Origin of the sequence: Pseudomonas sp. N2-3-1-14 (assembly GCF_041228395.1) — a bacterium.
Classification (GTDB): Bacteria; Pseudomonadota; Gammaproteobacteria; order Pseudomonadales; family Pseudomonadaceae; genus Aquipseudomonas.
On record NZ_CP166199.1, the window covers coordinates 4677161 to 5138533 of the forward strand.

Here is a 461373-nt window from a genome sequence, read left to right on the forward strand (position 1 = left end):
ATGAACAGGCGACGCATCGCCGGCTCGGTTTTTAATCAAGCACTTTTCTTGAAGAGTGCTCGCGTGGCACGAATGTGCCGTCCCACCCCGGCTGCCGGGCCTTTGGGCCAGAATTTCCGGGGCAGAGAAATAATTGATCGCAACAAAAAGAAATATTCCGACCCTTCGTCGAATAATAACCGACTGCGGCGGGCGGACATTCTCACTAAAGGATTAAACCCATCCTCTATGCAGAGCACATCATAGCTGGCTTTGCCCAACAAAAGGGGCGAAAAGCCATCCCAGCTTATGGCTATAGCATCGTTATCGTTACGTGCTTATGACAAAACGATCATTGAATCCATGTGACCTATTGGTTAGAACTCAACACAGGTTGGCGCCGTAACGACGCCGACACATCGGCTCGCCACGCCGGCAGCGAGCCCACCAACGGCAGAAAAACTCTGCCCGGCCTCAGACGAGGCCGAAGGATATCAAGACAGTCAACAAGTGAGGGAAACACCCTATGAGAAGACTTAAGCGTGATCCGTTGGAAAGAGCATTTTTACGCGGATATCAATATGGCGTTCATGGCAAATCCCGTGAGCTTTGCCCATTTACTCTACCGTCGGTACGCCAAGCCTGGATCAACGGCTGGCGAGAAGGACGCGGCGACAACTGGGACGGTATGACTGGCACTGCGGGAATCCACAGACTCAACGAACTTCACGCCGTCGGCTAACACAGGGCACTTAATCCGACACACCACCTTGAATATGTAACGACTTAACCACGCACGCCCCATCAGGGCGGCGGGCTTCGGCCCAGGGGCTCCTTTAGGGAGCCCTTTTTATTGGGTCGGTGGCGATGCGGACTACACACTCACAGGTGTATTTTTTTAGCCTGCCATCGCCAACAAGCCGGGCGCCTACCTTTTTGGCAAGGCCGCTATCGCATCCACCGACTCGCGAATCAGCGACGGTCCTTTATAGATAAAACCTGAGTACAGCTGCACCAGGCTTGCACCGGCGGCGATCTTCTCGGCCGCGTGCTTGCCTTCGGTGATGCCGCCCACGGCGATGATCGGCAAGCGCCCGGCCAACTCAGCCGCCAGCACCTTGACGATGTGAGTGCTCTTGTCGCGCACCGGTGCGCCCGACAGCCCACCCGCTTCATCACCATGCGCCAGCCCTTCGACACCCACACGGCTGAGGGTGGTGTTGGTGGCGATCACCGCATCCATGCCCGAATCCACCAGCGCCTGAGCGACCAGCACGGTTTCTTCATCGCTCATGTCCGGTGCAATCTTGATGGCCAACGGCACACGTTTGCCATGACGTATGGCCAGGTCTTCCTGGCGCTGACGCAAGGCTTCGAGCAGTTGCTTGAGCGAATCACCGAACTGCAGGCTACGCAGACCCGGCGTATTCGGCGAGCTGACGTTGACGGTGACGTAGCTGGCGTGGGCGTAGACCTTGTCCAGGCAAATCAGGTAATCATCGACGGCGCGCTCTACGGGCGTGTCGAAGTTCTTGCCGATATTGATGCCGAGGATGCCCTTGTATTTCGCGGCTTGAACCCGTGAAAGCAGATGATCAACGCCCAGGTTGTTAAAGCCCATGCGATTGATGATCGCCTCGGCTTCCGGCAGGCGGAAGATCCGTGGTTTTGGGTTGCCCGGTTGCGGGCGTGGCGTCACGGTGCCGATTTCGACAAAACCGAAACCCAATTGCGCAAACCCGTCGATGGCCGCGCCGTTCTTGTCGAGGCCGGCAGCCAGCCCGACCGGGTTGGGGAAGTCGAGTCCCATCACCGATACCGGCATTTTTGCCGGTGCCTTGCATACCAGGCCATTGAGCCCCAGACGACCACCGGCACCGATCAGGTCCAGGGACAGATCGTGGGAGGTTTCCGGAGAGAGTTTGAACAACAGCTGGCGGGCCAGGGTATACATGGGCGGGCTAGACTCGGATGGCGGCGAAAGGTGGCGCCGATTATAGCCGGGGTGGCGCGCCAGGTGCGAGGTGCGCCGTCCAATCGTCAATGACGTTGTGCTACCAACGCCTCATACCGCGCCCATATTTTTTCTGCGTAGCGCAAACGCAACGCTTCACGCTCAGGTGCCGCGCCGGCGTTGTAGGAGCCCACGGCTGTCCAGTTGTAACCGAAACGCTGGATAAACCCGGCAAGTATCGAGGCGCCCACCTCGACCGACAAACAGGGCTCACTCAACAACCGCTCCTCGGTAATGCCCTGCTTGGCCAGGCGAGGCAAGTGCATGCTGTTGATCTGCATCAGGCCAATATCCCGGGAGCCATCGCTGTTGAGCGCGTTCACGGCGCGCGCGCGGTAACCCGATTCCACAGCGGCGATGGCCTGTAAAAGCTCAGGTTCGAGGTCATAGCGGCTAGCCACCTCTTCCCAGCAATTGGCCCAGGCCTGATGGCTGCCCATCAACAGGCTCAACACCAACGCTTTGCCCAATCGATTAATCATGGGTCACCTGCCCACAAGCCGAGCAGATGCGTTGCACACGCCCTGGCCCCGTCTGGAGAATGGCGTGCTGCTCGGCTTTCACGGCACAGGTAAAGCGATACCCCCTGCCGTAAATTGTCTTGATAAAGCCCTTGTCCTTCTTCAGCTGCTTGCGCAATGCGTAGATACAGCGCGTCAGCGACTCCTCTGCAACCTCCCCTCGGGCCAGACCAACTCAAGCAGACGATCCTTGGTCATCAACGCTCCGTCAGAAGCCAACAGCAGCCGCAATACATGCCACTCCTTGGGCGGCAACTGAATATCCGCGCCTTCGCCGATCAATCGGCCATCGCCCTGCAAGGTCCACCCGGCAAACACCCAGGCAGCCGTCAGCCCATCATTCACGAGGGTCATGCACACCTCTGCACCCGACTACTGACATTGAATTCCTTGTTTCCAGAAACGGCCGATACGCCAACATCACGACTATAAAAACCCGAGCCGCGAACAACGTTAGGAAAAAACCCATGTCATCGAGGCTTTCGGCGGGCGCCACGTAGGACTTTTCGCAGTCACCGACCGCAAAGCGTTTCAGGGCTCTGACCAACGGGTTGTGTCACTCAAGGACATCACGGCGTTCGCGCACAAACGCACGCTGCACACGCTCATATTGGCTCGGGGTCAGCGGCGGCGGGCCGACAGCACCGGCCAGCATCCGCGGCTCACTGCCAACCGCCCGCGCCTGGATCACAAAGAGCCGCACCTGCGCGCGTCGACCACGGCGGGTCGCCTCGCCCTCACGGTGAAAACCACCCAGCCACAAGCGTCTGCCTTGAGGTACGCGCACCACAGAGCTGACGGTCATTCGCCCCACCGCTCCTGCCGAGCCGGGCTTGAATGTGCTGTCCATCTGACGGCCATCCTCGAGGTTCACCAGCATCTCGATCTGATGCGCTCCGGCGAAGCGCGGGAGCACACTGGCTTCAATGCCATACCGCACGGGCTGCCAATCACCCTTATCGTCGCCGGGCCGTGGCAGGTAAAACGTATGGTTATCCTGGAAAACCGCAGGCACGTTTTCCTGGGTAAGGATTACGGGAAACGCGACGACTTTGGCCTTGCGCCGGTGCTCCAGCACACCGAGCTGTGCCATCAAGCGGTTGTCTTCCAAAGGTTCCAGTACGCGCGTCACGAAAGCCCCGGTCTGGGTTTCCTGAGCCCAGGCCGCGCCCATTCTGGCGAATTCACTGCGCTCCACCTCCACTTGCCACAGCGACACCTCAATCGGTCGCTTGGGCTTGTCGAGCTCCGCCACCAGCTCCTCAAGCACCTTCACCTGAGCAGGTTTGCCCTTGATCAACAGGCTGTTTGAATCCGGATAAGCCATCACCACCAGGCTCTTGTCGGCCAGCAAACCCGGGGGTCGTTGCGTGTCCTTCTTTTGCTCGCTGGCCAGCACGGTTTCGATCATCGAGGCCATGCCCGGAACGTTGACCTGGTCGTCGCCCATCGAATACTTGCGATCCGCTACGTGCGTGTTGAACACCTGCACCACGCCGAAGGTTTGCGTGCCGACGCGGACCTCAGTGCGCTGTTTGTCCATCAGTTGAGCCAGGTGCAATACCTGGTCGACATAGTTAGGTGGCCCGGACACATAGAACGTCCGCCCGCCGCTCTCCCTCAGGGGAAAACGCGATTCATCGAGCCCGGAACGGCGCATGAACCCGCGCAGCCTGTCGACCGAGATATGCCGCAGCGCTACCGCCGAGCTTTTTGCCTCACCGGCGTCATACAGGTAAAGCACCTGCCCGTCGCTGTACCAGATCAGGCCTTGCTGCTCGGCGACGGTTTCCAGCGTGTGCTGCGCCGCGTCCAGGTCGAATTGCCCGGTGATGGTTTTACGCGCCACCTCGCGGCTGACAACGACAGGCAAGCCCAAGGGCACCGACAGCGCGGTAAAAAAGGTATGCAGGCTTTCATCCCGCGCCTGATAGCTATCCCCCAAAGCGCACGCGTTTGCCAACAGCAGTGCACCGCACAGCAGCCAGCGGCATAACCTGCGGTAACTGCGCATGGTTGGGGAATGGATAGACACCGTGGATGTTCCTCGCCGTCTGGCGCAAAGAGGCGGCCATACTGGAAGGCAGCTGAGTTTCAATCTTGATGGAAAGCTGACGGCGGACTGCGCTTGAAGCCCCGTGGCATGTGCCTTGCTAAGGGCTATGTATCAAAGCCTGCACCAACGTCGGAGCAGGCTTACGGACAATGGCGTCGTTTCCCTGCAATGGCTTGCGCTGCCACCCGCGCAACCCTCAAGGGTTACGACGCTTTTTTTTGAGCAAAGGTGAGTGTTGATGAACGATTCGGTCGGCAACAGCCCGGTGAACCATCCGCTGGCCTGGGTAAACGGCAGTGACGCCCCGGAAAAGAGCAGCCTCGACCTGGGCTTCATGGCGCTGACCGATTGCGCCTCGCTGGTGGTCGCCGCCACCCAGGGTTTCGCCCAACCCTACGGCCTGACGCTGAACCTCAAGCGCCAATCGTCCTGGGCCAACCTGCGCGACAAACTGGTCAGCGGCGAACTGGACGCCGCCCATAGCCTCTATGGGTTGATCTATGCCGTGCACCTGGGCATCGGCGGCGTAGCGCCGACCGACATGGCCGTTCTGATGGGGCTCAACCAGAACGGCCAGAGCATCAACCTGTCCCGCGGCCTGCAACAGCAAGGGGTGATCACTCCTGAAGCACTGGACCGCCACGTGCACCAAAGCCGCACAAAACTGACCTTTGCACAGACATTTCCCACAGGCACTCACGCCATGTGGCTGTATTACTGGCTGGCGAGCCAAGGCATTCATCCGTTGCACGACGTCGACAGCGTGGTGGTACCGCCGCCGCAGATGGTCGCGCACCTGCAAGCCGGGCGCATCGATGGGTTTTGCGTGGGCGAGCCCTGGTGTGCCAGCGCGGTCAAACAAAACCAGGGGTTCACCCTGGCGACCACCCAGGCGATCTGGCCGAATCATCCGGAAAAGGTTCTAGGTTGCACCCAGGCGTTTGTCGATCAATACCCGAACACCGCTCGCGTCCTGGTCATGGCGATTCTCGAGGCCAGCCGCTTTATCGAGCAAAGCCAGGAAAACCGCCGCTCCACCGCACAATTACTCAGTGCTCGCGACTACCTCGATGCGCCGCTCGACTGCATCGAACCACGCCTGCTGGGTGCTTATGACGATGGCCTCGGTCACCAGTGGCAAGACCCACATGCCCTGCGGTTTTTCGGCGATGGCGAAGTAAACCTGCCGTACCTTTGCGACGGTATGTGGTTCATGACCCAGTTTCGGCGCTGGGGCTTGCTGCGCGAAGATCCGGACTACCTGGGCGTGGCCCGCCGCGTGCAGCAACTGGCTTTATACCGTCAGGCCGCTGCCGCCGTTGGCGTCAACGCAAACGCAGCGGACATGCGCAGCAGCCAGCTGATCGACGGCAAAATCTGGGACGGCTCCGACCCCGCCGCCTACGCGCGCAGCTTCCGACTGCACGCCATGGCAGACCACCCCAGCCACGAAGCGCAGCGCTGACAGGACGACCTTTATGTTACGCATCCTGTTGATCAACGATACGCCGCGCAAGGTCGGGCGCCTCAAGGCCGCATTGATCGAAGCCGGGTTCGAGGTGATCGATGAGTCCGGCCTGACCATCGACCTGCCCGCGCGCGTCGAAACGGTGCGCCCGGACGTGATCCTGATCGATACCGAGTCACCTGGCCGAGATGTAATGGAGCAGGTGGTACTGGTCAGCCGCGATCAGCCGCGGCCGATCGTGATGTTTACCGACGAACACGACCCGAACGTAATGCGCCAGGCCATCAAATCCGGGGTCAGCGCTTATATCGTCGAAGGCATTCAGGCCCAGCGCCTGCAGCCGATCCTGGACGTGGCCATGGCCCGCTTTGAAAGCGACCAGGCCTTGCGCGCCCAGCTCCAGGCGCGCGACCAGCAACTGGCCGAGCGTAAACGCATCGAGCTGGCCAAAGGCATGCTGATGAAAATGAAGCACTGCAACGAAGAAGAGGCCTACACCCTGATGCGCCGCCAAGCCATGAGCCGCCAACAGAAACTGATCCAGGTGGCGGAGCAGATTATCGCCATGAGCGAGTTGCTTGGCTGATCTGGCGCAGCTCTTGCTAAGCATTCACCACAGGTAACCAACGGCGGTTGCCCCTTCTACGACAAAGACGTCGCCCATCCGGTTTGCCCTCGCGAGCCCGATGGCGGCGTTTTTTCGTTTTGGCCCCAGCGCCTGGGGCCGATGGGGCGGCTTTTAGCCAGCGGCCCCATCACTCGGCCTTCTTACAAGACCCCAACCGTTGAGGTGCGTGATGAAATCAAGCTTCTGGAAATCCGGGCACACCCCGACCCTGTTTGCCGCGTTCCTGTATTTCGACCTGAGTTTCATGGTCTGGTACCTGCTGGGCCCGCTGGCGGTGCAGATTGCCGCCGACCTGCACTTGACCACCCAACAGCGCGGGCTGGTAGTGGCCACGCCGATCCTGGCCGGCGCGGTGCTGCGTTTTCTGATGGGCATGCTGGCCGACAAACTGTCGCCTAAAACCGCCGGGCTGATCGGCCAGGTCATTGTGATTGCCGCACTGTTCGGCGCCTGGCAACTGGGCATCCACAGTTACGAGCAAGCCCTGCTGCTGGGCGTGTTCCTGGGCATGGCGGGCGCGTCGTTTGCGGTCGCCCTGCCGCTGGCCTCTCAGTGGTATCCCGCGGAACACCAGGGCAAGGCCATGGGCATCGCCGGTGCCGGCAACTCCGGCACCGTGTTTGCCGCGTTGCTGGCACCGGTACTCGCCGCCGCGTTTGGCTGGAGCAATGTGTTCGGCTTCGCGCTGATTCCATTGGTCATCACGCTGGTCGTCTTCGCCTGGCTGGCGCGCAATGCCCCGGAACGCCCGAAAGCCAAATCCATGGCCGACTACTTTAAAGCCCTGGGCGACCGCGACAGCTGGTGGTTCATGTTCTTTTACAGCGTGACGTTCGGCGGTTTTATCGGCCTGGCCAGCGCCCTGCCCGGCTACTTTAACGACCAATACGGCTTGAGCCCGGTGACCGCCGGCTACTACACCGCCGCCTGCGTGTTTGGCGGCAGCCTGATGCGCCCGTTGGGTGGTGCCCTGGCGGACAGATTCGGCGGGATTCGCACCTTGCTTGGCATGTACAGCGTGGCGGCAATCTGCATCGCGGCGGTGGGTTTCAATCTGCCAAGTTCTTACGCGGCCTTGGCACTTTTCGTCTGCACCATGCTCGGCCTCGGCGCAGGTAATGGCGCGGTGTTTCAACTGGTGCCCCAGCGTTTTCGCCGCGAGATCGGCGTGATGACCGGCCTGATCGGCATGGCCGGCGGGATCGGCGGCTTCGCCCTCGCGGCAGGCATGGGCGCGATCAAGCAAAGCACCGGCAGTTATCAAATGGCCCTGTGGCTGTTCGCCAGCCTCGGCGTGCTGGCCTGGTTCGGGCTGCACGGGGTCAAACGTCGCTGGAGAACCACCTGGGGTTCGGCCGCCGTGACCGCCGCACGCGTCTGATGGGCTTGCAACTGAGTGTCGCGCAAGCCAGCGCCATTGGCCCTCGGGCCGAAAACCAGGACGCCCTGCGCGTCGTCACACCCGTGGCGGAACTGGCAGCGAGTAAAGGTTACCTGTGCGCCATCGCCGATGGCGTCAGCCAATGCGCCGACGGCGGCCTGGCGGCGCGCTCGACCTTGCAGGCGCTGGCGATGGACTACTACGCCACGCCGCAAACCTGGGGCGTGGCCCAGGCGCTCGAACGTCTGTTGCTGGCGCAGAATCGCTGGTTGCAGGCCAACGGCGGCGGCCAGCCGCTGCTGACCACCTTGAGTGCGCTGGTGTTTCGCGGCCAACGCTTCACCCTCGCGCATGTCGGCGATTGCCGGGTGTATCGCTGGCTGGGCGGCGAGTTGCAGCGCATCAGCGAAGACCATGTGTGGGAACAACCGGGCATGCAGCAGGTGCTCAAGCGCGCGCTCGGCCTGGACCAACACTTGGTGCTGGATTTTCTCGACGGTGAACTGCGCGCAGGCGAATGTTTTTTATTGCTCAGCGATGGCGTGTGGGCCGCCTTGGGTGAGCACAGCATCAGTGCGATCCTGCGTGAGCAAACTGACCTCGATGTGGCGGTCAACACGCTGGTCAACGCCGCGCACCTGGCCGCCAGCCAGGACAATGCCAGCGCCTTGCTGGTGCGCATCGACCAGCTCGGCGCCGCTACCCTGGGCGATGCGCTGGTGCAGTTGCAGCAATGGCCGCTGCCCCCTTCGCTCAAACCCGGGCAGCGCTTTGAAGGCTGGCAGGTTGAAAGCCTGCTGGCGCAGAGCCGACAGTCGTTGCTGTACCGGATACGTGATGCCCAGCAGCAACCCTGGCTGCTGAAAACCTTGCCGCTCAACCGCGACGATGACAGCGATGCCGGCCAAGCATTGCTATCTGAAGAGTGGTTTTTGCGCCGGGTTGCCGGGCGCGCGTTTCCTGAAGTTCACGCGGCCAGTGGGCGACAGCATCTGTACTACGTGATGCGCGAATACCCGGGGCAAACCCTTGCTGAACTGTTCCGGCACCAGGGCCCATTGCCCCTGGCGCAGTGGCAGTCCATCGCCGAGCGGTTGCTGCGGGCGATGGGCCTGCTGCACCGGCGACAAATCCTGCACCGCGATATCAAGCCGGAAAACCTGCTACTGGGTGACGATGGCGAACTGCGCGTGCTGGATTTTGGCCTGGCCTATTGCCCGGGGCTCTCCGAAGACCGCGCTCATTTGCTGCCCGGCACGCCAAGTTTTATCGCACCCGAGGCGTTCAGCGGCGAGCCGCCTACGCCGCAGCAGGATTTATACAGTGTCGGCGTTACCTTGTATTACCTGCTGACCGGGCATTATCCCTACGGCGAAATCGAAGCTTTCCAACGTCCGCGTTTCGCCCAGCCCGTCAGCGCCAGCCGCTATCGTCCCGACCTGCCTGACTGGTTGCCACTGAGCCTGGAACGCGCCGTGGCGGCCTCACCCGCGCAACGTTATGAAACCGCCGAAGAATGGCTGCTGGTGCTGGAGCAGGCCGACCGCCGTGAATTGAGCGTGCGACCACGGCCCTTGCTGGAGCGCGAACCGCTCAAGGTCTGGCAAAGCCTCGCCGCCATGTCGCTGCTGGTCAATCTGGTGCTGCTGTACTGGCTGTTGCACCACTAGAGGGCAAATTCCCAGGCAGCGTTGACTCAACGCCCCAATAAACCCGCAAGCTGGCCAACTTGGCACAGCCACTGCATTAGCTTCCCCAACAACACACATACAGCCGTCCCTTCAACGTCGAAGGGGCGAGCTTCCCGAGAGAACGGGACCAGGACAAAGGCGTCCTCGCTAGATCACTAGCGGGGACGCCTTTTTTTGTTTGCGCGTAATTGGTCGAGCCATTGCGGAGAACGACATGAAAAAACTCAAACTGGTGATGATCGGCAACGGCATGGCCGGGGTTCGCACCCTTGAAGAATTGCTCAAGCTGAGCAGCGACCTGTACGACATCACCGTGTTCGGCGCCGAGCCCCACACCAACTACAACCGCATTCTGCTGTCGCCGGTGCTGGCCGGCGAGCAAACGTTCGAAGAGATCGTGCTCAACGATCTCGACTGGTACCTGGATAACCACATCAAGCTGTTGCTCAACCGCAAAGTGGTGCAGATCGACCGTGTCAAACGCCTGGTCATCGCCGAAGACGGCACCGCAGCCGAGTACGATCGCCTGCTGATCGCCACCGGCTCGACGCCATTTATCCTGCCGATCCCAGGCAATACCTTGCAAGGCGTGATCGGCTACCGCGACATCGCCGACACTCAGGCCATGATCGACACCGCCAAAACCCACAAGCACGCTGTGGTGATCGGCGGTGGCTTGCTCGGCCTGGAGGCCGCCAACGGCCTGATGCTGCGCGGCATGCACGTGACCGTGGTGCATATCGGCGAATGGCTGTTGGAGCGGCAGCTGGACAAGACCAGCGGCCAACTGCTGCAAACCGAACTGGAAAGCCGTGGCCTGGTGTTCCGTCTACAAGAACAGACCCAGGCGCTGCACGATGCCGGTAACGGTCGTGTCGGCTCGGTGCAATTCAAGAACGGCGACGTCATCCCCGCCGACCTGGTGGTGATGGCCGCCGGCATCCGCCCCAACACCGAACTCGCAGAAAAATCCGGCATCCCGTGCAACCGCGGGATTCTGGTCAACGACACCTTGCAAACCTACGACCCACGCATTTATGCCATCGGCGAATGCGCCAGCCATCGTGGCATCGCCTATGGCCTGGTTGCGCCACTGTTCGAGCAAGCCAAAGTCTGCGCCAATCAACTGGCGCAGCTGGGCTTTGCCACCTACAAGGGCTCGGTCACCTCAACCAAATTGAAGGTCACCGGTATCGACCTGTTCTCCGCCGGCGACTTTATGGGCGGCGAAGGCACCGAAACCATCACCCTCAGCGACCCGATTGGCGGCGTGTACAAAAAATTGGTGATCAAGGACGACATCCTGGTCGGCGCCTGCCTGTACGGCGACACCGCGGACGGCGGTTGGTATTTCCGTCAGATCCGTGAGAACCATGCGATAGGCGAGATCCGCGATCACTTGATGTTCGGCGAAAACGCTTTAGGCGATGTCGGCCATCAAGGCCAGGACAAGGCCATGAGCATGGCCGACAACGCCGAAGTCTGCGGCTGCAACGGCGTATGCAAGGGCACCATCGTCAAGGCGATCCAGGCGCACGGGCTGTTCAGCGTTGACGAGGTCAAGAAGCACACCAAGGCCGCCAGCTCCTGCGGCTCCTGCGCCGGGCTGGTGGAGCAGATCCTGATCAACACCGTGGGCGGTGCCGCGGACGTCAAACCGAAGAGCGAAAAGGCGATCTGCGGTTGCAGCGACCTCAACCACGGGCAAATTCGCCAGGCCATCCGCGATCAGCACTTGCTGACCATCGCCGGCACCATGAGCTACCTGAACTGGCGCACACCCAACGGCTGCGCCACCTGCCGCCCGGCGCTCAACTATTACCTGATCTCCACTTGGCCAGGCGAAGCCAAGGATGACCCGCAATCGCGCCTGATCAACGAACGCGCCCACGCCAACATTCAGAAAGACGGCACCTACTCCGTAGTCCCGCGGATGTGGGGCGGTGTGACCAATCCGTCAGAGCTGCGGCGTATTGCCGACGTGGCCGACAAGTACAACGTGCCGATGGTCAAGGTCACCGGCGGTCAGCGCATCGACCTGCTGGGTATCAAGAAACAGGACCTGCCAGGGGTTTGGAAGGACCTCGACATGCCTTCCGGTCACGCCTATGGCAAATCCATCCGCACCGTGAAGACTTGCGTCGGCAGTGAGTTCTGCCGTTTTGGCACGCAGAACTCGACGCAGTTGGGCATAGAGCTGGAGCATGACCTGTTCAACATGTGGTCGCCGCACAAGGTCAAGCTGGCGGTGTCCGGTTGCCCACGCAATTGCTCGGAAGCCGGCATCAAGGACGTGGGCATCATCGGCGTGGATTCCGGCTGGGAGATGTACATCGGCGGCAACGGCGGGATCAAAACCGAAGTCGCGGAGTTCTTCGTCAAGCTGAAAACCGCCGACGAAGTCCGTGAATACAACGGCGCTTTCCTACAGCTTTACCGCGAAGAAGCCTTCTACCTCGAGCGCACCGTGCACTACCTGCAACGCGTGGGCATGGAGCACATCAAGAAGGCCGTACTGGAAGACCCGGCTCGCCGCCAAGCTCTCAACGAGCGTCTGCAGTTTTCGCTGTCGTTCGAACAAGACCCCTGGAAAGAACGCCTGGAGCAGCCGCTGCTGAAAAAGGAATTCGAGGTCATCCCCGTCAAACAGCTGGAGGTGCCGGTATGAACTGGCTGGATATCTGTGCACTCGATGAAATCAACGCCCTGGGCTCGCGCATCATCAATGGGCCCAAAGGTGATATCGCGATTTTTCGTACCAGTGATGACGAAGTGTTCGCCCTCGATGACCGCTGCCCGCACAAGGGCGGTCCGTTGTCCCAAGGCCTGATCTACGGCAAGCGCGTAGCCTGCCCGCTGCACAACTGGCAGATTGATCTGGCATCCGGCGAAGCCCAGGCACCGGACATCGGCTGCGCACACCATCACCACGCCCGCGTGGAAAATGGCCGGGTCATGCTGGCCCTGCGGGACGCGGGTTGATGAACCGCCAGGTCACCGCGTCCACCTGCTGTTACTGCGGGGTGGGTTGCGGCGTGCTGATCGAGCACGATGGCGCGCAGATCCTCGGTGTGCAAGGCGACCCGAACCACCCGGCGAACTTCGGCAAGTTGTGCAGCAAAGGCTCCAGTCTGCACCTGACCGGCGACCTGGCGGCCCGCGCCTTGTACCCGGAGCTGCGTCTGGGCAAAGGCCTGGCGCGGGCACGCACCGACTGGGAAACCGCACTGGAGCACGCGGCCAACGTGTTCGCCGAGACCATCAGCGAACACGGGCCGGACAGCGTGGCGTTCTACATTTCCGGGCAATTGCTGACCGAGGACTACTACGGCTTCAACAAGCTGGCTCGCGCGCTGGTCGGCACCAACAACATCGACAGCAACTCGCGGCTGTGCATGTCCTCGGCAGTGGTGGGCTACAGGCGCAGCCTGGGCGCCGATGCGCCGCCGTGCAGTTATGAAGACCTGGAGTGCAGCGACTGCGTAATGATCGTCGGCAGCAACATGGCCTACGCCCACCCGGTATTGTTCCGACGCCTTGAGGAAGCCAAAGCGCGGCGCCCGCAAATGAAAGTGTTGGTGATCGACCCACGCCGCACGGACACCTGCGATTTGGCTGACCTGCACCTGGCCATCCTGCCTGGGACGGATGTGGCGTTGTTCCATGGGATTTTGCATCTGTTGCTGTGGGAAGACTGGATCGACCGAGACTTTATCCAGGCGCATACCGATGGACTGGCCGAGCTGAAACGGCTGGTGCATGACTACACGCCGCAAATGGTCACGCAGCTGTGCGGGATCAGCGTCGAGCAACTGCGCCTGTGCGCCGAATGGGTCGGTACCTCCAGCAGTTTTCTGTCGCTGTGGTGCATGGGGCTCAACCAATCCACCGCCGGCAGCGCCAAAAACAGCGCGCTGATCAACTTGCACTTGGCCACCGGCACGATTGGCCGAGCGGGCTGTGGGCCGTTTTCCCTGACTGGCCAGCCGAATGCGATGGGTGGACGCGAGACCGGCAGTTTGTCGAATTTGCTGCCCGGCCATCGCGAGGCGGCCAACCCGGAACATCGGGCCGAAGTGGCCGCGTATTGGGGTGTTGATCAGCTGCCAGCCAGCACCGGGCTGACCGCCATCGAACTGTTTGAACAGGTACAGGCCGGCAAGATCAAGGCCTTGTGGATCGCCTGCACCAACCCTGCCCAATCCTTGCCCGACCAGAACACCGTGCACATGGCCTTGGAGACGTGCCCTTTCGTGGTGCTACAGGAGGCTTTTCGTACAACAGAAACGGCCCGTTTCGCTGACTTGCTGCTGCCGGCGGCCAGTTGGGGCGAGAAAGAAGGCACGGTAACCAACTCTGAACGGCGCATTTCCCACGTGCGACGGGCCATCGCCCCACCTGGGGAGGCGCGCCCGGATTGGGCAATCACTGTGGATTTTGCCCAGCGCCTGGAGCGACGCCTTCGTCCCGGAAAACCGGGGCTTTTCGCCTTTGAACAACCCTCGCAGCTCTTTGATGAGTACAAACTGCTGACCCGCAACCGTGACCTTGACCTGTCGGGCATCAGCCATGCCCTGCTCGATCAGATGGGTCCGCAGCAATGGCCGTTTCCCGCGGGCGCGCAATCTGGAACTGCGCGCCTGTACGCCGACGGCGTATTCCCGACCGAGAGCGGCCGCGCGCACTTTGTTGCCGACCCCTACCGCGCCGCCAAAGAGCAGCGCGACGCACGCTTCCCGCTGACGCTGATCACCGGCCGCCTGCGTGATCAATGGCACGGCATGAGTCGCACAGGCACTGCAGCCCAGTTGTTTGGTCATGTGAACGAAGCACTGCTGAGCGTGCACCCGGATGAGTTGCGCCGCCATCGCTTCAAGGACGGAGACCTGGTCAACCTCAAAAGCCGTCGTGGCAGCGTGATTATTGCCCTCAACAGTGATGACAGCGTGCGCCCCGGCCAAGCGTTCCTGCCGATGCATTGGGGTGACCGTTTTCTCAAGGGTGGCGTGAATACGCTGACCCAGCCAGCCTTCGACCCTTTGTCGAAACAGCCGGAACTCAAACACAGCGGTGTGCGCCTGGAGGCTGTGCAACTGCCGTGGCAGCTGTTTGCGTTGATCGAAGGCGATGTGCAGCAACACGTCGAGGCACTGCGCCCCCTGTGCGAGGGCTTTGCCTACGTGAGCCTGAGCCTGGCCGGGCGCGAACGGCCGGCACTGGTGGTACGCGCGGCACATACCGAGGCGCCCGACCTGCAACTGCTGACCCGTATCGACGCACTGCTGGGGCTCAACGACGGCCCAGTGATGGCGTACGACGACCCGCGTCGCTCGATCGGTAAACGCGTAAAAATCGAAAAAGGCCGGATTACCGCGTTGCGCCTGGCCGGTGAAACCCTGGCTCGGCATTGGTTGCAAAGCCTCTGGCTGGAAGGCCGCACTGACGATCAACTGCGCCGCTGGCTGCTGGCACCGCTCAGTGCGCCGCCGGGCAGTGCGGCAGCCAGCGGCAAGATTGTGTGCAACTGCAAGAACGTCAGCGAAAACGCCGTGTGCGCAGGCATCACTCGCGGCCTGGACCTTAACGGGCTCAAACAGGCGCTGGGCTGCGGCACGCAATGCGGCTCGTGCGTACCGGAAATCAAACGTCTTTTGGCCAGCAACCCGAAGCCAATCGCAATCAGTGTGTGAGGGAAAAACATGAGCGCAAAAATCTGGCTGGTGGGTGCGGGGCCCGGTGATCCTGAACTGCTGACCCTGAAGGCGGTGCGGGCCCTCCATGAGGCCGACGTGGTATTGATTGATGACCTGGTCAACCCGGCTGTGCTGGAGCACTGCCTTGAGGCGCGGATTATCAGCGTAGGCAAACGCGGTGGCTGCCGTTCGACGCCACAGGATTTTATCCATCGCCTGATGCTGCGTTATGCCCGGCAAGGCAAATGCGTGGTGCGATTAAAGGGTGGTGACCCGTGCATTTTCGGGCGTGGCGGCGAAGAAGCGATGTGGCTGCGCGAACGTGGTGTGGACGTGGAGTTGGTCAACGGGATCACGGCGGGCCTGGCCGGTGCAACAAACTGCGATATCCCGCTGACATTGCGCGGGGTCAGTCGCGGTGTAACGCTCGTTACGGCACATACCCAGGACAACAGCAGCCTGAACTGGCGTGCACTGGCCGAAAGCGGGACGACGTTGGTGGTGTATATGGGCGTGGCGAAGCTGGAGGAGATCCGTCAGCAGCTGCTGGAGAGCGCCATGGCAGAGGATATGCCGGTGGCGATGATCGAAAACGCATCGCTGCCTCAACAGCGAGAATGCCGTAGCACGTTGGGGCAGATGCACAAGGATGCGCAGGCGTTCGCCTTGAAGAGCCCGGCAATTCTGGTGATCGGCAGTGTCGCTGCGGCTGCACAGGCGGCATGCGTGGCCGTATCCGCCAGCGCCTGAGGCAAATGCCAGGCGAAAAAAAGCCCGGCCTAAGCCGGGCTTTTTTTTACCACTCAGTAATTACTGAGCAGCTTGAGCTTCTACCGAGGCTTCTACGCGACGGTTGATAGCACGGCCAGCTTCAGTTGCGTTGTCAGCAACTGGGCGGGATTTGCCATAACCAACCGAGCTTACACGGTTAGGAGCAATACCGTCTTTGACCAGAACTTGCTTGACCGCGTCAGCACGACGCTGGGACAGCTTCTGGTTGTAAGCGTCAGGACCGACGGAGTCAGTGTGACCTTCAACAACGGTGGTGGTTTGTGGGTACTGTTTCATGAAGTCAGCGAGGTTTTTCACGTCGCCGTAGCTGTTAGGCTTAACAACCGACTTGTCGAAGTCGAACTTCACGTCCAGCTCAACACGAACAACCTGAGCAACTGGAGCTTCTGGCTCTGGAGTTGGCTCTGGAGCTGGTGCTGGAGTAGGAGCTGGAGCTACTGCGCCGGCGTTGCCGCCGAAGTTCACACCCAGGCCGACCAGTGCGGAGTAATCCCACTTGCCGTTGTCCAGGTTGTAGTCAGACTCAACACCGGCACGTGCGAACAGGTTGTTGGTGAAGTAGTACTTCACGCCAGCGCCAGCGATAGCCAGAGTGGACTGGTCGCGACCTTTGTGGCCGTCAGCTTCAACGTTGGTACGGCTCTGGTGACCGAAACCACCTTCAACGTATGGACGCAGGGAGTCAACACCGGCCTGACCGAAGTGGTACTGAGCAGTCACGCTGCCAGTGTCACCTTTGATCTTCTGGCTACCAGTACCGTCGTTCGAACGGGTGTGGTTGGTAGTGTCGTAGTTCAGGTTGATCGACACGTCGTCGGTCAAGAAGTAACCGATGCTTGCGCCAGGGTTGAAGCCGTCTTCGATGTGCTTAACGCTATCGTTGTACTGCTTCTTGTAGAACAGCTGGCCTTCAACTGCGCCTTGGCCTTGTGCCAGAGCGCCGAAAGAAGTGGCAGCAATAAGAGAACCAATGGCAAAGCCCAAGGTGTTTTTCAGTTTCATCCGTTAAATCCCCATCTGGTGATTGTAAAGCAGTCCCACAAACCGGGGGACAACTCGGCGACAAGTCTAACAGAACTTGCCTACACGTAAGAGATATTTGCCACGCACTAAGTTTCAGTCTCGCCCGCAAATTTCTCACGTAATTTATCAAGAGCACGCTTGTAACGCATTTTTGTAGCACTCAAACCCATGTGCATGATGTCAGCAATTTCCTGAAACTCCAGCTCTGCGACAAATCGTAGCACCAAAATTTCGCGGTCAATTGGGTTCACATGCACCAACCAGCGATCGAGTCCGCCCTTTTCCTCGGGTGCCGGCGCCTTTTCTTCAGACGCTTCCTCAAGGGGGTCGAGACTCAAAGCGTCCATCAACCGACGCTTTCGCCGCTCCTTACGATACTGCGTGATGCACTCGTTATACGTGATGCTGTAGAGCCATGTCTTGAACTTCGATTTGCCCTCGAAGTTCTTCAGGCCATACAGCACCTTGAGCATCACTTCCTGACAGACATCGTCCGCATCTCTATCGTTCCCTAAATACCTTGAACAAACGTTGAACAGAGTGCGTTGATATCTGCGCATCAATTCTTCGTACGCGCGTGTTACGTGAAACAGCTCCGTGTGCGAGCGCGCGACCAACTCCTCATCAGAGAGCTCACGGGGGTCATAGCGCGTAGACAGCGTTTGGGCTTTATTCAAAACAAGTCGTGCCGACAGTCAGGTCAATGTCCGCTACAGCCCGGTCACCCGGGTTTGCGGCGGCGTACATTAGCAGGGTTTGCCGGATTAGCGGCTACTGACCTGCTGCTCCAGGAGAATCCGATTGGACAGCGATACCAGCTCACCGTCATCGGTCAGCACGGTCGTCTTGACTGTGCCGATCTCCTCGATTTGCCCTTCGACCTCGCCCACACGCACCTGTTGCCCAACCTGATACAGCTCACGCACATAGATTCCCGCAAGAATCTGACCGGCAATTTCCCGGCTTCCCAACCCCATGGCCAGCGCAACGGCCAGACCAACGGTAATCAAAACAATCACAATCACATGGTTGAGCAGGTCAGTTTTGACCTCGAGCTGGCTGATCGCGACGGAAATACTGATGATGATCACCAGCCCCTGAGCGATCCGCCCCAGGCCCGCAGCATAGTCCAGCCCCACACCTTCAGCGGCTCCGCGCACCAGCCCGTTGGCCAGTTGCGCCAGTAAAACGCCTACGAGCAGCACCAGCGCGCCGCCGAAAACCTTCGGCAAATACAGCGCCAGCATGTCGAGCGTAGCTGAAACTCGCTCAAGTCCAAGGGATTGAGCTGCAGAAACCAGAAAAATAAGTAAAACGAACCAGTAAACGATCTTCCCGATGAGGGTCGAGATCGGCACTTGCAGCCCGGCACGACCCAACAGCTTGGTCAGGCCCGTGCCTGCCATCAAGCGGTCCAGGCCCAGTTTGGCGAGCAATTTGGACAGCAGGGTGTCGAGCAGCTTGGCCACGACAAAGCCCAGCAAGACCAAAACCAGAGCACCAAACAGGTTGGGAATGAAATTCGCCACCTTGGTCCACAATGCAGTCATCGCAGTGACCAGGCTCTGGGTCCAGAGATCAAGTTCCATATTCAATCAGCCTTATCAGCAGTGCGAGCAAGAGGTTTACGACGGGAAACCGGCGACACATGGGCCGAACCATTGTTCAGAGCCATCATCAGCGCCGGCAGCCAACGACCGAGCAGCCCGAACAGATCTCCCGCACCTACCTGACGGTTGGCGGTTTTCAACACGCGACCCAGGCAGGCGTCGTCGTCACGGTTGGACGGCGAAGCATTAAGCATGTCACGCAATGACTGTTCGAACGGATCGTGCATAAAGACCTCTCGCAAGTGATTTAAAAGACGAGGGTTAAATTCCTGGGGTCACATGTACCCCCTACTACGTTCAGGTCATATTCAGGTCAAACCCAGCGCAATCGTCGAAATAGCCACCATTGTCCCAAGGCGACGACCACCATCATCAGGCACGCAATCATGAATCCGTAGGGGCTGGCGGAGAACGGAATCCCGCCCACATTTATACCCAGCAAACCGGTGAGAAAACTCATCGGCAAAAAAATCCCGGTGATGATACCGAAGCGGTACATGGTGCGATTCATCCGCAGGCTCAATCGCCGGTCTTCGGTCTCAAGCACAAGCCCCACGCGCTCTCGAGCCAATTCGAGCTCTTCCAGGTAACGCGTCAGGCTGTTGTGTAATTCGTTCCAGTAGTCAGCATCGTCATCACAAAACCACGGCAATTTGGTTCGCGTCAGCTGGGCAAAAATATCTCGCTGAGGGGCGAGGAAACGTTTGAGCCCCGCCGCGCGCCGACGGATCTGCAGGACGCTGCCATGTTCCGGAGTATACCGTTCGTCGGCATCCAATTTTTCTTCTTCGATATCGACGACTTCAGACAGATCGGTAACCAGATCCTGCACTTTGTTGGTCAGGTACTGCGCCATATAAAGGATGAGTTCCGAAGCGGTTTTCGGCCCTTTGCCCTCCGCCAGTTGCACCAGCAACTCATCGGTTGCGCGCAGCGGACGCAGGCGCAAGGAAATCACGCGATCGGCCGCTGCGAAGATCCGCACCGACACCATGTCTTCCGGCTCGGCGCCCGGGTTCAGGTTGACCCCGCGCAGAAACAGCAGCAATTGGGCTTCGGGCAGCGGCAACAGGCGCGGACGGGTGTTTTCCTCAAGCAGCAAATCGCAGGCAAACTCGCTCAAGCCACTGGATTTACGCAGCCAGGTCTGGGTCTGCGGATGGCTGCGATCCCAATGCAGCCACAGGCTTTCCTGAGGCTGAAGTTGCAAGTCGTCGAGCTCAGTCCGGGCAATCGAACGCGCACCGCCTTTACCGTCCAGCACCAGGGCATGCACCAGCCCCCATTGCGCGTTTTCTTCCTCGAACATCCTCACCCCTATCGGCAACAGCAGTTTATTCAGGCATTTTCAGCGGGCTGGGCGAGACGATCACGCCGTTATTGTCCGCATAAATGTATTCACCGGGGCGGAACGTCACGCCGGCGAAGGTCACCACCACGTTCAGGTCGCCAATGCCGCGCTTGTCGGTCTTCATCGGGTGAGTGGCCAGCGCCTGTACGCCCAAATCGGTTTGGGCAATGACATCGACATCACGGATGCAGCCGTAGATCACCAGCCCTTCCCAGCCGTTTTTTGCGGCTTTCTCGGCAATCATATCGCCGAGCAACGCGCGACGCAGGGAGCCACCACCGTCGACCACCAGCACCTTGCCGGCGCCCGGCTGATCGGCCTGTTCCTTGACCAGGGAGTTGTCCTCGAAGCATTTGATGGTGACGATCTCGCCGCCAAAGGAATCCCGGCCACCGAAATTACTGAACATCGGCTCAACCACCTGCACCAGCTCCGGGTAGGCGTCGCACAGATCGGGCGTCACGTAATGGTTCATCGAGAAACTCCTGTCATCAAAGAAGAGGTCGAACATCCCACGGTGTACATCAGAAAAACGTGTCGCAACAGGCAATCTTTAACGGTTCACCGGTTGGCGGCGGCCATGATCGGACTCGCTTCGTCGCAACACAATAGCGACTGCGCGACTGAATATGACCAGAAGCGTTTAACGCGTCATATCTTAGCCGCAACCACACACGAGTGAAACGCCCTTGGCAGAGCGCTTGATCAAACAGCTGCCAGTACCTGCGGGTACGCCCCGGCCAAGGGTGTCAGTGGATCGTTCAACCACCGCGCCACCATTGGCCATACCTCGGCTTGAGCAGCTTTGCTGACCAGCATCTCGACATGCCCGAAATCCCCGCTGAAGCCCTGCTGGCGCCCCAGACACAGGTATTGGCGATGCTCGGAGCCGACTTGCTCGAACAACTTGCGGCACGCCCAATCCGGGTCCTGCTGGTCACCGGCGGCACTCACCGCCAACAACGGCACATCGACTTCGGCGAGGCCCTTCCACCAATCCTGTTTCCCATCGCCAAAGCGACCGAACAGGCCGTTCCAGCGCATGGCTTCGATCATCACGCCCGCAGGTTCATCCTCCGGACCACGCTTGAGCCGCGCGCCGGACACCTCGCCAAAGCGTTTCAGGAGCAAACGAGCGGTCCACTCCACCGGTGGAATTTTCAACGGCCAGTGGGTACGGCTCACCTGGCAACCAAACAACGCCACCGAGGCCACCACTGGCGCCCCCAGGTGCTGCCCGCCGAGGGCCGCAGCCAGTGCGATGCCGCCCAGGGAATGCCCGATCCAGTGCGGGATTTGCGCACTTTGCTCACGCACAAACGCGCCAATGGCCGGCAAATCGTAACGCGCGTAGTCGGCAACGCGATTCTTCGCGTAGTCATGGTTGCGCTTGGACAAGCCATGCCCGCGCATTTCCGCGATCCACACATCAAAGCCCTGGCGCGCCAGATAAGCGCCCAAACCGATGCCTTTGGGCGAGTACCAGAAACGTCGGTTGGAAAAACTACCGTGCAACAAAATGACCGGCGTGCCCCGGTTTTCCGGGACATCGGCCAGGCCCAAACGCGTCACAGCCAGCTCGACGGTGCCGTCGGGGCTATTGCCGGGTTTGAGGCGATACACATCTTCACTCAGGTCGCCGCGACGTTCAGCACTGATCAGGGCGACGGGAAACAGGTTGCTGCTGCTTTGCATAATGCTCTTGCACAAAAAAGGGCGGCGTCCGGAAGGAGTTCCGCCCTGCACAGATAAGAATGCCGGTCACCCTTGAGGAATGACCGGCACTTTTTAAGTCACGACCTTAGGCGGACGCTTGGCCTTCCGCGAGGAAGAACCAGGTTTCCAGCACGGAATCGGGGTTCAGCGAGACGCTTTCGATGCCCTGTTCCATCAGCCATTTGGCCAGGTCCGGGTGGTCGGAAGGGCCCTGGCCGCAGATGCCGATGTACTTGCCGGCCTTGTTACAGGCCTGGATGGCGTTGGCCAGCAGCTTTTTGACCGCAGGGTTACGCTCATCGAACAGGTGGGCAATGATCCCCGAGTCACGGTCCAGGCCCAGGGTCAGCTGAGTCAGGTCGTTGGAACCAATGGAGAAACCGTCGAAGAACTCCAGGAACTCTTCGGCCAAAATGGCGTTGGACGGCAGCTCGCACATCATGATGACGCGCAGGCCGTTTTCACCACGGCTCAGGCCGTTTTCTGCGAGCAGGTCGACCACTTGGCTCGCCTCGCCCAAGGTACGCACGAACGGCACCATGATCTCGACGTTGGTCAGGCCCATCTCATTGCGCACGCGCTTGAGAGCACGGCACTCAAGCTCGAAGCAGTCGCGGAAGGCCTCGCTGATGTAACGCGAGGCGCCACGGAAGCCCAGCATCGGGTTTTCTTCTTCCGGCTCGTAGAGCTTGCCGCCGATCAGGTTGGCGTATTCGTTGGACTTGAAGTCCGACAGCCGCACGATGACCTTTTTCGGGTAGAACGCCGCCGCCAGGGTGCTGATGCCTTCGACCAGTTTCTCGACGTAGAAGCCCACCGGGTCGTTGTAGCCAGCGATGCGCTTGTCGACGCTTTCCTTGATGTCCAGCGGCAGCCCGTCATAGTTCAGCAGGGCCTTGGGGTGCACACCGATCATGCGGTTGATGATGAATTCCAGGCGGGCCAGGCCCACACCGGCGTTCGGCAACTGCGCGAAATCAAAGGCGCGGTCCGGGTTGCCGACGTTCATCATGATCTTGAACGGCAGATCCGGCATGGCATCGATGGAGTTTTGCTTGATGTCGAAGCCCAGCTCACCTTCAAAGATGAAACCGGTGTCGCCTTCAGCGCAGGATACGGTCACGCCCTGGCCGTCTTTCAACAGTTGGGTCGCGTTGCCGCAGCCCACCACCGCAGGAATGCCCAGCTCACGCGCAATGATCGCCGCGTGGCAGGTACGCCCGCCCCGGTTGGTGACGATGGCGCTGGCGCGTTTCATCACCGGTTCCCAGTCCGGGTCAGTCATGTCGGACACCAGCACGTCGCCCGGCTGGACTTTGTCCATCTCGGACACGTCCTTGATGATCCGCACCTTGCCGGCGCCGATGCGCTGGCCGATGGCACGGCCTTCCACCAGCACGGTGCCGGTTTCTTTCAGCAGGTAGCGTTCCATGACGTTGGCGGAAGTGCGGCTTTTCACGGTTTCAGGACGCGCCTGCACGATGTACAGCTTGCCGTCATCACCGTCCTTGGCCCACTCGATGTCCATCGGGCACTTGTAGTGCTTTTCGATGATCATCGCTTGCTTGGCCAACTCGCTGACCTCAGCGTCGGTCAGGCAGAAACGCGCGCGCTCGGCCTTGTCGACTTCAACGGTTTTTACCGAGCGACCGGCCTTGGCCTCGTCGCCGTAGATCATCTTGATGGCCTTGCTGCCCAGGTTGCGGCGCAGGATCGCCGGGCGACCGGCCTCAAGCGTGTGTTTGTGTACGTAGAATTCGTCCGGGTTGACCGCGCCCTGCACGACGGTTTCGCCCAGGCCGTAGGCGCCGGTGATGAACACCACGTCACGGAAACCGGATTCGGTGTCCAGGGTAAACATCACGCCGGCAGTGCCAGTTTCCGAACGCACCATGCGCTGCACGCCGGCAGACAAAGCCACCAGCTTGTGGTCGAAACCTTGGTGTACGCGGTAGGAAATGGCGCGGTCGTTGAACAGCGAGGCGAACACTTCCTTGGCGGCGCGGATGACGTTTTCGACGCCGCGGATATTCAGGAAGGTTTCCTGCTGACCGGCAAAGGAGGCATCCGGCAAGTCTTCGGCGGTGGCCGAGGAGCGCACGGCAACGGCCATGTCCGGGTTGCCGGCCGACAATGTAGCGAAGGCGGTGCGGATTTCTTCGTTGAGCTTCTCGGGGAACTCGGCGTCCATGATCCATTGACGGATCTGGGCACCGGTCTTGGCCAGGGCGTTGACGTCATCGACGTCCAGGGCGTCCAGCGCGGCGTGGATCTGGGCGTTGAGGCCGCTCAGCTCGAGGAAGTCGCGGTAAGCCTGGGCCGTGGTGGCGAAACCACCGGGCACCGAGACACCAGCGCCTGCAAGATTACTGATCATCTCGCCGAGGGATGCGTTCTTGCCCCCCACATGCTCTACATCATGGACGCCGAGCTTATCGAGGGAAACTACGTACTCTACCAAGGTGATCTCTCCACTTTCTGTGTTGGAAAAGCTCAGGACGCCAGCGGCTCAGTAGGAGCAAACGCCAGCGCTTGTGGCCTGGACCTGGAAAATAAGTGAGAATGCGGCCCACTGCGGGACGGCAAAATCGCGCCTATCATATCCAAGATTCGCCATCAGCTTAAGGCCCAGGGCTCAAATGAAACGATCTGCTTTCTTTATCTCCGACGGCACCGGCATCACAGCCGAAACATTGGGTCAGAGCCTGCTCGCGCAGTTCGAAAACATTACCTTCGCCAAATTCACGCGGCCCTATATCGACAGCGTGGATAAAGCGCGAGCCATGGTACAACAAATCAATCTGGCGGCTGAAAAAGACGGTTTTCGGCCGATCATTTTCGACACCATCGTCAATCAAGACATCCGTGAGATCCTCGCCACCTCCAATGGTTTCATGATCGACATCTTCTCCACGTTCCTGGCGCCACTGGAACAGGAGTTGAGTGAACACTCCTCCTACTCAGTAGGAAAGTCCCATTCCATTGGCCACAACTCCAACTATATGGAGCGTATCGAGGCGGTCAACTTTGCCCTCGACAACGATGACGGCGCTCGCACTCATTACTATGACAAGGCCGATTTGATCCTGGTGGGCGTTTCCCGCTGCGGCAAAACCCCAACATGCCTGTACATGGCCATGCAGTTCGGTATCCGCGCCGCCAATTACCCGCTGACCGAAGACGACATGGAGCACCTGACGCTGCCGGCCGCCCTGCGCGCGCACCAGCACAAGCTGTTCGGCCTGACCATTGACCCGGACCGCCTCACGGCGATTCGTAACGAACGCAAGCCCAATAGCCGCTACTCCAGCTACGCACAGTGCGAGTTCGAAGTGCGCGAGGTGGAAAATCTGTTCCGTCGCGAGAATATTGCGCACATCAATTCCACGCATTTTTCGGTGGAAGAGATTTCGGCGAAGATTTTGGTGGAGAAGGGTGTAGAGCGCAGGTTCAAATAACTGCACTGTCTGAACTGACGCCTTCGCGGGCAAGCCCGCGGCCCACATTTGACCGAGTTCCAACACTGGAATGCATTCAAATGTGGGAGCTGGCTGGCTTGCGATGAACGATAACGCGGTAAACCTGCCTACAGGTGAAACCTGCCACCACCCTGCCCCAACGCCGTCGCCAGCGCATCGAACCCAGCCCGCAACAACTGATCGTCACCCGACGTATTACAGATACTCGCCCGAATAAACTGCGGCACCGCCGTTTGCCCTACCGCAAAGGCTTCGGCCGTGGCGATCAGGTAATTATTCTGCTTAAGTTCCGCCTCGATTTCCGACGCGCGCCAGGGCTCCGGCACTTCAATCCAAAAATGCGGGCTGTTGAGGTGGGTGCGGTACTCCAGGCCGGTCAGCAGGTCGCGCACCAGGGCTTTGCGGCGGCTGATCTCGTTGATCTGCTGACGTAGCAGGTATTCCGCCGTGCCGTTTTCGATCCACTGGGTCGCCAGTTCCAGAGTCACTGGCGTGGCCATCCAGCAGGTCGAGCGCAAGGCCGCCGAAATACGACTGACCAGCGCCGGTGGCGCATGCACGTAGCCCACCCGCAACCCCGCGGACACCGCTTTGCTCAGGCTACTGATCAAAATCGTACGTTCAGGCGCGAAATGGCTGAGGGGCGGCGGCCGATCTTCTACCAATACGCCGTGGGCTTCGTCTTCAAGAATCAGCAGATTGTGCTCGCGACACACTTTGACCAACGCTTCCCGGCGCGCGACCGACAACACCGCCGTGGTCGGGTTCTGGATGGTGGGCGTGCAGTACAACGCCGAAACCCGGTGATTACGACAGACTTCATCCAGCGCGCCCGGCAACACGCCTTCTTCGTCCATCTCCAGGCCGATCAGCCGCACGCCGAGCATGCGCGCGGCCGTGATCAGCCCGGGATAGGTCAGCTGTTCGGTGACCACCGTATCGCCCGCCCGCAGCAATGCCATCATCGCGCACAGCAGGCCATGCTGGCCGCCATTGACGCAGATGACCTGCTCGGGAATCGGGTGAAAATCACGCTGCACCAGCCACTGCGCCCCGGCCTCACGGTAGCGCGGCAAACCGGCATCCGGGGTGTAGGCGCTGATGTCCTGGAGGAACTTGGCGTTGGTCGACAAGGTTTGGAAGCTCTGGGCCAGAAACACCGTCTCCTGACCAGGAATATGCATGTTACGGCTCATGTCGAAGTAATGGCGCGGCTCCTCGCTGACGTTGCGAAAACCTTCATCACGCTGGCGCTCCATCCCACGCTTGCGCACGAAAGTGCCGTCACCCACCCGCGCCACCACCAACCCGAGGCGTTCCAGTTCGCCGTAGGCTCGGCTGATAGTGCCGATGGTTACACCCAGATTGTCGGAAAGCACCCGATGGGGCGGCAGTTTTCGTCCGGGTTCAATCAAGCCTTCAAGGATGCCCCGTTCCATCACATCGGACAGGCGCTTGTACTTCACGCCCTGACCGCTGGACAACCCCTCACGCATAATTGACACCATGTCAATATTTGTTTTGACAGCCATCATTCGCCCTAATAGTGTGCTTTTACGGGTTCAATCACCGAATGAAACAACTTAATACACAGTCAATATAGAGTTCAATTCCGGCTCAGGGAAGCAATAAACGATGCCAATGTCCGCCGTTCTTGAAAACACAACAAAAACAAAAACTCAGAAACAGTGGTTGGCCGGCCTGGTAACCAGCGTGATGTTTCTTATCGTGTGCCTGAGTTGGGGCACTACGTGGCTGGGGATCAAGATCGCTGTCGAGAGCGTGCCACCGCTGACATCGGCGGGCCTGCGCTTCCTGATCGCCTTCCCGCTGTTCCTGTGTTTCGCCCTGGTGCGCCGTGAGCCCATCCTGTTCCCGCGCGAAAGCCGCTGGTTCTTCGTATTCGTGACACTGTCCTACTTCAGCGTTCCCTATTACCTGCTCAACTACGGCGAGATGCATGTCTCTTCCGGCCTCACCGCGCTGCTGTTCAGCTGCATGCCGGTGTTTATCCTGATTTTCTCCGCGCTGTTTCTGCGCGAACGCATCTATTTTTCCCAGGTGGTCGGCATCGGCATCGGTTTCGGCAGCCTCTACATGATCATCAAGAGCCAGGGCCTGCACCTGGACCATGCCGAGTTCTTCGGAGTGCTGGCAATTCTGACCGCCGCGATCATGCATGCCTTGTGCTACGTCATTACCAAGCAAAAAGGCAGCGCCATCAGCGTCATCACCTACAACACGCTGCCCATCGGCATTGCCGGGTTGATGCTGTTTGTGGCCGGCCTGTGGTTTGAAACACCCACCTTCGAAACCATCACGCTGCGTTCCTGGAGCGCGCTGTTCTACCTGGGGCTGGTGGCGTCGGTGGGCGGGTTTATCGTGTATTTCATGCTGCTCAAGCGCTTGAGTCCGATCATTCTGTCGTTCGTGTTCATCATCTTCCCGGTATTCGCGGTGATCATCGGCGCCTGGTACGAAGGCGTGGAAATTTCCCGCGACCTGATGCTGTACTCCGCCATCCTGCTGGCTGGTTTCGCGATCACCAAGCTGCCTGTCGAAAAACTCCTGGCCAAGAAAAATTGAGCCTCCTGACCCACCCCTATCAGCAACGCGAGAGCAACATGGACGTCCTCCGCCCCAACGCCCTGGAGCAGATCTATGCCCACGCCAGCCGCAGCTACCCAGAGGAATGCTGTGGTTTTGTCTTCGCCGACGGCAGCGTGTACCTGGGCAGCAATATCCAGAACGAATTACACCGCAAGAACCCCCAGATGTACGCGCGCAGCGCGGCCAACGGCTACACCTTCTCGGTAGCCGACACCCTGCTGATGAACAAGGCGTTGCGCAGTGATAACCCGGTGGTGGTGATCTATCACTCGCACCCGGATGTCGGCGCCTACTTCAGTGACGAAGACCAGGACAAGGCACTGTTCCTGGGTGAGCCGATCTACCCCGTGAGCTACCTGGTGGTGGACGTACGCCAGGGCAAGGCCCTGGGCTCAAAGCTGTTTGCCTGGGACGGCAAGCATTTCGCCCCTCAACCCTTCAACGACCTGCACACGGAGTTGTCCATGAACGCTGTCTCTTTCCCCGACATTCTGGTTCGCGTGGCCAAGCTGCCGGAATCGACCCTCGAGGGCACCGGATCGACATTGCGCGAAGTCATTGAAAACCTCTGCAGCAGCCACCCGCAGCTGCGCCCGCACCTGTTTCACGAGAAGAACAATCAGCTCAAGGAACACTTCCTGTTCACGGCCGAGGAAGAACTGATCGACGCCGACGAGCCCTTGCCGGAAAAAGCCAGAATCGAAGTGCTGCTCGCCACCTCCGGCGGCATGGACGTCGAGGCTTTAAGCAACGAAGAAGTGCAGCGCTACGTGCGCCATATCACTCTGCCAGGCGTCGGGCGCGAAGGTCAGTTGAACCTGAAAAAGGCCAAGGTATTGATCATCGGCACCGGCGGTCTCGGCTCGCCCATCAGCCTGTACCTGGCGGCGGCCGGCATTGGCACCCTGGGCCTGGTGGACTTCGATGTGGTGGAAAGCAGCAACCTGCAACGCCAGATCGTTCACGGCAACAGCACACTGGGCATGCCCAAGGTCGAGTCGGCCAAACAGCGCCTGCAGGATCTGAACCGGCACATCCAGATCAACGCGCACAACACTGCCCTCAACGCCGACAACGCCCTGGAACTGGTGGGCGCCTACGACTTGGTGATCGATGGCACCGATAATTTCGACACGCGTTACCTGGTCAACGACGCCTGCGTGCAGCTGGGTAAACCTCTGGTCTACGGCGCCATCTACCGCTTCGACGGGCAGATCAGTGTGCTCAACTATAAAGGTGGGCCGTGCTACCGCTGCCTGTTCCCCTCAGCACCGCCTGCCGAGCTGGCACCCAACTGCAGCGCCGGCGGCGTAATCGGCGTATTGCCGGGTGTGGTTGGCATGATTCAAGCCACCGAGGCCATCAAATTGCTGATCGGCATCGGCGAGCCGCTGTCCGGTCGGTTGATGCGCTTCGATGCGCTGGCGATGAAATTCAGCGAAATCCGCTTCAAGCGCCGCGCCGACTGCCAATGCTGCTCGGCGCTGCGTCGCAGCGAACCGGTGGCGCCGACAGTGTGCGCCGATGCCGTGCCCAGCCAACCGTCCCTGGCCGAAGAACGCTACATCAAGCCGCGAGTACTCAAGCAAGTGCTTGAACACCAGCGCAGCGCCGATGTGCTGCTGGACGTGCGTGACGCCACTGAGCTGGAGGTGTGCAAACTGCCGGGCGTGGTGCATATCCCCCTGGCCGAACTGGATGAGCAACTGCACAGCCTCAGCCGCGACAATACCCATTACCTGATCTGCTACGCCGGCTCCCGCGCCGAGCAAGCCGCCAGCACCTTGCTGGCCGCCGGTTTCGCCAACACCAAAGTCCTGCAGGGCGGCATGAAACACTGGGTTCGCGACGTCGAACCCGACATGCCTTTGTACTGATCCGGGGGCTGAGCGATGTTGCATAACTCGATTCTTGACGTGATCGGCCACACACCGATCGTGCGTCTGGCGCAGTTTTCCGAAGACCTTGGCATCGAGGTCTACGCCAAGCTGGAATCCCTCAACCCAGGTGGCAGCCACAAGGCACGCATCGCGCTGGGCATGATCCTCGACGCCGAGCGCCGCGGCGTGCTGATGCGTGATTCCGGGCAGACCATCATCGAGCCCAGCGGCGGCAACACCGGCATTGGACTGGTGATGGCCGGCAACGTGTTGGGTTACAAAGTGGTGCTGGTGATCCCGGACAACTACAGCCCCGAAAAGCAGAAACTGCTGCGCCTGTACGGTGCCAAGGTGGTGCTGTCGAACAGCCGCCTGGGGAACAACTCCCACGGCGAAAAGTGCATGGAACTGCAGCTCGAAAACCCCAGCTACGTGATGCTCAACCAGCAGCGTAACGGCGCCAATCCGCAAACCCACCGCGACACCACCGCACCGGAAATCCTCCGCGCGTTCGGTGAACGGCGCGTGGATTATTTCGTCAGCGGCATCGGCACCGGCGGCCACCTCACGGGCATCGGCGAAACGCTCAAGGCCGCCTGGCCTGCACTGCGGGTCATGGGCGTAGAACCGGAGGAATGCGACCTGCTGAAAAACCAGCACGCGCCGCACCATATCCAGGGCCTGTCGATTGGCTTGATCCCGAGCATTCTCAACCTGGACGTGATCGACGGGATGCTCAAGGTGTCGCACCAGGCATGCATGGACATGATCAAACGCATCATGCGCACCGACGCCATCAGCCTGGGCTTGTCCTCGGCCGCCAACATGGTCGCCATCGCCCAACTCGCCCCCGAACTGCCGCCCGAAACGGTGGTGTTGACCATGGTCTACGACAATGCTGACAGCTACCTGCCCAGTTTCGAATAACCGGTTTCCCAACCATCCAGAACGCGGGGGTGCCTCCATGGGGGGCTTTATCGACATGCAACAGCTGCACGATGAGTTGCTCACCCACCTCATCAAGACCCTGACGCCTGCGCAGATCAAGCAGCTGGAACCGCACCTGGCGCCGCTGATCCAGAACGCCGCCCAGGCGGTGGCCGAAGACCTGATCGCCTATGCCTATCGCGACCCGGCGTCACGCGGGCGCGGCGAGTTGATTCTGGAATCCTATGCCTCGTTCAAGGCCGTGCTGTTTTACCGCCTTGCGCACCTGGTATGGCATTTCCCCGATCAAACCAATGGCGAGTTTTCGCGCATGGCTCTGAAGCTCAGCAACCAGGGCAAAATCCTCTCTGGAGCCGAAATCCATCCCGCTGCGCGCATAGGCCGGCGCTTCGTGCTGGACCACGGTTACGGCACAGTGATCGGCGAAACCTGCGAGATCGGCAACGACTGCTACATCCTCTGTGGCGTGACACTGGGCGCCCGCGGGATCGCCAACAACCCGGATGGCAAACGCCACCCGCGCCTGGGCAACAACGTCGAGGTCGGCGCCGGCGCCCGCGTGTTGGGGTATGTGCTGATCGGCGACAACGTGTTTATCAGCCCTTCGTGTGTCATCACCCAGGACGTGCCTGCCGGTACCAAGGTCAAGGTGGTCAATCAGGTTCAACTGCAGAAAAAGGATGAGTCAGACCACAGCAACTACCTCGGAGCTTTCGCCCTGGACGAGCGTTTGCACGTGGTCGGCGAAGTGAATGCCAGCCACAAGGTCACGGTGCTCGACGCCGACTTTCACCCGTTGCAGGGGCTGATGCTGGAGCCTACGGTGAAAGAGCGTCATCACCTGCAGTTTCGCCTGCGCCGCCTCGATGTCGGCGAGCAGCTGCCACGCTTGCCGCTGAACCTGAAAATCTGCGGGCCGGAATTTGAAATCACCCTGCTCTCCCCCCCTGGCTTGAGTGCGATGGTGCGTCACCTGTTGCAAGCCAGCCCACTGATTGTCGGAGGTTGAACATGTCTGTGCACACCATGGAAACCCTGGCGCTGTTCGACAGCGCGCCCTACCAGAATGCCTTCAGCGCGCGGGTAATTGCGGTCAGCGAACACGGCATTGCCCTGGAGCACACGCTGTTCTACCCCACCGGCGGCGGCCAGCCGGGCGACACCGGGCACCTGACACTGGCCGATGGCACGCGCGTCGAGGTGATCGGCACCGTACGCGACCCGGTGCTGCGTTCGATCATCTGGCACCAAGTCCAAGAGTGCCCGCCGCAGTTGATTGCCGGGGTGCAGGTAGACGCGGGTCTGGACTGGGAGCGCCGCTACCAGCATATGAAGATGCACACCTGCCTGCATTTGCTGTGCTCGATCATTGATGCCCCAGTCACCGGTTGCAGCATCGGCGCAGACAAAGGCCGGCTGGATTTCGACTTGCCGGAAATGACCCTCGATAAAGACAGCATCACCCGCGACCTCAACGCCCTGATCGAGCAGGCCCACGTGGTGAAAACCCTGTCGATGCCCGCCTCGGAGTACTCAACCCTGCTGCAGATCACCCGTACCCAGGCAGTAGCGCCGCCGGTGATCCAGGGTTCGGTGAGGGTAATTGAAATCGCCGGCATCGATATCCAGCCATGCGGTGGCACCCATGTGATCAACACCGAGGAAATCGGCCGGGTGTTCTGCGAGAAAATCGAGAAGAAGAGCAAGCACAACCGCCGGGTGATCCTGCGGTTCGAGGGATAGGTCAACCCTGACGCGGCCCGTATGGGGTGCCCCCATACAAGGCCGACGCGGTGCAGCCCTTATTGCTTTTGCTCGCTGATTTTCTTGCTCAAGGTCTCGATCTGCGCTTGAAGCTGCGCAATCACCGCCTTGAACTGTGCTTCCATTTGATCAAGCCCGGCCTGCAGCTGTGCGTTTTCACTCATGAGTGCTTCAACGCCACGCGCAGCAGTCGCTTCTGGCTCATCGCTCGGGGCCGACGTTGGGTCATTCGCGGGGGCCGCTGCGTCGGGTGACGGACCAGGAGCAGAATTTTCCGGCTCAGAAGGCACCGCGTTCTGAGGCGTGCCAATCGCGTCAATGCGTTGAGCCAAGCCCTGGATTTGCTCTTGCAGTTGCTGAATCACCGTCTTGAGCTCCCCGAAAAACGCTAACACTTCCTGGCGAAACGCTTGGCTCTCACGGTTCAACGCTTCAAGACTTTGAGCCTGGCCCGGCTCAGTCCCCGATGGATTCGGTGTAACCGGCGAAGCCTGCGACGGCGCAGTGTGCTGCTCACCTGCAGAACGGTTCTGCGGCGTAGCCTCAGGCTGATTCGAGGAGGGTTGAGTGGCTTCACGGGGTGTATTGAGTTGCTGAGTCAGGTCGACGACTTGCTGTTGGAGGCTCTGGATCTGTGGCCCAACCTCAGCGGCAAACCCCTGGAACTTGGCACGAAGCGCCATATTTTTTTGCGTCAGTTCTGCCAGCGAGTCCGTCGCCTCCGAGCCCTGTGACGGTGGCGCGTTCACGATCGCGCTGTGGCTTGAGAACTGGCCGCGCTGCTCGGGCGTCATCGCAGGACGCAGCGGCGCCGAATCGGGCTGGGTACTGGCTCGTTCGGAAGCGCGGACGCTGTCCTGGTAGCTGATGGGCGACGGCTTTTGAGGCTGTTCATAGCCAACCGTGTAGGGTGCTGGCCGAGTATTTACGCTAGTCATAGGGACCTTCCCAGATTCAGGTAGTGAAGTCGTGATTGCCGATTTGAAGGCCTGCGTTCGCACGCCGTCTGGTTACCTGATTGGCGTTTCTCTGAAAGAGGGTTCCGGAACCGTATGGCGGGTAAGTGGCTATTTGTATCTCAGGCAAAAACAGCGGTGTCTTGCGCTTGTGTCAGGGGCGGACGCCCGGCGCACCAACACATAAGCCGCAGTTCGTACAGGAAACTGACAGCAAATTTATGTGCTTGTAACATTCAGAAACGTACAATCCCGCCTGCAACGCCTCGTTGCCCCTGACTCACGAAAACAGCGCCTGCCCTTCTCGGTGGGTCATTCGTGCAGCAGCTAAGCTCACTCCCATCACGCCCCTGAACGCTGCAGGACTGACTGCCTATGAACAGAGTGTTTCGTCACTATTTACCGGCGTCCACGCTGCGCTTGCTACCCAATCGCTGGGATTTGGTCGCCTTGCCTTTGGTGATCGGCTTTTTATTGTTTTTCTCCATTACGGCGCGGGAAACCTGGGCACCAATCGCCACGTTGCAAAGTGAAGTCATCTCTCTGGACCCGGCCAACCTGCCGGAATACGCGATGCGCACCACCCTGCGCATGCTCGCGGCGATGGTCGCCGCACTGGTCTTCACCCTGTTGTACGGCACCCTGGCCGCCAAAAGCCGGCGTGCCGAGAAACTGCTGGTGCCGGTGCTCGACATCCTGCAATCGGTGCCGGTGCTCGGCTATATCTCTTTTACCGTGACGTTTTTCCTGTTGCTGTTTCCCGGGCGTGTGCTGGGCGCCGAGTTCGCCGCGATCTTTGCGATCTTCACCAGCCAGGCCTGGAACATGACGTTCAGCTTCTACCAGTCGCTGCGCATGCTGCCCCACGACCTGGTCGAAGTGTCGACCAACCTGCGGCTCTCCGGCTGGCAGAAGTTCTGGAAGCTCGACGTGCCCTTCGCCATGCCCGGGCTGGTGTGGAACATGATGATGAGCATGTCCGGCGGCTGGTTTTTTGTGGTCGCCTCCGAAGCCATTACCGTCGGCGACAAGACCATCACCCTGCCGGGCGTGGGTTCTTACCTGGCCCTGGCCATTGCCCAGAAAGACCTGCACGCCGTGGGTTACGTGATCCTGGCGATGATTGTGGTCATCCTGATGTATGACCAGTTCCTGTTCCGTCCGCTGGTGGCCTGGGCCGACAAGTTTCGCATGGAGACCACGGCCTCTCAGGGCGCCGCGCCGCAATCCTGGCTGTTGAACCTGATCCAGCGCACGCGCGTGGTTCAGCGCATCCTGCGCCCGATCACCCGTGCCATCAGCCGAATCGGTAACAAGCGTTTCAGCCTCGCGGGCAGTGCGCTCAAGGCGTTGCCGGCAGAAACACCGAAGGCCTCAAAAGTGATCGATTGGGTGTGGGGCACACTCATAGCGCTGCTGGCCGCTTATGCGCTGTATCACATCGTGCAGTACGTCGGCACCGAAGTGACCTTTGCCGAGGTCGGCCATGTGTTCCTGCTGGGCCTGATCACGCTGCTGCGGGTAACCGGGCTGATCCTGATCGCATCACTCATCTGGGTGCCGCTGGGCGTGATGATCGGCCTGCGCCCCCGCCTTGCGGAGAAAATCCAGCCCCTGGCGCAGTTCCTCGCCGCCTTTCCGGCGAACCTGTTGTTCCCGGTATTCGTCATCGTGATCCTGCACTACAAGCTCAACCCGGACATCTGGCTGAGCCCGCTGATCGTGCTGGGTACCCAGTGGTACATCCTGTTTAACGTGATCGCCGGGGCCAGCGCGTTTCCCAATGACTTCAAGGAAGCTGCCGCCAACTTCCGCATCCGCGGCTGGTTGTGGTGGCGCAAGGTGATGCTGCCGGGAATCTTCCCCTATTACGTTACCGGCGCCATTACCGCTTCGGGCGGCGCGTGGAACGCCAGTATCGTTTCCGAGTACGTGTCCTGGGGCCAGGACAACGTGGTCGCCCACGGGCTGGGCGCCTACATTGCACAGACCACCGCCGCCGGCGACTTCCCGAAAATCGCCCTGGGCGTGGTGGTGATGTCGATCTTTGTGGTGGCCTTCAACCGCGCAGTCTGGCGGCCGATGTACGCCCTGGCTGAAAACAAACTTCGCTTGAATTGACGGGATTCGCTGTGATGAATACCAATACCGAACACGCTGCTGATACCCCGCAAATCTACTCGCTGAAAAACGTCAACCGGGTTTTCGGCAAGGGCAAAGACGAGCTGCAAGTGCTCAGCGGCGTGGACTTGAGCCTGCACGAAGGCGAGATCGTCGGCATGCTCGGCCGCTCCGGCTCGGGCAAGTCCACCTTGCTGCGCATCATCGCCGGGCTGATTCAGCCGTCGTCGGGCGAAGTGCGCTACAACGGCGCCCCGCTCAACGGCCCGGCCGAAGGCGTGGCCATGGTGTTCCAGACCTTTGCGCTGTTCCCCTGGCTGACCGTGCTGGAAAACGTGGAAGCCGGCCTGCAAGCCTTGCAAGTCGAGCGCAAGGAAAGCCGCCGCCGTGCCCTGGCTGCCATCGACCTGATCGGCCTGGACGGGTTTGAAAACGCCTACCCGCGCGAGTTGTCCGGCGGCATGCGCCAGCGCGTGGGTTTTGCCCGTGGCCTGGTGGTCAACCCGACGCTGCTGCTGATGGACGAACCCTTCTCGGCCCTCGACGTGCTCACCGCCGAAACCCTGCGCACCGACTTGCTGGACTTGTGGAGCGGCAAGCAACTGCCGATCAAATCGATCCTGATCGTGACCCACAACATCGAAGAGGCGGTGCTGATGTGCGACCGCATCCTGGTGTTGTCGTCCAACCCTGGCCGTGTGGTCGCCGAAATCAAGGTGCCATTCGCGCACCCGCGCAACCGCCTGGACCCGACCTTTCGGCAAATGGTCGACGACATTTATGCCTTGATGACCGACCGGCGCAGCGCCGATGCCAAAGGCATCCCCGAGCTGAAAATGGGCAGCCTGCTGCCGGAAGTGTCGACCAACCTGATGGCCGGCCTGATCGAAACCCTGGCCGCCGAGCCTTACAACGGCCACGCAGGTTTGCCCACGGTGGCCGAGCGCCGCCTGCTGGAAGTGGACGATTTATTCCCGGTGGCCGAGATGCTCGAGCATTTGGGTTTCGCCGAACTCAAGGGCGCCGACATCACCCTCACCGACGCCGGCAAACTGTTCGCCGACTACGGCACCCAGGAACGCAAAACCCTGTTCGCCGAGCATTTGATCCGGCACGTGCCATTGGCCGCGCGCATTCATCAGGTATTGCTTGAGCGCAGCGGGCACCGCGCGCCACGGGTGCGCTTCGAGCAGGAACTGGAGGACTCGATGACCGAAGCCTTTGTGCAAAAAACCCTGGAAAGCGTGGTGGCGTGGGGTCGGTATGCGGAGATTTTCTCCTATGACGACCATACCGAGACCTTCAGCCTGGATGATGTGGAAGGCAGTATGTAAGCCGAACACTTTTTATTGAGCACACAGGGCAAATGTGGGAGCTGGCTTGCCTGCGATGCAGGCAATTCGGTCTTTCAGATACACCGAGGTGATGCTATCGCAGGCAAGCCAGCTCCCACATTGATTGGGTTTACACAGTGAGTGTTGTGGTGGTGTTCAGATCACAAACAGGTCCACAAACCGATTCACTGGCGTGGCCTCAAGCTTCGCCTGATCCTTGCACAGGGCAAAAATCTCGGCACTGCGCTGCGCGGTAAACCGGGTCGCCAGGTTGGCCTTGAACTTGTCCTCCAGCAATGGAATGCCATCCATCCGGCGCCGACGATGGCCAATCGGGTACTCCACCGCCACCTGCTCGGTGCTGGAACCATCCTTGAAAAACACCTGCACCGCGTTGGCGATGGAGCGCTTGTCGGCCTCCAGGTATTCGCGGCTGTAGCGTGGGTCTTCGACGATCACCATCTTCTGGCGCAGCTCATCGATGATCGGGTGGGCCGCGTGAAACGCGTCCTCGTACTGCTCGGCCACCAGATTGCCGAAGGCCAGCGGCACCGCGGTCATGTATTGCAGGCAGTGGTCGCGGTCGGCGGCGTTGGCCAACGGGCCGACCTTGGAGATGATACGAATCGCCGACTCATGGGTGGTGATCACGATGCGCTCGATTTCATGCAGGCGAGCTTTGACCTGCGGGTGCAAGGCCACTGCGGCTTCGCAGGCGGTTTGCGCATGGAATTCGGCCGGGAAGCTGATCTTGAACAGGACGTTTTCCATCACATAAGTGCCGTAGGGCTGCGACAGGCTGAACGCGCGCTTGTCCTCAGGCTTGAGCGCCAGATCGTTGTTGGTGTGACTGAACAGCACGTCATAGAACCCCCACTGCGGCGCACTCAACACACCCGGAATGCCCATCTCGCCGCGCAAGGCGATATCGGCCAGGCGCACGCCACGGCTCGACGCATCGCCAGCCGCCCAGGATTTGCGCGAGCCCGCATTGGGTGCATGGCGGTAAGTGCGCAGTGCCTGGCCGTCGACAAATGCATGGGACAACGCTGCAAGCAACTGCTCGCGGTTGGCGCCCATCAGCTTGGCGGAGACCGCCGTGGAGGCGACTTTCACCAGCAGCACGTGGTCGAGGCCGACACGGTTGAAGGAGTTTTCCAGGGCGATCACGCCCTGGATTTCGTGGGCCATGATCATCGCTTCCAGCACCGCGCGCACGGTCAGCGGTGCGTCGCCATTGGCCACGCGCTTTTGCGACAGGTGGTCGGCCACGGCGAGGATGCCGCCGAGGTTATCCGAAGGGTGGCCCCACTCGGCGGCGAGCCAGGTGTCGTTGTAGTCGAGCCAACGCACGATGCAGCCGATGTCCCAGGCGGCTTTGACCGGGTCCAGACGCAACGAAGTGCCCGGCACGCGCGCACCGAACGGCACGACGGTGCCCTCGACGAGTGGCCCCAGGTGCTTGGTGCACTCGGGAAAACGCAGGGCCAGCAGGCCACAGCCGAGGGTATCCATCAGGCAGTTGCGGGCGGTGTCCAGTGCGGCCTGGGAGTCGATGCGGTAATCGAGGACATAATCGGCGATGTCCTGCAGGACTTGGTCGTAGTCGGGGCGGTTGTTCTGGTCGACGTTGGCGCTCATGGCAGTTCTCCACACAGTTAGGGGGTTGTTCCATCCTCAGGGTCAGGGTTGATCATGTGTTGGCAGGTCTGATTGCCTGCTTATAAGTGTTGGGTAGCGCTTAGGCTTTTGTGGGAGCGGGCTTGCTCGCGAATGCAGTGGGCCCGTCAACTTATGTGTAGCTGACACACCGTCTTCGCGAGCAAGCCCGCTCCCACACAAGCCCGCTCCCACATGGGTTCGGTGCTGGCTATTAAAAGGCGTCGCCGGGCACGCGTACGAAACCTTCCATCAATACCCGCGCGCTGCGGCTCATGATGGCTTTCTTAACCACCCATTCGCCGTTCACCTGGGTCGCCTCCGCGCCCACACGCAAGGTGCCGGACGGATGCCCGAAGCGCACCGCATTACGTTCGACACCACCGGCTGCGAGGTTGACCAAGGTGCCGGAAATCGCCGCCGCCGTGCCAATCGCCACCGCCGCCGTGCCCATCATGGCGTGGTGCAACTTGCCCATCGACAAGGCGCGCACCAGCAAATCCACATCACCGGCCTTGATGGCCTTGCCGCTGGACGCCACGTAGTCCAAAGGCTTGGCCACAAAGGCGACCTTGGGCGTGTGCTGACGCTGGGCGGCTTCGTCAAGATGCTTGATCAGGCCCATGCGCAATGCGCCATAGGCCCGCACGGTCTCAAACATCGCCAGGGCTTTGGGGTCGCTGTTGATCGCGCCTTGCAGCTCGGTGCCGGTGTAGCCGAGGTCTTCAGCGTTGATGAAAATCGTCGGAATGCCCGCATTGATCAGTGTCGCCTTGAAGGTGCCGACACCGGGCACCTCCAAGTCGTCGATGAGCTTGCCGGTGGGGAACATCGAGCCACCGCCGCCCTCCTCTTCCGCCGCCGGGTCCATGAACTCCAGCTGCACTTCGGCAGCCGGGAAGGTCACGCCGTCGAGCTCGAAGTCGCCGGTTTCCTGCACCGCGCCGTCGGTGATCGGCACATGGGCGATGATGGTCTTGCCGATATTGGCCTGCCAGACACGCACCACGGCCACGCCGTTGCGGGGCACGCGGGCGGGGTCGACCAGCCCGGCGCTGATGGCGAACGAACCCACCGCCGCCGACAGGTTGCCGCAGTTGCCGCTCCAATCGACAAAAGGCTTGTCGATGGAGACCTGGCCAAACAAGTAGTCCACGTCGTGATCGGCGCGGGTGCTTTTGGCGAGGATCACGGTTTTGCTGGTGCTCGAAGTGGCGCCGCCCATGCCGTCGATTTGCTTTTCGTAGGGATCGGGGCTGCCGATCACCCGCAACAGCAAGGCGTCGCGCGCGGCACCCGGCACCTGCGCGGCTTCGGGCAGGTCCTTGAGGCTGAAAAACACGCCCTTGCTGGTGCCGCCACGCATGTAGGTGGCGGGAATCTTGATTTGCGCTGCGTGTGCCATGGTTAACCCCTCAGGCGGTCGCCGCCGATTCCAGGAAGTCCTGGGCAAAACGTTGCAACACGCCGCCCGCCTCGTAGATCGACACTTCTTCGGCGGTGTCCAGGCGGCACGTCACCGGCACCTCGACACGTTCGCCATTTTTGCGGTTGATCACCAGGGTCAGCTGCGCACGCGGGGTGCGTTGACCGACCACGTCATAGGTTTCGCTGCCGTCGATGTTCAGGGTGTGGCGGTCGGTGCCCGGCAGAAACTCCAGCGGCAACACGCCCATGCCCACCAGGTTGGTGCGGTGGATACGCTCAAAGCCTTCGGCGGCAATCGCCTCCACACCGGCCAGGCGCACGCCCTTGGCCGCCCAGTCGCGGGACGAACCCTGGCCGTAGTCGGCGCCGGCAATGATGATCAGCGGCTGTTTGCGCTCCATGTAGGTTTCAATGGCTTCCCACATCCGCGTGACCTGGCCTTCCGGCTCGATACGCGCCAGCGAACCCTGCTTGACCTTGCCGTTTTCCTGGACCATTTCGTTGAACAGTTTCGGGTTGGCAAAGGTCGCGCGTTGCGCGGTCAAGTGGTCGCCGCGGTGAGTCGCGTAGGAGTTGAAGTCGACTTCCGGCAAGCCCATTTTCGCCAGGTACTCGCCCGCGGCGCTGTCGAGCATGATCGCGTTGGACGGCGACAGGTGGTCGGTGGTGATGTTGTCCGGCAGCACCGCCAGCGGGCGCATGCCCTTGAGTGGGCGTGCACCGGCCAGCGCGCCTTCCCAATACGGCGGGCGGCGGATGTAGGTGCTTTGCGGGCGCCAGTCGTACAGCGGCGCGACTTTGGGGCCGGTGTCTTCGTGGATCGCGAACATCGGGATGTAGACCGCGCGGAACTGCTCCGGCTTGACCGAAGCCTTGACCACCGCGTCGATTTCTTCATCGCTCGGCCAAATGTCCTGAAGGCGGATTTCCTTGCCGTTGGGGTCGAGACCCAGCACGTCCTTTTCAATGTCGAAACGGATGGTGCCGGCAATCGCGTAAGCCACCACCAGCGGCGGCGAGGCCAGGAACGCTTGCTTGGCGTAGGGGTGAATGCGCCCGTCGAAGTTGCGGTTGCCCGACAACACGGCAGTGGCGTACAGGTCGCGGTCGATGATTTCCTGCTGGATCACCGGGTCGAGTGCGCCGGACATGCCGTTGCAGGTGGTGCAGGCAAACGCCACCACACCAAAACCCAGCTGCTCCAACTCGTGGGTCAAGCCCGCTTCGTCCAGGTACATCGCCACGGTTTTCGAGCCGGGCGCCAGCGAGGATTTGACCCACGGCTTGCGCGTCAGCCCAAGCTTGTTGGCGTTACGCGCCAGCAGGCCGGCGGCGATCACGTTGCGCGGATTACTGGTGTTGGTGCAACTGGTGATAGCGGCGATGATCACCGCACCATCAGGCATTTGCCCCGGCACTTCGTCCCACTGGCCGGAGATGCCCTTGGACGCCAGGTCGCTGGTGGCCACGCGCGCGTGCGGGTTGCTCGGGCCGGCCATGTTGCGCACCACGCTGGACAGGTCGAAGGTCAGGCCGCGCTCGTATTGCGCGCCTTTCAAGTCATCCGCCCACAGGCCGGTGTGACGCGCGTACTGCTCGACCAGGGTGACTTGTTCGTCTTCGCGGCCGGTGAGTTTCAGGTAGGCGATGGTCTGCGGGTCGATGTAGAACATCGCCGCGGTGGCGCCGTATTCCGGGGCCATGTTGGAGATGGTCGCGCGGTCGCCCAGGGTCAGCTTGGAGGCGCCTTCGCCGAAGAATTCCAGCCACGCCCCCACCACTTTCTGCTTACGCAGGAATTCGGTTAGCGCCAGCACCATGTCGGTGGCAGTGATACCCGGCAGCAGCTTGCCGGTGAGTTCGACGCCGATGATTTCCGGCAGGCGCATCCACGACGCGCGACCGAGCATCACACTTTCAGCTTCGAGGCCGCCAACGCCGATGGCGATCACGCCCAGGGCGTCCACATGCGGGGTGTGGCTGTCGGTGCCGACGCAGGTGTCAGGGAACGCCACGCCGTCACGCACCTGAATCACCGGAGACATTTTCTCCAGGTTGATCTGGTGCATGATGCCGTTGCCCGGCGGGATCACGTCGACGTTCTTGAAGGCCTTTTTGGTCCACTCGATAAAGTGAAAACGGTCTTCGTTGCGACGGTCTTCGATGGCGCGGTTTTTCTCGAACGCATCCGGGTCAAAACCACCGGCTTCGACCGCCAGGGAGTGGTCGACGATCAACTGGGTCGGCACCACCGGGTTGACCTGGGCCGGGTCACCGCCTTGCAGGGCGATGGCGTCGCGCAGGCCGGCAAGGTCGACCAGGGCGGTCTGGCCGAGGATGTCGTGGCACACCACACGCGCCGGGAACCAGGGGAAGTCGAGGTCGCGCTTGCGTTCGATCAGTTGGTTCAGGGACGCATTGAGCGTGGCCGGGTCGCAACGGCGCACCAGGTTCTCGGCGAGCACGCGGGAGGTGTACGGCAAAGTGGCGTAGGCGCCGGGGGCGATTGCATCGACTGCCGCACGGGCGTCGTAGAAATCCAGGCGGCTGCCAGGGAGCGGTTTGCGAAATTCAGTGTTCATCGTCAGGACTCGGTCACGGTAGTTGCAAAAGGAAGACCTGCGCAGATCCAGAATTGGAATGTAATCAACATGTGGGAGGGGGCTTGCCCCCGATGGCGGTTGCTCAGTGCCAGCTGTATCAACTGACAGACTGCTATCGGGGGCGAGCCCCCTCTCACATTTGACCTCATACCCATCCCGGGCTCGTCGGTCTCCTCACTCAGCGACGTTCGATTGGCACGAACTTGCGCTGCTCAACGCCGATGTACTCGGCGCTTGGACGGATGATGCGGTTGTTGGCGCGCTGCTCGAACACATGCGCGGCCCAGCCTGTCAGGCGTGAGCACACGAAAATCGGCGTGAACAGCTTGGTCGGGATGCCCATGAAGTGGTACGCCGAGGCATGGTAGAAGTCGGCGTTGGGGAACAGTTTCTTCTGCTCCCACATGGTCTTGTCGATGGCTTCGGAGACCGGGAACAGCACCTTGTCGCCCACTTCGTCAGCGAGCTTTTTCGACCAGCCCTTGATCACTTCATTACGCGGGTCGCTGTCTTTGTAGATCGCGTGGCCAAAGCCCATGATCTTGTCTTTGCGCGCCAGCATGCCGAGGGTGCCTTCGACGGCTTCTTCGGCCGAGCCGAAACGCTCGATCATTTCCATCGCGGCTTCGTTGGCGCCGCCGTGCAGCGGGCCGCGCAGCGAACCGATGGCGGCGGTGACGCAGGAATACAGGTCGGACAGGGTCGAGGCACACACACGGGCGGTGAAGGTCGAGGCGTTGAACTCGTGCTCGGCGTAAAGGATCAGCGACACGTTCATGACCTTCTCGTGCAACTCGCTCGGCTTCTTGCCATGCAGCAGGTGCAGGAAATGGCCGCCGATGCTCGGCTCGTCGGTCACGCAGTCAATCTTTTTGCCATCGTGGCTGAAGCGATACCAGTAGCACATGATCGCCGGGAAAGCGGCAAGCAGGCGGTCGGTGACATCGCGCTGCACGCTGAAGTCTTTTTCGGGCTCGATATTGCCCAGGAACGAGCAGCCGGTGCGCATCACGTCCATCGGGTGGGCGTCGGCGGGGATGCGTTCCAGCACTTCTTTGAGCGCCTGCGGCAAGTCGCGCAGCTTGCCGAGTTTGGCGGTGTAGGCCGCCAGTTCGGCTTTGGTTGGCAATTCGCCGTACAGCAGCAGGTAGGCGACTTCTTCAAATTGCGCATCGGCGGCCAGTTCACGCACGTCGTAGCCGCGATAGGTCAAGCCGGCGCCGGCCTGGCCCACGGTGGACAGTGCGGTCTGCCCGGCCACCTGGCCACGCAGGCCGGCGCCACTCAATACTTTTGCTTCAGCCATGGTTGTTCTCCAATTTTGTAGTTATTCAGGGAGGCGCGTTCTTTACTTTTTCGCGGCGAACAGCGCGTCGAGCTTCTGCTCGAAGGTGTGGTAGTCGATGCGATCGTAGAGCTCCATGCGGGTTTGCATGGTGTCGATCACGTTCTGTTGAGTGCCATCGCGACGGATCGCGGTGTAGACATTCTCGGCGGCCTTGTTCATGGCGCGGAAGGCCGAGAGCGGGTACAGCACGATGGAAACATCGGCAGATTTCAACTGTTCGGTGGTGTACAGCGGCGTCGCGCCAAATTCAGTGATGTTGGCCAGGATCGGTGCCTTCACGCGGGAGGCGAAGAGCTTGTACATCTCCAGCTCAGTGATGGCTTCGGGAAACACCATGTCAGCGCCGGCTTCGATGCAGGCGGCGGCGCGTTCCAGTGCCGACTCCAAACCTTCGACGGCGAGGGCGTCGGTGCGCGCCATGATCACGAAACTGTCATCGGTGCGCGCATCCACGGCGGCCTTGATGCGGTCGACCATTTCCTGCTGGGACACGATTTCTTTGTTCGGGCGATGGCCGCAGCGCTTGGCGCCGACCTGGTCTTCGATATGGATAGCGGCCGCGCCAAACTTGATCATCGACTTGACCGTGCGCGCCACGTTGAAGGCCGAGGAGCCAAAACCGGTGTCCACGTCCACCAGCAGCGGCAGGTCGCACACGTCGGTGATGCGGCGCACGTCGGTCAACACGTCATCCAGGCCCGTGATGCCCAGGTCTGGCACGCCCAGAGAACCCGCCGCCACGCCGCCACCCGACAGGTAAATCGCCTTGAAACCGGCGCGCTTGGCCAGCAGCGCGTGGTTGGCGTTGATCGCGCCAACGACCTGTAACGGATGTTCGCTGGCGACCGCGTCACGGAAACGCTGGCCGGGTGTACTTTTATTGTTAGAACTCATGACTCACCTCTTCAGGAAGTGCCGTCGGGGAAGTGACGGGCAATGTTGCGTTTGGAGGCGCCGATATGCCGGCGCATCAACAATTCGGCCAGTTCACCGTCGCGATCGGCAATCGCGTCAAGAATGCGGTGGTGCTCGGCAAAAGCCTGGCGTGGACGATTGGGCGTGGCGGAGAACTGGATGCGGTACATGCGCACCAATTGGTACAGCTCGCCGCAGAGCATTTGGGTGAGGGTGCGGTTACCGGCGCCTTGAATTATCCGGTAATGAAAATCGAAGTCGCCTTCCTGCTGGTAGTAGCCCAGGCCGGCCTGGAACGCTTCGTCGCGTTCATGGGTATGAAGCACCTGGCGCAGCTCTTCGATTTCCGCGTCGGTCATGCGCTCGGCGGCCAGGCGGCAGGCCATGCCCTCCAGGGACTCGCGGATTTCATAGAGTTCGATCAGCTCGGCATGGCTCAAGGACACCACTCGAGCGCCAACGTGAGGCACGCGCACCAGCAGGCGCTGGCCCTCAAGGCGGTGGATGGCTTCGCGCAGCGGGCCACGGCTGATGCCGTAGGTGCGGGCCAGCTCCGGCTCGGAAATCTTGCTGCCGGGGGCGATTTCGCCTTTGACGATGGCGGCCTGGATGCGCCGGAAGACGTTCTCGGACATGGTCTGGGAATCGTCCTGCGCCACCACTGGGGTTTCCAGTTGATCCAGCATATTGTCGACACCTTTAAAAGCAATGCCGCAAAAACTAGCCACTCAGACCCGAATAGTCAAAGAATAAATCAACATTGTCGACAATCGTCTAATAACCCCTTCTGCGCTGAATAGGGGCATGGCCGCCTGCCAGCGCTGGCGCCAAAAAAGCATCATGTTAGAATGCCCGCCGCTTTTGCCTGACATCACTTGATGAAACGGCGCACCCGAGATTGCGCAGCAATGCCAGTCGCCTTGAATTAAACATCGCACTGCAGCGCCTCAGGATCTATGAGACTCAAGCCCTTCCTTTTAATGTTTTGCCTAGCGTGCATACCCAGCCTTGGCGGCGCCGCCGAGAAGACCGTGTATGGCCTGAATGAATACGCGAAACTGGCGGGCATTGACCTGGAAGTGGCGGCCAAACTCGACACCGGCGCCAAGACCGCCTCGTTGAGCGCCCGCGACATCAAGCGCTTCAAACGCAACGGTGAATCCTGGGTACGTTTCTACCTGGCCATCGACACCGCCCATTCCCACCCCATCGAACGCCCCCTGGCCCGCGTCAGCAAAATCAAACGCCGCGCCGGAGACTACGACCCCGATGAGGACAAGAACTACACCGCCCGCCCAGTGATCGCCCTGGACATCTGCATGGGCACTGCTTTACGCAGCATCGAAGTGAACTTGACTGACCGCAGCGCATTCCAATACCCGCTGCTGATCGGCTCCGAAGCCTTGAAACGCTTTGATGCGCTGGTCGACCCCAGTCTTAAATACGCAGCGGGCAAACCTGCCTGCCCCGCTGACGCTCCTACCGCCGAGTAAACCGAATGCGCTCTCTGACCCTGCACCTGAAAATCCTCATCACCATTTTGGTGGTGCTGGGTATTTCGGTCACCGCCTACCAGATTTTCGTGCTGGGGATTCCCGTCACCGAGGACGCCACCGACGACCTGTGGAACATCGACGCCAAGGTCGAGTTTGTCGCCAGCCCCAAAGACCCGGTTAAGATCTCGATGTTCGTGCCGCCCCTGAGCCGCGACTTCGTCAGCCTCAACGAGAGTTTCATCTCCAATAACTACGGCGTGAGCGTCAACCGCACCGACGGCAACCGCAAGGTCACCTGGTCGGCGCGCCGCGCCAAGGGCAACCAGACGCTGTATTACCGCCTGGTGCTGACCAAGCGTTACAGCGGCGAAAAGGTCAAGGTCAAAGGTCCGACCTTCCGCGACAGCATTGCCGTGGAAGGCCCGGAAAAAATCGCCGCCGAAGCCTTGCTGGCGCCGATCCGCCAGCATTCGGCCGACGTCGAAACCTTTATTACCGAAGCGATCAAGCGCACCAACAACCTCAACGACGACAATGTGAAGCTGCTGCTGGCGGGCGACCCGTCGACGCCGCACAAGGCCAAGATCGTCGAGTTATTGCTGTCCATCGCCCATGTGCCGGTGGAAAAAGTCCACACCATCCGCCTCGTCGCCGACCAGCCGCAAACCCCGGAACTGTGGCTGCGCAGCTTCAATGGCAATGACTGGCTGTATTTCAACCCGGAAACCGGCGAGCAAGGCCTGCCCGCTGACCGCCTGCTGTGGTGGACCGGCGATGAAAACCTGATCACGGTGGATGGCGGCAAGAAAGCCATGGTGACCTTCAGCCTGAACAACAGCGAAATGAACGCGATTCGCCTGGCCAAGCTGACCGACGAGAACACCGACGCCAACTTCCTCGAGTACTCGCTGTACGGCCTGCCGCTGCAAACCCAGCAGACCTTCATGATCATGGTGATGATCCCGATTGGCGTGCTGGTGATTCTGATCCTGCGCAACCTGATCGGCCTGCAGACGCTGGGCACCTTCACCCCGGTGCTGATCGCCCTGGCGTTTCGCGAGACGCAACTGGGCTTTGGCATCGTGCTGTTCACCATTATTACCGCGCTGGGCTTGTCGCTCAGGTCGTACCTGGAACACTTGAAGCTGCAGATGCTGCCGAGGCTGTCGGTGGTGCTGACCTTCGTGGTGGTGCTGATTGCGGCCATCAGCCTGTTCAGCCACAAGCTGGGCCTGGAGCGCGGGCTGTCGGTGGCGCTGTTCCCGATGGTGATTCTGACCATGACCATCGAACGCCTGTCGATCACCTGGGAAGAACGCGGCGCCAACCATGCGCTGAAAGTGGCGATTGGTACGCTGTTCGCCGCCTCGCTGGCGCACATCATCATGAGCGTGCCGGAGCTGATCTACTTTGTGTTCACCTTCCCGGCAGTCCTGTTGATCCTGGTGGGTTTCATGCTAGCCATGGGTCGTTATCGCGGCTACCGCCTGACCGAACTGGTGCGTTTCAAGGCCTTCCTCAAGGCTGACTCGTAATGTTCGGCTTCTGGAAAACCTGGAAGGCCCTGGAAGCGCGGGGGATCATGGGCATCAACCGGCGTAACGCCGACTACGTGCTCAAGTACAACAAGCGCAGCCTGTACCCGATTGTGGATGACAAGATCATCACCAAGGAGCGGGCCATGGCAGCTGGCATTCACGTGCCGGAAATGTACGGGATCATTTCCACCGAGAAGGAAATCGACAAGCTCGACGAGATCATCGGTGGGCGCAGCGACTTCGTGATCAAGCCGGCCCAGGGCGCCGGCGGCGATGGCATCCTGGTGGTGGCCGACCGGTTTGAAGGGCGCTATCGCACGGTGTCCGGCAAGATCATCAGCCATGAAGAAATCGAACACCAGATTTCCAGCATCCTCACCGGCCTGTATTCCCTGGGCGGCCACCGTGACCGCGCGCTGATCGAATACCGCGTGGTACCCGACCAGATCTTCAAGAGCATCAGCTACGAAGGCGTGCCGGACATCCGCATTATTGTGCTGATGGGTTACCCGGTAATGGCCATGCTGCGCTTGCCGACGCGCCAATCCGGCGGCAAGGCCAACCTGCACCAGGGCGCGATTGGCGTGGGTGTCGACCTGGCCACGGGTTTGACGTTGCGCGGCACGTGGCTGAACAACATCATCACCAAACACCCCGACACCACCAACGCGGTGGATGGCGTGCAACTGCCCAACTGGGACGGTTTCATGAAGTTGGCGGCCAGCTGTTATGAGCTGTGCGGGCTGGGTTACATCGGCGTGGACATGGTGCTGGACCAGGAAAAAGGCCCGCTGATCCTCGAGCTGAACGCGCGACCGGGGCTGAATATCCAGATTGCCAACGACTGCGGCCTGACCTTGCGCACCCATGCGGTGGAAGCGCGGCTGGAAGAGTTGAAAGCTGCGGGCGTGACGGAAACGCCGCAAGAGCGGGTGAAGTTCGTGCAGGAGATGTTTGGGCATATTCCCGCCGTTGAAGGCTGACGCCACTCAACTGTGGGAGCGGGCTTGCTCGCTGCCCCATTTAAACCGCGCTCTAGGACCAAACCCTTCGGAGGACTACAATCGCCTCCCCCAAGCCAACAGCTGATCCACCCCGCATGTCGACCTGCTCTGTACATCCGCTGCCCTACCGGGCCAACCCCGCCGACTACTTCGCGGCGATTCGTCATGCCCCCGGCGCAGTGTTGCTCGACAGCGGCCGCCCGGCTGCCGAACGCGGGCGCTATGACCTGCTCAGCGCCTGGCCAGTGGAAACGCTGACGGTACGGCCTGACGAAAACGGCAGTGATTTCCTGCAACGCTTGCGCGAAAACCTCGCGCAGTTGGGTGAGGCGGGTTTACCTGCTGGCTATGAGTTGCCGTTCGCTGGCGGCTTGATCGGTTACCTGAGCTACGACTTCGGCCGCCACCTGGAACACATGCCGCATTTGGCGGTGGACGACCTGCACCTGCCGGACGCACGCTTTGGGCTGTATGCCTGGGCGCTGATCAGTGACCACCGGGTGCAGAGCAGTCAGCTGGTCTTCCACCCTTCGCTGATCGACAGCGAACGACAACGCCTGATTGCGCTGTTCAACGCTGAAGTTGTCGACACCCAGGCCAGCTTCAAACTGCACGGCCCCATGGTTGCGGACCTGACCGCCGACGCTTACCGGCAGGCCATCGTGCGCATTCAGGATTACATCCAGGCCGGCGACTGCTACCAGGTCAACTTTGCCCAGCGCTTTCGCGCGCCGTGCGTCGGCGATCCGTGGGCGGCTTACTGCGCCTTGCGTGAGGCGTGCCCTACCCCGTTTTCCGGGTTCCAGAGCCTGCCGGACGACGGCGCAGTGCTGAGCCTGTCGCCGGAGCGCTTTGTGCACATTAGCGAGCGCCGCGTCGAAACCCGCCCGATCAAAGGCACCCGCCCGCGCGGCCTGACACCCGAAGAAGACGCGGCCCACGCCGCCGAGCTGCTGGCCAGCCCCAAGGACCGCGCCGAAAACCTGATGATCGTTGACTTGCTGCGCAACGATCTGGGCCGCACCTGCCGCACCGGCTCGGTGAAAGTGCCGGAGTTGTTCAGCCTGGAAAGCTACCCCAACGTGCATCACTTGGTGAGCAGCGTCACTGGCACCTTGGCCGACGACAAGGACGCCCTCGACCTGATCGCCGGCAGCTTCCCCGGTGGTTCCATCACCGGCGCACCGAAGATTCGCGCCATGCAGATCATCGACGAGCTTGAACCCACGCGGCGCGGGTTGTACTGCGGCTCGTTGGTGTACCTGGATGTGCGCGGCGAGATGGACAGCTCCATCGCGATTCGCAGTTTGCTGGTCAAGGATGGGCAGGTGTGCTGCTGGGGCGGTGGCGGGATCGTGGCGGACTCGCAGTGGGAGGCGGAGTATCAGGAGTCGCTGACTAAAGTGCGGGTGTTGTTACAAACGTTGGAAAGCTTGTAGCAGCCCGGCCCTGCCTGAGGCTCAGGCGCAGAGCCGAGCTGCCGAAAAAGCCTGCATCAGAACAGTCGTGGACGACGTGTGGCCTGGAGGATAGCGTCCAGCGTCCACGTCCACCCGCCGTTTGTGAAGGATCACATGAAGCGACTGCCTACTCGTCAGAAATTATTTCCGCGATTGCATATCCACCCCGCCGCGCCTACCATCTCCCAAATTGGGAGGTTGCAGCGATGCGCATAATCGCTCTGTCTGCCTTACGAACATTCTGGGAAAGCCATCCCGCCTATACCGATGCCAAAACACCCCTGGTCGAGTTGTACCGTCATAGGGAGAAGACCACTTACCAGACGCCACAGGCACTCAAAGCAGAGCTCAGAACAGCCAGCATTCTCAAAGGCGGCAGGGTTGTGTTCAATGTGGGTGGCAACAAGTATCGAGTGATCATGGCAATCGATTATCAGCGCCAGCTGGGGTTCATACGCTTCGTGGGAACCCACGCGCACTACGACCAGATCAACGCGGAGACCGTGTGATGAACATAAAACCCATTCATTCCCAGCAAGACCTGGCGGCGGCGCTCGCACGCGTCGAGCAACTATGGGGGGCCGAGATCGGCTCGCCGGAGGGTGACGAGCTGGAGATCCTCGCCGTCCTTATTGAGAAATACGAAGCGGAACACTTTCCCATGCCGCCTTCGGACCCGGTGGAAGCGATCAAATTTCGCATGGAGCAGCTAGGCATGACCGCCCGTGACCTTGAGCCTTTCATCGGCACGAGCGGGCGAGTGTCTGAAGTGCTGAACCACAAGCGCAAGCTGAGCCTGGCGATGATCAAGCGCCTGCATGAGGGCTTGAGTATTCCTTATGATCGGTTGCTCGCAGGGGCCTGACCTGGCCGTACCGACCCTGTCGCAGGCAAGCCAGCCACCACAGGTTGAACTGTGTGAACCCAACCAAATGTGGGAGCTGGCTTGCCTGCGAAGCGGCCATCAGCAGCGCTGAAAAACTTACAGGCTCAACGCCCGATTCGACGCTTTGATGAACTCTTTCTTCAAATCCTCAAACGTATGCACCGCGGGAAATTGCGGGAACTCGCGAATCACGTTCTGCGGCGCATGGAACAGAATCCCACGGTCAGCTTCGCCCAGCATCGTGGTGTCGTTGTAGGAATCGCCGGCGGCGATCACGCGGTAGTAGAGGGTCTTGAATGCCAGCACGGATTGGCGCTTCGGGTCCTTTTGACGCAGTTGGTAACTCACCACCCGGTCGTTTTCATCGGTGATCAAGCGGTGGCACAGCAAGGTCGGAAAACCCAGCTGGCGCATCAGCGGTTGGGAGAATTCGTAAAAGGTGTCGGACAGGATCACCACCTGGAAACGCTCGCGCAGCCAGTTGACGAACTCAATGGCGCCGTCCAGCGGCTCAAGGGTGGCGATTACTTCCTGGATGTCGGCAAGCTTGAGCCCATGCTCGTCGAGGATGCGCAGGCGTTGCTTCATCAGCACGTCGTAGTCGGGAATGTCGCGGGTAGTGGCGCGCAGGGATTCAATACCGGTTTTTTCGGCGAAGGCGATCCAGATTTCCGGAACCAGCACCCCTTCCAGGTCGAGACAGGCAATTTCCACAAGACACTCCCATTTAGATGTTGTTAGTTGAGCGAGCAAAAGGACTGCCGAACTCTAGCGACTCAAGCTCTGCGCCGCAACGCAGGGCGGATTTTGGTACCATCGCTTCCCTATAGAGCGCTCAGCGCCACTGACCTGTAGGAACCGTCCTGATGAACCAAGCCTTCGACGTCGTTGAACTCGCCACGACTTATGCCAACAAATCCGCCCAGGACATTCTCAAACTGGCGTTCAGCCAGTTCGGTGATGACCTGTGGATTTCCTTCAGCGGCGCCGAGGATGTGGTGCTGGTAGACATGGCTTGGAAGCTGAACAAGAACGTCAAGGTGTTCAGCCTCGACACCGGGCGCCTTCACCCGGAGACCTACCGGTTCATCGAACAGGTGCGCGAGTTCTACAAGATCGACATCGAGTTGATCTCGCCGGACCAGAGCAAACTGGAACCCTTCGTCAAGGAAAAGGGCCTGTTCAGTTTCTACAAGGATGGCCATGGCGAATGCTGCGGTGTGCGCAAGATCGAACCGCTGCGCCGCAAACTGTCCGGCGTGAGCGCCTGGGCCACTGGCCAACGCCGTGACCAGAGCCCCGGCACCCGCAGCCAGGTGGCGGCGTTGGAAATTGACACGGCGTTCTCAACACCCGAGCGCACCCTGTACAAATTCAACCCACTGGCGCAAATGACCAGCGAGGAAGTCTGGGGTTACATCCGCATGCTCGAGCTGCCGTACAACAGCCTGCATGAGCGCGGGTTTATCAGCATCGGCTGCGAGCCGTGCACCCGGCCAGTATTGCCGAACCAGCACGAACGCGAAGGCCGCTGGTGGTGGGAAGAAGCCACGCAGAAGGAATGTGGGCTGCACGCTGGGAATATCATCAGCAAGGCCTGAGGTTTGTCGCAGTAAAAAATGTGGGAGCGGGCTTGGTCGCGATGAGGGTGTGTCAGTCAATGAATTGTTGGCTGATAGATCGCTATCGCGGGCAAGCCCGCTCCCACATTTGCTTTATGGGGGGGACAAAAATTTTGTACACACCTATGTAACTATCGGTGCCATTTATGTGTGCAATTCATATTTCCCCGCACCAAAACGTAACACCCATCCCCGCGTGCCGTTTGCCTCTCCAATAGAGCACCTTCCCACTTAAAAATAAATACCTGTTCAAACGGTCAATTTATATCGCTTTAAATTCAGCTAGTTATTTTAATAATCAGTAAGAACTAAATTAAACACAGTTTTTATAGATCGAAAACTGGCACGCATGTGGCTTAAGGTGAATTACTCTTTGTATACAATAAATACAAAACCTACATACACTTTGCCATCTGCGACGTTCCAGCAGATGTGCCGGAGCCTGCCGGAATGCGTACAAGCCTCTCGAATAACATCGCACTGGATCTGCCCTCCTCCGTCCTGAACCCTGTGGCCGCAAGCCCCGGCCCGCTCGTGCTCAGCCCGCGCTTGCACAACAAAGACCTGGCGCCCACCAAGGTTGAAGGCCGACGTTGGGGCCGCTACAGCATCTTTGCGCTGTGGACCAATGACGTGCACAACATCGCCAACTATTCGTTTGCCATCGGCCTGTATGCCTTGGGCCTCGGCGGCTGGCAGATTCTGATGTCGCTGGGGATCGGCGCAGCGCTGGTGTACTTCTTCATGAACTTGTCGGGGTTTATGGGCCAGAAGACCGGAGTGCCCTTCCCGGTGATCAGCCGCATCAGTTTCGGCATCCACGGTGCACAGATTCCAGCATTGATTCGCGCGGTCATTGCGATTGCCTGGTTTGGTATCCAGACCTACCTGGCCTCGGTGGTTTTCCGCGTGCTGCTGTCGGCCATTCATCCAGGATTTGCCGACTATGACCACAACTCCATCCTCGGCCTGTCGACCCTCGGTTGGGCGTGTTTCGTGGCGATCTGGTTTGTGCAGCTGGTGATCCTGGCGTACGGCATGGAAATGGTGCGCCGCTACGAAGCGTTCGCCGGGCCGGTGATTCTGGTGACGGTGGCCTCGCTGGCCGGTTGGATGTACTTCCAGGTCGGCGGCAATATTGCCTGGTCGATCCGCGAACCGCTGAGCGGCGGCGAGATGTGGCGCAATATCTTTGCCGGTGGCGCGTTGTGGCTGACGATCTACGGCACGCTGATCCTCAATTTCTGCGACTTCGCCCGTTCCTCGCCCTGCCGCAAGACCATTCTGGTCGGCAACTTCTGGGGCTTGCCGGTGAATATCCTGGTGTTTGCCGCAATCACCGTGCTGCTCTGCGGCGGGCAGTTCCAGCTCAATGGCCGGGTGATCGAAAGCCCGACCGAAATCATCGCGGCCATTCCCAATACCTTCTTCCTGGTGCTCGGCTGCCTGGCCTTCCTGATCGTTACCGTGGCCGTCAACATCATGGCCAACTTCGTCGCCCCCGCGTTTGTGCTCAGCAACCTGGCGCCCAAGTACCTGAACTTTCGGCGCGCCGGGTTGATCAGCGCCACGCTGGCAGTGCTGATCCTGCCGTGGAACCTCTACAACAGCCCGCTGGTGATCGTGTATTTCCTCTCGGGCCTGGGCGCGCTGCTGGGGCCGCTGTACGGGGTGATCATGGTCGATTACTGGCTGATCCGTAAAAGCCAGGTGGACGTACTGCAGCTGTATAGCGAAGACCCCAATGGCGTTTATTACTACAGCCGCGGAGTTAATTTACGCGCGGTCGCGGCGTTTATTCCCGCAGCGGTGATCGCAATTCTGCTGGCGCTGTTGCCCGGCTTTGCCAGCGTCGCCCCGTTCTCCTGGCTGTTTGGCGCCGGTATTGCAGGGCTGTTGTACCTCTTGATCGCCAAGCGTCGGCCGCACTACGCCGATGTCAGTGGCGAAAGCATTGCAGTCGATAACGTCAGTCATTAATCAAGGACATTCCATGCGTATCCTCGTGGTTAACGTCAACACCACCGAATCCATCACTGAAACCATTGCCCAGCAGGCGCGGGCCGTCGCCTCGCCAGGCACTGAGATTGTCGGGCTCACGCCGTACTTCGGCGCCGAATCAGTGGAAGGCAATTTCGAAAGCTACCTGGCCGCCATCGCGGTGATGGACCGCGTGATGGCCTACGACCAGCCGTTTGATGCGGTGATCCAGGCCGGCTATGGCGAACATGGCCGTGAAGGGTTGCAGGAGCTGTTGAACGTGCCAGTGGTGGACATCACGGAAGCAGCCGCCAGCACAGCAATGTTCCTGGGGCACGCCTATTCAGTAGTCACCACCCTGGATCGCACCGTGCCGTTGATTGAAGACCGCCTGAAACTCGCCGGCCTGTACCAGCGCTGCGCCTCGGTACGCGCCAGTGGCATGGCAGTGCTGGAACTGGAAGAAGACCCGCTGGCGGCGATGGAAGCCATCGTGCGTCAGGCGGAACGGGCCATTCACGAAGACAAGGCCGAGGTGATCTGCCTGGGCTGCGGCGGCATGGCCGGGCTGGATGAACAGATTCGCCAGCGCACCGGCGTGCCGGTGGTGGATGGGGTGACGGCCGCGGTGACCATTGCCGAATCGCTGGTGCGGTTGGGGTTGTCGACGTCGAAGATCAGGACCTATGCCACCCCGAGGCCGAAGAAAGTCATTGGCTGGCCGGGTCAGTTCGGCCGGTAGACCGCGTTGCCTGCATCGCGGGCAAGCCCGGCTCCCACTTTTAATCGCATTCCCCTGTGGGAGCCGGGCTTGCCCGCGATGGCCGCGCCTCGGTAGGCCGCCGGGATCAAATGGCGCTGAACCGTCGCCCCAGTTGCTGCTCGGCAAACTGCTCAATGATGAAATCCACAAATACCCGGGTCTTGCCGGGCAGCAGTTTGTGCTCGGCGTAGTACAGGGAGATGTTGCCGTCGTCGACGTACCAGTCGGGCAACACCCGCACCACCGCACCGCTGTCCAGAAACGGCACGGCCATCGGCATGCTCACCAGCGCAATGCCCAGGCCTTGAGCGCTGGCGCAGCAGGCGGCTTCGGAGTCGCTCATGGTCATGCGCGGTTTGAGCACCAACGGGCGCTGTTCACGGTCTGGGCCGGTGAGTTGCCAGGTGCGCACGCGGCCGGTTTGCGGCGAGCGGATCAGGATGCCCAGGCACCGCGATAAATCTTCGGGCGCGTGCACCGGCGGGCGTTGCGCCAGGTAATCCGGGGAGGCCACCAGCACTCGATGCGCGGGGCTCAGCTTGCGCGCCACCACGCCCTGGGGCAGTTCAAAACCACCGCCGATGGCAGCGTCGAAGCCTTGACCGATCAGGTCGACCTGACGGTTATCGAAATGCCAATCCGGGCTGATATCCGGAAAGCGCCGCATAAACTCCGCCAGCAGCGGCACCACATAACGATTGCCGAACACCGTGCCCATGCTGACTTTAAGCGTGCCCACCGGCCGCCCTTCGGCGCTGGCCAGGTTGGCCACGGCGTTCTGGATGGTGGTGAGGCTGCCACTGACCTCTTCGAGGAACAACTTGCCGGCCTCGGTCAGGGTCAGGCGTCGGGTGCTGCGCTGGAACAGCCGCACACCCAGGCGTGCCTCCAGCTTGGCGACGCTTTTACCCACCGCCGCCGGCGTCAGGCTCAAGTGCCTGGCGGCCTCGGCAAAGCTGCCGCCTTCGGCGCTGCGTACAAAACATTCGATACTGCCAAAGCTTTCCATATCGCCCCATTACAAACTCTTGGTTTACACAGACTATAGCAATCACGGTCTACCGGGTCGGCGGGACGAGGTCGATACTCACCCCATCAACTACTTGGAGATCGACATGACTGCACACAACCTCACTGGCAAAGTCGCCTTGATTCAAGGCGGTTCCCGCGGCATCGGTGCCGCCATCGTCAAACGCCTGGCCGCGCAGGGCGCAGCCGTCGCCTTTACCTACGTCAGCTCGGCCGCAAAAGCCGAAGCGTTGCAAAACAGCGTGATCAGCGCAGGCGGCCAAGCCCTGGCGATACAGGCCGACAGCGCCGATGCCACAGCGATTCGCGCTGCCGTCAACGCCACCGTCGACGCCTTCGGGCGCCTGGATATCCTGATCAACAACGCCGGGGTGCTGGCCATCGCGCCACTGGAAGACTTCAAGCTGGAAGACTTCGACCAGACCCTGGCGATCAATGTGCGCAGCGTGTTCATTGCCACGCAGGAAGCGGCCAAACATATGAGCGAAGGCGGCCGCGTGATCAACATCGGCAGCACCAATGCCGAGCGCATGCCGTTCGGCGGCGGCGGGCCGTACGCGATGAGCAAGGCGGCGCTGGTGGGGCTGACCAAGGGCTTGGCACGGGACCTGGGGCCGCGTGGCATCACGATTAACAACGTGCAGCCTGGGCCGGTGGACACCGATATGAACCCGGCGAGCGGCGAGTTTGCCGAAACATTGATCGGGTTGATGGCAGTGGGACGTTATGGCCACGTGGAGGAGATTGCCAGTTTCGTGGCGTATCTGGCGGGGCCGGAAGCCGGGTATATCACGGGTGCCAGCTTGACCATCGATGGTGGCTTCAGCGCCTGAGGGTTCTGGAGAACAGCAAAACCCAATGTGGGAGCTGGCTTGTCTGCGATGGCGTCCTCAAGGTCGCTATCGCAGGCAAGTCAGCGCCCACATTTTTTGGCCTGTGTTGAGTCAGCGCATGGAAGGGAGGCCATAGGCGGCCAGGTCAAAGTCTGCGAGTTTGCGAATGATCTGGTCGGCATGCGCGTACTTGCTGTCGGCCATGGCTTCATCCGGCACGGCGATGGCCGTCATGTTGGCAGCTTTTGCGGCCGTCACGCCAAACGGTGAATCTTCGAACACCAGGCAATCTTCTGGCGCTACGCCCAAGCGGCGCGCAGCGGTGAGGAAGATATCCGGTGAGGGTTTGGCGGCGCCGACTTCCGGATCGTCAGCGGTGACGATGGTGCCGAACAGGCCAAACCATTCGCGGTGCAGCGTGGTTTTGTGGCCAAACGAATGACGCGACGAACTGGTGCCCACCGCAATCGGGATGTTATGCGCGTTCAAGTGCCGCACCAGCGCTTCAGCGCCGGGCATGCCCAAGGCCTTGGGGAAACGCTCGCTCATCAGCGGTTCGCGTATTTCCAGAAACTCAGCTGGCGTGATCGGCAAGTCCAACGCTTTCACCACATAGTCGGCCAGGTCCTGAGCACCTCGGCCGATGATGTGCTGCTTGATCCCCCAGTCGTAGGTGCGACCGTAACGTTCGGCGATGATCTGCGTGACTTCGGTGTAGATGCCTTCAGTGTCCAGCAACAACCCGTCCATATCGAAAATCACGGCCTTGATTGGACCGACTGCAATACGCGGTGCATTCATCACAACAGAACCTTGGGGAAGGACTAAAAGGATTCAGCACAATAACGGTCATGGTTGCCTGCAAGCAACCGTTGCGATGACCAATGCGCCCTTCCTCTCCTGTCTTACTGAACACACCGAAAAAACTGCCGAGCTTATCGACTACCCGCAAGAACAACTCAGTTAAGGACCAACACTGTCATTATGCTGAGGCGTTGCCTGTTCTGTCTGTGACTCACTTTTAAAAGCGAACCCGACATGCTCTATCGCGTAGCCGCCGACAGCCTGGTGCTGTTTCACCTGTGTTTCATCCTGTTCGTATTGTTCGGCGGGCTGCTGGCGCTCAAGTGGCGGCCGGTCATGTGGCTGCACTTGCCCGCTGCCGCCTGGGGCGTGGCCGTGGAAGTGTTCCACCTGCCCTGCCCGCTCACCCGCTGGGAAAACCTGTTTCGCCACCTCGCCGGGCAGGACGGTTATGGCGGCGGGTTTATCGAGCATTACCTCCTCACGCTGATCTACCCGGCCGGGCTGACTCCAAACATTCAACTGGTGCTTGGCGCGTTGGTGTTGCTGATCAATATCGCGGTGTATGTGCGCCTGATCAGGCAGGCGTAGGCAGGCAGCCCAGGTCAGCCAGGGTGGCTTCGACCGCTTGATCCAGCGGCGTGTGTGGTTCGCGGCCCAAGGTATCGACCAAACGCTGGTTATCCATCCGCAGCGGGGTTTGCCACAGGTAGCGCATCTCCAGCATCTCGCGGACCGTGACCACGAAGGGCGCGATCACTCGCATCAACCACCAGGGGAAGCGGCCTGCGCGGGGTTGATGACCGGTCCTGCGCAAGACTGCCCGCTGGATCGCCTGAGTCATCTGCGTGCCATCCATATCCTCATGCCCCGCCATATGAAAGCGCGCGAACGCCTCGAGCGTCTCGCGGCGTTCAATCAGCGCGAGCATGGTGCGCGCCACATCCGGCAAGTACGCCCATTGGTGCGCCACACCCGGCGCGCCCGGATAGCTGACGACATGCACCGGTTTGCCGGGTTTGACCAGGCCCTGGGCAAACCAGTTGTTGGCGACACGGGCGCCAAAGAAATCCCCGGCCCGTACGATCAACACGCGAGCGCCCTGGCGGGACGCCTGTTCCAAACGCTGCTCCAATTGCACCCGGATCGCGCCCTTGCGGGTTTGCGGGTGTTGAGGCGAGTCTTCGTGCAACACGGGAAACGCATCCGGCCCGAAGTTATAGACCGTGCCGGGCAGCACAATCGTCGCGCCTTCGGCGATGGCCGCCGCAATGGTGTTGTCGATCATCGGCATCACTAATTCAGCCCAGCTGCGATAGCCCGGCGGGTTGACCGCATGCACGATCACCGCACAGCCACGCGCGGCAGCAATGACTTCCTGACGATTGAGCGCGTCGCCCTTGATCCAGGAAAAGGTCGAGTTCTCACGCCGGGCCTTGTCCACATCCCGGGTCAACGCACACACTTGCCAACCCGCCGCGCGCATCTGCCGCGCCACTTCACCGCCAATCCCGCCCGTTGCACCCAGTACCAGAACTTTGCTCATGACCTGCTCCCATGTTGTCGGTGAGGTCATTTTGTGTGCAGCGTCGCTATAGATAAATTGCCGAAGAGCATCCAGCCGCTATACATTTATGCATGGCAGCACATATTGGTTGGGAGCTTTACCGATCGTTCCTTGGTGTACTCAAGGAAGGCTCGTTGTCGGGGGCCGCACGGCAGCTTGGCATCACACAGCCCACAGTCGGCCGGCACATTGCCGCGCTTGAAGCGGCGCTGGGCGTGGTGCTTTTTACCCGTTCACCCACGGGGCTGTTGCCAACTGCGGTGGCGCACACCTTGCGCGCCCATGCTGAAACCATGGAGCGCACCGCCGCCGCCCTGGAGCGCGCGGCGTCTTCTCAAGGCGATGAAGTGCGCGGGGTGGTGCGGGTCTCGGCCAGTGAAGTGGTCGGCGTGGAAGTGCTGCCGCCGATCATCACCGCGCTGCGCCGCCAGCACCCGCACCTGCGGGTTGAACTGATCCTGACCAACCGCCTGATCGACCTGTTGCAACTGGAAGCCGACATCGCCGTGCGCATGGTCCGCCCCAGCCAGGAGCAACTGCTGGCGCGGCGTGTCGGCTTGATTGAAGTCGGCCTGCACGCCCGCGACGATTACCTGCAAGAACGCGGCATGCCTGTGCAAATGCAGGATCTGGTCGGTCATTCAGTGATTGGCTTCGATCAGGAGAACGCGTTTATCCGCAGCCTGGCCATCAAGGGGTTTGAACGCAGCGCCTTCGCCATCAGCAGCGACAGTGACCTGGCGCAACTGGCGCTGATCCGCGCCGGCGCCGGCATCGGCGGGTGCCAGGTGCAATTGGCCAAACAGAACCCGCGCCTGCAACGGGTATTGCCGCAGGCGTTCGCGTTCAAGATGGACACCTGGGTGACCATGCACGAAGACCTGCGCAACAGCCCGCGCTGCCGGGTGACCTTTGATGCGTTAGTGGCGGGTTTGCAGCGTTACGTACAGGCTTGAGACAGCTTGGTTGGTAAAGAATCAGTCTCCCTCATTCCGTTCGTAGACGCCCCCATGTCCGAAGCCTTCGAAGTCCCCAGCCCCCACGAAAAACACATCGAACACACCACCGAACATGCACACGGGCGCGGTGACAATTTTGCCAGCCGCATCGCCGTGATGACCGCGCTGATGGCCACCCTCGGCGCCATGCTCAGCTACCAGGCCGGCTCCACCGAAAGCGAAGCGGCGATGGACAAGAACAACGCCGCCATCATCAAGACCGAAGCCGCCAACCAGTGGAACTACTACCAGGCCAAATCCAGCCGGCAGAACCTGGCCGAATTGGCCACGCATATTCCCGGCGTGGACGCTGCGCATTACAAGGATGAGATCGAGCGTTACAAGAGCCAGAAGGAAGACGTGCGCAAACAGGCCGAAAAGCTTGAGGCGACCTCCAAGGAATGGGATCAGAAATCCGAAGAGGCGCTGCACCAGCATCACCGTTGGGCGCAGGCGATGACGGCGATTCAGATCGCGATTTCGTTGGCGGCGATTACGTTGCTGACGCGCAAGGAGTGGCTCAAACGCATGTCCTACACCGCTGGCGGTGTGGCCGTAGTACTGGGCGCCTTGGCGTGGCTACACCTCTGACAGACTGAACACAGTCAAAAATGTGGGAGCGGGCTTGCCCGCGACGTCGGTGGGTCAAGCAGCATTAATGTTTGCTGTGCCACCGCTATCGCAGGCAAGCCAGCTCCCACCTTTAATCTCCAGTGTTTTCGGAGTTGGGTTCGGCCATCACATCGCTATATAGTAAAACGCATAACGCCTGATGCTGTTCAACGCGAGGGGAAACCGGTGACTGCACAACCCCAGGAAGCCGTGGGCGCCGCCTACAGTATCGACGCCATGCGCTACGCCCAGGCCATGACCTGGCAAGCCATCGACCAACTCGCCCAACGCATTCGCCCCGGCATGCTCGAATCCCAAGCGCGTGAGCTGGGCAAACAGGTACTCGCCGAGCTCGACATGCAGCGCATCTGGCATCCGCTGCTGGTGCGCTTTGGCGCCAATACCCTCAAGGCTTTCAACCAACGCTCGGACGGCGACCCGGTGCTGGGTGAAAACGATATCTTCTTCATCGACATGGGCGCCGTGTGGCAAGGCCACGAAGGTGACGCCGGCGCCACCTTTACCACCGGCGACGACCCTGAAATGATCGCCTGCGCCAGCGCCGCCAAAGTACTGTTCGAGCGCGTACAATCGCGCTGGAAAAATGACCAGGTCGTAGGCCTTGAGCTGTACCGCTACGCCGAGGAACACGCCAAGGCCATGGGCTGGCAACTGAACCTGGACATCAAGGGCCACCGCGTCAGCGACTTCCCCCACGCGATCCACCGTGGCGGCGACCTGGGGGATTTCGAGCACTGCCCGAACGCCGGGCTGTGGATCCTGGAAATTCAGATTGCCCACCCGAGCAAGCCCTACGGCGCTTTTTACGAAGATCTACTCGCTTAAGGAATACCCATGGAACACTCCACCCAATTCCCCGTGCTGTTGTTTTCCTACGGCACCTTGCAAGACAAGGCCGTGCAACTCGCCAACTTCGGCCGGGAACTGGTCGGCCAGCACGACGCGATGCTCGGCTATTCGCAAAGCTGGGTCGAAATCACCGACCCCGAAGTGCTGGTCACCAGCGGCAAGACCCACCACCCGATTGTCGCGCCGACCGAAGAACAGGCTGCCAGCGTTGAAGGCATGGTCTTTCAGATCAACGAGCAGGAACTGGCCGCGGCGGATGCCTACGAGGTGTCGGACTACAAGCGCGTGTCAGTGGCATTGGCTTCGGGGCTGACAGCGTGGGTTTACGTGCAAGCCTGAAGATGAAATTGCGGGCAATTGATTTCAATCTGCCAGTGCTCAGATTAAAGTGGCGCCCCCTCGAGAATTGAATCTCGAGGGTCAGTCCATGGAGTTACACAGTGAAGTACGTCAGTAAAGTGGTTGCAGCAGCTGTTCTCGGTTTTACCCTCGCAGGCTGCACCGGCACCGCCATCAAATCCCCGCAGTACGACAGCAGCCAATACACCGTTTTGGGCCACAGTGAAGCCAGCGCTACCGGCATCATGTTGTTCGGCGTCATCCCGATTGGCCAGAACAGCCGCTTCGTGCGCGCCCAGACTGCGGCCATCAAGGCCAAAGGCGGCGACGCGCTGATCAACACCCAAGTGCAGGAAAACTGGTTCTGGGCCTGGGTGCTGAGCGGTTACACCACCAAAATCTCCGGTGATGTGATCAAGCTGAAAACCGCGCAATAAGCCGGAAGTTGCCAGGGCGTTGAGCCCGACAAGCGACGTATCATGGGCCAGACCTTCGAGGACGGCCCATGAACCTCAGTATCTTTTACGCACTCGCCGCTGCCGCGCTGTTCGGCGCCAGCACCCCGCTCGCCAAAACCCTCGGCCTGGGCCTCTCGCCCATACTGCTCGCCGGCCTGCTCTACCTCGGCAGCGGCATCGGCCTCGCAGGCGTGCGCCTCATCCGTGATCATGGCTGGAAACCCACCGCGCTCACCCCGGCTGAATGGCCGTGGCTGATCGGCGCCATCGCGTTCGGCGGCATCCTCGGGCCGGTGGCACTGATGTTCGGCCTGACCCGCACCGCCGGCACGACCGCCTCGCTGATGCTCAACCTTGAATCGGTGTTGACCGCCGTCATCGCCTGGCGGGTGTTCAGAGAAAATGCCGACCGGCGCATTGTGTTCGGGATGATCGCCATTGTGCTGGGCGGCGTAGTGCTGTCCTGGTCCGGCGCCGGCGGCGCCAGCCACGATTGGCTCGGGCCGGTGGCCGTGGCAGTGGCCTGTTTGTGCTGGGGCATCGATAACAACCTGACACGCAAGGTGTCTGCGGCGGACGCGCTGTTTATCGCCGGCGCCAAAGGGTTGATTGCCGGTGCGGTGAACTGCAGCCTCGCGCTGTACCTCGGAGCGCAGATGCCGGGTGTGGCGCAGCTGGCGCCGATCTTGCTGGTGGGGTTTCTGGGGTACGGCATCAGCCTGGTCATGTTTGTCCTGGCCTTGCGCGGGTTGGGCAGTGCGCGCACCGGAGCGTACTTCTCGACGGCGCCGTTCCTTGGGGCGGCGGTGGCCCTGCTGGCATTCGGGGAGTCGGTGACGGTGGCGTTCTGGATTGCGTCGGCGCTGATGGCCGTGGGCGTGTGGTTGCACCTGACAGAGCGGCATGCGCATGAACATCTGCATGACGCGACGGAACATGGGCATCGGCACGTGCATGATGAGCATCATCAGCATGAGCATGGGTTCGAGTGGGACCCGACGCAGCCGCATAGTCACGTGCATGTTCACAGCGTGATGAAGCATAGCCATGCGCACTTTCCGGATGTGCATCATCGGCATCGGCATTGAGGCACTGACGGCAAAGCGACCGGGCATTGTGGGAAAGGGCGAGGTAGAGTCGCCCTTCTTTTCAAGGCCAATCGTCAATAAAAAAACAGCTGATGATGAGACCGAAGAGGGAGAGACAGGTCACGAAAGTTGGTATGACCATCCAGTACTTTAGGTGCCGAGGTATTTTTTCAACATCCTCAACAAGTACCATGCCTCTCCACTGAATGACTTTTGGGATAAGAATGACGGTAGCCATGGCGTATACGCGTTGAGGCCTTCCCTGAAAGGGCGCATTACGAAAAGTGTGCCTGCATCCGACTATGTAGCTGCTGTATTGCAGATAGCGCTCCGCGGCATCGAGTTTTTTGAACATGGCAGAAAACATGATTGGGAAGCTTAGTAGCAAGAGGGCGCATGAGCCCAATACAAAATATTCCAGATACATTCAATTCTCCACGGACTTATAGAGAAATTTACCTAAGAACTCTCCAGCGCTGCTTCCGAGCTTACCTGAGGCGAGGCCGCCCGCAGCACCGCCGACGATGGCGCATGCCAAAGCTCCGGCGCCCGCTGTAGGTATGCCAAAAACGATGGCGCAAGCACTGGTACCGACAAGAGTACCAAGTGTCCCGCCTATGGATGCGCCGCCCACTCCCATCACCAACTTGCCTCCTTCAACATATTTCGCCTGCGTACACTCTTGCTCACGGCCCGTGGAACACGCCTCCGATATCTCCAGCGCCGTGGCCCCAACATCCAGTGCTATACCAATATAAGTCCCCGCCTTTAACATCTGCGAAGCCTTGGCTAGACGCTTGACCCTCTCCTCATACCCACTGATTTCTCCATGGTGCCAGTAGCTTTTACTGGAAATCCCGAGCATTTTTTTAATCGAACCTTCGTTTCTCAAGCCCGTACCCAAACGCGCCATCCCCGAAATTTGAGTATCCAACCTTGCAAACAGCGCCCTACGCTTAACCAGAAACTCTTCCCTTGCCCCCGTGGTGCCCTTTCTCAAGTACTGCTTATGCAAATCCTCGATTTCCATAAGAGTCTTCTCGACCTGCGCTAGATGCTTACTCCAGGCACTGCTGGCACTGCCGATGCCAACAGACGAATAAGACAATATGGACTGCAATTGATCATGGTTTTTGATCAGAAATTGGTCAGTTGCGGAGTATGCCAACAGGGCGAGCTTTATATTCTGCGCCGAGCGCATCAGCTGTGCCTCTGCAGCGGTGCAATCGGCAGTTCGGCTATCGCCAATGATCACCAACTGCCCAGGCAACACCAGCGTGTTGCGGATGTGCTGGTTCAGGGCGTCGAATTTGGTGTGAGTATGCGGATCAAGCGCCAAGCTCATTTTGAGCAAGGGATAAGGCTGCGATCGTTCGTTGATAAATGCGTACGGTCCCTGCATGCGTGCACTTCCAAGTGACTGAGGCGCACGACTATAAGAAGGCGCTACTGCCGAGGTAAGACGCGTATAGGGGTGGTTTTGATGTTTCAGAAACAGGCCACTTCAATCGAGGCCAATTCCTACGATTGCAGGTTCTGGCTGATCACCTGCCCCAATCATTCAAAGGAGTTGCGTGGATCTGATCGAGATAGATTGCTTAGGCAACGTCCTACGGCCCATTGGGAAGCGTCGACCTACCGCTTCAAAATCGCCAAGCCTATAGTCGCTCGGTCGCCCACATGGCGATCGGGTTTGGCGACTCGACGATAAATCGAAAGAAACGTCCACGCGTATTTGCGGGATGCTTCTGCGCGCAATAAGCTGCTCAACGGTAGCTGTGCGCGGGAGACCTTCGGGTCTGCCGGTTTTTCCGATTGTCCCGGTTCGCCAACCTGCGTACAGCTGCCACCCTTTTGTTTGGCGACAAATGTGTGGTTGCTATTCTCTGACAACCGGAGTTTCACACATGAACCAATACACTGCCCTCACCAGCAACGACAGCGCCACCCCTGCCCTTTTTATCGATACCACCGTGCCGTTGGAAATCCTCCTCGACGCCGCAAGTTGTCGGCTTCGGGCTGTCACCCAAGTTCTTGAGAACCTTGCCCTACGTAGTGAAATAAGTAGTGATGCAGTTGTGCTCAGCGATTTTGCGTTGCTTTGCTCAATTCCGCTGCGCGATGGGTGCGATTTGCTGGATGTCATCGCGCGGCGGATGGATATGCCACGCGCATGATCTAAGAACGCTACGCTTTCAAACTTCCCCTAGGTCTCTGCCGAAACCTGGGGGGTTTGTTTTCTCGTATTTGACGCCACGTCCCTCGCTTTAGAATTTAAGGGCACGCCTATACACTGAGCTGCAATGGCACCTGCCGGATCCCTCTCGATTCAGACCTGACTCATACAACAAGACCCTATAAAAATGAAAATAGTGTTCATCGCTACGCTGGGAATGTTATCGCTGATTCAACCATCACTGTCCTTCGCGGATAACGCCAATGGGAAAAACCTCTTTTTACAGCGATGTGCCATGTGCCACGGCGCTGATCTCAAGGGAACAGGTCCATTAGCGCATAGGAGCAATCCGCCTACGCCTGATTTGACAACGCCTGCTTTCAAGAAACGACTGAGTGATTATCCGGGCGTTATTGTATCGTCGGTAATACTTCGGCCGAATGGAGACTTGATTCCGAGAACGTTGCGAGAGAATGGTGTGAAGGTGCCGCCACATGCCTGGACGGTTAATGATTTTCGCGATTTGAATCAATATATGAGTGGCGCTATTTTAAAAAAATGATGCTTTTTAAACAGTAATCCAAGTATCAATTACTTTGTCATTTGCCAAGTAGATGGGGATAACCCTCGCAAAACAAGCTCTCTCACCGAGCGAGCGTGTGAGGGCCTGTATTAAATAAGTGGCGTTATTCGAATTCAGCGTTCAGCCACTACAAAGTTCTTTTATCGCCTTGCTGATAACGGCCTGCCGTTTACAAATCGAAGGGCGGCGCATGGCCAAGGTCTAATGCCGTCAATTGCGGTTTGTCAGAAGCTTCCTAACTTCGATCCATCTCAAGCGCCAGCGCCCAGCGTTTAAAGGGTGCTATGCCCGCCAAACCCAGCACATCAAAAAACACCCATTTGCGGGTCCGTACCGAAAAAGCCTGAACGGCTTGCCCCGGGGTAAGGCTCTGAGCATTGCTGATCGATATGAGCGCACCAGACATGCTTCCTACATAAGGCGAATTTGCGGGGTCAAGCAGACCGACTTGCAACGTCCCGCAAGTGTCCGGAAGGACCAGAGATAATGTTTCACCCGTTTCCAGGCGCCCTACGACCTTACCGTCAAACAAGATTGCCAGCGCAATAGCTTGACCATAAGCGCTATCAAACAGGCCTTTCTTGCGATGAATTGTGATATCCATGCGCTGTCCTGAGAGTGCTCGATGCACAAAGTGTAGTTGTAGGTTTACGACGTACCGGGGCAAGGGCACTGAGGACTGAACGCCGCTGATTTGTGATAGCTGAATAGCCGCTTGGGTGGGATCCGTCACACATAGACAAAGTCGTCAGCGGCAGATGGATCGGCCCTGCCAATTCAGTTATTGGCTGTACTTATGTACCCACCTAGCACACCCGTCCCATGGGCTATTTTGCGGACGCCAGAAACCACAACCCCCGACTTTCTCTAGGAAAATCAGGGGTTTGTGTTTACTTAATGTGGCGGTGAAGGAGAGATTCGAACTCTCGATACAATTTCTTGTATACACACTTTCCAGGCGTGCTCCTTAAGCCACTCGGACACTTCACCGTATCTCGTCAAACCAGTTCAGTCTGTCGAGGCGCGCTAATGTAGTCGAAAGCCTTTCTGATGGCAAAGGTTTTTTTCAGAATTTTCATGCGCTTAGACGGTTATGCCGTTACCCACCCAGCGAGGGACGGTGAATCTGCCATTCTCGGGCATCGGCGGTACGCGTTTGGTAGGGCTGCTGCGCCCTGCTCCGGGCCGTCTACCCTTGGGGATGCAGGAAAAGTCTGACTGTGTAGTCAGTCACGGCGCTTTACCGGGGCGGGTGTGGTGGGTAACGTCTGCGCATGCGCTTCTATAAACAGCCTATCTATAACAAATCCTACAAGGAACCGCGTCATGAGTGAGTTGATTGCCTACCACCTCGAAGACGGTATCGCGACCCTGACCTTGAGCAACGGCAAGGTGAATGCCATTTCTCCGGCCGTCGTCAGTGAGTTTAATGCTGCACTGGATCAGGCCGAGAAGGATCGCGCGGTGGTGATCATCACCGGCACGCCGGGGATTCTGTCGGGTGGTTATGATTTGAAGGTGATGACAGCCGGGCCTAAAGAGGCCATCAGCCTGGTGACGTCGGGCTCGACGTTGGCGCGTCGCCTGTTGTCGCACCCGTTCCCGGTGATTGTGGCGTGCCCTGGGCACGCGGTGGCCAAAGGTGCATTCCTGCTGTTGTCGGCCGATTACCGCATTGGTGTGGAAGGCCCGTTCAGCATTGGCCTGAATGAAGTGGCGATCGGCATGACCATGCACCACGCCGGTATCGAGTTGGCGCGGGATCGTCTGCGCAAGTCGGCGTTTCACCGGTCGGTCATCAATGCTGAAATGTTTGACCCGCAAGGTGCCTTGGCAGCCGGCTTCCTGGATAAAGTGGTTGCGCCAGAAGAGTTGCACGCGGCGGCCCTGGAAGCGGCGCGCCAGTTGAAGAAGATCAACATGAACGCCCATAAGCACACCAAGTTGAAGGTGCGTAAGGCACTGCTGGAAGCCTTGGATGACGCCATCATCCAGGATCAAGGGCATAACCTGATCTGATGCCTTACCCATGTTGTGCCAAAGCCCGACCTTGAGTCGGGCTTTTTCTTACAAAAAATGGGGATACGTCTTAAACCGCTCTAGCTGGGCGCTGCCGGCACACATTGAAACATGTGCTTAAACATCGCCTATCTCCCACGTCTGTAGGGGCAATTGCCGAATACAGTGCACATCCGTACACTGCGCCACCTTTTGTCCCGATGGGCTGTGTCGATGCTTTTTCTGTTACGTATGTTGTTGATGGGCCTGCACTTTATGGTCGCTGGCGTGCTGGGCGTGCTGCTGGGCATCTGTCGGCCGTTCAACCCGGATAACAGCCGCTTGTGCGCTCGCCTGTATGGGTTGCCTGCGATGTGGATGTTGCGACTGAACGTGAGGGCGGACGTCGACTCGCTGCGTAATAAGCCCGGCACGTGCGTGATCATCGCCAACCACCAGTCCAACTACGACCTGTTTGTGCTGGGCACTGTGGTGCCGCATCGCACGGTGTGCATTGCCAAAAAAAGCCTGAAATGGGTGCCGCTGTTCGGCCAGTTGTTCTGGTTGGCGGGCAATGTGCTGATCGACCGGGGCAACGCGCACAAGGCGCGGCGCGCGATGCTCACCACAACGCGCACTTTGCAGCATGAAGACACATCGATCTGGGTGTTCCCGGAAGGCACACGCAACTTGGGCAAGGGGCTGCTGCCGTTCAAGAAAGGCGCATTTCATATGGCGATTGCGGCGGGCGTGCCCATCGTGCAGGTGTGTGTCAGCAACTACATTACGCACATGCAGCTTAATCGCTGGGACAGCGGTGATGTGCTCATACGCTCGCTGCCGCCGATTCCTACCGTAGGACTGACTTCGGATGACATCCCGGCGTTGATGCAGGCGTGTCAGAAGCAGATGGATGAGTGTATTGCGCAGATGGACCGTGAACTGCAGGCCGCGTGGGCAGCCGCGCCTTTGTGATTTTTTGCGGGCGCTTTGCCCCCCCGTACAAACAAGCGTGCTCGCCACAAAAAGCGTGCCTGCATGAGCAACAAGGGAACGCCATTCACGCTAAGCTGCCCAACACCTGTCCTCCCAATAAGAAGCGATCAGCACCATGGGTAGAGTTGTTGCGGCGGCCGTTTACAGCGCCGGAAAGAAAGTCACTGATATCACCCTCGATGAAGGCGCAGCCTGGGCCGCCAAGCCCGATCACTTTGTGTGGATCGGCCTGGAAGAGCCCAGCGCCCAAGAGCTGGCCAACCTGCAACGCCAGTTCAACCTGCACGAACTGGCCATCGAAGACGCCCTCGAAAAACACAGCCGCCCCAAGCTTGAAACCTTCGGTGATGCGCTGTTTATCGTCACCTACTCACCGGTGCGCGAGAACGGCAAGCTGGAGTTTATCGAAACCCATATTTTTGCCGGCAACGGCTACATCATTACCGCCCGCAACGGCCACTCGGCGTCCTACGGCTTTGTGCGCCAGCGCTGTGAGGCGCGGCCGTTGTTGCTGGAGCACGGGGAAGATTTCGTACTCTATGCGCTGCTGGATTTCGTCACCGAAAATTACCAGCCGGTGAGCGAAGCGATCCACGCCGAAATTGATGAGCTGGAGCGCAATGTGCTGTGCAGCTCGCTGAGCGAGCGTGATATCCAGAACTTGCACGGCCTGCGCCGCGACGTGCTGCGGCTTAAACGCTATGTGGCGCCGATGGTGGAGATCAGTCAGGAATTGCAAAAGCTGAGCTTCCCGTTTATCGACAAGAACATGCGCCCGTATTTTCGTGACGTGCAGATCCACGTGACGCGGCAGATGGAAGACCTCACCACCTTGCGCGATATCGCCAGCCAGACGATTGAGATTGGTGTGTTGCTCGAAGCGTCGCGTCAGAGCGTGGTGCAGCGCAAGTTCGCCGCGTGGGCGGCGATCCTGGCGTTCCCCACCGCGGTGGCGGGGATTTATGGGATGAACTTCCAGAACATGCCCGAGCTGCAATGGCATTACGGCTACTTTGCGGTGCTCGGGTTTATTGCGGTGGGCTGCACCAGTTTGTGGGCCAGCTTCAAGCGGTCGGGCTGGTTGTAAATCAACGCCAGCCAGCCGGCCCCGCCTCAAGCGTGATTCAGGCCACGTCGGCTTCTGGCTTGTGCGCCACAAAACGCATCATCCATTCCGCCACGGTTGCGCCGTGGTGGTCACGCGCCAGACTGGCCACGCCATTGGTGTAGATCTTTTCGCCCAACGTTGTCTGAAGAATTTCCAGCAGCTCGCGGGAATAGTCGTGGATGAATTCCGGGTGGCCCTGGAAGCACAACACCTGGTCTTCAATGTGGTAAGCGGCGTACGGGCAGAAATCGCTGGAGGCAATCACGGTAGCGTTTTCCGGCAGGCGGGTGACCTGGTCCTGATGGCTGATCAACAAGGTCAGCTCTTCCACCACCGGGCTCATCCACGGCGCCTTGGCGTTGAGTTTGTAGTCGTGGATGCCCATGCCCCAGCCCTTGCTGGCGCGCTCGGTCTTGCCGCCCAATAGCAGCGCGAGCAACTGGTGGCCGAAGCACACGCCCAGCAACTTGTCGCCGCGTTCATAGCGTTCAAGCAGGTAGGTTTTGAGGGTCTGGATCCACGGGTCGGTGCCAAAGGAATCGGCCTTGCTGCCAGTGATCAAGTAGGCGTCAAACGCCTCGTCATCCGGCGGGTATTCGCCCTGAACCACGTTGTACACAACAAACTCGGCAGCAATCGGCTGCTTGGAGAACAGGCGCTTGAACATCTGCCCGTACCCTTGGTATTGATCGATCAAGCCTGGACGCAGGATATCGGTTTCCAGGATACAGACGCGTAGCGACATAAAAAATACCTGACACGGTGGTGGGAATAATGCACACCCCAGAGCCTGCCTTGAAACACCCCTGCAAAGCAAGTCTCGCCAAGCGCCTCAGTGTGGGGGTGGGCTTGCCTGCGATGGCGTTATATCGGCCGAAATTTGCATTGGCTGACACACCGCTATCGCGGGCAAGCCCGCTCCCACATGGTTCTATATCGCTCAGGCTAAGGTGTTTAGGTCAGGTGAATATTTCTCCTTGTGCCGCTTTTTCCAGCAGCAGAGCCGGGGGCGAGAAGCGCTCCCCGTACTGCTCGGCCAGGTAGCGCGCCCGGGCGATAAAGTCGTTCAGGCCGTACTGGTTGATAAACTGCAGCGCGCCGCCGCTCCACGCGGCAAAGCCTATGCCGAAGATTGAGCCGACGTTGGCGTCAGCCGTCGACCTCAACACGCCCTCCTCCACACAACGCACGGTTTCGATGGCCTGGATGAACAGCAAACGGTCGCGCACGTCCTGTGGCGAAATTTGGTTGTCGGGCTGTTCAAAGCGCGCTTTCAGCTCCGGCCACAGGTGTTTCTGCGCCCCTTGGGGGTAGTCGTAAAAACCACCGCCCGCCGCCTTGCCCGTGCGTTTGTACTCATTCACCAACAGGTCGATCACCTGGGTCGCGGGATGCGTCGGCGGCGCCTTGCCTTCAGCCTGTAGATCTTTCGCGGTTTGCTGCCGGATGTGGCTCATCAAGCTCAGCGACACCTCATCCGACACCGCCAACGGCCCCACCGGCATGCCGGCCTTGCGCGCTTCGGTTTCGATCATTGGCGCGGCCACGCCTTCGCCGAGCATGGCAATGCCTTCGTTGGTGAAGGTGCCGAACACCCGCGAGGTGAAAAAACCACGACTGTCGTTGACCACGATCGGAGTTTTCTTGATTTGCAGGACGAAATCAAAACCTCGGGCCAGGGTTTCGTCGCGCGTATGGGCGCCCTTGATGATTTCCACCAGCGGCATCTTGTCCACCGGACTGAAAAAATGCAGACCAATGAACTTGCCTTGATCGGGCACGGCGTTGGCCAGGCCGCTGATGGGCAAGGTCGAGGTGTTGGAGGCGATGACGGCGTCGCTGCCGACCACACGTTGCGCGGCGGCCGAGACCCTGGCCTTGAGCTCACGGTCTTCGAACACCGCTTCGATGATCAGGTCGCAGCCGGCCAGGTCGGCGTCGTCTTGCGTAGGATGGATCCGCGCCAGAATGGTGTCGCGCTGTTCGGCCGTCAGTTGCCCACGGCTGATCTTCTTGTCCAGCAGCGCGGCCGAATGCGCCTTGCCCTTTTCGGCCGCGGCCAGGCTGACGTCCTTGAGCACCACGTCGATGCCCGCACTGGCGCTGACATAGGCGATGCCCGCGCCCATCATCCCCGCGCCCAGTACGCCGACTTTGCGCGTGACGTACGGCGCAAAACCTTGTGGCCGTGAGCTGCCGGCGTTGATGTCATTGAGCTGGAACCAAAAGGTACCGATCATGTTTTTCGCCACCTGGCCGGTGACGAGTTCGGTGAAATAGCGCGTTTCGATCAAGTGCGCAGTGTCGAAATCCACTTGGGCGCCCTCCACGGCGGCGCAGAGGATTTTCTCCGGGGCCGGGAAGCAGCCATGGGTTTTGCTGCGCAAAATCGACGGCGCAATCGCCAGCATTTGCGCCACCTTCGGGTTCGACGGCGTGCCGCCAGGGATCTGATAAGCCTTGTTGTCCCACGGTTGTCTGGCCTCGGGATTGGCCAGAATCCAGGCGCGGGATTTGGCCAGCAGCTCATCGCGATCCATCGCCAGCGCATTGATCAACCCGGCTTGCAGCGCCTGCTGCGGCCGCACCTTCTTGCCTTCCAGCAAATACGGCAGGGCCTTTTCCAACCCGAGCATGCGCACCATGCGCACTACCCCGCCGCCGCCCGGCAACAAGCCCAAGGTGACTTCAGGCAAGCCGAGCTGTGTCGAGTTGTCATCCAGCGCGACGCGGTAATGGCACGCCAGGCAAATCTCCCAACCGCCGCCCAACGCCGCACCGTTGATGGCGGCCACCACTGGCCTGCCGAGGGTTTCCAGACGGCGCAGTTGGGCCTTCAACACCAACACGCCGTCGTAAAATTCCTTGGCGTGGGCCTTATCGACTTTGATCAATTCATTGAGGTCACCGCCGGCAAAAAAGGTTTTCTTCGCCGAGGTGATCACCACACCGGCGATGCCGTCCTTTTCTGCCTCCAGGCGCGCGACTGCGGCCGCCATGGCCTCGCGGTACACGCCGTTCATGGTGTTGGCGCTCTGGCCGGGCATGTCGAGGGTCAGCACCACGATATGGTCCTGGCCTTTTTCGTAACGAATGGCGTCGGTCATGACAGGTTCCTTGGGCTCAGAGGCGTTCGATGATGGTGGCGATGCCCATGCCACCGCCGACACACAGGGTGGCCAGGCCGTAGCGCTGCTGGCGCACTTCCAGTTCGTCGAGCAGGGTGCCGAGGATCGCGCAGCCCGTGGCGCCGAGCGGGTGACCCATGGCAATGGAGCCGCCGTTGACATTGACCCGCGCAGCGTCGATGCCCATGTCTTTGATGAACTTGAGGACAACTGAAGCAAACGCTTCGTTGACTTCAAACAGGTCGATGTCTTCCACGCGCAACCCGGCCCTGGCCAGGGCTTTGCGCGTGGCCGGTGCCGGGCCGGTGAGCATGATGGTCGGGTCGGTGCTGGTGACCGCCGTGGCGACGATGCGCGCCCGCGGTCGCAAGCCCAGTTCGCGGCCTTTGGCCTCGGAGCCGATCAACATCAGCGCGGCGCCGTCGACGATGCCGGAACTGTTGCCTGGCGTGTGTACGTGATGGATGCGTTCCACATGGCTGTAGACGCGCAAGGCGGTGGCATCAAAGCCCATCTGGCCCATCATCTCGAAGCTTGGCTTGAGCTTGCCGAGGCCTTCAAGGCTGGAGTCGCCACGAATGAACTCGTCGTGGTCCAGCAGCACGATGCCGTTTTGGTCCTGCACCGCGATCAGCGACTTGTTGAAAGAACCGTCAGCACGCGCCCTGGCCGCTTTCTGCTGGGAATGTAGGGCGAAGGCGTCGACGTCATGGCGGGTGAAGCCTTCCAGGGTCGCGATCAAGTCCGCGCCGATGCCTTGGGGCGTGAAGTGACTGTGCATGTTCGTCTGCGGGTCGAGCACCCAGGCGCCGCCATCACTGCCCATGGGCACGCGCGACATGGATTCGACGCCGCCGACCACCACCAGGTCCTCAAAGCCGGAACGCACTTTCATCGCGCCCAGGTTCACCGCTTCGAGGCCCGAGGCACAGAAACGGTTGATTTGTACGCCGGCGACACTGATGTCCCAGTCCGCCACCAGTGCGGCGGTCTTGGCAATGTCGGCGCCCTGGTCGCCCACCGGGGTGACGCAACCGAGCACGATGTCATCCACCTGGCGTGTGTCGAGGTCGCTGCGCTGCGCCAGCGCGGTGAGCAGACCGGCCACCAGGTTTACCGGTTTGACGCTGTGCAGGGCGCCGTCGGCCTTGCCTTTGCCCCGGGGCGTGCGTATGGCATCAAAGATCAAAGCTTGGGTCATGACATCCTCGAACGCAGTACGTGTGTGCCCCTACCTTAGGCCCGATTGACACGGTTTCAATGACGGATGCGCTCATTGCTTTTGACCCTCACGCTCGGACGAACGGTAGGGTGCTATGGGAAAGCGCGGGTTAATCGTTTTAGCGGTCTAGCCAAGGCATTGGCGCCAAGATGGCGATATGCCTCATGCCTTTTTAAGTAGAAATGCTGATTAGCTGATATTAAATGGATCTAAGCGACGCAGAACGAGGGCTCTAAGGTTCAATCAGTAAGAAGTTGCTGCCGGGTTTTGCTGGAGCAGCTGTAAGAAAAGCGACACGTCACGTTGCGATACTGAAATTGACCGGCACGCATTTGACGCTCAGGAATAACAACAAAAGGCAGTCAGCCATGTTCAAACATTCGAAAGTACGTCAGGCGGGACTTATTCTGTTCGCCACCACACTGATTCTGATCTTGCCCAATTTAACCAAGGTTATTGGGTGACGACTCGATCCTCACATTCCGTGCACACATTGCATCAGGACTGCAGCTTTTGGCAGCACCTGCCGGGACATTGCGTATAGCGGTCCTGTTGCAGGGGCTGTCTTTTTGCGTGCCGATTTCCGGTATCGTGGGCGCCATCGCCACTTCAAATCGGGCTCACTCTTGAAACTGATCCTCGCCTTTCTCGCCGCGCTGTTGGCCCTTCCCACTGCGGCCGCCCAGTTGACCATCGACTTGGACCGCGCCAGCAAAACCTGGCAGACCGAAGATCTGCTTAAGCACCCGCAGGCGCAGACGGTGCATATCGTCGATGACGTTTCCTACAAGCGCGACATGACTTATCGCGCGGTGCCGCTGGCGGCTCTGTTGCCAGGCCTCTCGCCGGAAAATCATCTGCAAGCCGTCGCCCTCGACGGGTTCGCCGCCGAGCTGACGGCGGCGCCACTGCTGCAAAAACACGGTGCCCGTGCCTGGCTGGCGGTGGAAGACCCGGCTCATCCGTGGCCCGCGCTGGCCGAAGGCAAGCCAAGTGCCGGGCCGTTCTATCTGGTGTGGACCGACCCGCAAGCCGGGAACATCAGCCCTGAGCAGTGGCCCTTCCAGATGTCCGGGATCAAGCAATTGAAGACAGTGGCCGAGCGCTTTCCAGCCCTGTTGCCTGACCCGAAACTCGCCGCGAATGACCCGATCAACCAGGGCTTTGCGCTGTTCCAGAAAAACTGCCTGGCCTGTCACCGCCTCAACGGCGCCGGCGATGCGCAGGTGGGGCCGGACCTGAATATGCCCTACAACCCTACGGAATATTTCAGCGGGGATTTCCTCAAGCGTTATATCCGCGACCCGCAGAGCCTGCGGCATTGGCCCCAGGCGAAGATGCCAGCGTTCGCAGCCAGTGTGTTACCGGATGGCGAGCTGGATTTGCTGGTGGGGTATTTAAAGCATATGGCGGGGCGTAAGCAGCAGCCGTAAGCCTTACCAAGCTGCCTTGCTCAACGGGACTGCTGTGGCGAGCGGGCTTGTCGTGGCGAGCGGGCTTGCCCCGCGTTGGGCTGCGCAGCAGCCCCAAAACCAGACGCTGAGGAGTGCCTGACACACAGCATTCTGCTTTATTAGGGCCGCTTCGCAGCCCAACGCGGGGCAAGCCCGCTCGCCACAGCAAGCCCGCTCGCCACAACAAGCCCGTCCGCCACGACAGGTCCGCGCCTGCATTTGAGCTACCCGACTCCGGAGATTATTGCTGCTGCACCGAAATCACCGGCGTCGGCGCCACGAACACTTTGGCATGCATCTGCTCATGCCCGCCGCCTCGGCGCATGCCGCGTACCGGGCAGGCATCCAGGTAATCCAGGCCTACCGCCAACTTCAAATGCCGCTCGGGCCGCGCTAATTGGTTGGTCACATCAAAGCTGTACCACGCGTCATCCAGCCAGGCTTCGGCCCAGGCGTGGCTGGCCAGGTGCGTGCTGTCTTCGGTGTACAAATACCCCGACACATATCGCGCTGGAATGCCCAGGCTGCGCGCGCAGGCCAGGAATGCATGGGTGTGGTCCTGGCACACGCCTGCGCGCCCCGCGAATGCCGTGGCGGCGCAGGTGTCGACTTCAGTGGCGCCGGGCGTGTAGACCATCGACTGGTTGAGCGCATGCATCAGGTCGATCAACGCAGAGCGGTCCCGGCGTTGACGGCAATGCTGGTCGGCAAAACCGCGCAACGCGTCGTCCGGCTCGGTCAGTCGCGTGCTGCGCAGGAACGGAAACGCCGACTGGCTTTCGTGCTCAGCCTCACGCAATTCATCGATGTCCACTTGGCCACGGGCGCCGATGATGATGGCGTCGTGGGGCTCATCAAGGGTCAGCACGTGCAGGATGTTGCCAAACGGGTCGACCTGCGCGCGCACCGGGCGCGGTAGATCAAGCTGCCAACTGAGCACGTGCTGGCGTTCGCTGTCGTGGGGCGTGAGGCGCAGGTACTGGATGCTGGCGCGCACCTGGTCTTCGTAGTGGTAGGTGGTTTCGTGGCTGATGGAAAGTCTCATGCCGCCTCCAGGTAGGAACTGTAGATGGCGTCGCCCAACTGGCGGACCAAGGGGATAAAGTCGGTCAGCCAGGCATGCAGGCCTTCCTCGAGAATTTCGTCGATGGCAGTAAAGCGCAGGCGCGCGTCCATCTCGGCGGCCAGGCGCTGGGCCGGGCGCCCGTTGAGGCCCGGCAGGCTGGCAAGGATCTGGTCGATCTCTTCGCTGCAGGCACGCAGCGAGCGTGGGACATCAGCGCGCAACAACAGCAGTTCGGCCACTTGCCGGGCGCCGGGTGCGTCACGGTAGATCTCGGTGTAGGCCTCAAACGACGACAACGCGCGCAGCAAGGCACTCCACTGATAGTAGGCATGGGCCGTGCCGTCGCTGACCGCAGCGGCTTGGTCGCCGGCCATTTCGTAGCGCGCATCCAGCAGGCGCAGGGTGTTGTCGGCACGTTCGATGAAGGTGCCCAGGCGAATAAAACGAAACGCGTCATTACGCATGATGGTGCCGTAGGTGGCGCCACGGAACAGGTGCGACCGCTCCTTGACCCACTCACAGAACCGGCTCATGCCGTAGCGGCTGAGCCCTTGCTGGGCGATATCCCGGATATCCAGCCAGGTGGCGTTGATGTTTTCCCACATGTCGGCGGTGATTCGCCCACGCACCGCATGGGCGCTGGCGCGCGCGGCGCCGAGGCAACTGTAGATGCTCGCCGGGTTAGCCGCGTCCAGCGCGAAGAAGTGCAGCAGGCGTTCGGCATGCAGTTCGCCGTGGCGCTCGTGGTAATCCTCCAGGGTGCCGGTGATCAGCAGCGGCATGGCCAATTCGTGCAGGCCATCACCGCGCCCGTCCTGAGGCATCAGCGACAGCGAATAGCTGACATCAAGCATGCGGGCGAGGTTTTCCGCGCGTTCCAGGTAGCGCGACATCCAGTACAAATCCGAGGCAGTTCTACTCAACATGGCATCAGTCCTCGACCACCCAGGTGTCTTTGGTGCCGCCGCCCTGAGACGAGTTGACCACCAGCGAGCCCTCGCGCAGGGCCACGCGGGTCAAACCGCCGGGCACCACGCGGGTTTCCTTGCCGGACAACACGAACGGCCGCAGGTCGATATGGCGCGGCGCAATGCCGTTTTCGACGAAGGTCGGACACGTGGATAAACACAGCGTCGGCTGCGCGATATAGGCGTGGGGCTTGGCCTTGATGCGCGCGCGGAAGGCTTCGATTTCCGCTTTTGTCGACGCCGGGCCCACCAGCATGCCGTAGCCGCCGGAACCTTGGGTTTCCTTGACGACCAGGTCCGGAAGGTTGGCCAGCACGTGGGACAATTCGTCGGGCTTACGGCATTGAAACGTAGGCACGTTCTTCAGAATCGGCTCTTCATCCAGGTAAAAACGGATCATCTCGGTGACGAAGGGATACACCGACTTGTCATCGGCCACCCCGGTGCCAATCGCGTTGGCCAACACCACATTGCCCGAGCGATAGGCCGCGAGCAGGCCGGGCACGCCGAGCATCGAGTCGGGATTGAAGGCCAGTGGGTCGAGAAATGCGTCATCGAGGCGACGGTAGATCACATCCACGGCCTTGGGGCCGTCAGTGGTGCGCATGAATACGCGGTCATCGCGCACGAACAAGTCGGCGCCTTCCACCAGTTCCACGCCCATTTCCCGCGCAAGGAAGGCGTGCTCGAAGAACGCGCTGTTAAAGCGCCCCGGGGTTAGCACCACCACGCTGGGGTTATCCAGAGGGCTCGAGCTTTTCAGGGTGTCGAGCAACAGGTTGGGGTAATGGTCGATGGGCGCGATGCGCTGGGCGGCGAACAACTCGGGGAACAGGCGCATCATCATCTTGCGGTCTTCGAGCATGTAACTCACGCCGCTCGGTGTGCGCAGGTTGTCTTCCAACACGTAGTAGGTGCCGTCGCCATCGCGTACGAGATCAACACCGGAGATGTGGGAATACAGATCGCGGTGCAGGTCCAGGCCCTGCATGGCCAACTGGTATTGCTCGTTGGCCAGCACCTGTTCGGCGGGGATGATCCCGGCCTTGATGATGCGTTGCTCGTGATAGAGGTCGGCGAGAAACAGGTTCAGCGCCTTGACCCGTTGAATGCAGCCGCGCTCGACAATTTGCCACTCACTCGCCGGAATGCTGCGCGGGATGGTGTCGAAAGGAATCAGGCGCTCGGTGCCCTGCTCGTCCCCGTACAGGGTGAAGGTGATCCCGGCGCGATGAAACAGCAAATCGGCTTCACGCCGGCGCTGGGCCAGCAGTTCGGCGGGAGTTTCAGCTAACCAGCGGGCGAACTCGCGGTAATGGGGGCGGACCTGCCCTGCCCCGTCGTACATTTCATCGTAATAAGTGCGGATCATGCCGTACTCCTTGTCACCCGGGCGCGAGAACCGTCGCAAGGCCCGTGCCAGCGGCATAAACACTTAAAAATCAGTGAGTTAAATAACCTGCAGGTTTTGCGCGCACCGTCCTGGTGCGCAGAATGCCCGCTGTCCTGTACCACGCTTCATCGCAATGCGGGCTTTGACTATCAACAGCATAGTCAGAGTTGATTTCACTGCCCGGTTGCGCTTGCGGATAATCCCCACATCGGCTGACCAGGATGTTTCCTGAGATGTCAGCGAACCGCTCTTCCCTTTAAGCCACCCTCTTTGGGTGGTTTTTTTTGCGCCGTAGAAAGCCAAGAGCCCGGCTTGCCGGCGATCGCGAGCTTAAAGACGCTATCGCCGGCAAGCCGGGCTCATAAGGGTGGCGATGTTAAGGATGCAGTTGTGGGGAGTGCACAAACAAAATCGGCCGACCCAAAGGTCAGCCGATACGCTGTGTTGCTCATCGAATGCCGCTACATGGGTAACCCACGCACCTCCTGCTTGACGCCCCATCCCTCGATGATCCCGCCCAAAGGCTCGACCACCGCTTCAAAGTCTTGCTCGAAGTCTCCTATGCCGTCGTAGGTTGCGAACATGATTTTGCTCAGTTCCAGGTACCAGGCGCCATCATCGCGCGCGCTGACCTGGGCATTCAGGGATTCCCCACGAAATCGACCCGCAGCCCTGCGCGCCCGTTCCTCATCCGGGAAAATGGCGTAGAACTCGATGGGGTGGAACCGTGAGAAGTCGAAACCGCCTTCTTTCATGCGGCGCAGTACGTTGGTGCTGATGTCTTCTTGATAGGCTGTGCTCATGAAACGTCCTCCTCAAACTGATGGATAGACTTTCCGTGCTTCCCGAAGACCGCGCCCTGCTGGCGCGGGTGCTACGGCAATAACGACACCGCGGGAAAACAAGCATGTAGCTGACAAGACCAGACCTTAGCGATTCATTCGCTGATCTCGGTTGCAGAGTAGCGCGAAGCTATCACCTCCACCAGAGGTGCTTGAAGGGCATACAGGCAATGTTCAGGCGGCGGGAGAAATGTCGAGGATTTGAATGCTGTTCTGGTCTTTAAGAATCTTGACCGTAGGCTCGGGTTTGCGCCCTTCCAAGTCATTCAGGTCAAGTTCGGCGGCCACTGGCACCAGCTTGTTACGAATCATGTGTGCCGCATCTTCGAGGCTGGGCTTCTGGTCGCAGCTGAACTGCTCGACGGACTGAACGCCGTGATCATCAACGAAGGTAATCTGCCACTTTTGCATCGGTGCCTCCTCGATAAAACCCATGTGTGGGCTTACAACTATCTGGACCTTGAGGGCTCGGCAAACGTTCCACTCAAGTCAGGAGGCACCTGATTAATGACACTTATTTTTCAGCGTGTTCTTTCAAGGCTTTCAAGGTGTTGAACGGCGCGTCCACCACGAACTTGTTGGCCAGCCACGATGGCACGCTGCCGCCTGGCTCGGTGTGCACCTGGTAGGTGACTTCGGTCTGGTTGTCGCCTTTGGGTACCAGCTTCCAGTAGCCGTCTACCTGGGCAACGCGCACGTAACCTTTCACTTCTGGCTGATAGGTCGGCACTTCCAGCAATTTGCGGGTCACGGTGCCGTCGGCAGCCTTGGAAGTGGTGATTTCGAGGATCGAATCGCGGTCGGTCACCGGGAACGGTGCCTTGAACTGGGTGTAGGTCCAGCTCTTGTCGCCTTCGGTCTTGAGCAGTTTTTGCGATTTGCATTCGTGGATCCAGGAGCAGGCACCGGCCACGTCTTCCTGCAGGGCCTGGATCTTGGCGACAGGCGCCTTGATCAGCGCCACACCGCGGTAGGCCTTGTATTTGGAGCCGGCAATTTCGCTCAGGGACACCTTGATACCGTCTTCGTCCTTGGCGACCTGCCAATCCTCAGCCTGCGCAGTGGCAGCAAACAACACCGTAAAACCGCACAACACAGCCATTCGTTTCAGCGAACCCATTGTTGTATTCCTTATTGTCGAAGTTCTGAAAGTAAGTTCTGAAAGTAAATTCCGATAGTAAAGCCCATCAAGCCGCCGTCATCTGCTCCCACCAGCCGATCAACCGGATCGCATCGGCCTGGTCGTTGCCACAGACATCCAGATCTGCCTTGAAATCACTGCACACCGCTGGGCGTTCCGGTTGGCCAAACAGCAGGCATAGCTGTTCGACCGACAGGTGCAGGCAGCGTTCGCCCGCGGGTTTGCCGTGCGGCATTCCCGGCAATGGCGAACTGATGGAGGGGGCAATGCAGCATGCGCCACAGCCTTCACGGCATTTCATGACCAACAGGTCCTCGACGACTCAATGTGGATGGCCGGGCTAGAGTACGCCCTTAAACAGCCGTTTTAAAATGGTCTAACAGGGGTTTTTCGCACAAAACAAAAGTGACTGACCAGTCTGCGACAGATGGTCGATGAGCGGCGTCACCTTTGCGCGAAATTTATTGCTTGAACTCGAAATCCAGCGCTGCGCCTTCGATATCGCGACGTTCATCGTTACGCAACTGCAGCTTCATCTCGTTGCTGAGCAAGCGGCCGTTGATCTGGAACGCGCTGTTGTCGGTAGGTTTCTCGCCAAACATCGGCGGCAGCAAGGGCACGCTCTTGGGCTTGGGCATGGTGCCAATGGGCTGCAAGTGCCTGACCATGTCCGTAGGCAGTGTCAGGTCCAACTGTGCCGGTGGCAGTTTGGTCTGCGCCACTTCATGGGCTGACTTGGATTTGCTCGCGACAGGGGCGCGCTTTTTCACCGTGGCGGCTTTCTTCTTGGCTGCCGGAGCCTTTTTGGCGGGCGCCGGTTTTTTCGCGGGGGTGGCCTGCTCGGTACTGGCGGCGGGCTTGCTTTCAGACACCACAGGCGTTGCCGCCAGCACGGTGCCGACGTTACACAGGCTTAACAGGCCAACCACTACAGCAGCGCGAAAAATAGATGTCATATCGCCAACAGCATTAACGGCAGAGGGCCATATGCTCGCTTGTTGTGCGCGGCATGACAAGTCTGGTGATTAGCCAGCTATCGGTACTGTCCCCATTACACGCCTCAGCCACTGGCCTCAAAGCCCGGCTGCAGTTTCCTGGCACAGCTGGCTGGCGAGCATCCCCAAGGTCATCAGCGCCCGCTCTGCCTCGCGGTTCCACGGCGTGCCGCAGTTGAGGCGAATACAGTGGTTGAACTGTTCCGTATTACTGAAAATCACCCCCGGCGCAATGCTGATGCCCTGCTGCAGTGCGCGCACGTGCAGTTCCTGGGTATTGACCCGCCCCGGCAAACTGACCCACAAGATAAAGCCGCCGTTGGGGCGCGTCATCTGTGTGCCTTCCGGGAAATACTGCTGCACCGCCAGCTGAAAAGCGCTGAGGTTCTTGCGGTACTCCTGGCGGATGTAACGCAGGTGGCGGTCATACCCGCCGTTTTCCAGGTAGGCCGCAACGCCCATCTGGGTCACGCTGCAGGCCGAGTGGGTGCTGAACATCTGCAGCCGCTGGATTTCCTGCTGGTATTTGCCGGCAATCATCCAGCCGATGCGCACGCCGGGAGACAAGGTCTTGGAAAAGCTTGAGCAGTAGATCACCCGGTCGAGGCGGTCATAGGCTTTCAGCGCCTTGGTGCGGCCCAGTTCGAACATCAGTTCGCCGTAGATATCGTCCTCGACGATCTGAATGTCGAAATCCGAGGCCAGGCGCAGCAACTGTTTCTGGCGTTCTTCAGGCATGGTCGCGCCCAGGGGATTGCTCAGGCGCGTGGTCAGCACCAGGGCCTTGATCGACCACTGGTTGGCCGCCAGTTGCAAGGCCTCAAGGCTCATGCCGGTGGACGGGTCGCTGGGGATCTCGATGACTTTGAGGCCCAGCAGATCGGCCAATTGCAGCAAACCGTAATAGGTGGGCGATTCGGCGGCGATCAGGTCGCCCGGGCGGGTCAGCACGCGCAACGACATCTGCAACGCATCGACACAACCGTGGGTGATCACCACTTCGGAGGGGTCCACCACTACGCCGGCGTCGCGCATGCGAATCGCCACTTGGCGGCGCAACGGCTCAAAGCCCGGGCTGAACATGTAACTGAATGCGCGCGGGCTCTGGAAGCGGGTGACTTTGGCCAATTGCTGGTGCAGCGCCCGCACAGGCAGGTAATCCACACTCGGCACGGCGGCGCCCAACGGGAACACACCTTCGCGGCGCGACTCGACCAAGACTTGCTGGATGATGCTGCTGCGGGTGACCAACCCCGGGCGCTCGACCCTCGCGATGTCCGGCGTGGGCGCCGTCAACGCAGGCGTCTGGTGCACGTAATAGCCCGACTGCGGCCGCGCCCGGATCAGCCCCTGGTCTTCCAGGTTGGCATAGGCCTGTAACACCGTGGCGTGGCTGACGTTGAGCTGGGAGCTCATTTTGCGCACCGAGGGCACACGCTCACCGGGTTGATAGACACCACGGCGGATGTCCTCAGCCAGTTGCTGGGCGATACGTTGGTAGAGCAACAGATTGGTCATGACGCAGCACTCGATTTCACGGGTATTTTATTTTTGTGTGAAACATACCGGCACAGTTTAGAAGTGTACGGGGACAGTTGCGAGAATAGTCGAGCTCGGGCGGCAGTGATAGAAAAAACTGTGCGGGTGTTGAACATGAAAAACCCGATCAGCGATCGGGTTTGCTTGGGGTGGGAGCTGGCTTGCCTGCGATGGCATCACCTCGGTTAGCCAGATCCATCGAGGTGCCCGCATCGCAGGCAAGCCAGCTCCCACAGAGAACCGCGCAGGGCGTTAGCGGGCAGCGCCCAGCTGGCCCTTTTCATCGGAGAACACAATTTCCACCCGACGGTTCTGCGCGCGACCGCGCTCGGAGGCGTTGGCTTCGACCGGGTACTGGTCGCCATAGCCTTCGACCTGGATACGTTTTTCATCGATCCCCAGGTCCATCAGCACGTCGGCCACCGATTGCGCACGGTCGCGCGACAGCTTCAGGTTTTCCTGCTCGCCCCCGGTGTTGTCGGTGTAACCCTCGATACGCACCACGCGCTTGGGGTTCAGTTGCAGGAACTGCACGATCTTCAGCACCGTCCGATTGGCCGAGTTTTCCAGCTGCGCATCACCGGTGTCGAACAGCACATCGCCGAGGGTCATCACCAGGCCGCGATCGGTCTGGGTGGTGGTCAGGCTGGCGATTTGCTCTTCGAGCCACTTGCCCTGTTGCTGCACGCTGGCGAGTTTGTTTTCGCGCAGGGCCAGTTGCAGGCGTTGGCGTTCCAACTCGAGCTTGGTGCCGCGCTCGGCGTTAAGGCCCTGTTCGGTGTGTTCGCGGGCGATCGCACTGTACCGCTGGCTCAGGTAAGCGTAATGCACCACGTCGGCACCGCTGCCCCAGTAGCTGGACAAACGATCGGCGCGCGCCAGGGATTCACCGGCGCGAATGACGTCCTTGGGTGCAAAACGCAGCACATTGGCGTCCTCTTTGACCTTCTGGAAATCAGTGCCGGCCTGTTGCAAGGCCTGCTCGCTGCTCGGTTGGCTGGCGCAACCGCCCAGGGCGGCGCTGCCCAGCAGCACGACACAGCTCAACCCACGGATCATCGGGCTCATTGGGCTTCTCCCAACTGCAATTGCTTGCGCAGGCGGGTGATGCGGGTGTTGAGCACGCTCAGTTGCTCCTGGCTCTTTTGGGTCAGAACCTTGGCTTCTGCAAGGCGCGCGTCCAACTCGGCCTGTTCGGCCCGCATGCGCGCATGCTTGTAGGACTCATCGGCCATGTCGGCCTTGGCCCTGGCGAACTTGTCTTCGGCCAGTTTCAGCTCAGGCGAATCGTCGGCGCTGGCCCCCACGGCGCTGGCTTGTTCCAGGGCTTGCTGGGTGAGGCGTATTTGCTCATTCGGCGCAGGATCAGCTGCACATCCCGCCAAAGCGACAACGGCGAGGGCCGCGAAAAGAGGTCGAATAGTCACTGTAAATCCTTACTTTGCTGGGGTGCCGACGGGTTGTTGCAATTGCGCTTTCCAGCGCTCGAGGTTGCGCTGCATTGCTGTTTGCACCACACCGGACGCGGGCAATTCTGTCATCTTTTTGGCCAGCTGTCCGCGCAGCCACGGATCATTGCAGGCCGAGTTGTGGGAAATCGCCAGGTACAAGCCGGGTTGATCGACAGGCACTTCTCGCGCGATCAAGTCGTTGCTCATGCCCAGCGTCTGGGCCATGGCCATACCCGAATAACGCCCGGCAAGCACGTAGTCCACTTCCCCCAGCAGCAGTTTCTGAAAGGCCGGCGTCAAGGTGGGAAAGCGTTGCAGGTTGAGCTGTTGGCTGGCGAAGGTGTCGAAATCGGCACTCAAGCGTGCGCGTTCCGAGACTGCGCCCTTTTGACCGTGCAGGTCGGCTGCCGTGGCGTAGACCAGCGCCGAATCCTTGCGGGTCCAGACCAGGTAGTCGATCTGCATCAAGGCCGGGTGGATGTAGTCGAGGGTTTCCAGCTCGCCCAGGTTCAGCGGCGCATCGGCGAGGATGTCCATGCGCCCGCTGCGCACTTCATCCAGGGCCAGGGCGCGTTTGCCGCCATAGAGCAGGTCGATTTTAAGCCCCAGCTCCTTGGCCACTTGTTGCAGCACATCGGCGGTGGCGCCGATCAGGTGCGTCGGGTCTTGTGGGTCACGCCATAACAAGGGCGGCGCGTCCGGGCTGCCGGTGATCACCAGGCGCTCACATTTGCCAGCGGCCAGCGCCAGGCTCGGCAGTAGCGCCAATCCAAGTGTCAGTGCCAGCACTACGGGACGCAGATCCATGGCGGTTCTCCAGATTAAAAAGGGGCGCGCAAAAAAAAGCCCGGTCCAAAGACCGGGCTCTTTATAAGTGAAGCGGCTGGATTAGACCAGCTTCTCCAGCTCAGGTACGGCTTCGAACAAGTCTGCCACCAGGCCGTAATCAGCCACCTGGAAGATCGGCGCTTCTTCGTCCTTGTTGATCGCAACGATCACTTTGGAGTCTTTCATACCGGCCAAGTGCTGGATCGCGCCGGAGATACCGACGGCAATGTACAGCTGTGGCGCAACGATTTTGCCGGTCTGGCCGACCTGCATGTCGTTGGGTACGAAACCTGCGTCGACGGCCGCGCGGGACGCGCCCACCGCAGCGCCCAGCTTGTCGGCCAGGGCGTACAGGTGCTTGAAGTTGTCACCGTTCTGCATGCCACGTCCGCCGGAAACGACGATCTTGGCAGCGGTCAGCTCAGGACGATCCGACTTGGCCAGCTCTTCGCCAACAAAGCTGGACGTACCCGCGTCGTGGGCGGCGGAGACGGCTTCAACGGCCGCCGAACCACCTTCAGCAGCAACCGGGTCGAAACCGGTGGCACGCACGGTGATCACTTTTACCGACGCGTTGGACTGCACGGTGGCAATGGCGTTACCGGCGTAGATCGGGCGCTTGAAGGTATCAGCGCTTTCAACCGAGATGATCTCGGAGATCTGGTCAACGTCCAGCTGCGCGGCAACGCGTGGCAGGATGTTTTTGCCGTTGGAAGTAGCGGCAGCCAGGATGTGGCTGTAGCCAGCGCCCAGCTCTGCAACCAGAGGAGCAACGTTTTCCGGCAGTTGGTGAGCGTAGGCGGCGTTGTCGGCCAGCAGTACTTTGCTCACGCCAGCGATTTTCGCCGCGGCTTCAGCCACGGCGCCAGCGCCCTGACCTGCTACCAGCACGTGAATGTCGCCACCGATTTTCGCAGCGGCAGCCACGGTGTTCAGGGTGGCCGGGGCCAGCACCTTGTTGTCGTGTTCTGCGATTACCAAGATAGTCATGATTAGATTACCTTCGCTTCGTTTTTCAGTTTCTCGACCAGTTCAGCCACCGACTTGACCTTGATGCCCGCGCTGCGTGCAGCCGGCGCTTCAACCTTGACGGTCTTGTTGGTGGAGGCGGTGGAAACGCCCAAAGCTTCTGGAGTCAGCGACTCAAGCGGCTTCTTCTTGGCTTTCATGATGTTTGGCAGGGACGCATAGCGCGGCTCGTTCAAACGCAGGTCGGTGGTGACGATGGCCGGCAGTTTCAGCGAAACGGTCTGCGCGCCGCCGTCGATTTCACGGGTAACCGCTACGCTGTCGCCGCTCACTTCGACTTTGGAGGCGAAGGTGCCCTGGCCGTAACCGGTCAGTGCAGCCAGCATCTGGCCAGTCTGGTTGTTGTCGCTGTCGATGGCTTGTTTGCCGAGGATCACCAGCTGAGGCTGTTCCTTGTCGACAACGGCTTTGAGCAACTTGGCAACGGCCAGGGAGGTCAGCTCTTCAGCCGATTCAACCAGGATGGCGCGGTCGGCGCCCAGTGCCAGGGCGGTACGCAGCTGCTCTTGGGCAGTGGCAGGACCGATGGAAACCACGACGATTTCAGTCGCCACGCCTTTCTCTTTCAGGCGTACGGCTTCTTCCACAGCGATTTCGCAGAAAGGGTTCATCGACATCTTGACGTTAGCGAGGTCGACGCCGGAATTGTCCGCCTTGACGCGAACTTTCACGTTGTAATCGACAACGCGTTTGACAGCTACAAGAACCTTCATGGATTCCTCGTTACTCTCCGGTGAAAAGAAAGTCGCCTAGGCGAACCTGGCGGTTGATGCTCATCGGCACACAAGGGCACCTCCAAAAACGTCGGCGGATGACCTTACTCACGGGAAATGATGACCGTTCGTCAGTGGTGACTGAGAGGTCATTCTTTATCGCGGCGTGTAAACTGCGCGCCATCAATGAAACGCGCGTCACCTGTTTTGCCTTGGCCCTGCTTTTGGACGTGCTCTTGAAACCTGCGGTATGCCTACGGTATGCGCAAAACCGACCGTATATTGACCGGAACGCCTATTCTGGTCAATACGCCAAAATAGCCAGTCATAAGCCGCGTTGCTTTGATTTACCTAGCTTCCAAGCAATTCAAACAAACGTTTGTATTGGACGCTGCCAGTGGTGTAGATATAATGCGCCACCTAGAGAGAAAGGTGGGTCATCCCGTGCTCCGAATGCACTGATGACGGATGCGACACCGAACCTCCACCCATTAAAAAAAAAGCCTGTTGAGCCTTGAGTAGGAGATAGCCTGTGGAACGCGAATACATGGAATTCGACGTGGTCATCGTCGGCGCTGGCCCGGCAGGCCTGTCTGCCGCCTGCCGACTGAAGCAGAAGGCCGCCGAAGCCGGTAAAGAAATCAGCGTCTGCGTGGTCGAGAAAGGCTCCGAAGTCGGCGCGCATATCCTTTCCGGTGCGGTGTTTGAACCCCGCGCCCTGAACGAACTGTTCCCGGACTGGAAAGCACTCGGCGCCCCGCTCAACACTCCCGTGGTGCGCGATGACATCTATGTACTGCGCAGCCCGGAAGCCGCCACCAAGGTTCCCGACTTCTTTGTGCCCAAGACCATGCACAACGAAGGCAACTACATCATCTCCTTGGGCAACCTGTGCCGCTGGCTGGCCCAGCAGGCTGAGAACCTGGGCGTGGAAGTCTACCCAGGCTTCGCCGCTCAAGAAGCACTGTTCGACGAAAACGGCGTGGTCCGCGGGATCATCACCGGCGACCTCGGCGTCGACCGCGAAGGCCATCCAAAGGAAGGCGTCTATACCCCAGGCATGGAGCTGCGTGGCAAGTACACGCTGTTCGCCGAGGGCTGCCGTGGCCACATCGGCAAGCAACTGATCCAGCGCTTCAACCTGGACAGCGACGCCGACGCCCAGCACTACGGCATCGGCCTCAAAGAAATCTGGGAAATCGACCCCGCCAAGCACCAACCTGGCCTGGTGGTACACACCGCCGGCTGGCCGCTGGACATCATGAGCAACGAGAACACGGGCGGTTCTTTCCTCTATCACCTGGAAAACAACCAGGTGGTCGTGGGTCTGATCGTCGATCTGTCCTACAGCAACACCTTCCTGTCGCCGTTCGATGAGTTCCAGCGCCTCAAGCATCACCCGGTGCTGGCCCAGTACCTGGAAGGCGGCAAGCGCATCAGCTACGGCGCGCGTGCCTTGGCCAAAGGCGGCATCAACTCGTTGCCGAAGATGGTCTTCAAAGGCGGCGCCCTGATCGGCTGCGACCTGGGCACCATGAACGTGGCCAAGATTAAAGGCAGCCACACCGCGATGAAGTCCGGCATGCTCGCCGCCGACGCGGTGGCCGAACGCCTGTTCGCCGAGTCTGAAGGCGGCGACGAACTGACCAACTACGTCGACAGCTTCAAAGCCAGCTGGCTCTACGAAGAGCTGTTCGCCAGCCGCAACTTCGGTCCGGCGATGCACAAATTCGGCCCGATCCTCGGCGCCGGCTTCAACTGGTTCGACCAGAACATCCTCGGCGGCAAAATGCCGTTCACCCTGCACGACACCAAGCCGGACTACGCCTGCCTGAAGCTCGCCAAGGACAGCAAGAAGATCGATTACCCAAAACCCGACGGCAAGCTGAGCTTCGATAAGCTGAGCTCGGTGTTCATCTCCGGTACCAACCACGAAGAAGAACAGCCGTGCCACTTGAAGCTCAAGGACCCGAGCATCCCGATCGGCACCAACCTGCCGCTCTACGATGAACCGGCGCAGCGCTACTGCCCGGCCGGCGTGTATGAAGTGATCACCAAGGAAGACGGCGAGAAGCGCTTCCAGATCAACGCCCAGAACTGCGTGCACTGCAAGACCTGTGACATCAAGGATCCTTCGCAGAACATTACGTGGGTGACGCCGGAAGGCGCGGGCGGGCCGACTTACCCGAATATGTAAGTCAGCTGGCAAGTCTCAAAAGGCTCCCAATCGGGAGCCTTTTTTATGCCCGACACAGATCAAATGTGGGAGCTGGCTTGCCGGCGATGGCGCAGTATCAGTCAACCAGTCTTTAGCTGTCCCACCGCTATCGCAGGCAAGCCAGCTCCCACATTGACCGCGTTGCATCAACAGAATCTAGGCAGCCCGCTCTTCACCGGGGTTACGCAGAAAATAGCGCTTATATTCACGACTGAACTGCGACGTACTCTGATACCCCACACTGTGCGCCGCCTGCGCCACGCTCAGGCCGTCCACCAGCAGCAACTGCTGCGCCTTGAGCAAGCGCAAACGCTTGAGATACTGCACCGGCGACAACAACGTACAGCGCTTGAAATGCTCGTGGAATGTCGACGCGCTCATGTGCGCATAACCGGCCAGCGTCTCGATATTCAGCGGCTCGGCGTAATGGGCATGCAGGTGATTCAACGACGTGGCGATGCGCGAAAACTGCCCCTGCTGCTCTACCAATGCCCGCAACACATCGGCCTGCGGCCCGCGCAACGCGGTGAACAACAATTCGCGCACCCGCGCCGGACCCATGATCCGGCTTTCCAGCGGATCGTGCAGGCACTGCAACAGCCGCTCCACGCACCCACGCATCGCATCATCGAGCACCACCGAACTCATCGACTCCAGCGTCTGCGCTGCCGGCGGCGGCCCGGCCTGAATGCCCATGGCCATGACCAACTCGCCCAGCACCACCCGATCAATACCCACCGTCACGCCATACAACGGCGCGTTCGGCAGGGCAAAGGTCTCGCATTCAAACGGCACCGGCATCGCCTGGATCAAATAATGCCCGGCGCCATACTCCAGCGTACGCGGGCCCAGGTAGGCGACTTTGCTGCCCTGGGCCACGATCATCAGGCTCGGCTCGTAGATCTGCGGGCCGCGCGCCACGTCGCAGCTGGCGCGCAAGACCTGCACGCCGGGAAGGTTCGTCGGTGAAAATCCGTCGCAGGGCGTAAGCCCTTTTATCAAGGCCACCAAGGTGGCGTTGGCGTCGAGATGGCGGGTCAACAACATGGCAAAAAACTTCGCGAAAAAGGGATGAGAGCATCATCGCAGGTCTGAGGGCACATAAATCCAAACAAGGGGCACTCCCGGACGAATAGGCATGAGACTCGGAGCAATCGCCATGGCCGCATCGGGGCGCGGCGCGGAGAATGCGCCGCCTCCCTAGTTATTCCTGTTGCGAGGTTTCCTCATGTATACCGCCATCGGTTATGCCGCCCAGTCGGCGACCACTCCCCTCGCCCCCATGTCCTTCGAACGTCGCAGCCCGCGCGCCGATGACGTGGCCATCGAGATTCTCTACTGCGGCGTGTGCCACTCCGACATCCACCAGGCGCGCAACGAGTGGGGCATTGCCGTGTACCCGCTGATGCCGGGCCACGAGATCGTCGGCAAAGTCACCGCCGTCGGCGCCAGCGTCACCGCGCACAAAGTCGGCGACCTGGTCGGCGTGGGCTGCATGGTTGATTCGTGCCGCCACTGCGACGCCTGCCACGCGGACCTGGAGCAATACTGCCTCGAAGGCCCGACCATGACTTACGCCACCCCAGACCGGGTCGATGGCAGCAACACCATGGGCGGCTACTCCGACAGCATCGTGGTCAGCGAGCACTTCGTGGTGAAAATCCCGGCCAAGCTCGACCTGGCCAGCGCCGCACCGATCCTGTGTGCCGGCATCACCACCTACTCGCCACTCAAGCATTACGGCGTGAAAGCGGGCGACAAAGTCGGCGTGCTGGGCATGGGTGGCCTGGGCCACATGGGCATCAAGTTCGCCAAGGCGATGGGCGCAGAAGTCACGCTGTTCACCCGCTCCGCGAGCAAGGCTGAAGAAGGCCGTCGCCAGGGCGCCGATCACGTGATCGTGTCCACCGACGCCGAGCAAATGAAAGCCGCCGCCGGCAGCTTCGACTTCCTGCTCGACACCATTCCGGTGCAGCACGACCTGAACCCCTACCTCGACGTGCTGCGCTTTGACGGCGTGCACATTCTGGTCGGCCTGATCGAACCGGTCGATCCGCCGGTCAACGCCGCCAAGCTGGTGTTGGGCCGTAAAGTGCTGGCCGGTTCGTTGATCGGCGGTATTGCCGAAACCCAGGAAGTCCTGGATTTCTGCGCCGAGCACAACATCACCTGCGACATCGAAATGCTCGACATCCGCCAGATCAATGAGGCTTACACCCGCATGATCGCCGGTGATGTGAAGTACCGCTTTGTCATCGACATGGCGACCTTGAAGGCCTGATCAGGCCTTCGCGCCCAACTCCGCTGAGAGCCGCGCTGCGACCTGTTTGATCACAGGGATCAGCTCGGCCATTTTTTCCAGCGGCATGTAGGGCACGGTACTGGCGATGCTGATGCCGGCGACGATTCGCCGGCTGGCATCGCGCACCGGTGCCGCCACACAACGGATCGACGGTTCGTTGTCTTCCAGATCGAACGCATACCCCCCCGCCACGTATTCGCGCATGCGCTGCTCGAACTGCGCCCAGGATTGCTCCGGGTGCTGCGGCCACTGCTGGCTCTTGCCACCGGCCGGAAGGCTGGCTTCATACAGGCGCTGCCACTCCTGCACCGAGTCGTCCAGCAACATCGCCTTGCCCACACCCGTGCGCGCCAGTGGCATGCGATGGCCCACCCGCGAGCGCATTTCCGGACCGTTACGGCCGGGATTCTTGTGCAGGTAAAGCACGTCGTCGTATTCGCGAATCGCCAGGTGAATGGTGTCGCCGGTCAGCGCCGACAACTCATCCAGATACGGCACCGCGAGGCTCACCAATGGCAATTCTTCACGGGCCTGGAAGCCCAACTCGATCAGCTTGGGCCCCAACAGGTAACCGACTTGCGGCACCACGCGCAGGTAACGCTCCTCCACCAGGCAACTGGCCAGGCGGTGGGTGGTGCTGCGGGTGGTGCCGATGCGCCGGGCGATCTCTTTCAGATCCCGCGCACCGGCCGCCACTGCCTGCACCACGCCCAGGCCACGCAACAGAGTCTGGGTGCCGGTGGGCGCGGCGTCTTTGACGGGGATGTGGGCGTTTTCCTGCATATCGGGCCTATTGGGAAGTACGAAAACGGCGCCATTATGGCAAAAGCAGCCCTCCTGAACAGAGGAGATCCACTGTGGGAGCTGGCTTGCCTGCGATGAGGCGTGTCAGGCAGTCAATGTGCAGGCTGACACACCGCTATCGCAGGCAAGCCAGCTCCCACATTTGGATCTCCACAGGGCAAGGCTTCAGCGTTGTTTCATACGGTCGATAATCACCGCCAGCAACAGGATCGAACCGCGGATCACGTACTGGTAAAAGGTGTCGATGTTTTTCAGGTTCATCGCATTCTCGATGATCGCCAGAATCAGCACCCCGGCAATCACATGCCGGATCATGCCGATGCCGCCGCTCAGCGACACGCCGCCCAGCACGCAGGCAGAAATCACCGTCAGCTCAAAGCCCTGCCCGATCATCGGCTGGCCGGAGGTCATGCGCGAGGCCAGAATCACCCCCGCCAACGCGCCGATCAAACCGTGCACGGCAAAGATGATGATCTTGGTGCGATCGACATTCACCCCGGCCAGCAACGCCGCTTCCTGGTTACCGCCGATGGCCATGGTGTTGCGCCCGTAGGTGGTGTAGTTGAGCAGCCAGCCGAAGAACACAAAGCACAGCACGGTGATGATGATCGGCACCGGCACGCCCATCAATTGGCCGTTGCCGAACACGAAAAAGCGCTCGTCCATCACGCCAACGGCCTTGCCGTTGGAGAAGATGTAGGCCAGGCCGCGCACGATCTGCATGGTCGCCAAGGTGGCGATCAACGCATTGATGCGCAGCTTGGCGATGACAATGCCGTTGATCAGCCCCACCACCAGGCCCATGGCCAACGCCGCCGACACGCCGAGCACCACGCTGTCGGTGTCACGAATCACAATCCCCGCCACGACGCCGGCGCAGGCAATCACCGAACCCACCGACAAGTCGAAGTGCCCCGACGCCAGGCAGAACAACATGGTGCACGCGGCGATACCCACCGTGGAAATCGCCAGGCCCAGCCCGCGCATGTTCAGCGGCGAGAGGAAGTTGTCGATAAACAACGCACTGAGCACAAAAATGCTCAACGCGGCGAGCAGCATCACCCAATCATCAAGAAACTTGCGCTGGTTAAAACCCGGCCAGAAGCTCTTTGCAGTTTTTATTTGCGACATCATTCACCTCGAATTCTTCAAGCCCGCGTACGCGGAAGTGCCAATTGCAATAGCTGTGCTTCGTCCGCCTGATCGCGGTTCAACTCGCCGGTCAGTACGCCTTCGCTCATCACCAGGATGCGGTCGGAGATGCCCATGACTTCCATCAAGTCGCTGGACACCACGATCACCGCGATGCCACTGGCAGCCAGGTTGTGGATGATCTGGTAGATCTCCGACTTGGCGCCGATGTCGATGCCGCGCGTCGGCTCATCGAGCAGCAACACCTTCATCGGCATCGACAGCCAGCGGCCGAGAATGGCCTTCTGCTGGTTACCGCCGGACAGGTACATGATTTTCTGTTCGGCGTTCGGCGTTTTGACTTTCATCGCCTGGATTTGATGGTCGGCGTTGCCCTTCTCCCAGCCATCACGCAAGAGCCAGCCAAACGTGGAATGGGCGCCGCGTGCGCTGATGTTGATGTTCTCGGCGACGCTGGACAGCGGGATGATGCCTTCCTTTTTACGGTCTTCCGGGCACAGCAGCACGCCCGCATCGATGGCATCACGCGGCGAGCGCAGGTGCAGGTTTTCACCAAAGAGCCGCAGCTGCCCGGCGGTGGAACGCGTCAATCCGCTCAGCAGCCGAAACAACTCGGTACGCCCCGCGCCAACCAACCCGAACAGGCCGAGAATCTCGCCCTTGTGCACCTCAAGGCTGACCGCTTCGCGCAAGCCCGGGCCCAGCAAGCCCTCGACCTTGAGCGCCACCTCGCCGCGCTCACGCGGGCGGTAGTCGTAGATGTCCTGAATATCCCGGCCGACCATGCACGTCACCAATTGGTCGTGGGTCAGCGTGGCCATGTCGTCAAAGGTGCGCACGAAGCGGCCGTCCTTGAACACCGTCACCGCGTCGCAGATACGGAACACCTCTTCCATACGATGCGACACGTAGAGCACCACTTTGCCCTCGTCGCGCAGGCGCGTGATGATCGCCATCAAACGGTCGATCTCCCGCGCCGAGAGGCTGCTGGTGGGTTCGTCAAAGGCAATCACATGGGCGCCACGCGACAACGCCTTGGCGATTTCCACCAGCTGACGCTGGCCCAGCGACAACCGCCCAAGTTTTTCCTGCGGGTCGATCTCATCGGCCAGGCCTTTGAGACACGCCAGCGCCTGCTTGCGCAGCAGCCCGCCATTGACCACGCCGAAACGCGACGGCAAATGCCCGAGGAACAGGTTCTCGGCCACGGTCATTTCCGGCACCAGGTGCAACTCCTGGTGGATCACCGCGACGCCGCTGGCAATGCTGTCGGCGGCAGACTTGAAGTCCATGGTCTGCTCGCCGATCTGCACCGTGCCGCTGCTCGGAATGTAGGCGCCGCCGAGGATTTTCAGCAGGGTCGATTTGCCCGCGCCGTTCTCGCCCATCAGCGCGTGCACCGAGTGCGGTCGCGCTTCAAAGCTGATCTGCGCCAAGGCTTTGACCCCGGGAAAATCCTTGCCGATGCCGTTGAACCGCAAGGCCGCGCCGGTCATTTCCACAGACCGATTTTGCTCAACTCTTCCTTGAAGTTGGCGCGGGTGATCAGGGTCACGTTGTCCAGGGCGGTGAACTTGGCCGGCTCAGTGCCTTTGGTCACCCACTCGAACATCGCCGTGGCGGTTTTGTAGCCGGAAGCGTCCGGGCTCAGCAGCATCGAGCCGTAGAAACCGGTGTCTGATTTCTTGAGCTCTTCGATGGCATCGGTGCCATTGATGCCCACGCCAATCACATTGGCCGCCTTGAACCCGGCGCTTTCGGTGGCGCGCACGCCGCCGAGCACGGTGCTGTCGTTCATGCCACCGATGATCAGGTTTTTCGCGGTGCCCGGCAGTTTCACCAGTGCCGAGTTGGTTGAATCCATACTGCCCGGTACGTCGAGGGTTTTCTGTGCGCTGAACAGGATATGGTCGGCGGGCAAACCGGCGGCCTTGAGGCCTTCTACCGAACCGTCGGTGCGCTTCTTGCCGGTTTCCAGCTCGTCAAAGGTGTTGATGACGGCGTAGGTTTCCTTCCAGTCCCAGTTGCGGTGCTTGGCTTCGGTGGCCATGGCTTCACCTTGTTTCTGGCCGATCTTGTAGGCGTCCAGGCCGACGTAAGGGACGTCTTCCATGGGCTTGCCTTTGGCGTCGACGAAACGGTCATCCACCGCCAACACTTTCAAACCGTTGAGCTTGGCCTTGGCCATGATCGCCGGGCCCAACGATACGTCCGGCGGGCAGATCACAAAGCCTTTGGCGCCGTTGGCGGCGAGGGTGTCGATGGCCGACAGGGTTTTCTCGCCATCGGGCACGGCGATCTTGATCACGGTGAAGCCCTGGTCCTTGCCGGCCTTTTCGGCGAAGGCCCATTCGGTCTGGAACCAGGGTTCTTCTGCCTGCTTGACCAAAAAGCCGATCTTTACCTCTTCGGCAGACACGAAGCCGCTGAAGGCTGCGGCGAGCGTCAGGGCGCCGAGTGTTTTCTTGAACATGAACCACCTCTTCTTGTTATCGAAAAATTTTAGTCGTGGTACATCACAGAACGCCCGCCATCGATCATCAGGCAGGTTGCGTTGATAAAGGGCGCCCCGTCAGTCGCCAGGAACAGCGCCGTCATCGCCACCTCGACCGGCTGGCCGATGCGCTTGGGCGGGTGCAAATCGAAGGCACGCTGGCGCTCGGCATGCGGGTCGGGAAAACCGTTCCAGTAATCGACGTTGAGCTGGGTTTCGATATAGCCCGGCGCGATGGCATTCACACGGATGCCCTTGGGCGCGTATTCGATGCCAAGCGCGCGCGTCAGGCCGAGCAGGCCGTGCTTGGCGACCGGATAGGGAAAGCAGCCGGGGATGATGTGGCTGGAATGGGTGGAGGCGATGTTGATGATGTTGCCGATGCCCTGCTCGATCATGTGCGGCAGCACCGTACGACAGCCGTACCAGGCGCCGTCGAGGTCGATGGCGAAGCAGCGGCGCCAGTCTTCGTCGGTCATTTCCAGTGGGTCGCGGAACACGTTGACGCCGGCGCAGTTGACCAACACATCCACACGGCCAAAGCGCTCGATGGCCAGGTTAACCAGCGACTGCCATTGCTCTTTGGACGTGATGTCGACGGCCTGCGCGACAATGTCGGCACCGCGTTCGCGCCAGTGGGCGGCGACGTTCCGGACTTTTTCACCTTGGATATCCGCGATCACCAGACGGGCCTGCTGGGCCTGGAAGCAGGCGACAATCGCCTCGCCAATGCCTTGAGCGGCGCCGGTGATGATCACCACTTTGTTTTTCAGCCGCTCGCCGTAGGTGGGTTCCGGCACGGCGGGTAATGACAACGGTTGGGGCTGCATCGCTTCACCTGTTTTATTTTTGGTAGTGAGTGCTGATGCAGGCGACTATAAACCCATCTTTTGAAATATCTCAATATATAAATTTGCATCCCATATAGTGAAACAAAAGCTGAGAAGTGCGGGTGTGGGGTTGCTTGGGAATGCGGTGGGTCAGAGGTGAAGGGTTGGCTGGAGGAGTGCCATCGCGGGCAAGCCCGGCTCCCACAATTGGGCTGAGGTGGATGCGGAATTTTGCTCTGTCGCTCATTAGTGTGGGAGCTGGCTTGCCTGCGATAGCGATGGGTCAGGCGGCTTGGTTGGTACAGATACACCGCCTTCGCGGGCAAGCCCGCTCCCACATTTGGGCTGCGGCGGTGCGGAATTTTGGTCAGTCGCAAAGTAAGTGTGGGAGCTGGCTTGCCTGCGATGGCGATGGGTCAGGCGGCTTGGTTGGTACAGATACACCGCCTTCGCGGGCAAGCCCGCTCCCACATTTGGATTGCGGCGGGTGCGAGATTTTGGTCTGTCGCTCATTAGTGTGGGAGCTGGCTTGCCTGCGATGGCGGTGGGTCAGGCGGCTTGGTTGGTACAGATACACCGCCTTCGCGGGCAAGCCCGCTCCCACATTTGGGCTGCGGCGGGTGCGAGATTTTGGTCTGTCGCCAATAAAGGTGGGAGCTGGCTTGCCTGCGATAGCGATGGGTCAGGCGGCTTGGTTGGTGCAGATACACCGCCTTCGCGGGCAAGCCCGCTCCCACATTTGGATTGCGGGGGGTGCGGAGATTTTGGTCTGTCGCTCATTAGTGTGGGAGCTGGCTTGCCTGCGATGGCGGTGGGTCAGGTGGTTTGGTTGGTACAGATACACCGCCTTCGCAGGCAAGCCCGCTCCCACCTTTGATCTTCTGGGGTTACAGAGGGTTGGCTTCAGCCCTGGGCGAAATCGCGCAGTGCGTCGCCTTCCATGCGGTAACGCACCCATTCTTCCTGCGGTTGTGCGCCGATGGACTTGTAGAAGGCGATCGCTGGCTCGTTCCAGTCCAGCACGCTCCATTCGAAACGTCCGCAGCCGTTGTCGCAGGCGATCTTCGCCAAGTGGCGCAGCAATTTCTTGCCCGCCCCGCCGCCGCGCTGTTCGGGGTTGATGTAGAGGTCTTCGAGGTACAGGCAATTGCTGCCCAACCATGTGGAATAGCTGAAAAAGAACACCGCAAAGCCAATCGGCAGGCCGTCCCGCGAGCAGATCAGGCCGTGGGCGGTGGCGCCCTCGCTGAACAGACTGCGCTCGATATCCGCCACACTGGCGATCACTTCATGCCGGGCCTTTTCGTACTCGGCAAGCTCGGTGATGAAGGTCAGGATCTGCGCAGCATCGCTGGGCACGGCAGGGCGAATCTCGATGGTCATGGGCGGGCCTTGGGCAATTTGAAAGCCCACATACTAAGGCGCTTTCATGACTGATTGCAGCGCATTTTCGTGCAGGCCAGGGGGCTTACTCCAGCGGATGCTAAAGCAAGCACCACCAAGCACAGAACAATCGGTCGCAGCGTGCGTGGTAAAAGTTGGCCACAACTCCAACTATTCCAAGGCTTACCCCATGCACGCCACTGCACCCGCAAAAAAGCAAGGCGCGACGCTCTTCGCCCTGTTCTGCCTGGCCAGCTTCCTGTTGTCGCTGTCGTACGGCTCGACGTTTCTGCTGTCACTGCTGATCCATTCACGCGGTGGCAATGAGCATGATGCGGGCAGTGTGATCTCCACGGCGATGCTCAGTACCTTTGTGGCCGTGGTGTTTTCCGGGCACCTTGCCGATGCGGTCGGGGCCGCGCGGGCTATTGCGGGAATGGGCGTATTGCTGGTTGTGGCGTGCCTGGGTTTCGCCCTGACGCCGGGGTTCGGCCAAGGCTTGATGGTGTTCGGGCTGGCCCTTGGTTTGGGCTGGGGCGTGTTCTACACCTTGGGCCCGATCATCGTGAGCCTGCTGGTGGAGCCCCAGCAGCGAGCCAAATACTTTGCCCTGCTGTCGGGCAGCATGTTGAGCGGGATCGGCTCCGGCCCGTTGCTCGGCCGAGCCGCCAGTGCGCTGGACCTGCCGCTGACAACGGCCTTCTATATTGCCGGGCTGGCCAGCTTTGCCGGGGTGCTGATGTTCTGGCGCATGGGCGCCCGCCTCAAACAGCACGCGAATGTGCCGGCCTCGAGGATTTCCTGGGCCGCCAGCCGTCGCGTGCTGTCATCCAAGGCCGGGTTCGCAATCCTCATGGTCGGCCTGGGAGGGTGTGTGTTTGGCGGGCTTTCGTCATTTCAAACCAGCTATGCGGCCGCGCATGGCCTGGACTACTCGCTGTTCTTCGCCGGGTTTCTGAGCGCTGCGATCACCAGCCGTCTGTTGATCGCAGGCCACGTGGTCAAACGTGATGCCTACCGGGCGGCGTGTGTGTTGTCGGGGATCATGCTCGGGTCGATCGTGCTGTTTGCGGTGGGCGTGAGCGGCAATTTCAGCTACTTGCTGGCCGCCGCCACGCTGGGAGTGGGTTACGGCCTGACGTATTCGGTGATCAACGGGCTGGTGGCCAACGAAGCACCGCCCGGCACCACGTCCCAGGCATTGCTGCTGTTCAGCCTGGCGTACTTTGTCGGCGTGTTCGGGTTTCCCTGGCTGGCGGGCAGGATCATCGTCGATTACGGCCTGCCGACATTGATGGCAATTGTCGTGGGCGTGGCGTCGTTGAATTGGCTGATCACGGTGGCGCGGCTGGTGTGGCGCAAAGCTTCTGCACACAAAATCTTACAGGTGAGCTAAGACCGTTCGTCGCCATCAAGGCACGAACCGCCAGCGGGGGCTGACCAATAAAGGGTAAGGACATTAATCATATGGAGACACCCCCATGAAGAATTCCAAGTTTGCCGCCCTCGCCCTCACCGGCCTGCTGTCTGCCGCGTCGCTGAACGCCTTTGCCGCCACTTCCTCGACCGGCAAGACCGACCCGGTCGGCAGCCCGCCAAGCCCCGCCACCCAGGAATCCCAGGATTCGATGGGCACCGGCCTGGACACCAATGGCGGCGCGATCATCGACAACAGCGCTGGCGCTGACCCTCGCACCAAGGGTAACGACACCCAACGCCAGGCACCGGCTGCAGTCGGCAACGGCAAAATGGGCCCCGGCATCAGCAATGAGCCGAAGGTCAATAAAGGCGACGACTCGAACATCCCTGGCGCCCCAAAACAACCTGCGCCTTGAAGCATCCATAACGACACCGACACCCGATCATTCCCAGTGAAGAGGTACGCATGAACGTCGATAGAAACCTTGAAAAAGAAGTCCTCACCCGCCTGCTGCACGCCCACCCGAACGGTCTGGGCAAGGAGGTGCTGGATAACTACCGCGGCGGGAAGGAGGTTGCCAGTGTCTTGGCGTTCCTGCAGGACCGTGGATTTATCAAGGATGGGCATGTGACCACCGACGACGCCGGTGAATACTCGTTGAACCTGCCGATCAAGCTGACCGCGTCAGGCGTTGACGAGGCGCGCAAGCTGGAAGGCGAAAGCACCCAGTAATCCATTTTGTCTGGTCTGGCCCTGACAACAGGGCCAGTTGGAGTATCGCAATGCCTCTTGGAAGCAAAGCTAAATACACCGCCGCACAGAAGCGCAAAGCTGCCCGTATCGAACACAGTTACGAGCACAAAGGCGTGCCCAAGGAAGAAGCCGAAGCCCGCGCGTGGGCCACCGTCAACAAGCAATCCGGCGGCGGTGACAAAGCCGGCGGTTCGGGCCAGCGCAAAGCGCCGCAGAAAAAAGCCGAGGCACGCAGTGATTCGGCCAAGCGAGCTGCCGCCAGCCGCGAGGGTCACCCTCGCACCGGTCGCACTTCGCTGGCGACGCAGACCAAGGAAAGCTTGCTGAAAGAAGCGCGGGCGAAGGATATTCCGGGCAGGTCGAGCATGCGCAAGGATGAGCTGATCGAAGCGCTGCGCAAGGCTGGCTGACGCCGGCCTTGCCGACACAACAAACACAATGTGGGAGCCAGCTCCCACATTGTGTTTTGTGTTGCACATTCAGGGTCAGCGGTGAGCCGATACCAGCAGCATCATGGGGCGCTCTTGTTCTTCGGCCAATGCTGGCCGAGCAATAAGGTCCGCTTCGCTCGGCCCCCACTCCTGCACGTGACTGAGCGTGAACCCCGCCTGAATCATCAGAGTGAGCAACGTGCCCAGCGTACGGTGCTGCTTGATCACGCCTTCGGCCAACCAATGGGTCACCCGCGGCCCTTCCAACTGATAGCCATCCACCGGCCAGCTTTTGCGGCCTTGATCATCGACCAGCCACCCCGGATTGCGCGGTGCCATGAAGATCGGGTGCTCGATGGAAAACACCAGTCGGCCACCGGGCACCAGGGCGTGGTGAATACGCTCGAACAGCCCCTTCAGATCGACGATGTAATGAAAGGCCAGCGAGCTGTAGGCCAGATCGAACGAGGCAGCAGGCAGGTCGAGCTGTTCCAGGTCGGCGATGGCATAGGTGATGGTCGCCGCAGAGGTCATCTGTTTGGCCCGCGCCAGCATCTTCTGCGACACGTCCAACCCCAGCACACAAGCCGCGCCCTGCTCCTGCGCCCAGCGGCTGAACCAGCCATAGCCACAGCCCAGGTCCACCACTTTCAAGCCAGCCATCGGCGGCAACATTGCCTGTAAGGCAGGCCACTCCGGCGCGCCAGCCAGGCCTTCGGCCGAGCGGCCCATTTTGCTGTAGCCCTCGAAGAAGGCTGGCGTGTCGTAGATATTCTGGGTCATGGCGTCGCTCCGTGCTGAGTGGCGCCTATTCTGCCAACAACGCATCCACTTCGGCAGCCCCAGGTGAGGTTGCCGGCCCCCAGCGCGTGACCGCCAGCGCTGCGGCCGCATTGGCGCGGCGTGCCGCATCAGCCGGTGTCAAGCCCTTGGCCAACCCCGCAAGAAACACACCGGCATGCGCATCGCCGGCGCCGTTACTGTCCACGGCGGTCACCTTGAAGCCGGGCACGTGCCTGGCCTCGCCTTGAAGGCTGACCCAGCACCCGTTCGGCCCATCGCGCACCACCAGCAACGCATCGGCAGGCAAGTGCCGTTCGAGTTCGAGCAGTGCCTCGGCCAGGGTATCGGCGCCGGTAAACGCCAGGGCTTCCGGGCCGTTGCTGGTCCAGATGTCGATGCGCGGCAGCAAGGCCACCATCAGCGCCGAGTCCGGCGCCTTGACCAGCGGCCCCGGGTCGAACACCACCGTGATGTCACGCGCCAGCGCCAGCAGCCAATCAAGCAATGCCTGGGCCTTGCCTTCGAGCAACAGGCTGTAGCCGCTGACATACACGTAATCGTCCGCGCGCGGCACGACGTTAGCCAGGTCCTCGGCGCTCAAGTCTCCTTCAGCGCCGATATGCGAAATGAAGGTACGTTCGGTGGTGGCTTCGGTCAGCGACACGCATAAGCCGGTGTCCTTGCCGTCGCTGGTCGCCTGGGCCATCTCTACGCCCTCGGCTTGCATGGCCGCGCGCGCCAGGTCGCCGAAACGGCCGTTGCCATGGCGGCCGAGGTAAACCACCGGCAGACCATTGCGTCGGGCGGCGGCCATCACGTTGAAACCGCCGCCGGCTTCGAAGCTGGCAGACCGCGCCAGCACATCGCCGCCGGTTGCAGGCAAGGTGTCGAGGGCCATGACCAGGTCGACGATGACCTGGCCGGTGTGCAGCAATCTAGACATTGGGGCTCTCTACTAAAGCCGGACGACGGTCAGCTGCGCCGCCCAGTACTGCGTAAATTCCGCCGGCCACCAGGAAGGTGACGATCCAGCCCAGCCCGTTGTGACCCAGCCACGAGTCGGACAGCGGGCCGGCGAACCAGATGTTTTCGGCCGTGGTGCCGATGGTGGTGAAGCTGAAGCCCAGCACGATGGCCACGGCCCAGGCGCCGAATGCACGCCATTCCACGCCGCCGCGATACCAATAGGCACTGCTTGGGCTCACGTCCAGCAAGTCTTTGGGGCTGTAGTAGTGGCGATGAAGCAAGTCGACCACGAAGATCCCGACCCACGCCGTAATCGGCACCGCCAGCAGCGAGATGAACGTGATGAACGGGCCGTAGAAACTGTCGGCAATCAGCATGAAGTAGATGGAACCGGCGAAGATCGCGACGATGTCGACGATCACCGCGTGCACGCGCTTGACCTTCAAGCCAAGGGTCAAGGTGGTCAGGCCCGCCGAGTACACCGACAGGTTGTTGGACAGCAGCAGGCCGCCAAACGCGGTGATCAGGTACGGCACGGCCATCCAGGTGGGCAGCATGTCGCGGATCGCGATGATCGGGTCAGTGGCCGAGGCCAAATCGTTGTTGCCCACCGACAGCAAGCCGCCAAGGGTGATCAGCAACACCAGCGGAATCCCCGCACCAAACGCGGCGGAGGCCACCAGGCGCACGGCCTTGACGCTGCGGTGCTGGTAGCGCGACATGTCGGCGCCGGCATTGGCCCAGCCGATACCGGTGCCGGCCGCCATGGTGCCGACGCCGATGATCATCGCGCTCAGCGGCGCCGGCGTGGCGTTGAACACCGCGCTCCAGTCGATGGTGGCGCAGAGGAAGCCGCCCACCAGGATGTTCAAGGCGCCAAATACGTAGGTCGCCCACTTCTGGATCACCAGCAAGGTCGCGTGGCCCAGACCGGAGACGGACAGGGTCAGCAGCACGAAGATGGCGATGAAGATCAGTGTCAGCACGGGCGCGCTTTTGGCTTCGACCGGCGAGTGGAACAGGATCGAACACAACGACAGCAACACGAATGCCGCCGTGGTGGTGTTGACGGTTTCCCAGCCCAGTCGCGACATCAGCGACACAAGGGTCGGGCCGATATTGCCGCGCACGCCGAAGATCGCGCGGGACAGCGTCAGGCTCGGTGCACGCCCGCGGCGGCCGGCAATCGAGATGATGCCCACCACGGCGAACGAGCCGGCGGCGCCGAGGATTGCGACGATGATCGCCTGCCAGATCGCCAGGCCACGGAACGCCACGAGGGTTGCGCCCAGCGGCAAACCGAGAATGCTGATGTTGGCCGCGAACCACACCCAGAACAGTTGCAGCGGATGACCGTTGCACTCGCCTTCAGGGACCGGTTCGATACCGCGTGTTTCCAATTGCCCGGCACTTTGGCCGGAAGAAGTGCTGCTCATGAGGGGGTGCTCCTGGTGCCTGTATTGTTGTGGTTGTGGCAGATACTCAAGGTGAATCGACTCTCGGTCTTCCTGACTCTGCGAGTTCAATGTCTGCGGCGCTTAGCGAATTTGCAGCAGCCCCTGCACCAGCGGCTGCAAGTCCAGGCCATTGACCCGCTTGACCTGTTCAATCATCGCTGGCGGCCAGCACTGCATGCCCAGACACGCGCCCAACATCGCGCCGAGCATCGCGGCGATGGTGTCGGTGTCGCCGCCAAGGCTGGCGGCCAGGCACACGGCTTCAAAAGCATTCATCGCGCCCACCGCCACTTGCTGCGCGAGGGCAAACGACACCACCACCGATTCCTGGGAGGCGACAGAGGTGCCAATCAGTTCGTAAAGCAGGTCGGCGAACAGGGCTTTGTCGCCGCTGCCGACGCTCAAGGTGCGCGCCCAGCTGATGCGCGTGGAAATACGCCCACCGGCAATCCAGTGACCATGGTTTTCCGCCTGCTGGGCGATCTGCGTGCCGATGTTGAGCGCTTCGCCCAGGTCCACGCCGTTGATACCGGCTGAGACCACCGCTGCAACAGCGGCCGCGCTGGAGATGCCCAACGTGGTGTTGTGGGTGACCTGGCAGGCCTGGATCACCGCCTGGATGAACGGCGCCGGGTCGCTGACATCGGCGGCGATCCCCACCGGCGTGATCCGCATGGCGGCGCCGTTGGTGGTGCCATAGCGCCCGGACTCCTCCGGGGTGTGGCCGGCGAGGATCATGTCGATGGCGCGCTTGGTCGATGGCCCGAGCAAATCCTGGGAGCCCTTGGCGCGCATCGCCGCTTCCCAGTCGATCAAGCGCTGGGCGAGCACGGTCGGTTCGATCTGGCCGTGGCCTTCAACCAGCAACTCGCCGACCAGGATCGCCTGCTCAGTGTCATCGGTGATCGAACCGGCCGGCATGTTTGGCGCAATGGGTTGGTCGGCGTCGGCGTCTTCCAAACCCGTGATGGCACCGAAGCGCTGTTGCACCTGCTCGCGGCTCAAGGACTGGGTGGGCATGCCCAATGCGTCGCCCAACGCCAGGCCATAGAAGGCGCCGAGGGCGCGGTTTTGCGGGGTCATTTTGACGCTCCAAACTGCAGGTGCAGGCGAAAGTGCAGAGGGTCGAGCAGACTTTCGACGTACTCCATGAAGCGCTCGCGGCGGTCGTAGGTGGTGCGCGAAGCCTTGAGAAACACCGTGCCCGCGGGGCGGCCAAGCAGCTCGGCGTCTTCGTCGCTGAGGGGCTCGGCGCCGATCCATTGGTCACCTTCGGCGCCGACGTAGCCGTAGGCAGCCAGGGTGATGGTCAGGGAATTGTCGATCAGGCCGACGCGGGGCAGGCCTTCCAGGCCACCGGAGGCGGGCATCAGCGAGCGCTCCAGCGACACCGCCGTGCCATCGGTGGTACGCCGGCGACGGTCGAGGGCGATGAATTGGTCGCTGCCGAAACGGCTGAGCAGGTCGGGCCGGGTCACGGCTTCCAGGCGCAGGACGTCGGTGGTGACCAGCGCCCCCGTGTCCGCCAGGGCCTGGGCCCAGCCGCTGTGTTGGTCGAGCACCATGCCGTCAAACGTGACGATGGAGCCGACGCCGCTCTGGGTCGCGATGTAGTTGCGGCGTTTGAGCTCGGCCAGGGCTTCGCGCAACGTGCCACGGCTGACCGCAAACTCTTCGGCCAACTGGTGCTCGCCTGGCAGCAGGAAACCGTCGGCCATCACCCCCGCCTCGATACGGCGGATAAGCTCGTCAACGACGCGTTTTTTCTTATCAAATCGGACATGTCTAATCATGTACAAATTGATAACCGATAGCGCCCGATGACAGCAAGCGAATTATTTCAGGAAGGTGAAAAAGCCGGCCTCAGGGCTCCAGGCCAATGCGGAAAAACTCCCCGGCGCTCCATACGCCAAGCCAGTTCTGACCGTTGATCGGACGGCTGACCGCCAACTCGACCAGTTGGTAGAAAACATTGCGATGCACGAGGGCTTCGAGGTTGGTGCGCACACGCAAATAGGGCGCGGGCTCCTGGGTGATGGGGTCGATTTCGACGCGCAGCGGGTGTTCGAGGCTGGCCTCGACGTGCTCGTCGACGTTGGTGGTGAAGTGCAGCACCTGGCTTTCGCCCTGCCCTTGCACCTCAAGGGTTATCGCCACGAACGGTGCGTCATCGACGGTGATGCCAACCTTCTCTACCGGCGTCACCAGAAAATAATCATCACCGTCGCGGCGAATGATGTTGGAGAACAACTTGACCATCGGCTTGCGCCCGATCGGCGTGCCTTGGTAAAACCAAGTGCCATCGCGGGCGATGCGCATGTCGATGTTGCCGCAGAAATCCGGATTCCACAGGTGCACCGGTGCCGGCCCCTTGCCCTTGGGCAATTGAGCCAACAGGTCATTGGCCTTGGCGGAATCGGACATGCAGTTCTCCTTGAGTTTTTTACTGATCTCCCATGCCCAGCAGGCCGCGGGCGTACTGCGCCAGGGGGCGGGCAATCAGATCTTCTGGCTTGTTGTCGTGGAACGTCAGTAAACCGCCACGACTGCGAATACGTGCAGTATCAATCAAATACTGGGTGCTGGTCTCGATCAACATGATCTGGATGACGCCGCTGTCCAGCCCGACGCGGTCCAGCGCCTGTTGGTCCGTCCATTCATCGGCATTGCCGATGCGGTCATCGGCTGCAGCGAAGCGGCAATACAACAGGTAATGCGCACCCGCCCCACGGGCTTCGGCCATCGCCTGCTCCAGGCCTTCGGGCTTGCGCGCGCGGCGCACCATCGGGAAGTATTCGACAAAGCCGTTGAAGGCTTCTTCGGCCACCACGTTGGGTCGCGGATAAGCGCTGCCCGGCGGCACAAACGCACCTTGGGCGATAAAGACAAAAGAGTCCGGCTGTATGCGAATCGACGCAGTGCGGCGGGTATCACTGTGGTCCAGCAAGCCGGCGTCGCTCATCTGATAGCGGGTGCCTTCGGCCATATCGCTGACGGTCATGCAACCACTCAGCGTCAATGACGCCAGCAACAAAACCAGACTACGCATCCTAATCCTCCAGAAGCCGGTGACGGAAAACCGGCGAATGGGCGTGAGATGCAGAATCCGCGCCATCCGGCAGCGCCGCAAATGAAATGTGGGAGGAGCGTGTGTGGGCTAGCCGCCAATGATCTTCATGATGGTGGCACCGCCGGAGAAGGCCACTTCCTGTTTGTCGCCCAGGGCCTTCATCAGCAGGCCTTGCAAGGCAGGGAGCGCCTGATGGCGCGGCAGGTCGAGCAGGTCGCCGACGTAATGACGGTTGCTCGACGACAGGCAGCCATGCAGCCAGCCGGTAGACGACAAACGCAGACGCGAACACGTCCGGCAAAACGGCACGCTTTCATTGGCGATGACACCAAAGAAGCCCTGGCCCGGCACCTCGTAGCGCACTGCGGTGGCGTCTACTGGCGCGTTGGCTTGCAGGTATTCGTGGTGTTCACCGATCAGGCTGAGCAGTTGCTGCAGGCTGACGAATTGCTGCAGGAAGGCGTTGGAATCCTTGGCCAGATGGCCCATGCGCATCAGTTCGATAAAGCGCAGCTCGTAGCCACGTTCAAGGCAGTAGTCGAGCAGCGGCATGACCTGGTCCAGGTTCTGCCCGCGCAACGGCACCATGTTCACTTTGATCTTGATCCCCGCGGCGCGGGCCTGGTCCATGCCATCAAGCACAGTGGCCAAGTCGCCGCCACGGGCGATGCTACGGAAGGCGTCGGCGTCCAGGGTGTCGAGTGAAACGTTGATGCGGCGAATGCCGGCATCCACCAGCAGCGGCAGTTTGCGCGCCAGCAATTGGCCGTTGGTGGTCAGGCTGATATCACTGAGGCCCATTCCGCCGACCGCGCTCATGAAGGCTTCCAGCTTGGGGCTGACCAGCGGTTCGCCGCCCGTGATGCGCAGGCGCTCGATGCCCGCCGCTTCGATCAGGTACGCCACCCCACGGGCCATAGCCTCGGCCGAGAGTTCGTCCTGGGCAGCCACCAGCCGCTTGCCGTTAGGCACGCAGTAGGTACACGCGTAGTTGCAGGCTGAGGTCAGGCTGATTCGCAAGTTGCGAAATCGCCTGCCTTGACGATCAACGATCATGGATCACTCCGGCAGAGGATGATTCGGGCGCGCTAAAAGCTGACCTATAAATCAACTTTTAGCAAGGTCCTTGCCTGAGTATATTCCTGGGGTACTGCAACTGGCAGTAAATCATTGCGCCATCACTGTCGGGAATAGCTCAAGCAGCGGGGGTTTCACCGCTCTTTGGCTCAGCGCCCGGCAGTTCAGCGCTGTGCTTGCGTTTGTTGCCCATGCGCACGCCGATGTCCATCAGGAACTGGAAGAAACCTTCCTGATCTTCCAGCACGTTGCTCCAGAAAGGCGAGTGGTACAGCGCCACGGCGCCGTGCACCAACGCCCAGGCGGCGCAGTAGTGGAAATAAGGCGGCACATCTTCAAGCTTGCCTTCGCTGATACGACCTTTGATCAGCAGGGTCAGGCGCTCAAAGTTCGAGGCGCGAATCTTGTGCAGCTCCTCGACCATTTCCGGAACCTGATTGCCCTTGACCACTTTCTCTTCCAGGCGATCGAACAGGCGGTAGCGCTGCGGATCACGCATGCGGAACTCGAAATAGGCGCGGGACAAGGCTTCTTTGTCTTTATCGACATCGGCCGAGTGCAGCAGCTCGTTCAAGTCGCGCTCGTAGTCGAGCATCAGGCGCAGGTAGATCTCGGCCTTTGACTTGAAGTGCTTGTAGATCGTGCCTTTGCCGATACCCACGGCATCCGCAATCATCTCGACGGTGACGCTGTCTTCACCTTGTTCGAGGAACAGCTTGAGTGCAGTGTCGAGAATTTCCTGCTCACGGCGGCGAAACTCACGGACCTTACGGGGTTCTTTTTGCATGAGGGAGAAGTCTGCAGAGGTCAAAGTGGGAGGGTTGCGCAGGGCCATTGATACGTGGCGATACGATTTACCCAGTGCGAGGGATTATCCCGACTGAACAGTCGTTGGGCAACGCCTATGTGAACCCGTTATGCACTTAACTTTCAGCACGCCAACGTTTTTGCCGTTGTCAGTCAGAAACAATACGCAATAATGACACCCGTGCACCTGCGCAATGAGAACTCAAGCGAAGCGCGCGTATTCCAAATCTGTTTAAAAAACGATCAGATGCGACTGGACTGAATGGGATCCTGATCAATACTTGAACTGTCGGCGTGGCATCTCCCCCAAGTGACGCGTCGACCTGGGTACCGACGGACTGTGTACCCTTGTTTACTCCTAATGGTCTTAGCCCGGATTCACCCCCCAGAACCCGGGTTTTTTTTGCCTGCAATTTGGCCCTATCAGCCGCTGACGTGGGCCAGTGGGAACAGGCGCTTGAAGTTTTCGGTGGTCTGCTCGGCGAAGCGTTCGTACGACTCACCCCGCAGCATTGCCAGGTAATCCGCTACATCGCGCACATATTCCGGCAGGTTCGGCTTGCCGCGATGGGGGATGGGCGCCAGGTAGGGCGAATCGGTTTCCACCAGCAGGCGGTCGGCCGGCACCTGGCGCGCCACATCACGCAGGGCATCGGCGTTGCGAAAGGTGACGATGCCCGACAGGGAAATGTAGAAGCCCAGGTCCAGTGCGGCCTTGGCCATGTCCCAGTCTTCGGTGAAGCAATGCAGCACGCCGGCCTGGGGCAACGCGGCCTCGCGCAGCAGCGTCAGGGTGTCTGCGCGGGCGCCACGGGTGTGAACGATCACCGGTTTGCCGGTTTGCTGGGCGGCCTGCAGGTGCAGGCGGAAGGACGCCTGCTGCAACTCAGCGGCCTCGGGCTCATAGTGGTAATCCAGGCCGGTTTCGCCAATCGCCACCACGCGAGGGTGATTGAGTTCGCCCAGCAGCCAATCGAGGGCGGGGGCTTCGCCGGGCTTGAGGTCCAGCGGGTGGATGCCCACCGAACAATCGACATCGGCATAACGATCAGCCAGCGCTTTGACGTCGGCGGCATTTTCAGCGCTGACACCAATGCACAGGAAGTGCCCTACTCCACGCTGGCGCGCAGCTTCAAGGGCAGCGTCGAGGGAGCCACCATGTTGGGCAAGGTCGAGGCGATCAAGGTGGCAATGGGAATCTACGAGCATAGGAATGTACAACTTGAGTCACGGAAAGTGTCTGGCCGACGATACACCGTCGGCCGCGGAAATTAACGCCGGCCGAGCAAGCCGACCCACTGCACCAGCAATGCTTCGAGTAACAGCACGCGGTTGAGGTTGGCTTTGCCGAGCACCTTCTGGCGCTGGGCCAGAATCCAGTCCTGGATATTCAGCACCTTGTCCTGCGCGCTTTTCTGCGCCAGGTACTGCACCACTTTGCGCATGTCCGGCAGGCCCAGGCCGGTTTCATCCTGGGTCAACTGGTAGCGCAGGATGAGGCTCGACCAGTCACAGAACCAGTCGAACAGCAGCAATAACGGAATATCCTTCCACGCGCTTTCGGCCAGTTGCGTCGCGGACAGCTCCTGCTTGAGCAGCTTCTTCACGCCATCGACCACCAGCGCACGTTGTTCACGCACACCCTGGGCGTGCAGCTTCACGGCCGCCAAGGGGGAACCTGCGGCCAGGGTCAGCAACTCGACGCGTTCGTCTTCGCCGCACTCGGGCAGCGCCTGCGCCAGCCACTGCAGGCTCATCGCTTCGCTCGGCAATGGGCAGGCCTGCTGCACGCAACGACTGCGAATGGTCGGCAACAGGCGACTGGACTGGTGACTCACCAGCAACAGCACCGTATCGCCCGACGGCTCTTCCAGGCTTTTTAGCAAGGCGTTGGCGGCGTTGATGTTCATCGCCTCCACCGGCTCGATCAGCACCACTTTGCGCCCGCCCATCTGCGCGGTCTGCACCACAAAGCTGACGAGGTCACGCACCTGGTCGACCTTGATCGCCTTGTCGGCTTCCTCGGGCTCCAGCAGGTAGTTGTCGGGGTGGCTGCCGGCCTTGAGCAGCAGGCAGGATTTGCACTCACCGCAAGCCTCCAGATTGACCGGACGCTGGCATAACAGGCTGGCCATCAGGCGCTCGGCCAACGCACGCTTGCCGATCCCCGCTGGCCCATGCAGCAAATACGCATGCGCATGCTGGGCACGCCCGGCCAGTTGCTGCCAGAGGCTGTCCTGCCACGGATAGGCTTCAGCCACGAGCGCGCTCCAGCAGCGTCGGCACCAGGGCGTCAATGGCCTGCTGTACCTGCGCCAGCGGCTGGGCCGCGTCCAGCAGGTGGTAGCGCGCGGGCTCCGCCTTGGCGCGTTGCAGGAACGCACTGCGCACCGCATCGAAAAACACCTGGCCTTCCAGTTCGAAGCGGTCCAGACGACCCCGGGCACTGGCACGGGCCATCCCCACTTCCACCGGCAGGTCGAACAGCAAGGTCAGGTCTGGACGCAAATCGCCCTGGACGAAAGTTTCCAACGTGGCGATGCGCGCCAGGCACAAGCCGCGCCCGCCGCCCTGGTAGGCGTAGGTCGAATCGGTAAAACGGTCGCAAATCACCACCGCGCCACGCGCAAGGGCTGGGCGAATCACCTCGGCCAGGTGCTGAGCGCGTGCAGCAAACACCAGCAGCAGCTCGGTGTCCGCGTTCATCGGTTCCTCACCCGGGGCCAGCAATACTTCACGGATGCGCTCGGCGAGCGGTGTGCCGCCGGGCTCGCGGGTCAATACCACCTCGATGCCCGCCGCGCGCAGGCGTTCGGCCAGGTAATCGCGGTTGGTACTTTTGCCGGCGCCTTCCGGGCCTTCCAGGGTAATAAACAAGCCAGTCACAGGCAGTCCTTAGTCAGAGTCATTGCGGGCTTTGCGGCGCGGCGGTATCCGGCGCAGCCTCGACGGGCTTTTCAACCGGCGCCTCGGTCGGTGCTTCGGCAGGAGGCGCCGCGTCTTCCGCCGGTTTCACCGCCGGCGCAGGGCTGGAACGGTAATCGGCACGGCGCTTGAGCTGAAACTCGCGCACGGCGGCATTATGCGCATCCAGGTCATCGGAGAAAATATGGCTGCCATCGCCACGGGCGACGAAATACAGGCTGCTGCCCGGCACCGGGTTCAACGCAGCATGAATCGCCTCGCGGCCGACCATCGCGATCGGCGTCGGCGGCAGGCCGGCGATCATGTAGGTGTTGTAAGGGTTGGCTTCTTTGAGATGTGCGCGGGTCAACTTGCCGTTGTAGCGCTCGCCCAGGCCGTAGATCACTGTGGGGTCGGTCTGCAGCAACATGCCGATCTTCATGCGCCGCACAAACACGCCGGCGATTTGCCCGCGCTCTTCCGGCACACCGGTCTCTTTCTCGACCAGGGAGGCCATGATCAGCGCTTGGTAAGGGTCGGTGTAGGGCGCATCGGCGGCGCGTTTGCTCCACTCCTGGGCAAGTACATCATCCAGGCGGTTGTAGGCTTTTTTGAGGAATTCGACGTCGGTCATGCCGCGCACGAAGCGGTAAGTGTCAGGAAAGAATCGCCCTTCGGGGAACACGCCGGGGTGACCAAGCTTGTCCATCACTTCACTGTCACTCAGGCCCGACAGGGTCTGCACGATCTTTTCATGCTTGGCGAGGGCCGACCGCACCTGACGGAAGTTCCAGCCTTCGACCAGCGTCAGGCTGTATTGCACCACTTCGCCGCGCTGCCACAGGCCAATCAAGCCTTCGGCGGTGAGGCCTGGGGTCATGCGGTATTCGCCGCTGTGCAGTGGCTGGCCGTCGAGGTTGAAGCGCCAGTACAGGCGCAACCAGAAAGCATCATCCAGCACGCCTTCGGCTTCAAGGCGATTGAAGGTGCCCGTCGGGGTCGACCCGGCAGGCACATCAAGCAATTGTTCCTGGGTCAGATTCAGGGGCTGCTTCAAGGCAGAATCGAGCTTCCAGGCCGAGAAGCCCAGCAGCAAGCCTGCCGAGACCAGGCCGATCTGCAGCAGTAAAACCAGTTTTCGTATCAACTCAAATATCCAATAGCGCGCGAACAATGCCCTGCAGTTTACGGGTGAGCGGCCCAACCGACCAGCTCATCGCAGCGCAACTGCGCACCGGCCAAATGCCATAAACGCTGTTGCACACGAAGACTTCATCGGCCTGCTGTAACTGCTCAACGCTGATGTCGGCCACGGCCAGCGGGATACCCAGTGCATGTGCCTGGGCCAGAATCTCGGCGCGCATGACCCCGGCAACGCCACAACGATTCAGATCAGCGGTCAGTAACACGCCATGGCGAACCAGAAACAGGTTGCTGAACACGCCCTCGATAACGCGACCAGACATATCCAGCATTAAACCTTCGGCATGCTCGGCATCCTGCCACTCGGCCCGGGCGATCACTTGTTCCAGACGATTAAGGTGCTTGAGACCGGCGAGCAACGGCTGCTCGGCCAAACGGGTAGCGCACGCAAACAGGCGGATGCCGTCGGTTGCGTGAGCGTGGGGATAGGTCGCGGGCGGATTGCCCTGCAAGATACGGCGCACCGGGGCGCCGGGGTTGATGCCATAACCGCGCTGGCTGTCGCCGCGGGTGAGGATCAACTTAAGCACTGCGTCGCCAAGAGCGGCGGCGTAAGCCAGGACTTCATCGCGGATCAGTGCGTGATCCGTGATCAACGCAAGGCGCCGGCAGCCCTCCTCAAGGCGTTGCAGGTGGCGGTCGAGCAGCACGGGCTGCCCGGCCTTGACGGCGATGGTTTCAAACAGCCCATCACCGTACGCCAGGCCGCGATCTTTCAGGGGCACGCTGTCCGCTGGCTGACCGTCGACCCAGCTGTGCATCACTCGGCGAACCGGCGGAACACCAGGGAGCCGTTGGTGCCACCAAACCCGAAGGAGTTGGAGATCACCACGTCGATTGGCATCGGCTGGGCTTCGTGGGGAACGAAGTTCAGGTCGCAACCTTCGTCCGGCTCATCAAGGTTGATGGTCGGCGGAGCGACCTGATCCTTGATGGCCATCACGCTGAAGATCGCCTCGACCGCGCCTGCCGCACCCAACAGGTGGCCGGTCATGGACTTGGTGGAGCTGACCGCCAGCTTGTAGGCGTGCTCGCCAAACACCGACTTGATGGCCTCGGCTTCCGCCAGGTCGCCGGTCGGGGTCGAGGTGCCGTGAGCGTTGATGTACTGCACCTGGTCGGGATTCACCTTCGCATCGCGCAACGCATTGGTGATGCAGCGCGCAGCGCCGGCACCGTCGGACGGTGGCGACGTCATGTGATAGGCATCGCCGCTCATGCCAAAGCCGATCAGCTCGGCGTAGATGGTGGCGCCACGCGCCTTGGCGTGCTCCAACTCTTCGAGCACCAGGGCACCGGCGCCGTCAGACAGTACAAAACCGTCACGGCCCTTGTCCCACGGACGGCTGGCACGGGTCGGTTCGTCATTGCGCGTCGACAACGCACGGGACGCGCCGAAGCCGCCCATGCCCAGGCCGCAGGCGGCCATTTCAGCGCCACCGGCGATCATCACGTCCGCCTCGTCATAGGCGATGTTACGCGCCGCCATGCCGATGCAGTGAGTGCCCGTGGTGCACGCCGTAGCAATGGCGTAGTTAGGCCCCTGCGCACCCAAGTGGATGGACAAGAAGCCGGAAATCATATTGATGATCGAGCCCGGCACGAAGAACGGTGAAATTCGACGGGGGCCGGAATCGTGCAGCGTGCGGCTGGTTTCTTCGATATTGGTCAAACCGCCAATACCCGAACCCATGGCCACGCCGATGCGGTCACGGTTGGCGTCGGTGACTTCCAGGCCGGCATTACGCACCGCCTGAAAACCGGCTGCCAGGCCGTACTGAATGAACAGGTCGAGTTTGCGGGACTCTTTGATCGAGAGATATTCCTCGACATTAAAGCCCTTTACCGAGCCGCCAAAACGGGTGGAATAGGCAGAAAGGTCCGTGTGCTCGATCAGACCGATACCACTGTGGCCAGCCAGAATGCCCTGCCAACTGCTTGGCACATCCGTACCCAGTGGCGACAACATACCCATACCGGTGACTACGACGCGTCTACGCGACACAGCACTCTCCTTTTTTCTTGATGGCGACACTTCGCTTCAGCACGCATTTTATCAGCGCTGAAGTTTCATCAGAGCTAAAGAAAAAACCGCACGCCGTTACAGCAGTGCGGTTTTTCCCTAACAGCAAGCGACGACTACAAACTATTACGCCTGGTGGGCAGTAACGTAGTCGATAGCAGCTTGAACAGTAGTGATTTTTTCAGCTTCTTCGTCCGGGATTTCGGTCTCGAATTCCTCTTCCAGAGCCATCACCAGCTCAACGGTGTCAAGGGAATCGGCACCCAGGTCTTCTACGAAGGAAGCGCTGTTGGTCACTTCTTCTTCTTTAACGCCCAGTTGCTCGGCGACGATTTTCTTGACGCGTTCTTCGATGGTGCTCATACCTTGTTTAACTCCTAATGGACAAATTCAGGCAGCTGGCCAGTGGGTAAGTGTATAGAAAGCCATTTCAGCTTTTCAACTGAAAGCTTCACCCTGTACCCGGTCGGCCACCAGCCTATAAATTAAGTTGCAGCTTTATAACGGATTTTAGACAGCTCGTATGACATTTTTTTGAAGCGATCCGTCACAATTTAACTCATGTACATCCCGCCGTTCACCGGGATTGTAGCCCCAGTCACGTATGCCGCACCGTCGGATGCCAGGAAAGTGACCACATTTGCGATCTCTTGAGCCTGGCCCAGACGGCCCAGCGGAATCTGCGTCAGCAACGCTTCACGCTGTGCTTCCGGCAGTTCACGGGTCATATCGGTGTCGATGAACCCTGGGGCCACCGAGTTGACCGTAATCGACCGCGAACCGACTTCACGCGCCAATGCACGGCTGAAACCTTCCAGACCGGCTTTGGCCGCCGCGTAGTTTACTTGGCCTGCGTTGCCCATGGCACCCACTACGGAGCCAATATTGATAATTCGGCCCCAACGCGCCTTGGTCATGCCACGCAAAACGCCCTTGGACAGGCGAAACAGACTGTTCAAGTTGGTATCGACCACGTCGTACCACTCGTCGTCTTTCATGCGCATCATCAGGTTGTCGCGGGTGATACCGGCGTTGTTCACCAGAATAGCCGGTGCGCCAAATTGTGCAGTGATTTGAGCCAGCACAGCGGCAACCGACTCATCGTTGGTCACGTTCAGCTCAAGGCCAGTGCCCTGAACGCCGTTTTCCTTCAAGGTGGCGGCGATACGCTCGGCACCCGAGGCGGATGTCGCGGTGCCGATGACTACGGCGCCCTGACGGCCCAGTTCCAGGGCGATCGCCTGGCCAATGCCACGGCTCGCGCCGGTAACCAGTGCAACTTTACCTTGCAGACTCATGCAGGCTTCTCCTAAGTTCGGGGATCAGGGATTCAGGCCAGTGCCGCGCGGGCGGCAGCGAAGGCATCCGGGGTATTGAGGTTGGCAGTCGAGACGCCGTCGGCGCAGCGCTTGTTCAGGCCAGCGAGGACCTTGCCCGGGCCACACTCGACAAGCTCGGTGGCACCCTTGGCCGCCAGGGTCTGGACCGACTCAACCCAGCGCACAGGCTTGTAGAGTTGCTCCAGCAGGTCGCGCTTGAGGGTCTCGAGGTCGGCGGCAACGGCCGCGCTGACGTTCTGCACCAGCGGAATCTGCGGCGCCTGCCAGTTGACGGCGGCGATGGACTCGGCAAATCGCTCGGCAGCCGGGCGCATCAGCTCACAGTGGGACGGCACGCTGACCGGCAATGGCAAGGCGCGCTTGGCACCACGAGCCTTGCAACCTTCGATGGCACGCTCAACGGCAGCCTTGGCGCCGGCAATTACCACCTGGCCAGGCGAGTTGAAGTTCACCGCGCTGACCACTTCGCCTTGGGCCGCTTCGGCGCAGGCTTGGATCACCACGGCGTCGTCCAGACCCAGGATAGCGGCCATGCCGCCCTGCCCGGCCGGAACAGCTTCTTGCATCAGTTGACCACGACGCTCGACCAACTTGACGGCTTCAGCCAGGGTCAGGCTGCCCGCCGCCACCAGGGCGCTGTATTCACCCAGGCTGTGACCGGCCACGTAAGCCGGGCGCGCGCCACCTTCAGCCAGCCACAGGCGCCACAGCGCGATCGACGCGGTGAGGATGGCCGGCTGGGTTTTATCGGTTTGATTGAGTTGCTCTTCCGGCCCTTGCTGGGTCAGCGCCCACAGGTCGTAACCCAGGGCGTCGGAAGCTTCCTTGAAGGTGTCCAGGATCAACGGATGTTGCGCGCCCAGCTCGGCCAACATGCCGAGGGACTGCGAACCCTGCCCTGGAAAGACGAATGCGAGGGATGTAGACATGTAACAAGCCCCTAATGATCTGGTCGTCAAAAATGAACGCTCCCGATTTTGAGATGAATCCACGGGTGGGAGCGCACGAAACTGACAGATTGGATGGTCAATTGAACTGGCCGGTCACATTTAAGCATTCCCGGGCCGATTCGCCTAAGGCAACAAGTCCTCAAGACGGCCGTGCAAGCGGTGCGGCAGGTTTTCCTGGATCTCGATCAGCGCCCGCGCAATCGCACTTTGAAAACCTTGCACCCCCGCCGAACCATGGCTTTTCACCACAATGCCCTGCAACCCCAGAAAGCTCGCACCGTTGTGCCGCGCCGGCGCCAGGTCGGCCTGCAAGCGGCGCATCAACGGCAGCGCCAGGGCGCCAACCATGCGTGAGGCGAGGTTCTGCTTGAACAAGGCCTCGATACGCGAAGCGATCATGGTTGCCAGGCCTTCGCTGGACTTGAGCAGGATATTGCCGACAAACCCATCGCATACCACCACGTCGGCTTCGCCACGGTACACCCCGTCACCTTCGACAAACCCGACGTAGTTCACCCCTCGCGCATTTTGCAGCAAGGCGGCGGCGAGCTTGACCTGCTGATTGCCCTTGATGTCTTCGGTGCCGATATTCAGCAACGCCACCCGCGGCCGGGTCACGCCCAACGCCTCAGCGGCCACCGAGCCCATCACCGCGAACTGGAACAGGTGCTCGGCACTGCAATCGACGTTCGCACCCAGGTCCAGCAGTTGGCAGTAGCCTTTTTGTGTGGGGATGGCCGCAACCATCGCCGGGCGATCGATCCCGGGCAGTGTCTTGAGCACATGCCGCGACAACGCCATCAAGGCTCCGGTATTGCCGGCACTGACACAGGCTTGCACCTTGGCATCACGCAACAACTCAAGGGCCACCCGCATCGAAGAGTCGGGCTTGCCACGCAGGGCTGCCGCCGGCTTGTCATCCATGCTGATGGTTTCACTGGCTGGCGTAATCGTCAGGCGCGCGCGATCCACCGCCGGATGGCTGGCAATCAATTCTTCAAGAAGGGAGGGTTGACCGACGAGGGTCAGGTGCAGCGAGGGCGTAGCAGACAGGCTGGCAATGCAGGCCTGAACAATGCTGCGGGGACCGAAGTCCCCGCCCATTGCGTCAATCGCGATGACTTGAGCAGACAAGTGATTACTCGTCAGCGCCCTTGTCGATCACTTTACGACCACGGTATACGCCTTCTGGCGATACGTGGTGACGCAGGTGAATTTCACCGGTGGTTTTTTCTACAGACAGAGTGCTTGCCGTCAGGGCATCGTGCGAACGACGCATGTCACGGGCAGAGCGGGATTTTTTGTTCTGCTGAACAGCCATAATTGATTAACTCCTAAACGTTTGGGTCACGCTTTAACTGCGCCAATACACTGAACGGGTTGGACCGCGTTACCTCGTCCTCGCTCGGCTCGGCCTCGTCATCGAGACCCTCCGGCTGCTGGCATTCTTCCGGATGATGAGCAGGCACAATGGGCAAGGCGAGCAAAAGCTCCTCCTCGATCAGTGCATGCAGATCCAAAGGATCTTCGCCCAGTTCCAGCACGTCATAACCTTTCGGCAACGACTGGGTATTCGCACCCTCCTTCACCACAGCGTAACTGCATTCGCTGTGAATCGGCAGGGTGACCAGCTCAAGACAACGCTGGCAAACCATTTTGACTTCGGTGTCGATAAAACTGTGGATTACCACAGACTTACGTTCATCTCGTTCAAAAACAAATTTGGCCTGCACCGTACCGACAGTGTCGGAAAGCGGGTCGCAGAGTCTCTCCAAATCGGCCAGCAGCAATTCACCTTGAAGGGAAGTGCCACGATCTGCCAATTTGCGCGGGTCAACGTGAGGTGGAATCGGGTCATTCAACATAGGCGCAGCATTATAGGGATGCACCCGGCCATGTCAAAGGAAATTCAGCCCTGTGCGTCAGCCGGTCACACCGCTAGAATCCCCGGCTGCTCTGAGGAGACGCTTATGCTGCCTTTATTACTTGCATCCAGCTCGGTTTATCGCCGGGAATTGCTGAGCCGCCTGCACCTGCCGTTCATCTGCAGCTCGCCGGATATCGACGAAAGCCACCGTGAAAATGAATCCGCCATTGAGCTGGTCAAGCGCCTGGCCGAACAGAAAGCTCGCGCGCTCGCCGGCAGCCATCCGGGGCATTTGATCATTGGCTCCGATCAGGTCGCTGCTCTGGAGGGCAGGATCATCGGCAAGCCCCACACCTTCGAGAACGCGCGCGCGCAACTGCTGGCAGCGAGCGGCAAGCGTGTCAGCTTCCTTACCGGGCTGGCGCTGCTGAACAGCGAGACCGGGCACTGCCAGGTCGACTGCGTACCGTTTACGGTGCACATGCGCGAACTGAGCGCTGAACGCATCGAGCGCTACCTTCGGATCGAGCAACCTTATGACTGCGCCGGCAGCTTCAAGGCCGAGGGACTGGGCGTGAGCTTGTTCCAGAGCACCGAAGGGCCGGATGCGACCAGCCTGATCGGCCTGCCACTGATTCGCCTGGTGGACATGCTGCTGGCTGAAGGCGTACAGACCCCCTAAGCCCACCACAAAACCAATGTGGGAGCTGGCTTGCCTGCGATGCACACACCTCGGAACATCAGTCGAACCGAGGTGACGCTATCGCAGGCAAGCCAGCTCCCACAGTTTGAACCCTGGCGCTTTCGAGGTATCAGCGCAGCGTCGGGCCTTGGAAGCCCATGTACATAGCCAATTTCTCAGCCACGCTGGCACCCAGCTTCTTGGAGAAGCGATCAAACGGCGATTCCTGAACAGTGAAATCCACCAATTCCTTCTCGCCAATCACATCCCGCGCCACCGAACTGGCACTGCCCAGCCCATCGATCAAGCCCAGCGGCAACGCCTGCTCACCCGACCACACCAGGCCGGAGAACAGCTCCGGATGGTCTTTATCCTTCAGACGATCGCCACGCCCCTGCTTCACGCTGGCAATGAACTGACGGTGAGTGGTATCGAGCACGCCCTGCCAGAACTGGGTTTCATCGGCTTTTTGCGGCTGGAACGGGTCGAGGAATGCTTTGTGCTCACCCGAGGTGTAAGTGCGACGCTCAACCCCAGCTTCTCCATGGTGCCGACGAAGCCATAACCGGCCGCCGTCACGCCAATGGAGCCGACCAGGCTGGCCTTGTCGGCGTAGATCTGGTCAGCGGCACTGGCGATGTAATAGGCGCCCGAGGCGCCCAGGTCGGAAATCACCGCATACACCTTGATATCCGGGTGCAGGCCGCGCAGACGGCGAATCTCGTCATATACGTAACCCGACTGCACCGGACTGCCACCCGGGCTGTTGATGCGCAGGATCACGCCCTTGACCTTCGGGTCTTCAAACGCCGCGCGCAGGCTGCTGACAATGTTGTCGGCGCTGGCGGACTCTTTGTCGGCGATCACGCCACGCACTTCGATCAAGGCGGTGTAGTTACTGCCACGGGTAGCGCTTTTTTCCATGTCCATCAGTGGACTGAACAGCACCAGCATCGCGAGCAGCCAGATAAAGGTCAGCAGCTTGAAGAAAATCCCCCAACGCCGCGCACGACGCTGTTCCTGAACACTGGCCAGGAGGGTCTTCTCCAGCAGCTTCCAGCTTTTATCATCGCTGCTATCCGCCTTTTCCGGCGCCTTCCACTCGTCACTCATGCCATTAACCCCAGCAAAGACTTATTGGGCCCGGCTGAGCCAGGCCTGCAGTTCGGAAAAATGATCAATCGTCAGCCTCGGCTCGTACTGCTGCAAGACCTCGGCAGCCTGAGCGCCGTAGCTGACCGCCACACTGTCCATGCCAGCATTGCGCGCCATCATCAGGTCGAAGGAGGCATCGCCCACCATCAACGCCTGACGCGGCGACACACCACAATGGGCAAGGATCTGCTCAAGCATCAGAGGATGAGGCTTGCTGGCGGTTTCATCCGCCGCCCGGGTGATGTCGAAATAATCTTCGAAGTTGTGCGCCTTAAGGACCCGGTCCAACCCGCGACGGGCTTTGCCGGTGGCGACTGCCAAGTGATAACCCTGGGCACGAAAGGCCTCCAGCGATTGCACCACACCGTCGAACAGCGGCGAAGGCGTGGCCTCCAGCGCGATGTAGTGTTCGGCGTAATGGTCGCGAAAGGTCACCAGCTCAGCGTCACTGATCTGCGGGTACAAGGTACGGATGGCTTCAGGCAAGCCCAGGCCGATGATGCCTTTGACCGCGAGATCGGTGCACAACGCAAAGCCCGAACGGGTTGAAGCTGCGTGCATTGATTCCACGATCCGCCCGATGGAATCGCACAGGGTGCCGTCCCAGTCAAAGATCAGCAGTTTGTAATCAAGGTGCGACACTCAAACGCTCCACGGTCTTGGCCCACATCTCGTCGACCGGCGCCTGCAGCTTGAGCTCACCGCCATCAGGCAGCGGAACCGTCAGCATGTAGGCGTGAAGGAACAGGCGCTTGCCGCCCAGGTCGCGGATTTCCTTGGAGAAATCCTCGTCACCGTACTTGGTGTCGCCGGCGATACAGTGGCCTGCGTGCAGGGTATGCACGCGAATCTGGTGAGTACGCCCGGTCACTGGCTTGGCCTCGACCATGGTGGCGAAGTCACCGAAACGGCGCAGCACCTTGAACAGGGTCAGGGCTTCTTTGCCCTCCTCGTCCACTTCAACCATACGCTCGCCGGAGCGCAGGTTGCTCTTTTGCAGCGGCGCACGAACGCTTTTGATCGAGCTGGCCCAGTTGCCACGCACCAGCGCCATGTAGCGCTTGTCGACACCATCGCCACGCAGGGCGGTGTGCAGGTGGCGCAACATGCTGCGCTTTTTGGCGATCATCAGCAGACCGGAGGTGTCGCGGTCCAGGCGGTGGACCAACTCCAGCTCCTTGGCATCCGGGCGCAACTGACGGAACGCTTCGATCACGCCGAAATTCAGGCCGCTGCCGCCGTGCACCGCAATGCCGCACGGTTTGTTGATCACGATCAGCTTGCTGTCTTCGAAAACAATTGAAGCCTCAAGGCGCTGCAGCAAGCCTTGGGCCAGCGGCACGGGTTCGTCACGCTCAGGCACGCGAACCGGCGGCACACGGACGATATCGCCCGCCTGCAGCTTGTACTCGGGCTTGATGCGGCCTTTGTTCACGCGCACTTCGCCTTTACGCAAGATGCGGTAAATCAAGGTCTTGGGCACGCCTTTGAGCCTGGCCAGGAGAAAATTGTCGATGCGTTGGCCGGCATATTCCGGCGAGACCTCGAGCAGCTGGACGCTGGGGGTCTGGGGGGCGGTAGTCGTCATGGCGGCGATGATAACAATTTTTTATGGAATTGAAGCACTTAATCATTGCTGCTATAGTCGCGAACGCCGCCAAAAGCGGCCTGGACAGAGGACTTGCGGCAAACTGCCGGCCCTGACCATCGCAATTCATCAGGACGCGAGGCCGTCCTACGGGGCTTTTGCCACCTTGGAAGGCTCGAGATTGTAACAAGCGCAGGTGACATGAGGCCTGAAGCGAGTGCAGAAAGCAGAGTGAATACTCGCGTTCTGCGCCGATATTTACGGCCAGTTCACAAAGTGCAGTCAGTCTTGAGCCAGACCATGGCGAAAGCTTCGGAAACAACGCCTGTTAAGAGCTGAGTGAGAGCGCAGTCGCCCACACCTAGTCTTGTTTAGCCATGAGCGTGGACTCCCCATTGGAGAACACGGTAAATGCCAACCCGCTGCGGATTCTGCGCGCGGCAGCACCCGAATTATCAGGGATACGTGTAGGGTGGAGATGCACAACCGTCGGACCGTGTAGCACTAGGCTTATATTTAGACGCTTCATCTCGTCCACAGTCGCCGGTTGATTCCTCCTCCTGACCTTAGCTTTTGTTGAAGTGGTGCCTTTGTCACCACCGCTAACAAGCAGGACGCGTCCGTCGCGATACCGGCCCAATTGGCTCGTTATTGCTGGACACTGGAGTGGCCAACCACTCTTGACGCACCTGACACCGACCGTGAGAAGTCGTGTGTGCCGAACGCCGTTTCCGGCAGCCCGGAAACCGACGGTACAACATGAAAAGAATGCTGATTAACGCAACTCAACCCGAAGAGTTGCGTGTTGCACTGGTAGATGGCCAACGCCTCTACGACCTGGACATCGAATCCGGTGCACGCGAGCAAAAGAAGGCCAACATCTATAAAGGCCGTATTACTCGCATCGAACCAAGCCTTGAGGCTGCCTTTGTCGATTTCGGCTCCGAGCGCCACGGCTTCCTGCCCCTCAAAGAAATCTCCCGCGAATACTTCAAAAAAGCCCCAGAAGGCCGCGTGAACATCAAGGACGTCCTGAGCGAAGGCCAGGAAGTCATCGTTCAGGTCGAAAAAGAAGAACGTGGCAACAAGGGCGCCGCCCTGACCACTTTCATCAGCCTGGCCGGCCGTTACCTGGTGCTGATGCCGAACAACCCGCGTGCCGGCGGTATTTCCCGTCGCATCGAAGGCGAAGAGCGCAACGAACTGCGTGAAGCGCTGAACGGCTTGATTGCACCAGCCGACATGGGCCTGATCGTGCGCACTGCCGGCCTTGGCCGCAGCAGCGAAGAAATGCAGTGGGACCTCGACTACCTGCTGCAACTGTGGACCGCTATTAAAGAAGCGTCCCTGGATCGTTCCGCGCCGTTCCTGATCTACCAGGAAAGCAACGTGATAATCCGCGCCATCCGCGATTACCTGCGCCAGGACATCGGCGAAGTGCTGATCGACAGCGTTGAAGCCCAGGACGAAGCCCTGACCTTCATCCGCCAGGTAATGCCGCAGTACGCCAGCAAGATCAAGCTGTACGAAGACAGCGTTCCGCTGTTCAACCGTTTCCAGATCGAAAGCCAGATCGAGACCGCCTTCCAGCGCGTCGTCGAACTGCCTTCCGGTGGCTCCATTGTGATCGACCCGACCGAAGCCCTGGTGTCCATCGACATCAACTCGGCGCGTGCGACCAAAGGCAGCGACATCGAAGAAACCGCCCTGCAGACCAACCTGGAAGCGGCTGAAGAAATCGCTCGCCAGCTGCGCCTGCGTGACATCGGCGGCCTGATCGTGATCGACTTCATCGACATGACCCCAGCCAAGAACCAGCGCGCCGTGGAAGAAAAAGTCCGCGAATGCCTGGAAGCTGACCGTGCCCGCGTACAGGTCGGCCGCATCTCGCGCTTCGGCCTGCTGGAAATGTCCCGTCAGCGCCTGCGTCCATCCCTGGGCGAAAGCAGCGGCATCGTCTGCCCGCGTTGCAACGGCACCGGCATCATCCGTGACGTTGAATCGCTGTCCCTGGCGATCCTACGCCTGATCGAAGAAGAAGCCCTGAAAGACCGCACCGCCGAAGTCCGCGCGCAAGTGCCGATCCCGGTTGCAGCTTTCCTGCTCAACGAAAAACGCAACTCGATCACCAAGATCGAACTGCGCACCCGTGCCCGTATCGTCATCCTGCCGAACGATCACCTCGAAACGCCGCACTTTGAAGTGCAGCGCTTGCGTGATGACAGCCCGGAAGCGCACAGCGGCCAGTCCAGCTACGAAATCGCTGCTGCTGCGGCTGAAGTGGAAGAAGTCCAGCCAGCTGCCGCAACCCGCACCTTGGTTCGCCAGGAAGCTGCCGTGAAGACCGCGCCGGCCCGTGCCAACGCACCGGTACCTGCCGAGGTAGCCGCCCCGGTTGCCGCGCCAGCCGCCCTGCCTGAGCCAAGCCTGTTCAAAGGCCTGGTGAAGTCGCTGGTCAGCCTGTTCGCCACCAAGGAAGAGCCTGTTGCTCCGGTAGTGGTTGAAAAACCTGCCACCGAGCGCCCGGCCCGTAACGAAGAACGTCGCAACGGTCGCCAGCAAAGCCGTAACCGCAACGGTCGCCGTGATGAAGAGCGCAAGCCGCGCGAGGAACGTGCACCGCGTGAAGAACGCGCGCCACGTGAAGAGCGTGCACCTCGCGAAGCCCGCGAAGAAACCCCGACCGTAGCCCGTGAAGAACGTGCACCGCGTGAAGAGCGCGCACCACGTACCCCACGCGCCCCTCGTGAAGACCGCAAGCCACGTGGCGAGCGTGAAGAACGTGTGCGTGAACTGCGCGAGCCACTGGACGCAACTCCAGCCGTGGCTGCCGAAGCGGCCAGCGAAGAACGCCCGGCTCGCCAGCCGCGTGAAGAACGCGCCCCACGTGAAGAGCGCCAGCCGCGCCCACCGCGTGAAGAGCGTCAACCACGCGTCGAGCAAGCCGCTGCCGCCAGCGAAGAAGAAGTGCTGACGGGCGAAGAGCAACTGCAGGAAGACGGCCAGGACAACGCCGAAGGCGATCGTCCACGTCGCCGCTCCCGTGGCCAGCGTCGTCGCAGCAACCGTCGCGAGCGTCAACGTGACGCCAACGGCAATGTCATCGAAGGCTCGGAAGAGTCTGGCGAAAACGCAGAAGCCGCTACCGCCGAACCGACTGGCGCCGAACTGGCTGCCGGCCTGGCTGTGACAGCCGCCGTAGCCACCTCGGTGATCAGCGCACCTGCTGAAGCCCAGGCTCACGAGCAAGCTGAACGCGCCACTGCCGCCGTCGAAGACACCTCTGCTGTAGAAGCGCCAGTCGCCGAAACGCCAGCGGTTGAAGCGCCAGTGGTTGAGGCCCCGGCAGTTGAAACGCCGGTAGTTGAAGCTCCAGTCGTCGAAGCAACCACCCCGATCGAAGCCCCAGTGGTGCCGGAAGTGGAAGTTGCATCGGTTCGCGAAGCCCAACCAGCAGTGGAAGTCACCGCTGTCGAGCCTGCACCGGTGGTTGAGCCTCAGCCAGTGGTTGAAGCCGTGGTTGAAGCGCCGGCTGTCGAAGAGGCTGCCCCGGCAGTGCGTGAAGTTCGCGAAGAACAGACCGCCTTCCAGTGGACTGCCGAGCCAGCCGCTCCGGTTGAAGCGCCGACCCCTGCCCCTGTGGCAGAAGAAGCACCAGCACCGGCTGCCGAAGTGGTTGAAGCCGCTCCGGTGGTGGTTGCCGAGCCTGCGCCAGTGGTTGCCGAAGTCGCCGCCCCGGTGGTTGAAGCAGCCCCTGCCAGCGCCTTGACTGAAAATGGCCGCGCGCCGAACGACCCACGTGAAGTGCGTCGCCGTCGCAAGGAAGCTGAGGCCGCCGCCGCGGCAGCCGCTGCCGCACCGGCTGCTGCTGAAGTGGTCGAGGCGCCAGCCCGGCTACTACTGAGCACGCCCCAAAGGCTTTGGAAGCAGAACACGAGCCTAAACCTCTCGTCTGATTCCATCAGCCACTAAAAAGCCCCGCCTGAGTGATCAGGCGGGGCTTTTTTATGGGCGATTGATTTGAGACCTGCGCAGTTCCAACACGGGAGCGAGCAGGCCCGCTCCCACATTCAATCGGCGTTGAAATTCAGCCTCTGTGGCAGATCAACATCCCAAAGCACACCCGGATCATTCACGTGAACCTGCGCTACCTTCGCCTGAGCGAACAGAGGCTTGGCGCCACGATCCCCGGTCAACGCCATCAGGCCTGGCCCGAACGCACGACCAAACGCCACAGGATGGCCGCACGCTCCCGCATGCACCGGCACGCTGATACCCTCTTCCTGCAGCGCATCCAGTACCTGTTCAATGCTCGATGATTGAATAAACGGCATGTCGCCCAATACCACCAACCAGCCGTCTGCCGCGCCACTGGCGGCAACCACCGCCGCAAGGCTGTCGCCCATGCCGGCAGAATGCAGCAACAGGACTTCACAGCCGTAAGCCTGTGCCAGGCGAATCACCTCCAGGCGGTCCGGCGAAGTCACCACCCAGCGCTTTACAACACGCTCAGGCAAATTCACAAGCACCTGCTCGATCACCGGCCGCGTCACACCATCTAGGCCCACGCAATCGGCCAGCAACTTGTCTTTATCAGCCCCCGCCTCAGCCCGAAAACGACTGCCCTGCCCGGCCGCCAGCACAATCGCGGCAACGGTCATTGGGCCGCTACCGGCAACGGCTTTTTCTGCAGTGGTGCCACGCCGTTCTTGATCGCAACGATTTCGGCCATCAACGACAACGCAATTTCCGACGGTGTATGACTGCCGATGTGCAAACCGATCGGCCCATGCAAGCGGGCAATGGCCTCCGCCGACAGGCCCAGCGCCGCCAGGTTCTCTCGGCGCTTCTGGCTGTTGACCCGTGAACCAAGGGCACCAATGTAGAACGCCGTGGAATTGAGCGCCGTCAGCAGCGCCATGTCATCCAGGCGTGGATCGTGGGTCAGACAGACGATGGCAGTGCGTTCATCGGTCTGGATATTGAGCACCGCTTCATCCGGCATGCCCGGTACAAAGCGGCCGTGCTGCTCTTCCCAGCCATAGACGAACTCTTCACGCGGGTCGCAGATCAGCACTTCGAAATCCAGCAACCGCGCCATCTCGGCCACGTAGCGTGACAACTGGCCCGCACCGATCAGCAACAAACGCCAGCGGGGGCCATAGATCGCGCGCAGGCGTTCACCATCGAAGGTCACGACATCGGTCTTGCTCGCACCGCTCAAGTTCACCTCGCCAGTGGCCAGGTCCAACTCGCGCGCAACGATTTCATGCGCCTCACACCGCGCCAGCAATTGGGCGACCCAAGCCCAGTTGTCCACGCGCTCTTCGGTCAGGCGTAATGTACCGCCGCAGGGCAAGCCAAAACGCGCAGCTTCATCCCGGGTAACGCCATAGGTCACCAGTTGCACCGGCGGCCCGTCGTCCGGCAAGCGACCGTCCTGCAAGCGCGCGATCAAGTCATCCTCGATGCAGCCACCGGACACCGACCCAATCACGACACCGTCGCCCCGCAAGGCCAACATCGCCCCAGGCGGGCGCGGTGCACTGCCCCAGGTCTGGACCACGCTGTAAAGCACCACTCGGTGCCCCGCGCGGCGCCAATCGAGCACGCTGCGCAAGACATTCAGATCCACACTGTCCATCAAAACTCCTGCAAGCGATTGCAGCGCAAACATGCGGCTGGCTAATGGGTTTTAGAGCGGACACCCCGGCGTGAGTTTCATCAGCATCGTCCGGTCAGGGCCAACGGACGTAGGCAGATACGAGCCTCATCGCGATTTGATGAAGCGGTGACTGACTGTAAATCAAAAGCACCGAAAAGTGACCCCGCAGAAACGCAAAAGCCCCGATCAAGTCGGGGCGTTTGCAGAGCGTCTGGCGCGATTCACGCCTTCGGCATGTTACTTGACCGCAGGAGCAGGGCCTTCAGCCACGCCCAGGTCATCTTCCGGACGGGTGTCGGAGATGCCAGTGCCGCCGGACGCCAGCTCACTGTGCAGCTTGTCGGTGTCCAGCTCCTTGACCCACTTGGCCACAACGATGGTGGCAACGGCGTTACCGACCAGGTTGGTCAATGCGCGGGCCTCGGACATGAAGCGGTCGATACCCAGGATCAGCGCCAGGCCGGCAACCGGCAGATGGCCAACAGCCGACAGGGTGGCCGCCAGCACGATGAAGCCCGAACCGGTCACGCCTGCAGCGCCTTTGGAGGACAGCAGCAGCACCAGCAGCAAGGTGATCTGGTGGGTGATGTCCATGTGGGTGTCGGTCGCCTGAGCGATGAACACGGCCGCCATGGTCAGGTAGATCGAGGTACCGTCGAGGTTGAAGGAGTAGCCGGTCGGGATCACCAGGCCTACTACGGATTTCTTCGCGCCCAGACGCTCCATCTTGATCAGCATGCGTGGCAGTGCCGATTCGGAGGAGGAAGTCCCCAGTACGATCAACAGCTCTTCACGGATATAGCGAACCAGCTTCAACACGCTGAAACCGTGTGCGCGGCAGATGGCGCCCAGCACCACGACCACGAACAGGATGCAGGTGATGTAGAAGCAGATCATCAGCTGACCCAGCTGTACCAGCGAGCCTACACCGTAGGCGCCGATGGTGAACGCCATGGCGCCCAGGGCACCCAGTGGCGCGAGCTTCATGATCATGTTGATGATGTTGAACATCACGTGCGCGAAGCGATCGATGAAGTCCAGCACCGGCTTGCCGTAGGCACCCAGGCGGTGCAGGGCGAAACCGAAGATCACCGAGAACATCAGCACTTGCAGGATATCGCCGTTGGCGAAAGCGCCGACGATGGTGTTCGGGATCACGTTAAGGATGAAGCCAACAACGCTCTGGTCTGCACCGGCAGTCACGTAGGCCGCGACTTTGGAGGCGTCCAGGGTAGCCACGTCGATGTGCATGCCGGCGCCCGGTTGCACGACGTTAACCACGACCAGACCGATCAACAGGGCGATGGTGGAAACAACTTCGAAGTACAGCAGCGCGTAGCCACCGGTTTTGCCCACCGATTTCATGCTTTGCATGCCAGCGATGCCGCTGACAACGGTGCAGAAGATGATCGGGGCGATGACCATTTTGATCAGCTTGATGAAGCCGTCACCCAGTGGCTTGAGCGCCACGCCGGTCTGCGGGTAGAAGTGACCGAGCAAAATACCGATAACGATTGCAACGATCACCTGGAAATACAGGGATTTATACAGTGGCTGACGAGTCGTCATTGCAAAGTTCCTCAATCGCACCGTGTGGCAAATATCCGCCATTGCCCACGACACTTGAATTGCGAACCCTCCTGCACTGGAGGGATTTGTTGTTTGCGAGGTCTGCTGAAACAGACCTGCGCTGTTTTCTGTATCGCAAACGCCGTGCCACATCGCTTAAAAACGCTGAAGGCCTTTAGACATCAGGGCTAGGGGCAAGACGACGGCCCTGTACACCCTGGAAGATGTGGCGGAATTCCGCCAGGCCACCCGGTCTCGTCCTACAATTTGGCGGATATCCGCCTTGTCGCCCCTCTCGGTGATGGCTAACATCCGCCACTCCATGGACGAGGCCCTCACATGCGTGAACGTACCATCGCCAGCCACTACGCCCGGGCCGCCCTCGGCGGTGCGCGCCGGGTCGGCTACGACTGCTCGGGCCTGCTGCTGCAGGTGGGCATCACCCCCGAGCTGTTGACCGAACCCCGCGCCCGCATCGCCCCCGAGCAATTTACCCGGCTTTTGCAGAGGTTGTGGCTGGCGCTGGACGACGAATACCTGGGGTTTGCCGAAGGCCCGAGCAAGCGCGGCACTTTCGCCATGATGTGCCACGCGCTGATTCACTGCCGCACCCTGGAGAAGGCTCTGGAACGCGGCTTATTATTTTATAGCCTATTCCCACAGGGTCCGCGCTGGCAGCTGACGAGAGAAGGCGATATGGCCCGGCTGAGCCTGGACGATTCGCAGCTGTGGGACCCGGATCACTTCCTCAGTGAATGCCTGCTGGTGATCTGGCATCGCCTGGGCAGTTGGTTGATCGGCCAGCGTATCCGCCTGCAACAGGCAACGTTCAGCTACCCGATGCCGGCCCATGCCGGCGAATACGACCTGCTCTTTCCCTGCCCTCAGGTATTCGGCGCGCCACACAGCAGCCTGGTATTTCCCAGCCGCTACCTGAGCTTGCCGCTGCTGCAGGACGAACGCACCCTCAAGCATTTTCTCGAGCGCTCCCCCGCCGACCTGCTGTCGCGGCCGGATGAAGGCGACAGCCTGAGCAGCCAGCTGCGCCGCCTGTTGAGCCGCGACCGCACGCCCTGGCCGGACCTGGAAGCGGTCGCGCAGCACTTGCACATCAGTCCTCAAACCCTGCGCAGGCATTTACGTGAGGAAGGCACCAGCTTTCAGGCGCTCAAGGATGAATTGCGACGGGACATTGCCATCTATCACTTGGGACGAGCGGATTTGTCGTTGCAGGAGATTGCCGAGCAACTGGGGTTCTCCGAGCCGTCGGCGTTTCATCGGGCGTTCAAGAAGTGGACGGGCTTGACGCCGGGGGCGTATCGGGCGCAGGAGAGTTAGCGGTGTGGTGCCATTGCCGGCCCCTTCGCGAGCAAGCCCGCTCCCACATTTAACCGCGTTTATCCTGTAGGAATGCGGTCGAATGTGGGAGCGGGCTTGCTCGCGAAGGGGCCAGTGGAGTCAACAGAGATCACAAGGCCGGAAAGTGAATCTTGAACGCCGCGCCGCCCAATGGTGAGTCGCCCAAGGTCAGCCGCGCGCTGTAGCTTTCAATAATGTCCTTGACCACCGCCAAACCAATGCCCTGCCCCGGATGCTGGCGGTCCAGCCGCTCACCCCTTTGCAGAATCCGCGCACGCTGATCAGGCGGCACGCCAGGCCCGTCATCTTCAATGCACAGCTCGGTGCCTTCAAGGCTTTCTGTCAGGCTGATGCGCACTTCGCTCAGGCACAGGCGATAGGCGTTTTCCAGCAAGTTGCCGAGCATTTCGAGCAACGCGCCCTTCTCGATCGGCACATCGCATTCGGCCGGCAACTCAAAAGTCACCGTCACGCGTTTATCGCGATAGACCTTGTCCAGCGTGTCACACAGGCTTTGCAATACCGGCTCAAGGCGCACCTGGTGGCGCACCAGCCCGCTTTTGCGCAAGCTGGCACGCTGCAACTGGTAGCCGATCTGCTGGCTCATCCGTTCGATCTGCGACTGCAATACCCACGCCTGGCCGCGATCTTCCGGGCGCTGGGCCATGTCTTCACTCACACCCTGCAACACGGCCAGCGGCGTTTTCAGGCTATGGGCCAAGTCGTCGAGGGAATCGCGGTAGCGCGCCCGTTGTTCACGCTCGCTGTGCAGCAACCGGTTGAGAGAGCCCGTCAGACGCAGCAATTCTCGTGGATGCTCCTCGGAAAGGCTTTCGCGGGTGCCGCCTTCGATCTGGTCAAGTTCCTGGCTAAGGCGCCGCAGTGCTTGCAGGCCCCACGTCAGGCCCAGCCACAGCAACGTCAGCAACACCAGCAAGGCCGCGCCGAACCCCAGATAGAGGTTTTCCCGCAGGCCTTCAAGGGTCAGCTGGTATTCGCGCACTGGCTGCAGGGCCACGATACTGAACGCCGCGCTCTTGCCGCCCAGCAGCTTGACCTCGACGTCATACACGAAAAATTCCTGACCATTGGCCTCGCGTATGCGCGCGAACTCATTACCGCGCCCGTCGTAGCGCGGCTTGTAGTTGATGTTTTCTTCCTGGGTAGCGCGTGAGCGCCATACCAGATGGCCTTCACGGTCGTAGATATAGCCAAGCAGACGGCTATCGGTGAGGTTGAAACGCTCGTCCGGCAACTGCGCAGGCATCAGCAGGCGATTGTTTTCGACGCGCGCAGCGGAAATCAGGGTGGTGACGTCCGACGCCAGGCGCTGCTCGATGGAATCCTGCAGCGCCAGGCTGAATGCCCCTTGCATGGCGGGCAATAAGCCCAGCATGAACAACACGGCCAGGGTGGTGGCCGCCAGCATCAAGCGCACACGTAACGAGCGTATCAACGGCAGCGCTCATTAAACAGGTAACCCAGGCCCCGCACGGTGTCGATCGGCTTGAACCCGGCTGGCCCTTCCAGCTTGCGGCGCAGGCGGCCGACGAGCACTTCGATCACGTTCGGATCGCGCTCGTCGTCATCGGGATAAAGCTGCTCCATCAGGCGGTCCTTGGCGACAACTTGCTGATGGTGGCGCATCAAGTATTCGAGAATCCGATACTCATAGGCGGTCAGCGCCAGCGGCTGCTCATCCAGGGACGCTTGCTTGCGATTGAGGTCCAGCAGCAAGGGCCCGGCAACAATGGTCGACTGGGTGAAACCGCTGGAGCGGCGCAGCAAGGCGTTCATCCGCGCCTCCAGCTCTTCGAACTGGAACGGCTTGACCACGTAGTCGTCAGCGCCGGCCGCCAAGCCTTCGACCTTGTCCTGCCAGTTGCCGCGGGCGGTGAGGATCAGGATCGGGAAGGTCTTGGCCTGGCTGCGCAGTTGGCGGATCAGGTCCAGGCCGCCCATGCCGGGCAGGCCCAGGTCGATGATGGCCAGGTCATGGTTGAATTGCCCGGTCTGGTACAGGGCTTCCTCGGCATTGGCCACGGCCTCGACCACGTGCCCGCTGTCGGTCAGGCGGGTGAACAGGTGATGACGCAACAGCGCCTCATCTTCCACGACCAGCAATTTCATAAGGCTCTCCAAGGCAATTCAACTGTCCGACAGGGGGATATCATAGCGGCCCTGCAAGTCTTGCGGGCGCAGTTTAATGCCATTGTATTGGCCCGTCAGGTGTTCGTAACCGGTGCGGTAGGCAGGTTGCGGGGCGCTCAGGCCCAGGGACTGGCCCCACGGCGCGGCCTGGGTGCCCGCGTCTTCGAAGCTGACACGATGGATCAGGTTGCTGGACTTCTTGGTTTTCTCGCCACCAAAGGCCGCAAATGCACCGTCCGACGCCTGGACGCCGGCAGTGGCACTGAGCATGGTTAACGCCAACATCAGCTTTTTGATCGCAGTCATGGTGCTTACCTCTACGCGTTTTGGCTGTTGAGCCCAGACTACGCAGGCGCCCCTGAACTCCCCCTGAACGGGCTCTGAACCGGGCCTGAACCGTGACGGGCTATCCACTGGCGCGCCAACTGACGCAAAATACCGCGCATGACGCCTCTACCCGCTTGCTGCACCCCACTCGATGCCCATTGGCCGCTGCCCGCTCCGTTGCCGGGCACGGTGTTTCTGAGCACCCGTTTCGATCCGGCCTTATTAGCCGCCGGTGATTTCCAGCGCTGCGCGGTGCCGCCTCCGGCCAGCATCCAGCGCTCAGTGGCCAAGCGCCAGGCGGAGTTTCTCGCCGGCCGCCTGTGCGCCCGCGCGGCGCTGCAACAACTCGATCACCTTGATTGCGTGCCGCCCATCGGCGAAGACCGTGCGCCGGTGTGGCCTGAACACATCAGCGGCTCAATCACCCACAGCACCGGGCATGCGGCGGCGATTGTCGGGCACAAGGCGCAATGGCGTGGGCTGGGGATGGACCTGGAAAATGTGCTGGCCCTGGACCGGGCCGAACGCCTGGCCGGGGAGATTCTGACGGCTGAAGAAATGCAGCGCATGGCAAGCGTGCCGCGCGAGCAGGTCGCCTTGTTGGTGACGCTGACGTTTTCGGCCAAGGAAAGCCTGTTCAAGGCGCTCTACCCGATCGTGCAGAAGCGCTTTTACTTCGAACATGCCGAGGTGGTGGCGTGGTCCGAGACCGGGCAGGTGCGACTAAGGCTGCTGACCGACCTGTCTGCCGAGTGGTGCCATGGCACGGAGTTGGAGGCGCAGTTTGCGGTGGAAGGTGAGCAATTGTTGAGTCTAGTGGCCGTCAGGGCCTGATCTGACGCCATCGCTGGCTCGCCTGCGATAGCGATCTCAAGCCTTCTCCTGATCCCTGGGCCAACTCAGGCTGAAACACGCCCCACCCAGGTTGTTGCTCTTGCTGATCAACGCCCGCCCGCCGTGCCAATAGATGATCCGCCGCACAATCGACAAACCCAGGCCGTGCCCGCCGGAGGCGCGGGTGCGGCTGTCGTCCAAGCGCAGAAACGGCGTAAAGATGCGCTCCCAGGCGCTTTCCGGCACACCGGGGCCGTCATCTTCCACATCAATGCGGCAACGCACCTGCCCGACCTGGTAGCTGATCAACACCTGGCCCTGGGCGTGGCGCATCGCATTGCTCACCAGGTTTTGCACAGCGCGGTGCAGGTAGCGCGGCTCGGCATCGACCCAGGCGTCGTCCCAATGCGCCGACGACAGGCAAATACCACGGGCCACGTTGACCTGAGGGCGCAGTGGCGACAATTCGCCGATCACCTGATCGAGCAACGCGCTGAGGTCAACCCGCTGAAAATTCAGCTCCGGCGCGCCCTGCTCCAGGCGGGCGTAGGTGAGCATTTCGTCAACCAGGCCATCCAGGTCTTGAATGTCGCTGTCCATGCCGTCCATGTATTTGCGCCGCGCCTCGGGGCTGGCGGCGTCGCCGATCATCTCCAGGCCAAAGCGCAGGCGTGCCACCGGAGTGCGCAATTCGTGGGACACCGCCCGCACCAGCTCACGCTGAATCGCCAGTAACTGCTGCAAGTGCTCGGCCATGCCATTAAAGGCCGCCGCCAGTCGCCCCACCGAGTCGGCGCCGCGTGCCGGCACGCGGACCTCCAGATTGCCTTTGGCGATGCGTGTGGCCGCCGCTTCCAGCCCCTTAAGGCGCCGCTCAAGCTGACGCACCAACAGATACACGATCAAGCCGATCAGGGTCAGGCTGATCAAGGCGATCAGGATCAGCCACTGCGGCGGGTAAGGGTTCATTTGGTACAGCGGGCCGATTTCCAGTACCCATGGCGTCCCGACCATGCCGGCAAACACGCGGATCGAATCGCCGCCCTTGCCCAAGGCCATCACCGTGTCGCCTTCCGAAACCCGGCGACGCTGATCGTCGTCCATGTCCGCTTGATCCAGGGTCATCAGGTGCATGTCAAAACCAAAGCCCTTGGCTTCTTTTATGTCAGCGAGTTTTTGCGGCTGCTCGGCGACCGGAAAGCGCACCAGTTCGTCCGCCAGCAGGTAAATCGTCGCGCGGGCCAATTGTTCGCTGATCTGTTGCACTTCGCCGGTGAGTACCAGCTGTTCCTGCTCGCTGACCAGGCGCAGTACCCGCGCCGCGTGCGGCCCGGTCTGCTCGACCAGCACCTGGCCGCGTTGCAGGCGGTTGCGTTGGCTCAGGTCCAGTTGCGCGTCGGTGAGTGTGCGCAGTTCCAGGGGAATGCCCAGCAAACGCTCCCACACCGCCAGGGCTCGCTGGCGTTCGATGGCGCTCATGGGCTGCAGGTTGTCGCCCATCAACGCGAAGGTGCCGTGGGCCAGGCGTTCACGGTATTGACCGCTGCGCACTTCATTGAGCAGGTGCAAGGCCAGTACGCCCAGCAGCGCGACCAGGATCAGCGCCGCGCACATGCCGCCGTAGATGCGCAGGAAGATTGAGTTCACAGCGGCATATCGGCAGCGGCTTCGGGGACGAACAGGTAGCCTTTGCTGCGGATCGTCTTGATCAGGCGCGGGTGGATCGGGTCGTCGCCGATTTTGGGGCGAATGCGTGAGATGCGTACATCAATGGAGCGGTCCTGGCCGTCGTAGCCGATGCCGCGCAGGGCGATAAAGATCTCTTCGCGCGACAGGATGCGCCCGGCATTCGCCACCAGCAGCCATAGCAGGTCGAATTCGGCACTGGTCAACTCAATGCCGCCTTCGTGCAGCCAGGCTTCGCGCAGAGCGTTGTCCACCACCAACGGGCCAAATTGCAGGCGACGCTGGTTTTCCACGGCGATCGGCAAGGCCGGCTCACTGCGCCGCAGCAGGGCCTGGATACGCGCCAGCAACAGGCGCGGGCGCACGGGTTTGCACACGTAATCATCGGCGCCCATGTCCAGGCCCTGCACCTGGTCCATGTCATCGGTGCGTGCAGTGAGCATCAGGATCACACCGTCATAGCGCTCGCGCACACTGCGGCAGATGCTCAGGCCATCTTCGCCGGGCAGCATCAGGTCGAGGATCACCAGGTCGGGCTGTTCGGCAATGATGCGTGCCGCCGCCAGGGCGCCGTCGCTTTCCACCGCCACCCGCAGGCCGTTGCTCTGCAAATAATCACGGGTCAACTCGGCCAATCGCTCGTCGTCCTCGACGATCAATATCTGCCAGGCTTCTTGCTCCATGCGCTACCTCGGTTCTAATTATTGTCATCTACGGGGCACACACTGCTGCCTCTATTGAGGGCCGATTGTAGCCATGCGCCAGCCCTCTGGCACAAGCCGGGAAATCCATTCGGTGATCGCATTTTTTTGTGGTAGGGTTCGCGCCCTCAAAATTCCAATCGGCTGTTTTTACCTTGGAATATTCGGTGACAAACGGCGCGATCCAGTAGTACTGCGGCCTACACGGGCGTTCTACGATTCATACACATTTTACCCACAGCGTTATCCACAGGTAGTGCGTTGCTAAGCCCCCCAAAACGCATTATCTTGTACCTCGGCGCTAAAAAAACCCTACATGTAGGGTTTTAAGCGAAAAACCAAACACAGATCAGACAAGAAACTCAAGCGCTTTCTTGCTCCCGTTTGGTTGGAACCAACGCATTTTTTAAAAGCCCAAACCGCGCACGCGGATGGCAGCCGTTTTCCAGCCTCCAGGGCAGAAAGCGGTACGGGTGTTGCAGTGCTTGAAGCGAGCAACTGTCACCCACCAGGAATACGGCGAAGGGCGCCTCATGGCCCGAACCGAAGACTTCGGCATGGAAGCGGCGCGATGAGCTCCCTTCCTCCTGTCCCGAAGTTGTTATGCCAGGCCCCAGGCCTGCTGTAAGTGCTTCAGGACGGAACGGTGGGCACCGTGATGGTGCCCAAATAAATATAGAATGTGGAGACAACCCCCCATGCAAACCGACACAACTCGCGAGAACCCGCAGGGCTCCGTGCCGCAGGCCGCTGATTCGAACCTGGATCTGTCCGCCACTGCACCTGGCCAACTGCGAGTGATCAAGCGTAACGGCACTGTCGTTCCTTACACCGATGACAAAATCACCGTCGCCATCACCAAAGCGTTTCTTGCAGTTGAAGGCGGCACCGCTGCTGCCTCGTCGCGCATCCATGACACCGTTGCCCGCCTGACCGAACAAGTCACTGCGACCTTCAAGCGTCGCATGCCCTCGGGCGGCACCATCCACATCGAAGAAATCCAGGACCAGGTCGAACTGGCCCTGATGCGTGCCGGCGAGCAGAAAGTTGCCCGCGACTACGTGATCTACCGTGACTCCCGCGCCAAAGAGCGCGCTGTACGCACCCCGGCTGAAGAAGCTGCCGTGCAAGCTCACCCGTCGATCCGCATCACCCTGGCTGACGGCACCTTTGCGCCGCTGGACCTGGGCCGCCTGAACACCATCATCACCGAGGCCTGCGAAGGCCTGGAAGAAGTCGACGGTGACCTGATCCAGCGCGAAACCCTGAAGAACCTGTACGACGGCGTGGCCCTGACCGACGTCAACACCGCCCTGGTGATGACCGCCCGTACCCTGGTTGAACGTGAGCCGAACTACTCGTTCGTGACCGCGCGCCTGCTGATGGACACCCTGCGTGCCGAAGGCCTGGGCTTCCTGAAAGTCGCCGACAGCGCCACCCACCACGAGATGGCTGACCTGTACGCCAAGGCCCTGCCTGCCTACATCGCCAAGGGTATCGAGTTCGAATTGCTCAACCCGATCCTGGCCACCTTCGACCTGGAAAAACTCGGCAAGGCGATCAACCACGAGCGCGATCAGCAGTTCACCTACCTGGGCCTGCAGACCCTGTACGACCGTTACTTCATCCACAAGGACGGTATCCGTTTCGAACTGCCGCAAGTGTTCTTCATGCGCGTGGCCATGGGCCTGGCGATCGAAGAGAAGCACAAAGAAGACCGCGCCATCGAGTTCTACAACCTGTTGTCGTCCTTCGACTACATGTCATCGACCCCGACCCTGTTCAACGCTGGCACCCTGCGTCCACAGCTGTCGAGCTGCTACCTGACCACCGTGCCGGATGACCTGTCGGGCATCTACCACGCGATCCACGACAACGCCATGTTGTCCAAATTCGCCGGCGGCCTGGGCAACGACTGGACCCCTGTGCGTGCACTGGGTTCGTACATCAAGGGCACCAACGGCAAGTCCCAGGGCGTTGTACCGTTCCTCAAAGTAGTGAACGACACCGCTGTAGCCGTGAACCAGGGTGGCAAGCGCAAAGGCGCTGTGTGTGCCTACCTGGAAACCTGGCACATGGACATTGAAGAGTTCATCGAGCTGCGCAAGAACACCGGTGATGACCGTCGTCGTACCCACGACATGAACACCGCAAACTGGATTCCTGACCTGTTCATGAAGCGTGTCTTCGATGACGGCCCGTGGACCCTGTTCTCGCCATCGGAAGTACCAGACCTGCACGACCTGACCGGCAAGGCCTTCGAAGAGCGTTACGAGTACTACGAAGCCCTGTCCCAGTACCCAGGCAAGATCAAGCTGTTCAAGACCATCCAGGCCAAAGACCTGTGGCGCAAAATGCTGTCCATGCTGTTTGAAACCGGCCACCCATGGCTGACCTTCAAAGACCCGTGCAACCTGCGCAGCCCGCAGCAGCACGTGGGCGTGGTCCACAGCTCGAACCTGTGCACCGAGATCACCTTGAACACCAACAAGGACGAGATCGCCGTTTGCAACCTGGGCTCGATCAACCTGCCGAACCACATCGTCAACGGCAAGCTGGACACCGCCAAGCTGGAACGCACCGTGAACACCGCCGTTCGCATGCTCGATAACGTTATCGACATCAACTACTACTCGGTACCACAGGCGCAGAACTCCAACTTCAAGCACCGTCCGGTCGGCCTGGGCATCATGGGCTTCCAGGACGCACTGTACCTGCAGCACATTCCTTACGGTTCGGACGCTGCAGTCGAGTTCGCCGACAAGTCGATGGAAGCGGTCAGCTACTACGCCATCCAGGCTTCCTGCGACCTGGCCGACGAGCGCGGTGCCTACGAGACGTTCCAGGGTTCGCTGTGGTCCAAAGGCATCCTGCCGCTGGATTCGCAACAGATCCTGATCGAGCAGCGTGGCCAGAAGTACATCGACGTTGACCTGGAAGAGTCCCTGGACTGGGCCCCGGTACGTGCCCGTGTGCAGAAAGGCATTCGTAACTCCAACATCATGGCCATCGCACCGACCGCCACCATCGCCAACATCACTGGCGTATCGCAGTCGATCGAACCGACCTACCAGAACCTGTATGTGAAATCGAACCTGTCGGGCGAATTCACCGTGATCAACCCGTACCTGGTTCGCGACCTGAAAGCTCGTGGCCTGTGGGATTCGGTCATGATCAACGACCTGAAGTACTACGACGGTTCGGTGCAGCAGATCGAGCGCATCCCGCAAGAACTCAAAGAGCTCTACGCAACTGCGTTCGAAGTGGACACCAAGTGGATCGTTGACGCCGCCAGCCGCCGTCAGAAGTGGATCGACCAGGCCCAATCGCTGAACCTGTACATCGCTGGCGCATCGGGCAAGAAGCTCGACGTGACCTACCGCATGGCCTGGTACCGTGGCCTGAAAACCACTTACTACCTCCGTGCCCTGGCCGCGACCAGCACCGAGAAGTCGACCATCAACACCGGCAAGCTGAACGCTGTTTCCAGCGGCGGCAACCACGGTGATGATTCGGTTCTCGCAGCACCAGCCGGTCCAGCGCCAGTGCCAAAGGCCTGCGCGATTGATGAGCCGGATTGCGAAGCTTGCCAATAAGCTGAGCTGATCCCGGGCTTGATTGCCCGGGGTTGAAAAAAACCGATAGACCCTGCTGCAGTGGGTTTATCGGTTTTTTTGTTTTTACGCTAAACGAATTCGTAGGCGTTGCCTTCCTGGGGAGCGCCGCCCCGCCCTCCCCACAACTCCACGCGACCGCCAATCACCGCCATTGAATGGCCGCCATAGTCGACAACGCCCAGTGTGCCGCTTGCCAGCTCCAAACTCGAAGAGGCTTTGTAGAGGCCCTTCAACCCAAGCCGGTCCAGCGCCTCTTGCCCCATCTCACCGTTGTTCAAGCTTTGCATCGCATGCGCAAAACTCTGTTTTGAAGCCTCGGGATTGTCATCAAAACCATTCCCTTCCATCTGTGCACGCTTGGCACTCACCGCGTACATGAAGTTGGCGTCGGTCATCATCGAGGGGTTATCCCCCTTGAACTGCGCGTAACTGGCGGCGTACCTCAGTTCAGCCTTGGATAAATCCAGTTCGAACCCATCGCGCATCTTGACGTGATAGCCACCAGCGGTCTCATGCACCTCAGCGAAAACATCAGTGGGCTTCTGCCCAAACTTCATCATCGCCCCCTTTATCGCGGCAACCGTGACGCAATTACCATCAGGCCCCTGGCTGAATCCACTCCAGATATTGTCCGGCTTCTTGCCCGGGTTACTTGCGTCCGGCGTGTAGTTGAAATGCTTGGAGCCCTCGGTAATCGGCAGATTACTCATGGGCTCACTGCCGCCAAAATCGCTTGGATTAACCCGGCGGCCATCACCCCCACCGCCACCGCGATCTGGCGACGGTGTGGGACGCGGTGTTGGAGACGGAGTCGCGTCATCTGCAAACAGCTCCGGAAACAGCCTCTTCAACAGCGCAAGAAAATCCGTGACAGCATCGCGCTTCAGCTGCTCAAGGATCGCTTTGAATTTTTCCTCTCCCAGCGCGTTTCGCTTGTCATTGAGCTTGTCGCGCAGGTCCTGGACCGTCTGGTTTTTGGAGGTTTTCTCGGCGTCATCCAACTGCCTGAGAAGCTGCGTGACCGCCTCTTTATCGGCATCGAACACATCCCGGCTGCCCTCTGATCGGCTGACGCCATTCAGGAACTGCCCTGCCCACCCAACGCCATAACGCACACCTCCAGCCCCTTGGCCGGACATCGACGAACTTCCCATACCGAGCCACCTTGTGATCGAACACGTTGAGGCTTGATGAGTGGGAAGAACCGTGTGGCCGGTTCCAACACGGGCCTGTCGGCTGTAATCAGGCGAGAGGTGGGAATACTCCCCGATGCCAAATGGCAGGCAAAAAAAAGCCCCTCGATCGAGGGGCTTTTGTTGCGCGTGCGCGTCAGGCCAACAGCATCAGGTCATCTGGATGATGGTCTGCATGATGGTGCTCTGAGTGGAGATGGTCTTGGCGTTCGCCTGATAGTTGCTCTGGGCCTTGATCAGGTCCACCAGCTCGTTGGTCAGGTTGACGTTGGAGTTCTCCAAAGATTTGGACACGATCGAACCCAGGGTACCGGCTTGCGGGGTGTCGTAACCCGGCTGGCCCGATGCATAGGTTTCTTTCCAAGTGGTGCCGCCCGCCGGCTGCAGGCCTTGTTCGTTGTTGAAGCTGGCCAGGGAAAGCTGGCCGATGGACTTGCTCTGCTGGTTGCTGAAGGTGGCGAACAACACGCCGTTACCGTCAATGTTCAGGCCGGTGATCTGGCCGGTGGCGTAGCCATCGGTGACCGGTGGGTTACGGTAGGTGGCCGAGTTGTACTGGGTGATGTTGCTCATGTTGATAGCAATCCCACCAGGGTTGGCGTTCGCACCGTTTTGGGTCCACACGCCGTCGGTCACTGTGCCTGGCACCCAGCCGGTCAGCTGCAAGGTGGTGCTGGAAGTGGTGCCCGTGACAATCCCGGTGAGCTTGCCGGAACCGTCGAAGCTCAACGTCGAGGCGACCGGCGGCGTCGAGCCTGTGCCGGTAGGCGCCGAACCGTCAGGGTTACGGCCATCGATCAGGGTGTAGGATTTCCAGGTGTTGGAATCTGTTTTCACCAGGTATTGCACCATTGGGTGGGCGTTGCCCTGGGTGTCATACAAGGTGGTGTTGTATTGGGTGCTGAAGGTGGTGGAGTCTGTTGGATCAAACGGCTTGGTCGTCTGATCGATCACCGGCGAAGACGAGTTCAGGTTACTGGTGGAATCGACTTTGGTGGACGCCTTGGGTGGCAGGTTCGACAGGTTCAGTTGCAGGTCGGTCAGCGCGCCCTTGATGATGTTGCCGTCGGCGTCCGCCGCGTAGCCTTGCAGGCGCGAGGTGCCGGTGTTGTTGGTGATGTAGCCATCCTTATCCGAACGGAAGGCACCGCTGCGGGTGTATTCCAGCGAGCCGTCACTGCCCTTCTGAACGAAGAAGCCGCCGCCCTGGATCGCCATGTCCAGCAGACCACCGGTGTTGTTGACGTCACCCTGGGTGAACTGCTGGGAAACGGCCGCCAGGTTCACACCACTGCCAACACTGTTCTGGCCGGTGCCCAGCTTGGACGCGGCGTAGATGTCCGAGAACTCGGCACGGGACGACTTGAAGCCCGTGGTCGCGACGTTGGCGATGTTGTTGCCGGTCACGTCCAGTTGTTTGTTGGCCGCATAGAGGCCGCTAAGGCCGATGTTAAAAGACATGTTTCTCTCCTTCTGCCGTATTTAGCCGGCTCTATGTACCGATAGTCTGAATTTGCGACAGCTTGACGCTGCCCATGCCGCCGGCAAGGTTGAGCAGCATTTCGCCGCCGGTCTGGCTCAACGTCACGCTGGTCACTGTTGCCGGCAGCGAGGTCAACAAGGCAACCGAGTCGCCCGTATCATTTTTGGTGCTGGCCGCGAAGGTATAAGTCCCGGCGGGTGCGACCTCGCCGTTATCGTCCTTGCCATCCCAGATAAAGCTGGAATCACCGGCGCTTTGGGCGCCCATGTCGAGGGTGCGGACCACGTTGCCGTCCTTGTCGGTGATCTTCACGGAGACGTTGCCCGTCGCCGCGGTCACCGCCACCGAGCCGGTCATGCTCTTGCTGGTATCAACCATGGCCTTGTCGGTCTGGGTGATGATCGAACGCCCGACCATCGACGACGCCTGCAGCGCTTGCGAGGAGCTGAAGCTGCTGGAGATCGCATTCACCGAGTCGTTCAGGGTGTTGATGCCTTCCAGGCTACTGAACTGAGCCAGCTGGGCCACGAAGGCGCCGTTGTCCTGTGGCGACAGCGGGTCCTGGTTTTTCAGCTGGGTTACCAGCAGCTGCAGGAATGCATCTTTACCCAGCGCCTGGTTACCGGTGGCCGCCGTGGCCACCGAAGCGAGGCCGCTGTTGTCCGTCGAGGTCTTGACCTTGGAGTTGAAAAGGTCCTGAACCGGCGTGTTGGTTGTCGTAGAAGTGCTATCAACAATGGCCATTATTTGGCGCCCCTTATCACTGACCCAGGGTCAGGACCTTCTGCATCATGGTTTTGGCGGTGTTCATCATTTCCGCGTTGGTTTGGAACGAGCGGCTGGCGGAAATCATGTCGGCCATTTCCTCGACCACGTTGACGTTGGGGTAGTACACGTAACCCTTTTCGTTCGCGGCGGGATGGTTGGGTTCGTAGCGGGCTTCCAGATTGCTCTGGTCTTCGACCACGCCAAGCACCTGCACGCCCTGGCCTGCGGCGTCCTGGTTCTGGAACAGCGAGTCGCCGCTACCGCTCTGGCCACTTTGGCCGTCCTGAAACATGGTGGCGAACACCGGGTGACGGGCACGGTAGGTCTGGTCAATGCTCGAAGACACGGTCTCGGCGTTGGCGATGTTACTGGCGACGGTGTTCAGGCGCGTGGTCTGCGCGCTCATGCCACTGCCGGCAATATTGAAAACACTGGCTAAGGACATGGCTTACTCTCCACGCAGGGCTGACATCAGCCCTTTGAATTTGCTGTTGAGCAGGGTGAAGCTGGCCTGGAAGTTCACCGAGTTTTCGGCGTAGGCCGATTGCTCCAGCTGGGCGTCGACGGTGTTCTGGTCGATCGATGGCTGCATCGGCGTGCGATACAGCAACGACTCGTCACCATTGCTCAAGCCTTGCGCTTCAATATGACGGCTGTTGGTCATGTTCAAGGCGAAGGTGCCGTTCTTGGTCTTGTCCTGCTGTGCAGCGAGCACGGCAGAGAAGTCCAGGTCCCGAGCCTTGTAGTTCGGGGTGTCGGCGTTGGCAATGTTGTTGGCCAGGACTTCGGCACGCTGGGCGCGGAAGCCCAGGGCTTGTTCGTGGATACCGAGCGCTTTATCGAAGCTGATGCTCATGGCGGAAACCTTTAGGCTGACCTGCTTTTCGTAACAGGGTTATAGCAAGGCGCATGCCAATTCCATCGGGGCCCGTAATTCAAGGGTTTGCGGGAAGTTTGCCGGTGGTAATGCCAGAAAAGCGGCAACGGCCTTCCGCGTGGCGCCAGTAAAGCGGCAATACCGGTTGCCGCTTTTATGCAGATTGCCGGCAGTGACACGGCTGCTTGGACGACAGGTTCAGCAGGCAGCCCTTCACTGCAACGGCCTGAACACTGAATATGCGTCGCCTGGGCTTGAACCCTGCCGAATCGCGCGCATAAAAAACGGGAGGCCTTTGGGGGCCTCCCGTTTTTTAATGCTCATGTGCCGATCACTTGGCCTGGTAAATGATACCGGGACTGCACTGCACCATCTGGTAATGATCCGGCAACCCGTTCAGCGCCTCGGACGCACCAAGGAACAGATACCCACCACGCTTGAGCGTGCCGTGGATGCGCAACAGGATGTCTTTCTTCACCTCGGCCGAGAAATAGATCAGCACGTTGCGGCAGAACACCATGTCGAACTTGCCCAGGCTGGCGTAGCTGTCGAGCAGGTTGAACGAACGAAACTCCACCCGGCTCTTGATCGGTGCCTTGACTGCCCAGCGCCCCGCCCCTTTGGGGTCGAAGTAACGCTGCAGGCGCTCCTGAGACAAACCACGGCCCAAGGCCAGGCTGTCGTACTCGCCGGTCTTGCAATTGGTGAGCATGGTGCCGGACAAGTCAGTGGCGACAATCTGCGCCCCGGCCTTCAACTGGCCCATGTTCGTGCGCTCGAATTCGTCGATGGACATCGAGATCGAGTACGGTTCCTGCCCCGAGGAGCAAGCGGCCGACCAGATACGCAAGCGCTGGCCCGGGCTGGCCTTGATGGCCTCCGGCAGCACTTTGTTCTTGAGCACTTCGAAGGGGTAGGTATCCCGAAACCACAGGGTTTCGTTGGTGGTCATGGCATCCACCACCATTTCCTTGAGCCCGCTGCGCGGCTGGCCCTGAATGCGCTGGACCAACTCGCCCAGCGACTTGATGCCCTGCTGCTCCATCAGTTTGTTGAGGCGGCTGGATACCAGGTACTGCTTGTTTTCACCGAGCAATATGCCACAGGCTTTTTCCAGGAAGACCCGGAACTGTTCGAAATCCAAATTACCCGTAGACAATGATACCGCCTCTTAAATCGTGTGACCGCCAGGGGAACTCCCCTTAGCCGTGATCTGCTGCCTTGATCCGGTCGACTACCCGGGATGCCAGGTCATCAGGGCGGAATTTGGCCAAAAAGTCATCGGCACCGACCTTCTTGACCATCGCCTGATTGAATACGCCCGACAACGAAGTATGCAGGATGATATGCAATTTTTGCATGCGTGGATCGTTGCGTATTTCGGCCGTGAGCGTGTAGCCATCCATTTCCGGCATCTCGATGTCGGAGATCATCATCAAAAATTCTTCTTCCGGCTTCTTGCCTTCGTCCACCAGCTTGCGCAGGTAATCCAGGGCCTGGCGACCGTCGTTGAGGGCCACCACTTCCACGCCGACGGTCTGCAGGCAACGGCTCACTTGCTTGCGCGCGACCGAGGAGTCGTCCACGGTCAGCACGCGCAGCGAGATTGCCTTGTGCGCCGTTTCGGCGTCGACGACGCCTACCGAAATCGACTCGGAGGTCGGTGCAACTTCCGCGAGGATCTTCTCCACGTCGATGATTTCCACCAACTGGTTATCGACCCGCGTCACCGCCGTCAGGTAGTGATCGCGCCCCGTGCCCTTGGGCGGCGGGTGGATTTCCTCCCAGTTCATGTTGACGATGCGTTCTACCGAGCGCACCAGAAAACCCTGGGTCTTGGTGTTGTATTCGGTAATGATCACGAACGGATTCTGACGGTCCTGCAGCCCCGCAGAGCCGGTGGCCAAGGCCAGGTCAAGAATGGGAATGGTCGCACCACGAATGTTGGCCACGCCACACACCACCGGACTGGACTTGGGCATGATCGTCAGTTTGGGACACTGCAGCACTTCCCGCACTTTAAACACGTTGATGCCGTACAGCTGCTTGCCGTCCAGGCGAAAAAGCAACAACTCCAGGCGATTCTGCCCTACCAGCTGTGTGCGCTGGTTTACTGAATCCATTACTCCTGCCATGCCCAGACTCCTACGCAAAAACCTTAGGGGTACGACGCGTACCCAACACTAAACGGCACGAGCTTTGCTATTTATTGATTTATGAACCTTAAAACGACAGTTTCCCGACGCATCCCACGCTACCGCAGAGTTGTCTGCGTCTGGCTGGCGTTGCTTGCCTTGGGCACGGGCACCATGGCCCGTGCAGATAATGTCACCCTGCCTGATCTCCTTATCGGCGTCACTCAAGGCTTTCTTGAATTCACTGTAGAAGATTATCTGGCGACCACGCAGACGCCGGGACGTTATGAAATTCAGGTGAACCAATTGGACCCGCGCCTGCGCATGCCCATGTGCGACAAGGAATTGACAGCCACCCTGGAAAGCCCCGCCCAGCCCATCGGCCGCGTGACGGTCAAAGTACGCTGCGACGGCGCCTCGCCCTGGACTGTGTTCGTCCCGGCGCAGGTCAAACTGTTTCGTGATGTAGTGGTTGTCACACGCCCGCTCAAACGGACGGGCATCATCGGGTTTGAAGACGTTGCGCTGCGTGAACGGGATATCAGCTCGATCAGCCAGGGTTATCTCACCTCCGTAGACCAGGCCGTCGGGCAAAAACTTACCCGACCAATGGTTGCCGACCAGGTGATTACGCTGGTGCATCTGGAGCAGGCTGAAGTGATTCGCAAGGGCGACCAAGTGGTGATTTCCGCCAGCAGCGGCGGGCTGACGGTAAAGATGCCCGGCGAGGCGCTGTCCAATGGCGGCATGAGCGAACAGATCCGGGTCAAGAACCTCAATTCCAATCGCGTGATCAAGGCACAGGTGATGGCGCCAGGCCAAGTCGAGGTCGCTTTATAGATCACTGGTATCAAGCGCCAGCTTTTCCTACACTGTGCTCTGGATGTCGACCTGTACAGGTTTATTGTCAATCGAGCCTAAAGTTTGTCCGGGTATGGCCGAAAACATGGCAAGCGTCCAAATACCCAGAGGTTTTTTTATCATGGTCATCGATTTCAGTCGTTTGAATAACACCCCGGCATTGCCCGGCAATACGCGCACCAGCGGTGCCAAGGACAGCGTAGAAGCCAAGGCCCAGCCAGCGCCCGCCAAGACCGAACAGGCCAGCGCCAGCCAAAGCGGGAATCGGTTCACCTGAGCAATGAGGCTCAACAGTTGCAAAAGGTCACTGACTCGCTGCGCGACCAGCCGGTTGTCAATAAAGCCCGTGTGGCCGAGTTGAAACAGGCCGTTGCCGATGGCAGCTATAAAGTCGACAGCAGCCGTGTAGCCAGCAAGCTGCTTAACTTCGAAGCCGAGCGCTAGGCAAAGGCCTGCGCAGGGCTTTTGGACGCTTAAAACCCAAGGCCAGCCATGCACCACGACGAACATTTGCTTCAACTGATCATTGATGATCTGGCGCCGACGCAACATTTGCTCGAGCTGCTAAAGGAAGAGTCCCTGGCCCTGTACGGCCGGGACATGCGCTTGCTGGAAGAAATTCTGGCGCGCAAGCAGTCGCTGATTGTGCTGCTTGAACAGCACGGCAAAAAGCGCAGCGAAATTCTTCTCAGCCTGGGCCTCCCGGCTGATCACGACGGCCTCGCACAATTGGCCAGCCACTCTTCGGTTGGCGATCAGTTGCTGGCGCAGAGCACCGCACTTAATCAATTACTTGCCCAGTGCCAGGAAGCCAACCTGCTCAACGGTCAGTCGATCCAGCTGCAGCAAGCGACGACGGCCAACCAGTTGCGCATCCTTCACGGCGGAGAACCCCCGGCGCTGTATAACGCCCAGGGTTCCACCTCGCGTCTGGTCAAGCCAAGCACCCGCAGCCAAGCCTGACAGTGGTTTACAGCGCGCCCTATCCAAGGCGCGCAACATGCTGGCAAAATGCCGGTTCTTGCGTGTAGTCGTATTTTGTCTGGAGATGGAAGAACCGTGTTCAACGCCCTTAATGCGGAAGATGCTCCGCAGCCACCCAAGGTGCTCACCACGCCTCTGGAAATCGCCAGCACATTACGGATGCTGCAAGAAAGCCATGATCCACTGATCATCACTTTCCATGAACGCAGCCAGCGCTTTCAAAGCTACCTGGTAGACGTTGACCGGGACAGCAAGGCGCTGATCCTGGACGAAATGATTCCGCGTGACGGTGAACGCTACCTCGAGAATGGCGAACCCTTTCGTATCGAAGGTTTCCACGATGGCGTACGCGTCGCCTGGGAAAGCAACGGCACACTGACCATCAGTGAAAAAGACGGCCACCGCATCTACACCGGCAGCATGCCCGACGAGGTGGTTTACCACCAACGCCGCAATGCCTTTCGCGCGGCGTTGAAGCTGGCGCAACTGGTCAGCATCGAACTGGGCGGCGAGAAGCTCAAGGCACCGATCAGCGGCAAGCTTCTGGACATCTCCGCCACCGGCTGCAAATTGCGCTTTGAAGGCGACATTTCCGAGCGCCTGCAACTGGGCCAGGTCTATGACCGCTTTATTGCCGCCCTGCCCTTTGGCAGCATGACCACCTCTGTCGAGCTGCGTTACTTGCACTTCGAAGACAAGATCAACACCACCTTCGCCGGCGTGCGCTTTCACAACATGAGCGGGCTGGTGCAGCGCCAGGTGGAGCGGTTTGTATATCAGCTGCAGCGCGAGGCGCGACGCTTTGACAAAGACGACGATCTTTAAGCGTTAAGGATCGCGACAAAAAAACGGGCAGACCCTGATGGGATCTGCCCGTTTTTGCATTCAGGGGCGCGCCCTGCTCAAGTCGTGAGGATGCTCCTCCGGCCCCAGAGGTTCCGGCGGCCCTTCGAAGGCTGGCTCGTCTGCCGGCGGCTGTGGATCAGTGTCAGGCTCAGGATCCGGCACGGTAGTCTGCATCTGCTCCTGCACCACCGCCTCGTCCACCCGAGGGTCCAGACATGCCACCAGCGGCGAGCTGGACATGCTGTCAGGCATTGCCACGTGGTGCAGCGGCGCATCGTCCACTTGGTGCAGGTTGGTCACCGCCTTCGGCCGGATACGCCACACCAGAATCAACGCACACAGGCTGAAAAACGCATACAGCATATGGCTGCCGAAGAGCTTCATGACCACGCCCGCCAGCAGCGGCCCGACACTGGCGCCGATGCCGTAGGTGACCAGCAACATCGCGGTCAACGATACCCGCCGATCGCCCTCGACGTGGTCATTGGAAAACGCCACTGCCAACGGATACAGGCAGAACTGCACCAGGGAACACAAGAACCCGGCCACGAACAGCACTTCCAGAGGCACCTTGGTCAGCAGCGCCAATGGCAACGCTGCCACCGCCAGGCATAAGGCAAAACACCGAATCAGCAAGGCGCGATCATAGCGGTCTGAGAGCCAGCCCAAAGGCCACTGCACCACTAGCCCGGCGAAAATGCAGCTACCCATGAACAGACCCACTTGCTCGGTGGTCAGGCCTTGCTGCGAAGCATAGAGCGGTGCCAGACCATAGAACGAACCTACGATCAGCCCTGCGCCCAGCACAGTACTAAGCGACTGAGGCACGCGCTTTATAAAGAAGCGCGGCTCCATCGGCGCAGGATGCAAAGGCGCCGGGTGAATGCGCCGGGTCATGGCGACCGGCACCAGGCAAAGGGCGAAGCACAGCGCGACCAACATCAGCAGCTCGAGGCCGAGCTCCGGATGCATCACCAGGATCAGTTGACCCAGCACCAGCCCGAGGTAGGAGGCAATCATATAACCGCTGAATACCACGCCACGCTGCTTGGCGTCCGCCTGCTCATTGAGCCAGCTCTCGATGACCATGTACTGGCACATCATCCCCAGGCCCACGATCATCCGCAGTACGATCCAGGCGGGCAGCCAGTTGATCAGGCCATGGCCCAAAACGGCTGCCCCGACAATCCCGGCACACGTGGCATAGGCGCGAATATGCCCGACACGGGCGATCAGGCGGTGCCCGATCTTGCCGCCCAACACCAGGCCAAAGTAGTTAGCCGCCATCAGCGCACCCACCCACAGGCTGTCGACGTGGTCGGCTGCCAGGCGCAAGGCAAGGTAGGTGCTGAGCAGGCCGGACCCGATCAACATCATCAAGGAGGCGAAATAAAGGGCTCGAAAAGATTTCCAGATCTGGCGCATCGGCGTTCCGAGCGGCTCCTTGCAGTGAGAGTCAGGGCTATCGGCATGATAGTCCGGGGTTGCCGGGTCCGGACAGGCGATATCGGCTGTATCCGGGGAATATTTTGCATATGGCTCAGACGCTGCCTGGCCATATGCAAGGTACACAGTTTGCGATAAATACACCGCGCACCTGCTGTGAACCCTCAACGGCTGCAAGGTTCGACCGGTGTTCACCAAGCGCGCACAAAAAAGCCCCGCCAGAGCGCTCTGGACGGGGCTTTTTCACAGGTGCTGAATCTGGTGTCCCAGGGCCGGTTCGAACGGCCAACCTTCCCCTTAGGAGGGTCATCTCAGGTCCAACCCTCACTGATCAAGCCCAGCATTTATTGGCCTTAGCGTCCGGTTGTGTCCGTAAAAACGACCCCGTATAGTTCTTTTTGCACCCACCATGCACCCATGGGAACAAATTGAAAGCTAACAGCCAAACTGCTGGGATCACTGCAGGTCACTGGCAACGAATACGAAGTTCACGATACCACCGTCGGCGGTCTATTCGTGCGTGTTACTGCCGCAGGTGCAAAGTCTTACGTCGTCTCCTGGGCCCGTGGCCGGAAGAAAACTTTAGGTCGTGTCGGCATTCTCACACTTGATCAAGCGCGCACTGAGGCCACTCAGTACCTCGCAGAAGCCCGATCACATGGAGAGCCTCTGGCGGTCACTCAAGGCCGAAGGGCCGCCACCCTGCCCTCCTTGCGCGACTTCATTGAAGACACATATATGCCGTGGTTCAAGGCTCATCACAAAGGCCACGAGAAGACGCAGCACACCCTCAGTAATAACTTCGACCCAATCATGGCCCAGCGCCTGGGCGCGATCACCGGACGAGACCTGGAGCAGATCCGCACCGGATGGATGCAGGCCGGCAACAAGGCCTCGACGGTGAATCGAAAAATGGGCTCGATCAGCGGTGTTTTCAGTCGTGCCGTTGAGTGGGAGTACATCGATACACACCCGCTGGCCAAGCTGAAACAGCTCAAAGTCGATTCAAAGGGGGTGATTCGCTACCTGGCTACTGACGAGACCAAGCGTCTACGCGATGCCCTGGACGCTCGACAGGATGAAATGAGGGCCGAGCGTGAGAGTGCAAACCCCTGGCGGACGGACCGCCACAGAGAGCCACTGCCAAGCCTCCTGCAACTGCCCTTCACCGATCACCTGAAGCCAATGGTGTTGGTATCGTTGAATACCGGCATGAGGCGCGGAGAGCTATTCGACTTGAAATGGTCAGCGGTGAACTTCGACACGAAGACAATCACAGTCACCGGGGCCACCACCAAGACAAGCGATACGCGCCACATCCCGATGAACAAGGAAACTTTTGGTGTACTGGAAGCCTGGAAGAAGCAGGTGAGCAAGTCGCCGTATGTATTCCCAGGTCAGGGCGGCGGTCGCTTTGAGGACGTCAAAAGCGCCTGGCTCAAGTTGCTTGAACGGGCGCAGATCGGCGAGTTCCGCTGGCACGATATGCGTCACGACTTTGCGTCACGCCTGGTAATGGCCGGCGTACCGCTCAACACGGTGCGAGATCTGCTGGGGCACGCCGATATCAAAATGACGTGCGCTACGCGCACCTGGCCCCCGGCACTAAGGCTGCGGCGGTAGAACTGATCTAAAAGGGTATGAGATCAGCGTCGCTTAGCGGAACGATGGTAGAGCTGCCTTTGTGACGCTCAACGTGCTGCAGAATGGTTTCCCAGTTGTCCGTAACTAAAAACACTGACAGCTCCCCGGTCTCTGGGTTGTGACCACCGGTTTTACTCTTATGCCAAAAATAGCCGGTAGCCTTGATCGTCTCCCAGATTCTAAGCTCGTCATAAGTCAATGCCTCTGGCATGTGATACGCCAGCTTCACAAGCCTTACAGACTCATCTGTGGACCATACCTTATCTATTGCAGACGACAGGGTTCCGCCATCGGAGTCGAGCTGCTGGTTCGTGATGGCTTGTGATATTGCCCACTCAATCACCGCGGTCAGAGAGCGCTTCTGCAGGCGCCCCATAATATCGAGCGCGAACTTGATTTTTGGGTCAATGCGAATCCCAACGCTCACAGTAGTGCTCGTTTCGCCCGTGCGTTTGCTCGTCTTAGTAGCCATAACCTTCCATCTGCTCTGATGAGGTCAGCCGAACTGACCTGATATTCACAGCTTGCGTTACACGCAAACCCCTGTCAATACGTGCGAGTACGAGCTCGTTTAGCAATTGCTTTCAATGTTAGTTTTGTGCGTTGTAATCTAGCAACACACGACGCCCTCTCTGGCTTCGTCTTTTGGGAGACAACCATGGAACAAGCACAGCAACAAATGGCGCCGCTGTCGGTGAGCGTCGAAGAATCTGCCCGCATTCTGGGGATCTCGCGCTCGGCCACCTACGAGCTGATCGCTCAAGGTGAAATCAAGACTTTCAAAATCGGCCGTCGACGCCTGGCACTGGCATCCGAGCTGAAGGCTTTTATCGAGCGCGCAGCAAAGGGCTGCGCACGGTGAAGTACGAAAAGAATAAGGAGTTGGGATTGCGCAAGATTGCGCGAGAGATTGCCAAGGCGGTGCTCGAACACCGCCTTAGCGAAAACACACTGGATAGCACCAAAGTGAAGGGCAAACTATGACACGCCATTCTTCAACTGAGCAAGACCGCAAAATGATCGAGGCTCTGCGTAACGGGCCTGTATCGACCATCGAAGCCGCCAAGAACCTGGATATCGTCCAGCCCCCCAACACCATCCGCCGCCTCAGGAAAAAGGGTCACGAGATCCGCACCTATTGGACGCACCAGTCCACCGAGCCAGGCCGACCACCTCACCGCGTGGCCAAGTACATCCTGATGCGCGAAGCGTCGTAATCCAGAGTTCGCAGAGGTCTCCGCAGTTTTGCGGCGACCTCTCGCGTCTTCCTGTGAGCTGCTTGTGGGCTTCGTCCCGCTGGTTATCCAGCCGAGTTACGCTGAGGTCGATTCAGTGGAATGCCTAGCCACAAAACTACTTAGCCGTGGCGACACGGTTAGCATTGAGCTTGGGCGGCTCGTCATTCAACCGGCGAGCGGCAAGCCCGTGCCGCCTGACTGGATCAATACCAACTCGGCTCGGCTTTGTCGTGACGTGCTTATGGCAGTGGGCCTGGATGCATTCGAGTACGTAGGCTATTCAACTGGGCACTACGGCAAAACCCGGAGCGCTGGTATCACGCTTCAGTTTGTCTCGATGCTGTCCGGACAATCTGTCTACGCAGTGTTCAACGCCGATCTGACGCGTCAGCGGAACACCGCTACGGCTAAGGCTGGCGCTCTGCTACCAAAAGGACAATTCCGCATCGGCAAGCGCAGCCACTTCTACAAGTTCTGGATGGGGACCGGCCTGCCTTTTCCTCGGCGGCTGGCGGCTATGCACGATTACATGGGGAAGCTACGTAGCGTCCTGGTGACTGAAACAGTGACTGATGACCGCTTCAAAGTCGGCAGTCTGGTGCCTGTCAGTCTGACCGCAGAGCAATTCAGAGCAGCCATTTTGCCGGACAACATCCGGACAATTTCCGGACAAGCGCCGGACAACTCCCGGACAAAAGTACCGGACAAGGAAATGCCTACAGACCACGAACCACAAGGGTTACAGCCGTTTCCAACTACGTGTGCTTCAAACTACGGAAACAAGGTAATAAGGGAGGGCGGTTACAAGACCTTTCCTTACTCCCCCATACACACACCTAAGCCACCACAGGACCAGAGTGTTAATGAATGGTTGGAGGCATACAGCTCCACATGATCTACCTTGCCGAAAAGGCCCCCGCCGCCGGCAAATGAAAAAAGGGCACCACCCTGTTTCGGGGTAGTGCCCTTGATGCTGCGAAGGTTTCGTAGTTTGTCTGCCCTACTCCAACACCACCGCGCGGTATTGCTGATCGCCGCCCAGGTCATCCGAGCCGAACAGAGCCTGATTGACGGCCTTCCTACTATCAAGCAGACGGTCATGCTCATCGTGAGTGCCAATGTCCGCCGCAACCCACTCAGGGAGCTCCTTACGCCGCCGCAACTCGCTTAGGTGTGTCCACCACCGGGTAGCGTGACGGCGCTCTGCCAGGATTAGCTCCATCACCAAGGTTCGTTGGTTCTCGGTGAAGAAAGGCAAGTCTACGGCGCTAGAGCCGTACACCTCAGTGCCTACCGCCCCCTCCCCTTCACATTCGGACTTATCTTGGCCTTTCAGGGCGTTACTGATATTTTGGTAAAGTTGCATGACGTCTACCTTCAAGTTTCGTCGTGTGATCGCCAGGCCGCTGTTCGCGCAGCGGCTTGGCACCTCTTCTGAGATGGCCCAAATCTGGACCATCGATTCGATCGGCTAAGGTTTCAGCCGATTACTGCTTGCCCTTCTCGCTGATCCAGCCTGCTGCCCAGCTCAGGGGGTCTTTCGACTCCATCGGCTTGAGTGGCTTCCCATCGCGCGCCGCCTGCTTACCCTCCTTCTCCGTCTCTGTGTGAATCCACAGGGCCGCGAGCTTGTAGCCGGCCGCCCGCTGGCGTTCTTTGTAATCCCGCTGCCTGGCTGCTGCTGAGCGCGGGGGTTTGGCTTCGTCTGTCATCTCGCCTCTCTGTTACTAGTTACGACAAACCAAAGTTATAGGCTCGTGACTAGTAACGCAATGGAAGGAGTGAAAAATAGTTCATGGCATAACTCCGGGGGATCTACCTGGTTGAGATAGCACGGGGCTGCGTGGCATCTACTGGATACCGGTAGTTTCACGAGAAGGCCGTAAAAGCGTTGGGTCCCACCTCCAGTGGAATACACCGGCTACCTCAATTTGAGGATCTTACAGCCGCATTTGTCGGATTACCTGCCGCGGATCGGCGCCGGCGGATAGCGCTGAAGCTCCGCTTATATTGAGTTGATCCAGAGCCTGCTGCTCGAATGCATCTGCGATGCGATGCGGCCTTGCGCACGATCAGCAGGTAAGTCGCACACAAACTTTTGTCTGGTGCCGGAGGTGAATCAATGCGCCCCAAATGGATTTCTTGACCCAGATCTCTCCGAGTGACTCACTGAGGTTTCTGACCCTGGAAACACCCAATAAATGGCATTATGATGTCACCCCACCCCCTCCTACTCATGGATGAATAATGTCAAGCAATGAAGTGCAAGAATGGACACTTGAAGGCGTTTTGGACGAGTTAGCGCGTCTCGATAGCTCAATGCACGACAGGCATTTTGCCTTTATCCTCGGCTCAGGTGCCTCGTTCTCTTCAAACATTCCTACCGGAAAAGATCTTGCACAACGATGGCTTACCGACCTTCATCTTCGGGAGTGCAAGAGCGATGAGCGTTTAGAAGAATGGGTGAAAAACAGTGGCGTCGTTAGTGGAAATTTAACATTTGAGACTGCTGCAGAGTTCTACCCTCAGATTTTTGAGCGTCGATTTCGGGGAGATCGCGAATCTGGATATGCAGAACTAGAAAAGCACATGGATGGCAAAAGCCCTAGCCTCGGGTACACCCTGCTTGCTGAAATAATACAAGAAACTCGCCATAAAGTTGTAGTCACTACAAATTTTGACAATTTAGTAGCAGATGCTCTTTCGATGCACGCTCACCAATCCCCCCTCGTAGTTGCCCACGAATCGCTTGTAGGATTTGTCCGCCCTCAATTACGCAGGCCATTAGTGGCTAAGATACATCGTGACTTATACTTCAACCCAATTAACGACCAAGACGGCGTTTCCAACCTTGAGGAAGGGTGGAAAAACGCCTTGAAAAAACTATTTCAATTTTTTACCCCTATAGTTGTAGGCTATGGCGGCAATGACGGCAGTTTGATGGGGTTACTTAACAGCCTCGAACTGGGCGATATTGCAGGTCGTATTATTTGGTGCTACCGAGAAGGCTCTCCACCTCCTGAACTAGCACAGCAAGTCCTAACCAAACATGACGGAATAAAAGTTAAAATCCCTGGCTTTGATGAGTTTATGTTGCAGCTAGCAACAAAACTTGTACCGGACTTTGATTTAAACAGGATTGCTGAGCGAACAGAAGATCTCGGAAAGAAAAGTGCAGATCGCTACCGTAAACAAGCTGACCAATTAATGAGGTCCTTAGCTCAAGGTACTGAAGAACAGCGTAATACCCGCCAGATAATGGCCCAATCAGTGCAGCGAAGGACGAGTTGGTGGGCGTGGGAACTGGAAGCTGCAGCACAGACAGACCTTAAAAAACAAGAAGAAACCTACAAACAAGGTTTAGAGCAGTTCCCTGAAAGTTCTGAGCTTCATTATAATTACGCGCTGTTTCTTTCAAAGGAAAAAGATGATATCCCTGGCGCAAAGGAAATGTTTAAAAAATCAATGGAACTAGCCCCTAGCGACCACGAAGCGATTTTTGCCTATGCAGAAATTCTAAGCCGCCATGATAAAGATTACGAAAAAGCAAAGGAGCTGGTGCAGAAAGTAATGAGCATGAGCCCTACAGATCCTGACCCTGTTTGTTTATACGCTTCTATATTAGCCCACCAAGGGGCTCTTACAGAAGCCGACAGACATTATCGCCAGGCGTTAAAAATGGATACATCTAACTCTAGCAACTTAGTAGAATATGCTGACTTTCTAGCTGACCATCTGAAAAAATACGAAGCAGCAGAGATTTATTATAAAAGAGCTCTCGAACTGGAGCCTAATAGCTCGTATGCCTTAGGCAACTACGCCAACTTCTTAGCCTTTCAAGTTGGCAATTTAGAAAAGGCGGAACTATTTTATGATAAAGTCCTAAAAATAGAACCCGTCTCATCAACAGTTAAATCCAACTACAAAGAGTTCCTGCGCATACAAAAGGAACTAAAGATACAAAGCAAGCGAACAAGCAACAAAAACACCAAGAACGACGTAAGTTCTGATAAGATTGATAGCTAGTCTAGCAAAGCCCCCTTCAAGCAAAATTGATAGCGTTGAGTTTCTAATATCAAGAAACTCAACAACTCAAACATAATTATGCCACACACACCGAATAACATCCGACACGAGGATGAGGTACCAGTAAAACTCCAATCGATCGACTGATCGCAATCAGTATCGGGTGAAACCTCATCAGCAAGTAATACCGTTTTCAACACTGTATTTAAACCTTAGAGAATCAAACTTTGTGGCGTTTTAGTCTCACTCAGCGTGGTGGAAACGCCACAGAGTGTGGAAAGCAACACGTTAGAGAATCCCTCAGACCCTAGGGATTCCCGAACACCTGGCCAACCTACCAATTCTGGTAATTTCGGTGATTGCGAGACAGACCAAATGAGCCGACTCGGATCGTTTCGTCTGTTGACGACCGGCGCACGCAAGAGACGCTATTGAGCTCAAGACGAGGAGAGCGACTCCCCCATCGCCGCCTCCTTAAACCAAAGTAGCAATCATCACTTTCTAGCTTGATTTGCCACAAAGGGTGTGGCTATTTGCAATCATACCCACATGGACGAATGACCAATGGCGAACAAACGGAAGATTGCTTATGCACACCACCTGCCAGGGTGGAAATTTGAGGGCGGCAACCGAGAAGTCTTGAAAGCAAGCAGACGTGTGGCACCGGATGAATATGAAGAGGAAATGAGAGGCGCCTTGTATTGCCCCGGATGCTTCACCAACGTCGAGCGCACCCCCAAAGAAAAAGACTTGTTTACGAACCAGCGTGACCCTTTCTATCGGCATCTGAAGCGATGGAGTCATGTCGCATGCGTGCTGAGGGCCAAGAAGCCTATCGGCAAGCGATATGACACATGGGAGGAAGCCAAAAGGGCGGTGGATCACGAGCACCTAGCTGTAGTGAAAGAGTTTTTGCAAGAGAGACCCGAAATCGACCTCGCGCCAAGCGAAGAATATGACGAAACCCCTGTCGAGGATGCGGATGGACCGTTATCGGAAGTGCCCATAGGTCGCCACCATGGGGAATCGTTCGAGCTTCCGAGCAAAATTACGACTGTCGCGGGAATATGCCGTAATTTTGAAAACAACAAAGACAAGTATTTCGTTCTCCCTGGCGCAATTCACGCGGTGAAGCTCGCAGAACTTCTCACCGACGTGGCAGACCTAGATTGGAGCGTCCTTGATACGGTTCAAACGCCAAAGCTTTTCTACGGAAAAATCCTACGCAGCTGGAATGCTGGTAAGTACTCCACCTCCATAAGAATGACTCGCCTACGGTGCGGCAGGGGAGTGGGCGACTTCACCGTTAAAATGCCGGACGGCTTTTGTCAGGCGAAGAACATTAAAGACGTGTCTGTAGGCAGAATCGTGATGTTTTACGGAGTGATTACTAAGAATGGTGGAGGGCTTGGGGTCGAGCACCTTGCCTGGGGCGAGATTGCGCTGGTGCCGAAGAAGTACAACGAACTACTCATTCCGGAGTAAGCCCAGCTTGGGCAGCCTGACAGCACGCCGGAGCAGGCATGCGACAAGGTGATCCGCCACTGGTGGAAGAGGCATCCAAAGCTGGGCATCAAATCCGCGCCACGTTTTCATATCTCGCAAAACGTGGCGCGCGAACCTGACAAAACCTGACATCCCAAAACGGTAGGTCAGCCCTCCCCGCTCCATCCTCAATCTGAGGCAGGACTGAGCCGAAAACCCGGCTGTGTATCACTTTGCCTACCCCCGATTTACTGCAACAAAAATACCCTTATCAATCCGCTGCGAACCAACTATTTCAGTCCCGTTTAATCCGGTTGCGCGTATCACCTAGAGTGCACCTAAAAAGCACTGGATAAATGATCAGATCATGCCTAATGTGAGTTTTTGAGCCACTCAAAACCCATTCGAGGCAGCCCCCATGAACACAGCTAAGCCCGCCCGAGGACGCCAGCACAAACCAACTCGATCCGAAGTTGCCGCTGCCTGGGGCCGCCTTCGCGAAGCCGCAGCAGACGGAAGCGTTCAAGCATCCGCCCTGCTGATAGCGCTCGCCGAAAACAAACCGGTCATCGCTATGGAATCGCCCGCCGCATGACTGATCGCGATAAAGCCGGCAAATGGAAGCCCGGACAGTCGGGTAACCCCGGCGGCCGCTCCGGCCAGACGCAAGAGCTGCGCGCCCGACTAGCAGAAGGTGCAGACGCCGTGACAAAGAAGGTTCTGACAGCGGCCAAGAAGGGCGATATGCAGGCTTGCCGTCTGATCCTTGAACGCCTGGTACCGCCAATCAAGCCAACTGCCGAGACAGTGTGCTTCGACCTGGACGACACCGACCTGCCCAGCGCAGCCAAATCAATCCTTCGCGCAGTTGCCGCCGGCGAGCTACCGCCCGACCAGGGCAAGGCATTGATCGAGGGGCTAGGCGCTGTTGCCCGAGTCATCGAGGTTGCCGAGCTACAGAAGGCCGTCGAAGAACTCCGCGAACAGATGGAAGGAATGCGGCAATAAGCATTAAGTGGATGCGGGCCGAGCTCAAGCGAATTGCAGAGAAGATCGGCACCGAAGACGAAGAGACAGTGCTCGTTATGTTGACGGTGGTGGACTGCAGGGTTGACGCGGTTGAGGGGGAGATGGATTGGGCCATTCGTTCAACTATCCCGTCCAGGGCGTACAGACGGTCATGCACTTCCCACTGCGCACCATGAACAGCTATGACGCGGCCAATCTGGCAGAGGCGTTCATTCTCCACGTCCGAGCAATCGAAAGCCTCCGCCGCCCTGCTCCAGTAGGCGTGATGGATATGCGGCCATTCCCAAGTCCTGGAGCCTGGATCTTCCCGCCAAAGGCAGACGGCCAGGACATCAAAAAACACGTCGCAGAACAGTACCGACAGATCACCGAGGCCAGCCATGAACATTCGTAGCCAGGTTGCCAAGTTGCGTCAGCAATCCGGGCTCACTCAGTTCAATCGTGACGTGCGAGAGATCAGCGCCCTTATGGACGAGTTGCACGCAGCAGCAGCCGGCGGTGGCGCCCGGGAAAACGTTTCCCTACTCCAAATCCTGAGCGAATCCTCAGACCAAAAACCGGCCGCCCCACGGCCAGACAATCAAAAGGTAACTCCATGAAAATCGGCAAACGATCCGTCCTCAAAGTTGGCTTGGCCAACCTCCATTACTCCGAATACGAGCACTCCCAAGTAGAGGCAAGAACATTCAACATTCAACGACCCGATGGCACCAAAGGCACTTGGCAGGCCGGTGGCTTGCTGAAGTCTGTCCGCCATTTGCAGGGATTGGCCCTGGAGGCGTTCAAGGACCTCGGAGAAGAAATTCTCTCGATTCGCGAGAACAAGGACCTCAACGCCGCTGCCATTGAGCGCAAGGGCAAGGAGCAGATTGATGGAATCATTCCCGCCCTGATGCCGGCGATGGAGAAGGCAGCAAAAGATATGCTCACGTTGGCCCAGACAGTGGCCAGCGGCTTCGCAGCGGTCACGCCGCGCGCTAGCTCGGACGTTGTTGGTTTCCTGGCTGATCAGGAGCTGCGAGCCATCGTGCGAGGCCTCAAGCCGGAGGAGCGTCAGCGCCTAGTGGCTGAAGCGCGCGCAGGCAGTCACCCCGACGTTGTAGAGGCGGTACTCAGGGCAAACCCAATGCTCTCCGGGTTATCGCCAGAGGCGGCTGACAGCCTTTCGCGCGCAGGCATTGCCGCGTCGCGCGCCGAAGACATTGAAGGGCTCAAGCAGATGCTAGCGATCTACGATGACGTGCTGGCCACGGCCTCCAATGCCGGTGTCGCACTGAGTGGCATGGTTGCCAATTCGAATGGGTACACCGGCCGGTTTGAGAAGTGGAGATCGGGCTGCGAAGGCTCCGAAGCGCTTCGCGAATGGCTGGCGAAAATGCCCACTCGCACCACCGCAAAAGCGTCTCCTGATCAATCCGAAGCGGCCTAACTGCCCCTCCGTGCGCTACGCAAGTATTGGTAGCGCCGATCAACGGCAGACTCTGTGAGTGTGAAGACATGACCTTTCAAGAGCGTTTTACCGAAGCGTGCAAAACGCAGAAATTCAAACCCTACGAACTGATCCAGGGGCCGGACGCCGGCTACACGGTGTGGGAGGTCCAGCACGTCAGTGGTGGCCAACAAGTGACAGTCGACGGCCCCTTCTTCACTGAGGAAGAGGCCAGGGTTTCCGCCGACCTGCTGAGGGGGACATTCCGAGGCGCCCGAGCCAGCGAGGCAATCTACAACCGGGTGTGGAACTACGACCCGCGCCAGGAGCAGTTGACCATCGATCAGGCGCATATGTCGCGCGCAGTGCTCGCCATTCGCCTTGGGCTTCCAGCCCCGTCCACCAATCCATAGGAGGCCCCATGGCCGCTACAGCATTCGATAACTCCCCTATGACCACCATCAAGCTCTACGGCCAGCTCCGACAGTTCGGCAGGTCGTACGACCTTGCCGTGCGGACGCCGGCGGAAGCCTTGAAAGCACTGTGCGTGCAGATTCCCGGCTTGGAACGCTTTATCTCAAATGCCAGGTCGCGTGGATTGGTGTTCGCCGTTTTTCGAGGTAAGAAAAACATCGGGGAGAGCGAGCTGAACTATCAAGGCAAAGGCGACATCATCATCGCTCCAGTGATCGTAGGCAGTAAGCGGGCAGGCATCTTGCAAACGATCATAGGGGCTGTACTGATCGTTATGAGCCCCTTCACAAATGGCGCAACTCTCGCGCCAGGCATTGCCTTGGCCGCCGGCGGCGTGATTCAAATGCTGAGCCCACAAGCCCAGGGCTTGAAGTCCAGCGCCGCGCCAGAGAACACACCTGGCTATGCTTTTGGTAGTGCGAAGAATACCGTGGCATCGGGCTTGCCCGTACCACTCTGCATCGGTCACCGACGCTGGGGTGGCGCCATCATCAGCGCTGCTATTTACGCCGAAGACCAGGTGTAGCCAGGCTGGTATAAAGTCACCCATCAACCACGAGGAAGAAATATGCACAGGATTCTGCTCGCCGCCGCTGCCGTGTTGCTGGCCGGCTGTTCAAGCACGCCGGTAGAGCCTGGTTCGGCCAAGCGCGTGCCTGCCGATCGGGTCTACGCTTACCAGGCCGCCGTTCCGGATGGTGCTACGTTGGTGTTAAGCCGGGATAATGGGTTTTGGGCTTCAGGTGGCTGTATGGCCACTGTGCTCATTGATGGAAAAAAGGTTGCCCGCATTAACACCGGCGAAGTGGTGAAATTCCAGGTCAAGCCAGGTCGGCACATCGTTGGAATCGCTGGCGACGACGAGGGCGGCGGCCTGTGCGCCATGCAGATCGGCCAACCGATGAAAGAGACCGCGGCCGAAATAGCCGCCGGAGAGGTACAGAAGTATCGGATATCAGGCACTCAGAACGGTACTGACATTCGACCTAGCTCTCTTTGATGCCTCTGGATGGGGTAGATCACTCGCCTACCCTAACCTGGCTTAATCACCCCGAACAGATAGCGGAGGATCTGAATATACACGGCTACCGCGGAAAGAATTTTAAGAACGTAAAACAGATTTGTAGGCCAATTTAAGACAGCTGGAGCCAATAATTCTGTCTCTTGGTCAAACCCTTTTTTTTCTTTATACCTACTGAAAACAGCCCACGTCACGGAAGCGTAGAGGTATTGCATGAAGTCGAGCGCGAGAGCGCAGATGACCCAAAGCAGAGCCCAATACAGAGCCGTGGGAAGAGTGGTTAACCCTCCTATCTCCTGCTTGAACACCCAAATTACTGCTACTGCGGAAAGGCAGAGTGATCTTACGTTGTCACTGACCTTGCCACTGAAATAGTAGTAGTCCTGTCGAAACTCTTTGAGCTTAGGCATTGCTTGGCTTCCTCGGACCGGTCGATCCAGTGCCGGATTGGGAAATTGTCGGTTGCTTGTCGGTTACCACGCGGATAACCACAACCCCATCCTTCCCTTTAGTCACGACCTTGCCTTTCACCACGCCCGGCGCAGCGCGAAAAATTCCCCGCCGGTAATAATACAGATGACGGTTACCTGCTTTCTTTTCTTTATGAGAGGTATCGACCAACTCTCGCTCGATCGATACGACTAGGTCCCCTTCGATCCACTCATAAACTAACTTGAACCCCTTTGGTACGTTTACCTTGATTTCCAATCGCCAGTTCCTTTTGGTGGGGTATTTGTTAGGCAGAGTTTAGGCCTATCGCTTTGAGTATGCCTATCCAGATACAGGCTTATTTTGCCTTTTTCGGGCTTTTCGCTTGATAAGTAACACCCATAGTGCAACAGTATTAGTAGAACGCCCTAACTGATACAGGCACCCATCATGTTTATCCGCGCATACCTTCGAGCCTCCACCGAAGAACAAGACGCCGGCCGGGCCCGGGCCTTGCTTGAGCAGTTCGCCAGCGACCATAACAAGGTCATTGCCAGCGTGTACCTGGAGAACGCCAGCGGCGCTACCGCCGACCGGCCGGAGCTGCTGCGACTGCTCAAGGATGCCCGTAAGGGTGACGTGTTGCTGGTGGAGTCGATAGACCGCCTATCCCGCCTTCCAGTGGAGGACTGGCAAAAGCTCAAGGCTGCGATCGACTCCAAGGGCCTGCGCATCGTCGCATTAGACTTACCGACCAGCCACCAGGGTATGCAGGACACCAAGGGCGACGAGTTCACCGGGCGGATGCTAGGCGCCATCAACTCAATGCTAGTGGAAATGATGGCCGCCATTGCACGCAAGGATTATGAGCAACGGCGTGATCGCCAGGCCCAAGGTATCGAGAAAGCCAAAGCGGCCGGCAAGTACCAAGGCAGACCCGTTGACGCCGATCTACACAAGCGAGTGGCGGAGCTGCTCGCCGCGGGTTTGGGCATCCGCGCGACGGCACGGCACGCCAACTGCTCGACAACAACAGTACTAAGGATCAAGGCTCAGACAGCTTAGCGATGTTTGATTCCGGCCTACGTCTTTCTAGGCGGCAATACCAACCCATTTGCGTTCCTGCACTGCCCATGGAGGCACAACGCATTCACCGGCCTTCAATTTTAAGACATCTTGCATAAATTCCGGCATCACGGAGCCCGTCATCCGACCAATAAGTACCTTCTGCTGCTCAGCAGGCAGAGAGCGCCACCACGACGGGGAGATATGTATATTTTCGAAGGTTTCAAAAAAAATCCTTACCAGAGTGGAGGCAAGGTTTGCATCAGGGATACAGGCTAGGCTTTGAATATAAGGCATACAGACTGGGTCATCCTCTGGCATCCAGGTAAAAACAACGTGCCCTAGAGCCCCACCGTAAAATGACGTGACACTGATGGTATGCGGAATCGTGGCGAAGTCCGAAAGGTTCTGAAGCTGCTTACCTGCGAAGTCTGTCTCGGGCGAAAATGCACCGCTACACATTATCGGTGGTGGCTCATCAAAGGTAATGATGTATGACCGAACTGAAGAAAAATCTTGTGAGGTCAAGATCGCATCGAAACGCGCTTTGTGATGTTGATTATCCTCTACTCCAACCCCAACAGCTGCGCCATATAGCCCACTGATTGCTTGGATTCTCATTTGCTCAGAAATGGATCGCCCTTGGTCAAGGTTCGAATGATTTCCAGCGCTGACCGAAGCCGCAAGCTTCGTATAACTTTCGCGAGCAAGTGCACGATAGGCCAGCAGAAAACACTGTTCTTGAGATCCGGTAAACAGGTGCTTCTCAACCGACGAAAATAGAGCGTTGTCGTGATTCGAGCAGAATCCAGTGAATGTTGAAGCGTTATTAATCCCTACGAGTTGTGGTTGAAGGACACCATTGTTTTTGATCATATTTTCAAAGCTGAAAACGAATCCCAACACATGGCCTTTCTCTGCAATTTTAGCCAGGCTTCCAGCGCGAGGCACCGTATGAGCCCGAATGATTTGCTCACTACACTCGCCCTGCATGGCGGCAGGAACTGAACACACCTTCGCTGAAAAGTCTTTACGGAACTGGGCGCCCACCTCCCAGTGCTTCACAGGTTCCTGCTTCTCTCGGTCTAGATGACATTTTTTAAATTTTCGGCCAGAGCCACACCAACAGATATCGTTTCGACCATATTTCATATTTGAGCCTCCCTTCTCAGGCACCTAGAACACCCAGTTGAAACCACGAAAAGCCAACAAAAAAGCCCCGTCAGGATTATTTCCTGATTCGGGGCTTTTTCGATTCATGTAATGCTGCTTGCACCCACCATGCACCCATGAAGAAATTTACTTACTTAGGTGAAACGCTGGAAGCCTTGATTCATATGGTGTCCCAGGGCCGGTTCGAACGGCCAACCTTCCCCTTAGGAGGGGGATGCTCTATCCAATTGAGCTACTGGGACAAAATGACAGCCACCGGACAAGAGGCGCGGCGACGGACGGCGTGCATGTTAACGGCCGAGGTAGGTTTTGTCATGTCGTCCGTTGGCTTTTTGAGCGTAGGCCTGTCCTTGTTCTGCAGAGCGCGGTTTGAACCCGTAAAACCGGGGGATCCATCACCGTCGTGCAAAATGCACTCCCCCAAAATGCCAGCATTGCAAATTGCAACCTTACAGGCGGTTAAAGTAGACTTAAGGCACTGATTTTATTGAAATAATAGTTTGGCACGAGACCTGCAATACTTCTCCTACAAAACCTAACCGGCCACGGCGTTAAGCGGAGAACATGACCATGAACAGTGCCCTTCTGTTAGCCCTCAACACCGTAGCCCTTGCTGCATTGGTGACTTTCCATTTTCAATCGACTGGCAGCAATGATCCCGCACAAATCAGCCAGGCGGTGCCGCACCATTTGCAACAACGCCCGCAATTGGCGGTGATGACGCCCAACGCACAATCGCCGGTACGCCTGACCCAGGGCAGTCAGGCCGCGCCAGCATCTGAACACTGGGTTTTCTGAGGGATCGTGAATGACTAAATCTGCCTGGCTGTTTTTGTGCCTGACCGTTGCAACCGGCATCGCAGGCCTTGGCGCCGATGCCCAAGATACGCAAACCACCGCTTTTGTTGCTGCCGGTGTATGTGCAAGCCTTCTGCTGCTGACGCTCATCGTGGGCCGCAGAATCAAGTTCGACCCCGTCTTACGCTGATCCCTCCCTCCTGCTTGTCCCCCTACCTTATGTCGCCTCGTGCTAGTAAATCGGCAAATTGCCACTAGTCTTAAACACGAGGGCAAAAGGCCATATTGCTATAGGATGTGCGGCCTCAAACCCCGCCGTGGCCTGGACTTGCGAGAAGTTCCTTTGCGGAATCACTCGTTGAAAAGTTTTCAAACCAGTCCGCAAAAATGCAAATGAGTGCTGGCATAAAGCCTTTAGGCAGTTCAATATTTGTCACAGAATTGACGCCAAGGAACTGTCAAATCTGAGGCATGATGCGGCCTCTTTGTAATTCGGGTTGAACTTTGGTCGTGAGCCTTGTCTTAACACTCATCTTGCGGCCAATTCCAAAAACCGCTCCCCTGAACTAACCGGTTAAATATATGCGCCCATTGAAACAGGCAATTTATTCCAGCCGTACGGCTGACAAGTTCGTCGTACGTCTGCCAGACGGAATGCGGGAACGCATTGCCGAGGTGGCTCGCAATCATCACCGCAGCATGAACTCCGAAATCATCGCGCGCCTGGAACAGAGCCTTATTCAGGAAGGTGCGCTGGGCGAAGAGTTGAGCATGCGCCTGGACAGCCCTGAGCTGTCACTGCACGAACGCGAACTGCTGCAGCGTTTTCGTCAGCTCTCCCACCGCCAGCAAAATGCTCTCGTCTCGCTTATTGCGCACGACGTTGAGGCGGCCGCAGAAGCCAATTGATCTGCAGTTGAAAGCCGAAGCCAGCCATGTGCTGGCTTTTTTTTGCCTGCGATTTGATAAAGGAGTGCCGAGAACAGACGGCAAAGCGGGAGCAGATGTGCTCCCGCTGAGGGGATCAGAGCAGAAAGATCGTCGCCAGACCCAGGAAGATGAAGAAGCCGCCGCTGTCGGTCATGGCAGTGATCATCACACTGGCACCCATCGCCGGATCACGCCCAAGGCGCGCGAGGGTCATGGGGATCAACACCCCCATCAACGCTGCCAGTAGCAGGTTGAGGGTCATGGCGGCGGTCATCACGACGCCAAGCGACCAACTGCCATACAGCAAGTAAGCCACCACGCCGATCACGCCACCCCACACCAGGCCATTGATCAGGCCCACGGCCAGCTCTTTGCGCAGCAGGCGCGAGGAATTGGCCGTACTCACCTGATCCAGTGCCATCGCACGCACGATCATGGTGATCGTCTGGTTACCGGAGTTGCCGCCGATACCCGCCACAATCGGCATCAGCGCCGCCAAGGCCACCAGCTTCTCGATCGAACCTTCAAACAGCCCAATCACGCGCGAGGCGATAAAGGCTGTGATCAGGTTGATCGCCAGCCAGGCCCAACGGTTATGCAGAGAGCGCCAGACCGACGCAAAAATGTCTTCCTCTTCACGCAAACCGGCCATGTTGAGGACTTCGGTTTCACTTTCTTCACGAATCAGGTCGACCATTTCGTCGATGGTCAAACGGCCAATCAGCTTGCCGTTCTTGTCGACCACCGGCGCCGAGATCAAGTCGTAACGCTCAAACGCCTGCGCCGCCTCGTACGCGTCCTCATCCGGATGAAAGCTCACGGTGTCGCTGGCCATCAAATCCGCAACTTTCTTGTCCGGATCATTCACCAGCAGACGCTTGATTGGCAGCACGCCCTTGAGAATGCCTTCGTAGTCGACCACAAACAATTTGTCGGTGTGACCGGGCAACTCTTTCAGGCGACGCAGATAACGCAGTACCACTTCCAGGCTGACGTCTTCGCGGATGGTGACCATCTCGAAGTCCATCAGCGCGCCGACCTGATCCTCGTCGTAGGACAGCGCGGAGCGCACTCGCTCACGCTGCTGGCTGTCGAGCGCTTCCATCAGCTCATGGACAACATCACGGGGCAGCTCGGGGGCCAGGTCGGCCAGTTCGTCGGCGTCCATCTCCCTGGCTGCAGCCAGGAGCTCATGATCATCCATGTCGGCGATCAGGGTTTCACGGACCGAGTCGGATACCTCGAGGAGAATATCGCCGTCGCGGTCGGCCTTCACCAACTGCCACAGGGTCAGTCGATCATCCAGCGGCAAGGCTTCGAGGATATAGGCAACGTCGGCGGAGTGCAGGTCATCGAGCTTGCGTTGCAACTCAACGAGGTTCTGCCGGTGCACCAGGTTTTCGACGCGGTCGTGATGCGGACCTTCCTGGCGGTGCGTGAGGTCTTCGACCACGCGCTGGCGCTGCAGCAGCTCGATGACTTGAGCCAGGCGATCCTGCAGGCTGTCTTGCGTTTTCTTTACTTCTACTTCGGTCATAGGCGAACTCCACTCCCAGCAGCGGGGCACGCCGGAAGGATCAATCAGTCAATTCATGATTGGTAAAACGGGGTACTAAGTAACTACTGGGTAAGTCCATGGAGGTATTCCACAAGCCCCGGCGGGGCTGACGGGCGCAATGATACACCTTGCGTCGGTTTTAAACGTTAAAAAACTGGAAAGAACAAGCGCTTGCGAGCCAAAGCTGAGCTTTGGCTGCATCTATGAACTGCGACGACGCAGCGGATAAGGAAAACACATGGTGCGGGAGAAAAAGATAAAATCCCACACAAACCCCAGACGGCAAAAAGCCCGCACTAGGCGGGCTTTTTGTTTGTATGGTGCACTCGACAGGATTCGAACCTGTGACCGCTCGGTTCGTAGCCGAGTACTCTATCCAGCTGAGCTACGAGTGCATATTGTGTTTTTAGACCAGATCACAACTGGTTGAAGCCGAGTCACCTGCATTGCTGCAACTGACTCTTAAATGGTGCACTCGACAGGATTCGAACCTGTGACCGCTCGGTTCGTAGCCGAGTACTCTATCCAGCTGAGCTACGAGTGCATTTGTTGCCGCGCATTATAGGCCGTTCAATCTCTATGTAAAGCTATTTTTTCGAGTAATTTCAACAACTTACCGAAAAAACCAGATTGCAACGTACTAAGCAAATAATGGCGGAGAACGGGGGATTCGAACCCCCGACACCCTTTTGAGGTGTACTCCCTTAGCAGGGGAGCGCCTTCGGCCACTCGGCCAGCTCTCCGCAACACGGGGCGTATATTAACCACGTTCATCCCCGTTTGCAAACATAAAAAACGATAAAAATTAAAGGCTTGGTTCTTCGTCCTTCTCTTTCTTGATCCGCAGGTAAATTTCCTCGCGGTGGACCGCTACCTCTTTCGGAGCGTTAACCCCGATACGTACTTGATTGCCTTTGACGCCGAGCACGGTCACGGTGATTTCGCCATCACCGATAATCAGGCTTTCTGCGCACCGACGAGTCAGAATCAGCATACCTTTCTCCTCACGCATTTCAGTTCAGGAACAACAGTCTGCAAAAAAAAGGCGTTCGACCTACGACATGAAAGCCGTAGCCCTAACGGCCTAAGTATTGTCGAGCGCACGCAAAAGACCATGCGCCCCACAAAAAAATGAAAGGCGCGGTAAACCGCGCCTTCCTGGCATCGCATCACTCGCCCTGTCGGGCCGGAGCGTCCAGCTCAAAAGCGGTATGCAGCGCGCGTACAGCCAGTTCCAGGTACTTCTCTTCGATCACCACCGAGACTTTGATTTCCGAGGTGGAGATCATCTGGATGTTGATGCTTTCCTTGGCCAGCGCCTCAAACATGCGGCTGGCAACGCCGGCATGGGAACGCATGCCCACGCCCACGATCGACACCTTGGCAATCTTGGTATCGCCGACCACTTCACGGGCGCCAATCTCGCTCGCCGTGTTCTGCAGGATTCGCTCCGCCGCATCGTACTCGTTACGGTGCACGGTGAAGGTGAAATCGGTGGTGTTATCGTGCGAAACGTTCTGCACGATCATGTCGACTTCAATGTTCGCGCCACTGATAGGACCGAGGATCTTGAAGGCCACGCCCGGAGTATCCGGCACGCCACGGATCGTCAGCTTGGCTTCATCGCGGTTGAAAGCGATGCCGGAAATGATCGGCTGTTCCATGGATTCCTCTTCATCAATAGTAATGAGGGTGCCCGGACCCTCTTTGAAGCTGTGCAATACGCGCAGCGGAACGTTGTACTTGCCGGCGAACTCCACCGCGCGGATCTGCAGCACCTTGGAGCCGAGACTGGCCATTTCCAGCATCTCTTCAAAGGTGATCTTGTCCAGGCGCTGGGCCACGGACACTACACGCGGGTCGGTGGTGTAGACGCCGTCCACATCGGTATAGATCTGGCATTCGTCAGCCTTAAGGGCCGCTGCCAGCGCCACGCCGGTAGTGTCTGAACCGCCACGCCCCAGGGTCGTGATGTTGCCCTGCTCGTCCACACCCTGGAAACCGGCTACAACTACCACGCGCCCGGCTTTGAGATCTGTGCGGATTTTCTGATCATCAATCTGCAGGATGCGCGCCTTGGTATGTGCGCTGTCGGTCAGGATGCGCACCTGGCTGCCAGTGTAGGACACCGCCGGCACACCACGCTTGTTCAGCGCCATGGCCAACAGGGCAATAGTGACCTGTTCACCGGTGGACACGATCACATCCAGCTCACGCGGCAGCGGCTGTTGATCACCGCTGATCGCCTTGGCCAGATCGATCAGGCGATTGGTCTCGCCGCTCATGGCCGACAGCACCACTACCAGGTCGTCGCCGGCGTCGCGGAATTTCTTAACCTTGTCGGCGACCTGCTCGATTCTTTCGACAGAACCGACCGAGGTGCCTCCGAATTTCTGTACGATCAAAGCCATTTCTAAGCCGCCTCAGCCCGTAAAGGGGCGCCCAATAAACAAATCTTCCAGCAGCTGAGCAAGCCCATGACTAGACCATGGGCTCATTAACAGTGCCTTAAATACCGGCCTCGACAAACGGCACGGTCAGGGCCAGGGCCGCGTCCAGGGCACCGGCGTCTACACCACCGCCTTGCGCCATGTCCGGACGACCACCGCCCTTCCCGCCCACTGCCGCGGCGGCTTGCTTCATCAAATCACCAGCCTTGAGTTGGCCAGTCAGGTCTTTGGTTACACCGGCAACCAGAACGACCTTATCCTCATGGACACTGCCGAGCAGGATCACTGCGCGGCCGAGCTTGTTCTTCAACTGATCGACCAAGGCCAACAGCGCCTTGCCGTCCTGACCATCCAGGCGCACGGCCAGAACTTTCACGCCCTTGACGTCCAGGGCAGAGGCCGACAGATCGTCGCCCGCTGCGCTGGCCGCCTTGGCCTGCAACTGCTCCAGCTGTTTTTCCAGCTGGCGGTTGCGCTCCAGTACACCAGAGAGCTTGTCGATCAGGTTGTCGCGGCTGCCCTTGACCAGGCTGGCCGCTTCCTTGAGTTGTTCTTCGGCTGCATTGAGGTAGGCCAGGGCCGCAGCACCGGTGACCGCTTCAATACGGCGTACACCCGAGGCCACACCGCCCTCACTGATGATTTTCAGCAGACCGATGTCGCCGGTACGGTTGGCGTGGATACCGCCACACAGCTCCACCGAGAAGCTGCCGCCCATGCTCAGTACGCGCACTTCGTCGCCGTACTTCTCGCCAAACAGCGCCATGGCGCCTTTGTTTTTGGCGGTTTCGATGTCGGTTTCTTCGGTTTCCACCGGGGTGTTTTTGCGAATTTCGGCGTTGACGATGTCTTCCAGCGCCTTGATCTGTTCAGGCTTGATCGCTTCAAAGTGGCTGAAGTCGAAGCGCAGGCGCTGGCTATCAACCAACGAACCCTTCTGCTGCACGTGCTCACCCAGTACCTGACGCAAGGCAGCGTGCAGCAAGTGAGTGGCGGAGTGGTTCAAAGCAGTTGCATGCCGCACGTCGGCATCCACTTGAGTGTCTACCGGCGCGCCGACGGTCAAGTTGCCCAACACCAGCACACCGTGGTGCAGGAATGCGCCGCCGGTCTTGGTGGTATCGCGCACCTCAAAACGACCGGACGTCGAGCTCAGGTAGCCGCAATCACCCACCTGGCCACCGGACTCGGCGTAGAACGGCGTCTGGTCCAGGACCACAACAGCCTCTTCGCCTTCATTGAGCACGTCGACCGATTTGCCGTCTTTATAAATGGCCACGATCTTCGCCGCGCCAACGGTCGCCTTGTAGCCGATGAACTCGGTAGGCACGTCAACCTTGACCAGCGTGTTGTAGTCCAGACCAAAGGAGCTGGCAGAGCGAGCGCGCACGCGCTGGGCTTCCATCTCACGCTCGAAACCCGCTTCATCGACGGTCAGCTCGCGCTCGCGGGCGATGTCGGCAGTCAGGTCCATAGGGAAACCGTAGGTGTCGTACAGCTTGAACACCACGTCGCCCGGCACCACGGTGCCTTTGAGCTCGGCCAGGTCCTGCTCCAGAATCTTCAGGCCGTGTTCCAGGGTCTTGGAGAACTGCTCTTCTTCAGCCTTGAGCACGCGCTCGATGTTGGCCTGCTGCTGCTTGAGTTCCGGGAAGGCATCGCCCATCTCGGCCACCAGCGCTGCAACGATCTTGTAGAAGAAGCTGCCGCTGGCGCCCAGCTTGTTACCGTGACGGCAGGCGCGACGGATGATCCGGCGCAGCACGTAGCCGCGGCCTTCGTTCGATGGCAATACGCCGTCGGCGATCAGGAAGCTGCAGGAACGGATGTGGTCAGACACCACCTTGAGCGACGACTGGCCTTCGTTGGCGCAGCCAATGGCGGCGGCCGAAGCGCTCAGCAGGTTGGTGAACAGGTCGATCTCATAGTTGGAGTGAACGTGCTGCATCACCGCACTGATCCGCTCCAGGCCCATGCCGGTGTCGACCGACGGGGCTGGCAGCGGATGCAACACGCCATCGGCGGTGCGGTTGAACTGCATGAACACGTTGTTCCAGATCTCGATGTAACGGTCGCCATCTTCTTCCGGCGAGCCCGGTGGGCCGCCCCAGATATCGGCGCCGTGATCGTAGAAAATCTCGGTGCACGGGCCGCATGGGCCGGTATCGCCCATGGTCCAGAAGTTATCGGAGGCGTAAGGCGCGCCCTTGTTGTCGCCGATGCGAATCATGCGCTCGACCGGCACGCCGACTTCTTTGGTCCAGATGTCATACGCCTCGTCGTCCGTGGCGTAGACGGTGACCCAGAGTTTTTCCTTGGGCAGCTTCAACACGCCGGTCAGGAAGGTCCAGGCGAAGGTAATCGCATCTTTCTTGAAATAGTCGCCGAAGCTAAAGTTACCCAGCATCTCGAAAAAAGTGTGGTGACGAGCGGTGTAACCGACGTTTTCCAGGTCGCTGTTCTTGCCGCCGGCGCGCACGCACTTCTGGCTGCTGGTCGCGCGGGTATAGGCGCGCTTTTCCTGGCCCAGGAAGCAGTCCTTGAACTGGTTCATCCCCGCGTTAGTGAACAGCAGGGTGGGGTCATTGCCTGGGATCAAGGAGCTGGAGGCTACACGGGTGTGGCCTTGCTCTTCGAAGAAGCGAAGGAAGGCTTCACGGATTTCTGCGCTTTTCATTAGGTTCTTCCACGGAGTCTGCGGCCAAAGGCCAGTGCGCAACATCATCAGACGGAGCGACGGCAAAGGGCCGCATTATATCGGCCCTTTGCCGGTGGTACAGCGTGTTTATGTGATAGAAACAGTCAATTAGACGGTCTGCACCGTCATTTGCGTGAAAACTCGGCAAATGTCTGCACGACTTGCTCGATCTGTGCCCGGCTGACATCCAGGTGAGTGACCATACGCAGACGCGGCGCGGCGCTCAACTTGATGCCGCGCTCGGCAGCAAAGGCTTTCAACGCGTCGGCGCGGTCACCGATCTGCACGTAGACCATGTTGGTCTGCACCGGCTCCACCGCATAACCGGCCTTGCGCAGTTCATCGCCCAGCCACTGGGCATTGGCGTGGTCATCGGCCAGGCGCTGTACCTGGTGATCCAGGGCATACAGCCCGGCCGCCGCCAGAGAGCCGGCCTGGCGCATACCGCCGCCGACCATTTTGCGCAGACGACGCGCCCTGGCGATCAACGCGTGCGAGCCGCACAACACCGAGCCAATCGGTGCCCCCAGGCCCTTGGACAGGCACACCGACACCGAATCGAAGTGCTGAGCAATTTCCCGCGCGTCTACCCCAAGCTTGACCGCGGCGTTGTAGATCCGCGCGCCATCCAGGTGCAGCGACAACCCATGCTCACGGGTAAACGCCCGCGCTTTCGCCAGGTAGTCCAGCGTCAGTACCTTGCCTTGCATGGTGTTTTCCAGCGCCAGCAGGCGGGTGCGGGCAAAGTGGAAGTCATCCGGTTTGATCGCCGCCAACACGTGGTCCAGGTCCAGTGAGCCGTCCGCCTGCACCTCCAGCGGCTGCGGCTGGATCGAACCGAGTACCGCCGCGCCACCGCCTTCGTATTTGTAAGTGTGGGCCTGCTGGCCGACGATGTATTCCTCGCCACGCTCACAGTGAGCCATCAACGCCAGCAGGTTGCTCATGGTGCCGGTGGGCACGAACAGCGCCGCTTCGAACCCCAGACGCTTGGCCATTTCGGCCTCCAGCAGATTGACGCTGGGGTCTTCGCCGTAGACGTCATCACCGCTGACGGCGCTGGCCATCGCGTCGAGCATGCCGGGGCTGGGTTGGGTCACGGTGTCGCTACGCAGGTCGATCACAGACATGAAGCAGGCCTCTAACGGGGTGATGTGATGTGCTCTTGTGGGTGATTACTGCGGGCAAAGCCACGGAATATCAAGCCCCAATTGGCTTCAATCGAATACCAACCAAACAAACCGATATAGGTTATCGATACAGCGCTCGTGCAGTTTTTGAAAAACCATGTTAAAAACTCTCCGCCGCCAGGGTTCTGGCGGCAACGTTCTCAGGGCGGGGTGTAATTCCCCACCGGCGGTAATTGCACGCAATGTGCATAGCCCGCGAGCGCTTGGCGCCTCGAACTGCTCACGCAGGACGGCGACAAGGTCAGCAGACCCGGTGTGATCCCGGGGCCGACGGTCATAGTCCGGATGAAGAGAGAACGGGATTGGCACCTAAGGGCCGCGCGCTGGGTTCATGCTTGCATGAGGCAGTGGTTCGTACCCTTAAATCCCATTCGATTCATAACGCCCTGTTTTTTTCTTAAACAGGAGTCAGAACATGCAACCCACCGCAATCGATAGCAAAATCAAGAACCATCACGGCGAGCGCGTCGCGTTTATCCAGGCCTGCTGGCACAAGGATATTGTCGACCAATCGCGTAAAGGCTTCCTTGCCGAAATGATCGCCCAGGGCTACCAGGAATCGGACATCGATTTCTTCGAAGTCGGCGGCGCCTTTGAACTGCCCCTGCACGCCAAGCTGCTGGCCAAGACCGGCCGCTACGCCGGCATCGTCGCAGCCGCACTGGTGGTGGACGGCGGCATCTACCGTCACGAATTCGTCGCCCAGTCGGTGGTCAGTGGCCTGATGCAAGTGCAGCTGGAAACCGAAGTGCCGGTGTTCTCGGTGTCCCTGACTCCGCACCACTTCCACGCGGGCAGCGAACACCACACCTTCTTCTACGAGCACTTCGTCCACAAGGGCCAGGAAGCCGCGCGCACCTGCGCCGACACCTTGCACAAAGTGCGTGCCATCCGTCGCAGCGAGCAGAAACTGGCGGTATAAGTCGCCCCTGAAAACGCCCCGCCCACCCAGGTGAGCGGGGCGTTTTTCGTTCAAGCATCTACCACCGCGCCATGACGTATCTGCGGTCTAGTGAGCCACACGCCGGGCCACCGCCGGCCTTCTCACCTGACCCGGAGCCATCACGCCATGCACCGCCCTCTGTTTGTACCCGACACCCCCAGCGCCATTCACACCGTGCACGGGGGAAGCCTGACGCCCACCGACGCAGAAAAAACCGCCAACCTGGGCGGTGCCCCGTTGCGTGCGCAGGTCTATCGGGACACTGCCGTTCGGGTCGAACGATTCAGGCTGCAGGCCCGCCAGGATAAGGCGCCGCGCAGGGATACCCTGAGGTTTGCATTCACCGCCGATCAAAGCGAACTCTGGCTCGGCGCAGCGGGCGATCACCTGCACCTCTACGTAGGCACGGTGCTCTATCAGATAACGCCGTCTTCGCCGAGGCAAATCATCGAGCTGGTCACCGGCCATGGCGCCGACTGCATCCATGTCGATGACAGCCTCCAGAACCCCGTCAGCATTGACGCAGGCGCTGGCGAAGACTACCTGCGCGTCGGCGGCCGTCACTCAACCATCCTGTCCGGCGAGGGTGATGACACGCTACGGATCAGCGCCGAGGACTGCACCGTCGACAGCGGCCCCGGCAACGACAGCACGCAGGTCATCGGCGCCGGCACCGCGCGTATCTATGCGGGTGACGGCGCCGACAGCATTCACGGCGGCGCCGGGCTCAACTTTATCGATGGCGGGCCGGGCGACGACGTGATTGTCGGTGGCAGCGGCCATCACCTGCTCAGCGGCGGCGACGGCAATGACACGATCAAGGCTGGCAGCGCCACTAACGTCATCTATCCGGGTAAAGGCCATGACCATGTCAGCAAGCTCAAGGCGACAGACCGGGTATACAGCCTGCCCGGCGACACCCTGGTCGCCATGACCAACGACGAACGCTACGCGTGGTTGCTTGAAAAACTCGCCAGCCTGCCAACCGCGTCGCTCGAACAGGTCATGGCGGTGCTGTTCCCCACCGACCTCGACACGCTCCACCAGACGCCCGTGGCGTCCGGCGAGGCTGGTAAAACGGGTCTGTCGATTGGGGGAAACAGGCAGTTTGCTGCGCGCGTCGAATCCGATCTCAGCCTGCTGCGCGTTTCGCCCAACGGGCAAAAACTGCTCCACGCACTGGATATTGCGGCACAACACAGTGGGCAACCCGTCAGCATTGAACCGGGTGACGAAAACAACGCCAGGTTCACGCCCTCCACCGACAGCGACACGCTGATGATCCGCGACGGCCAGCCCGGCACGCCGGCCTACGGCGGGCGGATCGAGTACAACCCCTTTTTCAGCCCACCGGGCTCGCTGCCGATCATCGGGCTCTATCACGAGCTGTGTCACGCCTATAACGCCGTCACCGGTACCGTGGCGCCCGGCACCACCGATGAAACTGACGGAGGCAAAACCGTTGCGATCAAAAACGTGGAGCGGCAAGCCGTGGGCCTGCCCATCGATCTGGCGCCTTTTGACTTCGATCTGAACCCCGATACCCCGCCCACGCGGACCAACCCCGAGGCTTTTACGGAAAATGCACTGCGCAAGGAGTTCGGATTGCCGACACGCGATGCGTACCTGGCGAAGCCTCAAGGGGACTAAACCAGCGCTGCGTCCGAGGTGGGCACAATCAGAATGCCGGCGCGCAAACCATTCTTCACTTTCGGGTTAGGGAAGATGATGCGTGCGCCCTCCTCCTCGATCACCCAGCGGGTCTTGGCCACGTCTTCGGCCAGCAGATAGCCCTTGGCCAACGGCGAGAAGTTTTCCACGTCCGCCGGCAAATGCAGCAGGAAGGCATCACTGTGCTTGATCACTTCACGCGATACCGCAAACAGTTGCAGGCCATCCAGGCTGTCGGTGGCCGGTTCGCTGCCTTCGATGATCTGCGTCAGGCGCCTCTCCAGGCGGGAAACATCCACGCCCTGGTTCTGGCCGAACGGCCGCGCCTTGCCCAGCTCCAGAGTAAACGCCTCGGCGTTCAGTTGCTCATAGGTGAACGCGGTGAAGGTGATCGACGTCTTGTTCTGCAGCAGCACCGCTTGCATGCCGGCAGCACACAGGCGCGCCAGCTCGTGCCGCGAATGCTGGCGACCTTCCTTCCACGGGTACAGCGCGAACTGCTCGATCTTCGAACCGCGAATGGCCGTGTGCAGGTCGTAATGCAGGCGCGAGCGCTCAGGCAGGCTGAAGAACGTGCGGGCCAGTTGCTCAAGCTCAGCGGCGCGCATGGCCTCAGGGCCAATGTTTTGTTCGTGGCGGCCATTGAACAGCCGGTTGACGTCCAGCTCGAGGTAACGCTCGCCGCGGCGCATGGCCTCGGGGTTACCGAACAGGAACAGAATACGGGTGCGGGGTTTGATTTCCCCACGGGCAATGCCATGCAACAGGCGGTCGAGCAGTTCGATCGGCGCGGTTTCGTTGCCATGGATGCCAGACGACAGCAGCAGGTCGCTGCCGTTGTCCAGCGCTTGCGGCGGGCGCACTTCGAGCGCGCCCTCGCTGAGCCAGCGCATCTGCACGCCGTCGACAGTCAGTTGAATTTTTTGCGCCGGTTCGCGACCGGCGAGGGTCAGTTCAAGCAATTTGCCGAGGGCGAGCATAAGCAGCTTCCTTAGTGGTTGCAGCCAGGGCCGTGAACGTGATCGTCGTCATCACCTTCAACGTCGGCCGGTTCCATTTCCAGTTGCAGGCTCATCAGGTTGGTGGCCAATGGGCGCATCAGCAGGTTGGCGTATTCAGCGTCGCCTTCTTCCACGTCCACACCAATCAGCAGCTGGCCACGGCCGTCGTGCTGGATCCAGATTTCCTTGCCCTGCCAGACCACGGCGACGCGGGTGCAGGAGGTTTCCAGCTGGGTGCCGTCGGTGTCTTCAAGAATCAGTTTCAGGGTGTCGGTGGTCATAAAGAGTTCTCAGCCATAGGGTGTAAAAAAAGTGGCGCTAGTTGATCTGGAAAGGATAAACCGAGCCCAGTTTAAGGATTTGCGTCAGTTCATCCAGTGCCGTCCGGCACTCAAGCAGCAATTGCGGATCAGCCAGGTCGGTTTCACGCAGGCTGTCGCGGTAGTGCTTGTCGACCCACTGGGTCAGCGTGTCGTACAACGGCGCGGTCATGATAACCCCTGGGTTCACCGCCGCCAGCTCAGTTTCATTCAACGCCACGCGTAAACGCAGGCACGCCGGGCCACCGCCGTTCTGCATGCTTTGCTTGAGATCAAACACCTTCACTTCACGGATCAGCCCGCCGGAGGCCGTCAGGCCTTGCAGGTACTGCCAGACGCGCTCGTTGGCGCGGCATTCTTCCGGCACGATCAGCAGCATCGAACCGTCGGCGCGGGTCAGCAACTGGCTGTTGAACAAGTAGGACCGTACGGCGTCCTCGACGCTGACCAGGGCGCGCGGCACGCACACTGACTGGAAGTTGCCGCCCAGTTTGCCCAACTTGCCTTGCAGCTCGGCGAGCATCTGTTCGGTATTGAGGAACGCGTCCTCGTGGTAGAACAGCACCTCGCCGTTGCCCACCGCGATCACGTCGTTGTGGAACACGCCGGCATCGATCACAGACGGGTTCTGCTGAGCGTAGACCACGCCGTCATCCTTCAAGCCGTGCAGGCGCGCGACGGCCTGGGAGGCTTCGAGGGTCTGGCGCGCCGGGTATTTCTGCGGCGCGGGGTAACGGGTATCGAACGCGCTGCGGCCAAACACGAAGAACTCGACGCCGGCCTCGCCATAGTCACGGCAGAAGCGCGTGTGGTTGGCCGCGCCTTCGTCACCGAACTGCGCCACCGCCGGCAACGCGGCGTGATGGGCAAAGTGTTTTTGGTCGGCGAACATCGCACCCAGCACGCGGCTGGTGGTCGGGTGTTCGATGCTGCGATGGTATTTGCAGTTGAGGTTGGCGGCCGTGAAATGCACGCGGCCGTCCGCCGTGTCGGCGCTCGGGCTGACAGTGGCGGCGTTGGCCACCCACATGCTGGAGGCCGAGCAACTGGCAACCAGCAGCGGCATGGCGTGCTTGGCCGCCTGCTGAATCACCTGAGCGTCGGTGCCGCTGAAACCAAGGTTGCGCAACGCGGCCACGTCAGGACGTTCCTGCGGCGCCAGCACGCCTTGCACAAAGCCCATGTCCATCAGGGCTTTCATTTTCTGCAGCCCCTGCAACGCCGCTTCCTTGGGGTTCGAAGACTGCTGGCTGTTGCTCTGGGACGCGACGTTGCCGTAAGACAAACCGCCGTAGTTATGGGTCGGCCCCACGAGACCGTCAAAATTGACTTCACAGGATTTCATCGGCGAGGCTCCACGAACATCTGTTTTTATAGGCATCAATAGCAATCTTCACACCACCGCTACTCTCTATCTGTAAACCCGATCAACTGTGGGAGCTGGCTTGCCTGCGATGGCAGCGGCGCGGTTTGACTAAAGGACCGAGTTGCCCGCATCGCAGGCAAACCAGCTCCCCCACAAGCCCGCTCCCACCTTTAGATCAGCGTAATACCTGGGGTCAACGTCGCCGGGACCACCAGGCTCGGCGTTTCCAAAGACGCCACCGGGTACGCGCAATAATCCGCCGCGTAATAGGCGCTGGCGCGATGGTTGCCCGACGCCCCGACCCCACCGAACGGCGCGGTGCTGGCAGCGCCGGTCAACTGCTTGTTCCAGTTGACGATGCCGGCGCGGCTTTCCAGCCAGAACTGTTGGTAGCGTGACTCGGAGTCCGACAACAAGCCCGCGGCCAAACCGTACTGGGTGTTGTTGGCCTCAGTGATCGCCGCGGCAAAATCAGCGTAGCGAATCACCTGCAGCAGCGGGCCGAACAGCTCTTCATCTTCGCGCTCGGTCACGCCGGTCACGTCGATAATGCCAGGCGTCAGCAACGCGGCCTGATCCTGCGGCTGGGTCATTTCCAACAGCGCCACGGCGCCATTGGCCAGCATCAACTCCTGGGCGTCCATCAAGGCTTTGGCCGCGCCGAGGGAAATCACCGAGCCCATGAACGGCGCTGGCTGCTGATCAAACGCACCCACTTCAATCGTCGCGCTGACCGCCACCAGACGCGCCAGCAACGCATCGCCCCAGGCACCTTCGGGCACCAGCAAGCGACGCGCGCAGGTGCAACGCTGACCGGCCGAGATAAACGCCGACTGAATAATGGTGTAGACCGCCGCATCCACGTCGGCCACTTCGTCGACCACCAGCGGGTTGTTGCCGCCCATTTCCAGGGCGAGGATCTTGTCCGGGCGCCCGGAAAACTGCTCGTGCAGGTGATTGCCGGTGCGGCTGGAACCGGTGAAGAACAACCCGTCGATACCGGGGTTGGCCGCCAACGCGATACCGGTTTCCCGCGCGCCTTGCAGCAGGTTCAACACGCCCGCCGGCAAGCCGGCGTCGATCCAGCATTGCACGGTCAGCTCGGCGACTTTCGGGGTCAGCTCGCTCGGTTTGAACAGCACGGTATTGCCCGCCAGCAACGCCGGGACAATGTGCCCGTTCGGCAAATGGCCAGGGAAGTTGTAAGGGCCGAACACCGCCACCACGCCGTGCGGCTTGTGGCGCAACACGGCCGTGGCGTCGCCCAGTGGGCCGCTCTTCTCGCCGGTACGTTCACGGTAACTTTGCACCGAGATGGCAATCTTGTTGGCCATGCTGGTGACTTCGGTGGCCGATTCCCACAGCGGTTTGCCGGTTTCTTCGCCGATGCAACGGGCGATTTCGTCGGCGCGACTTTTCAGCGTGGCGGCAAAGGTTTCCAGCACGCTGATGCGTTCTTCCAGCGGGCGCCGGGCCCAGCCTGGAAACGCCTGGCGCGCGGCCTGCACGGCGGATTCGACCTGTTCGACGCTGGCGCCATTGCCAGTCCACAGTACCTGCTGGGTCACCGGGTTGCGCGACTCAAACAGTTCACCCTGGCCCGCCAGCCAGCTACCTGCGATATACAGCGAATTCATTATTTCGACTCCCGAGCAGCAGACAACGCAACAGCGCGCACTTGATCACCCACCACCAGTTGCAGGCGTTTGGCGGTCTGTGGATCGACCACCAGCGTGCCTGCCGCCAGACGGGCCGGAGCGGCCGTGATGCGGCACTCCTCGCGCTTGCGGTTATGAATCAGGAACGGCGTGGCGTCGTCCCCTGGGGTGCCGATGGCCAACACCAGTGACTGGCTGTCGCGCACCGCACGGATTTTGCTGGTTTCACACTCCACCGCCGGGCCGGCGTCGAAGATATCGACATAGCCCTGGTAGCTGAAGCCTTCGCTCTTGAGCATGCTCAGCGCCGGTTCGGTGTCCGGGTGAACCTTGCCGATGACATTGCGCGCGTCTTCGGAGAGGAAGCAGCTGTACAGCGGAAACTTGGGCATCAGCTCGGCGATAAACGCCTTGTTGCCCACGCCGGTCAGGTAATCGGCCTGGCTGAATTCCATCTTGAAAAAGTGCCGGCCCAGGCTTTCCCAGAACGGCGAGCGCCCGGCGTCGTTGGACACGCCGCGCATCTCGGCAATGATCTTGTTGCCAAACAGCTGCGGGAATTCAGCGATAAACAGCATGCGCGCCTTGGCCAGCATGCGGCCGTTGAGGCCGTTGCGGTAATCGGCGTGCAGGAACAACGAGCACAATTCGGAGTTGCCAGTGAGGTCGTTGGCCAAAAACAGCGTCGGAATCTCGCGGTAGATGTTCAGTTCCTGGGAGGCGCTGACGGTCAAGCCGACCCGGAAGTTGTACCACGGCTCACGCAGGCCGACGGCGCCGGCAATGGCGGAAATACCCACCACGCGGCCTTCGTCGTTTTCCAGCACAAACAGGTAGTCGGCATCGCCGCGCCCGGCTTCACCGCGAAAGGTTTTTTCCGCCCAGCCAACCCGATGGGTCAGGCGCTCTTCGTTGGCCGGCAAGGTGGTAAGGCCGGTGCCGGTGCTGCGCGCCAGATCAATCAGGGCCGGTAAATCGCTGCTGCGTACGGGACGAACGATCATGCTATCTCCTCAGACGGGCCGCCTGCTCCAGGCCACCCGCAAAACTCTGCTTTAAACAGCGACCAGGCGCACGCTGGCACCTTCGCCGACACCCAGGGCTTCGGCCGCGGCCAGGTCCAGGGTCACCGGTTTGCCGGGCGCGTAGTCCAGCTCCAGCATCACCGCGCGGTAATCCTGCAACTGCGCGTTGCTCACCAAGTACTGGCGGCCGGCCCCCTTGACCATTTCGCCGATCTTCACCGGCACCACGCGGCTCTGGGCAATCGAGCGAATGCCCGAAACCCGCGCGTGCAGCGTCGGGCCACCGTCGAAGATGTCGATGTAATGATCGGTCTCGAAGCCTTCCCGCATCAGGATGTCGAAGGTGATCTGCGCACGCGGGTGCACCTGGCCCATGGCTTCCTGGGCTTCGTCGGGCAGCAGCGGCACGTAGATCGGGTAATGCGGCATCAGCTCGGCGAGGAAGGTGCGGCTTTTGAGCCCGCACAGGCGCTCGGCGGCGGCATAGTTGAGGTCGAAGAAGTTGCGACCAATGGCGTCCCAGAACGGCGAATCACCGTTCTCGTCGCTGTAGCCGACAATCTCGGTCACCACCGAGTCGGCAAAGCGCTCGGGGTGGCTGGCGACGAACAACAGGCGGCCACGGGAATTGAGTTCCGACCACGGCGAACCGACCAACGCAGGCTTCACGTAGAAACTGGTGAGCAGGCTGTTGCCGGTCAGGTCGTGGCACTGGGAAAGCACATGGATCTTGTTGTGGATCTTCAGCTCGCGGGACGCGTGCACGAAGGTTTCGTTACGGAAGCTGTAGAACGGCTCCGAGTAACCGGCCGACGCGACGATGGCCGAGCAGCCGGCCAGCTCGCCGGTCTCGGTGTCTTCAAGCACGAAAAAATAGCTTTCTTCGCCATTGAAACTGACCTCGGCCGCGAAGGACGCTTCGCTGGCGGCGATCTTGTCGCTCAGGCGTTCCACATCATCCGGCAAGGAGGTGACACCAATCGGGCTGTCCGCAGCCAGACGCTGTACCTCGCCCAGATCAGCCATTTGCGCGGGGCGCATCACCAGCATGGTGTCACTCCTTAACTCGAAAAACTCATAGAGGAAAAAATGCCGGACACGGGATCTGAGTTCACCCAGATCCAATGTGGGAGGGGGCTTGCCCCCGATAGCAGTCTGTCAGTTGATAAATCCAGTGACTGATCCACCGCTATCGGGGGCAAGCCCCCTCCCACATTTTTGACCCAGTCCAGCCAGCAAAATGTGTCGCTATCAGGCTTGCGTCAGCGTCTTCACGGCGCGTTCAAAACGGTCCAGACCTTCCTGGATGTCCGCATCTTCCACCACCAGGCTCGGGGCGAAACGCACCACGTCGGGGCCGGCTTGCAGGATCATCAGGTTTTCTTTTTCGGCCGCGTTGAACACGTCCTTGGCCTTGCCCTTGAACGCGTCGCTGAGCACGCAACCAATCAGCAGGCCCATGCCGCGCACTTCGGTGAAGATGCCGTATTTCTCGCCGATCTGTTGCAGGCGCGCCTTGAACAGCTCGTGCTTGGCATTCACGCCAGCCAGCACTTGCGGGGTGTTGATCACGTCGATGACCGCTTCCGCCACCGCGCACGCCAGCGGGTTGCCGCCGTACGTGGTGCCGTGGGTGCCGACCACCAGGTGCTTGGCCAGGTCTTCACGGGTGAGCATGGCTGCAATCGGGAAACCGCCGCCCAGGCTCTTGGCGCTGGTGAGGATGTCCGGCGTCACGCCGTAATGCTGGTAGGCGAACAGGTGGCCGCTGCGGCCCATGCCGGTTTGCACTTCGTCGAACACCAGCAGCGCGTTGTTCGCATCGCACAGCTCGCGGGCGCCTTGCAGGTACGCCAGCTCAGCCGGCAATACGCCGCCTTCGCCCTGGACCGGTTCGAGCACCACGGCGCAGGTCTTGTCCGACACGGCGGCTTTCAGCGCTTCCAGGTCGTTGTAAGGCACGTGGGTGATGCCGGTGATTTTAGGCCCGAAGCCGTCGGAGTACTTCGACTGGCCACCGACGTTGACGGTGAACAGGGTACGGCCGTGGAAGCTGTTCAGCGCGGCGATGATCTCGTACTTCTCGGTACCGAAACGGTCGAACGCCACACGGCGGGCCAGCTTGAACGCGGCCTCGTTGGCTTCGGCGCCGGAGTTGCAGAAGAACACGCGCTCGGCAAAGGTGGCGTCGATCAGCTTATGCGCCAGGCGCAGGGCCGGCTCATTGGTGAAGACGTTGGAAACGTGCCACAGCTTGTTGGCTTGTTCGGTCAGTGCACCGACCAGCGCCGGGTGGGCGTGGCCCAATACGTTAACCGCGATGCCGCCGGCAAAGTCGATCAGCTCGCGACCGGCCTGGTCCCAGACGCGCGAACCCGCGCCACGCACAGGGATAAATGCGGCAGGTGCGTAGTTGGGAACCATGACCTGGTCGAAATCGGCACGTTGCACCGGGGCTTGCTCAACGGACATCGGAGTCTCCTGAAGAGGAACGCCTGCCTGGAACTGGCGGGCGATGCAGGGATTGTAAGGACAGTTTTCAGTGCGGCCTTGCCGCCAAGCGACAACTTCTTATAGCGCCAACCCGCGTTTTCAGCGGGTTTACGCCAATGCGACAAATAGCATCGCAATGGCGCAGTTTAAACCGTGGGCTCGCCCAACGGCACCGATTTACGGCTCGCGCTTAATTATCTAACACGGATCGGCGACGGCGAACTGTTCTGCTGAGGGCATCATTTTATCCTCAGGAAGCTTTGCAATGAGCCAGCAACCCAGCGTGCCCGCCTTCGACCGGCTGATCCCGGCGCGCGACGTTCATCATGAAACGCTCAAAAACGCGATCCCCGACTGGCTGGGCAACGCGTCGGCCGCGCGTCGCAACGCCCTTAAAACCAGCGCCCCGGCGTGGTACGCCCAGCCCTCAGCCGAGCAGGACGCGGCGCTCAAAGGCCTGATCCGTGAGGCCTGGATCAGCCAGAACCGGCTCGACAAGGCCATGGACGCACTCAAGTCACCCGCCGACTTCGCCGCGCCCGTGCTGCAACAGGCGCTCAAGCAGCGTTTCGGTGTGGAGTGCGATGTGCGCAGCACCTACCTGCGCCTATCTGTACCGGCAACCATCCCCTGGTTCCCGGTGCGCTCCGGCGCAACGCGGATCAGGACCGTGTCGCTGCTGGACGCCGCCCTGCATAACTTTGAAGCTGGCGAAACCACTGTCGACGCCTACGAGCCACCGTCCGGCTTTATCACCCGCCCCACCGCCACCGGGCATTTCGAAACCTTGCCCGACATAGACACCCGTATCAGCGTGCCGGCCTTTACACGCCTGTGTCGCGAACTGGACCTTGGCGGCCAATACAGCGCCTACCTCGAGCACTTCCTGGACCTCAACAACCCCGTCGCCGCTGCCTACCTGCAACACCGCTTCGACGCCAGCCAGATTGCCAACCTGAGACTCGCCCTGCACGTGGCGCGCCTGCAGGGCGATCTGTCGCAAGCCAGCTCGCAGCGCCTGCAACAATTGCTGAGCAACCCGGCGGACTGCAACGCACTGCGCTGTCACGCCCTGAGCATCCTGTCCAGCCCGCTGACAGGCATTGTGCTGTTTACCTCCGCGAACCTTGAGCGGGCCAATCACGTGGTGCCCGTCATTGCCTATATTCCGCACGACCCGCAACACCCGCTCAAGGAGTACCCCTCCAGCGTGCAGTTCATGCAGGCCCTGACCGCCGACCTGCGCCAGCCTGCGTACCAGCAATTCTTCAGCCGTTTCGTGAACCACGACGAGCGCGGGCATTTTTTCGCCGACCTCGGCCAGCGCCTGTCCCGCGTCACCTGGCATGCGCACACCCGCGGCGACCCGCGCCCTGCCTGGCGGGATACGCCGGTGGACAAGCCTGAGCTGCAGTTTGCCGTCACACCGATCAGCGGCTCGGTGCTCGAACACCTTTACCAAACCACAGTGAGCAAGCTGTTCAATGACGCACGCGCTCAAGCCGTGTCCACCGCCAGCGCCGACCAGAAAACCCGCTGGGAGCGCTGGAGCCTGTTCGAAAAAATCGGCTCGGCCCTGCTGCAGATTGCCGCGCTGGTCGCCGCGCCGTTTGTACCGCCGGTGGGTTTACTGATGCTGGGTTACACCGCGTATCAGCTGCTGGATGACACGTTCGAGGGCATCGTCGACTGGGCCGAAGGCCTCAAGACCCAGGCGTTCGGGCACCTGATGTCAGTGCTGGAGCAGATGGTCCAACTGGGCATGTTCGCCCTCGGCCCGCCGCTTGCCGAAGGGTTGTTGCGCCAGCACTTGCCCGCGGAACTCTGGCAGTTTTTCGACCGCCTCAAACCCGTCACCTTGCCCGATGGCCAGCCCCGGCTGTGGCAACCGGACCTTGCGCCTTACGCCCACGCGGTGACGCTGCCCGAAGGCTCACGCGCCAACCCGCTCGGCCTGCACACGCATGGCGAGCAAGACATCCTGCCCCTGTCCGGCGCGCATTACGCGCTGGGGCTCGACCCCAGCACCCAGACGCATTACTTCAAGCATCCCACCCGCACCAATGCTTACCGCCCAACGGCATACAGCAATGGCCAAGGCGCCTGGGTGAGTGAGCTGGACCGGCCGCTGAGTTGGGACAGCGCCCAGTTGATGCGCCGTCTGGGCCATCAGGCGCAAAACTTCAGCGACCTGCAACTGGCACAGATTCGCCACGTCAGCGGTGTCGAAGACGCGGCGCTGCGCAAACTCTACATGACCCGCGAACCCCTGCCACCGCTGCTGGCCGACACCTTTGAGCGCTTCAAAATCGACCAGGACCTGCAAACCTTCATCGACCAAATGAACAGTGATGACCCCCGTGTCCAGGCGCTGGCCGATGCCCAGACCCAACTGCTGCTCTTGACCAACTACGGGCTGTGGCCCACCACCAGAACCCTGCGCCTGATCGACAGCCGGGGACGCACGCACTGGGAAATCCCGGGCACGCCAGACGCCAGCGTCACCCAGATTCATGAGCACCAACTGAACAATGGCGACCTGCTCCAGACCCTTATCGAAGCGCTGGACGAACCGCAGAGAAGGACGTTGCTTGGGGAAGCGTTCGGCGATCCCACAACCTCGCTACAAGCACGTACGCGTGTTCTCAGGAAAAAACTTGCCCACCTGGCACGGGAAAAACGCTGGGCGCTGTTCGAGTCAGCGTATCGCGCGCTGCAGCGTACCGACGATGCGCAGCTGAGCGCGCTTGTCGACGCGTCGCCGGGCTTGCCGGTGAGCGCCGCTGAAGCCCTGCGCGCCATCGCCAGCCCTGAGGAGCTGCGCGCCCTCGATCAAGGCCGGGTACCACGGCGCCTGATCGAGTTGGCGCATGAAGCCCAGCGAGAAATACGCGCCTGCCGTGCCTACGAAGGGCTGTACCTGGACAGCATCGACAACCAGGACACTGACCGCCTGGCCCTGCACTCCCTGCCTGATTTGCCGAACTGGCCCGCGGGCTGCGCATTAGTGTCAGAAACGACACCGCTGATGGCCCGTTGCGCGACGTGATCGGTGATGACCGCGCCAGCGTTCAGCGCACGCTGGTTTACACCGCCAACGGCGACTACGTGCCCACCGACAGCAGCGGCCCGCTGTTTGGCGAAACCGACTTCTACACCGCCCTGCTCCAGGCGCTGCCCGACCCGGCGCGCGCTGCGTTGGGCATTCATATCGGCCAGGGCCCGGCCCTGCGCCAGGCGCTTGCTCGTCATGCCCTGCACCGCTGGCACCTGCGCGAGTTGCTCGCGGACGCCCCCGTCGGCAAACCCGCCTACGACCCAAACACCATGCGCCTGCGCGGTGGTATGCCGGGCTATCGGCCGACGACCATGCCCGGCGCGCAGCACGCGCTGACCGCGCATGAACACGCCCGACAACTGTTCCCGGCGTTGCCACGCACACATATCGACAACATTGTGCGCAGCCTGGAACAAGCGCCCGGCGGGGTCACGACGGCGCTGAGTACGCTGCGCAACGAATACCAGCAACTTGAGCGCGACTTGCAGGCCTGGATCACGGCCACGCCGCGCCTGAGCGCTGACGCCGAGGTGCGCATCAGTCGTCAGGAACTCGCCTATGCCAGGCGCAACCGCACGGCCTGGGCCGATGAACTGCGCCGGGCCTGGCGCCTGGAAACCCCGCTTGATGCGTACTACGAGCCGCCTGCCCCCAATGGCTATCAACTGCACTTGAACTGGCCGATTGCCGGCCATCCTCCCGTGCTGCCCGGGCGTTTCGGTCATATCTCCAGCCTGTCGCTGGAGGGCGAGCAAGGGCCACTGGAGATCGACACGTTCCTGTCGATGTTTCCGTTCCTGCGCCGCCTGACCGTGCGCAACGTCAACCTCGACAGACTGCCCGATGGCGTCCCCGCGATACCCAGCCTCAATGAACTGGTCCTCAGCGATTGCAACATCACCTTGACTGCCCAGACCCGCACCGCGCTTGAAAACATGACCCGGCTCAAAACCCTCGACCTCTTCAACAATCCGCTGGGGCTCATACCCAGTGTCGAGAACATGCCTGGCCTGCACTTTCTGGATTTGAGCAACACCGGTATCACGCAATTGCCTGCCGGGATTTTGCAGCGCCCCCAGCTGGAGACCGCGCTGTTTCGGGACAACCGCATTGCTGAATTGCCCGACGCACTTTTCGAGCTTCCCGTGACAACCAGTCATTCGTTCGACTTTTCCGGCAACCCGCTGTCTGGCCAGACCCTTGAGCAGGTCAAAACCTACTTCCAGCGCACCGGCAGTTATTGGGAGGCCAATGCGGCCCCGGTGGACATTGCCAGCGCGAAGATGCTTTACCCAACCTTGAGCAGTGACGAAATCAACCGCCTGATTTTCGGCCTGCCGGGCAACCTGGAAATGGGCAAGATCGAACTGGCGCGGCGTGACCTTGACTACAAGCAGCTGAACCACGAGCTGGACGCCTGGGTGAACAGCCCCGGTCTCAGTGAAACCGCCCCCTACCAGCGCGAGGCGTTCAAACAGGCGCTGCTCGCCGGATGGCGTCGGCAACTGAAGCAGGACGACCACAGCAACGACATTTATCCCACTTACGCGCTGGACATCTCTGCCCCCATAAGCGGCAAACTGCCGACACTCAGCAGCCGATTCACCCACGTGTCGACCCTCAGGCTCCGTGGCGATGCTCAGCCGTTGGACGTGGGAAACTGGCTGGCGAGTTTTTCGGACGTGCAGCACCTGATCATTGAAGACTATGCGCTGGAGGATATTCCCGAGCCGGTTTTCCAACTGCCACAGCTCACGACCCTCAGCCTCGAACGCTGCAACCTGCGACTGTCAGCAAAAACCGTCCAGGCCCTGGAGGCAAAGAGCAACCTGGAACGGCTGAACCTGAGCGATAACCCTCTGGGGCAACTCCCGGACTTTGCTTCGATGACCTCACTGGACAGCCTGGGACTGCGCAACACCGGCCTCACAGAGATTCCGCCGAGCCTGCTCACGCCCCGCGAACGCAACCTCGTAGACCTGAGCCACAACCTGATCACGCAGATCCCAGAACCGCTGCTGCAAAGGCCGGCCCCAGTTACCAGCGCGTTTGATTTATCTGCCAACCCGCTGTCACGAGCGACCCTGGAACGGCTCAAGCGCTATTGCCAAACCCGCGGCGAGCACCTCCAGGTCGATGCGCCCGGCGCCTATAAAGCGCGCATCGCAGCCCTGTATCCGACGTTCACCACTGCGGAGGTGAATGTGTTTATCTTCAGCCTGCCCGGCGATCTGGATGCGATTGACGGCGCCATCCGTCGTCTGGAAAGCGAATACGAGCGCCTCAGTGCAGACCTCACCCTCTGGGCACTGACCGTACCCGAACGGCATCCCATCCTTGATGTGGCGCTGGACGAACAGACAGCAGCCGAGGAGCAAATCCAGCGCCTTGCCATCAAGACAACACTGGAGGAAGGCTGGCGCCGCGAGAGCGAAATCGACGATTTCAATGGCGGGTATGGCGTGACCCATAAGCTGACGTGCCATACGTCGATCTTTGGCGAGCTGCCCACCTTGAGCGCACGGTTCGAACATGTTTCGCATCTGGAGCTCATCGGCGAAGGCACCACCACCAACGTTGAAGGCCTGGTGCGTGCATTCCCTAACCTGAGCACGCTGGCACTGGATCAATACGCCCTGGGCGATATTCCCGACCTGATCTTCAACCTGCCAAGGCTGACCAGCCTGACGTTGACGCAAAGTCGGCTTCGCCTCAGCCCGCGGGCCCGCGCCAAGTTGCGCGACTTGCGTAACCTGGAGTACCTGGACTTGAGTGACAACCCGCTGGGCGGGGCGCCTGAGCTGGACAATATGCCCAGGCTGGAATGCCTCTACCTGCAAAACTGCGGGCTCAGCGAGGTACCGGTCGGGCTGTTTGACCGCCCTTATTTGCGCACCGTGGACCTGAGCGACAACCTGATCACCCAGGTCCCGGACGACATTCTAAGCATGCGCCAGCCGTGGGACGACGAGTCCGACCTCAGCGGCAACCCGCTGTCGGAGGGCAGCCTGGACCACCTTCGGCAGTATTTTCGCCAGACGGGCAATGATCTGCAGGTGGATGCAGCCGGCCTGAACGCCCAGGGCGCGCCCCTGACGCCACCGTCCACACCTGAACCGATGGAGGAATAACAGAGGTCAGCCGCGCTCGGACGGCACCGACGACAACTCGAACGGGCTGCTGCTGCGGCGTTGGTTGCGGTCTTCACGCGGGGTAGCGCCGAAGAAGTTGCGGTAGGCGCTGGAGAAGTGCGGGCCCGAGGAGAAGCCGCACGACAGGCCGATCTGGATGATCGACTTGCTGGTTTGCATGAGCATCTGGCGCGCCTTGTTCAGGCGCAATTCCAGGTAGTACTGGCTGGGAACGCGATTAAGGTATTGCTTGAAGATGCGTTCAAGCTGTCGTCGCGACACGCATACGTGCTGGGCGATTTCGTCGGTGGTCAGCGGCTCTTCGATGTTGGCTTCCATCAGCAACACGGCCTGGGTCAACTTCGGATGGCTGGAGCCCAGGCGGTTCTGCAATGGAATGCGCTGGCGCTCGCCGCCTTCGCGAATGCGTTCGACCACCAGTTCTTCGGAGACGGCGCCGGCCAGTTCGGCGCCATGGTCACGGGCCAGCACGGCCAGCAACAGGTCGAGTACCGACATGCCGCCGCAGGCGGTCAGGCGATCACGGTCCCAATCGAACAGATGGCTGGTGGCGATGACCTTGGGGAAACGCTCGGCAAAATCGTCCTGCCAGCGCCAATGCACGGCGGCGCGGTAGCCGTCGAGCAGACCCAGTTGCGCCAGCGGATACACACCCGCCGACAAGCCACCGATCACGCAACCCGCCCGCACAAGCTGCTTGAGCGCCGCGCTCAGTTGCGAGGCGATGACGGTCGGCGGCTCGTCTGCCAGCAGGAAGAGTTTCTGGAAACCCTCAAGCTTGCCGGCCCACGGCTCACCCGGCAATTGCCAGGCGCCTTCGGTGGCAGGCTCGGCGAGCAGGAACGACAACTCGTAGACCACGTCCGGATGCACCCGCTGAGCAACGCGCAAGGCCTCCTCAGCCAGCGCAAGCGTCAGGGCTTTTGTGCTGGGCCAAATCAGGAAACCAATTTTATGGGCGGTCATGGAGTGCTATCCGAAACGAAGAACGGTAATGAAGACAAGGGCCAATGCTAGCCGGAAACCAACACAAATCTCAAAACATATGGAGATCCAATGTGGGAGCGGGCTTGCTCGCGAATGCGGTGGGCCAGCTACTCATCTGCTGACTGATCCACCGCTTTCGCGAGCAAGCCCGCTCCCACAGGGGATTGAGCCGATCTCAAGACTGTGAAGCATGCACTAACTCGGTGCACAAAGCAGTCTTGATTATTTCAGGCTGCCCGACAGGAACTGCTGCAACCGCTCAGACTGCGGGTTCACCAGCACTTCACGCGGGTTGCCACGCTCTTCAACGATGCCTTTGTGCAAGAACACCAGCTGGTTCGACACTTCACGGGCAAAGCCCATTTCGTGGGTCACCACCACCATGGTGCGGCCTTCCTGGGCCAGGTCCTGCATGACCTTGAGTACTTCGCCGACCAGTTCCGGGTCGAGCGCCGAGGTCGGTTCGTCGAACAGCATCACCTCAGGCTCCATCGCCAGGGCGCGGGCAATTGCCACACGCTGCTGTTCGCCGCCGGACATGTGGCCGGGGAACGCATCCTTACGATGGCCCACACCGACTTTGGCCAGGTAATGCTCGGCTTTTTCACGCGCGTCTTTTTTCGACATGCCCAGCACGTGCACCGGAGCTTCCATCACGTTTTCAAGCGCGGTCATGTGCGACCACAGGTTGAAATGCTGAAACACCATCGACAGGCGCGAACGCATGCGTTGCAGTTGCTTCGGGTCGGCAGCCTTCATGGCGCCGTCTTTGTTGGCCACCAGTTTCAGCTCTTCGTTGTTGAGCAGAATCTTGCCGGCGTGAGGTTGCTCGAGCAGGTTGATGCAGCGCAAAAAGGTACTTTTGCCTGAACCACTGGAACCGATGATGCTGATCACATCACCGGCCGCGGCGGCCAGGGACACACCTTTGAGCACTTCATGACTGCCATAGCGTTTATGCAGGTCTTGGACTTCAAGTTTGTACATGCGGTCGGTTCTCACAAAAACAGGTGGTCAGTCGTTGAGCAAGCGCCCGTGACGCAGCGCTTCGCGCCCCGCCACCTTGGCCAGCCAGAAACCCGCTTGGGCATAACGCAGCCGTTCAACGGCAAACAACACCCCGGACGTGCCCGCACACACAATGCTGACGCGGTCGGTCAAGGGATCAATCACTTCAAAAATCGGCTCGCCGGTCTCCACCCGGTCACCGGCTTTACGCAGGTAACTGATTACGCCGGCATGGGGCGCGAACAACAGCTCGGTCCCCTCGAATGGCAGGCCTTCGCACGGCTCATGCTGCGGCGCGGGCCATTCGCCCTTGATCAGGCCTTGTTCGGCCAGGAACGCGAGGATGCCTTCAGCGTGGAAGATCGCCTCGTCGCGGCCGGTGTCGGCCTGGCCGCCCAGCTCCAGGGTCGTCGCCAGGCACGCCAGCGGAATCTGCGCCTCGGGGAACGCCCGGGACAGGCGCAACCACGGCAGCGAACAGGCTTCATCGAACGAGCTGCCGCCGGAGTCTTCCGCCAGCAGGCCGACTTTCACATTCAAGTGCGCCGACAGCGAACGCCACTGTGGCCAGTGTTGCGGCAGCGCGTACATGTGCAGCGCGGCTTCGGCATCGCAATGCAGGTCGAGGACGATATCGGCGGTGCAGGCGTGGCTGAGCAAAACGCGCTGCATGCCTTGCAACTGGCTGCTCGGCTCGGGCAACGCGCTAAGCGCATCGCTCATCGCCTGGCGGATCATGCGCACATTGGCGTGCGGGTCATCGCCCAGCTTGCCCTGGAGCAACGCGGCGACCGGCTCGCTCAACTCGACGAAATCGCGGTTGAAGTTCTTGCCGCTGCCGACTTCGAAACGCCCCTGGTGGCTGCCTTGCAACAGCTGGCCCAGGCCCATCGGGTTGGCCACGGGCACCAGTTCGATCACGCCATTGAGCGCACCTTGCTGTTCCAGTTCGGTGAGGCGTTTTTTCAGTTCCCAGGCCGCGCGCATGCCGGGCAATTCGTCGGCGTGCAGGCTGGCCTGGAGGTAGGCCTTGCGCTCGCCGCTGCCGAAACGAAACACGCTCAGCTGGCGCTCGCAGCCCAGGTGGCCCCAGGGCAACAGGTGATCGATACGTTCCATATCAGTGCTTCCGTGGCGCCAGGTAGCTGAGCCAGCGGCGCTCGGCCAGCTTGAACAGGCGTACCAGGATAAAGGTCAGGCACAGGTAGAACACGCCGGCCGTGATATAGGCTTCGAACGGCAGGTAGAACTGGGCGTTCACAGTGCGCGCGGCACCGGTGATGTCGATCAGGGTGACGATGGACGCCAGGCTCGTGGTCTGCAGCATCATGATCACTTCGTTGCTGTACTGCGGCAGCGCACGGCGCAGGGCCGACGGCAGCAGGATGCGGCGGTACAGCTTGTAACGCGACATGCCCATGGCCTTGGCCGCTTCGATCTCACCGTTTGGCGTGGCCTTCAGGCTACCGGCGATGATCTCCGCGGTGTAGGCGCTGGTGTTGATCGCAAAGGCCAGGCACGCGCAGAACGTGGCGCTGGACAGCAGCGGCCACAGGAAGCTTTCGCGCACGGCTTCAAATTGGGCCAGACCGTAGTAAATCAAAAACAGCTGCACCAGCATCGGCGTGCCGCGAATCACGTAGGTGTAGAGCCAGGCCGCACCATTGACGATCGGCTGCTTGGACACGCGCATCAAGCCCAGGGGCAAGGCGGCGAGCAAGCCGAAGAACAGCGAGATGGCGAGCAATTTCAGGGTGGTCACCAAACCGCCGAGGTACAGCGGCATGGCGTCCCAGATGACGTTGTAGTCGAAGATCATAGATCAGCCGCCCTTACGCCTACCGAGTAGCGCTTCTCAAGATAGCGCAGGGCCAGCAACGACACGCTGGTGATCACCAGGTACATCGCCGCCACTGCGAGGAAGAAGGTAAAAGGCTCGCGGGTGGCGTCTGCCGCCTGCTTGGCCTTGAACATCATGTCTTGCAGGCCCACCACCGAAATCAGCGCGGTGGCCTTGGTGAGTACCAGCCAGTTGTTGGTGAAACCAGGGATCGCCAGCCGAATCATCTGCGGCACCATCACCCGGAAAAACACCTGGAAAGAGCTCATGCCATACGCAAGGCCGGCCTCGGCCTGGCCCTTGGGAATGGCCATGAAGGCGCCACGGAAGGTTTCCGACAGGTAGGCGCCAAAGATGAAACCCAGGGTGCCGATACCGGCGGCCAAGGGGTTCAAGTCGATATAGTCGTCATAGCCGAGCATCGGCGCGACGCGGTTCAACAAGTCCTGACCGCCGTAGAAAATCAGCAGGATCAGCACCAGGTCGGGGATCCCGCGGATCACCGTGGAGTACAAGTCACCCAGCCAGGCCAACCAGCGCACCGGTGACAGGCGTAACGCGACCCCGATCAGACCCAGAACAATGGCCAAGGCCATGGACGACAAGGCGAGCTGAAGCGTCAACCATGCGCCATCGAGGATGACGGCCCCGTAGCCTTTCAACATGATTCAGGTCCTCGAAAAGGGGGATGAAAAAATGGCGCAAACCGCAGGAATTCTGTTGCTTGCGCCATTCTGGACAGACAGCTAGGACGAGTTACTTAGGGTCAGCGCCGTAAATATCGAAGTCGAAGTATTTGTCCTGGATTTTCTTGTATTCGCCGTTGGCACGGATCGCTGCGATAGCCGCGTTGATCTTGTCCAGCTCGGCCTTGTCGCCTTTACGTACAGCGATGCCGATGCCGTCGCCGAAGTACTTGGCGTCGGTAAACTGTGGGCCCACGAACGCGTAGCCTTTACCGGCCGGGGTTTTCAGGAAGCCGTCTTGCAGCAGGGTGGCGTCAGCCACGGTGCCGTCGAGGCGACCGGCTTCCACGTCCAGGTAGATTTCGTTCTGCGAGCTGTAAGGCACAACCGTGGCGCCTTTAGGGGCCAGAACTTCCTTGGCGAAACGATCGTGGATCGAACCGCGCTGCACGCCGATTTTCTTGCCTTTCAATTCATCCAGGCTGTCGCTGACCGTGGTGCCTTCCTTCATCACCAGCTGCGCTGGGCTCAGGTAGTAACGGTTGGTGAAGTCCACGGACTTTTTGCGGTCTTCGGTGATGGACATGGACGACAGGATCGCGTCGATCTTGCGCACTTTGAGCGCAGGGATCAGGCCGTCGAATTCTTGCTCGACCCAGACGCACTTGACCTTCATCTCGGCGCACAGGGCATTGCCGATGTCGTAGTCGAAACCGACGATGCTGCCATCCGGCGCCTTCGAGGCAAACGGAGGGTAAGCCGCTTCGATACCAATCTTCAGGGGCTTTTCATCAGCGAAGGCCTGCATCGACAGCACGGACAGCGCCAGGGCGCCCAACAGCACAAGTTTCTTCATCTTGGGACTCCATCGGTAGGGCAAAAAGCAGAATGAGCCGTGGCCCACGATGCGACTTAAGTGAAACCGAATAGCGGTGCTGCGTCCTACCCCGGTTCAGCATGGGAGACGACGAGCGAGTGATCGGCATTCTAACGACAGGCCGGAAGCCGATATTTCCTCAATGCGACAACAATTTACAGAAGCACTGAGAAAGCGGTTCCAGCACATTGACAGCCTCTGAATTTTATGCAGAGACAAAAGATATTAAACCTGTTGATGCTGCAAATTGCGGGCCTATTATTCGCAAACCCTTCTAGCACGGCAAGTCTGGCGTTTAATCTTATTTCAGAGGGTGTCTAAAACGGGGCTTTTCGGGGCACAGGCGTAGCACTTTGCTTCAGGTTTGGGCGTGGGGTTACACATTTGCAGGCCTCGGTAACATTCAGAAACGTCCTACGGGGGAAGTCGATATTTATTGGTTTGGTGGTTATGTCGGTCTGTCAGACCTACACCGCCTTGCCCATGAAATACATTCCAAATGTGGGAGCGGGCTTGCTCGCGAATGCGGTGGGTCAGCTGCACATCTGCTAACTGGTCCATCGCATTCGCGAGCAAGCCCGCTCCCACAGGGGATTTGCATTGGCTTCGATATCCTGCAAAAAAGCCCCACCCAGCTCACGCCGAATGGGGCTTCGTCCCACCAACCCGCCTTACGCGACGTTCATGGTCTTGTGCGTTTCAATCAAATGCGCCACCACACCCGGATCAGCCAAGGTCGAGATATCCCCCAACCCGTCATATTCAGCCGTGGCAATCTTGCGCAGAATCCGCCGCATGATTTTCCCCGAGCGCGTCTTCGGCAAGCCCGGTGCCCACTGGATCACATCCGGCGACGCAATCGGCCCGATCTCTTTGCGCACCCAGTTTTTCAGTTCCAGGCGCAGCGCTTCGTTCGGCTCTTCGCCATTTTTGAGCGTGACATACACATAGATGCCCTGCCCCTTGATGTCATGCGGCACGCCCACCACCGCCGCTTCGGCGACTTTCGGGTGTGCAACCATCGCGCTTTCGATCTCGGCCGTGCCCATGCGGTGGCCGGACACGTTCAACACGTCATCCACACGGCCGGTGATCCACCAGTAGCCATCCTCATCGCGACGCGCGCCGTCGCCGGTGAAGTACATGCCACGGAAGGTCTTGAAGTAGGTGTCGACGAAGCGGTCATGGTCGCCGTACAGCGTACGCGCCTGGCCAGGCCACGAATCGAGGATCACCAGGTTGCCTTCGGCAGCGCCCTCGATGATGTTGCCCAGGTTGTCCACCAACGCCGGCACCACACCAAAGAATGGCCGCGCGGCCGAACCCGGCTTGAGCGCGTGCGCACCCGGCAGCGGGCTCATCAGAGTGGCGCCGGTTTCGGTCTGCCACCAGGTGTCGACGATCGGGCAACGGGATTGGCCGACGTTCTTGTAGTACCAATCCCACGCTTCCGGGTTAATCGGCTCACCGACTGAACCGAGCAGACGCAAGCTGCTGCCGTCCACACCTTCGCAGGCGGCGGTGCCGGATGCCATCATCGCGCGGATCGCAGTGGGCGCGGTATAGAGGATATTGACCTTGTGCTTGTCGACGATCTTGCCGACGCGGGTGATGTCCGGGTAGTTCGGCACGCCTTCGAACAGCAGCGTGGTCGCGCCATTGGCCAGCGGGCCGTACACGATATAAGTGTGGCCGGTGACCCAACCGACGTCGGCGGTGCACCAGTAGATTTCGCCCGGGCGGTAGTCAAACACGCGCTCGTGGGTCAGCGCCGCATACAGCAGGTAGCCGCCGGTGGTGTGCTGCACGCCTTTGGGTTTGCCGGTGGAGCCGGAGGTGTAGAGGATGAACAGCGCTTCTTCGGCGCCCATCTCTTTGGGCGCACACACGGTGCCCGCCACTTTCATCAGGTCTTCGTACCAGATGTCGCGATGCTGGTTCCACTTGATGTTGCCATTGGTGCGCTTGCACACGATGACTTTCTGGATGCTGCTGGTTTCCGGATTGGTCAGCGCGTCGTCGACGTTGGCCTTCAGCGGAATTTTCTTACCGGCGCGGATGCCTTCGTCGGCGGTGATCACCACCTTCGACTTACAGTCAATGATGCGACCGGCCAGGGCTTCCGGCGAAAAGCCGCCAAACACCACGGAGTGAATCGCACCGATGCGGGTACAGGCCAACATGGCGACCACGGCTTCGGGGATCATCGGCATATAGATAGTCACCACGTCGCCGCGGTGCACATCCTGGCCGCGCAAGGCGTTGGCGAACTTGCAGACTTCTTCATGCAGCTCGCGGTAGGTGATGGTGCGGCTTTCGGAAGGGTCATCGCCTTCCCAGATGATCGCCGCCTGGTCGCCACGCTCGGCGAGGTGACGGTCCAGGCAGTTGTAGGAAACGTTCAGGGTGCCATCGGCGAACCATTTGATGTCGACATGGTGGTCGTCGAAAGAGGTCTGCTTGACCGCGGTGAAAGGCTTGACCCAGTCAAGGCGCTTGGCTTGCTCGCGCCAGAAGCCATCGGGGTTGACCACCGACTGCTGGTACATGGCCTTGTAGGTCGCCTCGTCGGTCAGCGTGTTGGCTGCTACTTCGGGGCGAACGGGGTACAGGGAAGCCGCACTCATCTTTCTTACCTCGGTGACAATAGTTGTTTTTGTATGCCCTGTTGTAGCCGGGGCGCCCCCATAGAACCATTCGACGATGGTAGTAACAAGCCCCTACAAATTGCCCCGCCATGCCCATTTACGGCTCTGGCCCGCGCCCTGCGTGGCTTTCCGGCTGGATGAAAAAACCTTTATCAGGGGATTGTTACAAAAACCGCCAATAGTGTTTATCAAAAGCACGGGTATATGAATATAACTCGCAAGCCTAAAATCAACTCCGCCAACAAGGCACAGTGATTAACAACGTAACAGCCCCCACGAAGGCAACGTTAATCCGAACTTCCCAACTCTTAAGTTACACACGCGGCCTCATAAGGGCCCCGTGACCCCTTTCGCCCTGAAGAAGGTAAGTAAAGAAATGAAAGCTCTCGTAGTTATGGCCCTCAGCAGCTTGTGCGCCACCGCCGCCCTGGCCGATGAGGCCCCGACCGAGCTGGCCGGCCAGAACGCCCCGATCGTTGAGGATTACACCTACAGCACTCACCTGGATGTTGCCAAAGTATTGTCCATGAGCACTGTTCCGGAAGTATGCCAAGTGGTACCGGTACAAATGGAATATGAAGACTCACACGGTCAACGTCATATTCTTAATTACCAAGTTATGGGCAACGGTTGTTCTAACGGGTAACAGGTTATTGAGTCAGGTTTAAACCGGATCTTGGTCGCCGCAAGTAATCGTTCTTGCGGCCAAGAACCTATTTCGAACCCACTATGAAACAAATGTGGGAGCTGGCTTGCCTGCGATGGCAATTTCAGCCTTACCCACCTCCCAAAGCCCGCCACCTACCCGCCTCTGCTGCCCCCACAAAACCTATCCCACCGCCCGTCAAAAAATTCCTGTCCCGGCAAAGCCTTGCAAACACGCGTCTTGGCCGAAAACCAAGCTATTTTGGCGCTCAATCGTGACCATCCGCCGCAACACAAAGCCGAATTTTTCCCTATAATGCGCGGGTAAATCGGGCCTGCAATATCCCTTTACACTGGGATGAAGAGCCAGACCTTGAGCCTGCGCTGGAGCATGCACCTGTCGCTCCGCCCCTCAAGCCTCACGCAGAACACCCGTTACCCAATTCCGTTTAATGCCTGCGCGAGCTGTTGCAACAAACGATTCCTTAAGATCCACCGCGGCCTCTGGGCCGTGTGAACACCCAACCATCCGGTTTCACACGGGCACCTTTGAGCCCTCACGCAGGAGACGACACGTCATGCTGAGCTGGGACGAATTCGACAAAGAAGAAGAAGGCGAAGTAGCCGCTAAAGGCGCCAACGCCGGCCACGCCACCGAAGCCAACATGGACCGCCTCGACGGTGCCGGCGCTGCCGCCGCCATCGAAGCCCGCGCCGTCACCGCCAGTGACTCCGCCGCCATCGTGCGCGCCAAGGCTGCCCTGGACAAACTCGACGTCGCCGAAGGCCTCGCTGAGCTGGAAGGCTCCGCCGCCCGCGTCGCCGTCGACGAAAAGCGCATGATCAACTGCCGCGCCGACCTCAACCAACTCGTGCCCTTCAAGTACGACTGGGCCTGGCAAAAGTACCTCGACGGCTGCGCCAACCACTGGATGCCGCAAGAGGTCAACATGACCGCCGACATCGCCCTGTGGAAAAACCCCGAAGGCCTGACCGACGACGAGCGCCGCATCGTCATGCGCAACCTCGGTTTCTTCTCCACCGCCGACTCCCTGGTTGCCAACAACCTAGTCCTGGCCGTGTACCGCCTGATTACCAACCCGGAGTGCCGCCAGTACATCCTGCGCCAAGCCTTCGAAGAAGCGATCCACACCCACGCGTATCAGTACTGCATCGAATCGCTGGCCATGGATGAAGGCGAGATCTTCAACATGTACCACGAGATCCCATCGGTCGCCAAAAAGGCCGCCTGGGGCCTGAAGTACACCCGCTCGATCTCCGATCCGAAGTTCGAAACCGGCACCGTCGAGACCGACAAAGAACTGCTGCGCAACCTGGTCGCTTACTACTGCGTGCTGGAAGGCATCTTCTTCTACTGCGGCTTCACCCAGATCCTGTCCATGGGCCGTCGCAACAAAATGACCGGCGTGGCCGAGCAGTTCCAGTACATCCTGCGCGATGAGTCGATGCACCTGAACTTCGGTATCGATGTGATCAACCAGATCAAAATCGAAAACCCGCATTTGTGGGATGCCGAGATGAAGGAAGAAGCGACCCAGATGATCCTGCAAGGGACTCAACTGGAAATTGAATATGCGCGCGACACCATGCCTCGCGGCGTGTTGGGCATGAATGCGGCGATGATGGAGGACTACCTCAAGTTCATCGCGAACCGTCGTCTGTCGCAGATTGGGTTGAAGGAAGAGTATCCAGGGACGACTAACCCGTTCCCGTGGATGAGCGAGATTATGGACTTGAAGAAAGAGAAGAATTTCTTCGAAACCCGCGTGATCGAGTACCAGACCGGCGGCGCGCTGAGCTGGGATTAATTCCTAAGTCGGCAACATCAAGAAGCCCTGACATGTTCAGGGCTTTTTTATGCTCCGTGATCTGAATATTTCCAAATTCAGAGACGGTCAAATCCCACCAGACTGTAGGAAATTTCGTAGACGCAATAATGGCTACTCAGTATCGTCCGAGGGTTTTCTACCCTCGGCGGCTGTATGGATATTACGAAAGAAAAAACGGACTGGAACGACGCTGAGCTGACAGCGGCGGTAGAGGCGTACTTGAAGATGTTGGCCTGGGAAAAGAGCGGCCAACCTTTCAACAAAGCACTCGAAAACCGCCTTCTGCGTGACGGCCCGGTAGCGGGCCGTGCGAAGGGTTCTATTGAGTTTCGCATGCAAAATATCTCTACCGTGCTCGTCCGTATGGGCTGGGACCGCATCGAGGGCTATAAGCCCGCCAAAAATGTGGGCTCAGGCGTAGAGCAACGCATCCGCAATGCACTGGCCGCAAAGGGCGTGTTCGAATCAGAAGATGCTGCCCAAACGGCAGACGAACAAACGCTGATCCGCCGCGCATCCAAACTGCAGCAACAACCCTTCCATAAGCTACCCGACGGCATAGCCCAGCCACAGAAGGTATCGACCGTCAGCACCGCCTTTGTCCGCGACCCAAAGGTACGCGCCTGGGTACTAAAAGAAGCCAACGGCATCTGCGAAGGCTGCGGTTCAAACGCACCTTTCGAGGTCGACGGCCAGCCATTTCTTGAAGTACATCACGTCAAGCACCTCGCCCAGAAGGGTTCGGATCGCACGACCAATGCTGTAGCCTTGTGCCCCAATTGCCATCAGCGTTGCCACCGGTCGAGTGACCGGGAGGCTTTCACCGAGGGGCTTTACGCCAAGATCGGAAGATTGGCACGGGAGTAAACTCCTGCTGTCACACCTGATGCACGCTTAATAAACACTAGATAGGACCGAGGCCAACCCGTGAACCCAGACATGCTCGAAGCCGGCCCAATGGACGCCAAAGTACTTTCCGTCTTTGACTTCGACGGCACCCTGACCCATCACGACAGTTTCGTGCCCTTCCTCAAGTTTGCCTTTGGCACCGGTGAGTTCTACGGCCGGATGGTCAAGCTGGCGGTGCCGGGGCTGCGTTTTTTGCTGCGGCAGATCAGTCGGGATGAGTTGAAGGCGCAGTTGATCCGCACCTTTATGACGGGGGTGGAGAAGGCGTGGGTGCAGCAGAAGGCTGAGGAGTATTGCCAGAAGAATTGGGCGCGGTTGATGCGCCCGGCTGGGATCCTTTCGGTGGAACAGGAGTTGGGCTCGGGGGCGGTGGTGACGCTGTGTTCGGCGTCGCCGGCATTGGTGCTGCAGCCGTTTGCAAATCGGCTGGGGATCAAGTTGATTGGCACTGAGCTTGAGGTGGTCGACGGGGTGTTGACGGGCAAGCTCACGGGGAATAATTGCCGCTGTGAGAATAAGGTGCTGCGGCTTGAGGCGGTGTATGGGGATTTGGGCGATTATCGGCTCAGGGCCTGGGGCGATACCCGCGGGGATCGGGAGTTGTTGGCGGCGGCGCAGGATGCGCATTTTCGGCATTTTCATTCGAAGAAAAAGCAGGGCAAGTTGCAGCGGTGATGCGGGTGGATGGGGTCGGCGGGTGGACCGAGGTGATCCCATCGCTGCCTCGCTGGGCTCGAGAGCTCCCACATTTTGATCGGTGCAGGCCAGACAGCGCACTAGCATGGGGTGCTGGGGGTCGATACAAATAGCGGGGTCGGCAGCCGACCGAGTCGATCCCTTCGCTGCCTCGCTGGGGCTCGAGAGCTCCCACATTTGGGCTTTGTTGGCCTGTTGATCGGTGCTCGGCAGGGTTATGTTGCGGCTTTGAGGTCTACGCCCAGGGCTGTGGCGAAGGCTTTTACCATTGGGCTGCGCGGGGCGTTGTGGCGCAGGATCAGGTTGAAGGCGGTGCTTAGGTGAACCTGCTCCGGGCACAGTGCGCGCAGGCGCCCTTCCCTGACCAGTGGCGTGGCGTAGTGTTCGGGCAGGAAGCCTAAGAAGCGGCCGGTGAGGATCAGGATGGAGACGGCTTCAACCTGTGAGGCCGAGGCGGACTGGCTGTCGTAGGTGACGAAGTTGGCTTTGTCGCGATGGATTGCATACCGGTGGTTGACCACTTCGTATTGGCGCAGCACGTCTGGCGTAATGTCGCTCGCGTTGAACAGTGGGTGTCCTACGGCGCAGTAGGCGTGGGCTTTTTCTTCGTACAACGGGAAGTAGTCGAACTCTTCGCGGCGTTGGTAAACCGGCACGATGCCGACGATCAGCCGCCCTTCCACCACGCCGCGCTCAACTTCGTCCAGTTGCGAGGCATGTAGGCGCAATCTAATTTTTGGCGATTCGCTGTGTAATTTCCCTAATGCGGTAATTAGCGGCGAATTAACGTCGGAGACGGTGTTATCAATAACGCCCACACTTAGGTCGCCGATCAGTTCATTTTGCGCCGAACTAAGCTTGTCTCTGAAACTGTCCACCGAGGTAAATAACTCGATGGAAGCCTGATACACCAACTTGCCTTCTTCGGTCAGGCCAAAGCCTTCCCGGCCCCTTGTACACAGGCGCATGCCGATGCGAATTTCAAGGTCGGAGATCTGTTTGCTGATGGCCGCCAGGCCCACGTTCAGCTCGTTTTGCGCGGCGCTGAAGCCGCCTGCTTCGACCACCGCCATGAACACGCGCAGCAATTTGAAATCCAGCCCGCTCAGTTGCAGGGGCGGTCGTGTGCCGGGTTTTGGCGGCATGTTTCCAGAAGTGGAAAGTGGGGTTTCCATAATACGCGTTGACCTCAAGTGCCATATTCAACAGGCTTCAACCCAATCCTTGAACATAGCCAGGCGGCGATAATGGCCGTAAACATCCGCCCTTGGCAACCTTGAATATAGCGGGTTGAACAGCACACAGAGGCTGATTTAACACCCGTAAAAACCTGACACTACGATCAGGTCTTTTTAGTTTTTTACTGTCTCCGACTCTTCTAAAAACAAGCGTGAGGAATACCGATGTCCCAGCCCACCGACCGCCTTTGGGGTGCTCGTTTCAAGACCGGCCCGTCTGCTGCATTGGCCGCGTTGTCGCGTTGCCCTGAGCGCTATTTTCGCCTGACGCCCTACGACCTGGCCGGCTCCCGTGCCCATGCCCGGGAGTTGCAACGCGCCGGTTTGCTGGATGACTCCGAGACCCTGCGCACCCTCGAAGCCCTGGACCGTATCGGTGAGGACTTCGCCGCCGGGCGCCTGCATCCAACCCTGGATGACGAGGACGTGCACACCTTCATCGAACGCGTATTGACCGAGCGCCTGGGCGCCTTGGGCGGCAAGTTGCGCGCCGGGCGTTCGCGTAACGATCAGACCGCCAATGATCTGCGCCTTTTCCTACGCGACCATGCGCGCATCATCACCACTGAGGTGTTGGGTTTGCAGCAGGCGTTGGTGGAGCAGGCTGAGCAGCATGTCGAAAGCATCTGCCCGGGCTTCACGCACTTGCAGCAGGCGCAACCGATTGTGTTTGCCCATCACTTGTTGGCGCACGCGCAGTCGATGTTGCGCGATGTGCAGCGCCTGGTGGATTGGGATGCGCGCACCGCGTTGTCACCGTTGGGTGCTGCGGCCATGGCAGGCTCGGCGATTGCGCGCCAGCCAGAGCATTCGGCCAAGGAAATGGGCTACACCGGGCCGTGCGAAAACTCGATCGACGCCGTCGCCAGCCGTGACCATGTGGCGGAGTTCCTGTTTGTGGCGGGCATGCTCGGGGTGAATATTTCGCGGCTGTCGGAGGAGTTTTGCCTGTGGTCGTCGCGCCAGTTTCGCTGGGTGGTGCTGGACGATGCCTACGCCACCGGCAGCTCGATCATGCCGCAGAAAAAGAACCCGGACATTGCCGAACTGGCGCGGGGCAAGGCCGGGCGCTTGATTGGCAACCTGACCGGGTTGATGTCGACGCTCAAGTCGTTGCCGCTGTCGTACAACCGCGATTTGAGTGAAGACAAGCACAGTGTGTTGGACAGTGTGGACACCTTGTTGCTGGTGCTGCCAGCGATGGCCGGGATGGTTGCGACGATGAAGGTGCAAGTTGAAGAGCTGCGGCGTCAGGCGCCGATGGGCTTCACCTTGGCGACTGAGGTGGCGGATTGGTTGGCCACGCGCGGTGTGCCGTTCAAGGAGGCGCATGAGATTACCGGCGCCTTGGTGCAAGCCTGTGAGAAACACGAGATTGAGTTGTGGGAAGCCTCACCGGCGATGTTGGCAGAGGTGGATGCCCGGCTGCTGCCGGAGGTGCGGGACTGCTTGACCCTGGAAGCTGCGATTGCGGCGCGCAGTGGTTGGGGTGGGACGGCGCCGGAGCGGGTTCGGGAACAGATTGAGCGGTTGAAGACTGCCTTGGCTGAGCAGCAGACATGGGCTGAGAGTTATCAGGGGTTTCGGATTTAAACCTAGGCCTTTGTGGTGAGTTTGCTGGCGTTTTCGCAGGCAAGCCAGCTCCCACATTTGAACCGTGTTTTAACAGTTGGATCGAGTACAGCAGTGGAGTAGCACCATGAACCAAACCCCGGCAGAGCGCTTGGAAGCTGAGCGCAAGTTGTCCGAGAACCAGTTCGATATCACGCAGTACGAGCACGTACCGCGTCGTTATTACGGGCGGATGTTTTTTGCCACGTTGATCGTGATCGCATTGGCCGCGTTGTTGCGCGCCTTTGCCAATGGCCAGATCGAATGGTCCTACATCGGGCAGTTCCTGACGTCTGAGGCCATTCTGTGGGGCCTGGTGAACACCATCGTCATGTCGATTCTGGCAATGGCGCTGGGCGTGGTCATCGGCGTGATCACGGCGATCATGCGCATGTCGGCCAACCCGATCCTGCGCTACGTGGCCATCACTTACACCTGGCTGTTTCGCGGTACGCCGCTGATTCTGCAGCTGTTGCTGTGGTTCAACCTGGCGCTGATTTTCCCGGTGATCGCCATACCCGGCCTGTTCAGCATCGACACCGTCGACCTGATGACGCCATTCGTGGCCGCGCTGCTCGGCCTCAGCATCAACCAGGGCGCCTACACCGCCGAAGTGGTGCGCGCCGGCTTGCTGTCGGTCGACACTGGCCAGTACGAAGCCGCCAAGTCCATCGGCATGCCAAGCCTGCAAGCGCTGCGTAGGGTGATTCTGCCGCAGGCGATGCGAGTGATCATTCCGCCTGTAGGCAACGAGTTCATCAGCATGGTGAAAATGACCAGCCTGGCCAGCGTGATCCAGTATTCGGAGCTGCTGCACAACGCGCAAAACATCTACTACGCCAACGCCCGCGTCATGGAGCTGCTGATTGTGGCCGGCATCTGGTACCTGGCGGTGGTGACTGTTCTTTCATTTGGTCAAAGCCGCCTCGAGCGTCGTTTTGCCCGCGGCGCCGGCAAGCGTTCGTAAGTCTGGGTTGAGGAGATTTGCCCCATGAGAAGCATCGTCAAGGCCGTCAACCTGAACAAGTATTACGACGAGTATCACGCGCTGCGCGACATCAATATCGAGGTCGAGCAAGGCGAAGTCATGTGCATCATCGGCCCGTCCGGCTCGGGTAAAAGCACGTTGCTGCGCTGCGTCAACCAGCTGGAAAAGATCGACAAGGGTGGCCTGTGGGTCGACGGCGAACTGGTCGGTTACCGCGTCGTCGGCAACAAGCTGCACGAGATGAATGAATCGCAGATTGCCCGCCAGCGCCTGGCGACCGGCATGGTGTTCCAGCGCTTCAATCTGTTCCCGCACATGACCGTGTTGCAAAACATCATCGAAGGCCCGGTGCAGGTGCTCAAGCGCTCGCCCAAGGAAGCCATCGAAGACGCGCTGGAATTGCTGGCCCGCGTCGGCCTGGCGGACAAGCGCAATGCCTACCCGGTGGAATTGTCCGGCGGCCAGCAACAGCGTGTGGCCATTGCCCGCGCGCTGGCGATGCGCCCCAAGTTGATGTTGTTTGACGAGCCCACGTCAGCCCTCGACCCGGAGCTTGTAGGCGAAGTGCTGTCGGTGATGCGCGATTTGGCCACCACCGGCATGACCATGATCGTGGTCACCCATGAGTTGGGCTTCGCCCGCGAAGTCTCCAACCGCATGGTGTTTATGGACGCCGGCCAGATTGTGGAAGCCGGCAGCCCTGAAGAAATTCTAATAAGCCCACAAAACCCGCGTACCCAAAGCTTTATTTCTGCCGTTCGCACTTAACTAAAAAACTAACGAGAACGCCCCCATGAAAAAATTGTTTATCCCAACGTTGCTCGCAGGCCTGATGGCCTCCTCGTGTGTATTCGCGGCATTGCCGGCGGCAATCAAGGACAAGGGTGAGATCAGCGCGGCCATCGTGCCGAACTACCCGCCGATGGATTTCAAGGACACCGCCACCAACAAACTCACCGGCCTTGACTTCGACCTGGGCAACGCCCTGGCCGAGCGCCTGGGCGTGAAGATCAAGTGGCAGGAGACCGGCTTCGAGCAGATGCTCAGCGGCCTGACCACCAAGCGCGTCGACATCGTACTGTCAGGCATGAGTGACACCGCCGAGCGCCAGAAGGCCGTGACCTTCATCGACTACTTCACCAGCGGCCCGCAGCTGTACACCCTGGCCAAGCGTGAAGACCTCAAGGAATTGACTGACCTGTGCGGTAAAAAAGTCGGCACCAGTCGCCGTACCACCTGGCCGTCGGAAATTGCCGCGTGGAGCAAGGAAAACTGCGAAGCGGCGGGTAAGCCAGCGGTCGTGGTGATCGGCACTGAAGGCTCTGCGGATGCGCGTGCGCAGTTGCAGCAGAACCGTTTGGACGCGGCGATGCAGGGCAGCGAGACGATTCCTTATTTGATGTCGCTGGACAAGGGCAAGTACAAGCCGGTGGGCCTGGCGATTTCCAAGCAGTTCACGGGGCTGGGGATTGAGAAGAGCAACACCGAGCTGGTCACGGCGATCAGTGAGGCGTTGCAGGGCATGATTGATGATGGGACGTACGGCAAGATCCTGAAGAAGTGGGATCTGGAACAGGGTGCGGTTGAAAAAATCAGCATCAATGCCGGGCAGTAACTTGATCTAAATGTGGGAGCGGGCTTGCTCGCGAATGCGGTGGATCAGTCGGTAAATTTGTCACTGACACATCGCATTCGCGAGCAAGCCCGCTCCCACATTTGAATTGTGTTGTATTGGAAAAATAATAAGGACATCCGCCCCACCGTGGCCACCTACTCCCTGGTAATCCGCCGCCTGATGATCTGCTCGGTGACCATCGTCGTCAGCCGCGCCATGACCAGTCCGCTGCTGGCCCTTTGGCTGAGCACGCGCCTGGGCCTCAACCAGCAGGACATCGGCTTGCTGATGGGCATCGCCGTGTTCATCGCCACGTTGCTCGGCCTCTATGGCGGCTACGTCATTGACCGCCTGGAAAAGCGCAAGCTGTTGATCCTGGCCATGCTTTCCAGCGCCATCGGATTTTTGTTGCTGACCTTTGCCAGCAACCTCTACCTCACCACCCTGACCCTGGTGATTACTGAAGCCGCGTCGGCACTGTTCCTGATCGGCTCCAAGGCCATCATCAGCGAAAACCTGCCGGTGGGCGACCGCGCCAAAGTATTTTCCCTGCGCTACACCCTGACCAACGTCGGCTATGCCACCGGCCCGATGGTGGGCGTGGTGATCGCCGGGCAGATCCCCTGGGCGCCGTTCCTGATCGCCAGTGCCATCGCCTTGGGCAGTGTGTTCCTGATGATCGGCATTGCGCCGACCCAGCTCGACAACAGCAACAAACCCCTGAGTTTTCTCACGACCCTGCGCACGCTACGCAGCGACCGCACGCTGATCCTGTTCACCAGCGGCAGCCTGTTGAGCACCATAGTCCACGGGCGCTATACGCTTTATCTGTCACAGTTTCTGCTGGTGGCCTACAAGCCCGCCGAGGCGCTGAAGATTCTGTCGGCGGTGCTGGCCTGCAACGCCATCACCGTGATTTTGATGCAGTACCAGATCGGCCGCTTTCTCAAACGTGAACAGCTGCGCTACTGGATTGTGCTGGGCACGTTGTTGTTCATTGTCGGGCTGATCGGTTTCAGTCTGGCGGACAGCCTGGTGACCTGGTGCCTGGCGATGTTCGTGTTCACCTTGGGCGAGATGATCATTTACCCCTCGGAATTCCTGTTCATCGACACCATCGCCCCGGATGCGCTGCGCGGCAGTTATTACGGTGCGCAAAACCTGGCGGCGTTTGGCGGGGCGATGAGCCCGGTCATTTGCGGATACCTGCTGATCAATGCGGCGCCGGTCAGCATGTTCTATGCCCTCGGCGCATTGACCGCATTAGGCGGCACCTTGTGTTTCCTGAGTGGACGGCGTGTAGCCGGTACACCGCCTATCTAATGTGGGAGCTGGCTTGCCTGCGATAACGGTGGGCCAGCTTGCCTATCCGTAACCTGACACACCGCTTTCGCAGGCAAGCCAGCTCCCACATTTTTTGCTCTGCGTAGCGGCTTCTATTTGCGTAATATCCAGCCACTCATCTCACGGACCCGAGCCCCATGAAATTCGACACGGCCTACAGCCTGAGTCTCGATGACAAACTGTCGATCTACGACGTACGAGACCTGAATTTCGACGAAACCAGCCCTTTCGACTCCGACAAGGACAGCTTCCTGTGCCCCAACGACGAATGCCGCGCGTCGTTCGATGCGGGCAATGCGCTCAGCACCTTCAACGCAAAAAACGTGAACTATCAGCGCATACCGCACTTCAAGAACAAGGCCAGTACCCAGCACATTGACGGCTGCCGCTACGCCAGCACGCACAAGACTGCGACCGGCGAAACCGATGACGAGCGCGAGGATAATTTCCCATCGGAATGGGTACTGACGCGACGCCAGTACGAGCGCAAGCCTGCCGTGACCGGCTCCGAAGCCGGCATCCCACACGACCCCACGAAGGTTGCGTCTGCTCGTAGCGGTTCGTCCCACAGCGCCAGCGACTCTACCCCAGACAAAACCAGCGTGTTCGCCCACCCGGTGGAATGCTATGTGTCGAATATCGACGATAAAGACAAGCTTAAGAGCATGCCGCTGAAGATCGGCGATCACACGGCAACCTACTGGACGTTTTTCAAGAAGATCGAGTACCTGCAGGACAACAACGGCCTGATCTACTGGGCAAAATCAAGCAGATCAAGGACTACACCGCCAGCTTTCGCATCGATTTCGAAAAGAAAGTGTGGCTCGACAAGAAGCCCTACTCGGTCAACGTCTACCTGAGCAAAAAACTCATCGAAAACTACCGCAAGCGCACGGCGTTCCTGGAACAGATCAAGGCGGCGGCAGACAGTAAAAAGGCGCTGTACTGCTTCTTTTATGGGGTCACGCCGCAATTGAAACAGGTGCCAAGCAAGAAAAACCCCGAGCAGACATTCGGGGTTTTCAGCGCGAATATCGAGAACCTGGATCACTTGATCATTCGAGAAGCGCCGGGCGTGGAATAAAGCGCGACTGAAACGCCATTAAAAAAATCCAGTTGATGAGCGGTCAAAACAACTGTACAAAAACACAGTATAGTTTGCCTTCCCCCGTCGAACCTGGAGAACCCCCCATGTCCTCTCTGGCAATGAGCTCTTTCGTAGAACAGCAGATCGTCCTGCACCAATTCACCGCCAAGCACAGCGTGCAGGCCCGCGCGATGCTCGGTTGGAGCCGAGAAGAACTGGCCCGACAAACCGGGCTGGCGGTTGAAACGGTGCAACGCTTTGAAAGCCAGGGCGATGTAGATGATGAAACCCGCCTGGTATTGGCCTTTCGGCTGGAAGCCGAGGGGCTGGTGTTTTTCCCGGGTTTGCGCCGGGTTGGGGCATGAGTGCGCGCAAGTTCGACAAGGCCCCGGCCGAGCCCGCGGCACAAGGCATCATTTCGCGCTTGATGGGCTCAACAGCGGCATCAATTGATTCACCAGCGCCTCAACCGAATGGTGCGTAGCGTCCAGCCGGATCACCGGGCAGGTCAGTGGCTTCAGCCAGCTTTCATGCCGACGCAGGCTTCGTAGGCTGTGGTTACCATCATCGTAACGAGCAGCCCAGGCGAGAAACGCGACGCTGTTTTCATGGCGGCTGCCGCCCTCCAGAATCCGGTCACCATAGCGCTGCTCTTCGCGCAGCCGCAGGCGGTGCAGGCGAACCTGCGGGTCTACACGCAGGAACACCACATGGGTGAACTGCGGGATCATGGCATCGCCCCATCCGCACACTGAGCCGGACAGCACCCAGCCTTCGAGGCCGGCACTTTGTTCCTGTAACAGACGCGTGCGTTCATCCCGTAACCGAGCGACGGTGAACGGTTCCGGAGTTTGCTGCCAGAAGAAGTCGTCGGAGTCGAAATAAACCACATCCAAGCGTTCGGCCAAGGCTTTGCCCAAGGTCGTAGTGCCTGCGCCTGCAGCGCCGAGGATGTGAATTTTATAGCGCATGACTTGCCCCCTTAACTTGAGTGTAAGCCGTTGGGGCATCAGGCCTGCAATTGCAGCGCGCGGCGCATCATTTGTGGCGGCTGGCCGAAGGCACGCAGGAAGGCGCGACGCATGCGCTCCGGGTCACCGAAACCGGTGTCGCGGGCAATGATGTCGATGGGGTGGTCGCCGGATTCAAGCATCAGGCGCGCCGCTTCAATGCGCAGGCGTTCGATCGCCTTGGCCGGGGTGTGGCCGGTTTCGCTGCGAAACAGACGGCTGAACTGGCGCGGACTAAGGTGCGCGACGTCGGCCAGCCGTTCAACCGAAAGCTCTTCCTGCAAATGCTGGCGGGCGTAGACCAGGGCGGTTTGCACGCGGTCGGACTTGGGATCGATGTCCAGCAGTGCGGAAAATTGCGACTGGCCACCCGCGCGGCGATGGTAGATCACCAACTTGCGCGCAACCTCGCGGGACACCTCTGCACCCAGGTCGTTTTCGACAAGTGCCAGGGCCAGGTCGAGGCAGGCGGTCATGCCGGCAGAAGTCCAGAGTGGACCGTCGACAGTGAAGATGCGGTCTTCTTCAAGCCTCACAGTGGGATACGCCTGACGAAAGGCGCGGGCGTGGTACCAGTGAGTGGTTGCCTTGCGGCCTTCCAGCAGCCCGGCCGCCGCCAGGTGGAAAGAGCCGGTGCAGGCAGAAGTCACACGACGCGACTTCACCACTGCGTGCTGCAAGTAGCTGAGCAGGCCAGGCGTGGCGTCGAGCACTTCGTTATCGCCCACTACCAACACCGTGTCGTACGGACCAAAGGGCACCGTATCAATGGCAAAACCCATGGAGCTTTTGACCGGCCCGCCCTCCTCGGATACCAGGTCTACCCGATAGAACGGCTGTTCCACTTCCAGATTGGCGAATTCAAACACCGTACTGGTGCTCAGGCTGAGCATCTGAAAACCCGGAAACAGCAAAATACCGACAGACACCATGGCCAAACCTCATGTCTCTAAAGGAGGGATATACGACATTGCAGCCATGACATTACACCCATAATCTTGGTTGCAACAAGGCCCTCCTTCCTTGGCCCTCCTGGAGCAACTGCAATGACTCAATCCAAAGGTTATGCGCTGATCACCGGCGCTTCTTCGGGCATTGGCGCCACCTACGCCGATCGTCTGGCTCGCCAGGGTTACGATCTGATATTGGTTGCGCGTAACCAGCACCGACTGGAGCGGCTGGCGACTCAGCTCAACGCCGATACCCAACGGGATATCCAAGTGGTGGTGGCCGACCTGAACCTGCCGGCCGATCTGGCCCGTATCGAACAGATCCTGCACGACGACAGCCGCATCAGCCTGTTGGTGAACAACGCCGGCATCGGTGCCACCGCGCCCTTGCTCGACAGCGATGCGGACAAGATGGAGGCAATGATCCTGCTCAATGTGCTGGCCCTGACCCGCCTGGCCAAAGCCGCAGCAACCAACTTTGCTGCCCAGGGTCGCGGCACCCTGATCAACATCGGCTCGATCGTGGCGGTCGCACCCAAGTTGCTGAATGGTGTTTACGGGGGCACCAAAGCGTTTGTGCAAGCGTTTTCCGAATCACTCGAGCATGAGCTGAGCGACAAGGGTGTACGGGTTCAAGTGGTGTTGCCCGGTGCCACCGCCACCGAGTTCTGGGACGTTGCCGGCCTGCCGGTGAGCAACCTGCCCGAGACAATGGTCATGACCGCGCAAAACCTGGTGGACGCCGCATTGGCAGGGCTCGCACAAGGTGAGAAGGTCACCATCCCGTCACTGCCTGACAGCCTGGATTGGGACGCTTACGAAACCGCGCGCCTGGCCTTGGGGCCAAACCTGTCACACAGCAGCCCGGCCCCACGTTACGGCGTGTAGTCAGCGAATGGACTAAAGCCCAGGTCAGTGGCCGCCTGGGCCGCCGGCGCTGATCTGTCGATAGGCACGCAGCAACGCGTGCAAAGCATCGCGAGACCCTCGAGCGCCATAAAACCAAAGCTTCGTGCCCTCTGCCAACGGCTCGCAAACGGCGGGATACCCGATTATGCACGCACTATGAAACGCCGCACATTGATCGTCAGACACCAAGGCATCAAGACGATGCCTGGTCACCAGATCGTCGATTTCACGCGTCTGCAAAGAGAAGTGAAGGCAGTGGCCTGCACGTCGTGCATCTACCGGTACCAATTGCGCACCGGCCTGTTGCAGGACGTCGAACGCTCGGCGCAAGGCTGCGCTGTGTTCAATGGCTTCGTAATGGGCCCCGTGCACATACCGGTCAGCGAACCCGATGCGCCACCCTGCGAGCACCTTGGCAGCGGTAAAGGTGCTGTTATTGCGTACCAGAGGCACTTCAACCATCACAGGCCCTGTGGGCTCGATACCACTCAAGGCGACGAGTGACAGCGCAGGGTCCCGCTCGGGTTTTAGCAGCGGGGCCACGGCGTTGTAACCGGGAATGAGTGCGAAGCCCTTTGGAGGGTCAGCGCTGAAGACGATACCGCCCAGGCTGGCTTTATCGGTGTGGGCCTGGGCCGGCGCAGCGTTCGCGCCGCCCGCTTCACCCGCTTCAGGCAAGGAAGGCCCAAGCCGACAAGGCAGGCCCAGCCGCCAATGCTCCCTACAGTTTTTTTCCATCAGAACCTGCACCCCGACAATGACCGTGCGGGATCATCGCACTCTCATCGAAGGGTTGTCGCAGGGCTGAAATACCCTGAAAACTCATTTTCCTACGGCCCCAAACTTCAGCCCGTAGCGTGCTCTTTCGCACCTTGCGTTTCCACGTCCAACCACCACGCATGCCCACGCTCAGGCTGGTTCAGATTGAACGCTTGCCCCATCGCCGGCGTGGTAATCGAAACGTTGCGCTCCCAGGCCAGGGCCATGATGCGGTCGAACGGCTCGTGCCAGGCATGGAACGCCAGGTCGAACGTGCCGTTGTGAATCGGCAGCAACCAACGGCCTTTAAGGTCGATATGCGCCTGCAAGGTTTGCTCCGGCTGCATGTGCACATGGGGCCAGTCGACGTTGTAAGCACCTGTTTCCATCAGCGTGAGATCAAACGGGCCGTATTGTTCGCCGATGCGTTTGAAACCGTCGAAATAACCCGTGTCGCCACTGAAAAACACCCGCCGCGCACCGTCGATCATCACCCAGGAACACCACAGGGTCTGGTTGCCGTCAAACAGACCGCGGCCGGAAAAGTGCTGGGCCGGCGTGGCGATAAAGCGAATGCCATCGACCTCGGTGCCTTGCCACCAATCCAGTTGCCTGACTTTGCTGGCGTCCACACCCCATTTCACCAGGGTGTCGCCCACACCCAGTGGGGCGAGAAAGTAGCGGGTTTTGTCGGCCAGCTGGACCACGGCCTTATGGTCCAGGTGGTCATAGTGATTGTGCGAAAGAATCACCGCTTCCAGCGGCGGCAAGTCTTCAAGGCTGATGGGCGGCTGATGGAAGCGCTTGGGCCCGGCCCAACTGAACGGTGAGGCACGCTCGGCAAACACCGGGTCGGTGAGCCAGAACTTACCGCGCATTTTCAGCAACACGGTGGAATGCCCCAGACGGAACACGCTGTGATCGGGAGCGGCCAACAGCTGCTCGCGTGTCAGCGGTTGCACCGGGATCTTGCCCACAGGGCGCGTGCTGCGCGGCTTGTTGAAAAGCATGTTCCAGAAAATCCGCAACGTCTTGCCAAAGCCACCGTGCTGCACTGGGGCATCGTTGGTGAAATGCCCTTGCTCCTGCTCGGCAGGCTTGAGTGCTTCAGGCGAAGGGTCGAGACGGCTTGAAATCGTGGCCATTACAGAGTGACTCCTGGGGTCCGCTCATAAATTACACTGCACAGTGTAGTTTCTACATTGCAACAAAACCCGGAGCAAGTAAACTACCGAGTGTAATTTCATCCAAGAGCCGAACGCATTCCATGACTGCTCCCCAACGCCTCACCGACCGCAAACGCGAAGCCATCGTGGCAGCGGCCATCACCGAGTTTCGGGCTAACGGGTTCGAGGTCACCAGCATGGACAAAATCGCCGCCACCGCCGGTGTCTCCAAGCGCACGGTCTACAACCACTTTCCCAGCAAAGAAGAGTTGTTTGCAGAAATCCTGCACCAGTTGTGGGCCAGCAGTGTCGCCCAACTGGACGCCAGCTACGCCAGTGACCGCCCCCTGCGCGAGCAATTGCGCGGTTTGCTGCAGGCGAAGATGCAGATGATGTCGGACGCCAACTTCCTCGACCTGGCCCGCGTCGCGATCGCCGCCACCATTCATTCGCCAGAACGCGCGCAAGACATGGTCAACCGCTTGAGCAAGCGCGAGGAAGGCTTCACCCAGTGGGTACGCGCGGCCCAGGAAGATGGCCGCCTGGCCTGCACCGACCCGGCCTTTGCGGCCCATCAGATCCAGAGCCTGCTCAAGGCGTTCGCCTTCTGGCCGCAAATTACGCTGGGCCAACCTACTCTGGACGCTGCCAGCCAGGCCAGCGTTATCGAATCGGCCATCGACCTGTTCCTGGCCGGCTACGAAGTCAGCCCTGCCCCTTCGCAATAAAGCCTGTTGCATGAGCGACATTCCAGGTCGTTTTTAGCGCATTCACCCGGTGTGCTACGCAAATGGCTTGGAAGGACACTGATTATTCCCACGCGAATAACTGACAATATTCACACCTATTATCCGATCAACGGTTCCCGCCGCTGACGCACGCTGTCGCATCTGCAAAAAAGAGCTGACCCGGAACACTATGGAAAACAGACGAGGCAAAGGGCTGTCATTTGCCAGGCGTATCTACAAGCCAAGGATTATCGGCCTGGGTATCGGTTGTATCAGCGTTATCGGCGCCCTTTACCCGTTGGCGATGCCGGGCTGGGTATGGGCCTTGCTGATATTCAACGGTTATGCCTGGGCCCATGTGGCGTACCAGCTCTCCACGCGCTCGCAATTTCCCTATCAGGCCGAACAACGCAACTTGCTCTATGACTCGCTGCTCGGCGGTTTCTGGGCGGCGGCCACGCAATTCACACCGCTGACGACCGTGACCATCCTGTCGATGATGACCATGAACAACGTCGCGGCCGGGGGCAAGCGCCTGTTTCTGCGCGGGCTGGTGGCACAGGCGGGCGGTATCGGCGTGGCGTGGGCGCTGTTGGGGATCAAGTTCAATCCCAACGTCAGCCTTGCCCAGGTGTATACCTGCCTGCCGATGCTGACGCTTTATCCGATGGCGATCGGCATGGTCTGCTATCAGTTGGCAATCAAACTCTCGGAACACAAACGCGCCCTCAGCGCCCTCAGCCGTGTCGACAGCCTCACCGGCCTGCTCAATCATGGCTCATGGAAAGACCTACTCAATCTCAAGTTCCACAAATGCCAGCAGCAACACAGCCACGCCACCATTGCCTTGATCGATATCGACCATTTCAAACAGATCAACGACACCTATGGCCATATCGTCGGTGATCAGGTGTTGCGCCAGTTGAGTCAGGAGTTGCGTCAACACCTGAGGGAAAACGACTTGGCCGGCCGTTACGGCGGCGATGAGTTCTGTGTGATTCTTCCGCAAATGTCACTGGAAGAAGCTGCGCTGGTCATGGAACACATGCGAGAAACTTTTAGTAACTATCGCAATTCGCAGATCCCGGAGTTGCGCGTGAGCCTGAGCATTGGTCTGGCAGACTTCCAACCCGTCTTCAGCGATGCGGCAATGTGGCTCAACGCCGCGGATCGCGCGCTCTATGTCGCCAAGGACTCCGGTCGCAACCGGGTGAATGTCAGCCACTACGTCGTCGCCCACTCCGCTTAAGTCGTCCTACGACACCTCGTCTGAATTCTCTTCAGACACACTGCCGCAGAAGCATAATGCCACCATTGGTCGCCTACTCAATGACGTTCCCGCCCTGAAGGCGAACTTCTTGGCCGGCCGATCACTCTGAACCCGTTGTTCAACCCCCCTCTGTCGGCACAAGGAAGCTGACAATGAGCAAGTCAACCGTAAGGCCTGGTGCCGTACGGGGGCAGGCGCATATTCATGGATACCTCTGACGCGTGCTTCCCCGAGCTCTCGAACATGCTATTCAACGCCCACAAAAAAACCATCAGCACCCTGCAACACACCAATGCTCAACAAGCCAGCTTGCTGGATGCCATCGAGCGCTCCATGGCGGTGATCGAATTCGATCTGCAAGGCACCGTCCTGCGGGCCAATGAGAATTTCCTCAAGACCATGAGCTACCGCGCCGAACAGATCGCGGGCCAGCCCCACCGGATGTTCTGCACCCCCGCGTTCACGCGCAGTGCCGAGTACAATCAGTTGTGGACGCAACTGCGTAATGGCCAATTTCAGTCGGGCACCTTTGAGCGCGTCGGCGGCGACGGCCAATCGGTATGGCTGGAAGCCAGCTACAACCCGGTGCGCGATCACACGGGCCAGGTCATCAAAGTGGTGAAATACGCCATGGACGTCACCCCGCGTCTGGAGGCCGAAAGCGAAGCCAACGCCAAGTTGGGGGCCATCGACCGGGCCATGGCGGTGATCGAATTCAACCTCGACGGCACCATCATTACCGCCAATGCAAATTTCCTGCAGCGCATGGGCTACAGCCTGGCGCAGATTCAGGGCAAGCATCACCGCCTGTTCTGCAAGCCGGACCTGGCCAACAGCTCGACGTACAGTGAGTTCTGGAAGCGCTTGAACCAGGGCGAACTGTTCAACGGCCAGTTTGAACGCATCGACAAAAACGGCCAGACGGTGTGGCTGGAGGCCAACTACAACCCGGTGTACGACGCCAGCGGGCGCCTGTGCAAAGTGGTGAAGTTCGCCTCCGACATCACCGCCAGAGTGCAACAGCATGCCGCCGACGCCGCCAGCGCTGCCCAGGCTTATCACATCTCGCTGAGCACTCGGGATATCGCCGAAAAGGGCGCTGATGTGATCCAGCAAACCGCCAGCGGCATGCGCGAAATTGCTGCCGACATCGATGGCTCCTCGCAACTGATCGCCAAACTGGGCGAGCGTTCGCAGCAGATAACGGCCATCGTCAACACCATCCGCGGCATCGCCGACCAGACCAACCTGCTGGCCCTCAACGCCGCCATCGAAGCGGCGCGCGCTGGCGAACAAGGCCGTGGTTTTGCCGTGGTGGCCGATGAAGTGCGGCAACTGGCGGCACGTACCAGCGGCTCGACGGCGGAAATTTCCAGCATGATCGCGATGATCCAGGAGGAAACCCGCCAAGCCATCGACAGCATGGAAGGGACACGCGACCGCGCCGCTCAAGGTGTGGAGTTGGCCAACCAGGCCGGCACGGTAATCCTGCAGATTCGCGAAGGCACGGGCGAGGCTGTGCAGGCGGTGAGCGCGTTTGCCAATGAGCGGGGCAACAACTGACCTGATCTTCATGTGTCTGGCCGGGGGCTGGGTCTATAGTGCTGACTAGTCTCTACGCCAAGGATTCGAGCCCGCCATGACCCCAGACAAGCCAGAAGCTGCCCCCGTCGATCACCTGCGTTTCCACCGAGGCCACGCCCACTTGGCGCCGACCTTCGGCAACGACACCTTTGCGCTCAAGGCCGAAGCGTTCGCGCGCTTCTTTGGTACGCCCACCTTTCTCGGCGCGCAAACCGCGATCGTGATCTTGTGGGTAGTGCTGAACATGACCGGCATCACCCACTTTGACGTGTACCCGTTCATCCTGCTCAACCTGGCCTTCAGCCTGCAATCGGCCTATGCCGCGCCGCTGATCCTGCTGGCCCAGACACGCCAGGCTGCCCGCGACAAAGCCCAGTCCGACGCCGATGCCCAGCACCGCGAAGCGCTGGCCATTGCCAACACCGAGCGCCAGGCCCAAGCCGAACAAACCACCAAGCAGTTGCTGGAACTGCTGGAGCAGAACACCCGCCTGACGGAAATGACCAAGCAACTGACCGAGCGTATCGAGACCCTGACCTGCGAGATGCATGAGCAGTTCATGCGCAAACCCTGAGGGCGAAGCCGTTGGCTTAGTTATGGCGCGCGCAATTGTTGTGGCGAGCGCGGCTTGTTGTGGCGAGCGGGCTTGCCCCGCGTTGGGCTGCGCAGCAGCCCCAAAACCTGACACTGCGGTTTACCTGAAGAATCGCGTTGGCCTGTCTGGGGCCGCTTCGCGCCCCAACGCGGGGCAAGCCCGCTCGCCACAGAAACCCGCTTACCACAACAAGCCCCGCTTGCCACAACAAGCCCTACTTGCCACAACAAGCCCGCCAGTCACAAAAGGCGCCGTTCATGGCAACCGCACATGCCGCCCCAGCTCATCAAACAACGTGACCACCGAACGCAACGCCCTGCAATCCGGACGTGTCAGCAGCCACAATGCGGTGTTCCGCCCGGCCAACGCCGGCCCCAGTGGTTGCAAACCATCGCCCAAGAGAAAATCCGGCAGCGCCGCCACGCCCAGGCCCGCGCGTACCAACTCGGTGACCGACAACATGCCGTTGCAGCGATAGCTGGGACGCACGCCCGGCAAATGCTCGCGGCGCCAGGCGACGGTGGGGTGATCAGGCAAGAAGTCGTCCGGGGCGATCCACGGCAGCTCAGCCAACTCGCGGCCTGCGTGCTGGCGCGCAAAATCGGCACTGGCACACACTTGATAGGCGACCGTGCCCAGGCATCGACCGACAAGGTGCTCCGGCGGCGTCTTGGTCAGGCGCAGGGCAATGTCCGCATCGCGGCGGCTGAGGTTGGCGAAATCATTCGATGTGCTCAACTCCAGGGTCAGCGCCGGGTATTCGGGCATGAACCGCGCCAGCGCCGGCAGCAGCAAACCTTGCAGCACTGAGTCGGTACAGGTCAGGCGCACGGTGCCGCTGATCACTTCGCCGCCCTGCTCCACGCCAATGCGCGCCGCCTCCAACGCCTGTTCTGCGTGCTCGGCCTGCTGCGCCAGGTTGCTGGCCAAACTGGTGGGCAGGTAACCGGCACGGCTTTTTTCAAACAGGGTCTGGCCCAAGGCGGCCTCCAGCCGACGCACCGCACGGAACACCGTGGACACATCCACCCGCAACAGCGCCGCCGCCCGCGCCAAGGTGCCGCCGCGTACCAGGGCGAGGATCAGCGAGAGGTCGGGATAGTCGATTTGATAGTGCGTGGCTGCATTGAGCATGTGGGCGAACGCCAATTTTGATTGCGTGAGCGCCAATCTATAGTGGGCACCAGCACACAACAAGCCATGGGACGTACACGATGAAAGCCAGCACCTTGCACCTTGCCCTGATCGGCGACTACAACCCCGACGTCACCGCGCACCAGGCCATCCCCGTGGCGCTGCAACAGGCGGCCGACGCCTTGAACCTGAACGTTCACGTGCAATGGCTCGACACGGACTCGATCACGCCCACCACTCAATTGCATATGTTCGACGGCTTCTGGTGTGTGCCCGCCAGCCCCTACCGCGACACCGACGGCGCACTGCGGGCGATCCGGTTTGCCCGCGAACACAAGCGCCCTTTCCTCGGCACGTGCGGCGGTTTTCAACATGCGGTGCTCGAATATGCCCGCAACGTGCTGGGTTGGGCGGATGCCGAACATGGCGAGCTGGCCCCGCACGCCAAGCGTGCGGTGATCACACCGCTCAGTTGCGCACTGGTAGAGGCCACGGACACCGTGCGCCTGGCGCCCTACACCCGCATCGCCGAGGCCTACGGCACGCTGGATATCCACGAGGGTTATCGCTGCCGGTACGGCATCAACCCCGAGTTCGCCAACGCACTGTTGGAAAGCGACCTGATTCCCAGCGGCCACGACTCGGCCGGCGATCTGCGCGCCATCGAATTGCTCGACCATCCATTTTTTGTCGCCACGCTGTTCCAACCGGAACGTGCCGCGCTCAAGGACGTCACGCCACCCTTGGCGATCGCCCTGCTCAAGGCCTGTCTGGAGTGGTCACGATGATCGCCAACACACCCGCCACGCCCTACTACGCAGTGATTTTCAGCTCATTGCGCACCGAGGGCGATCAAGGCTACGGCCAGGCCGCCGCCCGCATGCTGGAACTGGCGCGTGAACAACCGGGGTTTCTGGGGGGGGAGTCGGCGCGCGAGGACGGCTTGGGCATCACCGTGTCCTACTGGGAAAGCGAGGCGGCGATCCTGGCCTGGAAGCAGCAGGCCGAGCATCGTGAAGTGCGCGAGCAGGGGCGCGCCACCTGGTATTCGGCGTTTCAAACACGCGTGTGCAAGGTGGAACGGGCCTACACCTTCCAGAAGTGAAATGCGTTCCCCTCTGGGAGCTGGCTTGCCTGCGATGGCATCAACTCGGTTTTACTCAGAGACCGCGTCGTCTGCATCGCAGGCAAGCCAGCTCCCACCTCTGATCTTCATTGCCTGCAAAACAACAGGCGCTTAGCTCACCAAACTGCGCAACGCACTGATCTGCGGGACTTCTACCGGCGCATGTACACGCGCAACGGCTCGGTGATGTTGATGCGGTCGTCGATGTTCTGGTCCAGCAGCAACTGCAGGCGTTCGCGCGACAGGGTCATGGCGTGGTCGGCGGCCGGCAGCCAGACAAATTCAGCAGTGGGAATGATGCCGTCATCGGCCACGTCCATGCCGAAGGCATCTTCGCTGAAACGCACGATGTACTGGCCGGTTTTGCGGTTCAGGCCGACAAAACCGTGGAGCTGGTCGGCGGCCTGGCAGATGAGTTCTGAAGTGATGCGCATGGTAAACCTCACTGAAAAGTCCCACTGGGACTGGAAAGATGGCTTACACGCGTGGCAGAAATTACGGCCCTCTGACGGGGCAGCTGCGGCCAAGAATACTGCAAGACAGCACAAAAAAACCCAGAAAAATGGCGCCTGAGCACCTTAATGTCGGTTTGGTGATAGCGCCTTTCGCAATCAATTGTTAAAAAGGACGCCTTCTCAAAGTTACCTCCACGAAAGGACTTCGCATATGCCTGTCACGTTTACCAAGAGCGCCTTGCTGCTCGCTCTGATGCTCGGCCTTGGCCAGGCACAGGCTGCCGACCCGATCAGCCCGGCTGAATTGGCAACAAACGAAGGCATTCCTTACCCGGCCGTCATTGCGCACCGTGGCGCTTCCTACGACGCTCCCGAATCCACCGCGGCGTCCTACAAGCTCGCGCGCGACCTGGGCGCCGACTACCTGGAAATGGACCTGCAGCGCAGTAAAGATGGCGTGCTGTTCGCCCTGCACGACAATAACCTGCAGCGCACCACCGACGTGGCCACCAAGTTCCCCGAGCGCAAAGACGCCCCGGCCAACGAGTTCACCTGGGCCGAGCTGCGCACCCTGGACGCTGGCAGCTGGTTCAACGCCGCCTACCCGGATCGCGCGCGCCCAGCGTTCGTCGGCCTGAAAATCCAGAGCCTGGACGAAATCATCAAGATCGCCGAAGGCAACCCGCAGCACAAACCCGGCCTGTACATCGAAACCAAAGAGCCCAAGCAATTTCCGGGCATCGAAGCCGACCTGAAAAACAAGCTGCTGGACAAGGGCTGGTTGAGCTCCGCCGGCTCCAAGCTGGGCAAGAGCAACACGGGCGTCGGCCAGGGCAAGGGCCGCGTCGTGCTGCAAACGTTTGAAAAAGACAGCTTGAAAGAGCTGCAGAAAGAAATGCCCAACACCCCGAAAATCCTGCTGTTGTGGGTCGGCCCTGGCAGCATCGAGCCAAAATCCGCGCAAACATTTGCCGAATCCGGCGAGACCACCAAAGCGGCCTACTACGCCAAGCAAGAGCCCAAAGACGCTGCCGAATTTGAAAAATGGGTCGACGAAGCCAAAAGCCTCGGCGCCATCGGCACCGGCCCATCGGCCGAGCTGACCAACCATGGCGACCAGAGCTACACCGACCTGGTGAAGCCGCAAATGAACAAGCTGACCCACGACAAAGGCTTGCTGGTGCACGTCTATACCGTCGATGAGCCCGTGGACTTCGAGAAAGTGATGGCCGCCGGCGTCGATGGCATCTTCACCAACCGCGCCGCCGAACTGCTGAAGTTCTACAAGCGCTGGCCGTCGTCGAGTGTGCAGGACCTGCTCAAGGACAACGGGTACTAACTAAGCGTCAGGCCGCAATAGGTGTCGGTTCGCCATTAAGGATGAATTAAGTTGCGCTGGTTAATCTGGCGCCACTTAAACAGCTCACCGAAGGACACACCATGAAAACCCTGACCGCCCTGTTTGCCGCTACCGCCATGACCCTGACTGCCGGCCTGGCCCAGGCGGATGTTCGCCCGGATCACATTGAAGGCCTGCTCAAATCCGGCGCAGTCATGCCGTTCGAAAAACTCAACGCCGCCGCCGTGGCCACTCACCCCGGCGCCAGCATCACCGACACCGAGCTGGACCACAAAAACGGTGTGCTGGTGTACGAAGTTGACGTGACCGACACCGCCGGCAAGCGCTTTGAAGTCAAGCTCGACGCCAAGACCGGCGCGGTGCTGGAAAACAAGCAAGACACTTGAGTCAACCGCCAAAAAAACCGCGCCACTTTTTAAGTGGCGCGGTTTTTTTATGCGTGCTGCAAAGCCAGAGGCAGGAAAAGTACCCACCTGGATAATGAAATTACACCTACAGCGCGCAAGGTCGCTAGAATCCCACTCATTAACCTGGGCACAACGCCCACCCTCCTCCATATCGAGACCGCTGCATGGGGCAGAAAGCCGCCGACATCGCCACTATTGGCCGTATCAGTGCCGTACCTGCGATGCTCAAAGTCATCAGCGACATGACCGGCCTGCGTTTTGCCGCCGTGGCGCGCGTGACCGAGGACACCTGGACCGCCTGCGCTGTACTCGATCAATTGGAGTTCGGCCTCGGTGTGGGTGGCGAGCTGGACCTGTCCACGACGATCTGTCACGAAATCCGGGGTTCCCACGCCTCTGTGGTGATCGACAAGGCCAGCGAAGACCCGCGCTACCACGACCACCACACCCCGCGCATGTACCAGTTTGAAAGCTATATCTCGGTGCCGGTGTTCCGCACTGACGGGCGTTTTTTCGGCACCATTTGCGCGTTGGACCCCAACCCCGCGCAGCTGCGCAGCAGCACGATCCAATCGACCATGGAGTCGTTCGCCCGGGTGCTGTCCTTGCAGATCGAAGCCGAGGAGGCCTTGCAGAATACCCAGGCGCAATTGCAGGAAGAACGCGGCACCGCCGAGCTGCGCGAGCAATTCATCGCCGTGCTCGGCCATGACCTGCGCAACCCGCTGTTCGCCATCAACTTCGGTGCCGAGCGGCTGCTGCGCAAACACCCCAACGCGGCGACCGACCCGCTCGTACGGCACATCCTCGCCAGCGGCCGGCGCGCCTCGCAACTGGTCGAAGATGTACTGGATTTCGCTCGCGGGCGCATGGGCAGCGGCATACCGCTGCACCTCAATGATTGCCTGGATCTGCAGGACGCTTTTCGCCATGTGGTCTTCGAAGTGCAAAGCGTAAACCCGCAACGCTTGATCAAGGCCGATATCGGCGACCTGCGTGGCGTCTACGGCGACCGCGATCGGCTGGCGCAATTGCTCTCCAACCTGGTGGCCAACGCCATCCATCATGGTAGCCACGACGGCCCGGTGGAGGTCACGGCGCGGGTTGAGCATGAGCACTTCACGCTGACCGTGAAGAACCCCGGCCAGATCGACGAACTGGCTTTGCCTCGGCTCTTCCAGCCCTACTCGCGGCCGGTCAAGGACACGCCGCAAGCCGGCCTGGGCCTGGGTTTGTATATCGTCAAGCAGATTGCCGATGCCCACGGCGGGCAGCTTGAGGTGTCGTCCTGCGCAAAAAATGGCACGCGTTTCACCTTCACACTGAAAACCCGCTGAACTGGTTTTCAAACCGTCACAAAATCGTCATCCAGCCTTGCAATGATTCGCCCACGCGAACCTGTGAAACGTCCTACAGGCGCTTTCTCTGCGAGCCTCCATGAACCACAGCATCGACCACGGCCATCAAGATCCCGATCTGTTTGGCCTGCTTTACGGGTTTCGTTTTCGACCCGGCGAAAAGGGCGAGCAGATTGACTCGGCCACGGCGCTCGCAGCCTTGCAGGCGCCGCACAACCCGGAAGAATTTCTCTGGCTGCACCTGAACCTGGCGCACGCCGCGTGCGAGCGCTGGATGCAGACGCATCTGGCGCTGCCGGAAGAGTTTTTCGAAGCCTTGCACGAAGGTTCGCGCTCTACGCGCATCGAACACGTTGACTCGGCCTTGCTGGCGGTGGTCAACGACGTGGTGTTCAACTTCAGCAGCATGGTCTCCTCGGATATTTCCACGCTGTGGGTGTGCGCCCGCAGCCACTTGCTGGTGAGTGCGCGCCTGCAACCGTTGCATTCGGTGGACAAATTGCGCTCGTCGGTCAAAGCCGGTGAACGCTTTCGCTCGCCGCTGGAGCTGCTGGTGCATTTGTTGCGCGACCAGGGCGAGGTGCTGACCCAGATCGTGCGCAAGACCAGCCTCAGCGTCGACCAGATCGAAGACCAGTTGCTGTCCTCGCGCCTGTCTACCAACCGCGCCGAACTGGGTGCTGCGCGCCGGGTGCTGGTGCGCCTGCAACGCCTGCTGGCGCTGGAACCGGGCTCGTTGCTGCGCCTGCTCAATCGCCCGCCGCAGTGGCTGCAAAAGGAGGACGTGAAGGAATTGCGCAAATCCACCGAGGAGTTTGCGCTGATCATCAACGACCTGATGGCCCTGGGCGAGCGGATCAAATTGTTGCAGGAAGAGATCGCCGCCAACCTCAATGAACAAAGCAACCGCACGCTGTTCACCCTTACGGTGGTGACCGTGCTGGCGTTGCCGATCAACATCATTGCCGGCTTTTTCGGCATGAACGTGGGGGGCGTGCCGCTTTCTACCGACCCGGAAGGCTTCTGGATTCTGGTGGCGTTGGTGGCCACGTTCACCTTGATTGCCGGCCGCTGGGCATTCCGCAAACGCAAAGACTACTGACCTGCAATACAGTCAAAATGTGGGAGCCGGGCTTGCCCGCGATGCAGGCACCTCGGTCTTTCAGAGGCACCGAGGCGATGCTATCGCAGGCAAGCCAGCTCCCACATTGATTGCACTCTGACATTACTTTTGTGGCGGTTTGTAGACCAGTGGCACGCCCAATTCCCTAAACACTGACTTACCGCAGCATCTCTGTAACATTCTGCAATGATCATCAACGACATCCTCCCCACACTGGATGCTCCGGCATGGCCACCCCTTCCCTGACTGCCTCCACCACTGCCTCACACGCAGACCCCAAACCCCGGCTGGACAAGAAACCCGGCCTGGTGACGGTGATCATCTTCTTCGCCGTGCTCGCCATGGGTCTGCTGTTTACCGCCTACAGCCTGATGCACGACATGCACGAACTGGGCACGGTGGTGACCACCTGGACGCCGTTCCTGCTGCTCGGCGTGGCGCTGTTGATCGCCCTGGGCTTCGAGTTCGTCAACGGTTTCCACGACACCGCCAACGCAGTGGCGACGGTGATCTACACCAACTCGCTGCCGCCACACTTTGCGGTGGTGTGGTCGGGCTTTTTCAACTTCCTCGGCGTGCTGCTGTCCAGCGGCGCCGTGGCGTTCGGCATCATTGCCCTGCTGCCGGTCGAGCTGATTTTGCAGGTGGGCTCCTCGGCCGGTTTCGCGATGATCTTCGCCTTGCTGATCGCCGCGATCCTGTGGAACCTCGGCACCTGGTGGCTGGGCCTGCCGGCGTCGTCTTCGCACACCCTGATCGGCTCGATCATCGGCGTCGGCGTGGCGAACGCCTTGATGCACGGGCGTGACGGCACCAGCGGCGTCGATTGGAGCCAGGCGATCAAGATTGGTTATGCGCTGCTGCTGTCACCGCTGATCGGCTTCGCGTTTGCCGCCTTGCTGTTGCTGGCCCTGCGCGCCTTTGTGAAAAACCGCTCGCTGTACAAAGCGCCCAAGGGCGACACGCCGCCGCCGTGGTGGATTCGCGGCATGCTGATCGCCACCTGCACCGGCGTGTCCTTCGCCCACGGTTCAAATGACGGCCAGAAAGGCATGGGCCTGATCATGCTGATCCTGGTCGGCACCCTGCCAATGGCCTACGCGCTGAACCGCACCATGCCGGCCGAGCAGTCCTTGCAGTTTGCGGCAGTGGCCGAGGTGACCCAGGTCGCCTTGATGAAAAGCGCACCGCAAGCACTGCCGGGCGACCCACGGCCGATCCTGTCGACCTACGTGCGCACCAAGGAAGCCACCGCGGAACTGATACCCGCCCTCGCCGCCCTGGCAGGCCAGATTGGTGACGAAGTCAAAGGCTACGGCTCTCTGGCCAAAGTCCCCGCCGAAGCGGTAGGCAACGTGCGTAACGACATGTACTTGACCAGCGAAACCATTCGCCTGATGGACAAGGACAAGGTCGGCAGCTTCGACGCCGACACCCAAGGCAAATTGAAGCTGTTCAAGGAACAGGTCGACAGTTCCACGCGCTTTATTCCGCTGTGGGTGAAGATCGCCGTGGCCATCGCGCTCGGCCTGGGCACCATGGTTGGCTGGAAGCGCATCGTGGTGACGGTGGGCGAGAAGATCGGCAAAACCCACCTGACCTATGCCCAAGGCGCCTCGGCCGAGACCGTGGCGATGCTGACGATTGGCGCAGCGGATATGTTCGGGTTACCGGTGTCGACCACCCATGTGCTGTCGTCCGGTGTGGCCGGGACCATGGTGGCCAATGGCGGAGGGTTGCAGATGAAGACCATCCGCAATTTGCTGATGGCCTGGGTGCTAACGTTGCCGGCGGCGATTCTGTTGTCGGGCAGTTTGTACTGGCTGTTCACCAAACTGTTCTGACCCAACGCAATTGGAAAGGTGGGAGCTGGCTTGCCTGCGATGGCGGTGTACCCGCCAACAGTAAGGTAAGCTGACCCGCCGCCATCGCAGGCAAGCCAGCTCCCACAGGGGTTTTAGGGTGTGTCAGGAAGTAAAGAGGCCAGCCATGGCCTTCAACCGCTTCTTGTACATCCGCCGCGCCTCCAAGGCCTCCTCCAGCGTCACCGCCACAAACCCCGCCCGCTGGTTCGGCTGCATCTGCCCGATCAAATCCAGATCCGCACTGATCACCGTGCCAATCATCGCGTAGCCACCGCCCGAGACCGCATCCCTGTGCAGCACAATCGGCTCCAACCCCGCCGGCACCTGGATCGAGCCAATGGGGTAGCAACTGTCGACGATATTCGACGGATCAGAGCCCGCGCCAAATGGCTGCTCACGCGGCTGAAAACTCAGCGCGCTACCGCCCTTGAAGCGATAGCCGATGCGATCCGCCTCGGAGCCCACCGTCCACGGTTCGGCAAAAAAGCTGCTTTTCGCGCCGTCAGTCAGCCGGTCGTAATACAGCCCCGGCACCACACGCAAGGTCACATCGCCGCCGACTGAGCGACGCAGTGCCATCGGCAAACTGTTGCCCGCACGCCCCTGCCCACTGGCATCGCCGATCGGCAGTTCATCGCCCGCCTGCAAGCGCCGTCCCTGAAACCCACCGAGCGCGCCGAGGGTGTATGTCGAGCGACTGCCGAGCACCAATGGCACATCAATGCCGCCCGCCACCGCCAGGTAGGTGCGCGCGCCCGCCTTGGGAAATTCAAAGCGCAACACTTGCCCGGCGCGCACCTGGAACGCGGTGTCCTGGTGCACCACGTCACCGTCCAGGCGCGGCGCCATCAGCGCACCGCTGAGCGCCACCAATGCGTCCTGTTGGAACTGCAACTCCGGGCCAATCAACGTGCATTCCAGGCCCGCCGCACCCACCGGGTTGCCCACCAGGTGGTTGGCCGCGCTCAACGCGTATTGGTCGAGCGCACCCGAGGGCGGGATGCCCAAGTGGTAATAGCCTTCACGACCAAGGTCCTGCACAGAGGTGGCGAGGCCGGGTTTGATGACTTTGATCATTCCAGCGCCTCCTGCAGGGTTTTCGGATAGCCAACGGGGTCGGCAAGAAAGGCGTCGAGGGAAAATTCCACCGGGCGGATGCGCAGGTCGAAACGCCCCGCGTCCACCTCGGCGACCGCCAGGTCGTAGGCGTCGCGGTCCAGCGGTTTGAACTGCACGATGTCACCGGGGCGGAAGAACACCATGTGTTCCTTGAGGTACGCCAACTGCTGCGCCGGGTCGTAGATCGGCGCCGGGGTCACGCCAAACATCTGGTAACCACCGGCGCCGCGTACCGAGTAGATACAGCCAAAGCAGCCGCCATGCCCGAGGGTCAATTTGGGCGTGTCGGTGCGCGGGCGCAGGTACTTGGGCACCTGCAATTGCCGTTCGCGCTCAACCATCTGGAACATGAACGGCAGGCCTGCGACAAAGCCCACCATCGACACAAACCACGGCGCGCCGCTGTGGGCGGCGATAAACGCGTCCACGTCGGCCAGGCCGTTGATGCGCGCGGCGTATTCCAGGTCCGTGCCCGTGGGGTCTTGGTGACGGTCGCGAAAACGCATCAGCGTTTCGTGGGTCCACGGGTCGTTGTAGAGCACCGGGATTTCAATGATGCGCGTGTGCAACGTGCGCTCGGCCACGGCCTGGGCTTCGGCGCTTTGCACGGCGTCGAGCAGCACGTGTGGCGCGATGCGGTCGGGGTCGAAGCGAATCTGAAACGACGCATTGGCCAGGCACACATCCAGCACGCCTTCCAGCGCCAGACGCTCCACGGCGCGGGTCACGGCCATGCCTTTGAAAAAGGCCTGCAAGGACATGCTGTCGCTGACCTCGGCAAACAGGTGTTCATCACCGCCGAAGCTGTAGCGGATGGGGGACGTTTCAGCCATGTCTGTTCCTCTTGGAATCATTGTAGAAAGGCAGGCAAAAAATAATGTGGGGGGCGCACGTTTTTTGTTGTGGTGAGCGCATGTCGTTGTGGCAAGCGGTCTTACTGTTGCCAGTGGGCTTACTGCTGCCAGCGGGCCTACTGTGGTCAGTGGACCTACTGTTGCCAGTGGGCTTACTGTGGCGAGCGGGCTTGCCCCGCGTTGGGCTGCGCAGCAGCCCTTAAATCAGGCGACCGGGTGCTACCTGATACTACGCGGCGATTATTGGGGCGGCTTCGCCGCCCAACGCGGGGCAAGCCCGCTCGCCACAGGCCACAGCAAGTCCGGTTGTCTCAGCAAGCCCGCTCGCCCTCAGAGAGTCCGCTCACCCCAACACGTCCACTCGCCGCAGTGACTACGATGCCCGCCTGGTCCAACGCATCGCGAGTGGCCTCGACCAACTCCAGCGCGCCGGGCGTGTCGCTGTGCAGGCAGATGGAATCGAATTCGATAGGCAGGTCTTCGCCCTCAACCGTTCGCACCAACCCCGTCTGACAAGCACGCAAGACCCGCGCCGCGACCGTTGCAGGGTCAAGCGCGCGCACATTGCGGGTAAACACGATGGAGCCGGTCAGGTCGTATTCACGGTCGGCATAAAACTCGCGCACCACAGGCTGCCCGAGTTCCTTGGCAACGCGCCAGATCACCGAGTTGGGCATGCAGTACAGCGACAGTGTCGGCTCAATGAGTTGCAGGTTTTGCACCAGCAAGCGCGCGGCCTCTTCGTCGCGGGCCAGGTGCATGTAGAGCGCGCCGTGGGGCTTGATGTGTTGCAGGGGCACGCCTTGGGCGCGGGCGATTTCGCGCAGGGCGCCGAGCTGGTAGAGCATGTCGTCCACCAGTTCCTGGGCCGGTGCGTTGATGTGCCGACGGCCGAAACCCACCAGGTCGCGAAAGCCTGGATGCGCGCCGATGGCCACGCCCAGTTGCTTGGCGCGCGCGACGGTGCGGCGCATGGTACCGGGGTCGCCGGCGTGGAAGCCGGTGGCGATGTTGGCTGAGCTGATGTAAGCCATCAGTTCAGCATCCACGCCATCGCCGATGGTCCAGGGGCCGAAGCCTTCGCCCATGTCTGAATTGAAATCCACTGCCTGCATCGGTGTCGCTCCGCCAAAGGTGATGCGAGGAAAGTAGGCTGGCGCTTGACCCCTTGGGAAGATCTATTATCAGATGGCCCATCTTCTGAAAATCAGATAAAGCCATGTCCCTGACTTTGCGCCAAGTTCGCTACTTCGTCGCCACTGCCGAGATCGGCCAGATCTCCCAGGCGGCCATTCACTTGAACATCTCCCAGTCGGCGGTGACCACGGCGATCAAGGAACTGGAAGCCATGCTCGGCGTGCAGCTGTTTGTGCGTTCGGCCCAAGGCATGAACCTGACCGATGCCGGGCGGCACTTTCTCAACCGAGCCTATGTGATTGTGCGCAGCGTGGACGACGCGCTGAACAGCCCGCTGCCGGATTACCGCGCCAGCGGCGTGCTGCGCGTGGCGGCCAGTTACACGGTGCTCGGCTACTTCCTGCCGCATCACTTGCAGCGCATGGAACACTGGCACCCGGACGTGACCATCGAGGTGTTCGAGCAAGAGCGCCAGGCCATCGAACACGGCCTGCTCGACGGTCAATTCGACATGGCCGTGGTGCTCACCGCCAACCTGACTCACCCGGATATCGTCTCGGAGATCCTGTTCAATTCCGAACGCCGCCTGTGGCTGCCCAGCCACCACCCGTTGTGCGAACGCGGCGCCGTGAGCCTGGCCGATGTGGCGCAGCAACCCTACATCCTGCTCACCGTCGACGAGGCCGAACACAGCGCCATGCGCTACTGGGAACAGGCCGGGCAAACGCCCAAGGTGCGGCTGCGCACCAGTTCAGTGGAAGCGGTGCGCAGCATGGTTGCCAATGGCAGCGGCGTGGCGATCCTGTCGGACCTGGTGCACCGGCCCTGGTCCCTGGAAGGCAAGCGCATCGAAACGCTGACGGTGACCGACCCGGTGACGCCCATGAGCGTCGGCCTGGCCTGGCACCGCGAGCGCGCGTTCACGCCGGCGATGCAGGCGTTTCGGGATTACTTCCACGACGCCTTCCTGGCACCGCAGCAGTTGTCGGCGCGGCGTTAAATCCGGGCTTGCAAGGTGGCGGCCAGCCAATCCATGAACACCCGCACGCGCTGTGGCAAATGCCGTTGCCCGGCATAGAGCAGCGACACGTCCAACGCCGGTGCGGGGTAGTCAGGCAACACGGCCACCAGTTCACCGCGCTCGAGTAAATCGCGAATCCCCAGGACCGGCACCTGAGTGATGCCAAAACCGCCCAGGCACGCCGACTTGTACGCATCGGTGCTGTTGACCGTGACACGCCCGGCCATCGGCACGCGGTGCACTTTGTTGCCCTGCTGGTATTCGAACCCCGGCGAACGCGAACCCAATGGCCGCACGTAATGCACCAATTGGTGATGCGCCAGGTCGGCCAGGGTCTCGGGCTTGCCATGGCGCTGAACATACTCGGCGCTGACGCAGTTGATCATCGGCATGCTGTACAGCAGGCGCGCGACCACCGACTGATCGGGCTGCGCGCCAACGCGCAACACGCAGTCGAAACCTTCGGCGAGCAGGTCTACCTGGCGGTCGGTGGTGCTGATTTCCAGCTCGATCAAGGGGTGGGCGTGCATGAATTCGGGCAGGCGCGGCAGGATCAGGTCCCGCGCCATGACGTTGGGCATGTCCACGCGAATGCGCCCGCTCAGTTGCGCTTCATCCTGACGAAACAGGCCTTCAAGTTCTTCCATGTGCGACAGCAAATCCTTGCTGCGCTCATACAGCACGCGCCCATCCTGAGTGGCCTGGACCTTGCGCGTGGTGCGCTGCAACAGGCGCGCACCGAGCAATTCTTCAAGTGCCTGCACGTGCTCGGACACCGTGGAGCGCGGCAGGCCCAGGCTCTCGCCGGCCTGTGTGAAACTCGACAGTTCGGTGACCCGCACGAAGGTGCGCAACAGCTCAAGCTTGTTCATGGGATTGTTCGCCTTATCCGGCCAGTGATTCCGATAACGTCCTGTTTATCACGTTACGAACGGACAAATACACTCAGTCCCACTGATCACACAAGAGGACTGCACCATGACCCGTAAAATCGCACTCATCACTGGCGCCAGCCGCGGCCTGGGCAAAAGCGCAGCGCTGCACCTGGCGGCACAGGGCGTCGACATCATCGGCACCTACCACAGCGCCGCAGCCGACGCCCAAGCGGTGGTGGAACAGATTCAAGCCCTGGGTGGCCGTGCGGCCATGCTGCAACTGGATGTGAGCCAAAGCGGCACTTTCAATGACTTCGTCGGCGAGATCAGCACAGTGCTCAAGGATGTTTTCGCACAGGATCACTTCAATTTTCTGATCAACAACGCCGGCATCGGCGCTCACGCCAGCTTCGCCGAAACCACCGAAGAACAGTTTGACCGCCTGGTGGCGATCCACCTCAAGGCGCCATTTTTCCTCACGCAAAAATTGCTCCCGCTGATCAGCGATGGCGGGCGCATCATCAATATCTCCAGCGGCCTGGCGCGGTTCAGCCTGCCAGGGTATTCGGCGTATGCCTCGATGAAGGGCGCGGTTGAAGTGCTGTCGCGCTACCAGGCCAAAGAGTTGGGCCCGCGCGGCATTACCGTCAACACCCTGGCACCGGGCGCCATCGCCACCGACTTCGGCGGCGGCGCGGTGCGCGACAACAAGGACCTCAACGCAATGGTCGCCAACAACACCGCGCTGGGCCGTGCCGGTTTGCCAGACGACATCGGCGGCGCGATCTCGACCTTGCTGGCCGATGGCAGCCACTGGATCACCGGGCAACGCATCGAAGCCTCGGGCGGCATGTTTCTGTAGGCATTGTGCGCTAGCATCAATGCCTTCAAGTCACAGACAGGCAATCACCGATGAGTTTCGATCCAGGTTTGGCCGGCGGCATGGGCGTATTGGCAGCCGTGGTCGACAGCGGCAGTTTTGCCCGCGCCGCCGACAGCCTGGACATGACGCCTTCGGGGGTCAGCCGAGCGATTTCGCGGCTGGAAAAGCGCCTGGGGATTCGCCTGTTCGACCGCACCACGCGCTCGGTGCAACTGACCGACGAAGGCCGACGTTTTTATCAGCAAATCGCGCCGTTGCTGGCCGGTCTCGAAGAGGCCGCCAGCTCCGCCGCCGACAGTGCATTGACCGTACGCGGGCGCTTGCGGGTGAATATCGACCCGTACTTTTCGCGCCTGGTATTGGGCCCGGTGCTGGGCGACTTCATGCGCCGCTACCCGCAATTGCAGTTGGACTTGCACACCCGCGACCAACTCGGCGATCTGGTCGCCGACGGTTTTGACGTGGCGATTCGCTTCGGCATCCCGCAATCCTCCTCGCTGATCGCGCGCAAATTGATGCAAGTGCGCGTGCTCACCGTGGCCTCCCCCGCTTACCTTGAGCAATACGGCCGACCGGCCACGCCACAAGACTTGGAAAACGGGCATATGTGCCTGGACTTTCGCGACTCGCAGACCGGGCGCCCGTTTGCCTGGGAGTTCCACCGCAAGGGCGAGCAGGTGATCGTGCGCACCGACGGGCGCTTGGTGGTCAACGACGCCAGCACCTTGTACAGCGTGTGTGAACACGGGCACGCGGTGGCGCAAATGCTCGACCTGGGCCTGACGCCGGCGCTCAATGCCGGCAGCCTGGTGGAGTTGTTTCCCGACTGGCCGGACGAGCGTTTTCCGTTGTACGCCTACTACCCGTCGCGGCATTTGCCCGCCGCCAAGGTGCGGGCGTTTCTGGAGTTTGTCGCCTCGCTCAAGCTTGGCTGACCAGCCGGCGCTGTACGAACTTTTCCCGCAGCACGTCATAGCCCCAGTGATACACATAGGTGTACGGCAGGAAGAACAGCAGCACGCCGATGTCGAGAATAAACGCCTGCATCAGGCTGATGTTCAGCCACGCTGCGATCAACGGCACACACATCAGAATCAGGCCGCCCTCGAACATCAATGCGTGCAGCACACGCGTCCAGGCGTTATTGGCGAGTTTCCAGCGTGCCTTCAGGCGGTCGAACAGGCCGTTGAAGATCACGTTCCAAGTCAGCGCCATCAGGCTGATCGCCAGGGTGACCATGCCCATCTCCAGGGCGGGCTTGTCCATGATCCACGCCAGCAACGGGGTGCAGATCAACAACGCCAAACCCTCAAAACCAATGGCTTGGCAAACACGTTCAGTAATCGACTTGGTAGGGTTCATGGCCCGGCTCCGTGAGTGACGACGGTTGCCATGATTACCCTTTGAATCGATACTTCATAACTAATAACCATCGATCAAGGCGATACTCATGGCCTCTCATGAAGTGCTGCAGGCGTTTGTCCAGGCGGCCACCCAAGGCTCTTTTTCCGCCGCGGCGCGCAAGTTGGGCAAGAGCCAATCCACGGTCAGCGCGGCGGTCGCGAGTCTGGAGATTGACCTGGATGTGACGCTGTTTGATCGCAGCAGCCGCAAGCCAACGCTCACCCCGGCCGGCCACGTGTTGTTGCAACGCGCCGAGCAGGTGCTGGAGGCCAGCAGCCGCCTGGCGCTGGCGGCGAGCCAGTTGTCACAAGGCCTGGAGCCTAAGTTGACCATCGCCATGTCCGATACTTACCAGTCCGACCGCTTTGAAATCGCCCTCAAAGCGTTTGAACAGCGCTACCCGGACCTTGAGCTGGAATGTCTGATCGCCGAGTGCGAAGACTTGGTCGCTCTGGTGCAGAGCGGCCGAGCGCAGATTGCGTTTATCGAGCAACAGGACACCTACCCGCCCGACCTGACGGGCGCTCCCGTGGAGGAGCGCACCGAAATTGCGCTGTTCGTCGCGCCTTCACACCCGTTGGCCCACTTGAAAAACATCTGCGTGAACACCCTGCAGCAGCATCGCGAGCTGCGCCTGGCCAGCATCATCAACCCGAATGAAATCCGTGCCACTGGGCGCGTGTGGTCGGCCCCCAGTTACCTGATGTTGATGGAAATGGCGCAGCTGGGGTTCGGCTGGGCGCCGATACCGCGCTGGCTGGTGGAGCGCTTTGGCGGCGACCACCTGGTGGAGCTTAAGGCCCGTGGTTGGCCACGCTCGGTGGCGGTGGACGCGCTGTGGTCAAGGCACCACCCGCCGGGGCCGGCGGGGAGTTGGTTGCTCGGCAAGATGTTGGAGTGATTGCCCCCAGACAACGCGTTTGCATGTGGGAGCTGGCTTGCCTGCTCCCACAGGGTTGATCCTTATTGTCTGGGGGATTTGAGTTCAGCCAGGCGCCGCTCTAAAAAGCGCTTTTCTGGGGTTTGTTGAGTCAGTGACAGGGCTTTTTCGTACGAAGCACGGGCGTGTTCGCTACGCCCCAACTGCCGACAAAACTCCCCACGCGCCGAATGTGCCCAGTGGTAATCCAGCAACTCGCCTCGCGCAAAAATCGCCTCCACTGCCTGCAGGCCTGCCAACGGCCCATCGCGCATCGCCAGCGCCACCGCGCGGTTCAACTCGATCACCGGCGACGGCACCGCCCTGAGCAACACGTCGTAGAGCCCGACAATCTGCGGCCAGTCCGTCTCCCCCGCGCTCGACGCTTCGGCGTGCACCGCCGCAATGGCGGCTTGCAGGCAATACGGGCCAAAACGCCGTGTGCTCAACGCCTGCTCCACCAGTGCGCAGCCTTCAGCAATCAAGGACGCGTCCCACAACCCACGGTCCTGTTCATCCAGCAACACCAACTCGCCGTCGGCCGAGGTGCGCGCCGCTCGGCGTGATTCGTGCAATAGCATCAGCGCCAGCAGGCCGATGACTTCCGGCTCTGGCAGCAGTTCCACCAGCAGGCGCCCCAGCCGAATGGCTTCGCGGGTCAGGTCCTCCCGAGTAAGGTTCGCGCCCATCGACGCCGAATAGCCCTCGTTGAACACCAGGTAAACCACGCGTAACACGCTGTCCAGGCGCTCGGGCAATTCGTCGCGGGACGGCACCTGATAGGGAATCTTCGCCTCGCGAATCTTGCCCTTGGCGCGCACGATGCGCTGGGCGATGGTGGTGGGCGTGGCGAGAAAGGCGCGGGCGATTTCTTCGGTGGTGAGGGCGCAGATCTCACGCAAGGTCAGCGCCGCCTGGGCGTCAGGCGCCAGCGCCGGGTGGCAGCAGGTGAACATCAGGCGCAGGCGGTCGTCTTCCACGTCGTCCTCATTCCACTCGGCCGCTTCCAGCGCATCGGCCTGCTCCTGCAACAAGGGGGTAAAACGGGCCTGGCGGCGCAGGCGGTCGATGGCTTTGAAACGGCCGGTCGAGACCAGCCAGGCGCGTGGATTGCTCGGCACACCGTCGTGCTGCCAGCGCTCGACCGCGACGAAGAACGCCTCGTGCAGGGCTTCTTCGGCGAGGTCGAAATCACCGAGCAAACGGATCAGCGTGGCGAGCACGCGGCGTGACTCGCTGCGGTAGATCGCCTCCAGTTCAGGCGTCAATCGGGCATGCCCTGGGTCACCAGCGTCACCAGGCGGTCCAGGCTCTGGCCCCAGCCGTCATGAAACCCCATGGCTTCGTGCGCCTGTTTATCGGCTTCGCTCCAGTGCATGGCGCGAGCGGTATACAGCGTCTTGCCTTCGACCTCTTCGAAAGTCACTTCGGCGGTCATGAACGGCTTGCCCGACGGCACCCAGCCTGGCGAGTAAGCGTCGGTAAACACCAGCCGGCTCGGCGCCTGGATCTCCAGGAACACACCCTGGGTCGGGTACTCGGCGCCATCCGGCGCACGCATCAGGGTACGAAACAGGCCACCGACCCACAGGTTCATTTCGCACTCGGGCGTGGTCATGCCGTGGGGTCCCCACCATTGTTGCAACAAGGCAGGTTCGGTCCAGGCGCGAAACACACGGTTGCGCGGGGCGTCGATCAAGCGGCTGATGGACAGTTCAAATTCGGCAATTGGCGTTGTCATGGGATAAACCTCTTGTGGTTGTTGTTTTCAGAGATTCAATTCACGCACGGGGCGTACTTCCACACTGCCGACCCTGGCCGCCGGTATGCCACCGGCCACCTGGATCGCTTCGTTCAAGTCCTTGGCCTCGATCAGGTAAAACCCGGCGAGCTGCTCCTTGGTCTCGGCGAACGGCCCGTCGGTGATCGACAACTTGCCATTGCGCATGCGCACGGTGGTGGCGGTGCTCACCGACTCCAGTGGCTCGGCGGCGAGCATGCGCCCGCTGGCCTGAATTGCCTCGGCATAGGCAAAACACTCGGGGTCCGCAGGGCTGTCCGGCGAGGTGTGCAACACCTGCTCGTCGCTGTAGATCAGGCAGAGGTATTTCATGGGCGTCTCCGTTTTCGGACTACTGACTATAGTTCGTGGCGGTCAGGGTTTCAGGTCGAACAATGCGCTGCCGCTGCCCATGTCGAAGGGCGCCGACCAATGCTCATGCACCACGCGCCATTGACCCTCGATGCGCTGGTAACCGGCGGTCACCCGCATCCAGCAGGCCTTCACCACGCCATCCGGCCCGGCACCGCCGCAATGGGCCAGCCAATGGGCAAACGCACTCTCGGATGCCTCGATGATATGCAGCTCATGGAACTCAAAAATGCCGGGGCCGGGGCAATGCTTCATGCAGTCTTCCCAATGCATGCGGTAGGCCGCCTTGCCCTTGAATTGCAACGCGGTGACGGCGTCGAACGAGACGATATCGTCGGCGTAAAAGCTGACAATTTTGTCGATATCACGGACCAGCACAGCCTGCTGCCATTCATCGATCAGACGGGTGATTGCAATGCTCATGGCGATACTCCTGAGGGTGGAAAATCACGTGGGACACCCTTAGTCGAACGCGCTTTGGGTAAATCGACAGCGCGCTGAAAAATAATTTCGCCACGCGCAAACCCGCTAGAATCCACGCCTCTTTGTAGGATTTGGGATGCGCCCTGGATGGAAACCCGCCTCGTGCCCTATGAGACGCTGAGCCTTGTGCAAAAACAGCAACTCGACACCCTGCAAGTGCATCCCGAGCAACTGGCGTATTCAGGCGATATCTACTGCGCGCTGAACAGCCTGCTGGTCAATCCCAGCCCCAACGCCATCAAGGGCTTCGCCCTGCTCGCCGATGACGTGCCCGTCGCGTTCCTGCTGCTTAAACGCCCGCCCTGCCTGCCTCATTGGGCCGATGAACACAGCGCCACGCTGCACGCGTTGCAGGTTGATCGGCATCAGCAGGGCCGTGGGTTTGGCAAAGCCTGTTTGCAGGCGCTGCCGGCGGCGGCCCTGCGCACGTGGCCGCAGATCAAAGCGTTGGAGTTGTCGGTGGACGCGCAGAATGTGGCGGCGATGGGCCTGTATCTGGCGGCGGGCTGGGTCGACAGCGGCGAGGCGTATAAGGGCCGGATTGGCCATGAGCGCCGGCTGGCGTTAGTGCTTTGAAACGATAAGGAGGTGGTGAACATGCTGACAACCCTGGAACAACTCGAAACCCTCTACGGCCTCCCGCACGAGCGGGCGGTGCGCAAGGAGATCCCGTTTCTCAACGAGGATTACCAGGCCATGGTGCGGGCGTCGCCACTGGTGGTGGTCAGTTCATGCGGGCCGGAGGGCATCGATGGCTCGCCGCGCGGCGATGTGCCGGGGTTTGTGCGGATTGTGGATGAGCGCACCCTGGCGATCCCGGATCGGCCGGGCAATAACCGCCTCGATACCCTGCGCAACTTGGTCCAGGACCCACGCATTGCATTGCTGTTCATCATCCCGGGCATTGGCGAGACCTTGCGCGTGAATGGCCTGGCGCAGATTTGCATCGAGCCCGAGCTGCTGGAGAGTTTTGCGGTGAACGGCAAGCCTGCGCGCTCGGTGATTCTGGTGCAGGTGCAAGCCGCGTATTTCCATTGCTCGAAGGCGTTTGTGCGCTCGGACTGCTGGAACCCCGAGAAGCACCTGGACCGTTCGGCATTGCCGTCGGCCGGGGCGTTTCACAAGCGGCTCAATGACGGGCAGTTTGACGCCGAGGCGTACGACCGGGAAATGCCGGAGCGGGTCAAGGCCACGCTGTATTGAAGGACCTGTGGGGCCGGAGCGCCGGCCCCTGTGAGTCATCAGGCTTTCTTTTCGACCGGCATCCAGATCTCAACGGAACCCGTGCCTTTGCGTGCATCAAAATCCGCGCTGTAGCGCTCGAAATCCGCCCCGGCCACCTTGTAGCCCGAGTGCGGCAACCACTCGAACATGATGCGCTCGTAGGTCTGCTCAAGCGCTTGCACCGGGCCGTGGTGCGCAAATACCGCGTAATGGCGGGCAGGCAATTCAACTGACTGGAAATTGCTGGGTACATCGCTTTTGGCCGGTACTTCAACGCCGGCCAGATAGTCGAACTCGCCTTGCTTGGCGTTGTAGCACACGCCATACATCTGGCGGTCAACGCGCTTGCTGATGTCTTTGATGTTGCCGTCGAGCACTTCCCACAACTTGGGAATATCCCCCACGGTGGCTTTGTCGTAATGGCCCTTGAGCCCGGCAATCACCAGGGCTTTGCCCTCTTCCAGGCGTGGCTGCAAGGGTAGTTTTGTCTGCTGATCCATCTGAACAGTCTCCTTCTTGTGAGGGTACAAACCCGCATCGAGTATAGGGGCATATTGACGCCTCACCCCAATCGGAAATTTTTCCTGCGCCATCTGGACAACTGGCCATCATCGACCGTATTGTCTGCCCCGCAGGCCACCGCAGTGGCCGACGTCGCTCGGACGGTTCCGGGCGCTTACGTACTCTTGAGGCAACAATGGCAGACCAAGGTTCGCCGCGCCGCTTTGCGCGCATAGATCGACTCCCCCCTTACGTTTTCAATATCACGGCCGAGCTGAAGATGGCTGCGCGTCGGCGCGGCGAAGACATCATCGACTTGAGCATGGGTAACCCTGACGGCGCCACGCCTCCCCACATCGTGGAAAAAATGGTCACCGTCGCCCAGCGTGAAGACACCCACGGCTACTCCACTTCCAAAGGCATTCCGCGTCTGCGCCGGGCGATCTCGCGCTGGTACAAGGACCGCTATGAAGTGGACATCGACCCGGAAACGGAAGCCATCGTCACCATCGGCTCCAAAGAAGGCCTGGCGCACTTGATGCTCGCCACCCTCGACCAGGGCGACACCGTACTGGTGCCCAACCCCAGCTACCCGATTCACATCTACGGTGCCGTGATTGCCGGCGCCCAGGTGCGCTCGGTGCCGCTGATTCCGGGGGTGGATTTTTTCGCTGAACTGGAACGCGCCATTCGTGGTTCGATCCCCAAGCCGAAGATGATGATCCTCGGCTTCCCGTCCAACCCCACCGCGCAGTGCGTGGAGCTGGACTTCTTCGAACGGGTGATCGCCCTGGCCAAACAGTACGACGTACTGGTGGTGCACGACCTGGCCTACGCCGACATCGTCTACGACGGCTGGAAAGCCCCTTCGATCATGCAGGTGCCGGGCGCCAAGGACATTGCGGTGGAGTTTTTCACCCTGTCCAAGAGCTACAACATGGCCGGCTGGCGCATCGGCTTCATGGTCGGCAACCCGGAACTGGTCAACGCGCTGGCGCGCATCAAGAGCTACCACGACTACGGCACCTTCACCCCGCTGCAGGTGGCGGCGATTGCGGCGCTCGAAGGCGATCAGCAGTGCGTCAAAGACATCGCCGAGCAGTACCGCCAGCGCCGCAATGTGCTGGTCAAGGGCCTGCATGAACTGGGCTGGATGGTGGAGAACCCGAAGGCGTCGATGTATGTCTGGGCCAAGATTCCCGACGCGTATGCCGCCATGGGCTCGCTGGAATTTGCCAAGAAACTGCTGCTGGAAGCCAAGGTGTGTGTGTCGCCGGGCATCGGCTTTGGTGAGTATGGGGACGATCATGTGCGCTTTGCGCTGATCGAAAACCAGGACCGCATTCGTCAGGCGGTGCGCGGGATTCGCGGGATGTTCCGCGCGGATGGGTTGGTACCCAAAACCGGGGCATAACTCGGTCAACAATGTGGGAGGGGGCTTGCCCCCGATAGCAGAGTGTCAGTCACTGCATCGGGTGACTGGTCCACTGCCATCGGGGGCTTGCCCCCTCCCACATTTGTTTTGCGGTGAACCTGTTACACCACCATCGACAGCAACATGATAAAGATCAGCGCCACCACCGACAGGATGGTCTCCATCGCTGTCCAGGTCTTGAACGTCTCGACCACGGTCATGTTGAAGTACTGCTTCACCAGCCAGAAACCCGCATCGTTGACGTGAGACAACACCAGCGAGCCTGCGCCCGTCGCCAACACCAGCAGCTCACGGTTCACGCCTGGGATCATGCCCACCACCGGCACCACGATGCCTGCGCCGGTAATGGTCGCCACGGTCGCGGAACCAGTCGCCACGCGAATCACTGCCGCCACCAGCCACGCCAGCAAAATCGGGTTGATCTGCGCGTTCACCGCCATGTGGCCGATCACGTCACCCACGCCGCTGGTCACCAGCATCTGCTTGAAACCGCCGCCGGCGCCGATGATCAAAATGATCGCCGCGGTCGGTGCCAGGCTGGCGTCAAGCAGCTTGAGGATTTGCTTGGAATGAATGCCCTGGCGATGGCCAAAGGTGTACAGCGACAACAGCAACGCCAGCAGCAGCGCGGTGATCGGGTGACCGATCATGTCCATCCAGTTACGAATGGCGTGGCCGTCCGGCAGCGCGACGTCAGCGAAGGTTTTGAGCAGCATCAGGAACACCGGCAGCAGCACGGTGATCAGGGTAATGCTGAAGCTCGGCAGGTCTTTGGACTCCGGCTCGCGGGCCAGTTGATCGACGAGTTCCTGGGACGGGTTGCCCGGAATGTACTTGGCGATAAACGTACCGAAAATTGGCCCGGCAATAATGGCGGTTGGCAGAGCAACGATCAGGCCGTACAGGATGGTCTTGCCAATGTCGGCGCCAAACACGCCGATGGCCAGCAGCGGGCCCGGGTGCGGTGGCACCAGGCCGTGCACCGCTGAAAGGCCGGCGAGCAGCGGGATGCCGATTTTGATCAGCGACACGCCGGTGCGGCGCGCAACGATAAACACCAGCGGGATCAGCAGTACAAAACCGATCTCGAAGAACAGCGGGATGCCCACCAGAAACGCGGCGAACATCATCGCCCACTGGACTTTCTCTTTGCCGAAGGCGCGGATCAAGGTCTGTGCGATCTGATCGGCGCCGCCGGATTCGGCCATCATTTTGCCGAGCATCGTGCCCAGCGCAAGGATGATGCCGACAAAGCCGAGCACGCCGCCAAAGCCGTCCTGGAACGCCTTGATGATCTTGTCCACGGGCATGCCCGAAGTCAGACCGAGGAAGCCGGCCGCGATGATCAGTGCAATGAACGGGTGCACCTTGAACTTGGTGATCAAAAAGATCAGCCCGATGATAGTGACCACTGCATCTAGCAGCAGGTAAGACTCGTGGGACATGCCAAACATGGGGGGTCTCTCCTGTTTGTTGTTGTTATTAAAGCGGGTGTTGAATTTCCTGCCGGGGATAGCGCTATCTTTTCCGGCAAAAAATTAATGGGTTGGTTCAAAGCCGTGTTGCAGCCACCAGGCATTGGTTTGCTCGGCCAGGTCCTCGACGCTGTCTTCGCTGGCGTTGAGCGCCAGGGTCAGCGGCTCGCCTACGGGCGATTCAAGGGTGGCGAACTGGCTGTCGATCAGGCTAGCCGGCATGAAATGGCCGGGGCGATGGGACACGCGGTCGGCGGCCACGGCACGGGTCAGCTCCAGGAACACAAAGCCCAGGCCTGGCGCGGCTTCGCGCAGGTGGTCGCGGTATTTTTTCTTCAGCGCCGAACAGGTCAGCACCGGATGCTCGCCGGCTTTGAGCGCGCGACGCAGTTCATCGCACAGGATGTCGAGCCAGCCGGCGCGGTCGTCGTCGTTGAGGGGATGGCCGGCGCTCATCTTTTCGATGTTCGCGGCGGGGTGAAAGCTGTCGCCTTCGATGGCGGTGGCGCCGTTCAGGCGGCACAGGGCTTCGCTGACGCTGGACTTGCCGCAGCCAGAAACACCCATGATGACCAGGGCGGTAACAGGTTGACTCATGAAACACCTCAGGACGCATATAGCGCTACCTTCGCACGCTGTAAGGCTAGTGCAAAAACAGGCTTTTCCCGCGCCGACTTGTCATTTTTATGGAGTGACGCGTGCATCCTCTCCGAAACCGTTGAACCGGATCAGGCAACCCTGAGTTCAAGCATTTGCAGCCTTTTGGAGACAGCGCTACCTTAGTGCCTCGATTTTTGTTTGGCAACCGCCTGATGACCTCCAAGAACGATAAAAATACCCGCACCACCGGTCGCCCGACCCTCAATGAAGTCGCCCGCCTGGCCGGCGTCAGCCCGATCACCGCCTCGCGCGCCCTGCGTGGCATCAGCACCGTGGCCACCGAGCTGGTGGAAAAAGTGCAATGGGCCGCCGCCGAACTCAACTACGTGGTCAACCCCGCCGCCCGCGCCCTGGCCTCGGCGCAAAGCCACTCGGTGGTGGTCATCGTGCCGTCGCTGTCCAACCTGCTGTTTATCGAAACCCTGGAAGCCATCCACCAAGTGCTGCGGCCCAAGGGCTTTGAAGTGCTGATCGGCAACTCTCACTATTCGCGCGACGAAGAAGAAAACCTGTTGCGCAACTACATGGCCTACCAGCCACGCGGGTTGCTGCTGACCGGCTTTGACCGCACTGAAAGCGCGCGCCGGATGGTCGAGGCCAGCAATGTGCCGTGTGTGTACATGATGGACCTGGACCCGAATGCCGGCGTGAACTGTGTGGGGTTTTCGCAACTGAGTGCGGGTGAAACGGCGGCGGCGCACTTGATCTCGCGTGGGCGCAAGCGCCTGGCGTACATCGGCGCGCAGTTGGACCAGCGTACGTTGCTGCGCGGTGAAGGTTTCCGCCGCGCGCTGCAACACGCCGGTATGTATGACCCGGCGCTGGAATTGCTGACGCCGCGCCCCTCCTCCGTGGGTTTGGGTGGCGAGCTGTTTCTGCAGTTGCTGGCGGCGCATCCGGACGTGGATGCGATTTTCTTTGGTAACGATGACTTGGCCCAGGGCGCACTGCTCGAAGCCCTGCGCCACGGCATCAACGTGCCGGAGCGCGTGGCCGTGTTGGGTTTCAACGACTTGCCCGCCTCTTCTTTCATGGTGCCGCGCTTGAGCAGCATCAGCACACCGCGTGAAGCGATTGGCCGGCGCTCGGCAGAGCACCTGTTGACGATCATGGCCGGCAACAAGATCGCCAAGCCGGTGGTGGACATGGGCTTTGAGTTGCAAGTGCGCGAGAGCACCTGATTTTTGAAGGCCAGACACACTCAACGTGTGGGAGCTGGCTTGCCTGCGATGGCGCAGGGTCAGGCAATGATGTGTTGACTGACTCACCGCCATCGCAGGCAAGCCAGCTCCCACCTTTTTTACCGTGCCCGCTTGAGATGTAAGACGCCTGTAGGACGCGGCTGACATTGCGGTGAGCGCCTTGCCCGGCTGCCTACGCTTACGTCAGAATCCGCCGGCTTGTGCGCTTGGGTGGTGGTCTTTAGGGTTTGCCGGTCGCTGAATTTCTCGGTGACCGGGTTTAGTAGCCCGAACTTCCCAACACAATATGCACAAGCCAACTATGGCGGCTGTGCGTAGGGCGCCTTCGGGCGCGCCGGGTTTGTGTGGGATTACCGGTCTACTAACCTGCGTACGGTTGCCACCCAACTTGTTTAGTAGCGATGCGGGTGTTGGCACAAACCAGGTACTTCAACCATGCAAAGCGTCAATCCCCCGAATACGCTCTTCACCATCATCCCCGATACACCCATCGAATCCCTGCTGATCAACAGCTACGAAACCGTGTGTTCCGTCAGCGCCTTGTTGCTCGACCTCTCCGATGACCTCACCGGCAAGCACCGCGACGTAGCCCTCGCCATTCATCAATTGAGCGAGCTATCAGTGCTCATGGTAGGCAAAGCCATGGACCAGCAAACACCGCGAACCTGACGCCCAGCGCGGTTAAACATGTGGGAGCGGGCTTGCCTGCGATGGCGGCGGGTCAGCTACACATGGGCTGACTGACACACCGCCTTCGCGGGCAAGCCCGCTCCCACCTTTACCGTGCCCACTTGAAGGCAGGGTTAATCCGCTGAAGCCAGCATTTTTACCAAGGCCGACGCTCCTCTGTGCAACGGCTGATTTTTCAACCACACCGCATTCACCACCATCGCCAGCCCGTTCTCGATGTTCTTGAAGTTCAAGCGCCGCAAGCGCCCCGCCGCCAGCAACGGCGCCACCACCGACTGCGGGAAGTTGCCCCAGCCCAGCCCAGCTTCCACCATCTCCAGCGCCATGCCCAGGGTGTCGGTCCGCCAATAGGATTGCCCCACCAGTGGCCGACGATCGCTGAGGGGCAAGTCCCGGCCAGCCACCAGAATCTGTCGCACGCGCACCAAATCTTCCAAAAACGGTTCGCCGCCCGCCTGGGGGTGTCGCGGGCTGATACAGGCCATCAGTTGCTCGCTGCCGACAAACTGAAACCGCTCCAGCACATTCACGCTCAACCCCGCATAGGCCAGGCACAGCTGCACACGGCCGCTGTGCAGCAGCTGCAAAACGTCATCTTGCGGGGCGGTCAGCACTTCGATGTCGAGCAACGGGAATTGCTCACTGAGTTCGCCAATGGCGGCCAGCAGGCGCCGCGTATTGATGTCGGCGCCCACGCCAATCGACAGCTTGCTCTCCAGCCCCTGAGACAGCTGCAACGCATGCACCTGCAATTGTTTGAGTTGCTCGGCCATCAGCCGTGCATGGGGAATCAACGCCAGCGCCAAGTCGGTGGGCACCGGCTCGCGGTGGCTGCGATCGAACAACGGGTAACCCAGCTCGGCTTCAAGGTTGGCAATGCCCATGCTCACCGCTGAAGGCACCTTGCCCAACGCCCGCGCCGCCGCCGAAAACGAGCCGCGCTCCACCACCGCCAAGAACAACTGGACACTGTCGCTGGTAAAACTCATCGCGCCACCTATCAATAAAACTGAAACCTTCTGACTTTTAGTATCAGCCAAGCTGACGCTATCTTCTGCGCCCTCTGAGGTTCCTGTCACGTAGAAAAGAGGAAGTGGTATGCAAGGCGTGAAACGCAAACTGGTGTATGTGTCGCTCTACGAGCTGATCGGCATGACCTTCTCGGCGCTCGGGCTGGCGCTGCTGTCGGGCACTCACCCCTCCAGCACAGGGCCGCTGGCGGTCGTCATCACGACCATCGCGGTCACTTGGAACTTCATTTACACCTCAGTGTTCGAGCGCTGGGAAAGCCGCCAGGCCGACCGCACGCGCACCGTCAAACGCCGCATTGCCCACGCGGTCGGGTTTCAACTGACGCTGATCGTCTTCCTGATTCCGCTGATCGCCTGGTGGATGAAGGTCAGCCTGGTGCAGGCGTTTATGCTGGACCTGGCGTTGATCCTGTTCATTCCCTGCTACACGTTTGCCTTCAACTGGCTGTTCGACCGCACCTTCAGTTTGCCCGCGTCGGCGCTGCCGGCCACAACCGCGTAGCGTCGAAGGTTTACCCCTGATAGATTCCCATGGGTCATCTCCATCGTCAGGGAAGTACCATGGGACACTCACTGAAAATCCTGGGTCGCACGTCCTCCATCAACGTGCGCAAAGTGCTCTGGACCTGCCAGGAACTGGGCATCGACTACGTGCGCGAAGACTGGGGCATCGGTTTCAAACCCACCCAGTCGGCCGAGTTCCTCGCCCTGAATCCCAACGCCCAGGTGCCGGTACTGATCGACGACCACGGCGTGCTGTGGGAATCCAACACCATCTGCCGCTACCTGATAGGCCTTTACCAACGCCACGACCTGTTGCCCGCCGAACCGGCGCCACGCGCTCGGGTCGAGCAGTGGATGGACTGGCAAGCCACCGAACTCAACCGCGCCTGGAGCGATGCGTTCACCGCTCTGGTGCGCAACAACCCGGACGGTCTCGACCCGGCGCAGATTGCCGCCGCCGTGCAGGTATGGAATGACAAGATGGGCCTGCTGGAGCAACAGCTGGCCAAGACCGGCGCCTACGTGGCTGGCGACGAATTCACCCTCGCCGATATCCTCATCGGCCTCTCGGTGCATCGCTGGCAGAACGCCCCCATGGAGCGCCCGCCCTACCCCGCAGTGGCGGCCTACTACCAGCGCCTCAGCCAACGCCCGGGCTTTCAGACCTTCGCCCTCGCCGGTCATAACTGAAACAAGGACACCCCCGTGAAAGGACTCAACGTATTGCTCACCGGCGCCTGCGGCAGAATCGGCAAGGTATTTTTCGAAGCCTCGAAAGACCGCTACCGCTTCACCCTTACTGACCGCGCCGCACCGGACTTTGACCTGGGCGAGCACCGTTACATCAACGCCGACCTCAGCGACAAAGCCAGCCTGGCCGGCCTGCTCAATGGCATCGACGTGATCGTGCACCTGTCCGGCATCCCCGACGCCAGCGCCGCGTTCGAGGAGCTGCTGCCCAACAACATCCTCGCCACCACCTACCTGTTCGAAGCCGCCGTGGCCGCGGGCGTAACACGCCTGGTGTACGCCAGCAGCGCGCAAGCCATCGAGGGCTACCCGGTTGACCGGCAGATCACGCCCGGCATGCAGGTCATGCCCGCCAACCTCTACGGCGTGAGCAAATGCTACGGCGAGGCGCTGTGCAGCTACTACGCGGCAAAAACCGCGCTGTCGACCATTGCCCTGCGCATCGGCGCCTTCGAATCGCGCCAAACCCCCGACCTGAACAACGCCCGCGACCTCAGCGCCTGGCTCAGCCCGCGTGACGCCGTGCAATTGCTGCAACGCTCGGTTGAAGTCGAAGGGGTCAAACACCTGATCGCCCACGGCATTTCCAATAACCGCTTCAAGCGCCTGGACCTGAGCGAAACCACACGGGTGCTGGGCTATCAGCCGGTGGACGATGCATTCCAGACCTTCGAGATGCCCATCACCTACTGACCCTTGCGCCATAAAACCTTCAAACCTGAAGGCTTGGCGCAATAAATCGGCAATTGCGTGCCGTGGCGCACGCAATTTCACAAGCACCGGTTTACGTTAGCCCGCTAAGATTCCAGGTCACTGCCCCTGGAATCCGCCCATGTCGACACTCACCGCCTCAGCCACGGACGGCATTGACCCGATCCGTGCCGCCCACATCAGCGCGCGCATTGACCGCTTGCCCGCCGTCGCCACGCTCTGGCGCCTGGTGGCGTTGCTGTCGATCGGCGGTTTTTTCGAGCTGTATGACTTGTTCCAGACCGCCTATATCAGCCCCGGCCTGATCAGCGACGGGATTTTCCACACGGGCAGCGAGGGCGTATTCGGGTTCTCCGACCAGGCCGCTTTCGCCTCGGCAACCTTCCTCGGCCTGTTCCTCGGCGCCAGCCTGCTCAGCCCCATTGCCGACCGCTTCGGGCGTCGGGCGATCTTCACCTTCGCGTTGATCTGGTACACCGTCGCCACGGTGTTGATGGGCATCCAGACCTCCGCTCTGGGCATCATCTGCATGCGCTTTCTGGTGGGCATTGGCCTGGGCATCGAACTGGTGACCATCGACGCCTACCTCTCGGAACTGGTGCCCAAGCGCATGCGCAGCTCGGCCTTTGCCTTTGCGTTTTTCATCCAGTTTTTGTCAGTGCCGGCGGTGGCGTTGATGTCATGGTGGCTGGTGCCCCAGGCGCCGTTCGGGGTGTCCGGCTGGCGCTGGGTAGTGCTCAGCAGTGCAGTGTTTGCGCTGTTTATCTGGCAACTGCGCAAGCGTCTGCCGGAGTCACCGCGCTGGCTGGCGCAGAAAGGCCGTTTTGACCAAGCCGGGCAGATCATGGACAGCCTGGAAGCACGCTGCCAGAAAGACCACGGCAAAGCGCTGGATGAACCCGAACCCGAAGCCGTCAGCGTGCAGGGCAACGGCCGCTTTGCCGATATCTGGCAACCGCCTTACCGCCGCCGCGCGTTGATGCTGATCGTGTTTCACGTGTTCCAGGCCATCGGCTTTTTCGGCTTCGGCAATTGGTTGCCGGCGTTGCTCTCGGGCCAGGGCGTGAGCGTGACCCACAGCTTGCTGTACGCCTTTATCATCACCCTCGCCTACCCGCTGGGCCCGTTGCTGTTTGTGAAGGTGGCCAACCGCTTCGAAAACAAATGGCAGATCGTCGGCTCGGCCATGGGCGCGATGATCTTCGGCAGCCTGTTCGCCCTGCAAACCACGGCGGTGGGGCTGGTGATCTGCGGGGTGATGATCACCTTTTGCAACGCCTGGCTGAGCTTCAGTTATCACTCGTACCAAAGCGAACTGTTCCCCACCAATATCCGCGCGCGGGCGGTGGGCTTCTGCTATTCGTTCAGCCGTTTGTCCACGGTGTTCAGCAGCCTGTTGATCGGTTTTATCCTCGAACACCTGGGCACGCCGGGCGTGCTGGCGTTTATCGCCAGCAGCATGTTGATCGTGATGATCACCATCAGCTGGTTCGGGCCGCGCACGCGTAACCTGGCGCTGGAAAATATTGCGCACTGACGGCAAGCCTTGGCCGCCGACGGGACAAAGATTGCCGCGGCGGCGGTGTCATCCCCAATAAAAACGGGCACATCGCCCTCGGCATGCTATTTGCTCCGCCTGAAAGACCGAACACATCCTCAGGTGACCGATCATGCTGGTTAACAACAACGCCCAAGCGGTGTCGACCGTCCAACAGCTCAAGCGACCCGACATGGACCCCGCCAATGCCGCCGCCAGCACGCTGTACAGCGGCGCCCTGCAAGCGGCGCAGCAAAGCGTGACCGCACCGGCCGCGCAGAAGGACCTGGACAAGGCCAACGACCGTATCGACGAAGCCTTTGCCAAGACCCGTGTGCAGTTGCAAGCCAGCACGGCGGCAACGACCGCCACTACGTCATCCACCACGACGGCAACAAGCACTGATGTGCCTGCCGCCGGCTCGACCACCAGCAGCGCGCGCGCCGACTTCACCGACTACATGAACAAATCCCCGGCCGAACGCATTCGCGAACAGCTGCTCAAGGAGCAGGGTTTAACCGAAGAGCAGGTGCAAGCCATGCCGCAGGAAAAACAGGACGCGATTGCCAAGCAAGTGGCTGATCGTGTGAAGCAGCAGCAAGAACAGCAAGTAGCGGCGAAAGCCACGGACCCGGCGCAGTCGGTGAAAGAAACCCTGGCTGCGATTTAACCGACACGCCCAATCAAACTGTGGGAGCTGGCTTGCCTGCGATAGCCTCACCTGGGTGTACTTGATACACCGGGGTGTCTGCATCGCAGGCAAGCCAGCTCCCACAGGGACCGTGCTTACTGCAGTTGCAGGGTCGAGTTGAACTGACTGATCGCATCCACCACATGCCGTGACCCTTCCTGAATTTCCAGGATCACCTGCCCCGCTTCATTCGCCAGCTCCACCCCAAGCCCGGTGCGGCTCAGGCTCGACTGCATGCTCGAGACTGCGCTCAGCGACAGGTCGTGGTTCTTGCGCACCACCTCCACAATCTCCACCGTCGCCTGGCTGGTACGCGCCGCAAGGCTGCGCACTTCATCGGCCACCACCGCAAACCCGCGCCCATGCTCGCCGGCCCGCGCAGCTTCAATGGCCGCGTTGAGCGCGAGCATATTGGTCTGCTCGGCGATGCTGCGAATGGTCTGCACGATGGAGCCGATGATGTCCGACTGCTTGCTCACCGCATCGATGCTCTGGGCCGCCTGGTTCAGGTCGTGGGAAATCTCTTCGATGATCTGCACGGTTTGCTGCACCACCTCCGAGCCCTTGCGTGCGCAGGCGTCGTTTTGTACTGAGGTGGCATGGGCCGAGTCGGCGGCGGTACGCAGGGTGGTGACCTGATCGGTGATGTCACTGGCAAACTTCACCACTTTGTACAGGCGCCCATTGGTATCGAAGATCGGGTTGTAGGAGGCCTCCAGAAACAGGGTTTTGCCGTACTTGTTTTTGCGTTCAAAGCGGTGGGAATGGTATTCGCCGCGGTTGAGCGAGGCCCAAAAGGCCTTGTACGCCGGGGCTTCCACTTCGCCGCGATGGCAAAACATGCTGTGGTGCTGGCCAATGATTTCTTCGCGGGAATACTGCACGGTGCGCAAAAAGTTGTCGTTGGCGTTGATGATCTGGCCTTGTGGGGTGAACTCGATCACGGCCATGGACCGGCTGATCGCGTCGATCAGGCTCTGGTTCTCGTGTTCATGGTGAACCCGCGCAGAAATGTCCGACGCCACTTTGATCACGCTCAGCACCTGATTGCTGCTGTCCAGCACCGGCATGTAGCTGGCCTCGAGCCACACTTCTTCACCGCGCTTGTTCAAGCGCATGAACGTGCCGCTGAGCGCTTCACCCCGCGCCAGGTCGCGCCACAACTTGGCGTAGGTCTCGGTGTGGGTGTACGCCTCTTCGCAAAAGATGCGGTGATGTTTGCCGCGAACCTCCTCCACGCTGTAGCCCATGGTTTTGCAGAAGTTGAGATTGGCGTCGAGGATCACGCCGTTGCGGTCGAACTCGATCATCGCCATGGAGCGGCTGATGGCAGCCAGCTTGGCGTTGGCTTCGGTGAGGGCACAGGAAAAACGTTCGATTTCTTGCAGGTCGGATTTGTGATGGCGGTTGAACATGGTCAGATCACCCTAGATTCCCAGCGCCTGAGACGGCGCATTCCATTCTTCAGTTGGCTATTGCTGGCACACCGTCATGGGGAAAAAACCATCCGAATCGCTTTACATGCCAAGCGTCATCAACGGTTGTGGGTGAGCATAGACAGGGCATGGCGCTATGCAAGGCCACTAGTCAGCCAGCATTTTTAACAATGCACCGACCGCCGCCGAGGGTGGAAGGGTCGGTGAACCGACCAAGGCAAACTCACGGTACAACGGCACCGTCAGCGGCATCACGCGCAGGCCATTGCGCTGCGCCGGCAAGGCCATTTCCGGTACCAGCGTGACACCGACGCCCTCGCGCACCAGGCTGTAGGCGCTGCTCCATTCACGTACTTCCACGCGGATATCGCGCAGGCGCAAACCGGCGTCGGCCGCCAGGCTGCGGGCATTCGCGGTACAGCCGCCGGTGGCCAGTACGAAGGGTTGTTCGAGCAAGGCTTCGAGCGCCACGCTGGCATCCTCCGCGCGCTGCGCCAGTGCATGGTGGGTCGGCAGCACTGCCATCCACAGGTCGCGCCCCAATACCGTGGCGTTGCGCTCGGGCTTGGGGTTGAGCACCACGCCCAAATCGATCAGGCCCGCGTCGAGCAAGGTGTGCACTTCGCTGTCGGTCACTTCCAGGGTGGTGACCTCGATACCCGGGTTCAACTGACGGAAACGCTGCAGCAACGGCGTCAGAAAAGTCGCCAGCACCTTCGGAAAACTGGCGATGCGAATGTTCCCCCGCAGCAGCGGGCGCGCTTCATCCACCGTGGTGCGAATGGCCTGCAACGCACCCATCATCACCCGCGCCTGCGCGATCACATTGAGCCCAAGCGCTGTGGGCAACGTCTTGCGCGGTTCACGGGTAAACAGTTGCGCGCCCAGCGTCGCCTCCATGGACGCCATGGCCTGGCTGGCGGCGGACTGCGTCATGCCCACCTGTTCGGCAGCCGCCGTGATGCTGCCGTGGTCGGCGACGGCCACCAGCAGGCGCCAGTGCATCAGGTTCATCATGGCAGTAGCTGTCCTTATGGATGGGGTCTGCAGGTTTAATTTTACGCACGGTGCCACGCCCGCGAGACTGGCGCAAACCCAACGGAGTCGCCTTTGATGAAACTGTATTTTTTCCCCAACGCCTGTTCGCTCGCCCCGCATATCGTGCTGCGCGAATTGGCGCTGCCGTTCGAGCTGGTGCAGGTGAACAACCAGGCTAAAACCTTCGGCAACGGCGAAGATTTCCTGCAGATCAACCCCAAGGGCTACGTGGCGGCGCTGCAACTGGACAACGGCGATGTGCTGACCGAAGCCAGTGCCATCCTGCAATACCTGGCCGACCTCAAACCCGCCGCCCTGCTCGCCCCGGCCAATGGCAGTTGGCAACGCGTACGGTTGCAGGAATGGCTGAACTTTATCGCCAGTGAGATTCATGGCGGGTTGGCGATTTTCTTCAACCCGGCCATTCAAGGCGAAGTGCGGGCGATGTTTGTGGCCACGCTGTTCAAGCGCTTTGCGATTCTGGTGCAGACACTGGAGCGTCAGGATTACCTGCTGGGCGAGCAGTATTCAGTGGCGGATGCGTATTTGTTTGTGGTGCTGCGTTGGGCGGGTGTCCACGCTATTGATTTGCAGCAGTGGCCGGCGTTGGCGGCGTTTCAACACAGAGTGGGTGAGCGCCAGGCTGTGATCGAGGCCTTGGCTGCCGAAAATCCATGACCTGAAATGCAATCAACCCTGTGGGAGCAGGCTTGCTCGCGAATGCGGTGGGTCAGTCAGCACATGCATCAGCTGATACACCGCCTTCGCGAGCAAGCCCGCTCCCACAGTTGATCTGCTTCGTTTCAAAGAAAGGGTTTCAAGCTGCCATTGGTGATGAACGCACTCAGCGCCAGCACATCCACCGAGCCCGACCGGTCCTGATCCAGATGCGCCACTTGGCTGCGCACCGCGTCATGGATCCGCCGCGTGCCCTGCCCCAATCGCGATACACAACGCAGGTCTACCGGCGGGTCTTGTCGACCACCGCCAGCGCCTGCCCGGCGTAGTCTTCCACCCGATCGGCCACCGGCGTGTCCACCGCGGCACCGAGCCCGGTGAAGTGGCCGTTGATGCCGCCGCCAGAAATCAGGTGAGTGCGCGGCTCGATCACCGCCTCGCCACGGCCCTGAAGCGCCAGGCTGGCCTGGATGGCGGTGAGGATTTCTTCGTTGGACAGGTTGAGCGCGTCGATGTCCAGGCCGTTGAGAAAGTCGATGTAGATCGGTTGCATGGTCTGCTCACTGATGGGAGGTTTTATAGCTGGTTGTGGCGAGCGGGCTTGCCCCGCGTTGGGCTGCGAAGCGGCCCCATTCCAGACCTGCGCGCGTCCCCTGACACACTGCGGTGAATGGGTTTGGGGCTGCTGCGCAGCCCAACGCGGGGCAAGCCCGCTCGCCACAACAAGCCCGCTCGCCACGGGAAGCCCGGTCGCTTGGGCCGCAGGATTCAGGGGGCCTTGAACACGATCTGCTGCACATCGACCTTCTTCGGGATCAGGCCATTGGCAAAAAACAGGTCGGCAGTGCGTTGCTGGTTGGCGATGTCGACGGCTTCCAGCGGACGAATCGGCGCGGGTGAGCGGTGTTCGAAGTAGCTTTTAACCACCGCCGGTGGCAGGCCCAGGGTCTTGGCCATCAGCGCAATACTTTGCTCGGGTTGGTCCAGGGACAGGCGCTGGGCCTTGGCCAGGGTGTTGATAATCGTGCCGACCGCTTGCGGGTGCTGTTTGGCAAACGGGCTGCTGACCACGAAGAAACTGCCCGCCGGGTTGAGGCCTTGGCCATCGCCCAGCACGCGGGCGGAACCGTCGACCACGGCCGCGGAGTAGTACGGGTCCCACACTACCCAGGCGTCGACCTTGCCTTGTTCAAACGCGGCACGGCCATCGGACGGCGACAGGTACACCACGTCGACATCCTTCCACTGCAAACCGGCGCGCAGCAGGCTCTTGAGGAACAGGTTGTGTGCGCTGGAACCCTTGAGCAGCGCCACGCGCTTGCCCTTGAGCTCGGCCACGCTCTGAATCGCGCTGGCTTTGGGCACCAACACCGCTTCGGTCTTGCCCTCGTTCGGCTCGACCGCGAAGTACTGCAAATCAATGCCGGCGGCCTGGGCGAAGATCGGCGGGATGTCGCCGATGTTGCCGATGTCCAGGCTGCCGCCGTTCAGTGCTTCGATCAGCGGCGGGCCGCCGAGGAATTCGATCCATTGCACCTGGGTGCCCGGCAGCGCGTCTTCAAACAACTTGTGCTCGCGGGCCAGCACCATGCTCACCGAGCTTTTCTGGTAGCCGATGCGCAACGTGGAAGGTTCGGCGGCGAGCACATGGCTGGCCACCAGCGAAAGAACCACAACAGCGAGGGCTTTAAGCATCAGAGGGCTCCCTTGAGCTTGGCCGCGATATCTGCCGGCACCCATTGCTGCCAGACGTTCGGCTGCTCTTTGAGGAACGCCAGCGCGACCTGGCGTGGCTGTTCACGTTTCTCGCTCATCTGCGCAAGGATGCCGTTGAGCAGGTCGATCGGCAGGTCGACTTTTTCAAAGAACGTGACCAGTTGCGGGTACTGCGCCTTGAACGGCGCCGACACGCCAATCGCCAGGTGCGCCGGCATCGAGCGGGTGCCGATGGGGTGCGGGTTATTGGCGTTGGCCAGGGTTTTCCAGGCCTCGGCGTTGAACGGCGGTTCTTCCAGTTTGATCAGCTTGAAACGCCCCAGCAGCGGAGTGGGCGACCAGTAGTAGAACAACACCGGTTTGCCGCGGCGGATCGACGACGCCACTTCGGCATCCAGCGCCGCGCCGGAGCCGGTGCGGAAGTTGACGAAGGTGTCGGTCAGGCCATACGCCTTGAGCTTCTGGCTGTTGACGATTTCCGAGGTCCAGCCGGTGGGGCTGTTGAGAAAGCGGCCTTTGCTTGGGTCTTCGGGGTCGCGGAACACGTTCTTGTAACGCGACAGGTCGGCCACCGACTTGAGGTCCGGCGCCAGGGGTTTGATGCCGCGCTCGGCGTCGCCCTTGATCACGTATTCGGGCACCCACCAGCCTTCGGTGGCGCCTTTGACCGTGTCGCCCAGGCCGAACACTTTGCCTTCGCTTTCGGCCTTGACCCATGCCGGACTGCGCCCGGCCCACTCTTCGCCGATCACTTGAATGTCGTCCTTGGCCAGCGCGGCCTCCAGGCTCACGGTGCTGCCGGGCAAGGTGTCGGTGGGCAGGCCGTAGCCTTTTTCGACGATCAGGCGCAGCACTTCGGTGATCAGGCTGCCGCTTTCCCAGGTGATGTCGGCGAAGTGGATCGGTTTGACGGCGTCGGCGGCGTGGGCCGGCTGGGCCAGGACGGTCAGTGCCAGCAGCGAACCACCGAGCAGGTTTTTTAGTGTTTTCATGAGTAGCCTCTTGGAGATTCGATTCACAACGCATTCAAAGTGGGCAGGGTCACTGAGTGAAGCCTTCAGGCCGCATTGACGGTTACCCACAACCCGGTGCGGCGGGTGATGTGGATCGGCAAGGTGCGCGCCAGGGTGTCGAGGATTTGCTGCGGGTTGTCCAGCCGATAAAGGCCGCTGACGCGCAAGCCGGCGACTGACGGGTCCAGGCGCAACACGCCACGGTGATAGGGCCGCAACGCGTCGATGACTTCCGCCAACGGGCGGTCGCGCACTTGCAGCAAGCCGTCGATCCACGCCGTGGCGCCGGCCGAACTGACCCGCACCGGGCCGAAGCCGGCGCGGTCGAAATGCACTTCATGGCCGGCGGCGAGTGGCAGGCAACGGTTGAGCGCGCGGGCCATGTAGTCGCTGACCGAGCGTTGGGAAATCCCCAGTTCGGCGGCAATCTCGGGATACGTCAGGCCATTGAGTTGCGACAGCAGGAAGGTCGCCTTGACCTTGGCAGGCAAGCCGTCGAGCAACTGGTCGATGGCCTGCAAGGCTTCGAGCATGTGCGCCAGGTCTTCGGGAGACGGCGCGGTGCAGGCTTCGTCATTGTCCAGGGCATCGAGATACGCGCGCTCCAGATCGCGCCGGCGCCACAGCTGGTACATCAGGCGCTGGGCGATGGTGGTGAGCAAGGCGCGGGGCTGGCGTATCGGCACCACGCCTGGCGAACTCAGCAGTTGGACGAAGGTGTCGGCGGCGATGTCTTCGGCGTGGGCACGCGAATCGAGATGGCGGTGCAAACGGCTGCACAGCCAGTCGTAATGACTGCGGAACAATCCGCCCACGTAATCGCTGTGAGAAGTGTCGGCGCCGGACATAGTGGCTCCATCTGAGTAGGTTGCGCGTTATGTCCGGTGTTCCGGTGGAGCGATCCTAGCAAGGCTGCTTATTCTTTAATAATATTTAAAAAGTATTTTTATATAACCTTATTGAAGCTTCGAATAACCCGCGTTGACCGCCTGTTGCTGGTAATCCAACAGCACGCGGTAGTCGTCTTCGCGGGCGGGCAGCACTTGCTGGATACCCAGCGTGTCGACCACCTGCGGTAAATCCTGCAACGCCAGGTTCATCGCCTCGCGGATCTGCGCCACATGCTCATCGCTCAGCCCAAGCGGCCCAATGTAAGGCAAGGTCGGGCTCGGCGCGCTGCGGGTGACGATGCGCAGCCCCGCCACTTCCTGCGGGGCGAAACGCGCCAGGTAGTCGTAGGTGACGCTGTCGATGGCGGCGAGGTCGGCAAGGTTTTCGCGCAGCCAGCGCAGGCTTTCACGGTGGGCGCCGCTGATGCCGACGCTGGCAAAGAAACGGCCGCCGCGCTGCAACGGCGCGAGGCGTTCGCGCAGCAGGTTCATGCCGCTGTTGGAGTCATGGCCGTTGATCACGCCACGGCTGTGGTAGAAGTCCGCCAGCGCGGTGCGCGGGTTGTCGTCGCGGGTGAGCAGCAGGCTGCAATGTGCGCCCTGGCGGCTGTGGGCCAACTCGTAGCGTGGGCGACCGATCACGCGCACCTGGCCGCGCAGTTGGGTCATCAGCGGATAGCCGCAGGTTTGCGTGACGAGCAGTTCGGGCGCCAGCCACAGGCCGTGCAGGTCGAGGTGGTCGGCGTTGCGGCGGCTCAGGTTCAGACGCTCGACTATCCGCGCCAGCCACTGCTGGTTGGCGCGCTGCACCGCTTCGGGGGCGACGTACATCAGCAGTTCGGCGTAGTGATCACTCATGAGCGTCTCTCAGGCAAAAGGGTGCCGGGGGCTGTCGATGGCCTTGAGGCCGTGGCGGCTGATCAATTGGCCGTAGCCCTGCACCACAAACCCGCCGCTGCGCGCCACCCATTGTTCGCGGCGGGCGCGGTAGACGGTGGGCAGCAAGTACCAGGGCAGTTTCGGCAAGTCATGGTGCACCAGGTGCAGGTTGTTGTTGAGGAACAGCCAGGTCCAGGGCCAGGCCGCTTCGTTGAGGACGGTGCGCTGTTCCGGCTGCCGGTGTGGACGGTGCTCATAGTAGGAACGGATCGACGCCAGGGACAAGGCCGGCACGCTGACCAGCAGCAGGTAATGCCACACCGGCAGTGCGCTGCAGTGGGCGATGAAGCTCAGCATCAATAAAGTCACCACGCCGTGGGCCAGCCACATCGGCCAAACGTGGGGCAAGCGTTGAAGCTCATGACGCGCCAGTCGGCCAATTGCCAACGGCGCCGCGAGCAGGAACCGGCCGAGCACGGTTTTGGTCAACCAATGCACGCGGCGTTTGAGCAACGAGCTGTTGTCCCATTGCGACTGGTTGAGGTAGCGGCTTTCCGGGTCGATGCCCGGCAGCGTCAGGTCTTCATCGTTGTGGTGCAACAAATGGCTTTCGCGGTACAGCGTGTAGGGATACCACACGGCAAATGGCGCATAGCCGAGCAGTTTGTTTACAAGAAGCGAGCGGGTGGGATGGCCGTGGAGCAATTCGTGTTGCACCGACAGCCACAGCGTCACCAACGGGATCAGCAGCAGGGTGCTCAGCCACAGGCCCAGCCATTGACTGGCGAGCATCACGGCGAACCAGCCTGTGTACACGCCGATCAGCAACAGCCAGGTCGGCCATTCGGTTCGGGCGGTAAAACGGTGCACCAGGGCTTCGATTTCCCGGCGCTGGGTCAGATCAAGGTAGTTGGCCATCGGCAGCTCAGAGCAGGTGTTTCCTGCTCTGTGCATTGAGGCTCGAAAATCTTGCAGACCGTTTGGTTCTAAGCTTGTAACTCAGTGACCGAACAGGCCTGTGTCGGACTTCTTGGCTTTTTTGTCGGCGCGTTTTTCATCGGCGGTTTTTGCCGGTTTCTTCTTCGCGGCTTTCTTTGAATCCATACCTTTGGCCATGATGCATGCTCAACTGAAGGGGATGTAACAGTGGGTATACCACCTATTGCCGGGCAGAAGGCGCTTATAATCCCCGGCCCTTGATATTGCTCGCTTGAAGACCATGCCCGAACTGCACCTCGAACCGCTGGCAGCGCCGCTGTGGCCGCTGCTCAACAAGTTTTACCGTAGCCATGATTCGTCGATGAAGGCCATCAAAGGTGGGCGTCTATGGGTGGCGCGCGACGGCGAAATCGTGGCCGGGTTGTGCCTGAGCCCGGTGGTGGGTGGGCAGTGGCTGACCGGGGTGTTTGTGGACCCCGCGTATCGCGGCAATGGGTTGGCGGCGCGGCTGATTCTGCAGGCTGTGGCCGAGGTGGAAGGCACAGTCTGGCTGCTGTGCCATCCGGATCTGGAAGGTGTGTACCAGCGCATGGGCTTCACTCAGGACACGGTGCTGCCACAATCGCTCAGCGAGCGGCTGGTGCGCTACAAACGCAATAAACCCATGATCGCCATGGGGCTTATAACCAAGGGTGAGGTGCACCTCGGATAATGTGTGATCGCCCGGCAGAGGGCCCATGCTAGCCTCGACGGCACAGTGGCCCCTTACAGGATGATCATGAAAACGACGCTTGCAGCTTTGTCCCTCACCGCCCTGCTCGTTCCAACGCTCAGCCAGGCAGCCGACGCACCGATTACCGCCAAGCAGTACGCCAGCGTGCTCGCCGGCAGCTGGCGCGACCCGGCCAACAGCGCGCGCGATGTTTACCGTCATCCGCAGCAAACGTTGGAATTCTTTGGCTTGGGCGCCCAGCAGACGGTGATCGAAATCACCCCGGGCGGCGGCTGGTACAGCGAGGTGCTGGCGCCGTTGCTCAAGGACCATGGGCATTACGTGGCCGCCGTGCAGGCTGCGAGCAGCAGTGCTTACGCCGCGACGTCCGAACAGAACCTGAAAAACAAATTCGCCGCCGACCCTGCGCGTTATGCCAAGGCCGAGGTTGTCGAGTTCGATCCCAAGGCGCCGGTGTTCGGTAAGCCTGCGTCGGCCGATGCCGTACTGACCTTTCGCAATGTGCATAACTGGGTTGACGCGGGCACCGCGCCGGCCACCTTCAGCGCGTTCTACACGGTGCTCAAGCCCGGTGGGGTGCTGGGCGTGGAGGATCATCGGGCCAAGGACGGGGCGGATCTGGAAGCGATCAAGGACAGTGGTTACCTGACCACCGCGCAGGTGGTGAAGCTGGCAACGGACGCCGGGTTCAAGCTGGCGGGGCAAAGCGAGGTGAATGCCAACCCGAAGGACACCAAGGATTACCCCGGTGGGGTGTGGACCTTGCCGCCGGCATTGAAGTTGGGTGAGCAGGACAAGGCCAAGTATGTGGCGATTGGCGAGTCGGATCGGATGACGTTGCGGTTTGTGAAACCGGCGAAATAACCCGCTTGAAATGCAATGCAAATGTGGGAGCGGGCTTGCTCGCGAATGTGGAGTATCAGTCACAGGATATGTCACTAATACACCGCCTTCGCGAGCAAGCCCGCTCCCACATTTGGATCTCATTGGGCCTGAAAGCTATTCGTCAGCCTTCGGATCCATGTCCGGAAACATCACTTCAATGAACCCGAACTTGCTGAAGTCGGTAATCCGCGAGGGATACAACCGGCCGATCAGGTGATCGCATTCATGCTGCACCACGCGCGCATGGAAACCCTCGGCGATGCGTGTGATCGGCTCGCCCTTAGGGTCGAAACCCTCGTAGCGAATCTGCTGATAACGGTCTACCGCGCCACGCAGGCCGGGCACGGACAAGCAACCTTCATAGCCCTCTTCCACCACCGGGCTGAGCGGGGTGATCAACGGGTTGATCAGGATAGTCTGCGGCACCGGCGGCGCATCCGGGTAACGCTCGCTGGCCTCGAAACCAAAGATCACCAGTTGCAGATCGACGCCGATCTGCGGTGCGGCCAGGCCAACGCCGCCGACGTGTTCCATGGTCTGGAACATGTCGTCAATCAACTGCCAAAGCTCGGGGCTGTCGAACATTTCCGGCGGAACCGGCGGTGCAATACGCAGCAGGCGCTCATCGCCCATTTTCAGGATTTCACGGATCATCGATCAGGCTCAATGGGTGTGGGCTTGGAGTGGTCCCGGCCTAGGCCTGAGACGTGCTGTTTTTCATCCGTGTCAGAAACGTGTTCAGCGGGTTCATCGAACTCTTTTTCTCCCGGGTCCTTGCCTTCAGTCGACATGTGTTCGATCACGGCATTCATCTCCGCGCCCAGCAGCAGCACCGCGGCGGAAATATAGAAGTACAGGAGCAGGACGATGATCGCACCGATACTGCCATACATGGCGTTGTAGTCGGCGAAGGTTTTAACGTAGTAGCCAAAGCCCAGGGAAGCAACGATCCAGACCACCACGGCGAGCACCGAGCCTGGCGTGATGAAGCGGAACTTCTGCTCCACATCGGGCATCACGTAATACATGAGGGCCACGGCGAACATCAGCAAAATCACAATCAGTGGCCAGCGCAGGATGGTCCATAAGGTCACCACGAATTCCTGCATGCCGATCTGCCCGGCGAGCCATTCCATCACCTGCGGGCCAAGCACCATCAACGCGGCGGCGGCGAGCAGCATGCCGGCGATGCCGACGGTGTAGAACACCGAGAGCGGGAAGCGCTTCCAGATCGGACGGCCTTCGACCACATCGTAGGCGGCGTTCATCGCGCTCATCATCAGCCGTACACCGGCGGAGGCGGTCCACAGGGCGATCACGATACCCACGGAGAGCAAGCCACCTTTGGACTGCTGCAATTGGTCGATCACCGGGTTGACCTGCTCCAGCGCCTGGGGCGGCAGCACCAGTTCCGATTGCATGCGCAGCCAGGTGAAGAAGTCCGGCAGGTGCAGGAAACCGATCAGGGCGATAAGGAACAGCAGGAAGGGAAACAACGAGAACAGCATCTGGTAGGCCAGTGCCGAGGCATAGGTGGGCATTTCGTCATCGACGAATTCCTTGACGGTGCGCACCAGCACCTTATGCAGGGGTAAACCTTGTAGTACCGGAAAAATCATAGCGTCTCCTTTCGCCGCAAAAGGGTGAGGTCGTGGGCGACTCAGGGGCCGTTTTCTACATCAAAAGTAGCCTACTTGGCGACTTTGAAACAATTACCAGATTTTAGTTGCAGCATCTGACATAAAAACGGCCATCCGTGGATGGCCGTCGGGCTGCACGCATACAGCCAGCGATTCAGACTTACTTGGTGGCTTTTTTTACCGCATCTTTGGTGTCGCCCACCGCTTTCTGCACTTCGCCTTTCTTTTCTTGAACCACGCCTTCGGCGCGCAGCTTGTCGTTGCCAGTCACTTTGCCAACACCTTGCTTGACGTTGCCGACGGCTTCGTTAGCCAAACCTTTTGCCTTATCCGATGTGCTGCTCATGGTATTTCTCCTGGAACAATCGAGGTTTTTGGTCATTACGTAGAGATTGACCCGAGGCTGTTCGGCAGAGTTTCAATTATTTTTCGACCGGCATTTCATCGCCGCCTGCAGGTTTGGCTTTATGTTTTGCAGCCAACCCACGAGAATGCCCCGCACATTCAGGCTATAACGCTGAATAACAGATCCCGTAGGAAGGTTATGAAACTCAATAAAGCACAGGCTATCGCCCGCAGAAACCAGGAACTGGGCGGTGCCGTACTCGGCCTCAACAACTGCCACTTCACCGACCTGGACCGCAAACGCAACATCTGGTGGTTCGACCTGCCGGTGGGCCGTATTGCCGTGGGCCAGTACGAGTGGATTCACCTGTTGATGCACAACGCCGAGTCCGATCAGTTGCTGCACCTGAAGGTGCCGACAGCATTTTTGCGTGAAAAACTTGAAGGCCTGGTGGTGCGCAATGCAGGCAAGCGCAGCCCGGAGATCACTCTGGAGCTGAGCGCGGACAAGGATTCGTTCCTTACCGATGTGCGCCCGGCGGGTTCGGGTGTGAGCTTCGCGCAGTTTGCGGTGTAAAGACGCAGATCAACAATGTGGGAGCGGGCTTGCTCGCGAATGCGGTGTGTCAGTCGCCGGATGTGTTACTGACCCACCGCTTTCGCGAGCAAGCACGCTCGCACATTTGGATTGCATTCCAATCCAGGCAATAAAAACCCCCGCAATTGCGGGGGTTTTTATTGGGTTACTTTTTCAGGCCAAGCTTCTTCAGTTCTTCATCACGCAACTCACGTCGCAGGATCTTGCCCACGTTGGTGGTCGGCAACGCATCACGAAACTCAACGGCCTTGGGCACCTTGTAGCCGGTGACATTGGCGCGCATGTGCTCCATCACCTGGTCTTTGGTCAGGGTGGCACCGGGCTTGACCACGATGAAGATCTTGATGTGCTCACCGGATTTTTCATCCGGCACGCCGATGGCCGCGCACTGCAGCACGCCCGGCAAGGTTGCCAGCACATCTTCCAGCTCGTTGGGATAGACGTTGAAGCCGGAGACCAGAATCATGTCTTTCTTGCGATCGACGATGCGCATGTAGCCGTCAGGCTGGATGATCGCGATGTCGCCGGTCTTCAACCAGCCTTCGCTGTCGAGGATTTCGGCGGTAGCGTCTTCGCGCTGCCAGTAGCCCTTCATCACTTGCGGGCCTTTGACGCACAGTTCGCCGATTTCACCGAGGGCCAGCTCGACGCCGTCGTCGGTGATGACTTTGCACACAGTCGATGGCACTGGAATGCCGATGGTGCCGATCTGGATGTTCTGGATCGGATTGACCGTCGCCACCGGGCTGGTTTCGGTCATGCCGTAGCCTTCGCAGATGTTGCAACCGGTCACGTCTTTCCAACGTTCGGCCGCAGCCAGTTGCAGGGCCATGCCGCCGGACAGGGTGACTTTCAGCGCAGAGAAGTCCAGCTTGCGGAAGCCTTCGTTGTTGCACAGCGCCACGAACAACGTGTTGAGGCCGACAAAGCCGCTGAACTTCCACTTCGACAGTTCCTTGACCATCGCCGGCAAGTCGCGCGGGTTGCTGATCAGGATGTTGTGGTTGCCGATCAGCATCATCGCCATGCAATGAAAGGTGAAGGCATAGATGTGGTACAGCGGCAGCGGCGTGATCAGGATTTCGCAACCTTCGTTGAGGTTGGAGCCCATCAGCGCTTTGCACTGCAGCATGTTGGCGACCAGGTTGCGGTGGGTGAGCATCGCGCCCTTGGCCACGCCGGTGGTGCCGCCGGTGTATTGCAGCACGGCAACATCGCTGCTGGCCGGGCTGGCATCATTGACCGCCTGGCCGTGCCCCTTCGCCAGCACGTCGTTGAACTTGATCGCCTTGGGCAAGTGATAGGCCGGGACCATTTTCTTCACGTACTTGATGACGCTGTTGATCAGCAGGCGCTTGAACGGCGACAACAGGTCGGCGACTTCGGTGACGATCACGTGTTTGACGGCGGTCTTGGGCACGACTTTTTCAGCCAGGTGCGCCATGTTCGCCAGGCAGACCAGAGCCTTGGCCCGGAATCATTGAATTGGTGTTCCATTTCCCGCGCGGTATACAGCGGGTTGGTGTTAACCACGATCAGGCCGGCACGGATGGCGCCGAACACGGCAACCGGGTATTGCAGGACGTTGGGCAGTTGCACGGCGATGCGATCGCCAGGCTTCAAGTCGGTATGTTGTTGCAGGTAAGCGGCGAAAGCACCGGACAATTCGTACAGTTCACCGTAGGTGATTGTTTTGCCCAGGTTGCTGAAAGCCGGCTTGTCGGCGAAGCGCTGGCAGGACTGTTTCAGTACCGCCTGAATATTTGGATACTCGTCTGGATTGATGTCTGCAGCAATCCCGGCGGGGTACTTATCCTTCCAAAAGTCTTCGTTCATGGAAGCCCACTCCTCAGCGACGCGAATTCATCATCGCATTTGATGCGATTATTATTGGTGTATGTTTTTTTAAAGGTGAGTCTGGCGCTTTCAAGCAGGCCGAGAAGTCACAAAGCGCGCCGAGAGTAGCAGCTTTGCCAAGGGCCGCCTAGAGCCAAAAGGGGCCCCTACGGTCATAAACATGACTGTCCTACAATATTTGGTCACACTTTAAGCAGCGATGAAATATCCCAGCAAAAGGCTCTGGAATAGGGTTTTCAGGGCAGTAAATAACAATGTGGGAGGAGGCTTGCCGCCGATGGCGGTGTTTCAGCCAACACATCTGCTGACTGATACGCCGCCATCGGGGCAAGCCCCCTCCCACATTTTGAGTGGATTTCAATCAGGGTCAGGCGATGTCGCGAAGCTCCCTGCGCAAAATCTTGCCCACCGGCGTCATCGGCAGCGAGTCGCGCAACACAATATGCTTGGGCACTTTGTACCCGGTGAAATTGGTCTTGCAGTACGCCTTCAGTTCTTCAAGGCTCACGCCTTGGGTACGCGCCACGACAAACAGCTTCACCGCCTCCCCGGTGCGGTCATCCGGCACGCCGATGACCGCGCAGTTGGCCACCGCCGGGTGGGCCATCACCACGTCTTCGATCTCGTTGGGATAAACGTTGAAGCCCGAAACGATGATCAGGTCTTTCTTGCGATCAACGATGCTGACGAAGCCATCGTTGTCGATCACCGCAATATCACCCGTCTTGAACCAACCGTCGGCGTCCAGCGCCTCGGCGGTAGCGGCCGGCTGCTGCCAGTAACCCTTCATCACCTGCGGGCCCTTGATGCACAGCTCGCCGCGCTCACCCAATGGCAGCTCGTGCCCGTCATCGTCGATCACCTTCATCCCTGTACCCGGCACTGGAATCCCCACCGTGCCCAGGCGCGATTGGCTGCCGTACGGGTTGGTGCTGGCCACGGGTGAGGTTTCTGTCAGGCCGTAGCCTTCGCCGATGGAACACCCGGTCACCGCCTTCCAGCGCTCGGCCGTGGCCTTGATCAGGGCGGTGCCGCCGGAGTTGGTGATCTTGAGGTGGGAGAAATCCAGGGTCTTGAAGTCGGGGTGGTCCAGCAGTGCCACAAACAGGGTGTTGAGCCCCAGCAGGCAGGAGAACCGCCACTTTTTCAGCTCTTTGATGAACCCGCCGATGTCGCGCGGGTTGGTGATCAGCACGTTGTGGTTGCCGGTCACCATCATGCACATGCAGTTCGCCGTGAAGGCATAGATGTGGTACAGCGGCAGCGGCGCGATCATCACCTCCTGCCCTTCCTTTACCAGCGGCTGGCCATCGTCGGTGACCTGGGACATGCACGCCCGGACCTGCTGCATATTCGCAACCAGGTTGCCGTGAGTGAGCATCGCGCCCTTGGCCAGGCCAGTGGTGCCGCCGGTGTATTGCAGCACGGCGATGTCATCCAGCGTGACCGGATGCCGGATCAACCCCTGCCCCGCGCCCATGCGCAACGCGCGTTTAAACGACACCGCCCGTGGCAGGTGGTAGGCCGGGACCATTTTCTTGACTTTGTCGACCACGGTGTTGATCAACCAGCCCTTGGCAGCCGGCATGAAGTCGCCCATTTTGGCTTCGATCAGGTAGTCGATCTCGGTGTCGGCGCACACCTCCTGCACCCTCGCACCAAACAGGTTGAGGTACACCAGCGCACGCACGCCGGCATCCTTGAACTGGTGACGCATCTCGCGCGGGGTGTACAACGGGTTGGTGTTGACCACGATCAGCCCGGCGCGCAGTGCGCCGAACACGGCAATCGGGTAATGCAGCACGTTGGGCAGCTGCACCGCGATACGCTCGCCCGGCTTGAGGTCGGTGTGTTGCTGCAGGTAACCGGCGAACGCTGCACTCTGGCGCTCAAGCTCGGCGTAGGTCAGGGTGATGCCCATGTTGCTGAACGCCGGACGGTCGGCAAAGGCCTTGCAGGAACGTTCGAAGACTTCGATCACCGACTTGTACGTGGTGAGATCGATGTCGCTGGGAACGCCCGCGGCGCGTTTGTCATTCCAGAAATCAGGTTGCATTATTCTTGTCCTCTTACCTGAGTGTGTCCGACCGCTGCAGCGATAAAAAACGTGCTGCTATAAAAAGCGGAGCTTTGGGGACGTTAGCAGCTATGGCCAAACAGGCAAATACAGGAAAGAGCGTCATTAATTGCGTGAATCTTCCTACAAGGGCCTGCACTGATCAGACGCAAGCCCGAGGATGAGCTATACACTGCAACGACCCTGAGCAAAGGAAGCGCCATGAACCACAGCACCTTCTGGCTGACCGCGAATGACCGCAGCCGCCTGTACGTCAATCAATGGCTGCCGGAAGGCGAGACCCGGGCAATCATCATGCTGTCCCACGGCATGGCCGAGCACAGTGGTCGATATTCACGCCTGGCCCAAGCCCTGTGCGGTGCCGGTTACGGCCTGTATGCGCTGGACCAGCGCGGTCATGGCCGCACCGCCGATGAAGGCACGCTGGGGCTGTACGCCGAAAAGGACGGCTGGAACAAAGTGGTGGGCGACCTGGCCAGCCTCAACCAGCACATCGGCCAGCAGCAGCCAGGGCTGCCCATTATTCTGCTGGGCCACAGCATGGGCAGCTACATCGCCCAGGCCTACCTGCTGCACCACAGCGCCAGCCTGAATGGCGCGATTCTCAGCGGTTCGAATTTCCAGCCGATTGCGCTGTACCGCACGGCGGCGGTGATTGCTCGTATCGAACGGGCACGCCAGGGCTTGCGCGGGCGCAGTGCGCTGATCGAGTTCCTGTCGTTCGGCTCGTTCAATAAAGCCTTCAAGCCCAACCGAACGGCGTTTGATTGGCTCAGTCGCGACCCGGTCGAGGTCGACCAGTACATCACCGACCCGCTTTGCGGCTTTCGTTGCACCAACCAGTTGTGGATCGACCTGCTGGGCGGCTTGCAGCAAATCAGCAAAGCGTCCAATCTCGCGCAGATCGATCCGGGCCTGCCGATCCTGGTGATGGGCGGCGAATGTGATCCGGTGAGTGAAGGCAAGCGTCTCAAAAGCCTGGCCCATGCGTTGCGTGAGGCCGGCTGTCAGCACCTGCAATTGAATATCTACCCGCAGGCGCGTCATGAAGTGTTCAACGAAACCAACCGTGATGAAGTCACAGCGGATGTACTGGCGTGGTTGCAACAGGCTCTGACCTTGCGCAGGCCGACCCGCTGCGAATAGCTTTTCGTTTAAAATCAAACGCTTAAAATCATACTGTTTAATTACTGATTAGCCACAGGATGCACCCCGAGATGACTCAGGTTACCAACACCCCGTACGAAGCCCTCGAAGTCGGTCAGACCGCCAGCTACAGCAAGACCGTCGAAGAGCGTGATATCCAGTTGTTTGCCGCGATGTCCGGCGACCACAACCCGGTGCACCTGGATGCCGAGTACGCCAAGGCGACCATGTTCAAGGAGCGTATCGCCCACGGCATGTTCAGCGGCGCCCTGATCAGCGCGGCCGTTGCCTGCGAGCTGCCTGGGCCGGGCACTATCTATATCGGCCAGCAGATGAGCTTCCAGAAGCCGGTGAAAATCGGCGACACCTTGACCGTGCGTCTGGAAATCCTCGAGAAGCTGCCCAAGTTTCGCGTGCGCATCGCCACTCGCGTGTTCAACCAACGCGATGAGTTGGTAGTGGACGGTGAGGCGGAAATCCTCGCACCCCGCAAGCAGCAGGTGGTGACATTGACCGAACTGCCGCCGATCAGCATCGGCTGATGCCTGGGTATAAAAATCGCCCATAAAAAAGCCCCGCATCAGCGGGGCTTTTTCTAATCAGGCGCGACTCAAGACTGAGCGCGAGCCTGGTTACGCAGGGCTTTCACCTGGTCGTGGTTACGTTGGGCGCCGTGGAACTGACGCTCAACCAGGTCACGAATACCCAGCAGGTTGTGCTTGTTGATCTTCTCGATCGCTTCTTTGTAAGCCTTCAGTGCGTGGTCTTCACCGCGCTCGGCTTCGTTCAGCACGGCTTCTTCATCTTTGCCGGTAACCATCGATTTCACGTCGACCCAACCACGGTGCAGTGCGCCGGCAACCGAACCGGAATTTTCCGGATCGCCACCCAGGGCTTTCACAGCGGTTTGCAGCTCAGCGGCAGCGCTGGCGCAATCGGCGGCACGTTTCTGGAAGAGCGCTTTGAGCTCTGGGTGCTTGATGTCTTCAGCACAAGTTGCGAAGCCTTTCTGGCCGTCTTTGCTGGTCTCGATCAGGTCGTTAAGTACAGAGATCGATTCTTTGTTGATGTCAGTCATTTTTCAATTCCTTGTGCGGGTTAAGAAACGTGTATTAATGATTGCAGCGCCCGTGCCAAGTTTTAAAAAACAATTTTTTCCTTATTTTTCAACAAGATAAAAATTATTGAACCATCTGTATGCGAGTTATTTGCATGATCTGTCATTTGGCCTTCATGCAGAATGCCTGTATTTTCCAAGGTCTCGACTTGAACGCTTGAAGCCCATGAACCCCGAAAAACTCGAATTGCTGATCACCCGCGAAATGCCCTTCGGCAAATACAAGGGACGGATCATCGCCGACTTGCCCGGCCCCTACCTGAACTGGTTTGCCCGTGAGGGTTTCCCTCACGGCGAGTTGGGCGGCTTGCTGGCGTTGATGCAGGAAATCGACCACAACGGCCTGTCCGAACTATTGGAACCGCTGCGCGTAAAGCACGGCAAACCTGCCCCCCGCCACTGAGAGCCTCGCCATGCCAAGGAATGCAGATAACGAACGTCACTGGCAGGCCATTGCCCAAAGCTATGAGCTGGAACCTGGCCCGATCAATCTGGAAAACGGCTACTTCGGGCGTATGAGCCACGCGGTACGGGCGCAGTACCTGGAGCACGTCGCGTTTATCAACCGCAGCAACTCACTGTATGTGCGCCAGCGCTTTGAGCAGGGTGAAAACGACGAGGTGCGCCGCCAACTGGCCGGACTGATCGACGCCGACCCGGAGTCGATTGCGTTCACCCGCAATGCCACAGAAGCTTTGCAGTCACTGATCCGCAACTACAACAACCTGCAACCGGGCGACCAAGTGCTGATCAGCGACCTGGAGTACGACACGGTCAAAGGCGCGATGCGCTGGCTGGCGGGCTATCGCGGCGTGGAGGTGATCGAGTTATCCCACACTCACCCGGCCAGTTTCGACAGCCTGGTGCAGACTTATCGCACTGCGTTTGTGCAGTACCCACGCCTCAAGTTGATGGCCCTGACCCACGTGACCCACCGCACCGGCCTGGTAATGCCCGTCGAGGCGATTGCCACAGCCGCACGTGAGCACGGCGTGGATGTGATCCTCGATGGCGCCCACGCCCTGGGCCAGATCGAATTCAACCTCGCCCAACTGGGCATCCAGTTCGCCGGCTTCAATTTGCACAAATGGATCGGCGCGCCGCTGACTCTGGGCTTTCTGTACATCGCCCCGGAGCGCCTGGCCGATATCGACCCGGACATGGGCGAGTGTCATTACCCGGCCACCGATGTTCGCGCGCGTACGCCCTACAGCACACCGAATTTCCCGGCGCTGATGACCTTGCCGCTGGTGCTGCAAGAGCACCGTGCACTGGGTGGCTCGGCGGCCAAGGGCGCACGGGTCAATTACCTGCGGGATCTGTGGGTGAACCCGGTGCGTCAGTTGCCGGGCATCGAGGTGCTGACGCCGGATGACCCACGGCTGTATTGCGGGATCACGGGGTTCAAGTTCACCGGCCGTGATCAGCAGGTGATGGCGGATCGGTTGCTCAAGGACTACGACCTGTTTACCACCACCCGTGTCGGCGCGGCCTTTGGCAGCTGCATTCGGGTGACGCCGGGGTTGGTGACTTCGGCGGCGGACATCGATGCCCTGGTCAAAGCAATAACCGAGCTAAGCGCGGACTGAAATGTGGGAGCGGGCTTGCTCGCGAATAGGCTGGGTCAGTCGACGAATAGGCCAACTGAACCAGCGCATTCGCGAGCAAGCCCGCTCCCACATTGATCGGCGTTGAATTTGAGGTTTTCTACAGGCAAAAAAAAGCGGCACACCGACCAAGTGCGCCGCAAAAATGCCGTTAAGCACAGCAACAACGATTCGGTAAATCAGCTCAATCCAGCAGTGCCAGCGCCTGTGCGGTGACTTCCTGGATGCGGGCCCAGTCGCCGTTCTTGATCCACTCCGGATCAAGCATCCAGCTACCGCCCACGCACATCACGTTTTTCAACGCCATGTAGTTTTTGATGTTGGCCGGGCCAACGCCGCCGGTTGGGCAGAATTTCACTTCGCCGAACGGACCACCCAGCGCCTTGATCGCAGCAACGCCGCCACTCACTTCTGCCGGGAACAGCTTGAAGCGGCGATAACCCAGGCCATAGCCTTCCATGATGCCGGAGGCATTGCTGATGCCTGGCAGCAACGGGATCGGGCTGTGCACCGAGGCTTCCAGCAGGTCACGGGTAATGCCTGGCGTGACGATAAACTGCGAGCCGGCCACTTCGGCGGCTTCGAGCATGTGACGGTCGAGCACGGTGCCGGCACCGGTGCACAATTCAGGGCGTTGCTCGCGCAGCACTTGAATCGCCTTGAGGCCGAACTCGGAACGCAAGGTCACTTCCAATGCGGTCAAACCGCCAGCTGCCAGGGCATCGGCCAGCGGCAGGATGTCCTGTTCGCGGGCGATGGTGATCACCGGCAGGATCCGCGCCTTGGCGCAGAGGCTGTCGATCAAGGCAACTTTATCCGCCATGGACACGGTCGGTTGAGGGCTTTTCATAGCGGCTGATCCTTGGCTCATGGGCACCAGTAAATCTCTAAAGTAGGTTGCAAAAACGCGCGAATCGGCATGGCAGCAACGTCATCACTGGCCAGCGCGGCGCTCAAGGTGGTCAATTTTGCGCTGCCGGAAATCGACAGCACGGTGTAGTGGGCCGTGGCCAGCAACGCGCGACTCATGGTCAGGCGCTGGTGTGGCACGGTCGGCGCAAGCATCGGCCAGCAACGGCGGGTACCGTCGGCCTTGAGTGCTTCAGCCAGGTTCGGGCTGTTGGGGAACAGCGACGCGGTGTGGCCGTCATCGCCCATGCCGAGTACCAGCACGTCGATGGCGGGCAACTCTGCCAACTGGCGATCGGCCAGTTCGGCGGCATCTTCAAGCGTGGCCGCAACGTGATACAGGCTGAGGAACTTGGCCTTAGCCGCTGGACCTTGCAGCAAGTATTTCTTCAACAGGCCGGCATTGCTGTCGGCGTGCTCCACCGGCACCCAACGTTCGTCGGCCAGCGTGATGGTGACCTTGGACCAGTCCAGCCCCTGTTTGGCCAGGTTCTGGAAAAACGCCACAGGGCTGCGGCCGCCAGACACCACCAGGGTCGCCTCGCCACGGGCACTGATGGCCGCGCGCAGTTGCTCGGCCACGTCATTGGCCAAGCCATCGGCCAGCAAAACGGGCGTGCGGTACTCATGAGCAGTTACGCCCTGAGGCAGTTTCAATTCAGATATCGCCATACCATGACCTCCCATCCCGCGTGATCAGTGCAATTGAGCTCATCGGCCCCCAGGAACCCGCCGCGTACGGCTTGGGCGCATCACCGGATTTTTTCCACCCGGCGATCAACTGGTCACACCACTTCCACGCGGCTTCGATTTCATCTTTGCGAACAAACAAGTTCTGATTGCCGCGCATTACTTCCAGCAACAACCGCTCGTAGGCATCCGGAATACGGGTGCTGCGATAGGTGTCGGAAAAATTCAGTTGCAGCGGGCCACTGCGCAGCTGCATGCCCTTGTCCAGGCCCTGCTCCTTGGTCATCACACGCAAGGAAATACCTTCGTCCGGCTGCAGGCGGATGATCAGTTTGTTGCTGATCTGCAGGCGCTGCTCGGGGGCGAAGATGTAGTGGGACGGTTCCTTGAAGTGGATGACGATCTGCGACAGCTTTTGCGGCATGCGCTTGCCCGTACGCAGGTAGAACGGCACCCCGGCCCAACGCCAGTTACGGATATCGGCACGCAGGGCGACAAACGTTTCGGTGTCGCTCTGGGTGTTGGAATTCTCTTCTTCCAGGTAACCCGGCACCGGTTTGCCGGCACTGTAGCCGGCGATGTACTGGCCGCGCACCACTTGGGTGGTCAGGCCTTCCGGGCTGATCGGCGCCAGCGCCTTGAGCACCTTGACCTTCTCGTCACGGATGCTGTCGGCGGACAGGTCGGCCGGCGGGTCCATGGCGATCAGGCAAAGCAGTTGCAACAGGTGGTTCTGGATCATGTCGCGCAGCTGGCCGGCCTTGTCGAAGTAACCCCAGCGGCCTTCGATACCGACCTGCTCGGCCACGGTGATTTCCACGTGGGAAATGTAGTGCTGGTTCCACTGGGTTTCGAACAGGCTGTTGGCAAAACGCAACGCGATCAGGTTCTGGACCGTCTCTTTGCCCAGGTAGTGGTCGATACGGTAGGTGCGGTTTTCCGGGAAAAACTGCGCCACGGCGTCGTTGACCTTGCGCGAGGACTCCAGGTCCGAACCGATGGGTTTTTCAAGCACGACGCGGGTGTTTTCCGCCAGGCCGACCTTGGCCAGGTTTTCGCAGATCGCCCCGTAAACAGCCGCCGGGGTGGCGAAATAGGCGATCAAGCGTTGGTCGCTACCGACCTTCTCGGCCAGGCCGACGTAATCGTCGGCTTTCATGAAATCGACATGCACATAGGCCAGGCGCGCGAGGAAGCGTGTCGCCACGGCTTCATCAAGTTCCTTGCCGACGTACTTACGCAGTTCTTTCTCGATGTGGGCCATGTGTTGCTGTTCGGAGCCGGCCTCACGGGCCAGGGCCAGGATGCGCGTGTCGTCGTGCAGGAGGCCCGCGCCATCGAGTTGATAGAGAGCAGGAAATAACTTGCGCAGCGCCAGATCACCCAACGCGCCAAACAGGGCAAAGGTGCAGGGTTCTACGGTTATCGAAGGCATGATGTTTGTTCTTTTATCAAGTTAAGCTACAAATACCTTTTTTCAAGGCATCACTCAAGGAAAAATGTAGTAATAACCACAACATTTTCCCGAAATACGCATTCCGAGTGGTGGTGTTCAGCTACCCTCAGTAGGATAGGCCACCGCAAAGAACCACTCGTCGATTGGTTACCGCCCTTAATTTGCATCGTCGCCCGAAGGAAAGACTGAATGGACCGCGTGCGAAATCTTCTGGAACAGATCCGGAACCGCCTCGAAGAATTGAACAAGGCCGAGAAAAAAGTCGCCGAGGTTATCCTGCTCAACCCGCAGCAGGCGACCCGCTTCTCTATCGCCGCCCTCGCCCAAGCCGCCTCGGTCAGTGAACCGACGGTCAACCGTTTCTGCCGTTCGTTCGGCGTCAGCGGTTACCCTGAACTTAAATTGCAGCTGGCGCAAAGTTTGGCCAGTGGCGCAGCGTATGTCAGCCGCGCCGTCGAAGCCGATGATAACCCTGAGGCCTACACGCAGAAGATCTTTGGCAGCGCGATTGCATCTCTGGACAGCGCCTGCCAGGCCCTGGACCCGGCCCTGATCAGCAAGGCCGTGGACCTGTTGATCCAGGCGCGGCAGATCCATTTCTTTGGCCTTGGCGCTTCAGCCCCGGTGGCCATGGATGCGCTGCACAAATTTTTCCGCTTCAACCTGGCCGTGACCGCCCATGCCGACGTGCTGATGCAGCGCATGATCGCGTCTGTGGCGCATACGGGCGAGCTGTTCGTGATTATTTCCTACACCGGGCGTACCCGTGAGTTGGTGGAAGTGGCGCGCATCGCCCGGGAAAACGGTGCGTCAGTGCTGGGCGTGACCGCCGAGAACTCGCCACTGGCCAAGGCCAGTACGGTAAGCCTGAACATTCCGCTGCCCGAAGACACGGACATCTACATGCCGATGACCTCGCGGATCATCCAGCTCACCGTGCTGGATGTACTGGCGACCGGCATGACCTTGCGCCGCGGGGTGGATTTCCAGCCGCATTTGCGCAAGATCAAAGAGAGCCTGAATGACAGCCGGTATCCGGTGGGGGATGAGTTCAACTAAGCCAGCCTGTGTGCTGGCTTCACTGGCCTCATCGGGGGCAAGCCCCCTCCCACAGTTTGATTTGTGAATACCTTCAAATGTGGGAGGGGGCTTGCCCCCGATGAGGCCATCAGCCGCACCACTAAGCCCCTGCCCTGGCCTGCAAACTCAAATGCGCCCTCTCCCCCGGTGCCAAGCTCGCACCGGCCATCGCCGACTCCACGCACACAAACCCCGACGCCTCGTTAAAGCTCACGCCCAACAACGGCCGGCTGCCCGGGTGCCACACCACGGTGTCGGCGCTGTCGCCGGTGTCGATGCACAACTCGCGCTGCCAGGCATGGTCTTTGAGGTGCAATTCGCCCTCGTGCTGGAACACCCGCTGGCACCCGCCATCCACGCGCAGCTCGCCTTCCTGCTGGCAAGCCTGGCGATTGAGCTGGTCATAACCTTGCGCGCCATCAAGCCCAGACAGCGCTATCTCATCCACGTGACCAATACGCCAATAGGCGTGCAAAGCATGGCTCAATTGGCACGGCAGTTCGTCCTGATGCTCGGTGCACAGGCGCAGCTCCAGGGTTTCACCCAGGTGTGCGTGCAGGTCGACCTGCCAGTCGCACAGCTGCAATTGCCAGTGCAGGCGCACACCGTCGTCGTCGGTGCTGCTGTCGAGCAGCTTCCAGTCGATCAGCCGCGCCCACCCATGGGAAGGCCACGCGTTTTCGCTCGGATGACGCCCATACCACGGCCAGCACACCGGCACGCCGCCTCGGATGGCACCGACTTGCGGCCACTTGGCCGCGCACCACAGCCAGGGTTTCTGGCCACGCGGTTGAAAGTGCAGCAATTGCGCGCCCTGACGGCTGAACACTGCCTGGCACAACGGATGGTCGATGACCAACACGTCGCGCATCTGAAAGCGTTCCCAGGCGAACACCGGACGCTCGCGCAGGGATTTGAAAAAGCGTTGCAGCGGATGCTCATGCATGTGCCACGGTCCTGAAGTTCTTCACAGTGCAATCCAAAAAAAAGCGGATAGCCATGGCTATCCGCAAAATGCGCACAGAGAGAAGGAGCTTATCGCAACAGCGTTAGAACGTAGACTGAATTTTCAGGCCCGCTACTACCGCGTTGTCGACTTGTTTCACACCACCTGGGTTGGCGATGTATTGCAGGTTAGGACGCACGGTCAGCCAGTTGGTGACGTGGATGCCGTAGTTGAGTTCGACGTTGTACTCGGTGTTACGCAGCGGTGCGTAACCGGACTGGTCGTAGTCGGTGAAGCCACCGGCCGCGTTGAGCAACTCAGCGTTTTTCTTCACGTCACTGTTGGCATGGATGCGGGAAACACCGATACCGACGTCATCTTTGGTACGTGCGTCGAATGGCCCTTTATACACAAGCATCAGCGACTGGTAGTTGTCGACCAGGTTGGTGTCTTTGTCGTGGAAGGTCACGTTGGCCGCAATGTTCAGGCCGCGCGAAGCATCGCCATTGTGCGTGGTGAGTTGCTGTTGCAGAACGCCCCAGTAGCCGCTCTTGCTGCTGCGCACGCGGAACGCCGCACCGGTGGTGCCGGCATCGTTACCGTTGACGTCTTCACGTACGTCGGTAGCGTCAGCGGTGCTCTTGTAGTAACCCACACGGTATTCGCCCGGCAGGCCATTGACCTTCGGCGACCAGACCAATTCCACCGGCAATACGGTGCCCTTGGTGCCGCTGCCGCTGAGTTTGAAGCCGTTGCCGTGCTCCAGCTGCGATGGGTTCTGGTTGTACGCACCGATTTGCGCATACAGCTCAGGCGTGATGTTGTACTTCACGCGGATCGCTGCCTGGCTGACAGGCCAGTTGTACCAGGTGTTGACGTAGTTACCCACTTGCGAGCCGCAGAACGACAGGTTCTGGAAGTCGCACGGGAAGGTGTTGAAGTCTTCGCCTTCACCGAAGTAACCGAGCTTCACGTCCAACTTGTTGTCGAACATCTGGTGCTGAATCCAGAACTGGGTCAGACGCACCATGTGGCCTCGGCCATCAACTTCTTGAGACGAACTCAAGGTGCCGGCACGCGGGTCACCAATGCGGTCATTGGAGATGTTTGCGCCGTTCCGGTTAGTCAGTTGGATCTTGGCCTGGGTGTTATCCCAGCCCCACAGCTTTTGCAGATCCAGTGCTACGCCCAGACCGAACTGGTCAGCGTAACGGGCAGTTTTGTCGTTGTTGTAGCCACCGCTCAGGTTGCCACCGACTTCCCCAACGTAATCAGCCTTGATATCGATACCTTGCTCGATCAGCTTGGTACGCTCGCCGCCCCAATCGCCGGTCATCCACTTGGAATCGGCACTGAAAGCATCGTCCGCCATCGCATTGGCGGACAATACCAGGGCTGCTGCCGCTGACAGTTGGCAGATCAGCCGGGTGTTGTTGTGTTGCTTTTTCATCCCTACATCCTCGTCTTTATTGTTATTAAACTGTTTTTATCTAACGCGGGTTACTTTTTTTAACCAAAACAACAAGTTATCCATTCAGGCGCAACACTCAGCGTCCCTTGAATTGGGCCACATTATCCGCACGGTCCTGTGCTGGCAATGAAGCGGCAGTGCCCAGGCGCTCGCCGGTGTTGGCGTCAAACAGCAGCACCTTGGCTGGATCGAATTGCAGGGTCAGGGTCTCGCCCACCTGCGGCGCCACGTCGGGCGCCAGGCGGCAGCAGACCTTGGTGTCGTTCAGTTGCACGAACACCAGGGTGTCCGGACCGGTCGGCTCGGTGACCTGGACTTCGGCACGAATGCTCGATGCGCTGTCGCCCTCGCCTGCCGCCAGCATGATCTGCTCCGGACGCAGGCCCAGGATCACGTCGCGGTCTTCGAGGCCGGCGTCCGACACGTTAAGCGCCAGCTCGCAGCGCGCCTGGCCGCTGTCGAGCAGCGCCACCAGACGACCGTCCTTGCGTTGCAGGCGCAGCGGCACGAAGTTCATCGGCGGCGAACCAATGAAGCTCGCCACAAATTGGTTGGCCGGGTTGTTGTAGATCTCTTTTGGCGTGCCGAACTGCTGGATGATGCCGTCCTTCATCACCGCCACTTTGTCGCCCAGGGTCATCGCTTCGATCTGATCGTGGGTGACGTAGACGGTGGTGGTTTTCAGACGCTGGTGCATCAGTTTCATTTCGGTGCGCATCTCGACGCGCAGCTTGGCGTCGAGGTTGGACAGCGGTTCGTCGAACAGATAGATCTTTGGCCGACGTGCCAGGGCACGGCCCATGGCCACACGCTGTTGCTGGCCACCGGACAGTTGTCCCGGTTTACGGTTTAGCAAGTGCTCGATCTGCAGCAGCTTGGCCACGCGCGCTACTTCGGTGTCGATATCGGCCTGGCTCATTTTGCGAATCTTCAGGCCGAACTCAATGTTCTCGCGCACGCTCATGGTCGGGTACAACGCGTAGGACTGGAACACCATGGCGATGTCGCGATCCTTGGGGCTCATGCCGCTGACGTCTTTATCACCGATCATGATCGCGCCGCCGGTGATGGTTTCAAGCCCGGCGATGCAGTTCATCAGCGTGGATTTGCCGCAACCCGAAGGGCCGACCAGGATCAGGAACTCGCCTTCCTTGATCGACAGTTCGATGTTCTTCAAGGTGTCGGGCAGGCCGGCGCCATAGGTCTTGTTTACATTGCGAAGTTCAAGCGTAGCCATGATTACCCCTTGACCGCGCCGGCCGTGAGGCCGCGCACGAAATACTTGCCTGCGATCACATAGACCAGCAGGGTCGGCAGCCCGGCGATCATCGCCGCCGCCATATCCACGTTATATTCCTTGGCCCCGGTGCTGGTGTTGACCAGGTTGTTCAGCGCCACCGTGATGGGCTGCGAATCGCCGCTGGAGAACACCACACCGAACAGGAAGTCGTTCCAGATCTGGGTGAACTGCCAGATCAGGCAGACCATGATGATCGGCGTCGACATCGGCAGAATGATCTGACGGAAGATGGTGAAAAAACCCGCACCGTCCAATCGTGCCGCCTTGATCAGCGCATCCGGAATGCTCACGTAGTAGTTACGAAAGAACAGTGTAGTAAACGCCAACCCGTAGACCACGTGCACAAACACCAAGCCCGTGGTGGTGCTGGCCAGGCCCATTTTGCCGAGGGTGAACGAGGCCGGCAGCAACACAGTCTGGAACGGCAGGAAGCAGCCGAACAACAGCAGGCCGAAGAACAACTGCGAGCCTTTGAAGCGCCAGAACGACAGCACATAGCCATTCAACGCGCCGATGGCGGTGGAGATCAATACGGCCGGAACGGTGATCTTGATCGAGTTCCAGAAGTAGCCATCTACAGTGGCCCAGGCCTTGACCCAGCCGATGCCGGTGACCACGGTCGGCCAGCTCAGCAGGTTGCCGGTGCTGATGTCTTCCGGGGTTTTGAAGCTGGTCAGCAGCATCACCACCAGCGGCACCAGGTACAGCAGCACCGCGAGGATCAGCACCGCGTAGATCGCGACGCGACTCAGGCTGATGGTCGGTTTGGAAGCGAGACTAGTCATTACGCTTGGTCCTCAGCTCGGAGTACAGGTAAGGCACGATGATCGCGAGGATCGCGCCGAGCATCAGGATTGCACTGGCCGAGCCCATGCCCATCTGGCCACGACTGAAGGTGAACGAGTACATGAACATCGCAGGCAGGTCGGAGGAGTAGCCCGGGCCGCCGGCGGTCATTGCCGCCACCAGGTCGAAGCTCTTGATGGCAATGTGCGCCAGGATCATTACCGCACTGAAGAACACCGGACGCAGGCTGGGCAGCACCACGCTCCAGTAGATGCGCGGCAGGCTGGCGCCGTCGATCTGCGCGGCACGGATGATCGACTGATCAACGCCACGCAGGCCGGCGAGGAACATCGCCATGATGAAACCGGAGGCTTGCCACACGGCGGCAATCACCAGGCAGTACACGACGCGGTCGGGGTCGATCAGCCAGTCGAGACGGAAGCCTTCCCAGCCCCAGTCACGCAGAAGTTTGTCCAGGCCCATGCCCGGGTTGAGCAGCCATTTCCAGGCGGTACCGGTGACGATCATCGAGAGCGCCATCGGGTACAGGTAAATGGTGCGGATAAAACCTTCGCGGCGGATTTTCTGGTCGAGGAAGATCGCCAGGGTCACGCCAATCACCAGGGTGATACCGATAAACATCCCGCCAAAAACCGCCAGGTTCTTGCTCGCTACCCACCAGCGGTCGTTGTCGAACAACCGCGCGTATTGCGCAAGGCCGGCCCATTTGTAACTTGGCAGGAAGGTGGATGTGGTGAACGACAGCACGAACGTCCACAGGATGTAGCCATAAAAGCCCACCAGCACGATGAACATGCTGGGCGCCAGCACCAGTTTAGGGAGCCAGCGCTGCAGTGCATCGAACGGCGAGGCCTTGCTGAACACAGCAACAGAACTCATGGGAAAATCCAGTACAGGGAAAAAGGACTACAGGAACAAACCTTGTGAGGGGTCAGGGGGTTTCCCCTCACAAGGATCAGCCGTGCTAACCGTTACTTCGCAGACTTGATCGCAGCGCCGAGTTTCTTGGCGGTGTCGGCCGGGTCGGCTTTCGGGTCGTTGATGTAGTTGGTCACGACATCAAAGAACGCACCTTGCACGGCCAGGGTGGTGGCCATGTTGTGCGCCATGCTTGGCTGCAGGCCGCCCGTCTTGGCGTCAGCCAGGAAGTCTTTGGCAGCGGTCTGGGCGCAGGAGTCGAAACCGAGCTTGTCCATTTCGTTGAGCATGTCGGTGCGCACAGGGATCGAGCCCTTGTTGATGCTGAAGACTTTCTGGAAGTTTTCACCCAGCACGACTTTGGCGATGTCCTGCTGACCGGCAGCAGTGCCTTTGTCTTTCTGCTTGAACACCGCCAGGGAGTCGATGTTGTAGGTGAACGCTTTGTCGGTGCCCGGGAAGGCTACGCACTCGTAATCCTTACCGGCGACTTTCTTGGCGGCGGTCCACTCGGACTTGGCCCAGTCACCCATGATCTGCATGCCGGCCTTGCCGTTGATGACTTTGCCTGCTTCCAGGTTCCAGTCCTGGCCTTTGCCGTCGACGTCCATGTAGGTCGCGACTTTCTTCAGCTCAGTCAGGGCCTTGACCATTTCAGGACCGGTCAGCGCGCCGTTGTCCAGGTCAACCAGGGCTTTCTTGTAGCCGTCGGCACCCATCACCGACAGTACGACCGCTTCGAACACGGTGCTGTCCTGCCAAGGCTGGCCACCGTGGGCGAGCGGAATGAAGCCCGCGGCTTTGAGCTTGTCGCCGGCTGCGTAGAATTCTTCGAGGGTGGTCGGGTTCTTGGTGATACCGGCTTTCTTGAAGACTTCCGGGTTGATCCACAGCCAGTTGACGCGGTGGATGTTGACCGGTACGGCAACGTAGTTACCTTCGTACTTCACGGTATCGGAGACTTTCTTGTCGAGCAGGGAGTCCCACTTTTCTTCTTTGGCGACGTCTTTGAGCACGTCGGTGTCGAGCAAGCCAGTGGACGCCCATTCCTGGATGTCGGGGCCTTTGATCTGGGCAACGCCAGGCGGGTTGCCGGCAACTGCGCGGCTTTTCAGCACGGTCATGGCCGTGGCACCACCGCCGCCTGCGACAGCACCGTCTTTCCAGGTGAAGCCGTCTTTCTCAACTTGGGCCTTCAGGACATCTACAGCCGCTTTTTCACCGCCCGAGGTCCACCAATGCACAACTTCAACCGTCCCTTTCGAGTCGGCGGCAAATGCACTGAGGGGAAACAACGAGGCAATGGAAATAGCTACGGCGAGGCGATTAATCGCGTTCATCTGAGTACCTTTTCTTGTTGTTATGCATGCAAGTCTAGAGCTTGCGCTGCACGGAGTTTAAACAGGGATTTTCAAGGCGCAGGTAACAAAGGGACGTACAAATGTCACCATTTGGTGACATAGCAACCCTGTGCCAAAGCGCTGGTCATGCTGGGTGACAAGGGTAGCGCAGGCAGCACCACCGCTTGCCAGGCGTGATAAAGGTCCGGCTTGCCGCCCCAGATCTTGCTGCTGGGCTGGTTGTGCGGACTCAGCTCGTGGTGCCAGCTGCCATGGACACGATCGATAAAGTGGTTTTCGCAAAACTCCCAGAACCGCCGATACCAGGTTTCGTAATGCAGCTCTGCGGTGCGTTTGAGCAACGCTTGGGCAGCGGCGCTGGCTTCGGCATGGGTCCAGTGCAGGCGCTCGCGCACCACCGGGCGGTGGTTCCAATCGAGCGTGTAGACAATGCCCGGCGCACCGTCCACGGCCCAGGCGTATTCGCAGGCACTGGCGAACAAGCCCTTGGCATCGGTGACCAGCCAGTCCGGGGTCGTCAGCCCGGCTTGCAGGCGGGCCGCCTCCAGGTGCAGCAGCAGCCGCGCCCACTCAAAACCGTGCCCGGGGGTGATGCCATAAGGGCGAAAACCATCGGCGGGATTGTCTTCGTTGTAGCCCAGCAGCGGTTGCCACCGGGCGTCGAAATGCTCGATGACCATGAACTGGTTGCCGGCGGCGCAGGTGTGAATAACACGCTCGACAATACGCAGTGCGCGGTCCAGCCAGCGCGTGTCTGCAGTGACATCGGCCAGCGCCAGAAACGCTTCGGTAGCGTGCATGTTGCTGTTGGCGCCGCGATAAGCCTCCACACCGGTCCAGTCCTGAGCAAAGGACTCGAGCATGGCGCCCTCCTCCTCGCTCCAAAAGAACTGGTCGATGATGTGCACGGCGTCGTTCAACAGATTCTGAGCATCGGGCGCGCCCACTGCCACCGCCGAACTCGCGGCGAGGGCAACGAAAGCATGCAGGTAAGCGGCCTTGCCACGGTTGCCATCGACGGCGTGGGCCGCGGCCAACCAACCGCCGTGCTCACTATCACGCAATGGGCCACTCAGGGCCGCGACACCGTGCGCCACCAGGTCGGCGTAACCGGGCAGGCCCATGGCGTGGGCCATGGCGAAGCTGTGGGTCATGCGGGCGGTGTTCATGGTTTCGGCGTGGGCATCGGCCGGCAATTGGCCTTGATCATCGAGGTTGCCAAAACCGTCAGGCAGGCGCGAGGCCTTGGCGAATGCCAGCAGGCGCTGGCCTTCGGTGGCGAGCCAGCTGTGATGGGCAGGTGCGTTCAGCCAACTACTGGCAGGCAGTGGTTGCATGGTCATGGGTAGCCCTTATTATTTTTTATGGGATGACCGGAGTCTAAACAAGGGTGCGATGAGGGCAAGTAACGAAGGGGGCTGGAAATGTCACCAGCCGGTGACAATTCAGGCACGAGCCCTGCGCCCAACTCTGGCCCCCATCTGATTGTGGGAGCTGGCTTGCCTGCGACAGCGGTGGGTCAGTTACAAAGCATGAGCTGACAGACCGCTATCGCAGTCAAGCCAGCTCTCACAGTTTGAAACCGGCTCACACCGACTATCACTGCCCTCCTAGAGGCCTGACTTTCGCCGGCTCGTTGAGCTGTTGCTGCAGGTTCTGCACCTGGCTCTGCAACGTGGTGATGTTGCGCGTGGTCTGGATACGGAACACATCGAACTCTTTATTGGTCGGCGCATCGCTGTTGGCGGGCTGGTTGTCCTGGGCGCTTTTGAGTACCACCAGGTCCTGCTCCAAGCGCGCAATCGCCGCGCTCGGGTTGCCCTGTTTTTTCAGGGCAGCCACGTCGGCAGACAGGTCTTTGATTTCGCTTTGCGCCGCCTTGAGCGTTGCCACCGCGTCGGTCAACGCCTGCACCTGGCCCTGTAACTTGGCATTCGCATTGGCCAGGTCGGTCGTGCTGGCGGTCATTTGCGCCAGGCGCTGGTCCAGCTCGCTCGCCTGGCCGGCAACGCCGACCTGCTGCTTGCCTTGCTCCTGCAACTGCGCTTCCAGCTGCTTGATTTGCAACTTGAGCGCTTCGCTGCCGTTGTTCACGTTGGCTTCGCTGGCGACCACCTTGCCGGATATGTCCTGCAAACGCCCCGCCGCTTCTTCACTGATGCGCGCAAAGCTTTCTTGCGTGGCAACCAACTGCTGGCCCATCAGGGAGATCTGCTGAAAGCTCCACCAGGCAAGGCCCGCAAAGGCGATCAGCAGCGCGCCCACCAGTGCCCACAACGGGCCGGTCGTGGCGCTCTTGACCTTGACCACCGGCGTATTGCGCGAGCGCACGGAGGTAGCAGGTGTCGGCTCGAAATCATCATCGTCCCCGATGTCTGCCCGCAGGCTGGGAACGTTGTCGAAATCGTCTTTAGCATCGTTACGCATGAATCAACCCTGAATCGGTGAGATGGCTACCTGAAAAGCCGAGCGACGGCAGTATAAACCGCGTTCGCGCCGCACTGATCGACCCGGAACCGCACATTCGGTTCCCGATGTATTGCCGCTTGTGAACTTACTTGAGCCCCGGATCCTGAGCTTTCCACCAACTGCAGAATTCGTCGAGGGCGGTCCACAGGCTGACCTTGGGCTCGTAGTCGAGATAATGCCTCGCGCGGCTGATGTCGAGGGTGAAATCTTTGTTCATCACCTGCATGCCCAGGCGCGACAATGCTGGCTCCGGACGCCCCGGCCACATCGCGCAGAATGCCTCGTTCAACGCCGCCACGCTGTAGGACAAGCCGTAAGACCGATAACGCGTGATCTGGGGCATGTCCATCTGGCGCATCACGTAGTTGACCACGTCCCACACCGGCACAGGCGCGCCGTTGCTGATGTTGTAAGCCTTGCCCAGCGCCGAGCCGGTCGCCAGCAAACTGCTGAGCAACGCTTCGTTGAGGTTGTGCACGCTGGTGAAATCGACCTTGTTCAGGCCATCGCCGACGATGGCCAGGCGGTTCTTGCGCTGCATTTTCAACAGGCGCGGAAAAATGCTCATGTCACCGGCGCCCGTGACAAAGCGCGGGCGCAAGGCCAGCACTTCCAGGCCGAACTCCTGGGCGCCGAACACCTTCTGTTCCGCCAGGTATTTGGTAGCGGCATACGGGTGCTTGAAGCGCTTTGGCACTTGCTCTTCGGTCAGCCCCAGGTGATCACGCCCGTCGAAGTAGATCGACGGCGACGACAGGTGCACCAGCCGGCCGACGCGCTGCTTGAGGCAGGCTTCGACGACGTTTTCAGTGACCAGCACATTGCCTTGATGGAAGTCCTGATACTTGCCCCACAGCCCGACGGCACCGGCGCAATGCACCACGGCTTCGACGTCTCGGCACAGATCGCGCACAAGGTCGGCATCATTCAAATCACCCTGGATAAACTCGGCACCGCGCCGTACCAGGTGTTCCACACCTTCGGCGCGCCGCCCGTTGACCCGCACGTCCAGGCCTTGCTCCAGAGCGAACCGCGCGAAGCGCCCGCCGATGAAGCCGCTTGCGCCGGTGACCAGAATCTTCATGTAGCCTCCTACGGATGCAGCTGCCAGCGTCAAGCTTCAAGCCACAAGTTAAAAACGATCCGCAAGCTTTTCTCTTGCAGCTTGCAGCTTGACGCTTGTTACTGCTGATAGGGCACCAACCATTGGCCACATGCCTGGGCCAAATGGTCGGTCAACAAGCCCAACAGTTGCCCGCCACTGCGCCAATGATGCCAGTACAACGGCACGTCGATGGGCTTATCTGGCAACAACTCGACCAATACGCCGGTTTGCAGTTGGTCGCGCACCTGTAATTCGGGTACCAGCCCCCAGCCCAGGCCGGCTTCGGTCAAACGGATAAAGCCTTCGGACGACGGGCATAAATGGTGCTCGAAACCGCCATCCACTCCCAGGGACGCCAGGTACCGGTGTTGCAGGAAATCATCCGGGCCGAACACCAGCGCCGGTGTTCGTGCCAGTTGATCGGCACGCACACCGTCAGGGAAATGCCGGGCAATAAACGCAGGGCTGGCCAACGCGCGATAACGCATGGCGCCGAGCAACAGGCTGCGCGCCCCAGCCACGGGGCGCTCGCTGGCGCAAATACAGGCCGCCACTTCACCGGCGCGCATGCGCTTAAGGCCAACGGTCTGGTCTTCCACCACCAGGTCCAGCAGCAAATGTTGCTCGGCGCAAAAGTCGCTGACCGCCTCAGCCCACCAGGTGGCAAGGCTGTCGGCATTCAGCGCGATGCGCAAACGCTCGGGCATGCCCTCCTCGTCCAGCGCCGGCACCTGGCTTTGCAGGTCGCGCTCCAGCAAGCGCACTTGTTGCACGTGGTTGAGCAGGCGCCGGCCGATGTCGGTGGGCGTCGGCGGCGAGGCCCGCACCAACACCGGCTGACCGATGCGCGCCTCAAGCAACTTGATGCGTTGAGAAATCGCCGACTGCGAAAGCCCCAGCACCTGGGCGCCGCGTTCAAAGCCGGCCTGTTCCACCACCGCGGCCAATGCGGACAGCAATTTATAGTCGAACATCAGTTTCTCTAATGAGCGATCAGCAATATTGGTTTTTCTTATACAGCGTAGCCCGTGAGAATGACCAGCATTGCTTCTCTCTCTATCAAGGAATTCTCACATGGCCGGTGAAACCGCTCTGGCAACCCTGCTGCGCAGCATGAGCCCGCACCTCAATGACGGCGATTATGTGTTCTGCACCCTGCCCGATCAGCGCGTGCCGCAGGGGTGCGACGTGATCGGCAGCTTTCGCGAACAGGAAGGGTTGACGCTGATTCTAGAGCGCCAACAGGCAGAGCACGCCGGGCTGGCGTTTGACTATGTGGCTGCGTGGATCACCTTGAACGTGCACTCCGCCCTGGAAGCCGTGGGTTTAACCGCGGCCTTTGCCAGCGCGCTGGGCCAAGCCGGCATCAGCTGCAACGTGATCGCCGGTTACTACCACGACCACCTGTTTGTCGGCCGCAGCGATGCTGAGCGGGCCATGGATGTATTGCGCCAATTGGCAGCAAACGCGGAGTAACCCTTATGTGGCAAAGCTATGTGAACGGGCTGCTGGTGGCCCTCGGCCTGATCATGGCGATCGGCACCCAGAATGCGTTTGTGCTGGCGCAAAGCCTGCGCCGTGAACACCACTTGCCAGTGGCCGCGCTGTGCATCGTGTGCGATGCAATACTTGTAGCTGCCGGGGTATTCGGCCTGGCCACGGTGCTGGCGCAGAACCCGCTGCTGCTGGCAATCGCCCGCTGGGGTGGCGCGGCATTCCTGCTGTGGTACGGCACCCTGGCGCTGCGCCGGGCGTGTTCCAGGCAAAGTCTGGAACAGGGCGAAAACCTCAAGGTGCGTTCGCTGCGCGCGGTGTTGCTCAGCGCCCTGGCGGTGACCCTGCTCAACCCGCACGTGTATCTGGACACCGTGCTGTTGATTGGCTCATTGGGCGCTCAGCAAACTGAACCCGGCGCCTATGTAGCCGGTGCCGCCAGCGCGTCATTCCTGTGGTTTGCCACACTGGCATTGGGCGCTGCGTGGCTGGCACCCTGGCTCGCGCGCCCCGCTACGTGGCGGCTGTTGGACTTTCTGGTGGCGGCGATGATGTTCAGCGTGGCGTATCAATTGATCAGTGCTTGATGAATATTCCAAAACGCTCTGGAACCTCTATCCCACACAGTTGTTGCGTGGTTTTGCCGCACCCCCGGTGCTATGATCCGGACCCTGCGCCGCAAAGAGTACAAACTCCCCGGCGCTTGTTTGGCCGCCCGTGATCGGCCTTGCGCTCACCGCAACTGACCTGATTAGGAGAATCATCATGGCTTTCGAATTGCCGCCGCTGCCCTACGCACACGATGCCCTGCAGCCGCACATTTCCAAGGAAACCTTGGAATACCACCACGACAAGCACCACAACACCTATGTCGTGAACCTGAACAACCTGGTGCCAGGCACCGAGTTCGAAGGCAAGACCCTGGAAGAAATCGTCAAGTCTTCTTCAGGCGGCATCTTCAACAACGCCGCTCAGGTCTGGAACCACACTTTCTACTGGAACTGCCTGGCGCCAAACGCCGGCGGCCAACCTACCGGCGCACTGGCTGAGGCTATCAACGCCGCTTTCGGTTCGTTCGACAAGTTCAAAGAAGAGTTCACCAAGACGTCCGTCGGCACCTTCGGTTCCGGTTGGGGCTGGCTGGTGAAAAAGGCTGACGGTTCCCTGGCCCTGGCCAGCACCATCGGCGCCGGCAACCCGCTGACCAGCGGCGACACCCCGCTGCTGACCTGCGACGTCTGGGAACACGCTTACTACATCGACTACCGCAACGTGCGTCCAAAGTATGTGGAAGCGTTCTGGAACCTGGTCAACTGGAAGTTCGTGGCTGAGCAGTTCGAAGGCAAGACCTTCACTGCCTAAGCAACGCTTGCGGTAAAGAGAGCCCGGCCATCGTGCCGGGCTTTTTTATGGGCAGTGAATTGTGCTCTGGTGGCTGGAACTCGGTGCGCGGATCTTGCCACGTAGACAGTGTGAGGAATTCGCCTCTCGTACCTGTCGGAGAAATTACTATGACCATCGGCGCAATAACATCCATGCTCCCTATGGTTGCCGGTTTGGCCCAAGAGGGCCTCAAAGCTGTGACCGAGCTCGCCAAAGCGGCCGGTCAAATGGCTCAGTCGCAATCTGGCAACAAGCAAGGTGAAGGTGATCAAAACAAGATTGCGCATGAAGACATGCACAACAAGGAACGTGTGAATTTTTCGAACAACGAATCCACCAACAGCACCGTCAACATCAACGTCGCGTAAAAAAGCGTCAGTTCCCAGCGCATCCGCTGCGCCCACGGGAATTGCTCAAGGCAGGCGGATCCATGTCCGCCTCGCCCCGGCGCCCCTCTCAAGTTCCTTGTCAAACCTGCCGATGCCCTAATGTTCCTTTGACTGCCATCACGAGATTGCCAATACTCATGGCATATTGAGGCCACCCGCATGGAACAAGGAATGCCCCTTTGAAGCTGGAACTCAAAAACAGCTTGTCGGTGAAGTTGCTACGGGTGGTGCTGCTGTCGGCATTGATCGTGGGCGTGGCGCTGAGCGTGGCGCAGATCGTTTTCGATGCCTACAAGACGCGCCAGGCCGTGGCCGGCGATGCCCAGCGCATCCTCGACATGTTTCGCGACCCCTCGACACAGGCCGTCTACAGCCTGGACCGCGAGATGGGCATGCAGGTAATCGAAGGCCTGTTTCAGGACGATGCCGTGCGCATGGCCTCCATCGGCCATCCCAACGAAACCATGCTCGCGGAGAAAAGCCGCGCATTACAGCAATCGCCCACCCGCTGGCTGACCGACCTGATTCTTGGCCAGGAGCGCACCTTCACCACCTCATTGGTCGGCAAAGGCCCCTACAGCGAGTATTACGGTGACCTGAGCATCACCCTGGACACGGCTACCTATGGCAAAGGTTTTCTGGTCAGCTCGGTGATCATCTTTATTTCCGGCGTACTGCGCGCGCTGGCCATGGGGCTGGTGTTATACCTGGTTTATCACTGGCTGCTGACCAAGCCGTTATCACGGATTATCGAGCACCTGACGTCGATCAACCCGGACCGGCCCAGCGAACACAAGATCCCCCAAATCAAGGGCCACGAACGCAACGAGCTGGGGCTGTGGATCAACACCGCCAACGAGTTGCTCGAATCCATCGAACGCAATACTCACCTGCGGCACGAGGCAGAATCGAGCCTGCTGCGCATGGCCCAATACGACTTCCTCACCGGCCTGCCCAATCGCCAGAAACTGCAGGAGCAACTGGACAAGATCCTGATCGACGCCGGCCGCCGACAGCGCCGCGTTGCGGTGTTGTGCGTAGGCCTGGATGACTTCAAAAGCGTCAACGAACAGTTCACTTATCAGGCCGGTGACAAACTGCTGCTGGCCCTGGCTGATCGCTTGCGCGCCCACAGTGGCCGCCTCGGCGCCCTGGCCCGGCTGGGCGGCGATCAGTTCGCGCTGGTCCAGGCGGATATCGACCAACCTTACGAGGCCGCCGAACTGGCGCAAAGCATCCTGGATGACCTGGAAGCCGAATTTGCCCTCGAGCATGAGCAGATTCGCCTGCGCGCGACCATCGGCATCACGTTGTTCCCGGAAGACGGCGACAGCACCGAGAAGCTGCTGCAAAAAGCCGAACAGACCATGACCCTGGCCAAGAGCCGCTCGCGCAACCGCTACCAGTTCTATATCGCCAGCGTCGACAGTGAAATGCGCCGGCGCCGCGAGCTGGAAAAAGACCTGCGCGACGCCCTCAGCCGCGACCAGTTTCACCTGGTCTACCAACCGCAGATCAGCTACCGCGACCACCGCGTGGTGGGCGTGGAAGCCTTGATCCGCTGGCAGCATCCGGAACACGGCCTGGTGCCGCCCGATTTGTTCATCCCGTTGGCCGAACAGAACGGCACCATTATTCCGATTGGCGAATGGGTACTCGACCAGGCCTGCCGGCAATTGCGCGAATGGCATGACCTGGGCTTCACCACCCTGCGCATGGCGGTCAACCTGTCCACCGTGCAGTTGCACCACACCGAGCTGCCGCGGGTGGTCAACAACCTCATGCAGATTTACCGCCTGCCGCCACGCAGCCTTGAACTGGAGGTGACCGAGACCGGCCTGATGGAAGATATCAGCACCGCCGCCCAGCACTTGCTGAGCCTGCGCCGTTCCGGGGCGCTGATTGCAATTGATGACTTCGGCACCGGCTATTCGTCCCTCAGCTACCTGAAAAGCCTGCCGCTGGACAAGATCAAGATCGACAAGAGCTTCGTCCAGGACCTGCTCGATGACGACGACGACGCAACCATCGTGCGCGCCATTATCCAACTGGGCAAAAGCCTGGGCATGCAGGTGATCGCCGAAGGCGTGGAAACCGCCGAGCAGGAGGCCTACATCATTTCCGAGGGCTGCCACGAGGGCCAGGGCTATCACTACAGCAAACCGCTGCCGGCCCGGGAGTTGGCGGCGTATCTGAAACAGTCCGAGCGCGACAACGCGGCGATTCTCTGAACGCTGAAAACAATACTAAATATTTCCCTCGTATAAACCTTTACACAAAATGCAAATCTTTCGCATTATGTCGCAGTTTTTGCGCTCCCCGCGCGCCCCATCAACAACCGAAGCAGGATGTTCGCCATGATTCGTATGCCCCTGGCCACCGCCAGTCTGCTGGCCATTGCCATTTCTCTCGCAGGTTGCGGCGAAGGTAAAGACAAGGCCGCCGCGCCCCAAGCGCCGACCCCGGCTGCCAGCACCACCGCTCCAGCGGCTGCCACCCCAGCAGGCCAGGTCGACGAAGCGGCCGCCAAGGCCGTGGTCGCGCACTACGCTGACATGGTGTTCGCGGTGTACAGCGATGCCGAATCCACCGCAAAAACCCTGCAAACCGCAATCGACACCTTCCTCGCCAACCCGAACGACGACACCCTCAAAGCGGCCCGTACCGCCTGGATCGCCGCGCGCGTACCGTACCTGCAGAGCGAAGTGTTCCGCTTCGGCAACACCATCATCGACGACTGGGAAGGCCAAGTTAACGCCTGGCCGCTGGACGAAGGCCTGATCGACTACGTCGACAAATCCTACGAGCACGCCCTGGGTAACCCAGGCGCCAACGCCAACATCATCGCCAACACCGAGATCCAGGTGGGCGAAGACAAGGTCGACGTGAAAGAAATCACCCCGGAAAAACTCGCCAGCCTCAATGAGCTGGGCGGTTCCGAGGCCAACGTCGCCACCGGCTACCACGCCATCGAATTCCTGCTGTGGGGCCAGGACCTCAACGGCACCGGCCCAGGCGCGGGCAACCGCCCTGCGTCGGACTACATGACCGGTGACGGTGCCACCGGCGGCAACAACGAGCGTCGTCGCACCTACCTGCGCGCGGTGACTCAGCTGCTGGTCAGCGACCTGGAAGAAATGGTCGGCAACTGGAAACCCAACGTCGAAGACAACTACCGCGCCACCCTGGAGGCCGAACCGGCCACCGACGGCCTGCGCAAAATGTTGTTCGGCATGGGCAGTCTGTCCCTCGGCGAGCTGGCCGGTGAGCGCATGAAGGTGTCCCTGGAAGCCAACTCGCCGGAAGACGAGCAAGACTGCTTCAGCGACAACACCCACAACTCGCATTTCTACGACGCCAAGGGTATTCGTAACGTTTACCTGGGCGAGTACACCCGCACTGACGGCACCAAGATGACGGGGCCGAGCTTGTCATCCCTGGTGGCCAAAGCTGATCCGGCCGCCGACACCGCGCTCAAGGCTGACCTGGCGTCGACCGAAGCGAAGATCCAGGTCATGGTTGACCACGCCAACAAGGGCGAGCACTACGACCAACTGATCGCTGCAGGTAACGACGCGGGCAACCAGATCGTGCGTGACGCCATCGCCGCGCTGGTCAAGCAGACCGGTTCGATCGAGGCCGCGGCGGGCAAGCTGGGTATCAGCGACTTGAACCCGGATAACGCTGATCACGAGTTCTGATCCGCGCCGCGTTGAATGAGGCGACCTTCGGGTCGCCTTTTTTATGCCCGCCTAGTGGAGCCCGATGACCACCACAAACCCCATGTGGGAGCGGGCTTGCTCGCGAATGCGGTTCATCAACTCAAGAATTCGTTGACTGACACTCCGCATTCGCGAGCAAGCCCGCTCCCACATTTGATCGACGTCGCTCCCAAGCCCCGGTTTACAAGCCCTGCACCGCGGGTAGAATGGCGCCACTCTCCCAACACCCGAGCTTTCTTCATGGCGTTGCCGACCTTACGCATCATCGGTTTCATCATCGGCATCTTCCTGATCACCCTCGCGATCGCCATGGTCATCCCGATGGCCACCCTGGTGATTTTCGAACGCACCAGCGACCTGCCCTCGTTCCTGTGGGCCAGCCTGATCACCTTTCTCGCTGGCCTGGCGCTGGTCATTCCTGGCCGCCCCGAACACGTACACCTGCGCCCCCGAGACATGTACCTGCTGACCGTCAGCAGTTGGCTGGTGGTCTGCGTGTTCGCCGCGCTGCCGTTTTTACTGACCCAGCACATCAGCTACACCGACTCCTTTTTTGAAAGCATGTCTGGCATTACCGCCACCGGCTCCACGGTCTTGAGCGGGCTGGACAGCATGTCACCGGGCATCCTGATGTGGCGCTCGCTGCTGCACTGGCTCGGCGGCATCGGCTTTATCGGCATGGCGGTGGCAATCCTGCCACTGCTGCGCATTGGTGGCATGCGCCTGTTCCAGACCGAGTCCTCGGATCGCTCTGAAAAAGTCATGCCGCGCTCGCACATGGTGGCGCGCCTGATTGTGGCCGCGTATGTGGGCATCACCATCCTCGGCAGCCTGGCGTTCTGGTGGGCCGGGATGGGCGTGTTTGATGCGATCAACCACGCGATGTCGGCCATTTCCACCGGCGGGTTTTCCACCTCTGATGAATCCCTGGCGCACTGGAAACAACCGGCGGTGCACTGGGTCGCCGTGGTGGTGATGATCCTCGGCAGCTTGCCGTTCACCCTGTATGTCGCCACCTTGCGCGGCAATCGTCGGGCGCTGATCAAGGATCAACAGGTGCAAGGCTTGCTCGGGTTGCTGCTGGTGACCTGGCTGGTACTGGGCACCTGGTACTGGTGGACCACCGACCTGCCGTGGTTCGATGCGCTGCGTCATGTGGCGGTGAACGTCACGTCGGTGGTGACGACGACCGGTTTTGCACTCGGGGACTACAGCATCTGGGGCAACTTCTCACTGATGCTGTTCTTCTACCTGGGCTTTGTTGGCGGCTGCTCGGGCTCCACGGCGGGCGGGATCAAGATCTTCCGCTTCCAGGTTGCCTATATCCTGCTCAAGGCCAACCTGAACCAGCTGATTCACCCGCGCGCGGTGATCAAGCAGAAGTACAACGGCCACCGCCTCGACGAAGAGATCGTGCGCTCGATTCTGACCTTTTCGTTCTTCTTCGCCATCACCATCTGCGCCATTGCCCTGGCATTGTCGCTGCTGGGGCTGGACTGGATGACCGCATTGACCGGCGCGGCCAGCACCGTTTCCGGCGTGGGCCCGGGCCTGGGCGAAACCATCGGCCCGGCCGGTAACTTCGCCAGCCTGCCGGATGCGGCCAAGTGGATCTTGTCGTTCGGCATGCTGCTGGGCCGACTGGAGATCATTACAGTCTTTGTTCTGTGCATTCCGGCGTTTTGGCGGCACTGACCGCCGACGCTTCGAGCAACCGCGCCCGGTACTCGCCGGGCGTGGCATCGAACCAACGGCGGAACGCGCGGAAAAAATTGCTCGGGTCGGCAAACCCCAACAGGTAGGCAATTTCCAACAGGGTCATGCTGGGCTGCGCCAGGTACTGCTCGGCGAGTTCTCGGCGGGTGTCGTCGAGCAATGTCTGGAAACTGGTGCCCTCCTCCTGCAAGCGCCGCTGCAAGGTGCGCTGGGACAGGTGCAAAGTCTGGGCGACCACTTCGCGTTTGGGTTCGCCCTGGGGCAGCAGACGGCACAGCACTTGCCGCGCCTTGTGGGTCACGCGGCTCTCGGAAAAGCGCGCGAGGTATTCACCGGCAAACCGATCATGCAGCAACGCCATGGCTTCGTTCGCCGTGGGCAACGGCGCGTCCATGTCGGCTTGCTCAAAAATCAGCGCGTCATAAGGTGCATTGAATTCCAGGGGCGCATGGAAGGCTTGTTTGTAAGGCGTCAGGTCCGCCGGTTGATCGCCTTGCAGCACCACTTTGCGCGGTTGCAAGGTGCGGCCGGTCAGCCAGCCGCACAATGCCAACGCACTGGCCAGCGAGGCTTCGGCGCTCTGGCGGGTCGGTGGCAAGTGGTCGCCGTGCACTGTCAGAATCAGCGCGTAACCTTCAGGTAAGAGTCGGAAGCTCAAGTCGGCGCTTTCGGCGATGATGCGCTGATAACGCACCAGGCGCATAAAGCCCTCGGCCAACGTGTTGCTGGACATCAGCGCATAACCGGCCACATGAAACGACGCCGGGCGAACAACCTTGCCCATGTTCAGGCCGATCGCCGGGTTGCCCGACAGCTCAACCGCCCGTTGCCAAAGCCGCGTCATCGAGTCCTGAGGAAAACGCGCGTCAGGGTCACTGAGGGCGGCGTAGTCCAGGCCCAATTGCTTGAACAGCACACGGCAGTCCAGGCCGTCCATTTCCAACGCCTTGACTATCCCCATCGCCCAGCTTGCAGAAGTTGTTCGTTCGCTCATGGCGTCTTCTTAAAAAAGCAGGCTTAACGGCAGCCAGGAAGCCAAGGATACTAAAGTGGCATCTATTGTCACTGGCTGTTACCACTGATCACTCTAGACTCAAATAAGCTCCCCGCCGAACATCTGTTAGGCGGTACAACCACCCAAGGGCCGGCCAACGTGGAAAACGTCAAACAATTCAATAGCTTCGCCGAGTTCTATCCTTACTACCTGAGTGAACACGGCAATAGCACATGCCGGCGTTTGCACTTCATCGGCACCACACTGGTGATTGGCATCCTGGCGTACGCCATCGGCAAAGGTTCGGTGGGGCTGCTGCTGGCTTTGCCCATCGCCGGTTACAGCTTCGCCTGGATCGGCCACTTCTTCTTCGAAAAGAACCGCCCGGCGACGTTTCAACATCCGCTCTACAGCCTCTTGGGCGACTTTGTGATGTACCGCGACATGATCTTGGGCAAGGTCCCTTTTTAAACAGGACGCTTTTTTGAACAGGGCGCCTTTTAAGAGGGCGTCCTTGAAGGTGTGACCTCTTGTCACTTGCCTAAACAATGAAAATTCGTACATAGGTCGACATAAAATTCTTTTTGTCATTTTCAGTGCTGTATCCTGCCAAGGCTTTTTGAGAGCGCGCAATCACACTGCGATTGATAAACAGACCTTGCGAGGAGCGACGACGATGCACGAGATACCTAATCTCCCCTTCCCAAGCCTGCACCCAACAGAGCAGCCAACACCGCAGCAGGCCAGCGACAACCGGCCTGAGACCAAAGAAGCACAACCAGTCGACAGCAAAAGCCAGGACTGACGCCGTACCAGACCGTGTGGAAAGCGCACTTTTGAGCGCTTTCCACACTGCCTGAATCACCCCGAGATGCCCGCCATGACTGATACCCTCCCCGACACCCCCGACGCCGCTGTACTCGACGCAGCCCTGCAAATGATCGACGTGTGGAACCGCCTCAGCCCTGAAAAACAGGCGCTCCTGCTCAAGCGCTTCGGCACCCAGGAAAACGCCCTGGCCGCCCTGGTGACCACGCAAATGCTGACGCCGGCCAAACCCTGATCTGTCGGTAATCTGAAGTTTTTACGTTTTGCCGCCCCGCGAGGCGTAAGCGCCGGTATCATTAGCAGCCTATCTTTACCTGCTGCGACAGTGGACCTCTCCCATGCCAGATACCCAGCGCCCCATGGCGGTCACGCTGCAAGTCGTTTCCATCGTGCTGTTCACCTTTATCGGTTACCTCAATATCGGCATTCCCCTGGCCGTGTTGCCGGGCTACGTCCACAGTGAACTGGGCTACGGCGCGGTGATTGCCGGCCTGGTGATCAGCGTGCAGTACCTGGCCACGCTGCTGAGCCGCCCGTATGCCGGCAAAATCATCGACAACCTGGGCAGCAAGCGCGCGGTGTTGATCGGCCTGGCGGGCTGCGGCCTGAGTGGCGTGTTCATGTTGCTGGCCGCGTGGTTTTCCAGCCTGCCGGCCGTCAGCCTGATCAGCCTGCTCATCGGCCGACTGGTGCTCGGCAGCGCCGAAAGCCTGGTGGGTTCGGGCGCCATCGGCTGGGGCATTGGCCGGGTCGGCGCGGCCAACACCGCCAAAGTCATTTCATGGAACGGCATCGCCAGTTATGGCGCACTGGCCATCGGCGCACCGCTTGGGGTGGTGCTGGTCAGCCATTTCGGATTGTGGAGCATGGGCGTCAGCATCATTCTGCTGGCGGTGCTCGGCGTGTTTCTGGCCTGGAACAAGGTCGCAGCGCCGATTGTGGCCGGTGTGCGCCTACCGTTCATGAATGTGCTGGGCCGGGTGCTGCCCCACGGCTGCGCGTTGGCCCTGGGCTCGATCGGCTTTGGCACCATCGCCACCTTTATTACGCTGTATTACACCACCCAGCACTGGGACAACGCCGTGTGGGCATTGAGCCTGTTCGGCGCCAGCTTCATCGGCGCGCGCCTGCTGTTCGGCAATTTGATCAACCGCATCGGCGGCTTTCGCGTGGCGATTGCCTGCCTGTCCGTGGAAATCCTCGGGTTGCTGTTGCTATGGCTGGCGCCTGACGCCCACCTCGCCCTGGCCGGTGCGGCGTTGAGCGGGTTCGGCTTTTCCCTGGTGTTTCCGGCGCTGGGGGTGGAGGCGGTCAACCTGGTGCCGGCCTCCAGCCGGGGCTCGGCGGTGGGGGCTTATTCGCTGTTTATCGACTTGTCGTTGGGCATCACCGGCCCGCTGGCAGGTGCGGTGGCGGCGGGGTTCGGCTTTGCCTCAATCTTCCTGTTCGCTGCGCTCGCCGCCGCCGGTGGCTTGCTGCTGAGCCTGTACCTGTACCGGCAAGCGCCCAAGGCCCGCGAAGCGCGCGACGCTTAAAAGTCGACCTTACCGCGCCCGGCCTTGATGCTGCCGCGCTTGGTCTTGGATTCCAGGCGGCGCTTTTTCGAGCCCAGGGTGGGCTTGGTCGGGCGGCGCTTCTTCTCGACCTTGGTAGCGCTGAGGATCAACTCCACCAGGCGCTCCAGCGCATCCGCGCGATTCTGTTCCTGGGTCCGGTATTGCTGGGCCTTGAGCACCAGCACGCCTTCACTGGTGATACGGCTGTCGCGCAGCGCCAGCAGCCGTTCCTTGTAAAAGTCCGGCAACGACGACGCCCGAATATCAAACCGCAGGTGCACCGCGCTCGATACCTTGTTGACGTTCTGCCCACCAGCGCCCTGGGCGCGAATGGCGGTCAGCTCGATCTCGGCATCGGGCAGGTGCACGTTGTTGGAAATTACCAGCATCACTCAAAAACCTTAGGCAACGGACAAGCCCAACTCGGATAACAACATCGACGCCTGGGCTTTGGAAATCACGGCGCCTTTGAACAGTTTGGCATCATTGAGGCGAAAGCCGCTCAAATCCGCGCCCCGCAAGTCAGCGCCGGCAAAATTGGCACCGTTGATGCGGGCGTGGGCGAGGCTGCAGTCGACAAGTTCGGCCTTGCGAAAGTCTGCATCCGACAAGTCGCTGTCGGAAAAATCCAGATTATTGAGCACGGTTCGGGCAAACGACAGGCCGGACAAGAACGCACTGTTGAGCAAGGTCTCGCTGAAGCTCAACCCCAGGGACGCGCAATGGGTGAAGTTGGCGCCCGTCAGTTTGCACTGCGTGAAATGGGCTTGGGACAACTTGCTGCGCTGCCAACGGGTGTTGTTCAGGTCGCAGCTGATGAATTGCGCCTCGAGCAGGTTGGCCGCCTCGAATACGGCGTGCCCGGCCCGGCAACTTTTCCATTGCGTGCCTTCCAGGCGCGCACCGAGAAAGGACGTTTGCGCCAGTGTGCAGCGCTCGAACACCCAATGCTCCAGCACCCTCCGCGACAGGTCTGCCCCGCTCAAATCGACGCCCATCAAGCGCAACGGCCCGCGGTGCTGGTCGATCAGGTCTTGCACCTCATCGCGCTGCAAGCTGCCGCCGTCGATATCGATGTGCTGCATGAAGCCTCCGGGCAGGGCCGATGAAAAAGAAGGCGCGAGTCTACCCTGTCGGCGCCGACAAAAAACCCGGCAAGGCGCCGGGTTTTCTGTTGAGGCAAGACGGCTTACTTCAACGCCGCACTCGCCGTGGTCAACGCCGCTTCAGCGCTGCGCTTGTTCTTGATCCAGTAGCACAGCCCCATGAACGCCACCCATACCGGAATCGCGTACACCGAGACCTGAATGCCCGGAATCATCAGCATGATCACCAGGATAAACGCCACGAACGCCAGGCAAATGTAGTTGCCGTACGGGTACCACAGCGCTTTGAACAGCGGCACCTGGCCGGTGCGGTCCATGTGCTGGCGGAATTTCACGTGCGAGAAGCTGATCATCGCCCAGTTGATCACCAGCGTGGCCACGACCAGCGACATCAACAGCTCCAGCGCGTGTTGCGGGATCAGGTAATTCATCAGCACCGCCACCAGGGTGACCGCCGCCGACGCGAGGATCGAACGCACCGGTACGCCACGCTTGTCGATCTTCGCCAGGGCTTTGGGCGCATCGCCCTGCTCAGCCATGCCCAGCAGCATGCGGCTGTTGCAGTAGGTGCCACTGTTGTACACCGACAGCGCCGCGGTCAGCACCACGAAGTTGAGGATGTGCGCGGCAGTGTTGCTGCCCAGCATCGAAAACACCTGCACGAACGGGCTGCCGCTGTAGGCATCGCCGGACGCGTTGAGGGTTGCCAGCAGGCTGTCCCACGGCGTCAGCGACAACAGCACGACGAGTGCGCCGATGTAGAAAATCAGGATGCGGTAGATCACCTGATTGATCGCTTTGGGGATCACGGTACGCGGCTGGTCGGCTTCGGCCGCGGTAAAACCGAGCATTTCCAGGCCGCCGAACGAGAACATGATGATCGCCATGGCCATCACCAAACCGCTGACGCCATGCGGGAAGAAACCGCCGTGGTCCCACAGGTTGCTCACCGAGGCTTGCGGCCCGCCACTGCCACTGACCAGCAGGTAGCTGCCCAGGGCGATCATGCCGACGATGGCCACCACCTTGATGATGGCAAACCAGAACTCGGCCTCGCCGAAGACTTTGACGTTGGCCAGGTTGATCATATTGATCAGCACGAAGAACGCTGCCGCCGAGACCCAGGTCGGGATCTCCGGCCACCAGTAGTGCACGTATTTGCCGACCGCCGTCAGCTCCGACATGCCCACCAGGATGTACAGAATCCAGCAGTTCCAGCCCGACAGGAAGCCGGCAAAACCGCCCCAGTACTTATGGGCAAAGTGGCTGAAGGAACCGGCGACCGGCTCTTCGACGATCATTTCGCCGAGCTGGCGCATGATCATGAAGGCGATGAAGCCGCAGATGGCATAGCCCAGGATCATCGACGGCCCGGCTGATTTAAGCACCCCGGCCGAGCCCAGGAACAGGCCGGTGCCGATGGCGCCACCGAGGGCGATCAACTGGATATGCCGATTTTTCAGGCCGCGTTTCAGCTCGCCTGAAGAGGAATGGGGTCCACTCATGAAAAGGGTCTCACGCAAGGTTTGATGATGTTGAATGCACGTTGCTGCCTTGAATCTCGACTCAAGCAGCGCCGCTCAAACCCCAGCGCAGGCACCAGGAGTACAGCGTCTTTCTAACGGTCATGCGTCACCTGTTTGTTTTTATCTGTGACGAAATCGAACCCGTCCGGCTCGTGGCCAGGCGGAGTGATCAGGGTGGATAAACCCTGAGGTCTTGGCCTTTTGCGTAGGTACGCAAGGGAGTCACAGTAAAACGCGGCGCATTGTACACCGCTCGACAGCTTCGGGCCGCCCCTGGGGAGCGCCTGTGACAATCTGTCAGGCATTCCTTACAGCGCCGGGTCGCTCAATGACGGCGCGCTTTTAGCGTAAATTAATCGTTACAGCCCGGAAAATAAGCGTTACAGGCGCGCTTGATCCGTCAGAAAACGGAAAAATGTCAGTATGAAAAATCCTACAAATTAGCTTCGCCAGTCCGTTGTTTTTGCTAAATAAAAAACCACCGCGAAAAAACAGAAGAAAAAATCCAAATGAGACCGTGTCAATAAATATTTTGCATTCTGAAACACACTCTCCTAGGTTCTTTCACTTGCCAGCGAAGCCCGTTGGCAAGCCGTTCTCAAACAACGTCCTCTAGGAGATACACCATGCAAGCACTGGAAAAAGACCTGGAAACCGAACTGCAACTCGACGATTGGTTTGAAGCGCCGACCCATGAGGCCGCCGTTGAAATGATGCAAGCTGATGCCGTTGTGCCTTTTGGCACCGCGATGTGGCCTTTCTAACACCCGGCAGGCAACCGGCAGGTGTTGTGCACGGCACCTGCCCCCTTACCCCAGGCACAGAAGGACATACGTCATGGACAAGGCCCGCGCCGTCGAACATTTTCTCTACTACCTTGCGCATCACCCGCCCTCAACGGCTTGAGCCGCCCAACCGTGCTGCTAGGCCACACCGAGCGCTATGACGCCATTGCCCAGGCGATCACCCACGGCAGCGCCGCCCGCTTCAATTTCCAGCTGCAGCGCCTGGACCTGGCCGCCAGCGACACCCTGGCCCAGGCCATCGAAACCTGTGACCTGTACCTGTTTCTCTACGATTCCTCGACCCTGCCCAACCCACGCGCCGAAGGCCCGGACTTTATCCGCGCCCTGCAGGGGTGATGGCCGAGCACTGGAAGAAATCCCTGCTGTTCAAGGATTACGGCGACTATTTCTACGACACCTTCAGCGTCGAGCCGCAACGCATCGCCGACCTCAATGCCACGCTGATCCGGCGCATGTCCCAGGCCAACGTGCTGAGCTTTACCGACAAACACGGCTCGCGCCTGGAAGCGCCGATGAGCAGCATCAAGAAGTGGACCAATATCAATGGCGTCGGCAACCATGACCTGGCGCCGGGCGAGATCGCCACGCACAGCGAAGCCATCAACGGCCAGGTGCGGTTTGTCGGCACCTTCCTCAGCACCATCCCGTTTGCACGCAAATACGGCGTACTGCAATCACCGCTGGAGCTGTGGATCGAGAACTCGACCATTTGCAGCGTGGCCAGTGATGTGCCGGGCCTGGCGGACGATTTCAACAAGTACTTGAATGCCAACCCGTCCAACCGTCGCGTGGAAGAGCTGGGGATTGGCACCAATGAAGGGGTCAAGGATTTGTACGCGCGCAATGCCGGGTTCGAGGAGCGCCATTGCGGCTTGCACCTGGGCTTGGGCGGCGGGCAGAAAGGCAGCCATCACCTGGATTTGATCTTTGCCAGCGGGGTGTTGGCGCTGGATGACAAGCCGGTGTTTGATGGAAGGTTTGCGTTCTGAGCACAAAATTCAGAAACACTGGAGGTACAAATGTGGGAGCGGGCTTGCTCGCGAATGCGCAGTGTCAGTCACCAGATGTACTGACTGATCCACCGCTTTCGCGAGCAAGCCCGCTCCCACATTTTTGACCATATTCATGTCCAAAAAAAAACGCCAACCCGAGGGTTGGCGTTTTTTTGTGCAGCACTTACATCACTGCGGCTTCTTGCGACCAAAACCAGGACGCTGGCCCGAACCGGCCGGGGCGCCACGGCGCTTGCCCGACGGCTCGTCCGCGACCAGTTTCGGCCCAGGACGCTTGTTCGCTGCCGGCTTGGCTGGACGCTTGGTGCTGGCGCTGTCGGCTGGGCGATCGGCTGCCGGAGCACCACGGCCTTCACCACGGTTGCCGCGGCCGCCGCTTGGTGCTTCGCCGCCACGCGCAGGACGCGGGGTGCGAGGGGCACGCTCGCCTTCCTGGCGGGACGGAGCGGTTGGGCGACGCTCGCCTTCGATGTGCGGCTCACGCGAGATGCGACCGCCGGTGGCCGGTGCATTCAGCGCCGGGCGCAGGGTGCGGGCAACACGTTCGGTACGGGCCACAGGACGCGACGATTTACGCTGCATACGCTCAAGCTTGTCTTTGCTCTTGGCGTTCATCTGCGGCATGGCAACCGGCGTCAGGCCGACCTCAGCACTGAGGATATCGACTTCGTACTGGCTCATTTCGCGCCAGCGGCCCATCGGCAGGTCGGAGTTCAAGAACACCGGGCCGAAACGCACGCGTTTCAGGCGGCTGACCACCAGGCCCTGGGATTCCCACAGGCGACGCACTTCACGGTTACGGCCTTCCATCACCACGCAGTGGTACCAATGGTTGAAACCTTCGCCGCCTGGCGCCTGCTTGATGTCGGTGAACTTGGCCGGGCCGTCCTCAAGGACGACGCCCGCTTTCAAGCGCTCGATCATCTCGTCATCGACTTCACCGCGTACACGCACGGCGTATTCACGGTCCATCTCGTAGGACGGGTGCATCAGGCGGTTGGCCAGCTCGCCGTCGGTGGTGAACATCAGCAAACCGGTGGTGTTGATGTCCAGACGGCCGATGTTGATCCAGCGGCCTTCTTTCGGCTTGGGCATCTTGTCGAACACGGTCGGACGGCCTTCCGGGTCGTCACGGGTGCAGATCTCGCCGTCGGGCTTGTTGTACATGATGACGCGGCGCACCGATTCGGCGGCCTCTTCACGCTTGATGACCTTGCCATCAATGGTGATTGCATCGTGCAGGTCGACGCGCTGGCCAAGGGTGGCTTCAACGCCGTTGACCTTGATGCGCTTCTGGGTGATCCAGGCTTCGACGTCGCGGCGCGAGCCCACGCCGATACGCGCCAGCACCTTTTGCAGTTTTTCGCCTGCTGGGCCGATTTCCTGGCTGTCGTTCTGGTCTTGGTCGTTCATCTTAAGCACCTCCCGGTGGGTCGATTCAGGCGTGGCCTGAAGAGTGTTGAAAGCAGGGCTTTGGCCGAATAGCTCGGCAAAGGGTCGCGAATCATACGCGCATGGCGCGCATTGCGCATCACAGACTAGTCGATTAAGCCGCAGTCATTTGCTTTTCCGCCGACCGGTGGCGCCCAGGGCCAAAAGGCGCAGCTCGGCTTCGGCCAGCACTGTGCGTTTGTCGACCTTGTCGAGTTTCTTCCAGGCGCGGATTTCGCGCTTGCTGCGGCCACAGCCGACGCAGATATCGTCGCTGAATTTGCAGATGCTGATGCACGGGTCTTTGCTGGAGCTCATGTTTTCTCCCAGGCAACCCAGACAATGCAGATCCAATGTGGGAGGGGGCTTGCCCCCGATGCAGTGTGTCAGCCTACATTTTTGTCACTGGGGCACTGCTATCGGGGGCAAGCCCCCTCCCACATCGAATTGCGTCAGTCTTCGAGTTGGCGGCGTTCGTTTTCGATGGCTTCGGCCAGGGCCCGGGCTTCGTCTTCCTCATCGCTCAACGGCGGTTGTTCGAGGGCGGCGACGGCAGCCAGGAGTTTATCGCGGGCTTCAGCCACGCCAAGGATGTCTTCCTCGGGCTCCGGTTCTGGCTCGGTTTCCGGCTCCGGTTCCGGTTCCGGCTCAACTTCGACCTCGGGCGCGGTTTCACCGTTCACCTGGGTTTGCGGTTCACTCGCACCGTCACGCAGCAAGTCGTCGAAGTCAGTCTTGATTCCCTGCTCCATGTCGTCCAATTCGAGCAACAAGGTATGGAAACTGGTCTCGTCCTTCGGCTCTTCAGGCTCGGCCGTGGCGTCGGCGAGTTCCTGCAGGCTGGCGGGAACCGGTGCGTCGTCGAAATCCAATACCGGCTCGGCCTCCATCTCGCGCAGTTCGGCGAGCGGCGGCAGGTCATCCAGGTTTTTCAGGTTGAAATGGTCGAGGAACACCTTGGTGGTGGCAAACATCGCCGGTTTGCCGGGCACGTCGCGGTAGCCGACGATGCGGATCCACTCGCGCTCCAGCAGCGTCTTGACGATATGGCTGTTGACCGCCACACCGCGCACGTCTTCGATTTCGCCCCGGGTGATCGGCTGGCGATAGGCGATCAGCGCCATGGTCTCAAGCATCGCTCGCGAATAACGCTGCGGGCGCTCTTCCCACAGACGGCCGACCCACGGGGAAAACTTCTCACGGATCTGCAGGCGATAACCCGACGCCACTTCGCGCAGCTCAAAGGCGCGGCCATCGCAGGACTTGCGCAGGATCTCCAATGCCTTCTTGAACACCGGTGGCTCAGGGCGCTCGGCCTCTTCAAAGAGTTCGAACAGGCGCTCAAGGGATTGCGGTTTACCCGAGGCCAGGAGAAAGGCTTCCAGCAGCGGCGCCAGTTCGCGGGGTTCAGTCAAATTCATCGATTCAGCTCGTTATTCGGCTCGCGCCCGCACGTGGATAGCCGCAAAAGGCTCATTCTGGACCAGCTCGACCAAGGACTCCTTGACCAGCTCAAGGATCGCCATAAAGGTCACCACCACCCCCAGGCGCCCTTCTTCTTTGGTGAACAACTCGACAAAGGGTACAAACCCGCCGCCCTTGAGGCGTTCGAGCACATCGCTCATACGCTCACGGGTCGACAGTGCCTCGCGACTGACCTGGTGGCTTTCAAACATGTCGCCCCGGCGCAGCACTTCAGCCATGGACATCAGCAATTCTTCCAGGCTCACATCCGGCAACAGCTTGCGCGCCCGGGCTTCCGGGGCGTCGAGCTTGGGCACCACCACATCACGGCCCACACGGCTCAGGTTGTCGATGCCTTCGGCGGCGGCCTTGAAACGTTCGTACTCTTGCAGGCGGCGGATCAGCTCGGCGCGCGGGTCATCCTCTTCGGCTTCGACGGTCTCCGAGCGCGGCAACAGCATGCGCGATTTGATCTCGGCGAGCATCGCGGCCATCACCAGGTACTCGGCGGCCAGCTCCAGGCGCACGGTCTGCATCAGCTCGACATACCCCATGTACTGGCGGGTGATTTCCGCCACCGGGATGTCGAGGATATTGATGTTCTGCTTGCGGATCAGGTACAGCAGCAGGTCCAGCGGGCCTTCGAAGGCTTCAAGGAACACTTCCAGGGCGTCCGGCGGGATGTACAGGTCCAGCGGCATTTCCAGGACCGCCTGGCCATAAACCATGGCAAAGGGCAGTTCCTGCTGGGCGCCGGCCTGGCTGTCGACGGTTTCGACGACCGACATTCAGGCCTCGACCATGAACGGCGTCGGATCGCCGCAACCCACACGCACCACTTCCGGCTCGCCGTCGGCCAGGTTGATCACGGTGGAGGCCTTGTTGCCGCCGTAGCCGCCGTCGATGATCAAGTCGACGTGTTTTTCCAGCAGGCGGCGCATTTCGTAAGGGTCGTACAGCGGCTCTTCTTCACCGGGCAGGATCAACGACACACTCATCAGCGGCTCGCCCAGCTCAGCCAGCAACGCCAGGGCAATCGGGTGCTCCGGCACACGCAGGCCGATGGTGCGCTTTTTCGGGTGCAGCAACAGGCGCGGCACTTCGCGGGTGGCGTTGAGGATAAAGGTGTAGGGCCCAGGCGTATGGGCCTTAAGAAGGCGGAAGGTGCCCGTGTCGACCTTCGCAAACAGCCCAAGCTGGGACAGGTCGCTGCAAATCAGTGCGAAGTTGTGGTTCTTGTCCAGGTCACGCAGGCGTCTGACCCGTTCAACCGCGTTCTTGTCGCCGATCTGGCAACCAATGGCGTAGGACGAGTCGGTTGGGTAGATCACCACGCCGCCGGCGCGGATGATCTCCACGGCCTGTTTAATCAGGCGCGCTTGAGGGTTTTCCGGATGAATCTGGAAGAATTGACTCACGTGTTCTACCTGTTCAGACGGTGGCAATAATGGGGTCATGCTTGAATCGCCCCCACAACAGCGGCAGATCTTCCGGTACTTGGCGATACTCGCCAATCTCGGACCAGCCGCCTGGGCCATGAAAGTCACTGCCGGCGCTGACCAGCAGACCAAATTCGCGAGCAAGTATCGCCAGGCTGCCCACCTGATCGGCGGGTTGGTGCCCGTTAACCACTTCGATAGCGTGGCCGCCCGCTCCAATATAGTCGGCAATCAGCTTGCGGCGCTTGCTGCGAGTGAAATCGTAATGCCACGGATGCGCCAGGCTGACCCAAGCCCCAGCGGCCCGCAGCGTGCCGACGGTGTCTTCCAGGGTCGGCCAGTGTTGCTTGACGTCACCCAACTTGCCGGCGCCCAGCCATTTGCGGAACGCCTCGGCGCGATCCTTTACAAAACCTTCACGCACCATCCAGTCGGCAAAGTGCGGACGGGCCGGTGCGTTGCCGCTGTCGCCCAGCTCCTGCTGGATGGCGCGGGCGCCTTCCAGAGCATTGGGCATGCCTTTAAGGCTGAGCTTGCGGCTTATTTCTTCGGACCGCAGCCAGCGGCCATCGTGCAATTGGGCAATGGCCTCGACCAACGGCGCGGCGTTCTGATCAAAACCGTAACCGAGCACATGAATGGTGGCGCCGCCCAGGTGCAGGACAATTCCACGCCATTGACCAGCTGCATGCCCAGCGCATGCGCGGCCGTACGGGCTTCGTCGAGGCCTTCGAGGGTGTCGTGGTCGGTCAAAGACAGGACTCGCACGCCTTTTTCAAACGCACGCGCAACCAGTACCGCGGGCGCCAGGGCGCCGTCGGAGGCCGTGCTGTGGCAGTGCAAATCAACATTCACGGGGGTGTGTAACCTCAAGTCAGCTGGCGCTATCGCAACCAAGGATGTTTGTTATTATGCCGCCACATCCAGCTTCTGGCTCTTACTGTGAAACAATTCATCGACTTCATCCCGCTGTTGCTGTTTTTCATCGTTACCAAACTCGACCCCAGGGTCATTGATATCGCCGGTCACGAGCTGACATTCGGGGGCATCTACAGCGCCACCGCCGTGCTGATCATCAGCTCGATCGTGGTCTACGGCGCCATCTTCATCTCCCAGCGCAAGCTGGAAAAAAGCCAATGGCTGACCCTGATTGCCTGCCTGGTATTCGGTGGCCTGACCCTGGCCTTTCACAGCGAAACCTTCCTTAAATGGAAAGCCCCGGTGGTGAACTGGCTGTTCGCCCTGGTTTTTATCGGCAGCCACTTCATCGGTGATCGCCTGCTGATCAAGCGCATCATGGGCCATGCACTGACCCTGCCGGACCCGGTGTGGACACGCTTGAACGTGGCCTGGATCGTGTTTTTCCTGTTCTGCGGCGCCGCCAACCTGTTCGTGGCCTTTACCTTCCAGGCCTACTGGGTCGACTTCAAGGTCTTCGGCAGCCTGGGCATGACCGTATTGTTCCTGATCGGCCAGGGTATCTACCTGTCGCGCCACCTGCATGACACCGCCCCTACCACGCCGAAAACCGAGGACTGACATGCTCTACGCCATCATTGCTACCGACGTCGCCAACTCGCTGGAAAAACGCCTGTCCGTGCGCCCGGCCCACGTCGAACGCCTGAAACAGCTGCAAGCCGAAGGCCGCATCGTGCTGGCCGGCCCACACCCGGCCGTGGACAGCAACGACCCGGGCGACGCCGGCTTCACCGGCAGCCTGATCGTCGCCGAGTTCGCCTCGTTGGCCGACGCCCAAGCCTGGGCCAAGGCCGACCCGTATGTAGCAGCAGGCGTCTACGCCGATGTGGTGATCAAGCCGTTCAAGCAAGTCCTGCCTTGAACCCGCTTTGTTTAATAAAGCCGGGCCGAACCTAATCGGTTCGGCGCGCTCCTAATGGCTCATTATTCTCGGTAACCTGCCGACAACGTTCTGAATATTCGTGTGGAATCAGGAGTTCCGATGCGCTTACCTCAGTTGTGTCTGTTGGCAGTCTTAACGATCGGGGCTACGGCCCACGCTGAAGAAACCTCGAACACCGGCAGTTCCACGCCCCTGTCCGTGAGTGCCGCCAGCCAGATCACCGAGTTGCAGCAACGTTTGAAAGAAAGCGAACGGCTGCGTGAAGAACTGAGCAAGCAACTGCAAAGCGCAGACACTGCCCGCGAAAGTGCCCAACTGAATCGCTTGCGCCAAGAGAACCAACGCCTGGCCCAGCAACTCAAAGAATCACAAGGCGGCGCCTTGACCCGCTGGCTGACCGAGCAACAACAGTGGTTTGTCACCGGTGGGGCCGTCGCACTGATCGCCCTGCTGTGCGGGATCTTCGCCAGCGGTGGGCACCGTCGCCGTCGACAATGGCTAAATTGAGTGAGTCATGAGCGAGCTGTTACTGATAGATGATGACCAGGAGCTCTGTGAGCTGCTGACCAGTTGGCTGAGCCAGGAAGGTTTCCAGGTGCGTGCCTGCCACGACGGCTTGAGCGCGCGTAAAGCCTTGGCCGACAGCGCCCCTGCGGCGGTGGTGCTCGATGTGATGCTGCCCGACGGCAGCGGCCTGGAGCTGCTCAAGCAATTGCGCAACGACCATCCGGAATTGCCGGTGCTGATGCTTTCGGCACGGGGCGAGCCGCTGGATCGCATCCTCGGCCTGGAGCTGGGCGCCGACGATTACCTGGCCAAGCCCTGCGACCCGCGCGAACTGACTGCCCGCTTGCGCGCCGTATTGCGCCGCAGTCATCCGGCGGCGGTGTCTACTCAGCTGGAACTGGGCGACCTGTGCTTCAGCCCGGTGCGTGGGGTGGTGACCATCGATGAGCAGGAATTTGCTCTCACCGTGTCTGAGAGTCGCCTGCTTGAAGCCTTGCTGCGCCAGCCGGGTGAGCCGCTGGATAAGCAGGAACTGGCGCAGATCGCGCTGGGGCGTAAGTTGACCCTCTACGATCGCAGCCTGGATATGCACGTGAGCAACTTGCGTAAAAAGATCGGCCCACATCCGGATGGCCGACCGCGGATCATGGCGTTGCGTAGTCGCGGGTATTATTACAGCCTCTGATTGGTATGGGGGTTGGGCTTTTGGGGTGGGTGTATATCCGTTATTTGGGTGATGGCCGCTTTGGGTTCCGCCCTTACGGCGGGTCACTTTTGAAAAGAGCCCAAAAGTAACCAAAAGGCTCTTGCCCCACCACTCGGCACCTCGCTCACGCTTCGGTGTGCCCTCACGCAGGCTTTGGAGCGTGGGCCGCCGCGATGGGCCATCCATGGCCCAACACGGCTAAACCGGCGTCCTGCCGGTTTACCCACGCTCCAAAGCCTGCGTGAGGCCAGCGTGGTTTAACGGGGCGCCTAAGATCAAAATCAAAAGCAAAGCACGGCGGCCTAGTAGCCGACCTGAGTGGTTAGATCAAAAGCAAAGCCGAGGCGGCCTGACAGCCGACCTGATCCTTGAAGCTGAACTCAATCAAATGTGGGAGCTGGCTTGCCTGCGATGGCATCAACTGGCTATGCCTGATACACCGAGGTGCATGCATCGCAGGCAAGCCAGCTCCCACAGAAAAGCAAAAGCAGTGCGGTGCTGGCGGTTGAACTCAGTGAAATTGTGGGAGCGGGCTTGCTCGCGAAGGCGGTGTGCCAGTGACACATGAGCTGACTGACACACCGCATTCGCGGGCAAGCCCGCTCCCACATTTGGATCTCAGTGGATCAGATGGATCATGTGTTGCTGTGCTGTTGCCCTGCTTTTGCTTCTACCACTCAGGTCGGCTACTAGGCCGCCGTGCTTTTGCTTTTGATCTTGCTTGTGATCTGACAGGCCCCGTCAACCACGCTGGCCGAACGCAGGCTTGAATCCGTGGGTAACCCGGCAGGACGCCGGGTTAGCCGCGTTGGGCCATGGATGGCCCGTCGCGGCGGCCCACGGATTCAAGCCGGAGTGAGGGAATGCCGAGCCTAGGCGAGGCACCGAGTGGTGGGGCAAAGACCTTTTGGTTACTTTTGGGGCGTTTGCCAAAAGTGACCCGCTGTAAGAGCGGAACCGCCAGCCGCCGTTACCGCAGCAACGGATATGTACCCAACCCCACCCCGCCCCAAGTTTTGTCAGCCCCCACCAAACCCCTCTTTACCCAAGCTTTACCCACACCTGACCGCCGCTGACCTTGATCTGAGTAACCTACTCACATCCGGACTCACCGGAATAGAGACAGGAGAATCACCATGCGCAAGACCCTTATCGCTTTGATGTTCGCCGCTGCCCTGCCAACCGTTGCCATGGCCGCCGCGCCAGAAGGCCCAGGCCCGATGGGCGGCCCTGAAGGCCACATGATGGGTGGCCCGGGCCCCGGTGGTGAACACGGTCCGCGTGGCAAAGGCGGCCCGTTCAGCCAACTCGACCTGAGCCGCGAACAGCGCGAGCAAATCGGCAAGCTGATGGGCGAACAATGGCACGGCCGCAAAGAGATCGTGCGCAAGTACCTGGACAAACTGCCAGCCGCTGACCAGCAAGCCATGAAAAACGAAATGGCGGCCGCCAAGCAGAAAACCCAGGCCGACATCCGCGCCGTGCTCAAGCCCGATCAACAGAAGAAATTCGACGAGATCGTCAAGAAACAAGCCGAGCGCCGCGCCGAGTGGAAGGAATTCCAGGCCTGGAAAGCCCAGCAGCCGAAAAAAGCGCAATAATGCTCTAGCTTTACCACCCCAGCCCAGTGGCTCGCGCCGCTGGGCTTTTCCTGCTTGAGGGTTTCCTGTGCGTTCATTGTTCTGGCGCATCCTGGCCAGTTTCTGGCTGGCCATCGCCTTGGTTGCCGGGCTGTCGATCCTGCTTGGGCACATGCTCAACCAGGACGCCTGGATTCTCAGCCGCCACCCCGGCCTCAACAACCTGCCGCAGGAGTGGACGCAGCTCTACGAAGCCCAGGGCGAGGACGCCGCTCAGGATTTGCTGCAACAACGCAAACGCCAGTACCACATCGACGTGCAAGTGCTCAATGAGAGCGGCGAGCCGGTGGTGCGCGGTACGTTCCCCCGGCGCGCCGCCGCCTTCGAGGCCCGGCAAAATGACAACCAGGACGGCCACCTGCCGTGGCGCCGCCTGACCGCCGAGTACACCAGTGAAAAAACCGGCGACACCTACCTGCTGATCTACCGCATCCCGCACCCGGAACTGGACGAATGGCACCGAAACAGCCTGACGTGGCCGTTGAGCGCGCTGGCGATTGCGCTGGTGGTGCTGACCCTGTTCAGCCTGCTGGTGACGCTGTCCATCACCCGTCCGCTCAGCCGCCTGCGCGGCGCGGTGCATGACCTCGGCCAGGCCACCTATCAGCAAAACAGCCTGGCGAAATTGGCCAACCGCCGCGATGAGTTCGGCGTGCTGGCCACTGATTTCAACCGCATGGGCGCGCGTTTGCAAAGCTTGATCGGCAGCCAGCGCCAGTTACTGCGCGACGTGTCCCACGAGTTGCGCTCGCCGCTCGCCCGGCTGCGCATTGCCTTGGCCTTGGCCGAACGCGCCAGCCCCGAAGAACGCGAACGACTCTGGCCACGCCTGACCCGCGAATGTGATCGCCTGGAAGCCCTGATCAGCGAAATCCTGGTCTTGGCCCGCGTCGATGCCGACAACGCGAGCGCTGAAGAAGTCGACCTCAACCCGCTGCTCAAGAGCCTGCAAAAGGACGCCCAGCTCGGTGCTCCGGACCAGGTGGTGCAACTGAACGCCGAGCCCGAGCTGGCGCTCAAGGGCTGGCCGACCATGATCGAGCGCGCCGTGGATAACCTGCTGCGCAACGCCCAGCGCTTCAACCCACAAGGACAACCGATCGAGTTGCACGCCCGGCGCCACGGCGAGCGCATTCTGATCAGCGTGCGTGACCACGGCCCCGGCGTCGAAGCCGAACACCTCAGCCAATTGGGCGAACCGTTTTACCGCGCGCCCGGCCAGGCTGCCCAAGGCCACGGCCTGGGGCTGGCGATTGCCCGGCGCGCGGCGGAACGCCATGGCGGCAGCCTGATCCTGGCCAATCACCCCGACGGAGGTTTCATCGCCAGCATCGACCTGCCGCTGGAGCCGGGAGTTGTCACACCGGTGTGAGGATCTTCTATAGTGGCCCTTCTCTAATGGAGGGCCTTTGATGACTGACCTGCTGACTCCCATCCAAGCCGCACTCGATCTGCCGCAAACCCCGCTGACCTTCACGGAGGCTGGCGCCCTGCCCTCGACCTTCGCCGTCACCGAACTGGCCAGCGCCAGCCTTGGCGCAGCCGGCCAGGCCGTGGCTCACCTTATCCACCAACAGACCGGGCGTTTGCCCAGTGTCAGTGTGGACCGTCGCCTCGCCTCCTTCTGGTTTTCGTCCTCGATTCGCCCCGTGGGCTGGGAAACGCCGCCGCTGTGGGACCCGGTCGCCGGCGACTATGCCTGCGCCGATGGCTGGATTCGCCTGCACACCAACGCCCCGCATCATCGCGCCGCCGCCGAGCAGGTCTTGGGCAAGGTCAATGACCGCGCCGAAATGGCCGCAAAAGTTGCAACGTGGAACGCTGCCGAGCTGGAACAGGCGATCGTCGATGTCGGCGGCTGTGCAGCGCAGATGCGCACGTGGCAGGCCTGGCAAACCCATCCCCAAGGGTTGGCGGTGAATGCCGAGAAGTTGGTGCAGCGCCAGACCTTCGACACCCCCACCGACAAACCCTGGCTCGGCTCGTTGGCGCGCCCACTGGCGGGCATCAAGGTACTGGACCTGACACGCGTATTGGCCGGCCCCGTGGCCAGTCGCTTCCTCGCCGGGCTCGGCGCCGACGTGCTGCGCATCGACTCGCCGAGCTGGAACGAACCCGGCGTGGTGCCGGAAATGACCCTGGGTAAACGCTGCGCACGCCTCGACTTGAAGAGCCCCGAAGGCCGACAGGTGTTTGAAGCGTTGCTCAAGGACGCCGACATTCTGTTTCACGGTTACCGCGCCGATGCCCTTGAACAACTGGGTTACACCGCCGCAGAACTGCAGACCCTCGCCCCCGGCCTGATCGACGTAAGCCTCAATGCCTACGGCTGGAGCGGCCCGTGGCGCAATCGCCGCGGCTTCGACAGCCTGGTGCAGATGAGCAGCGGGATTGCCGACGCGGGCATGGCCTGGAAGCAGTCGGATAAACCGGTGCCACTGCCATTGCAGGCGCTGGATCACGCCACCGGGTATTTGATGGCGGCCAGCGCGATCCAGGCGCTAAGCGAACGCTTGAAATCCGGGCGTGGCGGCTCGGCGCGGTTGTCATTGGCGCGCACGGCGAAGTTGCTGGTGGAAGCCGGACAGGTGCCGGAGCAACCGGCGTTACGGGCTGAAGAGACGAGTGACCAGGGGTTGGTGGTGGAACAGACGGCATGGGGTCAGGCCCATCGGTTGCTGGCACCGGTCACCCTCAGCGGCACGCCGTTGCAGTGGGATTTGCCGGCGGGGGAATTGGGCTCGCACCGGGCTCAGTGGTGACCTGAAGACCGCCTTCGCGGGCAAGCCCGCTCCCACATTTGAAATGCATTCCCCATGTGGGAGCGGGCTTGCCCGCGAAGAGGCCCTGACAGACACCATCAATCCGCCCGGTGCAGCGACGCCCACAAATGCTGCGCCGCATACGCCCTCCACGGCCGCCACGCCTCAGCCCGCACCCACAACTGGCGCGCCGAAACCGGCCCGCCTTCCAACGCCGCCAACGCGTTGATCAACCCAATATCCCCCGACACAAACGCATCCGGCTCACGCAACTGACGCATGGCGATGTACTGCGCGGTCCAGTCACCAATCCCCGACAAGGCCACCAGCCGGGCCACGCCGTCGTTGAGACTGGCTTTGGGCTCAAACAACTGCGGGTCATCCAGCAACGCCTGAGCCACACCGGACAACGTGCGGCCCCGCGCCTTGGGCATGCCCAACGTCGCCAGATCCGCCTGCGCCAACGCCTCCGGCGTCGGGAACAGGTGGGTGATACCCGCGCGTGGGGTTGCCAGTGGCTGGCCGTACTGCGCCACCAGTTTGCCCGCCAGGCGAATGGCTGCCACCACCGTGACCTGCTGGCCCAATACCGCGCGAATCGCCAGTTCCAGACCGTCCCACGCGCCCGGCACGCGAAGGCCCGGACGCGCCGCCACCAGTTGCGCCATCAACGGGTCGGAGGCCAATTGCGCATTGATCAACCCGGGCTGGGCGTCCAGGTCGAACATGGCTCTCAAGCGCCGCGCGATCTCAGCAAGCACCGCCGCGTCAGAAACCTCCACGCCAACGTCCAACCAGTTGCCCGCGCCCGGCGTAACACTGATCCAGCCGTGGCAACCGTTAACACTGATGCCGCGTCGATACACACCCGCCTCGACACTTTCCAGCCCAGTGATCGCACGCAGGGACAAAAAGCCCAGCATCGCCGCCCAGTCATAGGGCGGCTGATACGCCAGTCTCACAATGACAATACCCCGCCATACAAGCCATACGCCGCCAACCCTGCGCCGGCGACAACGCAACTGAAAATGCCTTTTTCCACAGAGGTGAACAACCGCTGGCCCTGCTCGCGCTTGGCCAGGGCGAACAGAATCACACCGGGCGCATACAGCAGCGCCGACAACAGCAGGTATTTCAAGCCGCCGGCATAAAGCAGCCACACGGCATACGCCAGGGCAATCAGGCCCACCAGCAAATCTTTCATGCGCTGGCGGCGGGCGCCTTCGTAGGTTTCGCCACGTGCACTCAACAGCACCGCATAGGCCGCCGACCACAGGTACGGCACCAGAATCATCGACGAGGCCAGGTAGATCAGTGTGGTGTAGGTGCTGTGGGAAAACAGCGTGATCACCAGAAAGATCTGGATCATCACATTGGTCAGCCACAGTGCGTTAACCGGCACCTGGTTGGCGTTTTCCTTTTTCAGAAAGGCCGGCATGGTCTTGTCATGGGCAGTGGCATAAAGAATTTCCGCGCACAGCAACGCCCAGGACAGCAAGGCGCCAAGCAAGGACACGGCCAGGCCAATGCTGATCGCCATCGCGCCCCAAGGGCCGACGATATGTTCCAGCACGCCCGCCAGGGACGGGTTTTGCAACTGCGCCAATTCCGGCTGGCTCATGATTCCCAAGGACAACACATTCACCAGCACCAGCAGTGCCAAGACGCCAAGAAACCCGATCACCGTGGCCCGGCCGACGTCCGAGCGTTTCTCGGCCCGCGCCGAATACACACTGGCGCCTTCGATACCGATGAACACAAACACGGTGACCAGCATCATGTTGCGTACCTGGTCAACCACGCTGCCGACTTGCGGGTTGCCCAGGCCCCAGATGTCACGGGTGAAGATATCCGCCTTGAACGCCACACCGGCGATCACGATAAACATCAGCAGCGGCACGATCTTCGCCACGGTGGTGATCTGGTTGATGAAGGCCGCCTCCTTAATCCCGCGCATCACCAGAACATGCACGGCCCACAACAACAGCGAGGCGCAGGCGATGGCGACAGGCGTATTGCCCTGGCCGAACACCGGGAAAAAGTAGCCGAGGGTGCTGAACAGCAACACGAAGTAACCGACATTGCCCATCCACGCGCTGATCCAGTAACCCCAGGCCGACGAGAACCCCATGTAGTCGCCAAAACCGGCCTTGGCGTAGGCATACACCCCGGAATCCAGTTCGGGCTTGCGGTTGGCCAGGGTCTGGAACACGAAGGCCAACGTCAGCATGCCCACGGCGGTGATCGCCCAGCCAATCAATATGGCGCCCACTTCAGCGCGCGCCGCCATGTTCTGCGGCAAGGAGAAAATCCCCCCGCCAATCATTGAGCCCACCACCAGCGCGATCAGCGCACTGAGTTTGAGTTTTTGGGCCGGTTGCGACATGAACACTCCTGAATAACTAACAATTGAGCTGACGACCGTGCACTCAACTAATTAATTCAGCGAGTGTAGCGTTTATTAAAGACAGCGATAAAACCGTCAAGCTCATAACGTAATGGCATGACAGTTTATATAGTTCAGGTTTATTTAGAATTTAAATAGGCAGGCACTTTGCCAGCCCTCGGTTATTTGGCAGCCCGTCCCGAAAAAGTTTGCACATTCAGCAAAAGGGGCTAGCTTCAAAAGTCCGCCTGAACGCACTAAATAATTAACCACAACGCAGAGCCGCTCTGGGACGCGACTTTGCGAGGAACACTATCGCCCGGAAATCTTAACCCTAAGTCATTAATTCACAATGGAATGTGCCAATGAAGTGATCTGAGTCAGCTGTTTGATTAGCGCACGGAATTATTCTGTGGTCTCTCTTCTCCTGCATTGGAGTCATGCAATGTCTGAATCTCCCGGAAAACTTCGACTAGGCGCGCTGGTTGCACTGGTCGTGGGCTCAATGATTGGCGGCGGGATCTTCTCACTGCCGCAAAACATGGCTGCCAGCGCCGATGTAGGTGCGGTGTTGATTGGTTGGGTAATTACCGCCATCGGCATGCTGACCCTCGCCTTCGTGTTCCAGACCCTGGCCAACCGCAAGCCCGACCTCGACGGCGGCGTGTACGCCTACGCCAAGGCCGGTTTCGGCGATTACATGGGGTTCTCGTCGGCCTGGGGTTACTGGATCAGCGCGTGGCTGGGCAACGTCGGTTACTTCGTGTTGCTGTTCAGCACCCTCGGGTACTTCTTTCCGATCTTTGGCGAAGGCAACACCCCGGCCGCGGTGATTGGCGCGTCGGTGTTGCTGTGGGCCGTGCACTTTCTGGTACTGCGCGGGATCAAGGAAGCGGCGTTCATCAACCTGGTGACCACCGTCGCCAAGGTCGTGCCGCTGGTGCTGTTTGTGTTGATCGCACTGTTCGCGTTCAAGCTGGACATCTTCACCGCTGACATCTGGGGCGTTAAAAACCCGGACCTGGGCAGCGTGATGAACCAGGTGCGCAACATGATGCTGGTCACCGTGTGGGTGTTCATCGGGATCGAAGGCGCGAGCATCTTCTCGTCGCGGGCGGAAAAACGCTCCGACGTCGGCAAGGCCACCGTGATCGGTTTTATCACCGTGCTGCTGTTCCTGATGCTGGTGAACGTGCTGTCTTTGGGGATCATGACCCAGCCGGAACTGGCCAAGCTGCAGAACCCGTCGATGGCCGCCGTGCTTGAGCATGTGGTCGGTCACTGGGGCGCGGTGCTGATCAGCGTCGGCCTGATCATTTCGCTGCTGGGCGCTCTGCTGTCGTGGGTGCTGCTGTGTGCGGAGATCATGTTCGCCGCCGCCAAGGACCACACCATGCCGGCGTTTCTGCGCAAGGAAAACGCCAACCACGTGCCGGCCAACGCCCTGTGGCTGACCAACGCCATGGTGCAGATTTTCCTGGTGATCACGCTGTTCTCGGCCAGCACTTACCTCTCGCTGATCTACCTCGCCACCTCGATGATCCTGGTGCCTTACCTGTGGTCAGCGGCCTACGCGCTGCTGCTGGCGGTGCGCGGCGAGACCTACGAAAACGCCCTGCGCGAGCGCAAGAAAGACCTGTTCATCGGCGCCATCGCGCTGATCTACGCGGTCTGGCTGCTCTACGCCGGCGGCGTCAAATACCTGCTGCTTTCCGCCCTGCTCTATGCCCCTGGCGTGATTCTGTTCGCCAAGGCCAAGCATGAACTGGGCAAACCGATTTTCACCCATGTCGAGAAGCTGATTTTCGCCGCAGTCGTCGTGGGCGCCCTGGTGGCTGCCTACGGCCTCTACGACGGCTTCCTGACTCTGTAAGTGTTTTCTACTGGAGGATCTGTAATGACCACGGAAAAAGTGAAGTACGGCGTACATTCCGAAGCCGGCAAACTGCGCAAAGTCATGGTGTGCTCCCCAGGTTTGGCCCACCAGCGGCTGACCCCCAACAACTGCGATGAACTGCTGTTCGATGACGTGCTGTGGGTGGCTCAAGCCAAGCGCGACCACTTCGACTTCGTCACCAAGATGCGCGAGCGGGATATCGATGTGCTGGAAATGCACAACCTGCTGACCGACATCGTTGCCATCCCCGAAGCGCTGGACTGGATTCTGGAACACAAGATCACCCCAAACACCGTGGGCCTGGGCCTGGTCGATGAAGTCAGTTCCTGGCTGCGCAGCCTTGAGCCGCGCAAAATCAGCGAGTACCTGATTGGTGGCGTGTCGGCCGATGACCTGCCGAGCAGCTTCGGTGGCAAGACCATCGAGATGTTCCGCGACTTCCTCGGCCACGCAAGCTTCATTCTGCCGCCGCTGCCCAACACCCAGTTCACCCGCGACACCACCTGCTGGATCTACGGCGGCGTGACGCTGAACCCGATGTACTGGCCAGCGCGACGCCAGGAAACCCTGCTGACCTCGGCCATCTACAAATTCCATCCCGAGTTCACCAACGCCGACTTTCAGATCTGGTACGGCGACCCCGACCAGGAGCATGGAGCCGCCACGCTGGAAGGCGGCGACGTCATGCCGATTGGCAATGGCGTGGTGTTGATCGGCATGGGTGAACGCTCGTCCCACCAGGCCATCGGCCAACTGGCGCGCAACCTGTTCAAAAACAAAGCCGTGGAACGCGTGATCGTTGCCGGCCTGCCCAAATCCCGCGCGGCGATGCACCTGGACACGGTGTTCAGCTTCTGCGACCGCGACCTGGTCACCGTCTTCCCGGAAGTGGTCAACCAGATCATCCCTTTCACCCTGCGCCCGGATGAAAGCAAGCCACACGGCATCGATATCCAACGGGAGAAAACCAACTTCCTCGAAACCGTCGCCGCAGCGCTCAACCTCAAGGCGCTGCGTGTGGTCGAGACCGGCGGCAACAGCTTCGCCGCCGAGCGCGAGCAGTGGGACGACGGCAACAACGTGGTGGCCGTGGAGCCCGGCGTGGTGATCGGCTACGACCGCAACACTTACACCAACACCCTGCTGCGCAAGGCCGGCGTGGAAGTCATTACCATCAGCGCCGGTGAACTCGGTCGCGGCCGTGGCGGCGGCCACTGCATGACCTGCCCGATCATCCGCGACCCAATCGACTACTAACTTTCAAACCTTGGCCGCCGCTCATGAGGCGCCGGCCAAGGGGATAACCTAAACAGAAGGAGATCCACCATGGCTTTTAATATGCGCAATCGCAGCCTGCTCTCGCTGATGCACCACACCACCCGCGAGCTGCACTACCTGCTGGACCTGTCCCGCGACCTCAAGCGCGCCAAATACACCGGCACCGAGCGCCCACACCTGCAGGGCAAAAATATCGCGCTGATCTTCGAAAAAACCTCGACCCGCACCCGTTGCGCGTTCGAAGTGGCGGCTCACGACCAAGGCGCCCACGTCACCTACATCGACCCGGTGTCGTCGCAGATCGGCCACAAAGAAAGCATGAAAGACACCGCCCGCGTCCTGGGCCGCATGTTCGACGCCATCGAGTACCGTGGCTTTGAACAGGAAATCGTCGAAGAGCTGGCCAAGTTCGCCGGTGTGCCGGTGTTCAACGGCCTGACCGCCGAATTCCACCCGACCCAAATGATCGCCGACACCCTGACCATGCGCGAACACAGCGACAAGCCGCTGCATGACATCAGCTACGCCTACCTCGGGGATGCGCGTTACAACATGGGTAATTCGTTGCTGATGATCGGCGCCAAGCTGGGCATGGACGTGCGCATCGGCGCGCCGAAAGCCCTGTGGCCACACGAGGATTTCATCAAGCAGTGCCAGGCGTTTGCCGAAGAAAGCGGCGCGCGCATCACCATCACTGAGGACCCGAAAGAGGCGGTCAAAGGCGTGGACTTCATCCACACCGATATCTGGGTGTCGATGGGCGAGCCAGTGGAAGCGTGGGACGAGCGTATCGAGCAACTGCTGCCGTACCAGGTCAACACCAAGATGATGAAGGCCTCGGGCAACCCGCGCGTGAAGTTCATGCACTGCCTGCCGGCGTTTCATAACAGCGAAACCAAGGTGGGCAAGGACATTGCCGCGCGCTACCCGAACCTGGCCAATGGCGTGGAAGTGACCGAAGAGGTGTTCGAGTCGCCGGCCAACATCGCCTTTGAGCAAGCGGAAAACCGCATGCACACCATCAAGGCGATTCTGGTGTCGGCGTTGGCGGATATCTAACCCAACACCGCTCCCACTGTTGGAGCGCAGTCAATGTGGGAGCGGGCTTGCTCGCGAATGCGAAGTGTCAGTTGATACATCAGGTGGCTGAACCACCGCCTTCGCGAGCAAGCCCGCTCCCACAATTTGTCCTGTGTTCACAAAGCTGAATTCTAAAAGGATTGCATTATGCGCATCGTCGTAGCCCTGGGCGGCAACGCCCTGCTCCGCCGTGGTGAACCCATGACCGCGGACAATCAACGCGCCAACATCCGAATCGCCACCGAACAGATCGCCAAGATCCACCCCGGCAACGAGTTGGTGATCGCCCACGGCAATGGCCCGCAAGTCGGCCTGCTGTCGTTGCAGGCGGCGGCCTACACCAGTGTGTCGCCCTACCCACTGGACGTGCTGGGCGCCGAAACCGAAGGCATGATCGGCTACATCATTGAACAGGAATTGGGCAACCTGCTGGACTTCGAAGTGCCGTTCGCCACCTTGCTGACCCAGGTGGAAGTGGACGCCAACGACCCGGCCTTCAAAAACCCGACCAAACCCATCGGCCCGGTATACGCCAAAGCCGAAGCCGAGAAACTCGCCGCCGAAAAAGGCTGGGCCATCGCCCCGGACGGCGACAAGTACCGCCGCGTGGTCGCCAGCCCGCGCCCGAAACGCATCTTTGAAATCCGCCCGATCAAGTGGCTGCTGGAAAAAAGCGCCATCGTCATCTGCGCCGGTGGTGGCGGCATCCCGACAATGTATGGCGAAGACGGCAAGCTGCGCGGCATTGAGGCGGTGATCGACAAAGACCTGTGTTCATCCCTGCTGGCCGCGCAACTGGACGCCGATTTGCTGGTGATCGCCACCGACGTCAACGCCGCCTTTATCGACTTCGGTAAGCCGACCCAGAAAGCCATCGGCCAAGCCCACCCCGACGACATGGAAAAACTCGGTTTCGCCGCCGGCTCCATGGGCCCCAAGGTACAAGCCGCCTGCGAGTTCGCCCGCCAGACTGGAAAAACCGCCGTCATCGGTTCACTCTCGGACATCGAAGCCATCGTCCAGGGCAGTGCCGGTACGCGCATCAGCACGGCAAAACCTGGCATCACCTATCTGTGAAGTAAAGGAGATACGCCTATGGCCACCTTTGAACCCGGTCACCTGCACGTCGAACGTCACGCGCTCAACAAGGATGACTACAGCTACAACCTGTGCATCGACTACGAGGTCAGCCAGGACCCAAAGGAAGGCAAGGGAATGCTCTTCAAGCTGCACGGTTCGGTGCAGGGCAAGGACCTCAAGGAGGAATTCTTTTTGCCCAAGGACCAGGCCTTTGATTTCGCCCGGCATGCGATGAACATCGCGCAGAAATATGGCATGCCGAAGATTGCGACGCTTAACGGCCAAATGCACAAGCAGTACGACTTGATGTTTGAGGATGTGCGGCATCAGTTGGATGTGAAGGCGGGCGATCCGATCAAGCCCGAGCACCTGGAATAACAAGTTTGCACTGACACAACACCATCAGTGTGGGAGCGGGCTTGCTCGCGAATGCGGTCTTTCAGTCAATAAATCAAGAGACTGACACACCGCATTCGCGAGCAAGCCCGCTCCCACATTTTGATCTCCATCCGCTCCAAGGCATACTTGCCGCCTCTCGCTTTGCAGATTTGTCAGCCACCCCATGCGTATCCACGTCAGCTTCATCGACCGCGTCGGCATTACCCAGGAAGTCCTGGCCCTGCTCGGTGGGCGCAATCTCAACCTGGATGCGGTGGAGATGGTGCCGCCCAACGTCTACATCGACGCGCCGACACTGAGCGCCGAGGTGCTCGAAGAACTGCGCGACGCGCTGTTCAGCGTGCACGGCGTACAGGCGGTCACGGTGGTGGACATCCTCCCCGGCCAACGCCGCCACCTGCAACTCGACGCCCTGCTGGCCGCCATGACCGACCCGGTGCTGGCGCTGGACAGTGCCGGCAAGATCCTGCTGGCCAACCCGGCGCTGATCTCCCTGTACGGCCGCGAGCCGGCGGGGGAAAGCATCAGCGAGCTGTTCAACGACGCGGCGCTGCTGGAGACCTTGCTGGAACACGGCTTTCGCCTGCCGCTGCGCGAAATCAGCGTCAACGGCCAGACCTTTTTGCTGGACGCCACGCCGATCACCGACGCCGGCGCCCTGCTGACGCTGTACCAGCCCAACCGCATCGGCGAACAACTGTCGGCGCTGCACCATGACCATGCCGAAGGCTTTGATGCGTTGTTGGGCGAATCACCAGTGATCCGCACCCTCAAGGCGCGTGCGCAGCGCGTCGCCGCACTCGATGCGCCGCTGTTGATCCAAGGCGAAACCGGCACCGGCAAAGAGCTGGTCGCGCGGGCCTGCCACGCCATCAGCGCGCGCCACAGTGCGCCGTTTCTGGCCTTGAACTGCGCGGCGCTGCCGGAAAACCTCGCCGAGAGTGAACTGTTCGGCTACGCCCCCGGCGCCTTTACCGGCGCGCAACGCGGCGGCAAGCCGGGGCTGATGGAGCTGGCCAACCAAGGCACGGTTTTTCTGGATGAAATCGGCGAGATGTCACCGTATTTGCAGGCCAAGCTGCTGCGTTTTCTCAACGACGGCAGCTTCCGGCGCGTTGGCGGCGACCGCGAAGTAAAGGTCAATGTGCGCATCCTCAGCGCCACCCACCGCGACCTGGAAAAGATGGTCAGCGAAGGCACCTTTCGTGAAGACCTGTTCTACCGCCTCAATGTGCTCAACGTCGAAGTGCCGCCGTTGCGCGAGCGCGGCCAGGACATCTTGCTGCTCGCCCGCTACTTCATGCAGCAGGCCTGCGCGCAGATCCAGCGCCCGGTGTGCCGTCTGGCGCCTGGCACCTATCCGGCGCTGTTGGGCAACCGCTGGCCGGGCAACGTGCGGCAGCTGCAAAACGTGATCTTCCGCGCCGCCGCGATTTGCGAAAGCAGTTTGGTGGACATCGGCGACCTGGACATCGCCGGCACCTCGGTGGCGCGCCAAAGCGACGGTGAAGTCGACAGCCTGGAACAGGCAGTGGAAGACTTCGAGCGCAGCCTGCTGGAAAAGCTCTACGCCAGTTACCCCTCGACCCGCCAACTGGCCAGCCGCCTGCAGACTTCGCACACGGCGATTGCCCATCGCCTGCGCAAGTACGGCATCCCAAACAAACCCTGACTGAATAAACGCGGTTCAAAGGTGGGAGCTGGCTTGCCTGCGATAGCATCGCCTCGGTTCAACTGACAGACCGAGTTGCCTGCATCGCAGGCAAGCCAGCTCCCACAGGGATTGCACTCCAAATCTGGTCTGGATGCGACACTCGCTGTACTGAAAGCGCTACAGCGTAATGATATCGCTACAACCCTGTTTTTTGCGCGCCATGCAAGGCTTTGATCCACATAGGCTTTTTTTCAACGGCCCAGCTGTAGCGAAATCGCTACAGGCAAATCTTTCCACTTCCTCGCTGATTTTATTAACCTGTTGATTTATAACGAATTAATAACATTGGCCGCGATATTGCTAAGTAACTCCTCATTATTCCAATCCCGTCCACCAGACGAATCTGGCCCTGAGGAGTTTCCATGAGCGAGTTGCGTTTCACTGAAGATCACGAATGGCTGCGCGCCGAAGCCGATGGCAGCGTCACCGTGGGCATCACCGCTTTCGCGCAGAACGCGCTGGGTGATGTGGTTTTCGTGCAACTGCCGGAGTTGCAGGCCTACGCCAAGGGCGCAGAAGCCTCCACCGTTGAGTCGGTCAAGGCAGCGAGCGGCGTGTACATGCCGCTGGACGGCGAAGTCCTCGACGTAAACGACAAACTCAGCGACAGCCCGGAATTGGTCAACGAAGACCCGATGGGCGAAGGCTGGTTCTTCCGCTTCAAACCCGCCGATGCCGATGCAGTGGCTAAGCTGTTGGATCAGGATGCGTACGACCGCCTGATCAAAGCCAACGCCCAAGCCTGAGGAGCGCGCCATGACGATCAATCTCAGCACCGCCAACGAATTCATCGCCCGTCATATCGGCCCACGCCAGGAAGACGAGCAGCAAATGCTCGCGAAGCTGGGCTTTGACTCGCTCGAAGCCCTGAGCGCCAGCGTGATCCCGGAAAGCATCAAGGGCACCAGCGTGCTCGGCCTGGAAGACGGCCTGAGCGAAGCCCAGGCCCTGGCCAAGATCAAGGCCATCGCCAGCCAGAACCAACTGTTCAAGACCTACATCGGCCAGGGCTACTACAACTGCCACACGCCGTCGCCGATCCTGCGCAACCTGCTGGAAAACCCGGCCTGGTACACCGCCTACACCCCGTACCAACCCGAGATTTCCCAAGGCCGACTCGAAGCGCTGCTGAACTTCCAGACCCTGATCAGCGACCTCACTGGCCTGCCGATCGCCAACGCGTCGTTGCTCGACGAAGCCACCGCCGCCGCCGAAGCCATGACCTTCTGCAAGCGCCTGAGCAAGAACAAAAGCAGCAACGCCTTCTTCGCCTCGATCCACAGCCACCCGCAAACCCTCGACGTGCTGCGCACCCGTGCCGAGCCGCTGGGTATCGACGTGGTGGTGGGCGACGAGCGTGAACTGACCGACGTCAGCGCATTCTTCGGCGCCCTGCTGCAATACCCGGCCAGCAACGGTGACGTGTTTGATTACCGCGAACTGACCGAGCATTTCCACGCCGCCAATGCGTTGGTCGCGGTCGCCGCCGACCTGCTGGCCCTGACCCTGCTGACCCCGCCGGGTGAGTTCGGCGCCGACGTGGCCATCGGCAGCGCACAACGCTTCGGCGTGCCGCTGGGCTTTGGTGGCCCGCACGCGGCGTATTTTTCCACCAAAGACGCGTTCAAGCGCGACATGCCGGGCCGTCTGGTCGGTGTGTCCGTCGACCGTTTCGGCAAGCCGGCCCTGCGCCTGGCCATGCAGACCCGCGAGCAACATATCCGCCGCGAGAAGGCCACCAGCAACATCTGCACCGCCCAAGTGCTGCTGGCCAACATCGCCAGCATGTACGCCGTGTACCACGGCCCCAAAGGCCTGACCCAGATCGCCAACCGCATTCATCACCTGACCGCGATCCTGGCCAAAGGCCTGAGCGCGCTGGGCCTGAAGGTTGAGCAAACACACTTCTTCGACACCGTGACCCTGAACACCGGCGCCAACACCGCGGCCCTGCACGACAAGGCGCGCGCCCAGCGCATCAACCTGCGTGTGGTGGATGCTGAGCGTCTGGGCCTGTCGGTCGACGAAACCACCACCCAGGCGGATATCGAAGCCTTGTGGTCGATCTTCGCGGACGGCAAAGCCCTGCCGGAATTCGACGCCAACGTCCAAGGCACCCTGCCGGCCGCCCTGCTGCGCCAATCGCCGATCCTCAGCCACCCGGTGTTCAACCGCTACCACTCCGAAACCGAGCTGATGCGCTACCTGCGCAAGCTGGCCGACAAGGACCTGGCGCTGGACCGCACCATGATCCCGCTGGGCTCGTGCACCATGAAGCTCAACGCCGCCAGCGAAATGATCCCGGTGACCTGGGCCGAGTTCGGTGCCCTGCACCCATTCGCCCCGGCCGAGCAAAGCGCTGGCTACCTGCAACTGACGTCCGAGCTGGAAGCCATGCTCTGCGCGGCCACCGGTTACGACGCCATCTCGCTGCAGCCGAACGCCGGTTCCCAAGGTGAATACGCCGGCCTCTTGGCCATTCGTGCCTATCACCAGAGCCGTGGCGAAGAGCGCCGCGACATCTGCCTGATCCCGTCGTCGGCCCACGGTACCAACCCCGCCACCGCCAACATGGCCGGTATGCGCGTGGTCGTGACCGCCTGCGATGCACGCGGCAACGTCGACATTGAAGACCTGCGCGCCAAGGCCATCGAGCACCGCGAGCACCTCGCGGCGCTGATGATCACCTACCCGTCCACCCACGGCGTGTTCGAAGAAGGCATCCGCGAAATCTGCGGCATCATTCACGACAACGGCGGCCAGGTGTACATCGACGGCGCCAACATGAACGCGATGGTGGGCCTGTGCGCACCGGGCAAGTTCGGCGGCGACGTGTCTCACCTGAACCTGCACAAAACCTTCTGCATCCCTCATGGCGGTGGCGGCCCGGGCGTTGGCCCGATTGGCGTCAAATCGCACCTCACGCCATTCCTGCCAGGCCACGCGGCCATGGAACGCAAGGAAGGCGCGGTGTGCGCGGCGCCATTTGGCAGCGCGAGCATCCTGCCGATCACCTGGATGTACATCAGCATGATGGGCGGCGCGGGCCTCAAACGCGCTTCGCAGCTGGCGATCCTGAATGCCAACTACATTTCCCGTCGTCTCGAAGAGCACTACCCGGTGCTCTACACCGGCAGCAATGGCCTGGTGGCGCACGAGTGCATCCTGGACCTGCGCCCATTGAAAGACAGCAGCGGCATCAGCGTGGACGACGTGGCCAAGCGCCTGATCGATTTTGGGTTCCATGCGCCGACCATGTCGTTCCCGGTGGCCGGCACCTTGATGATCGAGCCGACCGAAAGTGAATCCAAGGAAGAACTGGACCGCTTCTGTGACGCGATGATTGCCATCCGCGAAGAAATCCGCGCGGTGGAAAACGGCACGCTGGACAAGGACGACAACCCGCTGAAAAACGCGCCGCACACGGCCGCTGAAATCGTCGGCGAATGGACCCACCCGTACAGCCGTGAGCAGGCGGTGTACCCGGTTGCGTCGTTGATCGAAGGCAAGTACTGGCCGCCGGTTGGTCGGGTCGACAACGTGTTTGGCGACCGCAATCTGGTGTGTGCGTGCCCGTCGATTGAGAGTTACGCGTAACCCTGACTGACGGAACAGGGTCAAGTGTGGGAGCTGGCTTGCCTGCTCCCACATGGATCTCTTCCACAGTCAGGCCGAGTACACCCAGAAAATAATAAGAAACCGGAGAACAACCATGTCCCTTAGCGTGTTCGACCTGTTCAAGATTGGCATCGGCCCCTCCAGTTCCCACACCGTTGGCCCGATGCGCGCCGCCGCCCGCTTTGTCGAAGGCCTCAAGCGCGACAACCTGTTGAGCGCCACCACCGGCATCAAGGTGGAACTCTATGGCTCGCTGGGCGCCACCGGCAAAGGCCATGGCAGCGACAAGGCCGTGTTGCTGGGCCTGGAAGGCGAACACCCGGACACCGTGAACACTGAAACCGTGGCTGCACGCCTGGCGCAAATGCGCAGCGACGGCCGCTTGAACCTGCTCGGCGAACACAGCATTGCGTTCAACGAGAAAGAACACCTGGCGATGATTCGCAAACCGCTGGCCTACCATCCCAACGGCATGATTTTCCGTGCCTTCGACGCCGCCGGCATCCAGATCCGCAGCCGCGAGTATTACTCGGTCGGTGGAGGGTTTGTGGTGGACGAAGACGCGGCCGGCGCCGACCGGATTGTCGAAGACACCACGCCGCTGACCTTCCCCTTCAAACACGCCAAGGACTTGCTTGGGCATTGCGCCACCTATGGGCTGTCGATCAGCCAGGTGATGCTGACCAATGAAAGTGCCTGGCGCCCGGAAGCGGAAACCCGCGCTGGCTTGCTGAACATCTGGCAGGTCATGCAGGACTGTGTGGATGCCGGTTGTCGCAATGAAGGCATCTTGCCCGGCGGTTTGAAGGTCAAGCGCCGCGCTGCCGCATTGCATCGACAGCTGTGCAAGAACCCCGAGTCGGCGCTGCGCGACCCGTTGTCGGTGCTCGACTGGGTCAACCTGTACGCGCTGGCAGTCAACGAAGAAAACGCCAACGGCGGCCGCGTGGTCACGGCGCCCACCAACGGCGCGGCCGGGATTGTGCCGGCGGTTTTGCATTACTACATGCGCTTTATCCCCGGCGCCAATGAAGACGGCGTGGTGCGCTTTCTGCTCACCGCCGCCGCCATCGGGATTTTGTACAAGGAAAACGCCTCGATCTCGGGCGCCGAAGTCGGCTGCCAGGGCGAGGTCGGCGTGGCCTGTTCGATGGCAGCCGGGGCACTGTGTGAAGTGCTGGGCGGCAGCGTGTCCCAAGTGGAAAACGCCGCCGAAATCGGCATGGAACACAACCTCGGCCTGACTTGCGACCCGATTGGCGGGTTGGTGCAGGTGCCGTGCATCGAGCGCAATGCGATGGGCTCGGTCAAGGCGATCAATGCGGTGCGCATGGCCTTGCGCGGTGACGGGCAGCATTTCGTCTCGCTGGATAAAGTCATCCGCACCATGCGCCAGACCGGCGCCGACATGAAAAGCAAATACAAGGAAACCGCCCGTGGCGGTTTGGCGGTCAACATTATCGAGTGCTGACGCCTAACAGCGCGTCAGCACGTTTTTCAGGAGCTGAATATGTCCACCCAAACCCTGTTGAAAACTCCACTGCATGCGCTGCACCTTGAGCTGGGCGCGCGCATGGTGCCCTTCGCCGGCTACGACATGCCGGTGCAATACCCATTGGGCGTGATGAAAGAACACCTGCACACCCGTGAACAGGCCGGGTTGTTTGACGTGTCGCACATGGGCCAGATTCGCCTGACGGGCGCAAACGCCGCCAAGGCCCTGGAGACCTTGGTGCCGGTCGACATCATCGACCTGCCGGTCGGCATGCAGCGCTATGCGATGTTCACCAATGACCAGGGCGGCATTCTCGACGACCTGATGGTGGCGAACCTGGGCAACGACGAACTGTTCCTGGTGGTCAACGCCGCCTGCAAGGACCAGGACCTGGCGCACCTGCGCCAACACATTGGCGAGCAGTGCACGATCGAGCCGCTGTTTGAAGAACGCGCCCTGCTGGCCCTGCAAGGCCCGGCGGCGGTAAAGGTACTGGCGCGCCTGGCGCCGGAAGTGACCAAGATGACGTTCATGCAGTTCGCCACCCTGCGCCTGCTGGGCGTGGACTGCTATGTCAGCCGCTCCGGCTACACCGGCGAAGACGGGTTTGAAATCTCCGTGCCCGCCGCCAACGCCGAGAGCCTGGCGCGCAGCCTGCTGGCCGAGGCCGAAGTGCAGGCCATCGGCCTGGGCGCCCGTGACTCGCTGCGCCTGGAAGCCGGCCTGTGCCTCTACGGCCACGACATGAACACCGACACCACGCCGATTGAGGCCAGCCTGTTGTGGGCCATCTCTAAGGCTCGTCGTGCCGATGGCGCGCGTGCCGGTGGCTTCCCCGGCGCCGACCGGATTTTCACCCAGCAACAAGCCGGTGTGAGCCGCAAGCGTGTCGGCCTGCTGCCACAGGAACGTACCCCGGTGCGTGAAGGTGCAGAGATCGTCGATGCGCAGGGCACCGTGATCGGCAGCGTGTGCAGTGGCGGCTTTGGCCCGACGTTGGGCGGCCCGCTTGCCATGGGTTACCTGGACAGCGCATTCATCGCACTGGACACCGAAGTGTCTGCGTTGGTACGTGGGAAAAAGGTGCCATTACGTGTAAGTAAAATGCCATTTGTGCCACAACGTTACTTCCGTGGCTGATTGACTGTTCCTATAAGTAACGCGGTTGCGTTAACGTGCACTAAACTGTAACGCAACCGCCATAAAACAGTGCACTGACGATAGTCAATGTAATAGCTAACAACCTATAACAAGTGATCAACTCTATCGAATAAGTGAGATCGACATTAATCATCAAACAGTCATGAAGCCGAGCAAACGCTGGGCTTTTGGCGGGGCTTGTTTTTTCTCTATTAGTTGGCGTAGAGTTTGCCCACTGTGTTTGCATGGGTCGCTTTGAACCTGGACCTGGGCAGTAGCCAAAGTTTGCTACAACCCGTTCGACGTCTCTTACTTTCCTGCAACTCAGCCCAGTACTCTTTCATGTGAAAGGGGCTGTCATTAATTTTTTGCGTCAAGGAAATAAGAAAATGGCTGATCGTCAGAGCGGTACCGTCAAGTGGTTTAACGACGAGAAAGGGTTTGGTTTTATCACTCCAGAAAGCGGTCCGGATCTGTTCGTGCACTTCCGCGCTATTCAGGGCAACGGCTTCAAGAGCCTCAAAGAAGGCCAGAAAGTGACGTTCATCGCCGTGCAAGGCCAGAAAGGCATGCAGGCTGACGAAGTACAAGCAGAAGGCTGATCCTTGCTGCGACAAAAAGCCCCTGATGGTGACATCAGGGGCTTTTTTATGTGCGTTTGCTCGTAAAATGGCTTTTTTCTCTAGAGAGACTGCCATGTCCAAACCCCTGCTGAGCCCCCAAGGCGAGTTTCCCGCCGTTGGCCTGGGCCGTCGCCTGGCAGCGATGTTTTATGACTTTCTCCTGTGCACTGCCTTGCTGATCGTCACGGCGTTCATCTACAAGCTGGTGTGGATGGCCTTTATCGGTGAGGCGAAGATGCGCGCGCTCACCGAGTCTGGCGCACTGGACGGTGACCCGTTGCTGTCGACGATTCTGTTCTTTGTGTTATTTGGTTTTTTCGCCAAGTTCTGGACCTATTCCGGCCAGACCCTGGGCATGCAGGTGTGGGGCGTGCGCGTGCAGAACGCCGACGGCTCGCGGATCAGCCTGTGGCAGGCGCTGTTGCGGTTTGTGGTGTCGATTGCGTCGTGGTTGTGCGTAGGGCTGGGGTTTATCTGGTCGCTGTTTGATAAGCAAAAACGCAGCTGGCATGACATCTATTCGGATACGCAGCTGGTGCGGATCCCGAAGCAGAAGAAGTAATTCCAAACGACACAAAACAACTGTGGGAGCTGGCTTGCCTGCGATGCAGGCACCTCGATCTATCAGGCAGACCAGGGTGATGCTATCGCAGGCAAGCCAGCTCCCACATTTTTAACCGTGTTTACAATTAAATTAAGCGTTGCCAGCCAGTTTCAGGCGCGCCGCCTGGGTGAAGTCGAGCATGCGCTTGAGCGGCCTTACCGCCTGCGGAATCACCGACGGCTCGACGAAGATCTCGTTGCTGCCCTCACGCAGGCACTGCAGCGTGCGCTCCAGTGTATTCATCGCCATCCACGGGCAATGCGCGCAACTGCGGCAGGCCGCGCCGTTGCCGGCAGTCGGTGCCTCGATGAAGACCTTGTCCGGGCACAGCTGCTGCATCTTGTAGAAAATGCCGCGGTCGGTGGCGACGATAAACGTCTTGTTCGGCAGGCGCTGGGCCGCTGCGATCAATTGGCTGGTGGAACCCACGGCGTCCGCCAGTTCGATCACCGACGTCGGCGATTCCGGATGCACCAGAATCGCAGCATCCGGGTACAACGCCTTCATGTCCTCGAGCTGCTTGGACTTGAACTCCTCATGGACGATGCACGCGCCATCCCACAGCAACATGTCTGCGCCGGTCTGGCGCTGAATGTAGGTGCCCAGGTGCTTGTCCGGCCCCCAGATAATCGTCTCGCCGTTGTCCATCAGGCTTTCGACGATTTCCAGTGCGCAGCTTGAGGTAACGACCCAATCGGCCCGCGCCTTGACCGCCGCCGACGTGTTGGCATACACCACCACCGTGCGCTCGGGATGCTGATCGCAGAACGCCGAAAATTCCTCCACCGGGCAGCCAAGGTCCAAGGAGCAGGTGGCTTCCAGGGTGGGCATGAGGATGCGTTTTTCGGGCGTAAGGATTTTGGCGGTCTCGCCCATGAAACGCACACCGGCGACCAGTACGGTCTTGGCCGGGTGGGCTGCGCCGAAGCGGGCCATTTCCAGGGAGTCGGAGACACAGCCGCCGGTTTCTTCGGCCAGGGCCTGAATCACCGGGTCGCAGTAGAAGTGGGCGACCAGCACCGCGTCCTGAGCCTTGAGCTCGGCGGCGATGGCGGCACGCAGGCTTGCCTCTTCTTCGGCGCTGAGCGCCTTGGGCTGCTTGGCGTCGAGGTGAGCTTGAACCAGTAGGCGTTCGGAAATTTGCGTCATGTTCGCAAGACCTGCAGGCGCAGTTGCGCGAAAGTCGAGTGTACCACCGGCTCTGGAGCCTTTCGGGCGCCGCCGGACGAAGTGATTGTGTTCATCAAGCACGGGTGAAGCTGCGCAAGGCTACAGAATATCGAATCGATTCAAAAGCCTAATCTGGCCTGCACAGGCACGCTCATCGGGCAAAAAAACGGGAAGGCGCATCACTGGGCCTTCCCGCTTTGATCACGCCGAACGTCAGCGCATCAGTACATCCGGATCGTTCTGCAACAGGATCGAGTCATGCATGTTGGCCAAGGCATCCTTCAAGGTTGACTGCTCCAGGGCATCCTTGGACTTTTTGCTCTGCTGCGCGGCGTGCTCAAGCAGCGCTAGGTAGTCGCGCTTGGTTGAGGCTTCCTTCGGCACCACGCTGTCTTGCACCCGGTTGCCCATCACGTATTTCTGCGTGTGGGTGTTCTGGGAAGCCGATTGGGTAACGGACGCATTCGTCAGTCGGCCGTCTTTATAGGCGAAGGTTGCGGTGCTGCTGGCCTTGTCCTGCACTTGCACATACAGGTAATTCTGCGATTCGCGAGAGCCGTCAAAAACCGGCGGTTTGCCACCGTCGAGGCCTTTATGGAAGCTGGCCGACAGCAGCGATTGCTGGTTCTGGGTGACGCTGCGGTCGCCCGTGCTGCGGCCATTGACCTGGGTCTTCTGCGACACGCTGTAGGAAAAGCCCTCAACTTCCGACCGACGCATCGAATTGGGCGCGCCCGCCGCCTGTTTGATCGAGGCCTTGAAGTCAGCCAGGCCCGTCAGCAAGCCTTTGTCGGTCGGGTTATTCGTCAGCGGGTTTGCAGTGCCAGCCCCGGGCGGATAGTTGCTGTTCATGGCGCTGAACGCGTCCTTGAACATGGCCATCAGGTCCGCGTTGGCACTGCCGCGCCGCTCGACGCGGTCGAACTGCGCTAGGTAGGTTTGCAGCGCCTTGGCCTGCTGCTTGGCATTGCCTAGGATCGCCGCGTTTCTCAGGTCCACCGTGAGGTCAATCTGACCCGCCGGGCCACTCATGCGCGTGGTACGGCTCTCGCTGTCGGCATGAAAGGCCAGAGTAATGTCCTCACCGTTCGAGTCCTTCACCTTGGCATTGAGGTCCACCGACGACAGCAGCTTGGCGTCGAACTGAGTCAGCCTGCTCAAGTCGAGTTTCGGCGGCACGGCGGTCAGCCCGTCGACCGAGGCCTGGAATGCGCTGCCCAACTGGCCGACGGCCTTGAGTTCATCGGCGGTCAACTCCCCGCCTTCTACGGTGGCCTGCACGCCCAGACCATCTTTCTGGTTGGACAGGCTGAACGTGACGGTCTTGCCGCTGGCAGTCTTGATGCTGAGGCTGACCTGGTTGTCGGCCTTGCTGTGCAGCAGCGTCTGGTCCGCCTTGATTGCATCGGTGTCGCCAGCGCGGTCAGCGGTGGTGTTGAGCAGCGACTGGGAAATAGCGGCACCGCCACCTTTGGTGAATTGGTCCACTAACGCAGCGCCCAGGCCACTGTAGCGGCTGGCCGTAGTGACCGAGTGGAAGTTGGCGTTGATGACCCAGGTGATCGAATCATCGCTGTTGTTTTCCCAGGTCCGCACGCTTTCCTGGCCGGGCAACAAACCGTTTCGAGAGTAAGTATCGACGACATCGGCTGCCGGATTGCCAAGGCTGACCACTGAAGAAGGCCGCGTTGGTGAGACATCGAGGGTGTTCGCCGAGGTGGCCGGCGGCGTGCTGGTCGCAGCCCGAACAATGAGGGGATTGGTCGCTATAACAGGCGTTAGCGTGGTCATGACAGTCCGTGTCTTAAAAGCTGAGTAGCGTTCAATCTAACCAAGACGCGCCGGGATTAATAGCACTGATACCTAAATGGAAGGCAAAGAGCCATGCCAAAAAACTGGCTCTTTGCGGTATGGCGCACGTCAGAAGCGGTAAGTCACCGAACCCCCGAAACCATTGGCGCTGTTTTCATATTCGGCGTCGTAGGTCAGCGCCAACTGAGGGTTGTTGTCGCGAATCTTGATCGGCTCTTCCTTCAGGTAGGAATAGGCCACGTCAAACGTCAGGTTATCCACCGGTGTCCAGCCGGCACCCAGGCTGAACACGGTACGGTCGCCCGTAGGAATCCGTACGGAACGGTCGGTGTTGTTGGTCGGCGTCTGGTCCACCGAGAAGCCGGTGCGCAGCACCAGTTGTTTGTTGAGCTGATACGACAGGCCGATCGCATGGGACCACGTGTCGTGCCAGTGCTCCTGCTCGGTGATGGAACCCAGGCCTGCCAGCTCAGCCGTCAGTTCGGACACGCCGGAATTGTTCACCGTGATCTTCTTCAGCTGGCTCCAGCGGGTGTAGGTGCTGCCCACGTAAAGGGTCAAGGCATCGGTCAGCTGGTGAGTAACGGAAAGGTCCACGGAAGACGGCGTGGTGACATTCAGCTTGGCGTCATACTTCTGTGCCCCGCCGTCCAACAGGTCGGAGAGCACGCCCGAGGCGTCGGTATGACCACTCAAGTGATACACCACTTGCGAATGGTAGGTGAGGCCGACGCGGGTACTGTCCAGCGCCTGCACCAGGATACCGGCGTTAAAGCCCATCGCGGTGTCGTCGCCCTTGATCTTGGCCGTTTCCGTACCCAGCCCGAACGCCGGTACCTTGGAGTCAAGCTCGCCGCTGATTTTGTTGAAGGTCGGGCCGAAACCTACCGACACCTTGTCGTTGAACGCGTAGCTGACGGTCGGCTGCACGGTGAGGACTTCAATCTTGCTCTTATTCCCAAAACCATTGCCCTGGAAGCTGTGCTCATAGTCGGTCACCAGGCCAAACGGTGCGTAGATGCCCAGGCCAAACGCCCAGTGTTCATCGATCGGCGTAACCAGGTAACCCATCGGCACGGCAATGCCGGGGACCATGTCGCCCTTGTTGGTGCCAGGGTTATCGACGCCGCCCTGGCTGGAGCTGGCGTCCTTGATATTGGTTTTGGCATCCAGGTAGGTCGCCCCGATGCTGACTTCATTGTGCTTGAGGCGCGACATGCCGGCCGGGTTGCCGAACACCGTGCTGGCGTCGTCGGCCGAGGAAGAACGCCCGGCGTAGCCTGTGCCCATTGAACTGATGCTTTGTTCATTGAGGGCGAAGCCACCGGCGAGCAGCTGTGTAGAGGCAAGCGAAACGCAAAGCGCCAAGGCGCTTTTAAGAGTTTTGTTATTCATTATTAGGACTCGAATTATTGGTCAGCGCCGGGAAAACTACCAACGTTCGAGCCGAGGGTTTATGAAGAGTTTTTCATGCACACGATTGTCGGACAATTCTAGAGTTTTCAAAGACTTTGCCCGTTTTTCGGCGTCTTTTTATGACCTTTTAACCTGATCGTGACCGCCTGGTTTTAACTGCCCGTAACGCCAGGGCAGCCCGCCCTCGTAAGCTCAACCCAATCCAACGTGCGCACTGGTTGCCTGCGATTGCATCGAGTGTGTCTGGCCAACGTGTCGCGAGTATCCACCGCCTAAACGTCAACACCAACGCTTTGCCAGCGCAAAGTCAGCACCGTACGGGAGGAAGTCGCTGGTGAGATAGGTATCGTAATGACATGATACGGCCCATTTACTCCCACTCGGCCAAACTCAAATGAATACCACTGTCGGGATCGGCTCAGAGCCAAGCGAGCTGGCCGCCACCGGCTTGGGCAGAAGCGAAGCGTTCACCGAGCGCGTTCTGGCCAGCATCAACGATTGCATCAAGGTTCTGGACCTCGACGCCCGCCTCACCTTCATGAGCGAAGGCGGCATGAAAATCATGGAAGTCAGTGACTTCAACGCGATCCGCGGCTGCCCCTGGCCCGACTTCTGGCAGGACAAGGGAAACGCGGATGCCAAGGCTGCCGTACAGGCCGCCAAAAACGGTGAAAGCGCAAGTTTCATCGGCCCCGCCGAGACGCTGGCCGGCAACCTGAAATGGTGGCATGTGCAGGTCAGCCCGATCCTCGACCGTGACGGCCGGCCGGAACAGATCCTCTGTGTCTCGCGTGATATCACTGCCCTGCGTGAAGCCGAAGAGTCCCTGCGCACACTCAACGAATCCCTTGAGCAAAGGGTGATGGAGCGCACCCGCGATCGCGATCGTATCTGGCGCCTGTCGCCGGACCTGATGCTGGTCGCCCAGCTCGACGGCGTCATCTCCGCGGTGAACCCGGCCTGGACACGCATGCTCGGCCACACCGAACACGACTTGGTGGGCAGTCAGCTGCTGGACTTGGTGCACCCGGAAGACCTCGCGGTCTCCTCCTCGGCGGTCAGCCGCCTGGGGGACGGCAAGAATTTTCCCAATTTCAAGAACCGCTACCGCCACCAGGACGGCAGCTACCGCATGATCGCCTGGACGGCCGTGCCCGACAGCGACTACATCCACGCGGTGGGCCGGGATATCCAGGCCGAAGAAGAAGCCAAGGAAGCCCTGCGTCTGTCGGAAGACGCCCTGCGTCAGTCGCAGAAGCTTGAAGCAATCGGCCAACTCACCGGTGGCGTCGCACACGATTTCAATAACCTGCTGACGGTCATCAAGTCTTGCGCTGACTTGCTCAAGACGCCTTCTTTGAGCGAAGTGCGGCGCATCAAGTACGTGGAAGCCATCGCCAGCACCGTGGACCGCGCCGCGCGCCTGACCGCCCAACTGCTGACCTTCGCGCGCCGCCAGGCGCTGCGTCCGGAGGTTTTCAACGTCGGCGACAGCGTATTGCGCGTGGGCGAAATGATGGACAGCCTGACCGGCTCACGCGTCAAGGTCACCATCGAGGTGCCGCAGGAACCCTGCTTTATCAACGCCGATGAAAGCCAATTCGACACCGCCCTGGTGAATATGGTGGTCAATGCCCGGGATGCCATGGCCGGCAACGGCCAATTGGCGATCAGGGTGGCAACCGCTACGTGGCTGCCTTCAGTGCGTGCCCACCCGGTGCGAGTCGCCGAGTACGTGACGATTGAGTTGAGCGACACCGGATCGGGCATTGCTCCGGAGAAGCTCGACGCGATCTTCGAACCCTTCTACACCACCAAGGCCATCGGCCAGGGCACCGGGCTGGGCTTGTCGCAGGTGTATGGCTTTGCCAAGCAGTCGGGCGGTGAAATCCTGGTGCGAAGCGAGTGCGGCAAAGGCAGCCAGTTTATGTTGTACCTGCCCAAAGTCGAAGCCGGTTTGATGCCCGTCATCCAGGACAGTCACGACGTACCCATCGCCTCTGACCTGTGCGTGCTGATGGTTGAGGACAATCCCGACGTCGGCCTCTACACCTCGCAGACCTTGGAACAGATGGGTTTCAAAGTGCTTTGGGTCGCGGACGCCCACAGTGCGCTCGAGGCCCTTGCGCCGAACCCGGAAAGCTTCCAGGTGGTGTTCTCCGACATTTCCATGCCGGGCATGAGCGGACTGGAATTGCTCGATGCGCTCGAAGCTCTCTACCCGTGGCTGCCGGTGGTGCTCACCACGGGTTACAACGACGAATTCGCACGTATCGCCAAGGAAGAGGCCCAGCGTTTTGTGCTGTTGCAAAAGCCCTACTCCACCGAAGCATTGGCCGTGCTCTTGCAAAAAGTCGTCAAGAGTCGCCTGAACCTCACCGCACAAAGCTAAGCCTGAGACGGGACCGCACCGGCCCCGTCTCTAAACACTTCGATTAAGCAGTTCCTCTGCAACAATCAAAAACCATCCCGCCCCCCCGGCACTGCAACCAAAACCCGCAAAACCAACCCTTAACCCGTGCCCACACCCCGACATTGAAGCTGGACGAGGGCAAGTCCGCGTTCACCGGCGCAGACATTTCTAAATGTTTCTTCATAAAGCCAAACCGTCATTAAACAGACATATCTCAGGAATTAAATCGTCACGTCTTAGACAGGTGGACCTATCCCACTTAACCCTTCCCTTGAGGTGTTGTCGTGATGTTGCCGACTAAAAAAAGTCTGTCTGTTCTGTTCGCCGCCCTGTGCCTGAGCGGCGTGGCCCACGCCACTGACGTTACCGGTGCCGGTTCCAGCTTCGTCTACCCGGTGCTGTCGAAGTGGTCGCAGGACTACAGCAAGAACTCCAGCAACCGCATCAACTACCAGTCGATCGGCTCCGGCGGCGGTATTGCCCAAATCAAGGCCGCCACCGTGGACTTCGGCGCCTCCGACGCCCCGCTGTCCGCCGATGAACTCAAGGCCGGCGGCCTGGGCCAGTTCCCCAGCGTGATCGGCGGCATCGTGCCGGTGATGAATGTGGAAGGCATTGCGCCGGGCCAGTTGAAGCTCGACGGCGACGTGCTCGCGAAGATCTTCCTTGGTGACATCAAGGCCTGGAACGACCCGGCCATCGCCGCGCTCAACCCGGGCTTGAACCTGCCGGTGGCAAACATCACCGTGGTACACCGCTCCGACGGTTCAGGCACCTCGTACAACTTCACCAACTACCTGGCCAAAGTCAGCGACAGCTGGAAAACCAAGATCGGTTTCGGCACCACTGTGCCGTGGCCGGTGGGTGTGGGCGGCAAAGGCAACGAAGGCGTTTCGGCCTACGTGAAGCAGATCAAGAACTCCATTGGCTTTGTGGAGTACGCCTACGCCCTGCAGAACAAGATGACCTACACCCAGTTGAAGAATGCGTCGGGCAAATTCGTCAAACCTGACGCCAAAGCGTTCCAGGCAGCCGCGGACACCGCCGACTGGGCCAACGCCAAGGACTTCAACCTGATCATGACCAACGCCCCAGGCGAAGGCGCGTGGCCGATCACGGCGACCACCTGGATCATCATGTACAAGCAACCCAAGAATGCCGAGCAAAGCCAGGCGGCATTCAGCTTCTTCAAATGGTCGCTGGAAAAAGGCCAGCAACAGGCAGCAGCGCTGGACTACGTAGCCCTGCCGGACTCCCTGGTGTCGCGCATCGAAGGTTACTGGAAGTCTGACTTCGCCAACTGATTCGCCCTACAACCGCCTTGCTCATTGATTGAGGAAGGCGGTGAGCACATCTGATATGAACGACACCGTCCACCCGCTGGTTATGAGTACTCACGCAGGCGACACCGCGGGCGACCGTCGTGCCACCCGCGATCAACGCCACGATTTGTGGTTCAAACGCTCGATGTTCGGCGCAGCCATGCTGGTGTTGGTGCTGCTGGGTGCCATTGCCGCCTCGACCCTGTGGGGCGGCAGCCTGGCGTTCAAGACCTTCGGGTGGAGCTTTATCACCAGCACCGAATGGGATGCGGTGAACAACCACTTTGGTGCCGTAGTGCCGATTTACGGCACCTTGGTCACCTCGTTTCTGGCCTTGCTGATTGCGGTGCCGGTGAGCTTTGGCATCGCGATTTTTCTTACCGAAGTCGCGCCGCCGTGGCTGAAGATGCCGGTCGCGTCGGCGATTGAACTGCTCGCCGGTATCCCCTCGATCATCTACGGCATGTGGGGCCTGTTCGTGTTCGGGCCGTTCATGGCCGAACACCTCTCGCCCTTGATCAATGACTACCTGGGCGCCCTGCCCTTTGTGGGCTCGCTGTTCCAGGGCCCGCCGTTGGGAATTGGCATGCTCACTGCCGGCATCGTGCTGGCGGTGATGATCATGCCGTTTATCACCTCGGTGATGCATGAGGTGTTTCGCAGTGTGCCCACGCCGTTGAAAGAATCGGCCTACGCGCTTGGCAGCACTACCTGGGAAGTGGTGTGGGACATCGTCTTGCCCTACACCCGCTCGGCCGTCGTTGGTGGGATCTTTCTCGGCTTGGGCCGCGCCCTTGGCGAGACCATGGCCGTGACCTTTGTATTGGGTAACGCGCAACAGTTTTCCGCGTCCCTGCTGATGCCCAGCAGCTCGATTGCCTCCGTCATCGCCAACGAATTCAGCGAGGCCTACACCGACCTGCATCGCTCCGCGCTGATCGCCTTGGGCTTCTTGCTGTTTATCGTGACATTCGTGGTGCTGGCACTGGCACGCCTGATGCTGATGCGCTTGTCGCGTAAGGAAGGGTTATGAACACTCACGAACGCCTGTACCGCCAGCGCGCGCTTAAAAACGCTGTGGCCATGTTCTTCAGTTGCGGCGCCACCGCCTTTGGCTTGCTGTGGCTGGCGTGGATTCTGCTGACCACCCTGATCAATGGGTTCCAGGCTCTGAACCTGCGCCTGTTTACCCAGATGACCCCGCCACCCGGCACCGAAGGCGGGCTGGCCAATGCGTTTTACGGCAGCGCGCTGATGTCCGGCATCGCGCTGTTGATTGGCACGCCCATCGGGCTGATGGCGGGAATCTGGTTGGCGGAGTTCGCCCGCCACTCGCGCCTGGGCACCACGGTGCGGTTTATCAACGACATCCTGCTGTCGGCGCCATCGATTGTGCTGGGCCTATTTATCTACACCGGCGTCATCCTGCCGCTGAACCTTGTGACCAACCATCAGGTCGGGTTTTCCGCCATCGCCGGTGCCCTGGCCCTGGCTCTGCTGGTGATCCCGGTAGTGGTGCGCACCACCGATGAAATGCTCCAGCTGCAACCTTCGACCATGCGCGAGGCAGCCTTGGCATTGGGTGTACCGCAATGGAAGTTGACGCTGCAGATTGTGTTGAGAGCGGCCAAGGCCGGCGTCGTCACCGGCATCCTGCTCGCTCTGGCACGGATCACCGGTGAAACCGCGCCCTTGCTGTTCACCGCCTTCGGCAATCAGTTCTGGAGCAGCAACTTGCTCAAGCCGATTGCCAGCGTGCCCGTGGTTATTTTCCAGTACGCCATGAGCCCGTTCGATGACTGGCACGCGCTCGCCTGGGCGGGTGCACTGGTGCTGACGCTGTTCGTGCTGGTGCTGAGCCTGACATCCCGCCTGATTCTTTTACGCAATAGGTCTCACTGATGGACGCTACCGGCATTGCTCACGAAAAAACCAAAATCCAGGTGCGCGGGTTGGAGTTTTTCTACAACAACCAGCGCTCGCTGAACGCCATCGACATTGATATCCCGGAAAAACGCATCACCGCCATCATCGGCCCCTCGGGCTGTGGCAAATCCACCTTGCTGCGCGTGTTCAACCGCATCTACTCGATGTACCCCAAGCAGGAAGCCCGTGGCGAAGTCCTGCTCAATGGCGAAAACATCCTCGCTCCCGGCTACTCGATGAACCGCCTGCGCAGCCACGTGGGCATGGTGTTCCAAAAGCCGGTGCCGTTTCCGATGTCGATCTACGACAACATCGCCTATGCCGTGCGCCACCACGAAAAACTTTCCCGCCGCGAAATGAACGATCGCGTCGAACAAGCCCTGCGCGGCGGCGCCCTGTGGGATGAGGTCAAAGACAAACTCAACCAGAGCGCACAGAGCCTCTCCGGTGGTCAGCAACAGCGACTGTGTATCGCACGCACCATCGCGCTGCGCCCGCAAGTGTTGCTGCTGGACGAGCCGACCTCAGCGCTCGACCCCATTTCCACCGGGCGCATCGAGCAATTGATTACGGAGTTGAAGACGCAGTACACGGTGATCATCGTGACCCACAACATGCAGCAGGCCGCTCGGGTGTCGGACAACACCGCGTTCATGTTCATGGGGGAATTGATTGAGTACGGCAAGACCGACCAGATCTTTACCACGCCGAAGATGAAGCAGACTGAGGACTACATTACCGGGCGGTTTGGGTAACCGCTCGGCGTGGCAAAGCATTGGGGCTTGGTGGCGGGCTCAGTCCGAGCGGGCTGAGCTTATGTATTGATCGATGCACAGGTCGCGATAAGTCTGTACGCCAAGGACGCGCAGGCGCCTGGCGTCGCAAGGCCCAAATCACAGGCAAAAAAAAAACCCGGAAATCCTCACTTGCGTGGGCCTTCCGGATTTTCTAAACCGCCAAAAATGGTGGGTCGTGTGGGATTCGAACCTACGACCAATTGGTTAAAAGCCAACTGCTCTACCAACTGAGCTAACGACCCGCTGTGTGGTGGCGCGTATAATACTGATTTCTAAGGATTATTCAACACCTTATTTTAAATAAATCAGAAATAACGCGTGGGGTCAGTAATTCCGGCCGCTTGGAAGCCTTCTGCGCGCAGTCGGCAGGCGTCGCATTTCCCACATGCACGGCCGTCATCGTCTGCCTGATAGCAGGAAACAGTCAGCGTGTAATCGACGCCAAGTCCTACACCAGTCTTCACAATGTCCGCCTTGGTCATGTTCTGCAGCGGCGCCTGAATACGGAAGCCCTGCCCCTCTACGCCGGCCTTGGTGGCCAGGTTGGCCATGCGCTCGAACGACTCGACGTACGCTGGCCGGCAGTCCGGATAGCCGTTGTAGTCCAGCGCGTTGACGCCGATGAAGATGTCGCGAGCATTCAATACTTCAGCCCAACCCAGGGCCAGGGACAGAAATACGGTGTTGCGCGCTGGCACGTAGGTCAGCGGAATGCCTTCACTGGGCGCCTCGGGCACGTCAATGCTGCTGTCGGTGAGCGCGGACCCGCCGATGCCATTGAGGTTGAGGCCGATCACCTTGTGTTCGACCACACCCATGTCACGGGCCACGCGCGCGGCGGCGTTCAGCTCGGCGCGGTGGCGCTGGCCGTAGTCGAAACTCAGGGTGTAGCAGCTGAAGCCTTGGGCGCGGACCATGGCCACCAGGGTGGCGGAGTCCAGACCGCCGGAAAGCAGGATGACTGCACGCTTTTGATCAGCCATATCAGCGCCCCGGCTCGTCATTCCACAGGTATTTGTGCAGCTGCAACTGCAGGCGCACCGGCAGGTTGTCCGCCACCACCCAGTCAGCCAGGTCGCGAGCGTTCAGGTCGTGATGGCTTGGAGAGAACAGCACCTCGCCTGCACGACGGTCCAGCCCGTACTGGATCAGCTTGGAAGCCGCCCAGTCATAATCGTCGCGGGAACAGATCACGAACTTGACCTGATCGTTGGCGGTCAGCAGGTCCATGTTGGCGTACAGGTTGCGGTGCGCCTCTTTGGAGCCAGGGGTCTTGAGGTCGACCACACGGCTGACGCGCGGATCCACGGCCGAGATGTCCAGGGCGCCGCTGGTTTCGAGTGAAACCTCGTAACCGGCGTCACACAGCCGCTTGAGCAGTGGGATGGCATTGGGCTGGGCCAGGGGTTCGCCGCCCGTCACACAGACGTAGCGCGGCTTGAAGCCGGCAACCTGTTCGATGATGTCGTCCAGGGTGCGCACGGTGCCGCCGCTGAAGGCGTAGGCGCTGTCACAGTATTGGCAACGCAAGGGGCAGCCGGTCAGCCGTACAAATACAGTAGGCAGGCCAGCAGTGCGCGTTTCACCCTGTAACGAGTAAAAAACTTCGGTAATACGTAATGTGTCTTGCATAGTCGCCACGGGCGTAACAGCTAAACAGGCTGTCCGCCTCCGTCAGGCACTTCAAGGAATTGCGCAAACGCGTAAACCCCAGGAAGCGTGTTTCATAAAAGGGCGTGGATTCTAACGAAAAAACCCGCGCCAGGCGCGGGTTTCTTCTAAACGGGAAGCATCGCTTACAAGCGCTGCAAGTCCCGCTGGGCCAACTGGGCAGCGGAGGTACCCGGATACTGGGCAACCACCTGCTGCAGAATGCCTTTTACCTTGTCGGTGTGACCCAGGCGGCGTTCTACGTCAGCGAGTTTGTACAGCGAATCAGGCACCTTGGCGTGCTTTGGGTAAAGCTGGCTGACCTTGGCAAAAGCCTGGCCTGCACCTTGCAAATCACCCTTGGCCAAGTTGACCTCGCCCAACCAGTACTGGGCATTGCCCGCGTATTGGCTGTTCGGGTATTTGCGCAGGAATGCGGTAAAGGCCTGGCTGGCCTTATCGAAATCCTTGGCTTTGATCAGGTCGAAGGCTGCATCGTAATACAGCTTTTCCTTCGCCGGATCACCCGGTTCACTGCTGGCAGCAGGGGCTTGGCTTGCCGCCGCGGCCCCTGCTGCTGCACCACCGGCGGCGCTTGGTGCGCCACCGGCAGAAGAATTATCAGGAGTGGCGGCAGGTGTAACGCCGGCTCCAATGCGTCGGTCAAGATCCTGGTAACGCTCCAGGCCTTCTTGCTTGAGCTGGTTCACTTGATTCTGCAGAACTTCAATCGTGCCTTGTTGCTGCGACAATTGATCCTGCATGCGTTGCAGCTGGTTGAACAGTTCGCCCTGTGCCGAGGGAGCGGACGTAGCCGCTCCCCCAGCATAGGCGCCGTTCGTGCCATAACCCGCTGGCGGATAACTGCTCCCGCTATTGTTATAGCCAGAGTTGCTATCTTCCACAGGAACCGCAGCCCACACCGCAAGCGGTGCGAGGCTGAGAGCCAATACAGTTAGAGCACGACGGCACGTTCGCATGACGAATTACTTACGCAGTTCGACGCGACGGTTTTGAGCCCAGGACTGCTCGTCGTGGCCAGTAGCAACTGGACGCTCTTTACCGTAGGAAACCAGTTCCAGTTGGCCTGGAGCAACACCTTGCAGTACCAGGTAGCGCTGAACGGCTTTCGCACGACGCTCGCCCAGTGCCATGTTGTACTCACGAGTACCACGTTCGTCAGTGTTACCTTCCAGAACAACGCGAGCGCCGTTAGCTTTCAGGTCCTTCGCGTGAACGTCCAGAGCGCGCATGGCTTCTGGCTTCAGGTCCGAACTGTCGTATTCGAAGTAGAAAGTGGTGATAGCGCGCAGAGCAGCTTCTTCGCTCAGGGAGCCGTCAACTGCACCAGTGTTAGCGCCGTAACCAGCGTTTGGATCAACAGCTGCGCCTTCACCGGCATTGTCGCCGCCTTTAGACGAGCAACCAACGGCTACGGACAGAGCCAGAGCCAGAGCAGCAAACTTACCAAACTTCAGCATTTCCATCGTGAAACTCCTAATGAACCCCAGTGTGTTAAGTACTTCTTTTTGTAGCGCCGCGTCAGTTCAGGTAAGGGGACCAGGACGGTTCTCTGACTTCGCCTTGAGCGGTAGGAAGCGGGAGCCTTACGCGTCCATTAATGGACACGAGCATCAAGACTCCCCGGCCCTGCTGGCGGGTGGCGTAGATTACCATGGTGCCGTTGGGCGCAACAGTAGCTGACTCATCAAGGTTGGTATCTGTGAGGATTTTTACGGTTCCGCGCTGCAAATCCTGGGCCGCAACCCGGAAATTAGTGAAACCATCCTGACGGTGAATCATCACCAACGTCTTTTCATCAGCCGAAAGCTTAGGGTTGGCATTGTAGTTACCAATAAAGGTCACGCGTTCTGCGCCACCGCCACCTACGCTTGTTTTGTAGATTTGAGGCTTGCCGCCACGGTCGGAGGTGAAGTAGATGGTCGAACCATCCTTACCCCAGAACGGTTCGGTGTTGATGCCCGGGCCGCTGGTAACACGGCTGATCTGGCGCGAAGCCATGTTCATCACGTAGATATCAGGGTTGCCGTCTTTGGACAGTACGAACGCCAGGCGCGAACCATCCGGCGACCAGGCTGGCGCACCGTTGAGGCCTTCGAAGTTGGTGATCTGCTCGCGACGACCGGTATCAATGTGCTGAACGAAGATGCGTGGACGACGCTGCTCGAACGATACGTAGGCAATACGCTTGCCGTCCGGCGCAAAGCGCGGCGACAGGATTGGCTCACGCGATTGCAGCAAGGTCACAGCGCGTGCACCGTCGTAGTCCGAACGCTGCAAGGTGTAACGAGTGTTGTCTACAGAGAAACGCTCAGCCGTTACATACAGCAGACGCGTCGAGAAAGCACCTTTGATACCGGTGAGCTTTTCAAACGACTGGTCGGAGATGTAGTGCGCCATGTCCCGCAGTTGTTCGGCGGTGCCCGAAACGCTGCCGGTCAAGACCTGCTGCTCGGTGGCCACGTTGAACAACGTGTACTGGATCTGCAGGCGACCGCCGGCCGGCGTAATGTTGCCGACCATCAGGTACTGGGCGCCCACTGCCTTCCAGTCACGGAACACAACTTCGCTGGCCTGGTTAGGCTGGCTGATCATGTTGCCTTTTGGAATCGGCGCGTAGTAACCGGAGTTGCGCAGGTCGTCACTGACGATCTGGGCCATGTCGTCCGGCAGCACGCTGCCGCCCTGCCAGCCGAACGGTACTACGGCAATCGGGGTGGCCCGATCGCTACCGCTGGTAACCAGGATGTTCTTTTCATCCGCCGCCGCTATCCCTGCCATACAGCAAATAACGACAAGCATTCCTCGAAGAAGGTTTCTCACAAGGCTAGATCCTCAGGTGTGAATGTCATCTTGAATGAACGATAGGGAGCGAAGTCGCTTGGTTTCATTCCCTGCATCTCGGTCAACCGGCCAATGTTCTTGACCGCGGCAACCGCCGAACTGTCGAACGAACCGTCACCACTGGACTTGGCCACGCTGACCGAAGTCACCGTACCGTCCGGCAACATGCCGATCTGCAGCACTACTGTCATGCCTTTGCGTGCCGAAGGTGGACGTGTCCAGCCTTCCGCTGCTCGTGCCCGAATCAGGTCGTCGAAACTGCCCGCGACTTCATCACCACGCTCATCGGCCAAGGCTTGCTGACGCTGCGGCGTGTCGGAAAGCAAATCTGCCAAGGCCTGGGCCTTTTTCTCTTCGGCGGATTTACGTGCTGCTTCCTGGGCCTTTTTCTTGCTGGCGTCGGCGGCAGCTTTCTTCTTCGCGTCGTCGGCGACTTTCTTCTTCGCCTCGTCTGCTTCAGCTTTTTTCTTGGCGTCTTCGGCGGCTTTCTTCTTCGCGTCTTCGACTATCTTTTTCTTGGCTTCTTCAGCGGCCTTTTTCTTGGCCTCTTCTTCAGCAGCTTTTTTGGCTTCTTCTTCAGACTTCTTCTTAGCTATATCAGCCAATTGTTTCTCTTCGGCTTTTTTAGCTTCGGCAGCTTTGTCGGCTTTCTTGGCTTCATCAGCCTTTTTCGCCTCGTCAGCTTTCTTGGCTTCGTCAGCCTTTTTCGATTCCTCGGCCTTTTGAGCCGCCTCTTCTTTCTTTTGTTCCGCAGCAGCCTTCACCGCTTCCTGCTCGACCTTCTTCTGTTCCATCTGTTCGACTTCAGTCTGGCGCGCAGCCGACTTCTGGGCCTCACCCGCAATCTTCTGATTGGTCTGGGTGGTGGCCTGACTTTTCGATTTCAGCTGATACAGGGTCGCCTGCACGATCGGCTTGGCTGGCGGCAGGTCCGGAGTCATGGCAAAGCTGACGAACAGCATGCCAAACACCAGGACGTGCAGGGCAATTGCCCAGACGCTAGGCCAGAAGTAGCTTTCCGAGGCGGACGGCTCTCGCTGTTGCTGCATCAGGGCGCCTCGGTAATCAAGCCAACGTTACCCACGCCGGCCTTCTGCAGCCCACCCATGGCGCCCATGACGGAACCATAGTCGACCACTTTATCGCCGCGAATGAACACCTGGGTGTGCTTGCCGCCTTCGTTACCGGCCCGGATGATCTTGGTCACGGCATCGGTCATCTGCGGCAAGGTCATGGCCTTGTCCTGCTGTTTCTGGGTGTCGACTTCGCTGCCAAGGTTCCAGTAATAGGTCTTGTCAGCCTTGATCGAAATGGTCAGGACCTGAGTGTTGTTGTCTTGCGGCAAGGCTTCGCTGGAAACCTTGGGCAGATCAACCTTCACGCCCTGATTGAGCATCGGCGCGGTCACCATGAAGATGACCAGCAGCACCAACATCACGTCGATGTAAGGCACTACGTTCATCTCGGCGACCGGCTTGCGCTTTTTGCGAGCTCGAGCGATTAAAGCCATTGGGAATTACCTGCTTATTCTTCGCTGGTGTGCACTTTACGGTGCAGGATCGCCTGGAATTCATCGGCGAAGGTGTAGTAACGGCTGATCAAGGTCTCGCCGCGCGCGGCAAAACGGTTGTAGGCAATTACTGCGGGGATAGCAGCGAACAAGCCAATCGCGGTGGCGATCAGGGCTTCGGCGATACCCGGGGCCACGGTGGCCAGGGTCGCTTGCTGAGCCTGAGCCAGGCCACGGAAGGAGTTCATGATGCCCCACACTGTACCGAACAGGCCGATGTACGGGCTCACGGAACCGACGGTGGCGAGAAACGGCAGGCTCTGCTCCAGCTTCTCTTCTTCGCGGGAAATCGCGACGCGCATGGCACGGGCCACGCCTTCCATGACCGCTTCCGGGTCAACGCCCGGTTGCTGGCGCAGGCGGGAGAATTCCTTGAAGCCGGCGCGGAAGATCTGCTCGACGCCCGAATCCGGGTCCGGGTTGCTGCCGGCCTGACTGTACAGCTTGGACAGGTCGATACCCGACCAGAAGCGCTCTTCGAAGCTCTCCAGGGCACGTCGACCGGCACGCAGCAAATTGCTGCGTTGAAAAATCATGACCCAAGAGGTAACCGATGCGGCTACCAGGACCAGCATCACCAGTTGAACCACGACACTGGCATTGCTGACCAGGCTCCACATGGAGGAATGGTCGACGACGGTAGGTTCCACGCTAAATCTCCTGCTTTGATTGTTTACCCGCGCCGCTTACGCCGGCAAAGGCCGCACGTAGAGCTTCGGGAATGGCCCGGGGTTTCAAACTATTGGTGCGCACACAGGCCACCAGGAACTGCCCCTCACAGAGCAGCGTTGCATCCGTTGCCCGCCTGACCTGCTGTTTAAAGCGCAGGCTGACACGGTTCAATTCGATTACTTCAGCGCTGACCAGCAACTCGTCGTCCAATCGCGCCGGTGCGTGGTAACGCGCCTCGCTGGAATGCACGACGAATAACAGGTCCTCCCCTGCCAGCTGGGATTGGGCAAAGCCCAGCTCCCGTAGCCGCTCGGTTCGAGCCCGCTCCATGAACTTGAGGTAGTTGACGTAATAAACGATGCCGCCGGCATCGGTGTCCTCGTAATAAACGCGACAGCGATGTGCGAACGACTGATCCCCGTTTTGCGCGCGCATACTCTAGTGCTTACTCCTCAGGTTGCCAATCCGGCTGGGCAACTGTTTTTTCATTCTCTGAAACATTTGCAGCAACTGAATGACGCTACCAGCCACTAGGACAGCACAAACCTCAGATAAATCGACTGACGTGAGCTTTTTAATCGTCCACTGCATCCAGGAATTCGTCTACTACAGGCATCTCGCCCAATCGTGACGGAATGTTTAACCCGAAGTGCAGATAAGCATGACGCGTCACCACCCGCCCCCTTGGCGTGCGCATGATGTACCCCTGCTGAATCAGGTACGGTTCCAGCACATCCTCAATGGTATGACGCTCCTCGCTGATCGCCGCCGCCAGGCTGTCCACACCCACCGGGCCGCCGTCGAACTTCTCGATCATGGTCAAGAGTAGACGTCGATCCTGGTGATCGAAGCCATGTTCGTCCACATCCAGCAGGTTCAACGCCAAATCGGCCACGGCCTTGGTGATGTGCCCCTTGGCGCGCACTTCAGCAAAATCGCGCACACGTCGCAGCAAACGGTTGGCGATCCGCGGCGTGCCTCGCGCTCGACGGGCGATTTCAAACGCGCCTTCCGGGTCGAGCGGCAAGCCCAGGATGCTCGCCGAACGGCTGACAATCGTCGCCAGGTCTGCGGTGCTATAGAACTCTAGACGTTGAACAATGCCGAAACGGTCTCGCAGCGGGTTGGTCAGCATGCCCGCGCGGGTGGTCGCGCCCACCAGGGTGAACGGCGGCAGGTCGAGTTTGATCGAGCGGGCCGCCGGGCCTTCGCCGATCATGATGTCGAGCTGAAAATCTTCCATGGCCGGGTACAGCACTTCTTCGACGATGGGCGACAACCGGTGAATCTCGTCGATAAACAGCACATCGTGCGGCTCAAGGTTGGTCAGCAAGGCCGCCAGATCACCCGGACGCTCCAGCACCGGGCCGGAGGTGGACTTGATCGACACGCCCATTTCCTGGGCGATGATGTTCGCCAGCGTGGTTTTACCCAGCCCCGGCGGGCCGAAGATCAAGGTGTGGTCCAGGGACTCGCTGCGCCCGCGCGCGGCCTGGATAAACAACTCCATCTGCTCGCGCACGGTGGGCTGGCCGATGTATTCGGCCAGGCTCAGCGGGCGGATGGCCCGGTCCTGGACTTCTTCACGGTCGCGCGGGCCAGTGGCCGCGATCAGACGATCAGCTTCAATCACTTAAATCATTCCCTTCAGGGCTCGGCGGATCATGTCTTCGCTGCTCAGGTTCTTGTCCTTGATGGCCGATACGGCTTTGCTCGCTTCCTGCGGCTTGTAGCCCAGGGAGATCAACGCGCTGACCGCGTCGCTCTCGGCGCTGGCGACCTGGCCTGCCGGCATGTCCGGCTGGTTCGGCACCAGGGCAAACATGCTCGGTACCACTTCCCAGGCCTTGAAGCGGTCCTTGAGTTCCACCAGCAGACGCTCGGCGGTTTTCTTGCCGACGCCCGGCACCTTGGTCAACGCCGAAGTGTCCTGGGCCGACACCGCGCGCACCAGCTCATCAACTTCCAGGCTCGACATCAACGCCAGCGCAAGCTTTGGCCCCACGCCATTCAAGCGGATCAGCTCGCGGAAAAAGTCGCGGTCGCGCTTGCCAATGAAACCGTAGAGCAGTTGCGCGTCTTCCCGTACCACCAGATGGGTGTGCAGGGTCAGCGGCTCGCCGACCGACGGTAGGCGATACAGGGTGGTCATGGGCACTTCCAGCTCATACCCCAACCCATTGACATCCAGAATCAGGTGCGGCGGCTGTTTCTCAGCCAGGGTGCCGCGCAAGCGTCCAATCACGGTTCAGATCCTTAAAGCTTGGGGTCAGATTGAGGCCTGACCGGAAATAACGATTGCGCTGATGCTATCAGAGACGCAGCCGGCCGCCACGACTGCGTGCCGTGCCCAGGCCGTGCGGCAGCAAGCTTGAGCGCGTGTGCGCATGGCAAATGGCAATGGCCAGGGCGTCGGAGGCGTCGATTTGTGGTTTTGAAGTGAGCTTGAGCATGTGCATGACCATCATCTGCACCTGCTCCTTATTCGCCGCACCGGTGCCGACCACGGCCTGTTTGACCTGGGTGGCGGTATACTCGGCGATTTCCATGCCCTCCTCCGCACCGGCGACAATCGCGGCGCCACGGGCCTGGCCAAGCTTGAGCGCGGAGTCGGCGTTTTTGGCCATGAAGACTTTTTCGATGCCCATGGTCACCGGCCCGTAGGTCTGGATCACTTCACGCACGCCGCGATAGACAATCTGCAGGCGCTCGGCCAACTCGCCTGCGCCGGTGCGAATGCAGCCCGAGGCGACGTAGACGCAGCCGCGCGGGGTTTGTTGCACCACGCCAAAACCGGTGATGCGCGAACCGGGGTCGATACCTAGGATTAAAGTCATAACGCCTGCGGGTTGGGTAAAACACAATTTTTGCGGCCAACATCGATCAACTGTGGGAGCTGGCTTGCCTGCGATGCAGACACCTCGGTGCTTCTGCTAAACCGAGGTGATGCTGTCGCAGGCAAGCCAGCTCCCACAGTTTGATCTACATCATCCTTCAGACCAGCTGTGCAGCCACGTCTTCCGGGATGTCGGCGTTCGAGTACACGTTCTGCACGTCATCCAGGTCTTCCAGCATATCCAGCATCTTCAGCACCTTCTGCGCGCCGTCCAGGTCCAGTTCGGCGCTGGTGGTCGGCAGCATCACGATTTCCGCGTCGGTGCCTTTGAAACCTGCCGCTTCCAGGGCGTTGCGCACCGCATAGAAGCCGGCGAAGGAAGTGAACACGTCGATGGAGCCGTCTTCGTTGGTCACCACGTCGTCGGCGTCAGCCTCCATCGCAGCTTCCATCAGCGCGTCTTCATCCGTACCCGGCGCAAAGGTGATCTGCCCTTTGCGCTCGAACAGGTAGGCCACCGAACCGTCGGTGCCCAGGTTGCCGCCGCATTTGCTGAACGCATGGCGCACGGCTGCCGCAGTACGGTTGCGGTTGTCGGTCATGCACTCGACCATCACCGCCACGCCGCCCGGGCCGTAGCCTTCGTAGCTCAGCTCGACCATGTCGTCGGTGTCGGCGGCGCCGGCACCACGGGCCACGGCGCGGTCGATGATGTCGCGGCTCATGTTCGCGCCCAAAGCCTTGTCCAGCGCCAGGCGCAGACGCGGGTTGGAGCCCGGGTCACCACCGCCTTGGCGGGCAGCGACGGTCAGCTCGCGAATCCACTTGGTGAAAATCTTGCCTTTCTTGGCATCCTGACGCTCTTTGCGGTGCTTGATGTTCGCCCACTTGGAATGGCCAGCCATAACACAACTCCGAAATTCTCTAGAAACCTTATCAATCCCGCCCCAGGCAGGATTTTCCTCTTAAAAGCACAACCCTTGTAACGCAAAGGCGCATCCGAAGATGCGCCTTTTTAGACTGCGTAAACCTCAGTGCGCTTTCACGCAGCAGCCTTACTCAGCCTTTGGCGTCTCGCGCAGACGGATATGCAACTCGCGCAGCGCCTTGGCATCCACCACGCCCGGAGCCTGGGTCATTACGTCCGCAGCACTCTGGGTTTTCGGGAAGGCGATCACTTCACGGATCGACTGGGCGCCGGTCATCAGCATCACCAGACGGTCCAGACCGAATGCCAGGCCGCCGTGCGGCGGAGCGCCGTACTTCAGGGCATCGAGCAGGAAGCCGAATTTCTCTTCCTGTTCCGCTTCGTTGATGCCCAACAGGCGGAAGACCGCTTGTTGCATCTCTTTGCGGTGGATACGGATCGAACCGCCACCCAGTTCGGTGCCGTTCAAGACCATGTCGTAGGCACGCGACAGCGCGCCTGCCGGGTTGGCTTCCAACTCTTCAGGCGAGCACTTCGGTGCAGTGAACGGGTGGTGCAAGGCGCTGAAGCTGCCGTCGTCGTTCTCTTCGAACATCGGGAAGTCGACGACCCACATCGGTGCCCACTTGCAGGTCAGCAGGTCCAGGTCGTGGCCCAGCTTGATCCGCAGCGCGCCCAGGGCTTCGCTGACGATCTTGGCTTTGTCGGCGCCGAAGAACACGATGTCGCCGTCAACCGCACCGACGCGATCGAGGATCGCGTTCAGGTTGTCCAGCGGAATGTTCTTCACGATCGGCGATTGCAGGCCGTCAACGCCATTGGCGCGCTCGTTGACCTTGATGTACGCCAGGCCCTTGGCACCGTAGATGCCGACGAACTTGGTGTAGTCGTCGATCTGCTTGCGCGGCATGCTCGCGCCGCCAGGCACGCGCAGGGCGGCGATGCGGCATTTAGGGTCGTTGGCCGGGCCGCTGAACACCTTGAAGTCGACTTCCTTGAGCTGGTCGGCCACGTCCACCAGTTCCAGCGGGATACGCAGGTCTGGCTTGTCGGAACCGTAGCGGCGCATGGCTTCTTCGAAGGTCATGTGCGGGAACTCGCCGAATTCCAGGTCCAGCACTTCCTTGAACAGGTTGCGGATCATTTGTTCGGTCAGGCCCATGATCTCTTTTTCATCGAGGAAACTGGTCTCGATGTCGATCTGGGTGAATTCCGGCTGGCGGTCGGCGCGCAGGTCTTCGTCGCGGAAGCACTTGGCGATCTGGTAGTAACGGTCGAAGCCGGCCACCATCAGCAGCTGCTTGAACAGTTGCGGCGATTGCGGCAAGGCGAAGAAGGAACCGGCGTGGGTACGGCTCGGCACCAGGTAGTCACGCGCGCCTTCCGGGGTGGCCCGGGTGAGGATCGGCGTTTCGACGTCGAGGAAGCCGTTTTCGTCGAGGAAGCGGCGGATGCTGGTGGTCATGCGCGAACGCAGGCGCAGCTTCTCGGCCATTTCCGGACGACGCAGGTCCAGGAAGCGGTAGCGCAGGCGAGTTTCTTCGCCGACGTCGGAGTATTCGTTGAGCGGGAACGGCGGGGTTTCCGACTCGTTCAGCACTTCCAGCTCGTAACCCAGCACTTCAATCGCGCCGGACGCCATGTTCGCGTTCACGGCACCGGCCGGACGCAGGCGAACCTTGCCGGTGATTTTCACAACATATTCGCTGCGCACGCGGTCGGCGGCGGCGAAGCTTTCAGCGCGGTCCGGATCGAACACCACCTGGGCCAGACCATCACGATCACGGATATCGAGGAAGATCACCCCGCCGTGGTCACGGCGACGGTGGACCCATCCGCACAGGGTGATTTCCTGACCATCCAGGGTCTCGTTCAGTTGGCCGCAATAGTGGCTGCGCATCATGATAGTGGTTTCACTTCTCGTAATTCGAATTTCGGTGGAGGCTCGCCTCGTCACCGTACAGTTAAGCAGGGGACGGATAATGCAGGAGCCTGCGCGTAGAGTTCAACTCAGTCTGCTTTGTCGCCGCCCGCCAGATTCTTCTTGGCGCCGGTCTTGAAGTCGGTCTCGTACCAGCCACCGCCGCTCAGGCGAAAGCCCGGCATGGACAACATCTTCTTCAGCTCAGGTGCCTGGCAGGCAGGGCAATCGACCAGCGGCGCTGCGCTGATTTTCTGAATGGCTTCCAACTGATGACCACAGGAAGCACATTGATAATCGTACATGGGCATGGAGATGTCTCGGCGATCAGATCATTACTGCGCTGCACCCGCCCTGTGGGTAAAGACCCGGCACGCGCAGCAAAGCGCGGGATTATATCTGGTAAATCGAAGCAGCGCAGCCGGCTTTCTGCCCCAGGCCTTGCCCGCCCGGGCAGCGGGCCGGCCCGGTGCCGCCTGGCTAGTCAGGGTGGTGCGACGCCGTACTGCCTTTTAATACGTGAACCACGCACACCACCCTGACCAAACCACTGAAGTTCTTCACTCCTCCGTAACGCAAATGCACTTCCCGATCGACATAAGACAACAATGCGCTGACTGAGCAGGCATTGAGCCTGGCTATCTCCGTGAGGATATTCCAATAGATCTGCTCGAGCCGCAGGCACGTGGAAAACCCGTTGAGCCTGACCGACCGGGACAATGGCTTGGCCAGTCCCATATCGAACCCTTTAGCAAAAGGATCGACTTTTATCTTATGAAAACCACAGGTTTCCATCACTCCACTACCCACTCCGCGTGACATACACCTGACACTCCATTGCCAAACAGCAGCCCATGGGTTTCTCCCATCGGACAGTGGCCCTATAAAACAGCAGGACGTGCGGGGCAGCCAGAAGACGCGGAGTCGATAGTCGTAGGACAACGCCAGGAAGCGCAGAGAAACAAGCGAGCGGCGCCAGGACGGCACCACTCGGTTTGCTTTTGGGGCTGGAGCGTTACTGGTTTTCGAGCAGGGATCGCAGCATCCACGCCGTTTTTTCGTGGACTTGCATACGCTGGGTCAGCAGATCGGCGGTCGGCTCATCGCTGACCTTATCGAGCAACGGGAAGATACCGCGCGCGGTGCGGGTCACAGCTTCCTGGCCCGCCACCAATTGCTTGATCATCTCTTCTGCGCTGGGCACACCCTCTTCTTCCTTGATCGAAGACAGACGGGCGTAGATCGAATAGGCACCCGGCGCCGGGAAGCCCAGGGCACGGATACGCTCGGCAATGGAGTCCACCGCCAGCGCGAGTTCGTTGTACTGCTCTTCAAACATCAAGTGCAGCGTACGAAACATGGGGCCGGTGACGTTCCAATGGAAGTTGTGGGTCTTCAAATACAGTACATAGGTATCGGACAGCAGCCGTGAAAGCCCATCGACGATGGATTTACGATCTTCTTCACTGATACCAATATCGATTGCCATGTTTTTCCCCTTCAATTGACGAGCATTCATTGATCAGGTGCAGGACCACTCTAGCAAGAGTGCAAGCCGTGTGCAGCCCGACACACGCAACTGGCGTGCGGCAAATCGCCCCTCTGCATGACAGGTTTGCTACACCCAGCAGTCCTGGTTCAATCGACGGCGCGCAGGCCTCAGCCTCAAGTAGGAAAACGCCCAAAATGCCGCCGAAAAAGTCCGCACCTGTCTAGGACAAGTGTTTGAAGCAGAAATGCCATCGCGCCTGCAACACCCCGAAATGCTTGATTTGAGTAGGCACAGCCTTTGCTGTTAAATAGACGGCGTGTGGTTGCCGTTAATTTGCGCGGCACACCACATAGGCTGATACCCGTGCACGTGCCCAACGCCTCCCATTGTTCAGAAGCGAACCGTGCCCGTCAGCTCTTCCTTGTGATCCTTCTTAACGTGAGTTAATCAAAATGTTGAAAATCGTCCACCTGCTAACGGGCGTTGCAGCGTTGCTGCTGTCCTTTATACCGAGCTTGCAACAGGGAAGCCCTCCCTACCTGGAACAACACGACGCTCTGTACCTGGCCTTGTTCGGCCTTCTTAACCTGACGCTGGCACCGGTGATCCCGTACTGGAACAAAGGCACACGTCATCAACTGCAAAACCTGGTCAGCGCGCTGCTGGTACTGACCGTTGTCGTTCAAACCCTCACCCTCCTGGCACCTATGCCTGAAGTCGGCGGCCACCCGGCTATCCTGCTCAGCCTGGTGATTGCTGTGGTCGCTATCGTTCTTCACCTGGCCATCAGCTTCTACCGTTCGTCCCCAGCGGCCGCGACGCAAAACTACGACATGACCAACCGGGATACCGGTACCGTGAAGTGGTTCAACACCTCCAAAGGCTTCGGCTTTATTTCCCGCGATTCGGGCGACGATATCTTCGTCCACTTCCGGGCCATCCGTGGCGAAGGCCACCGCGTTCTGGTCGAAGGCCAGCGCGTGGAGTTCTCCGTCATGAACCGTGACAAAGGCCTGCAAGCCGAAGACGTGATCGCGGCATTGCCGCGTCGCTGATACTTTTCTCGGCGTAAAAAAACCGCGATCCAGCCCTGCTGGGTCGCGGTTTTTTTATGGCGCGCATTAATAATGTGGCGGCGGCGCTTCTTCTTCGGATGACTCGAACTGGCCACCCATTTCTTCCTGACGCTTGAGCAGCGCCGTCATCTGCAGCTGCAGGCGCTCTACCGCCCGCTGCTGGGTGACCAGAATGTCATTGAGGGTCTCGATGGTGTCGTCCTGAAAGGCCAGGCGGCTTTCCAGGTCGGTGACGCGTTCTTGCAGATCCATAATTCAGTCCTGGCTAAAGATGAAGCCGGCAGGCAATAAAGCGCGCAGTCGGGCGCGTATCGCCGTTACTTGCTCTTCGGTGTACGGCCGGGCCGGATGCTTGCCCCAGACCGGTGCAGGCCAGGCGGCATCATCACGCTTGCGGACGATCACGTGCACGTGCAACTGGCTGACCACGTTACCCAGCGCACCAATGTTCATCTTGTCGGCTGCCCACCCTTCGTTCAACAACGCCGCCAGGGCGGTTGTTTCCTGCCACAAGGTTTGCTGATCGGCGACATCCAGCTGAAACACTTCACTGATACCGTCAATGCGCGGCACCAGGATGAACCACGGGTAATTCGAGTCATTGGACAGCAGCAGGCGGCAGAGCGGGAAGTCCCCAATAGCCAGTGTGTCTTGTTGCAGGCGTTGGTCTAAGGCGAACACGCGGGCACTCCGTTTGGCAGGTCAATTTCAGGTGCCCAGCATACCTTTGAATGCGCAACGCTTCACGGCGAATGCGCAAAGCCTCGATGCATGCGGATAAAAAACGTGCCCCCTTTAGAGGCAAGCGAATATTTGAGCTACGCTGAATCGGGCCTCGACGGAATGCACCAAAATGACCCACCCGTGCCTCAAAGGGATCCGCCGATTACCCACTCATGAGGGTCAACCGGTAACGTTTTTACCTGGTACAGGATTTATGCAGCCCTGCAGAGGTGTAACGCCTGGGCGTCAAGCCCAAACCAAACGGCGTAAAAAGCCCGTGCTTATGCGGTTTTTACACTCCCGTAACGTTTTTCACGAAAAAATGACATTTGGTTACCGCTTTGTGCACGCTTGTTGCATTCACCCCACTATCGTCGGCAACGGCACCCGTTTGGAAGCAGGTGTTTCGCGATAAAAACACAAGCGATTGAGTGCGTATCACGGAAGATTTCAAACTTCGAAAGCGGTCTGAAAACAGCACTTAAGTTGTCAGCCTGGTTACAGTCGGGCTGTGAATTTGCGACATGGAAATAGCAATTTACGACAGCCTCGTAAAGAAGCTGAAAGGATAGATGGGTAAGTATCGTCAATAGGGTCCGCGTGATATAACTTTGCGCCGACACAAAAAAGAAAGAGCCGCCCAGATAAAAATACAGGTGGGACGGCAGTACTCTTCCTAAAACCAAAGGAGCAAATCACGATGCGCGTGATGAAGTGGAGCATGATCGCCCTGGCTGTTTCAGCAGGCACCTCGCAGTTCGCAATGGCGTCCGCCCAGGACGATTCCAAGGGCTTTGTTGAAGACAGTACTTTCAGCATCAACACTCGTTTGCTGAACTTCAGCCGCGACTTCCGTAACAACGACACCGGCAAAAGCCGTGTAGACGAAACTGGCCTGGGCTTCAACGGCCTGTTCCAGTCGGGCTACACCCAAGGCACCATCGGCGTCGGTGTTGATGTGATCGGCCTGCTGGGCGTGAAACTCGACAGCGGCAAGGGTCGTTCGGGCACTGGCCTGTTCCCTACCGGTGCAGACGGCCGCTCGCAAGACGACTACTCCAAAGGCGGCGGCGCTGTTAAGTTCCGCATCTCCGACACCGTGCTCAAAGTCGGCGACCAATACACCACCGCGCCTGTATTCGCCTCCGATGACAGCCGCTTGCTGCCAGAGCTGCCGCAAGGTATCTCGATCACCAGCAACGAGATCAAGGGCCTGAAACTCGAAGGTGGTCACTTCACCTCCAGCGTGGCACAAGCACAGACTTACCGTGACAGCCTGGGCCTGACCAAAACCGACTTCATCGGTGGTGTTTACGCCCTGACTCCAGAAGTCAGCGCCAGCCTTTACTACGCGAAGACTGAAGACTACTGGAAGAAAACCTACGCCAACCTGAACTGGACTCACGCGCTGAGCAACGAACAGTCCCTGGCCGTTGACTTCAACATTTACAGCACCAAGAGCGACGGCGCCGGCCTGCAACGCGCAGAAAAAGACGGCACCACCAAACTGGACAACCGTGCCTACAGCTTGCAAGGCGCGTACACCATCCAGGCTCACACGTTCACCCTGGCCTACCAAAAAGTCAGCGGTGACGGTGACTACGGCTACGGCGTAGACGGCGGCGGCACGATTTTCCTGGCCAACTCCATCGCCCGTTCCGACTTCAACGCTGAAGACGAGAAATCGTTCCAGGCTCGTTATGACCTGAACATGGCCACCTTCGGCGTGCCAGGCCTGAGCTTCATGACTCGCTACGTTAAAGGTACCGGCGCTAACACCGCAGAGACCTCCAACGGCAAAGAGTGGGAACGTGACATCGAAGCCAAGTACGTGATTCAGAGCGGTCCAGCAAAAGACCTGAGCCTGCGCGTGCGTCAAGCGACCTATCGTTCGTCTGATGGCGTGTACTACGGTTCGGCGTCTATCGACGAACTGCGTCTGATCGCGCAATACCCGTTGAACATCTTGTAATTGCCAGTTTGATTACAACGATGGCTTAAGGCCTCGGCCTTAAATAAAAAGCCGCTCCCCTGTTTGCAAGGGAGCGGCTTTTTTATTGCAGTTTTATTTCTCTGAAAAATAACTAGCAAGCTAACTAACGAGATTAACTGCGCGCATCGAACCTGACCATTCGGCCAAGTTCGATACGTTGCGCTTAGTTATTTCGCAGCCGGTTCCTGCATTACTCGAATAACGCGCTGTGGAAACGGAATATCAATGCCCGCGCCTTTCAAACGATCACGCGCCAGTTCATTAAGCATGAACACCACGTCCCAGTAATCTGACGTCTTGGTCCAGCAGCGCAAAGACACGGTGATCGAACTGTCACCCAAGGTCGACACCACAGCAACTGCCGCAGGATCTGCCAATACACGCGGGTCTTTTGCCAGCTCCAACAGCACTTCGCGAGCCTTCTGCAGGTCGGCTTCATAGTCGACACCCACGTCAAACACCACCTTGCGGGTCGGCTGACGGTTGGTGTTGGTGATGATGCCGTTGGACAGGATGCCGTTAGGCACAATCACGGTTTTGTTGTCGCCGGTACGCAGCACGGTGTGGAAGATCTGAATACTGTCGACGGTCCCGGATGTGCCCTGGGCCTCGATCCAGTCACCGATGCGGAATGGGCGGAACAGCAGAATCAGCACGCCGCCGGCGAAGTTGGCCAGGCTGCCTTGCAACGCCAGGCCGATGGCCAGGGTAGCCGCACCGATGGCGGCGACGAACGAGGTGGTTGCCACGCCGATCATCGAGGCCACGCTGACAATCAGCATGACTTTCAATGCGATGTTGGCAAGGCTGGTGATGAAGTGCTGCAGCGCCAGGTCCGCATTGCGGATGGCCAGCAAGCGCCCCACGCGGTGGGTAAATACGTTAATCAGCCACCAGCCAATGGCCAGGGTTATCACTGCCAGCAACACCCGGCTGCCGTATTCCATAATCATCGGGATCCAGGACTGCGAGGTCTTGATCAGGTGATCCACTTCAGCGTTCAAATCCATCTATCTTCTCCTGTTGCGCGGATGTGCGGCTTGATTGACTGCCATAAAACGCAAATGAGCCCCGTGGGGCTCAAGTGTAGGCACAGACTCTGGGGCGTGGGACGTCAAAAACACCCACAGGTTCCGCGAAGTGCCATCAGTCGCGGAAGTTATTGAACTGCAGTGGCATGTCGAAGGTCTTGGCGCGCAGGGCAGCGATTGCCTCTTGCAGATCGTCACGCTTCTTGCCGGTCACGCGAACCTGTTCACCCTGGATGGCGGCCTGGACTTTCAGCTTGGCATCCTTGATGTGCGCGACGATCTTCTTTGCCAGCTCTTTGTCGATGCCTTCCTTGAGCACGGCTTCCTGCTTCATCAGCTTGCCGGAGGCGTAGGCGTCCTTGACTTCAAGGCACTGCACGTCGATCTTGCGCTTGACCAGGGCCAGCTTGAGAATCTCGATCATCGCTTCCAGCTGGAAATCGGCTTCAGCGGTCAGGTTGACGGTCAGTTCCTTTTCCTTGAACTCGAAGCTGCCCTTGCCTTTCAAGTCATAGCGACGGTCCAGCTCCTTGACGGCGTTCTCGACGGCGTTGGTGACTTCGTGTTTGTCCAGTTCGGATACCACGTCGAACGAAGGCATGTCATTTCTCCAATATAAGGGGCGGGCTCAGTAGAGATGGAGCGCGCCCAAGCTAAAATGCCGAGGCATTATAGCGGTTCTTTCGCCCTGTTCACTGTGAGCGACCCTACGGAGCACAAACTCATGTCGACTACCTGGCACATTCTCGGCGCCGGCAGCCTGGGCACACTGTGGGCCACACGCCTGTCGCGCGCGGGCGTGCCCGTGCGGCTGATCCTGCGGGATGAGGCGCGCCTTTCCAGCTACCGGCAGGCAAAAGGCCTGACGCTGGTAGAGCATGGCGTAGAGCAGACCTACCCAGTGATCGGCGAAACACCCCACAGCCAAGAACCCATTCATCGTCTGCTGGTGGCGTGCAAAGCCTACGACGCCGAAACCGCCATCGCACAGCTGCAACACCGGCTGGTACCGGACGCCGAACTGATCCTGTTGCAAAACGGCCTGGGCAGCCAGGACGCCGTGGCCGCGCAGCTGCCGCAAGCCCGTTGCATCTTTGCCTCCAGCACCGAAGGCGCGTTCCGCGACGGCGATTGGCGCGTGGTCTTTGCCGGCCATGGCTACACCTGGCTGGGGGACGCGGGCCACCCGACGCCACCGCGGTGGCTGGACGACCTGCACGCCGCCGGCATTCCCCACGAATGGAGCACCGATATTCTCACCCGCCTGTGGCGCAAGCTGGCGCTCAATTGCGCAATCAACCCGTTGACCGTGCTCTACCAGTGCCGCAACGGCGGTCTGCAAGACCACCAATGCGAAGTGGCGACCTTGTGCGCCGAATTGACCGAGTTGCTCGAGTGCTGCGGTCAACCGGCCGCCGCCGAGGCGTTGCACAGCGAAGTAGAACGCGTCGTCCACGCGACGGCGGCCAACTACTCCTCCATGTATCAGGACGTGGCAAACGCCCGGCGCACCGAAATCAGCTACCTGCTGGGCTACGCTTGCCAGGCGGCGGCCCGCCATCAGTTGGTGCTGCCGCATCTGCAACAGCTGCAAGCGCGGCTGATCGACCACTTACGCGCACGCGGATTGGCCACCGACTGAGGCACGCGCTACCCTGCCTACCTGTCTATCACCTGGGAAAACCCTGATGCCATTGCGCCAGCGTCTTGAAAATCTACCGGTAGGGCAGAAACTGCTGGCCGCCCTGCTGGTGTTGTTGACCACCGTGTTGTTGGTGGCCAACCTGACGTTTATCAGCGCCGCCTACTGGATCTCCCAGGAAAGCATGGCCCCGCAGGCGTTGCAGGCCATCGGTCGCCTGGTGTCCAACCCCGCCCTCGCCGCCGAAGCCCTCGAATCCCCGGCCAAGGCCGACGCCCTGCTCAGCGAATTGACCAGCTACTCGCCACTACGCGCCGCCGCCTTGTACGACGGCGAAGGCACCCGCCTGGCCCAAATGCAACACGGCAACCGCCTGCACCTGCCGGACAACTACCGGCATATCGAGGCCTGGCGCGTCACCGAATTTCGCAGCAACCAGGTCATCACCCTGCCCCGCGCCGGCCAGCCTCCGGGGCATTTACTGTTGGTGGCCAGCAGCGAGCTACCCGTGGCGTTCTATACCGGCACGCTGACAGCCAGCCTGGGCATCCTGATTTTCAGCGTGTTGCTCTGGCTGGTCATCGCCCGGCAGATCAAACGCTTGATCACCCGCCCGATTCACGAACTCGAAGAGCTCTCGCGCCAGGTGACCCGCGAAGAAAACTACGCCCTGCGTGCCGGGCGCGGCAACCATGATGAAATCGGCAGCCTGGCCGAAGCGTTCAACACCATGCTGTCGCGCATTGAAGCCCGCGAGCATCAGCTCAAGCGAGCGCGGGACGACTCCCAGGCCGCCTACGCCCAAGCCCAGGGCCTGGCCGAAGAGACGCGCCACACCAACCGCAAGCTGGAACTCGAAGTGCAGGTTCGCAGCAAGATCGAGAAAAAACTCACGGGCTTCCAGAATTACCTGAACAGCATTATCGACTCGATGCCTTCCGCGCTGATCGCCCTGGACGAACAACTCTACGTCACCCAGTGGAATCAGGAAGCCACCGCGCTTTCCGGCACGCGCCTGGACGAAGCGCTGAACCAGCCGATCTTCCTCGCGTTCCAGCCGCTCAAGCCCTACCTGCCACAAATCAAGGCCACGGTTGAGCAACACACGGTTGAACGCATTGAGCGCGTCACCTGGATAAAGGATGACGAGGCCAAGCATTACGCCCTGACCTTTTACCCCTTGATGGGCGGCGCCGGGCGCGGCGTGGTGATCCGTATCGACGACATCACCCAGCGCTTGTCCCTGGAAGAAATGATGGTGCAGTCGGAGAAAATGCTCTCCGTCGGCGGCCTGGCCGCGGGCATGGCCCACGAAATCAACAACCCGCTCGGGGCGATCCTGCACAACGTGCAGAACATCCGCCGCCGCCTGTCCCCCGACCTGCCGAAGAACCTGGAACACGCGGAACAGGCGGGCATCGAACTGGAGGTGGTCAACCGCTACCTGCAGGGCCGCGAAGTCCCGCAATTGCTCGATGGCATCCAGCAAGCCGGCGCACGCGCGGCGAAGATCGTCACGCATATGCTCAGTTTCAGCCGCCGCAGCAATCGGCAAATGGCGCCTTGCGATTTGCCAGCACTGATCGACCAGGCGGTGGAAATTGCCGGCAATGACTTCGACCTGACGATCGGCTTCGACTTCAAGGGCCAGGCAATCATCCGCCAGTTCGACCCGCAGCTCGGCCCGGTGCCCGGCACCGCCAACGAACTGGAACAGGTACTGCTCAACCTGTTGAAAAACGCCGCCCAGGCCATTCACCTGCGTGAAGACGACCGCGAGCCCGGGCGCATTATTTTACGTACCCGCCTCAACCCGCCCTGGGCGGAGATCCAGGTGGAAGACAATGGCATCGGCATGAGCGAAAACGTGCGCAAACGCACGTTCGAGCCGTTCTTCACCACCAAGGAAATCGGCCAAGGCACCGGGCTGGGGCTGTCGGTGTCGTATTTCATCGTCACCAATAACCACAAAGGCCAGATGGAAGTGCACTCCACCCTCGGCCAAGGTACCTGCTTCACCCTGCGCCTGCCGCTGGCCGGCAGCCAAATGCCACCCTTTGACCTGACTCAACTGGAGCAATAACCATGGGCTTTCGCCTGTCGAAGATCTACACCCGTACCGGCGACACAGGCGAGACCGGCCTGGGCGACGGCCGTCGCGTGCCCAAGGACCACCCGCGGGTGGAAGCCATCGGCGAGGTGGACACGCTCAACAGCCAGTTGGGTTTACTGCTGGCCAGCCTTGAAGAGCAGAGCGGCAAGCATCCGCAACTGAACGACGTGATTGAGGTGCTTACCCCTTGCCAGCATCGATTGTTCGACTTGGGTGGTGAGCTGGCGATGCCGGTGTACAAGGCATTGAATGCGGCCGAAGTTGATCGGCTGGAAGCGGCGATTGACCGCTGGAATGAGGAAGTCGGGCCGCTGGAAAACTTCATCTTGCCCGGTGGTTCCGCGCTGATCGCCCAAGCCCACGTGTGCCGTAGCCTGGCGCGCAGTGCGGAGCGGCGGTGTCAGCAGTTGAATGCGGTTGAACCGTTGGAAGGCGTGGGGTTGGCGTACATCAATCGGTTGTCGGACTTGTTGTTTGTGGCGGCACGGGTGATTGCCAAGCGCCAGGGTGTGGCTGAGGTGTTGTGGCAGGCGGCGGCTAAGCCACACTGAGTTTTTGGGGTGACTGATCTGAACCCCTTCGCGCGCAAGCCCGCTCCCACAGTTGACTGCATTCCAACATTGGAACCCGGTCGACTGTGGGAGCGGGCTTGCTCGCGAAGAGGCCCGTCAGAACAACATCAAACCTGCGGCCAAAACGCCCGAATCCCGGCAACACCCTGAGCCCCAGCGGCCCACGCCTGCTCCCGCTCTGCCGGCCCTACGCCGCCGAGCAAAAACACGGGTTTGCTGAACCCACGGATCAACTCGGCCGCCTGCTCCCACCCCAATGGCTGAGCATCCGGGTGCGTTTGGGTCGGCTGCACCGGTGACAGCGTGACAAAATCCACGTCCATCATTTCCGCCAGCGCCAGTTCTTCAGCGTTGTGGCAGGAGGCCGCCAACCAGCGATCCTTCGGCAGTGGGCGTCCCTTGCTCGCGTATTTACGCAACTGCGCCGACGTCATGTGCCAGCCGGCCGCCGGGAAATCCCCCAGCCACTCAAACGGGCCCTTGAGCATCAATTGCGCCTTGCCGGCACACAGGCCAACGGCGTCCACTGCCAGGTCACGGTATTTAGGGTCGTAACCATTGGGCGCACGCAGCTGAACCAGCTTGATGCCCCCGGCAATCGCCTTCTGAATACCACGCAGCAAGGTCGGGGTTTCCAGCTCGCCTGGGGTAATCAGGTACTCAGCCGGCAGCCGCGCCGCCGCCACGATCGGGGCATTCGCCGCCGGGAACGCATAGTTGATCAAGTCTCGCGGAGCCACCCATTCCAACGGCTGCCCTTCGGCACCGTGGGGCTCGCCGGTAAAGGCCGAGACTTCCCAGACATCCAGCAACACCTGCTTGTCCGGGTAGTCATGCTGCACCTTGATCAGCGGGCGTGCCGTGGTGACCTGGATGCCCAGTTCTTCCTGCAATTCGCGGGACAAGGCGGCAGCAACCGATTCATCGGCCTCCACCTTGCCACCGGGAAATTCCCAGAGGCCGCCCTGATGCTGGGTATCGGCGCGGCGCGCCAGCAGGATCCTGCCATCGACACCGCGGATCACCGCTGCTGCTACATGCACTCGTTTCACCGCGCTTATCCTCTTGGCTGTCAGGTGCGGTATTCCGCATTGATCTTCACGTACTCGTGGGACAGGTCAGTGGTCCAGATCGTTTCGCTGCACTCACCGCGACCCAGCTCGATGCGGATGGTGATTTCTTCCTGCTGCATCACTGCCGAGCCCTGGGCTTCGGTGTAGGTTTCGGCGCGGGCGCCACGGCTGGCAATGCACACCTCGCCAAGGAACACGTCGATCTTGCTCACATCCAGGTCAGGCACGCCGGCACGGCCAACGGCGGCGAGGATGCGGCCCCAGTTCGGGTCAGAGGCAAACAAGGCAGTCTTGATCAGCGGCGAGTGGGCCACGGTGTAGCCAACGTCCAGGCATTCCTGGTGGTTGGCGCCGCCGTTGACTTCAACGGTTACGAACTTGGTCGCGCCTTCGCCGTCACGCACGATGGCCTGGGCCACGTCCATGCACACCTCGAACACCGCCTGCTTCAACGCGGCGAACAGTGGGCCTTCGGTAGAGGTGATTTCCGGCAGGTTGGCCTGGCCGGTCGCAATCAACATGCAGCAGTCGTTGGTCGAGGTATCGCCATCGATGGTGATGCGGTTGAACGATTTGTTGGCGCCGTCCAGCATCAAGCGTTGCAGCACGTCGCGGGAGACTTTGGCGTCGGTGGCGATGTAGCCGAGCATGGTGGCCATGTTCGGGCGGATCATGCCCGCGCCTTTGCTGATGCCAGTTACGGTGATGGTCACGCCGTCGTGCACGAACTGACGGCTCGCGCCTTTTGGCAGTGTGTCGGTGGTCATGATGCCGGTGGCAGCGGCAGCCCAGTTATCCACAGACAAGTCATCCAGCGCGGCTTGCAGGGCGCCTTCGATTTTTTCCACCGGCAATGGCTCACCGATTACGCCGGTGGAGTAAGGCAGCACTTGGCTGGCGTCTACGCCAGTCAACTGGGCCAGCTTGGCGCAGGTGCGGGCAGCGGCCACCAGGCCAGGCTCGCCGGTGCCGGCGTTGGCGTTACCGGTGTTGGTCAGCAGGTAGCGAATCGAACCGGCCACGCGTTGTTTGGCCAGGATTACCGGCGCGGCGCAGAACGCATTGAGGGTGAATACACCGGCGACAGTCGAACCTTCGGCACAGCGCATCACCACCACATCCTTGCGCCCGGGGCGCTTGATGCCGGCCGAAGCGATACCGAGTTCAAAACCGGCAACCGGGTGCAATGTGGGCAAAGGACCAAGACCAACAGCCATGAATGCGCTCCTTAAAAATAGGTGATGTCTGTGCCGTCGCTATCGACGGTGGGAATTAATGGCAAAACGCCGCGACGGCTGATGCCGGTCGCGGCGCGGGGTGTTGCAGCGTCAGGCAAAAATCTTAGTTGATTTCGCCGTGGCAGTGTTTGAACTTCTTGCCCGAACCACACCAGCACAGTTCGTTGCGGCCCAGCTTCTGATCATTGCGAACCGGGGTTTGCGCCAAGGCCACATCGACCTCTTCGCCCAACACCTCAGGCGCTTCCAGGCCCGGTGCTTCGTCGTGCTGGAACTGCATGCGAGCAGCCAATGCTTCGGCTTCCTGGCGCAGGCGAGCTTCTTCCTCGATCGGGTCTTCGCGACGCACCTGAACGTGGGACAGCACGCGAATCGAATCGCGCTTGATCGAATCCAGCAGCTCGGAGAACAGCGTGAACGACTCGCGCTTGTACTCTTGCTTCGGGTTCTTCTGGGCGTAACCACGCAAGTGGATACCGTGACGCAAGTGGTCCATGGTCGACAGGTGGTCTTTCCACAGGTCGTCCAGCACACGCAGTACGATTTGTTTCTCGAAGGTGCGCAGCGCTTCGGCACTCGCCTGCTCTTCTTTCTCGTTGTACGCGGCCAGCAGCTCGGTCATCAGCTTCTCGCGCAGGGTTTCTTCATACAGGTGGTCGTCTTCGTCCAGCCACTGCTGAACCGGCAGGTCGACACCAAAATCGCTCTTCAACGCCGCTTCCAGACCGGCAACATCCCACTGCTCAGGCAGCGACTGTGGCGGGATATGCGCGCTGACGGTGGCGTTGAGCACGTCCTGACGGAAATCGGCAATGGTCTCGCCAATGTTGTCGGCGGCCAGCAACGTGTTACGCATGTGATAAATCACTTTACGCTGTTCGTTGTTGACGTCATCGAACTCGAGCAGTTGCTTACGAATGTCGAAGTTACGGCCTTCTACCTTGCGCTGAGCCTTCTCGATGGCGTTGGTCACCATGCGGTGCTCGATCGCTTCACCGGACTGCATGCCCAGGGCCTTCATGAAGTTCTTCACCCGATCGGAGGCGAAGATGCGCATCAGGCTGTCTTCCAGCGACAGGTAGAAACGGCTGGAACCGGCGTCACCCTGACGACCGGCACGACCACGCAGCTGGTTGTCGATACGGCGCGATTCGTGACGCTCGGAGGCGATCACCTGCAGGCCGCCGGATTCCAGCACGGCCTGATGACGTTTCTGCCAGTCAGCCTTGATCTGAGCGATCTGCTCAGGGCTCGGGTTTTCGAGCGCCGCGACTTCCACTTCCCAGTTACCGCCCAACAGGATGTCGGTACCACGACCGGCCATGTTGGTGGCAATGGTCAGTGCGCCTGGGCGACCGGCCTGGGCGATGATCTCGGCTTCTTTTTCGTGGAACTTGGCGTTGAGGACTTTGTGCTCGATGCCTTCCTTGTTGAGCAGGTTGGACACGTGCTCGGAAGTTTCGATGGTGGCAGTACCCACCAGGATCGGACGACCCTGGGCCATGCCGTCCTTGATGTCGTTGATGATTGCCGCGTATTTCTCTTCGGCCGTCAGGAACACCAGGTCGTTGTAGTCTTTACGCGCCAGCGGCTTGTTCGGTGGAATCACCATCACGGCCAGGTTGTAGATCTGGTGGAACTCGAACGCTTCGGTGTCGGCCGTACCGGTCATGCCGGACAGTTTGTTGTACAGACGGAAGTAGTTCTGGAAGGTCGTGGAGGCCAACGTCTGGCTTTCAGCCTGGATGTTGAGCCCTTCCTTGGCTTCGATGGCCTGGTGCAGGCCTTCGGACAGACGACGACCCGGCATGGTACGGCCGGTGTGTTCGTCAACCAGTACGACCTGGCCGTCCTGAACGATGTATTCGACGTTGCGATGGAACAGCTTGTGGGCGCGCAGGCCGGCATACACGTGGGTCAACAGGCCCAGGTTGTGGGCCGAGTACAGGCTTTCGCCTTCAGCCAGCTCGCCGATCTGGGTCAGCATCTCTTCGACGAACTGGTGACCGGCTTCGTTGAGTTCGACCTGACGGGTCTTCTCGTCGATGGAGAAGTGACCTTCTTTGGTCACCACGCCTTCCACTTCCTCAATGTGCTGCTCCAGACGCGGGATCAACTTGTTGATCTCGGTGTACAGGCGCGAGCTGTCTTCGGCCTGGCCGGAGATGATCAGCGGGGTACGGGCTTCGTCGATGAGGATGGAGTCGACTTCGTCGATCACGGCAAAATTGAGTTCGCGCTGGAATTTTTCTTCCATGCTGAACGCCATGTTGTCGCGCAGGTAGTCGAAACCGAATTCGTTGTTGGTGCCGTAGGTGATGTCGGCAGCGTATGCGGCGCGCTTCTCTTCCGGCGGCTGGAACGGCGTTACCACGCCGACGGTCAGGCCGAGGAATTCATACAGCGGGCGCATCCAGTTGGCGTCCCGGCGAGCCAGGTAGTCGTTCACCGTCACAACGTGTACGCCCTTGCCGGACAGTGCGTTGAGGTAAACACCCAGGGTTGCCACCAGGGTCTTGCCTTCACCAGTGCGCATTTCGGCAATCATGCCTTCATGCAAGGTCATGCCGCCGATCAACTGCACGTCGAAGTGGCGCATGCCCATGACACGCTTACCGGCTTCACGGGCGACCGCAAAGGCTTCGGGAAGCAGCTTGTCGAGGGTTTCACCTTTGGCTATGCGGGCCTTGAACTCTTGGGTCTTGGCGCGCAATTGCTCGTCCGAAAGGGCAACCATCTGCTCTTCGAAGGCATTGACCAGCTGCACCGTCTTGAGCATGCGTTTAACTTCGCGCTCATTCTTGCTTCCAAAAAGTTTCTTTAACAAAGGCGCAAACATATCGGCAGGTTCTTCCACACATAGGGATGGAGGGCGCACCGTGAGTGGCCCGAGCAGCCCTCACGGCCGCATGCGAACGCGCATTCTACCCGGAATCGTGGGTGAGGAAAGTGGCGTTATTCCCCGATGCTGGCATGGCGCTGTGAGAGGGCCTGTTTAAAATAAGGGCTTTTGCTGGAACTTCAACCCATCAAGCGCAGAAGTTACCTATTGATTTTACGAGCAAAGCGCTGCGTGACGCATTGGCTGGGGGGCACACAGGCGCTTTCTGCTAAGATGGCGGCTCTGTTACTTAAGGTGTCTAAACATGGCATTTCGCCCTCTTACAGCCCGCGCGCCCAGCGTGTTGCTCCGCGAAGCCAAGCCGTTGAAAGCCATCTTCGGCCATGCGCAACGCTTGGGCCATTTGCAACGCCTGGTCGAAAGCCAGCTACAACCTGCCGCACGTGAACATTGCCATGTGGCGTCCTGGCGCGAAGGAAATTTGCTGTTAATTGTCACCGACGGTCATTGGGCGACCCGTTTGCGCTATCAGCAAAAACGCCTGCAGCGACAATTGATGGCCTTTGATGAATTTGCCAGTTTGACCCGTATCCAGTTCAAGGTGCAGCCGCCGACCGTGCAGCAAGGCGCGGTGGGGCACACCATCAACCTGTCGGTGAATGCGGCCGAAACCATTCAGGCAACGGCCGACGGGATCAGCGATCCGGGCTTGCGCGCAGCACTGGAACGATTGGCCGCGCACGCCAAGCCCAAATCTGAATAGCTACTTACGCTTGCTGCCGCCCAGCAACGAGCCCAACAAACCCCGCACCAACTGCCGGCCCATCTGATTGGCGGCCTGCTGCATGGCTGACTTGAGTGCCTTGCCGGCCGTGGTGCCCAGAAATGCCCCGGCCTTGTCGGTAAAGCTCGGTTCTTCGGCAGCAGGCGTGGCTGCCTCAGTCGGCCCGAGCTCCTTGCGCGCCATCAACACTTCATAGGCCGACTCTCGATCAATCGGCTTGTCATAGCGCCCCAGCAACGGCGAGCTGGCAATCAGCGCGGCGCGTTCGGTTTCGCTGAGCGGCCCGATGCGCGATTGCGGCGGCGCTACCAGCACGCGTTGGACCACTTCCGGCGTGCCCTTTTCCTGCAAGGTGCCCACCAGTGCCTCACCGGTGCCCAGCTCTGTGAGCACCGACAAGGTGTCGAATGCCGGGTTGGCCCGAAAGCCATCCGCTACCGCGCGCAGGGATTTCTGCTCTTTCGTGGTGAACGCCCGCAAGCCGTGCTGAATACGCAGACCAAGTTGCGCCAGGACCGTGTCAGGCAAATCAGCGGGGGATTGCGTGACAAAGTACACACCGACACCCTTGGAGCGGATCAGGCGCACCACTTGCTCCAGTCGGTCCTGCAAAGCCTTGGGCGTGTCGGCAAACAACAAATGCGCCTCATCGAAAAACAGCGCGAGCAACGGTTTGTCGGCATCCCCGCGCTCCGGCAACTGCTCGAACAGTTCGGCCAGCAGCCACAGCAGGAAAGTCGCATACACCTTGGGCGCCTCGTGCACCAGCCGGCTGGCGTCGAGCAGATGGATTCGCCCGCGGCCGTCGCTGGCCGGCTGCAAAATATCTTCAAGCTGCAGGGCCGGCTCACCAAACAAGGCTTCAGCGCCCTGTTGTTCAAGCACCGCCAGGCGCCGCAACAGCGCCTGGCTGGAGCCGGTAGTCATCAGCGCGGCATCGTCACCCAGCAGCTGCGGGTGATAGCGCAGATGGTTGAGCAATGCCTTGAGGTCTTTGAGGTCGAGCAGCAGCAGGCCTTCGCGGTCCGCCACTTTGAAGGTGGCATAGAGTGCCGACTGCTGGCTGTCGGTGAGTTCCAACAGGCTGCCGAGCAATAAAGGTCCCATTTCGCTGATGGTCGTGCGAAGCGGATGACCCGACTGCCCGTGGATATCCCACAGCGTTACCGGATAAGCCTTCGCCGTGTAATTAAGGAAGGGCATGCCCGCGATGCGCTCAGCCACTTTACCTTGAGGGTTCGCGGCAGCCCCCAGACCGCACAGATCGCCTTTGATATCAGCGGCGAACACGGCCACACCCGCATCACTGAACGCTTCCGCCAGGCGCTGCAAGGTCACGGTCTTGCCGGTGCCCGTGGCGCCGGCAATCAGGCCGTGACGGTTGGCCAGGCGCATGGCCTGGGCGATGGGCTGGCCGTCCGGGCCGGCGCCAATAAGGAGTTGCGAGGAGTCAGGCATTTCGTCACCTTTGGTTAATCTTTAGTGCCGCAAGGTCGATACAGATAATTGTAAGACCCACAAAGTCTAAAAACAGGTCGGATGGCTCCTACAGGGACTCACAGAGCTATCACCAGAAGTACCACACCTTTTTTGACGCTGCCATTTTGCGCATCCCATGAGGACGCGCTTCGGATACCAAGACCTTAGCGGACCCTTCAAGCCATGAATAAAAACCTGCGCTTCAGCCACAAAATCCTGCTTGCAGCCGCCCTTATCGTCATCGCCGCCTTCGCATTGTTTACCCTCTACAACGACTACCTGCAACGCAACGCAATTCGCGACGACCTCAATAATTACCTGCATGAAATGGGCGACGTCACCGCCAGCAACATTCAAACCTGGCTCACCGGACGCATAGCGCTGGTGGAAAACGCAGCACAGAACATCGCCATCAACCCCGAGCCCGCCGTGGTCGCCGGCCTGCTGGAACAGAAAGCCCTGACGTCCTCGTTCATGGCCACCTACGTGGGCGACAGCAAAGGCGCCTTCACCATCCGCCCCGACACCAAGATGCCCGATGGCTTCGACCCAAGGGTGCGCCCCTGGTACAAGGGCGCCCAGTCCAGCAATGGTTCAACCCTGACTGAACCCTACATTGATGCTGCGACCGGGAAACTGATCATTTCGGTCGCCACCCCCAGCACCACCACAACTGGCCAGAGCATCGGCGTGGTTGGCGGCGACCTGAGCCTGCAAACGCTGGTGGATAACATTGGCGCGCTGAACTTCGGCGGCATGGGTTATGCGTTCCTGGTCAGTGCCGATGGCAAAGTGCTCGTGCACCCGGACAAAAACCTGGTGATGAAGACCCTGGCCGACATGTACCCCAATCACACGCCGAAGATCAGTACTGACTTCAGTGAAGTTCAAGCCAACGGTAAAGACAACATCGTGACCTTTACACCGATCAAGGGCCTGCCCTCGGTGAACTGGTACCTGGGCATTTCGGTGGATAAAGACAAGTCGTTCGCCATGCTCAGCGAGTTCCGCAATTCGGCGATCATCGCCACGATCATCGCGGTGGTGATCATCATTGCGCTGCTGGGCATGCTCATCCGCGTGCTGTTGCAACCCCTGCACGTAATGACCCGCGCGATGCAGGACATCGCCGATGGCGAGGGCGACTTGACCCGCCGCCTGACCATCCAGAACAACGATGAGTTCGGCACGCTGGGCATTGCCTTCAACCGCTTCGTGGAGCGGATTCATACCTCGATCCGCGAAGTGTCCTCGGCCACCGAACAGGTCAACGAAGTCGCTTTGCGCGTGGTCAGTGCCTCCAATTCCTCGATGGTCAACTCTGACGAGCAGGCCAACCGCACCAACAGCGTCGCCGCCGCCATCAACGAACTGGGCGCCGCCGCCCAGGAAATCGCGCGCAACGCCGCACAAGCCTCCAGCCAGGCCAGCGATGCGCGGCACTTGGCCGAAGACGGCCAACAGGTGGTGGATCGCAATATCAAGGCAATGACCCAACTGTCAGCGATGATCAGTGCTTCGAGCAGCAATATAGAAGCGCTGAACAGCAAGACTGTGAACATCGGGCAAATTCTGGAGGTGATCACCAGCATCTCCCAGCAAACCAACTTGCTGGCACTGAACGCCGCCATCGAAGCGGCGCGTGCCGGGGAAGCCGGGCGCGGGTTTGCGGTCGTGGCCGATGAGGTGCGCAACCTGGCCCATCGCACTCAGGAATCGGCGCAGCAAGTGCAGAAGATGATTGAGGAACTGCAAGTCGGCGCGCGCGACTCGGTCAGCACCATGAGTGAAAGCCAGCGCCACAGCCAGGACAGCGTGGAAATCGCCAACCTGGCCGGCGAGCGCTTGAACAGCGTGACCCAGCGCATTGGCGAGATCGACGGCATGAACCAGTCAGTGGCCACCGCCACCGAGGAGCAAACCTCGGTGGTGGAGTCGATCAACATGGACATTACCGAGATCAATACCCTCAATCAGGAAGGCGTGGAAAACCTGCAATCCACCCTGCGCGCCTGCACCGACCTGGAACAACAGGCCGCTCGCTTGAAACAGTTGGTGGGCAGTTTCCGAATCTGAGCCCAGTGCCCGCCGTTTTTTTAGAGCGGCGGGCCGTTATTTTTCCGGAGGCTCGGATTTGGCCTGTTCGCGCTCCCACAACTCAGCGGCACCCGGAAACTCGGTGCCGTCCTCAGCATCCAGGTCATCCGGGTCATATCGACTTAAACACCCCTCCCCCAGCGTCGCCGGGGCTTGGGAGGTGGCTTTGTCGAGTGGATCGCTCATTGATCAATCCCCAATAGCAGAAAAAAAAAGGCCTGGGACGATTTAACGCCCAGGCCTGTGCTTCTTCAAGACCTGTATCAGAACACTACGGTCTTGTTGCCGTGCACGAGCACGCGATCTTCCAAGTGATAACGCAGGCCACGGGCCAGCACCATCTTCTCGACGTCACGGCCGAAACGCACCATGTCTTCAATGCTGTCGCTGTGGCTGACGCGTACCACGTCCTGCTCGATGATCGGGCCGGCGTCCAGTTCTTCGGTGACGTAGTGGCACGTTGCGCCAATCAGCTTCACGCCACGCAGGGAGGCTTGGTGGTACGGCTTGGCACCCACAAACGACGGCAGGAAGCTGTGGTGAATGTTGATCACCTTGCCAGCGTATTCACGGCACAGTTCCGGCGGCAGAATCTGCATGTAGCGCGCCAGCACCACCACATCCGCTTCGTGCTGCTTGACCAGGCGGGAGACTTCGGCAAAGGCCGGCTCCTTGTCCTGCGGGTTGACCGGCACGTGGTAGTACGGGATGCCATGCCATTCGACCATGCTGCGCAGGTCGTCATGGTTGGAGATTACGCAAGCGATCTCGCAGTCCAGCTCATCACTGTGCCAGCGGTGCAGCAGGTCGGCCAGGCAATGGGACTCGCGGCTGGCCATCAGCACGACACGTTTTTTCTGCTCGGTGTCGGTGATGTGCCAGGTCATCGAAAACTCTTCAGCGATCGGCGCAAACGCCTCACGAAAAGCTTCAAGACCAAAGGGCAGCGTGTCGGCACGAATTTCGTGACGCATGAAAAACCAACCGCTGAGATCGTCCGAGTGATGGCTCGCCTCGGTGATCCAGCCGTTGTGGGAGGCCAGAAAGTTACTGACTTTGGCAACGATGCCAACCCGGTCCGGGCAAGCAATCACCAGCCGAAAAGTGCGCATTAGGGGGAAACTCCAGAACTTCGCAAAGGCGGCCATTCTAGCGATTGCGCAGAAAAACTGCAGTATTCCTTACGGCTTATTCTGCCCCCACCCTCAGGCTACAGCCCTTAATAGCGTAAGGTTTTACCAACGCTATATGCGTGTCCAACGTGATGCACGGGCAATTGTCGGAAAATAAACGAGATTATCTTTACGTCTACCACCTACTAATTAACTCGATTGCGTAGCAGCGCTACAAACATTCAAAGTAATTCACATAAATGCATCCTTAAATGTTTACTTGGGGTTAGTGCCTGACTATTATTAGGCCACTCTCCTGCCAATCCGCGCTCTACATAAGGTAGTCCACATGTCTCTGATCAACGAATACCGTGCCACCGAAGAAGCTATCAAAGAGCTGCAAGCCCGTTTGAAGAACCTGTCCCAAGACGACAAGCTGCAAACCGAGCTGGAATTCGAAGGCAAACTGCGCACCCTGATGGGTGAATACTCCAAATCCCTGCGTGACATCATCGCGCTGCTGGATCCAGAGTCGAAAGTTAAAGCACCCCGCGGCGCTGTGAAAACTACCGGCACCAAGCGCGCTCGCAAGGTCAAGCAATACAAGAACCCACACAACGGTGAAGTGATTGAAACCAAAGGTGGCAACCACAAGACGCTGAAAGAGTGGAAAGCCAAGTGGGGCGGCGACGTGGTTGAAGGCTGGGCTACCCTGCTGGGCTAAGCCTGGTCGGGCTCTCGCCTGATAAGCGACACAATAAAAAACGCCAGCTTGCTGGCGTTTTTTATTGTCCGAATATTCTCCAATGCCTGACTACAGGTTCAGCCGGGCGGCTAAAGAGTCGGCATACTCCTGCCATTGATCCAGCACCTGACACTGAAACGATGTAGCACTAACAGCCAACTCCTCGCGCGCCTGTTTAAATGCCAACAGGGTAGTCGGCGCGCCCCACTCCGAACTCGACAACCGTTGCTGACAGAAAAGTTTCCAGCGCTGTTGCTCCTCGTTGTTCAAGGTGTCAGGAAAGTTACGCGCGCGGTAGCGGAATAATAATTCCGGCAAACGATGATCATCAAATGGCCACTGCTGATGGGCCAGATGTAAAGGCTCGGCTGCCCGGACTTGTTCGCATAAACGACGATCGCGATCACCAATAAAACCGTCATAGAGCTGCTGCTCGGGATCCGCACTCGGCGCAAAATCTTCCTCGGCATAAATAGCCGCCAACTTATCGCGCCAAACTTCGTGTGCGTCAGTTAGTCGCAGTGCACGTGCCTGGCACGTGTCCATATCCAATTGAAGTCGCTCGCGGTCCTGCGCCCGCAGCACGTTCAATGGGGCAACGACCGGGCAGCGGTTGATATGCACTAACTTGAGCGGTACTGGCAGTTCGCCTTCCGCCAGATCACCACGGCGCGTGTAGAGGCGCTGGCGCAAGGTATCGGCGTCCAGATCCAGCAATCCCTGCGGGTCCAGCCCAAGGTCACAGACGATCAATGCATTGCGATTGCGCGGGTGCCAGGCCAGCGGCAGCACCACGCCCAAGTAGTGACGCTCGGCGGAAAAGCGCCCGGATATATGGACCATCGGTTGCAGCAGGCGTACCTGATCCATCACCCGCTGCTTGCTGCGCAGTTGAAACAGCCACTCATACAACTTGGGCTGTTTCTCGCGGACCAGGCGCGCCAGGGCGATCGTGGCTCGCACGTCCGACAACGCGTCGTGGGCCTGGCCATGATCGATCCCGTTGGCGGCCGTCAAACGCTCAAGCTTGAGGGTGACGCGCCCATCCTGCTCTGGCCAGACGATCCCTTCCGGGCGAAGTGCGTAGGCCGTGCGCACCACATCGATCAAATCCCAGCGACTGTTGCCGCCCTGCCATTCACGGGCGTAAGGGTCGAAAAAGTTGCGATACAAACTGTAGCGCGTCATTTCATCGTCAAAACGCAACGTGTTGTAACCGGCACCGCAAGTGCCCGGTGCGGCCAGTTCGGCATGCACTCGGGTCATGAAGTCGGCTTCGGCCAGGCCTTTGTCCGCCAGAATGTCAGGGGTGATGCCGGTGATCGCGCAGGCGGCCGGATGAGGCAGGATATCGTCGCTGAGCTGGCAATAAAGGTTGACCGGCGGGCCGATCTCGTTGAGTTCGAGGTCGGTACGAATACCGGCAACCTGAAGCGGGCGATCGCTGCGCGGATTGATGCCGGTGGTTTCATAGTCGTACCAGAAAATGGAGGTCACGGGTTATTCCTGTGCTGAAGACCGGCAAAGTCTAGGCGCTGTTGGCCGTCCGGGGCCAGTGATACCTTAGCTGTACAAATATCCAGCAAAACCTTGAATGGTTGCTTCCACCGACGACACTGCTAGCATCCGTGTCTCTTAGCCGCTTCGCACTGCCAGGGATCGCAATGCCGAAAAACCCTTTGGATACCCGCTACCAGATCGAGACCCCTGAAGGCATAGATCTGCCCTTGCGTCCGGCAGGCCTGCCGCCGCGGGTACTGGCCTTTGCTTTCGACCTGGGCTTGCGTGGCTTGGTCATGGGCATCCTGCTCGTGCCACTGGCCCTGTTGGGCAATATTGGTATTGGCCTGGGTTCATTGCTGCTGTTTCTGGTCAGCTGGTGGTACATGGTCTTGTTCGAAGTGCTCAATCAAGGCTGCTCTCCAGGCAAGCAGGTCATGGGCCTGCGGGTCGTACAGGACGATGGCACGCCTGTCGGCTGGTCCGCCTCGCTGATCCGCAACCTGCTGCGCTTTGTCGACATGCTGCCCTTCGGCTACTTCCTCGGCGCCATCAGTTGCCTGCAACACCCTCATTTCAAACGGCTCGGCGACCTCGCCGCCGGCACCCTGGTGATCTACCGCGAACAATCACTGGCCCGCCCCCGGATACCCCAAGCGGCTGCGTTGCGCCTGCCCTTCGCCCTTGATCTGAGCGAACAGCGCGCCATTCTCGGCTTCGCCGAACGCCAGGGCGAACTCTCTACCGAACGGGTGCATGAACTGGCGTCCATCCTCGCGGCCCCTCTGCAGGTGTCCCCTGCACGCGCCGTAGAGCAACTCAATGGTGTGGCCCGTGGCTTGCTGGGGCCGACATGAAGCAGAGCCTGTTCGAAAGCCGTCACCAGCCCCAATGGCAAGCCTTTGAAGCGCAACTGACACAGTTGGAGCAAGGCAAGGCCAAGGCCAGCGACGTGGCGGACTTTCCCCATCACTATCGACGCCTTTGCCAGCACCTCGCGCTGGCACAGGAGCGTGGCTACAGCAGTTATCTGGTAGATCCGCTGCAGCAATTGGCGCTGCGCGGCCACCAGCAGCTCTATCGCCATCGCAGTCAATTGGGAGCGAAGGTTCTGAGTTTCGTCCTGGCCGACTTCCCGCGCCTGGTACGAGAGCAATGGCGCTTCGTGTTAATCGCCGGCCTGTTGTTTTTCGGCAGCCTGCTGGGAATAGCCCTGCTGGTTTACCTGTTTCCCGACCTGATCTACAGCATCGTCAGCGCCCAGCAGGTCGCCGAGATGCAAAGCATGTACGACCCCGCTGCCAGCCGCCTTGGGCGTGCCGCCGAGCGAGCCTCCAGCGAAAACTGGATGATGTTCGGCTACTACGTGATGCACAACATCGGCATCGCCTTCCAGACCTTTGCAGCCGGGTTACTGTTTGGTCTTGGCAGCGTGTTTTTTCTGATTTTCAACGGCTTGATCATCGGCGCAATCTGCGGCCATCTCACCGAAATTGGCTATGGCCAGACCTTCTGGTCGTTTGTCATCGGCCACGGTGCATTCGAGCTGACCGCCATCGCCCTGGCCGGCGCTGCGGGTTTGCAACTGGGGTGGTCGCTGATCGCTCCGGGACCGCTCGCTCGCAGCGAATCCCTGCGGTTGGCGGCGCGCAAAAGCGTGCAGATGCTCTGCGGTGTGATGGTGTTCCTGCTGATCGCTGCGTTGATAGAGGCGTATTGGTCTTCCACCACCGCTATCACACCTTGGATCAAATACCTGGTGGGCGCCGCGCTTTGGCTACTGGTGGCCGCTTACCTGATTCTTGCAGGGCGGGTTCACCATGCGCCTGAGTGATGCCAGCGTGGTAATTCGCCCCCGCACTGCCTGGGAGGCCATGGACCTTGGCGTGTTGATGGCCAGGGAGCATCGCTGGCTGTTGATGAGCAGTTGGGCGCTGGTGAGCTTGCCGGTATTTGCGTTGCTCACCGTGGTGTTATGGGAGTCTCCCTTTGCCGCTGTTTTTCTGTTCTGGTGGCTCAAGCCGGCGTTCGATCGGCTGCCGTTGTACATCCTGTCCAAGGCACTGTTTGGTGAAACACCCAGCGCCAAACAAGCCGTGCGTCATTGGCCGCGACTGCTGAAAAGCCAGCTGCTGGTCAGCCTGACCTGGCGGCGTCTGAGCCTGAGCCGCAGTTTCGTGCTGCCAGTGAGCCAACTCGAAGGCCTGGGTGGCCAGGCGCGTCAACACCGCCTTGGCGTGCTGTTACAACGCAACGCAGGGGCCGCGCGCTGGCTGACAATCATTGGCATGCACCTGGAAATCGGCCTGTGGTTTGGCTGCATGGCGCTGTTCTACCTCTTCATTCCTGAACAACTTGAACGGGATTGGGACTGGCAACGGCTAGCGCTCGCCACCCGTTCGCAAGGGCTGTGGCTGGAGCATCTGGGCAACGCGTTCTATGCGCTGATATTGGTGTTCTGGGAGCCTATATACGTCGCCTGCGGTTTCAGCCTGTACCTCAACCGCCGTACCGTACTGGAGGCCTGGGACCTGGAACTGGTATTCCGGCGTTTACGCCAGCGCCTGGGCAGCGTGGCGACGCTACTGCTGTTGGCGGTCGGACTGATGCTGCAGGCCAGCCCACTGGTCATGGCGGATGAGTCCAGTAGCCCAAAGCAACTGAGCACCCCGGCTGCGAGTCAATCCATCAAGACCCTGCTGGCCCTCCCCCCGTTCAAAAACCCGGAAACCGTCACCCGCTATCGCTTCGGCGAAGACCAGCCTGCGGCCAAAGGCACCGCGCACGGTGAGGGCAAATTACCCGGATGGTTACAGGCACTGCTCGATCACCTCAACAGCAACACCTTCAAACACGTAGGCCAGGGATTGGAAATACTCCTGTGGAGCCTGTTGATTGGAGGCCTCGCGTTGCTCGGTTGGCACTACCGCTACGGGTTGCAGGCTTTTGTCAGTCGGCGCGCAATCAGTCAACCCAGGGTTACCAAGCCCGCTCCAACGCAGTTATTCGGCCTGGAACTGGGCATAGACACTTTGCCCGACGACATCGCCAGCACTGCCGAACACTTATGGCCCACACAACCACGGCAAGCCCTCAGCCTTCTATACCGGGGCCTGCTCAGCCACCTGTTGCATGACTACAACATGCCACTGAAAACCGCCGACACCGAAGGCCAGGTCCTGGAGCGTGTTCACCAATTACAACAACCGCAGCTGCTGGTGTTCAGTGATGAGCTGACACGCCACTGGCAGAACCTGGCCTACGGCCACCGGCTGCCCCCGCTCGCCGCCCAGCAAAAGCTCTGCAGCGACTGGCGTGCGTTGTTCAAGTCGGACGCCGCGCAATGAACCGCCTGTTACTGTGGGCAGGTGTACTGCTGGCGTGCCTGCTGGGGGCCGGTGCATTTTATGCCTGGCACAAAGCGATCCCTTATGACGAAGTGGTTGATCGCGGCCCATCGCCCCAAGCGCGGGAGAATCCCTATTTGGCGGCAGAGTACTTTCTGCGCCAGCAAGGCCTGAGCGTCGAGCATGCCAATAGCCTTGAACGCCTCGCTCACCTCCCGCCACAAGGCCACAGCCTTCTGCTGTTGGGTGATCGCGCTAACATGACCCCACGCCAGGTGGATCATCTGCTGGAGTGGGCGAAGTCCGGTGGCCATTTGCTGGTGGTCGCCGAAGCGCTGTGGGATGAAGAGACAGGTAAAAGCGGCGACCTGCTGCTTGATCGGTTGAACATCCACCAGACATTGAGCGAAACCTTCGATGAACCAGCCACGACGCGCAAAAAGAAAACGCCGGACCTGACCAAACTCTACGTCGACAATGAAACCGCCCCGGCGTACTTCAGTTTCGATATCGACTTCAACCTCACCGATCCCAAACACCTGGCACAGTTTTCAGCCAACAGCGCCAAATCCAGCCACCTCATGCAACGCAATCTCGGGCATGGCACCGTAACCGTGGTAACCGACAGCGAGCTGTGGAAAACCCCGGGCATCGGCCAACACGATAACGCCTGGCTGCTGTGGTACCTCAACCAAGGTACTGACGTGACCTTGTTGTTCAACAGCGACGTAGACAGCCTGTTGACCCTGTTGATGCGCTATTTCCCCCAAGCCTTGGTGGCACTCCTGGCGCTGATTGCCCTGGCACTCTGGCAGACCGGCCTGCGCCAGGGCCCGATCCAGGCGCCTGCGCCCAGGGCACGTCGGCAGTTGCAGGAGCATTTGAAGGCCAGCGCCGATTTCCTGCTGCGTCGCACCGGCCAGGGCACGCTCTTGCACGCCCTGCAGCGTGACATTCAGCGCGCTGCCCGCCGACGTCACCCTGGCTTTGAACACCTCGACACCGCTCAACAGTGGCAGGTACTCGAACGCCTGACGCGCCAACCCTCCCACATCATCAGTCAGGCCCTAGGCCCACTCCCGGCAAAACGGCTCACCAGCGCCGATTTCAGCCGTCAGGTGGCATGCCTGCAAACCCTCAGGAATGCCCTATGAGCGAACTCCCTGCAGCCACTGCCCCTACCGCCGAAAGCCTTCAACACGCCAGCCAGCAGGCACAGGCCCTGCGCGTTGAACTGCGCAAGGCGGTGATTGGCCAGGATCAGGTGATCGACGACGTACTGACCGCGCTGATCGCTGGCGGTCATGTCCTGCTCGAAGGCGTACCCGGCCTGGGCAAGACGTTGCTGGTGCGCGCCCTGGCAAGTTGCTTTGGTGGTGATTTCGCGCGTATCCAGTTCACACCGGACCTGATGCCCAGCGATGTCACCGGCCACGCCGTGTATGACCTGCACACCGAGCAGTTCAAGCTGCGCAAGGGGCCGCTGTTCACTCACTTGCTGCTGGCCGATGAAATCAACCGCGCTCCGGCCAAGACTCAAGCCGCCTTGCTTGAAGCCATGCAGGAGCGCCAAGTCACTCTCGAAGGCGAGGCGCTGCCTATCGGTCAGCCTTTCATGGTGCTGGCGACCCAGAACCCTATCGAACAGGAAGGTACTTACCCCCTGCCCGAAGCCGAACTCGACCGTTTCATGCTCAAAGTGCGCATGGACTACCCCGATGCTCGGCAAGAACTGGAGATGGTGCGCGAAGTGACTCGCTCGTCCCGGGCAGACATGCTCGATGTGCACCCGCTACGTACAGTGCTGCAGGCCCAGGACGTGTTGCACCTGCAGCAGGTTGCGAGCGAACTGGCGCTGGATGAGCAAGTCCTCGACTACGCCGTGCGCCTGGCGCGAGCCACCCGCACGTGGCCTGGGCTGGCCATCGGCGCCGGCCCTCGGGCCTCCATCGCCCTGGTTCGCGGGGCCCGGGCACGCGCTTTGTTGCGTGGCGGTGAATTCGTCACCCCTGACGATATCAAGGGGTGCGCGCTGGCTGTACTGCGTCACCGGGTGCGCATTGCGCCGGAACTGGACATCGACGGGCTCGAGGTAGACCAAGTGCTCCAGCAACTGCTGGACCAGATCGCGGCGCCCCGGCAGTGACTCGTCCATGAAGCCGACCCGCCTGTTGCTCAGCTGGCTGAGCGTGCTGCTGGGCCTGAACATCCTGCTCGGCGCCGCAACGGCGCTGCAGCTTAACGCGCCCGACACGCTGCACTCGATAGCCTGGGGCTTGTTACTGGCACTGTTGCTGCTGGCGCTGCTGGATGCCGTGCGCCTGCGGCGTCGCCCCGGTGTGCAAGTACAACGGCAAATGCCGGGCAGCCTGGCACTCGGACGCTGGGGGGAAGTGCGCCTGACCCTGACGCACGATCACTCGCAACCAATCACAGTGAAGGTGTTCGATCATGTTCCTGACGGCTTGAGCATGGAAAACCTGCCCCAAAGCATTGAACTGCGCCCCGGTGAACACTGCGAACTGGGCTACCGCCTGCGGCCTTTGCGCCGTGGACACTTCAGCTTCAGCCGCTGTGAAATTCATCTGCCCAGCCCCATTGGGCTATGGTCGGCACGGCAATTTGTCGAGGTCAGCGATACGACTCGCGTCTACCCGGATTTCGCCCACTTATACGGCGCACAGTTGCTCGGTGTGGATAACTGGCTCAGCCAACTCGGCGTGCGCCAACGCCAGCGCAGGGGCCTGGGGCTGGAATTCCACCAACTGCGCGAATTTCGCGAGGGCGACAGCCTGCGTCAGATCGATTGGAAGGCCACCGCACGACAACGCACACCCATCGCCCGTGAATACCAGGATGAGCGCGACCAGCAGATTGTGTTCATGCTCGATTGCGGTCGACGCATGCGCAGTCAGGACGGCGATTTGTCACATTTCGACCATGCACTCAACGCCTGCCTGTTGCTCAGTTATGTCGCGCTGCGTCAGGGCGATGCCGTGGGGCTGAGCACCTTTGCCAGTGACCAGCCGCGTTACCTGGCGCCGGTCAAGGGCAGCGGCCAGCTGAACCTGCTGCTCAATGCGGTGTACGACCTGGATACCACCCGCCGCACGGCCGACTATCAAGCTGCGGCCAGCCAACTGCTGGCTCGGCAAAAACGCCGGGCGCTGGTGATCGTGGTCACCAATCTGCGCGATGAGGACGATGAAGCTCTGCTGACAGCGGTCAAGCGCATCAGCCGACAGCATCGGGTACTGGTGGCGAGCCTTCGGGAGGAAGTACTCGATGATTTGCGCCAGGCCCCGGTGCAAACCCTGCCTGAAGCATTGGCTTATTGCGGGACGGTCGACTACCTCAATGCACGCAACGAACTCCACGACCGGTTGAGCGCCCATGGGTTATCCGTACTGGACACGCCGCCATCAGCGTTGGGGGCCGCGCTCGTCACGCGTTATCTGGGTTGGAAAAAAGCCGGAGTGTTCTAAAAGCGTGCTGACACAAACACCTTGCCAAGGCCGGGCTAACGATCCAACCCGGGCCAACACGTTCAATGCCTAAGCGGATGCCTGTAACGGATCGAAGCTGAAGTAATTCAACAAGGCGCTGATCAGCTGGCTGTACTCTTCGCCCGCCTCGATCACGCTGAATCCCGAGTCGTAATGCTGCGGGTTGATGTCTTCATGGCTCCACAAGCAGGTCGCGGTCAGGTCAATTGCCTGGCACTCGCCGGTCGGGCCAGGAATTTTCAGACGCAACTCGAAATCCACGTCGACCATCATGGGCAACTGGCTGATCAACATCAGCCCACTTTCGGACGCGTTGCCCAGAAAACCGATAGGTTTATCGGTAACACGGTTGAATACCTGCAGGAAGCAAGGTAGCTGGTGCCGCTCGATCCGTCGGTGGGTAAACATGTGAGATCGCCATCCAATGGCCATGCCCTGGCCGGTCCAGTGATTCGGAACGAGCCAATGGCTCGCTCTCCCTGGATCTCGGTGTGCCAACAGACGTCGCTATGGTCACTAAACAACTGCCGAATCCGGGCCTCGCATTCGTTCGAATAGAAACTTGTACAAACGAACACCCAAAGGATAGCTCAAGACTGGCGACGGGCCAGCTGTAGCATGACAAATATCATTACAACGACGCCGGCCGTGTCTGTGCAGCACTGGCGCCGGGGTAATGCCCCAACTGCTGCAGGGTGTCGAGCCGGGCTCGCGCACGGTAGGCGTACTCACTTGTCGGGTACTGGCTGATGATGAATTGGTAGGTCTGGACAGCATCGACGAACAATTTCTGCCGCTCCAGGCATTGGCCGCGCAACATCGAGACCTCCGGTTGCACGTAGCGACGGGTGCGGCTCTCGCGGTCAACCTGGGACAATTCCAGCGTGACGCGCTCGCAATCACCCACCCCATAGGCACGGTAAGCGTTGTTCAAATGGTGGTCCATCGACCAGCGGGTACAGCCGACAACACTGACGGCCAGGGCAGCAACGAGCAAAATTCGCATGGGGGTTCTCCTGTCTTGAGCAGTGTATCGACCCCTCGTCGAAAATCTTCAAGGATGTTCGTCTATTCAACCGCTGCAAAAACAAGCCAATCGTCGATAAGTAGTGCAAACGAACAATGACTACAACGAAAGAGCATAGTAGCCTTCTCCAGCGCTTGAACTCAGGAGTCTGTGCATGTCCGTCCGTCGTACCAAAATCGTCGCCACCCTTGGCCCGGCCAGTAACTCGCCGGAAGTCCTCGAACAGCTGATTCTGGCTGGTTTGGACGTTGCCCGTCTGAACTTCTCCCACGGCACCCCGGACGAGCACAAGGCTCGCGCCAAGCTGGTGCGTGACCTGGCCGCCAAGCACGGCCGCTTCGTGGCGCTGCTGGGTGACCTGCAAGGCCCGAAAATCCGTATCGCCAAATTCGCCAACAAGCGTATCGAGCTGAAGATCGGTGACAAGTTCACCTTCTCCACCAGCCATCCGCTGACCGAAGGCAACCAGCAAGTCGTGGGTATCGACTACCCGGATCTGGTCAAGGACTGCGGCGTCGGCGACGAACTGCTGCTGGACGATGGCCGCGTGGTCATGCGCGTCGACACCGCCACCCCGACCGAACTGCACTGCACCGTGATCATCGGTGGCCCGCTGTCCGACCACAAAGGCATCAACCGTCGCGGCGGTGGCCTGACGGCGCCGGCGTTGACTGAAAAAGACAAGGCCGACATCAAGCTCGCCGCCGAAATGGAAGTGGACTACCTCGCCGTATCCTTCCCGCGCGACGCTGCCGACATGGAATACGCCCGTAAACTGCGCGACGAAGCCGGCGGTACTGCCTGGCTGGTAGCGAAGATCGAACGCGCCGAAGCCGTTGCCGATGACGAAACCCTCGACGGCCTGATCAAGGCTTCCGACGCTGTAATGGTTGCGCGTGGCGACCTGGGCGTGGAAATCGGTGACGCCGAGCTGATCGGCATCCAGAAAAAGATCATCCTGCACGCCCGCCGCCATAACAAAGCGGTGATCGTGGCGACCCAGATGATGGAGTCGATGATCCAGAACCCGATGCCAACCCGCGCCGAAGTGTCCGACGTAGCCAACGCCGTGCTCGACTACACCGACGCCGTGATGCTCTCGGCTGAAAGTGCTGCCGGCCCGTACCCGTTGGAAGCCGTACAAGCCATGGCGCGGATCTGCGTCGGTGCCGAAAAGCACCCGACCAGCAAGACCTCCAGCCACCGCATCGGCAAAGTGTTCGAAAGCTGCGACCAGAGCATCGCCCTGGCAGCCATGTACACTGCCAACCACTTCCCGGGCGTTAAAGCGATCATCGCCTTGACCGAAAGTGGCTACACGCCGTTGATCATGTCGCGCATCCGTTCCTCGGTGCCGATCTACGCGTTCTCCCCGCACCGTGAAACCCAGGCCCGTGCGGCCATGTTCCGTGGCGTGTACACCGTGCCGTTCGACCCGGCCTCGTTGCCGCCGCATGAAGTCAGCCAGGCTGCCATCGACGAACTGATCAAGCGCGGCGTTGTGGAGAAAGGCGACTGGGTCATCCTGACCAAGGGCGACAGCTACCACACCATCGGTGGCACCAACGGCATGAAGATCCTGCACGTTGGCGACCCAATGGTCTGAGTGACAGGCTGAAAAATAAAAGCCCCGCCATGAGAATGGCGGGGCTTTTTGCATGTCAGGCTGGCGGTTGTGTTGGCGTCACTGGCCTCCTCGCGAGCAAGCCCGCTCCCACATTTGACCGCACACACCCTGAAGAAACACGCTCGAATGTGGGAGCTAGCTTGCTCGCGAAGACGTCAGAACAATCGACAAAATCTAGCGCCTGGTGACAAAAGCCGACAACGCCGCAATCGCCTCCGGCGATTTCAACCGCTGCGTAAACAACGCCCCCTCCTCTTCAATCACTTGGCGCAACTGCTCGCGATCTACACTTTTCATCAAATGTTTGCTGACTTGCACTGCCCCCGGCGCCAGCGTCTCAAAACGTTCAGCCACTTCACGCGCCTTGGCCAGCGCCGCTTCACCGCTGCTCAACGCCTGCGTGGCAATGCCCCACGCGGCCGCCTGCTCACCGGTGAATCCCTCGCCCAGCAGCAACAGCTCAGCCGCTTTGGCATGCCCGAGCAATCGCGGCAGGATCAGGCTTGAGCCAAATTCCGGACACAGCCCAAGGTTGACGAATGGCATGCGCAAGCGCGCGTCGCGGCTGATATAGACCAGGTCGCAATGCAGCAGCAGGGTCGTGCCGATGCCCACCGCCGCGCCGGCCACAGCAGCGATCACTGGCTTGCGGCAATTGAGCAGGCTTTTCATAAAGTGAAACGGCGGGCTGTCGAGGTCGCTGGGCGGCTGTTCGAGGAAATCGCCGATATCATTACCGGCGGTAAAACACTCACGGCTGCCCTGAATCAGCACGGCACGGATGTCTGGGTCCGCGTCGGCCTGCTCCAACGCGTGAGCCAATTGCGTGTACATGGCGCGGGTCAGGGCGTTTTTCTTGTCCGGGCGGTTGAGCTGCAAGGTCAGCAGCCCGCGTTCGCGTTGCAGCAGGATGGCGTCGGTCATGGTGGATCTCGCGGCTGTAGAAGTCAGCGCTCAACCACGGGGCACAAACACATCGGCCAGCAGTTGATTGCGCGGCAGACCGGCCAGGAACAAGCGTTTGGAAAACGCCTCGACGCTGACAGGGTGCCCGCAGAGTAAGGCCAGAGTTTGCCGCGAAACAAGCCGCAGTTGCGCCAATGCCTGGGTCAACTCAGCCGCAGTCCACAGCTCCACGGTCACGTTCGGATGCTGCAAAGCCAACTGCGCCAGGGGCTCGGCCAGGTAATGCGCGTCGGCATCATGAGCCAGGTGAATCACACGGATAGCGCCCTGATGATCCTGGCGCAACGCCTCGCGCAGCACGCCCCACAACGGCCCAAGCCCGGTGCCGGCGGCCAGCAGCCATAGCGGCCGCGAATGCCAGTCGGGATCGTATTGCAGCGCCCCGCCCCTCAACTCGCCCAGGCGCAGGTCGTCTCCCACTTGCAACTGGCGGGCAATATTTATGAATTCACCGGGCTGACGGCAATCGAGGTGAAACTCCAGGAAGGGATCTTCCTGAGGCAAGCTCGCCAGCGAATAGGGCCGCGCCACCTGTCCAGCCCACACCACCAGATGCTGCCCGGCGCGATAACGCAGGCCACGCTCCGGTTGCAAGCGCAGGCGCAACACACTCGCATTCAACCAGTCGACGCCCACCACCTTGGCGGGCAAACCGTCACGCAGCGGGTCGAACGTTTCGACTTGCACGTCCCCGACAACCTGGCATTGGCACGCCAAACGCCACCCCTGCTGACGTTGCGCCGGGCTCAAGGCGTCGGGTTGTTTGTCCTCGACCGCACCCTGGCAGCGCACCAGGCACGCATGGCAACTGCCCGCCCGACAACTGTAAGGCACGGCCACACCCGCCAGATTCAGGGCATCCAGCAAGTTGCTGCCGGTGGCTACCGACCAGTGGCGTTCGCCGACGTGCAGTTCAGGCATATAAGGTCTCAATCAGAAGGGGCGCGCACAGGGAATCATGCCTGCGACAGTTTGACCATAGTCGGGTGTATCGGCCACCGCGCCGGGTTATACTGCCGCGCCTTTTTAGCGTCGCGCCTGCACCTACGGCGTGCCTTGGAAAGGTGGACTCAGCCGACCGATGTACCCCACTGAGCCACCTTTATTGAATGTTCCCTTATAGAGGAGCGCGACTCATGACCGTGATCAAGCAAGACGACCTGATTCAGAGCGTTGCCGACGCCCTGCAATTCATTTCCTACTACCACCCCGTTGACTTCATCCAGGCGATGCACGAAGCCTACCTGCGCGAAGAATCGCCGGCAGCCCGTGACTCCATTGCGCAGATCCTGATCAACTCGCGCATGTGCGCCACCGGCCATCGCCCGATCTGCCAGGACACCGGTATCGTCACCGTGTTCGTGCGCGTGGGCATGGACGTACGTTGGGATGGCGCCACCATGGGCCTGGACGACATGATCAACGAGGGCGTGCGTCGCGCCTACAACCTGCCGGAAAACGTCCTGCGTGCATCGATCCTCGCCGACCCGGCAGGTGCGCGTAAAAACACCAAGGACAACACCCCGGCCGTGATCCACTACTCCATCGTCCCGGGTAACACCGTGGAAGTGGACGTGGCAGCCAAGGGCGGCGGTTCCGAGAACAAGTCGAAAATGGCCATGCTCAACCCGTCCGACTCGATCGTCGACTGGGTGCTCAAGACCGTTCCGACCATGGGCGCCGGCTGGTGCCCACCGGGCATGCTGGGCATCGGCATCGGCGGCACCGCCGAGAAAGCTGCGGTGATGGCCAAGGAAGTGTTGATGGAATCCATCGACATCCACGAGCTGAAAAAGCGCGGCCCGCAGAACCGTATCGAAGAGATGCGTCTGGAGCTGTTCGAGAAGGTCAACCAACTGGGCATCGGCGCCCAGGGCCTGGGTGGCCTGACCACCGTGCTCGACGTGAAAATCATGGACTACCCGACCCACGCCGCCTCGCTGCCGGTGTGCATGATCCCCAACTGCGCCGCCACCCGTCACGCACACTTCGTGCTCGACGGTTCGGGCCCGGCGTCGCTGGAAGCGCCATCGCTGGACGCCTACCCGCAAATCGTCTGGGAAGCCGGCCCATCGGCCCGCCGCGTCAACCTCGACACGCTGACCCCGGAAGAAGTGCAAAGCTGGAAGCCAGGCGAAACCGTGTTGCTCAACGGCAAGATGCTCACCGGTCGCGACGCGGCGCACAAGCGCATGGTCGAGATGCTGAACAAGGGCGAACCCCTGCCGGTAGACCTCAAGGGTCGCTTCATCTACTACGTCGGCCCGGTTGATCCGGTGCGCGAAGAAGTGGTTGGCCCGGCTGGCCCGACCACCGCCACGCGGATGGACAAGTTCACCCGTCAGATCCTCGAGCAGACCGGCCTGCTGGGCATGATCGGCAAATCCGAGCGCGGCCCGACCGCCATCGAAGCGATCAAGGACCACAAAGCCGTGTACTTGATGGCTGTGGGCGGTGCGGCATACCTGGTGGCGCAAGCCATCAAGAAGTCGCGCGTAGTCGCGTTCGCCGAACTGGGCATGGAAGCGATCTACGAGTTCGACGTCAAGGACATGCCGGTCACCGTGGCGGTGGACAGCAAGGGCGAATCCGTACACATCACCGGTCCTGCCATCTGGCAGAAAAAGATCAGTGAAAGCCTGGCGGTAGAAGTGCAGTAAGCACTTCACTGCGAGGATAAAGGCGACTGCGGCCCATGGCCCAGTCGCCTTTTTTATGGCCTGCTCATTCCTCTGGGCCGGTGGAGTCTGTTGCGGCTGGAGGGCATGTTGTGGCTAGAGGGATTGGTTGTGGCGAGCGGGCTTGCCCCGCGTTGGGTGGCGAAGCCGCCCCAATAAGGCCACCGCAGTGTGCCAGGCCTATCGCGGGGGCAGTTTTTAGGGCGGCTTCGCCCCCCCTACGCGGGACAAGCCCGCTCGCCACAACAAGCCCGCTCGCCACAAACTGAACGGCGTGCATGCTATGGTGCTCACCCCTTACCGTGCCTGTTCATCACCGTATGATCGCGATCCCACGCCCCCTGCGCCTGACCTTCTATTCCCTGTTGATCATCGCCGGAGCGGTGCTGGCCGCTGCCTTGGCCACTCGCCATGCCGAACGCCAAGCCTTGGTGGATGACGCCGCCCGCGCCAATCAACAGCTCACGCTCTATGGCAATTCCCTGCACACCCTGATCGAACGCTACCGCGCCCTGCCCGCCGTACTGGCGCTGGATTCGGAAATGATCAGCGCCTTGAAAGGCCCGCTCGACGCCACCACCCAAGACCTGCTCAACCGCAAACTGGAGCGCATCAACGGCGCAGCACAGTCCTCAACCCTGGAACTGATGGACCGCAACGGCCTGGCCGTGGCCGCCAGTAACTGGAACTTGCCGAGCAGTTATGTCGGCCACAACTACGCGTTTCGCCCCTATTTCAGCCAGACCTTGAGCCAAGGCACCGGCCGTTTTTATGCGGTCGGGGTAACCACCGGCATTCCGGGTTACTTCCTCTCCAGCGCGGTGGTCGATGAACACGAGCAGTTTCTCGGCGCCATGGTCGTGAAGCTCGAACTCTCCGAACTTGAACGTGAGTGGGCCCAGGGCAATGACCTGCTGCTGGTCAGCGACGCGCGCGGCATCGTGTTTATCGCCAACCAGCCGGGCTGGCGTTATCGCAACCTGCGGCCGCTGTCGGCCAGTGACCTTGCCGAACTCAAGGCCACGCGCCAATACGATAAAAAGCAATTACAGCCCCTGCAAACCCAGACGCTGCAGCGCTTCGACGAAAACAGCCACCTGATGCGCGTCAATGGCCCTGACGGCAATGCCAACTACATCTGGGAATCCCTGCCACTGAAGGCCGAAGGCTGGACCCTGCACCTGCTGCGCAAACCGCAGTTCGCCTTTGAGGATCAGCGCAACGCCGGCCTCGCCGCTGCAGGTTCGTGGCTGGCGCTGGTGTTTCTGGTGCTGTTCCTGACCCAGCGCTGGCGCCTGGCCCGCCTGCGCCAGCGCAGCCGCGAAGAGTTGGAACAGCTTGTGGAGGAGCGCACCCAGGCGCTGCGCACGGCCCAGGATGGCTTGGTGCAATCGGCCAAACTGGCGGCACTGGGCCAGATGTCCGCCGCACTCGCCCATGAAATCAACCAGCCGCTGACCGCCCAACGCATGCAGTTGGCGACCCTGCGCCTGCTGCTGGACCACGGCCGCGTGGACGATGCCTACCAAGCGCTCACACCGCTGGACGACATGCTCACGCGCATGGCCGCACTCACCGGCCACCTCAAGACCTTCGCGCGCAAAAGCCCCAGCGGCTTGCGCGAAAAGCTCGACCTGGCCACCGTCGTCGACCAATCCCTGCACTTGCTCGACGCGCGCCTGCGCGACGAAGCCATCGGCGTGATGCTGGACTTGGCCCGCCCCGCGTGGGTCCGCGGTGATGCCATCCGCCTGGAACAGGTGTTGATCAACCTGCTGCGCAACGCCTTGGATGCGATGGCCGACAAGCCACGCAAACGCCTGGAGATCCGCCTGCACGCCGACCAGCAGTTATGGCGACTGACCGTCAGCGACAGCGGCGGCGGCATTGCAGAAGAACACTTGAGCAGCGTGTTCGACCCGTTCTTTACCACCAAACCCGTCGGAGACGGCCTCGGCCTCGGGCTGGCGGTGTCCTACGCTATCGTGCATGAACTGGGCGGGCGCCTGCTCGCCGGCAACCGTGGCGACGGCGCAATATTCACCTTGACCTTACCGATTGCGCTGGAGACGCCCGACCTATGTTGAACGCCGTGATTGTGGTCGATGACGAAGCCAGCATTCGCACGGCCGTCGAACAATGGTTGAGCCTGTCAGGGTTTGACGTGCAGTTGTTCAGCCGCGCCGAGGAATGCCTGGCGCACCTGCCCAGGGACTTTGCCGGGGTGATCTTGAGCGATGTGCGCATGCCCGGGCTCAGCGGCCTGGAACTGCTGGCCGAAGTGCAACGCCGGGATGCCGATTTGCCGGTGATTCTGCTCACCGGCCACGGCGATGTGCCGATGGCGGTGGAAGCGATGCGCGATGGGGCTTATGACTTTCTGGAAAAGCCCTTCAGCCCCGACGCCTTGCTCAACAGCCTGCGCCGCGCCCTGGACAAACGCGGACTGATCCTGGAGAACCGACGTCTGCATCAACAGGCCGATCACCGCGCGCAGCTCGAATCGAGCCTGCTGGGCGTGTCCCGAGGCTTGCAGAACCTGCGACGCCAGGTGCTCGACCTGGCGAACCTGCCGGTCAATGTGTTGATCCGTGGCGAGACCGGCAGCGGTAAAGAGCTGGTCGCGCGCTGCTTGCACGATTTTGGCCCGCGTGCAAAAAAGCCGTTTGTAGCGCTCAACTGCGCCGCCATCCCCGAGCAGCTGTTTGAGGCCGAATTGTTCGGTCACGAAAGTGGCGCGTTCACCGGCGCCCAAGGCAAGCGTATCGGCAAGCTGGAATATGCCCATGGCGGCACGCTGTTCCTGGATGAAATCGAGAGCATGCCGCTGGCCCAGCAGGTGAAGTTGCTGCGCGTATTGCAGGAACAAAAGCTTGAGCGACTGGGCTCCAACCAGAGCATTCACGTGGACTTGCGCATCATCGCCGCCACCAAGCCGGACCTGCTGGAAGAGGCGCGCGCCGGGCGTTTTCGCGAAGATTTGGCCTACCGACTGAACGTCGCACAACTGCGCCTGCCACCTCTGCGCGAGCGCCGTGAAGACATTCCGCTACTGTTCGACCACTTTGCCCACAGCGCCGCCGAGCGCCTGGGCCGCAGCGCCGAGCCCTTGAGCGGCGCGCAACTGGGGCGCCTGCTCAGCCATGATTGGCCGGGCAATGTGCGTGAACTGGCCAACGTCGCCGAGCGCCAAGTACTGGGCCTGGGTGAACCGGAGCCGGAAGGTATCGAGGCCGGGCAATCCCTGGCGGCGCAGCAGGAAGCCTTCGAAGCGCATTGCCTGAAAGCGGCGCTGGTGCGCCACAAGGGTGATATCAAGGCGGTGTTGGCGGAGCTGCAGCTGCCCCGTCGCACCTTCAATGAAAAGATGCAGCGGCATGGGTTGGTGCGGGAGATGTTTCTCTAGGCCAATCGTTGTGTTGACTGGCAGGCCGCTATCGGGGGCAAGCCCCCTCCCACACTTGAGCGTGTTCACAAATCAAAATGTGGGAGGGGGCTTGCCCCGATAAGGACAGCAGCCATAAGCGGATTTCCGCTCATCACCTGAAAATCATCAGCAAATTTCCGCTCAATAAAATCTTGTAACCCTTCTATTCCGGGCCTTCACCCACCTGGCACAGCTCCTGCTATAGCCCCAGCCAGGCAGTGCTCAAGCACGCTCCATAAAAACAACTAGATGAAGGATCCTTCAATGGATAACTCCAACTCCCTGCCTCTGGGGTCGGCGGCTGCGCCGGCAAAAGAACGCAGTACTTCCAGCCGGATCAAATCGATTTTCAGCGGTTCGGTCGGCAACATGGTCGAGTGGTACGACTGGTACGTCTACGCCGCCTTCTCGCTGTACTTCGCCAAGGCCTTCTTTCCGAAAGGCGACACCACCGCCCAACTGCTGAACACCGCCGCGATCTTCGCCGTGGGCTTCCTGATGCGCCCGATCGGTGGCTGGCTGATGGGGCTGTACGCCGACCGTGCCGGTCGCAAAGCGGCCTTGATGGCGTCGGTGCTGTTGATGTGCTTCGGCTCACTGATCATCGCCCTGAGCCCGGGTTATGAAACCATCGGCGTCGGCGCACCGATCCTGCTGGTGTTCGCCCGCCTGCTGCAAGGTCTGTCGGTGGGTGGCGAGTACGGTACCTCGGCCACTTACTTGAGCGAAATGGCGACCAAGGAACGTCGCGGTTTCTTCTCCAGCTTCCAATACGTGACGCTGATCTCCGGCCAACTCATCGCGCTGGCAGTATTGATCGTGCTGCAACAGGTGCTCACCACCGAACAACTGTACGACTGGGGCTGGCGCATCCCGTTCGCCATCGGCGCCCTGTGCGCAGTGGTCGCGCTGTACCTGCGTCGTGGCATGGAAGAAACCGAGTCGTTCACCAAAAAGGAAAAGGCCAAGGAAAGCGCCATGCGCACCTTGATGCGCCACCCCAAGGAACTGATGACCGTGGTCGGCCTGACCATGGGCGGCACCCTGGCGTTCTACACCTACACCACCTACATGCAGAAATACCTGGTGAACACAGTGGGCATGAGCATTTCCGACTCCACCACCATTTCGGCGGCCACGCTGTTTCTGTTCATGTGCCTGCAACCTATTGTCGGCGGGCTGTCGGACAAGGTTGGCCGCCGTCCGATCCTGATCGCCTTCGGTATCCTCGGCACCTTGTTTACCGTGCCGATCCTCACCACCCTGCACACCATCCAGACCTGGTGGGGCGCGTTTTTCCTGATCATGGCGGCACTGATCATCGTCAGCGGCTACACCTCGATCAACGCGGTGGTGAAGGCCGAGCTGTTCCCTACGGAAATCCGTGCCTTGGGCGTGGGCCTGCCATATGCGCTGACCGTGTCGATCTTCGGCGGTACGGCTGAATACATCGCGCTGTGGTTCAAGAGCATTGGCATGGAAACCGGCTACTACTGGTATGTGACGGCCTGTATTGCGGTGTCGCTGGTGGTCTACGTGACCATGAAAGACACCCGCAAGCATTCACGGATTACCACGGACTAAACAGTGTGGGAGCGGGCTTGCTCGCGAAAGCGCAGTGTCAGTCAATGTTGCTCTGACTGATCCACCGCATTCGCGAGCAAGCCCGCTCCCACATTTTGGTCTTCAGCGTTTCATAAACAGCGTCAGGTCAGCTCTACGGGATGCCGGCGCCCGTACCGGCGCTGCGCATACGACGCCCCGGCAATCATCACCACCAACACGCCCGCCAGCACCGCCGAGGACCCCACGGTGCCGAAATCCAAACCACCCTTTTCATGGGGCTTGGTGAGGAAATCGCCCAGGGTCGCACCGAACGGCCGAGTCAGCACAAACGCCACCCAGAACAACAGCACCGAAGAAATCTGGGTGAAGTATTTAAGTGCTACCACCACCGCAATGGCCGAGCCGATCAGCAAGGCGCCACCGGCAAAACCCAACCCGGAGTCGTCCGCCAGGAAGTCACCCAACGCGGTGCCCAAGGTGTTGGAGAACAGAATCGCCATCCAGTAAAACAGCTCACCTCGAAAGGTCTGGACCTTGTTCACGTTCAGCGAATCACCGCTGAGGTGCCACAACGCGAAGATGATCATCAGGATCACGATCAGGATCATCGAGCCGGTGGCGTACCCGAGGCCCAAGGTGCGGTCCATGAAATCCGACATCGTGGTGCCGGCGGTACTCGTGGACAGAATCACGATCCAGTACAACACTGGGTTGTAGGTTTTCGACCAGAGCTGTGTCATCAGGGTGACGAGAAACACGCTGATCAAGATCATCGAACTGATGGCGTAGCCGACATTCAGGGTCATCGACAACAAATCCCCGGCGGTTTCGCCCAGGGTGGTTGCACAGATTTTCATGACCCAGAACGCCAGGGTGATCTGAGGAAGTTTGTTCATTGTGCGCAAGGCTCCGAAGCTCAGTCGTGCATTGGGCCGACGTATAGGGGGTGTCGACCTGGCGCGCAGACTGAACGGGACGCTGTGAAAAATAGGTGGGCAATCAATGAAAATTCCATCCGGCCAATGGAAATTCACCGTCATGGATTGCACTATGGCTACCTCACAGCCCCCCGCAGCAGGAACCCCGGCCCATGTCTGACGATATCCACTTCTACGAACCCGCCAATGGCCACGGCCTGCCCCATGACCCGTTCAATGCCATCGTCGGGCCACGGCCGATTGGCTGGATTTCTTCCCACGACCGCGAAGGCCGCCTGAACCTGGCGCCCTACAGCTTTTTCAATGCATTCAATTACATTCCGCCGATCATTGGGTTTTCCAGCGTCGGGCGCAAAGACAGCCTGAACAACATCGAACAGACCGGCGAGTTTGTGTGGAACCTGGCCACTCGCCCGTTGGCCGAGCAGATGAACCAGAGTTGCGCGGCGGTATCGCCAGAGGTCAACGAGTTCGAGCTGTCCGGCCTGACGCCAGTCGCCTCGAAAATTGTCGGCGTGCCGCGCGTGGGCGAAAGCCCGGTGTCGTTCGAATGCAAGGTGACGCAGATTATTCAGCTGCAGCGCGCCGACAAAGAGTTGGTGCCGAGCTGGCTGGTGCTTGGCGAGGTGGTCGCGGTGCACATTGCCAAGTGGCTGCTCAAGGATGGGATCTATGACACGGCCGCCGCGGAGCCGATCTTGCGCGGCGGTGGGCCGGCGGATTACTTCCAGCTGGGGCCGCAGGCACTGTTCAAGATGTATCGCCCAGGCGCCACTCAGCGCTGAGTGAAAGGCAAAAAAATGTGGGAGCGGGCTTGCTCGCGAAGGCGGTGAATCAGTCGATATTTTCGGTGACTGACACTGCGCCTTCGCGAGCAAACCCGCTCCCACATTTGGATCGGTGGGGTTGATTAGTCAGCGGCAGGTGACCAGGTCAATTGCCCGTCTTCGTCCACGTCGACCAACCGCTGCAATTGCGCGGCAGCCGCATCGTCGGCGTCGTCAGCGGTCTTGAACGTGTGTCCTTCAAGGATCTTGTGAAACCTGGGGGCGCCCATGCCATCCAGTGCCTTGACGGCGATGGCGGCGCTGTAGCCACCCTCTTCTTCACGCACCAAGGCGGAAACGGCTTCGTGGTGGGCAAACTCTTTACGTGCCATGTTGCAGGTCCTGGCCAATGGGAAAGTCGGCCATTCTAACCTTCTCAACCGGCCAGTTGCAGGTACTCGCCGTAGGCATGCGCCGCGGATGCATCAGTAAAGGTCTGGAAGTCCATGCTGCGCACCACCATGTCGTTCAACAGCTCGGTGAAGACCATCAAGGCGGGCGAGTTGAAGTAGGCGCTCATCGCCTGCTCGCTGCTCCAGAAGCCGCAGACCAGCCACACATCGGGATCCACTTGGGAATGCTGCAACGAGAATTGCAGGCAACCCTGAGCCTGACGGCCCGGTTCGATCAAACTGCTCAAGCGTGCACCGAGTTCGGTGCTGCACCCGGTACGGGCACGGATAAAGGCCATATGGCTCGCGGGAATGGGGGTGGACATGTTCGACTCTCCCGTTGAGAAGTGATGCTCGGCAAGCACTGTGAGGGCGTGCTGCCACAGGATCAAAGATAACGGCGCGGATGCGGGCGCGGTTAGTCAATTCCTGCCGGCTTATTGCACAATCCTGCCAGAGGCGTAGATAAGACGTTTGGCCCCGGGGGGTTATTCCATGGCCATGTTCAGTGTTTCAGGCAGATGACAGGCACTGCACTTGCCTGATTCGCGACTTATCGCAGGATCAGGCAAGGATTGTGCAGGATCGACGTAACACTTTCTCAAAAGCCGCCGCTAAGCTGATCCCATCAAAAAGCTTGTAGAGGACATGTCATGTCGTCGTCGGAACATAAGTCCATTCCTCTCGATGCCGAGACGGAAAAACAGCGCGCCGAACTCGCCAGCATCGTGCACCGGCATACCTGGGAGGATGGCTCCTACGGCACAGCGATCACCTCGTTGTTCCTCAACCGCCACAACACGCCGCGCGACTTCATGCCGGTGCTGGTGGAACCTGCGCTGTGCATTCTCGCCAGCGGCAACAAGGAAGTACGCCTGGCTGACGAAATCTTCGCCTACGACCCGCTCAACTACCTGGTGTTCTCCGTGGCGATGCCGGTGGCCGGGCGGATCATCGATGCCACGCCGGAAGATCCCAACCTGTCGGTGCGCATCAATATCGACCCGGCGCAACTGACGGCGCTGATCGCCGAGGCCGGGCCGATGGGCGTGCCCTCGCGTCCGACTTCGCGCGGCATGTACGTCGACCGCATCGACACCCAATTGCTCGACGCCGTGCTGCGCCTGGCGCGCCTGCTGGATACGCCCAAAGACATCGCGATGCTGGCGCCGTTGATCAACCGCGAGATTCTTTACCGCTTGCTGCGTGGGCCGCAGGGTTACCGGCTGTATGAAATTGCCGTGGCCAACAGTCAGAGCCATCGTGTGAGCCAGGCCATCAAGTGGCTGAACGGCAACTATGAACAGCCGCTGCGTATTGATGACCTGGCCCGCGAAGTGAACCTCAGCGTCTCGACGTTGCACCACCGCTTCAAGGCGATTACCGCGATGAGCCCGCTGCAATACCAGAAGCAGTTGCGCCTGCAGGAAGCGCGGCGTTTGATGATTGCCGAAGGGCTGGAAGCCTCGGCGGCGGGGTATCGGGTGGGGTATGAAAGCCCGTCGCAGTTCAGCCGGGAGTACAGCCGACTGTTTGGGGCGCCACCGCTGCGGGACCTGGCGAGAATGCGCCAAAGTATCTGACCCACCACAAGTATCATTGTGGGAGCTGGCTTGCCTGCGATGGCGGTGTATCAGTCAAACATTAGCTGCCTGGCCCACCGCTATCGCAGGCAAGCCAGCTCCCACATTTGAACCTCGGTGTTCTTTAGTCCAGGGTTCGCGGGAGCTGCAAAGTGACGCGCAAACCACCCTCGCGCAAATTCTGCAAACTCACCTCACCGCCATGGCTGTGGGCGATGTTGCGCGCAATACCCAACCCCAAACCATAACCCTGCTGCTGCCCGGCCAACCGAAAGTGCGGTTCAAACACCTGCTCCAGCCGCTGCTCCGGCACGCCGGGGCCTTCGTCGTCGACGTGCAGGATAAATTCCGCGCCATCGTCTTCAATGTGCAGATGCGCGTTCTGCCCGTACTTCAACGCGTTGTCGATCAGGTTACCGATGCAGCGTTTGAGCGCCAGCGGCTTGCCTGCATACGGCGCCAGAGCGCGGCCATCCTGGGTGATGCGGCCATTGCCGTTGGGCGCCAGGTACGGCTCCACCAGGCAATCAAGGACGTGATTGAGGTCGACCGGCTCGATGTTTTCGTGGATGTCAGTGTCTTTCACGCATTGCAGCGCGCCCTTCACCAGCAGCTCCAATTCATCCAGGTCGCGACCGAACTTGGCTTGCAGGTTCTCGTCTTCGAGCAGTTCCACGCGCAGGCGCAAGCGGGTGATCGGCGTGCGCAAATCGTGGGAAATCGCGCTGAACAATTGGCTGCGCTCGGTCAGGTAACGGCTGATGCGTTCGCGCATGGCGTTGAACGCACGGCCCACTTCCACCACTTCGCTGCCGCCGCCTTCGGCCACCGGCTCGACATCCGCGCCCAGGGACATATCACGCGCCGCCCGCGCCAGACGCTTGAGCGGTCGGCTTTGCCAGTGCACCAGCAGGCCGATAAACAACAATAGAAAACCGCTGGTCAGCACGATAAACCACACCTGCTGCGACGGCAGGCCTTGTTCCTCAAGGCTGGTGTAGGGCTCAGGCAACAACGAGGCGATGTACAGCCATTCGCCCGGCGCCAGCTGGATCTGCGTGACCAGCACCGGCGGATTCACCGGTTCCAGGGTCAACGCGTAATGCGCCCAGGACCGCGGCAGTTCATCGAGCTTCAGGCCAGCGTTGAAAATGCGCAGGTCTTCGGCACTGACGAACTCCACCGAGATATGCACGTCGCCGCCCAGGGTCTGGCGCAAGACTTCGTCTACCGCTTGCAGCACCGCCTGTTTGCGCGGGGTCTGCGGCAATATCTGCATATCCAGAGGTCGGTCGTTGAGGGTCACCACAAAACGTGTGCCGCCCATGCTGCGCAACTGGTCCAGCACCAGCGGGCGGTAGGCCACTGGCAACGAGCGGAAATAACTCACGCTGGCCGTCATCGAGTGCGCCAGGCTGCGGGCGCTCGTGACCAGGCCTTCGAGCTGGGTGGCGCGCAATTGCGAGACCCAGATCACGCTGGACAGCGCCTGGGCGAACAGTACCGCGAGCAAGGTCAGCAGCAACATCCGCCCCAGCAGCGAGCGCGGCACCGGAAAACGGCGGCGGCGCTCGCTTAAATGCTCAGTGGGCATTGCCGGCAACCACGCTGGCTGCCAGTTGGTAACCGCTGCCGCGCACGGTGCGGATCAGCCGTGGGGGTTTTTCGGTATCGCGCAGGCGTTGGCGCAGGCGGCTCACGGCCATGTCGACGATACGGTCCAGCGGCATCAGGTCGCGGCCACGGGTGGCGTTGCCGATGGTGTCGCGGTCGAGAATTTGTTGCGGGTGATCGAGAAACAGTTTGAGCAGGGCAAAATCGGCGCCGGAAAGAATCACCTCTTCGCCGTCCACGTGAAACAGGCGATGGCTGATCATGTCCAGTCGCCATTCATCAAACACCCACACATCGCCGCCGCTGCTGCGCTCCTGGCCGAACTGGGCGCGGCGCAACAGGGCTTTGATTCGCGCTTGCAGCTCGCGCGGGCTGAAGGGCTTGCCGATGTAGTCGTCGGCGCCCAGCTCCAGACCGATCACGCGGTCGGTTTCATCGGAACTGGCAGTGAGCATGATGATCGGCACCTGCGCCTGGCGCGGGTGCTGGCGAATCCAGCGGCAAAGGCTGAAACCGTCTTCGTCGGGCAGCATCACATCGAGGATGACCAAATCGCACGGCGCCTCGTTCATCGCCTGGCGAAACCCTGCACCATCCGGCACGCCACGCACCTGGAAGCCGGCGCGGCTGAGGTAGGTTTGCAGCAATTCGCGGATTTCCTGGTCATCGTCGACGAGGAGAATCGATTTACTGATTGCGCTCACGGGGTCCTCCTTGTTGTTATGGCCAAGCTTGAGTCATCTGTTGCTCTTGAGGCCCTATCGCGGGCAAGCCCGCTCCCACTTTAAACTCATTCCAACTGGATGAATGCGGTTGAATGTGGGAGCGGGCTTGCTCGCGAAGAGGCCATCACTGCCTATGCAAAAGCCTGCTCCAGCGCCACACCCGCCCCAGTCAACCCGGAATACGGCGCGGTCACCAACCACACCGGAATGCCTTTGAAATAATCGCTCATGCAGCCTTTGTCGCTGAAGCTCTTGGCGAAACCGCTGTTGATAAAGAAGTCGGCAAAGCGTGGGATGACCCCGCCCACGATATACACGCCACCGCGTCCACCGGTGGTCAGCACGTTGTTGCCGGCCACGCGGCCCAGCCAGATGCTGAACTGGTTCAACACTTCGATCGCCACCGGGTCCCCGGCCAGGCCGGCTGCCGTAATGGCTTCGGGCGTGTCCAGCACCGGCGTGTGCCCGTCGACCGCGCAAATCGCGCGGTACACCCGTGGCAGGCCGCCGCCGCTCAAGGCGGTTTCGGCACTGACGTGCCCGATCTCGGTGTAGATGTGCTGCCACAGCTGGGTTTCACGCGGGCTGCTCAGCGGCAGGTCGACGTGGCCGCCCTCGCCCGGCAGCGCCGTATATCGGCCTTCGCCCAGGTCCAGCAAGGTGCCGACGCCAAGGCCGGTGCCCGGCCCGATCACCACCGCCGGGCGCAGCGGTTCCGGCGTGCCTTCGCAGACCACGCGAAATTCGTCGGGCTTGAGGCGAGTCATGCCCAGGGCCATGGCCGTGAAATCATTGACCAACAGCAGCTCATCCACCTGCAAGGTTTTACAGAATGCAGTTTTGCTCAGGCGCCAGTGATTGTTGGTGAATTTAAATTCATCGCCACTCACTGGCCCGGCCACCGACAGGCATACCGCGCCGATGTCCCCGATTTCCAGGCCTTCTTCCTTGAGATAGACCTTGATGGCCTCCTCAGGGCTGTGGTGATCCGCGGTGGCATGCACGCGGATCGAGTGCAGCTCCTGATCCCGCCACAACGCAAAACGGGCGTTGGTACCACCGATGTCACCGACCAGCGCAAGCTTCACTTAAGCGTCTCCAAGGCAGAGGTAAAGGCGCTGGCGCCCTGCTCTGCGGAGCTTGCGGCCAAGCGCATAAATGCAAACAGCTCACGCCCCGCCCCCACGTTGTTGCCCAACAGGCCCGTGGCAGGCGTGCGCGCTGCGAATTCTTCGGCGTCCACCTTAAGCTCCAAGGTGCCGTTCACGCCATCCACGCGAATGATATCGCCATCTTTGACCCGCGCCAGCGGCCCGCCGCTTTGAGCTTCGGGGTTGACGTGAATCGCGGCAGGGATCTTACCCGACGCGCCGGACATACGCCCGTCTGTTACCAATGCCACTTTGAAGCCACGGTCCTGCAATACACCCAGGAACGGCGTCATCTTGTGCAATTCCGGCATGCCGTTGGAGCGCGGGCCCTGGAAGCGCATCACCGCGACAAAGTCTTTTTCCAACTCACCGGCCTTGAAGGCGTCGGCCAGATCCTGTTGATCCTGGAAGACCACGGCCGGCGCTTCGACGATCTGGTGCTCCGGGGCAACGGCGGAGACTTTCATCACACCACGGCCGAGGTTGCCTTCCATCACGCGCAAGCCGCCTTCCGGCGAGAACGCACGGGCCACGGGGCGCAGGATGGTTTCGTCGAGGCTTTCGATCGGGCCGTCGCGCCAGATCAGCTCGCCGTCGACCAGGAACGGCTCCTGGGTGTAACGGCTCAGGCCCTTGCCGGCCACGGTGTTGACGTCTTCGTGGAGCAGGCCGGCTTCGAGCAGTTCGCGGATCAGGAACGACATGCCGCCCGCCGCCTGGAAGTGGTTGATGTCGGCCTTGCCGTTTGGATACACGTGGGACAGGGTCGGCACCACCTCGGAGAGGTCGGCCATGTCCTGCCAGGTGAGGATGATGCCCGCCGACATGGCGATGGCCGGCATGTGCAGGGTGTGGTTGGTGGAACCGCCGGTGGCGTTGAGCGCGACGATGGAGTTGACGATGGATTTTTCGTCGACGATCTCGCCGATCGGCGTGAAGTTGCCATTGGCTTTGGTCAGGCGCGTGACCTGGTGCGCGGCTTCGCGGGTCAGCGCGTCACGCAGCGGCGTGTACGGGTTGACGAACGAGGCGCCTGGCAAGTGCAGGCCCATCACTTCCATCAGCAGCTGGTTGGTGTTGGCGGTGCCGTAGAAGGTGCAGGTGCCGGGGCTGTGGTAGGACTTCATCTCCGATTCCAGCAGCTCTTCGCGGGTGGCCTTGCCTTCGGCGTAGCGCTGGCGCACGTCAGCCTTTTGCTTGTTGGAGATGCCCGAGGGCATCGGGCCGCCTGGCACAAAGATCATCGGCAGGTGGCCGTAGCGCAGCGCGCCCATCATCAGGCCGGGGACGATCTTGTCGCAGATGCCCAGCATCAGCGCGGCGTCGAACATGTTGTGGGACAGCGCTACCGCCGTCGACATGGCAATGACTTCACGGCTGAGCAGGCTCAGCTCCATGCCGGGTTCGCCTTGGGTCACGCCATCGCACATGGCAGGCGTGCCGCCGGCAAACTGGCCGACCGAGCCGACTTCGCGCAGGGCCTTTTTGATCTGTTCAGGGAAATGTTCGTACGGCTGGTGCGCTGAGAGCATGTCGTTATATGAGGAAACAATCGCCACGTTGGCGGCGTTCATCATGCGCAGACTATTTTTATCTTCAGTGCCGCAGCCCGCCACGCCGTGGGCGAAGTTGGCGCATTGCAGCTTACCGCGCATCGGGCCGTCGCTGGCGGCGCCGCGAATGAGCGCAAGGTAAGCCTCGCGGGTTGCACGACTGCGGGCGATAAGCCGTTCGGTGACCTCAATTACGCGGGGATGCATGTGTAGAACTCCAGGCTAACGGATGTGGCGACCCTCGTTCCTATGCTGATCAAACGCCCGCAGCTCATGGGATGGCAGGGTGTCGTTTGTATCATCGGACCAGTTGATTCAGGTCACTCGTTGTAGATTGAACAAAATATTGCCACTAAAAAGGCTTGTTTTCTATTTTTATGCGAATAATCTTGTAATTCTTACAACAAATCGACGACAGGCACTTTCCAATGACTCTTCGTATCGCAATCAATGGTTTTGGCCGTATCGGCCGTAATGTCCTGCGCGCACTGTATACCCAAGGCTACCGCCAGGATTTGCAGATCGTCGCCATCAATGATTTGGGCGACAGTTCGATCAATGCCCACCTGCTCAAATACGACACCGTACACGGTACTTTCGAAGCAGAGGTTGCCCACGATCAGGAAAGCCTGACCGTCAATGGTGACCGGATTGCCGTCAGTGCCATTCGCAACCCCGCTGACCTGCCGTGGGCTGCGCACAAGATCGACGTGGTGTTTGAATGCACCGGTCTGTTCACCGACCGTGACAAGGCGGCCGCCCATATTACCGCCGGCGCGCGCAAGGTAATCATCTCGGCCCCCGCCAAAGGCGCAGACGCCACGGTGGTGTACGGGGTGAACCATGACATTTTGCGCCAATCGCACCAGATCATCTCCAACGCTTCCTGCACCACCAACTGCCTGGCGCCTGTGGCTCAGGTGCTGCACCGCGAGCTGGGCATCGAAAACGGCTTGATGACCACCATTCACGCCTACACCAACGACCAGAACCTGACCGACGTCTACCACACCGACCCGTACCGCGCGCGCTCGGCCACCCAGAACATGATCCCAAGCAAGACTGGCGCCGCTGAAGCGGTAGGCCTGGTGCTGCCGGAACTGGCGGGCAAGCTGACCGGCATGGCGGTGCGTGTACCGGTGATCAACGTGTCGCTGGTCGACCTCACCGTGGAGCTGAAGAAAGAAGCCACCGCCGAACAAGTCAACGCGCTGCTCAAAGAAGCCAGTCAGCACTCGAAAATCCTCGGCTACAACACCCTGCCGCTGGTTTCCAGTGACTTCAACCATAACCCGCTGTCGTCGATTTTCGATGCTAATCACACCAAGGTCAGCGGCAAATTGCTCAAAGTGCTGGCCTGGTACGACAACGAGTGGGGTTTCTCCAACCGGATGCTGGATAACTGCCTGGCGCTGTGCAACGCGGAGTAAGCCCGGTTTGTGTGGGAGCTGGCTTGCCTGCGATAGCATCACCTCGGTTTGACTCAAATACCGAGGTGCCTGCATCGCGGGCAAGCCCGGCTCCCACAAAAGCACTCGCCCACATTTGATCGGTGCAGGCTCACAGCAATAGCCACTTGCCATTTCCGTTGATGATAAGCATTATCATTAACTGCAAATCGATCTGGTAGCACTGTGAGCCAATCTCGCTTCAACCAAGTCTTTATCACCCAACGGGTGATTCTGCTTCGCACCTTGCAGCGGATGGTGAATAACCACAGCACCGCCGAGGACCTGCTGCAGGAAACCTACCTGCGCGTCACCCGGGCCCTCAGTGAGCGGCCGATCGACCACCTCGAACCCTTCGTCTACCAGACTGCCCGCAACCTGGCGCTGGACCACCTGCGTTCGCGGCGCATTCAAGCCCGCACGCTGCAGGAAGATGTCCCGATGGACGTGCTGCAAAGTGTCGCCGCGCCCATCAGCACGCCCGAAGACGCCACCCAGGCCGAGCAATTGCTCGAACACCTGAGCATCAGCCTCGGCCAGCTGAGCGCTCGCCAACAGCAGATATTCATCCTCAGCCGCCTGCACGGTTGCAGTTACCAAGAGATTGCCGATCAGTTGCAAGTGTCCTTGAGCACCGTGCAAAAGGAACTGAAATTGATCATGGCCATCTGTGTAGGAGTGGCTGAACGGCTGGATCAGCCTTAAGCTTCAGCCGACAGATGTGGCGATCCAATCTGTAGGAAAGATGAATAGAACGTGGCGAAGACCCGAGGAACACCGTGACAGACCCGAATAAACTGCGCCCCCATGAGCTGGCTCATGAGGTGTTGCAAGACACTGCTATGGACCAGGCCCTTGACTGGCTGATCGTCTTGCAGTGCCCGCAACCCGGGCAGCAAGCGCAGTTCGATGCCTGGCTGGCCAGTGACCCGGCACACGTACACGCATTCAACAAAGCCCAAACCGCCTGGGGCGGCGCGCCGGTACACAGCGCCGCCGTGGCCCTGGCAGCGCCGCGCAAACCGAGCGTCTGGCGCCGGATAAAACCGCATTGGAAACCCTTGGCCACCGCCGCCGTGCTGTTGATCGGCCTGTTCAGCTTCAGCAACCTGCCCGTGCGCCTGCAAGCCGACCACCTCACCGTCGTCGGTGAACGCCAGCGCGTGCAACTGGACGACGGCTCCAAAGTACTGCTGAACACCAACTCGGCGTTTTCCAGCAGCGTCAAAGACCACCAGCGCATCGCCCGCCTGTACCAGGGCGAGGCGTTTTTTGAAGTTGCGCCCAACCGCGGCCTGCCCCTGGAGATTGACGCCGGGCCGGTACGCGCCAGCGTAAGCGACACCGACTTCGCCGTGCGCTACCTCAACGGCGAGGCCCAAGTGCAGGTGCAGCGCGGTGACGTCGACCTGAGCAATACCTTCGACGATGCCCGTGTGCGCCTGCGTGCCGGTGAGAGCATCCGCATCGGCCCCAAAGGCTTTGGCCAACCCGCCAAGCTGGATGTGAGCAAGGACCTGGCCTGGGTTCAAGGTCGGCTGGTGTTCGAAAACTGCCCGATGAGCGACGTGCTGGCCGAGCTGCGCCGCTATTACCCGGGCTGGATCATCAACACCAACGACAAGCTCGCCAGCACAGCCGTCACCGGCAACTACCGCCTCGACCAGCCGCTGGACGTGGTGCGCTCGCTGGCGCACATCACCTCGGCCACGCTCTCGGAATACCCGGCGCTGGTCATTCTGAACTAAATGAGAATTATTTTTACTCGATGTTAACCGGCGGTACGTCTCGTTATAGCCAATGCAACTGATTCCTATTTGATCGGTTCGCAACTATAAGATTCGTACTCCGGAGCGCTCTCGATGTCCTCTCGTTTCAATCGCCGGTCTTCCTCGCCCGTCCTGTCATTGCTGACCGCTGCCATGCTGCTGGCCAGCGCGCCAGTCATGGCCGCCACTGCCGCCGAGCCGGTTGCCCGCAGCCACGGCAACTACAATTTCAGCATCGAGCAGCAGCCGTTGGTCTCGGCGCTGAACGCGTTTACCGCCGTGACCGGCTGGCAAGTCGGCCTGCCGGCAGAGCTGGGCCAAGGTGTCTCGTCCCCTGGCGCACGCGGCCCGTTGTCACCCGAAAAAGCCCTGGACCGGTTGTTGGTGGGGACCAACCTGAGCTACCGCAAACTGGGCACTAACAATATCGTGCTGGAAAAACGCGCAGCCGGCAGCGTGCTCAACCTGCAACAGGTGACCATCAGCGCCACGCGCAACGAACAGGACGTCAACAGCGTGCCCAGCACGGTCACTGTGCATGATCGCCAGGAACTGGACCGCCAGAACGTCAACACCATCCGTGAACTGGTGCGCTACGAGCCCAACGTATCAGTCGGCGGCGCAGGCATCCGCGCCAGCAACGCGGGCTACAACATTCGCGGCATCGACGGCGACCGCATCCTCACCCAAGTCGACGGCGTCGAAGTGCCGGACAACTTCTTCAACGGCCCCTACGCCAAGACGCGCCGCAACTACGTCGACCCGGAAATCGTCAAGCGCGTGGAAATCCTGCGTGGCCCGGCCTCGGCCTTGTACGGCAGCAGCGCCATCGGCGGCGCAGTGAGCTACTTCACCCTCGACCCGGACGACATCATCAAGCCCGGCCAGGACGTCGGCGCCCGCCTGAAAACCGGCTACAGCTCCGCCGACGACAGCTGGCTGACCTCCGGCACCGTTGCCGGCCGCGTGCAGGACTTCGACGGTTTGCTGCACTTGAGCCAGCGCAATGGCCATGAAATGGAATCCTACGACGGCAACAACGCCACCGGCCTGGCCCGCACCGGTGCCAACCCGGAAGACGCGCGCACCACCAATATCCTGGCCAAATTGGGCTGGAATTATGGCGATGACAACCGACTGGGCCTGACCTACGAGAAGTTCAAGGATGACCGCGACGTTAACCTGAAAAACGCCGTGGGCGGCCCGTTCATCGGCGGTCGCGGGATGAATTTGTACCGCGCCCGCTCGGGCAACGACACCATCACTCGCGAGCGCTTCGGCCTGGAAAACACCTTTGCCCTCGAGTCGCCGATTGCCGATCGCATCAAGACCAGCCTGAACTACCAGATCGCCAAGACCGACCAGACCACCGCCGAAATCTACCAGGCGGGTCGTCGCGTATTACGCACCCGTGACACGCTTTACGAAGAAAAACAGTGGGTCTTCGACGCCCAACTGGACAAGGCTTTCAACATTGGTGAAACCGATCACCAAGTGACCTATGGCACCACGCTCAAACAGCAGAAAGTCACCGGCTCGCGCGAAGGCTCGGCCTCCTGCCTCGCCGTCGGCTCGGGTTGCACAGCCATCGGCGCACCCAGCCCACAAGCCAGCGACAGCGTGAAAAAATCCAGCGACTTCCCGGACCCGACCATCAACACCTACTCGCTGTTCGCCCAGGACCAGATCACCTGGAACAAATGGACCTTCCTGCCGGCAGTGCGCTATGACTACACCCAGCTCAAACCCAAGCTGACCCAGGAATTCCTCAACACCGTAAACCCGACCGGCGCCTACCCGGTCAGCGACAAAGAAAAAACCTGGCACCGTGTAACGCCCAAATTCGGCCTGACCTATGCGCTGACCGATCAATACACCTGGTTCGGTCAATACGCCGAGGGCTTCCGCACGCCATCGGCCAAGGCGCTCTATGGTCGCTTTGAAAACCTTAACCTGGGCTACACCGTCGAGCCGAACCCGAACCTCAAGCCGGAAACCAGCAAGGGCATCGAAACCGGGATTCGCGGCAATTTCGACGAGGGCTCTTTCGACATCGCGGTGTTCTACAACAAGTACCGCAATTTTATCGACGAAGACGCCTCGGTCGCCGGCGGCGACATACAAACCTTCGAAGCCAACAACATCAAGCACGCCACCATCAAAGGGGTTGAAGCCAAGGGCCGCCTGAACCTCGACGCGTTCGGCGCACCGCAAGGCCTCTACACCCAAGGCTCGGTCGGTTACACCTACGGCCGCAACGACGACAACGGCGAGCCGCTCAACAGCGTCAACCCGCTTAAAGGCGTGTTCGGCCTGGGCTACGAGCAAGAGCAATATGGCGCGTTGGTCAGCTGGACGCTGGTCAAAAAACAGAACCGCGTCGACAGCACCACCTTCCACGCACCGGATGGCAGCACCAGTGCGCCGTTCAAAACGCCAGGCTTCGGCATCGTCGACCTGACCGGTTATTACAAAGTCACCGACGATGTGACCATCAACGGCGGCCTCTACAACCTCACCGACAAAAAGTACTGGAACTGGGATGACGTGCGCAGCTACGACGGCGTCGGCGAAGCCGGCGTGACAGCGCCCGCCAACCTCGACCGCCTGACCCAGCCCGGCCGCAACTTCGCGATCAACCTGATCTGGGACATCTGATAGCACTTCACCCAAACGCTGCCCCCTCACCTCGCCGGAATTTCACCGGCGAGGTGAGGATTTTTTACTGTGCCGCGTCTTCTTGTTCGTCTAGTTGATAACAGCTCTCTTTAGGGCACCCAGGCGCTACTCTTCTCAAGGACTTTTTTCGATGACCGCTTCCCCTACCGCAGAACGCCCAAGCCTGCGCTCCCAGCGCCTGAACCAGATCACCAACGAGCCCCACACCAAACTCGATGCGCTGGTCAAAGCCCACGCCCCGTTCGAAACCCAAGCCAACTTCGCCCGCTTCGTGGTCGCGCAGTACCTGTTCCAATCGGAACTGGTGGCGCTGTACAACGACCCTGAGCTGATCAAGATCGTCCCCGACCTGGCTGAACGCTGCCGCGCCGAAGCCGCCAAGCTGGACCTCGGCGACCTGGACACCGAAGTGCCTGCACCGGTCGCCGGCGCCGTGAAAAACCCGAGCAAGGCCGAAGCCCTGGGCTGGCTGTTCGTCTCCGAAGGCTCCAAGCTGGGCGCTGCGTTCCTGATCAAACGCGCCGTGGGCCTGGGCCTGAGCGAAACCTTCGGCGCCCGCCACCTCGGCGAGCCGGCCGGTGGCCGTGCTGAAGGCTGGAAAAGCTTTACGCGTACCCTCGACGGCCTTGAGTTCAGCGCCGAAGAAGAAGCCGCAGTAGAAAAAGGTGCAATCGACGCGTTTGTGCGCTTCACCGTGCTGCTGGAACAGGCGTACGCTAGCGCCCCTGAATTGGCGTAAATGTTCCGATAAACACTGGCTCAATGTGGGAGCTGGCTTGCCTGCGATGGCGGACTGCCTGTCTACACATCGGTGCCTGGCCCACCGCTATCGCAGGCAAGCCAGCTCCCACATTTGAGCGCATTCCAATTCAAATAATTTGTAACCTCCTCAGCAGATAAGCTTCAGCATGACCGGCAAAACCCAATCCACCTCAAAAATCGCGCAGATCCTCTTCGGCCTGCTGGCCTACGTCAGCCTGGGCATTGGGTTGGTGGCGATTGTCATACCGGGTTTGCCCACCACTGAATTCATCCTGCTTGCCGCCTGGGCCGCGACCAAAAGTTCGCCGCGCCTGAGTGCCTGGCTGGAAAACCACCGGCTGTTCGGGCCGATCCTGTTCAATTGGCGCAACGGCAAGATCATCGCGCGCCGTGCCAAAGTCAGCGCCACCGTCAGCATGCTGCTGTGCGCCGGTTTGATGCTGGTGATGCTCGATCACGGCTGGCCGATCTACCTGGCGATCGCCGGCATGAGCCTGGGCAATCTGTGGATATGGTCACGCCCGGAACGGCTTGCAGCCCCCGTATAGCGCGGCGTGTAGTCTTTTTCCTACCGCTCATCGCCTTTCCCTCATGAAACATCTCGTTACGCCGATGTTCCGGACATAGCGCCGAATGGACTTGGCTCGCCCTGCTTGCAGGTCAACAAGTCCAATCGCGAGTGAACCTATGTTCGACACCCTCTCTATCCGCTTGAAAATCGTGCTGCTGTCCGGCCTCTGCCTGTTGGGGGTGATTGCACTGGTCGTCGGCGTCAACCTCTACGAAGCCGATCAGAACAACCGACTGGTCAGCGATTCAAGCTCGCGAATGCTCACCAACAGTGTGCAGAACCTATTACAAGCCAAGGCCGGCGAACAGGCGGTACAGCTGCAGAAAACCTTTGGCGAAAGCCTGGTGGTGATCACCGCACTGGCCGACCAGATCAAGGGCCTGCGCACCACCGCCGCCAAGCGCGGGCTGGAAGCGGGTGCCCTGCGTGAAGAACTCAACCAGAGCCTCAAGACCGCCTTTGAGCGCAACACCAAGGTGCTGGGAATCTGGCTGTCGTTCGAACCCAATGGCCTGGATGGCAAGGACAGCGAGTTTGTCAACGACAAGGCCCGCGTCTCGAATGAAAAAGGCCGTTTTTCGAGCTACTGGAGCCGCGCCGCCGGTGAAGGCCTGAACACGGTGATGGTCGAGGAAGACCTGACCAAGACCACCCTCAATCTCAGCGGTACGCCCTACAACATTTGGTACACCTGCCCACGGGACACGCGCACTGTTTGCCTGCTTGACCCGTACTCCGACGACGTGGCCGGCAAGCAGGTGCTGATGACCACCCTCTCGCTGCCGTTGATCGTCGACGGCAAGGTCATCGGCGTGGTCGGCGTGGACCTGGCCCTCAACACCCTGCAGGCGGTGACCGACGCAGCACAAAAAGAACTCTTCGACGGCGCCGCGCACCTGGAGATTCTCTCCAGCACCGGCTTGATCGCGGCCTACAGCGGCGAGCCGGCGCGGGTCGGCAAAAACCTGATCGACACCCTGGGCGCCGAGGGCAAAGAGATTGTGCAATTGCTGGCCAACGACACGCGCACGATCCGCGAGCAAGACGACACGATCCGCGCCGTGTACCCGGTCAAGCCGATTGCCGACGCCAAGTCCTGGGGCATCGTGATCAAACTGCCCAAGAACGTGATGCTGGCTGACACCTTGAAACTGCAAGGCGTCCTCGACAACGCCCAGGAAGCCGGCACGCTCAAGGCCTTGCTGGTCGGCGCCGCCGCCGCATTGCTGGGCCTGGTGCTGATCTGGCTGACCGCCACCGGCGTAACCCGCCCGATCAACACCGTGGCCGCAATGCTCAAGAACATCGCCAGCGGCGAAGGCGATCTTACCCAGCGCCTGACTTACGCTAAAAAAGATGAACTGGGCGAGCTGGCGAACTGGTTCAACCGCTTTCTCGACAAGCTGCAACCGACCATCGCGCAGATCAAACAAAGCATCACCGAAGCACGCGGCACGGCTGATCAGTCATCAGCCATCGCGCGCCAGACCAGCGAAGGCATGCAGGTGCAGTTCCGCGAAATCGACCAGGTTGCCACGGCGTCCAATGAAATGAGCGCCACCGCCCACGACGTGGCCAACAGCGCGTCCAACGCAGCCAGCGCGGCACGCGGCGCGGACCAGTCAGCGCGTGAGGGCATGTCGATCATTGAGCAGAGCACCCGCGACATCACCACCCTCGCCGAAGAAGTCAGCAAGGCAGTGAGCGAGGTCGAGGCCTTGGCGGTGAACAGCGAGCAGATCGGTTCGGTGCTGGAAGTGATCCGCAGCATTGCCGAGCAGACCAACCTGCTGGCCCTCAACGCCGCCATCGAAGCGGCGCGCGCCGGGGAAAGCGGGCGTGGGTTTGCGGTGGTGGCCGACGAAGTGCGCAACCTGGCCAAACGCACACAGGATTCGGTGGAAGAAATTCGCCTGGTGATCGAGCGCATCCAGAGCGGCACCCGTGGCGTGGTGGCAACCATGCATTCCAGCCAGCATCAGGCCCAGAGCAATGCCGGGCAGATCCATCAGGCCGTGCAGGCGCTAGGCAAGATCAGCGACGCGGTCACAGTCATCAGCGACATGAACCTGCAAATCGCCAGCGCCGCCGAGCAGCAGAGCGCCGTGGCCGAAGAGGTCAACCGCAATGTCTCGGCAATTCGCACCGTGACCGAAACCCTCACTGGCCAGGCCACCGAGTCGGCGGCCATCAGCAGTCAACTGAATGCCTTGGCCAGCCAGCAGATGAAGTTGATGGATCAGTTCAAGGTGTAACACCACTGCTGAAACCGATAGAGGTCTCTGTGGGAGCCGGGCTTGCCCGCGATGGCGGTGGGTCAGTCCATACCTTTATGGCTGACACACCGCTATCGCAGGCAAGCCAGCTCCCACAAAGAGCAGAACTGCAGAGGTTTAAAGGCCAGTCCAGGCCTGAACAAACGCCGCCACATCTTCCTTCGGCGCAACACGCGGCGGGTTCTGCGGCGTGCCCAGATAAAGGAAGCCAATCACTTCCTCATCCGCCGTCAGCCCCAGGCCTTTGGCGACGTGAGGCGAGTAAGACAATTCCCCGGTGCGCCACACGGCACCAATGCCCTGTGCATAAGCCGCCAGCAGAATACCGTGGGCCGCACACGCAGCCGCCAGCAGTTGCTCGGATTTTGGCACCTTGAAGTGTTCTTGCAGGCGGGCAATCACCACCACCACCAACGGCGCGCGCAGTGGGCCGTTCTGGGCTTTGTCGATGGCGGCTTGCGGCGCGTCGGCGTCCTGCAGGCGCGCCGCTTCGGCGAGCAGCGTGCCCATCTGCTCACGGGCCGCGCCTTCGACGGTGAGAAAACGCCATGGGCGCAACTGGCCGTGGTCCGGCGCACGCATGGCGGCGGCGAACAGCACATCGCGCTGCTCCTGGGTCGGTGCCGGTTCCAGCAAACGCGGCACGGAAACACGGTTGAGCAAAGCGTCGAGAGCCTGCATTGGCCACCTCCAGAGAAAAATGTGCGGCCATTCTAGCGGGAATGAATCGGATTCGACCAAACGATAATTGCTCTTATTCATTGAGCCCCGCCCTGTTAGACTTTGCGGCCTAATTTTGGCCATTGCTTCAGGAAACTTGATGTTCCGTTCGCTTTTTCGCCTGTCCGCAGCGTTGATGGCCTTGAGCCTGACCGCCTGCGATGACGCCCCACGTTTCACCAAAGCCGAACCTGGTGAAGCGCGAGCCGGCGGCGCGACGACGGTGAACAAGCGCGACCAGAACGCCTTTTCCCTGCCCTCGGCCAACCTGGCACCGACCCGTCGCCTGGACTTCAGCGTCGGCAACAGCTTCTTTCGCAGCCCGTGGGTGATCGCGCCGTCCACCACCACCGCGCGCGACGGCCTGGGCCCGCTGTTCAATACCAACGCCTGCCAGAACTGCCACATCAAGGACGGCCGGGGTCACCCACCGCTGCCCGACGCGCCCAATGCGGTGTCGATGCTGGTGCGTCTGTCGATTCCCGTGCCGATGACAGAGCCGGCGCCCTACGCCAAAATCATCGAGCAGCTCGGCGTAGTGCCCGAGCCGGTCTACGGCGGGCAATTGCAGGACATGGCCGTGCCGGGCGTGGCGCCGGAAGGCAAGGTGCGCGTGGATTACACAGCGGTCAACGTGACGTTCAAGGACGGCACCGTGGTCGAGCTGCGCAAGCCCGACCTGCACATCACCCAGCTCGGCTACGGCCCGATGCATCCGGATACACTTTTCTCGGCGCGCGTCGCCCCGCCCATGATCGGCCTGGGCTTGCTCGAAGCCATCAGCGACGCCGATGTGTTGCGCAACACCGACCCGAAAACGGCCGACAAAGAAGCCCTCGTCGGCCGCGCCAATTGGGTCTGGGATGACGCCCAGCAGAAAACCGTGCTCGGGCGCTTTGGCTGGAAAGCCGGGCAACCCAACCTCAATCAACAAAATGTTCACGCGTTTTCTGGTGATATGGGCCTCACCACGTCCCTGAGACCCTTTGATGACTGCACCGACGCCCAGGTCGCCTGCAAACAGGCCCCCAACGGCAATGGCCCCGATGGCGAGCCGGAAGTCAGCGATAACATCCTGCGCCTGGTGCTGTTCTACACCCGCAACCTCGCCGTGCCGGTGCGCCGTGGCGTCAACACGCCGCAGGTGCTGGCCGGGAAAAACCTGTTCTACCAGGCCGGTTGCCAGGGCTGTCACAAACCCACGTTCACCACGGCCGCAGCCGCCGCCGAACCCGAACTGGCCAACCAAGTGATTCGCCCCTACAGCGACCTGCTGTTGCACGACATGGGCGAAGGCCTTGCCGACAACCGCAGCGAATTCAAGGCCGGTGGCCGCGACTGGCGCACGCCGCCGTTGTGGGGCATTGGCCTGACACAGACCGTCAGTGGCCACACCCAGTTTTTGCATGATGGCCGCGCCCGCAATCTGCTCGAAGCCGTGCTGTGGCATGGCGGTGAAGCACACGCGGCGCAGCAGCATGTGCTGTCCTTTAATGCCGAGCAGCGTGCCGCGTTGCTGGCGTTCCTGAATTCTTTATAAGCTTTGCCGCACTTACAGAAGGGAGCTCGACATGTTTCGTCCCAAGTTGTTGTTCACAAGCCTGGCCGCCCTCGCCCTTGGCGCCTGCTCGCCGCAGGACCCGCAAGCGGTGACCTCGGCGGCCATCGCCAAGCAAGTGATCCTGCCGACCTACAGCCGTTGGGTTGAAGCCGACCGCCAACTGGCCGTCAGCGCCCTCGCCTACTGCCAGGGCAAAGAAAGCCTGGAGACCGCCCGCGCCGACTTCCTCCACGCGCAAAAAGCCTGGGCCGAGCTGCAACCGCTGCTGATCGGCCCGCTGGCCGAGGGCAACCGTTCGTGGCAAGTGCAGTTCTGGCCGGACAAGAAAAACCTGGTCGGCCGCCAAGTCGAACAACTGGTCACCGCCCAGCCGCAGATCGACGGCGCGGCCCTGGCCAAGTCCAGCGTGGTGGTACAAGGCCTGTCGGCCTACGAATACATCCTCTACGACGCCAAGACCGACGTCGCCGACGAAGCGCAGAAAGCCCGTTACTGCCCGCTGCTGGTCGCCATCGGCGAGCGCCAGAAAGCCTTGGCTGAAGAGATCCTGGCGAGCTGGAACAGCACCGACGGCATGCTCGCGCAGATGACCAAGTTCCCCAACCAGCGCTACGCCGATTCCCACGAAGCCATCGCTGACCTGCTGCGCGTGCAAGTCACTGCGCTGGACACGCTGAAGAAAAAACTCGGCACGCCGATGGGTCGCCAGACCAAGGGCATCCCGCAACCGTTCCAGGCCGATGCGTGGCGCAGCCAGTCGTCCCTGCAAAGCCTGGAAGCCAGCCTGGCTGCGGCCCAGACCGTGTGGGCTGGCGTCGACAACAAAGGCCTGCGTGGCTTGTTGCCGTCGGAGCAGAAGCCGTTGGCCGACAAGATCGACGCCGCCTACGCCGCGTCTTTGAAGCTGTTCGCCAGCAATCAGCGCACGCTCAATGAAATGTTGGCCGACGACGCCGGCCGCCAGCAGCTCAACGACATTTACGACAGCCTCAACGTGGTCCACCGCCTGCACGAAGGTGAGCTGGCCAAAGCGCTGGGCATCCAACTGGGCTTTAACGCCAACGATGGTGACTGATGATGCTCAGGCGACAGGCTTTGGCGGTGGGCAGCGTGCTGCTCAGCGCGCTCACGTTGGGCGGTTGGACGCTGTTCAAGCAGAAGGGCTCGAACAGCCCGCTGCTGCTGTCTGCACGGGATGATGCGGACGGCAAGCACTACGCCGTGGGTTATCACCTGGACGGCAAACAGGTGTTTGCCACCCAGGTTGGCCAGCGTTGCCACGACATCATCAACCACCCGACGCTGCCAATTGCACTGTTTGTGGCCCGTCGCCCGGGCACTGAGAGTTACCTGATCAACCTGCGTGATGGCGCGCTGCTGCAGACCATCACGTCGAATGCTAATCGCCATTTCTATGGGCATGCGGTGATCCACAAGAGCGGCGACTGGTTGTATGCCACCGAGAACGACACGTCCGACCCGGGCCGTGGGTTGCTGGGTGTGTATAAGTTCGAAGGCGAACGGCTGGTGCACAGCGGCGAGATGTCCACCCACGGTATCGGGCCGCACCAGGTCTCGTGGATGCCCGACGGAGAAACCCTGGTGGTGGCCAACGGCGGGATTCGCACCGAGGCGGAAAGCCGGGTTGAGATGAACCTCAATGCGATGGAACCGAGCCTGGTATTGATGCATCGCGATGGCCGGTTGATCAGCAAGGAAACCCTGGCCCAGCAGATGAACAGCGTGCGTCATATGGGGATTGCCGGCGACGGCACTATTCTCACGGGGCAGCAGTTCATGGGGCCGTCTCAGGAAAGGTCCGAGTTGCTAGCGATCAAGCGACCGGGGCAGCCGTTTGTGGCGTTCCCGGTGGCGGATGAGCAACTGCAGGCGATGGGGCATTACACCGCCAGCGTCGCAGTGCACAGTGAGTTACGCCTGGTCGCGCTGACGGCGCCACGGGGCAATCGCTTTTTTATCTGGGACATGGACAGCGGCGAACTGCGCCTGGATGGGCCTTTGCCCGACTGCGCCGGCGTGGGTGCGGTAGCGGACGGGTTTGTGGTGACTTCAGGCCAGGGACGCTGCCGCTTCTACGACTGCCGCCAAAAGCAGTTGGTGGCTAAGCCGTTGGAGCTGCCGTCCGGGTTTTGGGATAACCATCTGCACGTGATTTGAAATCGGCACCTGTCCGTGACTGCGTAACGGACAGGTGCCGGGCCCCAAATCAACAGCCAAAAAAAAGGCCTCGCATCGCAAGGCCTTTTTTGGGGGGTTGAATCTGTTCAACGCTGTATTCAGCTCTGCGGCCTCATGCCCTGAGACATCCCGAACATGAACAACAACAACTCATGATCAGGCTTGACCGCCACATTCGCCTTGGCGATGCGCGGTAACGGACATTGCCCGCCCCCGTGCACCGCACTGAGCACTTGTGTCCGAGGCAGCTCCCAGGCAGCCAGTGCCAGGGCTGAAATGCCCAACGCGCCGACCAGGAACAAACCTCGTGCTATTTCTAGCTTCATCTGGTTAAACCCTTGATAGCGCTGCCAAACGCCGTCTCGTAAAAGTAGCTGAGTTTTTTCCAGTCGGTATCGTTCCACGACGAATGGCGCCGCAGTTGCAGCATGTCATGGGACGCCGCCCGATAAGCGGTCAAACGCTGTCGGCATTTTTCAAAATCCAGCAACGCCACTTCTACTTTGGCCGAGTCGCCTTCGCCGGTTACGCGTACGAACACGTGCTTGATGTACAGGCAGCCATGCTGCCAGCGGCCTTTGTGCATACGTGCCAGGGTGCCCGCCAATTCTTTGAGCAAGCGCTCATGCACCGCCTCACCGTATTGCTCACGACCACCGGCGGCGTACCAGTTTTCGATTTCGTCAAAACCGTCGAGCGACGCAGTCACCAACAACGCTTTCCATTGATGTTCAGGGTCGCGACGTGCCTCGCAGAACACCAGCTCCGGCACGCGTACATTCAATGAACGCAACCCCTGAGGGCATCACGCTCACGCAGTACGGTCGGGCGCCCAAACGGGTGAAGCCAGCTGCGATAGATGTGACCGGTCTGGCGTTTGCTGTAAAGCAAGCGGCCGTTGGGGCTCATCACGCGTTGCACACCACTTTCACCGCCACGTCGACGATTGGGTTCTTCAACCCACTCGCCCTGCAGGCGCCAAAAAAAATCGAATCGTTCCTCGGGAGCTACATGACTGCCTACTACGCACTCAACTGCCATCCTGTTACCTCTTACGCAATACATATACTCGCCACATGGCGTAGAGCGGTATGAAGTCCAGGGATTCCTGAACACGGAAACCGGCCTGCTCAAACTCTGCCTCGACAGTAGCAGCCGGTAACACAAACCGGTTTTGGTAACCTTCTTGCTCACCTTTGTTGCGACGTTTCACTTCGGCGCGTTTGCGTTTCCAGGCCTTGAAATTGCCATCCACCCACAGCGAAATAATCACGCTGTCGCGGGTAACCCGCTGAAATTCTCGCAGTATTGTCATCCTGTGCGCCGGATCACCAATGTGGTGCAGCAAGCGCATGCAGAAAATACTGTCGACCGAGTTATCCGGTAAATCGATATCAAAGGCAGACGTCTGCAAGGGTCGTACCCGTTTCACCACGTCCGCTGGCTGAGCAACGGTCGCGACCTTGAGCATCGACGCTGAATTATCGGCCCCGATAATCACACGGTTGGGTTTCTCAGCCAACAGCGGCCAGAAGCGCCCGGCGCCGCACGGCAGGTCCAGCACCAGGCCAGGTTCGCCGGCCATGGCCAGCGCACCCCGCGCCAATTGCTCGTCGCGCTTGTGGGACAACCGGCGAGCCAGATTGTCCTGATGCTTGAGCAAATAATTTTGCGCGTGCTGATCGTCGTACTTTTCAGAAAAATCGAGCTTGATCGGGGTAGACATCAACGGATCTCCGGTAACTGATGCCTACAACCTTATGCAGCGAACTGTGATCAACAGGTCAACCCGTTGTGAAAAACTTGTCCTGTCCAATCTCATACATTTCAAGACTTTACAGACACAAGCAATAGCATGGGGCCATCTTCGCCGATTTACGGGGATGTCTGGCAGGATAACGGCAGGGGCAAGTGTCAGGGCTTGACCTGACTCAACTGCACGTGAAAACGACAGCCGTTGGGTTCCATCGTGCTGAGGCTGACCGTCCACCCCTGGTTCTCACAGATACGCTGCACCAGCGACAAACCCAGGCCAAGCCCTTCGCCGCGCTTTTCGCTGCCACGCACGAACGGCTCGAACATCGCCTCACGCTTGTCTTCGGGAATCCCCACACCGGTGTCCTCCACCACAAAACCGCTGGGTTCGAGGGTCAGGCGAATGAAGCCCTGCTCGGTGTAATGCAGGGCATTGCGCAACAGGTTGCCCATAACGGCGTGGAGAAAAGTAGTGTTGTAGCGCGCGTCCGAAGGGTTGCCTGGCTGGTAGATCAACGCCAGGCCTTTGCGCTCGATCGGCTCGCGCCAGATGCCGAGCAAATCGTCCGCCACCTGCGCCAGCGTGACCTGCGGCGACATGGCGGCTTCATCGTGTTCGGCACGGGCCAGCATCAGGAAGGTTTGCACCAGCTCGCGCATTTCTTCGCAGGCACGCGCGATGCGCTCAACCTGATTGCGGCCGCGCTGATCGATCGCCGGGTTTTCCAGCAGCAGTTCGCAGGAACTGGCCAGCACCATCAAAGGCGTGCGCAATTCATGGCTGACGTCACTGGTAAACAACTGCTCGCGTGATAACGCCTGACGCAAACGCCCCAGCGTGGCATCGAAGGCCACGGCCAGTTCGCCGACTTCATCCGCCGCATAATCGGGTGCCAGCGGTGGCGCCAGGCCCAGCAACTGGTCGCGATGACGCACCTGGCGAGCGAGCCGCACCACCGGCGCCATCACTTTGCGCGCCAACACCCAACCGAGGAACACCGCCAGCGCCAGGCTGAGCACGAAGCCCACCAGCACCACGGCAAATAAAACCCGCTCGCGCTCCTCGAAGTCGCTCTGGTCCTGCAGCAGCACATACCGACGTCCATCCACCACTTCGACCATGGCGTGGTAAGACAGCGCCTCGCGGAACACCTCATGAAAGCCGGGTTCCAGGTGCCGCAAATCCTTGGGCAGCTCGAAATCCCCGCGCCCGCCACTGAAATAGAACAGCTGATCGGGCTCCGGCCGGTGGCTCCAGTCCTCGACGCTGTCCATCAACAACAGCCGTTGCAGGTCGCCGCCCAAGCCCGCCGAAATCAGTTTTTCTTCTACCAGGTGCACGGTCGCAACGATGCCCATGGCGAACGCCCCCGCGACCAACGCACTCATCAAGGCAAAGGCGATAATGATCCGCTGGGCAAGGCTTTGCTTAAACTCCATCACGACCCTCGGCCAGGCGATAACCCACACCGTGCACGGTTTGCAGCAGCGGCTTGGCGAAGGGTTTATCGATCACTTGGCGCAATTGGTGGACGTGGCTGCGCAGGCTGTCGCTGTCCGGGCAGTCATCGCCCCACAAGGCTTCCTCGAGAATTTCGCGACGCAGCACATGCGGGCTTTTTTGCATCAACACCGCGAGCAACTTCAGGCCCACGGGGTTGAGTTTGAGCAGGCGCCCCTCGCGGGTCACTTCCAGGGTATCGAGGTCATAGTTCAAGTCGCCGACTTGCAGGGCGCGGCGGCCGCCACCCTGGGCACGGCGCAGAACGGCTTCAATGCGGGCGGCCAACTCCGACAGGGCGAACGGCTTGAGCAAGTAATCATCGGCGCCGGACTTGAAGCCCTGCAGCCGGTCATCCAACTGGTCGCGGGCGGTGAGCATGATCACCGGCGTGTCGCGACGGGCGTCTTCACGCAGGCGTTTGCACAACGTGTAGCCATCGATGCCAGGCAGCATGATGTCGAGCACGATCAAGTCGTAATGCTCGGTAGCGGCCAGGTGCAGGCCCGACAAACCGTCCTGCGCACAGTCCACGGTGTAGCCCTTTAGCCCCAGGTAATCGGCCAGGTTGGCCAGAATATCGCGGTTGTCTTCAACCAATAAAATTCGCATGGGCAGTGTCTCCGTACGCGGTAACGGCCGTGTTGGCTCGCGCAGCTTAAGGCCAAGTGTGGCTCAGGGATAGACCTCAGAGCCGTGTCGATAAAGGTTTTCAACCAATAAGATAAACCAACAAGTTTTTCACTATAGCTTCACAAACTGACTACAGTGTCAGGCCGAAGATCACCGCCCATCGATATAAGGAACATAGACATGGGGTTTCTCAAAACAGCGCCTATGCGCTTTCTGCTGCTCGTCACCGGCACCTGGCTGGTTATTTTCCTGATCACCCGCGGTGTGCTGCTCGTCACGCACCTGGACGAAGTCGGTGGCAACCTGCTGCCGGTGTTTGGCGTCGGCTTGCTCTACGACCTGGGCTTTCTCACCTACGCCGCCCTGCCGCTGGGCCTGTACTTGCTGCTGTGCCCCCCCGCACTGTGGCATCGCCGCGGCCATCGCTGGTTCCTGCAGGCCGTGCTGACAGTCAGCCTGTTCGCGATGCTGTTCACCTCGGTTGCGGAGTGGCTGTTCTGGGATGAGTTTGGCGTGCGCTTCAACTTTATCGCCGTCGATTACCTGGTGTACTCCAATGAGGTATTGAACAACCTGTTGGAGTCCTACCCGATCGGCAAGCTGCTCAGTTTGCTGGCGATGTTGGCGATTGTGTTGAGCCTGGCCCTGCGCAAGCCGTTCAACGCGGCGATGCGCGCGCCTCTGCCGCCCATGCGTGGCCGCCTGCTGAATGCCTTGGGCTTATTGATCGCCGCCGGGCTCAGCCTGCAATTGATCAGCCAGGACAGCCCACGCGCCCAGGGCGGTAACGCTTACAACAATGAATTGGCCAGCAATGGCCCGTATCAGTTTTTCGCCGCGTTCCGAAATAACGAGCTCGATTACACACAGTTCTACAAAAGCCTGCCTGACGACGTCGTCGCCAGGCAATTGCGCGCCGAGCTCAGTGAGCCCAATGCGCGCTTCGTCGGCACTGACCCGCTGGACATACGCAGGGCAATCACCAACCCCGGCACATTGCGCAAACCCAACATCGTGCTGGTGACCATCGAAAGCTTCAGCGCCAAGTACATGGGCAGCAACGGCGATGGGCGCAACCTCACGCCCAATCTGGACGCCTTGCGCAAACAAAGCCTGTACTTCAGTAACTTTTATGCCACCGGCACCCGTACAGACCGTGGCCTGGAGGCGATCACGCTGGCGATTCCCCCGACGCCAGGCCGTTCGATTGTCAAACGTATCGGGCGTGAAAGCGGTTTCGCCAGCCTCGGCCAACACCTCAGTGCCATCGGCTACGACAGCGTATTTGTCTACGGCGGGCGTGGTTACTTCGACAATATGAACGCGTTTTTCAGTGGCAACGGTTACCGGGTGGTGGACCAGAGCAGCGTGGCCGAATCAGAAATCTCGTTCAAAAACGCGTGGGGCATGGCCGACGAAGACCTCTACCGGCAAACCCTGAAGCTGGCCGACGCCGATTACGCCAAACAGCAACCCTTTTTGCTGCAACTGATGACAACCTCCAATCATCGCCCCTACACCTATCCGGAAGGGCGCATTGATATCAAGTCCGGCAATGGCCGTGACGGCGCGGTGAAATACACCGACCACGCCATCGGCGAGTTCCTCAATGCGGCACGCCAGAAACCCTGGTTCGATAACACAATCTTCGTGTTTGTCGCCGACCACACCGCCGGCAGCGCAGGCAAAGAAGACCTGCCTGTCGCCAACTACCAGATCCCGCTGTTCATCTATGCACCCAAGCTGATTGAAGCGCGTGAAACCGCACAACTGGCCAGCCAGATCGACCTGGCACCCACCTTGCTGGGCCTGATCAACCTGAGCTACGAGTCGACCTTCTTCGGCCGCAACCTGTTGCAGGACAATCCGCTGCCGCCGCGTGTCGTCATCGGCAATTACCAACACCTCGGGCTGTTTGACGGCAATGACCTGGCGATCCTCAGCCCGCGCCAGGGCCTGCGTCGCCATGACCAGGCGCTGGGTGAGAGCCAGGAGTTGCGTGTGGGCAGTGACGACCCGTTGATCCAGCGCGCAATCACCTACTACCAAGGCGCGAGCTACGGCTTCAAGCAACAATTGCTGAGCTGGAAGGCACCCAAGGAAGTCATCCCGCAGGTGAGCACACGCTGACCGGCGTGCCGGCGGCAAATACCGCGCATAAAAAACCCCGCCTGCATCACTGCAGGCGGGGTTTTTCAGGTGCCGGGTAAGGCTGGCTTACATCATGCCGCCCATGCCACCCATGCCGCCCATGTCTGGCATACCGCCGCCAGCCGAGCCTTCTTTCTTCGGTGCATCAGCGATCGCAGCTTCGGTGGTCAGGATCAGACCGCCGATGGAGGCCGCTGCCTGCAATGCCGAACGGGTCACCTTGGTAGGGTCCAGGATGCCCATTTCGATCATGTCGCCGTAGACGCCAGTTGCAGCGTTGTAACCGTAGTTACCTTTGCCGTTCTTGACTTCGTTGACCACAACGCTCGGCTCGTCGCCGGAGTTGGCAGCGATCTGACGCAGTGGCGCTTCAACGGCACGACGCAGTACAGCGATGCCCACGTTCTGGTCAGCGTTGTCGCCTTTAAGGTCAACCAAAGCTTCCAGAGCACGGATCAGCGCAACGCCACCGCCAGGTACCACGCCTTCTTCAACGGCTGCACGGGTTGCGTGCAGGGCGTCTTCAACGCGGGCTTTCTTCTCTTTCATTTCAACTTCGGAACCAGCGCCAACCTTGATCACTGCAACGCCGCCGGACAGCTTGGCCAGACGCTCTTGCAGTTTTTCACGGTCGTAGTCCGAGGAAGTTTCGGCAACCTGGGCACGGATCTGAGTGATGCGAGCCTGGATGTCCTGGTCTACGCCAGCACCGTCAACGATGATGGTGTTTTCCTTGGAGATGGTCACGCGCTTGGCGCTACCCAGGTTTTCCAGGGTGGCGCTTTCCAGGCTCAGGCCGATCTCTTCGGAGATGACGGTACCGCCAGTCAGAACAGCGATGTCCTGCAGCATGGCCTTGCGACGGTCGCCGAAGCCTGGAGCCTTGACGGCTGCGACTTTAACGATGCCACGCATGTTGTTCACGACCAGCGTCGCCAGGGCTTCGCCTTCAACGTCTTCGGAAACGATCAGCAGTGGGCGGCCGGCTTTGGCAACGGCTTCCAGCACTGGCAGCATTTCACGGATGTTGGAAATCTTTTTGTCGACCAGCAGGATCAGCGGGCTGTCCAGCTCGGCAACCATGGTTTCTGGCTTGTTGACGAAGTACGGGGACAGGTAGCCACGGTCGAACTGCATGCCTTCTACAACCGACAGTTCGTTTTCCAGGCCAGTGCCTTCTTCAACGGTGATCACGCCTTCTTTACCGACTTTTTCCATGGCTTCGGCAATGATGTCGCCGATGGAGCTGTCGGAGTTGGCGGAGATGGTACCGACCTGAGCGATAGCCTTGGTGTCAGCGCATGGCTTGGACAGGTTTTTCAGCTCAGCAACAACAGCGATGGTCGCCTTGTCGATGCCGCGCTTGAGGTCCATCGGGTTCATGCCGGCAGCGACGGCTTTGTAGCCTTCGTTGACGATAGCTTGAGCCAGAACGGTAGCGGTGGTGGTGCCGTCGCCTGCGTCATCGTTGGCACGGGAGGCAACGTCTTTGACCAGCTGCGCGCCCATGTTCTCGAAACGGTCTTCCAGTTCGATTTCTTTTGCTACCGAAACGCCGTCCTTGGTGATGGTCGGAGCGCCGAAGCTCTTCTCGATGATCACGTTACGGCCTTTAGGGCCCAGGGTCGCTTTTACTGCGTCAGCCAGGACGTTGACACCGGTGAGCATTTTTTTGCGGGCGGAATCGCCGAATTTAACTTCTTTAGCAGCCATGATCGATATTCCTTAAATTCTTTGGAGTAACGGAAAAATGAGCGGGAAAATCAGCCTTCCAGTACAGCGAGAATTTCGTTCTCAGCCATTACCAGCAGGTCTTCGCCGTCAACTTTCACAGTGTTGCTGCCGGAGTAAGGGCCGAAAACAACCTTGTCACCGACTTTAACGGCCAGCGCACGCACTTCACCGTTTTCCAGAGTCTTGCCTGGGCCTGCAGCGACGATCACACCGTGGTTGGCTTTTTCAGCAGCCGAACCTGGCAGAACGATACCGCCAGCGGTTTTCTTTTCTTCTTCGCTGCGACGGATAACGACGCGGTCGTGCAGAGGACGAAGCTTGCTCATTGTCGATCTCTCCTAATTGTGTTTTTCATCGGCCGGTATCGGTACCGGCGGGTTGTATTCCGGCTGTGCCGGTCGCGCCTCGCCAAGCAAGACGCGGAAGTCTGTCTGGTGTCGCCACCAGAAACCTTGCGGTGACCGTTACATAAGGGCGCATAAGCTTATTACAAGGGGCCGCGGCGGAAATTTTTTATGCTTGCCGACGCACAAAAGCAACACGGCACCCGAAGGTGCCGTGCCAATAAAGCGGTTATTTGCTGTCGCGGTGTTCGAATTCGCCTTCGATCACATCGCCCTCGCGTCCCAACGGCGGGCGCGGAGCCGGGCCACCACGGGGTTGCAGGTCATCGGCGAACGCACGCTGGCGAATCGCCGCTTCTTCGGCGCGCTGGCGCATCTTGCCAGCCAGCAGCTTGCGAGTGACCGGCAGCAACATCACCAGGCCGACCACGTCGCTGATAAAACCCGGCAGGATCAACAGGCCACCGGCCAGGGCCATCATCAGGCCTTCCAGCATGGTTTGAGCGGGCAGTTCGCCGCGGTTCAGGCTTTCACGCGCACGCAACGCTGTGGCCAAGCCGGCGACGCGCAGCACCAGAACGCCGAGCATCGAGCCGAGAATGATCAATAACAGTGCCGGGAAAAACCCGATTGCACTGCTGACTTGAACGAATACGAACAGCTCCAGCACCGGGAACAGCAGAAAGAGCAATAAAAAAGGGCGCATCAAATGGTTCCTCAACGCAAGAATGCCTTGCCAGTCCACCTTAGATGACGTCGCCATTTCGTGAATTCAAGCGTTGGCAGGCTCTTTTTTCGGCCAGACCTCAGCGTGAGCCAATGAAACCAGGGCTTCGCGTACTTGTGTCGGAGTGTTGCAAGGCGTCGCGAACGGCAACCAATGCAGCGACTGGCCAATGCGCAGGTGCATGCCTTCGCTGTCGATACCGGCCAATTGCGCGGGTTCAAAGGTCGGCAAGCCGGTCAGCGCGACGTAATGGGCAATGGCCTTGGTGTGGTCGGCGTTCATGTGCTCGACCATGCTGCGCTCGGCCTTGCCTGCAAACGGGTTGGCCAGTGTCAGGTGGTCAACCCAGTGGATCGCACCAAACCCGCCTATATAGCGGTGACGCACCGGCTTAAGTACCCAGAAGTCGAAATCGTGAGCCTTGTGGTAGTTGGCCGAATCGGGGAAGTAACGGTAATAACGCTCGGCAGCCGCTTCAATGGCAGCAGCGTCTTCCAGTTTCTCGGCTTCAGCCAGGTAGGTCAGGCGCCCCACTGCCTGCACGTCATCGGCCTCGCGCTCACCCACCAGCAGCGAGCACTTGGGGTCTTTCTGCAGGTTATGGGTGTGCTGGGCGATACGGCTGATCAGGATCAGCGGGCGACCCTGCTCGTCGAGGCAATACGGCACGACCGAGCCGAAGGGAAACCCGGGCATGGCTTTGGACAATGTGGAGAGAGCCCCACGGTATTCCTTGAGCAACAGCTCTCGGGCGTTCTTGGCAACGTGCGCGCTCAACGTATGACTCCTCGGGTATTCCGCCGCCCACAGCATATGGGAATGGATCTCAACACAAGGTAATCAATATCCGCGCAGGTTGCCAGAGTGCACTTACCAGGCTACACCGAACCCTGCGGTGTAACGGGTCTTGCTCAGGCTGCTTTGCGATTCGCCACTGATGATGTCGCGTTCAGCCTTGAGGTTGAGGGACGCCCATTCGGTGACCTTGTAACGCAGGCCCATTTGCGCATCGAGGGAGTAATCGGACGGCCCGGCAAGCGGCTTGCCCACTTCGCCGTTGGTGAAGAACTCCACGGTCTTGCCCACCAGGTAGCGGTTGTAGTTCCACTTCATGGCCAGCGAGTAGAAATTGGATTTGCCGCCGTCGGCATATTCGTAATCGGTGCGGTTAACCAGCGAACCGAGGGAGAACGCGCCCAGTTCATCGTCCCAGAACTGGTAGCCAGGGCCGGTACCGACCGTGCGCTGGCGGGACAAGTCTTCAACCTTGTCGCGCTTGTAGGTCAGGCGGCCTTGCCAAAACCAATGTTCGGTGATGAAACGGTCCAGGTCATATTCCAGCGCCCAGTTGTCGGTGGTGGTGACGTCGTCCTGAAACTCGCGGTTGTATTCGCCCTGCGCGGTATGGCGCCACTGGCCGTGACGGGCCGTGGTCTTGAAGTCCACGTCGTAGTCGTTGGTGTCTTTGTCGGCACGCTTGTAGTCCAGCGCCAGGTCGACATTGCCCTTCCACACCAGGTCTTCGATGACCGGCTTGGGCTTGAGGATTTGCTGGATGCTGGCCAGTTCTACGGTTTTGGGCGCCTCGCCATTGGCCAGCACCACCTTGCCGTCATCCGCAGCTTTCAGGGATTTGGCCTTCTCACCGCTGTACGCGTCCTGCTTGACCAGTAGCTCCTGGTCACTTTCCAGGGTTTTCACCTGCTTCCAATCCACCGGGATGGCCCCTGCGTAGCTGGTCTGAATCAGCAACTTGCCACCGTCGAAGACTTTGATCTTGCCGGTCAGGCGGTCACCGTTCTTTAACCACACGGTGTCAGCGAGCAGGGGCGTGGAGGCGCTGAAAACAGCGAGGCACAGCAGGGTTCTGGACAACATAAGCGTATTCGGGGCTCAGGGTTGGCGAAAAAGGGGCGCTATCGTGTTAGATAGCTACGACTGACTCAAGTATTTATATTGAGTTCAATTCTCAACACCATCATTACAGACGTTTCTTACAAAGACCCTGACGATGCCCACAGTGAATCAACCCGCCGATATTGCGCAAAGCCCAGCAGAAATGCGCCGTACGGCGTTGTACCTGACCTTGGCGCAGGTGCCCGAAGGCTGCGTGGTGAGTTACGGCGAATTGGCGCACCTGGCCGGGCTGGGCCGCGCGGCCCGCTGGGTCGGGCGCACGCTGAGCCAGTTGCCCGAGGACACCCGGTTGCCCTGGCACCGAGTGCTGGGTGCCGGTGGTCGGATAAGTCTGCCAGTGGGCAGTGCCTCAGGTGACGAGCAACGTGCGCGTTTACGCAGCGAAGGTGTCAGTATCCTGAACAATCGCGTTGATATTCAGCGTCATGGCTGGCGCCCGGTAGAGCACAGCGGTTAGAGTGCGCGCTTTGTTTCCGCAAATCTGAGGCAGACTCCAGCCCATGCCCCGTAAAACCTGGCGCGCCGCGCTCGCCGCCTATGCCAGCCCCTCGACGTTAGTGCTGTTGTTGCTCGGTTTCGCCGCCGGCTTGCCTTACATGTTGGTGTTCTCGACGCTTTCAGTGTGGTTGCGTGAGGCCGGTGTGGCCCGCGAGACCATCGGTTATGCGAGCCTGATCGGCTTGGCCTATGCCTTCAAATGGGTCTGGTCACCGCTGCTCGACCAATGGCGCTTGCCGCTGCTCGGCAAACTCGGACGACGTCGCTCCTGGCTGGTGCTGGCCCAGACGCTGGTGATCCTCGGGTTGATCGGCATGGGTTTTTGCGACCCGCAGAAGCACTTGTCGTGGCTGATTGCGATTGCTGTGATCGTCGCCTTCGCCTCGGCCACCCAAGACATCGCGGTAGACGCCTATCGCCTGGAAATCGCCGACGACAGCCGCCAGGCTGCCCTCGCCGCCAGTTACATGTCCGGTTATCGCATCGCAGCCCTGCTGGCCACCGCCGGTGCACTGTTCTTTGCCGAAGGCTTCGGCTCGACCGGTTTCAACTATAAGCACTCGGCGTGGACCGGCACTTACGTGCTGTTCGGCCTGCTGATGATTCCGGCGCTGCTGACCACTTTGTTCATGCGCGAACCCAATGTGCCACTGCGCACGCAGTTGCAGGCCGGCCGCTACAGCTTCGTGCATCAGCTGGTCTCGGTGTTTGTACTGATCGTGTTGCTGGTGTCCGTCCCGGCGATGTTCACCCAGCTCTACAACACCGATTTTGCCAGCGTCCTGTTCCACGGCGTCAGCCTGTGGGAACTGTTGATGGAAGACCGCGCCTTCCTGCGCGCCATCCTCTATATCATCCTGACCACGCTGTGCCTGTCGACCATGGGCCGACGCGGCCTGGCACCGGTGCTGACGCCGGTCAACGACTTTATCCTGCGCTACCGCTGGCAAGCCTTGCTGCTGCTCGGGCTGATCGCCACCTATCGCATGTCGGACACGGTGATGGGCGTGATGGCCAACGTGTTCTACATCGACCAGGGCTTCACCAAGGACCAGATTGCAGGAGTGAGCAAGATTTTCGGCCTGATCATGACCCTGCTCGGCGCCGGCATGGGCGGCTTGCTGATCGTGCGCTTCGGAATCCTGCCGATCCTGTTTATCGGCGGCGTGGCCTCGGCCGGCACCAACCTGTTGTTCGTGATGCTTGCGGACATGGGCCCCGACCTGCAGATGCTGATCTTCACCATCTCGCTGGACAACTTCAGTTCCGGCCTTGCCACCTCGGCGTTTGTCGCCTACCTGTCGAGCCTGACCAACCTCAAGTTCTCCGCCACCCAATACGCGTTGCTCAGCTCGATCATGCTGTTGCTGCCGCGCCTGATTGGCGGTTATTCAGGGGTGATGGTGGAGAAGTTCGGCTATCACAACTTCTTCCTGATCACCTGCCTGTTGGGCGTACCGACGCTGTTCCTGATTGCCCTGCACTGGTTTCAGGAAAATCGACGGATTCGGTTGAGCCCGCCCACCGAAGAATGACTCACCCCGGTCAATGTGGGAGCTGGCTTGCCTGCGATAGCATCAGCGCGACGTAACTGATACACCGCGTCGCAGGCAAGCCAGCTCTACACAAGCCCGGTCGCCACAGCAACACCCCGCGACCTCATGCCTGTACTCCGGCAGCAACCGCCCGTACAATCCCAAGTCATTTCAAGTCCAAGCAACCGACAACGGCCTACCATGCGTACCAGTCAATATTTGCTCGCCACACAGAAAGAAACGCCTTCCGACGCGGTTGTGATCAGCCATCAGCTGATGCTGCGCGCCGGCATGATCCGCAAACTGGCCTCGGGCCTGTACACCTGGCTGCCCATGGGCTTGAAGGTGATGCGCAAGGTCGAAGCCATCGTTCGTGAAGAAATGAACGCCGCCGGCTCTCTGGAAGTGTTGATGCCGAGCACGCAACCGGCTGAGTTGTGGCAGGAATCCGGGCGCTGGGAAGAGTACGGCCCTGAATTGCTGCGCTTCAAGGACCGTCATGGCCGCGATTTCTGCGCCGGCCCGACCCATGAAGAAGTGATCACCGACCTGATGCGCAACGAGCTGAGCAGCTACAAGCAGCTGCCGCTGAACCTGTATCAGATCCAGACCAAATTCCGTGATGAAATCCGCCCACGCTTCGGTTTGATGCGCGGCCGTGAATTCATCATGAAGGACGCCTACTCCTTCCACGCCGACCAGGCCTCCTTGCAGGTCACCTACGACCGCATGCACCAGGCCTACTGCAACGTGTTCACGCGCCTGGGCCTGAAATTCCGCCCGGTTGAAGCGGACAACGGCTCCATCGGCGGCGCCGGCTCCCACGAGTTCCACGTACTGGCCGAGTCCGGCGAAGACGATATCGTCTTCAGCAACGGTTCCGACTACGCGGCGAACATCGAGAAAGCCGAAGCCGTGCCACGGGAAACGTCCCGCCCGGCGCCAAGCGAAGAGCTGCGCCTGGTGGACACCCCAGAGACCAAGACCATCGCGGCGCTGGTGGAAAAATTCAATCTGCCGATTGAAAAGACCATCAAGACCCTGATCGTGCGCGCCGAAGAAGAAGGCAAGCTGATCGCCCTGGTCATCCGTGGCGACCACGAGCTCAACGAAATCAAGGCTGCCCAGCAACCTGGCGTGGCCAGCCCGCTGGTCATGGCCACCGATGCCGAACTGCGCGACGCGATTGGCGCCGGTGCCGGTTCGCTCGGCCCGCTGAACCTGCCGCTGCCGATCATCATCGACCGCTCGGTCGAGCTGATGAGCGACTTCGGCATTGGCGCCAACATCGACGACAAGCACTACTTCGGCGTGAACTGGGAGCGTGACCTGCCAGTTCCAACCGTGGCCGACCTGCGTAACGTAGTCGCCGGCGACCCAAGCCCGGATGGCAAGGGCACCCTGGAAATCAAACGCGGCATCGAAGTCGGGCACATCTTCCAGTTGGGCAACAAGTACAGCAAGGCGATGAAGTGCGAAGTGCTGGGCGAGAACGGCAAGCCGATCACCCTCGACATGGGCTGCTACGGCATTGGTGTTTCCCGTGTGGTGGCAGCTGCCATCGAACAGAACAACGACGAGAAAGGCATCATCTGGAGTGACGCCCTGGCCCCATTCCAGGTGGCCCTGGTACCGCTGCGCTACGAAACCGAGCAAGTACGCGAAGCCACCGACAAACTGTATGCCGAACTGACGGCCGCCGGTTTTGAAGTGCTGCTGGATGACCGCGACAAGAAAACCAGCCCGGGCATCAAGTTTGCTGACATGGAACTGATTGGCATCCCGCACCGGATCGTGGTCAGTGACCGCGGCCTGGCCGATGGCAATCTGGAATACAAGAGCCGGACCGAAGCCGAAGCCCAACCGTTGCCGGTGGCTGACGTGCTGTCTTTCCTCCAGGCGCGTATTCGTCGCTGAAAACCAGATCAAGAGAAGTCATGTTCAAGCGAAACACCAGAGCCCTGGGGGGCGCCGCCTTGTGCGGCGCCCTGCTGGTCAGCGGCTGCGCCAACCAGATGTCGCAACGCAGTGAGCACGAGGAGCGGGTCGAGCGCAAATTGCTCGACCACAGCCTGCAGATCGATGTAGGTGAACCCAAAGTGCTGGAACTGCCGCAACGCCGGGTTCGCATTCACGAGCAAAAGACCTTTGAGGTCACTGAATTCGAAGTCACCCGCCGTTACGATCGCTACACCCCCTACCAACCCTGGCGCAAACTCTACGAGATGCCCTTGGGCGCGGTCGCCCTGGTGGCTGGCGCGGGGGCCAACGTGGCGAACATCTTCGCCCTCGGCAACCTGCCGACCAGCATGACGCGCGACTGGCTGAGCTACGGCGTGGACGGCATCAACCCGTTCATGAACGTGCAATCCCACGGCCGTGCGCAACAGAACCTGGCCGGGATCGATGAAGTCCAGCGTGACAAGCGCACGGAGTATTCGAGCCTGCCCTGGAGCGAGCGCCCGGTACAGGTCACCGCCGGCAAGCAGACCCACGAGCTGAGCACCGACCGCGACGGCGTACTGCGCCTGAACCTGTTGGACAGCCCGTTTGCCGAGCAGGACCTGAACCGCGTCACCACCTTGAAGATCAGCGTGGAAGATGGCCAGGACGACGTGCACTCAGACTCCACCCTGGCGATCAGCAACACCCTGCGCGGCAAGTTGCTGGAAGCCCATGGCCTGATCTACGACGACCTGGAAGACGACGAAGTCAACCAGTGGGTGCACCGGGTCAAGCGCCTGTCGGAGTTGGGCCTTGAGGAAGAAGCCAGTGAGCTGGAACAAAGCCTGATCGAACTGACCCGCAATGATCCCGAGTTGCAGCAGGAGTTTGTGCAGGCACTGACCAAGGATGCGGGGCGGTTGGTGGCGGACCCTGGGGCACGCTAGGACCTCAGGGCAGGTAAAGATCTAAATGTGGGAGCGGGCTTGCTCGCGAAAGCGGTGTATCAGTGATGAATGTATCGACTGACACGGCGCCTTCGCGAGCAAGCCCGCTCCCACATTTGGCTCCCGGTTTTTACCAGGGAAACTGCAGCTGTTCGTTACCGCTGCTCAGATCCAGCAACCGCACCCCAATCCCCAATAACCGCACCGGTTTGCCGCCGCGATTGAACGCCTGGGTCAACAGCTGTTGATAACTCTCCAGATCCCGCCCTGCCCCTGCTTGCTCCAGGGTGGTTTGGGTGAAGTCATGAAACTTCACTTTGACGAACGGCTTGCCCGCGCGATAGCTGCTGTCGATGCGCGCCATGCGCCCGGCCAGGGTTTCCATCAGCTCGGGCAGTTTCGCCAGGCAACTTGAGAGATCCGGCAAGTCCACGTCGTAGGTATTTTCCACACTGATGGATTGCCGACGGCTGTCGTTCTGCACCACGCGGTCATCAATCCCACGAGCCAGGCTCCAGAGCCGCTCGCCGAAACTGCCGAATTCACGCACCAGCGCCAGCTTGTTCCACTCACGCAATTGCAGACAGTCTGCAATCCCCAGGCGCGCCAGCTTATCGGCCGTCACCTTGCCAACGCCGTGCAACTTGTTCACCAGCAACTGGGAGACGAAGTCTTCGACCTGATCCGGGGTGATCACAAACAGGCCGTTGGGTTTTTTCCAGTCGCTGGCGATCTTGGCCAGAAACTTGTTCGGCGCAACGCCGGCGGACACTGTGATGTGCAGCTGGTTGGAGACCCGGCGACGAATGTCTTGAGCGATGCGCGTGGCACTGCCGCCAAAGTGCGGGCTGTCAGAGACGTCCAGGTAGGCTTCGTCCAGCGACAGCGGCTCGATCAGGTCGGTGTAATCGCGGAAGATCGTCTGGATTTCCTTCGACGCTTCCTTATAGGCATCCATGCGCGGCTTGACGATGGTCAGGTCCGGGCACAGCTTCAAGGCGTGGCGCGATGACATGGCCGAACGCACCCCGTAAGCCCGCGCCTCATAGTTACAGGTGGCGATCACCCCTCTTCTATCGGCCGAGCCGCCGACCGCGAGGGGCTTTTGTGCCAGGCTCGGATCGTCGCGCATCTCGATGGCGGCGTAGAAGCAATCACAGTCGACGTGGATGATTTTGCGCTGCGTCATATAAACAGAGGGTGTAATCCAACGGGCGGCCAGTATCGCATTCACCCCTGTATATAGCACCAGTAGTTTGAATCTTCCGCTTCAGCGGTAGGAAATTTCACTGATGAATTTATTTTCTCAATCGAAATTCGCCTGCCAATAGAGCTGAAACCCTCGGCCACACTGGCCTCGCGCCCTTCCAAGGCTTGCCTTGGAGAGCTAACCGATTGAACCACAAGCGCTTTTCTTCGATTCACAGGTTGACACACTCGCGTTCCTCTGTAGAATGCCGACACACAGACGCGGGATGGAGCAGTCTGGTAGCTCGTCGGGCTCATAACCCGAAGGTCGTCGGTTCAAATCCGGCTCCCGCAACCAAACATCAAAAAAGGCTACTCGAAAGAGTGGCCTTTTTTGTGCGTGCTTGTTTTGCATGTGTACGCAAATTGTAAGACAGAAAAATCTTTGTCCGTCGCGCACTTACCGCACGTGGTCGGGGTGAAAGACGCTAATTCACACTAATTTGACCCATCGACCCATTAACGGTTGACACCTCGGCGTTGGGCTGTAGAATGCCGCCCACAGACGCGGGATGGAGCAGTCTGGTAGCTCGTCGGGCTCATAACCCGAAGGTCGTCGGTTCAAATCCGGCTCCCGCAACCAAACATCAAAAAAGGCTACTCGAAAGAGTGGCCTTTTTTGTATCTGACGAAAAAGTTCTTCTGAAACAATGGCATGGCATCTTTCATGAAACCGTACACGGTTTGTAGAGTCCATCTCATTGCAAGCTATGCTGAATGCTCAAGCATTACCCTCTACGACCAATGGCCGCAGTCGCCGCACCCGGCGATACGCGTTAATATTTGTAATTATTTTGTCCATAGGGATTGGTAACTTGGCTGGATACCTCCATCCTGTCGCGCACAATCCACGAGGTGATTGATGCGCGCCAACTCGTCTGAACCACAAGACACCGTCACAGCGACACAACCGATCACACCCACCCGCTTGCGTTGGCTGGATCTGTTGAGCAAATACCGTCAGCCGATCGGGCTGGCCGTTACCCTGTTGCTGTTCGCAATCGCCCTGATCGCCTGCCGACACTTACTGCTGGAACTGGACCTGTATGCGCTCCACGACTCGATCCTGGAAGTGCCCAGACCCGCCCTGCTGGGTGCGTTCGCGGCGGCCATCGCCGGTTTCATCATTCTGCTGGGTTATGAATTCTCCGGCGCACGCTATGCCGGGGTAAAACTGCCGGCCAAGACCCTGGCGCTGGGTGGCTTCACTGCCTTTGCCATCGGCAACGCCATTGGCTTGTCGATGCTCTCCGGCGGGTCTGTGCGCTACCGTTTATATGCACGCCACGGTATCGGGGCTTCGGAAGTGGCGCACATGACCGTGTTCGCCAGCCTGGCCCTTGGTACGGCGCTGCCGCCGCTGGCAGCACTGGCCACACTGAGTAACCTGCCGGCGGCATCGACCTATCTGCACCTGTCGCAAGGCGTGCTCGGTGGTATTGCCGGTGCAGTGCTGCTGCTGTCCGCCGCGCTGTGCATCGGCATTTATCGCCGTCGCCTACCAGAGCAACCTTATCCAGACAACCTGCTGGTCAAGGCGGGACGTCGTACCCTGCGCCTGCCGGGCCGGCGCCTGACGTTCCTGCAACTGATCATCACCGCGCTGGACGTAGCCGCTGCCGCCACCGTCCTTTATATGCTGCTGCCGGAAGCGCCGCCGTTCGGCCCCTTCCTGCTGGTGTACCTGCTGGCCCTGGCTGCCGGTGTACTCAGCCATGTGCCAGGCGGTGTTGGCGTGTTCGAAGCGATTCTGCTCGCGGCATTTGCCGACAAGCTTGGCGCCGCGCCATTGGCTGCCGCCCTGCTGCTATACCGCATGATTTATGTGGTGCTGCCGCTGCTGATCGCCTGCGTGTTCCTGCTGGTCAACGAGGCCCAGCGCCTGTTCCAGACGCAGCAAAGCCTGCGGGTTGCCTCCGGCCTGGCCGCGCCGGTGTTGGCCGTACTGGTTTTTTTGTCCGGCGTGGTCCTGCTGTTTTCCGGCGCAACGCCGGAAATCGACTCACGCCTGGAAAACATCGGCTTCCTGATTCCCCACCGCCTGATTGACGCCTCGCACTTCGGTGCCAGCTTGATCGGCGTGCTGTGCCTGTTGCTCGCCCAAGGCTTGCGTCGGCGTTTGTCGGCCGCCTGGATGCTGACCATGGTGTTGCTGCTCACCGGCGCCCTGCTCTCACTGCTTAAAGGCTTCGATTGGGAAGAAGCCAGCCTGATGATCATGACCGCCGTGCTGCTGGCGATCTTCCGGCGCTCGTTCTACCGCGCCAGCCGCCTGACCGAACTGCCGTTCTCGCCGCTGTACCTGGTGGCCAGCGTCTGTGTGTTGGGCGCCTCGATCTGGCTGCTGCTGTTTGCCTATCAAGACGTGCCGTACAGCCACCAGCTGTGGTGGCAGTTCACCCTGGACGCCAACGCCCCCCGCGGCCTGCGCTCGCTGCTGGGTGCAGCGGTGCTGTTGGTGATCGTCTCGCTGACCTGGCTGCTGCGCACCGCACGCCCGGTGATTCATCTGCCAACCCCGGACGAACTGGAACGCGCCACCAAGATCCTGATGGCCTCCTCACAGCCCGACGGAGGCCTGGCGCTGACCGGCGACAAGGCGCTGCTGTTCCACCCCAACGATGAAGCCTTCCTGATGTACGCCCGCCGCGGGCGCAGCCTGGTGGCCTTGTATGACCCGATCGGCCCGACCCAGCCGCGCGCCGAGATGATCTGGCAGTTCCGTGACCTGTGCGACATCCATCACGCGCGCCCGGTGTTTTATCAGGTACGCGCCGAGAACCTGCCCTACTACATGGACATCGGCCTGACCGCGATCAAGCTGGGCGAAGAAGCCCGCGTCGACCTGAAACGCTTTGACCTGGAAGCCAAGGGCAAAGAGATGAAGGACCTGCGCTACACCTGGAACCGTGGCACCCGGGACGGCCTGTCCCTGGAAATCTTCGAACCGGGCCAGGCGCCGATGGAAGAACTCAAAGTCATCTCCGATGCCTGGCTGACCGGCAAGAACGTGCGGGAAAAGGGCTTTTCCCTGGGCCGTTTCAGCGACGACTACCTCAAGCACTTTCGTATTGCGATTATTCGCTTCGAAGGGCGCCCGGTGGCCTTCGCCAACCTGCTCGAGACTTACAACCATGACCTGGCCAGTCTCGACCTGATGCGTGCGCACCCGGACGCGCCGAAGCTGACCATGGAATTCATGATGGTTGGCCTGATTCAACATTATAAGAACCACGACTACGCCCGATTCAGCCTCGGCATGGTGCCGTTGTCGGGCCTGCAACCACGCCGTGGCGCACCGCTGACCCAACGCCTGGGCTCGATGGTGTTCCGACGTGGCGAGCAACTGTATAACTTCCAAGGTTTGCGCCGCTTTAAAGACAAGTTCCAGCCTGACTGGGAACCCCGTTATATGGCCGTGCCCGCAGGACTTGATCCGCTGGTGGCACTGGCCGATACCGCCGCCCTGATTGCGGGCGGCTTGACTGGATTGGTGAAACGCTGATGATTCGACGCTCCTGGCGGTATGTATTGGCCTTTGTAGTGCTGCTCGCGCTGATCGCGGCGGGTGGCTTCTGGTACTGGAACCGCCCTGCCCCGCAACCGACCCTGGAACAACTGCCCCAGGCCGACGGTTCGGTGATGACCCGCGTGACGCCTAACGGCTCGGCAAAAGCCCGTGTGGCCGTGGCCGTGATGGCCGATGAAACCCTGACCGATAGCCAACTGATTGCCCTGAGCCAGGGCGGCTCCGCGCAAATCGTTCAAGTGATCCTGCCAAAGGATGACTGCAAGCTGCAGGAACAAGCGCTGCAAAGCGCCCTGGCCCAGCTCAAAGGCCCGGCGACGCTGGTCAGCGGCATCGGCCCTGGCGCAGCACTCGCCTGGCGCTGGCTGGCCACACAGAACGACGACAAGGCCAATGCCATCTCCGTCGGCTTTGCCCTGGTGCAGGAAGGCTGCAAGGACCCGCTGCCGAAGACCTCTGCCCATGGCAATTGGCTGGTGGCGTGGAACGACAACCCTGACGATGAAAGTGCCAGTTTCGTACGCGACACCCCGCGCGCGACGACCAGCATCAGCGACTACGACATCCACTACCCGCAAGTGCTGAACAACGAACTGCGCAAGCAACTGGTGGGTTCGGACAACGGCGGCCTGGCGATTCCCGTGGTGGAAGTACCGGCCGGTCAAGCCAAGGACACCGTTACCCTGTTCCTCTCCGGTGATGGCGGCTGGCGTGACCTGGACCGTGACGTCGCCGGTGAAATGGCCAAGATCGGTTACCCGGTCGTGGGCATCGACACCCTGCGCTACTACTGGCAGCACAAAACGCCTGAACAAAGCGCCAAGGACCTCACCGAATTGATGCAGCACTACCGGCAGAAATGGGGCACCAAGCGCTTCGTGCTGACCGGTTATTCATTCGGCGCCGACGTACTGCCGGCGATCTACAACCGCATGCCGGAAAACGAACAGCAGCGCGTCGACGCAATCATCCTGCTGGCATTCGCACGTACCGGCAGCTTTGAGATCGAAGTGGAAGGTTGGTTGGGCAACGCCGGCAAAGAAGCCGCGACCGGCCCGGAAATGGCCAAGCTGCCGGCTGACAAAGTGGTGTGCATCTACGGCGCCGAAGAAGTCGACGAGAGTGGCTGCACCGACAAGACCGCTGTTGGCGAAGCCGTGAAGCTGCCAGGCGGGCATCACTTTGACGAGAACTACCCGGCGCTGGCACAGCGCCTGGTGGATATCATCGTCAAGCATCAGGCCAAGGACAAAGCCGAGTAACTCCAGGTATTACATGGCTTAAAATGTGGGAGGGGGCAAGCCCCCTCCCACATTTGTTTTTGCAGTGTTGTTTAGATTCAGCGCGGTTCGATATGCGCAATCATCAGCTGCACAGTTTCATTCCCACGAAACTCGTTCACATCCAGTTTGTAGGCCAACTCGACCCAACGCACTGTCGGATTAGGCCAGACCTCACGGTCCACACCAAATGCAATGCCATCGAGCTTCACCGACCCGCATTCGCTCTTGAGCACCACTTTGAGGTGCCGCTCACCGACCACGCGCTGCTCGACCAACTGAAACACACCGTGAAACAACGGCTCGGGAAAGTGCTGCCCCCACGGCCCGGCATGCCGCAATGCGCGCGCCAGTTCCAGGTGAAACTCTTCCACCGCCAGGGTGCCGTCCGACAGCAGCCGGCCCGTCAGGTCTTCTTCCCGCAGTTGGCGACGGACTTCAGCGTCAAAGGCTTCGGCAAACAGTGGGAAATTCGCCTCGGGCAAGGTCAGACCGGCCGCCATCGCGTGGCCGCCGTATTTGGTGATCAGGTTGGGATGCTGGCTGGCGACGACCGCCAGCGCATCACGGATGTGAAAACCCTGCACAGAGCGCCCTGAGCCCTTGAGCAGGCCGTCACCGGCATCGGCGAAGGCGATGGTCGGGCGGAAATACCGCTCCTTCATTCGCGACGCCAGAATACCGATCACGCCTTGGTGCCATTCCGGGTCGAACAGGCACAACCCGTAGGGCATCGATTCCACGGGCAAGTCCTTGAGCTGGGCGAGCGCTTCGCGCTGCATGCCCTGTTCGATGGATTTACGGTCCTGGTTCATACCGTCCAGCTGCGCCGCCATTTCCCGCGCGGCGGCGAAGTCGGTGGTGAGCAGGCATTCGATGCCCAGGCTCATATCGTCCAGGCGCCCGGCGGCGTTCAAGCGCGGCCCGAGGATAAAACCAAGGTCGGTGGAGGTGATGCGCGCGTGGTCGCGCTTGGCGACTTCAAGAATCGCCTTGATGCCCGGCCGCGCACGACCGGCGCGAATGCGCTCCAGGCCCTGATGCACCAGGATGCGGTTGTTGGCGTCCAGCGGCACCACGTCGGCGACACTGCCCAGGGCCACCAGGTCGAGCAGCTCGCCGATGTTCGGCTGAGGCGTGTTGGCGTACCAACCCAGGCTGCGCAGTCGCGCGCGCAGGGCCATCAGCACATAAAAGATCACGCCTACGCCAGCCAGCGCCTTGCTGGGAAATTCACAACCGGGCTGGTTCGGATTGACGATGGCATCTGCCGCCGGCAGCTCATCACCCGGCAAGTGGTGATCGGTGACCAACACCTTCAACCCCGCCGCCTTGGCCGCCGCGACGCCTTCGACGCTGGAAATACCGTTGTCCACGGTGATCAGCAACTGCGGCTCGCGCTGCAGCGCCACCGCAACGATTTCCGGAGTCAGGCCATAGCCGTACTCGAAACGGTTGGGCACCAGGTAGTCGACATGGGCCGCGCCGAGCAAACGCAGGCCCAGGGTGCCCACCGTGCTGGCAGTGGCGCCATCGGCGTCGAAGTCACCGACGATGAGGATGCGCTGGCGCTGCTCCAAGGCCGTCACCAGCAGGTCCACCGCCGCGTCGATGCCCTTGAGCTGCTGGTAGGGAATCAACCGCGCCAGGCTCTTGTCCAGCTCAGCTTCGGACTGCACCCCGCGTGCGGCGTAAAGACGGGTCAACAGCGGTGGCAATTCACCGAGAAACGGCAGGACAGCGGGCAACGGGCGAGGATCGATACGCATGGGGCGACGGAAGCTTCTCTTCTAGTACAACGGTTAAACAACAATGCTGAAAGCAACATGGATCAACTGTAGGAACCGGCTTCTGTGGGAGCGGGCTTGCTCGCGAATGCATCACCTCGGTATAGCTGAAAGACCGAGGTGTCTGCATCGCAGGCAAGCCAGCTCCCACAATTTCAACCGCGCTCGCCGACCAGCCACTGCAGTTGCACTTCGTGCTGACCGCGATCGTCGGTCACAAAAATCGTGCCTTCACTGATCATCACGTCCCACTTGATCACGCGCGGCATGTCCTTGGCCAGGGTCTCGAGGACTTCCTGCGGCACGGCAGCGATGTGCACGTTCTTCAGGTTGTTGGCCACCGGCACCACTTTGCCCTCCCACACGCGCAAGCTGCCATAGGCCAGCAAACTGGTGCGCTCGGTACGGCGCGAACACCAGGTCAGGCGGTCGGCGTCAGGCTGGCCGACTTCGATCCAGTGCAGAACCCGATCATCCAGGCTTTTTTCCCACAGGGCTGGTTCGTCTACATCTGACAGGCCACGACCGAACGCCAGTTGCTCGTTGTACCAGAGGGCGTAGGCCAGCAGGCGCACGGTCATGCGCTCTTCGGTTTCCGATGGATGGCGGGCGATGGTCTGTTTGACGCTCTCATACACCGAGCGATCAAGGTCGGTGAGGTTGAGTTCGAATTTGTAGGTCGTGGACGGCTGGGCCATGAACGGGCTTCTAGAGACAGGGAAAGGCGGCCAGTCTAACCGATGGCGAGGTCAATCAACGAATACGGCGTTGCATCATCCTTATCCCTGGGCCGCTCGCCTATGTTAAAAGGCATCACACCACCGCCCCACGCTTGCTAAGGATCCTCATGTCGTTTAATGCCAAACCGCTTGCCGGCCTGAAAGTCATCGAACTGGGCACCCTGATCGCCGGACCGTTTGCGTCACGTATCTGTGCCGAATTCGGGGCCGAGGTGATCAAGGTCGAGTCCCCTGATGGCGGCGATCCGCTGCGTAAGTGGCGCAAGCTGTATGAGGGCACATCGCTGTGGTGGTTTGTGCAGGCGCGCAACAAGAAGTCGCTGACGCTGAACCTCAAGCACCCGGATGGCCTGGCGATTCTCAAACAATTGCTGGCAGACGCCGACATCCTGATCGAAAACTTTCGCCCCGGGGTACTGGAAAAACTCGGTTTGAGCTGGGAAACCCTGCATGCCCTGAACCCGAAGCTGGTGATGGTACGGCTTTCAGGTTTTGGCCAGACCGGGCCAATGAAGGACCAGCCAGGGTTCGGCGCAGTGGGCGAATCCATGGGCGGTTTGCGCTATATCACCGGTTTCGAAGATCGCCCGCCGGTACGCACCGGGATTTCCATCGGCGATTCGATAGCCGCCTTGTGGGCAGTGATTGGTGCGCTGATGGCGCTGCGTCATCGCGAAGTCAACGGCGGGCTTGGCCAGGTGGTGGACGTGGCGCTGTATGAAGCTATCTTCGCGATGATGGAGAGCATGGTCCCGGAGTTTGATGTGTTCGGGTTTATCCGCGAACGCACCGGCAACATCATGCCCGGCATCACGCCGTCTTCGATCCATACCAGCGCCGATGGCAAGCATGTGCAGATTGGGGCCAATGGCGATGCGATCTTCAAGCGCTTCATGTCGGCGATTGGGCGTGAGGACCTGGCCAACGATCCGACCTTGGCGAGCAATGATGGACGCGACAGCCGCCGTGACGAGCTGTATGGCGTGATCGACCGCTGGGTCAATTCGCTGCCTCTGGATCAAGTAATCGAGCAACTCAACCAGGCCGAGGTGCCCGCCAGCCGCATCTACAGCGCCGAAGACATGCTTGGCGACCCGCAGTTTCTGGCGCGGGAAATGTTCCTCAAGGCGCAGTTGCCGGGCGGCAAGGACTTCAAAATGCCGGGGATCGTGCCCAAGCTGTCGGACACGCCCGGCAGTTGTGAATGGGTCGGGCCGCAGTTGGGCGAGCACAACAGCGAGGTGCTTAACCAATTGGGCTACGACACGGCGGCCATCACCCGCTTGCGCGAGGGCGGCGCGATCTGATGGCTGGCCCGTGTAGACGCTGGTCCATTCCCCTGTGCTTTGTCGGCGCGATGTTCGGCGTATGGCCGCTCGCCGCGCGTGCCGAGGACACGATAATCTGGTTGCTGCGCGACCTGCCGCCGCTGATCATCTTCGAGGGCCCACAGAAAGGCCAAGGGGCATTGGATCAATTGCTGCCAGTGCTCAGCGAGCGTCTGCCGCAATACCGACACACCGTGATGCACGTCAATCGCGCCCGCGGCATCCAGATGCTGCGCGCTGACTCCCTGACCTGCGATCCGTTACTGCTGTGGACGCCGGAACGCGCGAAGTACATTGTGTTTTCCGCCCAGGCGTTTGCGGTGGCGAGCAACGGCGTAGCCATTCGACGAAGCCAGCAGGCGGCAATGGCGCCCTTTATCGTCAATGAACAATTTGACCTGCAAGCCTTCCTCGACGCCCACAAAGCACGCATCGGCGCCACGGCCGAACGCAGTTACGGCCCCGTCATCGATGAACAGCTAAAAGGCGCCGATCCGCACATTCTGGCGCTGCATTACGGCAATGACGCCCTTGGCAGTCTGCTGCAAATGCAACGTCTTGGGCGGCTGGAGGCGGTGCTGGGCTACTGGCCGGAAATCCGCTATCACGCCACGCAACAGGGCATCGCCGCACGAGACCTGGTGTTTTATCCCATCAAGGGCTCAGCGCCTTATCAGCGTACGCATATCGGTTGCTCGGACACGCCTCAAGGCCGCCAGGCCATGGCACGTATCGACCAGGTATTACGCGACATCCCACAGGCGCAGCTACAGCAGTCCTACACGTCGTGGTTGGACCCGGTCACGCGTGAACAGTACTTGCGTGACAACCCTGATTTTTTCCAGGACTCACCAACCCCCTGAGGCATCACAGGGCAAATCGCAGGCAAAAAGAAACCCCGAAGAGTGGGGAGACACTTCGGGGTTAAACGTGGCCTACAAAGACCAGTACAACAAGCCACAAACACCGGAGCACAATGTTTGCTCTTGCTGTTACAAAATCTGACCGGCCATGCTGTAGGAAGTTTCCCTAGTTAAACAATTCTTCATGCAAGGGCGCCATTGCGGGTCTGGGCAGCGCTGCGCAAGGCCGCGATGACGGACGGTTCCAGACGCCCTTCGGCGATTTTCAGGTCGCGCAGCAGGCAATCCACCACATCTACCAGCACGCGTTTATCGGTCAATTGCGCGCGGTCGACTTCACGCTCCACAACGATGGCGCCGGCCGGGTTCTTCACGGTCACCAGGCACTCGTCTTGCACACCAGCGGTGGTCAATGTCACCTGATAAGGGCTCAGTGCTTCTTCGAGCAATAGGCTGATACTTTCCATCTCGATCACCACTCAATAGTTCGGGAACAATCGTTTCAACGGGAGCTGCATCTATCCTAAGTGACTGGTTATGACGTAGGAAAGTTCGCTTTATCGTCTTTATGGGGCCGTCAGGGAGTGACGTGAACCAGCATGCGCTTGCAACATGACAGGCAAAAAACGGCCGCACATAACTGCTTACGCAATGGTCGACCGTTTTGAGGTTCCCGAAACAAAAAACGCCGCTGCCCCAACGAAGGGAAAGCGGCGTTCGTGTCTACGCGGCTCGCCTTACAACGGCTTGCCACGGTTCCCGTGCTGGCTGACAAACGCCTGCACAGTCTTCAAGTCATTGGCCAGCACCGTGCAACGCTCTTCGCGTTCGAACAGGTCAGCCAAGTGCTCCGGCAATTCCAGCGCCTTGCCTACGCCCGCCTTCTCCACCGCTTCCGGGAACTTGACCGGGTGAGCCGTACCCAGAATGACCATCGGAATATCCAGGCTGCGACGGCATTCGCGCGCAGCCTTCACACCGATAGCGGTGTGCGGGTCCAGCAGCTCGCCGGTCTGGGCGTAGACCTCAGCGATGGTTTCGCAGGTCTGTGCATCGTCCACCGCCAGGGAGTCGAACAGCTTGCGCGTTTCGGTCCAGCGCTCTTGGTCAACGCTGAAACCGCCACCGCTCTTGAAGCTGCTCATCAGCTCGGCCAGGGCGGTGCCATTGCGACCGTGCATGTCGAACAGCAGGCGTTCGAAGTTCGACGACACCATGATGTCCATCGACGGCGACAGCGTGGCGTGCAGGGTTTCCTTGACGTACTGGTTGCCGCTCATGAAGCGGTGCAGGATGTCGTTGCGGTTGGTGGCGACGATCAGTTGGTTGATCGGCAGGCCCATGTTGCGCGCCAGGTAACCGGCGAAAATGTCGCCGAAGTTGCCGGTCGGCACCGAGAACGACACCGAACGCGCCGGGCCGCCCAACTGCAGGGCTGCGTGGAAGTAGTAGACGATCTGAGCCATGATCCGCGCCCAGTTGATCGAGTTCACGGCGACCAGGCGCGTGCCCTTGAGGAAGCTCTGGTCGGCGAAGCTGTTCTTGACCATTTCCTGGCAGTCATCGAAGTTGCCTTCGATGGCGATGTTGTGGATGTTCTCACCAAAAATGGTGGTCATCTGGCGACGCTGCACTTCCGACACGCGCTTGTGCGGGTGCAGGATGAAGATGTCGACGTTTTCACAGTGCTTGCAACCTTCAATGGCCGCCGAACCGGTATCACCGGAGGTCGCGCCAATGATCACCACGCGCTCGCCGCGTTTTTCCAACACGTAATCGAGCAGGCGACCGAGCAGCTGCAGGGCGAAGTCCTTGAACGCCAGGGTCGGGCCGTGGAACAGCTCAAGTACCCATTCGTTGCCATTGAGCTGACGCAATGGCGCGATGGCGCTGTGGGAAAACACGCCGTAGGTCTCTTCGAGGATCTTCTTGAAGTCCGCATCCGGAATGCTGCCGGTGACAAACGGGCGCATTACACGGAAGGCCAGCTCGTGGTACGGCAGGCCGGCCCACGAGGCGATTTCTTCCTGGGTGAAGCGTGGCAGGTTTTCCGGCACATACAGGCCGCCGTCAGTGGCAAGGCCTGCCAGCAAAACGTCTTCGAAATTCAGGGCCGGTGCCTGGCCGCGGGTGCTGATGTAACGCATAGGGGCAAACCTTCGGTTTGGGCTTCAAGCTTCAAGTGACAAGCTGCAAGTAACGGCGGATCTGCTTTTACTTGCAGCTTGCAGCTTGGCGCTTGCAGCTGAATTAATTTAGATGTTCGACGCGAATACGAACGACCGGCCCAACCACGCCCTGAAGAGCTTCGAGCGCCCGGATGGCATCGTTCATGTGCTGCTCGAGCACGCGGTGGGTCAGCAGGATCATCGGCACCTGGCCGTTTTGCTCCTCGACTTCCTTCTGCATGATCGACTCGATGTTGATGCCGCGCTCCGACAGGATGCTCGCCACCTGGGCCAACACACCCGGATGATCCTGGGCCTGGATACGCAGGTAGTAGGCGCTTTCGCAGGCTTCGATCGGCAGGATCGGGTGGGCCGACAGCGAATCCGGCTGGAACGCCAGGTGCGGCACGCGGTTCTCCGGGTCGCTGGTCATGGCGCGAACCACGTCAACCAGGTCGGCGATCACCGACGAAGCGGTCGGCTCCATGCCGGCGCCGGCGCCGTAGAACAGGGTCGAACCGGCAGCGTCACCGTTGACCATCACCGCGTTCATCACGCCGTTGACGTTGGCGATCAGGCGGTCAGCCGGGATCAGCGTCGGGTGCACTCGCAGCTCGATACCGGTCGCAGTGCTGCGCGCCACGCCCAAGTGCTTGATGCGGTAGCCCAGCGCTTCGGCGTAGTTAACGTCGGCAGTGGTCAGCTTGGTGATGCCTTCGGTGTAGGCCTTGTCGAACTGCAGCGGAATACCAAAGGCGATGGACGCCAGGATGGTCAGCTTGTGCGCAGCGTCGATGCCTTCCACGTCGAAGGTCGGGTCGGCTTCGGCGTAACCCAGGGCTTGGGCTTCGGCCAGCACGTCTTCGAAGGTACGGCCCTTCTCGCGCATTTCGGTGAGGATGAAGTTACCGGTGCCATTGATGATACCGGCCACCCAGTTGATGCGGTTGGCGGACAGGCCTTCACGGATCGCCTTGATCACCGGGATGCCACCGGCCACGGCAGCTTCGAACGCAACGATCACGCCCTTCTCACGCGCCTTGGCGAAGATCTCGTTGCCATGCACGGCAATCAGCGCCTTGTTGGCGGTGACCACATGTTTACCGTTTTCAATGGCCAGCAGCACCAGATCACGGGCCACGGTGTAGCCGCCAACCAGCTCGATGACAATATCGATTTCAGGGTTGGTCGCCACGGCGAAGACATCGTTGGTAATCGCAATACCGGTCGTTTGGAACTGAGGCTTTGGCGTACGCGTGGCAATTTGTGCCACTTCAATCCCACGCCCTGCACGGCGGGAAATTTCTTCAGCATTACGCTGAAGTACGTTGAAGGTGCCGCCACCGACGGTCCCTAACCCACAGATGCCTACTTTGACCGGTTTCACTGAAGAACTCCCCATGAAACGGCCGACTCAAGGTCGGCCGTGAAAAACAGCCGCACAACTGCGGCTCTCAATTAATGCCCCGCCGACTGTTCGGCGGAGCATGATCGCCAAAGGCTCGACGATTACTGCTTACTCGCACCCAGTGCCAGTTTGGCAACTTGTGGCGCCGGCTGGTAGCCCGGAATGACTTGGCCGTCAGCCAAAACGATGGCCGGTGTACCGTTCACGCCAATCGACTGACCCAAGGCAAACTGCTTGGAAACCGGGTTGGCGCATTTGGCCGCCTTGATTTCCTTGCCATCGACCATTTTGTCCATCGCGGCTTTCTTGTCGGCCGAGCACCATACCGCCTGCAACTGCTCGTCACCCGGCGAGCCCAGGCCCTGGCGCGGGAACGCTACGTAGCGCACTTCCACACCGAGCTTGTTCAGCGCAGGCACTTCGGCGTGCAGCTTGTGGCAGTACGGGCAGGTGGTGTCGGTGAACACGGTGATGTGGGTCTTGGTCTCGCCGATGGCCGGGTACACCACGGTTTCAGCCACTGGAATGCCGTTGATCAGCTTGGACACGCCCAGGCGCTCGGCTTTCTCGGTCAGGTTGACCGGCTTGCCATCTTTCAACTGGAACAGGTAGCCCTGAACGATGTACTGGCCATCGGCACTGGCGTACAGCACGCGGCTGCCCTTGAGCTTGACTTCATACAGGCCGGCCATCGGGCTGGCGCTGATGCTTTCGATCGGCGTGTCGAGCTGCAGGTTGGCCAGGCTCTTGCGAATCGTTTGCTCGGCGGCGTCGTCGGCGACAACAAAAGTGGAAACCAACGCAATCGCTGCGGCGGCAATAATCTGGGTCAAGCGCATGGGAACTCCTGAAGGCAGATGCAGGGACGGGGTGTGGAACACCGATCTGAAAATACGGGGTCATACACACAAGACAAACAAAAGTCTGACCGTCCCCTTTGCTAACCGGCAAAGCCTACCACAGTTGGGCCGGAGGGCAGACTGCGGTGGGTAAATTGGGCCGTTTCGGATGCAATTTCATCCGCGCGGGTGGTGCTTGGCGTGCATATCCTGCAAGCGTGCCCGCGCGACATGCGTGTAGATCTGAGTTGTGGATAAGTCACTGTGCCCCAGCAGCATTTGCACCACACGCAGGTCCGCACCGTGGTTGAGCAAGTGGGTGGCGAACGCATGGCGCAACGTGTGCGGCGAAAGCGCTTTGCCGATCCCGGCCACCTTGGCCTGGTGCTTGATACGGTGCCAGAAGGTCTGGCGAGTCATCTGCTCGCCGCGCAGGCTGGGAAACAGCACATCGCTGGGCCGCCCACCGAGCAACTCGATGCGGGCATCACGCATGTAGCGCTCGACCCACACGATTGCCTCCTCACCCATCGGCACCAAGCGTTCCTTGCTGCCCTTGCCCATCACCCGCAGCACGCCCTGGCGCAGGTTGACTTGCTCAAGGGTCAGGCTGATCAGCTCGGTCACGCGCAGGCCGCAGGCGTAGAGCACTTCGAGCATGGCGCGGTCGCGCTGGCCGATGGCTTCGCTGAGGTCGGGCGCGGCGAGCAAGGCATCCACGTCGGCTTCCGACAGGGATTTGGGCAATGGCCGGCCCAGTTGCGGCATGTCGATTTGCAGCGTCGGGTCGGCGGCGATGAGCTTTTCCCGCAGCAGGTAGCGATAAAAGCCACGTACGCCGGAGAGAAAACGCGCGGTGGAACGCGGCTTGTAGTTCTGCTCCAGGCGCCAGGCCAGGTGATCGAGGATCAGCTCGCGACCGGCATTGATCAGTTCGAGGTTTTTTTCCTGCAGCCAGCCATTGAACAGGGCGAGGTCACTGCGATAGGCCTGGCGGGTGTTGTCCGACAGGCCTTTTTCCAGCCACAAGGCGTCGAGAAAGCGGTCGATCAGAGGATGGTCAATGGCGGGCATAGGGGCTCAGGCTGATTACTGGAGTGTCTGGTAGATCCTATCGCAGGCAAGCCAGCTCCCACATGGGTTTTGTGTTTTGCCTGATAGCATCATCAACATCGATCGAATGTGGGAGCTGGCTTGCCTGCGATGGCCGCGACTCGGTTCAGGATCAGTCAACAAACCCTGGCAGCACCGGCACCGGGCGCTTGTCGGCATCGATCGCGACAAAGCTGAACACGCCTTGGATCGCCTTTTCGCGACCATCGGCACTCATGCTCTCGACGAACACTTCGACTTCGACCTTGAGACTGGTGTTGCCCACCTTGATGACGCGGCCAATCAGCTCGACGATAGAACCGGCCGGAATCGCGTGATTGAAATCAATGCGGTCGGTGGAGACCGTCACCAGCGGCAAGCGGCAAAAACGCGTGGCGGTAATGAACGACACTTCGTCCATCCAGGCCAAGGCAGTGCCGCCGAACAGGGTGTTGTGGTGGTTGGTAGTCGGCGGGAATACGGCCTTGGTCACGTGGGTCACGGACAGGTCGGTGCGACGCTGGATTTCTTCGAGGCGGGTGGTCATGGGCAAGTACCGGCAAGGGACAAATTTCAGGCACAAAAAAGCAGCCCGTAGGCTGCTTTTTTCTGCATCGGGAAGCTGGACTTAAGCCAGTTTTTCCTTGATGCGAGCTGCTTTACCGGACAGGTCACGCAGGTAGTACAGCTTGGCTTTACGTACGTCACCGCGACGCTTAACGGCCATGCTGTCGATTTGCGGGCTGTAGGTCTGGAAAGTACGCTCTACGCCAACACCGTTGGAGATTTTACGAACAGTGAAAGCACTGTTCACACCACGGTTACGCTTGGCGATTACCACGCCTTCGAACGCTTGCAGACGCGAACGGTCGCCTTCCTTCACTTTCACCTGAACGACAATAGTGTCGCCTGGGGCAAAGGTAGGGATCTCTTTGGTCATCTGCTCTGCTTCGAGTGCAAGGATGATTTTGTTAGTCATGCTGTGCTCCTAAGGTAAGTCAATGGACCTACCATCGATACGTTGTTAACTATCGTCCCGCGCGAGGATGTATTCCTCGAGCAGCTTCTTCTCTTCTCCAGAAAGCGAGCGGCTTTCCAGAAGATCAGCGCGTCGTTCATAGGTCCGACCAAGGGACTGCTGTAAACGCCAACGCCGGATGTGTGCGTGATTGCCACTTAGCAATACGTCGGGAACACGCTGATCCGCATACACCTCCGGTCGGGTGTAGTGCGGGCAATCCAGCAAACCATCCGTGAAGGAATCTTCCTCCGCGGAGTCCGCATGCCCTAAAGCTCCAGGCAGCAGTCGTGTAACCGCATCTATCAGGACCATCGCCGGCAGCTCGCCGCCAGACAGGACATAGTCCCCAATCGACCACTCTTCATCGACATGAGCTTCAATAAACCGCTCGTCAATGCCTTCATAGCGACCGGCAATCAGGATCAGTGCTTCCTCATTCGCCAGTTCGCGTACCGCAGCCTGTTTCAGCTGACGGCCTTGAGGGGACAGGTAAATTACCTTCGCCTTCTCCCCGGCGGCGGCCTTGGCCTCAACCAACGCGTCTTCCAGGGGCTTGATCTTCATCACCATGCCCGGACCACCGCCAAATGGGCGATCATCCACAGTGTGGTGTCGATCTGTCGTGTAGTCTCGCGGGTTCCAACAGGTGAGCTGCAACAGCCCCTGTTTCACCGCCCGACTGGTGATGCCGTACTCGCTGATGGCGGAGAACATCTCGGGAAACAAACTGATCACTTCAATGCGCAAATTAGCCACGCTTAGAAGTCCGCGTCCCATTCCACCTTCATCTCGCCCGCTGCCAGGTCGACGGCCAACACGCATTGCTCGGTATACGGCAACAGGCGTTCGCGATCATCCAGGCTGCCAGCGCAAGGCTTGACCACCATTACATCATTGGCGCCGGTTTCCAGAAGATGATCGATTTTCCCGAGCAATTGCCCGAGTTGATCAATAACCTTCAGACCTTCCAGCTGGTACCAGTAGTACTCGCCGTCGGTCAATTCAGGGAACAGGTTGCGCGGCACGCAGATCTCATAACCGGCCAGAAGACGCGCTTCTTCACGATCATCAAGACCCTTGAGCTTTGCGACCAGGAACTTATCGCTCCCGCGTCCACTGACCAGCTCGACCTGTTTCACACTCCCTTCGCGCTTGAGCGTCCAGGTTTTGTACTGCAACAGGTTTTCAGTCGGATCAGTAAAGGAATACACCTTCACTTCGCCGCGAACGCCATGAACAGAGTAAATCTTGCCGATAACGATCAAATCATCAGCAACAGCTGGCGTCGCGTTCATATTGCTCAGGCTGCGGCCTTAGCCGAGTCCTTCAACAGTTTTGCAACGCGCTCGGATGGCTGTGCACCCACGCTCAGCCAGTAGGCTACGCGCTCTTGGTTCACGGACAGACGAACTTCTTGACCACGAGCAACAGGGTTGAAGAAACCAACCTGTTCCTTGTGCGAACCGTCGCGCGGGTTGCGGCTGTCGGTTACGGTCAAGTGGTAAAACGGGCGCTTTTTGGAGCCGCCAAGGGCAAGACGGATTGTTAGCATGTGAACATCGTTCCTGTAGTCGGTGCTGCAAATCTAAATGCACAGCGGGCATAGGTGCCCGAAAGGCCGCATATTCTAAGGAATATCCGGACTTTTGCAAATGTCTTTTTCTGGCGCCTAGTCAGCGTGCCACTCAGATCTGCTATAGAGCCGTCGGTTAAAACGGCGAGTCAGCTCCCGCTAACCGCGGGTTTGCTGGAGATCCCACATCCTTGTGGGTCGGAGCAGAAGTGAACTTCCGCTCGAATTCTTTACATTTTTGGCATGCCGCCGCCGGGCAACATACCGCCCATGCCGCGCATCATCTTGGCCATTCCGCCTTTTGCGGAGAACTTCTTCATCATCTTCTGCATCTGCTTGTGCTGCTTGATCAAGCGACCGATGTCCTGCACCTGGGTGCCGGAGCCCATGGCGATCCGACGCTTGCGCGAACCGCTGATCAGCTCAGGGTCGCGGCGCTCGGCCGGGGTCATGGAGTTGATGATGGCTTCCATCTGCTTGAACTGCTTCTCTGCCGCGCCCTGGGCATTGCCCATTTGCGCCAGGTTCACACCGCCGATGTTCGGCAGTTTGTCCATCAGGCCGCCGAGGCCGCCCATGTTCTTCATCTGTTGCAGCTGGTCACGGAAGTCTTCGAGGTCGAAGCCCTTGCCCTTCTTCAGCTTCTTGGCCAGCTTATCGGCCTTGTCCTTGTCGAGCGTGGCTTCGGCCTGCTCGATCAGGCTGAGCACGTCGCCCATGCCGAGGATACGCGAGGCGATACGCTCAGGGTGGAACGGCTCGAGCGCGTCGCTCTTCTCGCCCATACCGATGAACTTGATCGGCTTGCCGGTGATTGCACGTACCGACAGCGCAGCACCGCCACGGGCATCACCGTCGACCTTGGTCAGGATCACGCCGGTCAGCGGCAGCGCATCACCAAAGGCCTTGGCGGTGTTGGCCGCATCCTGGCCGGTCATGGCGTCGACCACGAACAGCGTCTCGACCGGATTGATCGCGGCATGCAGCGCCTTGATCTCGCCCATCATCTCTTCATCGATGTGCAGGCGACCGGCGGTATCAACGATGACCACGTCGATGAATTTGAGCTTGGCTTCTTTAATAGCCGCGTTGGCAATGTCGACCGGCTTCTGACTCAGGTCGGACGGGAAGAAGGTCACGCCCACTTCGCCCGCGAGCATTTCCAGCTGCTTGATGGCCGCCGGACGGTACACGTCGGCCGACACCACCATCACCGACTTCTTCTTGCGCTCTTTAAGAAAGCGCGCCAGCTTGCCGGCGGTGGTGGTCTTACCCGCACCTTGCAGACCGGCCATCAGCACGACGGCCGGTGGCACGGCGCTGAGGTTCAAGTCTTCGTTGGCCGCGCCCATCAGGCTTTCGAGTTCGGCCTGCACGATCTTCACAAAGGCCTGGCCCGGGGTCAGGCTGCGGGACACTTCGGTGCCGACCGCGCGCTCTTTGACCGAGTTGACGAAGTCCTTCACCACCGGCAAGGCCACGTCGGCTTCCAGCAACGCCATGCGTACTTCACGCAGGGTGTCTTTAATATTGTCCTCGGTCAGCTTGGCCTTGCCGGTTACGTGGCGCAGCGTCTGCGAGAGACGGTCAGTCAAGTTTTCAAACATGCGCGATCCTTTCAGGCCCTATTCATCGAAATGCTTTGTAGACCGAGGTAATGGCGGCCCAGGCTGTGGTAAATCGCTGTTAAAAACAGCGCTCGGCGAGCCTGCGGCGTGGGCAGGTCGCGGATTATAGCGAAGACTGCGCCTGTGCACACCCGCTGTCTGGCCCGGGAGTCTTTCGTGCAGCGTTGGTGTGTGCCAAACTCAGCGCCTTTCGGGCTTGTCTATCAGGATTTATGGTCCCCTTGTCACCCAGTTTGCTACCCAGCCTCGCCGCCGCCATTTTGTACGCCGCTGCGACTCTCTATCAGGGCACTCGTCTGGCCCAAGGCACAAAAGCGGATAAACGTCTGCTGGTGGGCCTGGGCGTCGTCGCCCTGCTCGCCCACGCCGCGAGCCTGTTCACTCATTTGATGACGCCGGTCGGCCTGGGCCTGGACTTTTTCAGTGCCGCCAGTCTGATCGCCGCTGCCGTCATCGCCCTGACGCTGCTGGCCTGTTACCGCATTCCCGTGGAAAACCTGCTGGTGCTGCTATTCCCGCTGGGAATGCTGACAGTGCTGCTGGCGCAATTCACCCCCACTGGCACCGTGCAAGTGATCGACGAGGAGCCGGGCATTCTCGCCCACATCCTGCTGTCGATCCTGGCTTACGGCATGTTCACGATTGCGGTGTTCCAGGCGTTGCTCCTGCTGCTGCAGGACCACCAGCTTAAAAACAAGCACCCGTCCGGGCTGATCAAGAACTTCCCGCCGCTGCAGACCATGGAAAGCCTGCTGTTCGGCTTTCTGTGGGCCGGCTGGACGCTGTTGTCGCTGTCGCTGATTTCCGGCTGGCTGTTCGTCGAAAACCTGTTCGCCCAACACCTGGTGCACAAAACCCTGCTGGCGTGCCTGGCCTGGGTGGTGTTCAGCGTGTTGCTGTGGGGGCGTAACCGCCTCGGCTGGCGTGGGCACAAGGCGATCCGCTGGACCCTGGCCGGTTTCTGCCTGCTGATGCTGGCCTATTTCGGCAGCAAGCTGGTTCGCGAATACATCCTGCATATCTGACGGGCAGCGATCATGGACAACTTGCCCCTTGGGCCGATGCTCGCGGTAATCGCCTTGCTGGTGTTATGGGCGGCGCTGTTTACCGCCATCGAAGCCGCACAACAACATTTGCTGGCCCTGCGCCCCGGTACGCGCCAGGGTGACAAGGCCGCCGCCC

General features: G+C 60.1%; 430 protein-coding genes, 8 tRNA genes, 13 pseudogenes and 1 riboswitch (1 of these 452 running past the window's edge). Of the genes and pseudogenes, 203 read left to right on the forward strand and 248 right to left on the reverse strand.

Annotated elements, in window-relative coordinates; all coding sequences use genetic code 11:
- Positions 1–505: 505 nt before the first annotated feature.
- On the forward strand, positions 506–721 hold the full coding sequence (gene rmf, locus AB5I78_RS21545) for a ribosome modulation factor (RefSeq protein ID WP_002553055.1): 216 nt from the start codon (positions 506–508) through the stop codon (positions 719–721).
- A 186-nt stretch (positions 722–907) separates the two neighbouring features.
- On the opposite strand, the gene AB5I78_RS21550 is transcribed toward rmf, so the two are convergent.
- From AB5I78_RS21550 to sctC, 4 genes and pseudogenes are all read right to left on the reverse strand, one after another.
- Entirely contained in the window at positions 908–1933 is a 1026-nt protein-coding gene (locus tag AB5I78_RS21550) for a quinone-dependent dihydroorotate dehydrogenase (protein ID WP_262208385.1), read from the reverse strand.
- Positions 1934–2019: 86 nt separating this feature from the next.
- Positions 2020–2475 (reverse strand): transglycosylase SLT domain-containing protein, encoded by a 456-nt coding sequence (locus AB5I78_RS21555; RefSeq protein WP_369301357.1) that lies wholly within the window; start codon positions 2473–2475, stop codon positions 2020–2022.
- Positions 2468–2868: pseudogene (locus AB5I78_RS21560) on the reverse strand (winged helix-turn-helix domain-containing protein). Before AB5I78_RS21560 ends, AB5I78_RS21555 begins: the two are co-directional and overlap by 8 nt.
- 202 nt (positions 2869–3070) lie before the next feature.
- Complete coding sequence (sctC, locus tag AB5I78_RS21565; RefSeq protein WP_369301359.1) at positions 3071–4549, reverse strand: type III secretion system outer membrane ring subunit SctC; 1479 nt, start codon at positions 4547–4549, stop codon at positions 3071–3073.
- 259 nt (positions 4550–4808) lie between these two features.
- On the opposite strand from sctC, the gene AB5I78_RS21570 reads away from it, so the two are divergent.
- From AB5I78_RS21570 to cobA, 8 genes are all read left to right on the forward strand, one after another.
- A complete protein-coding gene (locus AB5I78_RS21570) occupies positions 4809–6035 on the forward strand; it encodes a CmpA/NrtA family ABC transporter substrate-binding protein (RefSeq protein ID WP_369301361.1) in 1227 nt (408 codons plus the stop codon).
- Positions 6036–6048: 13 nt separating this feature from the next.
- The gene (locus tag AB5I78_RS21575; RefSeq protein WP_083357333.1) at positions 6049–6624 is read left to right on the forward strand and encodes an ANTAR domain-containing response regulator; all 576 of its coding nucleotides are present in this window, start codon (positions 6049–6051) and stop codon (positions 6622–6624) included.
- A gap of 211 nt (positions 6625–6835) precedes the next feature.
- Positions 6836–8047 (forward strand): nitrate/nitrite transporter, encoded by a 1212-nt coding sequence (locus AB5I78_RS21580; RefSeq protein WP_369301362.1) that lies wholly within the window; start codon positions 6836–6838, stop codon positions 8045–8047.
- Positions 8047–9717: a protein kinase gene (locus AB5I78_RS21585; RefSeq protein WP_369301363.1), complete on the forward strand. Its 1671-nt coding sequence runs from the start codon at positions 8047–8049 to the stop codon at positions 9715–9717. The genes AB5I78_RS21580 and AB5I78_RS21585 overlap by 1 nt, the downstream gene beginning before the upstream one ends.
- A 235-nt stretch (positions 9718–9952) precedes the next feature.
- Positions 9953–12406 (forward strand): nitrite reductase large subunit NirB, encoded by a 2454-nt coding sequence (gene nirB, locus AB5I78_RS21590; RefSeq protein WP_369301364.1) that lies wholly within the window; start codon positions 9953–9955, stop codon positions 12404–12406.
- Positions 12403–12720, forward strand: a complete 318-nt coding sequence (gene nirD, locus AB5I78_RS21595) for a nitrite reductase small subunit NirD (protein WP_145159126.1) — start codon at positions 12403–12405, stop codon at positions 12718–12720. Before nirB ends, nirD begins: the two co-directional genes overlap by 4 nt.
- Positions 12720–15428 carry a molybdopterin-dependent oxidoreductase gene (locus AB5I78_RS21600; protein ID WP_369301365.1) on the forward strand — a complete coding sequence of 903 codons (2709 nt, stop codon included), beginning with the start codon at positions 12720–12722 and terminating at the stop codon, positions 15426–15428. Before nirD ends, AB5I78_RS21600 begins: the two co-directional genes overlap by 1 nt.
- Positions 15429–15437: 9 nt before the next feature.
- The gene (gene cobA, locus AB5I78_RS21605; protein ID WP_369301367.1) at positions 15438–16181 is read left to right on the forward strand and encodes a uroporphyrinogen-III C-methyltransferase; all 744 of its coding nucleotides are present in this window, start codon (positions 15438–15440) and stop codon (positions 16179–16181) included.
- A 60-nt stretch (positions 16182–16241) separates the two neighbouring features.
- On the opposite strand, the gene AB5I78_RS21610 is transcribed toward cobA, so the two are convergent.
- From AB5I78_RS21610 to ppsA, 8 genes are all read right to left on the reverse strand, one after another.
- Positions 16242–17225: an OmpA family protein gene (locus AB5I78_RS21610; protein ID WP_262208399.1), complete on the reverse strand. Its 984-nt coding sequence runs from the start codon at positions 17223–17225 to the stop codon at positions 16242–16244.
- 107 nt (positions 17226–17332) lie between these two features.
- Positions 17333–17923, reverse strand: a complete 591-nt coding sequence (gene sigX / locus AB5I78_RS21615) for an RNA polymerase sigma factor SigX (RefSeq protein ID WP_003193286.1) — start codon at positions 17921–17923, stop codon at positions 17333–17335.
- Positions 17924–18010: 87 nt separating this feature from the next.
- A complete protein-coding gene (locus tag AB5I78_RS21620; RefSeq protein ID WP_003193288.1) occupies positions 18011–18835 on the reverse strand; it encodes a mechanosensitive ion channel domain-containing protein in 825 nt (274 codons plus the stop codon).
- Between the two features lie 2 nt (positions 18836–18837).
- Positions 18838–19083 (reverse strand): hypothetical protein, encoded by a 246-nt coding sequence (locus AB5I78_RS21625; protein WP_005790375.1) that lies wholly within the window; start codon positions 19081–19083, stop codon positions 18838–18840.
- 86 nt (positions 19084–19169) lie between these two features.
- The gene (locus AB5I78_RS21630) at positions 19170–20165 is read right to left on the reverse strand and encodes a zinc transporter ZntB (RefSeq protein WP_145159135.1); all 996 of its coding nucleotides are present in this window, start codon (positions 20163–20165) and stop codon (positions 19170–19172) included.
- A 25-nt stretch (positions 20166–20190) separates the two neighbouring features.
- A complete protein-coding gene (rraA, locus tag AB5I78_RS21635) occupies positions 20191–20682 on the reverse strand; it encodes a ribonuclease E activity regulator RraA (protein ID WP_145159137.1) in 492 nt (163 codons plus the stop codon).
- A gap of 230 nt (positions 20683–20912) precedes the next feature.
- Positions 20913–21902, reverse strand: coding sequence for an alpha/beta fold hydrolase (locus AB5I78_RS21640; RefSeq protein WP_369301369.1), 990 nt, complete (start codon positions 21900–21902; stop codon positions 20913–20915).
- Positions 21903–22008: 106 nt separating this feature from the next.
- Positions 22009–24384, reverse strand: coding sequence for a phosphoenolpyruvate synthase (ppsA, locus tag AB5I78_RS21645; protein ID WP_106576300.1), 2376 nt, complete (start codon positions 24382–24384; stop codon positions 22009–22011).
- Between the two features lie 178 nt (positions 24385–24562).
- Here ppsA and AB5I78_RS21650 point away from each other — a divergent pair, with 178 nt between their 5' ends.
- On the forward strand, positions 24563–25381 hold the full coding sequence (locus tag AB5I78_RS21650; RefSeq protein WP_058412273.1) for a pyruvate, water dikinase regulatory protein: 819 nt from the start codon (positions 24563–24565) through the stop codon (positions 25379–25381).
- A gap of 128 nt (positions 25382–25509) precedes the next feature.
- Here the strand turns inward: AB5I78_RS21650 and AB5I78_RS21655 are convergent, their stop codons facing one another.
- Positions 25510–26934, reverse strand: coding sequence for a PLP-dependent aminotransferase family protein (locus AB5I78_RS21655; protein WP_106576709.1), 1425 nt, complete (start codon positions 26932–26934; stop codon positions 25510–25512).
- Positions 26935–27094: 160 nt separating this feature from the next.
- Here AB5I78_RS21655 and AB5I78_RS21660 point away from each other — a divergent pair, with 160 nt between their 5' ends.
- The 5 genes from AB5I78_RS21660 to AB5I78_RS21680 are packed head-to-tail and all read left to right on the forward strand — an operon-like array spanning position 27095 to position 32583.
- Positions 27095–27988 carry a DMT family transporter gene (locus tag AB5I78_RS21660; RefSeq protein WP_164487959.1) on the forward strand — a complete coding sequence of 298 codons (894 nt, stop codon included), beginning with the start codon at positions 27095–27097 and terminating at the stop codon, positions 27986–27988.
- A 38-nt stretch (positions 27989–28026) separates the two neighbouring features.
- A complete protein-coding gene (gene moeB / locus AB5I78_RS21665) occupies positions 28027–29889 on the forward strand; it encodes a molybdopterin-synthase adenylyltransferase MoeB (RefSeq protein ID WP_369301371.1) in 1863 nt (620 codons plus the stop codon).
- Between the two features lie 15 nt (positions 29890–29904).
- Positions 29905–30819 carry a PLP-dependent cysteine synthase family protein gene (locus tag AB5I78_RS21670; protein ID WP_369301372.1) on the forward strand — a complete coding sequence of 305 codons (915 nt, stop codon included), beginning with the start codon at positions 29905–29907 and terminating at the stop codon, positions 30817–30819.
- Positions 30820–30856: 37 nt separating this feature from the next.
- Positions 30857–31849, forward strand: coding sequence for a serine O-acetyltransferase (locus AB5I78_RS21675; RefSeq protein ID WP_369301374.1), 993 nt, complete (start codon positions 30857–30859; stop codon positions 31847–31849).
- Positions 31850–31851: 2 nt separating this feature from the next.
- Positions 31852–32583, forward strand: coding sequence for an alanyl-tRNA editing protein (locus AB5I78_RS21680; RefSeq protein ID WP_242195910.1), 732 nt, complete (start codon positions 31852–31854; stop codon positions 32581–32583).
- 59 nt (positions 32584–32642) lie between these two features.
- Here the strand turns inward: AB5I78_RS21680 and AB5I78_RS21685 are convergent, their stop codons facing one another.
- Positions 32643–33605 (reverse strand): hypothetical protein, encoded by a 963-nt coding sequence (locus AB5I78_RS21685; protein WP_369301375.1) that lies wholly within the window; start codon positions 33603–33605, stop codon positions 32643–32645.
- Positions 33606–33935: 330 nt separating this feature from the next.
- Here AB5I78_RS21685 and AB5I78_RS21690 point away from each other — a divergent pair, with 330 nt between their 5' ends.
- Together AB5I78_RS21690 and AB5I78_RS21695 are read left to right on the forward strand one after the other, a co-directional pair.
- Positions 33936–35681, forward strand: a complete 1746-nt coding sequence (locus AB5I78_RS21690) for an ABC transporter permease subunit (RefSeq protein ID WP_145159149.1) — start codon at positions 33936–33938, stop codon at positions 35679–35681.
- A gap of 14 nt (positions 35682–35695) precedes the next feature.
- A complete protein-coding gene (locus tag AB5I78_RS21695) occupies positions 35696–37015 on the forward strand; it encodes an AAA-associated domain-containing protein (RefSeq protein WP_145159151.1) in 1320 nt (439 codons plus the stop codon).
- Between the two features lie 156 nt (positions 37016–37171).
- Here the strand turns inward: AB5I78_RS21695 and prpD are convergent, their stop codons facing one another.
- The 6 genes from prpD to AB5I78_RS21725 all read right to left on the reverse strand — a co-directional run bounded on the left by prpD (position 37172) and on the right by AB5I78_RS21725 (position 45654).
- A complete protein-coding gene (prpD, locus tag AB5I78_RS21700; protein ID WP_369301376.1) occupies positions 37172–38656 on the reverse strand; it encodes a 2-methylcitrate dehydratase in 1485 nt (494 codons plus the stop codon).
- 232 nt (positions 38657–38888) lie between these two features.
- Positions 38889–40079 carry a 2-methylaconitate cis-trans isomerase PrpF gene (gene prpF / locus AB5I78_RS21705; RefSeq protein WP_369301377.1) on the reverse strand — a complete coding sequence of 397 codons (1191 nt, stop codon included), beginning with the start codon at positions 40077–40079 and terminating at the stop codon, positions 38889–38891.
- A gap of 10 nt (positions 40080–40089) precedes the next feature.
- On the reverse strand, positions 40090–42684 hold the full coding sequence (acnD, locus tag AB5I78_RS21710) for a Fe/S-dependent 2-methylisocitrate dehydratase AcnD (RefSeq protein ID WP_369301379.1): 2595 nt from the start codon (positions 42682–42684) through the stop codon (positions 40090–40092).
- A gap of 199 nt (positions 42685–42883) precedes the next feature.
- Positions 42884–44011: a 2-methylcitrate synthase gene (gene prpC, locus AB5I78_RS21715; protein ID WP_369301381.1), complete on the reverse strand. Its 1128-nt coding sequence runs from the start codon at positions 44009–44011 to the stop codon at positions 42884–42886.
- A 42-nt stretch (positions 44012–44053) separates the two neighbouring features.
- Positions 44054–44947: a methylisocitrate lyase gene (gene prpB / locus AB5I78_RS21720; RefSeq protein WP_025854214.1), complete on the reverse strand. Its 894-nt coding sequence runs from the start codon at positions 44945–44947 to the stop codon at positions 44054–44056.
- Positions 44948–44958: 11 nt separating this feature from the next.
- Complete coding sequence (locus tag AB5I78_RS21725) at positions 44959–45654, reverse strand: GntR family transcriptional regulator (protein ID WP_119742083.1); 696 nt, start codon at positions 45652–45654, stop codon at positions 44959–44961.
- A gap of 270 nt (positions 45655–45924) precedes the next feature.
- Here AB5I78_RS21725 and AB5I78_RS21730 point away from each other — a divergent pair, with 270 nt between their 5' ends.
- From AB5I78_RS21730 to AB5I78_RS21755, 6 genes are all read left to right on the forward strand, one after another.
- Complete coding sequence (locus AB5I78_RS21730; protein ID WP_369301383.1) at positions 45925–46461, forward strand: ATP-dependent zinc protease; 537 nt, start codon at positions 45925–45927, stop codon at positions 46459–46461.
- Between the two features lie 5 nt (positions 46462–46466).
- Positions 46467–47999, forward strand: a complete 1533-nt coding sequence (locus AB5I78_RS21735) for an inactive transglutaminase family protein (RefSeq protein WP_106576285.1) — start codon at positions 46467–46469, stop codon at positions 47997–47999.
- Entirely contained in the window at positions 47999–48985 is a 987-nt protein-coding gene (locus AB5I78_RS21740) for an alpha-L-glutamate ligase-like protein (protein WP_242195932.1), read from the forward strand. Before AB5I78_RS21735 ends, AB5I78_RS21740 begins: the two co-directional genes overlap by 1 nt.
- 116 nt (positions 48986–49101) lie before the next feature.
- Positions 49102–50445: an aminodeoxychorismate synthase component I gene (gene pabB / locus AB5I78_RS21745; protein ID WP_369301385.1), complete on the forward strand. Its 1344-nt coding sequence runs from the start codon at positions 49102–49104 to the stop codon at positions 50443–50445.
- 227 nt (positions 50446–50672) lie between these two features.
- A complete protein-coding gene (locus AB5I78_RS21750) occupies positions 50673–50975 on the forward strand; it encodes a type II toxin-antitoxin system HigB family toxin (protein ID WP_369301386.1) in 303 nt (100 codons plus the stop codon).
- The gene (locus tag AB5I78_RS21755) at positions 50975–51331 is read left to right on the forward strand and encodes a type II toxin-antitoxin system HigA family antitoxin (protein WP_369301388.1); all 357 of its coding nucleotides are present in this window, start codon (positions 50975–50977) and stop codon (positions 51329–51331) included. The genes AB5I78_RS21750 and AB5I78_RS21755 overlap by 1 nt, the downstream gene beginning before the upstream one ends.
- Positions 51332–51448: 117 nt before the next feature.
- Here AB5I78_RS21755 and thrH read toward each other — a convergent pair whose 3' ends face one another.
- Positions 51449–52066, reverse strand: coding sequence for a bifunctional phosphoserine phosphatase/homoserine phosphotransferase ThrH (thrH, locus tag AB5I78_RS21760; RefSeq protein WP_145159167.1), 618 nt, complete (start codon positions 52064–52066; stop codon positions 51449–51451).
- A 152-nt stretch (positions 52067–52218) separates the two neighbouring features.
- On the opposite strand from thrH, the gene AB5I78_RS21765 reads away from it, so the two are divergent.
- The 3 genes from AB5I78_RS21765 to AB5I78_RS21775 all read left to right on the forward strand — a co-directional run bounded on the left by AB5I78_RS21765 (position 52219) and on the right by AB5I78_RS21775 (position 55696).
- Positions 52219–52953, forward strand: a complete 735-nt coding sequence (locus tag AB5I78_RS21765; RefSeq protein WP_106576281.1) for a phosphoadenylyl-sulfate reductase — start codon at positions 52219–52221, stop codon at positions 52951–52953.
- A gap of 471 nt (positions 52954–53424) precedes the next feature.
- Positions 53425–54954 carry an NCS1 family nucleobase:cation symporter-1 gene (locus AB5I78_RS21770; RefSeq protein WP_145159169.1) on the forward strand — a complete coding sequence of 510 codons (1530 nt, stop codon included), beginning with the start codon at positions 53425–53427 and terminating at the stop codon, positions 54952–54954.
- A gap of 13 nt (positions 54955–54967) precedes the next feature.
- Entirely contained in the window at positions 54968–55696 is a 729-nt protein-coding gene (locus AB5I78_RS21775; protein ID WP_106576279.1) for an aspartate/glutamate racemase family protein, read from the forward strand.
- A gap of 106 nt (positions 55697–55802) precedes the next feature.
- Here AB5I78_RS21775 and AB5I78_RS21780 read toward each other — a convergent pair whose 3' ends face one another.
- Positions 55803–56726 (reverse strand): LysR substrate-binding domain-containing protein, encoded by a 924-nt coding sequence (locus AB5I78_RS21780; RefSeq protein WP_369301390.1) that lies wholly within the window; start codon positions 56724–56726, stop codon positions 55803–55805.
- A gap of 106 nt (positions 56727–56832) precedes the next feature.
- Between AB5I78_RS21780 and AB5I78_RS21785 the strand changes: the two genes are divergently transcribed.
- Positions 56833–57579, forward strand: a complete 747-nt coding sequence (locus AB5I78_RS21785; RefSeq protein WP_369301392.1) for a 3-oxoacyl-ACP reductase family protein — start codon at positions 56833–56835, stop codon at positions 57577–57579.
- A gap of 111 nt (positions 57580–57690) precedes the next feature.
- Here AB5I78_RS21785 and AB5I78_RS21790 read toward each other — a convergent pair whose 3' ends face one another.
- Positions 57691–58380, reverse strand: coding sequence for an HAD-IA family hydrolase (locus AB5I78_RS21790; protein WP_369301394.1), 690 nt, complete (start codon positions 58378–58380; stop codon positions 57691–57693).
- A gap of 237 nt (positions 58381–58617) precedes the next feature.
- Here AB5I78_RS21790 and AB5I78_RS21795 point away from each other — a divergent pair, with 237 nt between their 5' ends.
- Positions 58618–58974, forward strand: a complete 357-nt coding sequence (locus AB5I78_RS21795) for a DUF2784 domain-containing protein (RefSeq protein WP_145159179.1) — start codon at positions 58618–58620, stop codon at positions 58972–58974.
- Here AB5I78_RS21795 and AB5I78_RS21800 read toward each other — a convergent pair.
- Complete coding sequence (locus AB5I78_RS21800) at positions 58961–59929, reverse strand: NAD-dependent epimerase/dehydratase family protein (protein WP_369301395.1); 969 nt, start codon at positions 59927–59929, stop codon at positions 58961–58963. The two genes, AB5I78_RS21795 and AB5I78_RS21800, sit on opposite strands and share 14 nt — an antisense overlap.
- A 92-nt stretch (positions 59930–60021) precedes the next feature.
- On the opposite strand from AB5I78_RS21800, the gene AB5I78_RS21805 reads away from it, so the two are divergent.
- From AB5I78_RS21805 to AB5I78_RS21830, 6 genes are all read left to right on the forward strand, one after another.
- Positions 60022–60906, forward strand: a complete 885-nt coding sequence (locus AB5I78_RS21805) for a LysR family transcriptional regulator (protein ID WP_369301396.1) — start codon at positions 60022–60024, stop codon at positions 60904–60906.
- Positions 60907–60960: 54 nt separating this feature from the next.
- Entirely contained in the window at positions 60961–61539 is a 579-nt protein-coding gene (locus AB5I78_RS21810) for a DUF4337 domain-containing protein (RefSeq protein WP_145159185.1), read from the forward strand.
- A 207-nt stretch (positions 61540–61746) separates the two neighbouring features.
- On the forward strand, positions 61747–62406 hold the full coding sequence (locus AB5I78_RS21815) for a M24 family metallopeptidase (protein WP_145159187.1): 660 nt from the start codon (positions 61747–61749) through the stop codon (positions 62404–62406).
- A gap of 9 nt (positions 62407–62415) precedes the next feature.
- Complete coding sequence (locus tag AB5I78_RS21820) at positions 62416–62769, forward strand: gamma-glutamylcyclotransferase family protein (protein ID WP_145159189.1); 354 nt, start codon at positions 62416–62418, stop codon at positions 62767–62769.
- 101 nt (positions 62770–62870) lie between these two features.
- Positions 62871–63206 carry a hypothetical protein gene (locus AB5I78_RS21825; protein WP_106576263.1) on the forward strand — a complete coding sequence of 112 codons (336 nt, stop codon included), beginning with the start codon at positions 62871–62873 and terminating at the stop codon, positions 63204–63206.
- Between the two features lie 68 nt (positions 63207–63274).
- A complete protein-coding gene (locus AB5I78_RS21830; protein ID WP_369301397.1) occupies positions 63275–64315 on the forward strand; it encodes an EamA family transporter in 1041 nt (346 codons plus the stop codon).
- A 427-nt stretch (positions 64316–64742) separates the two neighbouring features.
- On the opposite strand, the gene AB5I78_RS21835 is transcribed toward AB5I78_RS21830, so the two are convergent.
- On the reverse strand, positions 64743–65717 hold the full coding sequence (locus AB5I78_RS21835) for a hypothetical protein (protein ID WP_369301399.1): 975 nt from the start codon (positions 65715–65717) through the stop codon (positions 64743–64745).
- 505 nt (positions 65718–66222) lie between these two features.
- On the opposite strand from AB5I78_RS21835, the gene AB5I78_RS21840 reads away from it, so the two are divergent.
- A complete protein-coding gene (locus tag AB5I78_RS21840) occupies positions 66223–66492 on the forward strand; it encodes a short-chain dehydrogenase (protein ID WP_145159198.1) in 270 nt (89 codons plus the stop codon).
- Between the two features lie 186 nt (positions 66493–66678).
- Positions 66679–67053, forward strand: a complete 375-nt coding sequence (locus AB5I78_RS21845; RefSeq protein WP_369301400.1) for a c-type cytochrome — start codon at positions 66679–66681, stop codon at positions 67051–67053.
- Positions 67054–67309: 256 nt separating this feature from the next.
- Here AB5I78_RS21845 and AB5I78_RS21850 read toward each other — a convergent pair whose 3' ends face one another.
- The gene (locus AB5I78_RS21850; protein WP_369301401.1) at positions 67310–67678 is read right to left on the reverse strand and encodes a hypothetical protein; all 369 of its coding nucleotides are present in this window, start codon (positions 67676–67678) and stop codon (positions 67310–67312) included.
- A 296-nt stretch (positions 67679–67974) separates the two neighbouring features.
- A tRNA-Ser gene (locus AB5I78_RS21855) sits at positions 67975–68064 on the reverse strand.
- A 336-nt stretch (positions 68065–68400) separates the two neighbouring features.
- On the opposite strand from AB5I78_RS21855, the gene AB5I78_RS21860 reads away from it, so the two are divergent.
- From AB5I78_RS21860 to AB5I78_RS21870, 3 genes are all read left to right on the forward strand, one after another.
- On the forward strand, positions 68401–69093 hold the full coding sequence (locus AB5I78_RS21860) for a crotonase/enoyl-CoA hydratase family protein (RefSeq protein WP_145159212.1): 693 nt from the start codon (positions 68401–68403) through the stop codon (positions 69091–69093).
- Positions 69094–69306: 213 nt separating this feature from the next.
- Complete coding sequence (locus AB5I78_RS21865; RefSeq protein WP_369301402.1) at positions 69307–70047, forward strand: 1-acylglycerol-3-phosphate O-acyltransferase; 741 nt, start codon at positions 69307–69309, stop codon at positions 70045–70047.
- 136 nt (positions 70048–70183) lie between these two features.
- Positions 70184–71155, forward strand: a complete 972-nt coding sequence (locus AB5I78_RS21870; RefSeq protein WP_058420797.1) for a magnesium and cobalt transport protein CorA — start codon at positions 70184–70186, stop codon at positions 71153–71155.
- Between the two features lie 37 nt (positions 71156–71192).
- Here the strand turns inward: AB5I78_RS21870 and AB5I78_RS21875 are convergent, their stop codons facing one another.
- From AB5I78_RS21875 to AB5I78_RS21885, 3 genes are all read right to left on the reverse strand, one after another.
- On the reverse strand, positions 71193–71921 hold the full coding sequence (locus tag AB5I78_RS21875; protein WP_145159216.1) for an amidotransferase: 729 nt from the start codon (positions 71919–71921) through the stop codon (positions 71193–71195).
- 214 nt (positions 71922–72135) lie between these two features.
- Positions 72136–74283, reverse strand: a complete 2148-nt coding sequence (locus AB5I78_RS21880) for a 3-hydroxyacyl-CoA dehydrogenase NAD-binding domain-containing protein (protein WP_369301404.1) — start codon at positions 74281–74283, stop codon at positions 72136–72138.
- 16 nt (positions 74284–74299) lie between these two features.
- Positions 74300–75505, reverse strand: coding sequence for an acetyl-CoA C-acetyltransferase (locus AB5I78_RS21885; RefSeq protein WP_369301405.1), 1206 nt, complete (start codon positions 75503–75505; stop codon positions 74300–74302).
- Positions 75506–76152: 647 nt separating this feature from the next.
- On the opposite strand from AB5I78_RS21885, the gene AB5I78_RS21890 reads away from it, so the two are divergent.
- On the forward strand, positions 76153–76959 hold the full coding sequence (locus AB5I78_RS21890) for a cytochrome c (protein WP_369301406.1): 807 nt from the start codon (positions 76153–76155) through the stop codon (positions 76957–76959).
- A 262-nt stretch (positions 76960–77221) separates the two neighbouring features.
- On the opposite strand, the gene AB5I78_RS21895 is transcribed toward AB5I78_RS21890, so the two are convergent.
- From AB5I78_RS21895 to AB5I78_RS21960, 14 genes are all read right to left on the reverse strand, one after another.
- Positions 77222–78025, reverse strand: coding sequence for a transglutaminase family protein (locus tag AB5I78_RS21895; RefSeq protein WP_145159228.1), 804 nt, complete (start codon positions 78023–78025; stop codon positions 77222–77224).
- The gene (locus AB5I78_RS21900; protein ID WP_106576198.1) at positions 78022–78972 is read right to left on the reverse strand and encodes an alpha-E domain-containing protein; all 951 of its coding nucleotides are present in this window, start codon (positions 78970–78972) and stop codon (positions 78022–78024) included. Before AB5I78_RS21900 ends, AB5I78_RS21895 begins: the two co-directional genes overlap by 4 nt.
- Before the next feature lie 4 nt (positions 78973–78976).
- On the reverse strand, positions 78977–80386 hold the full coding sequence (locus tag AB5I78_RS21905; protein WP_145159230.1) for a circularly permuted type 2 ATP-grasp protein: 1410 nt from the start codon (positions 80384–80386) through the stop codon (positions 78977–78979).
- Positions 80387–80868: 482 nt separating this feature from the next.
- Complete coding sequence (locus tag AB5I78_RS21910; protein WP_003193463.1) at positions 80869–81210, reverse strand: ribonuclease E inhibitor RraB; 342 nt, start codon at positions 81208–81210, stop codon at positions 80869–80871.
- Between the two features lie 213 nt (positions 81211–81423).
- Positions 81424–81660 carry a hypothetical protein gene (locus AB5I78_RS21915; protein ID WP_106576196.1) on the reverse strand — a complete coding sequence of 79 codons (237 nt, stop codon included), beginning with the start codon at positions 81658–81660 and terminating at the stop codon, positions 81424–81426.
- Between the two features lie 103 nt (positions 81661–81763).
- A complete protein-coding gene (locus AB5I78_RS21920) occupies positions 81764–82369 on the reverse strand; it encodes an START domain-containing protein (protein ID WP_064453725.1) in 606 nt (201 codons plus the stop codon).
- 67 nt (positions 82370–82436) lie between these two features.
- Positions 82437–82691 (reverse strand): YkgJ family cysteine cluster protein, encoded by a 255-nt coding sequence (locus AB5I78_RS21925; RefSeq protein WP_083357231.1) that lies wholly within the window; start codon positions 82689–82691, stop codon positions 82437–82439.
- 160 nt (positions 82692–82851) lie between these two features.
- Positions 82852–83346, reverse strand: a complete 495-nt coding sequence (locus AB5I78_RS21930) for a translation initiation factor 2 (RefSeq protein WP_262208501.1) — start codon at positions 83344–83346, stop codon at positions 82852–82854.
- Positions 83347–83463: 117 nt separating this feature from the next.
- Positions 83464–84903 (reverse strand): PLP-dependent aminotransferase family protein, encoded by a 1440-nt coding sequence (locus AB5I78_RS21935; protein ID WP_106576193.1) that lies wholly within the window; start codon positions 84901–84903, stop codon positions 83464–83466.
- Between the two features lie 273 nt (positions 84904–85176).
- A complete protein-coding gene (locus AB5I78_RS21940) occupies positions 85177–85992 on the reverse strand; it encodes an OmpA family protein (protein ID WP_145159233.1) in 816 nt (271 codons plus the stop codon).
- The gene (locus AB5I78_RS21945; protein ID WP_145159235.1) at positions 85989–86351 is read right to left on the reverse strand and encodes a DUF4398 domain-containing protein; all 363 of its coding nucleotides are present in this window, start codon (positions 86349–86351) and stop codon (positions 85989–85991) included. Before AB5I78_RS21945 ends, AB5I78_RS21940 begins: the two co-directional genes overlap by 4 nt.
- A gap of 9 nt (positions 86352–86360) precedes the next feature.
- Positions 86361–87182 carry an ABC transporter substrate-binding protein gene (locus AB5I78_RS21950; protein WP_242196084.1) on the reverse strand — a complete coding sequence of 274 codons (822 nt, stop codon included), beginning with the start codon at positions 87180–87182 and terminating at the stop codon, positions 86361–86363.
- Positions 87183–87263: 81 nt separating this feature from the next.
- Positions 87264–88193, reverse strand: coding sequence for an electron transfer flavoprotein subunit alpha/FixB family protein (locus tag AB5I78_RS21955; RefSeq protein WP_053257535.1), 930 nt, complete (start codon positions 88191–88193; stop codon positions 87264–87266).
- Positions 88194–88195: 2 nt separating this feature from the next.
- Positions 88196–88945 carry an electron transfer flavoprotein subunit beta/FixA family protein gene (locus AB5I78_RS21960; protein ID WP_071491449.1) on the reverse strand — a complete coding sequence of 250 codons (750 nt, stop codon included), beginning with the start codon at positions 88943–88945 and terminating at the stop codon, positions 88196–88198.
- A gap of 532 nt (positions 88946–89477) precedes the next feature.
- Between AB5I78_RS21960 and AB5I78_RS21965 the strand changes: the two genes are divergently transcribed.
- A complete protein-coding gene (locus tag AB5I78_RS21965; protein ID WP_262208503.1) occupies positions 89478–91142 on the forward strand; it encodes an electron transfer flavoprotein-ubiquinone oxidoreductase in 1665 nt (554 codons plus the stop codon).
- Positions 91143–91319: 177 nt separating this feature from the next.
- Here the strand turns inward: AB5I78_RS21965 and AB5I78_RS21970 are convergent, their stop codons facing one another.
- Positions 91320–92210 carry an AraC family transcriptional regulator gene (locus AB5I78_RS21970; RefSeq protein WP_242196086.1) on the reverse strand — a complete coding sequence of 297 codons (891 nt, stop codon included), beginning with the start codon at positions 92208–92210 and terminating at the stop codon, positions 91320–91322.
- 181 nt (positions 92211–92391) lie between these two features.
- Here AB5I78_RS21970 and AB5I78_RS21975 point away from each other — a divergent pair, with 181 nt between their 5' ends.
- Positions 92392–93444: an NAD(P)-dependent alcohol dehydrogenase gene (locus AB5I78_RS21975; RefSeq protein ID WP_017138342.1), complete on the forward strand. Its 1053-nt coding sequence runs from the start codon at positions 92392–92394 to the stop codon at positions 93442–93444.
- On the opposite strand, the gene AB5I78_RS21980 is transcribed toward AB5I78_RS21975, so the two are convergent.
- The 6 genes from AB5I78_RS21980 to AB5I78_RS22005 all read right to left on the reverse strand — a co-directional run bounded on the left by AB5I78_RS21980 (position 93445) and on the right by AB5I78_RS22005 (position 100128).
- On the reverse strand, positions 93445–94248 hold the full coding sequence (locus tag AB5I78_RS21980) for an IclR family transcriptional regulator (RefSeq protein ID WP_106576182.1): 804 nt from the start codon (positions 94246–94248) through the stop codon (positions 93445–93447). It lies immediately after the preceding gene.
- 186 nt (positions 94249–94434) lie between these two features.
- The gene (araH, locus tag AB5I78_RS21985; protein ID WP_106576704.1) at positions 94435–95400 is read right to left on the reverse strand and encodes an L-arabinose ABC transporter permease AraH; all 966 of its coding nucleotides are present in this window, start codon (positions 95398–95400) and stop codon (positions 94435–94437) included.
- A 17-nt stretch (positions 95401–95417) separates the two neighbouring features.
- Entirely contained in the window at positions 95418–96917 is a 1500-nt protein-coding gene (gene araG / locus AB5I78_RS21990) for an L-arabinose ABC transporter ATP-binding protein AraG (protein ID WP_369301408.1), read from the reverse strand.
- A complete protein-coding gene (locus AB5I78_RS21995) occupies positions 96914–97894 on the reverse strand; it encodes a substrate-binding domain-containing protein (protein ID WP_242196091.1) in 981 nt (326 codons plus the stop codon). The genes araG and AB5I78_RS21995 overlap by 4 nt, the downstream gene beginning before the upstream one ends.
- Positions 97895–97923: 29 nt before the next feature.
- The gene (locus AB5I78_RS22000) at positions 97924–98745 is read right to left on the reverse strand and encodes an SDR family oxidoreductase (protein WP_369301410.1); all 822 of its coding nucleotides are present in this window, start codon (positions 98743–98745) and stop codon (positions 97924–97926) included.
- Between the two features lie 903 nt (positions 98746–99648).
- On the reverse strand, positions 99649–100128 hold the full coding sequence (locus tag AB5I78_RS22005; protein WP_119742815.1) for a GNAT family N-acetyltransferase: 480 nt from the start codon (positions 100126–100128) through the stop codon (positions 99649–99651).
- A gap of 190 nt (positions 100129–100318) precedes the next feature.
- Between AB5I78_RS22005 and AB5I78_RS22010 the strand changes: the two genes are divergently transcribed.
- The 4 genes from AB5I78_RS22010 to AB5I78_RS22025 all read left to right on the forward strand — a co-directional run bounded on the left by AB5I78_RS22010 (position 100319) and on the right by AB5I78_RS22025 (position 102711).
- Entirely contained in the window at positions 100319–101524 is a 1206-nt protein-coding gene (locus AB5I78_RS22010) for an MFS transporter (protein WP_369301411.1), read from the forward strand.
- Between the two features lie 85 nt (positions 101525–101609).
- Entirely contained in the window at positions 101610–101963 is a 354-nt protein-coding gene (locus AB5I78_RS22015; protein WP_369301413.1) for a hypothetical protein, read from the forward strand.
- Between the two features lie 50 nt (positions 101964–102013).
- Complete coding sequence (locus AB5I78_RS22020) at positions 102014–102280, forward strand: hypothetical protein (RefSeq protein WP_106576174.1); 267 nt, start codon at positions 102014–102016, stop codon at positions 102278–102280.
- Positions 102281–102330: 50 nt separating this feature from the next.
- Positions 102331–102711 (forward strand): Rho termination factor N-terminal domain-containing protein, encoded by a 381-nt coding sequence (locus AB5I78_RS22025; protein ID WP_369301414.1) that lies wholly within the window; start codon positions 102331–102333, stop codon positions 102709–102711.
- 75 nt (positions 102712–102786) lie between these two features.
- On the opposite strand, the gene AB5I78_RS22030 is transcribed toward AB5I78_RS22025, so the two are convergent.
- The 21 genes from AB5I78_RS22030 to AB5I78_RS22130 form a co-directional block, all read right to left on the reverse strand.
- A complete protein-coding gene (locus AB5I78_RS22030) occupies positions 102787–103515 on the reverse strand; it encodes a class I SAM-dependent methyltransferase (RefSeq protein ID WP_369301416.1) in 729 nt (242 codons plus the stop codon).
- Between the two features lie 25 nt (positions 103516–103540).
- On the reverse strand, positions 103541–104458 hold the full coding sequence (locus AB5I78_RS22035) for a PfkB family carbohydrate kinase (protein WP_369301417.1): 918 nt from the start codon (positions 104456–104458) through the stop codon (positions 103541–103543).
- A complete protein-coding gene (locus AB5I78_RS22040; protein ID WP_145159265.1) occupies positions 104451–105917 on the reverse strand; it encodes a cytosine permease in 1467 nt (488 codons plus the stop codon). The genes AB5I78_RS22035 and AB5I78_RS22040 overlap by 8 nt, the downstream gene beginning before the upstream one ends.
- 102 nt (positions 105918–106019) lie before the next feature.
- Positions 106020–107021, reverse strand: a complete 1002-nt coding sequence (locus AB5I78_RS22045; protein WP_369301418.1) for an ADP-ribosylglycohydrolase family protein — start codon at positions 107019–107021, stop codon at positions 106020–106022.
- Entirely contained in the window at positions 107018–107731 is a 714-nt protein-coding gene (locus tag AB5I78_RS22050) for a GntR family transcriptional regulator (protein ID WP_145159269.1), read from the reverse strand. The genes AB5I78_RS22045 and AB5I78_RS22050 overlap by 4 nt, the downstream gene beginning before the upstream one ends.
- A 70-nt stretch (positions 107732–107801) precedes the next feature.
- On the reverse strand, positions 107802–108362 hold the full coding sequence (locus tag AB5I78_RS22055; protein WP_262208516.1) for a DUF1285 domain-containing protein: 561 nt from the start codon (positions 108360–108362) through the stop codon (positions 107802–107804).
- A gap of 19 nt (positions 108363–108381) precedes the next feature.
- Positions 108382–108987, reverse strand: a complete 606-nt coding sequence (locus tag AB5I78_RS22060; protein ID WP_106576165.1) for a DUF4823 domain-containing protein — start codon at positions 108985–108987, stop codon at positions 108382–108384.
- 108 nt (positions 108988–109095) lie between these two features.
- Positions 109096–110064: a GTP 3',8-cyclase MoaA gene (locus AB5I78_RS22065; RefSeq protein ID WP_369301419.1), complete on the reverse strand. Its 969-nt coding sequence runs from the start codon at positions 110062–110064 to the stop codon at positions 109096–109098.
- A gap of 139 nt (positions 110065–110203) precedes the next feature.
- Entirely contained in the window at positions 110204–110872 is a 669-nt protein-coding gene (locus AB5I78_RS22070) for a TetR/AcrR family transcriptional regulator (RefSeq protein WP_106576163.1), read from the reverse strand.
- Positions 110873–111315: 443 nt separating this feature from the next.
- The gene (locus AB5I78_RS22075; protein WP_369301420.1) at positions 111316–112101 is read right to left on the reverse strand and encodes a TatD family hydrolase; all 786 of its coding nucleotides are present in this window, start codon (positions 112099–112101) and stop codon (positions 111316–111318) included.
- A 62-nt stretch (positions 112102–112163) separates the two neighbouring features.
- Positions 112164–113153, reverse strand: coding sequence for a DNA polymerase III subunit delta' (locus AB5I78_RS22080; protein ID WP_106576160.1), 990 nt, complete (start codon positions 113151–113153; stop codon positions 112164–112166).
- Complete coding sequence (gene tmk, locus AB5I78_RS22085) at positions 113146–113778, reverse strand: dTMP kinase (protein WP_369301421.1); 633 nt, start codon at positions 113776–113778, stop codon at positions 113146–113148. The genes AB5I78_RS22080 and tmk overlap by 8 nt, the downstream gene beginning before the upstream one ends.
- Before the next feature lie 19 nt (positions 113779–113797).
- Entirely contained in the window at positions 113798–114943 is a 1146-nt protein-coding gene (gene mltG, locus AB5I78_RS22090; RefSeq protein WP_369301422.1) for an endolytic transglycosylase MltG, read from the reverse strand.
- 1 nt (position 114944) lies between these two features.
- Entirely contained in the window at positions 114945–115760 is an 816-nt protein-coding gene (gene pabC / locus AB5I78_RS22095) for an aminodeoxychorismate lyase (RefSeq protein ID WP_369301424.1), read from the reverse strand.
- A complete protein-coding gene (gene fabF / locus AB5I78_RS22100) occupies positions 115760–117004 on the reverse strand; it encodes a beta-ketoacyl-ACP synthase II (protein WP_145159285.1) in 1245 nt (414 codons plus the stop codon). Before fabF ends, pabC begins: the two co-directional genes overlap by 1 nt.
- A gap of 144 nt (positions 117005–117148) precedes the next feature.
- A complete protein-coding gene (gene acpP, locus AB5I78_RS22105; protein ID WP_016973676.1) occupies positions 117149–117385 on the reverse strand; it encodes an acyl carrier protein in 237 nt (78 codons plus the stop codon).
- Between the two features lie 191 nt (positions 117386–117576).
- Positions 117577–118320, reverse strand: coding sequence for a 3-oxoacyl-ACP reductase FabG (gene fabG / locus AB5I78_RS22110; RefSeq protein WP_106576155.1), 744 nt, complete (start codon positions 118318–118320; stop codon positions 117577–117579).
- A 32-nt stretch (positions 118321–118352) separates the two neighbouring features.
- On the reverse strand, positions 118353–119291 hold the full coding sequence (gene fabD / locus AB5I78_RS22115; RefSeq protein ID WP_369301427.1) for an ACP S-malonyltransferase: 939 nt from the start codon (positions 119289–119291) through the stop codon (positions 118353–118355).
- 144 nt (positions 119292–119435) lie between these two features.
- Positions 119436–120446: a phosphate acyltransferase PlsX gene (gene plsX / locus AB5I78_RS22120; RefSeq protein WP_369301429.1), complete on the reverse strand. Its 1011-nt coding sequence runs from the start codon at positions 120444–120446 to the stop codon at positions 119436–119438.
- Between the two features lie 4 nt (positions 120447–120450).
- Positions 120451–120633: a 50S ribosomal protein L32 gene (gene rpmF / locus AB5I78_RS22125; protein WP_008152339.1), complete on the reverse strand. Its 183-nt coding sequence runs from the start codon at positions 120631–120633 to the stop codon at positions 120451–120453.
- 13 nt (positions 120634–120646) lie between these two features.
- Complete coding sequence (locus AB5I78_RS22130; protein ID WP_032886799.1) at positions 120647–121177, reverse strand: YceD family protein; 531 nt, start codon at positions 121175–121177, stop codon at positions 120647–120649.
- 105 nt (positions 121178–121282) lie between these two features.
- Here AB5I78_RS22130 and AB5I78_RS22135 point away from each other — a divergent pair, with 105 nt between their 5' ends.
- Positions 121283–121861, forward strand: coding sequence for a nucleoside triphosphate pyrophosphatase (locus AB5I78_RS22135; protein WP_369301430.1), 579 nt, complete (start codon positions 121283–121285; stop codon positions 121859–121861).
- A gap of 130 nt (positions 121862–121991) precedes the next feature.
- Here the strand turns inward: AB5I78_RS22135 and AB5I78_RS22140 are convergent.
- The 3 genes and pseudogenes from AB5I78_RS22140 to rluC all read right to left on the reverse strand — a co-directional run bounded on the left by AB5I78_RS22140 (position 121992) and on the right by rluC (position 124604).
- Positions 121992–122974, reverse strand: a pseudogene (locus tag AB5I78_RS22140) (S49 family peptidase).
- 21 nt (positions 122975–122995) lie between these two features.
- Positions 122996–123658 carry an HAD-IA family hydrolase gene (locus AB5I78_RS22145; protein ID WP_369301432.1) on the reverse strand — a complete coding sequence of 221 codons (663 nt, stop codon included), beginning with the start codon at positions 123656–123658 and terminating at the stop codon, positions 122996–122998.
- On the reverse strand, positions 123645–124604 hold the full coding sequence (gene rluC, locus AB5I78_RS22150; protein ID WP_058427510.1) for a 23S rRNA pseudouridine(955/2504/2580) synthase RluC: 960 nt from the start codon (positions 124602–124604) through the stop codon (positions 123645–123647). The genes AB5I78_RS22145 and rluC overlap by 14 nt, the downstream gene beginning before the upstream one ends.
- A 759-nt stretch (positions 124605–125363) precedes the next feature.
- On the opposite strand from rluC, the gene rne reads away from it, so the two are divergent.
- The gene (rne, locus tag AB5I78_RS22155) at positions 125364–128576 is read left to right on the forward strand and encodes a ribonuclease E (RefSeq protein ID WP_370003680.1); all 3213 of its coding nucleotides are present in this window, start codon (positions 125364–125366) and stop codon (positions 128574–128576) included.
- Positions 128577–128674: 98 nt separating this feature from the next.
- Here the strand turns inward: rne and AB5I78_RS22160 are convergent, their stop codons facing one another.
- The 3 genes from AB5I78_RS22160 to AB5I78_RS22170 all read right to left on the reverse strand — a co-directional run bounded on the left by AB5I78_RS22160 (position 128675) and on the right by AB5I78_RS22170 (position 131838).
- Positions 128675–129265 (reverse strand): NTP transferase domain-containing protein, encoded by a 591-nt coding sequence (locus tag AB5I78_RS22160; protein ID WP_369301434.1) that lies wholly within the window; start codon positions 129263–129265, stop codon positions 128675–128677.
- Entirely contained in the window at positions 129262–130248 is a 987-nt protein-coding gene (locus AB5I78_RS22165; protein WP_145159303.1) for an XdhC family protein, read from the reverse strand. Before AB5I78_RS22165 ends, AB5I78_RS22160 begins: the two co-directional genes overlap by 4 nt.
- A gap of 258 nt (positions 130249–130506) precedes the next feature.
- A complete protein-coding gene (locus tag AB5I78_RS22170) occupies positions 130507–131838 on the reverse strand; it encodes a dicarboxylate/amino acid:cation symporter (RefSeq protein WP_145159305.1) in 1332 nt (443 codons plus the stop codon).
- Positions 131839–132177: 339 nt separating this feature from the next.
- Here AB5I78_RS22170 and AB5I78_RS22175 point away from each other — a divergent pair, with 339 nt between their 5' ends.
- Positions 132178–133176: an AraC family transcriptional regulator gene (locus AB5I78_RS22175; protein ID WP_145159307.1), complete on the forward strand. Its 999-nt coding sequence runs from the start codon at positions 132178–132180 to the stop codon at positions 133174–133176.
- A 130-nt stretch (positions 133177–133306) separates the two neighbouring features.
- On the opposite strand, the gene AB5I78_RS22180 is transcribed toward AB5I78_RS22175, so the two are convergent.
- From AB5I78_RS22180 to AB5I78_RS22190, 3 genes are read right to left on the reverse strand one after another with little or no spacing between them, the layout of a single operon-like run.
- The gene (locus tag AB5I78_RS22180; RefSeq protein ID WP_106576142.1) at positions 133307–134653 is read right to left on the reverse strand and encodes an ATP-binding protein; all 1347 of its coding nucleotides are present in this window, start codon (positions 134651–134653) and stop codon (positions 133307–133309) included.
- Positions 134650–135327 carry a response regulator gene (locus tag AB5I78_RS22185; RefSeq protein ID WP_017138377.1) on the reverse strand — a complete coding sequence of 226 codons (678 nt, stop codon included), beginning with the start codon at positions 135325–135327 and terminating at the stop codon, positions 134650–134652. The genes AB5I78_RS22180 and AB5I78_RS22185 overlap by 4 nt, the downstream gene beginning before the upstream one ends.
- 18 nt (positions 135328–135345) lie before the next feature.
- Complete coding sequence (locus AB5I78_RS22190; RefSeq protein WP_145159311.1) at positions 135346–135654, reverse strand: hypothetical protein; 309 nt, start codon at positions 135652–135654, stop codon at positions 135346–135348.
- Between the two features lie 138 nt (positions 135655–135792).
- Here AB5I78_RS22190 and AB5I78_RS22195 point away from each other — a divergent pair, with 138 nt between their 5' ends.
- On the forward strand, positions 135793–136509 hold the full coding sequence (locus AB5I78_RS22195; RefSeq protein ID WP_369301449.1) for a 4'-phosphopantetheinyl transferase: 717 nt from the start codon (positions 135793–135795) through the stop codon (positions 136507–136509).
- Positions 136510–136545: 36 nt separating this feature from the next.
- On the opposite strand, the gene AB5I78_RS22200 is transcribed toward AB5I78_RS22195, so the two are convergent.
- Together AB5I78_RS22200 and AB5I78_RS22205 are read right to left on the reverse strand one after the other, a co-directional pair.
- Positions 136546–138156, reverse strand: a complete 1611-nt coding sequence (locus AB5I78_RS22200) for an ATP-binding protein (RefSeq protein WP_242196164.1) — start codon at positions 138154–138156, stop codon at positions 136546–136548.
- The gene (locus AB5I78_RS22205) at positions 138153–138878 is read right to left on the reverse strand and encodes a response regulator (RefSeq protein WP_145159317.1); all 726 of its coding nucleotides are present in this window, start codon (positions 138876–138878) and stop codon (positions 138153–138155) included. Before AB5I78_RS22205 ends, AB5I78_RS22200 begins: the two co-directional genes overlap by 4 nt.
- 716 nt (positions 138879–139594) lie before the next feature.
- Between AB5I78_RS22205 and AB5I78_RS22210 the strand changes: the two genes are divergently transcribed.
- Complete coding sequence (locus tag AB5I78_RS22210) at positions 139595–142492, forward strand: ribonucleoside-diphosphate reductase subunit alpha (protein WP_145159319.1); 2898 nt, start codon at positions 139595–139597, stop codon at positions 142490–142492.
- Between the two features lie 89 nt (positions 142493–142581).
- Here AB5I78_RS22210 and AB5I78_RS22215 read toward each other — a convergent pair whose 3' ends face one another.
- The 7 genes from AB5I78_RS22215 to AB5I78_RS22245 form a co-directional block, all read right to left on the reverse strand.
- A complete protein-coding gene (locus AB5I78_RS22215) occupies positions 142582–143667 on the reverse strand; it encodes a hypothetical protein (RefSeq protein ID WP_369301451.1) in 1086 nt (361 codons plus the stop codon).
- A gap of 189 nt (positions 143668–143856) precedes the next feature.
- On the reverse strand, positions 143857–145167 hold the full coding sequence (flgE, locus tag AB5I78_RS22220) for a flagellar hook protein FlgE (RefSeq protein ID WP_145159354.1): 1311 nt from the start codon (positions 145165–145167) through the stop codon (positions 143857–143859).
- Positions 145168–145198: 31 nt separating this feature from the next.
- Entirely contained in the window at positions 145199–145933 is a 735-nt protein-coding gene (gene flgD / locus AB5I78_RS22225; RefSeq protein ID WP_369301452.1) for a flagellar hook assembly protein FlgD, read from the reverse strand.
- A 16-nt stretch (positions 145934–145949) separates the two neighbouring features.
- A complete protein-coding gene (gene flgC / locus AB5I78_RS22230) occupies positions 145950–146402 on the reverse strand; it encodes a flagellar basal body rod protein FlgC (protein WP_106576134.1) in 453 nt (150 codons plus the stop codon).
- Positions 146403–146405: 3 nt separating this feature from the next.
- Positions 146406–146813 (reverse strand): flagellar basal body rod protein FlgB, encoded by a 408-nt coding sequence (gene flgB, locus AB5I78_RS22235; RefSeq protein ID WP_010208346.1) that lies wholly within the window; start codon positions 146811–146813, stop codon positions 146406–146408.
- A 352-nt stretch (positions 146814–147165) separates the two neighbouring features.
- The gene (gene cheR, locus AB5I78_RS22240; RefSeq protein WP_119741973.1) at positions 147166–147993 is read right to left on the reverse strand and encodes a protein-glutamate O-methyltransferase CheR; all 828 of its coding nucleotides are present in this window, start codon (positions 147991–147993) and stop codon (positions 147166–147168) included.
- Between the two features lie 43 nt (positions 147994–148036).
- On the reverse strand, positions 148037–148969 hold the full coding sequence (locus AB5I78_RS22245) for a chemotaxis protein CheV (protein ID WP_106576132.1): 933 nt from the start codon (positions 148967–148969) through the stop codon (positions 148037–148039).
- A gap of 81 nt (positions 148970–149050) precedes the next feature.
- Between AB5I78_RS22245 and flgA the strand changes: the two genes are divergently transcribed.
- The 4 genes from flgA to AB5I78_RS22265 all read left to right on the forward strand — a co-directional run bounded on the left by flgA (position 149051) and on the right by AB5I78_RS22265 (position 151639).
- Positions 149051–149809: a flagellar basal body P-ring formation chaperone FlgA gene (flgA, locus tag AB5I78_RS22250; protein ID WP_145159356.1), complete on the forward strand. Its 759-nt coding sequence runs from the start codon at positions 149051–149053 to the stop codon at positions 149807–149809.
- 180 nt (positions 149810–149989) lie between these two features.
- Positions 149990–150274, forward strand: a complete 285-nt coding sequence (gene flgM, locus AB5I78_RS22255) for a flagellar biosynthesis anti-sigma factor FlgM (RefSeq protein ID WP_370004798.1) — start codon at positions 149990–149992, stop codon at positions 150272–150274.
- 48 nt (positions 150275–150322) lie between these two features.
- A complete protein-coding gene (locus AB5I78_RS22260) occupies positions 150323–150793 on the forward strand; it encodes a flagella synthesis protein FlgN (protein WP_145159358.1) in 471 nt (156 codons plus the stop codon).
- Positions 150794–150889: 96 nt separating this feature from the next.
- The gene (locus AB5I78_RS22265; protein WP_369301454.1) at positions 150890–151639 is read left to right on the forward strand and encodes a flagellar brake protein; all 750 of its coding nucleotides are present in this window, start codon (positions 150890–150892) and stop codon (positions 151637–151639) included.
- Positions 151640–151699: 60 nt separating this feature from the next.
- Here the strand turns inward: AB5I78_RS22265 and AB5I78_RS22270 are convergent, their stop codons facing one another.
- Entirely contained in the window at positions 151700–153085 is a 1386-nt protein-coding gene (locus AB5I78_RS22270) for an MFS transporter (RefSeq protein WP_242196175.1), read from the reverse strand.
- A 468-nt stretch (positions 153086–153553) separates the two neighbouring features.
- On the opposite strand from AB5I78_RS22270, the pseudogene AB5I78_RS22275 reads away from it, so the two are divergent.
- Positions 153554–154740 (forward strand): annotated as a pseudogene (locus tag AB5I78_RS22275) (tyrosine-type recombinase/integrase).
- Here the strand turns inward: AB5I78_RS22275 and AB5I78_RS22280 are convergent.
- Complete coding sequence (locus AB5I78_RS22280; RefSeq protein WP_369301455.1) at positions 154737–155222, reverse strand: hypothetical protein; 486 nt, start codon at positions 155220–155222, stop codon at positions 154737–154739. The pseudogene AB5I78_RS22275 and the gene AB5I78_RS22280 overlap by 4 nt on opposite strands.
- Before the next feature lie 186 nt (positions 155223–155408).
- On the opposite strand from AB5I78_RS22280, the gene AB5I78_RS22285 reads away from it, so the two are divergent.
- From AB5I78_RS22285 to AB5I78_RS22295, 3 genes are all read left to right on the forward strand, one after another.
- Positions 155409–155612: a helix-turn-helix domain-containing protein gene (locus AB5I78_RS22285; protein WP_369301456.1), complete on the forward strand. Its 204-nt coding sequence runs from the start codon at positions 155409–155411 to the stop codon at positions 155610–155612.
- A gap of 118 nt (positions 155613–155730) precedes the next feature.
- Positions 155731–155967 carry a helix-turn-helix domain-containing protein gene (locus AB5I78_RS22290; RefSeq protein ID WP_258672710.1) on the forward strand — a complete coding sequence of 79 codons (237 nt, stop codon included), beginning with the start codon at positions 155731–155733 and terminating at the stop codon, positions 155965–155967.
- 64 nt (positions 155968–156031) lie between these two features.
- Entirely contained in the window at positions 156032–156883 is an 852-nt protein-coding gene (locus AB5I78_RS22295) for a hypothetical protein (protein WP_369301457.1), read from the forward strand.
- A 105-nt stretch (positions 156884–156988) separates the two neighbouring features.
- Here the strand turns inward: AB5I78_RS22295 and AB5I78_RS22300 are convergent, their stop codons facing one another.
- Both AB5I78_RS22300 and AB5I78_RS22305 read right to left on the reverse strand, forming a co-directional pair.
- Positions 156989–157354 carry a hypothetical protein gene (locus AB5I78_RS22300; RefSeq protein WP_369301458.1) on the reverse strand — a complete coding sequence of 122 codons (366 nt, stop codon included), beginning with the start codon at positions 157352–157354 and terminating at the stop codon, positions 156989–156991.
- Between the two features lie 121 nt (positions 157355–157475).
- Positions 157476–157700 (reverse strand): hypothetical protein, encoded by a 225-nt coding sequence (locus tag AB5I78_RS22305; protein WP_369301460.1) that lies wholly within the window; start codon positions 157698–157700, stop codon positions 157476–157478.
- A gap of 535 nt (positions 157701–158235) precedes the next feature.
- On the opposite strand from AB5I78_RS22305, the gene AB5I78_RS22310 reads away from it, so the two are divergent.
- From AB5I78_RS22310 to AB5I78_RS22345, 8 genes are all read left to right on the forward strand, one after another.
- A complete protein-coding gene (locus AB5I78_RS22310; protein WP_369301462.1) occupies positions 158236–160014 on the forward strand; it encodes a tetratricopeptide repeat protein in 1779 nt (592 codons plus the stop codon).
- Positions 160015–160578: 564 nt separating this feature from the next.
- Positions 160579–161499, forward strand: coding sequence for a hypothetical protein (locus AB5I78_RS22315; protein WP_369301464.1), 921 nt, complete (start codon positions 160579–160581; stop codon positions 161497–161499).
- A 591-nt stretch (positions 161500–162090) separates the two neighbouring features.
- Positions 162091–162507: a DUF5681 domain-containing protein gene (locus AB5I78_RS22320; RefSeq protein ID WP_017529439.1), complete on the forward strand. Its 417-nt coding sequence runs from the start codon at positions 162091–162093 to the stop codon at positions 162505–162507.
- A 127-nt stretch (positions 162508–162634) separates the two neighbouring features.
- The gene (locus AB5I78_RS22325) at positions 162635–162922 is read left to right on the forward strand and encodes a hypothetical protein (protein ID WP_369301465.1); all 288 of its coding nucleotides are present in this window, start codon (positions 162635–162637) and stop codon (positions 162920–162922) included.
- A 201-nt stretch (positions 162923–163123) separates the two neighbouring features.
- On the forward strand, positions 163124–163957 hold the full coding sequence (locus AB5I78_RS22330; RefSeq protein WP_369301466.1) for a hypothetical protein: 834 nt from the start codon (positions 163124–163126) through the stop codon (positions 163955–163957).
- Positions 163958–164025: 68 nt separating this feature from the next.
- Entirely contained in the window at positions 164026–164370 is a 345-nt protein-coding gene (locus tag AB5I78_RS22335; protein WP_017138409.1) for a hypothetical protein, read from the forward strand.
- 8 nt (positions 164371–164378) lie between these two features.
- A complete protein-coding gene (locus AB5I78_RS22340; RefSeq protein WP_369301468.1) occupies positions 164379–164957 on the forward strand; it encodes a tail assembly protein in 579 nt (192 codons plus the stop codon).
- Between the two features lie 42 nt (positions 164958–164999).
- Positions 165000–165431 carry a hypothetical protein gene (locus AB5I78_RS22345; RefSeq protein ID WP_369301469.1) on the forward strand — a complete coding sequence of 144 codons (432 nt, stop codon included), beginning with the start codon at positions 165000–165002 and terminating at the stop codon, positions 165429–165431.
- Positions 165432–165463: 32 nt separating this feature from the next.
- On the opposite strand, the gene AB5I78_RS22350 is transcribed toward AB5I78_RS22345, so the two are convergent.
- Both AB5I78_RS22350 and AB5I78_RS22355 read right to left on the reverse strand, forming a co-directional pair.
- The gene (locus AB5I78_RS22350) at positions 165464–165862 is read right to left on the reverse strand and encodes a hypothetical protein (protein ID WP_369301470.1); all 399 of its coding nucleotides are present in this window, start codon (positions 165860–165862) and stop codon (positions 165464–165466) included.
- The gene (locus tag AB5I78_RS22355) at positions 165855–166160 is read right to left on the reverse strand and encodes a hypothetical protein (protein ID WP_369301472.1); all 306 of its coding nucleotides are present in this window, start codon (positions 166158–166160) and stop codon (positions 165855–165857) included. The genes AB5I78_RS22350 and AB5I78_RS22355 overlap by 8 nt, the downstream gene beginning before the upstream one ends.
- A 171-nt stretch (positions 166161–166331) precedes the next feature.
- Between AB5I78_RS22355 and AB5I78_RS22360 the strand changes: the two genes are divergently transcribed.
- Positions 166332–166946 (forward strand): recombinase family protein, encoded by a 615-nt coding sequence (locus AB5I78_RS22360; protein ID WP_369301474.1) that lies wholly within the window; start codon positions 166332–166334, stop codon positions 166944–166946.
- 27 nt (positions 166947–166973) lie between these two features.
- On the opposite strand, the gene AB5I78_RS22365 is transcribed toward AB5I78_RS22360, so the two are convergent.
- Together AB5I78_RS22365 and AB5I78_RS22370 are read right to left on the reverse strand one after the other, a co-directional pair.
- Positions 166974–168098 (reverse strand): SEC-C domain-containing protein, encoded by a 1125-nt coding sequence (locus AB5I78_RS22365; RefSeq protein WP_369301476.1) that lies wholly within the window; start codon positions 168096–168098, stop codon positions 166974–166976.
- A gap of 186 nt (positions 168099–168284) precedes the next feature.
- Positions 168285–168361, reverse strand: a tRNA-Arg gene (locus AB5I78_RS22370).
- Between the two features lie 328 nt (positions 168362–168689).
- Between AB5I78_RS22370 and AB5I78_RS22375 the strand changes: the two genes are divergently transcribed.
- The 3 genes from AB5I78_RS22375 (at position 168690) to AB5I78_RS22385 (ending at position 169826) form a co-directional block, all read left to right on the forward strand.
- Positions 168690–168917 (forward strand): hypothetical protein, encoded by a 228-nt coding sequence (locus AB5I78_RS22375; protein ID WP_145159360.1) that lies wholly within the window; start codon positions 168690–168692, stop codon positions 168915–168917.
- Positions 168918–168927: 10 nt separating this feature from the next.
- Positions 168928–169107, forward strand: a complete 180-nt coding sequence (locus AB5I78_RS22380; RefSeq protein ID WP_369301477.1) for a PA3371 family protein — start codon at positions 168928–168930, stop codon at positions 169105–169107.
- Between the two features lie 392 nt (positions 169108–169499).
- Positions 169500–169826, forward strand: a complete 327-nt coding sequence (locus AB5I78_RS22385; RefSeq protein WP_003193592.1) for an Arc family DNA-binding protein — start codon at positions 169500–169502, stop codon at positions 169824–169826.
- Between the two features lie 115 nt (positions 169827–169941).
- Here the strand turns inward: AB5I78_RS22385 and mgtE are convergent, their stop codons facing one another.
- From mgtE to ltaE, 8 genes are all read right to left on the reverse strand, one after another.
- Positions 169942–171384: a magnesium transporter gene (mgtE, locus tag AB5I78_RS22390; protein ID WP_145159361.1), complete on the reverse strand. Its 1443-nt coding sequence runs from the start codon at positions 171382–171384 to the stop codon at positions 169942–169944.
- 339 nt (positions 171385–171723) lie between these two features.
- Positions 171724–171800 (reverse strand) — tRNA-Arg (locus AB5I78_RS22395).
- A gap of 72 nt (positions 171801–171872) precedes the next feature.
- Positions 171873–171949: transfer RNA gene (locus tag AB5I78_RS22400), tRNA-Arg, on the reverse strand.
- 108 nt (positions 171950–172057) lie between these two features.
- A tRNA-Ser gene (locus AB5I78_RS22405) sits at positions 172058–172148 on the reverse strand.
- A 62-nt stretch (positions 172149–172210) separates the two neighbouring features.
- The gene (gene csrA / locus AB5I78_RS22410) at positions 172211–172399 is read right to left on the reverse strand and encodes a carbon storage regulator CsrA (protein WP_003175645.1); all 189 of its coding nucleotides are present in this window, start codon (positions 172397–172399) and stop codon (positions 172211–172213) included.
- Between the two features lie 175 nt (positions 172400–172574).
- Entirely contained in the window at positions 172575–173816 is a 1242-nt protein-coding gene (locus AB5I78_RS22415) for an aspartate kinase (protein ID WP_056861669.1), read from the reverse strand.
- A gap of 97 nt (positions 173817–173913) precedes the next feature.
- Entirely contained in the window at positions 173914–176532 is a 2619-nt protein-coding gene (gene alaS, locus AB5I78_RS22420; RefSeq protein ID WP_369301478.1) for an alanine--tRNA ligase, read from the reverse strand.
- A gap of 146 nt (positions 176533–176678) precedes the next feature.
- The gene (gene ltaE / locus AB5I78_RS22425) at positions 176679–177683 is read right to left on the reverse strand and encodes a low-specificity L-threonine aldolase (RefSeq protein WP_369301479.1); all 1005 of its coding nucleotides are present in this window, start codon (positions 177681–177683) and stop codon (positions 176679–176681) included.
- Between the two features lie 192 nt (positions 177684–177875).
- Positions 177876–178045, forward strand: a riboswitch (FMN riboswitch).
- 113 nt (positions 178046–178158) lie between these two features.
- On the opposite strand from ltaE, the gene AB5I78_RS22430 reads away from it, so the two are divergent.
- Both AB5I78_RS22430 and AB5I78_RS22435 read left to right on the forward strand, forming a co-directional pair.
- On the forward strand, positions 178159–178665 hold the full coding sequence (locus tag AB5I78_RS22430) for a 6,7-dimethyl-8-ribityllumazine synthase (RefSeq protein ID WP_145159367.1): 507 nt from the start codon (positions 178159–178161) through the stop codon (positions 178663–178665).
- A gap of 147 nt (positions 178666–178812) precedes the next feature.
- A complete protein-coding gene (locus AB5I78_RS22435; RefSeq protein ID WP_369301481.1) occupies positions 178813–180336 on the forward strand; it encodes a M91 family zinc metallopeptidase in 1524 nt (507 codons plus the stop codon).
- Here AB5I78_RS22435 and astE read toward each other — a convergent pair.
- From astE to AB5I78_RS22470, 7 genes are all read right to left on the reverse strand, one after another.
- Positions 180333–181337: a succinylglutamate desuccinylase gene (gene astE / locus AB5I78_RS22440; RefSeq protein ID WP_369301482.1), complete on the reverse strand. Its 1005-nt coding sequence runs from the start codon at positions 181335–181337 to the stop codon at positions 180333–180335. The two genes, AB5I78_RS22435 and astE, sit on opposite strands and share 4 nt — an antisense overlap.
- Positions 181338–181348: 11 nt before the next feature.
- Entirely contained in the window at positions 181349–181639 is a 291-nt protein-coding gene (locus AB5I78_RS22445; RefSeq protein ID WP_003214319.1) for a hypothetical protein, read from the reverse strand.
- A gap of 37 nt (positions 181640–181676) precedes the next feature.
- On the reverse strand, positions 181677–183023 hold the full coding sequence (astB, locus tag AB5I78_RS22450) for an N-succinylarginine dihydrolase (RefSeq protein ID WP_369301483.1): 1347 nt from the start codon (positions 183021–183023) through the stop codon (positions 181677–181679).
- A 191-nt stretch (positions 183024–183214) separates the two neighbouring features.
- A complete protein-coding gene (gene astD / locus AB5I78_RS22455) occupies positions 183215–184684 on the reverse strand; it encodes a succinylglutamate-semialdehyde dehydrogenase (RefSeq protein WP_369301488.1) in 1470 nt (489 codons plus the stop codon).
- Positions 184681–185706: an arginine N-succinyltransferase gene (gene astA / locus AB5I78_RS22460; protein ID WP_003193612.1), complete on the reverse strand. Its 1026-nt coding sequence runs from the start codon at positions 185704–185706 to the stop codon at positions 184681–184683. Before astA ends, astD begins: the two co-directional genes overlap by 4 nt.
- Positions 185707–185757: 51 nt before the next feature.
- Entirely contained in the window at positions 185758–186777 is a 1020-nt protein-coding gene (aruF, locus tag AB5I78_RS22465; RefSeq protein WP_106576116.1) for an arginine/ornithine succinyltransferase subunit alpha, read from the reverse strand.
- Between the two features lie 201 nt (positions 186778–186978).
- Positions 186979–188199: an aspartate aminotransferase family protein gene (locus AB5I78_RS22470; RefSeq protein ID WP_145159375.1), complete on the reverse strand. Its 1221-nt coding sequence runs from the start codon at positions 188197–188199 to the stop codon at positions 186979–186981.
- A gap of 286 nt (positions 188200–188485) precedes the next feature.
- Between AB5I78_RS22470 and AB5I78_RS22475 the strand changes: the two genes are divergently transcribed.
- Positions 188486–191269 (forward strand): dermonecrotic toxin domain-containing protein, encoded by a 2784-nt coding sequence (locus AB5I78_RS22475; protein WP_369301485.1) that lies wholly within the window; start codon positions 188486–188488, stop codon positions 191267–191269.
- Positions 191266–194409 carry a leucine-rich repeat domain-containing protein gene (locus AB5I78_RS22480; RefSeq protein ID WP_369301489.1) on the forward strand — a complete coding sequence of 1048 codons (3144 nt, stop codon included), beginning with the start codon at positions 191266–191268 and terminating at the stop codon, positions 194407–194409. The genes AB5I78_RS22475 and AB5I78_RS22480 overlap by 4 nt, the downstream gene beginning before the upstream one ends.
- A gap of 6 nt (positions 194410–194415) precedes the next feature.
- Here AB5I78_RS22480 and argR read toward each other — a convergent pair whose 3' ends face one another.
- The 7 genes from argR to acs all read right to left on the reverse strand — a co-directional run bounded on the left by argR (position 194416) and on the right by acs (position 202455).
- On the reverse strand, positions 194416–195396 hold the full coding sequence (gene argR, locus AB5I78_RS22485) for a transcriptional regulator ArgR (protein ID WP_106576113.1): 981 nt from the start codon (positions 195394–195396) through the stop codon (positions 194416–194418).
- A 243-nt stretch (positions 195397–195639) separates the two neighbouring features.
- Entirely contained in the window at positions 195640–196404 is a 765-nt protein-coding gene (locus AB5I78_RS22490) for an ABC transporter ATP-binding protein (protein WP_003214336.1), read from the reverse strand.
- A gap of 27 nt (positions 196405–196431) precedes the next feature.
- On the reverse strand, positions 196432–197544 hold the full coding sequence (locus AB5I78_RS22495; protein WP_369301486.1) for a succinylglutamate desuccinylase/aspartoacylase family protein: 1113 nt from the start codon (positions 197542–197544) through the stop codon (positions 196432–196434).
- Between the two features lies 1 nt (position 197545).
- Positions 197546–198244, reverse strand: coding sequence for an ABC transporter permease (locus AB5I78_RS22500; protein WP_106576111.1), 699 nt, complete (start codon positions 198242–198244; stop codon positions 197546–197548).
- On the reverse strand, positions 198241–198930 hold the full coding sequence (locus AB5I78_RS22505) for an ABC transporter permease (protein WP_032886746.1): 690 nt from the start codon (positions 198928–198930) through the stop codon (positions 198241–198243). Before AB5I78_RS22505 ends, AB5I78_RS22500 begins: the two co-directional genes overlap by 4 nt.
- Positions 198931–199021: 91 nt before the next feature.
- Entirely contained in the window at positions 199022–199807 is a 786-nt protein-coding gene (locus AB5I78_RS22510; RefSeq protein WP_106576110.1) for an ABC transporter substrate-binding protein, read from the reverse strand.
- 692 nt (positions 199808–200499) lie between these two features.
- Positions 200500–202455 carry an acetate--CoA ligase gene (gene acs, locus AB5I78_RS22515; RefSeq protein WP_056861684.1) on the reverse strand — a complete coding sequence of 652 codons (1956 nt, stop codon included), beginning with the start codon at positions 202453–202455 and terminating at the stop codon, positions 200500–200502.
- Between the two features lie 397 nt (positions 202456–202852).
- Between acs and AB5I78_RS22520 the strand changes: the two genes are divergently transcribed.
- From AB5I78_RS22520 to AB5I78_RS22535, 4 genes are all read left to right on the forward strand, one after another.
- Complete coding sequence (locus tag AB5I78_RS22520) at positions 202853–203122, forward strand: DUF2790 domain-containing protein (RefSeq protein ID WP_145159385.1); 270 nt, start codon at positions 202853–202855, stop codon at positions 203120–203122.
- A gap of 577 nt (positions 203123–203699) precedes the next feature.
- The gene (locus tag AB5I78_RS22525; RefSeq protein ID WP_032879817.1) at positions 203700–204950 is read left to right on the forward strand and encodes a ribonucleotide-diphosphate reductase subunit beta; all 1251 of its coding nucleotides are present in this window, start codon (positions 203700–203702) and stop codon (positions 204948–204950) included.
- A gap of 174 nt (positions 204951–205124) precedes the next feature.
- Positions 205125–205838 carry an HNH endonuclease gene (locus tag AB5I78_RS22530; RefSeq protein ID WP_370003729.1) on the forward strand — a complete coding sequence of 238 codons (714 nt, stop codon included), beginning with the start codon at positions 205125–205127 and terminating at the stop codon, positions 205836–205838.
- 72 nt (positions 205839–205910) lie between these two features.
- Positions 205911–206555, forward strand: coding sequence for an HAD-IB family hydrolase (locus AB5I78_RS22535; RefSeq protein ID WP_370003731.1), 645 nt, complete (start codon positions 205911–205913; stop codon positions 206553–206555).
- A gap of 236 nt (positions 206556–206791) precedes the next feature.
- Here the strand turns inward: AB5I78_RS22535 and AB5I78_RS22540 are convergent, their stop codons facing one another.
- A complete protein-coding gene (locus tag AB5I78_RS22540; RefSeq protein ID WP_370003734.1) occupies positions 206792–207751 on the reverse strand; it encodes a LysR family transcriptional regulator in 960 nt (319 codons plus the stop codon).
- A gap of 228 nt (positions 207752–207979) precedes the next feature.
- Here AB5I78_RS22540 and argH point away from each other — a divergent pair, with 228 nt between their 5' ends.
- The 7 genes and pseudogenes from argH to AB5I78_RS22575 all read left to right on the forward strand — a co-directional run bounded on the left by argH (position 207980) and on the right by AB5I78_RS22575 (position 214943).
- Complete coding sequence (gene argH / locus AB5I78_RS22545) at positions 207980–209407, forward strand: argininosuccinate lyase (RefSeq protein WP_370003737.1); 1428 nt, start codon at positions 207980–207982, stop codon at positions 209405–209407.
- Between the two features lie 106 nt (positions 209408–209513).
- Positions 209514–210392, forward strand: a complete 879-nt coding sequence (locus tag AB5I78_RS22550) for an amino acid ABC transporter permease (RefSeq protein WP_017134649.1) — start codon at positions 209514–209516, stop codon at positions 210390–210392.
- A gap of 24 nt (positions 210393–210416) precedes the next feature.
- The gene (locus AB5I78_RS22555; protein WP_119741579.1) at positions 210417–211181 is read left to right on the forward strand and encodes an amino acid ABC transporter ATP-binding protein; all 765 of its coding nucleotides are present in this window, start codon (positions 210417–210419) and stop codon (positions 211179–211181) included.
- A 25-nt stretch (positions 211182–211206) separates the two neighbouring features.
- Positions 211207–212028, forward strand: a complete 822-nt coding sequence (locus AB5I78_RS22560; RefSeq protein ID WP_145159393.1) for an ABC transporter substrate-binding protein — start codon at positions 211207–211209, stop codon at positions 212026–212028.
- A gap of 147 nt (positions 212029–212175) precedes the next feature.
- A complete protein-coding gene (locus AB5I78_RS22565) occupies positions 212176–213351 on the forward strand; it encodes an MFS transporter (RefSeq protein ID WP_370003740.1) in 1176 nt (391 codons plus the stop codon).
- Between the two features lie 158 nt (positions 213352–213509).
- Positions 213510–214456 (forward strand): annotated as a pseudogene (locus AB5I78_RS22570) (hypothetical protein).
- A 107-nt stretch (positions 214457–214563) separates the two neighbouring features.
- A pseudogene (locus AB5I78_RS22575) lies at positions 214564–214943 on the forward strand (multiprotein-bridging factor 1 family protein).
- Here the strand turns inward: AB5I78_RS22575 and AB5I78_RS22580 are convergent.
- Both AB5I78_RS22580 and AB5I78_RS22585 read right to left on the reverse strand, forming a co-directional pair.
- On the reverse strand, positions 214873–215430 hold the full coding sequence (locus AB5I78_RS22580) for an AAA family ATPase (RefSeq protein ID WP_370003743.1): 558 nt from the start codon (positions 215428–215430) through the stop codon (positions 214873–214875). The pseudogene AB5I78_RS22575 and the gene AB5I78_RS22580 sit on opposite strands and share 71 nt — an antisense overlap.
- 38 nt (positions 215431–215468) lie before the next feature.
- A complete protein-coding gene (locus AB5I78_RS22585; RefSeq protein WP_370003745.1) occupies positions 215469–216401 on the reverse strand; it encodes a GlxA family transcriptional regulator in 933 nt (310 codons plus the stop codon).
- Between the two features lie 114 nt (positions 216402–216515).
- Here AB5I78_RS22585 and AB5I78_RS22590 point away from each other — a divergent pair, with 114 nt between their 5' ends.
- The gene (locus tag AB5I78_RS22590) at positions 216516–217307 is read left to right on the forward strand and encodes an SDR family NAD(P)-dependent oxidoreductase (RefSeq protein ID WP_370003748.1); all 792 of its coding nucleotides are present in this window, start codon (positions 216516–216518) and stop codon (positions 217305–217307) included.
- A 24-nt stretch (positions 217308–217331) separates the two neighbouring features.
- Here AB5I78_RS22590 and AB5I78_RS22595 read toward each other — a convergent pair whose 3' ends face one another.
- Together AB5I78_RS22595 and AB5I78_RS22600 are read right to left on the reverse strand one after the other, a co-directional pair.
- The gene (locus AB5I78_RS22595) at positions 217332–218006 is read right to left on the reverse strand and encodes a hypothetical protein (protein ID WP_370003751.1); all 675 of its coding nucleotides are present in this window, start codon (positions 218004–218006) and stop codon (positions 217332–217334) included.
- A 167-nt stretch (positions 218007–218173) separates the two neighbouring features.
- Complete coding sequence (locus AB5I78_RS22600) at positions 218174–219232, reverse strand: MBL fold metallo-hydrolase (protein ID WP_370003753.1); 1059 nt, start codon at positions 219230–219232, stop codon at positions 218174–218176.
- A gap of 122 nt (positions 219233–219354) precedes the next feature.
- On the opposite strand from AB5I78_RS22600, the gene AB5I78_RS22605 reads away from it, so the two are divergent.
- From AB5I78_RS22605 to AB5I78_RS22620, 4 genes are all read left to right on the forward strand, one after another.
- Positions 219355–219981 carry a TetR/AcrR family transcriptional regulator gene (locus tag AB5I78_RS22605; protein ID WP_242196235.1) on the forward strand — a complete coding sequence of 209 codons (627 nt, stop codon included), beginning with the start codon at positions 219355–219357 and terminating at the stop codon, positions 219979–219981.
- Positions 219982–220171: 190 nt separating this feature from the next.
- Positions 220172–221230 (forward strand): diguanylate cyclase, encoded by a 1059-nt coding sequence (locus AB5I78_RS22610; protein WP_370003757.1) that lies wholly within the window; start codon positions 220172–220174, stop codon positions 221228–221230.
- A 264-nt stretch (positions 221231–221494) separates the two neighbouring features.
- Entirely contained in the window at positions 221495–222814 is a 1320-nt protein-coding gene (locus tag AB5I78_RS22615; RefSeq protein WP_370004801.1) for a methyl-accepting chemotaxis protein, read from the forward strand.
- 76 nt (positions 222815–222890) lie between these two features.
- Entirely contained in the window at positions 222891–223409 is a 519-nt protein-coding gene (locus tag AB5I78_RS22620; RefSeq protein ID WP_119741558.1) for a DUF1003 domain-containing protein, read from the forward strand.
- A gap of 276 nt (positions 223410–223685) precedes the next feature.
- On the opposite strand, the gene AB5I78_RS22625 is transcribed toward AB5I78_RS22620, so the two are convergent.
- Complete coding sequence (locus AB5I78_RS22625) at positions 223686–224564, reverse strand: LysR family transcriptional regulator (RefSeq protein WP_370003760.1); 879 nt, start codon at positions 224562–224564, stop codon at positions 223686–223688.
- A gap of 80 nt (positions 224565–224644) precedes the next feature.
- On the opposite strand from AB5I78_RS22625, the gene AB5I78_RS22630 reads away from it, so the two are divergent.
- Both AB5I78_RS22630 and AB5I78_RS22635 read left to right on the forward strand, forming a co-directional pair.
- The gene (locus AB5I78_RS22630) at positions 224645–225352 is read left to right on the forward strand and encodes a CTP synthase (protein WP_370003763.1); all 708 of its coding nucleotides are present in this window, start codon (positions 224645–224647) and stop codon (positions 225350–225352) included.
- Positions 225349–225669, forward strand: a complete 321-nt coding sequence (locus tag AB5I78_RS22635; protein WP_370003765.1) for an antibiotic biosynthesis monooxygenase — start codon at positions 225349–225351, stop codon at positions 225667–225669. The genes AB5I78_RS22630 and AB5I78_RS22635 overlap by 4 nt, the downstream gene beginning before the upstream one ends.
- Positions 225670–225801: 132 nt before the next feature.
- Here the strand turns inward: AB5I78_RS22635 and AB5I78_RS22640 are convergent.
- Positions 225802–226124: pseudogene (locus tag AB5I78_RS22640) on the reverse strand (DUF2025 family protein).
- Positions 226125–226356: 232 nt separating this feature from the next.
- Here AB5I78_RS22640 and AB5I78_RS22645 point away from each other — a divergent pair.
- The 5 genes from AB5I78_RS22645 to AB5I78_RS22665 all read left to right on the forward strand — a co-directional run bounded on the left by AB5I78_RS22645 (position 226357) and on the right by AB5I78_RS22665 (position 232237).
- The gene (locus tag AB5I78_RS22645) at positions 226357–227484 is read left to right on the forward strand and encodes a glycerophosphodiester phosphodiesterase (RefSeq protein ID WP_106576086.1); all 1128 of its coding nucleotides are present in this window, start codon (positions 226357–226359) and stop codon (positions 227482–227484) included.
- A gap of 101 nt (positions 227485–227585) precedes the next feature.
- Entirely contained in the window at positions 227586–227891 is a 306-nt protein-coding gene (locus tag AB5I78_RS22650; protein WP_145159425.1) for a PepSY domain-containing protein, read from the forward strand.
- A gap of 185 nt (positions 227892–228076) precedes the next feature.
- A complete protein-coding gene (locus tag AB5I78_RS22655) occupies positions 228077–229249 on the forward strand; it encodes an ATP-binding protein (protein ID WP_370003770.1) in 1173 nt (390 codons plus the stop codon).
- A 100-nt stretch (positions 229250–229349) separates the two neighbouring features.
- Positions 229350–230372 carry a transporter gene (locus AB5I78_RS22660; RefSeq protein WP_145159429.1) on the forward strand — a complete coding sequence of 341 codons (1023 nt, stop codon included), beginning with the start codon at positions 229350–229352 and terminating at the stop codon, positions 230370–230372.
- A gap of 248 nt (positions 230373–230620) precedes the next feature.
- Positions 230621–232237, forward strand: a complete 1617-nt coding sequence (locus AB5I78_RS22665) for an inorganic phosphate transporter (protein WP_242196245.1) — start codon at positions 230621–230623, stop codon at positions 232235–232237.
- 123 nt (positions 232238–232360) lie between these two features.
- Here the strand turns inward: AB5I78_RS22665 and AB5I78_RS22670 are convergent, their stop codons facing one another.
- The 3 genes from AB5I78_RS22670 to AB5I78_RS22680 form a co-directional block, all read right to left on the reverse strand.
- On the reverse strand, positions 232361–233335 hold the full coding sequence (locus AB5I78_RS22670; protein ID WP_370003774.1) for a biotin-dependent carboxyltransferase family protein: 975 nt from the start codon (positions 233333–233335) through the stop codon (positions 232361–232363).
- Complete coding sequence (locus tag AB5I78_RS22675; RefSeq protein WP_370003777.1) at positions 233332–234210, reverse strand: allophanate hydrolase subunit 1; 879 nt, start codon at positions 234208–234210, stop codon at positions 233332–233334. The genes AB5I78_RS22670 and AB5I78_RS22675 overlap by 4 nt, the downstream gene beginning before the upstream one ends.
- 332 nt (positions 234211–234542) lie before the next feature.
- A complete protein-coding gene (locus AB5I78_RS22680; protein ID WP_370003779.1) occupies positions 234543–235346 on the reverse strand; it encodes a 5-oxoprolinase subunit PxpA in 804 nt (267 codons plus the stop codon).
- A gap of 104 nt (positions 235347–235450) precedes the next feature.
- On the opposite strand from AB5I78_RS22680, the gene AB5I78_RS22685 reads away from it, so the two are divergent.
- A complete protein-coding gene (locus AB5I78_RS22685) occupies positions 235451–236368 on the forward strand; it encodes a LysR family transcriptional regulator (protein WP_145159439.1) in 918 nt (305 codons plus the stop codon).
- On the opposite strand, the gene AB5I78_RS22690 is transcribed toward AB5I78_RS22685, so the two are convergent.
- Positions 236365–237261 carry a LysR family transcriptional regulator gene (locus AB5I78_RS22690; protein WP_145159441.1) on the reverse strand — a complete coding sequence of 299 codons (897 nt, stop codon included), beginning with the start codon at positions 237259–237261 and terminating at the stop codon, positions 236365–236367. The two genes, AB5I78_RS22685 and AB5I78_RS22690, sit on opposite strands and share 4 nt — an antisense overlap.
- A gap of 106 nt (positions 237262–237367) precedes the next feature.
- Here AB5I78_RS22690 and AB5I78_RS22695 point away from each other — a divergent pair, with 106 nt between their 5' ends.
- A complete protein-coding gene (locus AB5I78_RS22695; protein ID WP_370003782.1) occupies positions 237368–238126 on the forward strand; it encodes an SDR family NAD(P)-dependent oxidoreductase in 759 nt (252 codons plus the stop codon).
- A 50-nt stretch (positions 238127–238176) separates the two neighbouring features.
- Complete coding sequence (locus tag AB5I78_RS22700) at positions 238177–239082, forward strand: LysR family transcriptional regulator (RefSeq protein WP_370003785.1); 906 nt, start codon at positions 238177–238179, stop codon at positions 239080–239082.
- On the opposite strand, the gene AB5I78_RS22705 is transcribed toward AB5I78_RS22700, so the two are convergent.
- Positions 239069–239509 (reverse strand): multidrug/biocide efflux PACE transporter, encoded by a 441-nt coding sequence (locus AB5I78_RS22705; RefSeq protein WP_370003788.1) that lies wholly within the window; start codon positions 239507–239509, stop codon positions 239069–239071. The two genes, AB5I78_RS22700 and AB5I78_RS22705, sit on opposite strands and share 14 nt — an antisense overlap.
- A gap of 88 nt (positions 239510–239597) precedes the next feature.
- Here AB5I78_RS22705 and AB5I78_RS22710 point away from each other — a divergent pair, with 88 nt between their 5' ends.
- Positions 239598–240452 carry a LysR family transcriptional regulator gene (locus AB5I78_RS22710; protein ID WP_145159448.1) on the forward strand — a complete coding sequence of 285 codons (855 nt, stop codon included), beginning with the start codon at positions 239598–239600 and terminating at the stop codon, positions 240450–240452.
- Between the two features lie 62 nt (positions 240453–240514).
- On the opposite strand, the gene AB5I78_RS22715 is transcribed toward AB5I78_RS22710, so the two are convergent.
- From AB5I78_RS22715 to AB5I78_RS22730, 4 genes are read right to left on the reverse strand one after another with little or no spacing between them, the layout of a single operon-like run.
- Positions 240515–241738, reverse strand: a complete 1224-nt coding sequence (locus tag AB5I78_RS22715; protein WP_370003790.1) for an RNA polymerase sigma factor — start codon at positions 241736–241738, stop codon at positions 240515–240517.
- Positions 241735–242211, reverse strand: a complete 477-nt coding sequence (locus tag AB5I78_RS22720; protein WP_145159452.1) for an SRPBCC family protein — start codon at positions 242209–242211, stop codon at positions 241735–241737. Before AB5I78_RS22720 ends, AB5I78_RS22715 begins: the two co-directional genes overlap by 4 nt.
- A gap of 27 nt (positions 242212–242238) precedes the next feature.
- Positions 242239–242583 (reverse strand): YciI family protein, encoded by a 345-nt coding sequence (locus AB5I78_RS22725; protein WP_242196266.1) that lies wholly within the window; start codon positions 242581–242583, stop codon positions 242239–242241.
- A 42-nt stretch (positions 242584–242625) separates the two neighbouring features.
- Positions 242626–243045, reverse strand: coding sequence for a nuclear transport factor 2 family protein (locus AB5I78_RS22730; protein ID WP_370003794.1), 420 nt, complete (start codon positions 243043–243045; stop codon positions 242626–242628).
- 147 nt (positions 243046–243192) lie between these two features.
- Between AB5I78_RS22730 and AB5I78_RS22735 the strand changes: the two genes are divergently transcribed.
- Positions 243193–243681 (forward strand): GNAT family N-acetyltransferase, encoded by a 489-nt coding sequence (locus AB5I78_RS22735; protein WP_370003797.1) that lies wholly within the window; start codon positions 243193–243195, stop codon positions 243679–243681.
- 21 nt (positions 243682–243702) lie between these two features.
- A complete protein-coding gene (locus AB5I78_RS22740; RefSeq protein WP_370003800.1) occupies positions 243703–244308 on the forward strand; it encodes a pyridoxamine 5'-phosphate oxidase family protein in 606 nt (201 codons plus the stop codon).
- Between the two features lie 38 nt (positions 244309–244346).
- Here AB5I78_RS22740 and AB5I78_RS22745 read toward each other — a convergent pair whose 3' ends face one another.
- Complete coding sequence (locus AB5I78_RS22745; RefSeq protein ID WP_242196277.1) at positions 244347–244829, reverse strand: GyrI-like domain-containing protein; 483 nt, start codon at positions 244827–244829, stop codon at positions 244347–244349.
- A 197-nt stretch (positions 244830–245026) separates the two neighbouring features.
- Here AB5I78_RS22745 and alaC point away from each other — a divergent pair, with 197 nt between their 5' ends.
- Positions 245027–246244 (forward strand): alanine transaminase, encoded by a 1218-nt coding sequence (gene alaC / locus AB5I78_RS22750; RefSeq protein ID WP_242196280.1) that lies wholly within the window; start codon positions 245027–245029, stop codon positions 246242–246244.
- Positions 246245–246366: 122 nt separating this feature from the next.
- Here alaC and AB5I78_RS22755 read toward each other — a convergent pair whose 3' ends face one another.
- Positions 246367–247719 (reverse strand): GntP family permease, encoded by a 1353-nt coding sequence (locus tag AB5I78_RS22755; RefSeq protein WP_106578477.1) that lies wholly within the window; start codon positions 247717–247719, stop codon positions 246367–246369.
- A gap of 84 nt (positions 247720–247803) precedes the next feature.
- The gene (locus AB5I78_RS22760) at positions 247804–248337 is read right to left on the reverse strand and encodes a gluconokinase (RefSeq protein WP_370003804.1); all 534 of its coding nucleotides are present in this window, start codon (positions 248335–248337) and stop codon (positions 247804–247806) included.
- Positions 248338–248549: 212 nt separating this feature from the next.
- On the opposite strand from AB5I78_RS22760, the gene AB5I78_RS22765 reads away from it, so the two are divergent.
- Both AB5I78_RS22765 and AB5I78_RS22770 read left to right on the forward strand, forming a co-directional pair.
- A complete protein-coding gene (locus tag AB5I78_RS22765; RefSeq protein ID WP_242196409.1) occupies positions 248550–249581 on the forward strand; it encodes a LacI family DNA-binding transcriptional regulator in 1032 nt (343 codons plus the stop codon).
- 456 nt (positions 249582–250037) lie between these two features.
- Positions 250038–250271: a DUF6124 family protein gene (locus tag AB5I78_RS22770; protein WP_145159469.1), complete on the forward strand. Its 234-nt coding sequence runs from the start codon at positions 250038–250040 to the stop codon at positions 250269–250271.
- Between the two features lie 134 nt (positions 250272–250405).
- Here AB5I78_RS22770 and AB5I78_RS22775 read toward each other — a convergent pair whose 3' ends face one another.
- Positions 250406–251281, reverse strand: coding sequence for a LysR family transcriptional regulator (locus AB5I78_RS22775; protein ID WP_242196286.1), 876 nt, complete (start codon positions 251279–251281; stop codon positions 250406–250408).
- Between the two features lie 109 nt (positions 251282–251390).
- On the opposite strand from AB5I78_RS22775, the gene AB5I78_RS22780 reads away from it, so the two are divergent.
- The 5 genes from AB5I78_RS22780 to AB5I78_RS22800 all read left to right on the forward strand — a co-directional run bounded on the left by AB5I78_RS22780 (position 251391) and on the right by AB5I78_RS22800 (position 255495).
- Positions 251391–251825 (forward strand): PACE efflux transporter, encoded by a 435-nt coding sequence (locus AB5I78_RS22780; protein ID WP_370003809.1) that lies wholly within the window; start codon positions 251391–251393, stop codon positions 251823–251825.
- 59 nt (positions 251826–251884) lie between these two features.
- Positions 251885–252517: a glutathione S-transferase family protein gene (locus tag AB5I78_RS22785; RefSeq protein ID WP_262210169.1), complete on the forward strand. Its 633-nt coding sequence runs from the start codon at positions 251885–251887 to the stop codon at positions 252515–252517.
- A 15-nt stretch (positions 252518–252532) separates the two neighbouring features.
- Positions 252533–253270 (forward strand): NAD-dependent epimerase/dehydratase family protein, encoded by a 738-nt coding sequence (locus tag AB5I78_RS22790; RefSeq protein WP_370003812.1) that lies wholly within the window; start codon positions 252533–252535, stop codon positions 253268–253270.
- A 139-nt stretch (positions 253271–253409) separates the two neighbouring features.
- Positions 253410–254825 (forward strand): MFS transporter, encoded by a 1416-nt coding sequence (locus AB5I78_RS22795; protein ID WP_119741516.1) that lies wholly within the window; start codon positions 253410–253412, stop codon positions 254823–254825.
- Between the two features lie 133 nt (positions 254826–254958).
- The gene (locus tag AB5I78_RS22800) at positions 254959–255495 is read left to right on the forward strand and encodes a hypothetical protein (protein ID WP_370003815.1); all 537 of its coding nucleotides are present in this window, start codon (positions 254959–254961) and stop codon (positions 255493–255495) included.
- A gap of 116 nt (positions 255496–255611) precedes the next feature.
- On the opposite strand, the gene AB5I78_RS22805 is transcribed toward AB5I78_RS22800, so the two are convergent.
- The 3 genes and pseudogenes from AB5I78_RS22805 to AB5I78_RS22815 all read right to left on the reverse strand — a co-directional run bounded on the left by AB5I78_RS22805 (position 255612) and on the right by AB5I78_RS22815 (position 257969).
- On the reverse strand, positions 255612–256181 hold the full coding sequence (locus AB5I78_RS22805; protein ID WP_370004803.1) for a methyl-accepting chemotaxis protein: 570 nt from the start codon (positions 256179–256181) through the stop codon (positions 255612–255614).
- A pseudogene (locus tag AB5I78_RS22810) lies at positions 256155–256931 on the reverse strand (PAS domain-containing protein); the annotation flags it as partial. The pseudogene AB5I78_RS22810 and the gene AB5I78_RS22805, both read right to left, overlap by 27 nt.
- A 168-nt stretch (positions 256932–257099) precedes the next feature.
- Positions 257100–257969 carry a LysR family transcriptional regulator gene (locus AB5I78_RS22815; protein ID WP_370003816.1) on the reverse strand — a complete coding sequence of 290 codons (870 nt, stop codon included), beginning with the start codon at positions 257967–257969 and terminating at the stop codon, positions 257100–257102.
- Between the two features lie 96 nt (positions 257970–258065).
- On the opposite strand from AB5I78_RS22815, the gene gstA reads away from it, so the two are divergent.
- On the forward strand, positions 258066–258668 hold the full coding sequence (gstA, locus tag AB5I78_RS22820; RefSeq protein WP_370003818.1) for a glutathione transferase GstA: 603 nt from the start codon (positions 258066–258068) through the stop codon (positions 258666–258668).
- Between the two features lie 283 nt (positions 258669–258951).
- On the opposite strand, the gene AB5I78_RS22825 is transcribed toward gstA, so the two are convergent.
- The 6 genes from AB5I78_RS22825 to AB5I78_RS22850 all read right to left on the reverse strand — a co-directional run bounded on the left by AB5I78_RS22825 (position 258952) and on the right by AB5I78_RS22850 (position 264084).
- Positions 258952–259221 (reverse strand): hypothetical protein, encoded by a 270-nt coding sequence (locus AB5I78_RS22825; RefSeq protein ID WP_370003821.1) that lies wholly within the window; start codon positions 259219–259221, stop codon positions 258952–258954.
- Between the two features lie 215 nt (positions 259222–259436).
- Positions 259437–260363 carry an aliphatic sulfonate ABC transporter substrate-binding protein gene (locus tag AB5I78_RS22830; RefSeq protein WP_370003824.1) on the reverse strand — a complete coding sequence of 309 codons (927 nt, stop codon included), beginning with the start codon at positions 260361–260363 and terminating at the stop codon, positions 259437–259439.
- Positions 260363–261376: an ABC transporter substrate-binding protein gene (locus tag AB5I78_RS22835; RefSeq protein WP_370003827.1), complete on the reverse strand. Its 1014-nt coding sequence runs from the start codon at positions 261374–261376 to the stop codon at positions 260363–260365. Before AB5I78_RS22835 ends, AB5I78_RS22830 begins: the two co-directional genes overlap by 1 nt.
- Before the next feature lie 65 nt (positions 261377–261441).
- The gene (locus AB5I78_RS22840) at positions 261442–262245 is read right to left on the reverse strand and encodes a sigma-70 family RNA polymerase sigma factor (RefSeq protein ID WP_370003829.1); all 804 of its coding nucleotides are present in this window, start codon (positions 262243–262245) and stop codon (positions 261442–261444) included.
- Between the two features lie 108 nt (positions 262246–262353).
- Positions 262354–263145 (reverse strand): phosphate/phosphite/phosphonate ABC transporter substrate-binding protein, encoded by a 792-nt coding sequence (locus tag AB5I78_RS22845; protein WP_370003831.1) that lies wholly within the window; start codon positions 263143–263145, stop codon positions 262354–262356.
- Positions 263146–263154: 9 nt separating this feature from the next.
- The gene (locus AB5I78_RS22850; protein ID WP_370003834.1) at positions 263155–264084 is read right to left on the reverse strand and encodes a fatty acid desaturase; all 930 of its coding nucleotides are present in this window, start codon (positions 264082–264084) and stop codon (positions 263155–263157) included.
- A gap of 301 nt (positions 264085–264385) precedes the next feature.
- Here AB5I78_RS22850 and AB5I78_RS22855 point away from each other — a divergent pair, with 301 nt between their 5' ends.
- Positions 264386–264817, forward strand: a complete 432-nt coding sequence (locus AB5I78_RS22855; RefSeq protein ID WP_145159499.1) for a GNAT family N-acetyltransferase — start codon at positions 264386–264388, stop codon at positions 264815–264817.
- Positions 264818–264883: 66 nt separating this feature from the next.
- The gene (locus AB5I78_RS22860) at positions 264884–265702 is read left to right on the forward strand and encodes a class I SAM-dependent methyltransferase (protein WP_370003837.1); all 819 of its coding nucleotides are present in this window, start codon (positions 264884–264886) and stop codon (positions 265700–265702) included.
- 135 nt (positions 265703–265837) lie between these two features.
- On the opposite strand, the gene def is transcribed toward AB5I78_RS22860, so the two are convergent.
- The 3 genes from def to AB5I78_RS22875 form a co-directional block, all read right to left on the reverse strand.
- Positions 265838–266377 (reverse strand): peptide deformylase, encoded by a 540-nt coding sequence (gene def, locus AB5I78_RS22865; RefSeq protein WP_145159503.1) that lies wholly within the window; start codon positions 266375–266377, stop codon positions 265838–265840.
- Positions 266374–267342: a YihY/virulence factor BrkB family protein gene (locus AB5I78_RS22870; RefSeq protein ID WP_262210425.1), complete on the reverse strand. Its 969-nt coding sequence runs from the start codon at positions 267340–267342 to the stop codon at positions 266374–266376. Before AB5I78_RS22870 ends, def begins: the two co-directional genes overlap by 4 nt.
- Positions 267343–267523: 181 nt before the next feature.
- Positions 267524–267709: a CsbD family protein gene (locus AB5I78_RS22875; protein WP_076015848.1), complete on the reverse strand. Its 186-nt coding sequence runs from the start codon at positions 267707–267709 to the stop codon at positions 267524–267526.
- A gap of 198 nt (positions 267710–267907) precedes the next feature.
- On the opposite strand from AB5I78_RS22875, the gene AB5I78_RS22880 reads away from it, so the two are divergent.
- Entirely contained in the window at positions 267908–268285 is a 378-nt protein-coding gene (locus AB5I78_RS22880; protein WP_262210422.1) for a hypothetical protein, read from the forward strand.
- A gap of 166 nt (positions 268286–268451) precedes the next feature.
- Here AB5I78_RS22880 and fadD1 read toward each other — a convergent pair.
- Positions 268452–270142: pseudogene (gene fadD1, locus AB5I78_RS22885) on the reverse strand (long-chain-fatty-acid--CoA ligase FadD1).
- Positions 270143–270530: 388 nt separating this feature from the next.
- The gene (gene fadD2, locus AB5I78_RS22890) at positions 270531–272219 is read right to left on the reverse strand and encodes a long-chain-fatty-acid--CoA ligase FadD2 (protein ID WP_370003842.1); all 1689 of its coding nucleotides are present in this window, start codon (positions 272217–272219) and stop codon (positions 270531–270533) included.
- A gap of 222 nt (positions 272220–272441) precedes the next feature.
- On the opposite strand from fadD2, the gene AB5I78_RS22895 reads away from it, so the two are divergent.
- Together AB5I78_RS22895 and AB5I78_RS22900 are read left to right on the forward strand one after the other, a co-directional pair.
- Positions 272442–273386 (forward strand): lysophospholipase, encoded by a 945-nt coding sequence (locus tag AB5I78_RS22895; RefSeq protein WP_370003845.1) that lies wholly within the window; start codon positions 272442–272444, stop codon positions 273384–273386.
- Positions 273387–273457: 71 nt separating this feature from the next.
- Positions 273458–273928: a MaoC family dehydratase gene (locus AB5I78_RS22900; RefSeq protein ID WP_003175719.1), complete on the forward strand. Its 471-nt coding sequence runs from the start codon at positions 273458–273460 to the stop codon at positions 273926–273928.
- 68 nt (positions 273929–273996) lie between these two features.
- Here AB5I78_RS22900 and AB5I78_RS22905 read toward each other — a convergent pair whose 3' ends face one another.
- The gene (locus tag AB5I78_RS22905; protein ID WP_145159513.1) at positions 273997–274464 is read right to left on the reverse strand and encodes a PA2169 family four-helix-bundle protein; all 468 of its coding nucleotides are present in this window, start codon (positions 274462–274464) and stop codon (positions 273997–273999) included.
- A gap of 205 nt (positions 274465–274669) precedes the next feature.
- Here AB5I78_RS22905 and AB5I78_RS22910 point away from each other — a divergent pair, with 205 nt between their 5' ends.
- Both AB5I78_RS22910 and AB5I78_RS22915 read left to right on the forward strand, forming a co-directional pair.
- Entirely contained in the window at positions 274670–274906 is a 237-nt protein-coding gene (locus AB5I78_RS22910; RefSeq protein ID WP_017139191.1) for a DUF3820 family protein, read from the forward strand.
- A 10-nt stretch (positions 274907–274916) separates the two neighbouring features.
- A complete protein-coding gene (locus tag AB5I78_RS22915; protein WP_370003851.1) occupies positions 274917–276092 on the forward strand; it encodes an aminotransferase class V-fold PLP-dependent enzyme in 1176 nt (391 codons plus the stop codon).
- Between the two features lie 202 nt (positions 276093–276294).
- Here AB5I78_RS22915 and AB5I78_RS22920 read toward each other — a convergent pair whose 3' ends face one another.
- From AB5I78_RS22920 to zwf, 3 genes are read right to left on the reverse strand one after another with little or no spacing between them, the layout of a single operon-like run.
- Positions 276295–276960: a bifunctional 4-hydroxy-2-oxoglutarate aldolase/2-dehydro-3-deoxy-phosphogluconate aldolase gene (locus AB5I78_RS22920; protein WP_106578446.1), complete on the reverse strand. Its 666-nt coding sequence runs from the start codon at positions 276958–276960 to the stop codon at positions 276295–276297.
- Positions 276961–276977: 17 nt separating this feature from the next.
- Positions 276978–277691: a 6-phosphogluconolactonase gene (gene pgl / locus AB5I78_RS22925; RefSeq protein ID WP_145159519.1), complete on the reverse strand. Its 714-nt coding sequence runs from the start codon at positions 277689–277691 to the stop codon at positions 276978–276980.
- Positions 277678–279144, reverse strand: coding sequence for a glucose-6-phosphate dehydrogenase (gene zwf / locus AB5I78_RS22930; protein ID WP_106578444.1), 1467 nt, complete (start codon positions 279142–279144; stop codon positions 277678–277680). The genes pgl and zwf overlap by 14 nt, the downstream gene beginning before the upstream one ends.
- A gap of 219 nt (positions 279145–279363) precedes the next feature.
- On the opposite strand from zwf, the gene AB5I78_RS22935 reads away from it, so the two are divergent.
- Positions 279364–280224, forward strand: a complete 861-nt coding sequence (locus tag AB5I78_RS22935) for a MurR/RpiR family transcriptional regulator (RefSeq protein ID WP_170039859.1) — start codon at positions 279364–279366, stop codon at positions 280222–280224.
- 121 nt (positions 280225–280345) lie between these two features.
- Here AB5I78_RS22935 and AB5I78_RS22940 read toward each other — a convergent pair whose 3' ends face one another.
- The 10 genes from AB5I78_RS22940 to AB5I78_RS22985 form a co-directional block, all read right to left on the reverse strand.
- Positions 280346–281191, reverse strand: coding sequence for a D-hexose-6-phosphate mutarotase (locus tag AB5I78_RS22940; protein ID WP_124418336.1), 846 nt, complete (start codon positions 281189–281191; stop codon positions 280346–280348).
- 103 nt (positions 281192–281294) lie between these two features.
- Positions 281295–282641: a carbohydrate porin gene (locus AB5I78_RS22945; protein ID WP_145159521.1), complete on the reverse strand. Its 1347-nt coding sequence runs from the start codon at positions 282639–282641 to the stop codon at positions 281295–281297.
- A 97-nt stretch (positions 282642–282738) separates the two neighbouring features.
- Positions 282739–283899: an ABC transporter ATP-binding protein gene (locus AB5I78_RS22950; protein ID WP_145159523.1), complete on the reverse strand. Its 1161-nt coding sequence runs from the start codon at positions 283897–283899 to the stop codon at positions 282739–282741.
- Positions 283900–283901: 2 nt separating this feature from the next.
- Positions 283902–284747, reverse strand: a complete 846-nt coding sequence (locus AB5I78_RS22955) for a carbohydrate ABC transporter permease (RefSeq protein ID WP_106578440.1) — start codon at positions 284745–284747, stop codon at positions 283902–283904.
- The gene (locus AB5I78_RS22960; protein ID WP_053257700.1) at positions 284740–285648 is read right to left on the reverse strand and encodes a carbohydrate ABC transporter permease; all 909 of its coding nucleotides are present in this window, start codon (positions 285646–285648) and stop codon (positions 284740–284742) included. Before AB5I78_RS22960 ends, AB5I78_RS22955 begins: the two co-directional genes overlap by 8 nt.
- 92 nt (positions 285649–285740) lie before the next feature.
- On the reverse strand, positions 285741–287027 hold the full coding sequence (locus AB5I78_RS22965) for an ABC transporter substrate-binding protein (RefSeq protein ID WP_106578439.1): 1287 nt from the start codon (positions 287025–287027) through the stop codon (positions 285741–285743).
- Positions 287028–287131: 104 nt separating this feature from the next.
- Positions 287132–288391 carry an AGE family epimerase/isomerase gene (locus AB5I78_RS22970; protein WP_370003859.1) on the reverse strand — a complete coding sequence of 420 codons (1260 nt, stop codon included), beginning with the start codon at positions 288389–288391 and terminating at the stop codon, positions 287132–287134.
- 256 nt (positions 288392–288647) lie between these two features.
- Entirely contained in the window at positions 288648–289475 is an 828-nt protein-coding gene (locus AB5I78_RS22975) for an ATPase (RefSeq protein WP_262210409.1), read from the reverse strand.
- Between the two features lie 127 nt (positions 289476–289602).
- The gene (locus tag AB5I78_RS22980; RefSeq protein ID WP_370003861.1) at positions 289603–290601 is read right to left on the reverse strand and encodes an NAD-dependent epimerase/dehydratase family protein; all 999 of its coding nucleotides are present in this window, start codon (positions 290599–290601) and stop codon (positions 289603–289605) included.
- Positions 290602–290699: 98 nt separating this feature from the next.
- A complete protein-coding gene (locus AB5I78_RS22985; protein ID WP_145159530.1) occupies positions 290700–291596 on the reverse strand; it encodes a LysR family transcriptional regulator ArgP in 897 nt (298 codons plus the stop codon).
- A gap of 100 nt (positions 291597–291696) precedes the next feature.
- Between AB5I78_RS22985 and AB5I78_RS22990 the strand changes: the two genes are divergently transcribed.
- The 7 genes from AB5I78_RS22990 (at position 291697) to AB5I78_RS23020 (ending at position 299305) form a co-directional block, all read left to right on the forward strand.
- Positions 291697–292098 (forward strand): ACT domain-containing protein, encoded by a 402-nt coding sequence (locus tag AB5I78_RS22990; protein ID WP_145159532.1) that lies wholly within the window; start codon positions 291697–291699, stop codon positions 292096–292098.
- Between the two features lie 5 nt (positions 292099–292103).
- Positions 292104–292703: a LysE/ArgO family amino acid transporter gene (locus tag AB5I78_RS22995; RefSeq protein WP_145159534.1), complete on the forward strand. Its 600-nt coding sequence runs from the start codon at positions 292104–292106 to the stop codon at positions 292701–292703.
- A 178-nt stretch (positions 292704–292881) separates the two neighbouring features.
- Positions 292882–293478 carry a superoxide dismutase gene (locus tag AB5I78_RS23000; protein ID WP_003212997.1) on the forward strand — a complete coding sequence of 199 codons (597 nt, stop codon included), beginning with the start codon at positions 292882–292884 and terminating at the stop codon, positions 293476–293478.
- Positions 293479–293627: 149 nt separating this feature from the next.
- Positions 293628–293867: a hypothetical protein gene (locus AB5I78_RS23005; RefSeq protein WP_145159536.1), complete on the forward strand. Its 240-nt coding sequence runs from the start codon at positions 293628–293630 to the stop codon at positions 293865–293867.
- Between the two features lie 200 nt (positions 293868–294067).
- Positions 294068–296119 carry a bifunctional diguanylate cyclase/phosphodiesterase gene (locus tag AB5I78_RS23010; RefSeq protein ID WP_145159537.1) on the forward strand — a complete coding sequence of 684 codons (2052 nt, stop codon included), beginning with the start codon at positions 294068–294070 and terminating at the stop codon, positions 296117–296119.
- Between the two features lie 126 nt (positions 296120–296245).
- Positions 296246–297589 (forward strand): imelysin family protein, encoded by a 1344-nt coding sequence (locus tag AB5I78_RS23015; RefSeq protein ID WP_145159538.1) that lies wholly within the window; start codon positions 296246–296248, stop codon positions 297587–297589.
- Positions 297590–297850: 261 nt separating this feature from the next.
- Entirely contained in the window at positions 297851–299305 is a 1455-nt protein-coding gene (locus AB5I78_RS23020; protein WP_370003870.1) for a TrkH family potassium uptake protein, read from the forward strand.
- On the opposite strand, the gene AB5I78_RS23025 is transcribed toward AB5I78_RS23020, so the two are convergent.
- Positions 299262–300320, reverse strand: a complete 1059-nt coding sequence (locus tag AB5I78_RS23025) for an AraC family transcriptional regulator (protein ID WP_370003873.1) — start codon at positions 300318–300320, stop codon at positions 299262–299264. The two genes, AB5I78_RS23020 and AB5I78_RS23025, sit on opposite strands and share 44 nt — an antisense overlap.
- Before the next feature lie 159 nt (positions 300321–300479).
- On the opposite strand from AB5I78_RS23025, the gene AB5I78_RS23030 reads away from it, so the two are divergent.
- From AB5I78_RS23030 to AB5I78_RS23040, 3 genes are all read left to right on the forward strand, one after another.
- Positions 300480–300791 carry a DUF962 domain-containing protein gene (locus tag AB5I78_RS23030; protein WP_124418341.1) on the forward strand — a complete coding sequence of 104 codons (312 nt, stop codon included), beginning with the start codon at positions 300480–300482 and terminating at the stop codon, positions 300789–300791.
- Positions 300792–301200: 409 nt separating this feature from the next.
- A complete protein-coding gene (locus tag AB5I78_RS23035; RefSeq protein WP_262210401.1) occupies positions 301201–301383 on the forward strand; it encodes a hypothetical protein in 183 nt (60 codons plus the stop codon).
- Between the two features lie 103 nt (positions 301384–301486).
- Entirely contained in the window at positions 301487–302683 is a 1197-nt protein-coding gene (locus AB5I78_RS23040) for an MFS transporter (RefSeq protein ID WP_145159540.1), read from the forward strand.
- On the opposite strand, the gene arfB is transcribed toward AB5I78_RS23040, so the two are convergent.
- The 3 genes from arfB to AB5I78_RS23055 form a co-directional block, all read right to left on the reverse strand.
- Positions 302680–303093 (reverse strand): alternative ribosome rescue aminoacyl-tRNA hydrolase ArfB, encoded by a 414-nt coding sequence (gene arfB / locus AB5I78_RS23045; protein ID WP_370003878.1) that lies wholly within the window; start codon positions 303091–303093, stop codon positions 302680–302682. The genes AB5I78_RS23040 and arfB overlap by 4 nt on opposite strands.
- A 12-nt stretch (positions 303094–303105) precedes the next feature.
- Positions 303106–303789: a pentapeptide repeat-containing protein gene (locus AB5I78_RS23050; protein ID WP_262210400.1), complete on the reverse strand. Its 684-nt coding sequence runs from the start codon at positions 303787–303789 to the stop codon at positions 303106–303108.
- Positions 303790–303893: 104 nt separating this feature from the next.
- Positions 303894–305315, reverse strand: a complete 1422-nt coding sequence (locus tag AB5I78_RS23055; protein WP_370003882.1) for an amino acid permease — start codon at positions 305313–305315, stop codon at positions 303894–303896.
- Between the two features lie 647 nt (positions 305316–305962).
- On the opposite strand from AB5I78_RS23055, the gene AB5I78_RS23060 reads away from it, so the two are divergent.
- Both AB5I78_RS23060 and AB5I78_RS23065 read left to right on the forward strand, forming a co-directional pair.
- The gene (locus AB5I78_RS23060) at positions 305963–306100 is read left to right on the forward strand and encodes a hypothetical protein (protein ID WP_003237751.1); all 138 of its coding nucleotides are present in this window, start codon (positions 305963–305965) and stop codon (positions 306098–306100) included.
- Between the two features lie 73 nt (positions 306101–306173).
- A pseudogene (locus tag AB5I78_RS23065) lies at positions 306174–307131 on the forward strand (leucyl aminopeptidase).
- A gap of 192 nt (positions 307132–307323) precedes the next feature.
- Here AB5I78_RS23065 and rluB read toward each other — a convergent pair.
- The 6 genes and pseudogenes from rluB to AB5I78_RS23095 form a co-directional block, all read right to left on the reverse strand.
- Entirely contained in the window at positions 307324–308568 is a 1245-nt protein-coding gene (gene rluB, locus AB5I78_RS23070) for a 23S rRNA pseudouridine(2605) synthase RluB (protein ID WP_262210398.1), read from the reverse strand.
- A 144-nt stretch (positions 308569–308712) separates the two neighbouring features.
- Positions 308713–308904 (reverse strand): DUF1289 domain-containing protein, encoded by a 192-nt coding sequence (locus tag AB5I78_RS23075; protein ID WP_145159550.1) that lies wholly within the window; start codon positions 308902–308904, stop codon positions 308713–308715.
- Positions 308905–309038: 134 nt separating this feature from the next.
- On the reverse strand, positions 309039–310007 hold the full coding sequence (scpB, locus tag AB5I78_RS23080; RefSeq protein ID WP_370003887.1) for an SMC-Scp complex subunit ScpB: 969 nt from the start codon (positions 310005–310007) through the stop codon (positions 309039–309041).
- Positions 310008–310019: 12 nt separating this feature from the next.
- Positions 310020–310718 carry a ScpA family protein gene (locus AB5I78_RS23085; protein WP_178119667.1) on the reverse strand — a complete coding sequence of 233 codons (699 nt, stop codon included), beginning with the start codon at positions 310716–310718 and terminating at the stop codon, positions 310020–310022.
- A 120-nt stretch (positions 310719–310838) separates the two neighbouring features.
- A complete protein-coding gene (locus tag AB5I78_RS23090; protein WP_106578417.1) occupies positions 310839–311468 on the reverse strand; it encodes an L-threonylcarbamoyladenylate synthase in 630 nt (209 codons plus the stop codon).
- Positions 311469–311481: 13 nt separating this feature from the next.
- Positions 311482–312344: pseudogene (locus tag AB5I78_RS23095) on the reverse strand (PHP domain-containing protein).
- An 87-nt stretch (positions 312345–312431) separates the two neighbouring features.
- Between AB5I78_RS23095 and AB5I78_RS23100 the strand changes: the two are divergent.
- The 7 genes from AB5I78_RS23100 to AB5I78_RS23130 all read left to right on the forward strand — a co-directional run bounded on the left by AB5I78_RS23100 (position 312432) and on the right by AB5I78_RS23130 (position 318965).
- A complete protein-coding gene (locus AB5I78_RS23100) occupies positions 312432–313028 on the forward strand; it encodes a septation protein A (RefSeq protein WP_106578415.1) in 597 nt (198 codons plus the stop codon).
- 1 nt (position 313029) lies between these two features.
- Complete coding sequence (locus AB5I78_RS23105) at positions 313030–313329, forward strand: YciI family protein (protein ID WP_015885584.1); 300 nt, start codon at positions 313030–313032, stop codon at positions 313327–313329.
- Between the two features lie 120 nt (positions 313330–313449).
- Positions 313450–313857, forward strand: a complete 408-nt coding sequence (locus tag AB5I78_RS23110) for a translation initiation factor 2 (RefSeq protein ID WP_145159560.1) — start codon at positions 313450–313452, stop codon at positions 313855–313857.
- 7 nt (positions 313858–313864) lie between these two features.
- Positions 313865–314542, forward strand: a complete 678-nt coding sequence (locus tag AB5I78_RS23115) for a response regulator transcription factor (protein ID WP_145159562.1) — start codon at positions 313865–313867, stop codon at positions 314540–314542.
- A gap of 1157 nt (positions 314543–315699) precedes the next feature.
- Positions 315700–316164: an LTXXQ domain protein gene (locus AB5I78_RS23120; RefSeq protein ID WP_145165314.1), complete on the forward strand. Its 465-nt coding sequence runs from the start codon at positions 315700–315702 to the stop codon at positions 316162–316164.
- Between the two features lie 67 nt (positions 316165–316231).
- A complete protein-coding gene (locus AB5I78_RS23125) occupies positions 316232–317575 on the forward strand; it encodes a sensor histidine kinase (RefSeq protein ID WP_369302078.1) in 1344 nt (447 codons plus the stop codon).
- A gap of 40 nt (positions 317576–317615) precedes the next feature.
- Positions 317616–318965: a CoA transferase gene (locus AB5I78_RS23130; protein ID WP_369302079.1), complete on the forward strand. Its 1350-nt coding sequence runs from the start codon at positions 317616–317618 to the stop codon at positions 318963–318965.
- Positions 318966–319063: 98 nt separating this feature from the next.
- Here the strand turns inward: AB5I78_RS23130 and AB5I78_RS23135 are convergent, their stop codons facing one another.
- Both AB5I78_RS23135 and arcD (AB5I78_RS23140) read right to left on the reverse strand, forming a co-directional pair.
- Positions 319064–319927 carry a DNA-3-methyladenine glycosylase gene (locus tag AB5I78_RS23135; RefSeq protein ID WP_369302080.1) on the reverse strand — a complete coding sequence of 288 codons (864 nt, stop codon included), beginning with the start codon at positions 319925–319927 and terminating at the stop codon, positions 319064–319066.
- Positions 319924–321351 (reverse strand): arginine-ornithine antiporter, encoded by a 1428-nt coding sequence (arcD, locus tag AB5I78_RS23140; RefSeq protein WP_369302081.1) that lies wholly within the window; start codon positions 321349–321351, stop codon positions 319924–319926. Before arcD (AB5I78_RS23140) ends, AB5I78_RS23135 begins: the two co-directional genes overlap by 4 nt.
- Before the next feature lie 445 nt (positions 321352–321796).
- On the opposite strand from arcD (AB5I78_RS23140), the gene arcD (AB5I78_RS23145) reads away from it, so the two are divergent.
- The 12 genes from arcD (AB5I78_RS23145) to AB5I78_RS23200 all read left to right on the forward strand — a co-directional run bounded on the left by arcD (AB5I78_RS23145) (position 321797) and on the right by AB5I78_RS23200 (position 336237).
- Positions 321797–323224, forward strand: coding sequence for an arginine-ornithine antiporter (gene arcD, locus AB5I78_RS23145; RefSeq protein WP_145165324.1), 1428 nt, complete (start codon positions 321797–321799; stop codon positions 323222–323224).
- Between the two features lie 24 nt (positions 323225–323248).
- Positions 323249–324505, forward strand: a complete 1257-nt coding sequence (gene arcA / locus AB5I78_RS23150) for an arginine deiminase (protein ID WP_369302082.1) — start codon at positions 323249–323251, stop codon at positions 324503–324505.
- Positions 324506–324574: 69 nt separating this feature from the next.
- Positions 324575–325585 (forward strand): ornithine carbamoyltransferase, encoded by a 1011-nt coding sequence (locus AB5I78_RS23155; RefSeq protein WP_024077127.1) that lies wholly within the window; start codon positions 324575–324577, stop codon positions 325583–325585.
- A 168-nt stretch (positions 325586–325753) separates the two neighbouring features.
- Positions 325754–326683 carry a carbamate kinase gene (arcC, locus tag AB5I78_RS23160; RefSeq protein WP_106578404.1) on the forward strand — a complete coding sequence of 310 codons (930 nt, stop codon included), beginning with the start codon at positions 325754–325756 and terminating at the stop codon, positions 326681–326683.
- A gap of 18 nt (positions 326684–326701) precedes the next feature.
- Complete coding sequence (locus tag AB5I78_RS23165) at positions 326702–327064, forward strand: DUF5064 family protein (protein ID WP_145165330.1); 363 nt, start codon at positions 326702–326704, stop codon at positions 327062–327064.
- Between the two features lie 184 nt (positions 327065–327248).
- Positions 327249–328757, forward strand: coding sequence for a sigma-54-dependent transcriptional regulator (locus AB5I78_RS23170; protein WP_369302083.1), 1509 nt, complete (start codon positions 327249–327251; stop codon positions 328755–328757).
- 404 nt (positions 328758–329161) lie between these two features.
- A complete protein-coding gene (gcvH, locus tag AB5I78_RS23175; RefSeq protein WP_145165334.1) occupies positions 329162–329545 on the forward strand; it encodes a glycine cleavage system protein GcvH in 384 nt (127 codons plus the stop codon).
- A 10-nt stretch (positions 329546–329555) separates the two neighbouring features.
- Positions 329556–332396: an aminomethyl-transferring glycine dehydrogenase gene (gene gcvP, locus AB5I78_RS23180; RefSeq protein WP_369302084.1), complete on the forward strand. Its 2841-nt coding sequence runs from the start codon at positions 329556–329558 to the stop codon at positions 332394–332396.
- 115 nt (positions 332397–332511) lie between these two features.
- The gene (locus tag AB5I78_RS23185) at positions 332512–333888 is read left to right on the forward strand and encodes an L-serine ammonia-lyase (protein ID WP_106578399.1); all 1377 of its coding nucleotides are present in this window, start codon (positions 332512–332514) and stop codon (positions 333886–333888) included.
- Positions 333889–333927: 39 nt separating this feature from the next.
- Positions 333928–335052, forward strand: a complete 1125-nt coding sequence (gene gcvT / locus AB5I78_RS23190) for a glycine cleavage system aminomethyltransferase GcvT (protein WP_369302085.1) — start codon at positions 333928–333930, stop codon at positions 335050–335052.
- 389 nt (positions 335053–335441) lie between these two features.
- Entirely contained in the window at positions 335442–335654 is a 213-nt protein-coding gene (locus tag AB5I78_RS23195; RefSeq protein WP_003220045.1) for a cold-shock protein, read from the forward strand.
- 94 nt (positions 335655–335748) lie between these two features.
- Positions 335749–336237, forward strand: a complete 489-nt coding sequence (locus AB5I78_RS23200; RefSeq protein ID WP_124418356.1) for an RDD family protein — start codon at positions 335749–335751, stop codon at positions 336235–336237.
- A gap of 132 nt (positions 336238–336369) precedes the next feature.
- Here AB5I78_RS23200 and nadA read toward each other — a convergent pair whose 3' ends face one another.
- The 3 genes from nadA to AB5I78_RS23215 all read right to left on the reverse strand — a co-directional run bounded on the left by nadA (position 336370) and on the right by AB5I78_RS23215 (position 340656).
- Positions 336370–337428, reverse strand: a complete 1059-nt coding sequence (gene nadA, locus AB5I78_RS23205; RefSeq protein WP_145165343.1) for a quinolinate synthase NadA — start codon at positions 337426–337428, stop codon at positions 336370–336372.
- Positions 337429–337662: 234 nt separating this feature from the next.
- Positions 337663–339240 (reverse strand): lactate dehydrogenase, encoded by a 1578-nt coding sequence (locus AB5I78_RS23210; RefSeq protein ID WP_369302086.1) that lies wholly within the window; start codon positions 339238–339240, stop codon positions 337663–337665.
- Between the two features lie 129 nt (positions 339241–339369).
- Positions 339370–340656, reverse strand: coding sequence for an OmpP1/FadL family transporter (locus AB5I78_RS23215; protein ID WP_369302087.1), 1287 nt, complete (start codon positions 340654–340656; stop codon positions 339370–339372).
- A gap of 415 nt (positions 340657–341071) precedes the next feature.
- On the opposite strand from AB5I78_RS23215, the gene AB5I78_RS23220 reads away from it, so the two are divergent.
- The 5 genes from AB5I78_RS23220 to pstB all read left to right on the forward strand — a co-directional run bounded on the left by AB5I78_RS23220 (position 341072) and on the right by pstB (position 347093).
- Entirely contained in the window at positions 341072–343069 is a 1998-nt protein-coding gene (locus tag AB5I78_RS23220) for a PAS domain-containing protein (protein ID WP_369302088.1), read from the forward strand.
- Positions 343070–343377: 308 nt separating this feature from the next.
- Entirely contained in the window at positions 343378–344394 is a 1017-nt protein-coding gene (gene pstS, locus AB5I78_RS23225; RefSeq protein ID WP_119737129.1) for a phosphate ABC transporter substrate-binding protein PstS, read from the forward strand.
- Positions 344395–344449: 55 nt separating this feature from the next.
- Positions 344450–345445 (forward strand): phosphate ABC transporter permease subunit PstC, encoded by a 996-nt coding sequence (gene pstC, locus AB5I78_RS23230; RefSeq protein ID WP_369302114.1) that lies wholly within the window; start codon positions 344450–344452, stop codon positions 345443–345445.
- Positions 345442–346314 carry a phosphate ABC transporter permease PstA gene (gene pstA / locus AB5I78_RS23235; protein ID WP_369302089.1) on the forward strand — a complete coding sequence of 291 codons (873 nt, stop codon included), beginning with the start codon at positions 345442–345444 and terminating at the stop codon, positions 346312–346314. Before pstC ends, pstA begins: the two co-directional genes overlap by 4 nt.
- Entirely contained in the window at positions 346314–347093 is a 780-nt protein-coding gene (gene pstB / locus AB5I78_RS23240; RefSeq protein ID WP_106578391.1) for a phosphate ABC transporter ATP-binding protein PstB, read from the forward strand. The genes pstA and pstB overlap by 1 nt, the downstream gene beginning before the upstream one ends.
- Before the next feature lie 208 nt (positions 347094–347301).
- Here the strand turns inward: pstB and AB5I78_RS23245 are convergent.
- The 18 genes from AB5I78_RS23245 to AB5I78_RS23330 form a co-directional block, all read right to left on the reverse strand.
- Positions 347302–347377 (reverse strand) — tRNA-Lys (locus AB5I78_RS23245).
- Positions 347378–347440: 63 nt separating this feature from the next.
- The gene (gene queC / locus AB5I78_RS23250) at positions 347441–348118 is read right to left on the reverse strand and encodes a 7-cyano-7-deazaguanine synthase QueC (RefSeq protein WP_369302090.1); all 678 of its coding nucleotides are present in this window, start codon (positions 348116–348118) and stop codon (positions 347441–347443) included.
- Between the two features lies 1 nt (position 348119).
- Positions 348120–348767, reverse strand: coding sequence for a 7-carboxy-7-deazaguanine synthase QueE (gene queE, locus AB5I78_RS23255; RefSeq protein WP_145165353.1), 648 nt, complete (start codon positions 348765–348767; stop codon positions 348120–348122).
- A 164-nt stretch (positions 348768–348931) separates the two neighbouring features.
- Positions 348932–349765, reverse strand: a complete 834-nt coding sequence (ybgF, locus tag AB5I78_RS23260) for a tol-pal system protein YbgF (RefSeq protein WP_119736970.1) — start codon at positions 349763–349765, stop codon at positions 348932–348934.
- Positions 349766–349771: 6 nt separating this feature from the next.
- Positions 349772–350272: a peptidoglycan-associated lipoprotein Pal gene (pal, locus tag AB5I78_RS23265; RefSeq protein ID WP_003209827.1), complete on the reverse strand. Its 501-nt coding sequence runs from the start codon at positions 350270–350272 to the stop codon at positions 349772–349774.
- A gap of 55 nt (positions 350273–350327) precedes the next feature.
- Positions 350328–351608 carry a Tol-Pal system beta propeller repeat protein TolB gene (gene tolB / locus AB5I78_RS23270; RefSeq protein WP_152745290.1) on the reverse strand — a complete coding sequence of 427 codons (1281 nt, stop codon included), beginning with the start codon at positions 351606–351608 and terminating at the stop codon, positions 350328–350330.
- 17 nt (positions 351609–351625) lie between these two features.
- Positions 351626–352699, reverse strand: a complete 1074-nt coding sequence (gene tolA / locus AB5I78_RS23275; RefSeq protein WP_056858573.1) for a cell envelope integrity protein TolA — start codon at positions 352697–352699, stop codon at positions 351626–351628.
- The gene (gene tolR, locus AB5I78_RS23280; RefSeq protein WP_161635741.1) at positions 352699–353151 is read right to left on the reverse strand and encodes a protein TolR; all 453 of its coding nucleotides are present in this window, start codon (positions 353149–353151) and stop codon (positions 352699–352701) included. The genes tolA and tolR overlap by 1 nt, the downstream gene beginning before the upstream one ends.
- 23 nt (positions 353152–353174) lie before the next feature.
- Positions 353175–353870 carry a protein TolQ gene (tolQ, locus tag AB5I78_RS23285; RefSeq protein ID WP_370003910.1) on the reverse strand — a complete coding sequence of 232 codons (696 nt, stop codon included), beginning with the start codon at positions 353868–353870 and terminating at the stop codon, positions 353175–353177.
- A 1-nt stretch (position 353871) separates the two neighbouring features.
- Entirely contained in the window at positions 353872–354327 is a 456-nt protein-coding gene (ybgC, locus tag AB5I78_RS23290) for a tol-pal system-associated acyl-CoA thioesterase (protein WP_071484353.1), read from the reverse strand.
- A gap of 139 nt (positions 354328–354466) precedes the next feature.
- Complete coding sequence (gene ruvB / locus AB5I78_RS23295; protein ID WP_003193867.1) at positions 354467–355525, reverse strand: Holliday junction branch migration DNA helicase RuvB; 1059 nt, start codon at positions 355523–355525, stop codon at positions 354467–354469.
- Positions 355526–356137, reverse strand: a complete 612-nt coding sequence (gene ruvA, locus AB5I78_RS23300; RefSeq protein ID WP_025854761.1) for a Holliday junction branch migration protein RuvA — start codon at positions 356135–356137, stop codon at positions 355526–355528.
- Between the two features lie 67 nt (positions 356138–356204).
- Positions 356205–356729 carry a crossover junction endodeoxyribonuclease RuvC gene (gene ruvC / locus AB5I78_RS23305; protein ID WP_016975450.1) on the reverse strand — a complete coding sequence of 175 codons (525 nt, stop codon included), beginning with the start codon at positions 356727–356729 and terminating at the stop codon, positions 356205–356207.
- A gap of 157 nt (positions 356730–356886) precedes the next feature.
- Positions 356887–357633, reverse strand: coding sequence for a YebC/PmpR family DNA-binding transcriptional regulator (locus tag AB5I78_RS23310; protein ID WP_262209769.1), 747 nt, complete (start codon positions 357631–357633; stop codon positions 356887–356889).
- Between the two features lie 150 nt (positions 357634–357783).
- Positions 357784–359559 carry an aspartate--tRNA ligase gene (gene aspS, locus AB5I78_RS23315; protein ID WP_056858570.1) on the reverse strand — a complete coding sequence of 592 codons (1776 nt, stop codon included), beginning with the start codon at positions 359557–359559 and terminating at the stop codon, positions 357784–357786.
- Positions 359560–359666: 107 nt separating this feature from the next.
- Positions 359667–359888: an FmdB family zinc ribbon protein gene (locus tag AB5I78_RS23320; protein ID WP_017139808.1), complete on the reverse strand. Its 222-nt coding sequence runs from the start codon at positions 359886–359888 to the stop codon at positions 359667–359669.
- Positions 359889–360057: 169 nt separating this feature from the next.
- Positions 360058–360399, reverse strand: coding sequence for a ribbon-helix-helix domain-containing protein (locus AB5I78_RS23325; protein ID WP_145165355.1), 342 nt, complete (start codon positions 360397–360399; stop codon positions 360058–360060).
- A 193-nt stretch (positions 360400–360592) separates the two neighbouring features.
- Positions 360593–361066: a Dps family protein gene (locus AB5I78_RS23330; RefSeq protein ID WP_003193874.1), complete on the reverse strand. Its 474-nt coding sequence runs from the start codon at positions 361064–361066 to the stop codon at positions 360593–360595.
- A 455-nt stretch (positions 361067–361521) separates the two neighbouring features.
- Between AB5I78_RS23330 and AB5I78_RS23335 the strand changes: the two genes are divergently transcribed.
- Positions 361522–362124 carry a cold-shock protein gene (locus tag AB5I78_RS23335; RefSeq protein ID WP_106578384.1) on the forward strand — a complete coding sequence of 201 codons (603 nt, stop codon included), beginning with the start codon at positions 361522–361524 and terminating at the stop codon, positions 362122–362124.
- A 66-nt stretch (positions 362125–362190) separates the two neighbouring features.
- Here AB5I78_RS23335 and AB5I78_RS23340 read toward each other — a convergent pair whose 3' ends face one another.
- A complete protein-coding gene (locus tag AB5I78_RS23340) occupies positions 362191–362397 on the reverse strand; it encodes a SlyX family protein (protein WP_005790924.1) in 207 nt (68 codons plus the stop codon).
- A 3-nt stretch (positions 362398–362400) separates the two neighbouring features.
- On the reverse strand, positions 362401–362826 hold the full coding sequence (locus tag AB5I78_RS23345; protein WP_145165357.1) for an HIT domain-containing protein: 426 nt from the start codon (positions 362824–362826) through the stop codon (positions 362401–362403).
- Positions 362827–363568: 742 nt separating this feature from the next.
- Here AB5I78_RS23345 and AB5I78_RS23350 point away from each other — a divergent pair.
- Positions 363569–364840 carry an OprD family porin gene (locus AB5I78_RS23350; protein WP_145165359.1) on the forward strand — a complete coding sequence of 424 codons (1272 nt, stop codon included), beginning with the start codon at positions 363569–363571 and terminating at the stop codon, positions 364838–364840.
- Positions 364841–365028: 188 nt separating this feature from the next.
- On the opposite strand, the gene AB5I78_RS23355 is transcribed toward AB5I78_RS23350, so the two are convergent.
- A complete protein-coding gene (locus AB5I78_RS23355) occupies positions 365029–365871 on the reverse strand; it encodes a mechanosensitive ion channel family protein (RefSeq protein ID WP_369302091.1) in 843 nt (280 codons plus the stop codon).
- A 136-nt stretch (positions 365872–366007) separates the two neighbouring features.
- Positions 366008–366493: a YajQ family cyclic di-GMP-binding protein gene (locus tag AB5I78_RS23360; RefSeq protein WP_003193880.1), complete on the reverse strand. Its 486-nt coding sequence runs from the start codon at positions 366491–366493 to the stop codon at positions 366008–366010.
- A gap of 123 nt (positions 366494–366616) precedes the next feature.
- Between AB5I78_RS23360 and AB5I78_RS23365 the strand changes: the two genes are divergently transcribed.
- The 3 genes from AB5I78_RS23365 to AB5I78_RS23375 are packed head-to-tail and all read left to right on the forward strand — an operon-like array spanning position 366617 to position 370198.
- On the forward strand, positions 366617–367534 hold the full coding sequence (locus AB5I78_RS23365; RefSeq protein WP_369302092.1) for a putative 2-dehydropantoate 2-reductase: 918 nt from the start codon (positions 366617–366619) through the stop codon (positions 367532–367534).
- Between the two features lie 46 nt (positions 367535–367580).
- Positions 367581–369617: a PAS domain-containing sensor histidine kinase gene (locus AB5I78_RS23370; RefSeq protein ID WP_145165365.1), complete on the forward strand. Its 2037-nt coding sequence runs from the start codon at positions 367581–367583 to the stop codon at positions 369615–369617.
- 2 nt (positions 369618–369619) lie between these two features.
- Positions 369620–370198 carry a cob(I)yrinic acid a,c-diamide adenosyltransferase gene (locus tag AB5I78_RS23375; protein WP_145165367.1) on the forward strand — a complete coding sequence of 193 codons (579 nt, stop codon included), beginning with the start codon at positions 369620–369622 and terminating at the stop codon, positions 370196–370198.
- Between the two features lie 128 nt (positions 370199–370326).
- Here the strand turns inward: AB5I78_RS23375 and AB5I78_RS23380 are convergent, their stop codons facing one another.
- The 3 genes from AB5I78_RS23380 to secA all read right to left on the reverse strand — a co-directional run bounded on the left by AB5I78_RS23380 (position 370327) and on the right by secA (position 375369).
- Positions 370327–371271 carry a Nudix family hydrolase gene (locus tag AB5I78_RS23380; RefSeq protein WP_145165369.1) on the reverse strand — a complete coding sequence of 315 codons (945 nt, stop codon included), beginning with the start codon at positions 371269–371271 and terminating at the stop codon, positions 370327–370329.
- A 20-nt stretch (positions 371272–371291) separates the two neighbouring features.
- Positions 371292–372509 carry a bifunctional glutamate N-acetyltransferase/amino-acid acetyltransferase ArgJ gene (gene argJ / locus AB5I78_RS23385; RefSeq protein ID WP_262209779.1) on the reverse strand — a complete coding sequence of 406 codons (1218 nt, stop codon included), beginning with the start codon at positions 372507–372509 and terminating at the stop codon, positions 371292–371294.
- Between the two features lie 124 nt (positions 372510–372633).
- On the reverse strand, positions 372634–375369 hold the full coding sequence (gene secA / locus AB5I78_RS23390; RefSeq protein WP_106578375.1) for a preprotein translocase subunit SecA: 2736 nt from the start codon (positions 375367–375369) through the stop codon (positions 372634–372636).
- 307 nt (positions 375370–375676) lie between these two features.
- On the opposite strand from secA, the gene AB5I78_RS23395 reads away from it, so the two are divergent.
- Positions 375677–376135, forward strand: a complete 459-nt coding sequence (locus AB5I78_RS23395; RefSeq protein ID WP_106578374.1) for a DUF721 domain-containing protein — start codon at positions 375677–375679, stop codon at positions 376133–376135.
- On the opposite strand, the gene AB5I78_RS23400 is transcribed toward AB5I78_RS23395, so the two are convergent.
- Complete coding sequence (locus AB5I78_RS23400) at positions 376136–377614, reverse strand: helicase HerA-like domain-containing protein (protein WP_369302093.1); 1479 nt, start codon at positions 377612–377614, stop codon at positions 376136–376138.
- Positions 377615–377818: 204 nt separating this feature from the next.
- On the opposite strand from AB5I78_RS23400, the pseudogene AB5I78_RS23405 reads away from it, so the two are divergent.
- A pseudogene (locus AB5I78_RS23405) lies at positions 377819–378853 on the forward strand (cache domain-containing protein); the annotation flags it as partial.
- Between the two features lie 93 nt (positions 378854–378946).
- Positions 378947–379711, forward strand: coding sequence for a methyl-accepting chemotaxis protein (locus AB5I78_RS23410; protein WP_370004806.1), 765 nt, complete (start codon positions 378947–378949; stop codon positions 379709–379711).
- Between the two features lie 36 nt (positions 379712–379747).
- On the opposite strand, the gene AB5I78_RS23415 is transcribed toward AB5I78_RS23410, so the two are convergent.
- Positions 379748–379918, reverse strand: a complete 171-nt coding sequence (locus AB5I78_RS23415; protein WP_242199966.1) for a hypothetical protein — start codon at positions 379916–379918, stop codon at positions 379748–379750.
- A 77-nt stretch (positions 379919–379995) separates the two neighbouring features.
- The gene (gene purU, locus AB5I78_RS23420; RefSeq protein WP_005790961.1) at positions 379996–380844 is read right to left on the reverse strand and encodes a formyltetrahydrofolate deformylase; all 849 of its coding nucleotides are present in this window, start codon (positions 380842–380844) and stop codon (positions 379996–379998) included.
- 349 nt (positions 380845–381193) lie between these two features.
- Here purU and mvaT point away from each other — a divergent pair, with 349 nt between their 5' ends.
- Positions 381194–381568 (forward strand): histone-like nucleoid-structuring protein MvaT, encoded by a 375-nt coding sequence (gene mvaT, locus AB5I78_RS23425; protein ID WP_005790963.1) that lies wholly within the window; start codon positions 381194–381196, stop codon positions 381566–381568.
- 90 nt (positions 381569–381658) lie between these two features.
- Here the strand turns inward: mvaT and sbcB are convergent, their stop codons facing one another.
- Positions 381659–383086, reverse strand: a complete 1428-nt coding sequence (gene sbcB / locus AB5I78_RS23430; protein ID WP_369302094.1) for an exodeoxyribonuclease I — start codon at positions 383084–383086, stop codon at positions 381659–381661.
- A 167-nt stretch (positions 383087–383253) separates the two neighbouring features.
- On the opposite strand from sbcB, the gene AB5I78_RS23435 reads away from it, so the two are divergent.
- From AB5I78_RS23435 to AB5I78_RS23460, 6 genes are read left to right on the forward strand one after another with little or no spacing between them, the layout of a single operon-like run.
- Positions 383254–383946 (forward strand): RDD family protein, encoded by a 693-nt coding sequence (locus AB5I78_RS23435; RefSeq protein WP_242199964.1) that lies wholly within the window; start codon positions 383254–383256, stop codon positions 383944–383946.
- Positions 383943–384923 carry a stage II sporulation protein M gene (locus AB5I78_RS23440; RefSeq protein ID WP_369302095.1) on the forward strand — a complete coding sequence of 327 codons (981 nt, stop codon included), beginning with the start codon at positions 383943–383945 and terminating at the stop codon, positions 384921–384923. Before AB5I78_RS23435 ends, AB5I78_RS23440 begins: the two co-directional genes overlap by 4 nt.
- Positions 384910–386436, forward strand: coding sequence for a DUF4129 domain-containing protein (locus AB5I78_RS23445; RefSeq protein ID WP_369302096.1), 1527 nt, complete (start codon positions 384910–384912; stop codon positions 386434–386436). The genes AB5I78_RS23440 and AB5I78_RS23445 overlap by 14 nt, the downstream gene beginning before the upstream one ends.
- A complete protein-coding gene (locus tag AB5I78_RS23450; protein ID WP_369302097.1) occupies positions 386433–387590 on the forward strand; it encodes a DUF4350 domain-containing protein in 1158 nt (385 codons plus the stop codon). Before AB5I78_RS23445 ends, AB5I78_RS23450 begins: the two co-directional genes overlap by 4 nt.
- Complete coding sequence (locus tag AB5I78_RS23455) at positions 387587–388582, forward strand: AAA family ATPase (RefSeq protein WP_369302098.1); 996 nt, start codon at positions 387587–387589, stop codon at positions 388580–388582. Before AB5I78_RS23450 ends, AB5I78_RS23455 begins: the two co-directional genes overlap by 4 nt.
- Positions 388583–388589: 7 nt before the next feature.
- On the forward strand, positions 388590–389921 hold the full coding sequence (locus tag AB5I78_RS23460; RefSeq protein ID WP_369302099.1) for a DUF58 domain-containing protein: 1332 nt from the start codon (positions 388590–388592) through the stop codon (positions 389919–389921).
- Between the two features lie 69 nt (positions 389922–389990).
- Here AB5I78_RS23460 and AB5I78_RS23465 read toward each other — a convergent pair whose 3' ends face one another.
- Together AB5I78_RS23465 and AB5I78_RS23470 are read right to left on the reverse strand one after the other, a co-directional pair.
- Positions 389991–390350: a PilZ domain-containing protein gene (locus tag AB5I78_RS23465; RefSeq protein WP_145165394.1), complete on the reverse strand. Its 360-nt coding sequence runs from the start codon at positions 390348–390350 to the stop codon at positions 389991–389993.
- A 223-nt stretch (positions 390351–390573) separates the two neighbouring features.
- Positions 390574–390948 (reverse strand): tol-pal system YbgF family protein, encoded by a 375-nt coding sequence (locus AB5I78_RS23470; RefSeq protein WP_106578362.1) that lies wholly within the window; start codon positions 390946–390948, stop codon positions 390574–390576.
- Positions 390949–391123: 175 nt separating this feature from the next.
- Between AB5I78_RS23470 and pyk the strand changes: the two genes are divergently transcribed.
- Entirely contained in the window at positions 391124–392575 is a 1452-nt protein-coding gene (gene pyk, locus AB5I78_RS23475; RefSeq protein WP_106578361.1) for a pyruvate kinase, read from the forward strand.
- A gap of 195 nt (positions 392576–392770) precedes the next feature.
- Here pyk and AB5I78_RS23480 read toward each other — a convergent pair whose 3' ends face one another.
- Both AB5I78_RS23480 and AB5I78_RS23485 read right to left on the reverse strand, forming a co-directional pair.
- The gene (locus tag AB5I78_RS23480; protein ID WP_145165396.1) at positions 392771–393520 is read right to left on the reverse strand and encodes an enoyl-CoA hydratase-related protein; all 750 of its coding nucleotides are present in this window, start codon (positions 393518–393520) and stop codon (positions 392771–392773) included.
- A gap of 30 nt (positions 393521–393550) precedes the next feature.
- A complete protein-coding gene (locus tag AB5I78_RS23485; RefSeq protein WP_262209804.1) occupies positions 393551–394483 on the reverse strand; it encodes an iron-sulfur-binding ferredoxin reductase in 933 nt (310 codons plus the stop codon).
- 215 nt (positions 394484–394698) lie between these two features.
- Between AB5I78_RS23485 and AB5I78_RS23490 the strand changes: the two genes are divergently transcribed.
- The 4 genes from AB5I78_RS23490 (at position 394699) to AB5I78_RS23505 (ending at position 401251) form a co-directional block, all read left to right on the forward strand.
- Positions 394699–396222: a fumarate hydratase gene (locus tag AB5I78_RS23490; protein WP_369302100.1), complete on the forward strand. Its 1524-nt coding sequence runs from the start codon at positions 394699–394701 to the stop codon at positions 396220–396222.
- 338 nt (positions 396223–396560) lie between these two features.
- Entirely contained in the window at positions 396561–398327 is a 1767-nt protein-coding gene (locus AB5I78_RS23495; RefSeq protein WP_369302101.1) for an ATP-binding protein, read from the forward strand.
- Positions 398321–399646 (forward strand): sigma-54 dependent transcriptional regulator, encoded by a 1326-nt coding sequence (locus tag AB5I78_RS23500; protein WP_106578357.1) that lies wholly within the window; start codon positions 398321–398323, stop codon positions 399644–399646. The genes AB5I78_RS23495 and AB5I78_RS23500 overlap by 7 nt, the downstream gene beginning before the upstream one ends.
- Before the next feature lie 285 nt (positions 399647–399931).
- Positions 399932–401251, forward strand: coding sequence for an MFS transporter (locus tag AB5I78_RS23505; protein WP_145165403.1), 1320 nt, complete (start codon positions 399932–399934; stop codon positions 401249–401251).
- Between the two features lie 122 nt (positions 401252–401373).
- Here AB5I78_RS23505 and AB5I78_RS23510 read toward each other — a convergent pair whose 3' ends face one another.
- Positions 401374–402129, reverse strand: a complete 756-nt coding sequence (locus AB5I78_RS23510; protein ID WP_369302102.1) for a hypothetical protein — start codon at positions 402127–402129, stop codon at positions 401374–401376.
- 194 nt (positions 402130–402323) lie between these two features.
- Here AB5I78_RS23510 and AB5I78_RS23515 point away from each other — a divergent pair, with 194 nt between their 5' ends.
- Positions 402324–402956 carry a flavin reductase family protein gene (locus AB5I78_RS23515; protein WP_242199949.1) on the forward strand — a complete coding sequence of 211 codons (633 nt, stop codon included), beginning with the start codon at positions 402324–402326 and terminating at the stop codon, positions 402954–402956.
- A 125-nt stretch (positions 402957–403081) separates the two neighbouring features.
- Here AB5I78_RS23515 and AB5I78_RS23520 read toward each other — a convergent pair whose 3' ends face one another.
- Together AB5I78_RS23520 and AB5I78_RS23525 are read right to left on the reverse strand one after the other, a co-directional pair.
- Positions 403082–403330, reverse strand: a complete 249-nt coding sequence (locus AB5I78_RS23520) for a hypothetical protein (RefSeq protein WP_242199947.1) — start codon at positions 403328–403330, stop codon at positions 403082–403084.
- 44 nt (positions 403331–403374) lie between these two features.
- Positions 403375–403716 carry an antibiotic biosynthesis monooxygenase family protein gene (locus tag AB5I78_RS23525; protein ID WP_145165411.1) on the reverse strand — a complete coding sequence of 114 codons (342 nt, stop codon included), beginning with the start codon at positions 403714–403716 and terminating at the stop codon, positions 403375–403377.
- Positions 403717–404043: 327 nt separating this feature from the next.
- Here AB5I78_RS23525 and AB5I78_RS23530 point away from each other — a divergent pair, with 327 nt between their 5' ends.
- Positions 404044–404973, forward strand: coding sequence for an AraC family transcriptional regulator N-terminal domain-containing protein (locus AB5I78_RS23530; protein ID WP_369302103.1), 930 nt, complete (start codon positions 404044–404046; stop codon positions 404971–404973).
- A 124-nt stretch (positions 404974–405097) separates the two neighbouring features.
- On the opposite strand, the gene AB5I78_RS23535 is transcribed toward AB5I78_RS23530, so the two are convergent.
- From AB5I78_RS23535 to edd, 4 genes are all read right to left on the reverse strand, one after another.
- On the reverse strand, positions 405098–406525 hold the full coding sequence (locus AB5I78_RS23535; protein WP_370004808.1) for an ATP-binding protein: 1428 nt from the start codon (positions 406523–406525) through the stop codon (positions 405098–405100).
- A 31-nt stretch (positions 406526–406556) separates the two neighbouring features.
- The gene (locus AB5I78_RS23540) at positions 406557–407291 is read right to left on the reverse strand and encodes a response regulator (RefSeq protein ID WP_106578348.1); all 735 of its coding nucleotides are present in this window, start codon (positions 407289–407291) and stop codon (positions 406557–406559) included.
- 152 nt (positions 407292–407443) lie between these two features.
- On the reverse strand, positions 407444–408400 hold the full coding sequence (locus tag AB5I78_RS23545; RefSeq protein WP_145165416.1) for a glucokinase: 957 nt from the start codon (positions 408398–408400) through the stop codon (positions 407444–407446).
- A complete protein-coding gene (edd, locus tag AB5I78_RS23550; protein ID WP_145165418.1) occupies positions 408397–410223 on the reverse strand; it encodes a phosphogluconate dehydratase in 1827 nt (608 codons plus the stop codon). Before edd ends, AB5I78_RS23545 begins: the two co-directional genes overlap by 4 nt.
- Before the next feature lie 221 nt (positions 410224–410444).
- On the opposite strand from edd, the gene gap reads away from it, so the two are divergent.
- From gap to AB5I78_RS23590, 8 genes and pseudogenes are all read left to right on the forward strand, one after another.
- Positions 410445–411446, forward strand: a complete 1002-nt coding sequence (gene gap / locus AB5I78_RS23555) for a type I glyceraldehyde-3-phosphate dehydrogenase (protein WP_083356951.1) — start codon at positions 410445–410447, stop codon at positions 411444–411446.
- A gap of 204 nt (positions 411447–411650) precedes the next feature.
- Positions 411651–412169: an RNA polymerase sigma factor gene (locus tag AB5I78_RS23560; RefSeq protein WP_369302104.1), complete on the forward strand. Its 519-nt coding sequence runs from the start codon at positions 411651–411653 to the stop codon at positions 412167–412169.
- Between the two features lie 74 nt (positions 412170–412243).
- Complete coding sequence (locus AB5I78_RS23565; RefSeq protein WP_369302105.1) at positions 412244–413212, forward strand: FecR domain-containing protein; 969 nt, start codon at positions 412244–412246, stop codon at positions 413210–413212.
- A gap of 114 nt (positions 413213–413326) precedes the next feature.
- Positions 413327–415891, forward strand: coding sequence for a TonB-dependent receptor (locus AB5I78_RS23570; protein WP_369302106.1), 2565 nt, complete (start codon positions 413327–413329; stop codon positions 415889–415891).
- 151 nt (positions 415892–416042) lie between these two features.
- Entirely contained in the window at positions 416043–416651 is a 609-nt protein-coding gene (locus AB5I78_RS23575; RefSeq protein ID WP_369302107.1) for a biliverdin-producing heme oxygenase, read from the forward strand.
- 169 nt (positions 416652–416820) lie between these two features.
- The gene (locus AB5I78_RS23580; protein ID WP_145165428.1) at positions 416821–417222 is read left to right on the forward strand and encodes a YbaN family protein; all 402 of its coding nucleotides are present in this window, start codon (positions 416821–416823) and stop codon (positions 417220–417222) included.
- A 1153-nt stretch (positions 417223–418375) separates the two neighbouring features.
- Positions 418376–418642: pseudogene (locus tag AB5I78_RS23585) on the forward strand (HAMP domain-containing protein); the annotation flags it as partial.
- A gap of 102 nt (positions 418643–418744) precedes the next feature.
- Positions 418745–419500: a methyl-accepting chemotaxis protein gene (locus AB5I78_RS23590; RefSeq protein WP_370004810.1), complete on the forward strand. Its 756-nt coding sequence runs from the start codon at positions 418745–418747 to the stop codon at positions 419498–419500.
- 138 nt (positions 419501–419638) lie between these two features.
- Here AB5I78_RS23590 and AB5I78_RS23595 read toward each other — a convergent pair whose 3' ends face one another.
- Complete coding sequence (locus AB5I78_RS23595) at positions 419639–420202, reverse strand: NAD(P)H nitroreductase (RefSeq protein WP_145165432.1); 564 nt, start codon at positions 420200–420202, stop codon at positions 419639–419641.
- A 139-nt stretch (positions 420203–420341) separates the two neighbouring features.
- Here AB5I78_RS23595 and AB5I78_RS23600 point away from each other — a divergent pair, with 139 nt between their 5' ends.
- From AB5I78_RS23600 to AB5I78_RS23610, 3 genes are read left to right on the forward strand one after another with little or no spacing between them, the layout of a single operon-like run.
- Entirely contained in the window at positions 420342–421781 is a 1440-nt protein-coding gene (locus tag AB5I78_RS23600) for a di-heme oxidoredictase family protein (RefSeq protein WP_262209826.1), read from the forward strand.
- A gap of 31 nt (positions 421782–421812) precedes the next feature.
- A complete protein-coding gene (locus AB5I78_RS23605) occupies positions 421813–422877 on the forward strand; it encodes an imelysin family protein (protein WP_145165436.1) in 1065 nt (354 codons plus the stop codon).
- Positions 422878–422879: 2 nt separating this feature from the next.
- The gene (locus tag AB5I78_RS23610) at positions 422880–423980 is read left to right on the forward strand and encodes a DUF1513 domain-containing protein (RefSeq protein ID WP_262209971.1); all 1101 of its coding nucleotides are present in this window, start codon (positions 422880–422882) and stop codon (positions 423978–423980) included.
- 119 nt (positions 423981–424099) lie between these two features.
- On the opposite strand, the gene AB5I78_RS23615 is transcribed toward AB5I78_RS23610, so the two are convergent.
- The 5 genes and pseudogenes from AB5I78_RS23615 to colR form a co-directional block, all read right to left on the reverse strand.
- Positions 424100–424327, reverse strand: coding sequence for a hypothetical protein (locus tag AB5I78_RS23615; RefSeq protein ID WP_369302109.1), 228 nt, complete (start codon positions 424325–424327; stop codon positions 424100–424102).
- Positions 424324–425042: pseudogene (locus AB5I78_RS23620) on the reverse strand (lipopolysaccharide kinase InaA family protein). Before AB5I78_RS23620 ends, AB5I78_RS23615 begins: the two are co-directional and overlap by 4 nt.
- A 4-nt stretch (positions 425043–425046) precedes the next feature.
- Positions 425047–425727 carry a class I SAM-dependent methyltransferase gene (locus AB5I78_RS23625; protein WP_145165440.1) on the reverse strand — a complete coding sequence of 227 codons (681 nt, stop codon included), beginning with the start codon at positions 425725–425727 and terminating at the stop codon, positions 425047–425049.
- Between the two features lie 188 nt (positions 425728–425915).
- Entirely contained in the window at positions 425916–427196 is a 1281-nt protein-coding gene (locus AB5I78_RS23630; RefSeq protein WP_145165442.1) for a HAMP domain-containing sensor histidine kinase, read from the reverse strand.
- Positions 427186–427869 carry a two-component system response regulator ColR gene (gene colR / locus AB5I78_RS23635; RefSeq protein WP_003208587.1) on the reverse strand — a complete coding sequence of 228 codons (684 nt, stop codon included), beginning with the start codon at positions 427867–427869 and terminating at the stop codon, positions 427186–427188. Before colR ends, AB5I78_RS23630 begins: the two co-directional genes overlap by 11 nt.
- A gap of 201 nt (positions 427870–428070) precedes the next feature.
- Between colR and AB5I78_RS23640 the strand changes: the two genes are divergently transcribed.
- Positions 428071–430020: an LTA synthase family protein gene (locus AB5I78_RS23640; protein ID WP_369302110.1), complete on the forward strand. Its 1950-nt coding sequence runs from the start codon at positions 428071–428073 to the stop codon at positions 430018–430020.
- A gap of 87 nt (positions 430021–430107) precedes the next feature.
- On the opposite strand, the gene groL is transcribed toward AB5I78_RS23640, so the two are convergent.
- The 5 genes from groL to AB5I78_RS23665 all read right to left on the reverse strand — a co-directional run bounded on the left by groL (position 430108) and on the right by AB5I78_RS23665 (position 434724).
- On the reverse strand, positions 430108–431754 hold the full coding sequence (groL, locus tag AB5I78_RS23645; protein ID WP_106578329.1) for a chaperonin GroEL: 1647 nt from the start codon (positions 431752–431754) through the stop codon (positions 430108–430110).
- A gap of 50 nt (positions 431755–431804) precedes the next feature.
- Positions 431805–432101 (reverse strand): co-chaperone GroES, encoded by a 297-nt coding sequence (gene groES / locus AB5I78_RS23650; RefSeq protein ID WP_017846112.1) that lies wholly within the window; start codon positions 432099–432101, stop codon positions 431805–431807.
- Between the two features lie 247 nt (positions 432102–432348).
- Positions 432349–432825 carry an FxsA family protein gene (locus tag AB5I78_RS23655; protein ID WP_145165446.1) on the reverse strand — a complete coding sequence of 159 codons (477 nt, stop codon included), beginning with the start codon at positions 432823–432825 and terminating at the stop codon, positions 432349–432351.
- Between the two features lie 66 nt (positions 432826–432891).
- Positions 432892–433623, reverse strand: a complete 732-nt coding sequence (locus tag AB5I78_RS23660; RefSeq protein WP_369302111.1) for a HugZ family protein — start codon at positions 433621–433623, stop codon at positions 432892–432894.
- A gap of 93 nt (positions 433624–433716) precedes the next feature.
- Positions 433717–434724, reverse strand: coding sequence for a DUF481 domain-containing protein (locus tag AB5I78_RS23665; RefSeq protein ID WP_145165448.1), 1008 nt, complete (start codon positions 434722–434724; stop codon positions 433717–433719).
- A 133-nt stretch (positions 434725–434857) separates the two neighbouring features.
- Between AB5I78_RS23665 and AB5I78_RS23670 the strand changes: the two genes are divergently transcribed.
- The 4 genes from AB5I78_RS23670 (at position 434858) to AB5I78_RS23685 (ending at position 439687) form a co-directional block, all read left to right on the forward strand.
- Positions 434858–435220: an MGMT family protein gene (locus tag AB5I78_RS23670; protein WP_145165450.1), complete on the forward strand. Its 363-nt coding sequence runs from the start codon at positions 434858–434860 to the stop codon at positions 435218–435220.
- Between the two features lie 43 nt (positions 435221–435263).
- Positions 435264–436796 (forward strand): AmpG family muropeptide MFS transporter, encoded by a 1533-nt coding sequence (locus tag AB5I78_RS23675; RefSeq protein ID WP_242199923.1) that lies wholly within the window; start codon positions 435264–435266, stop codon positions 436794–436796.
- 201 nt (positions 436797–436997) lie between these two features.
- Positions 436998–438713, forward strand: coding sequence for a proline--tRNA ligase (locus tag AB5I78_RS23680; RefSeq protein ID WP_106578324.1), 1716 nt, complete (start codon positions 436998–437000; stop codon positions 438711–438713).
- A 20-nt stretch (positions 438714–438733) separates the two neighbouring features.
- Positions 438734–439687: a hypothetical protein gene (locus tag AB5I78_RS23685; protein WP_369302112.1), complete on the forward strand. Its 954-nt coding sequence runs from the start codon at positions 438734–438736 to the stop codon at positions 439685–439687.
- Between the two features lie 130 nt (positions 439688–439817).
- Here AB5I78_RS23685 and dinB read toward each other — a convergent pair whose 3' ends face one another.
- On the reverse strand, positions 439818–440876 hold the full coding sequence (dinB, locus tag AB5I78_RS23690) for a DNA polymerase IV (RefSeq protein ID WP_369302115.1): 1059 nt from the start codon (positions 440874–440876) through the stop codon (positions 439818–439820).
- 280 nt (positions 440877–441156) lie between these two features.
- Between dinB and AB5I78_RS23695 the strand changes: the two genes are divergently transcribed.
- The 4 genes from AB5I78_RS23695 to AB5I78_RS23710 all read left to right on the forward strand — a co-directional run bounded on the left by AB5I78_RS23695 (position 441157) and on the right by AB5I78_RS23710 (position 445726).
- Positions 441157–441233: transfer RNA gene (locus AB5I78_RS23695), tRNA-Met, on the forward strand.
- Positions 441234–441441: 208 nt separating this feature from the next.
- A tRNA-Met gene (locus AB5I78_RS23700) sits at positions 441442–441518 on the forward strand.
- Between the two features lie 279 nt (positions 441519–441797).
- The gene (gene mprF / locus AB5I78_RS23705) at positions 441798–444440 is read left to right on the forward strand and encodes a bifunctional lysylphosphatidylglycerol flippase/synthetase MprF (protein ID WP_145164127.1); all 2643 of its coding nucleotides are present in this window, start codon (positions 441798–441800) and stop codon (positions 444438–444440) included.
- Positions 444440–445726, forward strand: a complete 1287-nt coding sequence (locus AB5I78_RS23710; RefSeq protein ID WP_106578320.1) for a virulence factor family protein — start codon at positions 444440–444442, stop codon at positions 445724–445726. The genes mprF and AB5I78_RS23710 overlap by 1 nt, the downstream gene beginning before the upstream one ends.
- 77 nt (positions 445727–445803) lie before the next feature.
- Here AB5I78_RS23710 and recJ read toward each other — a convergent pair whose 3' ends face one another.
- Both recJ and AB5I78_RS23720 read right to left on the reverse strand, forming a co-directional pair.
- Entirely contained in the window at positions 445804–447513 is a 1710-nt protein-coding gene (gene recJ, locus AB5I78_RS23715; protein ID WP_145164129.1) for a single-stranded-DNA-specific exonuclease RecJ, read from the reverse strand.
- Between the two features lie 173 nt (positions 447514–447686).
- Positions 447687–448229, reverse strand: a complete 543-nt coding sequence (locus AB5I78_RS23720; protein WP_003193952.1) for a YaeQ family protein — start codon at positions 448227–448229, stop codon at positions 447687–447689.
- A gap of 149 nt (positions 448230–448378) precedes the next feature.
- On the opposite strand from AB5I78_RS23720, the gene AB5I78_RS23725 reads away from it, so the two are divergent.
- Together AB5I78_RS23725 and AB5I78_RS23730 are read left to right on the forward strand one after the other, a co-directional pair.
- Entirely contained in the window at positions 448379–449578 is a 1200-nt protein-coding gene (locus AB5I78_RS23725) for a CaiB/BaiF CoA transferase family protein (protein ID WP_369302116.1), read from the forward strand.
- On the forward strand, positions 449578–450462 hold the full coding sequence (locus tag AB5I78_RS23730) for a TIGR02285 family protein (RefSeq protein WP_370003972.1): 885 nt from the start codon (positions 449578–449580) through the stop codon (positions 450460–450462). The genes AB5I78_RS23725 and AB5I78_RS23730 overlap by 1 nt, the downstream gene beginning before the upstream one ends.
- 182 nt (positions 450463–450644) lie before the next feature.
- Here the strand turns inward: AB5I78_RS23730 and AB5I78_RS23735 are convergent, their stop codons facing one another.
- From AB5I78_RS23735 to ffh, 11 genes are all read right to left on the reverse strand, one after another.
- Positions 450645–450929: a DUF3509 domain-containing protein gene (locus tag AB5I78_RS23735; RefSeq protein ID WP_106578316.1), complete on the reverse strand. Its 285-nt coding sequence runs from the start codon at positions 450927–450929 to the stop codon at positions 450645–450647.
- A gap of 270 nt (positions 450930–451199) precedes the next feature.
- Positions 451200–452609: a threonine synthase gene (gene thrC, locus AB5I78_RS23740; protein ID WP_369302117.1), complete on the reverse strand. Its 1410-nt coding sequence runs from the start codon at positions 452607–452609 to the stop codon at positions 451200–451202.
- A gap of 103 nt (positions 452610–452712) precedes the next feature.
- On the reverse strand, positions 452713–454017 hold the full coding sequence (locus tag AB5I78_RS23745) for a homoserine dehydrogenase (RefSeq protein ID WP_369302118.1): 1305 nt from the start codon (positions 454015–454017) through the stop codon (positions 452713–452715).
- Positions 454018–454139: 122 nt separating this feature from the next.
- Positions 454140–454877: a thioredoxin fold domain-containing protein gene (locus AB5I78_RS23750; RefSeq protein WP_145164137.1), complete on the reverse strand. Its 738-nt coding sequence runs from the start codon at positions 454875–454877 to the stop codon at positions 454140–454142.
- Positions 454878–455054: 177 nt separating this feature from the next.
- Entirely contained in the window at positions 455055–455951 is an 897-nt protein-coding gene (gene xerD / locus AB5I78_RS23755; protein ID WP_262209842.1) for a site-specific tyrosine recombinase XerD, read from the reverse strand.
- Between the two features lie 151 nt (positions 455952–456102).
- Positions 456103–456516, reverse strand: coding sequence for an acyl-CoA thioesterase (locus AB5I78_RS23760; RefSeq protein WP_003193963.1), 414 nt, complete (start codon positions 456514–456516; stop codon positions 456103–456105).
- Positions 456517–456597: 81 nt separating this feature from the next.
- Positions 456598–456948, reverse strand: coding sequence for a 50S ribosomal protein L19 (rplS, locus tag AB5I78_RS23765; protein ID WP_003175895.1), 351 nt, complete (start codon positions 456946–456948; stop codon positions 456598–456600).
- 45 nt (positions 456949–456993) lie between these two features.
- The gene (gene trmD, locus AB5I78_RS23770) at positions 456994–457767 is read right to left on the reverse strand and encodes a tRNA (guanosine(37)-N1)-methyltransferase TrmD (protein WP_177343966.1); all 774 of its coding nucleotides are present in this window, start codon (positions 457765–457767) and stop codon (positions 456994–456996) included.
- Positions 457749–458285, reverse strand: a complete 537-nt coding sequence (gene rimM / locus AB5I78_RS23775) for a ribosome maturation factor RimM (RefSeq protein WP_003175898.1) — start codon at positions 458283–458285, stop codon at positions 457749–457751. The genes trmD and rimM overlap by 19 nt, the downstream gene beginning before the upstream one ends.
- A 5-nt stretch (positions 458286–458290) precedes the next feature.
- A complete protein-coding gene (gene rpsP / locus AB5I78_RS23780) occupies positions 458291–458542 on the reverse strand; it encodes a 30S ribosomal protein S16 (protein WP_003175899.1) in 252 nt (83 codons plus the stop codon).
- Between the two features lie 251 nt (positions 458543–458793).
- Entirely contained in the window at positions 458794–460170 is a 1377-nt protein-coding gene (gene ffh, locus AB5I78_RS23785; RefSeq protein WP_010207982.1) for a signal recognition particle protein, read from the reverse strand.
- Between the two features lie 233 nt (positions 460171–460403).
- On the opposite strand from ffh, the gene AB5I78_RS23790 reads away from it, so the two are divergent.
- Together AB5I78_RS23790 and AB5I78_RS23795 are read left to right on the forward strand one after the other, a co-directional pair.
- The gene (locus tag AB5I78_RS23790) at positions 460404–461216 is read left to right on the forward strand and encodes an inner membrane protein YpjD (protein ID WP_106578310.1); all 813 of its coding nucleotides are present in this window, start codon (positions 460404–460406) and stop codon (positions 461214–461216) included.
- A 12-nt stretch (positions 461217–461228) separates the two neighbouring features.
- Positions 461229–461373: the start of a transporter associated domain-containing protein gene (locus AB5I78_RS23795; protein ID WP_369302119.1), read on the forward strand. 1094 nt of this gene lie beyond the right edge of the window; 145 of the gene's 1239 nt are visible here — the first part of the coding sequence; its start codon is at positions 461229–461231; its stop codon lies off the right edge, out of view.

Coding starts and splice junctions, on each gene's coding strand:
- rmf (WP_002553055.1), top strand. CDS start 506: ATGAGAAGACTTAAGCGTGATCCGTTGGAAAGAGCATTTTTACGCGGA.
- AB5I78_RS21550 (WP_262208385.1), bottom strand. CDS start 1,933: ATGTATACCCTGGCCCGCCAGCTGTTGTTCAAACTCTCTCCGGAAACC.
- AB5I78_RS21555 (WP_369301357.1), bottom strand. CDS start 2,475: ATGATTAATCGATTGGGCAAAGCGTTGGTGTTGAGCCTGTTGATGGGC.
- AB5I78_RS21570 (WP_369301361.1), top strand. CDS start 4,809: ATGAACGATTCGGTCGGCAACAGCCCGGTGAACCATCCGCTGGCCTGG.
- AB5I78_RS21575 (WP_083357333.1), top strand. CDS start 6,049: ATGTTACGCATCCTGTTGATCAACGATACGCCGCGCAAGGTCGGGCGC.
- AB5I78_RS21580 (WP_369301362.1), top strand. CDS start 6,836: ATGAAATCAAGCTTCTGGAAATCCGGGCACACCCCGACCCTGTTTGCC.
- AB5I78_RS21585 (WP_369301363.1), top strand. CDS start 8,047: ATGGGCTTGCAACTGAGTGTCGCGCAAGCCAGCGCCATTGGCCCTCGG.
- nirB (WP_369301364.1), top strand. CDS start 9,953: ATGAAAAAACTCAAACTGGTGATGATCGGCAACGGCATGGCCGGGGTT.
- nirD (WP_145159126.1), top strand. CDS start 12,403: ATGAACTGGCTGGATATCTGTGCACTCGATGAAATCAACGCCCTGGGC.
- AB5I78_RS21600 (WP_369301365.1), top strand. CDS start 12,720: ATGAACCGCCAGGTCACCGCGTCCACCTGCTGTTACTGCGGGGTGGGT.
- cobA (WP_369301367.1), top strand. CDS start 15,438: ATGAGCGCAAAAATCTGGCTGGTGGGTGCGGGGCCCGGTGATCCTGAA.
- AB5I78_RS21610 (WP_262208399.1), bottom strand. CDS start 17,225: ATGAAACTGAAAAACACCTTGGGCTTTGCCATTGGTTCTCTTATTGCT.
- AB5I78_RS21620 (WP_003193288.1), bottom strand. CDS start 18,835: ATGGAACTTGATCTCTGGACCCAGAGCCTGGTCACTGCGATGACTGCA.
- AB5I78_RS21625 (WP_005790375.1), bottom strand. CDS start 19,083: ATGCACGATCCGTTCGAACAGTCATTGCGTGACATGCTTAATGCTTCG.
- AB5I78_RS21630 (WP_145159135.1), bottom strand. CDS start 20,165: ATGTTCGAGGAAGAAAACGCGCAATGGGGGCTGGTGCATGCCCTGGTG.
- rraA (WP_145159137.1), bottom strand. CDS start 20,682: ATGAACCATTACGTGACGCCCGATCTGTGCGACGCCTACCCGGAGCTG.
- AB5I78_RS21640 (WP_369301369.1), bottom strand. CDS start 21,902: ATGCAAAGCAGCAGCAACCTGTTTCCCGTCGCCCTGATCAGTGCTGAA.
- AB5I78_RS21650 (WP_058412273.1), top strand. CDS start 24,563: ATGAAACGATCTGCTTTCTTTATCTCCGACGGCACCGGCATCACAGCC.
- AB5I78_RS21655 (WP_106576709.1), bottom strand. CDS start 26,934: ATGGCTGTCAAAACAAATATTGACATGGTGTCAATTATGCGTGAGGGG.
- moeB (WP_369301371.1), top strand. CDS start 28,027: ATGGACGTCCTCCGCCCCAACGCCCTGGAGCAGATCTATGCCCACGCC.
- AB5I78_RS21670 (WP_369301372.1), top strand. CDS start 29,905: ATGTTGCATAACTCGATTCTTGACGTGATCGGCCACACACCGATCGTG.
- AB5I78_RS21675 (WP_369301374.1), top strand. CDS start 30,857: ATGGGGGGCTTTATCGACATGCAACAGCTGCACGATGAGTTGCTCACC.
- AB5I78_RS21680 (WP_242195910.1), top strand. CDS start 31,852: ATGTCTGTGCACACCATGGAAACCCTGGCGCTGTTCGACAGCGCGCCC.
- AB5I78_RS21690 (WP_145159149.1), top strand. CDS start 33,936: ATGAACAGAGTGTTTCGTCACTATTTACCGGCGTCCACGCTGCGCTTG.
- AB5I78_RS21695 (WP_145159151.1), top strand. CDS start 35,696: ATGAATACCAATACCGAACACGCTGCTGATACCCCGCAAATCTACTCG.
- prpD (WP_369301376.1), bottom strand. CDS start 38,656: ATGAGCGCCAACGTCGACCAGAACAACCGCCCCGACTACGACCAAGTC.
- prpF (WP_369301377.1), bottom strand. CDS start 40,079: ATGGCACACGCAGCGCAAATCAAGATTCCCGCCACCTACATGCGTGGC.
- acnD (WP_369301379.1), bottom strand. CDS start 42,684: ATGAACACTGAATTTCGCAAACCGCTCCCTGGCAGCCGCCTGGATTTC.
- prpC (WP_369301381.1), bottom strand. CDS start 44,011: ATGGCTGAAGCAAAAGTATTGAGTGGCGCCGGCCTGCGTGGCCAGGTG.
- prpB (WP_025854214.1), bottom strand. CDS start 44,947: ATGAGTTCTAACAATAAAAGTACACCCGGCCAGCGTTTCCGTGACGCG.
- AB5I78_RS21725 (WP_119742083.1), bottom strand. CDS start 45,654: ATGCTGGATCAACTGGAAACCCCAGTGGTGGCGCAGGACGATTCCCAG.
- AB5I78_RS21730 (WP_369301383.1), top strand. CDS start 45,925: ATGAGACTCAAGCCCTTCCTTTTAATGTTTTGCCTAGCGTGCATACCC.
- AB5I78_RS21735 (WP_106576285.1), top strand. CDS start 46,467: ATGCGCTCTCTGACCCTGCACCTGAAAATCCTCATCACCATTTTGGTG.
- AB5I78_RS21740 (WP_242195932.1), top strand. CDS start 47,999: ATGTTCGGCTTCTGGAAAACCTGGAAGGCCCTGGAAGCGCGGGGGATC.
- pabB (WP_369301385.1), top strand. CDS start 49,102: ATGTCGACCTGCTCTGTACATCCGCTGCCCTACCGGGCCAACCCCGCC.
- AB5I78_RS21750 (WP_369301386.1), top strand. CDS start 50,673: ATGCGCATAATCGCTCTGTCTGCCTTACGAACATTCTGGGAAAGCCAT.
- AB5I78_RS21755 (WP_369301388.1), top strand. CDS start 50,975: ATGAACATAAAACCCATTCATTCCCAGCAAGACCTGGCGGCGGCGCTC.
- AB5I78_RS21765 (WP_106576281.1), top strand. CDS start 52,219: ATGAACCAAGCCTTCGACGTCGTTGAACTCGCCACGACTTATGCCAAC.
- AB5I78_RS21770 (WP_145159169.1), top strand. CDS start 53,425: ATGCGTACAAGCCTCTCGAATAACATCGCACTGGATCTGCCCTCCTCC.
- AB5I78_RS21775 (WP_106576279.1), top strand. CDS start 54,968: ATGCGTATCCTCGTGGTTAACGTCAACACCACCGAATCCATCACTGAA.
- AB5I78_RS21780 (WP_369301390.1), bottom strand. CDS start 56,726: ATGGAAAGCTTTGGCAGTATCGAATGTTTTGTACGCAGCGCCGAAGGC.
- AB5I78_RS21785 (WP_369301392.1), top strand. CDS start 56,833: ATGACTGCACACAACCTCACTGGCAAAGTCGCCTTGATTCAAGGCGGT.
- AB5I78_RS21790 (WP_369301394.1), bottom strand. CDS start 58,380: ATGAATGCACCGCGTATTGCAGTCGGTCCAATCAAGGCCGTGATTTTC.
- AB5I78_RS21795 (WP_145159179.1), top strand. CDS start 58,618: ATGCTCTATCGCGTAGCCGCCGACAGCCTGGTGCTGTTTCACCTGTGT.
- AB5I78_RS21800 (WP_369301395.1), bottom strand. CDS start 59,929: ATGAGCAAAGTTCTGGTACTGGGTGCAACGGGCGGGATTGGCGGTGAA.
- AB5I78_RS21805 (WP_369301396.1), top strand. CDS start 60,022: ATGGCAGCACATATTGGTTGGGAGCTTTACCGATCGTTCCTTGGTGTA.
- AB5I78_RS21810 (WP_145159185.1), top strand. CDS start 60,961: ATGTCCGAAGCCTTCGAAGTCCCCAGCCCCCACGAAAAACACATCGAA.
- AB5I78_RS21820 (WP_145159189.1), top strand. CDS start 62,416: ATGGAACACTCCACCCAATTCCCCGTGCTGTTGTTTTCCTACGGCACC.
- AB5I78_RS21830 (WP_369301397.1), top strand. CDS start 63,275: ATGAACCTCAGTATCTTTTACGCACTCGCCGCTGCCGCGCTGTTCGGC.
- AB5I78_RS21835 (WP_369301399.1), bottom strand. CDS start 65,717: ATGCAGGGACCGTACGCATTTATCAACGAACGATCGCAGCCTTATCCC.
- AB5I78_RS21840 (WP_145159198.1), top strand. CDS start 66,223: ATGAACCAATACACTGCCCTCACCAGCAACGACAGCGCCACCCCTGCC.
- AB5I78_RS21845 (WP_369301400.1), top strand. CDS start 66,679: ATGAAAATAGTGTTCATCGCTACGCTGGGAATGTTATCGCTGATTCAA.
- AB5I78_RS21850 (WP_369301401.1), bottom strand. CDS start 67,678: ATGGATATCACAATTCATCGCAAGAAAGGCCTGTTTGATAGCGCTTAT.
- AB5I78_RS21860 (WP_145159212.1), top strand. CDS start 68,401: ATGAGTGAGTTGATTGCCTACCACCTCGAAGACGGTATCGCGACCCTG.
- AB5I78_RS21865 (WP_369301402.1), top strand. CDS start 69,307: ATGCTTTTTCTGTTACGTATGTTGTTGATGGGCCTGCACTTTATGGTC.
- AB5I78_RS21870 (WP_058420797.1), top strand. CDS start 70,184: ATGGGTAGAGTTGTTGCGGCGGCCGTTTACAGCGCCGGAAAGAAAGTC.
- AB5I78_RS21875 (WP_145159216.1), bottom strand. CDS start 71,921: ATGTCGCTACGCGTCTGTATCCTGGAAACCGATATCCTGCGTCCAGGC.
- AB5I78_RS21880 (WP_369301404.1), bottom strand. CDS start 74,283: ATGACCGACGCCATTCGTTACGAAAAAGGCCAGGACCATATCGTGGTG.
- AB5I78_RS21885 (WP_369301405.1), bottom strand. CDS start 75,505: ATGACCCAAGCTTTGATCTTTGATGCCATACGCACGCCCCGGGGCAAA.
- AB5I78_RS21895 (WP_145159228.1), bottom strand. CDS start 78,025: ATGAGACTTTCCATCAGCCACGAAACCACCTACCACTACGAAGACCAG.
- AB5I78_RS21900 (WP_106576198.1), bottom strand. CDS start 78,972: ATGTTGAGTAGAACTGCCTCGGATTTGTACTGGATGTCGCGCTACCTG.
- AB5I78_RS21905 (WP_145159230.1), bottom strand. CDS start 80,386: ATGATCCGCACTTATTACGATGAAATGTACGACGGGGCAGGGCAGGTC.
- AB5I78_RS21910 (WP_003193463.1), bottom strand. CDS start 81,210: ATGAGCACAGCCTATCAAGAAGACATCAGCACCAACGTACTGCGCCGC.
- AB5I78_RS21915 (WP_106576196.1), bottom strand. CDS start 81,660: ATGCAAAAGTGGCAGATTACCTTCGTTGATGATCACGGCGTTCAGTCC.
- AB5I78_RS21920 (WP_064453725.1), bottom strand. CDS start 82,369: ATGGGTTCGCTGAAACGAATGGCTGTGTTGTGCGGTTTTACGGTGTTG.
- AB5I78_RS21925 (WP_083357231.1), bottom strand. CDS start 82,691: ATGAAATGCCGTGAAGGCTGTGGCGCATGCTGCATTGCCCCCTCCATC.
- AB5I78_RS21930 (WP_262208501.1), bottom strand. CDS start 83,346: ATGACATCTATTTTTCGCGCTGCTGTAGTGGTTGGCCTGTTAAGCCTG.
- AB5I78_RS21935 (WP_106576193.1), bottom strand. CDS start 84,903: ATGACCAATCTGTTGCTCTACCAACGTATCGCCCAGCAACTGGCTGAG.
- AB5I78_RS21940 (WP_145159233.1), bottom strand. CDS start 85,992: ATGAGCCCGATGATCCGTGGGTTGAGCTGTGTCGTGCTGCTGGGCAGC.
- AB5I78_RS21950 (WP_242196084.1), bottom strand. CDS start 87,182: ATGGATCTGCGTCCCGTAGTGCTGGCACTGACACTTGGATTGGCGCTA.
- AB5I78_RS21955 (WP_053257535.1), bottom strand. CDS start 88,193: ATGACTATCTTGGTAATCGCAGAACACGACAACAAGGTGCTGGCCCCG.
- AB5I78_RS21960 (WP_071491449.1), bottom strand. CDS start 88,945: ATGAAGGTTCTTGTAGCTGTCAAACGCGTTGTCGATTACAACGTGAAA.
- AB5I78_RS21970 (WP_242196086.1), bottom strand. CDS start 92,210: ATGTTGTTGACCCGCCATCTCGACGCCAACGCCACCTTGGTGGCCTTG.
- AB5I78_RS21975 (WP_017138342.1), top strand. CDS start 92,392: ATGTATACCGCCATCGGTTATGCCGCCCAGTCGGCGACCACTCCCCTC.
- AB5I78_RS21980 (WP_106576182.1), bottom strand. CDS start 94,248: ATGCAGGAAAACGCCCACATCCCCGTCAAAGACGCCGCGCCCACCGGC.
- araH (WP_106576704.1), bottom strand. CDS start 95,400: ATGTCGCAAATAAAAACTGCAAAGAGCTTCTGGCCGGGTTTTAACCAG.
- araG (WP_369301408.1), bottom strand. CDS start 96,917: ATGACCGGCGCGGCCTTGCGGTTCAACGGCATCGGCAAGGATTTTCCC.
- AB5I78_RS21995 (WP_242196091.1), bottom strand. CDS start 97,894: ATGTTCAAGAAAACACTCGGCGCCCTGACGCTCGCCGCAGCCTTCAGC.
- AB5I78_RS22000 (WP_369301410.1), bottom strand. CDS start 98,745: ATGCAGCCCCAACCGTTGTCATTACCCGCCGTGCCGGAACCCACCTAC.
- AB5I78_RS22005 (WP_119742815.1), bottom strand. CDS start 100,128: ATGACCATCGAGATTCGCCCTGCCGTGCCCAGCGATGCTGCGCAGATC.
- AB5I78_RS22010 (WP_369301411.1), top strand. CDS start 100,319: ATGCACGCCACTGCACCCGCAAAAAAGCAAGGCGCGACGCTCTTCGCC.
- AB5I78_RS22015 (WP_369301413.1), top strand. CDS start 101,610: ATGAAGAATTCCAAGTTTGCCGCCCTCGCCCTCACCGGCCTGCTGTCT.
- AB5I78_RS22020 (WP_106576174.1), top strand. CDS start 102,014: ATGAACGTCGATAGAAACCTTGAAAAAGAAGTCCTCACCCGCCTGCTG.
- AB5I78_RS22025 (WP_369301414.1), top strand. CDS start 102,331: ATGCCTCTTGGAAGCAAAGCTAAATACACCGCCGCACAGAAGCGCAAA.
- AB5I78_RS22030 (WP_369301416.1), bottom strand. CDS start 103,515: ATGACCCAGAATATCTACGACACGCCAGCCTTCTTCGAGGGCTACAGC.
- AB5I78_RS22035 (WP_369301417.1), bottom strand. CDS start 104,458: ATGTCTAGATTGCTGCACACCGGCCAGGTCATCGTCGACCTGGTCATG.
- AB5I78_RS22040 (WP_145159265.1), bottom strand. CDS start 105,917: ATGAGCAGCACTTCTTCCGGCCAAAGTGCCGGGCAATTGGAAACACGC.
- AB5I78_RS22045 (WP_369301418.1), bottom strand. CDS start 107,021: ATGACCCCGCAAAACCGCGCCCTCGGCGCCTTCTATGGCCTGGCGTTG.
- AB5I78_RS22050 (WP_145159269.1), bottom strand. CDS start 107,731: ATGATTAGACATGTCCGATTTGATAAGAAAAAACGCGTCGTTGACGAG.
- AB5I78_RS22055 (WP_262208516.1), bottom strand. CDS start 108,362: ATGTCCGATTCCGCCAAGGCCAATGACCTGTTGGCTCAATTGCCCAAG.
- AB5I78_RS22060 (WP_106576165.1), bottom strand. CDS start 108,987: ATGCGTAGTCTGGTTTTGTTGCTGGCGTCATTGACGCTGAGTGGTTGC.
- AB5I78_RS22065 (WP_369301419.1), bottom strand. CDS start 110,064: ATGATCGTTGATCGTCAAGGCAGGCGATTTCGCAACTTGCGAATCAGC.
- AB5I78_RS22070 (WP_106576163.1), bottom strand. CDS start 110,872: ATGCAAAAAGAACCCCGTAAGGTCCGTGAGTTTCGCCGCCGTGAGCAG.
- AB5I78_RS22075 (WP_369301420.1), bottom strand. CDS start 112,101: ATGCTCGTAGATTCCCATTGCCACCTTGATCGCCTCGACCTTGCCCAA.
- pabC (WP_369301424.1), bottom strand. CDS start 115,760: ATGCACAGCTGGGTCGACGGTCAGCCAGCGGACAGCGTGCCCCTGAAA.
- acpP (WP_016973676.1), bottom strand. CDS start 117,385: ATGAGCACCATCGAAGAACGCGTCAAGAAAATCGTCGCCGAGCAACTG.
- fabG (WP_106576155.1), bottom strand. CDS start 118,320: ATGAGTCTGCAAGGTAAAGTTGCACTGGTTACCGGCGCGAGCCGTGGC.
- fabD (WP_369301427.1), bottom strand. CDS start 119,291: ATGTCTACATCCCTCGCATTCGTCTTTCCAGGGCAGGGTTCGCAGTCC.
- rpmF (WP_008152339.1), bottom strand. CDS start 120,633: ATGGCTGTTCAGCAGAACAAAAAATCCCGCTCTGCCCGTGACATGCGT.
- AB5I78_RS22130 (WP_032886799.1), bottom strand. CDS start 121,177: ATGTTGAATGACCCGATTCCACCTCACGTTGACCCGCGCAAATTGGCA.
- AB5I78_RS22135 (WP_369301430.1), top strand. CDS start 121,283: ATGCTGCCTTTATTACTTGCATCCAGCTCGGTTTATCGCCGGGAATTG.
- rluC (WP_058427510.1), bottom strand. CDS start 124,604: ATGACGACTACCGCCCCCCAGACCCCCAGCGTCCAGCTGCTCGAGGTC.
- rne (WP_370003680.1), top strand. CDS start 125,364: ATGAAAAGAATGCTGATTAACGCAACTCAACCCGAAGAGTTGCGTGTT.
- AB5I78_RS22160 (WP_369301434.1), bottom strand. CDS start 129,265: ATGACCGTTGCCGCGATTGTGCTGGCGGCCGGGCAGGGCAGTCGTTTT.
- AB5I78_RS22165 (WP_145159303.1), bottom strand. CDS start 130,248: ATGGACAGTGTGGATCTGAATGTCTTGCGCAGCGTGCTCGATTGGCGC.
- AB5I78_RS22170 (WP_145159305.1), bottom strand. CDS start 131,838: ATGACGACTCGTCAGCCACTGTATAAATCCCTGTATTTCCAGGTGATC.
- AB5I78_RS22175 (WP_145159307.1), top strand. CDS start 132,178: ATGCGTGAACGTACCATCGCCAGCCACTACGCCCGGGCCGCCCTCGGC.
- AB5I78_RS22185 (WP_017138377.1), bottom strand. CDS start 135,327: ATGAAATTGCTGGTCGTGGAAGATGAGGCGCTGTTGCGTCATCACCTG.
- AB5I78_RS22190 (WP_145159311.1), bottom strand. CDS start 135,654: ATGACTGCGATCAAAAAGCTGATGTTGGCGTTAACCATGCTCAGTGCC.
- AB5I78_RS22195 (WP_369301449.1), top strand. CDS start 135,793: ATGACGCCTCTACCCGCTTGCTGCACCCCACTCGATGCCCATTGGCCG.
- AB5I78_RS22205 (WP_145159317.1), bottom strand. CDS start 138,878: ATGGAGCAAGAAGCCTGGCAGATATTGATCGTCGAGGACGACGAGCGA.
- AB5I78_RS22210 (WP_145159319.1), top strand. CDS start 139,595: ATGCAAACCGACACAACTCGCGAGAACCCGCAGGGCTCCGTGCCGCAG.
- AB5I78_RS22215 (WP_369301451.1), bottom strand. CDS start 143,667: ATGGGAAGTTCGTCGATGTCCGGCCAAGGGGCTGGAGGTGTGCGTTAT.
- flgE (WP_145159354.1), bottom strand. CDS start 145,167: ATGTCTTTTAACATCGGCCTTAGCGGCCTCTATGCGGCCAACAAACAA.
- flgD (WP_369301452.1), bottom strand. CDS start 145,933: ATGGCCATTGTTGATAGCACTTCTACGACAACCAACACGCCGGTTCAG.
- flgC (WP_106576134.1), bottom strand. CDS start 146,402: ATGTCCTTAGCCAGTGTTTTCAATATTGCCGGCAGTGGCATGAGCGCG.
- flgB (WP_010208346.1), bottom strand. CDS start 146,813: ATGAGCATCAGCTTCGATAAAGCGCTCGGTATCCACGAACAAGCCCTG.
- AB5I78_RS22245 (WP_106576132.1), bottom strand. CDS start 148,969: ATGGCAGGAGTAATGGATTCAGTAAACCAGCGCACACAGCTGGTAGGG.
- flgA (WP_145159356.1), top strand. CDS start 149,051: ATGAACCTTAAAACGACAGTTTCCCGACGCATCCCACGCTACCGCAGA.
- AB5I78_RS22260 (WP_145159358.1), top strand. CDS start 150,323: ATGCACCACGACGAACATTTGCTTCAACTGATCATTGATGATCTGGCG.
- AB5I78_RS22270 (WP_242196175.1), bottom strand. CDS start 153,085: ATGCGCCAGATCTGGAAATCTTTTCGAGCCCTTTATTTCGCCTCCTTG.
- AB5I78_RS22280 (WP_369301455.1), bottom strand. CDS start 155,222: ATGGCTACTAAGACGAGCAAACGCACGGGCGAAACGAGCACTACTGTG.
- AB5I78_RS22285 (WP_369301456.1), top strand. CDS start 155,409: ATGGAACAAGCACAGCAACAAATGGCGCCGCTGTCGGTGAGCGTCGAA.
- AB5I78_RS22290 (WP_258672710.1), top strand. CDS start 155,731: ATGACACGCCATTCTTCAACTGAGCAAGACCGCAAAATGATCGAGGCT.
- AB5I78_RS22300 (WP_369301458.1), bottom strand. CDS start 157,354: ATGCAACTTTACCAAAATATCAGTAACGCCCTGAAAGGCCAAGATAAG.
- AB5I78_RS22305 (WP_369301460.1), bottom strand. CDS start 157,700: ATGACAGACGAAGCCAAACCCCCGCGCTCAGCAGCAGCCAGGCAGCGG.
- AB5I78_RS22310 (WP_369301462.1), top strand. CDS start 158,236: ATGTCAAGCAATGAAGTGCAAGAATGGACACTTGAAGGCGTTTTGGAC.
- AB5I78_RS22315 (WP_369301464.1), top strand. CDS start 160,579: ATGGCGAACAAACGGAAGATTGCTTATGCACACCACCTGCCAGGGTGG.
- AB5I78_RS22320 (WP_017529439.1), top strand. CDS start 162,091: ATGACTGATCGCGATAAAGCCGGCAAATGGAAGCCCGGACAGTCGGGT.
- AB5I78_RS22330 (WP_369301466.1), top strand. CDS start 163,124: ATGAAAATCGGCAAACGATCCGTCCTCAAAGTTGGCTTGGCCAACCTC.
- AB5I78_RS22335 (WP_017138409.1), top strand. CDS start 164,026: ATGACCTTTCAAGAGCGTTTTACCGAAGCGTGCAAAACGCAGAAATTC.
- AB5I78_RS22340 (WP_369301468.1), top strand. CDS start 164,379: ATGGCCGCTACAGCATTCGATAACTCCCCTATGACCACCATCAAGCTC.
- AB5I78_RS22345 (WP_369301469.1), top strand. CDS start 165,000: ATGCACAGGATTCTGCTCGCCGCCGCTGCCGTGTTGCTGGCCGGCTGT.
- AB5I78_RS22350 (WP_369301470.1), bottom strand. CDS start 165,862: ATGCCTAAGCTCAAAGAGTTTCGACAGGACTACTACTATTTCAGTGGC.
- AB5I78_RS22360 (WP_369301474.1), top strand. CDS start 166,332: ATGTTTATCCGCGCATACCTTCGAGCCTCCACCGAAGAACAAGACGCC.
- AB5I78_RS22365 (WP_369301476.1), bottom strand. CDS start 168,098: ATGAAATATGGTCGAAACGATATCTGTTGGTGTGGCTCTGGCCGAAAA.
- AB5I78_RS22375 (WP_145159360.1), top strand. CDS start 168,690: ATGAACAGTGCCCTTCTGTTAGCCCTCAACACCGTAGCCCTTGCTGCA.
- AB5I78_RS22380 (WP_369301477.1), top strand. CDS start 168,928: ATGACTAAATCTGCCTGGCTGTTTTTGTGCCTGACCGTTGCAACCGGC.
- AB5I78_RS22385 (WP_003193592.1), top strand. CDS start 169,500: ATGCGCCCATTGAAACAGGCAATTTATTCCAGCCGTACGGCTGACAAG.
- mgtE (WP_145159361.1), bottom strand. CDS start 171,384: ATGACCGAAGTAGAAGTAAAGAAAACGCAAGACAGCCTGCAGGATCGC.
- csrA (WP_003175645.1), bottom strand. CDS start 172,399: ATGCTGATTCTGACTCGTCGGTGCGCAGAAAGCCTGATTATCGGTGAT.
- AB5I78_RS22415 (WP_056861669.1), bottom strand. CDS start 173,816: ATGGCTTTGATCGTACAGAAATTCGGAGGCACCTCGGTCGGTTCTGTC.
- alaS (WP_369301478.1), bottom strand. CDS start 176,532: ATGAAAAGCGCAGAAATCCGTGAAGCCTTCCTTCGCTTCTTCGAAGAG.
- ltaE (WP_369301479.1), bottom strand. CDS start 177,683: ATGTCTGTGATCGACCTGCGTAGCGACACCGTGACCCAACCCAGCCCC.
- AB5I78_RS22430 (WP_145159367.1), top strand. CDS start 178,159: ATGCAACCCACCGCAATCGATAGCAAAATCAAGAACCATCACGGCGAG.
- AB5I78_RS22435 (WP_369301481.1), top strand. CDS start 178,813: ATGCACCGCCCTCTGTTTGTACCCGACACCCCCAGCGCCATTCACACC.
- astE (WP_369301482.1), bottom strand. CDS start 181,337: ATGCTCGCCCTCGGCAAATTGCTTGAACTGACCCTCGCCGGTCGCGAA.
- AB5I78_RS22445 (WP_003214319.1), bottom strand. CDS start 181,639: ATGACCACCGACACCCTGAAACTGATTCTTGAAGACACCGACGGCACC.
- astB (WP_369301483.1), bottom strand. CDS start 183,023: ATGAAATCCTGTGAAGTCAATTTTGACGGTCTCGTGGGGCCGACCCAT.
- astA (WP_003193612.1), bottom strand. CDS start 185,706: ATGATCGTTCGTCCCGTACGCAGCAGCGATTTACCGGCCCTGATTGAT.
- aruF (WP_106576116.1), bottom strand. CDS start 186,777: ATGCTGGTGATGCGCCCCGCGCAAATGGCTGATCTGGGCGAGGTACAG.
- AB5I78_RS22470 (WP_145159375.1), bottom strand. CDS start 188,199: ATGTCCGTTGAGCAAGCCCCGGTGCAACGTGCCGATTTCGACCAGGTC.
- AB5I78_RS22475 (WP_369301485.1), top strand. CDS start 188,486: ATGAGCCAGCAACCCAGCGTGCCCGCCTTCGACCGGCTGATCCCGGCG.
- argR (WP_106576113.1), bottom strand. CDS start 195,396: ATGACCGCCCATAAAATTGGTTTCCTGATTTGGCCCAGCACAAAAGCC.
- AB5I78_RS22490 (WP_003214336.1), bottom strand. CDS start 196,404: ATGTACAAACTTGAAGTCCAAGACCTGCATAAACGCTATGGCAGTCAT.
- AB5I78_RS22495 (WP_369301486.1), bottom strand. CDS start 197,544: ATGGAACGTATCGATCACCTGTTGCCCTGGGGCCACCTGGGCTGCGAG.
- AB5I78_RS22500 (WP_106576111.1), bottom strand. CDS start 198,244: ATGATCTTCGACTACAACGTCATCTGGGACGCCATGCCGCTGTACCTC.
- AB5I78_RS22505 (WP_032886746.1), bottom strand. CDS start 198,930: ATGTTGAAAGGCTACGGGGCCGTCATCCTCGATGGCGCATGGTTGACG.
- AB5I78_RS22510 (WP_106576110.1), bottom strand. CDS start 199,807: ATGAAGAAACTTGTGCTGTTGGGCGCCCTGGCGCTGTCCGTGCTGTCG.
- acs (WP_056861684.1), bottom strand. CDS start 202,455: ATGAGTGCGGCTTCCCTGTACCCCGTTCGCCCCGAAGTAGCAGCCAAC.
- AB5I78_RS22520 (WP_145159385.1), top strand. CDS start 202,853: ATGAAAGCTCTCGTAGTTATGGCCCTCAGCAGCTTGTGCGCCACCGCC.
- AB5I78_RS22525 (WP_032879817.1), top strand. CDS start 203,700: ATGCTGAGCTGGGACGAATTCGACAAAGAAGAAGAAGGCGAAGTAGCC.
- AB5I78_RS22530 (WP_370003729.1), top strand. CDS start 205,125: ATGGATATTACGAAAGAAAAAACGGACTGGAACGACGCTGAGCTGACA.
- AB5I78_RS22535 (WP_370003731.1), top strand. CDS start 205,911: ATGCTCGAAGCCGGCCCAATGGACGCCAAAGTACTTTCCGTCTTTGAC.
- AB5I78_RS22540 (WP_370003734.1), bottom strand. CDS start 207,751: ATGGAAACCCCACTTTCCACTTCTGGAAACATGCCGCCAAAACCCGGC.
- argH (WP_370003737.1), top strand. CDS start 207,980: ATGTCCCAGCCCACCGACCGCCTTTGGGGTGCTCGTTTCAAGACCGGC.
- AB5I78_RS22550 (WP_017134649.1), top strand. CDS start 209,514: ATGAACCAAACCCCGGCAGAGCGCTTGGAAGCTGAGCGCAAGTTGTCC.
- AB5I78_RS22555 (WP_119741579.1), top strand. CDS start 210,417: ATGAGAAGCATCGTCAAGGCCGTCAACCTGAACAAGTATTACGACGAG.
- AB5I78_RS22560 (WP_145159393.1), top strand. CDS start 211,207: ATGAAAAAATTGTTTATCCCAACGTTGCTCGCAGGCCTGATGGCCTCC.
- AB5I78_RS22580 (WP_370003743.1), bottom strand. CDS start 215,430: ATGCGCTATAAAATTCACATCCTCGGCGCTGCAGGCGCAGGCACTACG.
- AB5I78_RS22585 (WP_370003745.1), bottom strand. CDS start 216,401: ATGGTGTCTGTCGGTATTTTGCTGTTTCCGGGTTTTCAGATGCTCAGC.
- AB5I78_RS22590 (WP_370003748.1), top strand. CDS start 216,516: ATGACTCAATCCAAAGGTTATGCGCTGATCACCGGCGCTTCTTCGGGC.
- AB5I78_RS22600 (WP_370003753.1), bottom strand. CDS start 219,232: ATGGCCACGATTTCAAGCCGTCTCGACCCTTCGCCTGAAGCACTCAAG.
- AB5I78_RS22605 (WP_242196235.1), top strand. CDS start 219,355: ATGACTGCTCCCCAACGCCTCACCGACCGCAAACGCGAAGCCATCGTG.
- AB5I78_RS22610 (WP_370003757.1), top strand. CDS start 220,172: ATGGAAAACAGACGAGGCAAAGGGCTGTCATTTGCCAGGCGTATCTAC.
- AB5I78_RS22615 (WP_370004801.1), top strand. CDS start 221,495: ATGCTATTCAACGCCCACAAAAAAACCATCAGCACCCTGCAACACACC.
- AB5I78_RS22620 (WP_119741558.1), top strand. CDS start 222,891: ATGACCCCAGACAAGCCAGAAGCTGCCCCCGTCGATCACCTGCGTTTC.
- AB5I78_RS22625 (WP_370003760.1), bottom strand. CDS start 224,564: ATGCTCAATGCAGCCACGCACTATCAAATCGACTATCCCGACCTCTCG.
- AB5I78_RS22630 (WP_370003763.1), top strand. CDS start 224,645: ATGAAAGCCAGCACCTTGCACCTTGCCCTGATCGGCGACTACAACCCC.
- AB5I78_RS22635 (WP_370003765.1), top strand. CDS start 225,349: ATGATCGCCAACACACCCGCCACGCCCTACTACGCAGTGATTTTCAGC.
- AB5I78_RS22645 (WP_106576086.1), top strand. CDS start 226,357: ATGCCTGTCACGTTTACCAAGAGCGCCTTGCTGCTCGCTCTGATGCTC.
- AB5I78_RS22650 (WP_145159425.1), top strand. CDS start 227,586: ATGAAAACCCTGACCGCCCTGTTTGCCGCTACCGCCATGACCCTGACT.
- AB5I78_RS22655 (WP_370003770.1), top strand. CDS start 228,077: ATGGGGCAGAAAGCCGCCGACATCGCCACTATTGGCCGTATCAGTGCC.
- AB5I78_RS22660 (WP_145159429.1), top strand. CDS start 229,350: ATGAACCACAGCATCGACCACGGCCATCAAGATCCCGATCTGTTTGGC.
- AB5I78_RS22665 (WP_242196245.1), top strand. CDS start 230,621: ATGGCCACCCCTTCCCTGACTGCCTCCACCACTGCCTCACACGCAGAC.
- AB5I78_RS22670 (WP_370003774.1), bottom strand. CDS start 233,335: ATGATCAAAGTCATCAAACCCGGCCTCGCCACCTCTGTGCAGGACCTT.
- AB5I78_RS22675 (WP_370003777.1), bottom strand. CDS start 234,210: ATGGCTGAAACGTCCCCCATCCGCTACAGCTTCGGCGGTGATGAACAC.
- AB5I78_RS22680 (WP_370003779.1), bottom strand. CDS start 235,346: ATGCAGGCAGTGGATTTCAATTCAGACATGGGCGAAGGCTTCGGCCCC.
- AB5I78_RS22685 (WP_145159439.1), top strand. CDS start 235,451: ATGTCCCTGACTTTGCGCCAAGTTCGCTACTTCGTCGCCACTGCCGAG.
- AB5I78_RS22690 (WP_145159441.1), bottom strand. CDS start 237,261: ATGAACAAGCTTGAGCTGTTGCGCACCTTCGTGCGGGTCACCGAACTG.
- AB5I78_RS22695 (WP_370003782.1), top strand. CDS start 237,368: ATGACCCGTAAAATCGCACTCATCACTGGCGCCAGCCGCGGCCTGGGC.
- AB5I78_RS22700 (WP_370003785.1), top strand. CDS start 238,177: ATGAGTTTCGATCCAGGTTTGGCCGGCGGCATGGGCGTATTGGCAGCC.
- AB5I78_RS22705 (WP_370003788.1), bottom strand. CDS start 239,509: ATGAACCCTACCAAGTCGATTACTGAACGTGTTTGCCAAGCCATTGGT.
- AB5I78_RS22710 (WP_145159448.1), top strand. CDS start 239,598: ATGGCCTCTCATGAAGTGCTGCAGGCGTTTGTCCAGGCGGCCACCCAA.
- AB5I78_RS22720 (WP_145159452.1), bottom strand. CDS start 242,211: ATGACAACGCCAATTGCCGAATTTGAACTGTCCATCAGCCGCTTGATC.
- AB5I78_RS22725 (WP_242196266.1), bottom strand. CDS start 242,583: ATGAAATACCTCTGCCTGATCTACAGCGACGAGCAGGTGTTGCACACC.
- AB5I78_RS22730 (WP_370003794.1), bottom strand. CDS start 243,045: ATGAGCATTGCAATCACCCGTCTGATCGATGAATGGCAGCAGGCTGTG.
- AB5I78_RS22735 (WP_370003797.1), top strand. CDS start 243,193: ATGGAAACCCGCCTCGTGCCCTATGAGACGCTGAGCCTTGTGCAAAAA.
- AB5I78_RS22740 (WP_370003800.1), top strand. CDS start 243,703: ATGCTGACAACCCTGGAACAACTCGAAACCCTCTACGGCCTCCCGCAC.
- AB5I78_RS22745 (WP_242196277.1), bottom strand. CDS start 244,829: ATGGATCAGCAGACAAAACTACCCTTGCAGCCACGCCTGGAAGAGGGC.
- alaC (WP_242196280.1), top strand. CDS start 245,027: ATGGCAGACCAAGGTTCGCCGCGCCGCTTTGCGCGCATAGATCGACTC.
- AB5I78_RS22755 (WP_106578477.1), bottom strand. CDS start 247,719: ATGTTTGGCATGTCCCACGAGTCTTACCTGCTGCTAGATGCAGTGGTC.
- AB5I78_RS22760 (WP_370003804.1), bottom strand. CDS start 248,337: ATGAGTCAACCTGTTACCGCCCTGGTCATCATGGGTGTTTCTGGCTGC.
- AB5I78_RS22770 (WP_145159469.1), top strand. CDS start 250,038: ATGCAAAGCGTCAATCCCCCGAATACGCTCTTCACCATCATCCCCGAT.
- AB5I78_RS22775 (WP_242196286.1), bottom strand. CDS start 251,281: ATGAGTTTTACCAGCGACAGTGTCCAGTTGTTCTTGGCGGTGGTGGAG.
- AB5I78_RS22780 (WP_370003809.1), top strand. CDS start 251,391: ATGCAAGGCGTGAAACGCAAACTGGTGTATGTGTCGCTCTACGAGCTG.
- AB5I78_RS22785 (WP_262210169.1), top strand. CDS start 251,885: ATGGGACACTCACTGAAAATCCTGGGTCGCACGTCCTCCATCAACGTG.
- AB5I78_RS22795 (WP_119741516.1), top strand. CDS start 253,410: ATGTCGACACTCACCGCCTCAGCCACGGACGGCATTGACCCGATCCGT.
- AB5I78_RS22800 (WP_370003815.1), top strand. CDS start 254,959: ATGCTGGTTAACAACAACGCCCAAGCGGTGTCGACCGTCCAACAGCTC.
- AB5I78_RS22815 (WP_370003816.1), bottom strand. CDS start 257,969: ATGATGAACCTGATGCACTGGCGCCTGCTGGTGGCCGTCGCCGACCAC.
- gstA (WP_370003818.1), top strand. CDS start 258,066: ATGAAACTGTATTTTTTCCCCAACGCCTGTTCGCTCGCCCCGCATATC.
- AB5I78_RS22825 (WP_370003821.1), bottom strand. CDS start 259,221: ATGCAACCGATCTACATCGACTTTCTCAACGGCCTGGACATCGACGCG.
- AB5I78_RS22830 (WP_370003824.1), bottom strand. CDS start 260,363: ATGCTTAAAGCCCTCGCTGTTGTGGTTCTTTCGCTGGTGGCCAGCCAT.
- AB5I78_RS22835 (WP_370003827.1), bottom strand. CDS start 261,376: ATGAAAACACTAAAAAACCTGCTCGGTGGTTCGCTGCTGGCACTGACC.
- AB5I78_RS22840 (WP_370003829.1), bottom strand. CDS start 262,245: ATGTCCGGCGCCGACACTTCTCACAGCGATTACGTGGGCGGATTGTTC.
- AB5I78_RS22845 (WP_370003831.1), bottom strand. CDS start 263,145: ATGAGTGATCACTACGCCGAACTGCTGATGTACGTCGCCCCCGAAGCG.
- AB5I78_RS22850 (WP_370003834.1), bottom strand. CDS start 264,084: ATGGCCAACTACCTTGATCTGACCCAGCGCCGGGAAATCGAAGCCCTG.
- AB5I78_RS22855 (WP_145159499.1), top strand. CDS start 264,386: ATGCCCGAACTGCACCTCGAACCGCTGGCAGCGCCGCTGTGGCCGCTG.
- AB5I78_RS22860 (WP_370003837.1), top strand. CDS start 264,884: ATGAAAACGACGCTTGCAGCTTTGTCCCTCACCGCCCTGCTCGTTCCA.
- def (WP_145159503.1), bottom strand. CDS start 266,377: ATGATCCGTGAAATCCTGAAAATGGGCGATGAGCGCCTGCTGCGTATT.
- AB5I78_RS22870 (WP_262210425.1), bottom strand. CDS start 267,342: ATGATTTTTCCGGTACTACAAGGTTTACCCCTGCATAAGGTGCTGGTG.
- AB5I78_RS22875 (WP_076015848.1), bottom strand. CDS start 267,709: ATGAGCAGCACATCGGATAAGGCAAAAGGTTTGGCTAACGAAGCCGTC.
- AB5I78_RS22880 (WP_262210422.1), top strand. CDS start 267,908: ATGAAACTCAATAAAGCACAGGCTATCGCCCGCAGAAACCAGGAACTG.
- fadD2 (WP_370003842.1), bottom strand. CDS start 272,219: ATGCAACCTGATTTCTGGAATGACAAACGCGCCGCGGGCGTTCCCAGC.
- AB5I78_RS22895 (WP_370003845.1), top strand. CDS start 272,442: ATGAACCACAGCACCTTCTGGCTGACCGCGAATGACCGCAGCCGCCTG.
- AB5I78_RS22900 (WP_003175719.1), top strand. CDS start 273,458: ATGACTCAGGTTACCAACACCCCGTACGAAGCCCTCGAAGTCGGTCAG.
- AB5I78_RS22905 (WP_145159513.1), bottom strand. CDS start 274,464: ATGACTGACATCAACAAAGAATCGATCTCTGTACTTAACGACCTGATC.
- AB5I78_RS22910 (WP_017139191.1), top strand. CDS start 274,670: ATGAACCCCGAAAAACTCGAATTGCTGATCACCCGCGAAATGCCCTTC.
- AB5I78_RS22915 (WP_370003851.1), top strand. CDS start 274,917: ATGCCAAGGAATGCAGATAACGAACGTCACTGGCAGGCCATTGCCCAA.
- AB5I78_RS22920 (WP_106578446.1), bottom strand. CDS start 276,960: ATGAAAAGCCCTCAACCGACCGTGTCCATGGCGGATAAAGTTGCCTTG.
- pgl (WP_145159519.1), bottom strand. CDS start 277,691: ATGGCGATATCTGAATTGAAACTGCCTCAGGGCGTAACTGCTCATGAG.
- zwf (WP_106578444.1), bottom strand. CDS start 279,144: ATGCCTTCGATAACCGTAGAACCCTGCACCTTTGCCCTGTTTGGCGCG.
- AB5I78_RS22940 (WP_124418336.1), bottom strand. CDS start 281,191: ATGCATGAGCATCCGCTGCAACGCTTTTTCAAATCCCTGCGCGAGCGT.
- AB5I78_RS22945 (WP_145159521.1), bottom strand. CDS start 282,641: ATGAAAAAGCAACACAACAACACCCGGCTGATCTGCCAACTGTCAGCG.
- AB5I78_RS22950 (WP_145159523.1), bottom strand. CDS start 283,899: ATGGCTACGCTTGAACTTCGCAATGTAAACAAGACCTATGGCGCCGGC.
- AB5I78_RS22955 (WP_106578440.1), bottom strand. CDS start 284,747: ATGACTAGTCTCGCTTCCAAACCGACCATCAGCCTGAGTCGCGTCGCG.
- AB5I78_RS22960 (WP_053257700.1), bottom strand. CDS start 285,648: ATGAGTTCTGTTGCTGTGTTCAGCAAGGCCTCGCCGTTCGATGCACTG.
- AB5I78_RS22965 (WP_106578439.1), bottom strand. CDS start 287,027: ATGAACGCGATTAATCGCCTCGCCGTAGCTATTTCCATTGCCTCGTTG.
- AB5I78_RS22970 (WP_370003859.1), bottom strand. CDS start 288,391: ATGACCATGCAACCACTGCCTGCCAGTAGTTGGCTGAACGCACCTGCC.
- AB5I78_RS22975 (WP_262210409.1), bottom strand. CDS start 289,475: ATGCGTAACGATGCTAAAGACGATTTCGACAACGTTCCCAGCCTGCGG.
- AB5I78_RS22980 (WP_370003861.1), bottom strand. CDS start 290,601: ATGAAGATTCTGGTCACCGGCGCAAGCGGCTTCATCGGCGGGCGCTTC.
- AB5I78_RS22985 (WP_145159530.1), bottom strand. CDS start 291,596: ATGTTCGACTATAAATTGCTGTCCGCATTGGCCGCGGTGGTGGAACAG.
- AB5I78_RS22990 (WP_145159532.1), top strand. CDS start 291,697: ATGGCCGGTGAAACCGCTCTGGCAACCCTGCTGCGCAGCATGAGCCCG.
- AB5I78_RS22995 (WP_145159534.1), top strand. CDS start 292,104: ATGTGGCAAAGCTATGTGAACGGGCTGCTGGTGGCCCTCGGCCTGATC.
- AB5I78_RS23000 (WP_003212997.1), top strand. CDS start 292,882: ATGGCTTTCGAATTGCCGCCGCTGCCCTACGCACACGATGCCCTGCAG.
- AB5I78_RS23005 (WP_145159536.1), top strand. CDS start 293,628: ATGACCATCGGCGCAATAACATCCATGCTCCCTATGGTTGCCGGTTTG.
- AB5I78_RS23015 (WP_145159538.1), top strand. CDS start 296,246: ATGATTCGTATGCCCCTGGCCACCGCCAGTCTGCTGGCCATTGCCATT.
- AB5I78_RS23020 (WP_370003870.1), top strand. CDS start 297,851: ATGGCGTTGCCGACCTTACGCATCATCGGTTTCATCATCGGCATCTTC.
- AB5I78_RS23025 (WP_370003873.1), bottom strand. CDS start 300,320: ATGAGCGAACGAACAACTTCTGCAAGCTGGGCGATGGGGATAGTCAAG.
- AB5I78_RS23035 (WP_262210401.1), top strand. CDS start 301,201: ATGACTGATACCCTCCCCGACACCCCCGACGCCGCTGTACTCGACGCA.
- AB5I78_RS23040 (WP_145159540.1), top strand. CDS start 301,487: ATGCCAGATACCCAGCGCCCCATGGCGGTCACGCTGCAAGTCGTTTCC.
- arfB (WP_370003878.1), bottom strand. CDS start 303,093: ATGCTGGTAATTTCCAACAACGTGCACCTGCCCGATGCCGAGATCGAG.
- AB5I78_RS23050 (WP_262210400.1), bottom strand. CDS start 303,789: ATGCAGCACATCGATATCGACGGCGGCAGCTTGCAGCGCGATGAGGTG.
- AB5I78_RS23055 (WP_370003882.1), bottom strand. CDS start 305,315: ATGAGTGGACCCCATTCCTCTTCAGGCGAGCTGAAACGCGGCCTGAAA.
- AB5I78_RS23060 (WP_003237751.1), top strand. CDS start 305,963: ATGCAAGCACTGGAAAAAGACCTGGAAACCGAACTGCAACTCGACGAT.
- rluB (WP_262210398.1), bottom strand. CDS start 308,568: ATGAACGACCAAGACCAGAACGACAGCCAGGAAATCGGCCCAGCAGGC.
- AB5I78_RS23075 (WP_145159550.1), bottom strand. CDS start 308,904: ATGAGCTCCAGCAAAGACCCGTGCATCAGCATCTGCAAATTCAGCGAC.
- scpB (WP_370003887.1), bottom strand. CDS start 310,007: ATGAATTTGACTGAACCCCGCGAACTGGCGCCGCTGCTGGAAGCCTTT.
- AB5I78_RS23105 (WP_015885584.1), top strand. CDS start 313,030: ATGCTCTACGCCATCATTGCTACCGACGTCGCCAACTCGCTGGAAAAA.
- AB5I78_RS23110 (WP_145159560.1), top strand. CDS start 313,450: ATGCGCTTACCTCAGTTGTGTCTGTTGGCAGTCTTAACGATCGGGGCT.
- AB5I78_RS23115 (WP_145159562.1), top strand. CDS start 313,865: ATGAGCGAGCTGTTACTGATAGATGATGACCAGGAGCTCTGTGAGCTG.
- AB5I78_RS23120 (WP_145165314.1), top strand. CDS start 315,700: ATGCGCAAGACCCTTATCGCTTTGATGTTCGCCGCTGCCCTGCCAACC.
- AB5I78_RS23130 (WP_369302079.1), top strand. CDS start 317,616: ATGACTGACCTGCTGACTCCCATCCAAGCCGCACTCGATCTGCCGCAA.
- arcD (WP_369302081.1), bottom strand. CDS start 321,351: ATGTCGCAACCGGCCCAAAAACTCAAACTCAGTGCGCTGATCGCGCTG.
- arcD (WP_145165324.1), top strand. CDS start 321,797: ATGTCTGAATCTCCCGGAAAACTTCGACTAGGCGCGCTGGTTGCACTG.
- arcA (WP_369302082.1), top strand. CDS start 323,249: ATGACCACGGAAAAAGTGAAGTACGGCGTACATTCCGAAGCCGGCAAA.
- AB5I78_RS23155 (WP_024077127.1), top strand. CDS start 324,575: ATGGCTTTTAATATGCGCAATCGCAGCCTGCTCTCGCTGATGCACCAC.
- arcC (WP_106578404.1), top strand. CDS start 325,754: ATGCGCATCGTCGTAGCCCTGGGCGGCAACGCCCTGCTCCGCCGTGGT.
- AB5I78_RS23165 (WP_145165330.1), top strand. CDS start 326,702: ATGGCCACCTTTGAACCCGGTCACCTGCACGTCGAACGTCACGCGCTC.
- AB5I78_RS23170 (WP_369302083.1), top strand. CDS start 327,249: ATGCGTATCCACGTCAGCTTCATCGACCGCGTCGGCATTACCCAGGAA.
- gcvH (WP_145165334.1), top strand. CDS start 329,162: ATGAGCGAGTTGCGTTTCACTGAAGATCACGAATGGCTGCGCGCCGAA.
- gcvP (WP_369302084.1), top strand. CDS start 329,556: ATGACGATCAATCTCAGCACCGCCAACGAATTCATCGCCCGTCATATC.
- AB5I78_RS23185 (WP_106578399.1), top strand. CDS start 332,512: ATGTCCCTTAGCGTGTTCGACCTGTTCAAGATTGGCATCGGCCCCTCC.
- gcvT (WP_369302085.1), top strand. CDS start 333,928: ATGTCCACCCAAACCCTGTTGAAAACTCCACTGCATGCGCTGCACCTT.
- AB5I78_RS23195 (WP_003220045.1), top strand. CDS start 335,442: ATGGCTGATCGTCAGAGCGGTACCGTCAAGTGGTTTAACGACGAGAAA.
- AB5I78_RS23200 (WP_124418356.1), top strand. CDS start 335,749: ATGTCCAAACCCCTGCTGAGCCCCCAAGGCGAGTTTCCCGCCGTTGGC.
- nadA (WP_145165343.1), bottom strand. CDS start 337,428: ATGACGCAAATTTCCGAACGCCTACTGGTTCAAGCTCACCTCGACGCC.
- AB5I78_RS23210 (WP_369302086.1), bottom strand. CDS start 339,240: ATGACCACGCTAACGCCTGTTATAGCGACCAATCCCCTCATTGTTCGG.
- AB5I78_RS23215 (WP_369302087.1), bottom strand. CDS start 340,656: ATGAATAACAAAACTCTTAAAAGCGCCTTGGCGCTTTGCGTTTCGCTT.
- AB5I78_RS23220 (WP_369302088.1), top strand. CDS start 341,072: ATGAATACCACTGTCGGGATCGGCTCAGAGCCAAGCGAGCTGGCCGCC.
- pstS (WP_119737129.1), top strand. CDS start 343,378: ATGTTGCCGACTAAAAAAAGTCTGTCTGTTCTGTTCGCCGCCCTGTGC.
- pstC (WP_369302114.1), top strand. CDS start 344,450: ATGAACGACACCGTCCACCCGCTGGTTATGAGTACTCACGCAGGCGAC.
- pstA (WP_369302089.1), top strand. CDS start 345,442: ATGAACACTCACGAACGCCTGTACCGCCAGCGCGCGCTTAAAAACGCT.
- pstB (WP_106578391.1), top strand. CDS start 346,314: ATGGACGCTACCGGCATTGCTCACGAAAAAACCAAAATCCAGGTGCGC.
- queC (WP_369302090.1), bottom strand. CDS start 348,118: ATGGCTGATCAAAAGCGTGCAGTCATCCTGCTTTCCGGCGGTCTGGAC.
- queE (WP_145165353.1), bottom strand. CDS start 348,767: ATGCAAGACACATTACGTATTACCGAAGTTTTTTACTCGTTACAGGGT.
- ybgF (WP_119736970.1), bottom strand. CDS start 349,765: ATGCGAACGTGCCGTCGTGCTCTAACTGTATTGGCTCTCAGCCTCGCA.
- pal (WP_003209827.1), bottom strand. CDS start 350,272: ATGGAAATGCTGAAGTTTGGTAAGTTTGCTGCTCTGGCTCTGGCTCTG.
- tolB (WP_152745290.1), bottom strand. CDS start 351,608: ATGCTTGTCGTTATTTGCTGTATGGCAGGGATAGCGGCGGCGGATGAA.
- tolA (WP_056858573.1), bottom strand. CDS start 352,699: ATGCAGCAACAGCGAGAGCCGTCCGCCTCGGAAAGCTACTTCTGGCCT.
- ybgC (WP_071484353.1), bottom strand. CDS start 354,327: ATGCGCGCGCAAAACGGGGATCAGTCGTTCGCACATCGCTGTCGCGTT.
- ruvC (WP_016975450.1), bottom strand. CDS start 356,729: ATGACTTTAATCCTAGGTATCGACCCCGGTTCGCGCATCACCGGTTTT.
- AB5I78_RS23310 (WP_262209769.1), bottom strand. CDS start 357,633: ATGGCTGGCCATTCCAAGTGGGCGAACATCAAGCACCGCAAAGAGCGT.
- aspS (WP_056858570.1), bottom strand. CDS start 359,559: ATGATGCGCAGCCACTATTGCGGCCAACTGAACGAGACCCTGGATGGT.
- AB5I78_RS23320 (WP_017139808.1), bottom strand. CDS start 359,888: ATGCCCATGTACGATTATCAATGTGCTTCCTGTGGTCATCAGTTGGAA.
- AB5I78_RS23325 (WP_145165355.1), bottom strand. CDS start 360,399: ATGTCACGCGGAGTGGGTAGTGGAGTGATGGAAACCTGTGGTTTTCAT.
- AB5I78_RS23330 (WP_003193874.1), bottom strand. CDS start 361,066: ATGGCAATCGATATTGGTATCAGTGAAGAAGATCGTAAATCCATCGTC.
- AB5I78_RS23335 (WP_106578384.1), top strand. CDS start 361,522: ATGTTGAAAATCGTCCACCTGCTAACGGGCGTTGCAGCGTTGCTGCTG.
- AB5I78_RS23340 (WP_005790924.1), bottom strand. CDS start 362,397: ATGGATCTGCAAGAACGCGTCACCGACCTGGAAAGCCGCCTGGCCTTT.
- AB5I78_RS23350 (WP_145165359.1), top strand. CDS start 363,569: ATGCGCGTGATGAAGTGGAGCATGATCGCCCTGGCTGTTTCAGCAGGC.
- AB5I78_RS23355 (WP_369302091.1), bottom strand. CDS start 365,871: ATGGATTTGAACGCTGAAGTGGATCACCTGATCAAGACCTCGCAGTCC.
- AB5I78_RS23360 (WP_003193880.1), bottom strand. CDS start 366,493: ATGCCTTCGTTCGACGTGGTATCCGAACTGGACAAACACGAAGTCACC.
- AB5I78_RS23365 (WP_369302092.1), top strand. CDS start 366,617: ATGTCGACTACCTGGCACATTCTCGGCGCCGGCAGCCTGGGCACACTG.
- AB5I78_RS23370 (WP_145165365.1), top strand. CDS start 367,581: ATGCCATTGCGCCAGCGTCTTGAAAATCTACCGGTAGGGCAGAAACTG.
- AB5I78_RS23375 (WP_145165367.1), top strand. CDS start 369,620: ATGGGCTTTCGCCTGTCGAAGATCTACACCCGTACCGGCGACACAGGC.
- argJ (WP_262209779.1), bottom strand. CDS start 372,509: ATGGCTGTTGGTCTTGGTCCTTTGCCCACATTGCACCCGGTTGCCGGT.
- secA (WP_106578375.1), bottom strand. CDS start 375,369: ATGTTTGCGCCTTTGTTAAAGAAACTTTTTGGAAGCAAGAATGAGCGC.
- AB5I78_RS23395 (WP_106578374.1), top strand. CDS start 375,677: ATGGCATTTCGCCCTCTTACAGCCCGCGCGCCCAGCGTGTTGCTCCGC.
- AB5I78_RS23400 (WP_369302093.1), bottom strand. CDS start 377,614: ATGCCTGACTCCTCGCAACTCCTTATTGGCGCCGGCCCGGACGGCCAG.
- AB5I78_RS23410 (WP_370004806.1), top strand. CDS start 378,947: ATGGTCAACTCTGACGAGCAGGCCAACCGCACCAACAGCGTCGCCGCC.
- AB5I78_RS23415 (WP_242199966.1), bottom strand. CDS start 379,918: ATGAGCGATCCACTCGACAAAGCCACCTCCCAAGCCCCGGCGACGCTG.
- purU (WP_005790961.1), bottom strand. CDS start 380,844: ATGCGCACTTTTCGGCTGGTGATTGCTTGCCCGGACCGGGTTGGCATC.
- mvaT (WP_005790963.1), top strand. CDS start 381,194: ATGTCTCTGATCAACGAATACCGTGCCACCGAAGAAGCTATCAAAGAG.
- AB5I78_RS23435 (WP_242199964.1), top strand. CDS start 383,254: ATGCCGAAAAACCCTTTGGATACCCGCTACCAGATCGAGACCCCTGAA.
- AB5I78_RS23440 (WP_369302095.1), top strand. CDS start 383,943: ATGAAGCAGAGCCTGTTCGAAAGCCGTCACCAGCCCCAATGGCAAGCC.
- AB5I78_RS23445 (WP_369302096.1), top strand. CDS start 384,910: ATGCGCCTGAGTGATGCCAGCGTGGTAATTCGCCCCCGCACTGCCTGG.
- AB5I78_RS23450 (WP_369302097.1), top strand. CDS start 386,433: ATGAACCGCCTGTTACTGTGGGCAGGTGTACTGCTGGCGTGCCTGCTG.
- AB5I78_RS23455 (WP_369302098.1), top strand. CDS start 387,587: ATGAGCGAACTCCCTGCAGCCACTGCCCCTACCGCCGAAAGCCTTCAA.
- AB5I78_RS23460 (WP_369302099.1), top strand. CDS start 388,590: ATGAAGCCGACCCGCCTGTTGCTCAGCTGGCTGAGCGTGCTGCTGGGC.
- AB5I78_RS23465 (WP_145165394.1), bottom strand. CDS start 390,350: ATGTTTACCCACCGACGGATCGAGCGGCACCAGCTACCTTGCTTCCTG.
- AB5I78_RS23470 (WP_106578362.1), bottom strand. CDS start 390,948: ATGCGAATTTTGCTCGTTGCTGCCCTGGCCGTCAGTGTTGTCGGCTGT.
- pyk (WP_106578361.1), top strand. CDS start 391,124: ATGTCCGTCCGTCGTACCAAAATCGTCGCCACCCTTGGCCCGGCCAGT.
- AB5I78_RS23480 (WP_145165396.1), bottom strand. CDS start 393,520: ATGACCGACGCCATCCTGCTGCAACGCGAACGCGGGCTGCTGACCTTG.
- AB5I78_RS23485 (WP_262209804.1), bottom strand. CDS start 394,483: ATGCCTGAACTGCACGTCGGCGAACGCCACTGGTCGGTAGCCACCGGC.
- AB5I78_RS23490 (WP_369302100.1), top strand. CDS start 394,699: ATGACCGTGATCAAGCAAGACGACCTGATTCAGAGCGTTGCCGACGCC.
- AB5I78_RS23495 (WP_369302101.1), top strand. CDS start 396,561: ATGATCGCGATCCCACGCCCCCTGCGCCTGACCTTCTATTCCCTGTTG.
- AB5I78_RS23500 (WP_106578357.1), top strand. CDS start 398,321: ATGTTGAACGCCGTGATTGTGGTCGATGACGAAGCCAGCATTCGCACG.
- AB5I78_RS23505 (WP_145165403.1), top strand. CDS start 399,932: ATGGATAACTCCAACTCCCTGCCTCTGGGGTCGGCGGCTGCGCCGGCA.
- AB5I78_RS23510 (WP_369302102.1), bottom strand. CDS start 402,129: ATGAACAAACTTCCTCAGATCACCCTGGCGTTCTGGGTCATGAAAATC.
- AB5I78_RS23515 (WP_242199949.1), top strand. CDS start 402,324: ATGTCTGACGATATCCACTTCTACGAACCCGCCAATGGCCACGGCCTG.
- AB5I78_RS23520 (WP_242199947.1), bottom strand. CDS start 403,330: ATGGCACGTAAAGAGTTTGCCCACCACGAAGCCGTTTCCGCCTTGGTG.
- AB5I78_RS23525 (WP_145165411.1), bottom strand. CDS start 403,716: ATGTCCACCCCCATTCCCGCGAGCCATATGGCCTTTATCCGTGCCCGT.
- AB5I78_RS23530 (WP_369302103.1), top strand. CDS start 404,044: ATGTCGTCGTCGGAACATAAGTCCATTCCTCTCGATGCCGAGACGGAA.
- edd (WP_145165418.1), bottom strand. CDS start 410,223: ATGCATCCCCGCGTAATTGAGGTCACCGAACGGCTTATCGCCCGCAGT.
- gap (WP_083356951.1), top strand. CDS start 410,445: ATGACTCTTCGTATCGCAATCAATGGTTTTGGCCGTATCGGCCGTAAT.
- AB5I78_RS23570 (WP_369302106.1), top strand. CDS start 413,327: ATGTCCTCTCGTTTCAATCGCCGGTCTTCCTCGCCCGTCCTGTCATTG.
- AB5I78_RS23575 (WP_369302107.1), top strand. CDS start 416,043: ATGACCGCTTCCCCTACCGCAGAACGCCCAAGCCTGCGCTCCCAGCGC.
- AB5I78_RS23580 (WP_145165428.1), top strand. CDS start 416,821: ATGACCGGCAAAACCCAATCCACCTCAAAAATCGCGCAGATCCTCTTC.
- AB5I78_RS23590 (WP_370004810.1), top strand. CDS start 418,745: ATGCAGGTGCAGTTCCGCGAAATCGACCAGGTTGCCACGGCGTCCAAT.
- AB5I78_RS23595 (WP_145165432.1), bottom strand. CDS start 420,202: ATGCAGGCTCTCGACGCTTTGCTCAACCGTGTTTCCGTGCCGCGTTTG.
- AB5I78_RS23600 (WP_262209826.1), top strand. CDS start 420,342: ATGTTCCGTTCGCTTTTTCGCCTGTCCGCAGCGTTGATGGCCTTGAGC.
- AB5I78_RS23605 (WP_145165436.1), top strand. CDS start 421,813: ATGTTTCGTCCCAAGTTGTTGTTCACAAGCCTGGCCGCCCTCGCCCTT.
- AB5I78_RS23610 (WP_262209971.1), top strand. CDS start 422,880: ATGCTCAGGCGACAGGCTTTGGCGGTGGGCAGCGTGCTGCTCAGCGCG.
- AB5I78_RS23615 (WP_369302109.1), bottom strand. CDS start 424,327: ATGAAGCTAGAAATAGCACGAGGTTTGTTCCTGGTCGGCGCGTTGGGC.
- AB5I78_RS23625 (WP_145165440.1), bottom strand. CDS start 425,727: ATGTCTACCCCGATCAAGCTCGATTTTTCTGAAAAGTACGACGATCAG.
- AB5I78_RS23630 (WP_145165442.1), bottom strand. CDS start 427,196: ATGGAGTTTAAGCAAAGCCTTGCCCAGCGGATCATTATCGCCTTTGCC.
- colR (WP_003208587.1), bottom strand. CDS start 427,869: ATGCGAATTTTATTGGTTGAAGACAACCGCGATATTCTGGCCAACCTG.
- AB5I78_RS23640 (WP_369302110.1), top strand. CDS start 428,071: ATGGGGTTTCTCAAAACAGCGCCTATGCGCTTTCTGCTGCTCGTCACC.
- groL (WP_106578329.1), bottom strand. CDS start 431,754: ATGGCTGCTAAAGAAGTTAAATTCGGCGATTCCGCCCGCAAAAAAATG.
- groES (WP_017846112.1), bottom strand. CDS start 432,101: ATGAGCAAGCTTCGTCCTCTGCACGACCGCGTCGTTATCCGTCGCAGC.
- AB5I78_RS23655 (WP_145165446.1), bottom strand. CDS start 432,825: ATGCGCCCTTTTTTATTGCTCTTTCTGCTGTTCCCGGTGCTGGAGCTG.
- AB5I78_RS23665 (WP_145165448.1), bottom strand. CDS start 434,724: ATGTTGTCCAGAACCCTGCTGTGCCTCGCTGTTTTCAGCGCCTCCACG.
- AB5I78_RS23670 (WP_145165450.1), top strand. CDS start 434,858: ATGCCCACAGTGAATCAACCCGCCGATATTGCGCAAAGCCCAGCAGAA.
- AB5I78_RS23675 (WP_242199923.1), top strand. CDS start 435,264: ATGCCCCGTAAAACCTGGCGCGCCGCGCTCGCCGCCTATGCCAGCCCC.
- AB5I78_RS23680 (WP_106578324.1), top strand. CDS start 436,998: ATGCGTACCAGTCAATATTTGCTCGCCACACAGAAAGAAACGCCTTCC.
- AB5I78_RS23685 (WP_369302112.1), top strand. CDS start 438,734: ATGTTCAAGCGAAACACCAGAGCCCTGGGGGGCGCCGCCTTGTGCGGC.
- dinB (WP_369302115.1), bottom strand. CDS start 440,876: ATGACGCAGCGCAAAATCATCCACGTCGACTGTGATTGCTTCTACGCC.
- mprF (WP_145164127.1), top strand. CDS start 441,798: ATGCGCGCCAACTCGTCTGAACCACAAGACACCGTCACAGCGACACAA.
- AB5I78_RS23710 (WP_106578320.1), top strand. CDS start 444,440: ATGATTCGACGCTCCTGGCGGTATGTATTGGCCTTTGTAGTGCTGCTC.
- recJ (WP_145164129.1), bottom strand. CDS start 447,513: ATGCGTATCGATCCTCGCCCGTTGCCCGCTGTCCTGCCGTTTCTCGGT.
- AB5I78_RS23720 (WP_003193952.1), bottom strand. CDS start 448,229: ATGGCCCAGCCGTCCACGACCTACAAATTCGAACTCAACCTCACCGAC.
- AB5I78_RS23725 (WP_369302116.1), top strand. CDS start 448,379: ATGTCGTTTAATGCCAAACCGCTTGCCGGCCTGAAAGTCATCGAACTG.
- AB5I78_RS23730 (WP_370003972.1), top strand. CDS start 449,578: ATGGCTGGCCCGTGTAGACGCTGGTCCATTCCCCTGTGCTTTGTCGGC.
- AB5I78_RS23735 (WP_106578316.1), bottom strand. CDS start 450,929: ATGGAAAGTATCAGCCTATTGCTCGAAGAAGCACTGAGCCCTTATCAG.
- thrC (WP_369302117.1), bottom strand. CDS start 452,609: ATGCGTTACATCAGCACCCGCGGCCAGGCACCGGCCCTGAATTTCGAA.
- AB5I78_RS23750 (WP_145164137.1), bottom strand. CDS start 454,877: ATGCGCTTGACCCAGATTATTGCCGCCGCAGCGATTGCGTTGGTTTCC.
- xerD (WP_262209842.1), bottom strand. CDS start 455,951: ATGCCCGCCATTGACCATCCTCTGATCGACCGCTTTCTCGACGCCTTG.
- AB5I78_RS23760 (WP_003193963.1), bottom strand. CDS start 456,516: ATGACCACCCGCCTCGAAGAAATCCAGCGTCGCACCGACCTGTCCGTG.
- rplS (WP_003175895.1), bottom strand. CDS start 456,948: ATGACTAACAAAATCATCCTTGCACTCGAAGCAGAGCAGATGACCAAA.
- trmD (WP_177343966.1), bottom strand. CDS start 457,767: ATGGGACGCGGACTTCTAAGCGTGGCTAATTTGCGCATTGAAGTGATC.
- rimM (WP_003175898.1), bottom strand. CDS start 458,285: ATGAACGCGACGCCAGCTGTTGCTGATGATTTGATCGTTATCGGCAAG.
- rpsP (WP_003175899.1), bottom strand. CDS start 458,542: ATGCTAACAATCCGTCTTGCCCTTGGCGGCTCCAAAAAGCGCCCGTTT.
- ffh (WP_010207982.1), bottom strand. CDS start 460,170: ATGTTTGAAAACTTGACTGACCGTCTCTCGCAGACGCTGCGCCACGTA.
- AB5I78_RS23790 (WP_106578310.1), top strand. CDS start 460,404: ATGGTCCCCTTGTCACCCAGTTTGCTACCCAGCCTCGCCGCCGCCATT.